Annotated in this window: 385 protein-coding genes, 10 tRNA genes and 2 pseudogenes; 176 read left to right on the top strand and 221 right to left on the bottom strand. The window is 59.3% G+C overall.

Annotation, left to right across the window (positions count from 1 at the left end; translation table 11 throughout):
- Nucleotides 1-289: 289 nt before the first annotated feature.
- From HX821_RS12785 to HX821_RS12755, 7 genes are read right to left on the bottom strand one after another with little or no spacing between them, the layout of a single operon-like run.
- Complete coding sequence (locus HX821_RS12785; RefSeq protein WP_087694260.1) at nucleotides 290-1,690, bottom strand: LLM class flavin-dependent oxidoreductase; 1,401 nt, start codon at nucleotides 1,688-1,690, stop codon at nucleotides 290-292.
- 37 nt (nucleotides 1,691-1,727) lie between these two features.
- Nucleotides 1,728-3,386, bottom strand: a complete 1,659-nt coding sequence (locus tag HX821_RS12780) for an ABC transporter ATP-binding protein (protein WP_087694259.1) — start codon at nucleotides 3,384-3,386, stop codon at nucleotides 1,728-1,730.
- Nucleotides 3,383-4,246 carry an ABC transporter permease gene (locus HX821_RS12775; RefSeq protein WP_177035846.1) on the bottom strand — a complete coding sequence of 288 codons (864 nt, stop codon included), beginning with the start codon at nucleotides 4,244-4,246 and terminating at the stop codon, nucleotides 3,383-3,385. Before HX821_RS12775 ends, HX821_RS12780 begins: the two co-directional genes overlap by 4 nt.
- A gap of 15 nt (nucleotides 4,247-4,261) precedes the next feature.
- Nucleotides 4,262-5,314 (bottom strand): NADP(H)-dependent aldo-keto reductase, encoded by a 1,053-nt coding sequence (locus tag HX821_RS12770; RefSeq protein WP_177035845.1) that lies wholly within the window; start codon nucleotides 5,312-5,314, stop codon nucleotides 4,262-4,264.
- A gap of 32 nt (nucleotides 5,315-5,346) precedes the next feature.
- The gene (locus tag HX821_RS12765; RefSeq protein WP_177035844.1) at nucleotides 5,347-6,600 is read right to left on the bottom strand and encodes an acyl-CoA dehydrogenase family protein; all 1,254 of its coding nucleotides are present in this window, start codon (nucleotides 6,598-6,600) and stop codon (nucleotides 5,347-5,349) included.
- Nucleotides 6,601-6,623: 23 nt separating this feature from the next.
- Complete coding sequence (locus HX821_RS12760; protein ID WP_008431773.1) at nucleotides 6,624-7,556, bottom strand: ABC transporter permease; 933 nt, start codon at nucleotides 7,554-7,556, stop codon at nucleotides 6,624-6,626.
- On the bottom strand, nucleotides 7,553-9,256 hold the full coding sequence (locus tag HX821_RS12755; protein ID WP_177035843.1) for an ABC transporter substrate-binding protein: 1,704 nt from the start codon (nucleotides 9,254-9,256) through the stop codon (nucleotides 7,553-7,555). The genes HX821_RS12760 and HX821_RS12755 overlap by 4 nt, the downstream gene beginning before the upstream one ends.
- Before the next feature lie 433 nt (nucleotides 9,257-9,689).
- On the opposite strand from HX821_RS12755, the gene HX821_RS12750 reads away from it, so the two are divergent.
- The 7 genes from HX821_RS12750 to rmuC all read left to right on the top strand — a co-directional run bounded on the left by HX821_RS12750 (nucleotide 9,690) and on the right by rmuC (nucleotide 22,898).
- Entirely contained in the window at nucleotides 9,690-11,840 is a 2,151-nt protein-coding gene (locus tag HX821_RS12750; protein ID WP_177035842.1) for a TonB-dependent receptor, read from the top strand.
- Nucleotides 11,841-11,932: 92 nt separating this feature from the next.
- A complete protein-coding gene (locus tag HX821_RS12745; RefSeq protein WP_177035841.1) occupies nucleotides 11,933-12,673 on the top strand; it encodes an SDR family NAD(P)-dependent oxidoreductase in 741 nt (246 codons plus the stop codon).
- Between the two features lie 28 nt (nucleotides 12,674-12,701).
- Nucleotides 12,702-13,535 carry a CmcJ/NvfI family oxidoreductase gene (locus tag HX821_RS12740; RefSeq protein WP_177035840.1) on the top strand — a complete coding sequence of 278 codons (834 nt, stop codon included), beginning with the start codon at nucleotides 12,702-12,704 and terminating at the stop codon, nucleotides 13,533-13,535.
- A 1,207-nt stretch (nucleotides 13,536-14,742) separates the two neighbouring features.
- A complete protein-coding gene (locus HX821_RS12735) occupies nucleotides 14,743-17,166 on the top strand; it encodes a TerB N-terminal domain-containing protein (protein WP_177035839.1) in 2,424 nt (807 codons plus the stop codon).
- A complete protein-coding gene (locus HX821_RS12730; protein ID WP_177035838.1) occupies nucleotides 17,163-18,458 on the top strand; it encodes an ATP-binding protein in 1,296 nt (431 codons plus the stop codon). The genes HX821_RS12735 and HX821_RS12730 overlap by 4 nt, the downstream gene beginning before the upstream one ends.
- Nucleotides 18,433-20,700 carry a DEAD/DEAH box helicase gene (locus HX821_RS12725; protein ID WP_177035837.1) on the top strand — a complete coding sequence of 756 codons (2,268 nt, stop codon included), beginning with the start codon at nucleotides 18,433-18,435 and terminating at the stop codon, nucleotides 20,698-20,700. The genes HX821_RS12730 and HX821_RS12725 overlap by 26 nt, the downstream gene beginning before the upstream one ends.
- A gap of 278 nt (nucleotides 20,701-20,978) precedes the next feature.
- Nucleotides 20,979-22,898 (top strand): DNA recombination protein RmuC, encoded by a 1,920-nt coding sequence (gene rmuC / locus HX821_RS12720; protein WP_159936332.1) that lies wholly within the window; start codon nucleotides 20,979-20,981, stop codon nucleotides 22,896-22,898.
- A 38-nt stretch (nucleotides 22,899-22,936) separates the two neighbouring features.
- Here rmuC and zorD read toward each other — a convergent pair whose 3' ends face one another.
- From zorD to zorA1, 4 genes are read right to left on the bottom strand one after another with little or no spacing between them, the layout of a single operon-like run.
- Nucleotides 22,937-26,185, bottom strand: coding sequence for a type I Zorya anti-phage system protein ZorD (gene zorD / locus HX821_RS12715; protein WP_177035836.1), 3,249 nt, complete (start codon nucleotides 26,183-26,185; stop codon nucleotides 22,937-22,939).
- The gene (gene zorC / locus HX821_RS12710) at nucleotides 26,185-27,834 is read right to left on the bottom strand and encodes a type I Zorya anti-phage system protein ZorC (RefSeq protein WP_177035835.1); all 1,650 of its coding nucleotides are present in this window, start codon (nucleotides 27,832-27,834) and stop codon (nucleotides 26,185-26,187) included. The genes zorD and zorC overlap by 1 nt, the downstream gene beginning before the upstream one ends.
- Nucleotides 27,831-28,574 carry a type I Zorya anti-phage system protein ZorB1 gene (zorB1, locus tag HX821_RS12705; RefSeq protein ID WP_053162988.1) on the bottom strand — a complete coding sequence of 248 codons (744 nt, stop codon included), beginning with the start codon at nucleotides 28,572-28,574 and terminating at the stop codon, nucleotides 27,831-27,833. The genes zorC and zorB1 overlap by 4 nt, the downstream gene beginning before the upstream one ends.
- Nucleotides 28,575-28,587: 13 nt before the next feature.
- Nucleotides 28,588-30,780, bottom strand: coding sequence for a type I Zorya anti-phage system protein ZorA1 (gene zorA1, locus HX821_RS12700; RefSeq protein ID WP_177035834.1), 2,193 nt, complete (start codon nucleotides 30,778-30,780; stop codon nucleotides 28,588-28,590).
- Between the two features lie 1,038 nt (nucleotides 30,781-31,818).
- Here zorA1 and HX821_RS12695 point away from each other — a divergent pair.
- The 5 genes from HX821_RS12695 (at nucleotide 31,819) to HX821_RS12675 (ending at nucleotide 34,525) form a co-directional block, all read left to right on the top strand.
- Complete coding sequence (locus HX821_RS12695) at nucleotides 31,819-32,208, top strand: helix-turn-helix domain-containing protein (protein WP_177035833.1); 390 nt, start codon at nucleotides 31,819-31,821, stop codon at nucleotides 32,206-32,208.
- On the top strand, nucleotides 32,186-32,674 hold the full coding sequence (locus HX821_RS12690) for an ImmA/IrrE family metallo-endopeptidase (RefSeq protein ID WP_177035832.1): 489 nt from the start codon (nucleotides 32,186-32,188) through the stop codon (nucleotides 32,672-32,674). The genes HX821_RS12695 and HX821_RS12690 overlap by 23 nt, the downstream gene beginning before the upstream one ends.
- 494 nt (nucleotides 32,675-33,168) lie before the next feature.
- Nucleotides 33,169-33,378: a hypothetical protein gene (locus tag HX821_RS12685; RefSeq protein ID WP_102368592.1), complete on the top strand. Its 210-nt coding sequence runs from the start codon at nucleotides 33,169-33,171 to the stop codon at nucleotides 33,376-33,378.
- A 93-nt stretch (nucleotides 33,379-33,471) separates the two neighbouring features.
- A complete protein-coding gene (locus HX821_RS12680; RefSeq protein WP_003218466.1) occupies nucleotides 33,472-33,810 on the top strand; it encodes a hypothetical protein in 339 nt (112 codons plus the stop codon).
- A 28-nt stretch (nucleotides 33,811-33,838) separates the two neighbouring features.
- On the top strand, nucleotides 33,839-34,525 hold the full coding sequence (locus tag HX821_RS12675; protein ID WP_177035831.1) for an SOS response-associated peptidase: 687 nt from the start codon (nucleotides 33,839-33,841) through the stop codon (nucleotides 34,523-34,525).
- Here HX821_RS12675 and HX821_RS12670 read toward each other — a convergent pair.
- From HX821_RS12670 to HX821_RS12630, 9 genes are all read right to left on the bottom strand, one after another.
- Nucleotides 34,519-34,806, bottom strand: a complete 288-nt coding sequence (locus HX821_RS12670) for a helix-turn-helix domain-containing protein (protein ID WP_177035830.1) — start codon at nucleotides 34,804-34,806, stop codon at nucleotides 34,519-34,521. The two genes, HX821_RS12675 and HX821_RS12670, sit on opposite strands and share 7 nt — an antisense overlap.
- Nucleotides 34,807-35,029: 223 nt before the next feature.
- Nucleotides 35,030-35,548 carry a lysis system i-spanin subunit Rz gene (locus tag HX821_RS12665; RefSeq protein WP_177035829.1) on the bottom strand — a complete coding sequence of 173 codons (519 nt, stop codon included), beginning with the start codon at nucleotides 35,546-35,548 and terminating at the stop codon, nucleotides 35,030-35,032.
- A complete protein-coding gene (locus HX821_RS12660; protein ID WP_177035828.1) occupies nucleotides 35,545-35,970 on the bottom strand; it encodes a structural protein in 426 nt (141 codons plus the stop codon). Before HX821_RS12660 ends, HX821_RS12665 begins: the two co-directional genes overlap by 4 nt.
- A gap of 57 nt (nucleotides 35,971-36,027) precedes the next feature.
- Nucleotides 36,028-36,582, bottom strand: a complete 555-nt coding sequence (locus tag HX821_RS12655; RefSeq protein WP_177035827.1) for a tail fiber assembly protein — start codon at nucleotides 36,580-36,582, stop codon at nucleotides 36,028-36,030.
- Nucleotides 36,583-37,341: a hypothetical protein gene (locus tag HX821_RS31975; protein WP_371316186.1), complete on the bottom strand. Its 759-nt coding sequence runs from the start codon at nucleotides 37,339-37,341 to the stop codon at nucleotides 36,583-36,585.
- 66 nt (nucleotides 37,342-37,407) lie between these two features.
- On the bottom strand, nucleotides 37,408-38,028 hold the full coding sequence (locus HX821_RS12645; RefSeq protein WP_256345409.1) for a hypothetical protein: 621 nt from the start codon (nucleotides 38,026-38,028) through the stop codon (nucleotides 37,408-37,410).
- Nucleotides 38,029-38,386: 358 nt separating this feature from the next.
- The gene (locus HX821_RS12640) at nucleotides 38,387-42,253 is read right to left on the bottom strand and encodes a phage tail protein (RefSeq protein ID WP_177035825.1); all 3,867 of its coding nucleotides are present in this window, start codon (nucleotides 42,251-42,253) and stop codon (nucleotides 38,387-38,389) included.
- A 59-nt stretch (nucleotides 42,254-42,312) separates the two neighbouring features.
- Entirely contained in the window at nucleotides 42,313-42,891 is a 579-nt protein-coding gene (locus HX821_RS12635; protein ID WP_087694023.1) for a tail assembly protein, read from the bottom strand.
- A 556-nt stretch (nucleotides 42,892-43,447) separates the two neighbouring features.
- The gene (locus HX821_RS12630) at nucleotides 43,448-43,789 is read right to left on the bottom strand and encodes a hypothetical protein (RefSeq protein ID WP_242167177.1); all 342 of its coding nucleotides are present in this window, start codon (nucleotides 43,787-43,789) and stop codon (nucleotides 43,448-43,450) included.
- A gap of 135 nt (nucleotides 43,790-43,924) precedes the next feature.
- Here HX821_RS12630 and HX821_RS12625 point away from each other — a divergent pair, with 135 nt between their 5' ends.
- Together HX821_RS12625 and HX821_RS12620 are read left to right on the top strand one after the other, a co-directional pair.
- Nucleotides 43,925-44,185 carry a protein L gene (locus HX821_RS12625; RefSeq protein WP_069557367.1) on the top strand — a complete coding sequence of 87 codons (261 nt, stop codon included), beginning with the start codon at nucleotides 43,925-43,927 and terminating at the stop codon, nucleotides 44,183-44,185.
- A 79-nt stretch (nucleotides 44,186-44,264) separates the two neighbouring features.
- Nucleotides 44,265-44,528 (top strand): hypothetical protein, encoded by a 264-nt coding sequence (locus HX821_RS12620; protein ID WP_177023116.1) that lies wholly within the window; start codon nucleotides 44,265-44,267, stop codon nucleotides 44,526-44,528.
- 146 nt (nucleotides 44,529-44,674) lie between these two features.
- Here the strand turns inward: HX821_RS12620 and HX821_RS12615 are convergent, their stop codons facing one another.
- The 15 genes from HX821_RS12615 to HX821_RS12545 form a co-directional block, all read right to left on the bottom strand.
- A complete protein-coding gene (locus HX821_RS12615; RefSeq protein ID WP_177023117.1) occupies nucleotides 44,675-45,439 on the bottom strand; it encodes a C40 family peptidase in 765 nt (254 codons plus the stop codon).
- Nucleotides 45,440-45,441: 2 nt separating this feature from the next.
- Entirely contained in the window at nucleotides 45,442-46,194 is a 753-nt protein-coding gene (locus HX821_RS12610; protein ID WP_177023118.1) for a phage minor tail protein L, read from the bottom strand.
- Nucleotides 46,195-46,205: 11 nt separating this feature from the next.
- Complete coding sequence (locus HX821_RS12605) at nucleotides 46,206-46,544, bottom strand: phage tail protein (protein WP_177035824.1); 339 nt, start codon at nucleotides 46,542-46,544, stop codon at nucleotides 46,206-46,208.
- 3 nt (nucleotides 46,545-46,547) lie between these two features.
- Nucleotides 46,548-49,868: a phage tail tape measure protein gene (locus HX821_RS12600; RefSeq protein ID WP_177035823.1), complete on the bottom strand. Its 3,321-nt coding sequence runs from the start codon at nucleotides 49,866-49,868 to the stop codon at nucleotides 46,548-46,550.
- Complete coding sequence (locus HX821_RS12595) at nucleotides 49,865-50,134, bottom strand: DUF1799 domain-containing protein (RefSeq protein WP_177023121.1); 270 nt, start codon at nucleotides 50,132-50,134, stop codon at nucleotides 49,865-49,867. The genes HX821_RS12600 and HX821_RS12595 overlap by 4 nt, the downstream gene beginning before the upstream one ends.
- A 47-nt stretch (nucleotides 50,135-50,181) precedes the next feature.
- Nucleotides 50,182-50,562: a phage tail assembly chaperone gene (locus tag HX821_RS12590; RefSeq protein ID WP_177023122.1), complete on the bottom strand. Its 381-nt coding sequence runs from the start codon at nucleotides 50,560-50,562 to the stop codon at nucleotides 50,182-50,184.
- Nucleotides 50,563-50,565: 3 nt separating this feature from the next.
- On the bottom strand, nucleotides 50,566-51,222 hold the full coding sequence (locus HX821_RS12585; protein WP_177023123.1) for a phage tail protein: 657 nt from the start codon (nucleotides 51,220-51,222) through the stop codon (nucleotides 50,566-50,568).
- A 391-nt stretch (nucleotides 51,223-51,613) separates the two neighbouring features.
- Nucleotides 51,614-52,030: a phage tail terminator-like protein gene (locus HX821_RS12580; RefSeq protein WP_177023124.1), complete on the bottom strand. Its 417-nt coding sequence runs from the start codon at nucleotides 52,028-52,030 to the stop codon at nucleotides 51,614-51,616.
- Nucleotides 52,027-52,683, bottom strand: a complete 657-nt coding sequence (locus HX821_RS12575) for a hypothetical protein (protein WP_177035822.1) — start codon at nucleotides 52,681-52,683, stop codon at nucleotides 52,027-52,029. Before HX821_RS12575 ends, HX821_RS12580 begins: the two co-directional genes overlap by 4 nt.
- Nucleotides 52,680-53,048: a hypothetical protein gene (locus tag HX821_RS12570; RefSeq protein WP_177023126.1), complete on the bottom strand. Its 369-nt coding sequence runs from the start codon at nucleotides 53,046-53,048 to the stop codon at nucleotides 52,680-52,682. The genes HX821_RS12575 and HX821_RS12570 overlap by 4 nt, the downstream gene beginning before the upstream one ends.
- A 46-nt stretch (nucleotides 53,049-53,094) precedes the next feature.
- The gene (locus tag HX821_RS12565) at nucleotides 53,095-53,259 is read right to left on the bottom strand and encodes a hypothetical protein (RefSeq protein WP_177023127.1); all 165 of its coding nucleotides are present in this window, start codon (nucleotides 53,257-53,259) and stop codon (nucleotides 53,095-53,097) included.
- Between the two features lie 40 nt (nucleotides 53,260-53,299).
- On the bottom strand, nucleotides 53,300-53,803 hold the full coding sequence (locus tag HX821_RS12560) for a DnaT-like ssDNA-binding protein (RefSeq protein ID WP_177023128.1): 504 nt from the start codon (nucleotides 53,801-53,803) through the stop codon (nucleotides 53,300-53,302).
- Nucleotides 53,804-53,862: 59 nt separating this feature from the next.
- Nucleotides 53,863-54,447 carry a hypothetical protein gene (locus HX821_RS12555; protein WP_177023129.1) on the bottom strand — a complete coding sequence of 195 codons (585 nt, stop codon included), beginning with the start codon at nucleotides 54,445-54,447 and terminating at the stop codon, nucleotides 53,863-53,865.
- 47 nt (nucleotides 54,448-54,494) lie between these two features.
- Nucleotides 54,495-55,460, bottom strand: a complete 966-nt coding sequence (locus tag HX821_RS12550) for a major capsid protein (RefSeq protein ID WP_042572010.1) — start codon at nucleotides 55,458-55,460, stop codon at nucleotides 54,495-54,497.
- Between the two features lie 12 nt (nucleotides 55,461-55,472).
- A complete protein-coding gene (locus HX821_RS12545) occupies nucleotides 55,473-56,201 on the bottom strand; it encodes a hypothetical protein (protein ID WP_145163877.1) in 729 nt (242 codons plus the stop codon).
- Nucleotides 56,202-56,360: 159 nt separating this feature from the next.
- Between HX821_RS12545 and HX821_RS12540 the strand changes: the two genes are divergently transcribed.
- Nucleotides 56,361-56,936: a hypothetical protein gene (locus tag HX821_RS12540; RefSeq protein ID WP_177023130.1), complete on the top strand. Its 576-nt coding sequence runs from the start codon at nucleotides 56,361-56,363 to the stop codon at nucleotides 56,934-56,936.
- Nucleotides 56,937-56,951: 15 nt separating this feature from the next.
- On the opposite strand, the gene HX821_RS12535 is transcribed toward HX821_RS12540, so the two are convergent.
- Genes HX821_RS12535 through HX821_RS12505 form a run of 7 tightly spaced genes read right to left on the bottom strand, consistent with a single transcriptional unit; the run spans nucleotide 56,952 to nucleotide 62,455 of the window.
- The gene (locus HX821_RS12535; RefSeq protein WP_177023131.1) at nucleotides 56,952-58,040 is read right to left on the bottom strand and encodes a minor capsid protein; all 1,089 of its coding nucleotides are present in this window, start codon (nucleotides 58,038-58,040) and stop codon (nucleotides 56,952-56,954) included.
- Complete coding sequence (locus HX821_RS12530) at nucleotides 58,015-59,433, bottom strand: DUF4055 domain-containing protein (RefSeq protein WP_177035821.1); 1,419 nt, start codon at nucleotides 59,431-59,433, stop codon at nucleotides 58,015-58,017. Before HX821_RS12530 ends, HX821_RS12535 begins: the two co-directional genes overlap by 26 nt.
- Nucleotides 59,430-60,731, bottom strand: a complete 1,302-nt coding sequence (locus tag HX821_RS12525; RefSeq protein WP_177023395.1) for a terminase large subunit domain-containing protein — start codon at nucleotides 60,729-60,731, stop codon at nucleotides 59,430-59,432. Before HX821_RS12525 ends, HX821_RS12530 begins: the two co-directional genes overlap by 4 nt.
- Entirely contained in the window at nucleotides 60,718-61,179 is a 462-nt protein-coding gene (locus HX821_RS12520; RefSeq protein WP_177023394.1) for a DUF2280 domain-containing protein, read from the bottom strand. Before HX821_RS12520 ends, HX821_RS12525 begins: the two co-directional genes overlap by 14 nt.
- Before the next feature lie 31 nt (nucleotides 61,180-61,210).
- A complete protein-coding gene (locus tag HX821_RS12515; protein ID WP_177035820.1) occupies nucleotides 61,211-61,834 on the bottom strand; it encodes a putative metallopeptidase in 624 nt (207 codons plus the stop codon).
- On the bottom strand, nucleotides 61,800-62,270 hold the full coding sequence (locus tag HX821_RS12510) for a proteasome subunit beta (RefSeq protein ID WP_177023264.1): 471 nt from the start codon (nucleotides 62,268-62,270) through the stop codon (nucleotides 61,800-61,802). The genes HX821_RS12515 and HX821_RS12510 overlap by 35 nt, the downstream gene beginning before the upstream one ends.
- The gene (locus HX821_RS12505) at nucleotides 62,267-62,455 is read right to left on the bottom strand and encodes a hypothetical protein (RefSeq protein ID WP_177023265.1); all 189 of its coding nucleotides are present in this window, start codon (nucleotides 62,453-62,455) and stop codon (nucleotides 62,267-62,269) included. Before HX821_RS12505 ends, HX821_RS12510 begins: the two co-directional genes overlap by 4 nt.
- Nucleotides 62,456-62,542: 87 nt before the next feature.
- Here HX821_RS12505 and HX821_RS12500 point away from each other — a divergent pair, with 87 nt between their 5' ends.
- A complete protein-coding gene (locus tag HX821_RS12500) occupies nucleotides 62,543-62,824 on the top strand; it encodes a hypothetical protein (protein ID WP_177141524.1) in 282 nt (93 codons plus the stop codon).
- A gap of 9 nt (nucleotides 62,825-62,833) precedes the next feature.
- On the opposite strand, the gene HX821_RS12495 is transcribed toward HX821_RS12500, so the two are convergent.
- Both HX821_RS12495 and HX821_RS12490 read right to left on the bottom strand, forming a co-directional pair.
- On the bottom strand, nucleotides 62,834-63,178 hold the full coding sequence (locus HX821_RS12495) for a hypothetical protein (RefSeq protein ID WP_177023266.1): 345 nt from the start codon (nucleotides 63,176-63,178) through the stop codon (nucleotides 62,834-62,836).
- Nucleotides 63,175-63,513 carry a hypothetical protein gene (locus HX821_RS12490; RefSeq protein ID WP_003218335.1) on the bottom strand — a complete coding sequence of 113 codons (339 nt, stop codon included), beginning with the start codon at nucleotides 63,511-63,513 and terminating at the stop codon, nucleotides 63,175-63,177. The genes HX821_RS12495 and HX821_RS12490 overlap by 4 nt, the downstream gene beginning before the upstream one ends.
- 489 nt (nucleotides 63,514-64,002) lie before the next feature.
- On the opposite strand from HX821_RS12490, the gene HX821_RS12485 reads away from it, so the two are divergent.
- Nucleotides 64,003-65,811, top strand: a complete 1,809-nt coding sequence (locus tag HX821_RS12485; RefSeq protein ID WP_177023267.1) for a GGDEF and EAL domain-containing protein — start codon at nucleotides 64,003-64,005, stop codon at nucleotides 65,809-65,811.
- A gap of 98 nt (nucleotides 65,812-65,909) precedes the next feature.
- Here HX821_RS12485 and HX821_RS12480 read toward each other — a convergent pair whose 3' ends face one another.
- The 15 genes from HX821_RS12480 to HX821_RS12410 all read right to left on the bottom strand — a co-directional run bounded on the left by HX821_RS12480 (nucleotide 65,910) and on the right by HX821_RS12410 (nucleotide 73,229).
- Complete coding sequence (locus tag HX821_RS12480) at nucleotides 65,910-66,458, bottom strand: hypothetical protein (protein ID WP_177035819.1); 549 nt, start codon at nucleotides 66,456-66,458, stop codon at nucleotides 65,910-65,912.
- Nucleotides 66,455-67,090 (bottom strand): recombination protein NinG, encoded by a 636-nt coding sequence (locus HX821_RS12475; RefSeq protein WP_177023268.1) that lies wholly within the window; start codon nucleotides 67,088-67,090, stop codon nucleotides 66,455-66,457. The genes HX821_RS12480 and HX821_RS12475 overlap by 4 nt, the downstream gene beginning before the upstream one ends.
- The gene (locus HX821_RS12470; RefSeq protein WP_177023269.1) at nucleotides 67,087-67,395 is read right to left on the bottom strand and encodes a hypothetical protein; all 309 of its coding nucleotides are present in this window, start codon (nucleotides 67,393-67,395) and stop codon (nucleotides 67,087-67,089) included. Before HX821_RS12470 ends, HX821_RS12475 begins: the two co-directional genes overlap by 4 nt.
- The gene (locus tag HX821_RS12465) at nucleotides 67,392-67,907 is read right to left on the bottom strand and encodes a hypothetical protein (RefSeq protein ID WP_106111231.1); all 516 of its coding nucleotides are present in this window, start codon (nucleotides 67,905-67,907) and stop codon (nucleotides 67,392-67,394) included. Before HX821_RS12465 ends, HX821_RS12470 begins: the two co-directional genes overlap by 4 nt.
- Nucleotides 67,904-68,104 (bottom strand): hypothetical protein, encoded by a 201-nt coding sequence (locus HX821_RS12460; protein WP_177023270.1) that lies wholly within the window; start codon nucleotides 68,102-68,104, stop codon nucleotides 67,904-67,906. Before HX821_RS12460 ends, HX821_RS12465 begins: the two co-directional genes overlap by 4 nt.
- Nucleotides 68,101-68,772 (bottom strand): hypothetical protein, encoded by a 672-nt coding sequence (locus HX821_RS12455; protein WP_177023271.1) that lies wholly within the window; start codon nucleotides 68,770-68,772, stop codon nucleotides 68,101-68,103. The genes HX821_RS12460 and HX821_RS12455 overlap by 4 nt, the downstream gene beginning before the upstream one ends.
- Nucleotides 68,769-69,164 carry a hypothetical protein gene (locus HX821_RS12450; protein WP_177023272.1) on the bottom strand — a complete coding sequence of 132 codons (396 nt, stop codon included), beginning with the start codon at nucleotides 69,162-69,164 and terminating at the stop codon, nucleotides 68,769-68,771. Before HX821_RS12450 ends, HX821_RS12455 begins: the two co-directional genes overlap by 4 nt.
- The gene (locus HX821_RS12445; RefSeq protein ID WP_177023273.1) at nucleotides 69,161-69,415 is read right to left on the bottom strand and encodes a hypothetical protein; all 255 of its coding nucleotides are present in this window, start codon (nucleotides 69,413-69,415) and stop codon (nucleotides 69,161-69,163) included. Before HX821_RS12445 ends, HX821_RS12450 begins: the two co-directional genes overlap by 4 nt.
- Nucleotides 69,412-69,684, bottom strand: a complete 273-nt coding sequence (locus HX821_RS12440) for a hypothetical protein (RefSeq protein ID WP_177023274.1) — start codon at nucleotides 69,682-69,684, stop codon at nucleotides 69,412-69,414. Before HX821_RS12440 ends, HX821_RS12445 begins: the two co-directional genes overlap by 4 nt.
- Nucleotides 69,681-70,409, bottom strand: coding sequence for a replication protein P (locus HX821_RS12435; protein WP_177023275.1), 729 nt, complete (start codon nucleotides 70,407-70,409; stop codon nucleotides 69,681-69,683). Before HX821_RS12435 ends, HX821_RS12440 begins: the two co-directional genes overlap by 4 nt.
- Complete coding sequence (locus tag HX821_RS12430; protein ID WP_177023276.1) at nucleotides 70,406-71,200, bottom strand: Pyocin large subunit-like protein; 795 nt, start codon at nucleotides 71,198-71,200, stop codon at nucleotides 70,406-70,408. Before HX821_RS12430 ends, HX821_RS12435 begins: the two co-directional genes overlap by 4 nt.
- Nucleotides 71,200-72,000 carry a Rha family transcriptional regulator gene (locus HX821_RS12425; protein ID WP_177023277.1) on the bottom strand — a complete coding sequence of 267 codons (801 nt, stop codon included), beginning with the start codon at nucleotides 71,998-72,000 and terminating at the stop codon, nucleotides 71,200-71,202. The genes HX821_RS12430 and HX821_RS12425 overlap by 1 nt, the downstream gene beginning before the upstream one ends.
- A gap of 143 nt (nucleotides 72,001-72,143) precedes the next feature.
- Entirely contained in the window at nucleotides 72,144-72,440 is a 297-nt protein-coding gene (locus tag HX821_RS12420; protein WP_177023278.1) for a hypothetical protein, read from the bottom strand.
- Nucleotides 72,440-72,910, bottom strand: coding sequence for a YmfL family putative regulatory protein (locus HX821_RS12415; protein WP_177023279.1), 471 nt, complete (start codon nucleotides 72,908-72,910; stop codon nucleotides 72,440-72,442). The genes HX821_RS12420 and HX821_RS12415 overlap by 1 nt, the downstream gene beginning before the upstream one ends.
- Nucleotides 72,911-72,974: 64 nt before the next feature.
- On the bottom strand, nucleotides 72,975-73,229 hold the full coding sequence (locus HX821_RS12410) for a Cro/CI family transcriptional regulator (RefSeq protein WP_064451097.1): 255 nt from the start codon (nucleotides 73,227-73,229) through the stop codon (nucleotides 72,975-72,977).
- A 95-nt stretch (nucleotides 73,230-73,324) separates the two neighbouring features.
- Here HX821_RS12410 and HX821_RS12405 point away from each other — a divergent pair, with 95 nt between their 5' ends.
- From HX821_RS12405 to HX821_RS12375, 8 genes are all read left to right on the top strand, one after another.
- Nucleotides 73,325-74,185, top strand: coding sequence for a S24 family peptidase (locus HX821_RS12405; RefSeq protein WP_177023280.1), 861 nt, complete (start codon nucleotides 73,325-73,327; stop codon nucleotides 74,183-74,185).
- Between the two features lie 4 nt (nucleotides 74,186-74,189).
- Nucleotides 74,190-74,417, top strand: a complete 228-nt coding sequence (locus HX821_RS12400) for a hypothetical protein (protein WP_177023281.1) — start codon at nucleotides 74,190-74,192, stop codon at nucleotides 74,415-74,417.
- 26 nt (nucleotides 74,418-74,443) lie between these two features.
- Nucleotides 74,444-74,689: a hypothetical protein gene (locus HX821_RS12395; RefSeq protein WP_177023282.1), complete on the top strand. Its 246-nt coding sequence runs from the start codon at nucleotides 74,444-74,446 to the stop codon at nucleotides 74,687-74,689.
- Nucleotides 74,686-74,904: a hypothetical protein gene (locus HX821_RS31785; protein WP_256344312.1), complete on the top strand. Its 219-nt coding sequence runs from the start codon at nucleotides 74,686-74,688 to the stop codon at nucleotides 74,902-74,904. Before HX821_RS12395 ends, HX821_RS31785 begins: the two co-directional genes overlap by 4 nt.
- 71 nt (nucleotides 74,905-74,975) lie before the next feature.
- Nucleotides 74,976-75,725, top strand: a complete 750-nt coding sequence (locus tag HX821_RS12390) for a hypothetical protein (protein WP_177023283.1) — start codon at nucleotides 74,976-74,978, stop codon at nucleotides 75,723-75,725.
- Nucleotides 75,726-75,931: 206 nt separating this feature from the next.
- Nucleotides 75,932-76,627: a hypothetical protein gene (locus tag HX821_RS12385; RefSeq protein WP_177023284.1), complete on the top strand. Its 696-nt coding sequence runs from the start codon at nucleotides 75,932-75,934 to the stop codon at nucleotides 76,625-76,627.
- A gap of 260 nt (nucleotides 76,628-76,887) precedes the next feature.
- The gene (locus HX821_RS12380; protein WP_177023285.1) at nucleotides 76,888-77,319 is read left to right on the top strand and encodes a hypothetical protein; all 432 of its coding nucleotides are present in this window, start codon (nucleotides 76,888-76,890) and stop codon (nucleotides 77,317-77,319) included.
- A 125-nt stretch (nucleotides 77,320-77,444) separates the two neighbouring features.
- Nucleotides 77,445-77,654 (top strand): helix-turn-helix transcriptional regulator, encoded by a 210-nt coding sequence (locus HX821_RS12375; RefSeq protein ID WP_177023286.1) that lies wholly within the window; start codon nucleotides 77,445-77,447, stop codon nucleotides 77,652-77,654.
- A gap of 1,244 nt (nucleotides 77,655-78,898) precedes the next feature.
- On the opposite strand, the gene HX821_RS12370 is transcribed toward HX821_RS12375, so the two are convergent.
- Complete coding sequence (locus HX821_RS12370) at nucleotides 78,899-79,210, bottom strand: DUF1654 domain-containing protein (RefSeq protein ID WP_177023287.1); 312 nt, start codon at nucleotides 79,208-79,210, stop codon at nucleotides 78,899-78,901.
- Nucleotides 79,211-80,027: 817 nt separating this feature from the next.
- Between HX821_RS12370 and HX821_RS12365 the strand changes: the two genes are divergently transcribed.
- From HX821_RS12365 to HX821_RS12320, 10 genes are all read left to right on the top strand, one after another.
- Complete coding sequence (locus HX821_RS12365; RefSeq protein ID WP_177023288.1) at nucleotides 80,028-80,324, top strand: hypothetical protein; 297 nt, start codon at nucleotides 80,028-80,030, stop codon at nucleotides 80,322-80,324.
- Between the two features lie 257 nt (nucleotides 80,325-80,581).
- Complete coding sequence (locus tag HX821_RS12360; RefSeq protein WP_177023289.1) at nucleotides 80,582-81,028, top strand: hypothetical protein; 447 nt, start codon at nucleotides 80,582-80,584, stop codon at nucleotides 81,026-81,028.
- Nucleotides 81,029-81,047: 19 nt separating this feature from the next.
- Entirely contained in the window at nucleotides 81,048-81,485 is a 438-nt protein-coding gene (locus HX821_RS12355; RefSeq protein WP_177023290.1) for a hypothetical protein, read from the top strand.
- Entirely contained in the window at nucleotides 81,482-81,673 is a 192-nt protein-coding gene (locus HX821_RS12350) for a hypothetical protein (RefSeq protein ID WP_177023291.1), read from the top strand. The genes HX821_RS12355 and HX821_RS12350 overlap by 4 nt, the downstream gene beginning before the upstream one ends.
- Nucleotides 81,670-81,864, top strand: coding sequence for a hypothetical protein (locus HX821_RS12345; RefSeq protein WP_124378401.1), 195 nt, complete (start codon nucleotides 81,670-81,672; stop codon nucleotides 81,862-81,864). The genes HX821_RS12350 and HX821_RS12345 overlap by 4 nt, the downstream gene beginning before the upstream one ends.
- A 157-nt stretch (nucleotides 81,865-82,021) precedes the next feature.
- Nucleotides 82,022-83,116, top strand: coding sequence for a hypothetical protein (locus HX821_RS12340; RefSeq protein ID WP_177023292.1), 1,095 nt, complete (start codon nucleotides 82,022-82,024; stop codon nucleotides 83,114-83,116).
- The gene (locus HX821_RS12335) at nucleotides 83,116-83,859 is read left to right on the top strand and encodes a hypothetical protein (RefSeq protein ID WP_169388695.1); all 744 of its coding nucleotides are present in this window, start codon (nucleotides 83,116-83,118) and stop codon (nucleotides 83,857-83,859) included. The genes HX821_RS12340 and HX821_RS12335 overlap by 1 nt, the downstream gene beginning before the upstream one ends.
- Nucleotides 83,856-84,419: a siphovirus Gp157 family protein gene (locus HX821_RS12330; protein ID WP_094953495.1), complete on the top strand. Its 564-nt coding sequence runs from the start codon at nucleotides 83,856-83,858 to the stop codon at nucleotides 84,417-84,419. The genes HX821_RS12335 and HX821_RS12330 overlap by 4 nt, the downstream gene beginning before the upstream one ends.
- A gap of 7 nt (nucleotides 84,420-84,426) precedes the next feature.
- Entirely contained in the window at nucleotides 84,427-85,020 is a 594-nt protein-coding gene (locus HX821_RS12325; RefSeq protein WP_177035818.1) for a hypothetical protein, read from the top strand.
- Nucleotides 85,021-85,089: 69 nt separating this feature from the next.
- Nucleotides 85,090-85,401 (top strand): hypothetical protein, encoded by a 312-nt coding sequence (locus tag HX821_RS12320; RefSeq protein WP_177021928.1) that lies wholly within the window; start codon nucleotides 85,090-85,092, stop codon nucleotides 85,399-85,401.
- A 43-nt stretch (nucleotides 85,402-85,444) separates the two neighbouring features.
- On the opposite strand, the gene HX821_RS12315 is transcribed toward HX821_RS12320, so the two are convergent.
- The 3 genes from HX821_RS12315 to HX821_RS12305 form a co-directional block, all read right to left on the bottom strand.
- Nucleotides 85,445-85,714 carry a hypothetical protein gene (locus HX821_RS12315; protein ID WP_177035817.1) on the bottom strand — a complete coding sequence of 90 codons (270 nt, stop codon included), beginning with the start codon at nucleotides 85,712-85,714 and terminating at the stop codon, nucleotides 85,445-85,447.
- Between the two features lie 103 nt (nucleotides 85,715-85,817).
- Nucleotides 85,818-86,060 carry a hypothetical protein gene (locus HX821_RS12310; protein ID WP_177035816.1) on the bottom strand — a complete coding sequence of 81 codons (243 nt, stop codon included), beginning with the start codon at nucleotides 86,058-86,060 and terminating at the stop codon, nucleotides 85,818-85,820.
- A 123-nt stretch (nucleotides 86,061-86,183) separates the two neighbouring features.
- The gene (locus tag HX821_RS12305) at nucleotides 86,184-86,720 is read right to left on the bottom strand and encodes a hypothetical protein (RefSeq protein WP_177021931.1); all 537 of its coding nucleotides are present in this window, start codon (nucleotides 86,718-86,720) and stop codon (nucleotides 86,184-86,186) included.
- A gap of 108 nt (nucleotides 86,721-86,828) precedes the next feature.
- Here HX821_RS12305 and HX821_RS12300 point away from each other — a divergent pair, with 108 nt between their 5' ends.
- On the top strand, nucleotides 86,829-87,083 hold the full coding sequence (locus HX821_RS12300) for a hypothetical protein (RefSeq protein ID WP_177035815.1): 255 nt from the start codon (nucleotides 86,829-86,831) through the stop codon (nucleotides 87,081-87,083).
- Nucleotides 87,084-87,094: 11 nt separating this feature from the next.
- Entirely contained in the window at nucleotides 87,095-87,220 is a 126-nt protein-coding gene (locus HX821_RS31775) for a hypothetical protein (RefSeq protein ID WP_256344233.1), read from the top strand.
- Between the two features lie 5 nt (nucleotides 87,221-87,225).
- Here HX821_RS31775 and HX821_RS12295 read toward each other — a convergent pair whose 3' ends face one another.
- On the bottom strand, nucleotides 87,226-87,852 hold the full coding sequence (locus HX821_RS12295) for a hypothetical protein (protein ID WP_177021933.1): 627 nt from the start codon (nucleotides 87,850-87,852) through the stop codon (nucleotides 87,226-87,228).
- 52 nt (nucleotides 87,853-87,904) lie between these two features.
- Here HX821_RS12295 and HX821_RS12290 point away from each other — a divergent pair, with 52 nt between their 5' ends.
- From HX821_RS12290 to HX821_RS12285, 3 genes are read left to right on the top strand one after another with little or no spacing between them, the layout of a single operon-like run.
- Complete coding sequence (locus tag HX821_RS12290) at nucleotides 87,905-88,684, top strand: DUF2786 domain-containing protein (RefSeq protein ID WP_177021934.1); 780 nt, start codon at nucleotides 87,905-87,907, stop codon at nucleotides 88,682-88,684.
- 45 nt (nucleotides 88,685-88,729) lie between these two features.
- Nucleotides 88,730-88,882, top strand: coding sequence for a hypothetical protein (locus tag HX821_RS31970; protein WP_371316183.1), 153 nt, complete (start codon nucleotides 88,730-88,732; stop codon nucleotides 88,880-88,882).
- 30 nt (nucleotides 88,883-88,912) lie between these two features.
- The gene (locus HX821_RS12285) at nucleotides 88,913-89,308 is read left to right on the top strand and encodes a hypothetical protein (protein WP_371316182.1); all 396 of its coding nucleotides are present in this window, start codon (nucleotides 88,913-88,915) and stop codon (nucleotides 89,306-89,308) included.
- A 73-nt stretch (nucleotides 89,309-89,381) separates the two neighbouring features.
- Here HX821_RS12285 and HX821_RS12280 read toward each other — a convergent pair whose 3' ends face one another.
- A complete protein-coding gene (locus HX821_RS12280) occupies nucleotides 89,382-90,239 on the bottom strand; it encodes a DNA/RNA non-specific endonuclease (RefSeq protein WP_102368918.1) in 858 nt (285 codons plus the stop codon).
- Nucleotides 90,240-90,682: 443 nt separating this feature from the next.
- On the opposite strand from HX821_RS12280, the gene HX821_RS12275 reads away from it, so the two are divergent.
- The 6 genes from HX821_RS12275 (at nucleotide 90,683) to HX821_RS12250 (ending at nucleotide 94,786) form a co-directional block, all read left to right on the top strand.
- Nucleotides 90,683-91,060, top strand: a complete 378-nt coding sequence (locus HX821_RS12275; RefSeq protein ID WP_177021935.1) for an ASCH domain-containing protein — start codon at nucleotides 90,683-90,685, stop codon at nucleotides 91,058-91,060.
- A 49-nt stretch (nucleotides 91,061-91,109) separates the two neighbouring features.
- Entirely contained in the window at nucleotides 91,110-92,243 is a 1,134-nt protein-coding gene (locus HX821_RS12270; RefSeq protein ID WP_177020023.1) for a site-specific DNA-methyltransferase, read from the top strand.
- A gap of 415 nt (nucleotides 92,244-92,658) precedes the next feature.
- The gene (locus HX821_RS12265) at nucleotides 92,659-93,201 is read left to right on the top strand and encodes a hypothetical protein (RefSeq protein WP_256344234.1); all 543 of its coding nucleotides are present in this window, start codon (nucleotides 92,659-92,661) and stop codon (nucleotides 93,199-93,201) included.
- Between the two features lie 36 nt (nucleotides 93,202-93,237).
- The gene (locus HX821_RS12260) at nucleotides 93,238-93,459 is read left to right on the top strand and encodes a hypothetical protein (protein ID WP_177035814.1); all 222 of its coding nucleotides are present in this window, start codon (nucleotides 93,238-93,240) and stop codon (nucleotides 93,457-93,459) included.
- A gap of 2 nt (nucleotides 93,460-93,461) precedes the next feature.
- Entirely contained in the window at nucleotides 93,462-93,674 is a 213-nt protein-coding gene (locus HX821_RS12255) for a hypothetical protein (protein WP_046068904.1), read from the top strand.
- Nucleotides 93,674-94,786, top strand: coding sequence for a phage integrase Arm DNA-binding domain-containing protein (locus HX821_RS12250; protein ID WP_177021793.1), 1,113 nt, complete (start codon nucleotides 93,674-93,676; stop codon nucleotides 94,784-94,786). The genes HX821_RS12255 and HX821_RS12250 overlap by 1 nt, the downstream gene beginning before the upstream one ends.
- Before the next feature lie 89 nt (nucleotides 94,787-94,875).
- Here HX821_RS12250 and HX821_RS12245 read toward each other — a convergent pair.
- From HX821_RS12245 to thrS, 9 genes are all read right to left on the bottom strand, one after another.
- Nucleotides 94,876-94,952 (bottom strand) — tRNA-Pro (locus HX821_RS12245).
- A 90-nt stretch (nucleotides 94,953-95,042) separates the two neighbouring features.
- The gene (locus HX821_RS12240; RefSeq protein WP_003219935.1) at nucleotides 95,043-95,399 is read right to left on the bottom strand and encodes a MerR family transcriptional regulator; all 357 of its coding nucleotides are present in this window, start codon (nucleotides 95,397-95,399) and stop codon (nucleotides 95,043-95,045) included.
- The gene (ihfA, locus tag HX821_RS12235; protein WP_002553164.1) at nucleotides 95,380-95,682 is read right to left on the bottom strand and encodes an integration host factor subunit alpha; all 303 of its coding nucleotides are present in this window, start codon (nucleotides 95,680-95,682) and stop codon (nucleotides 95,380-95,382) included. Before ihfA ends, HX821_RS12240 begins: the two co-directional genes overlap by 20 nt.
- A 3-nt stretch (nucleotides 95,683-95,685) precedes the next feature.
- A complete protein-coding gene (pheT, locus tag HX821_RS12230) occupies nucleotides 95,686-98,064 on the bottom strand; it encodes a phenylalanine--tRNA ligase subunit beta (protein ID WP_177035813.1) in 2,379 nt (792 codons plus the stop codon).
- A 26-nt stretch (nucleotides 98,065-98,090) separates the two neighbouring features.
- Entirely contained in the window at nucleotides 98,091-99,107 is a 1,017-nt protein-coding gene (gene pheS, locus HX821_RS12225; RefSeq protein ID WP_003219939.1) for a phenylalanine--tRNA ligase subunit alpha, read from the bottom strand.
- Between the two features lie 109 nt (nucleotides 99,108-99,216).
- Entirely contained in the window at nucleotides 99,217-99,573 is a 357-nt protein-coding gene (rplT, locus tag HX821_RS12220; RefSeq protein WP_003219940.1) for a 50S ribosomal protein L20, read from the bottom strand.
- A gap of 28 nt (nucleotides 99,574-99,601) precedes the next feature.
- On the bottom strand, nucleotides 99,602-99,796 hold the full coding sequence (gene rpmI / locus HX821_RS12215) for a 50S ribosomal protein L35 (protein ID WP_002553160.1): 195 nt from the start codon (nucleotides 99,794-99,796) through the stop codon (nucleotides 99,602-99,604).
- 59 nt (nucleotides 99,797-99,855) lie between these two features.
- Nucleotides 99,856-100,407: a translation initiation factor IF-3 gene (infC, locus tag HX821_RS12210; RefSeq protein WP_169875357.1), complete on the bottom strand. Its 552-nt coding sequence runs from the start codon at nucleotides 100,405-100,407 to the stop codon at nucleotides 99,856-99,858.
- A complete protein-coding gene (gene thrS, locus HX821_RS12205) occupies nucleotides 100,407-102,329 on the bottom strand; it encodes a threonine--tRNA ligase (protein ID WP_003219944.1) in 1,923 nt (640 codons plus the stop codon). Before thrS ends, infC begins: the two co-directional genes overlap by 1 nt.
- A gap of 364 nt (nucleotides 102,330-102,693) precedes the next feature.
- On the opposite strand from thrS, the gene HX821_RS12200 reads away from it, so the two are divergent.
- Both HX821_RS12200 and HX821_RS12195 read left to right on the top strand, forming a co-directional pair.
- Nucleotides 102,694-103,008, top strand: coding sequence for a hypothetical protein (locus tag HX821_RS12200; RefSeq protein ID WP_080673250.1), 315 nt, complete (start codon nucleotides 102,694-102,696; stop codon nucleotides 103,006-103,008).
- A 289-nt stretch (nucleotides 103,009-103,297) separates the two neighbouring features.
- Nucleotides 103,298-103,510, top strand: coding sequence for a cold-shock protein (locus HX821_RS12195; protein ID WP_003179963.1), 213 nt, complete (start codon nucleotides 103,298-103,300; stop codon nucleotides 103,508-103,510).
- Nucleotides 103,511-103,583: 73 nt separating this feature from the next.
- On the opposite strand, the gene HX821_RS12190 is transcribed toward HX821_RS12195, so the two are convergent.
- Entirely contained in the window at nucleotides 103,584-103,904 is a 321-nt protein-coding gene (locus HX821_RS12190) for an I78 family peptidase inhibitor (protein WP_008438688.1), read from the bottom strand.
- Between the two features lie 147 nt (nucleotides 103,905-104,051).
- Nucleotides 104,052-104,357 carry a hypothetical protein gene (locus tag HX821_RS12185; protein WP_177035812.1) on the bottom strand — a complete coding sequence of 102 codons (306 nt, stop codon included), beginning with the start codon at nucleotides 104,355-104,357 and terminating at the stop codon, nucleotides 104,052-104,054.
- A gap of 142 nt (nucleotides 104,358-104,499) precedes the next feature.
- Here HX821_RS12185 and HX821_RS12180 point away from each other — a divergent pair, with 142 nt between their 5' ends.
- Nucleotides 104,500-104,712 carry a hypothetical protein gene (locus tag HX821_RS12180; protein ID WP_076014608.1) on the top strand — a complete coding sequence of 71 codons (213 nt, stop codon included), beginning with the start codon at nucleotides 104,500-104,502 and terminating at the stop codon, nucleotides 104,710-104,712.
- Nucleotides 104,713-104,745: 33 nt separating this feature from the next.
- Here the strand turns inward: HX821_RS12180 and HX821_RS12175 are convergent, their stop codons facing one another.
- The 7 genes from HX821_RS12175 to HX821_RS12145 are packed head-to-tail and all read right to left on the bottom strand — an operon-like array spanning nucleotide 104,746 to nucleotide 111,714.
- Nucleotides 104,746-105,774, bottom strand: a complete 1,029-nt coding sequence (locus tag HX821_RS12175; RefSeq protein WP_003219953.1) for a nucleoside hydrolase — start codon at nucleotides 105,772-105,774, stop codon at nucleotides 104,746-104,748.
- 26 nt (nucleotides 105,775-105,800) lie between these two features.
- Entirely contained in the window at nucleotides 105,801-106,205 is a 405-nt protein-coding gene (rbsD, locus tag HX821_RS12170) for a D-ribose pyranase (protein WP_177028847.1), read from the bottom strand.
- Nucleotides 106,202-107,119, bottom strand: a complete 918-nt coding sequence (gene rbsK, locus HX821_RS12165) for a ribokinase (RefSeq protein ID WP_008438691.1) — start codon at nucleotides 107,117-107,119, stop codon at nucleotides 106,202-106,204. The genes rbsD and rbsK overlap by 4 nt, the downstream gene beginning before the upstream one ends.
- A gap of 23 nt (nucleotides 107,120-107,142) precedes the next feature.
- Nucleotides 107,143-108,165: a LacI family DNA-binding transcriptional regulator gene (locus tag HX821_RS12160; protein WP_177035811.1), complete on the bottom strand. Its 1,023-nt coding sequence runs from the start codon at nucleotides 108,163-108,165 to the stop codon at nucleotides 107,143-107,145.
- 3 nt (nucleotides 108,166-108,168) lie between these two features.
- Complete coding sequence (locus HX821_RS12155) at nucleotides 108,169-109,146, bottom strand: ABC transporter permease (protein WP_003219960.1); 978 nt, start codon at nucleotides 109,144-109,146, stop codon at nucleotides 108,169-108,171.
- Nucleotides 109,143-110,696, bottom strand: coding sequence for a sugar ABC transporter ATP-binding protein (locus HX821_RS12150; protein WP_177035810.1), 1,554 nt, complete (start codon nucleotides 110,694-110,696; stop codon nucleotides 109,143-109,145). Before HX821_RS12150 ends, HX821_RS12155 begins: the two co-directional genes overlap by 4 nt.
- Before the next feature lie 58 nt (nucleotides 110,697-110,754).
- The gene (locus HX821_RS12145; RefSeq protein ID WP_177009393.1) at nucleotides 110,755-111,714 is read right to left on the bottom strand and encodes a sugar ABC transporter substrate-binding protein; all 960 of its coding nucleotides are present in this window, start codon (nucleotides 111,712-111,714) and stop codon (nucleotides 110,755-110,757) included.
- Between the two features lie 566 nt (nucleotides 111,715-112,280).
- Between HX821_RS12145 and HX821_RS12140 the strand changes: the two genes are divergently transcribed.
- From HX821_RS12140 to HX821_RS12130, 3 genes are all read left to right on the top strand, one after another.
- Nucleotides 112,281-113,369, top strand: coding sequence for an asparaginase (locus tag HX821_RS12140; RefSeq protein WP_003219965.1), 1,089 nt, complete (start codon nucleotides 112,281-112,283; stop codon nucleotides 113,367-113,369).
- A 229-nt stretch (nucleotides 113,370-113,598) separates the two neighbouring features.
- On the top strand, nucleotides 113,599-113,850 hold the full coding sequence (locus HX821_RS12135; RefSeq protein WP_023659007.1) for a DUF1654 domain-containing protein: 252 nt from the start codon (nucleotides 113,599-113,601) through the stop codon (nucleotides 113,848-113,850).
- A gap of 4 nt (nucleotides 113,851-113,854) precedes the next feature.
- The gene (locus tag HX821_RS12130) at nucleotides 113,855-114,544 is read left to right on the top strand and encodes an endonuclease (RefSeq protein WP_102605114.1); all 690 of its coding nucleotides are present in this window, start codon (nucleotides 113,855-113,857) and stop codon (nucleotides 114,542-114,544) included.
- Between the two features lie 43 nt (nucleotides 114,545-114,587).
- On the opposite strand, the gene HX821_RS12125 is transcribed toward HX821_RS12130, so the two are convergent.
- Nucleotides 114,588-114,965 (bottom strand): hypothetical protein, encoded by a 378-nt coding sequence (locus HX821_RS12125; protein WP_003219972.1) that lies wholly within the window; start codon nucleotides 114,963-114,965, stop codon nucleotides 114,588-114,590.
- A gap of 263 nt (nucleotides 114,966-115,228) precedes the next feature.
- On the opposite strand from HX821_RS12125, the gene csrA (HX821_RS12120) reads away from it, so the two are divergent.
- Nucleotides 115,229-115,423 carry a carbon storage regulator CsrA gene (gene csrA / locus HX821_RS12120; RefSeq protein WP_003192511.1) on the top strand — a complete coding sequence of 65 codons (195 nt, stop codon included), beginning with the start codon at nucleotides 115,229-115,231 and terminating at the stop codon, nucleotides 115,421-115,423.
- Between the two features lie 120 nt (nucleotides 115,424-115,543).
- Here csrA (HX821_RS12120) and HX821_RS12115 read toward each other — a convergent pair whose 3' ends face one another.
- Nucleotides 115,544-116,002 carry a DUF2214 family protein gene (locus HX821_RS12115; protein WP_008438699.1) on the bottom strand — a complete coding sequence of 153 codons (459 nt, stop codon included), beginning with the start codon at nucleotides 116,000-116,002 and terminating at the stop codon, nucleotides 115,544-115,546.
- Between the two features lie 170 nt (nucleotides 116,003-116,172).
- Here HX821_RS12115 and HX821_RS12110 point away from each other — a divergent pair, with 170 nt between their 5' ends.
- Complete coding sequence (locus tag HX821_RS12110) at nucleotides 116,173-116,433, top strand: hypothetical protein (protein WP_003219977.1); 261 nt, start codon at nucleotides 116,173-116,175, stop codon at nucleotides 116,431-116,433.
- Between the two features lie 159 nt (nucleotides 116,434-116,592).
- Nucleotides 116,593-116,907: a hypothetical protein gene (locus HX821_RS12105; protein ID WP_008438700.1), complete on the top strand. Its 315-nt coding sequence runs from the start codon at nucleotides 116,593-116,595 to the stop codon at nucleotides 116,905-116,907.
- 16 nt (nucleotides 116,908-116,923) lie between these two features.
- On the opposite strand, the gene HX821_RS12100 is transcribed toward HX821_RS12105, so the two are convergent.
- Nucleotides 116,924-117,598, bottom strand: a complete 675-nt coding sequence (locus tag HX821_RS12100; RefSeq protein ID WP_003219982.1) for an HAD-IA family hydrolase — start codon at nucleotides 117,596-117,598, stop codon at nucleotides 116,924-116,926.
- Between the two features lie 243 nt (nucleotides 117,599-117,841).
- Here HX821_RS12100 and HX821_RS12095 point away from each other — a divergent pair, with 243 nt between their 5' ends.
- The 5 genes from HX821_RS12095 to HX821_RS12075 all read left to right on the top strand — a co-directional run bounded on the left by HX821_RS12095 (nucleotide 117,842) and on the right by HX821_RS12075 (nucleotide 121,487).
- The gene (locus tag HX821_RS12095) at nucleotides 117,842-118,054 is read left to right on the top strand and encodes a phage infection protein (RefSeq protein WP_177035809.1); all 213 of its coding nucleotides are present in this window, start codon (nucleotides 117,842-117,844) and stop codon (nucleotides 118,052-118,054) included.
- Nucleotides 118,055-118,215: 161 nt separating this feature from the next.
- Complete coding sequence (locus tag HX821_RS12090; protein ID WP_008438701.1) at nucleotides 118,216-118,986, top strand: alpha/beta fold hydrolase; 771 nt, start codon at nucleotides 118,216-118,218, stop codon at nucleotides 118,984-118,986.
- A gap of 111 nt (nucleotides 118,987-119,097) precedes the next feature.
- Nucleotides 119,098-119,355, top strand: coding sequence for a DUF2790 domain-containing protein (locus tag HX821_RS12085; RefSeq protein WP_003219985.1), 258 nt, complete (start codon nucleotides 119,098-119,100; stop codon nucleotides 119,353-119,355).
- Between the two features lie 51 nt (nucleotides 119,356-119,406).
- Nucleotides 119,407-120,078: a heavy metal response regulator transcription factor gene (locus HX821_RS12080; protein ID WP_003219986.1), complete on the top strand. Its 672-nt coding sequence runs from the start codon at nucleotides 119,407-119,409 to the stop codon at nucleotides 120,076-120,078.
- A complete protein-coding gene (locus tag HX821_RS12075; protein ID WP_003219987.1) occupies nucleotides 120,075-121,487 on the top strand; it encodes a heavy metal sensor histidine kinase in 1,413 nt (470 codons plus the stop codon). The genes HX821_RS12080 and HX821_RS12075 overlap by 4 nt, the downstream gene beginning before the upstream one ends.
- Here HX821_RS12075 and pcp read toward each other — a convergent pair.
- The 4 genes from pcp to HX821_RS12055 all read right to left on the bottom strand — a co-directional run bounded on the left by pcp (nucleotide 121,480) and on the right by HX821_RS12055 (nucleotide 124,558).
- On the bottom strand, nucleotides 121,480-122,127 hold the full coding sequence (gene pcp, locus HX821_RS12070; protein ID WP_008438704.1) for a pyroglutamyl-peptidase I: 648 nt from the start codon (nucleotides 122,125-122,127) through the stop codon (nucleotides 121,480-121,482). The genes HX821_RS12075 and pcp overlap by 8 nt on opposite strands.
- Nucleotides 122,128-122,134: 7 nt before the next feature.
- Nucleotides 122,135-123,085: a DUF979 domain-containing protein gene (locus HX821_RS12065; protein ID WP_102605117.1), complete on the bottom strand. Its 951-nt coding sequence runs from the start codon at nucleotides 123,083-123,085 to the stop codon at nucleotides 122,135-122,137.
- Entirely contained in the window at nucleotides 123,082-123,795 is a 714-nt protein-coding gene (locus HX821_RS12060) for a DUF969 domain-containing protein (protein WP_003219990.1), read from the bottom strand. The genes HX821_RS12065 and HX821_RS12060 overlap by 4 nt, the downstream gene beginning before the upstream one ends.
- A 337-nt stretch (nucleotides 123,796-124,132) precedes the next feature.
- On the bottom strand, nucleotides 124,133-124,558 hold the full coding sequence (locus HX821_RS12055) for a GNAT family N-acetyltransferase (protein WP_177035808.1): 426 nt from the start codon (nucleotides 124,556-124,558) through the stop codon (nucleotides 124,133-124,135).
- Nucleotides 124,559-124,723: 165 nt separating this feature from the next.
- Between HX821_RS12055 and HX821_RS12050 the strand changes: the two genes are divergently transcribed.
- Nucleotides 124,724-125,638 carry an SGNH/GDSL hydrolase family protein gene (locus HX821_RS12050; RefSeq protein WP_102368531.1) on the top strand — a complete coding sequence of 305 codons (915 nt, stop codon included), beginning with the start codon at nucleotides 124,724-124,726 and terminating at the stop codon, nucleotides 125,636-125,638.
- A 263-nt stretch (nucleotides 125,639-125,901) separates the two neighbouring features.
- On the opposite strand, the gene HX821_RS12045 is transcribed toward HX821_RS12050, so the two are convergent.
- Complete coding sequence (locus tag HX821_RS12045) at nucleotides 125,902-126,678, bottom strand: AraC family transcriptional regulator (RefSeq protein WP_177009388.1); 777 nt, start codon at nucleotides 126,676-126,678, stop codon at nucleotides 125,902-125,904.
- A 211-nt stretch (nucleotides 126,679-126,889) separates the two neighbouring features.
- On the opposite strand from HX821_RS12045, the gene HX821_RS12040 reads away from it, so the two are divergent.
- From HX821_RS12040 to HX821_RS12015, 6 genes are all read left to right on the top strand, one after another.
- Nucleotides 126,890-128,506, top strand: coding sequence for an APC family permease (locus HX821_RS12040; RefSeq protein WP_134326083.1), 1,617 nt, complete (start codon nucleotides 126,890-126,892; stop codon nucleotides 128,504-128,506).
- 30 nt (nucleotides 128,507-128,536) lie between these two features.
- Nucleotides 128,537-129,463, top strand: a complete 927-nt coding sequence (locus HX821_RS12035) for a 4-hydroxyproline epimerase (protein WP_177009387.1) — start codon at nucleotides 128,537-128,539, stop codon at nucleotides 129,461-129,463.
- Nucleotides 129,464-129,501: 38 nt separating this feature from the next.
- Nucleotides 129,502-130,449 (top strand): dihydrodipicolinate synthase family protein, encoded by a 948-nt coding sequence (locus HX821_RS12030; RefSeq protein WP_087693960.1) that lies wholly within the window; start codon nucleotides 129,502-129,504, stop codon nucleotides 130,447-130,449.
- A gap of 179 nt (nucleotides 130,450-130,628) precedes the next feature.
- Complete coding sequence (locus tag HX821_RS12025) at nucleotides 130,629-132,200, top strand: aldehyde dehydrogenase (NADP(+)) (RefSeq protein ID WP_177035807.1); 1,572 nt, start codon at nucleotides 130,629-130,631, stop codon at nucleotides 132,198-132,200.
- A 3-nt stretch (nucleotides 132,201-132,203) separates the two neighbouring features.
- Nucleotides 132,204-133,463, top strand: coding sequence for an FAD-binding oxidoreductase (locus HX821_RS12020; protein WP_177035806.1), 1,260 nt, complete (start codon nucleotides 132,204-132,206; stop codon nucleotides 133,461-133,463).
- 214 nt (nucleotides 133,464-133,677) lie between these two features.
- Nucleotides 133,678-134,769, top strand: a complete 1,092-nt coding sequence (locus HX821_RS12015) for a carboxylesterase (RefSeq protein WP_250884727.1) — start codon at nucleotides 133,678-133,680, stop codon at nucleotides 134,767-134,769.
- A 23-nt stretch (nucleotides 134,770-134,792) separates the two neighbouring features.
- Here the strand turns inward: HX821_RS12015 and gltS are convergent, their stop codons facing one another.
- Both gltS and HX821_RS12005 read right to left on the bottom strand, forming a co-directional pair.
- Nucleotides 134,793-136,004, bottom strand: coding sequence for a sodium/glutamate symporter (gltS, locus tag HX821_RS12010; RefSeq protein WP_177035805.1), 1,212 nt, complete (start codon nucleotides 136,002-136,004; stop codon nucleotides 134,793-134,795).
- A gap of 440 nt (nucleotides 136,005-136,444) precedes the next feature.
- The gene (locus HX821_RS12005) at nucleotides 136,445-137,485 is read right to left on the bottom strand and encodes a hypothetical protein (RefSeq protein ID WP_177035804.1); all 1,041 of its coding nucleotides are present in this window, start codon (nucleotides 137,483-137,485) and stop codon (nucleotides 136,445-136,447) included.
- An 817-nt stretch (nucleotides 137,486-138,302) separates the two neighbouring features.
- Here HX821_RS12005 and HX821_RS12000 point away from each other — a divergent pair.
- On the top strand, nucleotides 138,303-139,631 hold the full coding sequence (locus HX821_RS12000) for an O-antigen ligase (RefSeq protein ID WP_177035803.1): 1,329 nt from the start codon (nucleotides 138,303-138,305) through the stop codon (nucleotides 139,629-139,631).
- 222 nt (nucleotides 139,632-139,853) lie between these two features.
- Here HX821_RS12000 and HX821_RS11995 read toward each other — a convergent pair whose 3' ends face one another.
- Nucleotides 139,854-140,891 (bottom strand): right-handed parallel beta-helix repeat-containing protein, encoded by a 1,038-nt coding sequence (locus HX821_RS11995; protein WP_177020880.1) that lies wholly within the window; start codon nucleotides 140,889-140,891, stop codon nucleotides 139,854-139,856.
- A 205-nt stretch (nucleotides 140,892-141,096) separates the two neighbouring features.
- A pseudogene (locus HX821_RS31770) lies at nucleotides 141,097-142,220 on the bottom strand (IS3 family transposase); the annotation flags it as partial.
- Nucleotides 142,221-142,462: 242 nt separating this feature from the next.
- Between HX821_RS31770 and HX821_RS11985 the strand changes: the two are divergent.
- From HX821_RS11985 to HX821_RS11950, 8 genes are all read left to right on the top strand, one after another.
- A complete protein-coding gene (locus tag HX821_RS11985) occupies nucleotides 142,463-143,419 on the top strand; it encodes a site-specific integrase (protein WP_102606033.1) in 957 nt (318 codons plus the stop codon).
- Nucleotides 143,420-143,737: 318 nt separating this feature from the next.
- The gene (locus tag HX821_RS11980) at nucleotides 143,738-144,139 is read left to right on the top strand and encodes a hypothetical protein (RefSeq protein ID WP_177035801.1); all 402 of its coding nucleotides are present in this window, start codon (nucleotides 143,738-143,740) and stop codon (nucleotides 144,137-144,139) included.
- On the top strand, nucleotides 144,136-144,675 hold the full coding sequence (locus tag HX821_RS11975; RefSeq protein WP_177035800.1) for a hypothetical protein: 540 nt from the start codon (nucleotides 144,136-144,138) through the stop codon (nucleotides 144,673-144,675). Before HX821_RS11980 ends, HX821_RS11975 begins: the two co-directional genes overlap by 4 nt.
- 271 nt (nucleotides 144,676-144,946) lie before the next feature.
- On the top strand, nucleotides 144,947-145,330 hold the full coding sequence (locus HX821_RS11970) for a hypothetical protein (RefSeq protein ID WP_177035799.1): 384 nt from the start codon (nucleotides 144,947-144,949) through the stop codon (nucleotides 145,328-145,330).
- A complete protein-coding gene (locus HX821_RS11965) occupies nucleotides 145,327-147,579 on the top strand; it encodes a hypothetical protein (RefSeq protein WP_177035798.1) in 2,253 nt (750 codons plus the stop codon). Before HX821_RS11970 ends, HX821_RS11965 begins: the two co-directional genes overlap by 4 nt.
- The gene (locus tag HX821_RS11960) at nucleotides 147,576-147,788 is read left to right on the top strand and encodes a hypothetical protein (protein WP_177035797.1); all 213 of its coding nucleotides are present in this window, start codon (nucleotides 147,576-147,578) and stop codon (nucleotides 147,786-147,788) included. Before HX821_RS11965 ends, HX821_RS11960 begins: the two co-directional genes overlap by 4 nt.
- Before the next feature lie 647 nt (nucleotides 147,789-148,435).
- Nucleotides 148,436-148,603 (top strand): hypothetical protein, encoded by a 168-nt coding sequence (locus HX821_RS11955; RefSeq protein WP_177035796.1) that lies wholly within the window; start codon nucleotides 148,436-148,438, stop codon nucleotides 148,601-148,603.
- Between the two features lie 20 nt (nucleotides 148,604-148,623).
- The gene (locus HX821_RS11950) at nucleotides 148,624-149,253 is read left to right on the top strand and encodes a hypothetical protein (protein ID WP_177035795.1); all 630 of its coding nucleotides are present in this window, start codon (nucleotides 148,624-148,626) and stop codon (nucleotides 149,251-149,253) included.
- 2 nt (nucleotides 149,254-149,255) lie between these two features.
- On the opposite strand, the gene HX821_RS11945 is transcribed toward HX821_RS11950, so the two are convergent.
- Nucleotides 149,256-150,119 (bottom strand): AbiJ-NTD4 domain-containing protein, encoded by an 864-nt coding sequence (locus HX821_RS11945; RefSeq protein ID WP_177035794.1) that lies wholly within the window; start codon nucleotides 150,117-150,119, stop codon nucleotides 149,256-149,258.
- Between the two features lie 362 nt (nucleotides 150,120-150,481).
- Between HX821_RS11945 and HX821_RS11940 the strand changes: the two genes are divergently transcribed.
- Together HX821_RS11940 and HX821_RS11935 are read left to right on the top strand one after the other, a co-directional pair.
- Complete coding sequence (locus HX821_RS11940) at nucleotides 150,482-150,688, top strand: hypothetical protein (RefSeq protein WP_177035793.1); 207 nt, start codon at nucleotides 150,482-150,484, stop codon at nucleotides 150,686-150,688.
- A 453-nt stretch (nucleotides 150,689-151,141) separates the two neighbouring features.
- Entirely contained in the window at nucleotides 151,142-151,765 is a 624-nt protein-coding gene (locus HX821_RS11935; protein ID WP_177035792.1) for a recombinase family protein, read from the top strand.
- Between the two features lie 342 nt (nucleotides 151,766-152,107).
- Here the strand turns inward: HX821_RS11935 and HX821_RS11930 are convergent, their stop codons facing one another.
- A complete protein-coding gene (locus HX821_RS11930) occupies nucleotides 152,108-152,476 on the bottom strand; it encodes a Rap1a/Tai family immunity protein (protein ID WP_177035791.1) in 369 nt (122 codons plus the stop codon).
- A gap of 111 nt (nucleotides 152,477-152,587) precedes the next feature.
- Here HX821_RS11930 and HX821_RS11925 point away from each other — a divergent pair, with 111 nt between their 5' ends.
- Nucleotides 152,588-153,343, top strand: coding sequence for a hypothetical protein (locus tag HX821_RS11925; RefSeq protein WP_177035790.1), 756 nt, complete (start codon nucleotides 152,588-152,590; stop codon nucleotides 153,341-153,343).
- Between the two features lie 249 nt (nucleotides 153,344-153,592).
- Here HX821_RS11925 and HX821_RS11920 read toward each other — a convergent pair whose 3' ends face one another.
- Both HX821_RS11920 and HX821_RS11915 read right to left on the bottom strand, forming a co-directional pair.
- Nucleotides 153,593-154,021: a hypothetical protein gene (locus HX821_RS11920; protein WP_102606516.1), complete on the bottom strand. Its 429-nt coding sequence runs from the start codon at nucleotides 154,019-154,021 to the stop codon at nucleotides 153,593-153,595.
- Nucleotides 154,022-154,264: 243 nt separating this feature from the next.
- Nucleotides 154,265-154,341: transfer RNA gene (locus HX821_RS11915), tRNA-Val, on the bottom strand.
- Nucleotides 154,342-154,524: 183 nt separating this feature from the next.
- Between HX821_RS11915 and HX821_RS11910 the strand changes: the two genes are divergently transcribed.
- Nucleotides 154,525-155,808: an FAD-binding oxidoreductase gene (locus tag HX821_RS11910; protein WP_008438740.1), complete on the top strand. Its 1,284-nt coding sequence runs from the start codon at nucleotides 154,525-154,527 to the stop codon at nucleotides 155,806-155,808.
- Between the two features lie 166 nt (nucleotides 155,809-155,974).
- Here HX821_RS11910 and HX821_RS11905 read toward each other — a convergent pair.
- The 19 genes from HX821_RS11905 to leuC all read right to left on the bottom strand — a co-directional run bounded on the left by HX821_RS11905 (nucleotide 155,975) and on the right by leuC (nucleotide 174,976).
- Nucleotides 155,975-156,051 (bottom strand) — tRNA-Asp (locus HX821_RS11905).
- A gap of 103 nt (nucleotides 156,052-156,154) precedes the next feature.
- Nucleotides 156,155-156,231: transfer RNA gene (locus HX821_RS11900), tRNA-Asp, on the bottom strand.
- A gap of 55 nt (nucleotides 156,232-156,286) precedes the next feature.
- Nucleotides 156,287-156,362: transfer RNA gene (locus HX821_RS11895), tRNA-Val, on the bottom strand.
- A gap of 107 nt (nucleotides 156,363-156,469) precedes the next feature.
- A complete protein-coding gene (locus HX821_RS11890) occupies nucleotides 156,470-157,234 on the bottom strand; it encodes an SDR family oxidoreductase (protein WP_003212687.1) in 765 nt (254 codons plus the stop codon).
- Nucleotides 157,235-157,245: 11 nt separating this feature from the next.
- Nucleotides 157,246-158,457, bottom strand: coding sequence for an O-succinylhomoserine sulfhydrylase (locus tag HX821_RS11885; protein ID WP_008438742.1), 1,212 nt, complete (start codon nucleotides 158,455-158,457; stop codon nucleotides 157,246-157,248).
- Between the two features lie 66 nt (nucleotides 158,458-158,523).
- A complete protein-coding gene (gene purF, locus HX821_RS11880; RefSeq protein WP_003212683.1) occupies nucleotides 158,524-160,029 on the bottom strand; it encodes an amidophosphoribosyltransferase in 1,506 nt (501 codons plus the stop codon).
- 41 nt (nucleotides 160,030-160,070) lie between these two features.
- Nucleotides 160,071-160,628 (bottom strand): CvpA family protein, encoded by a 558-nt coding sequence (locus tag HX821_RS11875; RefSeq protein WP_003212681.1) that lies wholly within the window; start codon nucleotides 160,626-160,628, stop codon nucleotides 160,071-160,073.
- 254 nt (nucleotides 160,629-160,882) lie between these two features.
- Nucleotides 160,883-161,545 (bottom strand): SPOR domain-containing protein, encoded by a 663-nt coding sequence (locus HX821_RS11870; RefSeq protein WP_087693954.1) that lies wholly within the window; start codon nucleotides 161,543-161,545, stop codon nucleotides 160,883-160,885.
- Nucleotides 161,529-162,836: a bifunctional tetrahydrofolate synthase/dihydrofolate synthase gene (gene folC / locus HX821_RS11865; RefSeq protein ID WP_008438745.1), complete on the bottom strand. Its 1,308-nt coding sequence runs from the start codon at nucleotides 162,834-162,836 to the stop codon at nucleotides 161,529-161,531. Before folC ends, HX821_RS11870 begins: the two co-directional genes overlap by 17 nt.
- On the bottom strand, nucleotides 162,833-163,753 hold the full coding sequence (gene accD, locus HX821_RS11860) for an acetyl-CoA carboxylase, carboxyltransferase subunit beta (RefSeq protein WP_003212675.1): 921 nt from the start codon (nucleotides 163,751-163,753) through the stop codon (nucleotides 162,833-162,835). The genes folC and accD overlap by 4 nt, the downstream gene beginning before the upstream one ends.
- A 243-nt stretch (nucleotides 163,754-163,996) precedes the next feature.
- Nucleotides 163,997-164,629 carry a phosphoribosylanthranilate isomerase gene (locus HX821_RS11855; protein ID WP_003212673.1) on the bottom strand — a complete coding sequence of 211 codons (633 nt, stop codon included), beginning with the start codon at nucleotides 164,627-164,629 and terminating at the stop codon, nucleotides 163,997-163,999.
- 63 nt (nucleotides 164,630-164,692) lie between these two features.
- Nucleotides 164,693-165,517, bottom strand: a complete 825-nt coding sequence (gene truA, locus HX821_RS11850; RefSeq protein ID WP_003212671.1) for a tRNA pseudouridine(38-40) synthase TruA — start codon at nucleotides 165,515-165,517, stop codon at nucleotides 164,693-164,695.
- Between the two features lie 156 nt (nucleotides 165,518-165,673).
- A complete protein-coding gene (locus HX821_RS11845) occupies nucleotides 165,674-168,259 on the bottom strand; it encodes a FimV family protein (RefSeq protein WP_177035789.1) in 2,586 nt (861 codons plus the stop codon).
- 160 nt (nucleotides 168,260-168,419) lie between these two features.
- A complete protein-coding gene (locus HX821_RS11840) occupies nucleotides 168,420-169,430 on the bottom strand; it encodes an aspartate-semialdehyde dehydrogenase (RefSeq protein WP_003212668.1) in 1,011 nt (336 codons plus the stop codon).
- Nucleotides 169,431-169,678: 248 nt separating this feature from the next.
- Nucleotides 169,679-170,791 (bottom strand): aspartate-semialdehyde dehydrogenase, encoded by a 1,113-nt coding sequence (gene asd / locus HX821_RS11835; protein WP_003212667.1) that lies wholly within the window; start codon nucleotides 170,789-170,791, stop codon nucleotides 169,679-169,681.
- A gap of 64 nt (nucleotides 170,792-170,855) precedes the next feature.
- Nucleotides 170,856-171,938, bottom strand: coding sequence for a 3-isopropylmalate dehydrogenase (gene leuB, locus HX821_RS11830; protein WP_003212664.1), 1,083 nt, complete (start codon nucleotides 171,936-171,938; stop codon nucleotides 170,856-170,858).
- 53 nt (nucleotides 171,939-171,991) lie between these two features.
- Nucleotides 171,992-172,756, bottom strand: coding sequence for a class I SAM-dependent methyltransferase (locus tag HX821_RS11825; RefSeq protein WP_003212662.1), 765 nt, complete (start codon nucleotides 172,754-172,756; stop codon nucleotides 171,992-171,994).
- Nucleotides 172,757-172,902: 146 nt separating this feature from the next.
- The gene (gene leuD / locus HX821_RS11820) at nucleotides 172,903-173,547 is read right to left on the bottom strand and encodes a 3-isopropylmalate dehydratase small subunit (RefSeq protein ID WP_003212660.1); all 645 of its coding nucleotides are present in this window, start codon (nucleotides 173,545-173,547) and stop codon (nucleotides 172,903-172,905) included.
- A gap of 10 nt (nucleotides 173,548-173,557) precedes the next feature.
- Nucleotides 173,558-174,976, bottom strand: coding sequence for a 3-isopropylmalate dehydratase large subunit (leuC, locus tag HX821_RS11815; protein WP_003212658.1), 1,419 nt, complete (start codon nucleotides 174,974-174,976; stop codon nucleotides 173,558-173,560).
- Between the two features lie 145 nt (nucleotides 174,977-175,121).
- Here leuC and HX821_RS11810 point away from each other — a divergent pair, with 145 nt between their 5' ends.
- A complete protein-coding gene (locus tag HX821_RS11810) occupies nucleotides 175,122-176,012 on the top strand; it encodes a LysR family transcriptional regulator (protein ID WP_003212656.1) in 891 nt (296 codons plus the stop codon).
- Nucleotides 176,013-176,076: 64 nt separating this feature from the next.
- Complete coding sequence (locus tag HX821_RS11805; RefSeq protein WP_003212653.1) at nucleotides 176,077-179,382, top strand: bifunctional diguanylate cyclase/phosphodiesterase; 3,306 nt, start codon at nucleotides 176,077-176,079, stop codon at nucleotides 179,380-179,382.
- 369 nt (nucleotides 179,383-179,751) lie between these two features.
- Here HX821_RS11805 and HX821_RS11800 read toward each other — a convergent pair whose 3' ends face one another.
- The 3 genes from HX821_RS11800 to HX821_RS11790 all read right to left on the bottom strand — a co-directional run bounded on the left by HX821_RS11800 (nucleotide 179,752) and on the right by HX821_RS11790 (nucleotide 184,049).
- Nucleotides 179,752-181,716, bottom strand: coding sequence for a hypothetical protein (locus tag HX821_RS11800; RefSeq protein ID WP_177035788.1), 1,965 nt, complete (start codon nucleotides 181,714-181,716; stop codon nucleotides 179,752-179,754).
- Nucleotides 181,717-181,936: 220 nt separating this feature from the next.
- A complete protein-coding gene (locus tag HX821_RS11795) occupies nucleotides 181,937-182,905 on the bottom strand; it encodes a hypothetical protein (protein ID WP_256344218.1) in 969 nt (322 codons plus the stop codon).
- A 64-nt stretch (nucleotides 182,906-182,969) separates the two neighbouring features.
- Nucleotides 182,970-184,049 (bottom strand): adhesin, encoded by a 1,080-nt coding sequence (locus HX821_RS11790; RefSeq protein WP_177035787.1) that lies wholly within the window; start codon nucleotides 184,047-184,049, stop codon nucleotides 182,970-182,972.
- Between the two features lie 162 nt (nucleotides 184,050-184,211).
- Between HX821_RS11790 and HX821_RS11785 the strand changes: the two genes are divergently transcribed.
- Nucleotides 184,212-184,418, top strand: a complete 207-nt coding sequence (locus HX821_RS11785; RefSeq protein WP_134326072.1) for a hypothetical protein — start codon at nucleotides 184,212-184,214, stop codon at nucleotides 184,416-184,418.
- Nucleotides 184,419-184,594: 176 nt separating this feature from the next.
- On the opposite strand, the gene HX821_RS11780 is transcribed toward HX821_RS11785, so the two are convergent.
- The 9 genes from HX821_RS11780 to gltX all read right to left on the bottom strand — a co-directional run bounded on the left by HX821_RS11780 (nucleotide 184,595) and on the right by gltX (nucleotide 189,828).
- Nucleotides 184,595-185,560 (bottom strand): tRNA-dihydrouridine synthase, encoded by a 966-nt coding sequence (locus tag HX821_RS11780; RefSeq protein WP_003214454.1) that lies wholly within the window; start codon nucleotides 185,558-185,560, stop codon nucleotides 184,595-184,597.
- Nucleotides 185,561-185,600: 40 nt separating this feature from the next.
- Entirely contained in the window at nucleotides 185,601-186,050 is a 450-nt protein-coding gene (locus HX821_RS11775; protein WP_003214456.1) for a thioesterase family protein, read from the bottom strand.
- A gap of 50 nt (nucleotides 186,051-186,100) precedes the next feature.
- Entirely contained in the window at nucleotides 186,101-186,934 is an 834-nt protein-coding gene (locus HX821_RS11770; protein ID WP_087694341.1) for an alpha/beta hydrolase, read from the bottom strand.
- 28 nt (nucleotides 186,935-186,962) lie between these two features.
- Complete coding sequence (locus tag HX821_RS11765; protein WP_003214462.1) at nucleotides 186,963-187,502, bottom strand: TetR/AcrR family transcriptional regulator; 540 nt, start codon at nucleotides 187,500-187,502, stop codon at nucleotides 186,963-186,965.
- 184 nt (nucleotides 187,503-187,686) lie between these two features.
- Nucleotides 187,687-187,762, bottom strand: a tRNA-Glu gene (locus tag HX821_RS11760).
- An 80-nt stretch (nucleotides 187,763-187,842) separates the two neighbouring features.
- Nucleotides 187,843-187,918 (bottom strand) — tRNA-Ala (locus tag HX821_RS11755).
- A 50-nt stretch (nucleotides 187,919-187,968) separates the two neighbouring features.
- Nucleotides 187,969-188,044, bottom strand: a tRNA-Glu gene (locus HX821_RS11750).
- Nucleotides 188,045-188,123: 79 nt separating this feature from the next.
- Nucleotides 188,124-188,199: transfer RNA gene (locus tag HX821_RS11745), tRNA-Ala, on the bottom strand.
- Nucleotides 188,200-188,346: 147 nt separating this feature from the next.
- Nucleotides 188,347-189,828: a glutamate--tRNA ligase gene (gene gltX, locus HX821_RS11740; RefSeq protein ID WP_003214464.1), complete on the bottom strand. Its 1,482-nt coding sequence runs from the start codon at nucleotides 189,826-189,828 to the stop codon at nucleotides 188,347-188,349.
- 196 nt (nucleotides 189,829-190,024) lie between these two features.
- Here gltX and HX821_RS11735 point away from each other — a divergent pair, with 196 nt between their 5' ends.
- Entirely contained in the window at nucleotides 190,025-191,071 is a 1,047-nt protein-coding gene (locus tag HX821_RS11735; protein ID WP_008438770.1) for an HlyD family secretion protein, read from the top strand.
- Nucleotides 191,061-192,611 carry an MDR family MFS transporter gene (locus tag HX821_RS11730; RefSeq protein ID WP_102368517.1) on the top strand — a complete coding sequence of 517 codons (1,551 nt, stop codon included), beginning with the start codon at nucleotides 191,061-191,063 and terminating at the stop codon, nucleotides 192,609-192,611. Before HX821_RS11735 ends, HX821_RS11730 begins: the two co-directional genes overlap by 11 nt.
- Before the next feature lie 238 nt (nucleotides 192,612-192,849).
- Here HX821_RS11730 and uvrB read toward each other — a convergent pair whose 3' ends face one another.
- Nucleotides 192,850-194,865, bottom strand: coding sequence for an excinuclease ABC subunit UvrB (uvrB, locus tag HX821_RS11725; RefSeq protein ID WP_003214470.1), 2,016 nt, complete (start codon nucleotides 194,863-194,865; stop codon nucleotides 192,850-192,852).
- Nucleotides 194,866-195,208: 343 nt separating this feature from the next.
- Between uvrB and HX821_RS11720 the strand changes: the two genes are divergently transcribed.
- Nucleotides 195,209-196,405: an amino acid aminotransferase gene (locus tag HX821_RS11720; RefSeq protein WP_003214471.1), complete on the top strand. Its 1,197-nt coding sequence runs from the start codon at nucleotides 195,209-195,211 to the stop codon at nucleotides 196,403-196,405.
- A gap of 310 nt (nucleotides 196,406-196,715) precedes the next feature.
- Nucleotides 196,716-196,925, top strand: a complete 210-nt coding sequence (locus HX821_RS11715; protein ID WP_017478782.1) for a hypothetical protein — start codon at nucleotides 196,716-196,718, stop codon at nucleotides 196,923-196,925.
- On the opposite strand, the gene HX821_RS11710 is transcribed toward HX821_RS11715, so the two are convergent.
- A complete protein-coding gene (locus HX821_RS11710; RefSeq protein ID WP_087694344.1) occupies nucleotides 196,926-197,495 on the bottom strand; it encodes a hypothetical protein in 570 nt (189 codons plus the stop codon).
- 677 nt (nucleotides 197,496-198,172) lie between these two features.
- A complete protein-coding gene (locus tag HX821_RS11705; protein ID WP_177035786.1) occupies nucleotides 198,173-199,054 on the bottom strand; it encodes a LysR family transcriptional regulator in 882 nt (293 codons plus the stop codon).
- A gap of 104 nt (nucleotides 199,055-199,158) precedes the next feature.
- On the opposite strand from HX821_RS11705, the gene HX821_RS11700 reads away from it, so the two are divergent.
- The gene (locus tag HX821_RS11700) at nucleotides 199,159-200,550 is read left to right on the top strand and encodes an aldehyde dehydrogenase family protein (protein WP_087694345.1); all 1,392 of its coding nucleotides are present in this window, start codon (nucleotides 199,159-199,161) and stop codon (nucleotides 200,548-200,550) included.
- Nucleotides 200,551-200,584: 34 nt separating this feature from the next.
- On the opposite strand, the gene HX821_RS11695 is transcribed toward HX821_RS11700, so the two are convergent.
- Nucleotides 200,585-201,223: a TetR family transcriptional regulator gene (locus tag HX821_RS11695; protein ID WP_177035785.1), complete on the bottom strand. Its 639-nt coding sequence runs from the start codon at nucleotides 201,221-201,223 to the stop codon at nucleotides 200,585-200,587.
- Between the two features lie 129 nt (nucleotides 201,224-201,352).
- On the opposite strand from HX821_RS11695, the gene HX821_RS11690 reads away from it, so the two are divergent.
- From HX821_RS11690 to HX821_RS11680, 3 genes are read left to right on the top strand one after another with little or no spacing between them, the layout of a single operon-like run.
- Nucleotides 201,353-202,009 (top strand): O-methyltransferase, encoded by a 657-nt coding sequence (locus HX821_RS11690; protein ID WP_008438792.1) that lies wholly within the window; start codon nucleotides 201,353-201,355, stop codon nucleotides 202,007-202,009.
- A 22-nt stretch (nucleotides 202,010-202,031) separates the two neighbouring features.
- On the top strand, nucleotides 202,032-203,237 hold the full coding sequence (locus HX821_RS11685) for an arabinose transporter (protein ID WP_177035784.1): 1,206 nt from the start codon (nucleotides 202,032-202,034) through the stop codon (nucleotides 203,235-203,237).
- Between the two features lie 22 nt (nucleotides 203,238-203,259).
- Nucleotides 203,260-204,471 (top strand): YeeE/YedE family protein, encoded by a 1,212-nt coding sequence (locus HX821_RS11680; protein ID WP_177035783.1) that lies wholly within the window; start codon nucleotides 203,260-203,262, stop codon nucleotides 204,469-204,471.
- Between the two features lie 115 nt (nucleotides 204,472-204,586).
- Here the strand turns inward: HX821_RS11680 and HX821_RS11675 are convergent, their stop codons facing one another.
- From HX821_RS11675 to HX821_RS11655, 5 genes are all read right to left on the bottom strand, one after another.
- A complete protein-coding gene (locus tag HX821_RS11675) occupies nucleotides 204,587-204,970 on the bottom strand; it encodes a cytochrome c (RefSeq protein ID WP_177035782.1) in 384 nt (127 codons plus the stop codon).
- A 33-nt stretch (nucleotides 204,971-205,003) separates the two neighbouring features.
- The gene (locus HX821_RS11670) at nucleotides 205,004-205,903 is read right to left on the bottom strand and encodes an alpha/beta hydrolase (protein WP_177035850.1); all 900 of its coding nucleotides are present in this window, start codon (nucleotides 205,901-205,903) and stop codon (nucleotides 205,004-205,006) included.
- Nucleotides 205,904-206,050: 147 nt separating this feature from the next.
- A complete protein-coding gene (locus tag HX821_RS11665; protein ID WP_076016149.1) occupies nucleotides 206,051-206,491 on the bottom strand; it encodes a TspO/MBR family protein in 441 nt (146 codons plus the stop codon).
- Between the two features lie 124 nt (nucleotides 206,492-206,615).
- The gene (locus HX821_RS11660; protein ID WP_008438809.1) at nucleotides 206,616-207,008 is read right to left on the bottom strand and encodes a hypothetical protein; all 393 of its coding nucleotides are present in this window, start codon (nucleotides 207,006-207,008) and stop codon (nucleotides 206,616-206,618) included.
- 48 nt (nucleotides 207,009-207,056) lie between these two features.
- On the bottom strand, nucleotides 207,057-207,656 hold the full coding sequence (locus tag HX821_RS11655; protein WP_177035781.1) for a hypothetical protein: 600 nt from the start codon (nucleotides 207,654-207,656) through the stop codon (nucleotides 207,057-207,059).
- A gap of 531 nt (nucleotides 207,657-208,187) precedes the next feature.
- Here HX821_RS11655 and HX821_RS11650 point away from each other — a divergent pair.
- Nucleotides 208,188-208,520: a DUF6124 family protein gene (locus tag HX821_RS11650; protein WP_177035849.1), complete on the top strand. Its 333-nt coding sequence runs from the start codon at nucleotides 208,188-208,190 to the stop codon at nucleotides 208,518-208,520.
- Nucleotides 208,521-208,542: 22 nt separating this feature from the next.
- Here the strand turns inward: HX821_RS11650 and HX821_RS11645 are convergent, their stop codons facing one another.
- Complete coding sequence (locus tag HX821_RS11645; protein ID WP_003214497.1) at nucleotides 208,543-208,776, bottom strand: hypothetical protein; 234 nt, start codon at nucleotides 208,774-208,776, stop codon at nucleotides 208,543-208,545.
- A 457-nt stretch (nucleotides 208,777-209,233) separates the two neighbouring features.
- Here HX821_RS11645 and HX821_RS11640 point away from each other — a divergent pair, with 457 nt between their 5' ends.
- Both HX821_RS11640 and HX821_RS11635 read left to right on the top strand, forming a co-directional pair.
- Entirely contained in the window at nucleotides 209,234-209,458 is a 225-nt protein-coding gene (locus HX821_RS11640; RefSeq protein WP_017136943.1) for a DUF2188 domain-containing protein, read from the top strand.
- A 60-nt stretch (nucleotides 209,459-209,518) separates the two neighbouring features.
- Entirely contained in the window at nucleotides 209,519-209,860 is a 342-nt protein-coding gene (locus HX821_RS11635) for a hypothetical protein (protein ID WP_177035780.1), read from the top strand.
- A gap of 58 nt (nucleotides 209,861-209,918) precedes the next feature.
- Here HX821_RS11635 and HX821_RS11630 read toward each other — a convergent pair whose 3' ends face one another.
- Nucleotides 209,919-210,962 (bottom strand): DUF4062 domain-containing protein, encoded by a 1,044-nt coding sequence (locus tag HX821_RS11630; RefSeq protein ID WP_177035779.1) that lies wholly within the window; start codon nucleotides 210,960-210,962, stop codon nucleotides 209,919-209,921.
- 248 nt (nucleotides 210,963-211,210) lie between these two features.
- Between HX821_RS11630 and HX821_RS11625 the strand changes: the two are divergent.
- Nucleotides 211,211-212,391: pseudogene (locus tag HX821_RS11625) on the top strand (IS4 family transposase).
- 223 nt (nucleotides 212,392-212,614) lie between these two features.
- Here the strand turns inward: HX821_RS11625 and HX821_RS11620 are convergent.
- From HX821_RS11620 to HX821_RS11600, 5 genes are all read right to left on the bottom strand, one after another.
- Entirely contained in the window at nucleotides 212,615-213,583 is a 969-nt protein-coding gene (locus HX821_RS11620) for a hypothetical protein (protein WP_177035778.1), read from the bottom strand.
- A 165-nt stretch (nucleotides 213,584-213,748) separates the two neighbouring features.
- Entirely contained in the window at nucleotides 213,749-215,299 is a 1,551-nt protein-coding gene (locus tag HX821_RS11615) for a P-loop ATPase, Sll1717 family (RefSeq protein WP_218182499.1), read from the bottom strand.
- Between the two features lie 563 nt (nucleotides 215,300-215,862).
- A complete protein-coding gene (locus tag HX821_RS11610) occupies nucleotides 215,863-216,093 on the bottom strand; it encodes a hypothetical protein (protein WP_177035777.1) in 231 nt (76 codons plus the stop codon).
- 12 nt (nucleotides 216,094-216,105) lie between these two features.
- Entirely contained in the window at nucleotides 216,106-216,585 is a 480-nt protein-coding gene (locus HX821_RS11605; RefSeq protein WP_177035776.1) for a hypothetical protein, read from the bottom strand.
- 266 nt (nucleotides 216,586-216,851) lie between these two features.
- Nucleotides 216,852-217,493, bottom strand: a complete 642-nt coding sequence (locus tag HX821_RS11600) for a hypothetical protein (protein ID WP_256344210.1) — start codon at nucleotides 217,491-217,493, stop codon at nucleotides 216,852-216,854.
- A gap of 363 nt (nucleotides 217,494-217,856) precedes the next feature.
- Between HX821_RS11600 and HX821_RS11595 the strand changes: the two genes are divergently transcribed.
- From HX821_RS11595 to HX821_RS11585, 3 genes are read left to right on the top strand one after another with little or no spacing between them, the layout of a single operon-like run.
- Nucleotides 217,857-219,194: an MFS transporter gene (locus HX821_RS11595; protein WP_177035775.1), complete on the top strand. Its 1,338-nt coding sequence runs from the start codon at nucleotides 217,857-217,859 to the stop codon at nucleotides 219,192-219,194.
- A 37-nt stretch (nucleotides 219,195-219,231) separates the two neighbouring features.
- Nucleotides 219,232-219,891 (top strand): aspartate/glutamate racemase family protein, encoded by a 660-nt coding sequence (locus HX821_RS11590; RefSeq protein WP_177035774.1) that lies wholly within the window; start codon nucleotides 219,232-219,234, stop codon nucleotides 219,889-219,891.
- A 24-nt stretch (nucleotides 219,892-219,915) separates the two neighbouring features.
- Nucleotides 219,916-220,368, top strand: coding sequence for a thiol-disulfide oxidoreductase DCC family protein (locus HX821_RS11585; protein ID WP_177035773.1), 453 nt, complete (start codon nucleotides 219,916-219,918; stop codon nucleotides 220,366-220,368).
- Nucleotides 220,369-220,421: 53 nt separating this feature from the next.
- Here HX821_RS11585 and HX821_RS11580 read toward each other — a convergent pair whose 3' ends face one another.
- Both HX821_RS11580 and HX821_RS11575 read right to left on the bottom strand, forming a co-directional pair.
- A complete protein-coding gene (locus HX821_RS11580) occupies nucleotides 220,422-221,627 on the bottom strand; it encodes an MFS transporter (RefSeq protein WP_177035772.1) in 1,206 nt (401 codons plus the stop codon).
- Nucleotides 221,628-221,704: 77 nt separating this feature from the next.
- Complete coding sequence (locus HX821_RS11575; RefSeq protein ID WP_177035771.1) at nucleotides 221,705-223,204, bottom strand: PLP-dependent aminotransferase family protein; 1,500 nt, start codon at nucleotides 223,202-223,204, stop codon at nucleotides 221,705-221,707.
- 77 nt (nucleotides 223,205-223,281) lie between these two features.
- On the opposite strand from HX821_RS11575, the gene HX821_RS11570 reads away from it, so the two are divergent.
- On the top strand, nucleotides 223,282-224,955 hold the full coding sequence (locus HX821_RS11570) for a M24 family metallopeptidase (RefSeq protein WP_177035770.1): 1,674 nt from the start codon (nucleotides 223,282-223,284) through the stop codon (nucleotides 224,953-224,955).
- A gap of 85 nt (nucleotides 224,956-225,040) precedes the next feature.
- Nucleotides 225,041-225,259, top strand: coding sequence for a DUF4287 domain-containing protein (locus tag HX821_RS11565; RefSeq protein ID WP_003214516.1), 219 nt, complete (start codon nucleotides 225,041-225,043; stop codon nucleotides 225,257-225,259).
- 28 nt (nucleotides 225,260-225,287) lie between these two features.
- Here the strand turns inward: HX821_RS11565 and HX821_RS11560 are convergent, their stop codons facing one another.
- From HX821_RS11560 to HX821_RS11550, 3 genes are all read right to left on the bottom strand, one after another.
- Nucleotides 225,288-225,791, bottom strand: coding sequence for a DUF2867 domain-containing protein (locus tag HX821_RS11560; RefSeq protein ID WP_102368493.1), 504 nt, complete (start codon nucleotides 225,789-225,791; stop codon nucleotides 225,288-225,290).
- A gap of 20 nt (nucleotides 225,792-225,811) precedes the next feature.
- Nucleotides 225,812-226,189, bottom strand: coding sequence for a glyoxalase/bleomycin resistance/extradiol dioxygenase family protein (locus tag HX821_RS11555; RefSeq protein ID WP_008438853.1), 378 nt, complete (start codon nucleotides 226,187-226,189; stop codon nucleotides 225,812-225,814).
- A 294-nt stretch (nucleotides 226,190-226,483) separates the two neighbouring features.
- Nucleotides 226,484-227,716 (bottom strand): MFS transporter, encoded by a 1,233-nt coding sequence (locus HX821_RS11550; protein WP_177035769.1) that lies wholly within the window; start codon nucleotides 227,714-227,716, stop codon nucleotides 226,484-226,486.
- A gap of 65 nt (nucleotides 227,717-227,781) precedes the next feature.
- On the opposite strand from HX821_RS11550, the gene HX821_RS11545 reads away from it, so the two are divergent.
- Entirely contained in the window at nucleotides 227,782-228,771 is a 990-nt protein-coding gene (locus tag HX821_RS11545) for an AraC family transcriptional regulator (RefSeq protein WP_177035768.1), read from the top strand.
- Nucleotides 228,772-228,775: 4 nt separating this feature from the next.
- On the opposite strand, the gene HX821_RS11540 is transcribed toward HX821_RS11545, so the two are convergent.
- Nucleotides 228,776-229,639 carry a LysR family transcriptional regulator gene (locus HX821_RS11540; RefSeq protein WP_003214521.1) on the bottom strand — a complete coding sequence of 288 codons (864 nt, stop codon included), beginning with the start codon at nucleotides 229,637-229,639 and terminating at the stop codon, nucleotides 228,776-228,778.
- A 107-nt stretch (nucleotides 229,640-229,746) separates the two neighbouring features.
- Between HX821_RS11540 and HX821_RS11535 the strand changes: the two genes are divergently transcribed.
- Nucleotides 229,747-230,139 (top strand): tautomerase family protein, encoded by a 393-nt coding sequence (locus HX821_RS11535; protein ID WP_003214522.1) that lies wholly within the window; start codon nucleotides 229,747-229,749, stop codon nucleotides 230,137-230,139.
- A gap of 32 nt (nucleotides 230,140-230,171) precedes the next feature.
- On the opposite strand, the gene HX821_RS11530 is transcribed toward HX821_RS11535, so the two are convergent.
- Nucleotides 230,172-231,275, bottom strand: coding sequence for a beta-eliminating lyase-related protein (locus HX821_RS11530; RefSeq protein ID WP_177035767.1), 1,104 nt, complete (start codon nucleotides 231,273-231,275; stop codon nucleotides 230,172-230,174).
- 58 nt (nucleotides 231,276-231,333) lie between these two features.
- Nucleotides 231,334-231,576, bottom strand: coding sequence for a hypothetical protein (locus HX821_RS11525; protein ID WP_256344209.1), 243 nt, complete (start codon nucleotides 231,574-231,576; stop codon nucleotides 231,334-231,336).
- Nucleotides 231,577-231,675: 99 nt separating this feature from the next.
- On the opposite strand from HX821_RS11525, the gene HX821_RS11520 reads away from it, so the two are divergent.
- The 6 genes from HX821_RS11520 to HX821_RS11495 all read left to right on the top strand — a co-directional run bounded on the left by HX821_RS11520 (nucleotide 231,676) and on the right by HX821_RS11495 (nucleotide 235,187).
- Nucleotides 231,676-232,125: a MarR family winged helix-turn-helix transcriptional regulator gene (locus HX821_RS11520; protein WP_003214523.1), complete on the top strand. Its 450-nt coding sequence runs from the start codon at nucleotides 231,676-231,678 to the stop codon at nucleotides 232,123-232,125.
- A 26-nt stretch (nucleotides 232,126-232,151) separates the two neighbouring features.
- On the top strand, nucleotides 232,152-232,715 hold the full coding sequence (locus HX821_RS11515) for an isochorismatase family protein (protein WP_102368491.1): 564 nt from the start codon (nucleotides 232,152-232,154) through the stop codon (nucleotides 232,713-232,715).
- 2 nt (nucleotides 232,716-232,717) lie between these two features.
- Nucleotides 232,718-233,047 carry a hypothetical protein gene (locus HX821_RS11510; RefSeq protein WP_008438861.1) on the top strand — a complete coding sequence of 110 codons (330 nt, stop codon included), beginning with the start codon at nucleotides 232,718-232,720 and terminating at the stop codon, nucleotides 233,045-233,047.
- Between the two features lie 5 nt (nucleotides 233,048-233,052).
- Nucleotides 233,053-234,267: an MFS transporter gene (locus HX821_RS11505; RefSeq protein ID WP_177035766.1), complete on the top strand. Its 1,215-nt coding sequence runs from the start codon at nucleotides 233,053-233,055 to the stop codon at nucleotides 234,265-234,267.
- Nucleotides 234,268-234,631: 364 nt separating this feature from the next.
- A complete protein-coding gene (locus tag HX821_RS11500; protein ID WP_177035765.1) occupies nucleotides 234,632-235,003 on the top strand; it encodes a hypothetical protein in 372 nt (123 codons plus the stop codon).
- Nucleotides 235,004-235,007: 4 nt separating this feature from the next.
- Complete coding sequence (locus HX821_RS11495) at nucleotides 235,008-235,187, top strand: DUF1289 domain-containing protein (protein ID WP_177035764.1); 180 nt, start codon at nucleotides 235,008-235,010, stop codon at nucleotides 235,185-235,187.
- 19 nt (nucleotides 235,188-235,206) lie between these two features.
- On the opposite strand, the gene HX821_RS11490 is transcribed toward HX821_RS11495, so the two are convergent.
- A complete protein-coding gene (locus tag HX821_RS11490; protein ID WP_003207938.1) occupies nucleotides 235,207-236,070 on the bottom strand; it encodes a DNA/RNA non-specific endonuclease in 864 nt (287 codons plus the stop codon).
- A gap of 92 nt (nucleotides 236,071-236,162) precedes the next feature.
- Nucleotides 236,163-236,795, bottom strand: a complete 633-nt coding sequence (locus HX821_RS11485) for a TetR/AcrR family transcriptional regulator (RefSeq protein WP_023659027.1) — start codon at nucleotides 236,793-236,795, stop codon at nucleotides 236,163-236,165.
- Between the two features lie 71 nt (nucleotides 236,796-236,866).
- Between HX821_RS11485 and HX821_RS11480 the strand changes: the two genes are divergently transcribed.
- Nucleotides 236,867-237,721, top strand: coding sequence for an aldo/keto reductase family oxidoreductase (locus HX821_RS11480; protein WP_177035763.1), 855 nt, complete (start codon nucleotides 236,867-236,869; stop codon nucleotides 237,719-237,721).
- Between the two features lie 3 nt (nucleotides 237,722-237,724).
- Here the strand turns inward: HX821_RS11480 and HX821_RS11475 are convergent, their stop codons facing one another.
- Nucleotides 237,725-238,420: a tRNA (adenine(22)-N(1))-methyltransferase TrmK gene (locus HX821_RS11475; protein WP_177035762.1), complete on the bottom strand. Its 696-nt coding sequence runs from the start codon at nucleotides 238,418-238,420 to the stop codon at nucleotides 237,725-237,727.
- Nucleotides 238,421-238,498: 78 nt separating this feature from the next.
- Complete coding sequence (locus HX821_RS11470) at nucleotides 238,499-239,407, bottom strand: bifunctional oligoribonuclease/PAP phosphatase NrnA (protein ID WP_177035761.1); 909 nt, start codon at nucleotides 239,405-239,407, stop codon at nucleotides 238,499-238,501.
- A gap of 101 nt (nucleotides 239,408-239,508) precedes the next feature.
- Between HX821_RS11470 and HX821_RS11465 the strand changes: the two genes are divergently transcribed.
- The 6 genes from HX821_RS11465 to HX821_RS11440 all read left to right on the top strand — a co-directional run bounded on the left by HX821_RS11465 (nucleotide 239,509) and on the right by HX821_RS11440 (nucleotide 244,843).
- On the top strand, nucleotides 239,509-240,015 hold the full coding sequence (locus HX821_RS11465; protein WP_102605056.1) for a GNAT family N-acetyltransferase: 507 nt from the start codon (nucleotides 239,509-239,511) through the stop codon (nucleotides 240,013-240,015).
- An 86-nt stretch (nucleotides 240,016-240,101) separates the two neighbouring features.
- Nucleotides 240,102-240,992, top strand: a complete 891-nt coding sequence (locus HX821_RS11460; protein ID WP_177035760.1) for a bestrophin family protein — start codon at nucleotides 240,102-240,104, stop codon at nucleotides 240,990-240,992.
- Nucleotides 240,993-241,120: 128 nt separating this feature from the next.
- Nucleotides 241,121-242,623, top strand: a complete 1,503-nt coding sequence (gene proP, locus HX821_RS11455; RefSeq protein ID WP_003207926.1) for a glycine betaine/L-proline transporter ProP — start codon at nucleotides 241,121-241,123, stop codon at nucleotides 242,621-242,623.
- Between the two features lie 123 nt (nucleotides 242,624-242,746).
- Nucleotides 242,747-243,175 (top strand): DUF2231 domain-containing protein, encoded by a 429-nt coding sequence (locus HX821_RS11450; RefSeq protein ID WP_177035759.1) that lies wholly within the window; start codon nucleotides 242,747-242,749, stop codon nucleotides 243,173-243,175.
- The gene (locus HX821_RS11445; protein ID WP_177028889.1) at nucleotides 243,172-244,464 is read left to right on the top strand and encodes a sorbosone dehydrogenase family protein; all 1,293 of its coding nucleotides are present in this window, start codon (nucleotides 243,172-243,174) and stop codon (nucleotides 244,462-244,464) included. The genes HX821_RS11450 and HX821_RS11445 overlap by 4 nt, the downstream gene beginning before the upstream one ends.
- A gap of 82 nt (nucleotides 244,465-244,546) precedes the next feature.
- Entirely contained in the window at nucleotides 244,547-244,843 is a 297-nt protein-coding gene (locus tag HX821_RS11440; protein ID WP_003207921.1) for a DUF3144 domain-containing protein, read from the top strand.
- 44 nt (nucleotides 244,844-244,887) lie between these two features.
- Here the strand turns inward: HX821_RS11440 and HX821_RS11435 are convergent, their stop codons facing one another.
- From HX821_RS11435 to HX821_RS11415, 5 genes are all read right to left on the bottom strand, one after another.
- Nucleotides 244,888-246,711: an ABC transporter ATP-binding protein gene (locus HX821_RS11435; protein WP_177035758.1), complete on the bottom strand. Its 1,824-nt coding sequence runs from the start codon at nucleotides 246,709-246,711 to the stop codon at nucleotides 244,888-244,890.
- A gap of 11 nt (nucleotides 246,712-246,722) precedes the next feature.
- Nucleotides 246,723-248,228 (bottom strand): argininosuccinate lyase, encoded by a 1,506-nt coding sequence (gene argH / locus HX821_RS11430; RefSeq protein WP_023659030.1) that lies wholly within the window; start codon nucleotides 248,226-248,228, stop codon nucleotides 246,723-246,725.
- Between the two features lie 5 nt (nucleotides 248,229-248,233).
- Entirely contained in the window at nucleotides 248,234-249,814 is a 1,581-nt protein-coding gene (locus HX821_RS11425; RefSeq protein ID WP_177035757.1) for an ABC transporter substrate-binding protein, read from the bottom strand.
- A gap of 62 nt (nucleotides 249,815-249,876) precedes the next feature.
- Nucleotides 249,877-250,740, bottom strand: a complete 864-nt coding sequence (locus tag HX821_RS11420; protein ID WP_008433279.1) for an ABC transporter permease — start codon at nucleotides 250,738-250,740, stop codon at nucleotides 249,877-249,879.
- 7 nt (nucleotides 250,741-250,747) lie between these two features.
- A complete protein-coding gene (locus HX821_RS11415) occupies nucleotides 250,748-251,668 on the bottom strand; it encodes an ABC transporter permease (protein ID WP_003207915.1) in 921 nt (306 codons plus the stop codon).
- Nucleotides 251,669-251,864: 196 nt separating this feature from the next.
- Here HX821_RS11415 and HX821_RS11410 point away from each other — a divergent pair, with 196 nt between their 5' ends.
- Entirely contained in the window at nucleotides 251,865-252,788 is a 924-nt protein-coding gene (locus HX821_RS11410; protein ID WP_087692926.1) for a LysR substrate-binding domain-containing protein, read from the top strand.
- Nucleotides 252,789-252,795: 7 nt separating this feature from the next.
- Here HX821_RS11410 and HX821_RS11405 read toward each other — a convergent pair whose 3' ends face one another.
- The 4 genes from HX821_RS11405 to HX821_RS11390 all read right to left on the bottom strand — a co-directional run bounded on the left by HX821_RS11405 (nucleotide 252,796) and on the right by HX821_RS11390 (nucleotide 256,549).
- Nucleotides 252,796-253,788 carry an MBL fold metallo-hydrolase gene (locus HX821_RS11405; RefSeq protein ID WP_003207912.1) on the bottom strand — a complete coding sequence of 331 codons (993 nt, stop codon included), beginning with the start codon at nucleotides 253,786-253,788 and terminating at the stop codon, nucleotides 252,796-252,798.
- 116 nt (nucleotides 253,789-253,904) lie between these two features.
- Entirely contained in the window at nucleotides 253,905-254,810 is a 906-nt protein-coding gene (locus HX821_RS11400) for a LysR family transcriptional regulator (RefSeq protein WP_003207910.1), read from the bottom strand.
- A gap of 22 nt (nucleotides 254,811-254,832) precedes the next feature.
- Complete coding sequence (locus tag HX821_RS11395; RefSeq protein ID WP_177035756.1) at nucleotides 254,833-255,213, bottom strand: type 1 fimbrial protein; 381 nt, start codon at nucleotides 255,211-255,213, stop codon at nucleotides 254,833-254,835.
- Nucleotides 255,214-255,325: 112 nt separating this feature from the next.
- The gene (locus HX821_RS11390; protein ID WP_177009643.1) at nucleotides 255,326-256,549 is read right to left on the bottom strand and encodes an MFS transporter; all 1,224 of its coding nucleotides are present in this window, start codon (nucleotides 256,547-256,549) and stop codon (nucleotides 255,326-255,328) included.
- A gap of 124 nt (nucleotides 256,550-256,673) precedes the next feature.
- On the opposite strand from HX821_RS11390, the gene HX821_RS11385 reads away from it, so the two are divergent.
- On the top strand, nucleotides 256,674-257,378 hold the full coding sequence (locus HX821_RS11385) for a TetR/AcrR family transcriptional regulator (RefSeq protein ID WP_087692927.1): 705 nt from the start codon (nucleotides 256,674-256,676) through the stop codon (nucleotides 257,376-257,378).
- Here HX821_RS11385 and HX821_RS11380 read toward each other — a convergent pair.
- Both HX821_RS11380 and HX821_RS11375 read right to left on the bottom strand, forming a co-directional pair.
- Nucleotides 257,281-258,204: a LysR family transcriptional regulator gene (locus HX821_RS11380; protein WP_087692928.1), complete on the bottom strand. Its 924-nt coding sequence runs from the start codon at nucleotides 258,202-258,204 to the stop codon at nucleotides 257,281-257,283. The genes HX821_RS11385 and HX821_RS11380 overlap by 98 nt on opposite strands.
- Before the next feature lie 51 nt (nucleotides 258,205-258,255).
- The gene (locus HX821_RS11375) at nucleotides 258,256-259,152 is read right to left on the bottom strand and encodes a LysR family transcriptional regulator (protein WP_008433274.1); all 897 of its coding nucleotides are present in this window, start codon (nucleotides 259,150-259,152) and stop codon (nucleotides 258,256-258,258) included.
- Between the two features lie 117 nt (nucleotides 259,153-259,269).
- On the opposite strand from HX821_RS11375, the gene HX821_RS11370 reads away from it, so the two are divergent.
- The 3 genes from HX821_RS11370 to HX821_RS11360 all read left to right on the top strand — a co-directional run bounded on the left by HX821_RS11370 (nucleotide 259,270) and on the right by HX821_RS11360 (nucleotide 262,541).
- Complete coding sequence (locus HX821_RS11370) at nucleotides 259,270-259,935, top strand: RraA family protein (RefSeq protein WP_134326042.1); 666 nt, start codon at nucleotides 259,270-259,272, stop codon at nucleotides 259,933-259,935.
- An 11-nt stretch (nucleotides 259,936-259,946) separates the two neighbouring features.
- Complete coding sequence (locus HX821_RS11365; RefSeq protein WP_003207899.1) at nucleotides 259,947-261,155, top strand: pyridoxal phosphate-dependent aminotransferase; 1,209 nt, start codon at nucleotides 259,947-259,949, stop codon at nucleotides 261,153-261,155.
- Nucleotides 261,156-261,245: 90 nt separating this feature from the next.
- Nucleotides 261,246-262,541 (top strand): cation:dicarboxylate symporter family transporter, encoded by a 1,296-nt coding sequence (locus HX821_RS11360; RefSeq protein ID WP_177035755.1) that lies wholly within the window; start codon nucleotides 261,246-261,248, stop codon nucleotides 262,539-262,541.
- A gap of 101 nt (nucleotides 262,542-262,642) precedes the next feature.
- Here HX821_RS11360 and yghU read toward each other — a convergent pair whose 3' ends face one another.
- The 4 genes from yghU to HX821_RS11340 form a co-directional block, all read right to left on the bottom strand.
- Nucleotides 262,643-263,476: a glutathione-dependent disulfide-bond oxidoreductase gene (gene yghU / locus HX821_RS11355; RefSeq protein WP_177023139.1), complete on the bottom strand. Its 834-nt coding sequence runs from the start codon at nucleotides 263,474-263,476 to the stop codon at nucleotides 262,643-262,645.
- 133 nt (nucleotides 263,477-263,609) lie between these two features.
- A complete protein-coding gene (locus tag HX821_RS11350) occupies nucleotides 263,610-265,037 on the bottom strand; it encodes an efflux transporter outer membrane subunit (RefSeq protein WP_003207893.1) in 1,428 nt (475 codons plus the stop codon).
- The gene (locus tag HX821_RS11345) at nucleotides 265,030-266,211 is read right to left on the bottom strand and encodes an efflux RND transporter periplasmic adaptor subunit (RefSeq protein ID WP_003207891.1); all 1,182 of its coding nucleotides are present in this window, start codon (nucleotides 266,209-266,211) and stop codon (nucleotides 265,030-265,032) included. Before HX821_RS11345 ends, HX821_RS11350 begins: the two co-directional genes overlap by 8 nt.
- Nucleotide 266,212: 1 nt before the next feature.
- Complete coding sequence (locus HX821_RS11340) at nucleotides 266,213-269,401, bottom strand: efflux RND transporter permease subunit (protein ID WP_003207890.1); 3,189 nt, start codon at nucleotides 269,399-269,401, stop codon at nucleotides 266,213-266,215.
- A gap of 309 nt (nucleotides 269,402-269,710) precedes the next feature.
- On the opposite strand from HX821_RS11340, the gene HX821_RS11335 reads away from it, so the two are divergent.
- Complete coding sequence (locus HX821_RS11335; protein ID WP_003207888.1) at nucleotides 269,711-270,097, top strand: MarR family winged helix-turn-helix transcriptional regulator; 387 nt, start codon at nucleotides 269,711-269,713, stop codon at nucleotides 270,095-270,097.
- Between the two features lie 361 nt (nucleotides 270,098-270,458).
- A complete protein-coding gene (gene mug, locus HX821_RS11330; RefSeq protein WP_177035754.1) occupies nucleotides 270,459-270,974 on the top strand; it encodes a G/U mismatch-specific DNA glycosylase in 516 nt (171 codons plus the stop codon).
- Here the strand turns inward: mug and HX821_RS11325 are convergent.
- On the bottom strand, nucleotides 270,961-273,006 hold the full coding sequence (locus HX821_RS11325; RefSeq protein WP_177035753.1) for a prolyl oligopeptidase family protein: 2,046 nt from the start codon (nucleotides 273,004-273,006) through the stop codon (nucleotides 270,961-270,963). The two genes, mug and HX821_RS11325, sit on opposite strands and share 14 nt — an antisense overlap.
- Nucleotides 273,007-273,158: 152 nt before the next feature.
- On the opposite strand from HX821_RS11325, the gene HX821_RS11320 reads away from it, so the two are divergent.
- Entirely contained in the window at nucleotides 273,159-273,422 is a 264-nt protein-coding gene (locus tag HX821_RS11320) for an Ada metal-binding domain-containing protein (protein WP_177035752.1), read from the top strand.
- A gap of 65 nt (nucleotides 273,423-273,487) precedes the next feature.
- On the opposite strand, the gene HX821_RS11315 is transcribed toward HX821_RS11320, so the two are convergent.
- Nucleotides 273,488-273,563, bottom strand: a tRNA-Asn gene (locus HX821_RS11315).
- 176 nt (nucleotides 273,564-273,739) lie between these two features.
- On the opposite strand from HX821_RS11315, the gene HX821_RS11310 reads away from it, so the two are divergent.
- Nucleotides 273,740-275,122, top strand: coding sequence for a glycerophosphodiester phosphodiesterase family protein (locus HX821_RS11310; RefSeq protein WP_177028901.1), 1,383 nt, complete (start codon nucleotides 273,740-273,742; stop codon nucleotides 275,120-275,122).
- Between the two features lie 42 nt (nucleotides 275,123-275,164).
- On the opposite strand, the gene HX821_RS11305 is transcribed toward HX821_RS11310, so the two are convergent.
- From HX821_RS11305 to HX821_RS11295, 3 genes are read right to left on the bottom strand one after another with little or no spacing between them, the layout of a single operon-like run.
- A complete protein-coding gene (locus HX821_RS11305) occupies nucleotides 275,165-276,397 on the bottom strand; it encodes a CaiB/BaiF CoA-transferase family protein (protein WP_003216714.1) in 1,233 nt (410 codons plus the stop codon).
- 26 nt (nucleotides 276,398-276,423) lie between these two features.
- The gene (locus HX821_RS11300; protein ID WP_177035751.1) at nucleotides 276,424-277,953 is read right to left on the bottom strand and encodes a 3-hydroxyacyl-CoA dehydrogenase; all 1,530 of its coding nucleotides are present in this window, start codon (nucleotides 277,951-277,953) and stop codon (nucleotides 276,424-276,426) included.
- A 2-nt stretch (nucleotides 277,954-277,955) separates the two neighbouring features.
- Nucleotides 277,956-278,741: an enoyl-CoA hydratase gene (locus tag HX821_RS11295; protein WP_010175990.1), complete on the bottom strand. Its 786-nt coding sequence runs from the start codon at nucleotides 278,739-278,741 to the stop codon at nucleotides 277,956-277,958.
- 263 nt (nucleotides 278,742-279,004) lie between these two features.
- Here HX821_RS11295 and HX821_RS11290 point away from each other — a divergent pair, with 263 nt between their 5' ends.
- The 4 genes from HX821_RS11290 (at nucleotide 279,005) to HX821_RS11275 (ending at nucleotide 283,638) form a co-directional block, all read left to right on the top strand.
- Nucleotides 279,005-279,862: an IclR family transcriptional regulator gene (locus HX821_RS11290; protein ID WP_008433245.1), complete on the top strand. Its 858-nt coding sequence runs from the start codon at nucleotides 279,005-279,007 to the stop codon at nucleotides 279,860-279,862.
- A gap of 69 nt (nucleotides 279,863-279,931) precedes the next feature.
- Nucleotides 279,932-281,086, top strand: a complete 1,155-nt coding sequence (locus HX821_RS11285) for an acyl-CoA dehydrogenase family protein (protein WP_177022149.1) — start codon at nucleotides 279,932-279,934, stop codon at nucleotides 281,084-281,086.
- A 182-nt stretch (nucleotides 281,087-281,268) separates the two neighbouring features.
- Nucleotides 281,269-282,543, top strand: coding sequence for an MFS transporter (locus tag HX821_RS11280; protein WP_003216727.1), 1,275 nt, complete (start codon nucleotides 281,269-281,271; stop codon nucleotides 282,541-282,543).
- A 168-nt stretch (nucleotides 282,544-282,711) separates the two neighbouring features.
- On the top strand, nucleotides 282,712-283,638 hold the full coding sequence (locus HX821_RS11275) for a GGDEF domain-containing protein (RefSeq protein WP_003216729.1): 927 nt from the start codon (nucleotides 282,712-282,714) through the stop codon (nucleotides 283,636-283,638).
- A gap of 21 nt (nucleotides 283,639-283,659) precedes the next feature.
- On the opposite strand, the gene HX821_RS11270 is transcribed toward HX821_RS11275, so the two are convergent.
- The 7 genes from HX821_RS11270 to HX821_RS11240 all read right to left on the bottom strand — a co-directional run bounded on the left by HX821_RS11270 (nucleotide 283,660) and on the right by HX821_RS11240 (nucleotide 291,528).
- The gene (locus tag HX821_RS11270) at nucleotides 283,660-284,421 is read right to left on the bottom strand and encodes a TenA family transcriptional regulator (RefSeq protein WP_218167984.1); all 762 of its coding nucleotides are present in this window, start codon (nucleotides 284,419-284,421) and stop codon (nucleotides 283,660-283,662) included.
- Nucleotides 284,422-284,500: 79 nt separating this feature from the next.
- Nucleotides 284,501-286,963: an EAL domain-containing protein gene (locus HX821_RS11265; RefSeq protein ID WP_177035749.1), complete on the bottom strand. Its 2,463-nt coding sequence runs from the start codon at nucleotides 286,961-286,963 to the stop codon at nucleotides 284,501-284,503.
- A 75-nt stretch (nucleotides 286,964-287,038) separates the two neighbouring features.
- Nucleotides 287,039-288,859, bottom strand: coding sequence for an ABC transporter ATP-binding protein (locus HX821_RS11260; RefSeq protein WP_003216734.1), 1,821 nt, complete (start codon nucleotides 288,857-288,859; stop codon nucleotides 287,039-287,041).
- Entirely contained in the window at nucleotides 288,852-289,487 is a 636-nt protein-coding gene (locus tag HX821_RS11255; protein WP_008433236.1) for a DsbA family protein, read from the bottom strand. Before HX821_RS11255 ends, HX821_RS11260 begins: the two co-directional genes overlap by 8 nt.
- Nucleotides 289,488-289,490: 3 nt before the next feature.
- The gene (locus HX821_RS11250; RefSeq protein WP_003216738.1) at nucleotides 289,491-290,435 is read right to left on the bottom strand and encodes a rhodanese-related sulfurtransferase; all 945 of its coding nucleotides are present in this window, start codon (nucleotides 290,433-290,435) and stop codon (nucleotides 289,491-289,493) included.
- Between the two features lie 274 nt (nucleotides 290,436-290,709).
- A complete protein-coding gene (locus HX821_RS11245) occupies nucleotides 290,710-291,003 on the bottom strand; it encodes a BolA family transcriptional regulator (protein ID WP_003216739.1) in 294 nt (97 codons plus the stop codon).
- A 6-nt stretch (nucleotides 291,004-291,009) separates the two neighbouring features.
- On the bottom strand, nucleotides 291,010-291,528 hold the full coding sequence (locus HX821_RS11240) for a DUF2059 domain-containing protein (RefSeq protein WP_003216742.1): 519 nt from the start codon (nucleotides 291,526-291,528) through the stop codon (nucleotides 291,010-291,012).
- A gap of 193 nt (nucleotides 291,529-291,721) precedes the next feature.
- On the opposite strand from HX821_RS11240, the gene HX821_RS11235 reads away from it, so the two are divergent.
- Nucleotides 291,722-293,110 (top strand): class II fumarate hydratase, encoded by a 1,389-nt coding sequence (locus tag HX821_RS11235; RefSeq protein WP_003216744.1) that lies wholly within the window; start codon nucleotides 291,722-291,724, stop codon nucleotides 293,108-293,110.
- Here the strand turns inward: HX821_RS11235 and HX821_RS11230 are convergent.
- From HX821_RS11230 to pap, 3 genes are all read right to left on the bottom strand, one after another.
- Complete coding sequence (locus tag HX821_RS11230) at nucleotides 293,107-294,063, bottom strand: DMT family transporter (protein ID WP_177035748.1); 957 nt, start codon at nucleotides 294,061-294,063, stop codon at nucleotides 293,107-293,109. The genes HX821_RS11235 and HX821_RS11230 overlap by 4 nt on opposite strands.
- A gap of 187 nt (nucleotides 294,064-294,250) precedes the next feature.
- Nucleotides 294,251-295,435: a thiolase family protein gene (locus HX821_RS11225; RefSeq protein WP_003216747.1), complete on the bottom strand. Its 1,185-nt coding sequence runs from the start codon at nucleotides 295,433-295,435 to the stop codon at nucleotides 294,251-294,253.
- 102 nt (nucleotides 295,436-295,537) lie between these two features.
- Nucleotides 295,538-297,055 carry a polyphosphate:AMP phosphotransferase gene (pap, locus tag HX821_RS11220; protein WP_003216749.1) on the bottom strand — a complete coding sequence of 506 codons (1,518 nt, stop codon included), beginning with the start codon at nucleotides 297,053-297,055 and terminating at the stop codon, nucleotides 295,538-295,540.
- A 141-nt stretch (nucleotides 297,056-297,196) separates the two neighbouring features.
- Between pap and mnmC the strand changes: the two genes are divergently transcribed.
- From mnmC to HX821_RS11195, 5 genes are all read left to right on the top strand, one after another.
- Nucleotides 297,197-299,185 (top strand): bifunctional tRNA (5-methylaminomethyl-2-thiouridine)(34)-methyltransferase MnmD/FAD-dependent 5-carboxymethylaminomethyl-2-thiouridine(34) oxidoreductase MnmC, encoded by a 1,989-nt coding sequence (mnmC, locus tag HX821_RS11215; RefSeq protein WP_177035747.1) that lies wholly within the window; start codon nucleotides 297,197-297,199, stop codon nucleotides 299,183-299,185.
- 154 nt (nucleotides 299,186-299,339) lie between these two features.
- A complete protein-coding gene (locus HX821_RS11210) occupies nucleotides 299,340-301,112 on the top strand; it encodes an N-acetylglutaminylglutamine amidotransferase (RefSeq protein ID WP_177035746.1) in 1,773 nt (590 codons plus the stop codon).
- A 3-nt stretch (nucleotides 301,113-301,115) separates the two neighbouring features.
- Nucleotides 301,116-302,861 (top strand): N-acetylglutaminylglutamine synthetase, encoded by a 1,746-nt coding sequence (gene ngg / locus HX821_RS11205; protein ID WP_177035745.1) that lies wholly within the window; start codon nucleotides 301,116-301,118, stop codon nucleotides 302,859-302,861.
- Between the two features lie 170 nt (nucleotides 302,862-303,031).
- Nucleotides 303,032-304,216, top strand: a complete 1,185-nt coding sequence (locus tag HX821_RS11200; RefSeq protein WP_003216760.1) for an osmoprotectant NAGGN system M42 family peptidase — start codon at nucleotides 303,032-303,034, stop codon at nucleotides 304,214-304,216.
- Between the two features lie 59 nt (nucleotides 304,217-304,275).
- The gene (locus HX821_RS11195) at nucleotides 304,276-304,503 is read left to right on the top strand and encodes a YheU family protein (protein WP_003192759.1); all 228 of its coding nucleotides are present in this window, start codon (nucleotides 304,276-304,278) and stop codon (nucleotides 304,501-304,503) included.
- A gap of 3 nt (nucleotides 304,504-304,506) precedes the next feature.
- On the opposite strand, the gene csrA (HX821_RS11190) is transcribed toward HX821_RS11195, so the two are convergent.
- Both csrA (HX821_RS11190) and HX821_RS11185 read right to left on the bottom strand, forming a co-directional pair.
- Nucleotides 304,507-304,716 carry a carbon storage regulator CsrA gene (gene csrA / locus HX821_RS11190; RefSeq protein WP_008433220.1) on the bottom strand — a complete coding sequence of 70 codons (210 nt, stop codon included), beginning with the start codon at nucleotides 304,714-304,716 and terminating at the stop codon, nucleotides 304,507-304,509.
- A gap of 248 nt (nucleotides 304,717-304,964) precedes the next feature.
- A complete protein-coding gene (locus HX821_RS11185) occupies nucleotides 304,965-305,786 on the bottom strand; it encodes an SDR family oxidoreductase (RefSeq protein ID WP_177028910.1) in 822 nt (273 codons plus the stop codon).
- Nucleotides 305,787-306,114: 328 nt separating this feature from the next.
- Between HX821_RS11185 and HX821_RS11180 the strand changes: the two genes are divergently transcribed.
- Nucleotides 306,115-306,267 carry a DUF3309 family protein gene (locus HX821_RS11180; protein ID WP_003216767.1) on the top strand — a complete coding sequence of 51 codons (153 nt, stop codon included), beginning with the start codon at nucleotides 306,115-306,117 and terminating at the stop codon, nucleotides 306,265-306,267.
- A gap of 60 nt (nucleotides 306,268-306,327) precedes the next feature.
- Here HX821_RS11180 and HX821_RS11175 read toward each other — a convergent pair whose 3' ends face one another.
- The 5 genes from HX821_RS11175 to HX821_RS11155 all read right to left on the bottom strand — a co-directional run bounded on the left by HX821_RS11175 (nucleotide 306,328) and on the right by HX821_RS11155 (nucleotide 312,082).
- Nucleotides 306,328-308,415: an LTA synthase family protein gene (locus HX821_RS11175; RefSeq protein ID WP_087692959.1), complete on the bottom strand. Its 2,088-nt coding sequence runs from the start codon at nucleotides 308,413-308,415 to the stop codon at nucleotides 306,328-306,330.
- A 396-nt stretch (nucleotides 308,416-308,811) separates the two neighbouring features.
- Nucleotides 308,812-309,003: a PLDc N-terminal domain-containing protein gene (locus tag HX821_RS11170; protein WP_003172956.1), complete on the bottom strand. Its 192-nt coding sequence runs from the start codon at nucleotides 309,001-309,003 to the stop codon at nucleotides 308,812-308,814.
- A gap of 68 nt (nucleotides 309,004-309,071) precedes the next feature.
- A complete protein-coding gene (locus HX821_RS11165) occupies nucleotides 309,072-309,602 on the bottom strand; it encodes a hypothetical protein (protein ID WP_102605280.1) in 531 nt (176 codons plus the stop codon).
- Nucleotides 309,603-309,643: 41 nt separating this feature from the next.
- Nucleotides 309,644-310,159, bottom strand: a complete 516-nt coding sequence (locus tag HX821_RS11160; RefSeq protein WP_010176046.1) for an ankyrin repeat domain-containing protein — start codon at nucleotides 310,157-310,159, stop codon at nucleotides 309,644-309,646.
- 96 nt (nucleotides 310,160-310,255) lie between these two features.
- Complete coding sequence (locus tag HX821_RS11155) at nucleotides 310,256-312,082, bottom strand: long-chain-acyl-CoA synthetase (protein WP_177035744.1); 1,827 nt, start codon at nucleotides 312,080-312,082, stop codon at nucleotides 310,256-310,258.
- 398 nt (nucleotides 312,083-312,480) lie between these two features.
- Here HX821_RS11155 and HX821_RS11150 point away from each other — a divergent pair, with 398 nt between their 5' ends.
- On the top strand, nucleotides 312,481-312,759 hold the full coding sequence (locus HX821_RS11150) for a DUF3509 domain-containing protein (RefSeq protein WP_003216777.1): 279 nt from the start codon (nucleotides 312,481-312,483) through the stop codon (nucleotides 312,757-312,759).
- 53 nt (nucleotides 312,760-312,812) lie between these two features.
- Here the strand turns inward: HX821_RS11150 and HX821_RS11145 are convergent, their stop codons facing one another.
- From HX821_RS11145 to aroC, 4 genes are all read right to left on the bottom strand, one after another.
- On the bottom strand, nucleotides 312,813-313,097 hold the full coding sequence (locus HX821_RS11145) for a response regulator transcription factor (protein WP_003216779.1): 285 nt from the start codon (nucleotides 313,095-313,097) through the stop codon (nucleotides 312,813-312,815).
- A 235-nt stretch (nucleotides 313,098-313,332) separates the two neighbouring features.
- Nucleotides 313,333-313,878: an acireductone dioxygenase gene (locus tag HX821_RS11140; RefSeq protein WP_177028913.1), complete on the bottom strand. Its 546-nt coding sequence runs from the start codon at nucleotides 313,876-313,878 to the stop codon at nucleotides 313,333-313,335.
- 28 nt (nucleotides 313,879-313,906) lie between these two features.
- Entirely contained in the window at nucleotides 313,907-315,058 is a 1,152-nt protein-coding gene (locus HX821_RS11135) for an MFS transporter (protein ID WP_166742190.1), read from the bottom strand.
- A 148-nt stretch (nucleotides 315,059-315,206) separates the two neighbouring features.
- Nucleotides 315,207-316,298, bottom strand: a complete 1,092-nt coding sequence (gene aroC / locus HX821_RS11130) for a chorismate synthase (RefSeq protein ID WP_003213122.1) — start codon at nucleotides 316,296-316,298, stop codon at nucleotides 315,207-315,209.
- A gap of 143 nt (nucleotides 316,299-316,441) precedes the next feature.
- Here aroC and HX821_RS11125 point away from each other — a divergent pair, with 143 nt between their 5' ends.
- Nucleotides 316,442-317,404, top strand: a complete 963-nt coding sequence (locus HX821_RS11125; RefSeq protein WP_177035743.1) for an alpha/beta hydrolase — start codon at nucleotides 316,442-316,444, stop codon at nucleotides 317,402-317,404.
- 100 nt (nucleotides 317,405-317,504) lie between these two features.
- Complete coding sequence (locus HX821_RS11120) at nucleotides 317,505-318,308, top strand: hypothetical protein (RefSeq protein WP_003213127.1); 804 nt, start codon at nucleotides 317,505-317,507, stop codon at nucleotides 318,306-318,308.
- A gap of 147 nt (nucleotides 318,309-318,455) precedes the next feature.
- Here the strand turns inward: HX821_RS11120 and prmB are convergent, their stop codons facing one another.
- Entirely contained in the window at nucleotides 318,456-319,364 is a 909-nt protein-coding gene (prmB, locus tag HX821_RS11115; RefSeq protein ID WP_003213129.1) for a 50S ribosomal protein L3 N(5)-glutamine methyltransferase, read from the bottom strand.
- A 240-nt stretch (nucleotides 319,365-319,604) separates the two neighbouring features.
- Between prmB and HX821_RS11110 the strand changes: the two genes are divergently transcribed.
- From HX821_RS11110 to HX821_RS11090, 5 genes are all read left to right on the top strand, one after another.
- Complete coding sequence (locus HX821_RS11110; RefSeq protein ID WP_177035742.1) at nucleotides 319,605-320,195, top strand: cysteine hydrolase family protein; 591 nt, start codon at nucleotides 319,605-319,607, stop codon at nucleotides 320,193-320,195.
- Between the two features lie 130 nt (nucleotides 320,196-320,325).
- Nucleotides 320,326-320,646 carry a hypothetical protein gene (locus HX821_RS11105; RefSeq protein ID WP_003213133.1) on the top strand — a complete coding sequence of 107 codons (321 nt, stop codon included), beginning with the start codon at nucleotides 320,326-320,328 and terminating at the stop codon, nucleotides 320,644-320,646.
- 75 nt (nucleotides 320,647-320,721) lie between these two features.
- Nucleotides 320,722-321,279 (top strand): Smr/MutS family protein, encoded by a 558-nt coding sequence (locus tag HX821_RS11100; protein ID WP_003213135.1) that lies wholly within the window; start codon nucleotides 320,722-320,724, stop codon nucleotides 321,277-321,279.
- Between the two features lie 79 nt (nucleotides 321,280-321,358).
- Nucleotides 321,359-321,904, top strand: coding sequence for a GTP cyclohydrolase I FolE (folE, locus tag HX821_RS11095; RefSeq protein WP_003204506.1), 546 nt, complete (start codon nucleotides 321,359-321,361; stop codon nucleotides 321,902-321,904).
- Nucleotides 321,905-322,007: 103 nt separating this feature from the next.
- Complete coding sequence (locus HX821_RS11090) at nucleotides 322,008-322,379, top strand: glutathione S-transferase N-terminal domain-containing protein (protein ID WP_063031984.1); 372 nt, start codon at nucleotides 322,008-322,010, stop codon at nucleotides 322,377-322,379.
- 42 nt (nucleotides 322,380-322,421) lie between these two features.
- Here HX821_RS11090 and HX821_RS11085 read toward each other — a convergent pair whose 3' ends face one another.
- From HX821_RS11085 to HX821_RS11075, 3 genes are read right to left on the bottom strand one after another with little or no spacing between them, the layout of a single operon-like run.
- A complete protein-coding gene (locus HX821_RS11085) occupies nucleotides 322,422-322,742 on the bottom strand; it encodes a hypothetical protein (protein ID WP_087694789.1) in 321 nt (106 codons plus the stop codon).
- Nucleotides 322,739-324,070 carry an acyclic terpene utilization AtuA family protein gene (locus HX821_RS11080; protein ID WP_003213141.1) on the bottom strand — a complete coding sequence of 444 codons (1,332 nt, stop codon included), beginning with the start codon at nucleotides 324,068-324,070 and terminating at the stop codon, nucleotides 322,739-322,741. The genes HX821_RS11085 and HX821_RS11080 overlap by 4 nt, the downstream gene beginning before the upstream one ends.
- Nucleotide 324,071: 1 nt before the next feature.
- On the bottom strand, nucleotides 324,072-325,364 hold the full coding sequence (locus HX821_RS11075) for a CitMHS family transporter (RefSeq protein WP_003213142.1): 1,293 nt from the start codon (nucleotides 325,362-325,364) through the stop codon (nucleotides 324,072-324,074).
- 131 nt (nucleotides 325,365-325,495) lie between these two features.
- On the opposite strand from HX821_RS11075, the gene HX821_RS11070 reads away from it, so the two are divergent.
- Nucleotides 325,496-326,392 (top strand): LysR family transcriptional regulator, encoded by an 897-nt coding sequence (locus tag HX821_RS11070; protein ID WP_003213144.1) that lies wholly within the window; start codon nucleotides 325,496-325,498, stop codon nucleotides 326,390-326,392.
- Between the two features lie 105 nt (nucleotides 326,393-326,497).
- On the opposite strand, the gene HX821_RS11065 is transcribed toward HX821_RS11070, so the two are convergent.
- Both HX821_RS11065 and HX821_RS11060 read right to left on the bottom strand, forming a co-directional pair.
- Nucleotides 326,498-327,100, bottom strand: a complete 603-nt coding sequence (locus HX821_RS11065) for a glutathione S-transferase family protein (protein WP_008432197.1) — start codon at nucleotides 327,098-327,100, stop codon at nucleotides 326,498-326,500.
- A gap of 10 nt (nucleotides 327,101-327,110) precedes the next feature.
- Nucleotides 327,111-328,277, bottom strand: a complete 1,167-nt coding sequence (locus HX821_RS11060; RefSeq protein ID WP_134326011.1) for a PLP-dependent aminotransferase family protein — start codon at nucleotides 328,275-328,277, stop codon at nucleotides 327,111-327,113.
- 82 nt (nucleotides 328,278-328,359) lie between these two features.
- On the opposite strand from HX821_RS11060, the gene HX821_RS11055 reads away from it, so the two are divergent.
- The 3 genes from HX821_RS11055 to HX821_RS11045 all read left to right on the top strand — a co-directional run bounded on the left by HX821_RS11055 (nucleotide 328,360) and on the right by HX821_RS11045 (nucleotide 331,022).
- On the top strand, nucleotides 328,360-328,794 hold the full coding sequence (locus HX821_RS11055) for a MarR family winged helix-turn-helix transcriptional regulator (protein ID WP_003212841.1): 435 nt from the start codon (nucleotides 328,360-328,362) through the stop codon (nucleotides 328,792-328,794).
- 191 nt (nucleotides 328,795-328,985) lie between these two features.
- Entirely contained in the window at nucleotides 328,986-330,332 is a 1,347-nt protein-coding gene (locus HX821_RS11050; RefSeq protein WP_177035741.1) for an NCS2 family permease, read from the top strand.
- A gap of 63 nt (nucleotides 330,333-330,395) precedes the next feature.
- A complete protein-coding gene (locus HX821_RS11045) occupies nucleotides 330,396-331,022 on the top strand; it encodes a LysE family translocator (protein ID WP_008432192.1) in 627 nt (208 codons plus the stop codon).
- Nucleotides 331,023-331,152: 130 nt separating this feature from the next.
- Here the strand turns inward: HX821_RS11045 and uraH are convergent, their stop codons facing one another.
- A complete protein-coding gene (gene uraH / locus HX821_RS11040) occupies nucleotides 331,153-331,506 on the bottom strand; it encodes a hydroxyisourate hydrolase (RefSeq protein ID WP_003209117.1) in 354 nt (117 codons plus the stop codon).
- 462 nt (nucleotides 331,507-331,968) lie between these two features.
- On the opposite strand from uraH, the gene puuE reads away from it, so the two are divergent.
- From puuE to HX821_RS11000, 8 genes are all read left to right on the top strand, one after another.
- Entirely contained in the window at nucleotides 331,969-332,895 is a 927-nt protein-coding gene (gene puuE / locus HX821_RS11035; RefSeq protein ID WP_008432189.1) for an allantoinase PuuE, read from the top strand.
- Entirely contained in the window at nucleotides 332,892-333,407 is a 516-nt protein-coding gene (uraD, locus tag HX821_RS11030; protein WP_177035740.1) for a 2-oxo-4-hydroxy-4-carboxy-5-ureidoimidazoline decarboxylase, read from the top strand. The genes puuE and uraD overlap by 4 nt, the downstream gene beginning before the upstream one ends.
- Nucleotides 333,408-333,487: 80 nt before the next feature.
- On the top strand, nucleotides 333,488-334,483 hold the full coding sequence (gene alc / locus HX821_RS11025; RefSeq protein WP_003209112.1) for an allantoicase: 996 nt from the start codon (nucleotides 333,488-333,490) through the stop codon (nucleotides 334,481-334,483).
- Nucleotides 334,484-334,620: 137 nt separating this feature from the next.
- Nucleotides 334,621-335,124, top strand: coding sequence for an ureidoglycolate lyase (locus HX821_RS11020; protein WP_003209110.1), 504 nt, complete (start codon nucleotides 334,621-334,623; stop codon nucleotides 335,122-335,124).
- A gap of 50 nt (nucleotides 335,125-335,174) precedes the next feature.
- Nucleotides 335,175-336,476 (top strand): urate hydroxylase PuuD, encoded by a 1,302-nt coding sequence (locus tag HX821_RS11015; protein ID WP_087694785.1) that lies wholly within the window; start codon nucleotides 335,175-335,177, stop codon nucleotides 336,474-336,476.
- Nucleotides 336,477-336,672: 196 nt separating this feature from the next.
- Complete coding sequence (locus tag HX821_RS11010; protein WP_087694784.1) at nucleotides 336,673-338,025, top strand: nucleobase:cation symporter-2 family protein; 1,353 nt, start codon at nucleotides 336,673-336,675, stop codon at nucleotides 338,023-338,025.
- A 43-nt stretch (nucleotides 338,026-338,068) separates the two neighbouring features.
- Nucleotides 338,069-338,464 carry a hypothetical protein gene (locus HX821_RS11005; RefSeq protein ID WP_177009495.1) on the top strand — a complete coding sequence of 132 codons (396 nt, stop codon included), beginning with the start codon at nucleotides 338,069-338,071 and terminating at the stop codon, nucleotides 338,462-338,464.
- Nucleotides 338,461-339,246, top strand: a complete 786-nt coding sequence (locus HX821_RS11000) for an outer membrane protein OmpK (RefSeq protein WP_003209104.1) — start codon at nucleotides 338,461-338,463, stop codon at nucleotides 339,244-339,246. Before HX821_RS11005 ends, HX821_RS11000 begins: the two co-directional genes overlap by 4 nt.
- 140 nt (nucleotides 339,247-339,386) lie before the next feature.
- On the opposite strand, the gene HX821_RS10995 is transcribed toward HX821_RS11000, so the two are convergent.
- On the bottom strand, nucleotides 339,387-340,538 hold the full coding sequence (locus tag HX821_RS10995; RefSeq protein WP_008432180.1) for a patatin-like phospholipase family protein: 1,152 nt from the start codon (nucleotides 340,536-340,538) through the stop codon (nucleotides 339,387-339,389).
- 32 nt (nucleotides 340,539-340,570) lie between these two features.
- Nucleotides 340,571-341,506, bottom strand: a complete 936-nt coding sequence (locus tag HX821_RS10990; RefSeq protein WP_003209101.1) for a lipid A biosynthesis lauroyl acyltransferase — start codon at nucleotides 341,504-341,506, stop codon at nucleotides 340,571-340,573.
- 118 nt (nucleotides 341,507-341,624) lie between these two features.
- On the opposite strand from HX821_RS10990, the gene minC reads away from it, so the two are divergent.
- The 5 genes from minC to HX821_RS10965 all read left to right on the top strand — a co-directional run bounded on the left by minC (nucleotide 341,625) and on the right by HX821_RS10965 (nucleotide 345,825).
- The gene (minC, locus tag HX821_RS10985; protein ID WP_003209099.1) at nucleotides 341,625-342,362 is read left to right on the top strand and encodes a septum site-determining protein MinC; all 738 of its coding nucleotides are present in this window, start codon (nucleotides 341,625-341,627) and stop codon (nucleotides 342,360-342,362) included.
- Between the two features lie 199 nt (nucleotides 342,363-342,561).
- Nucleotides 342,562-343,374 carry a septum site-determining protein MinD gene (gene minD / locus HX821_RS10980; protein ID WP_003209098.1) on the top strand — a complete coding sequence of 271 codons (813 nt, stop codon included), beginning with the start codon at nucleotides 342,562-342,564 and terminating at the stop codon, nucleotides 343,372-343,374.
- Nucleotides 343,375-343,377: 3 nt separating this feature from the next.
- Nucleotides 343,378-343,632, top strand: coding sequence for a cell division topological specificity factor MinE (minE, locus tag HX821_RS10975; protein ID WP_003175252.1), 255 nt, complete (start codon nucleotides 343,378-343,380; stop codon nucleotides 343,630-343,632).
- Between the two features lie 96 nt (nucleotides 343,633-343,728).
- Nucleotides 343,729-344,364 (top strand): RluA family pseudouridine synthase, encoded by a 636-nt coding sequence (locus HX821_RS10970; protein ID WP_003209097.1) that lies wholly within the window; start codon nucleotides 343,729-343,731, stop codon nucleotides 344,362-344,364.
- Between the two features lie 171 nt (nucleotides 344,365-344,535).
- Nucleotides 344,536-345,825 carry a M18 family aminopeptidase gene (locus tag HX821_RS10965; RefSeq protein ID WP_003209095.1) on the top strand — a complete coding sequence of 430 codons (1,290 nt, stop codon included), beginning with the start codon at nucleotides 344,536-344,538 and terminating at the stop codon, nucleotides 345,823-345,825.
- A 143-nt stretch (nucleotides 345,826-345,968) separates the two neighbouring features.
- On the opposite strand, the gene glp is transcribed toward HX821_RS10965, so the two are convergent.
- Complete coding sequence (gene glp, locus HX821_RS10960) at nucleotides 345,969-347,195, bottom strand: gephyrin-like molybdotransferase Glp (protein WP_102606002.1); 1,227 nt, start codon at nucleotides 347,193-347,195, stop codon at nucleotides 345,969-345,971.
- Nucleotides 347,179-347,718, bottom strand: coding sequence for a molybdenum cofactor biosynthesis protein B (gene moaB, locus HX821_RS10955; RefSeq protein ID WP_003209092.1), 540 nt, complete (start codon nucleotides 347,716-347,718; stop codon nucleotides 347,179-347,181). The genes glp and moaB overlap by 17 nt, the downstream gene beginning before the upstream one ends.
- 75 nt (nucleotides 347,719-347,793) lie before the next feature.
- On the opposite strand from moaB, the gene mobA reads away from it, so the two are divergent.
- On the top strand, nucleotides 347,794-348,396 hold the full coding sequence (gene mobA, locus HX821_RS10950) for a molybdenum cofactor guanylyltransferase MobA (RefSeq protein ID WP_177035739.1): 603 nt from the start codon (nucleotides 347,794-347,796) through the stop codon (nucleotides 348,394-348,396).
- A gap of 80 nt (nucleotides 348,397-348,476) precedes the next feature.
- Nucleotides 348,477-348,698, top strand: coding sequence for a YgdI/YgdR family lipoprotein (locus HX821_RS10945; RefSeq protein ID WP_003209090.1), 222 nt, complete (start codon nucleotides 348,477-348,479; stop codon nucleotides 348,696-348,698).
- Nucleotides 348,699-348,755: 57 nt separating this feature from the next.
- Here HX821_RS10945 and HX821_RS10940 read toward each other — a convergent pair whose 3' ends face one another.
- From HX821_RS10940 to HX821_RS10930, 3 genes are all read right to left on the bottom strand, one after another.
- Nucleotides 348,756-349,640, bottom strand: a complete 885-nt coding sequence (locus HX821_RS10940) for a pseudouridine synthase (RefSeq protein ID WP_003209088.1) — start codon at nucleotides 349,638-349,640, stop codon at nucleotides 348,756-348,758.
- Between the two features lie 70 nt (nucleotides 349,641-349,710).
- Nucleotides 349,711-350,046 carry a hypothetical protein gene (locus tag HX821_RS10935; RefSeq protein ID WP_003209087.1) on the bottom strand — a complete coding sequence of 112 codons (336 nt, stop codon included), beginning with the start codon at nucleotides 350,044-350,046 and terminating at the stop codon, nucleotides 349,711-349,713.
- A 74-nt stretch (nucleotides 350,047-350,120) separates the two neighbouring features.
- Nucleotides 350,121-350,357, bottom strand: a complete 237-nt coding sequence (locus tag HX821_RS10930; RefSeq protein WP_177035738.1) for a glutaredoxin family protein — start codon at nucleotides 350,355-350,357, stop codon at nucleotides 350,121-350,123.
- Between the two features lie 141 nt (nucleotides 350,358-350,498).
- On the opposite strand from HX821_RS10930, the gene HX821_RS10925 reads away from it, so the two are divergent.
- The gene (locus HX821_RS10925) at nucleotides 350,499-352,220 is read left to right on the top strand and encodes a monovalent cation:proton antiporter-2 (CPA2) family protein (RefSeq protein ID WP_177035737.1); all 1,722 of its coding nucleotides are present in this window, start codon (nucleotides 350,499-350,501) and stop codon (nucleotides 352,218-352,220) included.
- Here the strand turns inward: HX821_RS10925 and HX821_RS10920 are convergent.
- Nucleotides 352,207-353,415 (bottom strand): ammonium transporter, encoded by a 1,209-nt coding sequence (locus tag HX821_RS10920; protein ID WP_177035736.1) that lies wholly within the window; start codon nucleotides 353,413-353,415, stop codon nucleotides 352,207-352,209. The genes HX821_RS10925 and HX821_RS10920 overlap by 14 nt on opposite strands.
- A gap of 348 nt (nucleotides 353,416-353,763) precedes the next feature.
- Between HX821_RS10920 and HX821_RS10915 the strand changes: the two genes are divergently transcribed.
- The 8 genes from HX821_RS10915 to HX821_RS10880 all read left to right on the top strand — a co-directional run bounded on the left by HX821_RS10915 (nucleotide 353,764) and on the right by HX821_RS10880 (nucleotide 362,624).
- Nucleotides 353,764-354,078 carry a YqjD family protein gene (locus HX821_RS10915; RefSeq protein WP_003209080.1) on the top strand — a complete coding sequence of 105 codons (315 nt, stop codon included), beginning with the start codon at nucleotides 353,764-353,766 and terminating at the stop codon, nucleotides 354,076-354,078.
- A gap of 2 nt (nucleotides 354,079-354,080) precedes the next feature.
- The gene (locus tag HX821_RS10910) at nucleotides 354,081-354,467 is read left to right on the top strand and encodes a phage holin family protein (RefSeq protein ID WP_003209078.1); all 387 of its coding nucleotides are present in this window, start codon (nucleotides 354,081-354,083) and stop codon (nucleotides 354,465-354,467) included.
- On the top strand, nucleotides 354,464-354,805 hold the full coding sequence (locus tag HX821_RS10905) for a hypothetical protein (protein WP_008432159.1): 342 nt from the start codon (nucleotides 354,464-354,466) through the stop codon (nucleotides 354,803-354,805). The genes HX821_RS10910 and HX821_RS10905 overlap by 4 nt, the downstream gene beginning before the upstream one ends.
- Nucleotides 354,806-354,897: 92 nt before the next feature.
- On the top strand, nucleotides 354,898-356,061 hold the full coding sequence (locus tag HX821_RS10900) for an EAL domain-containing protein (protein ID WP_003209076.1): 1,164 nt from the start codon (nucleotides 354,898-354,900) through the stop codon (nucleotides 356,059-356,061).
- A gap of 72 nt (nucleotides 356,062-356,133) precedes the next feature.
- Entirely contained in the window at nucleotides 356,134-357,465 is a 1,332-nt protein-coding gene (locus tag HX821_RS10895) for a deoxyguanosinetriphosphate triphosphohydrolase (protein ID WP_003209075.1), read from the top strand.
- 225 nt (nucleotides 357,466-357,690) lie between these two features.
- Nucleotides 357,691-358,098, top strand: coding sequence for a response regulator (locus HX821_RS10890; protein ID WP_003209073.1), 408 nt, complete (start codon nucleotides 357,691-357,693; stop codon nucleotides 358,096-358,098).
- 249 nt (nucleotides 358,099-358,347) lie between these two features.
- Complete coding sequence (locus tag HX821_RS10885) at nucleotides 358,348-358,974, top strand: response regulator transcription factor (RefSeq protein WP_003209072.1); 627 nt, start codon at nucleotides 358,348-358,350, stop codon at nucleotides 358,972-358,974.
- An 8-nt stretch (nucleotides 358,975-358,982) separates the two neighbouring features.
- Complete coding sequence (locus HX821_RS10880) at nucleotides 358,983-362,624, top strand: transporter substrate-binding domain-containing protein (RefSeq protein ID WP_177035735.1); 3,642 nt, start codon at nucleotides 358,983-358,985, stop codon at nucleotides 362,622-362,624.
- A gap of 44 nt (nucleotides 362,625-362,668) precedes the next feature.
- Here HX821_RS10880 and HX821_RS10875 read toward each other — a convergent pair whose 3' ends face one another.
- Together HX821_RS10875 and HX821_RS10870 are read right to left on the bottom strand one after the other, a co-directional pair.
- Nucleotides 362,669-363,151, bottom strand: coding sequence for a GAF domain-containing protein (locus HX821_RS10875; protein WP_003209067.1), 483 nt, complete (start codon nucleotides 363,149-363,151; stop codon nucleotides 362,669-362,671).
- Nucleotides 363,148-364,038: an ATP-binding protein gene (locus tag HX821_RS10870; RefSeq protein ID WP_003209065.1), complete on the bottom strand. Its 891-nt coding sequence runs from the start codon at nucleotides 364,036-364,038 to the stop codon at nucleotides 363,148-363,150. The genes HX821_RS10875 and HX821_RS10870 overlap by 4 nt, the downstream gene beginning before the upstream one ends.
- A 167-nt stretch (nucleotides 364,039-364,205) precedes the next feature.
- Between HX821_RS10870 and HX821_RS10865 the strand changes: the two genes are divergently transcribed.
- Nucleotides 364,206-366,515, top strand: coding sequence for a response regulator (locus HX821_RS10865; protein WP_177035734.1), 2,310 nt, complete (start codon nucleotides 364,206-364,208; stop codon nucleotides 366,513-366,515).
- Here HX821_RS10865 and HX821_RS10860 read toward each other — a convergent pair.
- The 3 genes from HX821_RS10860 to msrB form a co-directional block, all read right to left on the bottom strand.
- Complete coding sequence (locus tag HX821_RS10860; protein ID WP_008432153.1) at nucleotides 366,499-366,951, bottom strand: MarR family winged helix-turn-helix transcriptional regulator; 453 nt, start codon at nucleotides 366,949-366,951, stop codon at nucleotides 366,499-366,501. The two genes, HX821_RS10865 and HX821_RS10860, sit on opposite strands and share 17 nt — an antisense overlap.
- Nucleotides 366,948-367,433: a glutathione peroxidase gene (locus HX821_RS10855; protein WP_003209061.1), complete on the bottom strand. Its 486-nt coding sequence runs from the start codon at nucleotides 367,431-367,433 to the stop codon at nucleotides 366,948-366,950. The genes HX821_RS10860 and HX821_RS10855 overlap by 4 nt, the downstream gene beginning before the upstream one ends.
- Before the next feature lie 131 nt (nucleotides 367,434-367,564).
- A complete protein-coding gene (msrB, locus tag HX821_RS10850) occupies nucleotides 367,565-367,957 on the bottom strand; it encodes a peptide-methionine (R)-S-oxide reductase MsrB (protein ID WP_087694771.1) in 393 nt (130 codons plus the stop codon).
- 202 nt (nucleotides 367,958-368,159) lie between these two features.
- On the opposite strand from msrB, the gene HX821_RS10845 reads away from it, so the two are divergent.
- Both HX821_RS10845 and htpX read left to right on the top strand, forming a co-directional pair.
- A complete protein-coding gene (locus HX821_RS10845) occupies nucleotides 368,160-369,371 on the top strand; it encodes a pyridoxal phosphate-dependent aminotransferase (protein WP_003209058.1) in 1,212 nt (403 codons plus the stop codon).
- 315 nt (nucleotides 369,372-369,686) lie between these two features.
- Nucleotides 369,687-370,574, top strand: a complete 888-nt coding sequence (htpX, locus tag HX821_RS10840; protein ID WP_003209055.1) for a protease HtpX — start codon at nucleotides 369,687-369,689, stop codon at nucleotides 370,572-370,574.
- Between the two features lie 51 nt (nucleotides 370,575-370,625).
- On the opposite strand, the gene HX821_RS10835 is transcribed toward htpX, so the two are convergent.
- The gene (locus HX821_RS10835) at nucleotides 370,626-371,282 is read right to left on the bottom strand and encodes a thiopurine S-methyltransferase (RefSeq protein WP_177035733.1); all 657 of its coding nucleotides are present in this window, start codon (nucleotides 371,280-371,282) and stop codon (nucleotides 370,626-370,628) included.
- Nucleotides 371,283-371,384: 102 nt separating this feature from the next.
- Between HX821_RS10835 and HX821_RS10830 the strand changes: the two genes are divergently transcribed.
- On the top strand, nucleotides 371,385-372,152 hold the full coding sequence (locus tag HX821_RS10830) for a class III extradiol ring-cleavage dioxygenase (RefSeq protein ID WP_102368447.1): 768 nt from the start codon (nucleotides 371,385-371,387) through the stop codon (nucleotides 372,150-372,152).
- A 69-nt stretch (nucleotides 372,153-372,221) separates the two neighbouring features.
- On the opposite strand, the gene HX821_RS10825 is transcribed toward HX821_RS10830, so the two are convergent.
- Nucleotides 372,222-373,895 carry a DEAD/DEAH box helicase gene (locus tag HX821_RS10825; protein ID WP_003209050.1) on the bottom strand — a complete coding sequence of 558 codons (1,674 nt, stop codon included), beginning with the start codon at nucleotides 373,893-373,895 and terminating at the stop codon, nucleotides 372,222-372,224.
- A 423-nt stretch (nucleotides 373,896-374,318) separates the two neighbouring features.
- Between HX821_RS10825 and HX821_RS10820 the strand changes: the two genes are divergently transcribed.
- The gene (locus HX821_RS10820; RefSeq protein ID WP_177035732.1) at nucleotides 374,319-375,110 is read left to right on the top strand and encodes a crotonase/enoyl-CoA hydratase family protein; all 792 of its coding nucleotides are present in this window, start codon (nucleotides 374,319-374,321) and stop codon (nucleotides 375,108-375,110) included.
- Nucleotides 375,111-375,184 lie beyond the last annotated feature (74 nt).

The raw sequence follows: 375,184 nt of genomic DNA, 5'->3' as shown, positions 1-375,184 counted from the left end.
GCTCTTGCTTTTGATTTTGATCTGCGGGCCCCGTCAACCACGATGGCCGCAAGTAGGCACGGTGGAGCGGGTAAATCGGCAAGGATGCCGATTTAGCCGCGCCGGGCCATGGATGGCCCGTCGCGGCGGCCCGCGGAGCCGTGCCGGAGTGCGGGAACGCCGAGCCCTAGCGAGGCGCCGACAGGCGGGGCAGAGCCCTTTGCTTACTTTGGGGCTTTTCCAAAGTGAGCCGCTGTAAGAGCGGAACCATAAGCCGCCGTTACCGCAGCAACGGATATGTACACAAACCTCATGATGAAAACCGCAACGGCAACGCCGGCTTCAGCAACGCCGCCGGATCCCGATAACGCGCCCCAAAGTGGTCCCCCGGCAACCGCGCCCGCCCAGCCCCAAACAACCGCTCCCGCAACGTCTCCCCCTCGTTGTACCGCTCACGAAACCGCCCCCGACGACGCAACTCCGGCACCACCAATTCAATAAAGTCCCGCGCCGTCTCAAATGACAAATACTGCCTCAGGTTAATCCCGTCGATCCCATCCTCATCCAGCCATTTCTCAATCGCGTCCGCCACCACCGTCGGCGTACCCGCGACAAAAAACCGCTCGCGATTAAACCCACCCAACTGCGCCAATACCGCCCCAACAGTGGAGTCCGCCTTGTACCGGCTCAAACTCTCCCACCCCTTGACCTGCCGACTCACCAGATCACTGATCAACGTATCCCGCGGATACGCCGTCAAATCAATCGCCGACTGCCCGTGAGCCAGCGACGCCTCGACACTCACCAACTTGCGATAACTGTCGAGCTTGGCACTCACCTCCTCATCGGTCCGCCCAACGATCACCCCCGCCATCACAATAAACTTCAACCCCGCCGGATCGCGATCATGCTCAACTGCCTTCTGCCGCATCGCCTGGATATTCGCCCGCACCGCCGGCGCATCATTACCACCGGTAAACACCACTTCGGCATGCCGCCCGGCAAACTCGATCCCGGCCGGTGACCCCGTAGCCTGAAACAACACCGGCGTACGCTGCCGCGAAGGCTGGCACAAGTGTGGGCCGGCAACCTTGAAGTGTTCCCCCACGTGGTTGATATAGCGCACCTTGTCCGGATCGGTGTAGATCCGACGCTCACGGTCGACAATCACCGCGTCATCGTCCCAGGAGCCTTCCCAAAGCTTGTACAGCACGTCGAGGTATTCATCGGCGATCTCGTAGCGGTGATCGTGAACCACCTCAGTGTCGTGCCCGAAGTTGCGCGCCGCATTCGGCAAATACGAGGTGACGATGTTCCAGCCCACCCGCCCCTTGGTCAGGTGATCGAGGGTACTCATGCGCCGCGCAAAGGCGAACGGCGGTTCGTAGGTGGTGGAAAAGGTCGCGCCGAAACCAAGGTTCTTGGTCACCCCGGCCATCGCCGGAATCACCAGCAGCGGGTCGTTGCTGGGAATCTGCATGCCCTCACGCAGCGAGGTCTCGGGGCCGTCGCGAAAGCGGTCATAGGTGCCAATCACATCGGCCAGGAACACGCCGTCAAAGGTGCCGTATTCCAGCAACTGCGCCAGCTCGGTCCAATAGTCCAGGTCATTGAAACGGTGCCGGTTGTTGTCCGGGTGCACCCACAAACCATGGACGATGTGGCTGACGCAGTTCATTTCAAACAAATTCACGTGCAGTTGCTTGGGCACCAGGAGCACTCCTTTCGTAGATACGTTTTCCAATACGTCAGATCGCGACATTCAGGTAGAACGGGATCGGCGTGTAGTCGGTTTCAAGGGTCGGGATCGCATCGATCAGCGCGCGGGTATAGGCATGGGCCGGACGGTCGAACACCGCGCGTACCGAGCCGGACTCCACCACTTCACCGGCCTTCATCACCAACACGCGCTCGCTGACGTGGTTGATCACGCCGAGGTCATGGGAAATGAACAGGCAAGCCAGGCCGAGGCGGCGCTTGAGGTCGTCGAGCAGTTCGAGAATCTGTGCCTGTACCGACACGTCGAGCGCCGACACCGGTTCATCGCAGATCAGGATCTGCGGCTCGGAAGCCAACGCTCGGGCAATCGCGATGCGCTGGCGCTGGCCACCGGAAAGTTCGATCGGCCGGCGCGACAAGACGCTGGCATCAAGGCGCACCAGTTCCAGCAGTTCCAGGGCACGGTCGCGCCGGGCATGACGCGGTACGCCAGCCACCACCAGCGCTTCGAACAGCACACGCTGCACGGTGTAGCGTGGGTCGAAGGAGCTGAGCGGGTCCTGGAACACCACTTGCACCGCACGCCGGGCTTCGCGTTTTTGCCTGGCGTCGAGGTCGGACCAGCGCTGGCCATTGATCCACACCTCGCCGGCATCGGCGGTTTCCAGGCCGAGTATCAGCCGGGTCAAGGTGGTCTTGCCGCAACCGGATTCGCCCACCACCCCCAGCGTCTCGCCGCGACGCAGCTGTAGCGACACCTGGTTCAGCACCGTGCGGGTTTTGCCGTCGGGGCCGATAAAGGTTTTGGACAGCTCGCGTGCTTCAAGCAGTATTTCGCCCTGGGGCGCCGGCTCGGGCTCCACCGCCGTGAGCAACCGGCGCGTAGGCTGGAAGTGCACGGCCTTGGCGGCCCGCAGCAGCAGTTGGGTATACGGATGACGCGGGTCTTGCAGGACCTGTTCGGTGCTGCCCTCCTCCACGATCACCCCGTGGCGCATCACGGCCACGCGATCGGCCAGGCGCGAGACCACCGACAGGTCGTGGCTGACCATCAGCAGTGCATTGTCTTCACCGCGCAGGCTCTCCAGCAGGGCGATGACCTGGGCCTGCACCGTGGCATCCAGTGCCGTGGTGGGTTCATCGGCAATGATCAGCCGCGGATTGCAGGCAATCGCCGAGGCGATCAGCGCCCGCTGGCGCAAGCCGCCGGAAAGTTGCCAGGGGTATTGGCTGGCGCGCAGTTCCGGTTCCGGCACACCGACATCCCGCAGCAGTTCCAGCACCCGCAGGCGGCGCGCTTCCAGGCCCAATGCGGTGTGCAGGTGCAACGGTTCTTCGATCTCGGCACCGACGCGGCGCAGCGGGTCCAGCGCGCCCAACGCGTCCTGCATCACAAAGCCGATGCTCGCGCCGCGCAGTTGCTGCCAGGCCCGCTCGTTGAGCTGGCGCAGGTCGACGCCCTGGAAGGCCAGCTTGGCAGCCTGGACATGGGCGTCCTTGCCGGTGAGGCCAGCCAGGGTGCGGGCGGTGACGCTTTTTCCGGACCCCGACTCCCCCACCAGCGCGAGGCATTCACCCCGGCTCAACTGCAGACTGACACCGTGCAACACTGGCTCGGCCTGGCCGAAACGTACTGTGAGGTCGCGGATATCGACCAGCGGGCCGAGGGTATGGATGTTCATCGTCATAGAGGCTTTCCTTCGCTGCGGCGCAAGAGTTCGCGGCCGATGGCACTGATGGAAACAACGGTCAGGGTGATGATCAGGGCGGGCCAGGCCACCAGCCACGGCGCGTTGGCCAGGAAGCTGCGCCCGATGGACATCATCCCGCCCCACTCCGGCGCAGGCGGCGGCGCGCCGAAGCCGAGGAAACTCAAGGCGGCACCGGCAGTGATCGCGCCGCCGATGCCGATGGTGGCGAGGATCAACACTGGCTTGAACGCATTCGGCAGGATGTGCCGCAGCACCACCGCCAGCTGCGATTGGCCGAGGGTGACGGCGGATTCGACGTAGCCGGCATTGCGTACGCTGAGGGTTTGCGCCCGCACCAGGCGCGCATAACGCGGCACGCCAGCGATGCCTATCGCGAGAATCAGATTGGCCGTGCCCTGACCGAAAAACGTGATGATCACCAGCGCCAGCAACAGGTCGGGAAACGACAGCAACACGTCGATACCGCGCATCAAGGCGCCGTCCAGCCAACGCGGACCGAGCCCGGCGATCAACCCGAGCAAGGTGCCCCAGGCCAGGCCCAGCGCCGTAGCTGCGAGGCCCATGAACAGCGACGAACGCACGCCATAAATCAATCGGCTGAGCACATCGCGCCCGTTCTCATCAGTGCCCAGCCAATGCACATTGCTCGGCGCCTGGAACGCCATGCGCGCCGACGCCTCCAACGGGTCATACGGGGCCAGCCATTGCGGAACAACGGCGGCCAGCAGCAACAGCCCGACAAATACCCCGGCGAGCACCAGACCCGGCCGCAGTTGGGTAAACTCGACAAGACGCAACGGGCGATTGCCGATCAACGTTTCAATGGTTTGCGTCATGCCAGGCTCCTGGTGCTAGGGCGCGGGGTTGGGAATGCGCTGGTGGATGGCCTGGACCTGCGCCTTGATCTCGTCGCCGAGCGTCACGTCCAGCGCGCCGAGGTTGTCGCGCAATTGCGCCAGGCTGGTTTGCCCGGTCAGTGCGCTGGTGACGAAGGGTTTGTCGATGATGAAGGCCAGGGCCAGTTGGGCCGGAGTGAGGCCATGTTGCCGGGCAATCTCCACGTAGCCGGTGATGGCCTCCTGGGCCGAGGCACTGTCGTAGCGATTGAAAGTGCGGTACACCGCCGACAGCCGCGAGCCCTCGGGCCGTGCGCCGCCCAGGTACTTGCCGGTGAGTGCACCGAAGGCCAGAGGCGAGTACGCCAGCAGCCCGACGCCTTCGCGATGGGTGAACTCCGAGAGGCCGCCTTCGTACAGGCGGTTAAGCAGGCTGTAGGGGTTTTGCACGCTGGCAATGCGCGGCAGGCCGAGGCGTTCGCTTTGCTTGAGAAACTCGGCGACGCCCCACGGGGTTTCATTGGAAACCCCGATGTGGCGCACCTTGCCGGCCTTGACCTGATCGGCCAGCACCGCCAGGGTTTCCTCGATGGCGACGCTCTGGGTGTCTGCCTGATACGGGTATTCGCGCTGGCCGAAGATGTTGGTGGTGCGGTCGGGCCAGTGCAGTTGGTACAGGTCGAGGTAGTCGGTGTTCAGGCGTTTGAGGCTGCCGTCGAGGGCTTGGACGATGTTGCGCCGGTCGTGGCGGCTGAGGCCGTCGCGGATGTGCTGCTGGCTACTGGGGTCACGGGCCGGGCCGGCGATTTTGCTGGCCAGGATCACCTCGTCACGTCGACCACTGGCCGCCAGCCAGCTGCCGATGTAACGCTCGGTGGTGCGCCAGGTTTCAGCCTTGGTGGGCGTGGGGTACATCTCGGCGGTGTCGATGAAATTGATACCTTCGGCCAGTGCCAGGTCGATCTGTTGATGGGCATCGTTTTCGGTGTTCTGGTGGCCCCAAGTCATGGTGCCGAGGCCCAGCACGCTGACTTGGATGTCGCTGTTGCCCAGTTGGCGGTAACGCATGGGTGATCCTTTTTTCTTCAAGGGTTGATGGCTCATACCGCACTCGCTTCGTCGCGGGCGGCCTGCTGCTCGGCGTCGGCGGCTTGCAGGCTGCGCCAGGCGGCGTTCGGGGTGACGTCATTGAGGTAGTAGTTGCCCAGTGCCCGTTCGCGAAAGATCGCCGGGTTGTGGGAGGCCAGGGTTCGTGCGTTGCGCCAATGCCGGTCGAAGCGGCGCGACTCGCTGGTGGCGGAGGCGCCGCCGACTTCGAACAGCAGCGTGGTGGCTTCCAGTACCTGTTCCAGCACGATCTGTTGCGCCTGAAAAGCGCGAATCTCGGCCTCGGTGTAATGCTGTTCGGTTGCGTGCCCGCCCTGCTCCGCTTCGTGCACGTCCTGCAGCACCTCGGCGACGGCCAGCACCTGGGTGCGTGCGGCATAGGCCAGGCTCGACAAGCGGCCAATCACGCGCTGCACCAGCGGGTCATCCTTGGGGCTCGATTGCCCCGGCACACCAAACGCGCGGGTGCGGCCCTTGACGAACTCGGTGGCGTCACGCAGCACGGCGTTGGCGATGCCGGCCAGGGTCGCCAGGTGGAACAGCTGGTAGAAAGCGCTCAGGTAGGACTCGGCGCGCAGTTCGTCTTTCTTGAAGCGCCGCACAATATGCTGCTCCGGTACGTTCACCGCCTTGAAGCGGGTAGTGCCGCTGCCGGTGAGTCGCTGGCCAAAGCCGTCCCAGTCATCTTCGACGGTGACACCCGGCGCGTCGGTGCGTACCGCCAGGCTGACAAAATCTTCGCCATCCAGGGCCACGGCGGCGATCCAGTTGGCGTACAGCGTGCCGGTGCAGTAGTACTTCTCGCCGTCCAGCTGCCAGCCGGAGTCGACTGCGCTGAGGGTCACCGAGTTGCGGGTGGTGTCGGTGCGCTCGGCCATGGCGGCGCCCCACAACTCGCCGTCGACGACTTTGGCGAACCAGTAATTTTGGGACTCGCTGTCACGGCTGGAAAGCCGGCCTTCAACAAACCCGAAATGCGCGCGCACAATCTGCGGCAGGTTTGAATCGGCCTCTCCCAGCTCAATCAACAGGCGAAACAGCTGCGGCAGGCTTGCACCCAGGCCGCCCAAGGCCTGCGGCACACGCAGTGCGCCAAAGCCGGCCTCGCGCAGCCATGCCACCGCGTCATGGGCCAGCTCGCGTTGCTGCTCGCGGGCGACGGCGGTGTCGGCTATCCGGGCAAATACGTCAGCGAAACGCTGGTGCAAGTCGGCATAACTCACTTCAGCGGGGATCGAAGCACTCATGGTTTTTCCTTCTTCAAAGGCACTCACGCTTGGTTGGCCCGAGGGTCAATCCAGCGGTTGATCAAATCGACGGCCAGGTTCACCAGCACATAGACGGTGGCGGCCAGCAAGGTCACGCCCAGCACCACCGGCACGTCTTTGTTGCTGGTGGCATCAAGCATCAAGCGCCCGATGCCCTGGCGTGCAAACAGCAATTCCACCACCACCGCGCCGCCCAGCAGGCTGGCGAACACGAACCCGGCCAGGGTCACCAACGGCACCAGCGCATGGCGCAAGGCATGACGCAGGCGCACAGCGGTTTCGGACAAGCCACGGGCACGGGCCATGGCAATAAAGGGTTGTTCGAGGGTGTCTTCCAGGGACTGGCGCAGCAGCTGGGTCAGCACTGCCGCCACCGGCAACGCCAGCGCGATCGAGGGCAGGATCAATGAGCGCCAGCCCACGGAACCGGAGGGCGGCAACCAGTGCCAATGAAACGAAAACACCAGCAACAACAGCATGCCGATCACAAACGAAGGTGCTGATGACAGCACCAGCTCGCTGCCTGAAACGGCTGAACGCACCCAACGCGAACGGTTGGCGGTGAGGATCGCGCACACCAGGGCCAATACCACCGCCAGCAACGCCGCGCTCAGGGACAGTTGAATGGTTGCACCGATCTGCTCGGCAATCGCCTGCTGCACCGGGATGCGCAAGCGATAGGACTCGCCCAGGTCGCCATGGGCCAGGCGCACCAGGTAATTGCCGTATTGCACGATGAGGGGTTGGTCCAAGCCGTACTCGGCACGCACCCGGGCCAGCAGCTCCGGGGTGGGCATCGAATCCGGCCCGCCGAGGATTGCCAGCGCCGTGTCACCGCCGCTGAAATTGACCGCGAGGAACGTCAGCGTCGCCGCGCCCCACAGCACGCCAATGCCCGCCAGCAGGCGCCAGGCGATGGATTTGAACAGGCTCATGGTTGCCCCCGGTCCAGCCAGATGCTGGTGAAGAACGGTACGTTGTGGGAGGTATCGAAAATCACCCCCTGGACCTGCCGGCCATACGCGGTGAGCACCTGGCTTTCCACCGAAGGCACCGCCGGGACGGTTTCGGTCAGGCGCTTTTGCGCCTCGCCATAGAGCGCCTGCAATTGCACCGGGTCGCGGGATTGGCGGGCGGCGCTGAGCACGCGATCCAGTTCGGCATCACGGAAGCGCCCGACGTTCTGGCCGATGATCTTGTCGGTGCTGATGGCCTGGCTGTGATAGAGCACGAACAGGCCATCGGGTGTGTTGGTGTGCCAGTAACCGCCCGCCAGCGCCTGGAACTTCCCGGCGTAGCGTTTCTCGGTCACGCGGGTCAGCGGCAGCATTTCGATGGGCATCTCGAAGCCGACTTTTTTCAGGTCGGCCTGGATGGCCACCGAAACGCTGGCGGGAAACGCCGGGTTGTCATAGGACAGCATCGTTGCCTTCAGGCGCTGCCCGTCCTTGGTTCGATAGCCCTGGGCATCGCGCCCGGCCCAGCCGGCCTCGTCCAGCAGCGCATTGGCGGCTTTCACGTCGTAGGCCAGGGCGTCGTTGTTGGGTTGATAAAACCGGGTGTTGGCCGCCAGGAAATCCGCCTTGGCGATGTATTCGCCGAAGCCGGAAATCCACGCCAACCCTTCGCGGTCAATGGCCTTGGCCACTGCGCGACGCACCCGTACATCGTCGAACGGTGGCTGCTCGACGTTGAAGGTCATGCTGCGGCTCGGGTTGCCCTTGCGGATCCGGCTGCGCATCACCAGGTTCGGGTTGGCACGGATGGCGGCGGCATTCTGGGCCGGTGCATCAAGCGCGAAATCCGACTGGCCGGACTCTAGCGCCGTGAAGCGGATCATGGCTTCGGGGACGTAGCTCAGTTCGATACGGTCCAGGTAGGCTTCGCCCGCGTGGCGCGTCACCGGTGGCGCCCAGTTATAGCCGGGGCGCTTGATGAACACCGCGCCCTGGTCACGGGTGTAGCCCTGCAACGTAAACGGCCCGCTGCCGATGGGGTGCTCGGCGATGGTCTTCGGCGCCTCGCGAATCTGCCTGGGCGAGATCATGCTCAACCAGGACTGCGCCAGCACATCCAGGAACGGCGTATAGGGTTCGCGCAAATGGGCTTCGAAGGTGTAGTCGTCGATGACCTTGCCATCCAGGTACGGCGCGATATAGGCCGCGGCCAGTGGGGACTTGGTCGCCGGGTCGCGCATGTGGTCCAGGTTGGTTTGCAGCGCCTGGGCATTGAATTTCTCGCCGTCGCTGAAGGTCACGTCGTCGCGCAGGTGAAAGGTGTAGGTCTTGCCGTCGTCGGAGATGTCCCAGGAGCGGGCCAGCCACGGGCTGATATTGCCCTGCTCGTCCTGGTACACCAGGCAATCGAAGAGAATCCGGCCCATCCACTGGATGTTGCCGTTAGACAGTGCGTGAACATCGAAACTGCCGGCGTCGGAGGCGGCTGAGACGCGCAAAGTTCCGCCACTGCGCCCCGGTGACGACTCATGAAAGTCCGTCGCCGAATAAGTCACTACACCGTTGGTGACCGTGCCATCAGCCGCAGACGTTTCATGTTTCGGTGCCGCAGCCGGTGAGCAGGCATTGACTGCCAGGCACAGTGAAATAACCGCCGAAAGTTTCAGGATGGTTGTCAATGACACTTCCTTAGAGGAACTCGATGAACACTGAAAGTTTGCAATTACGGGGTGTAATGCAGTGAGCATGCCAGTCTTCAAGAAACGCCATATTGACCACAAAACCAGCGCAAAACCCTTGTAAAACGGGGCGAACGCTGCCAAATACTTATATGGTTATACCCGTTATACACCCCGGAATTGTTGGTAGCCTTACACACTGCTTATCAACTGTTGCGTTCGCGACAGCTGCGGTAATCCCAGGCATTAAAGTTGACTGTTGAGAATCAAACACCGATTCAAAACAAAGTATCCCGCAGAACACTTAACCTTAACTAAGCGCCCGTATTCCTTGGCCAATAGTCTTGGCATAGAAACTGCTCAGAGCGAAACAGGCATGACTATTCGAATAGAAAGCTGGGGCTCTTTTATCTATTCACAAGGAACACGCTTAATGGATCCAATCTTTCGGGGAGAGTTGCAAAAGTTGACACTTGCCGTGCGGCAAGCAACTTGGCTGGCGATGGTGGGACTGGGCTCAGCCCTGGTTTTTTCCGCCAGTGTGCAGGCAGATGATGAGGTCACACCGACGACCGGAACACGGCTAAAGACGGTGACAGTAGAGGCACAAAAAATCACGCCCGTTGAGGCAGCCAAAAGTCAGCTGTCCGAAGTGCCAGGCGGCACCAGCGTGGTCGACAGCGAACAGGTGGCCAAGGGACGCACCGCCACCTTGCAGGACACCCTCGCCTATCAGCCGGGCGTGTTCGTGCAGTCCACCGGCGGCAACGACGCGGCCAAGATCTCCATCCGTGGCTCGGGCGCCAACACCTCGCCGGGGTATTTCCGTGAGGGCATCAAGTTCCTGTTCGACGGCCTGCCGATCACCGGCCCGGGCGGCACACCCTACGAATTCCTCAACGGCTCGGGGGTGAACTACACCGAGATCCTGCGGGGTGCCAACGCCTTCCAGTACGGCGCACTGAGCCTTGGCGGCGCCATCAACTTCGTCAACCAGACCGGTTACACCGCACCCGGGCTGCGGGTGCGAGCGGAAACCGGGAGCTACGGCTACAACAAGCAAAGCCTGAGTGTCGGCGGCGTCGAGGGTGCGTTCGATTACTACCTGAATGCCGACAACTACCGCAGCGACGGCTACCGCGACTACAGCCTGTCGAAGAGCCAGGGCGTGGTGGCCAACTTTGGCTACCGCTTCAGCCCGCAACTCGAAACCCGGGTGATGCTGCGTTACCGCGACGAGTTCCACAACGACCCGAGCGCCACCACCCTGGATGCGGTCAAGCACCACTCCGACCGCGCCAGTGCCACCGCCGAAAGCAGCGGCGCCGGCAGCCGTCGCCCCGGCAGCGTATGGCTGGGCAGCAAGACCACCTACACCTTTGAGGACGACGCCACCCTGTCGGTGGGTTTCGTCTACTACCAGTACGCCCACAACAACAGCCCGAACAGCCCGAGCAACCCCAGCTACTGGGACTGGCATGACCTGAGCGCGGTGATCAACTACGACCGCCGCGACACCCTGTTCGGCCACGAAAGCCGCTCCAGCCTGGCCTTCACCTCCACCGAGCACCTCAAGGGCCAGGTCGACTCCACCTTCGCCAACAAACAGACGCGCAAGTTCGTCGACTACAGCTCCTCGTTCGATCACGTGTTCTCCGTGGGCAACGACCTGGAACTGGTGGACGGCCTGTGGCTGACCAGTGGCGTCTCGGCGATCAACGTGCGCCGCCATGCCGACGTCAAGGAAGCCCTGGTGGCCAACACCACCACCTACCCGAGCGATGTGACCTACGACAACTGGAGCCTGGCACCGCGAGTGGGCGTGCGTTACGAGTTCAACCCACAACTGCAAGTGTTTGCCAACGTCAGCCGCTCCGTCGATCCACCGGCGTCGTGGGAATACTCCGGCTCCGGGCCGACCACGCCGTACGTACGGCCGCTGGTGGAACAGAAAGCCAATACCGTGGAAGTCGGGATCAAGGGTTCATCGGGCATCTTCGACGGCAGCCTGGCGCTCTACCGCTCGTGGGTGAAAAATGAATTGCTCAACGTGCAGATCATCCCGGCCACCTCCACGGCTGCTGCGGTCACCGGTGCATTCAACGCCACGCCGACGATCCACCAAGGGATCGAGGCCGGCTTGAATACACGCCTGTGGGAAAACACCTCGGGTGAAAAAATCACCCTGCGCCAGGTGTACACCTATAACGACTTCTACTACCGGCACGACCCGGCCTTCGGCGACAACCAACTGCCGGGGATTCCGAAGCATATCTATCAGGGCGAAGTGCAGTATCAGCACCCGGCGGGCTTCTATACCGGGGTGAATGTGCAATCGGCTTCGCGTACGGCGGTGGATTATGCGAACAGCTTCTATGCGCCCTCCTACACAATCTTCGGGGCGAACGTGGGGTATGAAACGCCGAGCAAGGACTGGAAGGTGTCGCTGGATTTGAAGAACCTGACCAATCAGAAATACGTGACGGCGGTGCAGCCGTTGTATGACGCGAAGGGGCAGGATACGGCGTCGTTGTATCCAGGGGATGGGATTGGGGCTTATGTGGCGGTGGAAATGCGCTATTGAGTCAGCGCATAACCTTAGCTGTCGATGTTCTTATTCCTCACGCCCGGCGATGGGTAAATTGTTAGCCACGTATCTCATTGAGGAAGTGGCTAATGTCTGAGTCTCGATCCGAGCCTGTGGTGTGGGTTGCTGGTGTGGGTGCCGTGGCCGGCCTGGGAGCGGCGCTGGCGCGACGCTTCGCGCGGGAGGGTTTGCAGGTGGCTGTCAGCGGCAGGAGCCCGGACAAGTTGCAGGCTGTGGTCGAGGGCATCCGTGCGCTCGGCGGGGAGGCGGTGGCTATCGTGGCGGACTCGGGAATCGAGTCCGAGGTGATCGCCGCCAGCCAGCAGATCAGCCAGTTGGGCCCCCTCAAGGCCGCGATCTTCAATGTCGGCAACTCCGTCGCAGCGCCGACCCTGGAGTTGAGCGCGCAGTTGTTCGAGCAGACCTGGCGGGCATCGACCCTGGGTGGCTTCCTGTTTGCCCGCGAGGCCACCCGCTTGCTGCTCGACAGTGGTGGCGGCAGCCTGTTGTTCACCGGGGCTACCGCTTCATTGCGAGGCAAGCCACCGTTCGCCGCCTTTGCTGCCGCGAAGGCGGGCTTGCGCTCACTGAGCCAGTCATTTGCCCGCGAGTTCGGGCCACAAAACGTGCACGTCGCCCATGTGGTCATCGATGGCGCCATCGACGGTGAGCGCGTGCAAAGCCGGGCCCCGGATTACCTGGCGCGACTGGGGGAAGACGGTGCGCTGAAACTCGAAGACATCGCCGACGCCTATTGGTACCTGCACACCCAACCGCGCAGCGCCTGGACCCAGGAACTGGACCTGCGGCCCTTCAAGGAACCCTTCTGAAAACCGCCTCACGCCTGGAGGATTGTTCATGGGAACTCATCAGACTCATCTCGCCCCGCCATCGGTCATCGGCGAACTCAACTACCTGCTGGACACCGGCGAGCGACCGGTGAACTACACCTTCCCGCAGCCAGACGGCACACCCAAGCGCAACGGCGTGCTGGACCCCACCCAAGTGAGTATTCACAACGCCCGGTTGCTCGACGAACTGGCTTGTCTGGATCGCAACGGTTTCGAAAGAATCGACCACACCAGCTCGGTGCCTGACCTGGAAAACGATGATCAGGTCCGTGAACACTACTATCCGGAAACCGAAGCCTTGCTCAAGCAACAGACCGGTGCGGTGAAAGTGGTGATCTTCGACCACACCATCCGGGTGGACGAGCCTGGACGCGAGGACCGCGGGCTGCGTGAGCCGGTGCGGTACGTGCATAACGACCAGACCGAGCGCTCGGCGATTCGCAGGGTACGTGATCATTTGCCTGCGGATGAGGCTGAACAGCGGCTGCTGAAACGGTTTGCGATTATTAACGTCTGGCGGCCGATTGGTGCGCCGGTCCTGAGTACCCCACTCGCCCTGTGCGATGCGCAAAGCATGGCCGAGAGCGACTTGCTGCCCAGCGACCTGGTGTATCCGGACAAGGTTGGCGAGACTTTTTCGGTCAAGGCCAATCCCGCACATCGCTGGTATTACTACCCGCAGTTGCGGCCGGATGAAGTGCTGCTGTTGAAGATCCATGACTCGCGTAGCGATGTTGCAAGGCGCAGCGCACATACGGCGTTTGATGACCCGACTACGCCGCTGGATGCACCGCCAAGGAGGAGTATCGAGGTGCGGGCGTTGGTGTTTTTTGGGGAGTGAGTCTTGGGTTTCTTTTAAGGCATGAAAAAGCCCAGCCTTTTCAGGTTGGGCTTGCTCAGGATGCTATAGAGCGGGTAATGATCGTCAGATAAATCGAAATTACCGACTATGCCTTCACTCCCTAAAAGCCTAAATGACAAAAGCTACCATTAAAGTAGCTTCTGCCAGTGACAACCTATTTTTTTGAGGACTTGCTAGGTTTCAAGTCAGGATTATTTCCCTGCGTGTCTTTATTGTCACGACGACGCTTATCAACTTCACCAGTTGATTTAGCTATTGGCTTTGGGCCTGGTTTAAGTGCCATAAAATCTATCCTTGATGTTAATATTGATTTGGTTGTAGCAGAATCATCTTATTGGTACCGACTGACACTTTCAATAGACATGAGATGCTTGATTTTAGCTATGTGAAAAATTGAATTCACTTTGGCAGTTTCTACTGAATATCTACCAGCAGGCCAGGTTGTTGATTTACATCCATTTGTGCGACGTAGCAGGTAGCACAGCACGTCCAGAGTCATTCGTGCATTGCCTAGGGCGCGGTGGGAGCCGACCTCCAGCCCCCGCATTCGATAGCGGCCTCGATAGCTTGATCCAGCACCATTGCCAGCCCTTTTACCCGTTCACCACTCCATATACCGCAGCATTGCGCAGGCGGTGGTGAGCTCAGGGGCGAGGGCTGGCAGGCGCCGATCAAAGGAGGCGCTATAAGCAATGACACCCGGGACGATAGCCGCGTATTGCTCGGCACGTGCGATGGCCACCATGTCGTCGGTGATACCTTGAGTTCATGTGAAATCGTTCACGTTCTTGAGAAAACCAGACCGAGGCCTCCGGCAAAAGCATCAGCAGATCCCTACCTGATGCTCACGGAAAGTTAGAGTACTTGAGAGGTTAATAGTGGTGTTAGGGAAAATGGAGTCAGGTATGTACTCGTCCACTGCGAAATTTCGCTGTCAAGCCGCTAGCAACCCGAGATTGAATGACTGCTTCTGGCTGATAGCTGCCCACAATTAATCGCAGCTATCAGCAACGGAGGGGGATGATCTGCGCGCGTCATGCTGAAAAAGCTACTTCTGATGATTGTAGCTATTCGTGCGCGAGCAAAATTTTCCGATCAATAGCGTTCCTCAGCCCATGGTTCTCGTAGGGCAATTATCGGATACTGCCATTGCGCCAGCACCCATCTTTCAAGGTTGAAACGACTCATGGCAAGGAAGAAGGCAAAAAAATCTACAAGTAACGGCATCCTGATCATTTTCGCTCTGGCCTTCGGCGCAGTCGCATCGATCCCGAAAAATGCTTGGATCGCCATTGGTGTTATTGCTTGCATTGCCGCGGTTTTTTGGCTGCTGGTTCGTCGCTCAAGGCGACAGGCCGAGCAATTGTCAGTGACCGTTTCGGAGACGGAACATCTGCGAGAGCATCAACGGCCAGGCATCACTTTCTCTATCCGTGAGGTTTCAGGGAGCAATATGGGCACAGAGGAAACCTCTGATTTTTACACTGTCCAACTCGGCTCAGCATCTTCAAAGTTCTTCAACATTCCAAATGCGAGCACGCAAAAACCTGATGTTCGCTGGGTGCCAGTAGGTGAATCTGTCACCGTTTCCGGTTTTTCAATTCCCGGTGGCATGTTCTATATGGGCAGCGTGCTAGGTGGCCGGCACGATGCCGAAGAACCCTCACTGATAAACCCCAAGCTCCGTATCGCAAAGACACACGTCGATCTAGAAGAACGGCTGATGTCCTATTGGCCCAGTTTTCACTCCATCACGTCAGAGGCTCGCCGTGGATACCTTCAATGGCTGGAGGGCGGCCGTCGTTACCCACTGGCAGACACCGGCTACGTCTTTTTGTATTTTTATGGTCTGGAGCGTCGAGCACTCGTTGACGCAGTGAGTGACCCGCGCGTCAAGGCTGAGCTTCCTTTGATCGTAGAAGAAGTCCAGCGCCTATTGAGTATCTACGGGGAAAATAGGTCGTTCAGGGGATATGCGGAAGGTTTTCTGGATTACCTGAGCAACACCAAGATCGATCCAGACCTTTACCTTGGACCACCTCCCAACGTTGTCGCGTATAGCTACGAGATGCCACTGCCACTGCGCGTAGGTCTGGGGCAACTCGCTTCCAACAAGCGCCCCCTTGATGCCGATTGGGCATTAGCCTGGGCGCTAGCTGACCCCAACATCAGCAAACGCACGCCCGTGACTCGCTGCAAGGATGTCTTTTCGAGACTGTTCAAGCTTAAGTACACAAGCGCCCACCCTAAGGGTCTTGTCCTGGCGCAGAACAAGACCAAACTTAAAACCAGCTATCGGCCGGCCTCCGCGGTCTTAATGGCCCCCACGCTTAGCTTGGGTGACCTTCCTGATGTCCTGGCCACGTCAGGTACACGAAAAAGCCTGCAGTTGCTGGTTGAGCTATGCACTACAGAGCTTGAACCCTACAGCCGATATTTGGGCCGCAACCCTGATAGCGCAGAAGCTCTCGAAGGTCTTTTGCAACTTCCCGTCGCTCTCTGGCCGACGGCAGCCCGTACAGAATTGGACGAGCTTCAATTCAGAATTGGCGACGACCTGATTGTCATGAGCTTTGGCGAACTCGCAGGCCGGTTCAAGAGCGCCGGCGCCCTGTCCCGCGACAAAGTACTTGCACTTGCCCGCGCGCTGGAATCGCTTCATATCGGTATTGAACCCGACGTACTGGCTGGCAGTAAGACACCGAAAGCAGAAGATCAAATCGCGCTGTTCGTGACTCAACCAGAAGACGGGGCACTGCGAGCTTCTGCAGCCTACAATGCTGCTTCGGTGACGCTCGACCTTGCTAGTGCTGTGGCTTCTGCCGATGGTGATACCTCCACTGAGGAAGTTACGCTTCTTGCTCAACACATCGACTCCTGGAATCACCTGAGTGTGGCCCATCGCAAACGCCTTAAAGCACACCTGCGAATCCAGATCCAGCAACCACCAACGCTGGCCAGCCTAAAGAAAAAACTCGACCCACTAACGGTCGAAGCCAAACGCACGATTGCCAGCTTCCTGGCCCATCTGGCGCAAGCAGATGGCATCGTCAGCCCATTGGAAGTGAAACTTCTCGAGCGCGTTTACAAGGCCCTGCAGCTGGACAGTCAGTTGCTGTACAGCGATCTCCACGGTGCTGCATCTGGAGCAAGTATTGCCTTCGTAAAACCAAAAGCCGGCATTCCTCGTTCCGAGCCTGGTACCCCGATCAACTTCACTGTAAATCAAGGGTTCGTGCTTGATCACGAGCGCATTGCAGAACTGCAACGAGAAACCGCAGAGGTCTCCGCCCTCCTTGCCAAAGTCTTCACTGATGACCAGGTTGACGAACCGGAACAGTTGATCGATGTGGCAGAATCAGTACAAGAATCGAGTGCAGACATTGATGGTCTCGATTTGGAACACTCTGCATTCCTTCGGTTGCTGATCTCACGCCCTGAGTGGAGCCGCTCCGAACTTGAAGCTGCCGCCAGCGACATGGAGCTGATGCTCGATGGTGCCCTGGAACAAATTAACGACATGGCTTTTGAACGTTTCGATATGCCCGTCACTGAGGGTGATGACCCTGTCGAGATCAATACAAACATTCTGGAAGAGTTAGCCCTATGAGCACTATCAGAGCCAAGGATCGCGATGCGGTCATCCAGTCGCTACGTGCAGGCGTCGTTCCTCGCGTGGGCCAACACCTCATTCAGGTTGGCCGGGTAGGCGAACTAGATGCACTGATTAAGGACGTCAATCGCCTGGTTGAAAGTGGATCGGCATTTCGAGTCGTCATTGGCGAGTACGGTGCGGGTAAAACGTTCTTTCTGAACCTGATACGAGCCATTGCCATGGAGCGCAAGCTTGTCACCATGCATGCCGACTTGAACCCAGATCGCAGATTACATGCCACGGGTGGACAAGCACGTTCGCTTTACTCCGAGTTGGCTAAAAACATGTCGACTCGTACGAAGCCCGACGGAGGGGCTATGCAAGGCATTGTTGAGAAATTCATCTCTCAGGCCAAAACCGAAGCCAAGGCGGCGGGTACGGACAGCGAGACTGTTATTCGTGCTCACTTGGCCGAGCTGACCGAGATGGTCAACGGGTATGATTTTGCGGAGGTGATTGCCGCCTATTGCCGAGGTTTCGAAGAAGGCAACGAGCAGCTCAAGGCCGACGCCATCCGTTGGTTGCGTGGAGAGTTCACCACTAAGACTGATGCCCGAGCAGCCTTGGGTGTACGAACCATCATTGATGATGCCTCCGTCTACGATCAGCTCAAGCTCCTGTCGAGATTCGTCAGACTTGCAGGTTTTGGCGGTCTGATGATCTGCCTCGACGAACTGGTCAACCTCTACAAACTGGCCAATACCCAAGCTCGTAATGCCAATTACGAACAGATCCTCCGTATTCTCAACGACTCTCTGCAGGGATCGTCCGAAGGGCTTGGTTTCGTTTTAGGTGGCACTCCTGAGTTTTTGATGGACACTCGTCGGGGGCTATTCAGCTACCCTGCCCTGCAATCTCGATTGGCCGAGAACTCGTTTGCAAAATCAGGATTGGTGGATCTGTCGGGGCCGGTCATTCGCCTGACCAGCCTGACCCCGGAAGACTTCTACGTGCTGCTTCAGAAGCTTCGTCACGTATACGCTGGCGGGGATGTCGAAAAATACTTACTACCTGACGAAGCGCTTCCCTTGTTCATGGCGCATTGTAATCAGCGTCTGGGAGAAGCTTACTTCCGCACGCCACGTACCACGATCACAGCGTTCATCAACCTGCTCGCCATCTTGGAGCAAAACCCGGGCGCCGATTGGCGAATGCTGCTTGGAGCCGTCGAGGTCGCCAGGGACTCGGGCGGCGAAGACGATACCAAAGTCGATGCGGACGATGAACTTGCCACCTTCACACTCTGAGTCATCGGGTTTCGATCAACTTGAGTCCCGAATCCAGCGATGGGTTTGGGCGGAAGGCTGGACTTCCTTGCGCGACGCCCAGGAATGGGCGGTACCTGTTCTGGTAGATGCCGATCAGGATGTCATCATCGCCGCAGCAACAGCGGCAGGCAAAACCGAGGCTGCTTTTCTTCCCATACTCACCAATTTGCTGAATCGTGATGATCCACCCGGTTCGGTGCTGTATATCAGCCCGCTCAAGGCCCTGATCAACGACCAGTGGGACAGGTTAAGCCGTCTTTGTGAGCAGCTTGAGATTCCCGTAGTGGCTTGGCACGGGGACATCTCCTCAAGCAAAAAACATCGCTTTTTGAAGTCCCCTGAGGGGGTGCTTCTGATCACTCCTGAATCCCTTGAAGCCCTGTTCGTCAACCGCGGTTCAAGTCTTGGCGGGGTGTTCCAACACCTGCGTTATATCGTCGTGGATGAGCTGCATGCGTTCATCGGTAGCGAACGAGGCAAGCAACTTCAGTCGCTAATGCATCGGGTAGAACTTGTTGCCGGCCACCGTCTCCCTAGAGTCGGGCTCTCAGCCACCCTCGGCGATATGAAGATGGCGTCGGAGTTTTTGCGTCCGGGAAATGCCGATGGCGTTACCGTCATTGAATCAAAAAGCTCCAACCAGACTCTCCAGGTGCAAGTTCGTGGTTACATTCAGCCACCCATGAGCGAGCTCAAGAAGAAGCCCGTAAAGCGCCCTGACCAGGCGGAAAATGAAGACGAGACAGAGAACGAGGCAAGCCCAGACTTCGCGATCGCTGATCATCTTTACAAGGTGTTACGCGGCAGCAACAACCTGATTTTCCCAAACAGCCGGTCTCAGGTTGAATGGTACGCAGATCAACTGCGACGGCGCTGCGAGAAAGAAGGCGTGCCTAACGAATTCTGGCCTCATCACGGTAGCCTTTCGAAGGACTTACGTGAGCAAGCAGAACATGCTCTCAAGGCAGGGACTCATGCAGCATCCGCGATTTGCACCACGACGCTTGAGCTCGGCATAGACATCGGCAGCATCAAAACAGTCGTGCAGATTGGTGCCCCACCATCGGTGGCGAGTCTGCGACAACGTCTAGGGCGATCGGGAAGGCGCCCAGGAGAAAAAGCAACGCTGCGCGTTTACTGCAAGGAATCGCCACTCAAAGATGGATCGAGCCTCTCGGATCAACTGCGCCAAGGCTTGGTTCAAACCATTGCCATGGTTCGACTGCTGGCCAAGGGGTGGTTTGAACCTCCCAGGGCTCAAGGCATTCACGCGTCCACCCTCGTTCAACAATGTCTTTCAGTGATTGCCCAGTGCGGCGGTGCATCTGCTGCAGATCTCTGGAAAAGTTTGATTGCTGAGGGAGCATTTCCAAAAGTTGAGAAACCAGACTTTGTGAAGTTGCTCAAGGCGCTCGGCGAGCACGAGCTCATTGTTCAGGACAGCTCAGGGTTGCTTCTTCCTGGGACGGTTGGAGAGCGATTGATCAACCACTATGAGTTCTACAGCGCATTCACCAGCGACGAAGAATTTCGCCTTGTATGCGATGGTAGGGCACTGGGATCTGTGCCGGTAAGCCGTCCACTGACCAAGGATCAGCGCATTATTTTCGGAGGCCGGAGGTGGCAGGTTCGTGATGTTGATCTCCAGGCCAAAGTCATCATCGTTTCAGCAGCACGCGGTGGTGCCCCTCCTCAGTTCGATGGTCTGGGTGCGATGGTGCATGACAACGTACGCCAAGAAATGCGAGCCGTCTTGGCAGACACAATCCCCTGCCCCTTTATTGATCAAGGGGCTCAAGAGCTTCTCGACGAGGCTCGAAAGACATTTGTTTCGCTGGGCCTTGGTAAGCGCTACATAGTTGAGTCGGGCGGTAAGTGTTATCTGATGAGCTGGCTAGGTGATCATGCCAACGATGCACTGCGGTTGTTACTCAATCATGTCGGCCTTTCTTGTGATAACACAGGCCTTACCATTGAGGTTGACGCCGACATCGGTCGAACCCAAATGGCACTGAAGGAAGTCGGAAGCCTGGATGCTGCTGATTTAGACTCGATACTTTCGGAGGTGGAAAACATGCTGCGCGAAAAGTGGGATTGGGCACTGCCGCAATCCTTGCTGATGAAGTCGTTTGCTTCCATATCGCTCGATATCTCGACCGCAATTCTTTTTGCACAGAGCCATTCTCTGGAAAAACAAGCGGAAGAAACTGCGCCGCATTGATCCGATGCTAGACGCAGAAAACACTGCGATGCTTCCCCGCTGGGCTGATGATGAGTGATCACCGCCGGCTCCGCTTTGCTTAATCTGGGCCTATTTACCGGCCGGCACGGAATGATTTGTTTTTAATCGAGTATCGTGGCCCACCGGCTAACACTTAAACATCGAAATCTCCGAGAAGCTGACCTTCGATTAAAACCAGGTCGATATTTAACAGTTCTCAGTCGACCAGCTCCGTGCCATCATTTTGCAATCCACCCCAGCGATAAAAGGACGTACCGATGGCACAACAATATTTCATTCCGGCCCTGATCGGACTCTTCAGCTTGCTGTTTCTGGGGATCGGTTTCTGGATCAATAGCCGTATCGCGGCAGGCAAGCTGGCTCAACAATTCTCCGAAATACAATCCAGTCATCAAGCTGAACACCAGCAATTGCTGAACGATGTTGCGCTTTCTCGGCAACGTGAGCAGCAAATGCTCCATGAGCAATCGGAACATCAAAATGAGCTGAAACTGGCCAGTGAAGCATTGGCGAACCATCGAGAGATCGAGAAGCAGCTCAGCATTCAGCTCAGCGAGTTCAAGACTTCGCTGGAGGCCGAGAAGCAACGCACGCTCGATAAAGTGCAGCAACTTGCAGAGGCCGCCGCCCTCACTGAAAAACACAGCGTGGAAACGAACCAACTCCGGCTACAGCTCGGCGAATTAAAACAAGAGCTTGGGCAAGGCCAGGAGCAGACTCGGCAGTTGGATGAGTTGAAGCAGGCGCTGAAGCAGCAGCAAGCGCGTTTTGAAGCAGCTCAACTACAACTGCAAAAACAAGGTGAGCATCTAGGTCAAAGCGCGGAACAAGCGCATCAGCTCCTGGAGGTAAAAACCGCCAATAAGGACCTCCAAAGTCGTCTCGACAATACCCAGGAAGAATTCAAAAAGCAGCGCGAACAATTGGGGCAGGCAGCAGAACAAAAGGACCAATTGGACACGCTGCGCAACACATTGGCCCAACGAGACAAAGAACTAGGCGATACGCGAGATGAACTCAGCCTTGCGAAGCAGAGTCTTGCCGAAATAAATATGCGCCACCAGCGCGACCAGCACTCAGCTACAGAGAAACTGCAGCTGTTGGAAGATAACAAGGTTCAACTCAAGCAGGAGTTTCAGAACCTTGCAAATCAGATTTTCGACAGCAAACAGCAGAGCTTCTCTGAGCAAAGCCGCCAAGGGCTGGACACTCTGCTAAAACCGTTCAAGGACCAGCTCGAATCATTCCGTCAGCGAGTGGATCAGGTTCACTCCGATACCGTGCAAGGCCAAAGCTCGATGAAAAGCGAGCTTGTCAAGCTGATGGAATTGAACGTCCAGATCACAACCGAGGCGTCAAATCTTACCAAAGCGCTTAAAGGTGACAAAAAACTTCAAGGCACCTGGGGCGAGCAAAAGGTAGAGATGCTGCTCGAGCAGGCAGGGCTGCGTAAAGGGTTCGAGTACCACCGCGAGGCGAACTTCAAGGACGACGATGCAGGAAACAATCGACCAGACTTCGTGGTCAATTTACCCGAAGGTAAACACATCATCATTGACAGCAAGATGTCGCTGGTGGCCTACACGGAGTACGTTTCCGCCGAAACCGACGAAGATCGCACCAAAGCCCTGTCCGCACACGTTCTGGCGTTGAAGAACCACATCAACGGATTGTCCGATAAGAAATACACCGACCTTAACGGCATCAACTCTCCTGACTTTGTGTTTTTATTCATGCCGGTTGAGCCCGCGTATTTGGTCGCGGCTGAGCACAGTCCGGGGGTATTCCAGGCTGCATATGAAAAACGTATTGCGATAATTACCGCCACCACACTGCTGCCAGTTCTGAGGGTCGTATCGAATCTGTGGAGCATCCAACGTCAAAACAGCAGCACGCTGCAACTCGCAACAATGGCGAGCAAGGTCTACGACAAGTTGCGAATCTTCGTGGATAAAATGGACAAGCTCGGTAATCAGATCGCTACGGTGCAGAAAAGCTACTCAGACAGCGTCAATACGCTGAAAGGGGATCACGGAAGCCTGACCAAGACCGTGGACAAGTTCGTCGCTTTGGGCGTCACGGTCTCCAAGCGTCTACCAGCATCAGCTGTGGGAGACGATGAAGAGATGGAAAGCGAGTTGGCAACACTTCCGGTGGAAAGTGCGGCCAACACCTAACCTAAACAGTGAGCGGTAACCCTTGCCGCTCATTTGCCTCAACAGACCCCGAGCACTCGTTCGAAATCACTGGCTTGAATTTCCCCCGAGCCGCTCAACATATCCCTCGCCAACGCCCGTCTCTTGCTCAACAACTCATCCAGCGTCGCTTCAAACGTTGGCATCGCCGCATCCCGCACTGTTGGGTAATACACGTAAACATCCTTCTCCTGTCCAATACGATACGCACGATCAGTGGCTTGATCTTCCTTGGCCGGGTTCCAGCATCGGGTGAAGTGGATGACGTGGTTGGCAGCCTGAACGTTGACGCCAAAGCCAACTGCAATAGTCGAGAGGATGATCACAGAGAAGCCCGGCTGATCCTGGAACTGGTCGATCAGTTTTTGTCGGCTGTTCGCGCTCTGGCTGCTGGTGCTGGTGTCGCCGTTGATCACGGTTGCGCGGAATCCGAAATACTCCTGAATGGCGTGTTGGAGTTCACGCTGGATATCACGCAGTTCGGTAAAGAGAATGACTTTGTCACCCTTCCCTGCCTTTTTGATGGACTCAAGGGTATCGAGCAGCCAGCGCAGCTTCGGCGAGTTGTCACGCAGGCGTTTGTCCGGCTGAACACTGTAGGGGTGAGCACAGATGAGTTTGAGCTTATGCAGCAGGCCGAGCATGCCGGAGGTTTTCTGATCAAGCTGTTCTTCGATTTGTTGCTTCTGGCTATAGGCCGAAATTTCCGAGAGGTAAAGATTTCGCTGTAGGGCGTGCATCGACAATGAACGGCAACCCTTGTCTTCGATTTTCGCGGGCAGGTCTTTGGCGATATCCTGTTTTGTGCGGCGCAGGGTTTGCGGCTCAATCAGCCCACGCAAGCGTTCCAGGGCAACGGTGTCTCGCTCAAGTGCAGCTTCGATGGGTCGCTGGTACTCGCGACCAAACTGGTTCAACCCGCCAAGGAAGCCTGGCTGGATGAAGTCGAACAGGCACCAAAGATCAATCAGGGAGTTTTCCACTGGCGTCCCGGTGCAAGCGACCCGGAATCGAGCCGGAACAGCCTTAATTGCCTGAGTCACCAGAGCGGCAGGGTTCTTCAGTTTCTGAGCTTCGTCGCACACGACGATCGACCATTGCTGGCGAGCGAGGGAGAACTCTTGGTCACGAAGCGTTTCGTAGGTGGTCAGTACGATGCGTGCACCGCCAACCCAGCCCGGACGAAGTAGGTTCTTGATACCCTTAGCCTTCAAGTCGGCAGGAATCTCATCTTTCTTGAACTTCACCGCGCTCAAAGCCGAGCCGTAAAGCTTCAGGACTGGGAGTGCGTCAGCAAAGAAGAACCGGTGCAGCTCTCGCTCCCAGTTATCGAGCAATGAAACCGGCGCAACGATCAAGGTCGGCTTGTCTTGAGGATATTGCTCCAGGTACCAAACCAGAAACGTCAGCAGTTGAATGGTTTTGCCCAGGCCCATGTCATCGGCGAGCAAGCAACCTGAGACGTCTGTCGGCGAAAGCCGGAAGAGATGTTGAAGCCATGCAATGCCCTGTAACTGATGTTCTCTCAAGATGACTTCGGGTCTTAGCAGGCTCGGCAGCTCAGGCTGGGCATCGAGGGCTGCTCGTAGGGCTTCCTGACGTACTTGAACGTACGTTGGCTCGTCGATGTTATGACCAATTTGAAGTACCGCTCGACCTACTTTTTCTTCAAAACTCGAAATCTTGGTCTCGGGTGTGGATATCTTTTTGGACCAGGCATCAAACAGCTGCTCTGCCGCCGCGATGGAAAGCGGCATGTCTGAGATTGGCATCAGTACCGTATCATCACCTGCCGCGCGAGCCTCGCCCAGCCGTTGCTCGAACTCATCAAACTGAGCCCGATCCGACGGATCCCAGCGCCCGAGGATTTCGGCGTCGGAGCCCAAATCCGCGAGGTCTTTAGGCAACCAGTTTTCTGTCGCCTCCTTGACCAGGAAAGGTGACGTGATGCGCTCTGCTTCGCCGATGCCAGTGACACGATCGCCATACAGCGACAAATCCAACACTGCGTCGAACTCCGCGCCAGCCGCTTCGTTCTGCCAGCGTCTAAGCAACTCACTGATGCCTGCCAATTGACGCAAATCGAAGTCGCTTAATTCAAGCTCGTAACCCTGCCAGAAGCCCGCCGGCATGCCTGCAGCCAGCTTCAACTGAAGTTCATGCACGAAGGGAGCAAACTCATGAGCTTCGTTGAACGGCAGTTCTATCGATGCTTGCGGTGTTGGTGAAATGGGCTCAAGGGTCAGGTTAATGCGCTGAATGCGTAGACCTGTATCGTTTAGCTCGGGCTCAAGATGAAAACGGTGAAAGAAGATACCAGCGTCCGCCAAGTCGCTCTCGTAGGTGTCAGCGTCCAACACCTGACTGGCACTATCACCCAAAGCGCTATAGGGATTGCGAATGAATGAAAGCGCATCGTCGCCCGCCACCCGGCGTCCGTGCAGTGAACGCACATAATCTAGTACCGATTTTACTTCCGGCTCGATCAGCACATGGGTCAGAGATCCGTCAGCCCCGATGACCCGGTAACGATCCTGCACTTGTTTGTGGGCATCGAAATTTTCCAACCAATTTTCAGGCTGCCCGTCGAATGTAGGTTCCAGCTCGATGACAGGCGTATTGCCTACGCTCGATTTACGTGGATGGAGACGAAGGTTTTCTGGCCTGACCACAACGGTTTTGTCGAGAAAACCGTCCATGCCTGCGCCAGCCTTGCGGGCCAGCTTGCGGACGCTGGCCCAGCCGATCTGGTTGGTAAGTTCGCCAGGGCTTTCTTGTTGCGATAAATGGAGTTGCCGAACAGCACTCACCAATTGGTAAGTTGCCTCAGGCAGCAGCTCGATTTTATCGCCATGCGTGAGGACAGCGCCCGTACGTTTGGTTTGCACTGTCGCCGCGGATTCGCTATCGCGCCAAGCACCTATTGATACCTTGAAATCGTTCGAAGCAAGACTGCCTTGGCTAGTGAGCTGCGGCGTCAAATTCGACTGCTTTGGCAATCCGAGTAACGGTACGCTGCTGACGTGCCCTTCCTCATTCAAAAGTCGATAAAGCTCGTCCCACGGCAGTAGCCAGCGATCACTGAGTTGGGATACGAACTCTTCCTCTTCGAGCTGATCGAGGTAACCTACAAGTGACCAAAACTCAGTACTGTCGGCAAGGCTCAGCGGGAAGCACAATCCCTGCTCCTCTATCGAGTATAGTGGCAAATTATTGAACTCACCGGACTTCGGCAGCAGGCCTTTTCCAGATAGAAAACGCTTGAGCATTACTGCCTCCAGAATTTCAGTGGCTGATTGTTGACGGGCTTGAAGCCGAGGCGCTGCAGACAAGCCATGGCCGCTGGCTCATGACTTTCAAGTTGCACTTGTAAGGCTCCGCCTTTGGCGCGGGAGTCATACACCCTATGAGAAATCCCCTTCAACGCTTCCGCCAACTGCGCTTCGAAAGCAATAGTTTGGGGTGGCGACCTGAATGGGTGATCACCTCGACTATCAATGTGCCCATCAGCCCGGATACCGAGTTCTGCAAGAGTCTCGTCAAATTTTGCCAGCCATCCGCTAACATGGTTTGGCCTTGATGGCATAGCCATATGTCCCATGGGTTTTACAGCTGATTTATTTTTCTGTTTTAACTCCGAGTTAAGATCCAGATAAATCTGGTCCGGGTTGAACGGTGCGCTGTCGGCTTTGTAGACGTAACAAGCGTTGCCTTTCTCCGAAAACTCGACGAACAGATAATTTGCAATTTGCATAATGACTGCGTTGTTGCTTGATTTACTGCCCGCCAGGTAGCTCAAACGGCCATTATTTTTTCGCCGAAAATCAACAAAGTCAGACCCGGCATCCGTTTTGGCGTCTGCACCCAACACAATCCGCGTATAGCTCATCTGATTCGCGAAACGTAGCCAATAGAACAGGCGTGCCTGATCTACATCCCTATCGCCTTTGAGGAGATTGAAGAAGTGCTCAAGATCTTCTTTAGCAAACCACGCGACCACCATCGCACAAACGTCTTTCTCCACGTACTGAAGCCAGCTATTTTGCCTGGAGCGAATTTGTGGGCTGCCCCAGTTATCCAAAGCACTCTGTTTGAGAAGGGACGACGGTTTTTCCCGATACGATGCTGCGTGATAACGCGTCAGGCAGGCGCTGAGGAGCGCATTCATGTATGTCGGATGCTGACGCCCGATCTCAATGAAGTCGGGGAATCTTTTCGAGAACTCGTCGTCTTCCAAATTAAAGATTCGAGACAGCAATACGTTAAATATCCGGTGCCATAACCAACTGCTGTCAGGTATCTGCGCGATTGTTTGCAGCATCGAGAGATCACTGATCTCGCCGTTGAACATCTGCTCGCCAAGCGTCACCCCAGCCTGTTCGGAAAACAGCTGCTTATGATACTGGACGATACGGATCCATTCTTTTTCACGAGTCTGTTGCGCCTTTACACAAGCGAAACCATTGCGGATGTCGCCTTGCAACAAGCACCAGACCGGATTCGTGTCGGGCTTATCGGACTCGTAACCGAAGTAGCTGAAACAAAGCGCCAGCCAATCGCGGCGGCTCAGGCGCCGTTTTTCGATCCGCTGACTGACCTCGATATGGACTCGACCATAAAGTTGCTCGTCTTCAAGAATGGGACCCACACTCTCGACTTTATCGGCGAGACCGGCGAAGACCATGCGCCATTCGGAGGACGACAGAGGCAGGACATCCCTGAATTTATTGATGGCGGCTCTACGTTTTTCCTGAGGCGGTGGCAATGCTTTCTCTGCCCGCTCAAACCGGTCGTATAAATCGGCACTGGCAGCTTCCATTCGAGGAAAGCGAGCCAACGGTTCAGAGCTAATCGCGATTCTACGGGCATCGAGCCTGAGCGCTATAGCTGACGACAGCTTGGCTAATGCACTGGTCATCGCGTCATCGCCAACTGGCATTTCTCGGACACTGTGCTGGCGAATACTGGAACTTCTGGTTTGAGGTTTTCCTCTTTCTCCTTCAAACCGTAGAACTGCATTCTCAGTTCAACTCGGCGGCTTGCCTCGTTGGTGTCTTTTGCGTTGTTGAAAGAAACACCACCCGCCAGGAACATCGATCTGATCTGCTGTTGTCTTTCAGCTGAAAGGCCGATTTGCAAAGGGCTGCGACTATCAAGCAGGCTACACATCACCCACTCGGACCGTTGTAAGGACAGGTGCAGGTTATATAAATACGAGCCGACGGTATCAGTAAATCCCTCGATAACAACCTGCTTGAACCACTTCCGCCCTTCTTCGCTATCGGCAGCATCAAGAATGAGTGGCACTACTCCCTGAAGGGCACTTTGACCCTCGTCGCTCAAAGAATACTGGTTATGCCCAAAACGTCCCGCCTCACCGAAGCTGATCCGATTGTCTTTGCAGTCGACGACGATGGTTGCATTAGAGTGCTTAGCCTTGAGCTGCAAATGCTCGCAGAGCTGACTAATGTCGCGACTGCGCTGTTTTTCGCCCTGCTCTGACTGACTGATCCTCTGGGTGACAGAGCTCAAAGCTGCAACCATCACAACGAGAAACAGGATCATCATGGCGGTCATCAAGTCTGCAAAAGAGATCCAGAACGGTTTCTCCGCATCATCCTTAGCGCGAGCCACCGAAGGCATTTGCTTACCAAACATATGTCAGGCTCCATTACTGCTTGATTCGTTCCATGATGTCGCCGAAGTCTTCAATGCTTTCCTTCACTCCATCGACGCCACCAGCCAGACTTTTAACAGCTTTATCCAGCTCCGTATCCAGACTACCCAACGTCTGCCGGAGTACCCTGTCCATGCCGTCGCCAAACTCTTTGAAACCATCGCCCAAAACGCCGCTGATGTTTTCCAGGTACTCATGAACCTCGCGATTGAGCGACTGCATGCGTTCCGATTGTTGCTTCAGATCCTGAAGATATTGAGCACGTCCGCTGGCCTCAACTTGCGCGCTGGCCACCACCCCTTCGATAACGGTTAGTGTTTTGCTCAACGATTCACGGTTGTTGCGATAGTCCGCGACGATGCTGTTCAATTCTCGTGAGGCCTGAGCAAGCTCGGCACCAGCCCCCTGAACAGTGCCCAGCAAACTAGCCGTCGATTCACTGGCCTTCGATACACTCAATCCAGCATTTTCAAAGCGCTCAGCTGCGGCTCTCATTTTGTCTGCACCAAGTTGCATGCTTTGCAGATGCTGTTCGGTTTGCGCGCTTAATGCTTTGACGTTGTCTCGCGAGGCTTTATTTTGTTCCGCGACAGACTGCAGCAGCGTTTTGACCTGCTCGTCCAGCCCCCCCACCAACGCGCGAGTGCCGTGATGAAGTTCTGCCTGTGCAACGCGAGTGGACTGATCCATTTGCTCGCGCCCACTTTCCAGTTTTTTGAAAACAGTAGAAAGCTGCTCGCCGAGCACTTCTACAGAGCCTGCAATCTTGGCCATGGTTTCTTGTTGACCTTGGCCCATGTTTTTTTGGATTGACTCGACAAACGACTGAAGACTCTCGGCCATCGCCAGCTGCCGCGCCTCGCTGTCGGCGAACATTTTTTCTAACTGCTGTGCCATGCGCGCGCCAGCGTCTTCGCCCTCAGTGCCGATGCGGGCAATGGATGACTGCAGATTTGCCAGCATCTCGTTCATGCCAGCCTGCATGGCACTTTGGCCGGTCTGCATGTCGGCAAGCAGCTGTGCAATCATTGCCGAGCTGCTCTGATTCGAGTTTTCGCTGGCCGAGCGCATGTCTTGAATGAGGCTGGAGAATCCTTGCTGCATTGACTGCATGGCAGCGACAGACTGGCCCATCATTTCATTCAGGCCGTTGAATTGCTGGCCGAAGGTGCCTTCCAGCTTGTTCATGAATGCCACCAGAACATCCTGAAGCAGATTCTGCACTTGGCCGGATTGATCGCCGCTGGCAGCCTGTACAGCCCCGGCAATCGCTTCCAATGGCGACTTCAAGCTGTTTTCAATGGCACTGCTGACCTGATCCGCCAACAGCTGCCCGGAGTCACGATAGGTCGTAGACAATGTGTCTGCCAACTTGAGGCTTTCGCGGACCTGTGTATCGACGAGGTTTTGCAGCATTTCCCGAAGATCCGTGACGAGGCTGTCTTTCAGTTGGCGAGTCTGGACCGAGTTTTCAGCACTGGACCTTACAAGCGCAGCAAGATATTCCTCGCCAACTCCGCTGTCGAATAGGCTATCGATTGCCTCATTCAGCGATTCAAGGTGCTTGTAACAGCGCCCTAATCGCCACTTTTCCGAGACAGTGACGATGATCGACGCCATGATGGAGAGAAATGAACCGATGAAGGCAAAGAGTACATCCTTCAGGAGCTTGTCCACGCTTGAGTTGACCAGCTCCGGCGTGCTTGGATCGAAGTGCTGCAACCCTAGCATCAAGCCGAAGAAGGTTCCAACAATGCCAACCCCCGTCAGGATGCCTGGCAGGTGCTTGAAAAATTCAGTAGCCAGCGGTGTATCGACAACACTCTGACCGGTAAAAAAGTTCGCCGCGACAGTAGTCGCACGGGAGCGCACCAGGCGATGCTCGCCTTCGTGATATTCGAACTGATTGTGAAGGGTCTCTGAATACTCTTTCCAAAGATGCTTCAGTTTTGTCGCATTGAATACTTTCGACAGCTCTGCTTGAAGCTGATCAGGCGACTTTGCCTTGATAGTAGCAATGCTACTCGTAAGCGACTTGAGCCTTCTGCTCAACACGAACGATGGGATGAAATATCTTCCGATGTACCAAAGACACAAGACCGCCACCGCCACCATGACTACACGCGGAGCTATTAGCTGAGCAGTGCTGGCGTCGCCCCACAATTTCAATAATGTCGAAAAGTCCACACTTCAGCCTTCAAATTTATCTTTTACGCGCTAACAAGCGCTTCACGCAGGAAGAAACGCGTGACTTGCCGGCACGCTTGTTCCAACGATGTTATTTCAGGGATATCTGGATGCCTGATCCTTCAGCAGAATGCTAAGGATATGCAACGAAGAGATGGGCGCTTAGAGAAGAAACGTCATCCTTGCGAGGCAAATATCTATCCATGTCCTTTTGCCAGCACGATACGCTTCATTCCTCCGTACGGTAAAGCCATATGCGAACGTCAGCCGACCAAGCGTGTCGCCTATAAGCACATGAAAACGAAAATCCGACTCTGAGGGTTTCCATGCCCGAGGCGCGAATCACGCGACCACCCGACGCCGAACTCACACCCCATTCGACATCTCTCGAACACTTCTGGCTACGCACTCAGCCCTATCAGTCCAAGCGAGAGTCTTGTTCGCGATTTTCAGAGCAATGATTAACTGTTCAAGAACGGACAGCTCTGCGTAAACCTGTGTTCGGCCGGAAGGTCTGACTGGAAGCATTGACGTGCTGCTTGTGCCTTCCGGGACAAACTCTGGCCTTTGTATCAGCTGAGGATTCCACCCAGAGCCAGTGGTTTTGTAGGGGTAAAAGCCACTTAAAATAAAAAGGGGTCGCGAGATAAAATCTCGCAACCCCTTGAATTATATGGTCGGGACGGAGTGATTCGAACACTCGCCCCCTAGCACCCCATGCTGGGGACCATATAATCCTAACCTATTGTTTTATAAAGATAATCACCCTATTGATGACGGCAAATCATCTGTGTTTTTGTGCTTATGCAAACGGTAAACCGTGGCCTGCAGCGTAGGTTTTGCGCACGCAAGGCCGAGACTCAGCCGCCCCTCCCTCGGCGTCCTGTCGATCGAACACAACAAATCCCAATTCGCTAGCTCAACAACGATGCCCGACCCAAAAATTCAACCATTCAAGTATTCTACTTGAATGGTTGACGACTCAAATCCCCTCTGGTTTAATGATCCCAGGTTTCATTAAGCGGAAGGGTGAGGACAATGTCGCTTTCAAAATTCGGAGTAAGAGTGAGGGAGTTTCGGCGCTCACTGGGCGTTACGCTCAGCTCCATGGCAACCGCCTTGGACACATCTCCAGCTTTCTTGAGCGCAATGGAAACTGGAAGAAGCAAAATCCCCATGGAGTGGGTGGACAAGATTTCTAGCTATTTCGAGAAGTCTGGTATGTCAGTTAATCGTGCAACGCTTAAAGCAAGCGCATGCGAGGATAACGAAAGCGTGTCGTTAGTAGGGCTGCCTCCGCACCATAGAATGCTGATCGCAGGTTTTGCAAACTCTGACTTAAACCAAGAACAGCTCGCTAAGCTGGGACGGCTTTTAAGTGAAATTCACGGGGAGACCACTGATCATGATGGAAGAAAATCAGACTGAGTTTCGACTGCGCGGGCACCGAGTGCCCGCGATCGACAAGACGGATATTGACTACATTGCGGGGCGTATCTGCAAGATCCTAAAAGCTACCAAAGCGTCATTTTCACCGTCAAAAATAGGTCTGTTCATAAACAGCCTGGAAGAAAACGGAATTCACGTTGACCCCGTAGATGATGATGAATGGATTGACGCCGCACGAGCCACTGTGGATCCATCGACGGGATTTATTTATATGCCCAACTGGCTATATAACAATCTCAATCGTTCAGAGCCGGAAGCTCTCCGCATTTTTTTACATGAGCTAGGTCACATTTTTTTATGCCACCGCCCACTCTTGCATTTTTCAGACAAGAACGCAGTGGAATGCGAAGATTCAGAATGGCAGGCGGACACGTTCGCTGACTCGATTATTAATCAGCTTAGGTTACCAAAACTAGGAAGACAACTTGAGTTTAAACACTTCTGACAAATCACACCGCAAATGTGATTTATCAGAAGTAGGTAGTAGACCGCAAATCTACTAGGAAGGTTCTCCACTCGCTTTCCGCAACCGCAGACAGCTAGCAGATTCGTGCTCTCAACAGCTGCGTATCCTAGCCCCGTTCTTCGGATCTGTCCACCTTAAGTTAGTAGTGGCCATCCCTTAGGAGGAAAGTCAAATGACTTATACCGACGAACGGGGCACGTTTATCCTGCGCTGGAGTCGCCGCCTTAAAAACGGTCTGATCCAACGCGCGGTTGGCAAGCCCTTCAAAATCTACATCAGCCGCGCCTAAGGCGTTGCGGTCGGGAGGCCATGGGGCCGACTGATTGACTCTATCGAAAACCCTGCCATGGAGGGCGGGGAATATGGTTTTTTCCTTAACAACTCATCCAAGCATCCATCTCTGACGTTGCATTTTTACCGCTCTTAGCTCGAACTCACACTGCTACGCTGTTCACTCTAAAAGAGGAACGCTTATGCCCAACTCAGACCTACTCCCTTCCCTGCTCTCCAAGCTCTACGAAAACCAGTTGGCCCTCGAAGCCTCCATCATGGAGCTATCGAATTGGGTCGAGCAACGTGGTTCCGCCGACGTGGCTGAAAACGTGCGCGGTGCGCTGCACACCATCGATGAGAACGAGGAGTTCATCAAGTTGACTCTGGCGGTCCTCATGTCGCCTGACTGATCGTCGGGTAACCGTGCAGTTCGTCGGCGGACGACTACCGCATTACCGCGCCTCGATTACTGTATGCACATACAGCAATCGGAACCACACCCCATGAACATCGACGAAGACACCTGCGGGTGGCTTGGCATTCCCACGCCTCTCGAAATGCACAAACAGCACGCCCGCCTCCTTGAGAACGAGATCCAGGAACTGAACCTGCAACTGCGCAAGGCCAGGGCGGACATCTTCGGCCTGGTCGCGATGCTGGCTGAAGCGCAGGCAAAGAAAGACGAATTCTCAGGATATCTAAGGCAGCGCGGCGCCGAAGCAGCGGTCATGCGTAAGCAGATCGACACCCTCACAACATCAGAAAGAGTCAACGTGCGCGAAGTGGAGAGGCTGCGCGGGATGCTGAACGACCTGATGTCCCGCCCGAAAACCATCGTCTAAGCTCAGGTTTCAGATTGAGGGCTTGGCCATGTGCGGAAGACTTTCCCAGTACAGCGGCATTCATGACTTCGTTGCAGCGCTGAGCATGCCAAATGCACTGGCGAACTCCGTGGGTGAGTTACCCCTGGAGCGGTACAACGTCGCCCCGACAACCCAAGTCGCCCTGCTCCACCTGCAGGGTGACCAGCTGCACGCCGACCTGGTGCGATGGGGATGGCGCCCGCACTGGGCCAAGGACCGCGCCGCGCCGATCAATGCCCGCGTCGAGAAGGTGGCCCACGGCCCGTTCTTCCGCGCGATCTGGCCGCACAGGGCAATCACGCCCATCGACAACTGGTTTGAGTGGGTGGACGAAGGCGGACCGAAGAAGCAGCCCTATCTGATCCGGCGGCGGGACGGCGCGCCGGTGCTATGCGCCGCCATTGGCCAACTGCCCGACAGCGACGAAGGCCCGGGCGAGCACGACGGGTTCGTGATCATCACCGCCGACAGCGCCGGCGGCATGGTGGATATCCATGACCGGCGCCCTGTGGTGCTGACTCCGGACCTGGCCCGGGAATGGTTGGACCCCGCCACGCCCAAGGAGCGAGCCGAACAGATGGTGCTACACCAGGGCGAACCGGCCGAGGTTTTCGAGTGGTTCAAGGTCGATACTGCCGTGGGCAATGTGCGAAACAAAGGGCCGGCGTTGATACATAAATTAATGAATCAGTGAATGAGCTCTTTTGCCTTTTCAAGACACTCCGTCGCGCTATCCAGCGCCTCAGCAGCCTTGGCCGAATCCGCACTACCGTTCTCTGTGCGCTTTCCAGTAATCACGAACAGGATATCGACGCCGGATTTCGCGACCAACGCGAGGTAATCCGCCCGCGGAAAACGAATCCCACTCTCGTACCTTCCCTGAGCATTCACTTCCACTCCACCAATCGCACCAATGGCAGATTGGGACAATCCAAGTCTAAGGCGTTCAGATTTCAATCTTGCACCGATGCTCATGACTGTGTATCCAAATGGGTGTACTCATGGGAGCCATTGAGTACAGAGCAAGTTCCCCCTACAGCTTTTTCAGGTACCAAAAAACCACATGACGCCCACAACAGCAACGACCCATCCCAGCGTCAAAAGAAAAGAGAGACCTGCCAGCTGCTTGTCCATAAGAGCCTGCCAGTTCGATAGCTGCGGGCCAACACACGCAAACGGCAAGCGTAGCCTATCGCTATCAACGCGCAATCGCTCTGACATAGGCCTGGCACGCCCGCAGCGCAATCACGGCTTTATCCCCATCGTCGGTGATGGCGATAATTCGTTGCGCATGCGCTGGGTCAAGTTGGGCTCTACGGGCTGCATGAACCACGCCGACGGTGCCGGGGGTGGCAGGCACGTTGCAGCCACCGGCTGAATCCGTGGCGTCGAGAAGAACTGACAGCCGCACATCAGCAGTAGCAAGGCGGTCACGCAGCAGTGCTTGGTTGCGCTGGGCATCGAATAATTCCTTGGTGTGTTGTTGGTCGGAGGCGGCCAGTTGCTGCTCTGTGGCCAGACGCTTGTCTTGCTCGGCGCGCGCCTGGGCTACGGCGGCATTACTGATCGCTGCCAGATCATCCTTGTGCAGGCCGGCCTGCTCCTCGAGTTTCTTGCCCATCCGCCAATCCTGCACCTGCCAGGTCGCGCCGGCGGTGGCCGCCATCAGCACCAGGGTCAGAACTACCAGGCCGACCAACTTCTGCACCAGCGTCATGCCAGCGACCGCCGCACGCCTTCCACCAGCACCGCGTCGGGATAGGCATAGCCCGCGTTTTCGTGGTGGATGATCGCCTTAACGAAGCCAGCCATTACCGGCGCTCGGCCCAGATCGATCTCGGCGCCGGGCTGGGTGCCGGTGTTCGCCTCAACGGCGCGCACGTAGGCAGCGGTGTCGTTTTCCACGGAAGGCGCCCAGCGGCTGATGATCGCCTTCACCGTCTTCAAGCCGTGCTTTCGCTGATAGGTCAGCAGCAGCTTGCCCAGGGCACGGATGCCGTTCTCCGGCGTATCGAACCGGGCAAAGCGTTTCTCGATGGCCGGGTCGGGCTTGAGCTGGCCCTGCCATTGGTTGGCCGGAACGTAATCGATGTTTCCGGGGTTGCGGTTGCGCACCCCTCGGGTTTCGGTGATCGGCATGCTTTTCTCCAGGCAATAAAAAACCCGCTCAGGGCGGGCGGCGTTGACCGTTTGCAGTTACGCAGGCACGACAGGCCACTCAATGGCATCCGGGTACTGCGGTTGCTCAATAACCCGGCTCAGCGCTACTCGGTATTTCTTCCAGGATTTGAGCGCCGCGAGGTCTGCGTCAGTCGCTTCGTCGACATCCACGGCGTCCTGAAGTGGCGCGATCGCATAGTCAGCGACGGCCCGCAGCCGGGTGATCTCGACCTGAGCCAACTCCAGCGGGTCAGCTGCAGGTGCTGTCAGCTCCGGCACCACCTGGACGGGCAAGGAGTCCACGGCCACATGCAAAGTGATGCTGTGCACCAAGTCGGCGGGCTCACCATCCTTGGCCACGCTGACAGCCAGCACGCCCTCGTTGAAACCGATGTCTACCGAGCAAGCCGCGTCGACCTGGTTCAGAACAAAGCCCCAGCCCTCTGGTGGTGGAACCATCCCAAGTGTTCCGTGCACCAGATACTGGCCAGGGCCCGGGTGCTCGGTGGTGATGGTGCTAACGCCCAAAGACGTGACATCGATGACGGCGCCGTCGGCACCGAGAATGTTTACTGCTGCGCGAGTGGTCATTTAGATAGCCTTGAGTGTGCCGTCAGCGGCGCGAGTGGTGTTCCCGGTGTGGTAGATCTCAATCCAAGGTGTTACGGCGCCGTCGTAAATCGATTGAAATTTGATGGTGCCCGAATTGCCAGCAAGCCCATAAGGCCAGGCAACCGTCAGCCTGTTAGAGCCATCAGAGTGCCGAAAAATCTGCTTGTAAAAGTAGCCCGTACCGCCGGAAGGCATGCCCGGAGAGCCTGGCGGATAGAGGTTTGGATCAAGCCCATGTACAGCGTTCGTCAACCAGCTTTGAACCACGCTCGTGCGCGTTCTGCCAGTTGCATAAGCGTCTGCGACGTTTCCGTCTGCATAGCCAATTGCGGCCACCGCCGCGCTACCAAGCCCTAAGCCAGCCCGTGCTGTAGCCTGGCTGGTGCCGCCGGTACCGCCCATGGTCACAGGAACCACATTTTGCGTGGAGACCGTACCGAGGCCGGCCAGGGTAGCGCCCCATTGGTTCACGATCTGCCGGAGCTGATCGGCTGAGTCCTTCACGTAACCCTGCATCGGAGCCAGGGCGTACGTACCCGCGGAGACTGTTGCCCCCAGGTAGTTCGGCGAGATGGTCAGCACCGTGTTGCTGGCGATGTTGGTCACCTCATACCAGCGCCCATCGGGCCCAGTCCATGCGTCACCCACGCGACCGTTGGCACTGAACGACGTGCCGGTGCCGGTGACGGTGTTCGAATTCAATGCAACTGCAACGGTGCCGGCTCTGTACCAAGGCATATTTTTCTCCAGGAAATAAAAAACCGCTCAGGGCGGCTATTGGATATTGAATTGTCTGGTGAACGGCTAAATCACTGGCTTAGCGAACACCACGGGCACATAAAATGTCGCAGCGTTAGAGACTCCAATCGTAAACATCACAATCCGGTTGTTTGCGTAGTCCCACACGCAGTACAACTTAGCGCCCTTGCTAGAACCGGCACTGACATCCATCCCTATGTTGTTGATCATGATGTAATCGCCGGAGTCCAGTGGGGATGGCGCTGTAAAGTTGACCTGGGTCTGACCCTGCGGGGTTGTGCTGGATCCAATGTAGGTCCATGCCGATATCGTGCGGGTGAACTGCGCACACGGTGTCCCGCTATCAAACAACAACTTTCCTTGCCCATCCCATAATCTAAACCCGTACTTCGCAGTGGGAGTTGCCCCGCCGAACGAGGCCACGAAGAACTTTCCAGAGCCTATTCCCAAGAATGAGAAGCCCGTCCAGTTGCCTGCGGTACCGGTTATCTTGGCGTAACTTATGGTTACCGAGGCACTGGGGCGAACAAACACCAAGGGCGGTTCCTGGGTGGTTATGGGCGCCGGGAAGACGATAGGTCCGCTGTAGTCACCTTTGTACAGGACGACCAACCTGGCAAACTCCGAATCGATGACTACGACACCTGAGTCGTTGGTAAAGGACATTCCATAAGACGGCATTATCGGTACTTCATCACTAAAAGCCTCTGTGTGGCCAACCCTGGGGCCGGCGGCGACGACGGATTTATGCTTCGGTTAACGTACCAAACCCTCACTACCCCGGACATGACTTGAGGCTCGTATTGGATTGCGTTCAGGTTCTGTGCGCTGGGGTCTTCAGGGTATGGCGCGGTTGGAACGCATACAGCGCTGCAGGTGGCTGGATCGCAACCAGGCACCGCTATATCGCTATACAGCGTGCCGGCAGGCCGGGTTACAAGGGCTGAATAGATAACGCGCACGGTGAAAGAGGTCTCATCCAATTCAAGGAGGCCCGTAGGCCCCCACACTCTCACTCCATAGGTCATGCGTTCAGGTCCCCCCATTGATAGCGCTTGGTATCGATCTCGTCGTAAACCTTGCCGCCGCGATTATTGATGGTCTGGCGACCACCAGCGCCGAACGTGCTGTTCAACTCGAATTCACCGGTCACGAAGTTGATCATCAGTCCCGTTTTCCCTGGCACGTAGTTCGCCGACTGGATGCTCTGGGTCAGTTTTGCCACCCCGATTGAGGCGTCTTGAATAAACGCCGAGTTCATGAACACTTGACCCCCCTGCACCACGAACGGCGTCGTGAAAGATCCGCCATCGATTGTGTTCACTACGGCAAATCGATCAGCACTCACCAGGAACTGGCTTTGCAACAAGCCATCGGCGTTCTGCTCGATACCCAGGCCGATCCCAGCGGCGACATACTGACCGTTGGCATTGACCTGCATTTTGACGGACCACATGGTGGAAAGCTTTCCGTTGGTATCAGCCTGAGCCCTTGCTGTTACCTGAATCGCAGCCTTGTTCTTCACCTCGCTGATTGCGCTGGCCAGGTCTCCCTCGTCGGTACCGTCCCGCCCGCCGCCAACAACAGCTTGAAGCGTGGTGGACTGTGAGGCGACGGCCTTGGTGGTGTCGGCCAGGGAATCGGTGACCGTCTGAACGGCTGCCGAATTCTCGTCAACCTTCGCCTGGATAAGATCGGATCGCGCGGCCTGGGCGGAATCGCCGTCCGCCCGTGTCGCTGCCTCCGAACTGATCGCAGCCGCGTTGCCGTCGACACTGCTTTTCAACTGATCCAGTCGAGTCGCCGTAGCAAGGGTTTCAGTGGCCACCACCTGCTCAAGCGAGGTGAGGCCGGCCAGGTTCTGCCCTACCGCTGCATCGAGCGACGTGGTTCGCTCAACCAGCGCTCGGTTATCCGAGGCCTGAACCTTGACCTGCTCAGCGAACTTGGCGGTGGCATCCCAACCTTTCAGGGCGTCCGCCAGGTCGCCCTCGCCGCTGTCCTCCCTCCAGCTCGCCTGGAGCGATTGCAGTGCCGATGCCTGTGCCGTGACCTTGCCGTCCACGGTGTCGATGGACGCCTTGTTCTGCTGGATCTGCAACGCCATGGCCTGGGTTGTCTCGGCAATGGTGCCGATATCGAACCAGTACTGGGCATTGGGAGGCATAGTGTTTTTCGGTACCGGCGCGATGGCTTGGTACAGGTGCTGGCCCTGCCGCACTACGTCGCCGGCGGCATAGGTTTTGGTCGGATCGTAGACCAGGGCGTCCGTGATCTGATCGATCAGGTCTTCCAGTTCCTGCTTGGCCTGCTCCAAGCGATCGTTCACCGACCCCGGGCCGTCGCCGGAGATCAGTTCGATCTCCTTGACCAGTTCCTGAGCCAGTTCGGTTTTACCAATCTGGCCGGTAATCAGGTCCAGGATGGGTGCGGCCTGCGAACTGGCCTGCCCAATCACACCATTCACCACCGGATAGAACGGACCGATGTTGCCGGTACGGTCCACCAGGCGCGCCCAGAAGAACAGGGTTGCACCCGCCAACAACTGCTGCATGCGGTAGTCAGCTTGCGGATAAGCCAGGTCCGCCAGCTTGGTGGCCACCGACAAATCATTGGCCGGGCCATACCAGACCTCTGTCCGCTGGGTATCCTCGGCTCCAGCAGGAAAGCCCCACTTCAGGCCGATGCCGAACAGTTCGCTGGTGGTGGTCAGGAACGACACTGCCGGCGGAAGGCCGACCTTCCCTTCCAGATTGGTCAGGTTCGAGCTTTTCCAAATCGAAGAGATTTCGAAGGCACTCACCGAGCGCGCCCGGGCCACGTAGGCGCCCGAGTAGATGCCGGTGACGTCGACGCTGGTCGAACCGGTGCGCTGCAGCTTGATCCAGTTGCCGCTGTCCTTGCGCCACTCCACGTCATAGGCGGTCGCGCCATTCACGGCTGGCCACGAGATGTTCATGGTGCTGATGGCGATGCCCTGGTTCACGGCGTAGCTGGATGTCAGCATGACGCTGGCCGGTGCCGGAACCACGGTGATCGGGACAACGCTAATCGGCCGCTCTTCCAGCCGGGCGCCGGTGTCGATGTGCGCAAACTTGCTCGGGTCGTACTGCACGGCCGAGATTTCGAACACGCCAGGCTCTGGCCGGGAAACGCTGGTCACCCGGTACAGCGGGATGGCCAGGTCGTCAGCGTCGAGCGCCCACACCAGTTCACGCTCAGGCGCCACGGAGTACGCTGTGGTTACTGTGACCTGCCGGCCACTGACCAGTTGCACGGTGCGCCCCTCGCATTTGCCGTCGGGCAGGTTGAGGATCAGCCGATCACCGGGTTTGGCCTGGGTGTCGCGGTCCAGGGTGATGACTTTGCCGTTCACCGCAGAGATACGTCCGCCCACCGGCCGGCCAGCGATCAACTCGTCGGCGATCGGAACTACGTAGCCAGGAAGCGGGATACGCCCGTCCAAGCCCACTTTGAAGGTGACAGCCCGGTCCTTGGAGTTGGTGAGCAAGGCCCACTTGCCGCGGCGCTGCGCCTCCGACTCACGAGTGCAGCCGATCGCGCTGATCTCCAGCGGGTTGTCGCCGTAGCGCCGCTGCAGCTTCTGGTCTGTCACTGCGGTGACGTCGGTGTCGTAGTTGTTCAGCGGGTTGTCGTAGCTGACCAAAGCCCGGGAATAGCGGGTGCGCTCCGACGCGCTGGAATAGGTGAACTTGCCATCAATGACGTTCGCCCGGGTATAGGCGAAGTCGAAGTCCGTGGCGCGCGGCATGTCCGACAGGGTGAACACCTGGCCCTGGGCCCAATAGGTCATGCCCCGGTAAACCGCCGAGATGTCACGCAGCAGAGACCAGGCATCGGCCTTGCTCTGCAGATTCAGGTTGCAGATGAAGCGCGGCTCCTGCCCCCCCTTCCCGTCCGGCACCAACTGGTCGCAGTACTGAGAGATGCGGTAGAGCTCCCACTTATCGACCATCCACGGCTTGATGCGCCGGCCCAAACCAAAGCGGTCGGCAGTGGTGATGTCGTAGGTCATCCAGACTGCGTTATCGGTCCAAGCCTGCTTGAAGGTGCCGTCCCAGATGCCGGTGTATGAACGCGATACCGGGTCGTAATTGCTCGGCACCTGCATCTTCTTGAGCTTGGTCTCGACGGTCACCGCCGGAATGCTCCGGAACTGCTCAGCAGAAAACTCGATGTAGAGCAGCGCGGTGTTCGGGTACCGCAACTTGGCGTCGATCACCTCAGTGAAGCCGGCGATCTGCATTGTGTCGGAGATTTTGTTGTTGTTTTGGTTGATCGTAAGTCGTGTGATGCGCATCAGCCAGCCAGAAGTAGCCTTCGGCAAATCGATTCGTCGGGTGCGCTCGTACACGCTGGTGGTCTTACCGTCGACAGCCTCGCTCAGCGCCTGCTGGTACGCGCCGCCGTCAGTTGCCAGTTCAACCTTGTACTCAATCCGGTAACCGTTGATGTTGCCGCCGGCGTCCACAGACTGGAGCGCTGGCCAGGCGAAGCGAACCCGCACTGCCGAAAGCTGGACGTTGTTGATTGCGCGAACCCACGCAGTACCACTACGCAGTTCAGTGCTGATGGTGGTTTCGTTCTCGACCGACGGGATCCCCTGGATATAGGTCTGGTCTACCGCACCGGTGCGCCATTCCCACTTCACATTCGGGAAGTTCATGTTGCCCTGAGGGTCTTGCAGCGGGGTGTTATCGAGGTAGATATCGCGCGCGGTAGGCGTTCCTTCGAACTCTCCCTCTCCCACTGCGATCAGCATTTTGGCTATGGCCACCGAGCGCAGACTGTCCGGGGCTTCCGTTGGCGTTTTTGGCTTCTCTTCGCCGCCCTTGGCGCCGTGGATATCAATCTTGCGTGCTGCGCCCATGCTTTTCTCCAGGCAATAAAAAACCGCCTCATGGGCGGCTGCGGTGCTTCAGGTGTTGGCTACATCTGGTCTTCGGCGTAGATAGCGGCGCTGATGATCGCGCCTCCTACCCGTCGCTTGCCGTAGCAAAGCGGAACAGGGTTGCCTGATGCGGTGGTGTTCTTGGCGCTACCGAAGGCGTAGCCGGGTGTGTTCTCGGGCGCAGCGCTGGTCTTGAGCCCCCCAGCCTGTGGGCTGAGCATCTGGATGACGCCGCCAGCGACAAGGGCGATACCCGCTGGGACGACTGCCATGCTTGCACCACCAGTAAATGGCGAAAGCAGATAGCCTGCTGCAATGAGCACTGCACCTACGATTGTTTGCAGTAAGCCAGCCCGCTTGCTCCCAGTGATTACTGGAACAATTCGAATATCCCCGTTACCACCAAATCCAAGCTCATCCTCCTGAATATTTTTTGATCCTCGAAATACCGCAAACTCCAAGCCTCGCTGGCTGGCCGAACTGATGAATCGTTCAAGGCCTGGGATTTGCACACACAATGCTTTTACCGCCTCCGCCGGAGTGCGAACCGAAAGTCTGTATTCCTTTCCAAACTGGCGAAGAGGTCCGCCAAGCCGAATTGTTGTCAATGAAGTCATCAAAATCTCCAGACGAAAAAAAACCGCCCATAGGCGGTCAAATTTTCAATATTTATAACGATGTGGGGCGTAACTCCAACCAAGCGCTGCTATCTCCCGACACCCTGAACTTCTGCGTCTCACCGCCCTTAAACTCTCCGGCTGATTCTCTAACCGCTTGGCCAATTTGAGCAGCGCACAACCCACCACCCTCGGCGTCACCAGACAGACCGTAGATATGGCGTCCCTCGGTCAGGTAGAAAGTTGCTGTCTCTCCCGTACCAAGCCTCGCGGCAACCTTCCCATCGATCAAAATTGCCGTGTAGCATCCGCCGCCTGCAAACACACCCTTATCACGGGTTACTACCATGACGGCAGATCCAGCCTTCGGGTCCTGAAAGGCTTTAAGTCTCGCTGCTGGAACTCGATCAGCCTGGCTCGATGGAATGGGGGTAGTCCCACACCCCGCCAGCACCGCCACCGCTACCGCCGCTATCAAAATTCGCATGTCGTTCCCTCTTTGGTTTCGCGGGACTGTAGCCCAACCTAAGCTGCTGGACCAAGCAGGCCTAACTGATCAGCGCTGATCTATTTCAATCTTCTGTGTGGGGTCCGGGCTGTATTTTTGGCGCTTCAACTGCGGATCTCCCTTAGCCATACAGAAGAAATAAATCTCTGCTTCACCGCAGCCGCCGTGTAATGCGCACTCACTGGCTTGCATGTGATCCAGCAGGATCTCTCGGCCTTGGGACTCGCAGAATACGTTCGCTTCTTTGAGAGCCTGCCCTTTCGCGGAGGCAGGCCCGCCAAAGGGAACACGAGTTGAAATCGTGTATGTATCAGGCCCGACCTTGATAGGTCCGCTATCCGCGCAGCCCGCGAGCATCGCAGCAGACAGAGCCATCAGCCAGATTTTCATAGTTGTCCTCCCCGGGAAAGGAGGGACTGTACCTCGGACCTGGCCAGGCATCCAGCGTGGATGGAATGCCAGTAACTGGGCCAGGGTTTGACGTAGTAGCTTTGTGCCTCATTTCTAACCAGGGCAGGACGGAAAATGGCGATCGTAACGAAAGAAACGGCAAAGTACGTCTTCCATGAGACGCCAACTATTCTCGGCGGCGGCGACTGGAACGACCTACACCAGATCGGGAGCATAGTTCCGGCCTCTGGCATCTATCGCTGCGAGGGCTGTGGCGATGAAATCACCTCAAACAAAGGTGACAAATTCCCCCCACAAAACCACCACCAGCACCCGACAGTGTTCGGTCCTGACTTAAAATGGCGGCTAATCGTCAAAACCCAAACAAAAGCGTAAAGGATTCCCCAGTCCTTCGCCTGCAAGCCCAAGGACTGGGGTTGCGCCAATATCGGCGCGTTTATGGCCTGGAGGTCAAATGAGCGGAAACTACACGGTTACATCTGAAGAAGCGATTAAACAGCTTACCGATGCCGTAATGGCTCTAGCAAAGGTTGCTGCCGAGCTATCGCCTGAGCAAACACAAGGCCATCTCGCGCTGGCAGTCGAGGGTGCTAAGCGACATGGTCACGGGCATCTGTTGATCGAAGAAATTTACAATACAACCTTCCCCAGCGCTAAGCCCACCGTGATGCTTAGCTCGGAAGAGTTTACTAGAAAGCAGCGCGAGCTCGGCAAGTAAGATTCAAAGTAGTGGCGGCCGCTTTCGAAACCAACGCCGTGTTGATATAGACCCGGCCGTCACTCCCAACCAGAAACGGAGCTGCAGGTTTCGGTTGGTTCGAGTTTTTCGCATTCATAAATCCCCCCCCTTGCGGGCATGCCGCGTCATGTTGGTTGTCTTGCGTCTTTGTGCCTGAGGATCAGTCGCGTCCTATCATGCCAGGGTCCACCGTAGACGATAATTTCGGACGGCCTGCCGTACAGGTGGTGCAGCAGAAAGGGGCCAGGCCCGAAGGTGCCCGACTCTTCCCCTGGTAACGTCGGGTCGGTGCCTAGGTAAATCCCGGCATGGTTCGGGTGAGCCGTCCGCCCTACGTGCATGACGATCAGATCACCGCGCTGCGGCCGGTCGACGCGAACAAAGCCCGCAGCCTCGTAATGCTGCTCGTACAGGCTGGCGTTCTCCGCGCGCTCCCACCAGCCATCGACGCGCTGGAAGGCTTCGAACTCAAGCCCCCATTCACGCTGGTACCAGTCAGCGCAGACCTGCCAGCAGTCCCAGGCGCCATGCACGAACGGACGTTTGAGCAGCGGCGTGCTGCCGGTTGGCGTGATCGTGCGCAGGTCGCCCTCGGGCCACGAAAAAATGTGCCAGGGCAAGGCTGTGGCTTCGCACATGGCCAGGTCGTGCGGTGACGGCCAGCTGGTGGCGTCAGGGTGCGAATGGACGATACCGATCACCTCACCAATGTCTTCCGCCGCAGCGTAGTCCTCAGGATCAAGTCGAAACTCTTCGTTCGGCTCCGTGGCGATGTTCCGGCACGGGTAGTACTTCTGCGCCCGCCCTACAGCGAGCAGCAGGCCGCAGCACTCTTTCGGGTACTCGGCCGCCGCGTGCGCCTGGATGGCTGCGATGATGTGCTTGCGCATGGTCAGCTCCGGGCAATCAGGGAGACGGCGGGGAACCCGCCGAAGGAAAGTTCGTTGTTCTCGCCGAAGCGCAACTTGCAGGACGACAAGCCCCCCTTGCACTGGTCCTTGGCTGGGTCATCCGTGGGATTGTCCTCATCGTCGAACATGGCTGCACCGGTGTAGCCGCAGTCTGGCCCGCGATAGCCGTTAGTCATGGCCCAGTGGCAGAAGGTGGTCATCTGGCGCCCGGGCAGTCCGTGGTTATCGATCTCGCCCGGGGACGACAGCTCCCAGACCACTGCCTCGCCGTCCTCGCTGGTTTTCTGGTCGATGTACCAGATCTCCAGCCCTTCCTGTGTCGGATCGGCCGTTGGGTTGCCTTCGGGAAAGTTGGCCGCGTCCAGGTACTGGGCCAGGGTCTCGCGAACAGTCAGCTTGAACTTCAGCATGTCCTCGAAGGCCAGGCACAGCGCAGTGACGCGCCCATTGATGTTGCCGGCGGCGAACGTCGGCCTGGTGGCCGTGCCGTCGCTGTTGGAGCCGATTCCTTCGATCTGTACGGGCCAGGCCGCGTACTCGGCGCCCTGCCACCAAATCGACTTGGCCGGCAGGTCCTCCTCCGAATGCTCGTAGGCCAACAGCTCCTCGGACGTGTGCGGGATGGCGTGACCGTGAAAGCGCAGGTAATCGGCGCCGTACTCGGTACCGTCAATTTCGAACAGGCGAATTTCGGCGCCGGGCTCCAGTTTCTGGATGTCCGTGATCAGTGCCATGGGTGGTTATCTCAGGGGTGAAAGGTTTGTTCGAAGGTCGCGGTAATGGCGTAAACCTGGCCGCCGCGGTGCACTGGCTTGTAGCCGTTGCACTTGTAGAGGCCCAGGTCACCCAGGGGTGGCTCCCAGAGGAAGCCCTTTGCACCCTTGTGCCGGTCGATGAAGTCCATGATGTCCTTGATGCGGGACTTCATTCCGGTGAAGGTGACGGGCCAGGACTGGGATTTGTTGTTAATCCCGTCCTCGGTCGACTGCGCGTAGCCGTCGGCAAACTGCGTGGTGCGTACGCGCTGCTTGATGTCACCCTCGACGCCCTTTTCAGTGGCCCAGGTGAATCGCTCGATTGCCATAAATCATCCTTTTACGTTTCGGCTGCTCACGCCGCCTTGGCGCCAAGACTTGGCGATCTCTTCTGTTGCGATTTGCCGGGTGCGCGATTCCATGTTGCGCTGGAACATTTCGGCGTCGAACTCGGCGCCGTCCGGGCGGCCGGCCTCCTGGTCAGTCAGGATGATCGGCATGTTGAGGCTGAGGTTTACCCCGCCACCGCCGCCTCCAACCGCAGAAACACCCAGCTTGCCGTTGGCTGTGCGGGTGAGCGGCATAATTGCCTCTTCGCCCGCTTCACCCATGACCCCCGTCTTGCCCCCGGCCATGCCGAACGCAGTTGGTTTGCTGACGATTGTGTTGGTGAAAGCACCGCCGTCGGCGAACATCTGCACACCGCCCGACCAGGCGCCACCCTTGGCCTGAATGCTGCCCGGGGTGAAGTTTGAAAGGTCGGTACCCGTGTACCCGGCCTGACTTGCCCCGCCAGAGCCGCTGCCGCCGAAATAGCTCAGACCTGCGCCAAACAAGCTGCTGAGTAGCTGTGAGCTCGCTTGTCGAGTGGCAATCCGCACCATGTCCGCAAGGATAGATTTGGCAAAGTCAGCAAACGACAGCTTCCCAGTCAGCGCGAAATTAACCACCGCATCCTCCATGGAACTGAAGGCATTGCCGAACAGGGTTTTGGTCTGCCCGGCAATGTTCTTCGCCGAATCCAGGTAGTTGGCCCAGGCAGACGTCGCGCCCTTTGTCCAGTCGCCCTGGGCGTTCTCCACATCCGCGTAGTTCTGCCGGATCTGGTCAGTTGCAGCTTTGTTCGCATCCGAGAGCGCCTGCGATTTTCGCTTGAACTCCTCCTCCGACATATTGCGCGACGGGTCGGATTTCTGGTTGGCCAACTCCAGCGACTGCTGAGCAAACCGGTCTTGCTGGCTGTTCAGTTCGCCGTTGAGTGCGTTCTGGCGGTCCCCCTGGCCAACGCCGAGTACTGCGCGTTGGCCGGCAAGTTCCAGGGCTCGCTGTTGCTGAGCCAGGGCCTGCACGTAGGTGGTGATCGACCGTTCCTGCTTGGCCAGGCGCCCGGTCTCGTTGGTGGCCAAAACCTCAAGCTGGCTGTCGGCCTCTTTCTGCGCCTTGACCATCCCTGCGCGCGCGTCAGCGATCTTCTGGTCCAGCTGGATGCTTTGCGCGGCCGTTGTCGCCTTCTTGCCTTTGACAGCCTCCAGCGCGGCAATCTCGGCCTCATAGGCTGCGGTCACATCGTCGCGCTGGTTGCCGATCAGGGCTTCACGCTTCAGCGCGTAATCGGCCTGAGAAATGAGTCCGGCCTTCTCCGCGGCGTCCAGTCGCTTCTGGCTATTTTTGTACTCATCAACGATCGCTGCAAGGTTGTTCTTGGCGCTGTTGAAGCTGGTGAGGTCGACCTGAGTGCCGGCTGCTTTCGGGTCTTTATTCTTGTCCTGGAGCCCCTTCAGCAGCGTGTCATAGGCGCCGCCGGCGAACTTGTTACCATCGAAGCTGACACCATCAAGTAGCGGCGATTTCTGTCCGGTTTTCTCGGCATTCTCATATAGCGCACGAAACTGATCGTTGAGCTTTTTCAGGCCCGCCTGACGATTGGCCAAAGGATTGACGTTATCGAGCTGCGCATCCAGCGCCCGCTGAGCCTCAATGGCCTTCTGGTTCGCGTCGGTGTTTTCACCGGTGGTAATCGCCAGGTTGGAACTGGCCGCCTGCCTGGCTTTAAGTCCAGCAAGTTTTGCCTCAAGCGCGGCCGTGGAGTCGTCGTGCTCGCCAGTGCCAAGGCCAAGCGCCGTATTCAACGAGCTCAGCCCATTGGAAATTGCGCCAGCGACGCCGCCGCCCCTGCGCGTGTCCAGCACGCGCTGGGTGATCTCGATCTGCTTGGCCAGGTCGGGAAAGATCTCCGACCGGACTTCCGCGTACGCGCCCTTGATGGCGTTCTTGATGTTGTCCCAGTCGCGCTCAACGTCAGAGAGCGACTCGCGGTAGGTCTTCAGTCGCGTTAAGGCGGCCTGATTCAAATCTTCGCTGAGAACATCCAAAGCGCGCTGACTTTCACCTTGATCATCCAGCCCTTTGATCACTTGGTACTGCTCAAGTGTCAGCAGCCCGTACTGACTGCTGATCTTGCCTGCCGCTTCGGTGGCCGTCTCGCCGGCAGTGGCAAAGGACTTGGCAAGTTCGCCGGCGCCCTGCCCTGTTACTTCACTCACGGCCGCTGCAGCTTCAGCCAGATTACGCATCTGCGTACCGCTGGTAGCTGCTCCGGATGCAAGCGAAACGACAGCCTCGCGCGCCCCGGACAGGTTGCCGGTGATGCGCCCGGCGCCGTCGGCCATGTCCTTCAGGCTGGCGATGGTCTGCCCAGCCCCATTCGTACCGCCATTGATCGCGGCATTGAACTCGCGTGCCTGCTTCATCGCATCGAAGTAGGCGTAGCCCAGCGACCCAATTACAGCGACCAAAAGGCCGGCTGGGATCAGCATCCCTGCGAGGCTTTTCGCCGATTCACCGGCGCCAGCGCCCAGCTGAGCTATCGCGCGCGCACCACTGCCCAGGTCACCCGCCTGAATGGCATTGGCGAGCTGCATTACGTTTTCCTGAGCTTGGCGTGTGCCGAGCTTCAGCTTGTCGAATGCGCCCGCGGCCTCAGTCAGTCCCTCTCGGTCCTTGCCGATCTTTGCCAGGGCTTCGTTGTAACGCTCGGCGTCGATCTGACCAGACTTGTGCAGATCATTGAGCGCCTTCTCCTGAGCCTCCAACTTCGCCAGCTTGGCGGTCACTGGATCAATACCGTTGACGGTGCGCTTCAGTGCCTCAATCTGACGATTCTCTGCCTCGATCAGCTTTTGCTTCTGCGCCAGCTCTTTGGCTTCCGCCTTTTCAATCTTGTCGTAGGCCCTTCCCAGTTGATCTTGGTACTTCGCCTGCTCCTCAATGGTGACCAAGCCTCCCTTGCGGGCACGCTCTAGCAAGCCCTCAGCCTGAACCAGCGACTCCATGCTCGAGATGTTGCCTGTCATCGCCTTGTCGAGCTGACTGATGACGGAGATTTCCGCTACTGCGCTGTCAGTTGCTTTACGACTCGCACCGGCTTGCCGGTCCCTGGCTGCTGTCGATTTATCGATGCTTTGCGCTACGTCCGCTTCTGCCTGGGAAACCTTTTTGCCGGTGTTGGCCAGCCCTTCGCCTGTTTTGCCGAGGTCATCAATGGCCTTTTGGGCGTCTTCAGCCGAATCGACCAGCTTATCAAGATCATCAGCAGCCTTTGCGGCCTGCGACGACTCGACAGCAATACCCAGGGAAGCGAAATTGGTGCTCATTTGTTTTCTCTCTGTTCCGCCATCACCTGCAGGGCTTCAGCCTCCATCCGCCGGAAGTCGCTGAAAATGGTTTGTCGCTGGCTGATCGGTACGCCACACATCCGAATGACCCCGGAGAGAACGCCGTAGTCCATGCCGGTAGCGCCGTACGCGCCTGTACGCCACTGGGTGCTCATGGCCTCGAAGACTCTGAAAACATCCCAATTGTCGGGCCAGATACCGACTTCCTTGTCGGGTATGTCCTGACGCGATAAGCCAAAGGCCATCAGATCAGCGTCTGATGGCCCTGGCTCATACAGCGCGCGCGAGGCGCTTAGGAGTTTCCCAAGCGGGCCTCGCTAAAGGCTTCGGCGTACGCGTTCAGCACTGCCTTCGGCGCCGAGTTGATCGAATTCACGAGGATGCGCACGTTTTCGGGCGTGAACTTTTCTTCAATATCCCAGCCGACGACCACGTCCAGCAGTTGGTCGGCCTGCAGGGCAATCTGGGCGGCGGTGAAAGCTTTGAGGTCCATGTCGCCGAGCTGCTTGCTCAATTCGCCGTGCCGCTCGTTCCAGCCGGTGTACAGCTCAGCAAGCGCGGTACGGTCCAGGTACTTGAACTCGAACTCCACCTTTTCGGCGTTGTACCCGGCCCGCTGGATCATCACCGGCGCCTTGAAGGTCGGCTTCTGGATCAATTTGAACTTGGCCATGGGTTACACCGCAGCCGCGTAACGGGCTGGGCGACCAGTCAGCGCCAGACTGATCACACGGGTCATCAGGTTGTTACGGGACATGGTCGGCGTCGAGGTGATCGACACGTAGCCGTTGTAGATGATGCTGCTGCCGCCAGGAAGGTTGAGTCGGAGCAAACGAGCCTGCTTATCATCGTCCGCCGCCTCACATACGGCCACATATGGCTTGGACGGATCGTCGGCGACGGTGAAGGTCAGCGTGATTGGGTTCTTTGTGGTCGGCATTTGGCGATCGTCATCGTCAGCCAGGAAGCCGAAAGTCAGGAACTGCTGATCACCACCACTGGAATTCATCTCAGTAATCTGCGAGATCTCGGTGAAGCCAGTCACTTCGCGGACAGAGCCGATGCCGGAGCCGGCAGGGTATTGCTGAACACTGGTGGTGTTGACGTTTTCCAGCGCAAAAGTGCCGCTGGCAATCTCACCGACTCGAACGCCGCGACCATCGAGGCGAGTCCAGCCAGAATTGACAGCGATGACGTCGCCCTCAGCCAGACCGTGCGCCGCAGCGGTTGCAACAGCTGGATTGGCATTCGTCAAAGCGGTAAATGGGATCGCCGGGCCGTAAGCAGCTGCGATCTCAAGGGTGGCGCCGTTGGGCATTTGGATGCCGGCCATGGGTGTTTCCTCTTTTCAGAAATGACAAAACCCGCACGGAGGCGGGTTTCGGGGTTTGCCCACCGGGCTAAATGTGTTTGTTGCTAATTGACTTCCATATTGCTTCGGACCTCGTCCAAAGGGATACCGGATTTCGAGCCTACGACCACACCGGTAAGGCCACAGCTTGGGCAGCAGGCATGCTTATCCTCGTACCACTTAAGAATGTCAGTTGGCACGAGCCAGAGACCGCATCCGACGCATAGGCACCGCTCGCTCAAAGCGATTTCTTCGCGATTCCTATAGCAGTGATCCTCTACCCACTCACTTAGATATTGAAGTCGCTGCTTCCTGATTTCGTCCATCGCAGGTATTCCCAAACCAATTCATGAATGGATTCTACCGTCTAGGATCAGGCGGTGTCGGCTCGGTATTCGAACGACACCGGCACCGTGTAAGTCGGCGGGTCTGTGATGCCTGGGCCAGGATCAACTGGCGACATCGTAACGACGGTGAGGCCTGCCTTTGTGTCTCGCGCATAAAGCGGGAATAGCGTGGTCAACTCAGCCACAAGTGGGTTCGTCTTGGTCTTGCCGGTACCGGCCGGGGCCACAATGCTGATCTGGTAAACGCCGATGAATGCTCGATGGTCGCCGGCGAGCGTGCTGCTGGCTGTATCGCCTGGGAGCATGAAGGCCCGCAGATAGGTCTCGCCGTCCGCCGGGTCATACTGAGTGTTTTCGAACACGACCTTGATGGGCTCCGCACGCGCCCTGCTCCAGGCAAGTAACTTGGCCTCATAGATCGATGCGATGATGGCGTGACTCATACTTGGTTATTCCTGATGGCGTCATCGACAGTTTTCTGGAACTGAGACAACGTGACCCGAATCATCCCGTGAGGCGCTTGCTTGCTATGCCCATACTCAAGCGGGATTCCGTAGGGCAGGTTATTCACGATGTAGGCCGTCTGCCCCGCGGTCAGGGTTTGAACCTGTGCCTTGAGCACGGCGATGCTGACGTTACCGCTGACATCGATCTGATCAAGCATTCCCTCGGCCGGCGTATCAATCGAAAACTGCCAGTTCCCGCGAAACCGCCCGCCGACGTAGCCCTTGCCTGCCACCAAACCGTTCACGTTGAAGTTCTGGTCGCGCTCGGTCTTGGTGAGGGGCTTGGCGTACTTCAAACCGCGCCGCAGCTTGCCTGCTTTGGTGAAGTTCGATTCGTTGAGATTGATGATCGTATTGCGGACCGCGACCTTGAAGTCATAGTCATCGGCGGCCCGGGTGTTCGCCTGGCGGTGCGCAACGTTCGCCGCCCATATCTCTGGATTGCCCACGGGCGACATGCGGATGACGCTGCTGCCGATCTCGATAACAATCTCGCGGATGGTCGCGTCGATACCGGCCTGGGCGCGCTCGGCGAAGTCACGGATGTTCTCGGCGAAGCTACCGTTCATCCTCGCGTACTTGTTCGTCATGACCGCACCTGCAGCTCATACAGGATTGGCGTCCCGGCTGGGTTGACCTCCTTCAGCGGAGGAACAATTGACCAGGCACGGCCTTGGGCAACCACCTTATCCAGCAAGCCCGGCACCCAGGCCAAACCCTGGGCAGCAATCTTGAGTTTCTTGTCGCCCTGCCTGATGAGGCTGTTGTTCTGGAATTCCAAGCCGGAGAAGTCGAGCAGGATGCCTTGGGCGATCTGCTCGATGGTTGCGCCAGGCGCTTCCCCGCCCGTCTCCGGGTCGTACTCGCCCGGCTGAGTCTTGCTGATGGTCACGGGCTGGCCGAACTCTGTGATCATCTCCAGAGCCATCACGGCCATTTCGTCGTAGAAGGCCATGGTGGCTCCAGATGTGAAAAGCCCAACTCGATGGCTGGGCTTTCGCTTAGAAACTGAGCATTTTTTGAATAAAGGTTTTTAACGCTTCATCAGCTATCGTAACCGCTCGTTTTGCCGCTTCCGGATCATTAACGTTTCCCGCCATTCCGGAGAGAGCGGCAAGATATGCCCGAGTCCAAAATTCACGCTTTTCATCAGCACTGGGGGTCATTCCTACGCCTCCTGTTTCTTGTCGAACAACAACGCTACCATCACGCTCTTACCGCAAACAACCCCCGTTTTTGTAGGTAGTCGGCAAACTGCGTAGCGCTCGGCCGATCCGGCGCCGCCGGCAACAGTCGGTTGCTGGTGGACGGGATAGCCGCATACTGCCGCGTCACCGCACCTTCAACACGATCCAGCAGCACGGCGCCTTTGCGCTTCTCCACCGGGTCGATATCGTCTTGGTGGATCTCGGCGGCCAGGGCCATTTGACCGTACTGAATACGCGCTGGCAGGTAGTTGTTCGGCTTGATCTCGTGATCCAGCAGTACCTCCCGGCGCGGCCAGGACAGTCCCTGCTCGCTACTGGTCTTGCGCCCCTTCCAGACCATGCCATCCATCGCCAAGGCGGCCCGGCGCAGCAACGCTTCCTGCTCAGGAACACCTGCGGGGATGACCGTGCCGAACCTCACGGCATACATGGCCAGGTCCTCGGCGCTCGCGTAGCTTTCGGCGTCAGGCTTGCCGGTGCCGTCCTCGATGATGAGTGTCATGCGTCAACTCGCTGGAATGGTTTGAAGATTGGCCGCCGGATCACCGACAGCCAGCAGTATTACTCCTTGGTCAGCTCAGCGACGAGCTTTTCCAGGGATTCTTTCGAGGCGTTGGCCCGATACTGGACCTTGGCTTCATCGAGCTTTGCTTTCAGAGCCGCGATATCACTGGCCTCGTCAGCCGGCGGCGTGAGGGCAGACTTCTTCAGCGCTTCAACCTCGCCACGCAGTGCGTCGACAGTTAAGGCCAGGCCGTCACGTTCAGTGGTCAACTCATCAACCGAAGCATGGGCGGTGCCCAGCAAGTCAAACAAGCGCAACGCCAGGTCGCCGGACTCTGGACGATGGATTTCGCCAGCTTCCAGGCCGTCAACAAGGATCAGGATCGATCCATGCTCAGCACGCAAAGCCGTGATCACCTTTTCCAGTTCGGCTTGGTTGCCCGCACCAACAATCTGCGCCCGCTTGGCTTCCTTCACCGACACATCGATGCCGGCTGCTTCGTACGCATTGACCACGCTCGGCCAATCGCCAATCACCAGCACGCTGGTCACACCCGCTTCGGGCTTATCGAAGTGTTCCGGATTGCGGTAACGCTTCTCCGGGTCGAAGCCGCTCAGCTGGTTGCTGTAAGTCAGTTCCATGTGTTTCTCCAAGGCGGCCATTGCTGACCGCGCGTTGAGTTTGAGCCTTAACCGCCAGTGACCGGAGGCGTTGCGGTCAGCGTGATCATCACGCCGGCAGTGACCTTGTTGCTGCCCGCGTGCTTGACCCAGTTGGCAGCGGAGCCGACGGCAGCCAAGGTCGGGTTGGAACCACCAGTGGTGGCTTTCCAGCTGTAACCCAGCACGTCGATATTCACGGTGCCTTCAGCGCGGTAGCCGATGCTCAAGTTCTCTTCGTCGTTGACTTCGTAGGAACGGAAGCCCGGGGCCTGCGACTCGGTGATAGTCACGGCGTTTGGCAGCAGGCCGAAGATCACGTCCGCCGGCGCGGTATCGGTCACCAGTACCGGCTTGCCCAGGGTGCCTGGTAGGCCGCCGTAGATCACGACACCAGCTTCTTCGTAGATCTTGTTGGTGATGGCTTCGTCGACGATGTCGAAGTAGGCGCTGGAGTGCATGACCCACAGAGCAATACGGCCGAACTTGTCGCCGAACTTGCGCATACCGCGAGTCAGCGTCTTCTTGCCATCGGTTTCGATGTTGGCCGAAACCACCATGTCAGCGTTGGAGCCAATGGCGGCACGCAGGCCAGCGGTTGCGTACTGGATGAAGCCTTCCAGGGTCGCGTCAGCAACGTCGGCGCCGACGATCTGGGAGAACTCCTCGACCGGACGACCGCGGCGCTTGAACGCCTCTTCGGTGGTCTGGTACGGGCCGTACTTCCAAGGCGCTTTGACGCCAACAGCTTCGCCGGCGCTGATCTTCTTGGCAGTTACCTTGCCGTCAGAGTTAACATCGCGGTGTTCCAGAGAGCCGTTCAGCTTGTAGAGCGCGCGTTTGCGGAAGTCGCCTTCGATCAGCTCGTTGTCCAGCACCATTGCGCCGTTGGACGATGCGTTAAACACATCCAGGTTGTCCTGAACACGTTCCAGGTATGCGGTTTGCGCCTCATCGTTGTAGATGATCAGGTCGCTGTTAACGGTTGTAGCCATGAGTCAATCCCCTTACTTGGGCAATGCGAGGTATGCGGTTTGGCCGTGCTTGCGCTGAAAGTCGCGCTTCTGCTCGGAGGTCATTTCGGAGCGCTTGAATGCAGCCTTGCCGCCACCCCCGCCCGGGGCAAATGTCCCTGAAGCCCTTGGCCACAGATGAGGTGCGCTTTCGCGCAGAGATTCCGCCCATTCGAGAGGAGTCAGAGGGGTTTTGCCGTCTTTGCCGAGGATGACCTGGCCGGATTCATCAACGGCGACTGCATCGCCATCTTCGTTAAGGGTAAACACGCCTTTAGCGCGCAGGATGATGTCGTCGGTTGCTTCCGGCAGAGCACCGGCCTTCAGCGCTGCGCCGCGTACCGAATCGCCCAGGACTTTGCCCTGGAACTTGGCCGCGAAGGATTCGGCCTTCTCAGCTCGCTCGCTGATGGTCTTCAACTGCTTGTCGTAGTCGCCACGCAGGCGCTCGGTCCGGCGGTTGAAGACTTCGTCCACCTTGCCCTCGGTCAGCAGCTTAGTTTCTTCGTCCTGCCCGGCGCGGTTGAGCAGTCCTTTGACGGCTTCAATGTCGATGCCTTCAAACTGTGTTTCGAACTGGGTCAGCTTGCCGGAGGTTTCCTTCAGCTTGCCCAGCAGTTCCGAGTTCTTGGTTTTGAGACCAGACACAGATGCTTCAACGGCAGTCGCGATAGCGGCCTTGATTGCCGGGTTTTCCAGGTCGATTTCGTTTTCTTCTGCCATGTTGATGCACCCCTTGGGTATGAACCGCCCGCTTTGCAGGCAAAAAAAACCCCGCGAATGCGAGGCTTGGGAGAAAGATGGTTTGGTGTCGCTGCGTGTACTGAACTGGGTAGAATGATGTCAATCTGTCCAAACAACTAATGGAGTAGTTCTCACAAAATGAACCTAGAAACGATTAAACAATACACTCGTAAGGGTTACGTCAGAGCAATGGGTCTGATCACTCTCCTCGCGGGTATTGCAACAGTTTACGGAGTCATTTACCCCTCAGGTCCCGAGCTGAATCCAGCATTCCTGGGGCGCTGGGAGAGCAAATATCAATATCCAGTTCCAGGAGGGACGTTTACCTTCAATGGTGTCACCGAATACTTTCGAAACGGTAAATACAACTTGAATGGGACATTTGAATTCTCCGGCAATACCGCTGGCGGGCCTTTTACTTCAGTCGTGCTAGCGCGCGGCGTCGGCACTTGGACGGCTAGCAAGGAATTTCTTACCTTCACATTGACTGGATTACGCACAGAGCCCGGAAGATACAAGAGCGGCGATATTGACCTTCCGATTCCCTTACTGGAAAAACTAACCGGTATCTCTTTACCTGATTTGAATGAACACTATTTGCCTGGTAGCTCAGACGAGTTAAAAATCGTTTCGCAGGAGCAAAAACGGATCGTACTTCAGGGCAAAGATCCTGCTGGGAATCCATTCGTAGTAGTAAGCAATCGACAACCTTGAGATCTAAACGACGGCTCAGTTGATGTTTGCACGCTCGAATGCCAGCGGTTCAAGCCCTTTCATCTGCACCAGCGTCAGCGGCGAGAAGTTGCGATCAAGCTGCAGCTCGGCGAAGCGCTCGACGGTCAACCCGCCCTCCCTGAACAGCTTGGCCCGGACAGGACCGATGGCGACGTCTTGGAACGAAGCAGGCTGCTGCTGGAGCCAGTGGTAATAATCGAGATCGGCACTCACCTGCTGGCCGCCGTCTGCGCCCACCGAGGCCCGCGTAGCGCCCTTGGCGAACATCGCGCTGAGCTTGGTCAGCAGGATGAACGTGGTTCGGCAGTTCGGGTGGAATGGCGGCCTTGGGCCGGAATCTACCGGAAACTTGCGTTTGTCCATCGAGCGGCACAACTGGCTGGTCTTGCTATCCAGCGTGGCCACCATCTGGATCTCTTGCACGATATCCGTGTTGGCCTTCGCGACCTCCATGCGCGCCTGGGACGACACGTGCTGAATCGCGGTGTGAACGACCGTGCTGGCATTACGGTTGGTGGTGGCCAGGATGCCGTCTTTGTACCCTGCCGCCTTGGTACCGCGAATGTTGCGAATGATCTGAAAGTTCGTCTGCCCTTCGAAGAAGCCCTTCCGGATGGTGCCGGTGACGCGCTCGCGCTCGGCGCCGGTCCACCCCTTGATGAACGCCTTCAGCAGCTTCCCGCCGCCGGTACCACGCACGCTGAGTGGGTTTGTCAGCACTGCGGTCCGAATTGCAGCAGCCGTCGGCGCGACCACGTCCAGCGACACACCAACCGGCGCCGACCTGGCGATGGTGGTCGCTTCGAACTCAGCCTCGTAGTTGGCGATATCCACTAAGTCCAGGTTCAGTTGCGCGCTGTAGCGGTCGAAGATGCCCAGCAACAGACTGTCTACCTCCTTCAGCAGCGCTTCCAGGCGCTTGACGTTGCACTCGGTCAGGTCCGACTGCGTGAGCCGGTCACGGATCGAACGGTCAATCTCCTTAAGGAAAGGAGCAAATTTGCCGACCTCCCCTGCCTTAAGCTTTTCGAGGAAGACCGCGTGCCGGATCGTGGCATCAAGTACTGCCGGATTTACCGCCATTTGGTTTGTCCTCGTCATCCAGGCCCAGGCCGTCGCCCTGCTCTTCTAGTTCACCGTCGATTTGCAGATCAGTACGCTCTGGCGCGATCAACCCCAGCTTGCGCAGGTAGGCCCGAAGGTCTGCTTTGGCAAAGCCGCGTTGCTGCCACAAGCCAACCAAAGCCGTGATCATCTGCGGATCAGCCGTCAGCTCGACGAACTCCTGATTCACTTGGTAGGCGACCTTCTTGTCAGCGATGCCCATATAGGCGCAGCACCACATGATTGCCCGGGTGTATGCCTCGCTGACGTTTGCCACGCAGCCAGCCAGCACAGAGGTAGATGCCGATTGATCGCCGCGGGACTCCGTAGCGGTCTTGGCGGCCAGTGAAGCCACCACCATCCGGGCACCCAGTTCGATCATCATCTGGTTCTTGTCGGCCATGGCCTCTTTGACCAAGGTGTTCGGCGCCGGCTGTGCGTAACCGAAGGCGCCGCCCGCTGGGAGGAGCATTGGTGCGCGTGACCCGACATAGACCCCTTTTGTCTCCAGCAGCTTTACCCACTGCTCGTCCAATCCAGAAATCCACGGCTGAGCCTGCCCACACCAGAAAACGCTGTCTTCGTAATCGGCACTGTTACGGTAATGGCCCAGGTTGATCATGGCGATGTCGTATAGCGGCGACTCGTCGATGCTTGAATCGTTGTTCTGCGCCCCGACGAAGGTGAACGGTATCTCCTTGAGGCGACCGGTTACGCCTTCGGGCTTGAACTCGTCAATGACTGCCAGTGGCCCGCCACCTTTCGGCCCAGACCGCCGCCAGACGCGGCAAACAAAGCCGTCATCCTCAAGCGCCAGTTCCCGGTACTGCTCAGCTGTCTTGTAGCCGAAACCGTCAGGAATCTCCGGAGACTCGCGCAGGACCACCAGCGTCAGCACGCTATGACCGTTCACCATGCCTGTACGCCAGTTGATGATGTCTTCAGCGCAGTAGGACAAGATCACCGAATGCCCGCCGATACCATCGTCTTGGTGGTAGTCGACGTACAGGCCGTGTCGGCCAGCCTCCAGCACCTTTTCAAGCGTGCCTTGGGAGTGCTGGTAAATGCTCACTCCGGAGCCGTTGGCGTTGTCCTGCAGGTATTCCAGCTTCTTCGGGACAGTCAGCGTCGGGTCTTTGTGGAAGGCCAGGCCCAGCAGCCCGTTACGGGTGTGCCCGGTGGCGTTCTTGAACACTGCCCGCTCGCGGTAGGCCCGGTTTCGGTCTTCGTTCTCCGGAGATTTGTCGTGCGCATTGATGTACGGCAGCCGGCCGACTACTCGGTGCTGGCCCGCGCAAACGTCGCGAACCGTCGCCCACCGGTCTAGCACTGCAGTGTATTCCGCCCGCTTGAAGGAGACGTCGTTGCTCATCGGGCGTATCCCATTTTGATAGCGGTGACCGGTTTGATGATCGGGTACTCGCGGTGGATGAAGTAGCCGCCGGCGTCGTTTGCGTGATCGATGCCAGCGGTCTTGTCTGGCTCCCCGTTCGAGCCCCACACCTGCTGCTCCAGGCCATCGGCGTAGGTCGGGCAAGTAAACGAGTTGATCAGGTAGCGGCGCTCGCCCTGCGCATTGCAGAAGACGGCGTTCATTGCGTTGATTCGGTCCTTCACCGGCGGGTTTGCTGCTGGAGCTATGACCGCGAACCCGGCCTGCTTGAGCATGGCCAGGTCGGTGATACTGGCGTTCACAGACTTGCGCGAATCGCCCGAGGCATCCGGGTAGATCCTGATCTCGCACGTCTTCTTGAAGTCGTTGCCGTCGTGCTGCCAGTAGCGCTCTTTGATGCGGCGGATCATGTCGGGCGTGTCGTAGCCGTCGATCAACTCATCCACGGCCCTGGGCAACCCCTGGTCGCGCTTAACATGGGTAATCGCCGCCATCTTGCCGACGTTGAAGTCCATCCCGATGAACAATGGCTCACCAGGCTGCACGGTGTCGAAGCATCCGTTGAGCTTACGGTCGTAGGCGGTGTAGATCGTGCCGGACGTCAGGTTGACGAACTGGCCTTTGAGGTACGCCATGATCAGCTGCGGCGGATACGACTCCATCAGGGAAGCGATGTAGTCATCCGGAAGATTGAGCTCGTTGTCGAAGGTGCTGGCCTGCACCAGGCCGTACATCTCCTTGAGCGACGGCTTGTCGCGCAGCTGCTTCACGAACTGCAGGAAGACGAACTTGAAGCCTTCCGGCGTCGTGGTGACATCCACCCCGTTCTTCAGCCCGGGCAAGTTGTAACGCATCCGGGCAATGATCTTGCGCCAAGCCTGCTGCGCCTTGACGGCAGTAAGCACGTCCAGCTCATCCACCAGGGCATGGCCAATCTTGAAGCCGACAATCGTCTGCGGCTTCTCCATCGAACGGCAAATCACAGTGCCGCGGTACTGCCGGCCGCTGTAGATGTGAACTTCGTGGTTCGCCTGGTTGATCTTGGTCTTCAGCCCCCAGTCGTAGGCCACCTCATCCATGGTCGGATAGAAGATGTCCCGGATTTGCGGGTAGGTCGGTGCGAAGTAGCCAGCGTTGACGCCGGGCCACTCCATGAAGTGCTTGCTCAGTGCCGAGCAGCCCACCCAGGTCTTGCCCGAGCCGAACCCGGCAACGAACGCACGAAACTTGTGGGGCAGTGTGAGGAACTGAGCCTGCGGAACGTTAAGGCTCGGCATTCGGCTTCCTCGCATCCACCACGTCGACCTGAATGCGGGTCGGGATCACCGGTTCATCGCCAGCCTCTTCTTTCCGTGCCCGGTTGACGTAGATGTCACCGGTTTCTTTCGCGGCCTGTTCGAGGATCTGCATGGCCAAGCCGATGTTCTTCATCGTCTCGGCCTTCTCCACAAAGCGGTTCATGGCGCGGAGGCGGAAGGCGCGGTTGGCGATCGGGATGTCAGCCGTCTCTTCGCGGAACCGCTTGCGGGTATCGTGGAACAGGGTCACCCATTTCTTTGCCAGGTCTCTCCCGGCGCGCTTGGTCGGGTCTTGGGCCTCGCACTGCTGACGTGTCACCTCAATGCCGAATTCTTCTCGGACGGCTGCTGCAACTTGGGACGGTGTGTCGAAGCACGCCAAGGCCTGAACCATGAAGCCTTTCACCTCACTGCTCAGGGCTGCCATAGGGTAAATTCCGTCTTAGGTCTGTCAGGGGTCAGGCCGATCTGAGCAGACAGGTTCCGCAGGCCCTCGCAATGTTCAATTTCCCCACCTCAGTAGGACTGTTTGCTGCATCCACCAATGCTTGAACGTCAGTGCTCGCACCATAGCGGCGGACCACGCCGACGAACTCTTCGACGTCGTGGCCCTGCAGCTTGATCTTCGGTGCGCCGTCTTGGGTAAATGCTGGTTGACCGTACTTGTCGGTCGAGTGAGCCAGGTGATACAGCTCGTGCTCGATCAGGGCGCAGAACTCAAGGTCGCTGCACTGCGCGCAGTAATCAGCAGCCAACGTGATGATGAAGGCAGGCACATCACCGAACCAATCACGCATCTGTTGTTCCATCCGGGCTTTCTGCCAACCACCGGCGCGGAACGCTACCTGTTCGGCCTGGCCCAAGACTGTGCGGCCCTGCTTCTCGAAGCTCGACGACGCCCACATGACCCGGATGTCTGCATCCAGTAGGTGGGCATGGTCTTCGTTGTGAATGCTGCCGGTGTCGGCGAGGATCTCAGCCTGGAGCCATTCCCACACCTCGGGCGCAGGAACAAGGCGGATGCCGAAGTCGCTCAGGTCGGAGAGCTCAAGCAGTGACGCCGGGGGCAGTGGTCTTTGCATCAGCCATCCCCTCGTTGATGATCACAGTGCGGATAGTGCCGCCGGTGTAGATGTCTCGCTTCATGGCAGCGCGCACTGCGTCTTCTGCACTTGCGCCCATATCCATTGCGGCCAGGGCGTACTGCGCCCCACTGCCCATGGCATCCGGGTTCGCCGGGTCGAGATCCTGTTTCCATATGCCGGTCGTGTCGTCGTGGCCGATCATCATCAGCTTGCCACCGTCAACGGCATAACCTGAGCACTCAACAGGAACTGGCGATGAGGTGCCGAAGTAGGCAGCGATCAAAGCCTTCTCGTCGCATACAGTCCCCGACAGGAAGAAGCTGACGCCATCTACCACCTGACACTTTGCCGCGCTGTCGGAAACGATGCGGTCGTTCCGGGTCTGGCGGCCGTCATAGGCGATCACGCCGTCTTTGTAGGCAATGGTCGTCATGCGGTCACCTGCTGCAGCCACTCTTCAATGATCCGCTTCACCACCAGCTCAGTCAGGATCGAGGAAGGCTTGTCGCCGGCGATCACAGATTGAACCAGTGCGTGCGGGATTACGTGGGCACCATCATTGGCTACCACCATCAGGTGCGGGCGCTGGTCGGCTATGTCGTGGATGCTAGCGGTCATGCCCTACTCCAATGCCGCGCCACGATTTCGGGCATTCGAAAACGTGGCGCGGATTACTTGCTATTGATTAGTCAGAATCCACTACCCTTGATCGACGACTTGCGGCAATCTGCGCGCCTCATCTCTAGTCGAGCTAACGTCATGCCAATTGATGCAGCATCCGCGATGGCGTTAGCGCGCAAGAACTTCCATTACCTGGCCGAAGCCAAAGATCAGGCGCACTTGGCAAAGCTCAGACTGGGCGCAGTCGGTTACAACCAATCCCTGATGACAGCTGGCTGGATCAGTCAGGAACAGGTGGATCAGCTGAACGCTGAGCTCGACGTTGCCTGCGGTTCCCGAAGTCGTGCGCTGCGCCCAGACCAGTAGATCGGAAAGCTATTTGCCCCGGCGCTCGACACCACCAGGTGCCTTGTCACAGTGCAGGCAGTGCTCGCAGTTCAACGTCCGGCACAGCCAGGCTTTTACCGGCTGCCAGTACGTGACCATGAAGATGTGGCGAGCACCGGCAAGGGCCAGGGACACGTGCAGCGTCAGGCCCGCACTGGTCGGGCCGAAGAAGATGTTCTGGCTGCGCGCCATAACGACGAAACCGCTGATGGCAATGGCCGAGTAGATCAGCTTCCCGAGGATGCCGTCCCTCACCTTACCGCTCAGTACGCACCAGGCGGCCCACAGCGCGATAAGGCCGCAGGCGATGGAGTTGATCAGTTCAAGATTCATGGTGGATTGCCTCCCCCGAACCGCTGGCGAATAAGCGCCCAGAGGTCAGCGGATTTGATGGCTCGATTGATGGCCGCCAGGAGCGAGCCGCCGAATGCACCCAACAGAAAGCCGATACCGGCGACGATCTTCGGCTCGGTCACTCCCAGATAGGTGCTGACCATGCTCGTCAGATAAATCGAGCAGGCCATGCCGGTGATCAGGAAGATCATCCAGGCACGCCAGTCGTTCAAGTCGTCCTTGTGCCACCAACTGGCGATCACGGCGCCAACTAGGCCCGCAATCAGCAATTCGAACCTGTCGATCTTGTCGAGCAGGCGCTGTAGATACTCCATGCGCTCGACTCCGTGGGGCATGTTTGAAATAGGTCAGCCCCGGCGGCACTCCCTACTAAGTGCGAAGGGTGTGGCGGGGCCGAAAACGAAAAAGGCCCCGCACGATGGCGAGGCCTTGAGATTGACCAGGTTTCCCTGAAACCAAACGAAAGAGGCCCCGTACTTGGCGGAGCCTCCTTTAGACCGGACTCATTGGTTGATTTCAACGCTGAAGACCGTTCGAAATGCAGTGTATGGGCACGATGAATAAATACTCTCTCATTTTCTCAATTAATGCAACGTTTCTTCGGATTCTGCATTGTGATTTATAGATGCAGAGTGAGCGGATCCAATGCGCTCTGTCCTTTCGAGAAGCGAAACGCCCGTATTTTGCCGTATTCCCTTCGCATGAATGGGTCGTACCTACTGACTCAATAAGTAAATGAAGTCGTAGGGTTAACGGTGATCTGATACCGTTTAGCCACATGGTCGTGATACACGAGGTTAGTCATGGACGCAAATACCCACTTCCCTGAGTACGAAGCAGAACGCTTAAAACGCGTTGAGGCCCTTTGCCCGCAAAATGAACAAGACGATGAAGTCTTCGAAAAAATGATTTCAATGACTTCAGAATACTTCAATGCTCCCATCGCCCTGATTTCTATTGTCGACAAGCACCGCCAGTGGTTCAGGGCACGGATCGGGATTGAGCAGCAAACTACACCTCGGGACGTTTCGTTCTGCGCACACTCTCTACGCGACAGGAAGGCGTTAGAGGTTTTGGATGCGCAGAATGATGAGCGCTTCAAAGATAACCCCATGGTCACCGGCGCGCCCTTCATTCGCTATTACGCTAGCGCGCCACTTCTCACAAGTGATGGTTTCTCTCTGGGTAGCCTATGCATAATAGATACTTCACCTCGACAACCGATGAGCAAGCGAGATGCAGCAATGCTCGTTTATTTCGCTCAACTCGTTGTCTTGCGGATTATGGGTTTACGTTCCCGTAATTTTATTGATCAGCCAACCGGACTTTTCAACCGACTCAGACTGGAAGAAGATATTCGACTAGCAAGCTCTAGCGGCATTCAGCACGATCTATTTGCTGTGGACGTAATATCTCCAAAATTTTTGAATGACGTAGTAAAAGCGCTCGGTTACAGCTTTTCTCAAAATTTAATGCTCAGCGTTAAGGGCAGACTTCAGTCTTTATTACCTAATAATTCTCTCTTGTACAAAATCAGTCCAACACGTTTTGGGTTTCTGTTAGAAGGTGGCCATCCGGTGGAAGGTCTCTGCCTTAAGATTCTTTCAAATTTTGACGAGCCGGTTGATTGTCAAGGAATCCCAATACTCATGCAGACAGGTATTGGGGTATTGAAAATCGCCGATGCAAAAGAGAGGGACTGGCTACGGTTAGTCGTAGGGGCAGCTGATGACGCAAGGGTTCGAAACTTGGGCTGGGCGATGTATCAACCTGAGTTGGACGCAGCTCAGCAGCGAGCGTTTACCCTATTGAGCTCCCTGTCTGATGCAGTTCGGTCTGAAGATCAGCTGAGCTTAGTTTTTCATCCGAAAGTCACATTACCTAGTCTAGCATGTGAAAATGTTGAAGCATTGATCCGGTGGAATCATCCTACGCTCGGGCCTATCAGTCCCGCAGAATTTATACCACTTGCAGAGAAAACTGCGTTGATGCATGCAATTACCTTCTGGGTACTTGACGCCGTAGTTGACCAAGCCAAGGAGTGGCTCGGCAAAGGTATTGAATTACGAGTTTCCATGAATGTCACTGTCAGTGATCTTGAGAACTCTAAGTTCTTAAATAAAATTACAGAATATATAAACAACGGCGCCCTTCTGTCGAAAAATTTAGAGCTTGAATTCACGGAAAGCATGCTCATGTCAGACCCGAAGACAGTTATTGAGCAGCTTGAGCGCGCCCGCGCGTTAGGCATTGAAGTTTCCGTGGACGACTTCGGTACTGGCTACAGCAACTGGACATATCTAAGGCAACTGCCTGTGAGTACGGTTAAATTAGACCAGTCACTAATCAGCAACCTCAACACCAACGAAAAAGATAAACGGCTAGTTAAGACACTCATCGAGCTTGCCAGAGGATTAGGCTATAGAGTCGTAGCAGAGGGCGTCGAAACCCAAAGCATTCTGGACCTGATCACGCTCTGGGGGTGTTCAGAGGCTCAGGGATACCTGATAACAAAACCCCTGAAAGCGGAACCTTTAGAAAAATGGCTGGCGCAAGGTGGTTTCAGCTCGGTATGTGATGGGACTAGAACGCCAGGCACCGAGTCCTTGTAGTCCATCAAAACCTGTCGGCGGGAAGCCTGTTATCACCTCCCGCCGATCTTAAAGCTGATGTCGCTCAGGCCATCTGTCCAGTTCATTGCCGCAGCAAATTATGACGCAATGAATTTCTCCATTAGCCCCTCGGCGTCAAGTATCTCTTGAGCGGCCATCAGCGCCTCATTCACCTGGCCATCCAAAGAATTTCGTATGGATGAACGCCAACGATATCGGGTCGACTCTGGCTTTCCGTCATTGTCCCAATTGGTGATGTCGTACCATGCCGCTGGCAGCACCGCGGCGGAGCGCTTGCCGTCGGCGCCTGCTATCTGAGGAATAGCCCAGGTCAGCACGGCGCATTCCCGAAAGCGCTTCGGTGCTGGAGTCTTTACCGAATTCAGCAGCTCCAGAATGGCTCCGTGCTTGCGCTCTTCGTGAGTGGAGTACTTCGCTACCAGTGCGCGCCAGTGTGCAGGGGTGAGCGCTTTGTGCAGTCGGCCGAATACCCAGCAGTCTTGGAGAAACGCCGCCTCCTTACCGACGATCTCCCCCTTCTGCTTGGCGCACTGCACCTTGGGTTCAAAGTCGCAGCCGCCGGCGGAACTGATGGTCTCCGCCGCAAGGGCTCGAACTACTGCTGAAACAACGTTGCGATAGGTCATGCGGCTTCCCCTTTCTTCAGCTCTCTGGTCATTGCGCGGTATGTAGCCTTGATAGCTTTGATCTCATCTACTGTGTACTTGCGGGCCGGGTGCAGGCCTTCCAGCCAGGCGACCATTTCGACGCCGATACGCTGCACCAGACGGATGCGGTATTCCACTGCGTTGCCGGACAGATTCCGATTGCACTTCACGCACTGTCGATGGATGTTCAGCGGCTCGAAGCGCAGCTCTGGGCAGGCACCGACGGATCGGTAATGCCCGGCGTCCCAGCGGCTACCGGTCATGAGGTCGTTGTCGTTCGGCGTCGAGTCGCAGCTGATGCACGGCAGGTGTGCGTCACGCAGGCGCACGTACTCGTTCACCGCGGCCTGGGCTTCGCGCAGGTGATCCGCCCGGGTCTTCAACTTCTCCTTGCGGACTTTGATCTCGCGGCGCCCTACTTCGGCCAATGCCTTGCCGGCGATCGCCCGTCCCTTCTCGGACTTGCCGTGAGCGATGGCGCACTCGATCTCCCCGCACACGACTTGCGCGTCACGGGTACGCACGAACATCACCCGGCACTCGGGGCAGCGCTTGCGGCGCGGGCCACCGGACGCGAGTGGAGTCTTTCGTTGCAGCGGTGTGCGCTTCATACAGCCTCCTTGGCTTTCTGCTGCCCGAATTCAAAATTGCCACGCAAAGGCATGAGGTATTTCTCAGCAATGCAGCAACGCGGGTGCTCGACAAGGGTCTTGCCGATGGTCAATGACACCAAGCCATCTGCCTCCACCACCCAGGCGTTTGCATCTCCACGGTTAAACCATGGACCGTGGGCGGAAAACGAGTCGCAGCCAGGCCCCAAGCACTCAACCAGCTGCACGCAGCGCCCTATCAGGGTTGGCACCAGCGGACAGGAAACGATCAACGCCAGGTCGCCCGGCTTGAAGTTATGACTCATGCGGCCTCCTTGAACGCTTCAAACTCGGCCATTTCGGTCAGGCGCTCTTCGGTAAGCGTCGGCCAGTCGTGCAGCACCAGGTACGCGCAGCACTGTCGCCAGAAGTCTTGGAATACCTCTTCGCCCATCGAGTCGTAGGAGAGGCTTCGGGGTGTCTTGCGGGTGAGCTGGCCCAGGCCCGGAATGTCGAACGCTTCCTCATCGCAGTACACGCCCGACTCCAGTTGCAGGGCCTTGATCGCGTCGTGGGACTGCTTGCCGGAGAACCGGTCGATGTTCTGGCTCAGCACCCGGCCCAGGCCGTGGACCAAACCATTGAACCGTGGGTTGCGTGGCTGCTTGAGCTCGGCGCGAATCTTCGTGTTGATCCGGAAATCCCGCTCGCGCAGGATCGACCGGTCGGCGTCGGAGGACGGCACGAACGCGGCCACCTCCTTGCCCGTGGCTGGATCGACCAGGCGGCGCAGCACCAGGTACACAGGCATTGGGCGTGGCTTGGCTGGCTTGGTCATGGCTTCACCCGAAAGAATTCAATTTCGAATGGACCGACATAAACCCGGATGGCAGGCTTGGAGGCGAGCTTCGTGAAATAGAAATGCCAGTTGCGTGGGCGGAACCCGAAGAGCAGCCATCCCCGCTTGAACCCGAAGCTGACCATGTAGCCGTTACCACGGTAGTCATCGCTAAACCTGCCGTAGTTGGTTTTCATGACTGCTCTCCCTTGCCCATGGCGGCGTCGGCGGTTGCTCGCGTTTTCGGGCATGGCAAGCCGCCGTGATCCGTGTACACGCCGAAAATCACGCAACCGGTGAAGCCAATTGCCGGCTCATGAAAAGGCTTGAACGGGTGACGAGCATCGCGCTCCTTGCGCAGCGTCTCGACTTCTTCGCGGCGGCGCTCGGCCAATACTGCAAACTCTTCCCCGTATTTCCGAAGCGCCTCGTTCTCGGCCTTGAGCTGGTCGCGCTCAGCAGCCAGCGCTTCGAAATCTTCCAGCGGTCCAAGAACGCCATCCCCGCCGCAGGTGCCGCACACGTCCATGTCAGGCTCTGGCGGCTCGTTGTTACCCTGGTAGGAACTGTGACCTGAATAGACTTCGCCCTGGCCACCGCAGTCGCGGCACACGCAAAGTCGAGCTTTGACACGCTCGTTCTCGCCGATCAAAGCCAAAACCGTCGCAGGGCTGGCGGCAAGCACCAGATCCGCATAGTCCTTGTTCTGCGCCATGAACTCGGGAAAGGACCGGTTCTGGTGGACATCGAAGACGATGCCGTTGTCGTTGCGGATGTACAGAGCACCGTGGCTGCGCATGAAGCGAAGCGGCTGGTGCTGCTGGCACACTTCGGCAATCGCTTTCAAATCGCGGAAATCGTTCATTCGGCGAACTCCTTGAGCAACTGGCGGGCCCCCATGACTGCACCCTTGTCACCGGATGTACGGCTTATGTCCTTGAGCCATTCCAGCATTCGCGTGTTCTGGGCTTTCAGGTCGATAACCATGCCGAGCAGCTCATCGCCGTCGGCGTCCATGTCGGACTTGAGTGCTTCGCCAATCGCGCCAAGGTCGCAAACTGCCGCCAGGAGCATGCGCTTGTGACTCTCAAGGTCCTTGATCAAGGCGAGGACTGCCTCAGCACTGGCCACGCATCGGAATGAGGCCTGAGCAGGCAGGGCCTCCCATCCGCACCCGGACGCGCAGAGCTGGATCGCTCTCGCCTCCTCGGTTTTTGCAGCCTCAGCCAGCCGCACAAGCTCGGTGTAGTCGGTCATGGCTTGCTCCCTGCACAGTCGTTGCAACCTGGGCGGCAAATCCACTCGGGCTGCGGATCCCCCTCAAAACGCTCCACTCGCTCAACCGAATCGCCGCGCTTGATGTAACCGGCTACGCACTTGGCGGTGTCCTTCTTGCTCATGGCGTCATCCCAGCAGGATGCGGAGACCTTTCCACATGCACGGCGAGCCAAGTACATGAAACCAAGCGAATTGCGCTCGGGCTGATTCACTTCTGCAAATTCGCTCATGTCCGCTGCTCCGCTGCTTCTGCGATCAATGCCATGCGCTCCAACTTGCGCGCCTGGAGCCAGGCCTCTGACGTGCGATCTTTCTCGCTGCCCTTGTCGACCCACTCCCACACCGGGCGGCCGTTGCTGACCATGTAGGCCCGATACATCTTGCTGTACTGCTGCTGGCGGATTTGCTGGACGCCACGGCCTTTCAGGAAGCGTTCGTCGCCAGCCTGCGGTTTTGGTTTGGTCTGGGCGGTGCTGTATCGAATGCTGGTTACGGTCATGTCCGTTTCTCCGCGCCGCACACCGGCTCGCGCTTGATATTCATTTTTGCCAGCAGCAGCTCGCGCGCGGACTTACCGTCGGCCGGGATACCCTGCTGAAGGATTCGCGCTTGGGTCTGCTGGTCGGCCAGCTCGTTGGCGAGTTCGAATTCGGTCTTCTGGCTATCGTGGCCGATGCCGGCGGCGATCCGGCCGTCGAGCGGCAACCTGGCCTGGGCACGGCGAAGGATGATTTCGTAGTTGCGGTCGAACCTGGCGCGAAGCCCCTTGTCTTCCTGCTTGGCGCCGCGAAGGTCAAACAGACCGGTAGCCTCGGCGGCCAGCTTCACAGCTTCGTGGCTGTACGTGGTCATCAGCGCTTCGATCCAGGCGTCACCAACGGCAGGCATGCCGAAGTCTTCAGGCCCTGGTGCGCACATTGCGATGAACTCACCAACGCTCGGCGCGAATGGCTTCTTGAGCTTGCGGCACTTCTGGATGCCGAACTCGATCTGCTCCAGGGTGCGGATGCCCGCCTCGGCGAACTCCTTGATCCACTCGGCCTTTGCAGCGTCCAGTGCTTCGGTGGACGGCCACGCCTGGCGCCATGCAGGGAAGATCCCACGCAGCCGGCGGAACAAGTCGTTAACCACCTCGACCGTCTGCGGCGTGATGTCGATCGGCTGGACATGGCTTTCAGCGGGCAGGTTGCCCATGGTCGCCATCAGTTGGTTGACTGGCTTCATGGGAGAGCCACAAGGCCGTCAGCCCACGCCTTGCTGTTGAAGTCTGGTTCGCCAGACTGAGGGCGCGGCGTGAACCGGTGGACGTTGCTTCCGGCCGGCGACGGATCTGGCACTTCGTCTTCCCAGCGCTTGCCGTTGATCCATGTCGATGGGTGCGGGATGAACCGGCCGTCGTCCTTGAGCCAGTCTGTCGTTAGGCATTGCGCCCCCAGGGCCTTAACCAATGAATCGAAAAGCTCTGTGGTCAGCTTGAGCTTATCCCACGCCTTCCGTGCAGCCTCCTTGCCCACCTTGCGTGGATACAGGGCCCAGAACTGCGCGAACAACTCAGCGTGATCGACCTCATCATCGCCATAAGTCTTTTGTTCTTTATCTTCTCTTCTCTTCTCTTCTCTGGTCCGCAATTTGTCCGCATCACTAGCGGACACGTTGCGGACATTCTTTGCCTTTCTGTCGTTGCGCTTGCGCTCGTTATCGTTGGCGCGGCGCTTGGCGCTGGCCCCGTTATGCTCCTCAAAGCGCGGCATTACGAGGCTTCCATCGTCCTGGATACCCGCCCATTCCACGTCAATCATGGCCTGGGTAAAGCCTGGCCAGCCCACTACCGCATCCATCGCGTCGACGGTGTAGCCCACCAGCACGCCATCATCACAGTGGGTGTCGAAGATGCTCCAAGCGATGTGCAGTCCACCGATGATCCGCAATCTGTCCGCTTTCAATGCGGACACCATGCGGAATACTTTCGGATGCGTCTGAAGGTCGATTCGCATTTTGATCCAGTCCCCGGCCATTACGCGGCCCTCAGTGCTTTGTCGTGGGTGAACAGGCCGTCCCAGGTCTTCTTCATGGGAAGCTCGCCAGCCAGGTAAAGGTCGTACAGGCGTGCAGCGCCCTTCTTCAGCAGGACAGGCGTGTAGGAGATAAAGGGATCTTTGCCGTGCGGGGTGACTTCGTGCTGGTGCTCGGTCATGTACTTGTCGCGGGCGTAGGAGCCAACACGGTGACGTAGGCCGGACTTGCTCTCGTTGTAGAGCCAGCTGCGAGCTTCCAGGTACTTGCCCACCTGCATGACGTTGACCCCATTAAGGCCCTTGCAGAACTGGGTGTGGGTCATGCCTTCCTTGAACAGGTTCTCCAGGGAATGGATCTTGGTCGCCTGCTGGTGGTTTTCAACTCGAAGCACCTGCGTCTGTTCGATCTGATCGGCATATAGGCGCAAGGCTTCTGCGTAGGACGGGAGCGCGACGGCCTTCTTGTTTTCCGCCTCCAGTTCGTTGAGGCGGCGAATCACTTTGAGGCGCAAAGGAATGCTGTAGCCCGTCAGAAGAAGCTCTGTCAGCTCACGATCAAGATGGAGGTTTGAGGTGTAGCCACGCGAATCCAGATCTTCCCGGACATGGCTCACATCTGAGCCATCCTTTTTCAGCTCGTCGAGCATCTCTCTGATGTCGCGAATAACGTTTTTGTGCAGCTTCCTGGTCAGTCCGGCAATTTCGGAACTGGTCATTGAAATTACACGCGCCACGTTTTCAGATTGAGAAAAACGTGGCGCGAGATTGTTGGGGGTATTGCCTTGAGTTATCTGTTGCATTAGAGTTGCCTCAAGTGATGTAGCAATGAACCGGGCCGTGAACCCGGTTTTTTTGTGCCTGAGATTCAGGCGTTATAGGTGTCCGGCGCATCCGTGGTAATTTCGAATTTCCACAAACGAAGGCCAGGAGGCCGGACATGTCATTAATCGATACTCAAAACTTCAACATCACCTGCGGCGAGTGCGCCCACCAATTCCCTCATTCGGTCGGTTATCTGAAGCTCAATGACCGAATGACCATCTGCCCCGAATGCGGGAATCGCCACCAACTCGACAAGGCCGGGTTTGAGGCTGCCGTCGCTGAGGGTGAAAAGCAGATCGATGACCTTCAAGCGAAGGTGCGGCGCATCGGAGAGAATCTGTTCAAGGGTGGCAAATAGCCCCTCAAGCTCGGAAAGACCGGGCTGAGCGTTCAGTTGAAGTTTCAGTTCGGCTTTCATCAGGCGCGCGCCTTGTGCAGCTCAATCACTGCATTGACTTCTTCGTGTCGAGCTGCCAAGTGTTTGGCATGCAGGGCGAGAATATCTTTGGCTTCTGCGGCATCAATTTCACCATCCTCCAATGCCAGGGCGATCAACTGGTCTACCCTCCCCCGCCTTACCGCTGTACGCAGAGAGCGGTGGTGCATGTCCACGTTATCCAGCGACTCGGAATCAGGAAGGCGGACGAAGATCCCGCCATACATGGCGCAGATGTAATCGGGGAGGAAGGTGGTTTTGGCCTGGGTTTCGAGTACGCAGACTTCGTCATCACTCAGCTTCTTGACCCCTGCCGACTCGTAAATCCGATTCTTGAAACGCTTGAAGTCCTCCTCGCCAAGAAATGCCGCGGCGCAAGGAAGGCCGCCCGATACGGCGTTGGCGGCAGCAATCACTGCTGCTCTGCGGGTTTCTAGCACTTGCGACTTCATCGTCTAGTTTTTCCTTGGGTCGGTTGCGGTCAGAATTGCTTCAATGGAACGGCGGACAGGGATGTCAGGCAGCGGACTGCTGCGAAGCCTCAACAGAGGCCGGAGCGATCTGCCCCCACGGAAACGATGGGCAAAGGTCGGTGCGGTTTACGACGCCACCGGTCAACGCCTCGATTTGAACTGCGCGCTTTGCTGGTACTGGGCGCTCGCCGGAGCACCACTGATTAACTGTGGGTGCAGTGACCTGCAGCAGGCGCGCCATTTCCACCTGACTACCCAGCAAGCGAGATGCTTCTTTGGCCGCTTCTGCTGATTTCATGAGTTCTCTCCTGGAGATTTGTGTCGAATATAAGGCATTACCTTATCGCGGGCAAGTCATTGCCTAACCGTCAGCGCAATAGGCTTAATTAGGCAATGCTTACCGGACCAGAATTAGGCGCCGCCATTGAGGCCGCGCGGATCGCCAAGGGCGTATCGAAAAAGAACCTCGCAGACGACTTCTCCGTGAAGCCTCCGTCGATACAGGGCTGGGTGAAAAACGGCAGGATCGACAAGTCAAAGCTGATGGACGTGATCGCCTATTTCTCTGACGTCGTGGGGCCGGAGCACTGGGGGCTACGCCCAGGCTTTTCCTACGAAAACCTGGAAGTCTCCAACGAAGAATCTTCCATTCAAGACAGTAATGACGGACGCTCGCTGGCTTCGTCTGCGGCAGACATGGTTCGTCAGATGTTGGCGTCGAAAGGTAAGAGCCTTTCAGAAGATGCTCGCGCCAGGTTGCTGGCTGCTGCTGAGCAAAGCGACTCAGGAAACGTTATCCATGTCGACTTCTCTCGCCCCGGCCAGGTTGGCGATGAGGTTTGGATCGCGCACTACGACGTGCGCGCAGCGATGGGTGGCGGGCAGATCCCGCACGAATACCCGGAAATGCTCCAGGACATACGGGTTAGCCCCAAGCACCTGCGTGACCTGGGCGTCACCTTCAAAGAACACTTCCATCTCAAGATGATCACTGGCTGGGGCCAGTCGATGGCTCCAACCATCAAGGATCGCGACCCGCTACTGGTCGACATTACGATCCGGGAGTTCACCGGGGACGGGATCTACCTCTTCTCCCACGACGAGATGCTGTATGTGAAGCGCCTGCAAAAGAAAGGCAAGGATCGCTTCAAGATGATTTCGGACAACAAGCACCACGACCCCGAGGACATTCGTGTCGACGACACCCACATCCTGGCTCGAGTGCTTTACGTGTGGAACGGACAACCGGTATAGCGCCATGCCCCTCACCAATTCGAACAAACAGCTGCGCAACGAGCTCAATTACCTTGGGCTGGGCCTCGAGCAAACCGCGGGCGGCATAATCAACATCACTAAGGACTGCCAAGATATCGATGTTGCAGCCGTCCTAAAGCTGGTAGCGAAGCTATACGATGATGCGGATCGGCTCGCCGCCCTCGCAGACGAGGTTGGTGCTGGACTGATAACGCGAACCGAATCTGAGTAGGATCGAAGAAACAGCAAGGAGACTGCATGCCCCTCACCATGCCAAACCAGCAACTGCACCGCGACCTTAAAGAGGCTGCCGCCCTGCTCAAGTGGTCAGGCGTCGACCTGAAGCAGGCTGCTGTAAAGCTTTCTGATGCCGGCCAGGAAGATGACGCTCGCGAACTGACAGCGATCGCTATGAGGTTCCAGGAGGTCGAGGATCTGATGGATGGGTATGCGGATGAGGTGAAGGTAGGCCGAATAAGCCGGGCAGCGGAACAGCCAAAATGACTGCATGGCGAGAGCAGACCTTCTGGAGCAAGGTTGGAGTCATTGCTTGCCTGGCTTTCCTTATGATGCTCCCCGGCTATTCCGACGTCGCTGGACTGGGCGGAGGCTCATCCGGCCGCAAGAGGGTTTTCAGCCCCGGTTTCGTTGTACTCTGTGTTTTCGTGGCTGTGTTCGAGTTGATAGCGCTGAACCATTTCTATGGTGGGCGCGAATAATCTAAGCATGAGACGAATTGGCGCCAAGCTCCCCAACTACTCTATGGAAGTCACAGCTCAACAGGGATTTTATGCAAGAAGAACCAGTTCAAATTCGTGTTGGGCGATTGCTACCAGGCGGACAGCTTGTAGGTGAAGGCGCAAACCAACCTTGGCGCGGAATTGCTGCAACTGTCGCAGGCGAGGTGGCAGTCATCGCGAAAAAAATCTCAAACAGAGAAATGGCCGTTGAGGTTATTTGTGCTGCGTTGGGTCGCTCCGCAGGTCTCCCTGTTCCGGAGCCCCTACTCCTACTTGACTCCGCCAATGAGTGGCACTTTGGCAGCGCTGACACTGGGCATCCTAATCTCTCCCAGTTTGTCAGCTCGCAAGACAATGTGATCTTAGATGAGCTTGAGCGATGGCCTGAGTTGCTCGCGGCGGCATGCTTTGATGAGTTGATCGCCAACCCCGATCGGCATGATGGGAATATCCTGTTCAATGGACAGGGATTTCTGTTGATCGACCATGGTCTTTGCATGCCATTTGGCATGAAGCCGTCCGACGCCACAGATGACTACTACTTAAATCGTTTCCTCGACCTGGCAATAAGCGGTTGCAGGGACGATTTATCTACCGAGCGTGCAGCGCGGCGAGCATCCGAGTGGGCCGAACACAAGCCTAAACTAGCTGTCGAAGAGACAGAGAGTTCTATTTCTGAGCACTTTGAGTCCAAAACTCAAAATCAGCTGATATCTTTCTTGAAAGAGCGAATCACCAGCTTGGGCGATATGCTCCACCACAAAATAAAGCCAACTGCACAGGGGAGGCTAAAATTATGATCAATTTTGAGGCCCTCCTCAAAGCGGTTCCGGCAGCGCCTTCCTTCCAAGGTAGCTGGGCGTCCGTATACTTGGAGCCCATGATGGCGTCCGGTGAGCGACTAACTGTGGCCGTCGCGGCCATAGGAAAAAATGGTGAGTGCAGGGTTTCCCCAGCAATTCGACCTCATGTAATTGACGCGATGTTTGGAGCTCAGGCGGCAGGGATGGCAAAGATGATCGGCCTCATCTGCTCAAGCCTGCAGCATCATCTTCAATACAGATCAAGCTTTGACGGCTGGATATCTCCGATGTCCGGTGTCAGCCTCGGAAGAGTGAGAGAGACCTCCTCAGCCGACCTGGTTGGCCTGTTGCGGCAAGCCGTCTCCATGACAGCAAGCTTAGCTGCCTTAGATTTTTCAGACGCTGAAGGCGAGATCGAGGAGCTTGACGGTGTTGATGTCGGATCGGGCTCAAATCGAGATCCGTGGCCGAAGCTATTTGAGTCGGCGGTTGTGCAGCGAGATGCCCGCCTTTCCGGTTACTTCAATAGAACATTTGAGGTTTCGGAAAAAGCTCGCCCCGCAAAGATCTTTTACCTAAGTGAGCGGGCAGCAATCAACACCGGAAAGCTCATACCTGGCGCCGCACTTTCAGGAATGTTTGAACGAAACAAGGCTCGACTTCTCGATTTGCTCGTGGTTAGAGATCGCGATGACAAGCTCTTTCCGAGAGCTCACTTTGAACTTGTGGTTTTCAGGCCTGCTTTTGACGACCCAACGTACAGTGAACGCCAGATTGACTCCTTGCGACGGTCGATAGAGGCGCTAGAGGAGGCAGGCGACAAGCATGAACTCCGTGTTCAGGCGGTTCAGTCACCGGAAGAGGCGGCAGACCGTCTTTTGCAGTCAGAAGCAGCTTAGTGGCGCTTTGCTAAAAAAGAGCCCGGCCCAGCGCCGGGCTTCTTGTTTCTGCCCTTTCACACTTGGGTTCCTTTGGTCATTTTAATTCTCAGCACCCGCTTAAGCCCGCCCTCCGTAGCCGAATCCATTACGGCATATCTTGTTACAACCATTCGCCCGCAGGCACCGCCCATAGAGAACTACAAACTTCTACTCCAGTCCTAATGCTAGGCGTGCTTTAAACCGTGAGCGCCTGCTGACAACCCATAGAGGTTCAAAAAATGAAAATGACACTACCCGCCCTAGCTTTGGGTGTCCTCATTTCGCAAGGAGCGATGGCAGCCGGAGATGGCACAGCCGCTCTTGGAGGCGGCGTTGGTGGTGCACTTGGCAATATCGTAGGCCAACAGTTTGGCGGATCAACCGGCACGGCAGTAGGCGCAGGCGTAGGTGGTGCTGCCGGCAGTGCTGTCGGCGCTCAAAGAGGCAATAGAGCGGAAGCTGCGTTAGGTGGCGGTATCGGATCGGCTGGTGGCTCGCTCATTGGTAACCGTCTGGGCGGCACGACTGGCTCAACTATCGGTGCGGGTATCGGTGGCGCCGCGGGTGGCGCGCTAGGAAATAACCTAGCGGATGATGAAAGCAGTCATCGATCAGATGGTAAGAAGCACAAAAGCAACAACAAGCATAAACACAAGAACAAGCATCGTTAGTTCCTGACGCTGCTACATCGAAGCCCGGCCAAGCGCCGGGCTTCTCGTATCTGCTCTCCCAATCCGCAGATGGAGGCTGTGCATCACGGATGCTAAAGTGTGAACTCAATTGTGAGAGCGCCCCAATGAAAGAGATCACTGACCGACTCAAGGAGGAACGAATTCGTCTCGGTTTGACGAAGGCAGAGCTAGGAGTCGCTGGCGGCGTCAAGGTCAATGCCCAAAACGTCTACGAGCGCGGGATCAGAACGCCGAGCGCGGTCTATTTGGCCGCAGTCGCCAAAATTGGAGTTGACGTGCTCTATGTATTGACCGGTCAGCGGCGTACGGACTAGCAGGAACTTCGCTGTGTAGAAAAAACCAAGGGGTTGTCACAACAGAAAGGGTGGATCTATGGACCTAACAGAGAACATCCAACTAATTTATTCCCTTCTGGATCAGCTATCCGCTGACGTCGAAACCAGCTCTGCGGATTTGCTCGGTGATCAGGAGCAAATCTTGTTCGGGCTGCGTGAAATGCTTCGGCTCAATTTGGTAACGGGACAGCATCATTACAGTGGGTACTCAGACACCACCGGGCCGCTGCTGTCCTCCGTTTTATCGATTCGCTTGACCAGGCGCGGAGTTGCGCTGAAGGAGCAATAGGCCACTATTTACAGCTTGTCCTGAGCGCCTACCCTTAAAGACTCACGCAATTTGAGTTGGGAGGACAACCATGGACACCTTAAGCAGGCTGGAAATCGAGACGGTCCTGGCCAGCCGCCTGCCGAATTGTCTAATCTCGTGCTCGATTAGCGCTGACAACACGCTGTCAATCGACGTGACAGGTCCGGAATCTGATCAGTTTACGATAGTGAACATCGACCGGCGCAACTACCACGGAGAATACGGCATTAGTAGGCTAGCCCGAGAAATTCTTGAAGAGATGGTGTTCTCGAGGCAGTCCTCTCGCCGCCATGATTCAAGGCGAACAGGATAAATCGCCCAGGCAATTCCCCCCCTTTCTTATCCCCCGCTGCGGCAGATCAGTAACGCGCCCTGCTCCCTATGCGCCACCGTGATATAGGTACGGTTACATCGATCTCCCTACGAAAATCGCGAGGATCTGCCCCCTACTTCTACCTCCTTTTGCCGCTGCCGCTTGCCACGATTCATGAACAGCTATCAATGCTCTCTGCGCGCGAAAGAAAAGCCGTGCTAGATCTAATGAGCTGCCTCACAAAAAATCGATAGTGCGCGACGAGCACCTCCAAACTCTAGCCCCCCCCAATTGGGCCGGCTCCCCGCTCGCTAGAATCTCAATTCTTGGAAGGTGCCATTTTCGTTGTGCACTTTCACCGAGGCGGCTTTCCCTACAATAAGTGTTGCGGTCATCCTCACCAGCCCTTCCTTCGTGGATGCCTCTGCGAGTGGCTTGGCTGAGCCAGTCCTGAACAAACCCCAACCAACTTTCGTTTTCATTATCCTGTACGAGTTCATACGCAGATCCATCAAATCGAATACCTAAGCGTAGTCGATACGTGAAGCCCGGCTCATCGCACGCAAACAAACCCGGCGATCGCGGGCTCTTTCTTGCCAGTCAGAAAGGCGCCGCCTCTTCTTCCTGCTCAAACTCGACCTCTCCCCTCCCCGCTACCTCGACTTCCTGCTGCTCCCACCTCACCGTCACGCTGCCGTCGTCGTTGAGCGTCAGCTCAAGCTCGTCCGTCTGGGCGATCACGCTCAATACCTCTTCCCACTCCCGATCCCCGTCTGTGTCCAGGCGATGAATTGTCACCCAGCGCTGCGCCTGCGCCACGGGGTGGTTGATCATCGATGACACACGCAGCCCAAGGCGAGCCATACCGCTCATTTCCTGCCGTTCCGCCGGTGCCGCCTGCTTCTTCCCCATGAAATCTCCTCCCAGTTTAATGCTGTATATCCATACAGCTTAGGCAAAGCTTATATCAGCGCTGCCGAGAATGTCATCTCCGAAATCGGAATAACGACCGGGAACATTTTCTGAAAATAATTAGGCATTACCTATTTACAGACGATTAGGCATTAGCTTACTGTTCACTCCATCGAGTCACCCAACAGGGACTCGCCAGGGCCTCAGGGCCTGACCCGCTCTTTAGTCGCACCGCTTCACCCTTGCCGGATCACCACCGGCCCAGATTCAAAGGCAGCGATGAACCGGCCTAAACGGTTCAGAGGGTTGGCAACTGACCCGGGCGTGCAGCGTAAAGCGCCAAGAACAGTTATCCAGCGGGAGAACAAGCCGAAAGGCCCGCGGCTGGAAGAACATTTGATTCAAGCCGGTGACCGACGCCAGCAGCGGGTCACGGCCAGCTCCAAAAGATTTGAATTAGCGATCCCGATAGCCTCGGCTGGGAACGCCGGACCTCATGCACCCTGCCCCACTCAGCCAGGGCATTCAGAGCTGTAGCGTGCATGTTGTAAGGACCTGTGATCCACGGCGAACAGATGCTGTTTGACGCTGGGAGTAGGAAGCTCGAAGCCCACACCGAAGACGACCGGCCAGCCCTGCAATCAGCAGCGGGCAACGGGCCACACCGCTGACGCAACAAACCCAGGCCGTCGCCAGTAGCGGGCCTGGGCCCCCTTCCCCACCTCTATTACGTCAGCACTCCTCCCCGCGCCCATCGGCAACCAGCGGAAGGCATGAGTGTTGACGAATACAGATGAACCAACGAATGGAGAAAGTCATGGCCAAGAAAGTTGGCGTAAAAACCAGGAGCGCCCAAATCGGCGTTCGAATCAGCCCCCGCGTTAAGTACATGCTTGATGTAGTGGGTCGCATCCAGCGCAGAACCATGAGTGGAGTTATCGAATCGGCTCTTTTGGCTTATGCCAAGTGCGACGAAGAACGCTTAGCCGACCAGACATGGTCAACGGATGAAAGCGAACGATTGCTCAACCTTTACCTAGTAGCGCCTCACCTCATGTCATTCGACGAAGAGATTGAGGCCAAGCGGCTAATCGCAGCCAAAGCAACCGCCTAACCCCAAGCAATGGAGGCCGCCAATCGTCAATGCGCTCTGGGTCGAGATCGACGCCCGCAAGCGCCGGTAACGGTGCGACGGCACCCGGCGCCGGTTGCGGTCAGCTTAGGCTGACTGTGCGATGAGATCCTTCCACCGATGGCAGACGCCAACCCTCAGGTGCGGAACACCTAGCATCAGGTATGCGTTCTCACTTCTTGGGGAGGTAGTACGAGCACATATCTGGAAGCTTAGATACGACGACAGAGTTGCTCATATTGAACGCCAACGATTGGATTTTTGCTTTGGAAGCTGGATCAGCTTTGACTCGGCGAACTTCCGCTCTAAGCGAATCGGTCGTCTCCGGGTCGCTATTTAAAGCGTTCTCAACGCTGCTATTCGAATCTGGATTGGCCTTGACGCAAAGGCTTTCAATGGCCAGCAAATTGACGGCGTTTTCGGTGTCGTCCTCTGCTGCGCTTGCCAAGGTACTTGCGACCGAAGAAACGCTCAATAGCAGAAACGCTGCAGAAATTCGCTTTAAAAACATCATTGATCTCCCTGAAAAACTGAAATTCATCATAGCGCTATTGATTGGCGATTTTCCAGTTTGCCCCCCGCATAGCCCCCCCCTACCAACAACCTTACCGGTCAGGTGCCCGACAGGCCTATTTACGCCGGGATTCAAAGACGGCCACTTCAAATACGTTGCATACACCGACTAACGCCACCCTGGAGGCGATCATGAACGCAGCATTGAATATTTGCCAGGAGCGTTACGACGCTCAGTTGCCTCCAGAGGTCAGCGAGGCGAATCCGGAACAGGAGTGGCTGGAACACTCGGCGGAACAGCTGGTGTGCGGCGTCGATATCAAGTGGAAGCGCCGCCACGGCCAGCCGCAGGTGGTAACGTTCGACCGGTTCTGCACGGTGCTGCAAGGCCACCTGAATCAGCGCCAGATTGACGGCCTGGACCAGCGTGATTCGTTTGCCCGGCTGCTGCTGTCGGCGATGCTCGGCAGCCAGAGCGATGCCCGGTCTCACGCCGCAGACCTGCTGGGCCAGCAAAGGCCCATTGAAGCGGTCGAGAAGATCGCCGTAGCGCTACTGAGGCCGTATGCCGAAGACGCGGTAGCAGCAGAGCGGGAAGAGCGCGAAGACGACGTGGATGCCGACCTATGAGTCCGCACATCCTGATCGACGAAGCGCTGGAGGCGCTTGAACATCCAAGCAGCGAGCTGGGCGCCCAAACCGTCGTGGCGCGGATGATCACGAACATGCTCACCGACGACGCAATCACCGTCGAAGAATTCAACCATTACTGCCAGCGGCTGCTGAAGATCAACACGCAGCGCAAGGAGGACGCATGACCACCGCACCGGTTAAATCACTGATCGACGAGCAGCTCGACGACGTTGAGTCCAAGCTGATCATGCTGGGCTTCGGCCTCCCCTTCAATGAAGTAATCGGCCAGCCGCGTGAGCGTGCTGTGGCCACCTTGCCGAAGCGCCTTGCAGCAACCATGAAGGGCGGGCGGATCGCGGTGAGGGTTCGGCCGTGACCACCCACCAGCGCACCCGGCGCCTACTCATCTGGCGCGGCTCCTTCTCTGCCCTCTCCGTCTGCACCTTTCTGATGTTGCTCAGCGCCCTCGCTGATCGAATTACTCAATAACCAATGCCTCACAGCGCCCCGCAAGGATGGCGCGGGAGATAGTCATGCTCGCAGCAATTGCAGATCGCATCCGTTCCAAATCCTACGAACTGCCCCTGTCCCGCGATTACGTCCGCCACTGGGGCCTGAAAGAAGCCATAAGGGAGCTGGTACAGAACGCCCTGGACAGCGAGTCGCCGTTTGAATACGCCTTCGCTGATGGCCAGCTGCTCATCACCAGCCGCTTTGCAAGGCTGGAGGCCAGCACCTTGGTGCTGGGCAGCACGTCCAAATCTGACCGCACCGATGCCATCGGCAGCTTCGGCGAGGGCTATAAAATCGCCCTGCTGGTGCTGACCCGGAATGGCTACGACGTGAAGGTGCTGAACGGCAACAAACAATGGGTACCAGAGTTCCGGCACAGCGACCAGTTCGACGCCGAGGTGTTGTGCATCAACGAGACCCCGGCGCACCGGCAGAATCAGGGTGTTGAATTCGTCGTCTCCGGCCTCACCGATGATGACGAAGCGGAAATCCGCAGCATGTGCCTGCGCATGCAGCCACCAATGAACGACGTGATCGGCACCAAGTACGGCCACATCCTGCCCTCCCGGCCCGGAAAGCTTTACGTCGGCACGCTGTTTGTTTGCGACACCGACCTGACCTACGGCTACGACATCCTCCCCGAACACCTACAGCTTGAGCGTGACCGCCAGACGGTCAGCGGTTGGGATTTGAAACAGGTATCCAAAAACGCCTGGATCGACACCGGGCGTCTGGATGAGGTGGCGGAGAAGATCGAGGCAGGAATTCCCGACGTTGAATACGTCGAGTACGGCAGCACCGAACTGGTGAGAGAGGCCTGCTACAGGTTGTTCCAGCAGAAACACCCGGGCGCTATTGCAGTTCAATCCCAGGAAGAGCTGAACACCCTGGTCAAGCAGGGAATGACCAACACCGTAGTGGTGAGCCGGACATTCCACTCGCAAGTCGCCAACTCGACCTCATACAAACAGCAGGTCGCCCACGTCGTGGCCATCCAGACACCCAAAGCTGCCCTGGAAGAATGGTACCGCGACAACAAAAAATACATGAGCAGGCTGCCCGCGGCTTCCTTTAAGGAACTGGTCAAGCGTGCTGACGGCTGGAGGAATAAGTAATGTCCGAGAACACGAGAATTTGGGACCAGGTCAACACAACCGACCCTGACGCTACTAAAAAATACACTGGCGCAGGTGGCTTTAAGGGCACTGCGATCAGGCCAACCTACCTCATGCGCAAGGCAACAGAAATTTTCGGACCATGCGGTGAGGGTTGGGGCTGGAATGTCCTTGAGGATCGATTTGACGAAGGTGCACCGCTTCAGGCGCCCACTAAAGAGTGGCCAGAGGCTCCAATGATCTGCGCGAAGCTGCACACCGTAAAAATCGAACTTTGGTACCTGGGCAACGCCGGGCAAAAATGCACGGTTCAGCACTACGGCCATACGCCATTTATCTACCTGCAGCAGGGAAAGATTCTTACTGACTGGGACGCAGCGAAAAAATCACTGACGGACGCCATCGGTAAATGCCTGCAGCCGTTGGGGTTCGCCGCCGACATCTACATGGGCATGTTCGACGATCCGACCTACGTCGACACCATCACCGAAGAGTTCAAGCTTGAAAAAGCCGAGGACAAGGACGCCGAGATACTTCGCCAAAAACAAGAGCGTGTCGACTGGCTTGCCTCAGCGGTCGAAACCATTGGCAAGGCCGTCACGACTCACGAACTCAAGCTTCTGAACGTGAAATACATCCGCGAGGCAACTCGTCGCAACGAACCCACCTTCATCGCGCGAATCACTCGAGCATTCGAGGAGCGCAAAGCTGTGCTTGAAAAAGGCACGGAGGCCGCAGCATGACCCAACTCTACGCACTCACCGGCAAACTCGCCGAACTCCAGGCCATGGCCGACACCGACGACGAAGGCTTGAAAGAGGCCCTGCAGCACGCCATGGACGAGGTTCAAGGCGACTTCAACGACAAGGCCGACAACATCGTCATGTTGCGCCGGAACATCGAAAGCGACGTGACAGCGATCGACAACGAGATCGAACGCCTGGCCGAACTCAAACGGATCAAGTCCAACAGCGTCTCGCAGATCAGCGACTACCTGCGCCGCAACATGGAAGCCGCCAACATCAAGTCGATCAAACGGCCGCTGTTCACCATCACCCTGGCCATGGGCAGCGAACGGGTGATCGTTGACAACGAGGATGCGGTGCCGGATGAGTTGACCTCCGTGAAATCAAGCATCACCCCAGACAAAAAAGCCATCGCCTCCAAGCTCAAGGAAATCCGCGATCACAACGAGGCTGTGCGCAAGCGGATGGCCGCCGGTGAAGACGCCGAACACGAACTTCTACCCGAACCAACCTGGGCTCATCTGGAGCGCGGCGACAGTTCGATACGGATCAAGTGAGGCCATCATGATCAGCAACAACCTCAGCCTGGTCGAGGCACTACGCCCGGCCTCGGATGAACTGGCGGCCCAGGTCGCCCAGTTCCTGGCCAGCGGCGGCCAGATCGAAGAAGCGGCGCCCATCGGCTACAAACCGAAGCCCATCAACTACAGCAACCAGATGCCACCGGCGCCGAAGCCGTTTGTTCGGCGGCGAGTTGAGGCGACTCCCCTGCCCCTGCACTCGAAAGATATTCGCCAGCAGGAACGCGACGAACTCGCTGAGCGCATCCGGGAACTGGGCACCACGCACACGCAGACGGAAGCATCGATAGCCCTGGGCCTGAGCCGGCGCACCCTCTACAGCTTCGCGAAGGAGTACGGCATTACCTTCAAGAAGCCGACCCGGGGCGGTGCCAATGGCGCAGTTCGAAGCGAACAGGTCCAGGCCCGCGACGCGAAGTACGCCGAGCGGATTCGCGTCTTCCTTGAGCTGGGCATCACCCGCCGCCAGTGCTGCGGAAAGCTGGCGATCGGCAACAAGGCCTTCGAGCGGATCATCGCCGCCCACGGCATCGACTACCCCAAAGCGCAACGTGGCAGCACTTCATGCGCCGCATAGCCCGCACCCAGCAACGCAAACGTCAAACCTGGCTCGCACTGCCGGCCAGCGGAATAGAAGAGGTAGGCCATGGCAGCCGCGCAGAAAGAACGATCAGCAAAGACTGCGGCGAGGCGAAAGACTCGCGGCGAGGAAGAATTGCGACTCCACACCATGGCCGGCACACGCCAAGCCTTGGCTGACCTGATGGCCTGGAACGGAATCGAGGAACAGGGCGAGGCCATGACCTTGATGATTCACCACCTGCACGGCCTGGGCCCGGCGGGATCAGCTCCGTTTCTCGCACCGCCACGACACGAATACGTGATACCCGAAAACGTGTCGGCAAAATTACAGCTCGCCTACAACCGCGAAGCCCTTCGCATCTGCCACGACGAATAACCCACCCTACTTTCTGCATCCGGTAGCTGGAACGCGTCAAAAGTTAGCGAATACTGACGTCGACCTCTTGGACCATCTCATCTTCATCAAAAGCCACAGCGCGCACGAATGCCACTTGAATGTGAGGGTTGTTCTTGCGGAACTCCTCGTCCAAATAGGCTTGGGGCTCGCAGAACTCAAGCACCTGCAGATCATCACCACGTCGCTTGATGCGGTTGAAGGTAACCCCGCCATCGAATTGAAGCTCATCCTCGGGATTTAGGTTTCGCAACTGGTACTGCAAATCGCCAACAGTAAATTTCTGATCGCTCATTCGAATCGCTCCTTGATCCGGCTCTATACCGGTCACCCGTAATACCCCAACTGAAACCAATTTGCCACTACGGGCAAAGCAGGTAGCTCCCGTTCAGAACAAATTACCTGGCTGAATTCATGCTCTTGGCTCGCTCCAAAGCCATTGGCTCAACTTCGGTGAATGCCTGCGCCTCAGATTCCCAGTTCTCTGATGCGTGTTTAAACACTCCGGCAACGCCAGGGACGCCCGTCGTGGTTACAAACACTGCCGAGGTTGGTTTTCCGTCGACGTAATCATCGAGGGTGATATTCACCTCGATTTGACCGACTCGAACAGTTTTTGATTTCCCATTTTTTGCAGTCACAGCTTTCTCCTTGATCCGGCTCCATGCCGGTCATCCATAAACCGACAGCGACACAATGACGACTGGCACCACTGATTTGCTCTGGCCGAAATACAAATTCGTATTAAAACCCAAAAAAATTAGTCACCCGATTTTTTTAGAGTAGGTGGATATTGGATGCCGACCAGATTTAATATTTTCCAAAGTACTTTCAACGATAGGCCTGAAGGCATCAGATTGATAGAAGACCGTTAATACTTCCAAAGTGTTTTGAGCGCTGCCTGAAAAGGTAAATCTAGAGGCGTTAAATTCACATGTATCCATCTGAAACGACCTTTCGCCGTCAATAACAACTTCACTCCCATCAAAACTACAAGAGACAAATCTTTTTCCCGAAGCAAAAACCCGCTCAACACCAAATTTCATACCGGAAATTAGTTCAATAGGCTTCTCCCTATTAGATCTTGCTCGACTGCTATAAATAATCCAACCAAAAAAAATTGATAGAACAAAAAACAAAGCAAGCCAAATTGGTATTGTTACTGTTTTTGAAAGATAGTCACGATACAAGTCATTCCAGCTCACCATGAGACCTGCAACGGTTGATAGGAAAGTAAAAATAAACATAACCACAATAACAATCGGGTTCTTTGTAAGAAACTCAGAAATACCTTTAAGCATTAATAAACCCCACTGTCCAGATCAAGATTAGGTAATTTTACTACCTTAATACCCCATATCAACAAATCACGCCAGCCGGCGAGGCAGGCGCACGCTTGGAGATAACCCATGAGCACCTTTGCAGTGTTTGGAATGACCCTCGATGTCGCCAAGACCGAGGCCCGCAAGAAAACGGCCGGCACCCGGAAAAACCCGAAGGCGCCTGGCGGCGTCGAGCCGATCCCGGAAGCGGAATGGCTTGAGCTGGTCGCAAAGCGCGCCCAAAAGATCTGGGGGGGGGGGGTACGGTCCGCCAGCTCTCGCCGCTGTTCGACGCGCCGCAGTACGCCGAGCAGTTCATTGAGTTGGCTCGCACGACCCTGAGGTGCCGAGACATGCAGATCAGGGCCAAGGCCGTGCTGGTAGACGCTAAGGGCAAGCCGATCATCAACCCGAAGACGAAGGTGCCAAAGGTTGGGTTTTCAGAATGGCCGCCCAAGCTTGAAAGCCAGGCGGTATAGTCGGGCTAGACCGAGAGTTGTTTCTTGTCTCGCGTTTTTGCTATATCGAGCGCGGTGACCGCAATGGATTCGTGATGGCGCAGTTGCTCTGTTACGGAGATGAGCGAAGCCGTATCAAGAGGCGTTCTCCGCAACTTTTCACAGGCTATTCTAGCGAACTCTGCCCCTACCTTTAGCTCATTGATCATTTCGATTTTCGCTGTTGCTAAATCGGTAATCGAAAACTGGCTGAGAGCCTCCAAATTCGGAGCCCAGTGAAGATTCAGGCCCAGAGAAAAATATTCTTTTAGGGGTTGATCGCTATTGCTAGAGCGGGCCTCTATAAGCACTTTGCAAAGATAGTTTAGGTGCGTGATCTGACTGCGCGCGAGTTTTTTGAATATTTCTCGGATCTGTTCGATACGTTCTCGTTTTTCTTTCAGCTCAATATCTTCCCGAGCTTTTTGCTCGCTACGACTCACGTAAACAGCCCCCCAAATCGCGGCTATTGATCCTACCGCTTGAACCCAGCTGGCAAGTTCGCTGCTTGTAAGCTTGAAAAGAGCAATTACAAATATCAATGCCATAACAGACACGGCATTTGAAACAGAAAGCCAGGGCTTGAACAGCTCCTTTCCATAATCGTTCAGCATTCCACATCCCCACCTGACGTTTGACCGGTAAATATACCCGGCGAGGCCTCCCATGTCCGCACAACAGATCGACGAAAAGAAGCTTGAGCGCGCGATCCGCAAGATCAAGCACTGCCTGGCACTGGCTCAGAGCGCCAACGAGAACGAAGCTGCGACCGCACTCCGGCAGGCCCAGGCATTGATGCGCGAGTACCGGCTGACTGAGATGGACGTGAAGTTGAGCGACGTGGGTGAGGTCGAGTCGTCCCTGTTCCGTGCCAAGCGTCGACCAGCATGGGATCAGCAACTGAGCATTGCTGTGGCAGACGCATTCAGCTGCACCACCCTGCGGCGCCGGATGTGGTGCTCCGCGAAAGGCCAACTCATTGAGTGTGCAACATTCGTCGGCGTTTCTCCGGCCCAGAACATAGCTCTGTACGCGTATGAGGCACTGCACACCAAACTCACCCAGGCCCGCAAGACCTACTGCTCAGGAGTTAGATCTGGCATCCACCGCAGTCAGTATTCAGCAGAAACTGCCGGTGACCACTTTGCGCTGGCGTGGGTCTGGGAAGTTCAGTCGAAGCTGAAAGCGCTTGTGCCTCAGGGCGATGACGATTCCCTCGGGCATCCAGCAACCGGCCAAGACCTCTTCGCGATTCAGGCTCAGGACAAGGCGCTGATTGGCGAATATCTCGCCACCCAGGAAATCGGGAAATCGAGGAAAGGAAAGTCCGTGGAAATGGATATGAACGCCCAAATCGCCGGAATGCTCGCCGGGCGAAAAGTGGAGCTGCACGCCGGCCTCGCGCGCGGCGGCAACGAAACCCTCGCCTTGTCCGCAAGCGCATAACTCCCCCCACTCCACCGCCCGGGCATGGCCCGGCAAGGACTCCCCATGCCCACAGAAAACAAAGTCGTCGCGCCGCTGCAGGTAGAGCGATCAACAGTCACCAAGCTAGTTATCACCGGCGCGCCGAACCTTGACCCGATCACCGTCTTCCTTGAGGACCTGGCCCCATGCAAGGGAAAGATCACCGTCAGTTGCTAGGGCAAGAGCTGGACGGCCTACTGGGGCGGCATGTGGGATGGTCTGAGCATCAGGCAGTTCTTCTGCAAGCTGAGCACCGGCTACATCATCGGCTACTTCGACCAGGCGATGAGGCCACGGCAGTTCAGTGGTGAAGCGCTTGCAAGGGAAGCGCAGCGCCTCGTCCTGAAAGAGCGCCGCCAGTTTTGTTATGGCGCCGACGAGACCCGCGAGCGGTTCGATGAGGCAGAAGATCTGCGCGAATCGCCATCAATCGACCATCTCCACGGAGCGCACAGCGAACTGATGACCAAGCTTTTCGGGCATGAGTGGTGGCACTTGACCAACGATGCTACTGAGCCAATCCCCGATTACACCTACCTTGAACGGATCATCCAAGCGGTCCAGCAGGCGCTACGCCAAGAACAGCAGCAGATGGCCGCATGAAGCGGATCTACAAAATCCTAGTACAAAAAAAAGGCCGCCGAATCCGGCAGCCTCGTGTGCTTGATTGCAGTGTTTACTTACAGCCAATCCGCGCCGGCAATTGCCCTTGCTTCGACTTCAAAGCTGTCTGGACGGCCTGAGGCAAATTGCTCCAGAACGTGAGGCCTGATCGCTCCTCAATCTGATTCACGGTCACTTGGTAGTCGCAGAAATTGGCGCCCTTTGGTGTCTCCTGGTTCATCACGAACGAGGCATAGACACCACCCTCTGGCGAGCTGCCGACGAAGATGATTTTCCAGTACCCGCTAGGGATCGTGTGCACCTTGTTTGTGCCTGGCAGCGTGCCGACGAAATGCTCATAGAGCGGCCCGGTAGCGACGAACACCTGATCAACGCCCGCCTCTTTGCTGAGGTTGCGCTCTTGGTCCTCAAGTCGCGCCCAGGGCCCCTGGTTGAGGTCAGCCTTTTGCGGGGTGATGTTCGACAGATAGTTGAGGGTTTGCCAGTCAGGAACGCCTGCCATCGAAGCCAGGTTGGCCTGGTGGCCACGGTCAACTTTGAGCGCAACGTTGGCACCGTTGTAGTCCACCGGATCGAGCGTTTCACCGGCGGGAATATCCGGATCGGTCTTCCAGTTGCGCGGGCGCCCGCTTGCCGGAGTTTCCTTCGTGATTTTGTAGGAGACCCAGTTCGCAAACTTGGTCGAACCGTTGTTGTTCAGCGTGTACGACTGGCGATTCAGCGTCATCGGACTGCCACCTGTTGGGCACCCCACTGAACAGTTATCGAATTGGACTGCTTGAACAGCCTGAACGCGCGGTGCGCTTTCAATCTGGGCCCCACCCTCTCGGGTTCGGTCAGTTGTGGTACAGGCCGCAACGAACGGGATCAGCAGAAACGCGAAATTTCTCAACTTAATACTTCCTTGCATGGTGTAGCTCCTTTGGGTGAAACGATTACATCGGGAAATGGAAAATCAGCCCTGCGGTTCCTCCGCGAGCTGACGGGAACATTGAAACATATGAACGTTTCATTTTGGCGCTCGTGAATACCCATGACCGGGTAACAGCGGCCGCTTGAAGTGAATCAGAAGAGATGACCGGCAGGCCAAGGCGTTGAGTTAGTAGCCCAGAGGAAGGGAGTTGTTTAACTCGCGGCTAAATGCGACAGCCTACCGATCAATGCCCACAGCTGGAGGGCCCGCTCCAACGGAGTAATAGAGCGTCTGCCGCGCAGCACCCCAACAACGAATATCTGAAATGCATGCGCGACATGTCATTTCTAGCACATCCCACGGTCTCGTCTAGGCCGATTTTAAATAACCCCCTCCCCCTTCAAAGTCAGCCGCTATAGCGGCAAGGAAAAGTGTTGCCGATGAAAGCTCTTTCCATTCGCCAGCCTTGGGCCTGGCTTATCGCAAACGGACACAAGCACATCGAAAACCGCGACTGGCCGACAAGGTTTCGCGGCAGGTTTCTGATCCACGCGTCGAAGGGCATGACGCGGCAGGAGTACGACGACACCAAGGACTTCGCGAACTCAATGGGCGTCGAAATCCCGGCCTTCAACGAACTGGAGCGAGGCGGCCTGGTTGGAGTAGCTCACCTCTACGATTGCGTAGACCAGGCCGAATCTCCGTGGTTTTTTGGAAAATACGGCTTCGTTGTCGACTCGGCAGATCCGATTCAGTTTGTGCCATACAAAGGCAAGCTCGGTTTTTTTGAAGTACCCGAAGATCGGGTGACGCCATGATCGCCACCCCCTGGCTCGCCTACGTCTTCATCTACAAGGGGCCGAGGCCATGAAACAGCATCGCGTATTGATCGGTGACTGCATTGAGTCGATGCGGACGCTGCCAGACAAGTCAGTTCAGATGTGCGTGACCAGCCCGCCCTACTACGGCCTGCGGGATTACGGCGTGGAGGGCCAGATAGGCCTGGAGGAAACGCCGGCCGAGTTCATCGGGCGCCTGGTCGAAGTGTTCCGCGAGGTGCGCCGAGTACTCCGCGACGATGGTACGGCCTGGGTGAATATGGGTGATAGCTATGCCGGCTCCCGCTGCGGTGGCAACAGTCAGTCAATTACCGGCGTCGGGCGCGATGAAAGCGTTACAGCTGCCAAGGCCCGCCGCACCGTTGCCTCCCGCCGTAGGGATAATGAAAGCGTTCCGCGCAGTGACTACGCCGTACCTGGGTTCAAGCCCAAGGACATGATGGGAATGCCCTGGCGCTTGGCCTTTGCCCTGCAGGACGATGGCTGGTATCTGCGCCAAGACATCATTTGGCATAAGCCAAATCCAATGCCGGAGAGTGTCCGCGACCGCTGCACTAAGGCTCACGAGTACATTTTTTTGCTGAGCAAGTCGGCGAAGTACTACTACGACCAGGCGCCAATCCTTGAACCATGCTCACCCAACACCCACAACCGCCTCTCACAAGACGTTCTCTCGCAGATCGGGAGTGAGCGCGCCAACGGCGGGGCCAAGAGCAACGGTAACATGAAGGCGGTGGCCAGGAAGTCAAACGGCGTGGGCTGGGGTCACGGTACCGACAGTGAAGAAAGAGCGCGGGGGCGAATCAAGGACAACGATTCGATGAACTCAGCCCTCGCCGTTATGCCCACCGAGCGAAATAAACGCAGCGTATGGACTGTGCCGACGCACAGTTTCAAGGGCGCACACTTCGCCACCTTCCCGCCTGACCTGATTCGCCCATGCGTCCTGGCCGGCGCGCCACTCGGCGGCATCGTGCTTGACCCTTTCGGCGGTGCCGGTACGACGGCGGTGGTCGCCATGCAGGAAGGCCGCAGATCAATCCTGTGCGAACTGAACCCGGAATATGCCGCAATGGCTGAGCGGCGTATCGCAGCAGCCTGGCTCGACGGCGCGGCGCAGATGGATGTCTTCCGCGACACAGCGCAACACCCAGCAGCCTAACCCCAATCCCCCTACATACTTGCCGGTGAGAGGCTGGTGGGATCACGGAAGCTGACTATCAACCCAACGCTCTGCCGCTGACATTGCTTCGTCCAATGCGGCTGGGTAATCGGCCCACGGCCCTGAAAGCTCAGCTGCGACTTCACCCATTCCGTGTATGTCCACGGGTTCGATGATTGTCGCTGATGCCGGCACCGGGTCGTTCGGCCTTTCCCAGACGAACTTCAGGAATACCGTGTGACCTCGGTACTCATGAGCAATCGGCACATCCAGATTATGTGACACGCGTCCTCCCACAGGCGCAACGAATCGAACACCTGTTGTACACCCATCCAAAGGGTTGAGAAACCTGAGCAAAAAGCCATTACTCCATTCCCCTACATGCCTGCCGGTGAGCGGCGGGCGAGGTATCCCTATGTCCGAAGAAAAGAATGCATTCCGCGAAGCCGCTATCGAAGCGATCTCGGATATGGCGCAGCACATGCCGCTCGATTGCGAACTGCTGGTGGTGGCCTGCCGCCCAGGCAAGAAAGACTTTGACCTGGTGCTGCCTTCGCCCGAATCGAACTTGAACAACGCGCTGGATGCGCTGCGCCGGAACGGCCTGAGCATCGACGGTGATAACGCCTACAAGCGTGACCTGCTGGACTGCGTTGTCGGTGCCCTGGCCACTGGCGCGCAAAACTCCAACCCGCCACCTGCCGGACACTGGGGCCAGCGCTTCTGGGATATCGGCCGGGAGGAACGCGCCAGCAGCGAGCAACTGCTGAAAGCTCTCATGGCGCTCACCCAGATAGCGGGCGAATGCGAGCAGATCGCCAGCAACTACAGCGGCACCATCGACGGAATCTTCGAACACGGCGGCGACGACCACGATGACCCGAGCTGCGCGATCTTCCACCGCCTGTACTACGCCATGTTCGACGCCCGGGCCGCAATCAAGAAAGCCACCACCTAACCCACCTTCTGCCGCCCAGCGCGGCAAGGACACCACATGTTCGCAATCAAACCCACCCTGATCCTGCTGGGCGCTTTGCTGTACCTGGTCGGCACCGCCGGCTGGTTCTTTTGGCTCGCCCCACGCCTTCTGGCGGACGGCGAAACAGCCGACATCCTCTACGCCTTCGCCGGCACCTGCGGCTGGATGCTGATCACCTTCAGCCTGGTCATTCACATCATCAAGACAGCCCGGCCCACGGCGGCCGACGGTAGGTAATTATGCGAAAAGAACTCATCAAGATCAGCGAATTTCAGCGCCGGCGCTGGGGCGAAAACGGCACACCGCCCTGCCCCCAGGCAATTCGCAACCACATCCGCAACGGCATGGTGCCGGGCGAGCAAATCGGAAAACTCTGGTACGTTGATTGGGCTGCGTTCAACGCGTCCAACGGCAACGACCTTGTCGCAATGGTATTGAAAGGAGCTGCATGATGTCCCCACGGCCGCGCAACGCTGCGAACAAGAGCCTTCCGCAGAACCTGTACTACGATGCGCGGCGCGGCACCTACCGGTATCGCCGGCCAACAGACGGCAAGTGGTTCCAGTTCGGCGCCGACCGTATCAAGGCAATCGACGCCGCCAAACAGTTGAATCTGGAGTTCATGCGCGGCGCTGACTTGGTCGGTGCCGTAATGTCCGCATCGTCTGAGTCGTTCGCCACCTTCCTCGACACCTACGAGCGAGACGTCCTGCCGCCGCGCGAGCTGGCCAAGGGCACGCTCAGCCTGTACGCGGTGCACTTCAGACGCTTCCGCCGGCAGTTCGAGGGAAAGGCGGTCGATCAGATATCTATTCGCATGGTTGCGGAAATGTTAGACGCACTCACGCCCCGCACAGCGAACCAGTGCCGGGCACTCCTGACTGACATTTTCAACCACGCAGCGGCAAAAGGCCTGTGCCCGGACAACCCAGCAGCGAGCACGATCAACCGAATCGAGAAAAAACTGCGCAAGCGCCACACCGTAGATGGGTTGAAGGCAATCCGCGAAAAAGCACCGGCTTGGTTGCAGAACGCAATCGACCTGGCCCTGATCACCGCCCAGAGGCGCACCGACATTCTGGACATGCGTTTCGATGGAGTTCGGGATGGGTTTCTCTACGTGGTGCAGAAGAAGACCGCCAAGGCCAGCGACGCCGCGTGGATTCGCTTTCGAGTGACGCCGGAACTTCAGGCAGTCATCAGCCGGTGCAGAGACGATGTCGTCTCGCCGTACCTGGTACACCGAAAACCGGATCGGCTGAAACAGAAGCAGGCACAGACAAAGGACCACTGGACGAAGGTTGAGGAGCGGTATTTGACGCGAGCATTCAAGGAGGCCAGGGAGGCAGCGAGTTGCTACGCGGGATGGAAGGAAGAGGAGATGCCAGGCTTTCACGAGGTGCGAGCACTGTCGCTGCACCTGTACAAGAAAGCCGGAAAAGACGGGCAAAAAATCGCAGGCCATGCAAGCGAGGGCATGACCAAAAACTACCAGCGAGACCACGATGAAATCATCTGGTCCGAAGCAATTCCAGACCTGAATATCAGTGAAATCACCGGGTAGTTTTGCGCCAGTTTTGCGCGGGTTTTGCGCAGGCACAAAAAAGCCGATCTATCTGATCGGCTTAACTGACTGATTTTACTCAGAAAATATGGTCGGGACGGAGTGATTCGAACACTCGACCCCTAGCACCCCATGCTAGTGCGCTACCGGACTGCGCTACGCCCCGACTAGGCGTGTTACTGGGTTCGCTTCGCAACGAAGCGATCAGGAATATACCGCAAGCTTTTGAAATGTGGAAGTATTTTAAAAGCCGGAATTACTTCTTCAAAACCACCAGCACATCTTCCAGTTCGGAGATCATCTGGCGGATCATTTGCTTGTATTGGGTGGTGTCGTCTTTGGCTTCATCACCGGACATACGCTGGCGCGCGCCGCTGATGGTGAACCCCTGGTCGTACAGCAACGCACGGATCTGTCGGATCATCAGCACATCCTGGCGCTGATAATACCGACGGTTCCCGGTGCGTTTGACGGGGTTGAGTTGAGGAAACTCCTGCTCCCAATAGCGCAGCACGTGCGGCTTTACCGCACAAAGCTCGCTGACTTCACCAATGGTGAAGTAGCGTTTGCCTGGGATGACGGGCAGTTCGTCGTTATGACTTGGTTCCAGCATAAGCCTCAACTCGGGCCTTCAACTTCTGCCCTGGACGAAAGGTGACCACACGGCGAGCCGTGATCGGGATTTCTTCTCCCGTTTTTGGATTGCGGCCAGGCCGCTGGCGTTTGTCCCGCAGGTCAAAATTGCCGAAACCGGACAATTTGACCTGTTCGTTGTCTTCAAGTGCGTGCCTGATTTCTTCAAAGAACAGCTCGACCAATTCCTTGGCCTCGCGCTTGTTCAGGCCCAGCTCTTCATACAGACGTTCCGCCATCTCAGCTTTCGTCAAAGCCCCCATACGTCACTTCCTTAACGTGGCGTTCAACCTTTGTTCGAGCGAGGTGAGGATATTTTGCGTCGTCGTATTCACCTCATCGTCATTAAGAGTGCGCGATGGATGCTGCCAGGTCAAGCCAACTGCAAGGCTTTTTCTATGCGGATCAATGCCTTTACCCTGATAGACGTCAAATAGCCTGAGGTCTGTCAGCCATTCCCCTGCATTTTCACGGATTACGTCCAGAACAGCACTGGCCGCAACACCTTGATCGGCAATCAGCGCCAGATCACGTCGTACTTCAGGGAAACGCGACAACTCGCTGAATTTAGGCATTTTGCCCGAGGCCACTTCAGCCAAGACTAGCTCAAAAACGAAGACTGGACGGTCCAGCCCCAAGGTTTTCGACAGTTCCGGGTGAATCGCGCCAACGAAGCCCACCAGGCGACCTTCACGTTCGATACGGGCGGTCTGGCCCGGGTGCAACGCCGGGTGTTTGCCAGGGGTGAAAGTGAAGGCATCCAGCGCACCGGCAAAGCCCAGCACCGCTTCCACATCAGCCTTGACGTCGAAGAAGTCGACGGTGTCGCGACCTTGTGCCCAGCCTTCCGGCAGACGGCTGCCGCAAACCACGCCAGCCAGCATCGGCTCTTGTTTCAGGCCATCCAACTGACCGACAAAACGCAGGCCGCTTTCGAACATGCGCACGCGGTCTTGCTGACGGTTCAGGTTGTGGGACAGCGCCTTCACCAGACCCGGCCACAGCGACGAGCGCATGGCGGCCATGTCGTTGGAGATCGGGTTAGCCAGCAACAGCGGCTCGACACCCGGGTTGAACAGTTCGAATTGCTTTGGATCGATGAAACTGTAGGTCACCGCTTCCTGATAACCACGGGCAACCAGCAGGCGACGCAGTTCCGGCAGGTGTGCACGGGCTTCGGCTTTCGGCTGCGGCGCCAGGCGCGCTTGCGGGTAACGAACCGGCAGGCGGTTGTAGCCGTACAGGCGGGCCAGCTCTTCGATCAGGTCGACTTCCAGGCTGATATCGAAGCGATGGCTTGGCACTTCTACGTGCCACTGCCCTGCTTCACCGGCCGAGATGCCGAGGCCGAGTGCCGACAGCAGGCGCTCGATTTCAACCGGCTCGATCACCAGGCCGAGCATTTGCTCAACGGCCTTGGCGCGCAGGATGATCGGTGCAACCGACGGCAGGTGCTGTTCACTGACGGTTTCGATGATCGGGCCGGCTTCGCCACCAGTGATTTCCAGCAGCAGGCCAGTGGCGCGCTCCATGGCTTCACGGGCCAGCTGCCAGTCCACGCCACGCTCGTAGCGGTGCGAGGCGTCGGTGTGCAGGCCGTAGGAACGGGCCTTGCCAGCGATGGCGATCTGATCGAAGAAAGCGCTTTCGAGAAAGATGTCGCGAGTGGTTGCGGACAAGCCACTGTGCTCCCCCCCCATCACGCCGGCAATCGCCAGGGCGCGGGAATGGTCAGCGATCACCAGGGTGTCGGCGCGCAGGCTGACTTCCTGGCCGTCGAGCAGTACCAGCTTCTCGCCTTCCTCGGCCATGCGCACGCGGATGCCGCCGTTGATTTCGGCGAGATCGAAGGCGTGCAGCGGTTGGCCCAGTTCCAGCATCACGTAGTTGGTGATGTCGACGGCAGCGTCGATGCTGCGCACTTCGGAACGGCGCAGGCGCTCAACCATCCACAGCGGGGTTGGCTTGGACAGGTCGACGTTACGGATCACGCGACCCAGGTAACGTGGGCAGGCGTTGGGGGCGAGCACTTCGATCGAACGCACTTCATCGTGCACGGCAGGTACCGCTGCAACCACCGGGCGGGTCACGTTCGCGGCGTACAGTGCGCCGACTTCACGCGCCAGGCCCGCCAGCGACAGGCAGTCGCCACGGTTCGGGGTCAGGTCGACCTCGATGCTGGCATCTTCCAGTTCCAGATAGACACGGATGTCCTGGCCCACTGGCGCATCGGCCGGCAGTTCCATCAGGCCATCGTTGCCTTCACCGACCTGCAGTTCCGCCTGGGAGCACAGCATGCCGTTGGACTCAACGCCACGCAGCTTGGCCTTCTTGATCTTGAAGTCGCCTGGCAGCTCGGCACCGATCATGGCGAACGGGATTTTCAGGCCCGGGCGCACGTTTGGCGCTCCGCACACGACCTGGAAGGTTTCCGCGCCGTTGCTGACCTGGCACACACGCAACTTGTCAGCGTCCGGGTGTTGCTCGGTGCTCAGCACCTCACCCACAACCACACCACTGAAAACACCGGCGGCCGGCGTAACGCTATCGACCTCAAGGCCGGCCATCGACAGACGAGCAACCAGCTCGTCGCGACTTACCTGCGGGCTTACCCAGCCACGCAGCCATTGTTCACTGAATTTCATCCTGCTCTCCTAAAGATCCGTTACGACTAGCGAAATTGCGCGAGGAACCGCAAGTCGTTGTCGAAGAACAGACGCAAGTCGTTCACGCCGTAACGCAGCATGGCCAGACGCTCAACGCCCATGCCGAAGGCAAAGCCCGAGAATTCTTCCGGGTCGATCCCGGACATGCGCAGCACGTTGGGGTGAACCATGCCGCAACCCATCACTTCCAGCCAGCCGGTCTGTTTGCAGACGCGGCAGCCTTTACCGCTGCACATCACGCATTCCATATCGACTTCAGCGGATGGCTCGGTGAACGGGAAGAATGAAGGACGGAAACGTACCGCCAGCTCCTTCTCGAAGAACACCCGCAGGAACTCTTCGATGGTGCCTTTGAGGTCGGCGAAGTTGATGTCGCGATCAACCAGCAGGCCTTCGACTTGGTGGAACATCGGCGAGTGGGTGATATCGGAGTCGCTGCGATACACACGGCCTGGGCAGACGATGCGGATCGGCGGCTTCTGCGATTCCATGGTGCGGACCTGTACCGGCGAGGTATGGGTGCGCAGCAGCATGTTCGCGTTGAAATAGAAGGTGTCATGCATCGACCGGGCCGGGTGGTGGCCTGGGATGTTGAGCGCCTCGAAGTTGTGATAGTCGTCTTCGACCTCAGGGCCTTCGGCAATGCCGTAGCCGATGTGGGTGAAGAACTGCTCGATACGTTCCAGAGTCCGGGTAATCGGATGCAGGCCGCCCGAGGTCTGGCCACGGCCAGGCAGGGTCACGTCAATGGATTCGGCGGCGAGCTTGGCCGCAAGATCAGCCTCCTCGAGCGACGCCTTGCGCGCATTGAGAACCTCTGTAACACGCTCCTTGGCCACGTTGATCAGCGCACCGACTTGCGGACGCTCTTCAGCCGGCAAATTCCCCAGGGTCTTCATCACCTGAGTCAATTCACCCTTTTTGCCAAGGTAGTGAACCCGGATTTGCTCCAGGGCATTGATATCTTCTGCGCTTTGCACAGCCTCTAGTGCTTGAGAGACCAGCGCATCCAGGTTTTCCATGTACAGACTCCAGATACAAAATAGGGGAAGAGCTTGAAGGCTCTTCCCCTATTTAAGACGTTTAACACCGTGGGCCGCGGAAGCGACCCAGGGTGACTGTCGGGGGTACTTAAGCCAAGGTGGCTTTAGCTTTCTCGACAATCGCAGCAAACGCCGCTTTTTCGTTCACTGCCAGATCAGCCAGAACCTTACGGTCGATCTCGATGGACGCTTTTTTCAGGCCAGCGATGAAACGGCTGTAGGACAGACCGTTAACACGTGCACCAGCGTTGATACGAGCGATCCACAGAGCGCGGAACTGACGTTTTTTCTGACGACGGTCACGGTAGGCGTATTGGCCAGCCTTGATAACCGCTTGCTTGGCAACACGGAATACGCGTGAACGCGCGCCGTAGTAGCCTTTAGCAAGTTTCAGAATTTTCTTGTGGCGCTTACGCGCCATGACGCCACGCTTTACACGAGCCATGAGTTACTTCCTCTATTCTTGACTAAAATTAACGAAGGCGCAGCATGCGCTCGACTTTTGCCACGTCAGACGGATGCAGCAAGCTGCTACCGCGCAGTTGACGCTTACGCTTGGTCGACATTTTAGTCAGGATGTGGCTCTTGAAAGCGTGCTTGTGCTTGATACCGTTAGCAGTTTTCAGAAACCGCTTAGCAGCACCACTTTTAGTTTTCATCTTTGGCATGTTCGGTACTCCGCATTCAGTTGATAAACATAATCAGAAGGCCTGCCGTGCCCTATTGATTACTTCTTCTTTTTCGGGGCGATGACCATAATAAGCTGGCGTCCTTCCATCTTAGGATGCTGTTCGACCGAACCGTACTCGAGCAGGTCAGCTTCAACCCGCTTGAGGAGTTCCATCCCCAGCTCCTGGTGGGCCATCTCACGGCCGCGGAATCGCAAGGATACCTTGGCCCTGTCCCCATCACTCAGGAAACGTACCAGGTTGCGCAGTTTTACCTGGTAATCCCCTTCCTCCGTCCCTGGACGAAACTTGATTTCTTTTACTTGAATCTGCTTCTGGTTCTTCTTCGCCGCGGCAATCTGCTTCTTCTTCTCGAAGATCGACTTGCCGTAGTCCATCACCCGGCAAACGGGTGGGATTGCGTCGGCGGAGATTTCCACCAGGTCCAATTTGGACTCTTCAGCAATACGAAGCGCTTCATCAATCGAGACGATGCCAATCTGCTCGCCGTCAGCGCCAATTAACCGAACCTCGCGTGCCGAGATATTCTCGTTGATCGGGGCTTTCGGTGCAGCTCGTTTATCTTGTCTCATTTCACGCTTAATAATAATTACTCCGAATCTGGGCGACCACGCCGGGAAACCGCTTGCGCGAGGAACTCAGCGAACTGGGCGACGGGCATCGAGCCCAGGTCAGCACCTTCACGAGTACGCACAGCGACAGTCTGCATCTCGACTTCCCGATCTCCGATAACCAAAAGATAGGGAACCTTGAGCAAAGTATGCTCGCGGATTTTAAAGCCGATCTTTTCATTTCTCAAGTCGGACTTGGCACGAAATCCGCTTTCATTGAGAGTTTTTTCAACTTCAGCGGCAAAATCTGCCTGTTTATCAGTGATATTCATGATCACTGCCTGGGTCGGAGCCAGCCACGCAGGGAATGCACCCTCGTAGTGCTCGATCAGGATCCCGACGAACCGTTCGAACGAGCCGAGGATCGCCCGGTGCAGCATAACCGGGTGTTTACGGCTGTTGTCTTCGGAGACGTATTCGGCTCCCAGACGGATCGGCAGGTTAAAATCGAGCTGCAGGGTACCACACTGCCAGACGCGACCAAGGCAATCTTTCAGCGAGAACTCGATCTTCGGACCGTAGAACGCGCCCTCGCCCGGCTGCAAGTCGTATGCAAGCCCCGCACTGTCCAGCGCTGCGGCCAGTGCAGCTTCGGCGCGATCCCACAGTTCGTCGGAACCGACGCGCTTTTCCGGACGAGTGGACAGCTTCATCTCGACTTCGGTGAAACCGAAATCGCGGTACACGTCCATGGTCAGCTTGATGAATGCAGCGGATTCGGCCTGCATCTGCTCTTCGGTGCAGAAGATGTGGGCGTCATCCTGAGTGAAGCCGCGCACGCGCATGATGCCGTGCAGTGCACCCGATGGCTCGTTACGGTGGCAGGCACCGAACTCGGCCAGGCGCATCGGCAACTCGCGGTAGCTCTTCAGGCCCTGGTTGAACACCTGTACGTGGCACGGGCAGTTCATCGGCTTGATGGCGTAGTCGCGGTTTTCCGACTGGGTGGTGAACATGTTGTCGGCGTAGTTGGCCCAGTGCCCGGATTTCTCCCACAGGCTGCGGTCAACGACTTGCGGCGTCTTGATCTCCAGGTAGCCGTTGTCGCGCTGAACCTTGCGCATGTACTGCTCGAGCACCTGGTACAGGGTCCAGCCGTTCGGGTGCCAGAACACCATGCCCGGCGCTTCTTCCTGGAGGTGGAACAGGTTCAGGCGCTTGCCGATCTTGCGATGGTCGCGTTTTTCGGCTTCTTCGATGCGCTGGATGTAGGCCGCCAGCTGCTTCTTGTCAGCCCAGGCAGTGCCGTAGATCCGCTGCAGTTGTTCGTTCTTCGCGTCACCGCGCCAGTAGGCACCGGACAGCTTGGTCAGCTTGAACGACTTGAGGAAGCGTGTGTTCGGCACGTGCGGGCCACGGCACATGTCGACATATTCTTCGTGGTAATACAGGCCCATGGCCTGCTCGTCCGGCATGTCTTCCACCAGGCGCAGCTTGTAGTCTTCGCCGCGGGCGGTGAACACGTCGATCACTTCGGCACGCGGAGTGACTTTCTTGATGACGTCGTAATCTTTTTCGATCAGCGCGTGCATGCGCTGTTCGATAGCCGCCAGGTCGTCCGGGGTGAAAGGACGCTCGTAGGCGATGTCGTAATAGAAGCCTTCGTCGATGACCGGGCCGATGACCATCTTCGCGGTTGGGTACAGTTGCTTGACCGCATGGCCAATCAGGTGCGCGCAAGAGTGGCGAATGATCTCCAGCCCCTCTTGATCCTTGGGCGTAATGATTTGCAGGCTGGCATCGCCGGTGATCAGGTCGCTGGCGTCAACCAGCTTGCCGTCGACCTTGCCGGCCACGGTGGCCTTGGCCAGGCCGGCACCAATGGATGCGGCGACCTCGGCTACGGAAACCGAATGATCGAATGAACGTTGACTGCCGTCGGGAAGAGTAATAGTTGGCATGGCGCCTCCTCTCCTAGTGGTGACCCCTACCAAAGGTCACGTGGGTTGGGATGAGCCAGTACAAGATCCAATACCAGGCCGTTCAGTGATGAACGCCTGCCTTACAGCGGCAGGAGCCTTTCGGCCAACCGATAATCGAACCAGAGTGACTGGAGTTAAACAAAAAAGACCTTGGCAAGGCGGCATAGGGCGCGCCGGAAAATAGCCAAGCGAAAGATGCTAGCACAGATGAACGGTCATGGCGCCGAAGCCGCTTCACGAAATGAAAATTCCCGGCTTTTAAGGGCAAAAGTGAACTTGAACTGTACGGCAACCCTCAAACACACCGAGAATCGCCGTTCGTCCACGACTCCAGGAGCATTTGATTATGCGTTTTACCTCGACTTTCGCCCTTGCTGCATCCCTGACCCTCATGTCCCTGGGTGCGCACGCCGCAGCCCCGTCGAACTGGCCTGCCGGTGCGCGGGACAGCTTCATCAAGGATTGCAGCGCAGCCGCCCAGCAAAGTGTTGATGCCAAAACCGCCAAAGACCACTGTGAATGTGGCGCGGACAAAATCAATGCCGAATTGAGCAGTGCCGAAATCAAGGAACTCATGACCAACCAGAACGCAGATCCTGCGCTCAAGACCAAAGCTGTGACGGCTATTTCGTCCTGCAAAGTCGTGAAGAAAAAGTAATTTTTACACCCTGCCAGACCGGCTGAAGGACCAGAAATCGCTATGAAAACTGCCATTTCTCACAAATTACGCAGCTTTTACGGCTTTTTTTAACAGCTGATATTTCGCCTGAAAGCCCCGTAGATCGGGGCTTTCAGCCAACCAAGGCATGAAACACAACGCGATTGATTAGCAAACAATGCCTTGGGGGGGCTCCCAAGCCGAACATTTCGACTATGATAGCTCGGTGTGCCCAGTTGGCCTGAGCAGCACAGCACTACTGAAAATATATGTTTCTTGGAGATACACCATGTCTAATCGCCAAACCGGCACCGTTAAATGGTTCAACGATGAAAAAGGCTTCGGCTTCATCACTCCTCAAGGTGGCGGTGACGACCTGTTCGTACACTTCAAAGCTATCGAAAGTGACGGTTTCAAAAGCCTGAAAGAAGGCCAAACCGTTTCCTTCGTGGCTGAGAAAGGCCAAAAGGGTATGCAAGCTGCACAGGTTCGCCCAGAGTAATTCTGCGCCGAACTAAAAAAACCCCGTCCATGTGACGGGGTTTTTTATGGCCTGGAGAAAAGCGCTGGAGCAATCAGCCGCAATTGACCCGATTGATCACAAGGTTGTCATCGGTATTGAGGTTCAGGCGATCGGAGCGGTATTCCAGCGTGACCATGTCATCTGGCTTGAGAATGCGTGCGTTCTGCGCTCCGGCGCGGCTACGGGCCTGTTCCAGCAATTGTGGCGAAGCTTTCTGGCCGATTGCGAACTCGGCAGCCTTCGCCTCACAGCGGCTATGACCAGCATCGGTCACGGCAGTGTCTTTGGCTGGCTCAGAGGTACCCGGGGTGCTGCAACCCGACAAGGCGAGCGCAGCCAACAAAGTACCGAATGATGCGAGCTTCCAAGGCATGAAGCCTCCTTTGAGAAAAAATGGACAGAGATCGTGCGACCGTGGTTTGGCCGATTGGTTTCAGAATTGTCACAATTGGCTGTGGGCCAGTCTGCCTGAGTCGACACCGGGCGCTGGCGAATCAATCGTCACCAGATATGAACGCACTCAGTAGATGTCGATGTAATCAAACGGCGGGGCTGGCCAATTCTGCTTGAGCGCGTTGAAAATCTGCATCACCCACACCTCGTCGCTGGCTGCGACGTTGCCGACATAACCCGAACCCGCCGCCCAGGTCTCCAGGCGGAACAGAAGGCCGTCGATATCGACGCCACCCACCACGCCCGAAGAAATGTAGGCAATGCCGGCCTTGGTAACGCGCAATTGGGTGTGAACGTTGTCACTGGCGGACGCAAGCAGCTGCCGCACAGCGTCCAGCGTCAGGTTGACGGGGTTGTTCAAGTCGATCTGCACGCGGTTTGCCCTGGCAATTAAACAAGCGGACAGTGTCGCACAGCCCTCCCCTCATGCCTAAGTAGCAGTGCCAAACACGGCGCAAAATGGTTAACTCCACACGCAGAACGCACTAACCGCCTTTCAGCCTCGCGAGACACCCATGACCATCGTCACGATCCACGCCGACATCAAAGCCAAGTGGCCCCAAGGGCAAAGCTCCTATAGCCCGGGCAGCCCGGAGGAGTTGGCAATCATCGGTATCGACCTGCTGGTCAAGGAACTGGGCACACAGGCCGCGCAGGCATTCATCGGCCAGGTATTCGAGAAATACCCGGCCGATCACATGGGGGCGCCAGACCCCGAGCGCGAATAAGACCCGGCCGACGAACGTCGACCGGCAGGCTGTTTACTTCAGGCGACCAAGGCGTTCGGTCAGCAGATCGAAGAAGCCCTGGGCATCGCCATTTTCAACCCAGAACGCGTTCTTCGGTTGTTTCAGGCCATCGTACCAGTCGACGATGGTCTGGCCGAAGGTCGGGCCTTCACGGCTGTCCACCACCACGTTGACCTCACGGCCGCTGAACAGCGCAGGCTTGAGCAGGTAGGCAATGACGGTAGCGTCATGCACCGGGCCGCCCGGGATGCCGTAGTGCTCCATATCGCCCTTGACGTATTCATTGAGAATATCGCCCACCACCTTGCTCGCGTTGTTGTTCAGCGCAGCGATTTGCTTCAGGCGTGCGTCGCTGGTCAGGACCTTGTGGGTCACGTCCAACGGCAGGTAGGTCAGCTTGACGCCGCTCTTGAGCACGATCTCGGCCGCGATCGGGTCGGCGAACAGGTTGAACTCGGCCACCGGCGTGATATTGCCGCCGTTGAAGTGCGCGCCGCCCATCACCACCACTTCCTTGATGCCTTGAGTGATCTCCGGCGCCTGGGTCAATGCCAGCGCCAGGTTGGTCTGCGGACCGAGCATGGCGATGGTGATGCTGTGGGGCTTGGCGGTGCTGAGGGTCTTGATCAGGTAATCAACGGCATTGCCTTCGGCCAGGCCTTTTTTCGGCTCATGCACGGTGACGCCGGAGATACCTTCCTTGCCATGGATGTTTTCAGCGTAGATCGGCGTGCGCAGCATCGGTTTCGGTGCACCGGCATATACCGGGATGTCCTCGCGCCCTGCCCATTCGCGGGCCAGGCGTGCGTTGCGGGAGGTCTTGTCGAGGCGCACGTTACCGGCAACGGTGGTCAGCGCGCGGATCTGCAGTTCATCGGGCGAAGCCATGGCGAACAGCAAGGCAACCACGTCGTCGGCACCGGGATCGGTGTCGATGATCAGGTCGATTTTTTCCGCCGCGTGGGCGCTTGCAGCAGTTAGCACGGACAAAAGCAGCACACTCCGGAACAGGTGTCGCAGGGTTTGGGTACCACGTTGCATGACGCACTCCTTGTCGTTGGGGAATTCTAGAACGTTACGCCGGAAACCAGCGCGATATTGCAGTAGGGCTGGCACTCGCCGGTGCGCACCACCGCCCTCGCCTTGCGGCTGAGCTGCTTGAACTCTTCATGGCTGACCAGGCGGCGCTCGCCGAGGGCGGCCTGTTCGGCCAGGGTATTGAGATCCGCCAGGGCCGGCGGTTGCTTGAGCAGGATTTCTTCCGCGAGCACGTGGCTTTCCACCTGCATCTCGCTGAGGACGATGCGCAAGGTACTGACGAAATCCGGAATGCCTTTGGTCAGCGCCAGGTCGATCAGCTCGACACCCGGCGGCACCGGCAAGCCGGCATCACCGATCACCAGAATGTCGCCATGGCCAAGGGACGCGATCACCCGCGACAGCGCGATATTGAGCAAGGGAGTCTTTTTCATGAGGGCACAAAACCTTGGACGTCATGCAATGTGGGAATAGAGGGTTGCGCACCCGCGCGGGTCACGGACAGCGCGGCGGCTACCTGGCCGAAACGAATGGCCTCGGCCTCGCTCCTGCCGTTGGCCAGCGCGGCTGCGAAACCGCCGACGAAGGTGTCACCGGCAGCCGTGGTATCGACCGCCTTGACCTTGGGCGCGACCAGGTGCTCGAAGCCTTGGCCATCGGCAAACAACGCGCCTTCGGAACCGAGGGTAATGATCACTTTGCCAGCACCGGCCTTGATCAGGCGTGTGGCGGCGGCCTTGGCGCTGTCCAACGAGTCGACCACCACGCCGCTCAAGGCCGAGGCTTCGCTTTCATTGGGAATCAGGTAGTCGATGGCGGCGTACCAATCCTCGGGCAGCGGACCACTGGCCGGCGCCGGGTTCAGGATCACCGTCTTGCCCAGCTCGCGACCGCGCTTGAGGGCATGGCCGACAGTCTCCATCGGCGTTTCCAGCTGGCAGACAATCACGTCGGCAGCCTGCAGCACACTGTCAAATGCCTGTAATTTGGCTGGGGTCAGCTCGCCATTGCTACCGGCGACAATAACGATCGCATTCTGGCTGCTGTCATCCACCACGATCAGCGCCACGCCGCTGGAACCGTCGACGGTGCTGACGGCCTGGCAATCAATGCCCTCCACCAGCAACGCGTCGCGCAATTGCGCGCCATAGGCATCGGTGCCCACGCAGCCGACCATGGCGACCTCAGCCCCGAGGCGCGCCGAAGCGACCGCCTGGTTCGCGCCCTTGCCGCCGGGAACGGTGGAAAACGATTGGCCGATCAGGGTCTCACCGGCGCGGGGCAGCCGGCTGGCCCGGGTGACCAGGTCCATGTTCAGGCTGCCTATTACCACTACTTTTGCTGGCATACATCAGTACTCATCAATTCGGTTCAGCGGTATTGGGCAAACACACCGGCCAACGGCGCCGTCGACTCGCGCAGGACAATACTCGGCGTCACGATGCGTTGATCGATCGGCAATTGGGGTGTCGCAATTCGTCGCAGTAAAAGCTCGGCCGCCATCTCTCCCAGCTGCAGGATCGACTGGCCCACGGTGGTCAGCGCCGGGTACACGTACTGGCTCATCTGGATATCATCAAACCCGATCACCGACAGCTCACCGGGCACCCGGATATTACGTTCGGCAGCGGCGCGCAAGACGCCGAAGCCAATCATGTCGTTGCCGGCAAAAATCGCGCTGGGGGGATTATCCGCCAGCAATTGCGCCGCGGCCGCGTAACCACCGGTACTGGTGAAATCACTTTCCAGCACACGGCCGGCCGGCACTTCGAGCCCCGCCTCGGCCAGGGCGCGGTAGTAACCCGCCATCCGCATTTGCGCCACGCGGGTATGACTCGGGCCACCAATGCAGGCAATGTCGCGATGACCCAGATCGAGCAAGTGCCGGGTCGCCAGGTAAGCGCCCTGTTCATGGTCGATGCGCACCAGGTCGACATCAATCCCGTCCAGTGCACGGTCGACGATGACCATCGGCGTGCGTACCGCCTTGAGGCCTGTCGCCAGGCCGCTGTCGTCGCCGCCCGCCGAGGTCACGATCAAGCCGTCGATGCGTTTTTCCAGCAGCACCCTCAGGTAGCTGCGCTGCTTTTCGGCATTATCGTCGGAGTTGCAGAGGATCACGCAATAGCCGTTACGCTCGCAGTAATCCTCGATGCCCCGGGCCAGTTCCGCAAAATACGGGTTGAGGCTGTTGGGCACCAACAGGCCGATGGTGGCTGTGGTCTTGGCCTTCAGCGAGCGCGCGACCGCACTGGGCACATAGTCGAGCTGCTTGATGGCCGCCTCGACCTTGATCCGTACCGGCTCGCTGACCGGGCGCGTCTTGTTCACCACATGAGACACCGTGGTGTAGGAAATCCCCGCCAGCGCGGCCACATCCTTGATCGTTGCCATGGCTCAGGCTCGCCGACTGGCGCGCTGGCTGCGGTAAGTATCGAGCACCACCGCGATCACGATCACGGCACCGGTGATGATACGTTTGGTCGGCTCGGTGGCGCCAATCTGCGCCAGCCCTGCCGCCAGTACCGAGATGATCAGCACGCCGAAGAAGGTACTGATGACCGAGCCACGCCCGCCCATCAGGCTGGTGCCACCGATCACTACCGCAGCGATCACTTGCAGCTCCAGGCCGGAACCGGCGTTGGGATCGGCCGCTTCCAGGCGCGAAATCTGGAACAGCGCCGCCACACCCGCCAGCAAGCCCATCAGGCTGAACACCAGGATCTTGTAGGGCTTGGGATTGATACCCGCCAGGCGCACGGCCTCTTCGTTGGTGCCAATGCCGATCAGGTAGCGACCGAACACGGTACGGGTCAGCACCAGCTGCGCGGCGATGATCACCAGCAACGCGATGATGAACGAAGGTGAAATGCCGAAGGCCACCGGGTTGGACAGCCAGGCAAACGAATCACCGATGTATGCGGTACGCGAGCCGGTCATCTGGTACGCCACGCCCCGCGCCATTTCCAGCACGCCGAGGGACACGATGAATGACGGGATCCGCCAGGCCACTGTGATCGAACCGGTAATGGTCCCGGCCAACGCGGCGCAGCCCATGCCCAGCACGGCTGCCGGCAACACACTCCAGCCCCAGCCGAGAATCGCCACGCTGACGGCCGATGCGGCCAGGGCCAGCACGGAGCCTACCGACAGGTCGATGCCGCCGATGATCAGCACGAAGGTCATGCCGACTGCCAGCACCATCAGGTCGGGAATCTGGTTGGCCAGGGTGCTGAAGGTGTCGTACGAGAGGAAGTGGTCGCTCAGGAACGAGAACAGCGCAATCATCGCCAGCAAGGCGCCGGCCAGGCCCAGGTAGGTGCCCAGGCCATAGAAGTTGCCGCCACGTTTTGCGGGGGAGGAAGTGGTTTTCATGGGGTATTCCTAGGCGCTGCGTCGTTGAGCAGCGCATCACGTTTCTGATAGCCGGCAAAAGCAGCGGCAAGCAATTCGTCCTGGGTCCAGCTGTCGCGCTCGAAGGTCTCGATCAGGCGCCCGGCGGAAAGTACGCCGATGCGGTCGCAGATCAGCATCAACTCACGCAGGTCGCTGGACACCACCACCAGCGCCTTCCCCTGGCGGGTCAGGTCGCCGAGCAACGCATAGATATCGAATTTGGCGCCGACGTCGATGCCTCGGGTCGGTTCATCGAACAGCATCACCGCGCAATCGCGCTCCAGCCAGCGGCCAATCACCACCTTCTGCTGGTTGCCACCCGACAGCTCGGACACCAGCTGCGCTGGACTGGAACTGCGGATACGCATGGCGTCGACCTGGCGCTTGGCCAAGGACGTTTCGTCACGACTGTTCACCAGGCCACCGCTGGACACCTTCGGCATGTTGCCCAAGGCAATGTTGGCGCCGATGGATTGGGTCAGCAGCAGGCCTTCGCCCTTGCGGTCTTCGGTGATCAGGGCGATGCCATGGCCAACCGCGTCGACGGGCGAGCGAATGCTGACGACTTGCGCAGGTGTGCCCAGGGCCACGGTGCCGCTGTCGGCCAGGTCGGCGCCGAAGATCAGGCGCAGCAACTCCGTACGGCCCGCACCGATCAGGCCGGAGATGCCGTAGATTTCGCCGGCACGCACTTCAAACGACACGTCGCGGACCTTGTCCGAGCGGGTCAGGCCTTTTACCGTCAACAGCGGCGCGCCGATGGTGCGCGGGCCCAGGTCGATTTTCTCGCCCAGTTCGCGGCCCACCATCAGCGTGACCAGTTGCTCACTGTTGTAGTTGGCCATCGGCTCGACACACACCAGCTTGCCGTCACGCAGCACCGCAATGCGCTGGGCAACCCGGGCCAGTTCTTCGAGCCGGTGGGAAATATAGATAATCGCCACGCCCCGGGCCTGCAGGCGGGTGATTTGTTCGAACAGCATCTCGACTTCACGGGCGGTCAGCATCGCCGTAGGTTCATCGAGGATCAGTACGTGGCAGTCGCCAATCAGGTTGCGGGCAATCTCGACCATCTGTTGGTGGCCGATGCCGAGGCTGCCGACCAGGGTGTCCGGGTCGATAGCGTCCAGGCCGACCTGGGCCATGGCTTCAATGGCGGCCTTGCGCAGTTGCTTGCGGCTGATCCAGCCACCGTGGCTGGGCAGGTTATCGAGGAACAGGTTTTCAGCGACCGTCAGGGTTGGCAGCAGGTTAAGCTCCTGCATGACCATGCGGATGCCCTGCTCTTCAGCCTGGGTCCGGCTGCCTGGCGTGTAGGCCTGGCCATTGAACTGCATCTGGCCGTCGGTCGGGGTGACCAGCCCGCCGATGATTTTCGACAGGGTGCTTTTCCCCGCGCCATTCTCACCGGTAAGCGCCAACACTTCCCCACGATTGAGCGTCAGGGTGATGTCGGACAGAACCGGTTGGGCATAGGTCTTGCCGATACCGCTGACCGAGAGGACAGCGTTCGGTGCGGAAGATGACATAGGAACGTCTCCAGGCGTCCGCTCGGGTGAGCGGACGCTGTTTTGTGCTGCCGGGGAATTACTTCTTGAGGATGAGTTCGACCGGGGTTTCGATCATGCCATCCACGGCATCGACTTTTTCACCCTTGACCAGCTTCAGAGCGTTCTGGATACCGAAAACGGCTTGCTGGGCAGCAGCCTGGTCGGCGGTGGCCAGGACACGGCCGTCCTGCAGCATCGGCTTGATGGCCTCGATGTTGTCGTAGCCTACGACCAGCACCTTGCCAGCCTTGCCGGCGCCACGTACGGCGGATACTGCGCCCAGTGCCATGTTGTCGTTACCGGCCAGCAGCGCCTTGATGTTCGGGTTTGCCTGGAGCATGGCAGCGGCAATCGCGTTGCCCTTGTCGATTTCCCACTCACCGGATTGGGTGGAGACGATCTTCATGCCGGCGGCATCCATCGCGTCCTTGAAGCCAGCGGTACGCTGCTGGGCGTTGGTGGTGGTGGACACACCTTCGATGATGCCAACCTGGTCACCCTTGGTGAGGTGCTTGGCCAGTTCTTCACCGACCAGGCGCGCGCCCTTGCGGTTGTCTGGACCTACGAACGGGATATCAAGGTTTTTGCTTTTCAGTACATCCACATCCAGACGGTTGTCGATGTTGACGACCTTGATGCCTTTGTCAGAGGCCTTTTTCAGCACGGTGACCAGGGCTTTCGAGTCGGCGGGAGCAATGACGATCGCGTCAACCTTGGACAGGATCATCTGATTGACGATATCGATCTGAGCACTGGTATCGGTTTCGTTCTTGATCCCGTTGGTGATCATGTCGAAGTCGGCGGCGTGGGCTTTCTGGTATTCCTTGGCACCGTCTTGCATGGTGACGAAGAATTCGTTGGCGAGGGATTTCATGACCAGGCCGACCTTGGGTTTGGCGGCGGTCTCGGCAGCAAATGCAGAGGAAAGAGGCAGGGCAGCGGATGCGGCAGCAAGCACAGCGACAGCAAGAAGACGTCCAGCAAATGGCAGCTTCATGGGTTCACTCCGATCTTATGATTATTGTGAGCAACGCTTGCACCGAAGAACGCTTCGGCAGCCAACCCACCCGGGCGGCTGATACGAGCTTTCACGACACTCGAGGAGCACCCCGTGAAACATCTCGCAAACGTTTGCGTTAGGTCAAACTATGAGAAGCTTGTCGAGATTTGTCAACGGGAGAAAACAGCCTTTTGTTGAATCCGCTTTACGCCCTGCCCTCGAAGCCATCCGGTACCCCCTTTAAACATCCGCGTTGCTGGATCGTTCTCTGAAACGACAGGTCGCGGCGTGCCTCCTGCGTTTAAAACCAAACTTTTCCGTCATCCTTTTCGGACAACCGAACACCCGCGCACCGCTTTGTTCGGAAAGCCGGACAGAAGACCAAGCCATTTACTTACAAATCAAACAAATATAGATATAAATCAATAGGTTAAATTCTATTGCCAAACAAAATCCCGCTGGTACAAATCCTGCTCTTACTCAGCACCTCGTGGCGCTCAGAACCGCCCGGGTGTTTCTAGATGAACCTGCATCAGCACTCATCAAAACTAGAGAGAAGAATAATGAAATCTGCGTTGAAAACTTTCGTACCGGGCGCGTTAGCCCTCCTGCTGTTGTTCCCCGTTGCCGCTCAGGCAAAAGAAGCTGAAACCCAGCAAAAACTGTCCAACGTGGTGATCCTTGCCACCGGCGGCACCATCGCCGGCGCCGGCGCCAGCGCGGCCAACAGTGCGACCTACCAGGCCGCCAAGGTCGGCATCGAACAATTGATCGCCGGTGTTCCTGAGCTTAGCCAGATCGCCAATGTCCGCGGCGAACAAGTATTGCAAATTGCCTCCGAAAGCATCACCAACGAAAACCTCCTGCAACTGGGTCGTCGTGTCGCCGAACTGGCCGACAGCAAGGACGTCGACGGCATCGTGATCACCCACGGTACCGACACCCTGGAAGAGACTGCCTACTTCCTCAACCTGGTGGAAAAGACCGACAAGCCAATCGTCGTGGTCGGCTCGATGCGCCCAGGCACCGCCATGTCGGCTGATGGCATGCTCAACCTGTACAACGCCGTTGCCGTCGCCGGCAGCAAGGACGCCCGCGGCAAAGGCGTACTGGTGACCATGAACGACGAGATCCAGTCGGGTCGCGACGTCAGCAAGATGATCAACATCAAGACTGAAGCGTTCAAGAGCCCATGGGGCCCGCTGGGCATGGTGGTTGAAGGCAAATCCTACTGGTTCCGCCTGCCAGCCAAGCGTCACACCATGAACTCGGAATTCGACATCAAGACCATCAAAAGCCTGCCGGACGTCGAAATCGCCTATTCCTATGGCAACGTAAGCGACACCGCCTACAAGGCCCTTGCCCAGGCCGGCGCGAAAGCCATCATCCACGCCGGTACCGGCAATGGTTCGGTGTCGTCCAAGGTGGTGCCTGCCCTGCAGGAACTGCGCAAGCAAGGCGTACAGATCATTCGCTCTTCCCACGTGAATGCCGGTGGTTTCGTTCTGCGTAACGCCGAACAACCAGACGACAAATACGACTGGGTAGTTGCCCATGACCTGAACCCGCAGAAAGCCCGCATCCTGGCCATGGTCGCCCTGACCAAGACCCAGGACAGCAAGGAACTGCAACGGATGTTCTGGGAATATTGATCGCTCCCAGGCCCGGCCGGCAACGGTTGGGCCATCCCGCTCGTGGCGTACCGCGAGCGGGTCTGATTTCCCCCGCTTTATCCCCCGCGCAAAAAACCTTTGAAAAACAAAGCGTTCCTACACCAAATCGGCAAAACCACTGTCAGAAGAAATTCTTGAATTTTAAGCAGTTGCGAAATTGCCCACAGTTAAATACTGTATGCACGTACAGCCTAATAAGGAATACTCCGTGGCAAAGCCCTCTTCCGCAGCACCAACACCTCCTGATGCCTACCAACGACTGGCCGTTCGTGTGCAGAAAATCATCAACTCCACCAATGCCCAAAAAAACAAGGCGGCGTTGATTTTTCGTTTGCCGGAGGAACCGGAAGACGAGTGGGCACGACTACTGGAAGAGATAGCAGAAAACGATAACGTCACCCTCGCCTATCGCGATGACGGTGGCGTGCAGATTTTCTGGGTTGTGCCGAAGGAAGATTGAGTCAATGAGTGTCCGTTTTATCAGTCTGTTGTGTGTGTTTTTTGCTGTTACCGCTCACGCCCAAGCCCCCAGGACATTCAGCGAAGCCAAGAAAATCGCCTGGAAACTGTATGAACCGCAATCCACGGAGTTCTATTGCGGCTGCAAATACAACGGCAACCGGGTAGACCTGAAAGCCTGCGGCTATATCCCGCGCAAAAACGCCAACCGGGCGGCACGTATTGAATGGGAACACATTGTTCCGGCCTGGCAGATCGGCCATCAGCGCCAGTGCTGGCAGGATGGCGGGCGCAAGAACTGCACCCGCAAGGACGCGGTCTACAAGCGGGCCGAAGCCGACCTGCACAACCTGGTGCCGAGCATCGGCGAGGTGAATGGCGACCGAAACAATTTCAGTTTTGGCTGGCTGCCGGTACAAAGCGGCCAATATGGATCATGCCTGACCCAGGTGGACTTCAAGGCCAAGAAGGTCATGCCCCGCCCTTCCATTCGCGGCATGATCGCCCGAACCTATTTCTATATGAGCAAGCAGTATGGCCTGCGCCTGTCGAAACAGGATCGCCAGCTGTATGAAGCCTGGAACAAGACCTACCCGGTGCAGCCCTGGGAACGCCAGCGCAATCAAACTGTGGCGTGCGTGATGGGGCGCGGCAATGAATTTGTCGGCCCGGTGAACTTGAAAGCCTGCGGCTGAACGAAAAAAGCGGGAGCGCCATGGCCTCCCGCTTGTCGACTCTTTACTGCGCAACCTTGTGTTCGATGACCTCGGACACCGTGTCATTCTTCTTCGCAGTGGCCAGTTTCTCGGTCAACTGCGCTTGTTTCGCCTCGGCCTCGGCCCTGGTGCTGAATGGGCCCAGCAGCACCTGGTCCTTACCGTCTTCCTTCGCCAGATAGAAACTGAAACCGTGTTCCAGCAACCACGCGGTCAGGTCAGTCATCGCCTGCAGCTTGTGATCCGGCGGCCCCACCCATACATCCCATTCTTGAGAGGCGATCGCGCCGACCGCAGGTTGCGCCTGGGCGGGCGCCTCGGCAACGGCAGGCCTGGCCTTGGGGGCGTCGACACTTTTACCTTCACCGCAACCGGCCAATGCCAACACCGCAATTGCCATCGCTACTTTACGCACTACCCTGCTCCTTAGAGGATCAAAGAGGCGACTTTATCATTCACTGTCTATTCTGGCCGTCATAAACGTTGGCTTAAACAATGCGAATGATGTATCGCAGACCTGTATGATGGCGGCATGGGAATTAATGCCGCCTCTATGCGTCCTAAAAGAGGCAGCCACAGGGAAGCGCTTCGCAGTAAGCTACACACATCCGACATCTGCCCTGTCTGAAACATGTGTCCTTCAAAGCAATCAAGGAGAAGTCCATGCTGATACTCACCCGCAAAGTCGGTGAAAGCATAAACATCGGTGATGACATCACGATCACCATCCTGGGCGTTAGCGGCCAGCAAGTAAGAATCGGCATCAATGCTCCAAAGGACGTTGCCGTGCATCGCGAGGAGATCTACCAACGTATCCAGGCGGGCCTGACGGCTCCGGATAAAAACCAGACACCTTGAAGCGCCTCCAGTAGCCAGCCCTTTCGTTCACTGTAACGGCTGGCGAAAACCTCTTTCAGCCTGCTCGCGGCTTCCCGCGGCCAGCGCGCCCTATTCCCTTGTTCCAGCGTCAGGCCAGCGTCATCCCAGGCCGACACCGCGTGCCATGCCACTCGCTGCAATCATCATCAGCACCAGCAGTAACGCCTGCACATGGCTGATGCGCGCAAAAAGACCTGCCTGGTGCAAATCGAGGCGCGTGCCACGCGCCAACGCGATGCGCCATTTGATAAAGCGAATCATCGGCGCGAGCTCCAGTAACAAAATTAATACAAGCAGCGTCATCTTCACGTGAAACAACGGCTGGTGCAGGTAATAATCACTGCCCTTTTCGTAGCCGCCAAAGGCCCGCAGGCCACCGGTTACCAATAACACCAGGGCACTGATTCCCCAGATGTTGTCTGCGATCAATACGCGGCGCAGGGTGGATGGGTCACTATCAGATACACCGCGCAATGCCTTGCCACGCGCAAGCACGGCCGACAATGCCATGGCGAATGCCAGTAAATGGACTGCTGCAAGAAACCACTGAACCAACATAAGGCGTACTCCCTTTTGTATGACACATGGCAGGAACACTTCTCAGTAATAGTCGCTGGCTGCGTTCTACGCATGAACCATCCTGCAAACAAAGGGAACTTGTGGAGTTTTCCAGGGCCGAATCTCGTGACAAATCCCCTACAGTCTGCAGCGCGCCAAGGAGCACGTTGATGAGGCGTACCGTTAAACAGCCTTACTTATCCAAGTCTTGGTTGATTGTCACGCTGATCAGCGTGGCGTTTGTGGCGCTGGAGTATGGCCTCAAGTTCGAAATCGAAGGTTCCTCCGACAAAGCCTACTCATGGCTGGACCTGACGCTGTTCCTGAGCGCGTACTTGTTTTTCTTCTGCCTCAAGCCCATTCAGGTCGCCGTCCATCGCAGACTGTGCCGGCGCGCGCCTCACAGTGATCGCCGCAAAGCCTCATCCTGACGGCTTTGGGTTTCATCTTGAAGTTCGTTGCCCCAGCGCGGTGTATCCCGCAAGCGGGTTGAAACCGCCGCCGCAGTTGCTATCAGATCGCCGGTATTTACAGCTGCGCGACACAACCTATGCTTGGGCATGCACGGTCGGTGAAAGGTTGTAGCGCTGATGGACACACTGAGTAAAAGCGAAATCGAATCAGCACTGGCAGCGCGCCTGCCGAGCTACAAAATCGTCTGCACCCTGCATGCCGATGGCACGCTTTCCGCGATTCTCAGCGGCCCGGAAGCTGATCACTTTGCAGTGACCGGCATCGTCCGCGCCCACCATCGAGGGCCGGAGGCGATTGCCAGGCTTGCCAGCGAAATCCTCAAGGAAATGGTCTTGTCCCGCCAGGGGCTCAAGGGCAACCGCCTGCAGACGCTGACTGGAAACGGCTCCAACGTTGAACCGCCCCTTTACGAAGAAGGCCGATCCGGGTAACCGGGTCGGCCTTTTTTTACGCCAGGCGCTGTAGATGCAACAGCCCGGCTTCATCCCGCTGAACCTGTAGACGCTCATACCCGTCAATCGACGGATGCGCGGTGACCATGGGCACAAGGTGGGTCGACGTCACCACCATCACATCGGCCCCCGCCGCCTCGCCGGCGCGAATCCCGACGCTGGCATCCTCAAACACCAGGCAGTCCTGTACCGGTACTCCCAGCCGTTGCGCACCGAGCACATAACAGGCCGGATCCGGCTTGCCGCTGGCGACATCCTCCGCGGTGACCAGCACCGCCGGCGGGTTGATCCCGGCCGCCTGCATACGGCGCAGAGCCAGTGCCTTGGGGGCAGACGTAACCAGCGCCCATTGATCGCCGGGCAATGCGTTGAGGAATTCCACCGCGCCCGCAATCGCCACCACCCCTTCCACATCCTCAAGTTCAGCCTCGGTAATCCACTGCGCCTCAGCCTGCGCGTCCACACCGGGCAACGCCTGGCGGGTGATGGTATCGATGGCCCGGGCACCATGGATGGTCTTCAGAAAGGCCTCGACATCCAGCCCATGGCGTTCAGCCCAGGTGGCCCATACGCGCTCGGCGGCGGCAATGGAGTTCAGGAGTGTGCCATCCATATCGAACAGAAAGGCGCGGTAACGGTGGGCGAATACAGCTGAATCGCGGGTGGACACTGCTCGGCTTCCTCTTGCTTTCGTCACCCGGTCTTGGGCGCTGACGAACCACTTGCCTGGTGCAATCTACGGATCGGCCCAAACGCTGTAAACCTTCCCGTGGTTTGTATCGGACTGTATGGGAACCCCGCCTGGATACGCGAACCCGCATTTCGCCACGCCTGGGCACACATGGCAGATACACCCCGGCGATTAACTACGACCACCAGCCAATCCGGCTGACTCACGCGTAGGAGCCTCATCATGTTCAATCTCTCGAAAGCTTCGTCCCTGGTACTCGGCCTGACTGTCATCGCGAGCCTCGGGCTGTCATCCATGGCGTCGGCCGACACCCACGCTGGCGCGGTCAAAGACCAGCCATCCCACCTGCTCGCCGAGGGCGGCGCAGATCGCCTGCACGAACGCGGCCTGGCGGAAGGCGGCGCTGAACGCCTGCAAGCAGCCCGTACTGTCTGATGGGTCACCGTCCAACCAGGGCAGCCTTCCGGCTGCCCATTGCATTACAAACTTGTCATCAAGCTGTCAGTGTTGCCCGCACCCTCACTTCATACAGTGAAGTCGTCAGTCACCCACAGCGGGTGACCCAACTTCCCACTGAAAATGAAGCGAGCCCGCCCATGAAACCTGCAAGCAAACTCTGCCTGATCGCCGCCAGCCTGTTGATGCTGGGGACCGGCGCCGCCGTGGCCGGCCCGATTGCACCGGTGAAAGCCAATAACGTAGTGCTGGTACACGGCTCCTGGGCCGACGGTTCCAGCTGGTCCGAAGTGATTACCCGCCTGCAGGCCGCAGGCTTGCATGTAACCGCCGTGCAAAACCCGCTGACCTCGGTGGCGGATGACGTCGCTGCCACCAATCGCGTACTCGATCAACAGGACGGTCCTACCGTGCTGGTCGGCCATTCCTACGCCGGCACCGTGGTCAGCGACGCCGGGGCCAACCCCAAGGTCAGCTCCCTGGTTTACGTCGCCGCCCGCGCTCCGGACGCCAACGAAGACTTCGTCGCCCTGTCCGCCAAGTACCCAAGCACTCCCGTGCGGGCCGGTGTGGTGGAGCACGACGGTTACCTGACCCTGAACCAGGACGCCTTCCTCAAGTACTTTGCCGCCGACGTACCCCACGCCAAGGCCATGGAGCTGTACGCCGTGCAACAACCGATCGCCAAGACCCTGTTCAGCGGTCGCACCGTCAACGCCGCGTGGCACACCAAGCCGTCCTGGTATGCGGTGTCCAGCAATGACCAGACCATCAACCCGGACCTGGAACGCTTTCTCGCCAAGCGCATGAACGCCACCACCATCGAGGTGCCATCGAGCCACTTGTCCCTGGTTTCCCACGCCAAGGAAATCACCGACCTGATCCTCGAAGCGTCCGGCCGCCAGCCTTAAGCCCTTCATTACGATCTTGTCATCATCCTGTTGGCTGGCTGTTTGTGTCGCCTGGTTACTGTGAACTCACTGCCGGATACCGGCAGCCAACCCTTAAAGAGAGATACCGCCATGAAACTGTTTATCCTCGGCTTTGCTGCCCTCCTCGCCACCGGCTCGGCCTTTGCCGATACCACCGCCACCACCTCGGTGATCCATGACACCCCCGGCTTCTTCATGCACATGGACGTGGCCAAAGTACTGTCGAGCACCGATACCTACGGCCAGTGCGGCATTGTCCCTGCGCGCCTCGACTACCTCGACAGCCAGGGCCGCGAACACGTGCTGGACTATCAAGTACAGGGCATCGGCTGCCCCAATGACAATTGATCGGGCTACACTTGCGCCACGCAAGAACTGCACATCACCAGGGCGAATCCCATGAATATCCTCGTAGTCGAAGACGAGCCCAAGGCGGGCAACTACCTGCTTAACGGCCTGCAGGAACTGGGTTACTCCGTGAGCCTTGCCCGCGATGGCGTGGACGGTTTGCACCAGGCCCTGGAAACCCCGTTCGACGTGATCGTGCTGGACGTGATGATGCCGAAGATGGACGGCTGGGAAGTGCTGCGTCGCCTGCGCAAGGAAGCCGACACGCCGGTGCTGTTCCTGACCGCCCGGGACGATATTGCCGACCGCATCAAGGGCCTGGAACTGGGCGCCGACGATTACCTGATCAAGCCGTTTTCCTTCGCCGAACTGGTGGCGCGCCTGCGCACCCTGACCCGGCGCGGGCCAAGCCGTGAAGAAGAACACTTGCAGATCGCCGACCTGCAGATCGACGTGCTCAAGCGCCGCGTCAGCCGTGGCGGCGTGCGCATCACCCTGACCAACAAGGAGTTCGCCTTGTTGCACTTGTTCGCCACCCATCAGGACCAGGTACTCTCGCGCTCGCTGATCGCCTCAAGGGTGTGGGACATGAATTTCGACAGCGACACCAATGTGGTCGACGTGGCCGTGCGCCGCCTGCGCCTGAAAATCGACGACCCGTTCCAGCTCAAGCTGATCCATAGCGTGCGCGGCATCGGCTATCGCTTCGATACGCAACCATGAGCAAGCCCCGGCATTACTCCCTGACGCTGCGCCTGGCGCTGATCTTCGCCCTGCTGGCGTTCGCCCTGCTGGCAACCCTCGGCGTGGCGCTGTACCGCGACCTTGAGCGCGAACTGATCCACCGCGACGACGCTGCGCTGATCTACCGCGTCGACCAACTGCGCAACCTGCTGAACGACAGCAACACCCTGGACCTGATCAAGACCAAGCCCGAACTGTTCCAGAACATGCTCGGCAACCGCGAATCGGTGCTGAGCATCGCCGCACCCGGGCAGAAACCGCTGCTGGAAGTGAACCCCGGCAACATCGACATGCCCGACGTTGCACCGGTGCCCCGGGACCACGCCCTGGAATTCGCCGACGTGCAGCATTTACCCGGCGTCAATGGCGTCCCCTTCTCCACCCTCGCCGCCACCATCGATTCAGGCGACCTGGGCAGCCTGCAAGTCACTACCGGGCGGTTGATGACCGAGCGCACCGCAGTGCTCGCCAGCTACCGGCTGAGTGTCTATATCCTCGCCAGCATCGCGGCATTGGTACTGGCGGTGGTCGGTTACCTGATGGTGCATCGCGGCCTGCTGCCATTGCGGCGCCTGGCCGTGCATGCCCAGGGCATCGGCGTCGGCAACCTCGCCGCGCGCCTCGACAGCCACGGTGCCCCCAAAGAACTGCTGCCGATGATTGATTCGTTCAACACCATGCTCGAACGCCTGGCCAAGGGTTTTGTGCAACTGGGCCAGGTCTCCACCGACATGGCCCACGAACTGCGCACGCCGATCAATAACTTGCTCGGGGAAACCCAGGTGGCGCTGCAGCAACACCGTAGCATCGAAGCCTACCAGCAACTGCTGGCCTCCAACGTCGAAGAACTCGAACGCCTGGCGCGCATGCTCGACAACATGCTGTTCCTGGCCCGCACCGACCCGGCCAGTGCGCTGCGCCAGCGCCAGGAACTGGACGCGGCCGATGAAGTGGAACGCATGGCCGACTACTTCGAAGGCCTGGCGGGCGATGTCGACATCAGCATCCTCGCCCAGGGCGCCGGTGTGATCTGGGCCGAGCCGATGCTGCTGCGCCGTGCCCTGGCCAACCTGTGCGCCAACGCCATCAAATATGGTGCGCCCGCCTCTGAACTGCTGATCCAGGCCACACCCTGCGCCGAAGGCATCAACCTGACGGTGACCAACCACGGCGCGACCATCCCGGCGGAGCACTTGCCCAGGTTGTTCGAGCGGTTTTATCGCGTGGATGAATCACGGGAGCGTTCGGCGCATTCCAATGGATTGGGGCTGTCGATTGTCGCGACCATCATGCAGTTGCATAACGGCCGATACAGCGTGAGCAGCGAGAACGGTGTGACCTGCTTCGCGTTGTTTTTCCCGGGACGCGAAGCCGAAAACCTCAGCTGACTTGCCCACCCGTTTCAGTGATATCCACCAGGGTATTCCAGGCCGTCAGCAGCGCAATCCGCAAGCCCTCGACCTGCATCGGCAACGCCATCGAGGCCGGCTCGGGTATTCGGCCCACCACCTGCTCGGGCAGCCACGGCACATGGATGAAACCGCTGCGTACCCCTGACCCGGCGAGCGCGTGCTGCAACAGATAGAACACCTGGTTGCACACGAAAGTGCCGGCGGTTTGCGACACGCTGGCCCCAATGCCGGCCTCGCGCACGGCCCTTACCATGGCCTTGCTCGGCAAGGTGCCGAAGTAGGCCGCAGGGCCGCCGGGCAGCACTTCCGTGTCGACAGGTTGCTCACCCAGGTTGTCCGGAATCCGCGCGTCGTTGAGGTTGATCGCGACCCGCTCGATGGAAATATCACTGCGCCCGGGGCCCAGCCCGACAGCAATGACCATCTGCGGGCGGTGTTCGGCCAACAGCTGAGCCAGGCGCTCGCCCGCCGTGGCAAAGGCACAGGGTAACTGGCGCGCGACAATCCGCACATCAGCGCCCAACTGCACACCCTCCAACAGGCGTACCGCCTCCCAGGACGGGTTGACAAGGTCTTGGTCAAACGGTTCGAAACCCGTCAGCAATACAGTGCGCATTACAGCCTCACATCAGCAGGTAGAGCAGGACAATATTGACCACCAGCATCATCAACGCGGTCGGCATCTGTGCCTTGATGACCGCGTTTTTATCCGGCAGCTCCAGCAACGCCGCCGGGACAATATTGAAGTTGGCCGCCATGGGTGTCATCAGCGTACCGCAGTAACCGGAGAACATGCCGATGGCAGCCATCACCGCCGGGTTGCCGCCGTAGATGCCCACCAGCACCGGTACGCCAACGCCGCCGGTCATCACCGGGAAGGCGGCAAAGCCATTGCCCATGATCACGGTAAACAGTGCCATGCCCAACACATACACCATCACCGCTACCAGCTTGTAATCCAGGTTGATATAGGTGGTGGTGATGTGCGCCACCGCTGTGCCCACGCCCGCTTCGTTGAACAACAGCCCGAGCATCGCCAGCATCTGCGGCAGCACCATCGCCCAGCCCAGCGCTTCGGTGAGGCGCCGGGATTCGCGAAGGGCTTGCACCGGCGTGTCCCGCGTCAGCCAGCAGGCCAGCGCCAGTGCAATCAGGCAGCCGATACCCAGGGAAACAAAGGTGGTGTTCTTCGGGTCCAGCAGCGGCACGCCGCCGATCTCGGTGTGTTTGAGCAATACCGAGCCGATCACCGTGGTCAACGGAATGGCCAATGCCGGGATAAACAGTTTATGCCCCAGGCGACCTGCGCTGGCCCGTGCGGCCTTGTCATGCAACTGGGCATGCGCGCCGCGGCCTACGCCGCCCAGGCCCGCGATGAGTGCCATCACCACCACGCCCACGCCGACCACCACCGAGGGCAGGCGCTCCCCCACCAGGAACGGAATGGCAAACAGCAGCCAGAACAACGAACTCGACCAGCGCCTGGGGTGGGTGCGATCCATCAGGATCATCCCGGCGGTGATCACCAGCAGAACGCCGGCCAGCCAGTACAGGTATTGAATGGAAATGATCATTGCGCCGCCTCCGCTGTGTTGGCCGGTAACAGCTCTCGGGTCAGCATTCGGTCAAAGCGGTGCAAGCGAATGGCGTGAATGATGAAGGCGCAGATCGCCGTCGGGATGCCCCAGACCGCAATGTGCAGAGGTTCGACATCAATCCCCGAACCCAGCAGGAAGGTGTGCATCAACGCAATCGCACCAAAGGCGACGAAGATATCCTCGCCAAAAAACAGCCCGACGTTGTCGGTCGCGGCACACATGGCCAGGACCTTGTGGCGAAGCTTGTCGGGGAGTTTGCCATAGCGTTTTTCCGCCGCACCTTCGGCCATCGGCGCCAGCAACGGGCGCACCATCTGCGGGTGCCCGCCCAGACTCGTCAGGCCCATGGCCGCTGTGGATTCACGCACAAACAGATAGATGATCAACAAGCGCCCGACCGTGGCCCGCTCAAAGCGCGCGATCCAGTTTTGCGCATGCAGGCGCAAGCCATGGCGCTCCAGCAAGCCGATGACAGCCAGGGGCAACAACAGGATCAATTGCAAGGCGCGAGTCTGGAGGAAGCCGTCGCCCATGGTGGCGAGGATCTTTTCCAGTGGAAAGTGGGCGGCAAACCCGGTTGCAATCGCTGCCGCCGTGACGACCAGCAGCGGATTGAAGCGCAACACAAAGCCGACCACGATGACGAGTACGCCAATCAGCGGCCATAGGTTCACAACAGTTTGCATGGTGGTGAGGTCCTTAAGTGCGCGCTGCGGCGCCAGTAAAGCAGGTAGTGAACAAAGGGTTCACTGCAAGAAAACGGCGTGCAGCCCGGCTCGATTTTTTATTGTTGACCTGGAAGGTCGAGCGTCAGTGGCCGCATCTTTGCTGCTTGGGGAGGGAGGTGTCCAACAAGAAAAATTGTTGCTGCAATCCAATAAAGTTTGTGGGTGTTTGAAGCGTTAGAGGGCATTTGTCGGCCCGTTTGAAGAGAAGGCCCAGGCGCAGAACGTGCTCAGGTACTTGAAGTCCGATAAAGGGCTGGACGGCTTGGTCACGTGGCGGTCGGTGACCCGCTAGCCCTCAGCCCAGGTGCTTCTGGAAAAAGTGGCGCGTGTGTCCTGGCGGGTACTCGGCAATATGCCCGAACTCGCTGAAACCCAGCTTCCGGTAGAACCCGGGCGCCTGGAAGCTGAAGGTGTCCAGCCAGATCCCCGCACACCCTTTCTCCCGTGCCAGCTCCTCAGCCGCGAGCATCAGCCGCGAGCCCATGCCTTGAGTGCGCATTGACTCAGGCACGCTCAACAGCTCAATGAACATCCAGCCATAGGAAATTTTCCCGTACAGGCCGCCCACCACTTCCTGGCTGGCGGGATCACGCAGTAACAGCCCAAACGTTTCGAACGGGTTCTCGCCGCATTGGCTGATGTTGTATGCCCTCAGCGGCTGAAGGATGGCCTGGCGCTCTTGCTCCGTAACTTCAAAAGACAACTCTATCGCTGATGCCATCTCAATCTTCCTGATGTGAATGCCCAATTCTGCGGACACTACCAGCGATAGCCACCTGTCGCATACAGGACAGTCTTTGCGCCCTCAGCTACACACAGGTCGCAACCGCCCGCGGGCATGCACTTCACCGCCAGTACTCTTGGAGCACCACCCGGGAGATTTCCAATGACTCTACGCGCTTGCTTGGCCGCTCTATTGGTACTGACCGCCTCCACCGCCTTTGGCGCTCCCCGCTACGATCACCTCTATGCGTTCGGCGATAGCTACTCCGATAACGGTGCGGGTGAACGCTTCACCAAGACCCTGGCCACTCTGAAGGTCAAGGATGCCCAGGAACTGCCCGGCTCGTTGTACTGGAAGGGCCGATGGAGCAATGGCCCGACTGCCGTCGAGAACCTGGCCCACGCCTTGAAAACACCCTTGACCGACTACGCAGTGGGCGGCGCCAAGAGTGGCAATGGCAACTACTACGCCTGGATGGAGCCCGCCCGCGACACCGGCGTTTCAGGCCAGATCGCTGACTACCTGAAGTCCGCCAAGGCACACAAAGCCGACCCGAAGGCGCTGTATTTCATTTTCATCTCGGCCAACGACTTTTTTGAATGGGCCGACTTCTCGCACCCAGAGTCGGTTGCCGTACTCAGCCAGAACAGCGTGGCAAATATTCAGAAAGCCACCGAGACACTGATTACAGCGGGCGCAAAACACGTGATGGTAGTGGGCACCACGGATTTGAGTCATGTGCCAGCCGTGGTGCAGGGCAATCAAGTCGAGAACGCGAAAAACTACCAGCAGGTACTGGAACAAAAACTGCCGGTTGTGCTGAGCACATTGGCTAAGGCGCATCAGGTCAGCATCAGCTACTTCGACCACGTGGCGTTCAGCGACAAGCTGCGCGCAGCTCCCCAGGTGGCGGGGTTGAAAGACCTGGATACGCCCTGCCAACACACCTATCCGGACGTGAAGCCGGTGTGTGAAAACCCGGATGCGCATTACTACTGGGATGAATGGCATCCGACGCGCAAGGTGCATGCGCTGGCAGCACAGGCGATGCTTGAAACGTTGAAGGCCGGCCAGTGATTACCCAGGTGACGCCGTCCTACTGAGTCAAGGCGAACACCCACCGATAACCGCTGCTCTTCTGAACGAATCGGGAGAGCCCCCGGTGCTTTTGTCGGTGACATCCACCACGCAGCCACTCACCGGCACGGACTGGACGACTTGATAAGTCGCACCAACGGCAGGGATAAAACTGACCAGGTTTGCGCAACTGCGAAGAGCGTTGGCGCCCTCCTTGTTGACGCCACCGCTGCTCATGACATTCACGTAGATCCAATTAGACATCACCGCACACTGGTCGCCTGCCGATACTGGCGCGGCGTAAACCCGGTCAACGCCTTGAACTGCCGGGTAAACGCACTGTGATCGGTATACCCACACTGCAACGCCACCTCAGTGATCGGCAGCTCGGTATGCAGCAGCCGGTGCGCATGTTCCAGGCGTACCTTCTGGATCATCTGGCGCGGTGTCAGGTGGAACACGCGCTTGCAGTAGCGCTCCAGCTGCGCCACGGAAATCCCGGCGATCCGCGTCAGTTCACCCAACGTGACCCGCCGATTGAAATGCGCCCGGATGTGCTCGTCCACCGCCGCCAGCCGTTGATAGGCCGGGTGGGTTTCGCTGGCGGTTTGCAGGTCGACCGAGATGCCCGCCAGGCCGATGATTGCAGCGTCGCGGCTGTACAGCGGCCATTTGTGGGTCAGGCACCAACCCGGCTCGCGGGTACCGTACAAATGCAATTCCAACTGGTCTTCGAGGACAAATCCCTGCTCCAGCACCCGCCGATCCTGCTCGGTATAGCCGGGCCCCAACTGCGCGGGAAATACCTCGGCGCTGGTTTTTCCCAACAGCGGTTGCAAGTCCTTCAAGCCGCACCGCTGCACCAGGGTGCGGTTGGCCAATACGTAGCGCGCCTGCACGTCCTTGATAAAGATCGCGGCATTGGGAATCACGTCCAGCATCGGCAACAGCAACCCCACGCCGGCCAGTAATTCTTCGATGGTCTGTGGACGATTCGACCCGCTCCCTTGGCATAGGGTCGCGAACGCGCTCTGCATCATGACGCTCTCTCCTGCATTTTGCGGACAGGCCAGGCGCCCGGCGGGCGGTGCCTGGCGAGCAGATTGCCGCATGGCGGTGGCCCTGTCGAGCACTCGCAATTGTGCTGATTTCGTCATCGCAGCCTGCGCAAAACATCAATCGCGGCGCCGTTGATGGGTTCACTGTATGGCCACTGCATGCCTATCCAATAACCCACAAGAAGGCGCCGCCATGTCAGCCCAAGGCAAGTTCAAGAAACAGCTTTCATTGATCGACCTCACCTTTATCGGACTGGGAGCGATCTTCGGTTCGGGCTGGCTGTTCGCGGCCAGTCACGTCTCCGCCATCGCCGGACCGGCGGGGATTTTTTCCTGGTTGCTGGGCGGCTTCGCCGTGTTGCTGCTGGGCATTGTGTATTGCGAACTGGGGGCGGCATTGCCCCGCGCCGGCGGCGTGGTGCGCTACCCGGTCTATTCCCACGGCCCGCTGCTGGGCTACCTGATGGGCTTTATCACGCTGATCGCGTTTTCAAGCCTGGTGGCAATTGAAGTGGTCGCCTCGCGCCAATACGCCGCGGCGTGGTTTCCCGAGTTGACGCAGGCGGGTTCCAGCAACCCCACCGTCCTCGGCTGGTTCGTGCAGTTTGCGCTGCTCTCGCTGTTTTTCGCCCTCAACTACCGCAGCGTGAAGACCTTCGCCATGGCCAATAACCTGGTCAGCGTGTTCAAGTTCATCGTGCCGCTGCTGGTGATCGGCGTGCTGTTCACCTTTTTCAAGCCGGAGAATTTCCACGCCCAGGGCTTCGCGCCGTTCGGCCTGTCGGGGATTGAAATGGCCGTGTCTGCCGGCGGGGTGATTTTCGCCTACCTGGGTCTGACGCCAATCATCTCGGTGGCCAGCGAAGTGAAGAACCCGCAACGCACCATTCCGATTGCACTGATCCTGTCGGTGCTGCTCTCCACTGCAATCTACGTGCTGTTGCAGACCGCTTTCCTCGGCGGCATCCCCACCGAAATGCTCGCCAACGGCTGGGCCGGCGTCGCCAAGGAACTGGCCCTGCCGTACCGCGACATCGCGCTCGCCCTGGGTGTGGGCTGGCTGGCGTACCTGGTAGTCGCCGACGCCGTGATCTCCCCCAGCGGCTGCGGCAATATCTACATGAACGCCACGCCACGGGTGATCTACGGCTGGGCGCAAACCGGAACCTTCTTCAAGATCTTCACCCGCATCGATGAAAAGTCCGGCATCCCGCGCCCGGCGCTGTGGCTGACCTTTGGCCTGTCCGTGTTCTGGACCCTGCCCTTCCCGTCGTGGGAAGCGCTGATCAACGTGGTGTCCGCCGCGCTGGTCTTGAGCTACGCCGTGGCGCCGGTATCCGTGGCCGCCCTGCGCCGCAATGCACCTGACCTGCCGCGCCCGTTCCGGGTCAAGTGGATGGGCTTGCTCGGCCCGCTGTCGTTCATCATCGCCGCGCTGATCGTCTACTGGTCCGGCTGGAGCACCGTGTCGTGGCTGCTCGGCCTGCAAATCCTGATGTTCGTGGTGTACCTGCTGTGCGGCCGTTTTGTGCCGACCCTGCACCTGAGCCTGGGCCGCCAGGTTCGCTCCTCCGCCTGGCTGATCGGCTTCTACGCCGTGACCATCATCCTGTCGAAACTCGGCAGCTTCGGTGGCCTGGGCATCCTCAGCCACCCGTTCGACACCGTGGTCGTCGCCGCTTGCGCGCTGGGGATTTATTACTGGGGCGCGGCCACCGGCGTGCCGGCGCACCTGGTTCGCCTGGAAACCGAAGACGACGAAAGCGAAGCCCCTGAGCCCGACATCGGCCGAGTGCAGCTTGCTTCCTGAGCCTCAGCCAACCACTGAATGGATTGTTCTATGAAACGAGTGCACATCATTGATTCCCACACCGGCGGCGAGCCCACGCGCCTGGTGATGACGGGGTTCCCGACGCTGGCCGGCGAGACCATGGTCGACAAGCTCGACGACCTGCGCACCCGGCATGACCAATGGCGCAGGGCGTGCCTGCTGGAGCCCCGTGGCAACGATGTACTGGTGGGCGCGCTGTATTGCGCGCCGGTCTCGGCCGATGCCACCTGCGGCGTGATTTTCTTCAATAACGCCGGCTACCTCGGCATGTGCGGCCACGGCACCATCGGCCTGGTTGCCTCGTTGCATCACTTGGGGCAGATCGCGCCGGGGGTGCACAAGATCGACACGCCGGTCGGCCCGGTGAGCGCCACGTTGCACGCCGACGGCGCGGTCACGTTGCGCAATGTGCCCGCCTATCGCTATCGCCAGCATGTCTCGGTGCAAGTGCCTGGACATGGCTTGGTCTACGGCGATATCGCCTGGGGCGGCAATTGGTTCTTCCTGGTTTCCGATCATGGCCAGGCGCTGGAAATGGACAACGTCGAAGCCCTGACCGACTACACCTGGACAATGCTCAAGGCCCTCGAAGCCCAGGGCATCCACGGCGAAGACGGCGCCCTGATCGACCATATCGAACTGTTCGCCGACGACCCCCAGGCCGACAGCCGCAACTTTGTCATGTGCCCAGGCAAGGCCTACGACCGCTCGCCCTGCGGCACCGGCACCAGCGCCAAGCTCGCATGCCTGGCGGCCGACGGGAAACTCGCCGCCGGTGAGCCGTGGATACAAGCCAGCATCACCGGCAGCCAATTCGAAGGCAGCTATGAATGGGAGGGCGAACGTGTGCGCCCTTCCATCACCGGCCGCGCCTACATGACCGCCGACAGCACCTTGCTGATCGACGAACAGGACCCCTTCGCGTGGGGCATCTGAACCGCCCCCGCCCCTTCAATCAAACTGGAGCTGAAACAATGAATACCACTATCTTCACCGGTTGCATCCCTGCATTGATGACGCCGTGCACCGCCCAGCGCAAACCGGACTTTGACGCACTGGTCGCCAAGGGCCGCGAACTGATCGATATCGGCATGAGCGCGGTGGTGTACTGCGGCTCCATGGGCGACTGGCCGTTGCTGACCGAGGCCGAGCGCCAGGAAGGCGTGGCGCGCCTGGTGGCCGCCGGTGTGCCGACCATCGTCGGCACCGGCGCGGTCAACAGCCGTGAAGCCGTGGCCCATGCAGCGCATGCGGCGAAGGTCGGCGCCCATGGTTTGATGGTCATCCCGCGGGTGCTGTCCCGTGGCGCATCGGCGACGGCGCAAAAGGATCACTTTGCAGCCATCCTCAAGGCCGCGCCAAACCTGCCGGCGGTGATCTACAACAGCCCTTACTACGGCTTCGCCACCCGCGCCGACCTGTTCTTCGAACTGCGTCGCGAGTACCCGAACCTGATCGGCTTCAAGGAATTCGGCGGTGCTGCAGACCTGCGCTACGCGGCCGAACACATCACCTCCAAGGACGATGACGTGACCTTGATGGTCGGCGTGGACACCCAAGTGGTGCACGGCTTCGTCAACTGCAACGCCACCGGCGCAATCACCGGCATCGGCAATGCACTGCCACGGGAAGTCCTGCAACTGGTGGCCTTGAGCAAGAAAGCCGCCAAGGGCGACGCCACTGCACGTCGCCAGGCGCGGGAGTTGGAGTCGGCGCTGGCGGTGCTGTCGTCCTTCGACGAAGGCTGCGACCTGGTGCTGTTCTACAAGCATCTGATGGTGCTCAACGGCGACAAGGAATACACCCTGCACTTCAACGAGACCGATGCCCTCAGCGATGCCCAGCGTCGTTATGCAGAGAACCAGTACGCGCTGTTCCGCCAGTGGTACGCCAACTGGTCGGCCGAGCAGAACGTCGCTTAAAAATACTCAAGGCAGCAAAGATCAAATGTAGGAGCTGTCGAGCTCCGGCGAGGCAGCGATGGGATCACTGCGGTGTACCTGCCAGACCGCAGCGCCTGCATCGCAGCCTCGCTGGGGCTCGACAGCTCCCACAGTGGATTCTCTTCGCCAAGCCAATCTTTACTTTCCAGGACTACGCCATGACTCTGACGGGCACCATGCTGATTGGTCAGCACTCCATTCCAGGCAGCCGCGAGGCCATCCGGGCGATCAATCCTGCCACCAACCTTGCGTTGGAACCCGCCTACGCCGGCGGCACCGCCGAACATGTCGAACACGCCTGTGCGTTGGCCTGGAGCGCCTTCGATAGCTATCGCGAAACGCCGTTGGCCGCTCGCGCCGAATTCCTTGAAACCATCGCCAACGAAATCGAAGCCCTGGGCGATGAACTGATTCAACGGGCGATGGCCGAGACCGGCCTGCCCCGCCCACGCATCCAGGGCGAACGCGGGCGCACCTGCCAGCAATTGCGCACCTTTGCCCGCACCGTGCGCGCGGGTGAATGGCTGGATGTGCGGGTGGATACTGCACAACCGGAACGCCAGCCGCTGCCTCGCTCGGACCTGCGTCAACGCCACGTACCGCTGGGGCCGGTGGCCGTGTTCGGCGCGAGCAATTTTCCGCTGGCATTCTCGGTGGCGGGCGGTGATACAGCGTCGGCACTGGCGGCCGGTTGCCCGGTGATCGTGAAGGCACACGGCGCGCATCCTGGCACCAGCGAACTGGTGGGCCGCGCGGTGGCCCGGGCCGTTCAGCAATGTGGCCTGCCTGAGGGTGTGTTTTCGCTGTTGTATGGCTCGGGCCGCGAGGTCGGTATCGCGCTGGTGTGCGATCCGCGCATCAAGGCCGTGGGTTTCACCGGCTCGCGCAGCGGCGGTATTGCCTTGTGCCAGGCGGCCCAGGCGCGCCCCGTGCCGATCCCGGTGTATGCAGAGATGAGCTCGATCAATCCGGTCTACCTGTTTCCCGCTGCGTTGAGCGCACGCGGTGAAGCATTGGCACAAGGTTTTGTCGCGTCCCTGACCCAGGGTGCCGGCCAGTTCTGCACCAACCCCGGGCTGGTGATTGCCGTTGCAGGGCAAGCGCTGGACCACTTCGTCGGCACGGCTGCCAACCTGCTTCAACACAGCACTGCCCAGACCATGCTGACACCGGGGATCTTCAAGGCTTACGAAGACGGCGTCAGCGCCCTGACCCGGCATGCTCAGCTCGCAGGTACCGGTCTGCCGGCAGAAGGGCCGAACCAGGGACAGGCCCATTTGTTCGTGACCCAGGCCCGGGACTTTCTCGCCAATCACAGCCTGCAAGCCGAGATATTCGGCGCCACGTCATTGATCGTGCAATGTGCCAACGTCGATGAGGTCCGCCAGGTCAGCGAACACCTGGAGGGCCAACTGACCGCAACCCTGCATCTGGATGACGACGACCTGGCAACTGCCCGCGCGCTGCTGCCGACCCTGGAACGCAAGGCCGGCCGCCTGCTGGTCAACGGCTGGCCGACCGGTGTTGAAGTGTGTGATGCGATGGTGCACGGAGGACCATTCCCGGCCACCTCGGACTCACGCACCACCTCGGTGGGCACCGCCGCGATCCTGCGATTCCTGCGGCCGGTGTGCTACCAGGATTTCCCGGATAGCTTGCTGCCGACGGCCCTGCAACACGGCAACCCATTGCTGCTGCGGCGCTTGCTCGACGGTCAGAGGGAAGCCTAGAACATGTCCGATAACGTCATGCCAGACGTCGCCGTAGTGGGCGCCGGCATCATCGGCGTCGCCTGCGCGCTGCAACTGGCGCGCCAGGGCCGGCGGGTGGTCATCATCGATCAGCAGGAACCCGGCCACGGCGCCTCGTTCGGCAATGCCGGCCACCTGGCGACCGAGCAAGTGTTCCCCATCGCGGATGCGTCGATCCTGACGCGTTTGCCCGCCATGCTCATGGACCCGATGGGCCCGCTGCGCCTGGACTGGAAATACCTGCCGCGTGCACTGCCGTGGTTTACCCGGCTGCTGCTGAACCTGCGCCCGGCGCACTTCCAGCGCACCGTCGCCGGGATCCGCGCGCTCAATGAAGGCAGCCTGGGCGCCTGGCACCGGCTGCTGGGCAGCATCGAGCGCCCGCACCTGATGCGCGAAGACGGCTCGTTGCTGGTCTTCGAGCGCGCCGAGTCGCGACAGGCCATTGATGCATTGCAGGCACGCATGAGTCAGCAGGAAGTGCCGGTGGACCACTGGCACGCCAGCGTGGTGCAGGACGCGGCGCCACAACTCAGCAAAGGGATTCAGGGCGGGTTGTTCTTTCCTCGCACCGGGCATTTTCTCGATCCCTATGGGGTGGTTTGCGAGCTGATGGAAGCGGCCAAAGCCAGCGGGGTGCAATTTCTCAAGCGCCAGGTCGTGGGCGGGAAGCTGGACGAGCACGGTGTTTCATTGCGGACCGACCAAGGCACCGTGGCCGCGCGCCAGGTGTTGATCGCATGCGGTGCGCACTCAGCCAGCCTGACCGGCGCACTGACTGGCAAAAAGGTCCCGCTGGATACAGAGCGCGGCTATCACCTGATGTTGCCCCATGAGCATGGACGGTTGCCGTTTGCGGTCACGTCATTGGAGCGCAAGTTCATCATGACGCCCATGGACGGCGGATTGCGGCTGGCAGGTACCGTGGAGTTCGCCGGCCTTGATCGCCCACCGAACATGGAACGCGCGTGGCAGTTGCATCGACTGAGCCAGGGGCTGTTTCGTCGTGACTTGAGTGCCGAGGACGCGACGCCGTGGATGGGGTTTCGCCCTTCCCTGCCCGACTCGCTGCCGATTATCGACAAGGTGTGCAAGGGCAAGGTGCTGCTTGCCTTTGGGCATCAGCATCTGGGCCTGACGCAGGCTGCGGTGACGGCGGAGTTGATTGCACGGCTGGCATCGCCTGCGGCCGCGTCCAACGGGCTGCCGGCGCTTGAGCCCTACCGGCTGGATCGTTTCTGAGATCATCGGAAACGTCTTGCTACTGTTTCGCACTTTCGGCGATACAAGGCAGGTCATTATCGTGCATGACCTTACGGTTACGCTCCGTTGAGAACCTGCCTTGAACAACCACACCTGTATGCAGCCCCGTCCATCGATGCGCAGAACGCTCCGAAGCGTTGCTTGCGGCATGCTCGCCCTATTGCTCTGCACGACAGCCCTCGCAGAACCGGGCATGCCGCTTGGCCAGAAGTCATTCGAAGCGTATCGCGCCGCTACCTTGCAATGGCTGCGGGACCATCGTGACTTCCAGGGCACCGACAAGGATGCCGAACTCAACTGGAACGCCCCGCAGGAATGGCGCCCGGCGGGTGCCCCCAAGCGCGGGATCATTCTCGTGCATGGCCTGGGCGACTCACCCTGGTCTTTCCACGATATCGGCAGCGCACTGGCCGCCCGCGGCTTTCTGGTCAGGACCGTGCTGCTGCCCGGCCACGGCACGCAACCGGCCGACATGCTGCAGGTGCGCATGGAAGACTGGCGCCGGGTGGTGGACGAACAGGCTGCGATCCTTCGCGCAGAGGTGGGAGAAATCTACCTCGGCGGCTTTTCCACCGGCGCCAACCTGGTACTCGACTACGCCTACAAACACGACGACGTCGCGGGGCTGCTGCTGTTCTCTCCCGCGTTCCAGTCCAGCATGACCTACGACTGGCTGACACCCCTGATCAGTTGGGCGCGCCCCTGGCTGCTGGCGCCAGACGCCAGCCGGCCACAACAGAGCCTGGTGCGCTACATGACAGTGCCCACCAACGGTTTTGCCCAGTTCTACCGCAGCAGCCGGCTAGCGCGCCAGGACCTGGAGCGGCGCCCCTATGACAAGCCGGTATTCATTGCCGTCGCAGCCCACGACTCAGTACTCGATACGCACTACGTGCTGGAGACCTTCCAGCAACGCTTCAGCAACCCCCATAGCCGCCTCGCCTGGTACGGCACATTGCCAGAGAGCGCCTGGGATACCCGCCGTGTAAAAGCGCGTACCGACTACCTGCCGGAGTTGCGAATCAGCCAGTTCTCCCACATGGGGTTGCTGTTCTCACCCGACAACGCTCTGTATGGCGAACAGGGCAGCCTGCGGTTTTGCTGGAACGGCCAGACGGACGACGCAACCCGCGCCTGCGAACAGGGGGCCGACGTGTGGTATTCGGACTGGGGCTACCGTGAGCCGGGCAAGATGCACGCGCGGTTGACGTTCAATCCGTATTTCACCTGGCAGCTTGGGGTGATTGACGAGGTCCTGGGCAAGCAGGACCTGGCGAGTCATTAAACGGCAAATCCGGTAAACCGCGTTTATCCCGCGACGCCCAGGAACGGCAGCGCCAGGTACAACTTGATCACGATCGCATTGGTGATATCGATGAAAAAGGCGCCCACCATCGGCACCACCAGAAATGCAATCTGCGATGGCCCGAAACGCTGGGTCACCGCCTGCATGTTCGCAATGGCAGTTGGCGTGGCACCGAGCCCGAAACCGCAGTGCCCCGCCGCCAGGACCGCCGCGTCATAGTTGCTCCCCATCACCCGGAACGTCACGAAAATCGCAAACAGCGCCATCATCAACGCCTGCGCAGCCAGCAGGATGAAAATCGGCAGGGCCAGCGCGGCGAGGTCCCAGAGCTTGAGCGACATCAATGCAATCGCCAGAAACAACGACAGGCTGACATTCCCGAGCACCGAGACTTCGCGCTCGAATACCTGGTGCCAGCCCAGCGCCGACAGGCCATTACGCAACACCACACCGACAAACAAGACACACACAAACGTCGGCAGCTCAAAGGCCGTGCCCTGGATAAAACCGCTGAGGAACGTGCCCACTTGCAGGCTGATGGCGAGCAGCGCCAGGGTCTCGATAAAGGAGAAGGAGGTGATCAGGCGCTCTTGATTCGGCTGCTCGAACCCTTTTGGCCCTAGCGGTTGTACCGGCGCCAGGGCGGGCGTCTGGACGCGCTTGATCAGCAGGCGAGCGACCGGGCCGCCAATCAGGCCGCCGAGCACCAGGCCAAAGGTCGCGGAAGCAATGGCCAGTTCGGACGCCGACGCCACGCCATACTTCTCGCTGAACACCGCGCCCCAGGCCGCGCCGGTCCCGTGCCCACCCGACAGCGTAATGGAGCCCGCCAACAACCCCATCAATGGATCGAGCCCCAGCGCCTTGGCCAGCGCAATCCCCATCGCGTTCTGGACCACCAGGAGCGCCGTCACCACCAGCAGGAAAATCCCCAGCACCCGCCCGCCTTTCTTCAGGCTGGCGAAATCCGCATTCAAACCAATGGTGGCAAAGAAAGCCAACATCAGTGGCGTCTGCAGCGACGAATCAAACCGGACCTCAATGCCAGCGAGCATACGCAGGACCAGAAGCAGCACCGCCACCACTAAACCACCGGCCACCGGCTCCGGAATATTGTAAGTGCGCAGGAAATCGATTCGAGCGACCAGCCCGCGCCCAAGTAAAAGCACCAGGGAGGCGGCGACCAGCGTTGAATAGAAGTCGAGTTGAAGCATGGGGCAGCTCTCTGTAGTTATTTATGACGAATCGGGGCAGGCCTATCGATCCTTCGGAACAACACAGGAAGAGTAGTAGTACGACGCCATCTTTAACCTCGGAAAAGTCCTAACGTTGCCGAACGGAATCCCCAGGACGTTCAGGCGAAAGACTTGCGAAGCGCAATCTGAAGGGGCACGACGAGAAAATCGAGTGCATGACAATGGCTGCAGAACTGCGTCTGGACGGGCGCTTTACAGGTTCCGCGGCATCCTGCCGACTCAGCGCCCATTCGAATCTGCCCTACCTGGCCGTGCTTCTGTGTTGGCCAATGATTACCAAGGGACAATTGCGGCCGCTCTGTTGCTGGGCGTCGCAACGGCGCTGGCCGCGAACCTATACCCTGGGAATAAATATTTCCAATAAAAAAGCCCGCTCAATGCGGGCTTTTTTTCCATGATTATCCGGAAAAAGGTATGGGTTCAACCATATAGCAATCAACGCAGTCTGAAGTGATGACGTTATCCAAGATCAGAGGGGATTCGGTCGCAGGTCGAAGGAACCCCGTACGAATGGATGCGGTATAGACCCCAACGTTTACTGTATTGAGGCGAGCCCTTGCGTTAATCGACACACAATCAATGCTGTAATTCATCCCCATCCCCAAGCCGCAATTTTCACCACCTGAATTAATCACGCGGGTAGAGTCCTGCCCCTCGATGACGACACCCCAGGCGGTCTGTTCAGGATCGACACCTGGCTCTGTAGCCGTGCAATAACTATCAAGAATGGTGTTGTACTCACCACCGTTGTCCAGCAGCAGCATGCAGCGCCCAGTCCAGTCGACCGACGTGATGTTCTCGATCACACAGTGTTGTGCGTAGTGCAGATGCAGCCCTACCGCAGCGTCCCCGGTGAATTCAAGGTTGCGGATGTACACGTTTTTAATCGGGTCACATAAAGCCACGATTGCGCCCTGGGGATGATCACGTTTGATTACGCGATTAACAATCAATGAGTTAGCCAGCACATAAATAACCTGGCGAACCTCCAGCGGGCCGTCGAGTGGCATCGGGTAGGTTGCAAAATCGGTTGAAGCATCCGAGATGACGATCCAGGAACCGTTTGTGTACGGAGTGGTATCAGCCACGGAGATTTCGGTCGTATTGACGTAGGCCGGCGCGGTCAGATAACTGCCCGGGCGAACATTACCCTGGTAGTCGATGGCGGCATAACTCGGATCTGTTGGGTCCAGCGGGTTACGACCGATCCCTGAAACGTCGATAGTGACCTTTTCGATCCCTGGTGCTGGCTCGATGATCTGCCCACTGTAGGGCCAATTGTCATCACGGTTTAGCAGGACTGTTGTCCCGATTGGGCAGTCAGTGCCATTGATTTGAATCCAGCGGTATCCGGCCTTCATCACCGACTGGAGTTGAGGGCCGTTATCCGCAGAGGGATCCGGCGTAAAAACATAAGGGGTATCGCTGTAAATTGACATATGACTTCTCCTGATTTCCCATGGCCATTTTTTGGCGAAACAACTGTACATGCATACAGCTAAAAATTCTACGAAAGCAGCACCCTCTAGCTATTGCCCACCGACGCCGACATACGCATCACGCGTATCGGGCGCGTGATCTACGTTGTGGCGTTCAGGGAGGCTCATGGGAGACGGGAAAAGAAGATGCCGAAGCATGCTCGAAAGAAGCACAACGGGATAAATCGACAAGCCAGGAAGGGACGCCGAATTGTCATTTTGAGGAGGTAGGTTGCAAAGGCTTCGCAAATCGCAACAAAAAGGGCGCACCTTTCGGTGAGCCCTTCCAGACCGCCCAGCAAAGCGGATTCTGTTTGGTCGGCGCGATAGGACTCGAGCCAGCGCCCCCCACCATTTGAAGGTGATCCCGAGAAATCTGCAACCGATTGATCCATAGGGGAAAATTCGCCCTTTGAAAGGCTACGAATTTCCCGTTTAACCTTATAAGAATCATTAACTTAGCGTTGTCTATTCCTACAGTAATCAACCATTCACAGTGTCCTGCCGAACCGAGCAACTCGAAATCCTCTCACTACACCGAAACACGTCTACAATTTCAGCAATTCGAACGGATCTTCGATTACCGCGATACAAAGGAACCATCATGCCACTTATCAATTTTCGAACACGTTTCGCGCTTTCGGCAAGCTTGCCATGACAAGTTGACTATTCTGGCGCGCAGATGAGCGGCATGACGCTGCCTCAAAAGGCGCTCAAGACAATAAATAATGCATGAAGTGTGCTTTTTTAAGTTTTGTTACTACAGGGATAGTCGAACATGCTTTTATTTTTATCAGCTGTTTTACTGTGCATTCCACTAAGAATATTCGTGCCTGCTCTCGGCGTTGAAATTGCCCCATCTGACTTGCTATGCCTACTTATCCTCCCTTACATACTAATCATTCACCACAAGATAAATAAGTGGCTGCTACTCAGCATAATTTTCTCTTTCATCTCACTAATATACATACAATTATCTATCCAGCCGGGAAACATCGCCAGATCTATTTTCTCCATAGCGTTTTTCTTCAAGCCATACCTGGTCTATTTGCTGGGTAGAAACATTGGAGAGTCAAGCATTCACCCTGACAGGTTCAACAAGACATTGATTTATCTACTCACGGCAACCGCGCTTGCAGCAACGGTTGACGCGATTTTCATGAAGGGCCACGTTACTATATTTACTGAATTTGAGCGTATCCCAGGCGAAGTCATTTACGGTGCCGTCTTCGACCCTACATTTTTCGGTATGAAATTTCATGGTAGCAATGGGATAAATGGAATAGCTGTATTTTTTTCGACGGCATTCATGATTTGTCTAGCGCTAGGCGTAATCATGAAACCCAAAAAAAGCATACGGATTATTTCGTACACTGGAATGTTGTGCAGCTTAATACTCGTCCTAGGCAGTGGATCTAGACAAGCTGCATTTGGTTTAATCGTTAGTTGCTTATGTTGCTTCTTCGCGGGAAAAATGACAGTCGGCAGGATATTTAGAGCTGCTCTATACATCACGCTTGCCATCGTTACATCTGCAACCATAATAGCGATTTTTTCAGACTACTTTATTGAATTATTCGCCAAAATACTTTTGATGACAGACAACATCTACTCTGGAAATTGGGATGGGGTTTCATCAGGAAGATTAGGCCTGTACATGATAATTATTGATGACTTAATAAGCAGCCCGATATTTGGTACTGGCTTTGGTGGCTATGGGCTTTTTAACTCTGAGCTTGGCTACTTCGATAACGATGTGAGCACATCAGGTTATACGCCACACAATCAATATTTAGGTGCCATTTGGAAAATGGGAGGTCTTGCTGGATTGTTCTATCTGATATTCCTGTGGAGCATCGTAAAACCTTTCTTCAAAATCCCTCAAAGCGATGAATTTCAAAAGAGATTTTACATTGCAATGATGGCAATGGTCATACCATTCTTTACTGTATTCAATGTATTTCAAGATGGTCTGTCTTCCCCATCTACAGGCCCTATATTTCTGCTGATACTGGGTTTCTACTGGCGACGCGCATTCGACTTAAGCTCCAAAAATAATTCAACAATGCCTGCCCAACCTCACGCTGCACTCCATCCGTTAAATTAAAATAAAAGCATAAGCGGTACTATGCGAACGTATAGTCTTTTTAGAGGGCCTCGCGAAACGTTATGACTGCCAGTCTTAGGCAGCCTTCGGGTCGGGGGAAAGAGAAAGCCATTCAGGGGTTATTTTTTGAGAGAAGAAGGCCAAGACTCGGCCTTCTTCGCACTACCTCTTAAATGACATTGAAGCATTGAGAGGCGAACAAACTCATAACACAGCTAGAGCTTATGATAAACCCCGCTTGCTAAAGATAAAGCAATCAACGTTCTCTGGACTCTCGTATGTGTCAAGAATTAGAGGACGTTCCGTTCTCGGCCGGATATAACCACTTCGGATAGAGTGGGTATATACGCCGACATTTACATTATTCCTGCGTGCTCTTGCATCGACAGCTACGCTATCAATACAGTAATTCATTGCACTGCCATTACCGCAAAATTCACCGCCGCTATTCACCATCCGGGATGAATCCTGACCTTCCATGACTACACCCCAGGCATTTTGTGTTGGCCCACCACCAGCCTCTGTCCCGGTACAGTAGCAATCAATGACTGAGTTATTGCTACCGCCGTTATCAATGAGAACAAGCGACCGCCCAGTCCAGTTAACAGAGGTAATATCTTGAATAGTGCAATGCTGGCCGTAGTGAATATGAACTCCGACAGCAGAGTTCCCAGTGAACTCCAGGCCTCGAATTATAACGTTACGAATCGGCACGCACGTAGCAACAATGGCTCCATCCGGATGTCCTTTTTTGAGAACATTGTTGATCACCAGCGACCCGCTGAATACTCGAATAACCTGCCGAACTTCCATAGGACCATCAAGTGGAAGCGGCTGCTTATGGAAGTCTGTTGAAGCATCGGAAATTACAATCCAGTCCCCAGCTACATATTTTGTCGGATCATCGACAAAAATTTCATTCTGATTCAGAAAAGCTTCCCGCGTTAAAAAACTTGCAGGCCGGACCTTCCCTTGATAATCAAACGCTGCATAGCTCGGATCGGTAGGTACTTCCGGATTTCGACCAATTCCGCTTGAGTCAATAAGCACCTTCTCGATGCCTGGTGCGGGCTCAATGACCAGACCGTGAACCGGGGTTAGGTCGGCCTTATTCAAGGGCACGGTAGTCTTGATCGGGCATACGTCGCGGTTAATTTGAATCCAGCGATATCCGGCTTGAATAATTGATCTGAGCTGAGGCCCATTGTCGAGCGTGGCGCTTGGCGTGAATACATATGGTGTCGCGTAGTACATAGACATTACTTCTCCTGATTAGTGGCTATCCTTAACCACTGGATATACTGTACATACATACAGCACAAAATCAAAGCAAAGCAGCCATATTTTTGTTTCGAGATTTCTCTGGCGTACGCATGACAAGCCCGCAGCGCGATCACGACGCTCCCCCATTCGTGGGTGATGGCGATAATTCGTTGAGCATGAGCTGAGTAACGTTTGGCTCTACGGACTGCATGAAATCCTGTGGTCGCTCAGGCAGAAGCGCCGCCCTCAAGATCCCGTTGACCCGCTCTGCCAAAGCATTTTGGTAGCAGTCAGTCATAGCCGCCCGTCATGGAACACCGGATGCCGTGTTTCGCGTGCTGTTCCTGGTACATTCCCAAGCGATACTGGCCGGCTCTGTCCGAGTGATGAACCAGTGGCTGCGCGGTTTGAGCCTGATTCACGGCTCGACGTAACCTGCACTACCGACTCGGTGTGCAGACTTTCATGGACCTGGTAACCACGACCTTTCGCGAAAAAGCATCCGTCACAAGTCTCAGATAGGCCACACCTTTCTGAACGGGCAGTTAGGTGATGTCAGCTACCCGGATTTTTTCCGGACCGATTGGAACAACCTGATCAGGACCCGGTTTAAGTAGGTGCGGATGGCGCAGAAAGCGATGATGACTGTCGGTCGTCTTGTGCTACGCCCGCTTGCGGACCACCAGTAAACGCCTTCGGTGCAGGATCGAAAACAGCCGATCTCGCCCCACTTGCAGTTCAAGTTGAGGCTGGCAACGCAGCAAGTGGTGCAGCTTTCGGGTACCCAAACGCGGCCGACGCTGACTTTTTTGTTGAACGAAGTCGGCAACTTTCTGATCCAGAACCAGACGAGTTGCATCGGTGCGATTGCGTTTGCAGTAAGCCTGTCGGCTTATCCCCAAGCACTGGCAAGCCCTGCTGATGCTCAGGTTCTGGATTGGTTTATGCGCGAGGAATTGCCGGGACGCTTTTTTACGACAGAGAGACCGTAGGCGTTTTTCAAGACATCCACGACCGCCTCGAAAAACTGCGCTTTCTGATTGGAAAACGCCAACTGTTCTTCAAGCATCTTTGATGCGTTGCCATGGCGTTAGTGGTCGGTTTCTGTCGGGCACAGACCCCATCCCGGCGAGCCAATCTATGTGCCGGGGCTACACTCTTGCCGACCACGCTTGCGTAACCGCGTCAGAACGGTGGTTTTGCCTTGAATCCGGTAGCGCTCTTGAGCCTATTTACAGCCCAGCTCGCCGTTTCGACTTGGTCGACGACCGACAATTTAAAGGTCAGCGTGTAGTCTCGATGACTACGCCTTTTTCCTGCCTCCATTACGCCCTCCTGGAAATAGATCAGAAGGTGTAGACCTCATTCAGGACGAAACACAGGCAACAAAAAAGGGCCCACCTTTCGGTGAGCCCTTCTAGACCGCCCAGCAGAGCGGATTTTGTTTGGTAGGCGCGATTGGACTCGAACCAACGACCCCCACCATGTCAAGGTCTGCTTGAGCAAGCTGCAAGCCTTGCTGCTCTTGGTTTCCACAGAACGCCCATTCACATCATGAGGCGTCAACAATGGCCAATTTTCGTTTACTTCCGTCCGGTAACTGGAATGCTCAGGTACGGGTAAAAGGTAACCCCCCTCAGTCGAAAACCTTCAGCACCAAAGCTGACGCAGAGTCATGGGCGAACCAACTCGAAGCCGTAACGATGGACCGCAAGCATCACACCATTTACACGCTGGGCATGACCTACTGCGAGACCATGCTCAAGGGCAAAGGTAGCTACGATCATGCGTTGAAGATTGTGGAGCATCTGGGCAAACACTTCTGGCAGCCAATCCACGACATCACGCCGCAGATGATCAATGACTTCAAGATCATGCGATTGAAGACAGTGAAGCCGTCCACGTGCAGAACGCAGCTTGCATTCATGTCCCGCTTCTACAGGTTCGCAAAGCGCGGCTTACTGATCGACATCCACAACCCTGTGAGTGATATCGCTCTACCCAAGCCGGATCGCTCCTCCGACAAGGTGATTCATAAAACTGAGCTTGACCGACTGCTGGCGAAGATGTCCCCGACGATGCAGCTCATCGTTGAACTGGCCTACGAAACTGCCATGAGGCGGTCCGAAATCCTGAAGCTGACAAGAGAATGCCTGCACCTCAAAGAACGTATTGCCGATGTGATCGATGGAAAGAACGGCACGCGATCTGTCCCCCTCACCTACCGCGCCGTTGAGATTCTTGAACTCGCCCAGCTGTGGGCCACTGTGGAACGCCACCCACTCGGCATGATCTTCACTGTGACTCCCCACGCCGTTTCTCAGGCTGTGCGTCTGGCACGTGTCAAGGCTGGACTTGATAGCAGCGTCAAGCTGCACCAGTTAAGGCATACCAGAATTACCAATGTGGCGAAAAAAGGGTTTAACAACGCTCAAATCATGATCGTTTCAGGGCACCGAGATACCCGATCAGTTGCACGTTATTCCCACCTGAACGCAAGGGATGTTCTTCACCTGATTGACTGAATGACCAGCGAGGGAAGCCATTTGCCACACTTCTGCCTGATGGAAGATTGGCGAATGGCAAATATCAAGCACTATTCGTGCCAACCATTGACAAAATGGCATTTGAATGTTATAATGGGTTACAGAGATAGGAAAAACTTCCCCACCCTCTTCAACCCCATTTCTCCTAGCAACTCGTTAGAGTTCGCTTCCCCCGACCCGGCTTCCATCCGTCCAAGCGCCAGCAGTTCGCCGGTCGATAACTGTTAGATACAGAGTGCGGACTTTGTATCGGCCACCGCCCTTGGCTCTTCGAATGGGCAACTAATTCAGCACCAAATGAAAACAAGCATCGGCTACACAATCAAGGCAGGGCGCCTCCAAGCTAACCCTGCCTTTTTTGCGCCTGTCATTCCGCATCACCCCGTTATCACCACAACTTTGAAAGAGGAAAGCCAAACAATGGCCCACGTCACCCGCACGTGTAAAAACCCGGCATGCCGGAAACAATATGAGAGCCGAACAGCCCGCTCTTTGTATTGCAGCAAACAGTGCAACACCGAGTACCACAGACGAAATACCAGCAAGACAGTTCACATTGGCCGATTGTCCGTAGAGTTTCAGGACTGCGAAGACAAGACGCTGGAGCAGCTTCACAGCATTGTAGAGAGTTGCCTCACTGACGACATGAGAAAAATCATAAATAACGAACAATCAACCACAACAGGAGAGACGCAATGATCCAGCAAGCAGACCAAAAGGAGCTTAAAGCTCGTATCGAAATCGCACAGGCAGGTTACAAGGACAAGAAATCAGGCATCGACTTCTTTGCCGAAACAGACCCCGTAAGCGGTCGCCCAATTGCGAAGCATGCAGAGGGCGGCACAGTAGTCTTCCAGTGTTCTACGCCACTCGACATCCTGCCAACGTACTTGGAACAAATCCAGAAGGGATTTCAACCTCACCCGTTGTCAGTTGTTCAAATTGACCACGAGCGCTTCGATATTTACTTTTATAAGCCTGCCCAAGTTATCCAAGCCGCACTTGAACAGATTGCCAAAGACGAAACCGCTAGGTATCACGCCGAAGTCGAAGCCCATAATGAACAGTTCATCCAGCAGCAGATTGACGCCCAGCTACGTGTTGACCTTGCCCGCGAAGAGCGGGAGCGAGCACTAGCCGAGACAGAACGCCGGGCTAAAGTTGAACGCGACATTCGTGCCACTTTCCAGCCAGTAGACGAAGTGACTCCGCCTGTCACGAAAGGGCGTAAATGATGGATGGCCTTACGAAGTTGCTATTGCAGCGTCACGCCCCCAACGACCCAAGGCTAGCAGAATCCCCGGATGCCCTCACAGCAGTTGCTAAGTCCACGGGTATGACTGTAGTTATGTCGGCAAATGACTACAGCGACAGTGTGATTTTCGCAGCCGTCACGAAGTTTAATCGAGAGCACCCAGAGTACATGTCATATTCATTTACATTGCCCATAGCTACTAACGGTATTGCTGCTGGTAGCTGGGTGCTAACAGATATCACGGAGATTTAATGGAAAAACCAGCATCACCGGAACAAGTTCTGAAAAAAGAACCACAGCAGTATCGTAGTATCACCAAAATGAGCCCCTCTGTTAACATTCGTGGGTTTGTTTGTGCTCTCGGTCAGCACCTTCGTAGTTACATTTCCATCGATATCGAGTTCAATTACCAGTGGGCGAGGCTCCCAGATGGAACGGTCTACTTTGCATTATCTGGTAGCCGGGCCGTCCAAGATGCTTTCAAGGCATACTTGATTAACAATAAGGGCAGCACCCTTGAAAGTTCAGAACATGTAAGCTACGGGCGTAACAACTCGGCGTTTCATCGTGCGTTCAATGAATACTTCGAGCAGCGTAAGAGCCTTCACGGATTCGGTTGTGGGGGTTCACAATGAGTGCCCATAATGAAGAGATTGCACGCCTAACGGGTAGTTTGATCTTCGATGTGAAGACAGGTCCGCTACTTGCGTTCGAGCAGATGCTTAAACGTGTTCAAGCCAGCATGGCGGGAATGATGAAAACAGCGGATGACTTGAACAAGCGGCTTGATCGTAAACTTGGAATCTCAACCAAGCGTGACGCATCAGCAGCGGCGAATACAGCAGCTCAGCGTAGTCTCGATAAGCAGGTTGCCACCGAGGCAAAGTTGTCTCGCCTACGGCAGTCGCAGTTCAGAGCGGCACTTGCTGAGCAGAAGTTAACTTCTGCGGGCAACCGCGAAGCTGCATTCCTGCAAAGCGCGTCCTTGAAACAACAAGTCACCGCCGCCGTGCTTTCAGCCAAGCAACGCAAGGCCGAGCAAGAGGCATTGAAAGTCGATCTTGGAAGGGCGAAGGTACAAGCATCGGCAGAACAGTCAAAGATTCGAGAAGCGCGACTAGCTGACATCCTGCAACGTCGCCAAGAACGTACAGTTCAATTGCAGCAACAGGCTGCGCTGCATCAGTCCAAGTTGCAGCGTGCCGAGGCGAGCCTAGTAGCAGCTCGTGAACGTGGTATTCGGCTCGCTGAGCGTCACCAAGCATCCAAACTCGTCAGCGCTGCCCGTGAAGCCAGAGCCGCTGTCAGAGGCGAACAAACAGCAGGGCGTTACAGTATGGCCCAAGAGCGTTTTGCGGCTTGGAAGGCCCGTCAGGATAGCCCGGAGAGTTCCGGGATAGGCGGGTTCACCGTTGGCCTTGGCGCTGCTGGGGCGGCGTTGTACGCCCTCACAGAGGCAGCCGGTTATCTCGGTAAGCGTATCGAACAGCGCCAAGAAACAGCCGCCGACAATCAGCAGTTCGACAACACGTTGCTGGCCGCTGGCAACAACGACAAGGAGCGAGCACGAATCAAAGCAGCGTACATCGGCAACAGCCAAGAGTACGGAATGAAGATCGACCGCGAATCCGCCGTCGCTTACTCAAACATGATTCAAGGCTTCCGGGCTCAGGGGAAAACACTGGAAGAGGCCATCCAGTTGCAGAAGGACCAGGCTGCCGTATTCCGTATCGGCAATCTCGACAAGACGCAGCAATACTCTGCCGCCCTCCAGCTCAATCAGGGTTACTCGAAAGACCGATTCATGGGGCAGGATCTACGCCCTCTGACCGATGCCCTTGGCACACGTCTAACAACGATCCTATACCAAGCAATTGGTAAGGCGCTTGGTTACAAAGGTGACGTGAACAAGCTCGCCGGGTTCGTGCTCGAAGCCCAACACGATGGCAAGGTGAACGGTGCGATGGTTCAACAGGGTCTACGTGACATCGTAGCCCAATCACCGGAACTACTTGAACGTCACAAGCGCTCCTTGGATGCACAGGCTGTACGTGTTGAGAACGATCAGTACTTGCGGAGCGTAGGCGTAAATGAAAGCCCCGAACTGATCGCAGCGCTAGGTGATCGTCTTACGGCAGAGCGCCAGCTGATTGAAAGCACCACCGGCCTGAAAGCGGCTTTTCGAGACGTTGACATCGTGCTGGTAAAACTTCAGACCAGCATGTTGAACCTGCTCGCAGGAAAGAATGCCGACAACAGCGAGAAGACTCCGCAACAGCGGGCAGAGGAAGTTGGGGCGGGATTCTTGATCGAGGGTAGCGGTATTGATCCATTCGCCATTAACGGAAAGAGCGGTGGCTCTCGCACAGCCCAAGGCCAACTTGATGAAGAGGCACGCGACCCAGTTTCAAAGCTGTGGCGCCTCCTTGGTGTTGGCAATGACTTGCAAAAAGTGGCCGATGACAACCGCCAGCGTTGGGGTCAAGTTGGGTTCAGCGACCATGCACCCCTGGACCCGAGACTGCCAGCACTTGATACGTCTGGGCTGAATACTCGTGCATTGCCTGACTTCGGCAAACATCTTGAAGACCTGTTGAGCCAGTCGGACCCAAACAATGCAGTTGCAAAAGTTGCAGCTCAAGCAGTTGCTACAGCATCGCGTGCTACTCCGGGTAGTCGTGGCGAAATGGTTTCTGATGATCAGTCTGCTAAAGGTGGGACAACCATCAACAACCAAACAACCGTAAACGCTCCCCCTGTTGAAATCACAGTGAACGTGAAGACGGATGCTAACGCTACTGAGATTGCGACCGCTGTTAGCGGACAAGTTCGTGAGGAAATGCAGAAGACTTTCCAAGCCTATCTTCCCAAGGAAACTATGTGAAATACGAAGACATTGCTGCACAACCTGATTACCACGCTGCTGCAACCCAATACGTGATCGAAACATACGGAGAGCAAGTTGCTCTCCAGTTACCCGACGTGGCCGACACAGTTTGGCAGTCCATTTTGATGGGGATGCCTGAGCAACTTTGTTGGATATCCATCCTCAGTGGTCACCGACTGCCACCACCAAACACGGAAACAGAATGATGAATCAAATTTACCGTGACGCAAGTCTAGCAATGCACGCCGCGTACGAACTTTCACAGAGACTCCACAGACCCGTGTGGCGCCACACAGGCGTTGATAGCCGCGGGGCCACTGTTTGGGTAGTTAGTCTTGAAAGCGACGCTGCAACCGCACTACAAGGGCTTATGGCCTAACTCCTTACAGTAACTTGTAAGCGTAAAGTTGATTGACAAGCTGGGGTATTTGGCGTATGTTCGCCACCTTCTTTCAGCAAACCAGCACCGAACGATCTCGACTTGCCCCAGTGCAGCGTCAGGCGTCGGTTTCGTGCTGTCTGGAATTTGACCTATCTACTTCTCAGCAGTTCACAGGGGGCACCGTGCCCCCTGTACATAGGTCAATTTGCCCCCTGTGACAGAGGGCATGCTGCCCCATTAGTAAGATAGAAAGTATTAAGAAAGAAAATAGTAAGACTGATGCAGCGCCAGAAGCACCCTTTGGGTTTTGTTGCACGGTAAAGCAGAAGAGCTTTCAGGGCGTATCGATCATATGAATTGATCGTGCAAGGATCTTCAATCACCGGTGCTCGCACCACAGCTAAGTTAGATAGAGTCCACATGGGGCATCCTGCCCTCTGTGAGTTTTCATCGTGCAAGGAGACAAATGAAATGAACATTCAGTTCCGGCAACACAGTCGTGATTGGCTTAAGGCTGGTAACGGCAATGGTGGTCCAAGTGCAGCAGCTCGCGTTGCTCACATGATCGAAATGATAGCGCTGTATCGAACGGGAGCGTTGGAAGAATCCAAGTTCCTAGAACATATCAAGAACCTTTGAAAATACATACGAGGAATACGATGACCGAGAAATTTTGCAAGCTTACACACGAAATCATGAAGGCAACGCACTGGACCAGCAGAACCACTGGCGAACAATTCAAGCTTACAGGTGATCAGAAAATCATGTGGGTGTGGATGGAGAGTCGCTTTCACTTCTTTCAGTTCATGGGTAAGCACTGGTTTGATAACCAAGATGACATTGCAGTGTCTACAGGATGTGACCCAAGTACAGTGAAGCGTTTTATCGCCAAGCTGGCACAGCATGGTTACATCGAAGTTGAGCGCCAGAAGGGAAGAGGGTTTATCCGCTCCAATAAGTACGAAATCTTAGCCCCACTTCAAGTGCATACCGGTAAGGTTCCTACAAGCTCCACTGGGGTGAATGGCGACGTTGCTGCTCCTATCGTGAGGAGTGTGGTAGATACCCCTGTAATCGCGCCTCAGGAGCTTACAGGCGAGTTGATTCCCGTATTCGAAGACATACCACTCGATGCATACACAGATACACTGCCACAAGCTCCTGTGGTCGTGCATAAGCGCCTACAGTTGTTCGCGGATACGTTGGACGAAGTGTCGGATGATAATGCCCCTGTCTTGATGCAGGGGCCTGCAAATGAGAGTGCCGGTGACAACCCATTACCTTGGTAGCGTTAACTCTTCGTGCTGTCGATGGCGAAGTTGATGAACGCTGAACAGCAGATAAGCATGAACCTGGCATCCGCTTGGGTAAGTGCTGATTCGTTATCCATCAAGGAGTGACGAATGCCGCTAGCATCATTGGTGTATCCGTAAAGTGCAGAGAAAGCAGTCTTTAGGCTTGGGTGAAGGTTGTGGTGCTTTTCCAGAATTTTCAGTGCTTGGCCAAGCGTAGCCTTTTCATCACCTACAAGTTTCTTTGCCAGAGACTCAACAGCACTGATGCTTTCTTTAATCGAATTTCGGTAGTCTGGGTTTTGTTTGTCTGTCAGAAAGCCAAGGGATGTCTGGAGGTGAGTTCTGGCACCTGCATATTGATCCGAGCTAGCTATCGCTCTTTCTATCTCGTCTATCTCTTCGGATGATGTAATAGGTACCAACTGCCCACTGACAAATCGATATGCTGAGTTCTCACGCGCCAATACGATGTTGAATTCATCGATGAGTGTTTGTTTCGTGCCGTGGTGGTCCAATTTCACGATAAACTCTATAAAGCTGTAGGTTCGATGCCAGCTCATCTTAAAGTAACTTTCTTTTATAGTTGTTTTAAGGGTGGACCATGAACTGGGGATTGTGTCTACGGGAGCTTTGTAGAAGTCGCTGTAAAGTTTTTCGGCGAAGTCTTTGAAGTTTGATGTGCGAAGTCGGTCAGGGAAACTTCTTTCCCTAGAGTAATATCCTGACAAGCACTTAAGTGTTAGCACATTCCAAAGGGAGTTCTTTAATTGTGTGTCAATATTGTCAACTTGTGCGACCTTGACTACTGGTATTAATCCCATGCGCTGTGAAAAACTTAGGTGGTTCATATCCTCAGACATACAGCTTCCTTCCAGTAGTCGATGGTACGGATGGTAGCTGATGGCTATGTGCCTGACTACGGTCATCGAAACCTCGGCCATAACTCCAAAACAACCCGTTGAAACCTACCCAATTCCCATGGCCGCTGTGGCTGATGCCTCGCAGGGTATAATTTGTAGCACGTCTGTAGCCCAGTGTTTCCGTGGGGTGTGGTGGCCGAGTGGTTAAGTTCGACCTTGTGCGGTCTACCGAAACCGGTTTCTTGCACAGAATTCGCCACTCCGGCACCGATTCACCGTTTTCGTGCAACACGGCAACACCCAGTCCCGGCCAGCTCACCAATGGTCTAGGATTTCGGGCACCAAAACCGAGGATGCCTCTCATGGATGACCTGAACGAAGTGACAGCCGATGCCTTGGAGTTGCTCATGCTGAACCAGAACGCTTTGGGCGCTTGTATCGAAGAGATAGCCCTGTGGCTTCGTGAAGAGGGGGCGGAGGCAGCTCACAGCAACATTGCTGGCGCCCTTGAAACTCTCAATACAAGCAATGAAGGCATCGCCAGCATGATCAGGGTTCTACGTAGGTAGGGCGGGTAGCCCAACGGGCGACCGTTGACCAGATGGGGTTTACCGCCTTCACTGAGGTTTCGCCCATTTCGGGCTAGTGGAGAGTTGACATGCCCGCATACGGACCAGAAGTATTTGATGAATTACTCATGCGAATTCACGAAGGCCAACATGAGGTATCCGGGAATGATCTTGGGCCATTCCGAAACCTGCTAGCGATGGGTCTTGTTGAGTTCACTGGCGAGGGTGGTCCAACCCGTTACACAGGCGTTTTGACTACTACAGCAGGTAATCGCCGAGTGGTCGACCCAAACGGCGAGTTCTAAGGATTTACTATCAAAGGAGTCTACTTCTCTAGTAGTGGGATAACCGCCTGTCCGATAGGTGACTCCACTATCAAATATCTATCCACTCTTGGCTATCTGATAGATTATCCTTGGCCTATCAAATCGATTGACTAAAGGATAGCCAGCCATGAACGCCCATCTCTACCTTCGCGCATCGACCAAGGATCAGGACGCCAATCGTGCCAAGGAATCCCTTGAGGCATTCGCGGCTGAGAAGGGCCTTACCATTGCAGGCATTTACTCCGAGAACATCAGCGGGACGAAGCTCAACCGCCCTGAACTGATGAAATTGCTTGATGTGGCTCAACCGGGAGACATTCTCCTTTGCGAGTCTGTTGACCGCCTCAGCCGTCTTTCTATGGGCGACTGGGACACGCTAAGAGCCGCTATCAAGTCGAAGGGCCTTCGCTTGGTGATCGCTGACCTGCCCACCTCCCACATGATGGTTGAGGACAAAGGCATCACAGGGCAAATCATGGAGGTGATCAACAACATGCTGCTTGACCTGATGGCGACCATGGCCCGCCTTGATCAAGAAAAGCGTGTTGAACGGATCAACCAAGGACTAGCCAAGAAGCGAGCAGAAGACCCCAGCTGGAAGCCAGCCGGTAAGAGCAAGAATGCCGAATTGTGGAAGAAGGTAGGGGCACTGATCGTGAAGAATCCAACCCTGTCGGCGGATGATGTTGCCAAGCTGGCAGACTGCGGCGTTGCAACGGTGTACAGGATCAAGCGTGAACTGAAAGCCTAACTGTAACGGCCCACAGAGCCCGCCTTGAGCGGGCTTCGTTGCATTTGATACCAAGGACAGCCCTCGGCTCAACGCCTGCCAGAATCGAACCCAGCGGCACCCAGTCCATACTGTTATTTATAATTTACTTGGCTCTTGAGTGTGAGTTAGGGCCATTCGTTAAGCACCTCTAGCGGCGGTCTGGTTTTCCCCCGGTCAAACCTAGATCGCCCTCGGTGTACCTCGAAAATTTTGGCGCAGGCAATGGGGCTCTGGATTATTTCTGTCCGTGTGAAAACCAATCACCCATCAAGGCGGTCCTGTTATTCGGTAGGCAGCAACAGATACGCTCAAGTGGCTTGATCACTTGCAGGGGTACGCCGCTTTATAGGCTTGAATTGCCAGCATCGACGCATTCTCATGAAGGGACTCCGGGTGATCGTCAAAGTACTTGAGGAGAACCTTCGCCGCCTGCCCCATGGTGAACCCTTCACGGGGAATACAGATCGCGATGGTTTCAGGACTAGCGATACGGGCTAGCACTAGGGTATCTGTAACCCCGTTTACAAATCCTGCGCATACCCCTGCGTTAAAATATCGGTCGCTGGGTATCTTTTCTTTGAGAAATGCACGGCAGTTTTCTGCCATTTGGTTCCCAGTGTCTGCCCGTACCTCTGTAGCCAAGCCGCCCATTCCGACCATTGCAGCCACAGCTATTATTCCTGCTTTCATGGTTGCTTCCCGTATGTGTGGTCTGACGATACTACCGATTGAAATAGCCCGATGCCATCATGCATGTGGACCTGCTAGCATCCTCCCATTCAATGGGATGTGGTGCTTAAGATGGATGATGAAGGGGATTTGAAGAAGGCGCGTGGCTTCCTGCTCACGTATTCGGCGCTGGTGTTGGCGCTATGGTATTTCGGGGCTGACCTCACACAGTTCAAGCTGATGGGCAACGAGATCAAGCTTCACCAGCGTACCGAAAGTGTCTGGCTGGTGCTCGCAGCCCTTAATGTCTATTTCTGGTTCCGGTTCTATCAGCACTTACCGGGCGACGGTCTGAACTTTGATTCAGAGATGCGGAGGCTCTACGCACATTCTTTGCAGAATCTTGCGAAGATGGTGGGGCGTAAGGGTTTGCAACGAGCACTCTTGCAGCATGTTGGGTCTAGAGGACTATCTCCCGTGGAAGTCGAGGTGATGAGCATCAAGGCTCAAGTTGGCCAATTCCCTTCGCGCTGGAATAATATTGCGTCGGGTGCAAAGGAGGCGTTGAAATCGCGCTTCAACCCAGCTAGGTATCAGGTAGCAGTTCATTTGCTAGCTGATTACAAGTTTCGGAGTACCGATTCATGGACGAAGGGTGTCACGTCTTTCACGCACATCCACACCCTAGGCCCGTGTTTCACATGGCCAGTGAAAGCTTTTACGGTCGTCAGGGGGGCCTTCGTTACTCCTTGGTTCACCGACCACGTTATGCCGCTCGTGCTTGGTGGCATCAGTACTGGCTTTGCCCTGTGGAAGTGGTGCGACATGAATTTCTTTACCACTACTCTGCCTCACCTTGCCCAATCGTGTGCTGGCGTAACCCATTGATTTAACTGGGGTCATACAAGTGCCGATATAGCGTTGTAATATACATAGGCACGTAGTGGTCCATTGCTGGAGCCCTACCGGAAAGCATGAGCTTTCAAGTTGATATCTCTTCGACGTTCCGTCGAGAATGATACCAACGATAGCGCTTCGCTATCATTCATGCCAATCCAATAGACCAGAGTCAAAAGCCAACGGCTCGTTTTGTGGATCATGGGCATGGTTCGAGGTACATATTCCGCGATAGCTCACTCACGACTTGCCTAGCAATGCGGTAGCCAATGGCACTACGATTGAAATCAGGACGGCTATGAAGGATAGGACGGTCGCCCATTTGAATTTACTGCTTTCCTCTTGCAGCCCTGCCAACACAGACGCAAGAAGCGGGAAGTTCACGCAGTGCCTGTCAGGACCAACACCCAACGAGAAGAATGCGACCTTATCATCATCATCATCATCTCTTTTGTAGCCGTACTTCTGCTCCAAGTGGTAGTAGAGCCTTCCAAAAACGATGTCACTATCCACGCCCAGCTCCCTAGCAATCATCTTGCAGTCGATGGGAACATGGATTTTACTCACCCGCCCATTTTGAACGTCGGACTCCTGCGCGAAGTTCTTAAACTCTTCGTAGTACAGCTTGTAGATAACGTTGAGAATCTTGAGATCAGAGGGTGGCTTCATGCGATACATCCTTGTGAGCGATGATCAAGCTTACCGCATCTACGTCGGACCGTTTTGCTAACACCCCCCCCACCTGAATTCAAGCGCTTCGCCGTACTCCAAGACGACCGATCAACGGCGTTCACATTGCCCAGTGTGAACGAACCCGATATTTTGTGAACGTTTTGTAGGAATTCCAGACAACAAAAAAGGGCCCACCTTTCGGTGAGCCCTTCTAGACCGCCCAGCAGAGCGGATTTTGTTTGGTAGGCGCGATTGGACTCGAACCAACGACCCCCACCATGTCAAGGTGGTGCTCTAACCAACTGAGCTACGTGCCTGCTGTGAGGCGGCATTCTACGGAATTCCCGAGGGGTGTCAACACCTTTTTTGCAGCTAAGCCTATGAATATGCGAATTTTTTATTTGTGGCCAGCACAACGGTATTTTCCGGCGGCTGGCAGCGGATTTTCAACTCAGGTAGGATCGGCGCACTCGTAAAAAATATAAAACAGAGGTTCCAGGATGGCGAACACCCCCTACCCCCAGTCGTATTACGCCGCGTCTGCGAATGCGGTACCTCCTCGCCCAGAGCTGCAAGGTGAAGTCGAAACCGATGTGTGCGTGATTGGCGCCGGTTATACCGGCCTGTCCAGTGCGCTGTTCCTGCTGGAAAACGGCTTTAGCGTGACAGTGCTGGAAGCTGCCAAGGTAGGCTTTGGCGCGTCGGGCCGTAATGGTGGGCAGATCGTCAACAGCTACAGCCGTGATATCGATGTGATCGAGCGCAGTGTCGGCCCCCAGCAGGCGAAATTACTCGGCGACATGGCATTTGAAGGCGGCAGGATCATTCGGGAGCGGGTGGCCAAGTATCAGATCCAGTGCGATCTGAAGGACGGCGGTGTGTTCGCGGCACTGAACAGCAAGCACATGGGCCACCTGGAGTCGCAGAAGCGCCTGTGGGAGCGCTACGGCCACACCCAGCTGGAGCTGCTGGACGAGCGGCGCATTCGAGAAGTGGTCGCCTGTGACAACTATGTGGGCGGCCTGCTCGACATGAGCGGCGGGCACATTCACCCGCTGAACCTGGCGCTGGGCGAAGCGGCAGCCGTGGAGTCCCTGGGCGGCACGATTTATGAGCAGTCGGCGGCGACTCGCATCGAGCGCGGCGCCAATCCGGTAGTGCATACGGCGCACGGCAAGGTCAGGGCCAAGTTCATTATTGTCGCGGGCAACGCCTATCTGGGGAACCTGGTTCCGGAACTGGCGGCCAAGTCGATGCCATGTGGTACGCAGGTGATTACCACCGCGCCACTGGGCGATGAACTGGCGAAGACGCTGCTGCCGCAGGATTACTGCGTCGAGGACTGCAATTACCTGCTGGACTACTACCGCCTGACGAGCGACAAGCGCCTGATCTTCGGCGGTGGCGTGGTGTACGGCGCGCGTGACCCGGCGAATATCGAGGCGATCATCCGGCCGAAGATGCTCAAGGCCTTCCCGCAGCTCAAGGACGTGAAGATCGACTACGCCTGGACCGGCAATTTCCTGCTGACCTTGTCGCGCCTGCCGCAGGTCGGTCGCCTGGGGGATAACATCTACTACTCCCAGGGCTGTAGCGGCCATGGCGTGACGTATACCCACTTGGCGGGCAAGGTACTGGCGGAAGCGCTGAGAGGCCAGGCAGAACGTTTTGATGCGTTTGCCGGCCTGCCGCACTACCCCTTCCCCGGCGGACAACTGTTGCGCACGCCGTTTGCGGCGCTGGGGGCCTGGTATTACGGGTTGCGGGACAAGCTGGGATTCTGACCCCGGACCACGGGGCTGGCTTGCCGGCCCCTGTACTTGCCGCGCCGGCACCCAATCGCAGACACAAAAAACCCCGGTCTTTCGACCAGGGTCTTTGCTATCGATCCAACCAAGCCAGCGGCTTGCTTTGGCGTCTCAGGGCGTTCAGTGGGCCCTGGAACAGATATGGCGCAGCGGACGGGACTCGAACCCGCGACCCCCGGCGTGACAGGCCGGTATTCTAACCGACTGAACTACCGCTGCGTATCGCTCAGACTGCTGAAGTGTCCTTCAACCGCCTTCAAACATCTGACTGACCAGCCTTGGCTGTTCAATCTCAAATCTGAAACATCAGACCTGGAAAATATGGCGCAGCGGACGGGACTCGAACCCGCGACCCCCGGCGTGACAGGCCGGTATTCTAACCGACTGAACTACCGCTGCGCGTCGGTGCAACCTTTAACGTTGCGTCTTGCCCTAGGGCAAAACTCTCAAGAAGTGGTGGGTGATGACGGGATCGAACCGCCGACCCTCTGCTTGTAAGGCAGATGCTCTCCCAGCTGAGCTAATCACCCTTTGCTTCGTTGAGGCCGCGAAATTTACGCAGGTAGCGGACCTAAGTCAATAGCCTGCTTGAAGTTTTTCTGAAAAAGACAAAATGGCTTCAGGACCGCGACCCGCCCTACTCGGTGTAAATCATCTTCTTGCTCATGCCGCCGTCGACGACGAACTCTTGCCCGGTGACAAACCCGGCATTGCGCGACAGCAACCACGCCACCATCGCCGCTACGTCTTCCACAGTGCCTACCCTGCCCGCCGGGTGCTGGGCGTGATCCGCATCCGTCAGCGGCTCGGCACGGCGTGCAGCCGGGTCACGGGCATCGATCCAGCCCGGGCTGACGGCATTGACCCGTACTTCCGGCCCGAGGCTGATAGCCAACGCGTGGGTCAGGGCCAGCAAACCGCCCTTGCTCGCCGCATAGGCTTCGGTGTCCGGTTCCGACTGGCGTGCCCGAGTCGACGCCAGGTTGACGATGGCGCCGCCGTGGGCCCGCAGGTAGGGCGCACAGTGCTTGGCCAGCAACATGGGACCACTGAGGTTCACCGCCAGTACACGATTCCAGTAAGCCAGGTCGAGACTTTCCAGGGTGATGTTGCGCGGGTCAGCCACGGCAGCATTGCACACCAGCGCATCCAGGCGCCCGAACTGGCCAAGCACCTCGGCCACGCCCTGGGCAACCTGCCGCTCATCGGCCACGTCCATGGTAATAAACCAGGCGTTGTCGCCGAGCACCTTGGACACCTTGGAACCGCGCTCACGGTCCAGGTCCGTCAATACCACCTGCCAGCCTTCGCTGATCAACCAGGCGGCAATCCCCAGGCCGATGCCCCGCGCCGCGCCGGTCACCAGCGCGACCCGCCCGTTACTGGCGCTCGCCGCCTCCATGGACCACTCGATCACAGGGCAGCCAACCCACGGGCCAGGTCGGCCTGCAGGTCAGCGACGTCTTCCAGGCCCACCGCAATGCGGATCAGGCTGTCACGAATCCCGGCAGCTTCACGCTCCTGCGGCGCCAGGCGGCCGTGGGAGGTGGTGCTCGGGTGAGTGATAGTGGTCTTGCTGTCACCCAGGTTGGCGGTGATGGAGATCAGGCGAGTCGCATCGATAAAGCGCCAGGCGCCCTCTTTGCCGCCCTTGACCTCGAAACTCACCACGGCGCCGAAACCACGCTGCTGGCGCTGGGCCAACTCGTGTTGCGGGTGGCTCTTGAGGCCGGCGTAGTGGACTTTCTCGATGCCGTCCTGCTGCTCCAGCCACTCGGCCAGGGCCTGGGCGTTGGCACAATGGGCCTTCATCCGCAGGCTCAGGGTCTCCAGGCCTTTAAGGAAGATCCAGGCGTTGAACGGACTCAGGGTCGGGCCGGCGGTGCGCAAGAAGCCCACCACTTCCTTCATCTGCTCGCTGCGGCCGGCAACCACGCCACCCATGCAACGGCCCTGGCCGTCGATGAACTTGGTGGCCGAGTGCACAACGATGTCTGCGCCCAGCTTCAGCGGCTGCTGCAATGCAGGGGTGCAGAAGCAGTTGTCGACGATCAGCATCGCGCCCTTGGCGTGGGCCACTTCGGACAATGCGGCAATGTCCACCAGCTCGGCCAATGGATTGGACGGCGACTCGACGAACAGCAATTTGGTGTTGGCCTTGATGGCCGCGTCCCAGCCGGACAGGTCCGCCAGCGGCACGTAGTCGACTTCAATACCAAAACGCTTGAAGTACTTTTCGAACAGGCTGATGGTCGAACCAAACACGCTGCGCGATACCAGGACGTGGTCGCCGGCACTGCACAGGCTCATGACTACCGCGAGAATCGCGGCCATGCCCGTGGCAGTGGCGACAGCCTGCTCGGCGCCTTCCAGCGCGGCGATACGCTCTTCGAACGCGCGCACGGTCGGGTTGGTGTAACGCGAATAAACGTTGCCCGGCACTTCACCGGCAAAACGCGCAGCGGCGTCGGCCGCAGTGCGGAACACATAGCTGGAGGTAAAGAACATCGGGTCACCGTGCTCACCTTCCGGGGTGCGGTGCTGGCCGGCGCGCACAGCCAGGGTATCGAAAGCTACGCCATCGAGGTCGCTGTCCAAGCGACCGGCATCCCATTCCTGACTCATGCTCTACTCCTCAACTCGAATGCTTTATCAAAGATACAAAACCGGCCCCTCAGGGCCGGTGTCTACTCAGTTGTTGTACAGGTCGATGATCGCGCTGACCGCCTGGGTCTTGATCTTCGAGGAATCGTTACGGGCCTGCTCGATCTTGTTCAGGTAGGCCTCGTCGACATCGCCGGTGACGTACTTGCCGTCGAACACCGCGCAATCGAACTCCTCGATCTTGATCTTGCCACCACCGACTGCTTCGATCAGATCCGGCAGGTCCTGGTAGATCAGCCAGTCGGCGCCGATCAGGTCCGCAACGTCCTGGGTCGAACGGTTGTGGGCGATCAGTTCGTGGGCGCTCGGCATGTCGATGCCGTACACGTTCGGGTAACGCACGGCAGGCGCGGCGGAACAGAAGTAAACGTTCTTCGCACCGGCTTCGCGGGCCATCTGGATGATCTGCTTGCAGGTGGTGCCGCGTACGATGGAGTCATCCACCAGCATCACGTTCTTGCCGCGGAACTCCAGCTCGATCGCGTTGAGCTTCTGGCGCACCGACTTCTTGCGCGCAGCCTGGCCAGGCATGATGAAGGTACGGCCGATGTAACGGTTCTTGACGAAGCCTTCGCGGAATTTCACGCCCAGGTGGTTCGCCAACTCCAGCGCAGCGGTGCGGCTGGTGTCCGGGATCGGGATAACCACGTCGATGTCGTGATCCGGGCGCTCGCGCAGGATCTTGTCCGCCAGCTTCTCGCCCATGCGCAGGCGCGCCTTGTACACCGAAACACCGTCGATGATCGAATCCGGACGCGCCAGGTAGACGTGTTCGAAGATGCACGGGGTGAGTTTCGGGTTCAGTGCGCACTGACGGGTGTGCAGCTTGCCGTCTTCAGTGATGTAGACCGCTTCGCCCGGCGCCAGGTCGCGAATCAGGGTAAAGCCCAGCACGTCCAGGGACACGCTTTCGGAAGCGATCATGTACTCGACGCCTTCGTCGGTGTGACGCTGGCCGAACACAATGGGGCGGATGCCGTGGGGGTCGCGGAAACCGACGATACCGTAGCCGGTCACCATCGCCACTACCGCATAGCCACCGACGCAACGGTTGTGCACGTCAGTCACGGCAGCGAACACGTCTTCTTCGGTCGGCTGCAGCTTGCCGCGCTGGGCCAGCTCGTGGGCGAACACGTTCAGCAGTACTTCGGAGTCCGAGTTGGTGTTGACGTGGCGCAGGTCAGATTCGTAAATCTCCTTGGCCAGTTGTTCAACGTTGGTCAGGTTGCCGTTGTGCGCCAGGGTGATGCCATAGGGCGAGTTGACGTAGAACGGCTGGGCTTCGGCCGAGGTCGAGCTGCCCGCTGTCGGGTAGCGCACGTGGCCAATGCCCATGTGCCCGACCAGGCGCTGCATGTGGCGCTGATGGAACACGTCACGCACCAGACCATTGTCCTTGCGCAGGAATAACCGGCCGTCGTGGCTGGTCACAATACCGGCAGCATCCTGGCCGCGGTGCTGGAGGACGGTTAGCGCGTCATACAGCGCCTGATTCACGTTCGACTTACCGACGATACCGACGATGCCACACATGCGACGCAACCCCTACTTAATGAATCTTGACTGAACACAACTTACTGAGGCGTTTTGGCCGGCAAGAGGTGTTCCTTGAACGGAAGATCAGCGGGTACGCTGATCCCGCTGGCCAGCCACTGACTGCTCCACCCCAAAATGAGGTTTTTGGACCAATCTGCAACCAATAGAAATTTTGGCACGAGTACCGACTCCTGCCACCACGAATCCTGCTGTACCGGCCCCAGGCTCAACAGCCCGACCGCCACGACCACCAGCAAGCCGCCACGCGCGGCGCCGAAGGCCATGCCGAGAAATCGATCGGTCCCGGAGAGGCCGGTGACGCGTATCAATTCGCCGATAAGATAATTGACCATTGCCCCCACCAACAACGTGGCGATGAACATGATGGCGCAGCCCGCGATGACGCGAGCCGAAGGTGTCTCGATGTATCCGGCCAGATAGACAGACAATGAACCGCCGAACATCCAGGCTACAACTCCTGCGATGATCCATGTCAGCAGCGACAATGCTTCTTTGACGAAGCCGCGGCTCAGACTGATCAAAGCGGAGATGGCGACAATTGCAACGATCGCCCAATCAACCCAGGTAAATGGCACAGTTCAGCCTACAGACGGATAAGGCGGCGCATTTTAGCAGAGCGCTGGGCTATCGGTAAGCTGTGATTGGCAGTGCATTTGAAATCAATGAGTTATAGGGGAAACCGGCCTGTTGCGGCACACCCAAAACACTTGTGGGAGCGGGCGTGCTCGCGAAGGCGGTGGGGCAGCCAATAAATCTGCTGACTGATACACCGCTTCGCGAGCAAGCCCGCTCCCACATTGACCGCATTCCAGCTTGAATCCTTGCAGCCTCAGCCTTTTTCGGGCTGGAAGCGAACCACAAAACCCTTGAGGTTCTGCTGGCGATCCAACAGGTCCCGCAGGCGATCGGCTTCGGCGCGCTCGATCAGCGGCCCGATGAATACCCGGTTCTTGCCATCGGCGCTGCGGATATAGGCGTTGTAACCCTGGGTGCGCAGCTTCTTCTGCAACGCATCAGCACTTTCGCGGTTAGCCAGGCTGGCCAGCTGGATCGACCAACTGATCGGCAAGCCATTCGGGTCAATACGGCTCTGGCCCACGTCCGGCTTGCCTGGTGCCGCAGGTTGCGGGGCCACAGGTTTTGGCGCTGGCGCCGGCGCCGCAGGCTTCGCAGCAACTGCAGGAGCAGCAGGCGCAGGCTTAACCACCGGCACGCTCGGCTGCACCGGCATCGACGGCGCTTGCTGTGCAGCCACTTCGTCATCGGTCGGCACCGGCTCTTCTTCCGGCAGCGCTTGCGGCTCGGGAACCACCACCGGCTCAACCTGAACCTGAGGCACCGCAGGCGCCTGGGGCGCAGCTGGCGCTTCAACGGTCACTTGGCGCTGCTCATCCTGACGGGAAAACAGCATCGGCAGGAAAATCACCGCCAACGCCACCAGGACCAGGGCTCCAACCATTCGCTGCTTGTATGCGCTATCCAGTAATGCCATGTGCAGCTTCCTCCGTGGAGCGCCGGGCCAACCATTCGAGCGCCTCGGCAACACAATAAAATGATCCGAACAACAGAATCTCATCCTCAGGCGTCGCAACCGCGCACTGGGCTTCCAGGGCGGCTGTCACGCTTGCATGGGACGTCACGGACGCGCCAAGGTTCTGCAAGGCAACCTGCAACTCGATGGCAGGACGACTGCGGGACGTATCCAGCGGTGCAACCGCCCAGGCCTGGACGTCGCCCAGCAAGGGTGCAACCACGCCGTCCAGGTCCTTGTCGGACAACAACCCGAACACCGCGAGGCGGCGACCGGCGGGCGGCGTGCGTGCCAGGCGCCTGGCCAGGTATTCAGCGGCGTGAGGGTTATGCCCCACGTCCAGCAGCAGGTTCAGGCGCTTGCCCTCCCAGTCGAACGTGCGCCGGTCAAGGCGCCCCACCACGCGAGTAGCCTGCAACGTAGCGGCAATCTGCTCGGCATGCCAGGGCAAATCCAGCAACAGGTAGGCTTGCAGCGCGAGCGCGGCGTTTTCCATCGGCAGGTTCAGCAGTGGCAAGTCGCGCAACTCGACGGTTTGACCGCGCGCGTCAAGCCCGCGCCATTGCCAGAATTGGTCGCCAATCTCGAGATTGAAATCACGCCCACGCAGGAAGAACGGGCAATCCAGCTCACGCACCTTGTCCAGCAAGGTATGCGGCGGATCCAGGTCGCCGCACAGTGCAGGCTTGCCCTGGCGGAAGATCCCGGCTTTTTCATAGGCCACGGACTCACGGGTGTTACCCAGGTAGTCCGCATGGTCGACACCAATACTGGTAATCAGCGCCAGGTCGGCATCCACCACGTTGACCGTGTCCAGACGCCCGCCCAGACCGACTTCCAGCACCACTACATCCAGCTGCGCACGCTCGAACAGCCAGAACGCCGCCAGGGTGCCCATCTCGAAATAGGTCAGAGAAATCTCGCCACGCCCGGCATCAAGTGCGGCGAAGGCTTCGCAGAGTTGCTCGTCAGTGGCTTCGACGCCATTGAGCTGCACCCGCTCGTTGTAGCGCAGCAGGTGCGGCGAGTTGTACACGCCGACCTTCAGGCCCTGGGCTTGCAGCAAGGCCGCGACAAAGGCGCAGGTAGAGCCCTTGCCGTTGGTGCCGGTCACCGTGATCACACGCGGCGCCGGCCGGCCCAACCCGAGGCGGGCCGCTACCTGTTGCGAGCGCTCCAGGCCCATGTCGATGGCTGACGGATGCAACTGCTCAAGGTAGGCGAGCCATTCGCCCAGGGTACGTTGGGTCATATGTTTGCAGGCACCGGTGGCACGACAATCGGCTCGATTTTAGGCGCGACGTACACAGGTGTCGGCAGGCCCATCATTTGCGCCAGCAGGCTACCCAGGCGCGGACGCAGTTCGCCGCGCGGAATGATCAGGTCGATCGCGCCGTGCTCAAGCAGGAACTCGCTGCGCTGGAAACCTTCCGGCAGTTTTTCGCGAACGGTCTGCTCGATAACACGCGGGCCGGCAAAGCCGATCAGCGCCTTCGGCTCACCGACGATCACGTCACCCAGCATCGCCAGGCTGGCGGACACACCGCCGTAGACCGGGTCGGTCAGCACGGAGATGAACGGAATACCTTCTTCGCGCAGACGCGCCAGTACCGCGGAGGTCTTGGCCATTTGCATCAGCGAGATCAGTGCTTCCTGCATCCGCGCACCACCGGAGGCGGCGAAGCAGATCATCGGGCAACGGTTTTCCAGCGCGTAGTTGGCGGCACGTACGAAACGCTCACCGACAATGGCGCCCATCGAGCCGCCCATGAAGGAGAATTCGAAGGCCGAAACCACCACCGGCATGCCCAGCAGCTTGCCGCTGACGGAAATCAGCGCGTCCTTTTCACCGGTCTGCTTCTGGGCCGCGGTCAGGCGGTCCTTGTACTTCTTGCCGTCGCGGAACTTCAAACGGTCAACCGGCTCCAGGTCAGCGCCCAGTTCGGAGCGACCATCGGCGTCGAGGAAAATATCAATGCGGGCGCGGGCGCCGATACGCATGTGGTGATTGCACTTGGGGCAAACGTCCAGGGTCTTTTCCAGCTCCGGGCGGTACAGCACCGCGTCGCAGGATGGGCACTTGTGCCAAAGACCTTCAGGAACCGAGCTTTTCTTCACCTCGGAACGCATGATCGAAGGGATCAGTTTGTCTACTAACCAGTTGCTCATGCTTTCTTTCTCCAGTACCGGTGGCTTGAACACAGCCCCGCGTATGCCCTTGAGCTAAATTCATATGTGGCGATTACACAAACTGGACGGGGTCAGACGTTCGACCAGCCATTTCCTGCCTGTGCCCTCAGCCTTCCAGACAACCTGCCGTGCAGGGTTGCCACTTCATTTCCGGGCCTCCCACAGGCGGCGCCGGGCTGTTTTACACAGTGGTAGTTATGGACGGCGGCAGACTGCCAGCCGTCACATCGTCCCGCTGCTGTCGCGCACGGCCTGCATGAATGCGCGAATCCTTGCGTGATCCTTGATGCCCTTGCCCTGCTCTACCCCGCCGCTGACGTCCACGGCATACGGCCGAACCTGCTGGATGGCACTGGCCACGTTGTCCGGATTCAGGCCGCCCGCGAGGATAATCGGCTTGCTCAACCCCTCGGGAATCAACGACCAGTCAAACGCCTCGCCCGTACCACCGGGAACGCCTTCGACGTAGGTGTCGAGAAGAATCCCGCGAGCCCCGCCATAGGCAGCGCATGCCGCAGCAATATCGTCCCCGGCCTTGACCCGCAGCGCCTTGATGTACGGGCGCTGGTAGCTCTCGCACTCGTCCGGACTCTCATCGCCATGGAACTGCAGCATGTCCAGTTGCACGGCGTCGAGGGTTTCATTGAGCTCGCAGCGGCTGGCGTTGACGAACAACCCCACGGTGGTCACGAACGGTGGCAACGCGGCAATGATCGCCCGCGCCTGCAAGACATTCACCGCCCGCGGGCTTTTGGCATAAAACACGAAACCGATGGCATCGGCCCCCGCCTCGACCGCCGCCAACGCGTCTTCTATGCGGGTAATCCCGCAAATCTTGCTGCGAACGGCAGACATGTCGATGAAACCTCAGGGCGTGTCCGGGAAAGTCCCGGATGGTAACAAATGCTTTTGAGGGCGTCAGCCGCCAAGTTCGCTGAAACCTGTGAGGAAGTGTGGCCCGATGAATCGCTGGGGCAATTCGAACTCGTCGCGGTACTCCACATCCACCAGGTACAGGCCGAACGGATGCGCCGTGACGCCGCCGGTACGGCGAATCCGGCTTTCCAGGACTTCCCTGGCCCATTCCACCGGGCGTTCGCCGGTACCGATGGTCATCAGCACCCCGGCGATATTGCGCACCATATGATGCAGGAACGCGCCGGCGCGGATATCCAGCACGATCATCTTGCCGTGGCGCGTCACCCGCAGGTGGTGGACTTCCTTGATCGGCGACTTGGCCTGGCACTGCCCGGCACGGAACGCGCTGAAATCGTGGATACCTACAAGATGCTGGGCCGCCTCGGCCATGCGCTCGGCGTCCAGCGGGCGGTGGTTCCAGGTGATTTCTTCGTTGAGATGGGCCGGGCGGATCTGATCGTTGTAGATCACATAGCGATAACGCCGGGCGATGGCTTTGAAGCGCGCGTGAAAGTCCGCCGGCATTACCTTGGCCCAACTGACGCTGACGTCGTGGGGCAAGTTGATATTGGCGCCCATCACCCATGCCTTCATCGAGCGCTCGGCCTGAGTGTCAAAGTGCACCACTTGCCCGCAAGCGTGCACGCCGGCATCGGTCCGCCCGGCGCACATCAGCGACACCGGTGAGTCGGCGACTTTCGACAGGGCCTTCTCCAGGGTTTCCTGCACCGTCGGCACACCGGAGGCCTGGCGTTGCCAGCCACGATAGCGCGAGCCTTTGTATTCCACGCCCAGGGCGATTCTGAAAAAGCCTGCGGCCGCCATTTCGGCGGCCGGGTTATCTATATTTGCCAAGAACTGAGAGCCTGATGAGTTGCGCAAAGGCGGCCATTATAAGGCCGTGCGCCTGGGACGCCATGGATTTGGTGCCTGGATGGCAAAACGGCAGCCCGAAGGCTGCCGTTGTATTTACCGCGCGTATCAAGCCAGCCGGCTGAGCATTTCCTTGGCTTCGCCCTTCTGACCGTCATCGCCTTCCTTGAGCACCTCGCCAAGAATGTCCCGCGCACCGTCGGCATCGCCCATGTCGATGTAGGCCTGCGCCAGGTCGAGCTTGGTGGCCACTTCGTCGGTACCGGAGAGGAAGTCGAATTCCGGCTCATCGCCACCCAACGCCGCGTCGTCGGCGGTGAAGGACGGTTCGATTGGCGGATGTTCCAGGCTTTGCGACAGGCGATCCAGCTCGGCGTTGACATCATCAAGCTCCGACGCAAACGCGTCCGGCTTGGCCGCTGCAGCAGGCGCCTCGGGCTCGTCGGCCAGGGACAGGTCGAAATCCTCCGGCAGGTCGAGGTCGTCCAGGTCGGCCGGCGTCAGTGTCGGCGGCTCTACCGGCGGCAGGTCCTTCATCTGGTCTTCAAGGCCGGAGAGGAAGTCGTCGTCGGACTGGGCCGACGAGGGTGGATCGAGTTGCAGGTCCAGGTCGAAATCCGAGAGGTCTTCCGCACTGGCCTTGGCCTCGGTCTGCTGTTGCAGCACCGATTCAAAGCTCAGGTCGTCGTCCGACGTCGGGCGGACCACGGCTGGCGAAGCAGCCTCCAGATCGTCCAGGCTGAGGTCGAAGTCAGTGTCAAACGCGTCCGGCGCAGGCTCAGGTGCAGGCGGTGCCGGGTCGTCCTTGAGCAGGTCCTTGACGTATTGGGCGTCGAGAGCGGCAGCGGCAACGGCAGCGCTGACGCCTGCTGCGAACACGGCCATGGCCGGGAAGCGGCTTTTCAGCTGTTCGACCTGGGCATGGTTGTCGCCATTGGCGACCAGTTGGCGCTCCTGGGTGACAAACCCGTCCTTGTTGCCCTGCAAGCCGTGGACTTCCATCAGCTTGAGACGCAGGTCACTGCGGGCGGGCTCTTGCTTGATTGCATCTTCCAGCACTTCCGCAGCCTGGTTCAGGTGGCCACGGTCGATATGCGACTGGGCTTGCGCCAGGGCGTCGGTCGGACGCTGCACAGCAACAGGTGCGACCACCGGCGCAATCACCGGGGCAACCACCGCCGCCGGGGCTGGAGCTGGAGCTGGAGCTGGAGCTGGAGCTGGAGCTGGAGCCAGCTTGACGTTCGGCGGCGGCACATCAAGGCCTTCGAAACTGTCAGATGGCAGGTCGTGATCAATGTTCGGCGCAAATTCCGGCTCTTCAGCCAGGGCCCGTGCCATGCGCAGGTGCTTTTCTTCTTCAAGCCGCGCATTGCGATGACGGGCCCACAGCAGCAGAAGCAACAGCACCAGCAAACCCGCTGCGCCGCCGATCACCCCCAGCACGATCGGGTTGGTCAGCAGGTCGTTGAATTTACCTTCAGTGCTGGCAGGCGCCGCATCCGGCTTGACCGGGGTCTCGACCGGCGCAGCCGCGGGGGTTGCTGCCGGAGCTGCCGCTGCCGGCGCAGCCGCTTGTGCAGCCAGCTCGGCCGGCATCGCCGCCGTTGCAGCAGGCTGCGCCGCAGCTCCACCCGGGGTCTGCAACTTGGCCAGCTGGTTGTTCTTGAGCTCGATCAGCCGCTGCAGCTTGTCCAGCTGACTTTGCAGGTCAGCCATGCGGCTTTTCAGTTCTTCATTCTCGCGACGGGTCGAATCCAGGCTTTCCTGGGTCACCGCCAGCTTGTTGTTCAAGGCCCGGCTGTCGCCCGCCGCGCCCTTCCCGCCTTTCCTGGCCGCTTCGGCCGAGACCAGGCTCAAATTGTCCTTGGTATTGGTCTGCGACGGCGCATTACCCGCCTGGGTACGCTTGGTCGCGTCCAGCTGCGCCTTGCCGGCGAGCTGATTGCCGCCACGGCGGCCCTCGCGCCACGCCGCGTTTTGCGCCGTCACTTCAGCAATCGCCTCGGGCTGCGGCAGGCTGGTGCTTTGCCCCGAATCCGGCAGGCGCAGGACCTGGCCGGTTTTCATGCGGTTGATGTTGCCGTCGATAAAGGCGTCAGGGTTCAGCGCCTGAATGGCCAGCATGGTCTGCTGCACCGAGGCGCCATTGCGGTTTTTCGCGGCGATTTCCCACAAGGTGTCACGGGAAGTCGTGGTGTGTTCCTTGGCCTTGGTGACTGCCGGAGCCGTCGTCGCGGGCGCACTCAAGCGTGGCGCGGGTGCAGGTGCACCGGCGGCCGGGGTCGACTGGTCGAACTTGGCCGGGTCCAGCAACACGCTGTAGTCGCGCATCAGGCGACCGTTGGGCCATTGCACCTGCAGCAGGAAACGCACGTAGGAATCCGGCAGCGGCTTGCTGGAGGTGACACGCACCACACTGCGGCCGTTGGGATTGACCACCGGGGTAAAGGTCAGGTCGTTCAGGAACGCCTGGCGATCGACGCCCGCATCCACAAAGGCCTGGGACGACGCGAGGCTGGGGGTGATCTCGGAGGCGGTCAGGCCACCGACATCGAGCAACTCGATTTCCACCGACAGCGGCTGGTTCAGCTTCGACTTGAGGGTCATCTCCCCAAGCTGCAGTGCTTGCGCCATACCGGAGGACAGCGCCGAGGCGGCCGCTATTGCTAACACCAGTTTGCGAACTTGAACCATAGCCTCATCCTTTTTGAACACTCCCCGGCCGGCGAGAAGGTGGGTAACCGCTGCCATTAGGCATGGCGAGCCGATAGGTCACCGACGCGCAATTTTTCCAGCTTGGGGCCAAGCATAGCGCTTGGCTAGAATCAATCTACAAATTGCCGCCAAGTATCTTTTACACAAGGCCTTTTATCAACAACTGCGCCAGCTGTACGGCGTTCAGTGCCGCCCCTTTGCGTACGTTATCTGACGCCAGCCACATATTTAGTTCCGCGGGGTCATCAACACCGGCACGAACCCGGCCCACGTAGACCACGTCCTGACCGACCGCATCGCCCACAGCCGTGGGGTAATCGCCCTCTTCCACCAATTCGACACCCGGTGCCGAGTCCAGGGCACGGTTGACGGCAGCGAGATCCACCGCTGCCCCCAATTGCAGTGACACAGTCAGGCTATCGCCAAAAAACACCGGGGCTTGAACGCAAGTGACGGAAATCTTTAGCAAAGGCATTTCCAGCACGGCGCGCAATTCGTGCACCAGGCGTTTTTCCAGGGCGGTGTGGCCTTGCGCGTCAGGCTTGCCGACCTGGGCCAGCAGGTTAAAGGCCATTTGCCGGTCGAAGAACTTCGGCTCCAGCGGGCGCACATTCAGCAACTCGGCGGTCTGCCGGGCGAGTTCGCTGACAGCCTCACGGCCCTGGGCGGAAACGGCGAGGTTGGCGGTGACGTTAACGCGCTGAATGTCCAGCAAGCCGCGCAGTGGCGCCAGCACCACGGCCAGGGCAGTCGCCGACGGGCTTGGGCTGCTGACCTGATAAGGTTTTTTCAGGCCATCGAGGATCTGTGCGTTGGCTTCCGGCACTACCTGCGGCGCCTGATCGGCCGGCAAGGCGCCGGACAAGTCGATCAGGGTGCAGCCCGCAGCGGTGGCGCGCGGGGCAAAACTCAAGGTGACCGCAGGGCCGGCGGCGAAGAACACCAGTTGGACTTTGCTGAAATCGAATTCATCGACTTCCCGCACCCGCACGTTCTTGCCACGAAACGGCACCGAATGCCCGGCCGACTCGCTGCTGGCCAACAGGTGCAGGCTGCCTACCGGGAAGTCCTGCTCTTCGAGGATCTGCACCAGGGTTTCGCCAACGGTGCCGGTGGCGCCGATCACGGCAATATCAAAGGTCTGGGTCATGGGGGCTGCCTCGGGCATTGCGGGGGGAGCGGCACTTTACCGGGTGGCTGGGGGTGAGGCAATTAACCTGGGGGTTGTGGTGTGGCTGATGGCCTCTTCGCGAGCAAGCCCGCTCCCACATTTGATCGCATTTCAACTGAAGAAACTCGCTCGAATGTGGGAGCGGGCTTGCTCGCGAAGAGGCCCGAGCGCGCAATAAAAAACCCGCGCCTGTCACCAGAACGCGGGTTTCTTATTACCAGCAGCGATTACCGCTCCAGCAAGATCCGCAGCATGCGACGCAACGGCTCAGCCGCGCCCCACAGCAGTTGGTCGCCGACGGTGAACGCGCCCAGGTACTGCGTCCCCATGTTCAGCTTGCGCAGACGGCCAACCGGCACATTCAGGGTACCGGTCACCTTGTTCGGGCTCAGTTCCTGGATACTGATATCACGGTTGTTCGGCACCAGCTTGACCCAAGGGTTGTGCTGGCTGATCAGCCCTTCGATATCGGCGATCGGCACGTCTTTGTTCAGCTTGATGGTCAACGCCTGGCTGTGGCAACGCATGGCGCCGATGCGCACGCAGATACCGTCCACCGGGATCGGGCTCTTGAAGCGACCGAGGATCTTGTTGGTCTCGGCCTGGGCCTTCCACTCTTCACGGCTCTGGCCGTTAGGCAGTTCCTTGTCGATCCACGGGATCAGGCTGCCGGCCAATGGCACACCGAAGTTCTCGGTCGGGTAGGCCTCGCTGCGCATGGCCTCGGCCACACGGCGGTCGATGTCGAGGATCGCGCTGGCCGGGTCAGCCAGTTGATCGGCGACAGCGGCGTGGGTCGCGCCCATCTGCTTGATCAGTTCACGCATGTTCTGCGCGCCGGCACCGGAGGCCGCCTGATAGGTCATGGCGCTCATCCACTCCACCAGGCCGGCTTCGAACAAGCCGCCCAGGCCCATCAGCATCAGGCTGACGGTGCAGTTGCCGCCGATGTAGTTCCTGGTGCCCGCGTCCAGTTGCTGGTCGATCACCTTGCGGTTGACCGGGTCCAGCACGATCACCGCGTCATCCTGCATGCGCAGGCTGGAAGCGGCGTCGATCCAGTAACCCTGCCAGCCGGCTTCGCGCAGCTTGGGGAAGACTTCGCTGGTGTAGTCGCCACCCTGGCAGGTCAGAATGACGTCGAGGGTCTTCAGTTCTTCAATGTTGTAGGCGTCCTTGAGCGGAGCAATGTCCTTGCCCACGGACGGCCCTTGACCACCTACATTGGAGGTGGTGAAAAACACCGGCTCAATAAGATCGAAATCCTGCTCTTCCAGCATCCGCTGCATGAGCACGGAACCGACCATACCGCGCCAACCGATCAGACCTACACGTTTCATCGCAACTACACCTTGTTCAAAAGTGGGCCGCCTTGCAGCAACATCTGCAAGCGGGCCCGAGAGATTACAGATTCCGCAGCGCGGCGACTACTGCGTCGCCCATTTCTTGCGTACCGACCTTGGTGCAACCCTGGGACCAGATGTCGCCAGTGCGCAGGCCCTGGTCGAGCACCAGGCTCACGGCCTGCTCGATGGCATCCGCGGCGTCGGTCAGGTTGAAGCTGTAACGCAGCATCATCGACACCGACAAAATGGTCGCCAACGGGTTGGCAATGCCCTGCCCGGCGATGTCCGGCGCCGAACCGTGGCACGGCTCGTACATGCCCTTGTTGTTGGCATCCAGGGAGGCCGACGGCAGCATGCCGATGGAACCGGTAAGCATCGAGGCCTGGTCGGACAGGATGTCGCCGAACAGGTTGTCGGTGACGATCACGTCGAACTGCTTCGGTGCACGCACCAGCTGCATGGCGGCGTTGTCGACGTACATGTGGCTCAGCTCGACGTCCGGGTAGTCCTTGGCGACTTCTTCGACGATTTCACGCCACAGCTGGCTGGACGCCAATACGTTGGCCTTGTCCACCGAGCAGACCTTCTTGCCACGCACACGGGCCATGTCGAAACCGACACGGGCGATACGGCGGATTTCACTCTCGCTGTACGGCAGGGTGTCGTAGGCCTGACGCTCGCCATTCTCCAACTCGCGCACGCCCCGTGGCGAGCCGAAGTAGATACCGCCGGTCAGTTCGCGGACGATCAGGATGTCCAGGCCCGCGACGATTTCCGGCTTGAGGCTGGAAGCGTCCGCCAGTTGCGGGTAAAGGATCGCCGGGCGCAGGTTGCCGAACAGGCCCAGTTGCGCACGGATCTTCAGCAGGCCGCGCTCAGGGCGGATGTCACGCTCGATCTTGTCCCACTTCGGGCCACCCACGGCGCCCAGCAGCACGGCGTCGGCTGCGCGGGCACGCTCCAGGGTTTCGTCGGCCAGAGGCACGCCGTGCTTGTCGATGGCCGCGCCGCCGATCACGTCGTGGCTCAGTTCGAAGCCCAGGCTGTACTTGGCGTTAGCCACTTCCAGCACCTTGACCGCTTCGGCCATGATTTCCGGACCAATGCCGTCGCCAGGGAGAATCAGAATCTGCTTGCTCATGCGTTCCTCATTTCATCAAGCGACCCGCCCGTGGGCAGGTCGGGAAAAATTAATCAGCGTTCGGCCCACACCACCAGCACGTCGGTGCTGAAGGTGCCGTCGGCTTGAATCTCGAAATAATCGCGCACTTCCTGGCCCATTGCCTTTTGCAGCTCCAGGATCGCGGCACGCAATACCTCTGGGGTGCGCATGCGCTCGACCCACGAGGTGTATTCCAGGCGCAGGCGCTGGCGGCTGCTGTTGCGCACATGCAAACCGGCTTCGCTGAGCTGGCGCATCCACTCGCCGGCGGAATAGTCACGCACGTGGCTGGTGTCGCGCAGCACTTCGACGGTTTGCAGGTAAGTGTCCAACAGCGGGCTGCCCGGTGACAAGACGTCCACGAAAGCGGCCACGCCACCCGGTTTGAGCACCCGGCGCACTTCACGCAGGGCCAGGCCCAGGTCGCTCCAATGGTGCGCCGAGTAGCGGCTGAACACGAAGTCGAATTCGCCATCGGCAAACGGCAGGCGCTCGGCGGCGCCGTGCACGGTGCGGATGTTGTCCAGGCCACGGTCCACGGCAGCGGCGGCGACCACGTCAAGCATCTGTTGGGACAGGTCGTACGCCACCACTTCTTTAACCAACGGTGCCACGTTGAAACTCACGTGACCGGCGCCGCAACCCAGGTCCAGCAGTCGTGCAGCGCCCTGCCCGGCCAGTTCGGCCTGGAGCAGCGCGAACTCGGTGCCTTGAGCATGTACTGCGCTGCTCAGGTAGGCCGAGGCCTGTTCGCCGAATTGTTTTTGCACGACTTGGGTGTGGGCAGTGCTGGTCATGATGATGTCCCTGGTTTTTGTGTTGCTGTTGCTGGCCCTTTCGCGAGCAAGCCCGCTCCCACATTCGACCGAGTTCCTTCAGTTGAAATGCAATCAAATGTGGGAGCGGGCTTGCTCGCGAAGGGGCCAGTCCGGTCTACATGGAATCAAGCGTCGCGAAACAACCAAGGCTGGCTGGCCCGGTGTTTGGTTTCAAACGCGGCAATCGCATCGCCGTCCTGCAAGGTCAGGCCGATGTCGTCCAGGCCATTGATCAGGCAGTGCTTGCGGAAGGCGTCCACTTCAAAGTGATACACCTTGCCGTCCGGACGGGTCACGGTCTGCGCCGCCAGGTCGATGGTCAACTGGTAGCCCACATCGGCTTCCACCTGCTGGAACAACTCATCCACTTCGGCATCGCTCAAGATGATCGGCAGCAAGCCGTTCTTGAAGCTGTTGTTGAAGAAGATGTCGGCGTAGCTCGGCGCGATGATGCTGCGAAAGCCATATTCTTCCAGGGCCCACGGCGCGTGCTCACGGCTGGAGCCGCAACCGAAGTTTTCCCGGGCGAGCAACACACTGGCACCCTGGTAACGCTCGGCGTTGAGCACAAAGTCCTTGTTCAGCGGGCGCTTGGAGTTGTCCTGGTAGGCGTAGCCCACGTCCAGGTAGCGCCACTCGTCGAACAGGTTCGGACCAAAACCGGTGCGCTTGATCGATTTCAAGAACTGCTTGGGAATGATCTGGTCGGTGTCCACGTTGGCACGGTCCAACGGCGCGACTAAACCGGTGTGTTGAGTAAAAGCTTTCATCGGGTATTCCTCAGATCAATTCGCGAACGTCGATGAAACGACCGTTGACGGCAGCCGCAGCAGCCATGGCCGGGCTGACGAGGTGGGTACGGCCACCGGCGCCCTGACGCCCTTCGAAGTTACGGTTGGAGGTGGACGCGCAATGCTCGCCCGACTCCAAACGGTCCGGGTTCATCGCCAGGCACATCGAGCAACCCGGCTCGCGCCATTCAAAACCGGCTTCGAGGAAGATCTTGTCGAGGCCTTCGGCTTCAGCCTGGGCCTTGACCAGGCCCGAACCTGGCACCACGATCGCCTGCTTGATGGTGGAGGCGACTTTGCGGCCCTTGGCGATCACCGCCGCAGCGCGCAAATCCTCGATCCGCGAGTTGGTGCAGGAGCCAATGAACACGCGATCCAACTGGATGTCGGTAATCGCCTGATTGGCTTTCAAGCCCATGTACTTCAAGGCGCGCTCGATGGAACCACGCTTGACCAGGTCGGTTTCCTTGGCCGGGTCCGGCACGTTCTGGTCAACGGCCAACACCATTTCCGGCGAGGTGCCCCAGCTGACTTGCGGCTTGATCTGGGCGGCGTCGAGGGTGACCACGGTGTCGAATACGGCATCGGCGTCGGACACCAGGTCTTTCCAGGCTTCGACTGCGGCGTCCCAATCGGCACCGCTCGGTGCGAATGGGCGACCCTTGACGTAGGCAATGGTCTTTTCGTCCGCCGCTACCATGCCCACACGGGCACCGGCTTCGATGGACATGTTGCAGATGGTCATGCGGCCTTCGATGGACAGGTCGCGAATCGCGCTGCCGGCGAATTCGATGGCGTGGCCGTTACCGCCGGCGGTGCCGATCTTGCCGATCACGGCGAGGACGATGTCCTTGGCAGTGACGCCGAAAGGCAACTCACCTTCCACCGACACCAACATGTTCTTCATTTTCTTGGCGACGAGGCACTGGGTGGCGAATACATGTTCCACCTCGGAGGTACCAATACCGTGGGCCAGGGCGCCAAACGCCCCGTGGGTAGAGGTGTGGGAGTCGCCGCAGACCACGGTCATGCCGGGCAAGGTAGCGCCCTGCTCCGGGCCGATCACGTGAACGATGCCCTGGCGCACGTCATTCATCTTGAATTCGGTGATGCCGTATTCGTCGCAGTAATCATCGAGGGTCTGCACCTGGAGGCGCGACACGGTGTCGACGATGGCGTCGATCCCGCCTTTACGCTCCGGGGTGGTCGGCACGTTGTGGTCCGGGGTGGCGATGATCGAGTCGACGCGCCAAGGCTTGCGCCCGGCCAGTCGCAGGCCTTCGAACGCTTGGGGCGAGGTCACTTCATGGATGATGTGACGGTCGATGTAGATCAGCGACGACCCATCATCGCGCCGTTTCACTTCATGGGAATCCCAAAGCTTGTCGTAAAGCGTTTTGCCGGCCATCACGCGGTCCTCATCAGGTGTTTCTATGCCCCGGGCCTTGAACGATTCAATAACCCTTTGGCTTGTGAGGCTGATGGTATGGCGCTACATTAAATAACTCAAATTCATATTTTTTATGCTTTGGATTACCAACTGGAATAGCACAATGGACCTGGCCAACCTCAATGCCTTTATCGCCATCGCCGAGACCGGCAGCTTCTCCGGTGCCGGTGAACGCCTGCACCTGACCCAACCGGCCATCAGCAAGCGCATCGCCGGCCTGGAGCAACAATTAAAGGTGCGCCTGTTCGACCGGCTGGGGCGTGAAGTCGGCCTCACCGAAGCCGGAAGGGCGCTGCTGCCCCGGGCGTATCAGATTCTCAATGTACTGGACGACACCCGCCGCGCCCTGACCAACCTGACCGGCGAGGTCAGCGGTCGTCTCACCCTGGCCACCAGCCATCACATCGGCCTGCATCGCCTGCCGCCCGTACTGCGAACGTTTACCCGGGAATACCCGAACGTCGCCCTGGATATTCAGTTTCTCGATTCGGAAGTGGCCTACGAAGAAATCCTCCATGGCCGCGCCGAAGTGGCCGTAATCACCCTGGCGCCGGAGCCCCACACGCTGGTGCGGGCCACCCCGGTGTGGGACGACCCGCTGGATTTCGTGGTGGCGCCGGAACACAGCCTGATCAGCAACGGCAGCGTCAGCCTGGCGGACATCGCCCGGCACCCGGCGGTGTTTCCCGGCGGCAACACCTTTACCCACCATATCGTGCAGCGGCTGTTCGAGGCCCAGGGCCTGACGCCAAACATCGCCATGAGCACCAACTACCTGGAAACCATCAAGATGATGGTCTCCATTGGCCTTGCCTGGAGCGTATTGCCGCGCACCATGCTCGATGACCAGGTGGCACGCATCGCTTTGCCGGGCATACAGCTCAGTCGCCAGCTAGGCTATATCGTGCACACCGAAAGGACGCTGTCGAACGCTGCGCGGGCTTTCATGAGCCTATTGGATGCACAGGTCGATCTGCCAGGGAATCAGGCTTGAATCGCCGTGGCCCGTAGACCGTGGAACCCGCGCCGAACGCCCATCGAGCCAAGGCCCTTTGATAATGCGCAACCCCGTCGATACCGTGCCACCCCTGCCCCGCATCTACGCCCTGGACCCACAGGAGGCGGAGCAAAGCTGGGACAGCGCGCCGCAACTGCTGGCGGCGCTCAACGCTGCCCGGCTGGGCGCCTGGAGCTGGGAAATCGATACCGGCCGGATCAGCTGGTCCCGAGGCACTCAGGCCCTGTTCGGCTTCGACCCGCGCCAGCCGCTGCCTGAAGACCTGGAGTACCTGGACCTGCTGGCCCCCGAGGACCGCGCCAAGGTGGTCCGGGCCTTTCATGCGGTGCTGGCCGGCGAACCCGCTGTCCAGGCCATGCACCACCGTATCCAATGGCCCGATGGCAGCCTGCACTGGCTGGAAATCAACGGCAGCCTGCTACCGGACAAGGCCGGGCGTCGGCGAATGATCGGGGTGATCCGCGAAATCACCCACCAGCGCGAGCGCGAACACGCCCTCAGCCATTCGGAAAAGCGCTTCGCCACCCTGTTCCATTTGTGCCCGCTGATGGTCCTGCTGACCCGCCAGGCGGACGGCCTGATCAGCGAAGCCAACCAGTATTTCGAAAGCCTGTTCGGCTGGCCGTTGGCCGATGCCATTGGCCGCAGCACATTGGAGCTGGGCCTCTGGGTACACCCCGAACAACGCGCGCATCTGGTCAAGGCCACCCAGCGCAAAGGCGCCCCCATCACCATGGAAGTGCAGTTTCGCGCCAGCAACGGGCAGGTCCACGATGGCACCCTCAGCGCCCAGAAAGTCGAGCTGGACGGCGAGGACTACCTGATCAGCACCTTCCTCGACACCACCGAGCGCAAGAATGCCGAGCAGGCCCTCAAGGACAGCCAGGAACGCCTGGACCTGGCCCTGGACTCGGCGCAACTGGGCACCTGGGACTGGCACATCCCCAGCGGCATGCTCTATGGCTCGGCCCGCGCCGCCCAATTGCACGGGCTGGAACCCCAACCGTTCCACGAATCCTTCGAGGCCTTCTTTGAAGGCATGCCCCAGGAAGAGCGCGAGAGCATGCGCAACGCCTACCGCACCCTGCGCGAAGGCCCGGCGGGCAACTACCAACTGACCTACCGCGTGCAACTGGAAGACGGCAGTTCGCGCTACCTGGAAAGCCGCGCCCGCCTGTATCGCGATGACACGGGCGTACCGTTGCGAATGGCCGGGACCCTGCTCGACATCACCGACCAGGTTGAACGTGAGCAGCGCCTGATCGCATCCGAAGAAAAATTCGCCAGCCTGTTCCTCGCCAGCCCCGACCCAATCTGCGTGACGCGCCTGGAGACCGGCCAGTTTATCGAGATCAACCCGGCCTTCACCCAGACCTTCGGCTGGACCGCCGCCGAGGTGCTCAACAACAACGCCGAGCAGATCGGCTTGTGGGAGGAGTCCAGCCAACGCCTGCAGCGCATCGAGCAGGTGATCCGCGAACAATCCCTGAGCAACGTGGCAATCACCGTTCATCACAAGAACGGCCAGACCCTGAACTGTGTGATATCCAGCCGCCTGATCCAGGTCAGCGACCAACCCTGCATCGTCACCACCCTGCGGGACATCACCCAACAACAGCGCTCGGAAGCGGCGCTCAAGGCCAGCGAAGAGAAGTTCGCCAAGGCCTTTCATTCCAGCCCCGATGCGGTGTCGATCACCGAGCGCGATACCGGGCGCTACGTGGAGGTCAATGACGGTTTCTGCCGCCTCACCGGCTACCGCGCCGAAGAAGCGATCGGCCTGACGCTGTACCAGATCGGCATCTGGGCCGATGAAAACCAGCGCGCGGCGTTATTGGCCGAGTTGCAGATCAAGGGCCGCATTCATCACCTGGAAATGCTCTGGCACAACAAGCGCGGCGAAGTGCTGGCGGTTGAAGTGTCGGTGGAGCCCATCACCCTCAATGAAACCCCCTGCCTGTTGCTGACCGCCCGGGACGTCAGCCTGCTGAAAAACGCCCAGGCGCAGATTCGCCACCTGGCCTATCACGACCCGCTGACCAACCTGCCCAACCGCGCCCTGCTGATGGACCGCCTGAGCCAGCAGATCGCCCTGCTCAAGCGCCACAACCTGCGGGGCGCCCTGCTGTTTCTTGACCTGGACCATTTCAAGCACATCAACGATTCCCTCGGCCACCCGGTCGGCGACACGGTGCTGAAGATCGTCACTGCACGCCTTGAAGCCAGTGTGCGCATGGAAGACACCGTGGCACGCCTGGGCGGCGATGAGTTTGTGGTGCTGCTCAGCGGCCTGGAAGGCACGCGCCCGCAAGTCAGCACTCAGGTCCAGGAGCTGGCCGATACCCTGCGCGAACTGTTATCCGAACCGATGTTCCTGGATGGCCACCGCCTGCAAGTCACCCCGAGCATCGGTGTGGCGCTGATCCCCGATCACGGCTCAACCCCGGCAGATTTGCTCAAGCGCGCCGACATCGCCCTGTACCGGGCCAAGGATTCAGGGCGCAACACCATCCAGATGTTCCACAACAGCATGCAGAAAACCGCCAGCGAGCGGCTGCGCATGGAAACCGACCTGCGCCTGGCCCTGTCCCGCGGTGAGTTCAGCGTGCATTACCAACCCCAGGTGGATGCGCGCGGCAACACCATCGTCGGCGCCGAGGCCCTGGTGCGCTGGCAACATCCGCAGTTGGGCGCACAGTCCCCGACGGAATTCATCAAGGTCCTGGAAGACAGCGGCCTGATCCTTGAAGTGGGCACCTGGATCCTCGACGAAGCCTGCAGCACCTTCGCGCAGTTGATTGCCGAAGGGCTGGTAGATCCACTGAACTTCAGCCTGTGCGTCAACATCAGCCCGCGGCAGTTTCGCCAGAATGATTTTGTCGAACGGGTAGAACGCAGCCTGCGCACCCACCACCTGCCTTATACCCTGCTGAAGCTGGAGATCACCGAAGGCATCGTGATCCAGAATCTGGACGACACCATCAGCAAAATGCGCCGCCTGAAAAAGCTCGGCGTGAGTTTTGCGATGGATGATTTCGGCACCGGCTATTCGTCGCTGACCTACCTCAAGCGCCTGCCGGTGGATGCGCTGAAGATCGACCAGTCGTTTGTGCGCGACGCCACCCATGACCCCAACGATGCGGAGATCATCCGTGCCATTGTGGCCATGGCGCGCAGCTTGAACCTGGACGTCATTGCCGAAGGTGTGGAAACCCCTGAGCAACTGGCGTTTTTGCAGGGGCTTGGGTGTCATTTGTATCAGGGGTATCTGCACAGTCGGCCCTTGCCGGTGGAAGGGTTCAGGCAGGTACTGAAGCGAATGCCCCAGGCCACTTCATCGGAATAAGTCGCACCGGATTTTCCTGATGGGCAGCTGCTTTTTGAGCCTGTAGATTCAGGTGCTTTCCATTTTCGGACACACCTACCATGCAGGATGCAAAGCACTCCCCGGCGCTGCTGGGCGGCGCCTCGAGATAACCGGCGCCAGGGTTGATGGACACCATGGGAGCAGACAGGGCATACAGCCAATGCTGTTGAATTTCATCCATGAGCAGGAGGTTCCAGAGTCGATGAGAGTAGCCGAGGCCAACTACGTATGCGGACACAGATTGCAAGGCATATGCAGCCGGCCACCATCGGACTTGTCTTTTCTGCGCGCAGAAAAAAGACCACGAGATCTCGTGGCCTGTGTTTCTCAAACTCTGCACCTTTAAACCTAAACCAGCGTTAGCGCGGTGCCCTCTTCATCCATCCAGCTTGATGATTTCAGTGGGTGTTTATACCCGTAATCATCAAAAGCCCCATCAACGACGACAACAGAATGCATGAAGTTCGCCAACGTGCCGGTTGCACCATCTGCCAGCGCCTGGACGCTGCTGCTTCGGGTAAAGGCGAACAAACCCAGACGCCGCAGTGCATCACCAGGGGTCTCGCCATCATTGAGCGTGCTCATCGCCGCTTCAAAACTCTCGCCGGCACGAAACTCGTGGTTCTCCATTTGCGCCCGCTTGGCGCTGACGGCGTACAGGAAATTCGCATCCTTGAGCAGGCCGGCGTCGGTGCCTTTGAAATTCGAGTGTTCCCGGGCTGTTTTCAGTTCTGCATGGGTCAAGCTCACCTTGCTGGAATCGCGCATCGTCACGGTATAACCGTCGCGGGTCTCGGTGATGTTTTTATAGATGCCCCGGGGACTTTGCCCATACTTCATCATCGCCGCCTTGATCGCCGATACCGTGACACAGTTCCCCTCGACACCTTGATAGAATCCACTCCAGATATCCCCTGGCTTGACCCCGACCGGTACATTGGAAATAGGCGGGGGCCGCGAGCTTGAACCAACGGGCACTCCGTCCGGTACCTCCTCGGCGAGCATGTAGCCATAAGATTTGACGATAGATGGCTTGTCACCATTGCTGTGCTGCAGGCCATCCAGTACCAAGGCACTCGAATAGCCAAAAGTACTGACCACCCCCACCGCGCCCTGCTCCTGCATCTTGGCGGGTGGCACGATGCGCAAGAAGCCAGTCATGCCCAAGCCCTTCAACACGCGGTATTCCGTATCGCCTTTGAGCGTGTTCGATAAAACCTTTTCAAACGATGCCCCAGGGGCCTGGTCACCGCGGGTCATCTGCTTGCGCTTCGTGTACGCCGCCAGCATGAAGTTGGCCTGCTTCACCGCGTCGGGGTTGTTCCCAGCGAAACGCGAGGCCGTGGTCGCTTGCTGCAACTCTTGCCGGGAAAAATGCAGTTCGAAACCGTCCTTCATCGTGATGTCATAACCGTCTCCCGCCGGGGTGACTTTCTCGAACATATCCGTGGCGTCTGGACCAAACCTCATCATCATCATTTTTATGACGCAGGCATGGCTGCTGCCATCAACAACCTCACCGAATCCTCGCTCGGCCGCGTTAAATCCGCTGAGAATGTCAACGGGCTTGCGGCCACGCCGGGTGGACGGCGTATCGACGAGGGGAACATCGACCGGAGCAACCGGCACATCCCGCTTGACCGGCTTAGCCGTTTGCCCCTCCTTGTCCAGCACGTAGACGTAGGGACGGTCGGGGCGATATTGACGGTCAAACCGATGCGCCACCCCATCCCGAATCAGCGCGGCACCGAAGTTATGCGCCTCCATGACGCCGACAGAGTTCTTGCCGACGAGTTGCTCCGAAGGGATCTGCTGCATAAAACGGCCCATGCCCATGCCCTTGAGCAGGTTCGATGCAGTCTCACCTTGTAAGGACGTGGTCAAGGCCGCGTTAAAGCTGCTGCTGATACGGCTGTCGGAACTGGACAATTGTTTGCGCTTGACGAAGACAGCCAATGCGAAATTCGCGTTTTCCACTGTACTGGCATCACCACCGACAAATCTCGACGCTGAGGCAGTGCCATGCACTTCATGATCGGCAACATGCAACTTATAACCGTCTTTCAGCGTAACGTCATACCCCGAGCCAACGCGCTTTACTTCATCAAATAGATCAGCGCGCGCAGGACCGAAGGTCGATATCATCATCTGGATAACAGCAGAATGGCTGCTCGTATCAAAATGCTCACCGAACTGTCGCTCGGTAGAATTCAAAGTACTTACACTGTCGACGGATTTATTTTCACCCCCGTATACACGCGCAGGATGATGGACCGCCGTACTCATTGCATAACCCGTATTCATCGTAATCATGGAGCACTCCTTTAAAGGGCGAACACACAACAGCCCGTGGTAACGCTGCCACTTGTGCACTGCGCTCAGGCATAAAAAGAAAGTGCATGAACACGGCATACAGTATTTTCTGCACGCGATGAACTGCACTCAGTCAGATAATAAGTTCAACAAGATCTAGTTATAGATTTAACGTGTTGCGCAGCAACGATCATCTTCTTATTGTTTTATGGACGGCCCGTTAGCCAACCAATGCAATAGCCCGTCCAAACCGCGGTCTTCCCGCTTTAGTCCCATACATCTCCTCACACCCATCAACCACTGCTACAGAGTGCCTGCTCCTGTTGACCATACCGATCAATGATTTATCAGCAAACGCACTGACCGGAACTTCTTTCATATGCTGGCGCAAGCCCAGACGCTTGAAGCCTTCCCCGGGCCCCGTTTCGTCCTCACCGTCGTTGAGGCTGTTTATCGCGGATTGAAAGCTCCTGCCTGCAGTCCCGTCATTGTTTTCCAGCATCGCTCGCTTGGCGCTGACGGCAAATAGAAAGTGCGCATCCTTGAGCATGCCGGGATCGCGCATCGGGACAAACTTCGAGCCACGCCTGGCTTGGGCCAATTCATCCTTGCTCAAATCCAGCGCGTACCCGTCACGCATGACAATGTGATAGCCATCACCCTTGGCTTGAACAGACTTGAAGATATCGGTCGGGCTTTGACCGAACTTCGCCATCGCCGCCTTGATCGCCGAAATGGTCACGCAATTACCGTCAGGGCCCTGGCGAAAACCGTTCCATATATTTGCCGGCTTGGCGCCGTTGCGCTTATCGGACAGATCAGGAAGCGGCTGCGGTGTTGGATCCGGCAGGGGTGCATCCGGCTTGGGCAGCACTGCCGGCGGGGGCGCAGGCGTTACCTTGGTCGCCACTGTATTCGCCAGTTCCTTGCCCGCCAGCAGGCCTTGCAACTGTGTAAAAAACTGGGTGAACAGTTCGAGGAGCTTTGCTAACAGCGGGGTGTCGCTGGCTGTGTTCCCAACCGTACTTTGATCGTTATTACCGAACGATGAGAGGACCTGGTTATTAACGAATACCGGCTGCACGGGAACCGATCTTCCTGGTGTGTTGCCGGTTTGCGAATGTTGATAATAGTTTCTGACCGCGCCCGCATTATTGATTTCTGAACAAGACATATAACCATCCTTCATCAAGGGCCCCCCGACGTTTTTTATCGGGAGCGCCTTGTTGAAAAAAACTGAGGAAGTGGCCGACTTACCTGCTTATCCGGCGGCCGGGATTAAACCGCCAGTCGTTGTCGAACGCTCGACGCCTGCCGCTGGTTTCGAACTCAAAGAAATCCTCAGACGGCCCTGGCGAAGTGATGTCCGGCTCCGGCTTATCCGGCTTCGGAGCATCTGGTTTAGGCGCATCCGGCTTCGGTGGGACCGGAGCGTCTGGCTTCGGCGGAACCGGCACGTCGGCCTTCGGCGGGACCGGTGCATCGGGCTTTGGCGGAACCGGCACGTCTGGCTTCGGCGGGACCGGTGCATCGGGCTTCGGCGGAACCGGTGCATCAGGCTTAGGCGGGACCGGTGCATCGGGCTTCGGCGGAACCGGCACGTCGGCCTTCGGCGGGACCGGTGCATCGGGCTTTGGCGGGACCGGCTTCGTTGCATCCGGGTGAGGGCAATGGCAGTTCATCACTTGGACCGTGACGTTCACGTCGGAACTGCTCCGGCTGTTCGGCTGCACGTCCTTGCCCGATGCGGGGTCTGGCCTGCGGGGTTCTGGCAGGGGTTTAGGCGTTACCTTAACCTCGGAACTCGGGACCGCTGGATTGTTTGCTGGCTTGTCTTTCTGTACCGACACCTCAGGGTTGGTCCCGGACTTGTCCTTGAGTGCAGTGTTCAATGCCGGCGAGTTGGTTTCGGCTTTGTCCTTGGCTACAGTGTTCGGCACTTGCGAGTCAGTCCCCGCCTTGTCCTTGGCCGCAGTGTCCGGCACATTCGATTTACTGTCCGCCTTATCCTTCACCGGAGTATCGCTACTCTTTTCGGGTTTAGGCAGCGGGCCAGCATCGGGTACCAACTTGGGCATCCCGCCCTGCCCGGACAGCATGTTCCGTATGGCCTTGAATGCATATTCAAACAACTCGAACAACTTCTCGAGTGCATCCTTGTTGAAGGTGACGGTTCCATCCGTCACCACGGCGGGATTGTTTTTCAATACTGTGCCGGGCGTATTCGCCCGGATTTCGCCGGCGCTCTTGTCGACAGACTTTGGCAGGTCTGCATTCTGCTGATTGAAGTCATTAGTCAAGCGAGGGAAATTATTGACCGACAAATTAGACATAAACAAATCCTTATTCAGTGATTGCCAAAACTCCTTCAGCGGTCTGCAAACAGACCGTCCAGGTTCTGGACTGGAAACAAACCCGAGTGCTGCACACTCCCTACTTTCGTGGGTGTTGCGAGCATCGGGTTCCGAAAATCGGCCTTCACATAAGGAAATCAAATGAAAATAGAGACTTTATCCTATGGACTTTCCGTAAAACATCATGCTTACCCGGTGGTCGCCGTGGGCAAAATGGATATATCAGGCAACAGTCAGCCGTTAAGGCAAATTGATGAAATCACTCACCCACGCCAGTCATTCATATCTGTGTTATTGCGCGCGCCCCTCATACTCCAACTAACAAAACTTAAAAATATGCGCCGCTGACACCGCAAGACTCTGTAGCAAACAAGAAACTTGCTCACATATATAAAGCAATCAAAAAGCTCTAGTCACGTGCCCACAAACACTCGCTGTTAACGATCCGCGGCCTTATTTCAAGCAAAAAAAAGGGCGCCCACGGCACCCTTTCCTACTGGATTGAAACGCTTATATATATGTACTCAATTTTGCAGCGCAACCGAATCAGGCACCCCTAACAATCGTCCTACCTGCTCCAGGTCGGTTTCCCGCCGCATCAGCGTAAATAGTTCAACTGCTTCGGGATAGTTGCGGGTCAGCATCGCCAGCCATTGCTTCAAGCGTCCCGGCGCCTGGCGCTCGGTCAATTGCTCAACGGATTGCCGCCAGAATTCCTGGAGCATGGGTTGCATCTGCGCCCAAGTCATCTCGACCACCTCTTCCCCGGCCCGCGCGGCAGCAATCTGCCGGGCCAGGTCGGGACGGGCCACCAGGCCGCGACCGAGCATGATGTCTTCGACACCGCTGATTTCGCGACACCGCCGCCAGTCTTCAACGCTCCAGATATCACCGTTGGCGAACACTGGCACCTTGACCACCTCTTGCACACGCGGGATCCACTCCCAGTGCGCCGGAGGTTTGTAGCCGTCAGCCTTGGTGCGGGCATGCACCACGATATGCGCTGCGCCGCCTTCGGCCAGGGCCGTGGCGCACACCAGGGCACCGTCGGGGCTGTCGAAGCCCAGGCGCATCTTGGCCGTGACGGGAATATGTGCCGGCACCGCACGCCGTACGTGTTCGACGATCTGGTTAAGCAGCTCCGGCTCCTTGAGCAGCACCGCACCGCCACGGGACTTGTTCACGGTCTTGGCCGGGCAACCGAAGTTGAGGTCAACCACCTGAGAGCCCAGCTCACACGCCAGGGCGGCGTTTTCCGCCAAACACACCGGGTCTGAACCGAGTAACTGCACACGCAGCGGCACGCCGGCAGCGGTCTTGGCACCGTGCAGCAACTCAGGGGCGAGTTTGTGGAAATAGGCAGGCGTCAGCAGGCGGTCGTTGACCCGGATGAACTCGGTCACGCACCAATCAATACCACCGACCCGGGTCAGCACGTCCCGCAGGATGTTGTCGACCAACCCCTCCATGGGCGCCAAAGCAATTTGCATGGAAAACACTCAACGAAAAACGTGGCGCAGTTTACTGGTTTCAGACGCTGGCAGGTAATTCGCCTTGCAGCGCAGGGCCATAACCCTCAAGAAATTCCGACGGCATGCGCTTGGGCTTGCCGCTGGACAGTTCGATGCAGACAAAGGTGGTTTGCGCTCGCAGCAAGGTAGCGCCATCACGCGGGCGTACCAGCTGGAAGCGTCGGGTCATTTTCAGGCGCTGGTCCCAGTCGACGATCCAGGTCGCCAACTGCAGCTCATCGCCTTCGTAACCGGCGGCGAGGTAATCGATCTCATGACGCACCACGGCCATCGCGCGATCCAGCCTGCGGTACTCGCTAAGGTCCAACCCCAAGCGCTGGGAATGGCGCCAGGCGCAGCGTTCGAGCCAGGACACGTAAACGGCGTTGTTGGCGTGCCCCAGACCGTCGATGTCGTCGGCACCGACCTGCAGATCAATGATAAACGGCGTTGCCAAATCCCAGCCCATGGGGTGCTCCCGGTCGATTAATGTCGGCGGCGAGCAGTGTAACCCATGGCTCAGGCGGTTTGGCGCTCCGGCACGTGGCGGCCGGCCAGCAGCGCCAGCACGCCTTCGATCACACGCGGATCCGCCAGCACTTTCTGGTGCCCGCCCTGCTCCAGGCGCAGCAGGCGGCTGTCGAACCAGGCGTCATGGATGACCTGGCAAGCCTTGACCGAGACGAAGGTATCGTCTTCGGCATGCACGATCAGGCCCGGGATATTCATTTGATAGTGGGCGACATCGAGGTGCTTGAGGGGCATGCCCATCGTCAGCTCGACCTCCTGGATAAACGCCGAACGCGCTCGCGCCGGCAAACCGACCATGCCGGCAAAGCCGCGCAGTACGTCGAGAAACCGCGAGGGTGCGGCGATACTGACCAACGCCTTGGTGCGCAAGCCCAACTGCACCGCCAACATCGCGCTGGCCCCACCCATGGAGTGACCGACAACCGCATGCAGCGGTGGCAGTTCGGCAGCCGCTTCCAGCATGGCGCGGGCAAACAGCAGCACATGGGCTTCGCGCCCCGGCGAACGCCCGTGGGCCGGGCCGTCCAGCGCAACCACCGAATAACCCGCGTCCACCAATGCGCTGATCAGGCTGGCGAATTGCGTCGGGCGCCCTTCCCAGCCGTGCATCAACAGCACCGCAGGGCCCTGGCCCCACTTCAGCGCCGACAGGCCGAAACGCAAAGTGATGCGCTCGGACTGCGCCAGCAGCGGCAGCTCCCAGTCACGGGGCGGCAAATCGCGAGGCGTCATGAACACCCGACGCATCTTGCTGGCAACGGTGTGCGGCGCCAGCCGGCCCAAGGTGCCATTGACGCCACGAATCCATTTCAACGTGCCCATCGCTCATCCCTCAGGCCAGAAGCCGTTCTTAACGCACTGCGGACTTGGCCGCACGCAATACACGATCCGATAACTCACCCGGGCCCAGGGCGCGGGCCAGCGACAAGCCGCCGATCATCAGCGCCATGTCGGCCAGGGCCTTGTCGGTGTCTTCCGGGCTGGCGGCCAGCTGTGCTGCCATCAGTTCGCAGTGTTCGTTCAAGGCCTGGCGAAATTCGTCCGGCAGGCGGCTCATCTCGCCCACGGTGGACGGGATCGGGCACGCCTGGCTGGTGGAGTCACGGTGTTTACGCGACAGGTAGAACGCTGCGACCAGCGCGCGACGCTCTTCACCGGTCAGCGAGGAGTCCATGTCATCGACGGCGGCGCGACGCCGGGCCAGCAACTCGGTGAAGGCCTCCAGCATCAGTGCGTCCTTGCTTTCAAAGTGCGCGTAGAAACCGCCGACGGTAAGCCCCGCCGCGCCCATGACTTCACCCACACTCGGCTCGGCCGGGCCGCGTTGTACCAGGGCGGCGCCGGCAGCTTGCAGAATGCGTTCGCGGGTTTGCGCTTTTTTATCGTTCATCGTTGCCTCCGAATCTCATGCTTCGAATATTATTACCATAATAATATTTCGCAAGCCACAGGCATGACCATTGGTCAGAAGAACATTCAGGGAAAAAGGAAGGAGGATTGGCCAAACGCCAGACAAACAAAAGGGCCATTCAATAATTGAATGACCCTTAAAAATCCCGCAGAGCGGGTAATCGTGGCGTCCCCTAGGGGACTCGAACCCCTGTTACCGCCGTGAAAGGGCGGTGTCCTAGGCCACTAGACGAAGGGGACACAAACCTTCTGTACAACTGATCAGCGCTGAGAACTGATCGAATTCAAGGACGGTGTGGCCAGACCTTGAACCTGTAAATTGGTGGAGCTAAACGGGATCGAACCGTTGACCTCTTGCATGCCATGCAAGCGCTCTCCCAGCTGAGCTATAGCCCCGGATTTTTCGCCTCGCGGCGCAGCAGACCTTTCGAACTGCTTGTTGAAACTGGCGTCCCCTAGGGGACTCGAACCCCTGTTACCGCCGTGAAAGGGCGGTGTCCTAGGCCACTAGACGAAGGGGACACAAACCTTCTATACAACGTGATCAGGCTGAGTCTGATCGAATTCAAGGACGGTGTGGCCAGACCTTGAACCTGTAAATTGGTGGAGCTAAACGGGATCGAACCGTTGACCTCTTGCATGCCATGCAAGCGCTCTCCCAGCTGAGCTATAGCCCCTCGTCGGTGAGGACGGGGCGAATCTTAATGGCGTATTCGAAACGTGTCAAATTTATTTTCAACAATTTTCAAAATTTTTTGCCGAGATAACAATCACTTACCGAGCAAACCCCGGAAAACCGGGGTTTGCCCGTTACAACAGCGTACTTAAGCGATAGCGCCCAGCAGCTTTTCCCATTCCTTGTTTTCTTTCTTCGACACACCACCAAGCAAATCAAGGGCTTGGCGCAGACGGAAGCGAGTCAGGTCCGGGCCCAGAATTTCCATCGCATCGAGCACCGACACCGAACTCGCCTGCCCGGTGATCGCGGCAAACATCAGCGGCATGGCATCGCGCAATTTCAGCTCCAGGGATTCAACCACCGCCTGGATAGTCGCAGTAATCGCATCCTTCTCCCACTGGCGCAGGCTTTCGAGCTTCCACAGGATCAACTGCATTAACTGGCGAACCTGGTCACCCGAGAGTTTCTTCGACTCAAACAGCTTCACGTCCGGGTTCACGCCACCGGCAAAGAAGAAACTCGCCAACGGTGCGACCTGGCTGAAGGTCTCCACCCTGCCCTGCACCAGCGGCGCGATCTTCATCATGTACTCGGGGTTCAACGCCCACTGCTGCACGCGGCTGGCGAACTCTTCCACCGGCAGGTCACGCAGCCACTGGCCGTTGAGCCACGACAGCTTCTCGATGTCGAAGATCGGCCCACCCAGGGACACACGGGACAGGTCGAAGTTATCGACCATTTCCTGCAACGAGAACTTCTCGCGCTCGTCCGGCATCGACCAGCCCATGCGGCCCAGGTAGTTGAGCATCGCTTCGGGCATGAAGCCCATGCGCTCGTAGAAAGTCACCGAGGTCGGGTTCTTGCGCTTGGACAGCTTGCTCTTGTCCGGGTTACGCAGCAGCGGCATGTAGCACAGCTGCGGTTGTTCCCAGCCGAAGTACTCGTACAGCAGGATCAGTTTCGGCGCCGATGGCAGCCACTCTTCGCCACGCAGTACGTGGGTGATGCCCATCAGGTGGTCGTCCACCACGTTGGCCAGGAAGTACGTCGGCAGGCCGTCGGTCTTCATCAGCACTTGCATGTCCATGCGGTCCCACGGGATCTCGACGTCACCGCGCAACATGTCCGGCACCACGCACACGCCTTCGCTCGGCACCTTCATGCGGATAACGTGCGGCTCACCGGCAGCCAGGCGCCGGGCCACTTCTTCCTTCGACAGCAGCAGTGCGCGGCCGTCATAGCGCGGGGTTTCACCACGGGCCTGTTGCTCGGCGCGCATCTGGTCCAGCTCTTCGGCGGTGCAGAAGCACGGGAAGGCGTGGCCCATGTCGACCAGTTGCTGGGTGTACTGCTTGTAGATGTCGCTGCGCTCGCTCTGGCGATACGGGCCGTGGGGGCCGCCGACGTCCGGGCCTTCGGCCCAGGTAATGCCCAACCAGCGCAGGGCATCGAAAATCTGCTGTTCCGACTCGCGCGTGGAGCGCAGTTGATCGGTGTCTTCGATCCGCAGGATGAATTCACCGCCATGCTGCTTGGCAAAGCAGTAGTTGAACAAGGCGATGTAAGCAGTACCTACGTGGGGATCCCCAGTAGGCGATGGCGCGATGCGCGTGCGGACGGTGGTCATGGCGGGTCTCGAATTGGCGATAAAACTGAAAATGAAACAAGGGGCGAATGGTAACAGCCCCAAGCCCTTGGGCTCCAGCGTGGGGAGGCGAACAAAGGGCATATGAGACAAGCTCCGGTCTCAAGTCTCGACATGGCTATTTGCCAGACCGTTCGCTGGCTATATTCCATTACCTTTTGTCGACGACATTATTGCCATGCCTGCCCCGCTCAAACGCCGCCTGTTTATCTTCCTGTTTATCGTGGTCCTGATCGCCGGGGGCTTTTTCGCCCAGTGGTTCTTCAAGGGCCGTTTTTATGAAAGCACCGACAACGCCTACGTCCAGGGCGAGATCACCCGGGTCTCCAGCCAACTGGGTGCGCGCATCGTCGAGGTGCTGGTGGGCGACAACGAGCACGTGGAAAAAGGCCAACTGCTGGTCAAGCTCGAAGGCGACGACTTCCACCTCGCCGTCGACCGCGCCAACGCCGCCCTGGCCATGCGCGAAGCCGAGCGCGTGCAGGCCCAGAGCAAACTGACCCAGCAAGCCAGCCTGATCGCCGCCGGTGCAGCCAAGGTCTCGTCCAGCCAGGCCACCCTCGGCCGCTCGCAGATCGACCTGAACCGCGCACAAACCCTGCGCAAACCCGGCTATGTCTCCGAAGAACGGGTCACCACCCTCGACGCCGACAACCACATCGCCCGTTCCCAGGTGACCATGGCCCAGGCCGACCTGCAGGGCCAGCGCCAGCAGGTCAACGCCCTGAACGCCGAGATCAAGCGCCTCGACGCGATGATCGCCAACGCCAGGACCGACCTGGCCCAGGCCGAACTGAACCTGACCCGCAGCGAAATCCACGCGCCCATCAGCGGCCTGATCGGCCAGCGTGCCGCGCGCAACGGTCAATACGTACAGGCCGGCGCCTACCTGCTGTCGATCGTCCCGGACCAGGACATCTGGGTGCAGGCCAACTTCAAGGAAACCCAGATCGGCCACATGCAGCCTGGGCAAAAAGCCGAGCTGACATTCGACGCCTACAGCGATACTCCAATCGAAGGCCGCGTCGCCAACCTGTTCGGCGCCTCCGGCGCGCAATTCAGCCTGCTGCCGCCGGACAATGCCACGGGCAACTTCACCAAAGTCGTACAACGGATTCCGGTCAAACTGACCTTCGCCACCGACAACCCGCTGCAGGGCAAAATCCGCCCGGGCATGTCGGTGACGGTCAAAGTGAATATCCAAGACCCGCACGATGGCCGGTGATCAACTGCTGCCGCCGGTAGGCGAGCCGAGCCGGCGCGACTGGATAGCAGTCATGAGCGTAATGCTCGGCGCCTTCATGGCGGTGCTCGACATCCAGATCACCAACTCGTCCCTCAAGGACATTCAAGGCGCACTGTCGGCCACCCTGGAAGAAGGTTCGTGGATTTCCACCTCCTACCTTGTGGCCGAAATCATCATGATCCCCCTCACCGCCTGGCTGGTGCAGCTGCTGTCGGCGCGTCGGCTGGCGGTGTGGGTCTCGGGCGGGTTCCTGATCGCCTCGCTGATGTGCTCCATGGCCTGGAGCCTGGAAAGCATGATCGTATTCCGCGCGCTGCAGGGCTTTACCGGCGGCGCGCTGATCCCCCTGGCGTTCACCCTCACGCTGATCAAGCTGCCCGAACATCACCGCGCCAAAGGCATGGCCATGTTCGCCATGACCGCCACCTTCGCCCCGTCCATCGGCCCGACCATTGGCGGCTGGCTCACGGAAAACTGGGGTTGGGAATACATCTTCTACATCAACATCCCACCGGGCCTGATCATGATCGCCGGGCTGCTGTACGGCCTGGAGAAAAAGGACTCCAACTGGGACTTGCTCAAAAGCACCGACTATCTCGGCATCCTTACCATGGCCGTAGGCCTTGGGTGTTTGCAGGTGTTTCTGGAAGAAGGCCATCGCAAGGACTGGCTGGAATCCAGCCTGATTGTCAGCCTGGGCACCGTCGCCCTGTTGAGCTTGATCACCTTTGTGATCGTGCAGATGTCCAAGCCCAACCCGCTGATCAACCTGCGCATCCTCGGCAATCGTAATTTCGGGCTATCGAGCATTTCGAGCCTGGGGATGGGCGTGGGGTTGTATGGCTCGATTTATCTGCTGCCGCTGTACCTGGCGCAGATCCAGAACTACAACGCCCTGCAAATCGGCGAAGTGATCATGTGGATGGGGGTTCCGCAGCTGTTTTTGATTCCGCTGGTGCCCAAGCTGATGAAGTACGTGTCGCCCAAATGGCTGTGTACGCTGGGGTTCGGGCTGTTCGGGTTGGCGAGTTTTTCATCGGGGGTGCTGAACCCGGACTTTGCCGGCGACCAGTTCAACCGCATCCAGATCATCCGTGCGCTGGGGCAGCCGTTGATCATGGTGACAATTTCGCTGATTGCCACGGCATACATCATGCAGAAGGACGCGGGGTCGGCGTCAAGCCTGTTCAATATCCTGCGAAACCTGGGCGGGGCGATCGGGATTGCGTTGCTGGCGACGCTGCTGGATGCACGCACCAAGACCTACTTTGATTACCTGCGTGAGGCGATTGTGCCGACCAATCCACAGGTGGCAGAGCGCATGGCCAGGCTGACGGAGACGTTTGGCAGTGAGACGGCGGCGTTGGGCAAGTTGAGTGAGATAGCGCATCAGCAGGCGCAGATCATGGCCTATAACGATGCGTTCCATTTTGTAGGGTTGGCGTTGGGGATCAGTATGGTGGCGATCTTGTTGACCAAGGCGTTGCCGGCGGGGCTTAAGGCTGGGGAAGCCCACTGAAATAACCTGTGGCGAGGGAGCTTGTAGTGGCGAGGGAGCTTGCTCCCGCTGGGCTGCGAAGCGGCCCCAAAATTCTGGGAGCGCTTCGCACTCCAGCGGGAGCAAGCTCCCTCGCCACAAAGAGCTTGAAGATCGTTCCCACGCTCTGCGTGGGAATGCCTCACTGGACGCTCCGCGTCCGCTCTTGGGACGCAGAGCGTCCCGGGCTGCTTTCCCACGCAGAGCGTGGGAACGATCATCAGACCGCCAGCAACCGCTCCCGCAACTTGCCAATCTCATCGCGCATCTGCGCCGCCGCTTCAAACTCCAGATCCCGCGCCAACTGGTACATCTTCTCTTCCAGCTGGCGAATACGCTTGGTGATCTCGCTCGGCGAACGCAATTCCGCTTCGTACTTGGCATTCTCCTCCGCAGCCTTGGCCATGCCCTTGCGCTTCTTGCTGCGCGAACCCGGCACCGTTGCGCCTTCCATGATGTCGGCCACATCCTTGAACACACCCTTCGGCGTGATGCCATGCTCCAGGTTGTAGGCAATCTGCTTGTCGCGACGACGCTCGGTCTCGCCAATCGCCCGTTCCATGGAACCGGTGATCCGGTCCGCATACAGAATCGCCCGGCCATTCAGGTTGCGCGCCGCCCGGCCAATGGTCTGGATCAACGAGCGCTCGGAACGCAGGAAGCCTTCCTTGTCTGCATCCAGAATCGCCACCAGGGACACTTCCGGCATATCCAGGCCTTCACGCAGCAGGTTGATCCCCACCAGCACATCGAAGGCGCCCAGGCGCAGGTCGCGGATGATTTCCACGCGCTCCACGGTGTCGATGTCCGAGTGCAAATAACGCACGCGCACGCCGTGGTCGGCCAGGTAATCGGTCAAGTCTTCGGACATGCGCTTGGTCAGCGTGGTGACCAGCACCCGCTCTTCCAGGGCCACGCGCTTGGTGATTTCCGAAAGCAGATCATCCACCTGAGTCAGCGCCGGGCGGATTTCGATTTGCGGGTCCACCAGGCCGGTCGGGCGCACCAGTTGCTCAACTACCCGCCCGGCATGTTCGGCCTCGTAGTTACCCGGCGTGGCCGAGACAAAAATCGTCTGCGGGCTGATGCCTTCGAACTCGTCAAAACGCATCGGCCGGTTATCCAGCGCCGATGGCAGGCGGAAGCCGTATTCCACCAGGGTCTCTTTACGGGAACGGTCACCTTTGTACATCGCGCCCACCTGCGGCACGCTGACGTGGGACTCGTCGATCACCAGCAAGGCATCGTCCGGCAGGTAATCGAACAAGGTAGGTGGCGCCTGCCCGGACTCGCGGCCCGAGAGGTAGCGCGAGTAGTTTTCGATGCCGTTGCAGTAGCCCAGTTCTAGGATCATCTCCAGGTCGAAGCGGGTGCGCTGTTCCAGGCGCTGGGCTTCCACCAGCTTGTTGTTGGAGCGCAGGTATTCCAGGCGCTCCACCAGCTCAGCCTTGATGCCCTCGATGGCGCCCATCAGGGTTTCGCGCGGGGTCACGTAGTGGCTTTTCGGGTAGAAGGTGAAGCGCGGCAGCTTGCGGATCACTTCGCCGGTCAACGGGTCGAAGGCCGACAGGCTCTCGACTTCATCGTCGAACAGCTCGATGCGGATCGCTTCCAGGTCGGATTCCGCCGGGTAGATGTCGATCACATCGCCGCGCACGCGGAAGCTCGCCCGGGCGAAATCTATGTCGTTGCGGGTGTATTGCAGGCTCGTCAGGCGACGCAACAGTTCGCGCTGGTCGAGTTTGTCGCCGCGGTCGACGTGCAGCACCATCTTCAAATAGGTTTCCGGGCTGCCCAGGCCGTAGATGCACGACACCGTGGTGACGATGATCGCGTCTTTGCGTTCCAGCAGCGCCTTGGTCGCCGAGAGCCGCATCTGCTCGATGTGGTCGTTGATCGAGGCGTCTTTCTCGATAAAGGTGTCGGACGACGGTACGTAGGCTTCCGGCTGGTAGTAGTCGTAGTAGGAAACGAAGTACTCCACCGCGTTGTTCGGGAAGAACGCCTTGAACTCGCCATACAACTGCGCGGCCAGGGTCTTGTTCGGCGCCAGCACCAGGGTCGGGCGGTTCACCTGGGCGATCACGTTGGCGATGCTGAAAGTCTTGCCGGAGCCGGTCACCCCGAGCAAGGTCTGGTGCGCGAGGCCCGCCTCAATGCCTTCGACCATCAGGCGGATGGCTTCCGGTTGATCGCCGGCAGGCTCGAAACGGGTGACTAGCTGGAAATCCGACATAACGTACCTCTTGAGTCACCCCGGGGCCGGAAAAAGCAACGGGGACGAAAAAGACCGCGACCCGCGACTGTTCGGCGCAGGTTGCAGGAAAAAACCATGATAGCTGTAGAAGTGGAGGCGAATGTGACGGGTTTCAAGGCAATCGTCCTACATGCCGTTGGTCACCCATGTTGCAATAAGACTAACGGTCGGTAAATAAACCGAAAAACTTGGCCGAAAAGCCGTTTCGGCTGTCGCCGTGAGCAGTGATGGCCTCTATACTAGCTCCCCGTTTGTGCACCGCTCTAGTGCATTCGGCTGGAGCGCGACACGTCCCTCCACTCTCTATAGAGCTGCCGCAAAAATGAGCCTGTTCTCCGCTGTCGAAATGGCACCACGCGATCCAATCCTGGGCCTCAACGAAGCATTCAACGCCGATACCCGAACCACCAAGGTGAACCTTGGCGTGGGCGTTTACTGCAACGAGGAGGGGAAGATTCCACTCTTGCGTGCCGTTGCCGAAGCGGAAGCCATTCGCGTGGCGCAACACGCCGCCCGTGGCTACTTGCCGATCGACGGTATTGTCGCCTACGACCAGGCCGTGCAAAAGCTGCTGTTCGGCGCGCAATCGCCGCTGATCAGCTCCGGCCGCGTCATCACCGCCCAAGCGGTCGGCGGCACCGGCGCCCTGAAAATCGGCGCTGACTTCCTCAAGCAACTGCTGCCCAACGCCGTCGTCGCCATCAGCGACCCGAGCTGGGAAAACCACCAGGCGCTGTTCGAAAAAGCCGGCTTCCCGGTGCAAACCTATCGTTACTACGACGCCGCCACCCACGACGTAAACCGCGCCGGCCTGCTGGAAGACCTCAACGCCCTGCCGCCACAGTCCATCGTCGTGCTGCACGCCTGCTGCCACAACCCGACCGGCGTCGACCTGAGCCCGGCCGACTGGCAACAAGTGCTGGACGTGGTCAAGGCGAAAAACCTCGTGCCGTTCCTCGACATGGCCTACCAGGGCTTTGGCGACGGCATCGACGAAGACGCCGCTGCGGTGCGCCTGTTTGCCGAGTCGGGCCTGACCTTCTTTGTGTCCAGCTCGTTCTCCAAATCGTTCTCGCTGTACGGCGAGCGCGTGGGCGCCCTGTCCATCGTCACCGACTCCAAGGAAGAAAGCGCGCGCATCCTGTCCCAGGTCAAGCGCGTGATCCGCACCAACTACTCCAACCCGCCGACCCACGGCGCGGCGATTGTGGCGGCGGTGCTGAACAACCCTGAGCTGCGTGCCCAGTGGGAAGCCGAACTGGCGGAAATGCGCCTGCGCATTCGCGGCATGCGCGAGCAGATGGTGGCTGACCTGGCCAAGGCTGCTCCGGGCCACGACTTCAGCTTCGTCGGTCGCCAGCGCGGGATGTTCTCCTACTCCGGCCTGAGCGTTGAACAAGTGACACGCCTGCGTAGCGAGTTTGGTATCTACGCGCTGGATACCGGTCGTATCTGTGTGGCGGCGTTGAACCAGAAGAACATCGATGCCGTGACCAAGGCCATCGTTCAGGTGCTGTAAGCCTGTTGTGATGCAAAAAAAGGGGAAGCCAATGGCTTCCCCTTTTTCATTCTGAAAACCGCGCCCCCTGTGGCGAGGGAGCTTGCTCCCACTGGGCTGCGAAGCGGCCCCAAAACCTGCCACCGTGAACTTTATGAATGAATGCGGTGCCTGAACTGGGGCTGCCGCGCAGCCCAACGGGAGCAAGCTCCCTCGCCACAGGGTGGGTGGTTTGCCTTCATGAGCGGGTGTTCAGCCCCTAAAAATTCGCTGCTTTCAGTCCGCTGCCCCTAGACTGACAGCAAGACAGTCCCTTCCCCTTGAGTATCCTATGAGAAACGACGACCTGGACCTGCGTGCCGACCGCGACGAACTGGACCACTTCACCCCGCGCCCACCACCCGCCAAGCGCCAGAAAAGCCTGGTGCTGCAAGTCGCGCTCGGCGTATTCCTCGGTGGTTTGGCCTTATGGCTGGTGCAACTGGGCGCCGGCGCCCTGATGGCCAAGCTGGCCATGGGCACCTTCCAGTTCGGCGGCTAACTAGTTGCCCGCGGGCCTGTCGAAGTGAATCCTGGAGAAGTGACGCAGCCACCAGTACAACATCGCCAGGCCGTAACCCAAAAAAGCCGACCCTGCTGACGAATAGAGCACCTGAATCAGCGGGGACTCATAAAGGCATTTGCGGGTGCAATCGGGCTCTTCCGGGAAAGCCACAGTTAAACAGGACATTCCGACGCCAATCATGGTCGCCACCGGCAAGACCGCCATATGGCGCCGTCGATTGACCAGTGAACGCAGGAAGGCCCTTCGATAAGGCCCCCAGCGCGCAATCAGCACCCCATAGAAAACGCTGAACAGCCAAGCCAGTGAAAAGATCAGTTTGGTCACCGGCGGGAAGTACGAGCGTTGCGCCCATTTCTCTATCGACGGCAGCGCTTCTGCGAGCCCACCCACCAAGGCATTGGCCCACCTCAGATTGAGAAAACCTTCACTCAACCCTCCAAACACCAGGACCGATGTGAACGCCAGCGGCACCCAGAATATGAGGCGTTGAAAAAAACGGTCCTTTGTCGGCGACTCAACGATTTTCGAGCCTGGAGGCTTAAGCATGGTTTCCCTTCCCTACTGGCAAACGGCCTAAGGCCACTAGCCATCAGCGTAGTCGAGAACACATCAACCTCACCCCACCTCTTGAACGCTCCTCCAGCAATCGGTTTGGCCTTTTGTCTGGTGCAAGCAGCCCCCCTGCAGTTCGGCGGCTGACCAAGACCAAATGTGGGAGCCGTCGAGCTATAGCGAGGCCGCTATAGCGGTGGGTCAGGCACCATAAATGTCGACTGTGCCGACGCCTTCGCAGCCTCGCTGAAGCTCGACAGCTCCCACAGGGGGCCTGTGTGACTGATGCAACTGGGTACCGGCGCCCTGATCGCCAAATCGGCCATGGGCACCCTGCAATTGGCATCTGACCAAAACCAAATGTGGGAACCGTCGAGCTTTAGCGAGGCCGCGATAGCGGTGGGTCAGGCACCATCAATGTCGACTGTGCCGACGCCATCGCAGCCTCGCTGAAGCTCGACAGCTCCCACACGGGACCTGTGTGACTGATGCAACTGGATACCGGCGCCCTGATCGCCAAATCGGCCATGGGCACCCTGCAGTTTGGCGGCTGACTAAAGATCAAATGTGGGAGCCGTCGAGCTTCAGCGAGGCCGCGATAGCGGTGGGTCAGGCACCATAAATGTCGACTGTACCGACGCCATCGCAGCCTCGCTGAAGCTCGACAGCTGCTACGGCGACGATGCCAGGGCCAAGCCACGCTCTTCCAGCAACTGCACAAAACTGTTCAGGCTCTGCGACACCGTACCCCGGCGCCAGATCAGCCAGGTATTCAGAATCCGGAACGTATCGGTCAGCGGCCACACACTCACCGCCGTAAACCCCGGCATGCTCTCCAGCATGCTCCGCGGCATCAGCGCCAACCCGGCACCGGCACTCACACAGGCGAGCATCCCGTGGTACGACTCCATCTCGAAGATCTTCCCCGGCACCGCGCCATCCTGTGAAAACCAACGCTCGAAGTGATGCCGGTACGAACAGTTCGAACGAAACGTGTAGATGCTCTCCCCGCTCACATCCCGCCCCCGGGTGATCGGCGCGTGATGCAACGGCGCAATCACCACCATCTCCTCCTCGAACACCGCCACGCCCTCCAGCGTCGCGTGCAACACCGGCCCATCGACAAAAGCCGCCGCCAGCCGCCCCGACAACACACCCTCGATCATCGTGCCGGACGGCCCGGTGGTCAGGTCCAGCTCGACCTTGGCGTGCTTCTGGTTATACGCCGCGAGCAACGCCGGGATACGCACCGCCGCCGTACTCTCCAGCGAGCCCAACGCAAACGCGCCCTGGGGCTCCTCCCCCGCCACCGTCGCCCGGGCCTCTTGCACCAGATCCAGAATGCGCCGGGCATACCCGAGGAAATTCCACCCGGCCGGCGATAACCGCAGCCGGCTCTTCTCGCGAATAAACAAGTCCACGCCCAGGTCCTGCTCCAATTGCTTGATCCGCGTGGTCAGGTTCGACGGCACGCGATGGATCAATTGCGCGGCAGCGCTGATGCTGCCTTGCTCGGCAACGGCTTTGAAAATTTCCAGCTGGACCAGATCCAAGTCATTCTCCAAACGTGAACGTATTGCTTAATATTATTCAGTTTCCGAAAAAGATACAGCCCCGTACGCTGGCCTCCATCCCATTCACTGCGCAGGACGGTGCCATGAACTCCATTTCCTCCCAGACCCACGCGTTGTCGATCAACCCCGCCAACGGTGAAACGGTCGCCAGCTACCCGTACGAAACCGAGGCGCAGCTGGATGCCGCCCTGACCCGCTCGATCAACGCCTTCCGCAACGGGCGCAATACCCCCGTCGCCCAGCGCGCCGAATTACTGCTGGCCCTGGCCAGCACCCTGCGCGACCAGGCCGAAGAAATGGCCCAGATGATCACCCTGGAAATGGGCAAACCCATCGCCCAGGCCCGTGGCGAAATCGAAAAATGCGCGCAACTCGCTGAGTGGTATGCGGCCCACGGCCCAGCCATGCTGGCCCCGGAAGCCACCCTGGTGGACAACGGCACCGCCCAGATCGAATACCGCCCGCTGGGCCCGATCCTCGCTGTAATGCCGTGGAACTTCCCGGTGTGGCAAGTGCTGCGCGGCGCGGTGCCAACCATGCTCAGCGGCAACACCTACGTGCTCAAGCACGCGCCTAACGTGATGGGCAGTGCGTACCTGATGAAACAAGCCTTCCAGCGCGCCGGCTTCGCCGATGGCCTGTTCGAAGTGATCAATGTCACCCAGGACGGCGTGTCCAAAGCCATCGCCGACCCGCGCATCGCCGCCGTGACCCTCACCGGCAGCGTGCGCGCCGGCATGGCCATCGGTTCCCAGGCCGGGGCCGCGCTGAAAAAATGCGTACTGGAGCTGGGCGGCTCCGACCCGTTCATCGTGCTCAACGACGCCAACCTCGACGAAGCCGTGCAAGCCGCCCTGATCGGCCGTTTCCAGAACTCCGGCCAGGTGTGCGCTGCCGCCAAGCGCCTGATCATCGAAGAAGGCGTGGTGGAAGCCTTCACCGCCAAATTCCTCGAAGCCAGCCGCAACCTGGTGATGGGCGACCCGACCGCCACCGAGACCTACATCGGGCCGATGGCCCGCTTCGACCTGCGGGACGAACTCGACGGCCAGGTCCAGGCCACCCTGGCCGAAGGCGCCACCCTGCTGCTGGGCGGCAGCAAAGTCGAAGGCGCGGGCAACTACTACGCCCCCACCGTGCTGGCCAACGTCACCGACCAGATGACCTCGTTCAAACAGGAACTGTTTGGCCCGGTCGCCTCCATCATCACCGCCCGCGATGCGGACCACGCCGTGGCCCTCGCCAACGACAGTGAGTTCGGCCTGACCGCCAGTGTGTTCACCACCGACCCAGAGAAGGCACGCAGCATCGCCAACCAGCTGGAAACCGGCGGGATCTTTATCAACGCCTACAGCGTGTCCGATCCCCGGGTCTCGTTTGGTGGTGTGAAAAAGAGCGGCTTCGGGCGGGAGTTGTCGCACTTCGGTGTGCGGGAATTCTGCAACGCGCAGACCGTGTGGCTGAACCGCCGCTAAGGCAAGCGCTGCAAACGATGGCCCGCCCTGCGGGTCATCGTGCTGTCTGGTTCAGCACCGTCACGTAGGCACCGAACATATCCGCCATGGCGTCCGCATAGGCGGTTATTTGCGCCTCGGTGCGCGGGCTTCCCGAGAACTCCTTTGCCACCGAACTGAACGTGGTGGCGATCAAATCGCAAGCCAAAGCGCGGGTGGCTTCAGGCACCTGCGGCAGCAGTTCCAGCATGAACGCCTGGAAAATCTGTTGCCCTTCTGCGCGAACCTCATGGGCTTCGGGCGCATCACGGTACAGCGGCGCAGCGTCGCTCAGGGCGACACGCATCTGCGCCTCCTCACATTCCGAACGAATAAACGCATGCACCAACGCCCGCAACCGCTCAAGGGCCGGCTGGCTTACGTCCTGCAGAATGCGGCTGAGCATCTGCGAGGTTTGCTGCCACTCATCCGCCTGCAGCCGAAACAGGATGGCCGCCTTGTTGGGAAAGTACTGGTACACCGACCCCACGCTGACACCGGCCTTTTCCGCGACACGGGCGGTGGTGAAACGGCTGGCGCCTTCCTTGGCCAAAACCTGAATAGCCGCCTCCAGAATGGCCGACACCAACTCGGTGGACCGCGCCTGTTTGGGCTCTTTGCGTGAGGAAATCTGCGAGGTCTGGCGATCGGTCATGGGGCGTTCCTGCTGCCGTTGGAATGCGAATAGCGAATGTGACGAATTGTTCGCATACTTTAAATGCGACGAATCATTCGCATACTAGCCCGGCGCCTCACGGCGCTCAACCTGCAGCAGGACATCCCCATGAATACGCTTACCTCGGCCCCGATGGCGGCCCTGATTGAACGGCTGTACACACAGGCCGATGCCGCCACCAGCCCCGTCATCAACACAGTGACCCACGAAGAACGCGACCGCCTGATGCGCAGCAAGACCGACTACCTGGCACTCTACGGAATGCTGAAAGACCTGTGGTTGCCCGTCTCCCGCGACACCGGCACCCTGCTGTACATGCTCGCACGCAGCAGCAAAGCGCAGGCCATCGTCGAGTTCGGTACTTCGTTCGGCCTGTCCACCCTGCACCTGGCGGCCGCCCTGCGGGACAACGGCGGCGGCACGCTGATCAGCAGCGAGTTCGAGCCCTCGAAGATCGCTCTCGCCCGGCAACACCTGGAGCAAGGCGGCGTGAGCGACCTCGTGGAGATCCGCCAAGGCGATGCCCTGGTTACCCTGGCCACCGGCCTGCCCGACAGCGTCGACCTGCTGCTGCTCGACGGCGCCAAGGCGCTGTATGGCGACGTGTTGAACCTGGTGGAAAGCCGCCTCAAGCCCGGCGCGCTGATCATCGCCGACAACACCGACTACTGCCCCGACTACCTGGCCCGGGTGCGTTCGCCAGCAAATGGCTACCTGTCGGTGCCGATCGGTGACGACGTCGAGCTTTCCGTTCGCCTGGGCTGATGCCCGTCAGAGGATTCAACTCATGTCTGGATTGGTAAGCCCAGTGGTACTGAAATTACTGCCCATCACCCTGGCGGTGTTTGTCGGGTTCCTGATCATCGGCATGCAACTGCCGGTGCTGCCGCTGCACCTGCACAACACCTTGGGCATGGACACGCTGGTGGTGGGCGTGGTGATCGGTGCGCAGTTTGCCGGGGCACTGTTGTCGCGGTCCTGGGCCGGCAATTTTGCCGATATGCGCGGCCCCAAGCGCGCCATGCTCGTGGGCATGCTGGTGGCGGCCAGCTCCGGCTTGATCTACCTCGCGTCCCTGGCGTTTGTGGCGTCGCCGGTGGTCTCGGTGTGGGTGTTGCTCGCCGGGCGCGTGGTGCTGGCGCTGGGGGAAAGCCTGATCGTGACCGGCTCGATGGGCTGGGGTGTCGGGTTGGTGGGGCCGCAAAATACCGGCAAGGTCATGGCCTGGATCGGCATCGCAATCTACGCCGCGTTTGCCCTGGGGGCGCCCCTGGGAGTGGCGGTGAATAGCCAGTGGGGTTTCAGCGGGATCGCCGTCGGGACCATGGTGATTCCGCTGCTGGCACTGGCCATCGTCGCCGGAGCGCAAGGCGTTGCGCCCACCAGCCAGCGGCGCACCTCGTTTTTCAAGGTGCTGCGCTCGGTGTGGGTACCGGGGTTGGGCCTGGCCTTTGCAAGCGTCGGGTTTGGCGTGATTACCGCGTTTATCGCGCTGCTGTTTGCCACCAAGGCCTGGGGCAATGCGTCATTGGCGTTTACCGCCTTTGGCCTGGCGTTTATCGGCGCGCGGATTTTCTTTGGGCACCTGCCCGACAAGATCGGCGGTGCCAAGGTCGCGCTGGTGTGCGTGATAATCGAAGCCGCCGGGCAGCTGTTGATCTGGGGCGCGGACAGTGCGTTGACTGCCTACCTGGGCGCGGCGCTGACCGGTTTCGGCTACTCCCTGGCGTTTCCCGGCTTTGGGGTGGAGGCGATAAAGCGCGCGCCGCCCCAATCCCGCAGCCTGGCGATGGGTGCGTATGTGGCGTTCCTGGATATTTCGCTGGGGGTCAGCACCCCGCTGATCGGCGCCTTGGCCGGCGTGGCCGGAGTGGCATCGGTGTACCTGGCGGGCGCAGTGGCCGTGGCGCTGTCGGTGATCGTGGCGCTGGCGTTGCTTTTCAAGGCGCCAGTGGCGGAGCGCGAGGTTTATACTTCGCCACCTCGCCCTTAACCCACATCACCCGAGATTCCCGATGAGCCTTTCCCTGTCCACAACCCCAGCGCGCAAGCCGGTCGCGCCATTGCTGGCGTTTGCCATCCTGCTGTTCGGCGCCGTCTTCCTGCAAAACAGCGTCGGCTCGCGCCAGGTGCTGTTGCTGGTGGTCGGCGCCGCACTGGGCCTGACGCTGTACCACGCTGCCTTCGGCTTTACCTCGGCCTGGCGAGTGTTCATCACCGACCGGCGTGGCGCGGGCTTGCGTGCGCAGATGGTGATGCTGGCGATTGCCGTGGTGCTGTTCTTCCCCGCGCTGGGGGCCGGCACCCTGTTCGGCCAGCCCGTGGTCGGGCTGGTGGCACCGGCCGGGGTTTCGGTGGTGTTCGGGGCATTCATTTTCGGCATCGGCATGCAGCTGGGCGGCGGTTGTGCGTCCGGCACCCTGTTCACCGTGGGCGGTGGTAACGCGCGCATGCTGGTGACGCTGTTCTTCTTTATCTGTGGTTCGTTGATCGCGACTCACCACGTCGACTGGTGGTTCTCGCTGCCTTCGTTCCCGGCGGTTTCCATCGTCAAAAGCTTCGGCGTGGTGCCGGCCTTGCTGCTGAGCCTGGCCGTATTTGGCATCATCGCAGCAGTCACCGTGCGCCTGGAAAAAGGTCGTCACGGGCAACTCGAAGCCGGCGTCACCAGCGAACACCAGGGCCTGCGCCGCTTCCTGCGCGGGCCATGGCCATTGGTGTGGGGCGCAATTGGCCTGGCCCTGCTCAACTACGCCACCCTGGCACTGGCCGGGCGGCCATGGGGTATCACTTCGGCGTTCGCGCTGTGGGGCGCCAAGGTTGCCGGCGGGTTGGGCGTAGACGTAGGCAGCTGGGCGTTCTGGCAAATGCCGGGCAATGCCAAAGCGCTGGCGGCGCCGGTGTGGGAAGACGTTACCAGTGTGATGGACATCGGCATCATCCTCGGTGCGCTGTTGGCTGCGGGATTGGCCGGGCGTTTCGCTCCAAGCCTCAAAATTCCGGCACGCTCGCTGTTCGCCGCGGTGATCGGTGGGTTGCTGTTGGGTTACGGCTCGCGCCTGGCGTACGGCTGCAATATCGGCGCGTACTTCAGCGGGATTGCATCGGGCAGCCTGCATGGCTGGGTGTGGTTGGTGGCGGCGTTTATCGGGAATAGCGTGGGCGTGCGGTTGCGGCCGTTCTTCTTTGCAGGTGAGCGTCCGCAGGTAGCGTTGAGCGGTTGCTGACTGATCGTTCCCACGCTCCGCGTGGGAATGCCGCCAGGGACGCTCTGCGTCCCGCTGTTGGTGACGCGGAGCGTCACGGGATGCATTCCCACGCGGAGCGTGGGAACGAGCAGCATCACCGGCTTTTTGAAATCGCTCCGCTCATGTACTCGTTCAAATCGCGAAAGTCCTGAACTTTCCAGGTGAACGGTGACAACTTCACACCGTTCTCCCGCAACGTTCTGGGAATCAGGTCGCCATTTGGACGAAGAATGACGGACGACACGATAACGCCCGGATAATCACTCAAGCGTTTTTTGAAAGTAGCCGTTGTCAGGTCAGGCGTAGGCGGATTGCTTTTATTCGCCAAGGGTCCCGTGCCTTTGATATCCGCGCCGTGGCACATGGCGCAGCGCTGCAGATAAATGTTTTTCCCGTTAGCGTTGTCCGCAAAGGACAGTGATGTTTGAACCAGCGATAAAATCCCCAGCGACGCGATGAACGACTTTCTTATTTTCATCTTTCCATGTGGCCTTGTTGTAAAAATCCAATATCAACCAACCGAGCGTAAACGACCCGTGATCCAATCGCGGCTGTAAGCCAGCACGCGGCCCGACATCGCCGTCGGAAAATGAATAAACCCATGAGCCGCCTGCGGTAACAAAAACACCTCGGACCCCGCCCATCGCTCGGCCATCTGCAGCGTGTCGTCCAGCAACGGGTCCAGCTCCCCCACAAACATCAGTGCCGGCGGCAGCCCGGCAAGGTCGCCATACAACGGTGACAACGGCGGCTGCCGACGCTGCTCGTCACTCAGGCCCGGCGTCAGCAAACGCAGCGCCTCCACCATGCCCGGCCCGTCCAGCAGCAGCGTTTCGCGTCCTGCCGTACGTACGCTCGGTGTACCGGTCAAATCGTAGACGCCGTAATACAGCACCGCCCCGCTCACCCGCGCCAGCAATTCGGGCGATTGCTTCAGCGCCAGCAGCGTGGCCGCCGCCAGGTGCCCCCCGGCAGACTCGCCGACAACGATCACCGGCAGGCCGGCGAACTCCTCACAGTCCCCGAGCAACCAGCGCGCCGTGGCCAGGCAGTCTTCCAGAATCCCTTCGACCGGCGTATTCACCGCCAGCCGGTAATCCACCGACACCACCGCCACCTCGCACGCATTCACCATGGCCACGTTGAGGTCGTCATTCATCTGCGCATTGCCGATCACCCAGCCGCCGCCATGGATATCCAGCACCACGCCCCTGGCCTTGCCCTTCGGCCGGATGATGCGCACCGGCACCGAGCCCACCCGCCGGCTTTCAGCGTGCAGGCCATGCTTGAGCAACTTGTTGCCGGCCACCATCTGGCTGGAGCGCAACAGCGCCTGGATCACCCGGGGCGTCACGCGGTTGCGGATGCGAAAACGCGGCATCCAGGCGAGCTTCTGGTTAAAGCGCTGCATTTGCGCCAGTTCATGTTCTTCAGCAGGCCACAGCGTGTGAGTTCCCAATTCGATATTCCCTCTATCTCTAAAAGAGATGTTCACCTTGGCCAGTGTGCGTGGGCATCATGGCAATGATGTTTCCGCCCTCTGCCCACGCCGCCAGGCTCAGCGGTTATTGCGCAGGATGGAGAAATTCAACGCAGCCGCAACGCTGAGCCACACCAGGTACGGGAACAGGATCAGCCCGGTGATCAAATCCAGGCGCACCGTCAGCAGCACCATGGCCGCCACTACCAGCCACAGCAGCGTGATGATCACCATCCCGGCGAAAATCCGGTGGGCGCCGAAGAACACGGGCGTCCACAGGGTGTTGAGTGCGATCTGCGCAGCCCATAGAGCCAGCACGATTTCGCTGCCGGGGATCAGAGTCAGGCGGTAGCCGGCCCAGGCCAGCAGCAGGTAGATGATGGTCCAGGCGACCGGGAACAACCAGTTGGGTGGCGTGAAGCTGGGTTTGACCAGGGTGGCGTACCAGTCGCCCGGTTTGAAGATAATGCCGGTGCTCGCAGCAGCACCGCAGGCCAGAAGAAAAATAAACAACGTCACCATAATCGGTCCTTAGCTGAGAGCAGCTGCGTGGAGATGAAAGCCTTGACGGCGGTTTCAGGGTTGGACGCCCCGCGCAGCAAAAAGTGTATTTTTCTTTGCTCCGTGCCCCGCCACAGATGCCCTAGCTGAACGCGATGTAAACAGGCTGCTGCTCCACCGCCGACTGCTCACAAGCACGGACCAGATCCCGTACACAATAAAGTCGCCAGCCCTTGCCCGCGCCCCACTTGGCAGCCACATCATCAAACGACGCCGCTTCATCCCGCGCGGCCCGCTCCCAATCATCGTGCCCGATATCGGCGATCAAGCGTGTTTGGTAGTCCTTCAAAAAGGGAAGCAAGCCCTGCGCATGATCAACCTCCAGCAGCACAACGTCAGCCGAGTCCAGTTGCTGCCTGGCCGCCTCGACCCAGTCCCGCGCCTGCAACGGCAGCGCGTCCAGCACCGCCTCAAAGGCCGATCCCGACTTGTCGCTGCCCTGAAACGAACCACACCCAATCTCGCCACCCGCCATGTCGCTCTCCTTGATAGTGATTCATATGCGCTGGGTTACTGCCGGCGACTACTTTTCCGGACAGGGATTGAACACTTCCGTCGCCGCCACCGCAGACACATACGGAATTTTCGTGCCTGGAATGATCCCGACGGAGTAGGCATTTTTGCCGGTGTCACGCACATAGGTCTTGTCAGTGGTCAGATCGCCGGGCGGGTTCTCACCGAGCAGGTAATCCAGAAACTGGATTTTCACCGGCGTATTGAACTGCCCCTCGGCCGTCAGCGGAATGATCTGCGCGGCCCCCGCCCGAGTGAACGCGAAAAACGCCGCAGCGGCTTCACGGCTGCGGAAGGTTTTCACGCACAGCACATCGCGGGTACGCAGTGTGATAAAGCGCTGATAACGGCCACCGGAATAGGTGCTCAGAATCAAGCCATCGTCCACCAGAACGCCCAGCCCCTGAGTGGCACGGCACTGGCCATCGCCGCCATTCTCCGAGCCGTAGGGCAAGTAGCACCAGTTGGTCTGGCTCAGGGCCCGCACCGAACCGGGGGCAATCTGCAGGTCGTGCTCGATTTGCTGCCGGGCTTCGGGTGTTTGATACGGAATGCTGCAGCCGCTGAGGATCAGGGCCAGTAACACGTACAACAGGCGATAAGAGCGCATAGGTTTTCCATAACAGGCACGGCAGGTCGTTGCGCGGGTTGCCAGGGGGTCATTCCTTTGAAAGCTGCGCAGGTTCTGTCACATTCTACGACAAGTACCTCTTGGCGAAACTTTATGGAAATACAGATTTCGGAAACGTCCGACTGGCAATTGTTCGCGGCCATCGCCGAAGTGTTGGAGCACGGTTTGAACGGTTCCATTTGCGGGATAAAGGAGATTTGCGTAGGCCGTAGCACCTTGCTCCTTTGCCTACGCTTGCGTCAGAATCCGCCGGCTTGTGCACCTGGGTGGTCATCTCTAAGGTTGCTCGGTCGCTGAAAACTCAGTGATCGGGTTTAGTAGCCTGAGTTTGGATATCTGTGCATGAGCTTCACCTTCTTCAGACAAGTTGTCTGTGCTTGATGGTGGCTGTGTGCAGGGCGCCTTCGGGCGCGCCGGCTCTAGATATCCACCGGTCTACTAACCTGTGCACAGCTGCCACCCTATCGTTTAGTAGCGACAAGGTGGCGGCCTCATCCAGGGTATCTATATATGTTCAAAATAACGCCAAATCCGCCAAACAAGCCGGATCTAAAACTCCACCAGGCTGCCCAGCGCGCCATTGATCACTACCTCAATCCCGGCACTGATGCCGAGACAGTCCCAGAGACAACCGCCCTCTTCAGCGTCACCTCCGGCGTCAGCAGCGAAATCCTGATCGCCAACAGCTATGAAACCGTTTCCTCCGTCAGCGCCCTGCTGCTCGACCTGTCCGACGAACTGACCGGCGAAGACCGCGACGTGGCATTGGCCATACACCAACTGAGCGAATTGAGCGTACTGCTGATCGGCAAACTGATGGACCGCGAAACACCTCGGGCGTGAAGCCCAACGAGGTCCTGCGGGACTAGCCCTTCAACTCACCCAACCGATTACTCGCCGCGTCGTCGTATGCCACATACAACGACTCGGCGATTTGGCTTTTGATGGCCTTGGCGCTTTCCAGACCCAATACAAAACCTTCGGCCTTGCCGCCTGCGCGGTTCAGGTCTTCTTTGGTGTCAGCACCGGTGATGGCGTCGAGGAGTTTGATGGCCTGAGGGCCTACGCCTTTTGGGAGGCTGATTTGGTCGATGCTCATAGGGATGCCTCGGATGAGGTGCGGGATGGGGTGGTGCGGGTGAACGAGGTCATGGGCGATACCTTGAGATTGAGGTCGGTAGCGCGTGGAACCACTGCCGGGGGGGCCATGGTAGACCGGTATGGGGATTAAAGGGGTGGTTTCGGCCAAAAGCAGACTGTCCAGCAGCGGGGGTAGTCCAACAACCTATCGACCACCTTGGCGTAAATTTCTCGGTTCCCTAAGCCCAAAGGTTAGCTAGCCTGATCATCCTTTTTCATGGATACAGTAAAGGAGCAGCGTCGCGAACCGGCGAGGCACTTCTGCTTCTGCACGTAAGCTTGAACAAGACAGTCCGATTTTGCTGAGACAAAGCACAATATACATGCATCAATAGTCGACCTAACACTACATGTTGTATTTATCCGTTTCGATGCTAACTTCTACTAGGCAGGCAACTCACTAGTAGAGGTGTTCCATGGCAGGCAAAAATCAGCACGTCGTGAAACGTGATGAAGGCTGGGCGGTCCGGGGTGAGGGCAATACTAAAGATACCTCCCACCATCGGACTCAAAAGGAAGCTGCTGACGCGGCTCGTCAGATAGCTCAAAACCAAAAAAGCGAGGTGCTCATCCACGGCCGAGACAACCTAATCCGTGAACGTGACTCCTATGGCAACGACCCCCATCCTCCCAAGGGCTGATTACGACCTCACAGCGCCTCCGGAAGGAGGCGCATCCTGGGCTTCAATAAGGTATTCGGTATGAAAATCGTAACGGTGGTTCACGTGCACCTGAATCGAATCGGCTCTACCCTAGGCGGTTTTGGAAGTCATAAGCGACTGACCACCTATGCAGAAGCATCGGATGCAGAAATCGAAACCCTTCGAGATCTAGTGATTTCGATTGCCGAACAAAATGGTGAGGCACCTGGGTCTCTGAACGACCTTCGCCATGAACTGAAAAGCGGCCACCCTCCACAGGTTAAGGTCTTCAACATTCATGCGCCGAGCACTTCATTCAGCGAGCCCTATGCATATTGCGAAGCCTTTCCAGCGCTCAAGGCTGACAACCGGATCTTCAAGCTAGAAGAACTGCCAAGCTAAGACACGAAGGGTTCATTGTTGTTTATCCCCCTTCCGCCTGCTGGCCACGCTCAATTCTTTAGGAAAGCTTGCGTCCGATTCGGAACAAAGCGTCTTCCAGCCACTGGTTGAAAGCGCCCTGTGACGCCGGAATCAGCAGTTTTCTTTCCTCTATGTTTTTCTCACTGCGGTGCGGCATGGACATCGACGATGCAGGGGTGGTTGGCGGCTCTGCGTAGACTTGGTGAGAAATTCCGTAGATCCCCAGTTGGAACCAACCTCCCTTACCTCGGCTAATCAAACTAAAAGCTTCTTCCGCAAAGCGTTTTAGCCGGCTGGGCGAGATGTGATAGGAGGCAAAATATTCGCCGCCCTTTCCTGGGGCTGCCAGAGGAATAGAGAGCCAGCTCATCCCATTATCGTGATGCCGCCAAGAGGCCTCCTCCGCATCTAGGCCGGTGATGTCCCCCTCGTTAAATGACTTGTAACCACCCTTGATAGAAACCAAGCCCGCCTGAGAAAGCTTGAGGAAGAATTCATCATGCTGGGTGTGCATGGAACGCAACGTACCCGAGAGAATGGGCTGCGGCAGAAACACCATCTCTAGGCGATCTTCACGAGGCCGGCTATTCCAATTTCGGCTGTTGCTACGATTCTGCAGGTGCTGAACGAACTCCTGTTCGGAAATGGCGCTGCGACCGGCTGCAAGTTGGCTTAGCCCCTGGATGATTTTATCTGAGAGATCGCGATCACCTGTGAAGGTGGAACGGAAAAGGCCGTCGACGTAATCGGAAACCTCCCAGTGAAAGCGCTTTTGATCGTCCTCGACCGGAACCTCTTCCAGAAAAGCCAGGATGGGTTTATTGGCAGCTTTGGCCCGATGGAACTCCTGCTGAGTGACGGACTCACCTGAGTGGGTTTTGAAGCCGAAGTCCGCGCCAAGAATCAGCACCACTACGTCGGCCTGGTCAACCTCAGTCATGCATGCGACTTCAGAGGAATAAGGTCTTGCGCCAAAATCCTCGCACATCACTGGGGTGTGCCCCAATAGAGAAACTGCTTTTTTGGCGGCCGCACGGTAGTGCTCAAAATTACGTACTACAGAGCTGATAAACACATTCATAGCAGTCCCCATCACAAATAGGCCACGTCCGTATCGCCTCATCATACCGCCCGCTTTACTCGAAGTGACAGCAGCCGAAAAAAAGCTAGTCGCTGAATCCCCCCCGATTTCGTGAAATAGGGGTCAATCCCTGAGGGATCCCCGATTTTCTTACTGAAAATCAAGAAGTTGGAATATTGAAGATGCCTGCATGAGTCGGCAACTTGGTTTGCACCACACAAAAACAAGAACCCGACCCCATGTAGGCCATCCGTTTTTTACACAGAGCGTTCGCTCAAGCACTGCCTTCAATCCATTCTCGCCGTCTTACAACGCTGATGAGTTGTGTCAGTTCGTTACTGCAAGGCCGTCGCCTGACGCCGACGGCTCTGGGCCGTTTTATGCCCGGTCAGGCATATCCAAAACATGCGATCAAGCGAGTGGATCGATTACTGGGTAATCAACACCTGAGAGCAGAGAGGCCATTGTTCTACTGGGTGATGCTGCGGGCGTTATTGGGCTCTCTGAAGCATCCTTTAATCTTGGTCGACTGATCGAGAATTGATGCACCTGGCGACGCCTTTTTGTTGAGGGCGGCCGTCCCGTTTGCGGGGCGCTCGTTTCCTATCTATGAGAGCGTTCATGAGCGCGAGAGTTGCCCAAAATATCAAAGCCGCCCGATCAAAATGTTAGCTGAATTACTGCCTGATGGATGCGTTCCAGTCCTTGTCACTGATGCGGGTTTCCGGCGCCCATGGATGAAGGCCGTAGCAGCGCAGGGTTGGTATTACGTGGCCCGTATACGAAATCGTGAGCTTTATCGTCGCGAAGAAAATGACTGGCAACCGGTGAAGAATTTATACGCTCTGGCCACCTCATCACCTAAGTCGTTAGACCGTGTCGAGATGACGCGCAGCGCCCCTCACTTCATCGATTTGTACTGCGTCCGCCATTCAGCCAAGGGGCGCAAACACCAACGCGTTACGGGCTCAATTGCCAGAAGCAAACTGAGCCGGCAGTCTGCCAGGCGAGAGCGCAAGCCGTGGCTGCTTACCAGCAACTTGTCGCAAATCGAGTGGAACTCAGAAAAAATCGTGGCGATTTATAAGCGGCGTATGCAGATCGAAGAGGCTTCAGAGACGTAAAAAATGAGCACCTGAGATTGGGCCTGAATCTGCGTCGAAGCCATTGTCCAAAGCGTATCGAATTGTTGTTGATTGCCGCTTTGGCTAATTACCTCATCTTCTTAACCGGGTTGCAGGCACGGGAAAATCAATTGGAGCGACTCTATCAAAGCAACAGCCCGAAAGAGAGGCGAGTACTTTCATTGTGGCCTTTAGGCCTGGAATATTGGCGCCGTTGCACAGGTTTTGGTGGCCGAGAACACTTGGAAATATTGGAGCATGCTCTGCGCGCTGAGATGCGTGATCAGGCGCAAAGCTTGAAATAAATTTTTGGGGATCCCTCAGGATCAGACCACCATTATTAAAAATTTGGTCTGACCCCTATTCTTGTTTTATTCCGGAGCATCAATCACTTTCTCTTCAAAGTTACGGGCATAGTCAGCCAGACTTAGAAAATATTTAAACTTCGGTCATACCTCCGATATAAAACCAAGCTATGGCAATCAATTACATGAATTTTAATTAAGACCCAATTTTATAGACCGTTTTCTAAAGCCCCACAGCTGTTTGAATTGCTTTGGCTGCAACAGTGGTCCCAATCGTGGTTGCCACATCAAATGCCCATTTCCCTGCGGTTTTCAGATGATGCATCGCCCCTGCACCATCTTGACTCTTCGCAGCACTCTCCGCATATCCAACACACACAATTGCTTGATCGTGTTCGGCTTCAGTAGCTTGCTGACGCATTGACTTACGCAGCGAGGCTAGCTCCATAGCAAGCTTGGGCAAATCAATATCGGAAGCAGCTTGATGCATCACTTGATTAAAAGTATTTCTATCGGACTTTGCATTAGGACCGATCGCCCCTACTTGTCCCATCACATTATATTGATCACCCACAAATATCTCCTTAGCAAAAAATTGCCGCACAACTACTTGATCTTTTTTAGGTAATAAGAATTCATATATATCAACATGCGCACCGTAAGGTGCTGTGCTCTCGTCGCTAAATTCAGCGCATGAAAACTCTTCTTTGGAGATTCGAAAATCTGCCTCTAAAGCAAAATCGAAAGTGCTATACGAAGACCTGCACTCAAGATAAAGAATGAACCGGTGGCGTTGATCATCACGCATGATAGCTTTCTTATATTGTTCCCCGGTTCGAGGATTGAAGAACCTAACATTCGTTGGGATTGCGTTCTGGGGGAGGCAAAGCGCGTAATAACTTAATCGACGCTTCTCACTTGGAATACCCACCCATGACGTAATAAAATGAAACCCTTCATTAACCTTTGAGAAGCGAGAGGTGGACAGACGACGACTCTTACATTCAGCGAAAGCCTTTTGAAACTCAGCCTCGTGCTGATCGCTCAAAAAGTGAAAAGGACCGCTTCTAACTTCCTCATACTCATCTGCCAATGCGACAACTAGTTGCTCGCCTGACTTGGCCTGCATTCGAAGAGTACGAAGGACACCGTCAGGGTCAAGTTGCTCAAAAATAACGACAGCAACTTCCATGTAAAACTCCTATAAATCATTGAAATACTTGTTACTTAAATTACAGCTTTAGGCAACCACATCATCTACGTCTCTTGTGGCAACTAGGGGCAGACCAAAATCATTTTAAATTATGCTTCACTTGAAGATGAGCCTTATACTCCAAGGCTCAACATCACAATGAGATTAAAGAATCTGCAGGGCTTTAAAAAGACCTCTGTGCACTACAACCCTTTCATTGTAATTGAGTCGGGCTTCTTTATTTTGATATCTAAAAAAATATCGGCCAGTTTGTGGAGTATTGCCTATTACACTGAAAAGAAAAAGAACTTGCAAAACAAATGTCACATCATTTCCTTGTATTATTCCTCGACGAACATGATCTGAATATACCGACTCAAACTCTTGAATTGAAAAAATCCACTTTCTTAGTTGAGAGATCACATCAAATGTGCGTGATATATCCGGCAATATCGCAAACAACTCATCCGTAAGTTCGTCTCTTAAGTAGTTGGAAAATGCTTTGTCAACTCTGCGAACCACTAGAGGCGTAATTGATTTTCCTTCCTCTAATGCTTGCTGTGCGCAGTTCTGTAAGTACGATACAAAATCTCGGGGCCTGAGAAACGTACTTCTCGCAATGAAGTCAAAAGTAGTAATTTTATTCTTATCTCGCTTTGTGCCAACACCGATTTTCTTTTCTCCAAAAACTTTACTCCACGCGATATCAAAAGGAAGTGGGTGCTTCCCGAGAGGATCAATGGCTCGTGAGATTCTAAAAGCCATAACTTTCTTTATTTTATCGACGTCCCAATTCAGGTCTAATCTAAAGTCGCCCCATTTATTTTTGTCTGAGTCTTGCACGATTTCATAGATATCGTCCCTTAAGAAGATAACCGGAAAAACCTTTGTCGCACCTTGCGCGGATAGACTGCTTCGAACATCTTGAACCGCTTTGAAGAGGCTTGTTATCAAAGATTTGTATTGTTTATATTGCTCCTGCTCGACTATGTCTCTGTAGTCTTCGTCCAACTCATCAAAAAGTACGTAATAGGTTGAGTCGCCTGCATATTTAGCAATAACGTCCTCAAGGTAATCAACGTTTTGCGTCCATTCCTCCTGAGGCACAGAATGTTGCCGTGCAACTTTCAGAGAAAGACCGAATAAAGATAGTCCGAATTCTTTATTAACCCATCGTCCGACACGTCGATTTAATGGGGTATCGTCTCCATATATCGTTTCAAGCTCTTTTCTGATTTCGGGGTCGATGCTTTGATTTTTTAACATTAAACGGCAAATAGTGCTGTAAATTAAATATTTCCATATGGAGATAAATTCGTTCGGCGCGGTATATTTTTTATTATTTCTACTGTATAGCTCGTTGAACGGGAAATTTTTAAAAGATAGCTTTTCTGAAAACACATTATATTTTGACTGTCTGTTAAAAAATTCGGAAATGGCTGTTTTTCCAGAGCCCTTACGACCGATAATGAAGTACTTGTCGCCCTTTGCAATTTGATCTACTTCTTTTACGTGATAAAAATATCTGTCGTTGTTTTCTGATTTTGCTTCCCGTTTCCATGTCGAAATTTCAGTAAGTAATTTTTTGTCTATTACGCCAGTTGTAAGATCTTCAATTTCTTCTGATTCCATCATCGGATCGCCTGCAAAATCTGTTTTTGGCACGCGTTTTGTACGAGGGTTTTGGGAATTATGTCGTTTTGGAGTTGGCGTCACTATCTATGTCCTTTTGTGATTATTCCTTTACCACTTCCCTGAAAAACCTCAGGTCAAATATTGGAAAGCAGTTGCCGCAAAAGTTTTAAGCATCCCGCATATAGCTTTAGTTTATGGCCTCGCATTTCCTCATTTAAATTTCATATTTCCTACTGAGTGAGCTTTTCCAGTAGCCTTGTGTTTTGGAATTACATCTGTTTTTTATATAACTAGCATCACCCTCACGGAGCGGACCAGCACACAGTGAGGGATGCCCTTGAAATGGCAGATTGCCATTAATTTAAGCCGAGAGGAAGGGGAAGTGAAGCTGATGTTGTAAAATTGGAGTGCAGACAATCATTATTTTTAATCTGGTCAGAACCCGATTTTTCTATTTTCCGCTAAAGCGCTCATACCGCATCCAGAAAATTCAGTGCATCGGTCTCGAAAGGATTTTGATGTGGCTGGCGATGTAACTTTCCAGCACATCCAGATTCACTCAGTGACACGGAAAAGGGGACGGATTTACTGCCGGGCGTGAGGGCGCTAATAGCGGAAATTCCTGCCCTCCTTCAGCCCATCGGCTAGAACCGCCGCCGCTTCAGGAACAACCCCACCCCCAGTGCAACGGCAAAGATCGACAGCAGCCCCAGGTCAAACCCAAACAAGCGGATTTGGCTCACAGCCACGCAGCCGACCGCCCCCATCGCTACCAATAGCACCCCTAGCCATTTGCGAAGCGGGTACGACTTAATAAACCGATCAAGCAGAAAGAACAGCACCAGGGCAACGACCAGCTGGGTAATGTCAGACATGTATTTCTCCCGTCAGGTCTTGATGATCAGTGTCGAGGCACTGCGTTGCGGGCCGATGCCGCCGTTCACCTGCGCTTCGATGCTGACCAGTATGTCGCCTGCATGATAGGTGGGCAGGGTGTCATTCACGTACATGCGCACTCCGGCGCCGACAGGGGCGCCCACGTAAGGGGACGCTAAGTAAGAGGTGGCGCCAGCGAAGGCCGAGGCCGCAAGGTTGGCGATCTTGGTGCGTTGGGCGTTGAGCACGTCGCCCTGTTGCCGGGTCAGCGGCTTGGAGATGCCGATCATCATCAGGCACGGCAGGTTCTTGGCCAGCATCTTGTCGTACACCTCGACGACTTTGCGGTTGACCTCGTAGTGGGCACTTTTCGCTTCGCCAAAATGCAGCTCGCCCAGGCGTCCGCGTTCGCTGTCGGTGAGGGTGATCTGCGAGACGTTGAACACGATCCCGTGATTGCCCATGTATTGGAAAGTCCCTTCGAACTTCATCGCACGCATCCTTTCGAGCCAAAGGCGGGGATTGTCTAGAAGGCGCGCGGCGGATTCAAATCATTTCACTTGGCTGGCAAGGTGTGTTGCCCGCCGTAAGGTGCTGACGGACATAATAATTGTCGAATTCGGTGCTTTCGACGAACTACCCTGCGATTCTACGAACCCGGCCGCTATTCTATCTCCGCGAAATGCCAGAAATGGCCGCCGGCTATCTTCCTCGAAAGGCCGCTTCTGGCCGATGCTGTTGAAAAAGTCGTACTCACTTAGCCAAGGTGACCGCCTGCATCAATGAATAGCTTGCGGAGTTTTTTTCGAGCCGCCTCTGAAAGACGCTGTGAATAGCGTTGAAACTCTTCTTCGGCTGTGTCGGGCTTGCCGTTCAGGGCCAATACAAACGCGTGTGCAAGAGGATGTTGTATATAGTTGTAGAAACCCAGGCCACCCGTCGACAAATGCTGCTTGACCCGCTCGAAAGCACCAGGCAGGTCGGCTATCGAACGAGCCTCGTCCCAAAACGATTCAGCTTTTGGAATGGCAGCCCGGAGGATATTGGGTGCGCTGGTTGCTATGGCATCAGGTCCGTAGCTGCATGAGATATCAAACGCTCGATCGCGCACATCGAAAGTCAGATCAGGTCGTGCTGATTTTGACGTCCTGTGCCATTTGATTTCATTGCCGGAAAGATGGGGAACGAAGTCCAGTGACAGAGCCCATGACGGCGCTAGCGCGCCGCCTTTCCACTGTTCAAGGCGAAAGAGTTGGCGAATCGGAGCATCGACGCTACGAAGCCAGGACAGCGGACCCTGAACTTCGAATCCTAACGGCTGTAAAAGTGACTCTACGGTTGGCGAAACAATTTCGTGGATTTGATCTATTCGCACTATCTCGAACGTTTTTCCCTGCATCGGCGGCCCCATGCTCAAAAGTAATCCCACTTCGACAACTTCGGTCGTTGGTTCGACCTCAGATAATTGATGGAGTCTTCTTCATCCTCATTCGGGAATCAAGGCACACGAAACTTCTCTCGGCGAACTGTCTTTTACATCTGGCAGATAGTGAAAACGTGGTCTGACCCCTTTTCCGTTGTGGTCCTTGCGTAGAAATCCCCCCCCTCCCTAGATAGCTCCCCGCCTTACCTGGCCCAAATCCTGCCTGCATCACTCCCACCCAGTCGCTACTGACTACGCGGACGACTCTTTTGAGCCCCGCCGCCCAATCCCCGCTCCCGATAATCAAGCATCCCCTTACCACCGCCGAGGCCTTCCCCCATGACGAGCCCATCCACCGACCAGGTCAGCCCCCAAACCCTGCGCAGAGTGATCATCGCCGCCGGCATCGGTAACTTCGTGGAGTGGTTCGACTTCGCCGTCTACGGTTTTCTCGCCACCACCATCGCCCAGCAATTCTTCCCCAGCGGCGACGCCAGCGCGGCGTTGCTCAAGACCTTTGCGGTGTTCGCGGTGGCCTTCGCCTTCCGGCCCCTGGGCGGGATTTTCTTTGGCATGCTCGGCGACCGGATCGGGCGCAAACGCACGCTGGCCATGACGATTTTGCTGATGGCCGGCGCCACCACGCTGATCGGCATGCTGCCCACCTACGCCGCCATCGGCGTGGCGGCGCCGATTCTGTTGTCGTTGATCCGCTGTGCCCAGGGTTTTTCCGCCGGGGGCGAATACGCCGGGGCCTGTGCCTATCTGATGGAGCACGCGCCCAGTGACAAGCGCGCCTGGTATGGCAGTTTTGTGCCGGTGTCGACGTTTTCTGCGTTCGCTGCGGCGGCCGTGGTGGCGTACGCCCTGGAGGCTTCGCTGTCCGCCGAGGCGATGGGCAGCTGGGGCTGGCGCTTGCCGTTCCTGATCGCCGCGCCGCTGGGGCTGGTGGGGCTTTACCTGCGCTGGAAGCTGGATGAGACGCCGGCCTTCCAGGCGGTGAAGCAGGAGCACGCGGTCGCGCACTCTCCCCTCAGGGAAACCTTGCGCAACCATGGTGCGGCGATCTGTTGCCTGGGCGCTTTTGTGTCGCTCACGGCGTTGTCGTTTTATATGTTCACCACCTACTTCGCGACGTATCTGCAGGTGGCGGGTGGCTTGAGTCGGGCGGTGGCGTTGCTGGTATCGCTGATTGCGCTGATTTTCGCGGCGGCGATCTGCCCGCTGGCAGGGTTGTATTCGGATCGGGTGGGGCGTCGGGTCACGGTGATGACGGCGTGTGTGTTGTTGATTGTGGTGGTGTACCCGTCGTTCCTGATGGCCAGTTCCGGGTCGTTCGCGGCATCGGTGGTAGGGGTGATGTTGCTGGCGGTGGGCGCGGTGCTGTGTGGAGTGGTGACGGCGGCGTTGTTGTCGGAGACCTTTCCGACACGCACTCGGTATACGGCTTCGGCGATTACCTACAACATGGCGTACACGATCTTTGGCGGTACGGCGCCGTTGGTGGCGACGTGGTTGATCAGTACCACCGGCAGCAACCTGTCGCCGGCGTTTTATCTGATTGCGGTGGCGGTGCTGGCGTTGGCGGGCGGGTTGGCGTTGCCGGAGACGTCGCGGATTTCGCTGCATGAGGTGGGCGTGGAGGAAAAAGGCGCAGCGCCGGTGTTGTCGCGTTAAAGTCGGCGGGTGTTCAAAAGTGCCGGAGACCCGAGCGATGCGTATTACCTGCCTGCATACCGCCGAGAGCAACATTGCAGTGTTTGACGCTGCCGCAGCAGCGCTGGGGATCGGGTCACGGGTGTTGCACCATGCAGTCCGGGCCGATCTTCTGGCAGCGGTCGAACGCGCGGGTAAGCTGACCGCAGGCATAGCCGAGGAAACGCAGCTGGCGCTGGTTGCCCTGGCTCAGCACTGCGATGCAGTGGTGCTCACCTGTTCGACCCTGGGCCCGGTGGTTGAACTTGCCGGTACTCACACCCCGGTGCCGATTTTGCGGGCAGATGAAGCGCTGGCATTCGCGGCGGTTCAAGCTGGCGGGAAGGTGGTGGTGTTGTGCGCTGTCGAAACCACACTCGAGCCGACTGCTCGCTTGTTTTACCAGATGGCCCAGCACACCGGGGCGTCGGTGGAGGTGCAACTGGTTCCGGGGGCATGGGCGATGTTCAAGGCGGGCGACCTGCTGGGTTACCTGGCGACCATCGCCAGGGCTGCGGACCGTGCCTATGGGGATGGCGCGTCTATCGTGGCGCTGGCGCAAGCGTCCATGAGCGAAGCCTCTTCGCTTGTAACGACGGGCCCTGCTCCACTCACCAGTGCATCGACGGGGCTGCGGGCAGCGCTGAGTCGTGCCGAACGCGGGTATGATCCAGGCTAACCCGGCCCGACTGGACCCACGCTGATGCCCGCCTCCCACACCCGGCCTACTCCCGCACCACTCCTCAAGCCCGGCGAAACCGTGGTGCTGTTCGACGGTGTGTGCAAGCTGTGCAACGGCTGGGCGAGGTTCCTGATTCGCCACGACCACGACCGACGTGTGCGGTTGGCGGCCGTTCAGTCGCCCGAAGGTCAGGCGCTATTGGCCTGGGCCGGATTGCCGCTGGATCAGTTCGACACCCTCGCAGTGATCCGCGACCGGCAGTATTGGGAGCGTTCGGAGGCGGTGTTTGAAATCATTGCGCAACTGCCTGCCCGCTGGCGCCCGTTGCTGGTGCTGCGCGCCATCCCGCGCTTCCTTCGGGATTGGGCTTATGATCGCATCGCGCGTAATCGCTATCGGCTCTTCGGGAAATACGACACCTGCCTGTTGCCGGATCCGGATCATGCGCGGCGTTTTTTGAAGGGGCGGCCATGAACACCTGAGTTTGGCTTACTCACCTGGGCAGGCGTGGAGGATAGGTAAAGCACTCACTCCCCGCGTCCAGTGTCGTAGCGTTTGGAATAGGAAGCCCCCATCAGATAGAAGCACCCACCCGCCACGATAAACGCCGCGAGCATGTAGAACATGAAATGCGCCGACTGCGTTGCCAGGGCAAACCCGCACAACACCGGCCCCAGCGCACCGCCGAGGCTGGACAGGTTTTGCGCGCCGTAATACATGCCGCGCAGGTGGTCCGGTGCGATGCGGTCGATAAACATGTACTCGGCCGGGAACACGATGATTTCGCCCACGGTGAATATCGCCACGGCCAACGCCCAATGCAGCACGGTGGTGGACAGCGCAAAACCGACGACGCCCAGCAGAAACAGGCTGAAGCCCGCCGTCAGCCATTGATTCAGATGCTCGTTGGTAATGCGCTTGCCCACGATGTACTGCAGGCAGATCACCACGGTCGCATTGACCGCCACCACCGAGCTGATGACCCGGTAGGTAAATTCCGGCGTGCTTGTGGTCACCAGGTATTGCGAGATGTAGCCGGTGAACTGGCCGAACGCCACGGCGCTCAACGCGCCGCCCACCGTGAAGCAGACCAGGCGATAGTCCTTGAGCAGAATGCGCCCCACCGCGACGAACGACACCGGGGCGTTGCCCGGGTCGGCGGAGCTGAGGCTCCTGTCGCCCCACACCCAATAGGTGAGGAAGAAGCCCATGCCCAGGATCGCCGACACCAGGAACGGCAGTTTCATATCCATGTGCGCGAGCCCGGCGCCAATGAACGGCCCCACTGCGTAACCAATGTTGATCAGGGTGTAGCGCACCGAAAACACTTTGCCGCGTTCGGCTTCCGGCAGCAGTTTGCCAAACGCGGCCTTGACCACGATATCGATCACTGAATAGGCGAAGTTGAACGACACCAGAAACAGGAAAAACAGCCACAGGTGCGACGTGACGCACATGCCGATGAAGCCGACGGTGAAAAACCCCGTGAAGCTGAGGATCAATCGGTAGCTGGAGATTTTGTCAGTCAGGTAGCCGCCGTAAAGGCTCAGCAACGAACCGACGAGCATTGCACCGCCCACCACCAGGCCGATTTCGCTGATGCCCAACGTGAAGTTGGATGACAGATAAATCACCATATACGGCAGGGTAATGGCGCGCCCCAGGGTCAGGAACAACGCAGACGACAGCAGCAGATTGACCGAAAACGGGTAGTGTCTGAAGGCAGCGAGCATCAGCGTCGGTTCCTGTTATTGGCAGTATCAAAGGCTAAGTAACATATCCTTACACATCCACCTTTGAGCCGGCTTAATTATTTAGCCGCGCCCCCAATCGCCCGTGAAGCCTCAGCCAAACGCTGCGTAGCGACGCGGATTTCCTCCGAATTGAGCGAGGCGAAGCCCAGGCGCAAGGCATTTTCAGGATGATCAAACGGTGAAAACAGGCGACCGCTGCGCACCACCAGGTCCAGCTCCAGCGCTTTTTCGGCCAGTCGGTCGACGTCGATTGAGTCGGCGAACCTTACCCACAACGCCAGCCCGCCTTCGGGTTCCTGCACAGAGATCTGCTCGCCAAAAGCTTCCAGCAAACAACTGAGCAGGGTCTCCCGGCGCCGACGGTATTCCCTGGACACCCGCCGCAGGTGCTTCTTCAATTCGCCATCGTTGATCAGGTCCGCGAGCATCCGCTGCATCACGGCATCGCCCTGGCCCAGGCTCACCGCCGCCGTACGCTCGAGCACTTCGATGAGGTTCGACGGGGCAACGATATAGCTGCAACGGAAGGTGCTGCCCAGGGACTTGGACAGCGAGCCGATGTAGATCACATGACGCTGGGCGCTGTCACTGGCCAGGGGCAAATAGGGCCGTCCGGCAAAGTGGTATTCGTGGTCGTAGTCTTCCTCGATGATGCAGAAGTCATGCAGCCGGGCCAGTTCCAGGAGCTGCTGGCGACGTCCGGCACGCAGGCTGACGGTGGTAGGAAACTGGTGATGGGGGGTGACGTACATCATCCGTACGTCATGCAGGCGGCACAGCTCGGCGAGTTGGTCGACCCGGCAACCTTCGTCGTCCAGGTCCACGGTGACCAGTTGCGCGCCCAACTGGCGGAAAATCTCCCAGGCCGGTGGGTAACTCAGGCGTTCGACCACCACCACATCACCGGGTTTGAGCAGCGCGCTGGCGGTCAGGTACAGCGACATCTGCACGCCTTGGGTCAGGCAAATCTGCGGCGCGCCGACCGTCAGGCCGCGATTGTGGCGCAACATTTCGGCCAGGGCGTTGCGCAGGTACTGGCCGCTGCCTTCGCTGCCATGGCGCACGGTGTTGGTGGTAAAGCTGTTGCGCAAGGCATTGCGGTAATAGCGGTGCAGCACGGCTTGCGGCAGCAAGCGATGGTCACAGGCGCCATTGTCGAAAAACAGCGCGCCGGGCCGGTGTTGCAGGGCTGTCACCTGTTCGCCCGGGGTGAAATAGGCCGCCGCAGGCACCTCCCGCAATGCCGGGGCAAACGACTTCGGGGCGCGGGTGGCCGGCACCGCGCCTGTCGCCAACTGCGAACTGACGAAGGTGCCGCGACGTTGAAGGCTGACCAGCCAGCCCTTGGTCACCGCCTCCTCGTAGGCAAGGATCACCGTCTTGCGGTTGACGTCCAGCAGTTGCGCCATCTCCCGCGTGCCGGGCAACAGCGCTCCGGGGCGCAGGCGGCCCTCGACAATCGCGCTCACCAGGCCCTCGACGATCTTTCTGTAGGACGCCTGCGGCTGCTCCCCATCGAGTTTGAGCAGCGGGCGCCATTTGCGAAGCTGGACCATATGAATTATCCAAAACTGGAGGTTCTCCTGGTCCTAGTCTACCGCAACAATCGAGGCTCAATTGCCCCGAGGTGTTTATGCACAACCGCCATGTCGTTGAATTGTTGCCCTCGGGCAAATCCTTCGAAGCTGCCGATCAATTGCTGCTCGACGCCATGCTGGTCAGCGGTCTCGCCGTACCCTTTTCCTGCCGGCGCGGCGCCTGCGGATCGTGCAAGGTCAAGGTGGTGTCGGGCCAGCACCGGGAAAAGCTGCGCACACCCGACACCCCTGCCCCTTCTTATCCGCTCGCGGCTGACGAGATGTTGCTGTGCCAGAGCCATGCCTGCAGCGACATGCGCCTGGAAATCCCCGGCTGGTCACTGGACACGCCAACGCTGGAAGCCAGCGCACAGGTGATCAGCAAGCGCGCGTTGAGCGCCGACATCGTCGAGCTGGTGTTGCTGACTGCCCAGCCACTCGAAGTCCGGGCCGGCCAGTACCTCAGGTTTCGCCTCGACAATGGCGACAGCCGCTGTTTCTCCGTGGCCAATCTACCCGCGCAGGACCAAGGCCGGTTGGTGTTTCATATTCGCCAGGTCAGCGGCGGCCTGTTTTCCGAACGCATCCTGCCGACCTTGCAAGTGGGTGATGCCGTGAAACTCGAAGGCCCCGTGGGCGCCTGCACCTGGCAACACGACGATGAGCGCCCTGTTGTGCTGTTCGCTACCGGGACCGGTTATGCCGGTATCAAGCCCTTGTTGCTGACGGCCCTGGCCCGCCAGGCCGAGGTCACCCTGTATTGGGGTAACTCGGCACCGGCGGACTTCTACGACGTCGAGTTTCTCGAACGGGCCAGCCAGGCCCATCCACGCTTTCTCTGGCATCGGGTTTTGTCGGCAGACGCCCGCGTACAGCAGGTCGCGTTGACACAGCCCCATGACTGGGCCGAGAGCCAAATCTACGCCTGCGGCAATAGCACGATGATCAACCAGGCCCGCGAAGCCTGCCTGGCGGCGGGTGCGCAGGCGCATCGTTTTGTCGCCGAAGCCTTCGTCCCCAGCGGTGCATTGACGCCAGCGGAGTCGCTCAACACGCGGCACCCGGTGCTGGAAAAAGTCGGCCCGCGCTACTCGCTGGACGGCATGCTTGCGGCCCGCGAGCAAACGGTCAGGGCCCTGGCCGCCATCGCCGATCAATTGAAAGTCGGCATGACCACGGCGCAAGCCCTCGCAATGGCCAGCGAGACATTGCAGGCCATGGGCGCGTCTCACACCTGGCATCCCACCTATATCCGCTTTGGCGAAGACACCGTCCGCACACCCCGCCAAGGCATCGACCTGCTGCGCAAGCTGCGCGCCACCGACATCGCCGTGGTCGACCTTGGCCCGGTGTGGGATGGCTATGAAGGCGACTATGGCGACACCTTCGTATTCGGCGAGCACCCATTGCATGACGCTTGCACGAAGGCCCTGCATGAAGTGTTCGACGAGACCCGCGATGCCTGGCACCGCGGGCTGACCGGGCGCGAGCTGTACGACTTCGCTGAGGGTAGCGCCCTCTCCAAAGGCTGGCGCCTTGAGCGCAACCTGGCCGGACACCGCATCGCCGACTTCCCCCATGCCCTGTTCGGGCAGGACAAGCTGGCTGAAGTCGAGATCGTACCGAGCGAGATGGTCTGGGTGCTGGAGATACAGATCTGCCATCCCACACAACCGGTCGGGGCGTTCTTCGAGGATATTCTGATTGGCGAGGCCAACGGGGGCCTGTAGGGACGGGCCGTACGGTGGACCCGGTGAGTCCAGAGCGGTAACGTTATCCGGGCATTATCACCTCAGCAAAAAGGGAGTTTGCATCATGACCGACGACACAAAAACAAAAGGGCCAGCGTCGTACTTCCCCTCCATCGAAAAAAACTATGGGCAACCCATTAGCCACTGGCTGGATCTGCTCAAGGCCGCCAGTTCCAGGAAGCATATGGAGCTTGTGGCCTTGCTCAAGACTGAACACGGCATGGGCCATGGTCACGCCAATGCGTTGGTTGCGTACTTCTTGGCGGCTGAAAAAGGCAATTGATCCACCTCCCGGCGGGCGGTGAACGTGCCTACCCGCCGGGCGTTGCGGCTGTCTCTTGCAGCGTTCGTTCAAGTCGTCGTAGGTGAGCATTCACAATGAGTTTGTGCGCTGGCCCCACTGGCAGCATGTAGAGGCGCCCATAGGTGTTATGGGTGACAACCGACGAGGTGATCGTGAGTACACGGTCAGCGATTGAAAGGCAGATCATCACATCCAGGTGCCGGTCACGCTCGGTCAGCACCAGCATGTCGGGCGCGCTGCGTTCCACCAGGAAGAAGTCCAGCCGGTCGCCGACCTGCACAGCCTCGCGCAAGGTGCCGGAGAACCCACCGATGCGCTTCACACCAAACAACGAGGAAATGGCATCCCTGATTCGGAAAGCCACCTGCATCAACGGCCCCGGTTCGCCGGTCATGATGTTCCAGGCATCCAGCGCGGTGATTTCAGTAGGCAGCGGGGCTGACCGGGTGTCGTAGTAATCAAGCTCTGACGGTGCACGCAGCGTGTGAACAACATCGGTAGTCGTCAACATTATCTTCCCTGATTGCTCGGTTAGAGCGGCTGACCTACATCAATACGATTCCCGTCCGGGTCTTCGAACACAAACGCCCGCAACCCGTAATCCTGATCCTTGAGGCGCTTGATGATCCTCGCCCCATGCTGCACGCAAGCGGCGTGCAGCCTGTCGACATCGTCCACCATCAGGTGGGCAATCGTGAACGCGGCGGCTGGGTGGTTGGGTTGCAAGGTCAAATGCAGCTCGCCCTGGTCGCGCTGCAGAATCATGAAGCCGATCGGGTTTCCATTTTCGAAGGCTTTCGTAAACCCCAGGACCCTGGTGTAAAAATCATGGGCCCTGCCCATGTCCTTTACGGGAAGCGTTACTGCAATTCGTCCGAAACGGACGCCATGATCAACGACTGCGCTCATCGCAGAACCTCAACGTGCAAGCACCATGACACCTGCCAGGCGGTGCTGGTGAGTGTGAAGCGCCTTGCCAAACCTGAAGGAGCAGGACGGTGCCTGCGAGGCAGAGGTTATTTTGCGCAGCTACTGAAGTAAAGAGAGATACGAGGGTCGCTGCAGGTCAATGATCAGCAGGCGGTCGTTCAGCTACGATTGCTCGGAGTCGGACCTGAGCCCAAAACCAGCAGGATTGATCAAGCGGACTGAAAGGGGGCGAAGCGCATGCGTTTATTCTCGCCCCCTGCCTCTAACACGGTTTCAGAGATGAAACGCCGGCCCCGCCTCTGCACCTTGTGGAGGCGCTTCAACCTTCACCTTCAGCGCAATCAACAGTGCCGCCAACAGCATCAAGATACCTGCCGCGACAAAGACCCCGCCGATACCACTGAAACTGAACATCGCGCCGCCTGCCGCCGCCCCGGCGGCAATCGCCGACTGCACTGAAGCCACCACCATGCCCCCGGCGCTTTCGGCCTGGTCAGGCACGGCCCGCGCCACCCAGTTCGACCAGGCCACCGGCACCCCGCCAAACGCCAGGCCCCACAGCATCAACAACCACACCTGCCCGGTCACGGTTGCCGGCAACAGCGCCAGGGCGAGCGCCGCAACGCCCACCAGCGCGGGCATCAGCACCAATGTTCCACGCGGCAGACGCACCAGCAGCCAGCCGGCCAGCAGCGTGCCGGCAAAGTTCGCAACACCGAATCCCAGCAACATCAACGCCAGCCCCTCGGCATCGACGCCAGTGGTGCTTTCCAGGAATGGCCGGATATAGGTGAACAGCGCAAAGTGCCCGGTGTGCACCAGCACGCACCCCAACATGCCCACGGCAATGCCCGGACGCAACAGCACTTCCAGCACCGTCCTCAAGCGGGCGGTCCTGCGGGGTGCGAGCGGCGGCAGGGTGAACAGCTGGAACACCAGGGTCACGCCGCCCACTGCGGCGGCGGCGAGAAACGCGCTGCGCCAGCCGTACAGCCCACCCAAAAAGCTGCCCAGCGGCACCGCCACGACAGTGCCCACCGCGATGCCGCTGAAGATGATCGACAAGGCACGCGTCAGCAGTGCCGCCGGTACAAGCCGCATCGCCACCGCCGCCGCCATGCTCCAGAAGCCACCCAGGGCGATGCCCAGCAGGACGCGCATCAGCAGCAACACCGTGAGGCTCGACGAGACCGCCACCAGCAGGTTGGAGCAGATCATCAGTGCGCTGAAGCACAACAGCACCACGCGCCGGTCGATCCCGCGGGTCAGGCCCGGTACCAGCAACCCGGCGAACAACGCCACCACCGCCGTGACTGTCACCGCCTGCCCTGCCAAGGCTTCCGAGACGCCGAGTTCGGCCGCCATCGGCGTCAACAAACTGGCCGGCAGGTACTCCGCCGTGAGTAATCCGAACACGCCCATCGCCAACGAAAACACCGCCATCCAGGCCGGTGTCGCGGGCGCCACATCTGCACCGGTTACGGCGTCACACACACAACTGCTCATCACTGGTCACCCTCCAAAAGTTATCGCGACCGCCAGTCTAGATACGCAGGGCAGGATGATCTATGATGCAAAATCTTGAATTCTTTACCGAAACCCCGAAAATGATGCCTCCAGAACCGTTCGACGTGTCCTCTGACCTCATCAACGAGCTGTTGCGCGGCATGCGCCTGCGGGGCGTCGAGTACCGCCGTATCCAGGCCGGGCCGGCGTTTGGCCTGGGCTTTGCGGCCAAACCCGGGCATGCGTACTTCCACCTTGTCGCCGCCGGCGGCGTCACCCTGCGTACCGAGGACGGCACGCAGTACGAACTGACGCCGGGCAACGCCGTGTTCATCTCCCACGGGGGCGCCCATCAGTTGCTCTCCAGCCCGGAGGTGCCGGTGCAGGACATCGACAGCTTCAACGCCGCAGCCCTCGGCGATGCGGTGTGTGCCGTGGATGCCCGCGCCGATGCAGGCGTGGCTCAAAGCACGCTGCTCTTCAGCGGCTGCATGGAGTTTGAACTGGGGAGTTTGCACGGCCTTGGCCGCCTGATGCCGGACCTGATGCTGATCGACGCCAAGGGCCAACGTTATCCGGGGCTGATGCCGATCCTGGCGGCCATGGAGCGTGAAGTCAGCAGCGCCCGCATCGGCTTCGCCGGCATTCTGGCGCGCCTGGCGGACGTGGTGGCAGCCATGGTTGTTCGGGGCTGGGTCGAATGTGCCTGCGGGAATGCGTCCGGCCTGGTGGCCGCGCTACGCGACCCGCGCCTGGCCAAGGCCCTGCTGGCGTTGCATCAACAGCCTGGGCGCGACTGGACGGTGGAAGAGCTGGCGGCGCAGTGTCATACCTCGCGCTCGGTGTTCGCCCAACACTTTCAAACCACAATCGGAACGCCACCGTTGCGCTACGCCACCGAACTGCGGATGCGCCTGGCCAGCCAGTGGCTGACGCTGGAGCGGCTGCCCATTGAAACCGTGGCGCAGCGCCTTGGCTATAACTCCCAGGCCGCGTTCAGCCGGGCATTCAAGCGCGTCACCGGGCAGCCGCCGGGGGCCAGCCGGCGATCTTGAGCCGCTAGGAAAAGTGCGTGATCAACATTTCTCGCACTGCACTGACCAGCGAAGCCTCGCCCGGACGCGGCGGTAACAGGCTGAACTCGACATCGGGCAACGCCGGAAGCGTTTGAATCGTCCGGCATGCCTCGGCCCCGGCAGGCACGGCCGAGCTGTTCAGGCACGCCACGCCCAGCCCCGCCAGCAGTGCCGATTGCAGGCCCGCCACCCCGGACGCGGAATGCGCAATGACATACGGCACCCCGCGCGCATCCAGCAGGTCGATGGTGAACCGCTGCAAGCTGCAATCCTGGGGAAGTACCACCAACGGCAGCGGCGCCGCGAGTTGGTGCTGTGCGTCGAACCCACTGAGTGCCACCCACCGCAGGGCCTCTCGTCGTACGGGAATGCCTTCGGGAAGGCTGCGACCATCGAGGATGCGCATCGACAGGCCAATGTCGAATTCGCCGCTGTTGGCGCCCTTTTCGATTTGCAGGCTCTTGCGCACCGAAACATGCAACCGAAGCTGCGGATATCGCGTGCGCAAACCCTTCAACATGCCCGCGATGGCGCTCGGCAAAAAATAGTCGGTGATGGCCAGGCGCAGTTCGCCGCTCAAGGTCACGCCGCGCATGTCCTCAAGCACGCAGTCACTCAGCGCGAGCAATTCACGCGCATGTGCCAGCAGGCGCTCTCCGGCAGGTGTGGGGCTCACGCCTTTTTTACCGCGCTCCAGCAGCGTCACGCCGGTGAAGGTTTCCAGCTTGCGAAGTTGCTCACTGAGCGCGGACTGGGAACGGCACAGCTTGGGCGCGGCCGCCGAAAGGCTGCCGGATTCCAGGATGGTGACGAAGGAGCGCAGTTGCTCAAGGTCAAAGGGGCGCATGTCTAACCTGCGTTTTTTCCGATAGATATCATTATATCTTCCCGTTTTTCAGATCCGAATAATTTTCTTAATCTGGCACCTCACCCTACCCTTACGAGGAATTCGCCATGCCAGGCATCACCCTGAAAATCTCCGGAGAACGCAATCCCGAACTGGTCCGCCAGCTCGTCCCGCAGCTCACTGCACTGACCTGTGAAGTGCTCGAGAAACGCCCGGAGCAGACCTTGCTGATTCTCGATTTTGTGCCGCACGACCAGTGGTTCATTCATAACCGCTCGCTGGCCGAACACGGGCGCAACGCATTCCGCCTGGAAGTCACCGTGACCGATGAGACCAACACCAAGGCGCAAAAGGCGCGTTTTCATCGTGAGGCCTACACGCTGTTGGCGGAGTTGATCGGCAACCTGCACCCGCACTCCAATGTGCATATCATCGACTGCCGAGCCAGTGCCTACGGCTATGAAGGGGTGACTCAGGAGTACCGCTATCAACACACTTGATAGGCCGGGAAAAAGCCGCGCATGCATGTCGATCAGGTCAATGCGCGGCTCATCAAGTCCGTGAACAGTTGCAGAACCCGTTCATCATCCACGCCCAACAATCGGTCACCCACATAGCATTCGGTCTTGCACCATCCCGGCACCTCGGTGGGTTGCAGGTGTGTGAACAGCCAACACCCGTGCTGGCGGGCAATCTCATCACGGGCGTTGAGCAGTGCCGCGCAGTCTGCGTCGAAATACAGGTGAAGCATGTTCACCTGAGGCGTGCGCGGCAGGATGCGAATGCCGGGAATCGCTTGCAGGCAGGTCGCCAGGCGCAAGGCGCGCTGATAGCAGGCCTCCAGCATCCCCAGGCGTTGGTCAAAGCGCATGGCCGTGGAGACCACCATCGGGCTCTGCTTTATCAAGGTGCCGCCCAGCCGTTTACGCCACAGGCGGGCCTGCTGGATAAAGTCGGTGTCGCCCGCCAGCAGCGAGCCGGCGATACCGCCGAGGCCCTTGTAGGCCGAGACGTACACGGAGGAGAAACCTTCAGCGATTTCGGCGTAAGAGCGCTGGTAGTAGGCGCGGGTTTCCCATAGGCGGGCCCCATCCATATGCAGCGGTGTATTCGAGGCCGCCGCCGTCGCCTTCAAGGCCTCCAGTTCATGCCATTCAGGCAGTTGCCCACCGATCTCCCGGGCAGGCAGCTCCACCACCAGGCAGCTCAATGGCTCGGCAATCGCTGCGAGGTCGTCGGCCAGGATCGGTCGCAAGCGGTGGCCCACCATCACCCCATGCAAGTGCAGCAAGGCCTGGAACGCCTGCTCTTCGTGCAGCTGCAAATGCGAGGACGCGTGTATCCCGAAGCGCGGTAGCAGGCTTCGCTCGCTCCAGATATTGAGCGCAATCAATTGCGCCATCACGCCACTGGGCATGAACACTGCCGCGGGCTTGCCCAACAATTCGGCAACCTTGGCTTCAAAGCCTTCGATCAAGGCACCGCTGCCATAGTTGTCATGGGACACATGGTTGGCCTGTGCCCAGTCCGCCATTTCCTGGAACCACTGGGCGGGCGTGGGCTCTGCAAACCCATTGATCTCTTCAGTGCAGGCCGCCTTGAGTTGGCGGCGTTCTTCATCAATGTCTGGTGTCACGATTGAGCGCCTGTGAAGGGAGGAAGTACGTCCAGGAATGGCCGGCCTGGTGAACGTATCAGTCCTTGACGAGGCTGGCCATGCGCAGCCTTAAAAGATCATGCCCACTCACCACCACAATCCCCACCAGCACCAGCACCGAGCCCACGATGAACGATGACTGCAGCGTCTCGTCCAGCAACCACACCAGCAGGCTCAGGAACGAGAACACCACCGTCTGGAAGGCCAGGCTGGCGGCGGTAATGGCCGAGAAATGCACCCGGATTTGCCCGGTCGCACACGCCAGCGCAGCCAGGATCACAAATGCCCCGGCAAAAGGACCGTTGACGCGGGCTTTTATGACAAAAAATTCATACAGCTAAACTGTACAGTTTTTCTGCAAGCATGCTAACGTCCCGGCATGAACAAACCTTCCATCACCTCCGAAACCCAATCCGCCGCCCTGGCTGCCGAGCTGCGCATCTCCCTGGGCAAGCTGATACGCCGGCTGCGGGAACAAACCCATCCGAACGATTTCACTTCCGCCCAGAAGTCGGTGCTGCTGCGCCTGGACCGAGACGGGCCCAGCACCGTCTCGGCCCTGGCCCGGGCGGAGAGCGTGCGGCCGCAGTCCATGCGCATCACCGTGGCCGGGCTGGAAACGATGAAAGCGATCAGGGGCAAACCCGACCCCAGCGATGGGCGCCAAACCCTGATCGAGCTGACTCCCGGCTTTCGTAAGCACCTGATCGCCAGCCGGGCGGCCAAGGACGATTGGCTGCTGCGGGCGCTGCAGGAGCAACTGTCTGCCGAAGAACAAGCTGAACTCGCGGCAGCGGTAAAGCTGCTGGAGCGCCTCGCCGACTTTTGAGCCCCCTACCCGTTCGAGGACATCCCATGGCCGTCACCTTGCTGGATCCCAACACCGCGCTGATCATCGTGGACTTGCAAAAAGGCATCGCCGAATACCCGTTCATCCACCCCATCGGCGCCGTGGTGGAACGCTCCCGTGCACTGCTCGACGCGTTCCGCGAGCGCGGCATGCCGGTGGTGCTGGTCAACGTCACAGGCTTCGCCCCCGGGCGTACCGAGCGGCCACGGCGCAGCGATGTATTTCCACCGGGATGGGCCGACCTGCTGCCCGAACTCGATCAGCAACCCGGCGACATAGGGGTGACCAAACGCACCTGGGGCGCCTTCGCCAGCACCGATCTTGAGGCGCAACTCAAAGCACTCGGCGTGACCCAAGTGGTGATCACCGGCGTTGCTACCGGAACCGGCGTGGAGTCCACCGCGCGCCAGGCCTACGAGGCCGGCTTCAACGTGACCCTGGCCGTCGACGCCATGACCGACGCGAACGCCGAGGCCCATCACTACAGCCTGAACCAGGTATTCCCGAAGCTGGGGGAAACCGGCACGGCGCAAGAGATCATCGGCTTGCTTGCAACAAGGGGGGCGTGACGATGCAATGGCATGAGCTGGTGTCTTATTTCTTCGGCGGCGTATTGCTCGCCAACGCGCTGCCCCATTGCCTCAGTGGCTTGATGGGCCAGTCCTTCCAGACGCCGTTTGCCAAGCCGCGCGGCCAGGGGCGGTCCTCCTCGACGCTGAATGTGCTCTGGGGTTTTCTCAACCTGGTGATCGGCTACGTGCTGGTCTGCCGGGTTGGGGACTTCGACCTCAAAAACACCGCTGATGTGCTCGCCCTCGGGCTCGGGGCCTTGGCCCTGAGTGTTTTCCTGGCGCAGCATTTCGGGCGCTTCAACGGTGGTCACTCCTCAGGGCCGGTGTGAGTTCGATGGGCATTTTCCGCTCGCTGCGCAGCGTCAACTACCGCATTTGGGCCGCCGGCGCCCTGGTGTCGAATATCGGCACCTGGATGCAACGCACGGCCCAGGACTGGCTGGTGCTGACCCAGCTCACGCCGCATAACGCGTCGGCCGTCGGCATCGTCATGGCGTTGCAGTTCGGACCGCAATTGCTGTTGCTGCCCTGGACCGGCTTCGCCGCCGATCACTACGACAAGCGCAAGCTGCTGATGGTCACCCAGGGCGTGATGGGCGTGCTGGCGCTGATGCTGGGGGTGTTTACCCTGACCGGCATCGTGCAGCTGTGGCACGTGTATGTGTTCGCGTTTTTGTCCGGCTGCGCCTCGGCCTTCGATGCACCGGTGCGGCAGATATTCGTGGCGGAGCTGGTGGGCGAAGCGGACCTGTCCAATGCCATCGCGCTCAATTCCACCTCGTTCAACATGGCGCGCATGATTGGCCCGGCGGTGGCCGGCGTGACCATCGCGTCGGTGGGCACCGGCTGGGCGTTCCTGCTCAATGGCGCGAGTTTTTTCGCGGTGCTGGCCTCGCTGTTTCTGCTGCGGGTTTCCGGCCTGCACACCAGCCTGCGGGCGCTGCGCACCAAGGGCAGCCTGACTGAAGGCCTGCGCTATGTGTGGGCGCGGCCGGACCTGATGGCGATCCTGATCATGCTGTTCTTGATCGGCACCTTCGGCATGAATTTTCCGATCTTCATCTCGACCATGGCCGTCACCGTGTTCCACGCCGATGCCCGCGGCTATGGCCTGCTGACGTCGACCCTGGCCATCGGCACCGTTGCCGGGGCGCTGCTCGCAGCCGGTCGCGAGCGGCCACACTTCAAGGCGTTGTTGATCGGCGCGCTGGTATTCGGGGTGGGCTGCACGCTGGCGGCGATTGCCCCGAACTATTGGTTGTTCGCCGGGGCGCTGGTGATCATCGGCGTGGGCGCGCTGACCTTCAGCAACACCACCAACAGCCTGATGCAACTCACCACCGAACCCTCCATGCGCGGCCGGGTAATCGCCCTGCGGGTGGGCGTGGCCCTGGGCGGCACACCGATTGGCGCACCGATTGTGGGCTGGGTGGCCGACCATCTTGGCCCGCGCTGGGCGTTGGCGGTCGGCGCGGCCTCGGGCATCCTGGCGGCCGGCGTGGCGGTGTACACCATGACGCGCAAGCTGGATCGGCCGAAGAAAATCTGACAGGCAAAACGAATCCAATGTGGGAGCTGTCGAGCTTCAGCGAGGCTGCGAAGAGGCCCTGTCAGGCGATAAAGATGTCGCCTGACAGTCCGCCATCGCAGCCTCGCTAAAGCTCGACAGCTCCCACAGTGGATCTTCGCAGGCTTGAGTATTGGGCTCGCTTGACGGCTCAGCCGATCGCGATCTGACAAGCGACAACAAACCAATGTGGGAGCTGTCGAGCTTCAGCGAGGCTGCGAAGAGGTCCTGTCAGGCAATAAAGATGTCGCCTGCCAGTCCGCCATCGCAGCCTCGCTAAAGCTCGACAGCTCCTACAGTGGATCTCTCGCGTATCATCACCCTCCTCGCTCCTCAAGGAATCCCCATGTCTTCAAGCAAACGCGACAGCGCACGCATCGAACGTCGCCTGGTCGCGGCCCTGACCGAAGCCTGTGAGATCGCGAAAGCCGAAATCACCGGCTTCGACTGGCTGACCCACGAAGTCGACTACCAGGCCTTTGCCCAAAGCCTGCTGGTCATCTGGGTATTCGATACCAGGGCGAACCGGGAACTGGCCCTTTCTACCGGACTGGACCTGCGCATGCGCGAGCTGACGGCCACCGCGCTGGAGGATGCCGGGGTGGATCGCCCTTCTTCGCACCGCTACGTGCGCTTCGACTCCGAGGAAGAATGCCACCTGCAGCATGGCGGCAATTGGCGCCTGCGCCTGCTCAAACTGTATGCGGTAAAGGGGTAAAGCCTTGGCTAAAGATATCGAGAACCCGTGCGTCTCAACCTGCCAGGTCAGTGGTGAGCTGTGCGTGAGTTGTGGACGCACCAAGGACGATATTCGTAAATGGAAAAAGATGAAGCGGCCAGAGAAGATGGCCGCTGTGCAGCGCGCAACGTTGCCCTTGAAGACGTTGAAAAAGGGCAAGTGACGCACCCGGTTTCAGGCCATCAAGTACGCCCGACTGACCCCGTCACCGGCAAATTCCCGAGCAACTTGAGCCCGGTGGTTTTCACAAACGTCGCGTAGTCCATCGGCTTCTCGATACGGGTTTCAGCGTTGGGCAGAACATACGCCCAGGCGCGCTTGGACGACACGTCGTAAACCAGCTTGAACAGGCGGGTCGGCACCCAGACCTTGTTGTCGCCAATGGTGCTGTAGCCCGGGTCAAACAACGGCCCGGTGAACACGAACACGTTGCCGTCGGCGCGCTTGGCAAACTTGCGCACGTCCGCCTCGACCTTGCTCCAGATCTTGCGGTTGTTGGTCGGGTCTTGCGGGACCATGTTCGACAGCGCAAAGGACTGGGCCATGGCGTTGGTGCTCGGCGCATCCGCCGCCGGGGATTGATGGCCACGGTCCACGGCCGGGTGTTGGCCACGGTAGTCGCTCAACTCGGCGCGCGCGCCTTTGGGAATACGCGGGTCGGGGTAGAACTGGTTGGTGCGTTCTTCGCCTTTGGCATCCTTCAACTGGCCGGCATTCAGGCGTTCGACCACCACCAGCGGGGTCTTGCTGGTTTGCGAGTACAGCACCGCGAAATTATCGGAACACAGCGCCAGGGGTTTCATGGTGGCCGGCACGGTGGCCGTGTTGATCGGTTGTGCGGCCGGGAACAGGTCGGCGCAACTGTCGAACGATGGCTTTTTCTGTTGGCTTGAATACAGACCCAGGGCCGCGCCCTGACTGATGGAGCCCGAGCGAGAGGTATGGGATTGAGGCGGTGTGATGAGGTCCAGCAGGCCACGGGCTTGCGCCCCGGTGGAGAGCAAAACAAGGGCCGACAGCCCAACTGCAATTTTGCGTAGGTGCATGGGTTAAATCTTCAAAGTTCGATTGCGGGGCTTATGGACCCATGGATGTGACTTTAGTGCGAAGCAGCGCTGCAAAATACCCTGAACACGGTTTACGTAAGTGACTGATAGGTTTGAAGATAAGCTCGCAGCATGCGGGTCACCTGCTGTTCCAGGCCGGCTTCAAAGGCCGCAGATGCATTGCCTTCAAGCAACGCCCGAACCGGTCCCACCACCGCGCTGAGCGAGATGGCGGCGGTAAGGGATGGGTCTTCAAACCGGGCATCCGACGCCGTCGCCAACATCGCTGCAATCGCGGCCACCACCCGCTTGTTGATCCGCGCCACAAGCTCCGCACCGCCCCGCTCACCTGCGATGGCATACAGGGCTTTGGACGCCGTCGGGTCCATCAGCTTCACGGCGAGAAAAGCCGTGACAAACCCCGATGCCATTTCCGCCACCGTGGTGCCCTGGTGTTGATCGCACGCCTGCTCGACGGTCTCGGCCACCTGCACCAGATGCTTCTCCAATACCGCAGCAAGCAGTGCATCGCGGTTCGGATAGTACTGATAGAGACTGCCCACCGACATGCCCGCCCGCTCGGCCACGCGGGTCGTGGTGCAGCGGACCAGGCCCTGAGCGGTCAAAACCTGAAGGGTTGCCGTGTGCAGCGCTTCCACCGTCGCCGCCGACCGGGCCTGGACCGCTGATTTTCTTGGCTTTAACGACGCTTTGAGAGGGCTCATGGAATGCGAATTCTAAACCTGAAGGATCCTTCATATTATAGGCTTCCTCCCGTCAAGCAAGAGCCCCGACCATGACCACCAGCACATTCAATCTCGGCGATCGCACCGTCAACCGCATCGGCTACGGCGCCATGCAACTGGCCGGCCCAGGCGTGTTTGGCCCGCCCAAGGACCGTGATGCAGCGCTGGCCGTACTGCGCGAGGCCGTCGCTTGCGGCGTGAACCATATCGACACCAGCGACTTCTACGGGCCGCATGTCACCAATCAGATTATTCGTGAGGCACTGCACCCGTATAAAGACGATCTTACGATCGTCACCAAGGTAGGCGCCCGCCGTGGCGACGATGGCGCCTGGTTCAACGCTTCGTCGAAGGCCGAGCTGACCCAGGCCGTGCACGACAACCTGCGCAACCTGGGCCTGGATGTGCTGGACGTGGTGAATGTGCGGGCCATGCACGGCGTGATGGGCACTGCCGAAGGCTCCATCGAGGAACCCCTGAGTGCCATTGCCGAGCTGCAACAACAGGGCCTGATACGCCATATCGGCATCAGCAACGTTACCCCGACGCAGGTCGCCGAGGCGCGAAAAATCGTGCGCTTCGTGTGCGTCCAGAACCTGTACAACATCGCCCACCAACACGATAACGCGATGCTCGACGAATTGGCCCGGGACGGCATTGCCTATGTGCCATTCTTCCCGCTGGGCGGGTTCTCGCCAGTGCAGTCAGCGGTGTTGTCGAACGTCGCACAGCGCCTCGGCGTCACCCCGATGCAACTGGCCCTGGCATGGTTGCTGCGCCGTTCCCCGAATATCCTGCTGATCCCGGGAACGTCCTCGCTCACCCATCTACGGGAAAACATCGCGGTGGGCGAGCTGGATCTTTCGGATGAGGTACTCGCAGAGCTGAACACCCTCGCAGGCTGACCCTCACGCCAGCAGTTTTGCGATCCACCGCGCCTGCTGGGCGACTTCTTGCACCTTGTCCTCGGGCACCGCTTGCCGCGCCTGGGCGAAGTCGCTCAGGGTCTGCTGTTTGTGGCGCAGGATGCGCTGCCACTTGAGCAGGAATTCCGGGCTGCGGGCCTGCATTTGCAGCGGGCCGAAGTACAGTTCTTCGGCGGTGTAGGTCACAGGCCCGGCGTGCTCGGCAACGATGATTTCGTAGAAGAATCGGTTCTCCCGCAGCAGCTCTTCGCACACGATGCGGTAGCCGTTCTCCATCAACCACTGGCGCAACGGTTGCTCGCCGCCGTTGGGCTGCAGCACCAGGCGCTCCCGGCCGTTGAGGCGCGCCTTGTCGCTGTGGAGGATGTCGCGGATGGTCTCGCCGCCCATGCCGCAGATGCTGATCGCGTTAATCCCGTCTCCCGGCTCGATCGCCGCCAGGCCACTGGCCAGGCGTACGGTGATGTGTCGCTCCAGCTCGTTCTCGCGCACCGTGCGCTCGGCTGCGCGAAACGGCGTCAGGGCCACCTCGCCCGCCACCGCCGCCACGATGGCGCCGCGGCGCATCAATGCCACCGGCAGGTAGCCGTGGTCGGAGCCGATATCCGCCAGGCGCGCCCCGGCGGGGACGTGCGTCGCCACGCGCTCAAGGCGCATGGACAATGTGTGTTCGTTCAACTGCCGTTCCTTTTCGGTAATACCCTGGCCATTGTATTGCGGGTTCTTCAAAGAGGAACGTCACTTTGGTGAACGCCGTCAATCAGTGGCCGCCAGCCTTACCAGTTCCTTGCGCAACAGCGAACGATCCAGCACCGCCATCCCGGCCTGCCAGTCGATGGAAAGCAACTGGCTCAGTTTTTCCTGGCTTACCTTGGGCTCAGCCAGGAAATAACTTTTGCACTCGCGGATACTGATGAGATTCACCAGCCAGTCCTCCCCCTGCGCCGCCAGCCAATCAGCGATGGTCGAGCGATGCTTTCGGATCAGCGCACCGGCATCCCACACCGTCATCTGCGCAAAAACCTGCGGCAGGTTGCTGTCGGCTTTCAGCCACTTCAGGTCACCCTCCAACGCGCCTGCAAGGTCTGACTCGATAGTGGCCTGGCACTCGGAGAAATACCGCTCAGGCCAGTCTGCCGCGAGTTTCGCCAGCAGCGCGAGGGTTTCATAAGCCCGAACATCCGCCGCGGTGGTCAACTGCCCGGTAAAATTCAGGGTATTGTCCAGGATTGCCGTGGCCAGCAGCGCGGCACTGTGCTCACTGATCAGCGGCAACAAACCGGCCGCTTCCCAACGCAGGAAAACCTGCGTCGCTGCTGCACCGATCAAACGGATGTCTGCGGCACTTCCCAGCCTCTGCGCCCAATAGGTTTCAAACCCCGGGTGATGGTCAATCACCTCCACCACCTGATCGAGCACGACCACCGGGTCGAAGTGGTGGAAGTCCGAGATATCCACCATCACAAACTCATCGCCGGGCCCGGGTCGGTAGTCATCCAGTGATGATAGCCAGCCGAGCACGGTCCTGGAGATGCTGGCATTCAGTGGAGCACTGCTGACGGCACGCGCCTCGATTCCCTGACGATTCAACAACTCGGCATACGCAATGCAGCAGGCGTATGCATCGATGTCCAGATACGCCGAGCCGGAGGTGACTACCCTCATCGGAAACACTCCATGATTTCATATTTTTGGCAGGCAAATTTCACACGCCTTTATGACGAAAACATGACTAAATGGACAGAACAACCCTGGAGATTCGAGCAATGACGTCATTTCGCGTTCGCGAGCTGAGCAGTACGGACACTGAAGCATTGCTGGCCTTCGAAGCCCGTAACCGTGACTGGTTCGAGTCGCATATCGAGGCGCGCGACCCATCGTTTTACTCGGTGCAGGGCGTCGCCGAGCATATTGACGGTTATCTATCAGGCCTGGCCACCGGCACATGGCACCCGTTCGTGATCGAAGACGCCAACGGCGAAATCGTCGGTCGCGCCAACCTGAAAAGCATCGACTCGCCAAAGGGCTCTGCCGAAGTCGGCTACCGCGTGGGTGAGCGCTCGTGCGGGCAAGGGCTGGCAACCCTGGCGCTGAACCATCTGATCCGCGAGGCACAGGCGCGCTGGGCACTGACCCAACTGGTGGCGTACGTGTACCCCGAGAATGTGGGCTCACAAAAAGTCCTGACCCGCTGCGGTTTCGTGCCCGACCAGCCCGCACCGGACGGCAAGCCCCAGGGCGAAAACCGCTTTGTCCTGACATTCCAGGCCTGAAGAGCCGACCCGCCGGCGAACCTTTACCCGGTAAACACCGTCCGAGCTAGGGCATTGATGTTTACCGCTCGCCGCGAGGTTTCCGTTTGAAAGCTGCCATCATCAAAAAATACCGCCTGATCATCAAGACCATGGGCTATGTAGGCTGGGCGCTGTTCTGGCTGCTGCTCTGGGATATCGCCGTCACCGTGGACTTCATGCTGTTCCTCAACAGCAAGATCAACCTGCCGCTGATGCCGCTCACCCTACTCGGCTCGGCGCTGGTGGTGCTGATCAGTTTCCGCAACAGCAGCGCCTACAACCGCTGGTGGGAGGCACGCACGTTGTGGGGGGCGATGGTCAACAATTCCCGCAGCTTCGCCCGGCAAGTGCTGACGCTGCTGGATGACCCGGACAATGAGGTCAACCCGATAAAGGCGACCTTGCTGCGCCGTCACGTGGCGTATGTGAACTGCCTGGCGGCGCACTTGCGGGGCCAGCCTTGCCCGGATGAAATCCGCGCCTTCCTGCCGGCCGACGAGTTCGCCCGCAGCACCAGTACCAATAACTTTTCCAACGACATCATCAACGGCTCCGCAGCCCTGCTGGCCCAGGAATACAAGGCCGGGCGCCTGGACAGCATTCGCCTGGCGCGGCTGGAGTCGACCCTGGTGGATTTGTCCAACAGCCAGGGCGGCATGGAGCGCATCGCCAATACGCCGCTGCCCTACCCTTACGTGTATTTCCCACGGCTGTTCATCTCGCTGTTCTGCCTGATCGTGCCGGTGGGCCTGGTGGAATCCCTGGGCTGGTTCACCCCGCTGGCGTCCACGGTGGTGGGCTTCATGCTGCTGGCCATCGAACGCATCGGCACCGATTTGCAAAGCCCGTTCCGCGACAGCGAGCACCAGATCCAGATGGAAGCCCTTTGCGAAACCATCGAGAAAAACCTGCAGTCGATGCAGCGTGATTCCCTGGGGGGCGAGCGGATCAGTTAATCCTTGCCGGGCCGTTAACAAAAAAATCCAGCCAGTGGTGAATTATTCAGTGTCCGCATGTATCTGACCCATTAAGCGCATGCCACCAAAACAGTGGCATCGAAATGGACCTGTGGCTGAGTATTCCCATGAAATCACGCAAGAAAACCGTCAATCCGATTGGATTGGATGACATCACCATCGTCGACGACGCCAAGATGCGCAAGGCGATCACCGCCGCTGCGCTGGGCAATGCCATGGAGTGGTTCGACTTCGGGGTGTATGGCTTTGTCGCCTATGTGCTGGGCAAGGTGTTCTTCCCCGAAGCGTCTCCCAGCGTACAGATGATCGCGGCCCTGGCGACCTTCTCGGTGCCGTTCCTGATTCGCCCGTTGGGCGGCCTGTTCTTCGGCCGGCTGGGGGACAAATACGGCCGGCAAAAGGTCCTGGCGGCGACCATCGTGATCATGTCCTTGAGCACCTTCGCCATCGGGCTGATCCCCTCCTATGACTCGATCGGCATCTGGGCGCCGATCCTGTTGCTGCTGGCCAAGATGGCTCAGGGCTTCTCGGTGGGCGGTGAGTACACCGGTGCCTCGATCTTCGTCGCCGAATACGCCCCGGACCGCAAGCGCGGCTTCCTCGGCAGTTGGCTGGACTTCGGCTCCATCGCCGGCTTCGTGCTCGGCGCGGGCGTGGTGGTGCTGATTTCGGCGGTGATCGGCGAAGACGCCTTCCAGTCCTGGGGCTGGCGCCTGCCGTTCTTCCTCGCCCTGCCGCTGGGCATGATCGGGCTCTACTTGCGTCATGCCCTGGAAGAAACACCGGCCTTTCAACAGCACGTGGAGCAACTCGAACAAGGTGACCGCGAAGGCCTGGCGGGCGGCCCGAAAGTCTCGTTCAAGGAAGTCGCCACCAAGCACTGGCGCAGCCTGATGACCTGTGTCGGCGTGGTGGTGGTGACCAACGTCACGTACTACATGCTGCTCACCTACATGCCGAGCTACCTGTCGCACAACCTGCACTACAGCGAAAACCACGGCGTGTTGATCATCATCGCGATCATGGTCGGCATGTTGTTCGTGCAGCCGATGATTGGCTTTGTCAGCGACAAGATCGGGCGCAAACCCTTCATTCTGTTCGGCAGCATCGCGCTGTTCTTTCTCGCCATTCCGGCGTTCATGCTGATCAACAGCGGTAAGCTCGGGCTGATTTTCTCGGGGCTGCTGATCATTGCGGTGGTGCTCAACTTCTTTATCGGCGTGATGGCGTCCACCCTGCCGGCGATGTTCCCTACCCACATCCGCTACAGCGCGCTCGCCAGCGCCTTCAACATCTCGATCCTGATTGCCGGCCTCACGCCAACCGCCATGGCCTGGCTGGTGGAGACCACCAACAACCTGTACATGCCGGCCTATTACCTGATGGTATTCGCCGTACTGGGGCTTTTCACCGCCCTGACCATGAAGGAAACCGCCAACAAACCCCTGCGCGGCGCGGCACCGGCGGCGTCGGATATCGAGGAAGCCAAGGAGCTGCTGCAGGAGCACGAAGACAATATCGAGCAGAAGATCGAAGATATCGACGCGCAAATCGCCGAGCTAGAAGCCAAGCGTGAAAACCTGGTGCAGCAACATCCACGCATCAACTGACGCAACATATTTGGAAACGAATAGCGGGTGAACTAACGCGCAAGCAGCACGCTCCTTCCTTAAGCGCAGTCAGCGCGGCCCTGATGAGCCTCATCAGGGCCGCTCAACGATAAGGAGCCGCCCGTGACCGACACCACCACCCTCACCTACCGCTGCACGCCTGGTCCGCTTCACGCGACCTTGCTGGCCGGTACCGTCCCGCTGTTTCTCGGCGCCCTGCTGAGCGACATTGCCTACTACCAGACCTACCAGATCCAATGGAGCAACTTCGCCGCCTGGCTGATCGCCGGCGCTCTGCTGTTCTGCGGGCTGGCGGGGTTGTTTGCACTGGTCAACCTGCTGCGTGCCGACCGCAAGGCCGGGCGCCCCACGGCGTACTTCCTGCTGTTGCTGGTGACCTGGGCGCTGGGCCTGGTAAATGCCTTTGAACATGCGAAGGATGCCTGGGCCGTGATGCCTTCGGGCCTGGTGCTGTCTGCCGTCGTGACCCTGCTGGCCTGCGTGACCACGTGGGTCGGGCTGACCAACCTGCGCTCGGGAGGTGCCCAATGAAGCCTTCCAGCACGCTGACCGTTTTAAGCATGGCGATGTTGTTGAGCGCCTGCGGTGGCGAAGCCGACAGCACTCAAGCTCGCGGCCCCGACCCCAAGCTGCCGGAACCCCAGCGCGGCCTGTTGCCCAGCATGAAGATCGCCGAACCGGTGGCCTGGGGCGAGCAGAAACCTACGGTGCCCGAGGGTTTCAGCATCACGGCCATCGCCACCGACCTGCGGATCCCGCGCCAGACCCTGGTGCTGCCCAACGGCGACATTCTCGTCGCCGAAGGCCGGGGCGGCAGCGCAGCGAAACTCAAGCCCAAGGATGTGATCGCCAGCGTGATCAAGGCCGAGGGCAACACCAAGGTCAAGGGCGGCAATCGCCTGACCCTGCTGCGCGATGCCGACGGTGACGGCACCTACGAGTTGAAAACCGTGTTCGCCGAAAACCTCAACGCGCCCTACGGCCTGGCCTTTGCCGACGGCAAGCTGTACGTGGCGAACCAGGATGCGCTGGTGCGCTTCGACTACGAAGACGGCCAGACCAAGGCCGGTGGCCCGCCCACCACCGTCACCGAGCTGCCCGCCGCGATCAATCACCACTGGACCAAATCCCTGGCGATCAGCCCCGATGGCCGCTCGCTGTATGTGGGCATCGGGTCCAACAGCAACATCACCGAACGCGGCATGGAGGTCGAGATCGACCGGGCGATGGTCTGGCAGATCGACGCCGCCACCGGTGCCCACAAGCCTTATGCAACCGGCTTGCGCAACCCGACGGCATTGACCATTCAACCGGGCTCCGGGCAGGTGTGGGCGGTGGTCAACGAGCGGGATGAACTGGGGCCGGACCTGGTGCCGGATTACCTGACCTCGGTGCGCGAAGGCGAGTTCTACGGCTGGCCCTACAGCTATTGGGGCCAGAACGTCGACACCCGCGCCCAACCGCAGAACCCGGCCAAGGTCGCCGCCGCGATCAAGCCGGATTACAGCCTGGGTTCCCACGTTGCCGCGCTGGGCGTCGATTTTTCCATCCCGGCCATGGGCGAGAAATATGCCGACGGCGTCTTCGTCGGCGAGCACGGCAGCTGGAACCGGGACAATCCGGTGGGCTACAAGGTGATCTTCGTGCCGTTCAGCAATGGCCGGCCTGCCGGTGAGCCGCTGGACTTCGCCACGGGTTTCCGCGGGGACGATGGCAAGACTCGCGGGCGGCCGGTGGGGGTCACGGTTGATCCGAAGGGTGCGCTGATCATTGCCGATGACCTGGCCAACACGGTGTGGAGGGTGACGCGCAACAAATAAAGCCTGAAGCGGCCGATGTGGTTGCCTTCCTGTGGAGCGCGGCGGTACCTTCGCCGCACTCACGAACAGGAAGGTAACCGCAATGCCAGACACCACCGACAACGGCTTCTATGATCGCGCGGACGCGCACATCGAGCTGTCCAACGAGCAGTTCAGGGCGTTCGCCGACCTGGGCAAAGTCAGCGCCTCGATGATGTTCGGCACCACACGCTTCAATGCCTGGGTCAGCGCACGCAGCTTTAAATCCGGCGAAGAAATGGCCCAGGCCCGTGAGGCGATGCTGAAGTATTTCTGTGATCAGTACCGGATGATGCTTGAGGATAATCTTGATGATCACATCAACAATTTCAGCAAGTACATGCTCGTTAAGGGCAGTTGAACCCGCCCGCACAGGGCGGTGTGTCGACCTGTGATACCCGGCGCTCAAATTGCAACGAAGTGGCCCGCGGCGACCTCGCGGTAACTGATCGGCGGAGCCTTGTAGCCCACCTCGTAAATCCTGCTGGGCACGCGCTCCTCCATCAGGCTGAACGGCTTTCTGGGCACGTTCAGGTCCGCCGAGGGCACCGCGCTCAGCAACCTTTGGGTGTAAGGGTGCTGAGGCTGCTCGAACACTGACTGGCGTGGCCCGATCTCAACGATGCGTCCGTGGTACATCACCCCGACCCGGTGGCTGACCCGCTCGACCACCGCCAGGTCATGGGAAATAAACAGGAATGAAATGCCCATCTCGCGCTGCAGGTCCTGCAGGAGATTAATCACCTGGGCTTGAATGGACACGTCCAGCGCCGAGACGGCTTCATCGGCGATGATCAGCTTCGGAGACAGAGTCAGCGCCCGCGCGATGCAGATCCGCTGTCGCTGCCCACCCGAGAACTCGTGCGGATAGCGTTGTGCATGCTCCGCCGACAGCCCCACCTTCTCCAGCAATATTCGCACCTGCTTTCGTGCTTGCGCGCCATGTGCAATGCCATGAACATGCAGCGGCTCCAGCAGGCTGTTCTCGATCGTGAGACGCGGGTTCAGGGATGCATAGGGATCCTGGAAGACCATCTGGATATCGCGGCGCAGCGAGTTCATATCGCTCTTGTTCAACGTCGTAAGGTTCTTGCCACCGAAAACGATATTCCCGCCCTGTATCGGCATCAGCCCGGCAATCGCACGAGCGCTGGTGGATTTCCCGCACCCGGACTCGCCCACCAGGGCCAGCGTTTCACCTGAGTAGATATCAAAGTCGATGCCTTCGACGGCATGCACACGGCGCCGGACCTTCCCGAGGAGACCACCTTTGAGGTCGTACCGAATGGACAACGACTCGACTCTGAGCACCGGCGGACTCTGGTAGTCCGGGGCCACGCCAGGCGCAGGTTCTGCACCCGCTGCGACGTCATCATCGATCAAGGCAAATTTTGCGGGGAGTTGAGTGCCACGCATTGAGCCGATTTTTGGAACAGCCGCCAGCAATGCCCGGGTGTAGGGCTGCTTGGGCTCCTGCAGCACTGCCCTTGCCGGACCTTGCTCAACGGTCTCGCCTTTCTTCATCACCATCACATGGTCTGCGACTTCCGCCACCACGCCCATATCGTGGGTGATAAAGATCACGCCCATGGCCAGGCTATCTTGCAGCTCCTTGATAATCCGCAGGATCTGCGCCTGCACCGTCACATCCAACGCTGTGGTCGGCTCGTCGGCGATCAGCAGTGTGGGCTCGCAGACCAGCGACATCGCAATCATGATCCGTTGGCGCATGCCGCCGGAAAGCTCATGGGGAAACCGGTTCATGACCTGCTTCGCATCCGGAATACGCACCAGGTCCAGCATGCGTAATGCCTGGGCTTCGGCTTGCGCACGGCTGCACCGCTGATGCAGCAAGATGCCTTCGATGAGTTGCGCGCTGATCTTGAAGACCGGATTCAGCGAAGTCATGGGCTCCTGAAAGATCATCGACATGGACGAGCCCCGCAGTGTGCGCATGACAGACTCGGGCGCCGCCACCAGGTCGACAATCTGGTTATTCCTGGTTTGCAGCTCCATCGAGCCCGAAAGCACCCGTCCGCCGGCGCGCTTGATCAGGCCCATCATCGCCATTGAGGTGACGGATTTGCCGGAGCCGGACTCACCCACGATCGCCAGCGTCTGACCGCGCATCACCTCGAAGGACACATCGCGCACCACCGGCGTCTCGCGCCCTCTGGTGCCGAAGCCGACACTCAGGTTTTTCACCCGGGCTACCAAATTCTCGTTCATGAGGCGCTCCTTTAATCGACGATCGCCGAGATGGCCGCGTCAAGGTCGGCACGGGATTGATCGACCTTGCGCCGGCTCTGCGCAACCCACTCACGGTCCTGCTCCAGCTCGTTCTGGGCGATCGACAATAATCGCCGGACCTCGTCCGGGCCGACGCCGCCCGCGGAAGTGCGGGTCTCGACAAAACGGCGCGGGTTCAAAGCATCGCGGACCTGGGCATCCGAGTAGCCCAGGGTTGAGCCGACAGTTTCCACGCTGGCTTGATCCAGTGCGGCGCCGGTCACCCCGGCAGGAGCCACGCCCTCGTACAGGCAGTTACGCACCAGGCGGGCCACGATGTGGTGGACCTGGCGGAAAGAGATGCCCCGGTCCCGAACGATCACATCGGCGAGGTTGCTGGCGGTGCACCAACTCCCGGAGAGCAGGGCTGTCATCCGGTCCTCATGCACCACCAAGGTTTCAATGATGCCGGTAAACAGGTCCAACATGCCTTCGGTGGTGGCCAGCGCATCATGGATCAACGGCAGGTCGCGCATCGCCTGGTCGCCGGTGCCTTCGGACCGGAAAGTGGCCAGGGCCGTGCTGAGCCAGGTCACCGATCCACCTGCAGCTTTCTTGATGGTTTCCAAGCCGCTGGGGTTTTTCTTCTGCGGGAAAATACTGCTGGTGCCGCAATAGCCGTCGTGGCTTTCCACCGTTCCAAATTCGACGCTCGACCAGATATGCAGGTCGGTTGCCAGGTCGTTCAGGTCGGCCATGACAAAGGACAGTGCGCCAATCGTCTCTGCTGCGTACCATGCTTCGCGGCCCAGCTTGGAGTTTTCTACCAGGCTGTCGAACCCCAACAGGTGCGTGGTGCGCCCACGGTCCAGCGGCCAGGACGTGCCGGCCAGGCCGACGGCACCAAGGGGGTTGCGATTGACCCGGGTGTAAGCGTGCATCAAGCGGCTGAAGCTGTCGTGCAGCCTCGACGTAAAACTCAAAAGGTAGTGGCCGAACACCCAGGGCTGGGCATGCTGCATATGGGTGTAGCCGGGCATGATGGTGCCCGAATGCGTGGAGGCCTTCTGAATCAACGCCACCTGGAACTCATTGATACGGTCCAGCACCGCCAGGATGCGCTTGCGGTCGTACAGGCGGCGTACCGTTGCCCCTTGGTCTATCCGGCTGCGGCCGGTGTGCATCTGCCCGGCCGAGTCTTCGCCGATCCGGGAGAAAAGGTACGATTCAACCTGAAGCAGGAAGCTGCCTTTCTTTACATCAAACGGGAAGTCGGCGGGAACCATGTCCCGAATCAACCGCAGCTCCGCGAGGATGGCTTGCCCGACCGACACAGAAAGAATCTGCTGTTCAACCAACATCACGGTGTGCGCCAGGTCCACTTCGACAAACTCGTGAAACTGACGTTTCTCGGTCTCAAGTGCCGGAATATCATGGTACTTGACCATGCGTTCAGCGGGAGGAGCACTCAGGCGAGCGTCGGTTAACAGTGTTTCGTTGGCATGTAAATTCGACATTTAAATCACCGCTCAATAAGTTCTACATTCGTCAAATCGATGGTCCCTTCATAATCGACATCCAGGCCATTCAACGCTTTACGCACACCAATTATTTGCTCCTGGTCAAACAGCGGCAGATTGTCCGGGTCTTGTTCCCATAGAATCTGCTGAATCTGGCCGTAATAGGACATGCGTGTTTTTTCATCCAGTTCACGCGAGGCCAACTGAAGTAATTTGTCTACCTGAGGGTTGCTGTAACCCGTGAGATTCTGCGGGTCGCCGCTGGACAACTTTCGACGCAAACGAATATCCGCGTCAGATATGCCCGTTCCCAGTAACCACATGTTTGCGTCATTGCTACCTTTGCCCGTGCCCTTGCCCGGCTCGGGGCGATACAAGTTCTTTTGATACGTTGCCCATTCCCATACCTTAAACTCGGTCTTCAGCCCCACGGCGTTAAGATAGCCTTGGACAACTTCCGAGACCTGGCGATCTTTGGTATAGCGTCCCGCCGGGGTCCATATAACTACGGTGCCTGGATAACCGCCTGGATATACCTCGTTAATTATTTTTCTTGCCGCATCAGGGTCGTACTTCACCGGAGGGAATTCACGTCGGGCTTGCGTACCCTCCGGAAATGGGCCAGTGGGTACTTTTCCATATCCCAACAACACTTTGTCGACCAATGCCTGGCGATCAATCGCCATACTCACCGCCCTCCGTATGCGCGGGTCATCAAAGGGCGGTTTGGTCAGGTTCATTTCAAAGAACACCTGGAATGTGCTGGGTACCCGCAGCAAGGTGGATTTATTCAGTTCCTTTAATTCAATAGCCGCCTCGGGCGATAAATTTGCCGCGATATCCGCATTGTTCGTTCGCAGCTCTATGACTCGGGAAGAATCTTCCCTGACCGGACGGAACACGATGGTTTCCGGTTTTGCCGTTGTTCCATAAAAAGCGTTGTTCTTATGAATAACGGCCTGGTCGTTGGGTATCCAACTATCAAATACGTAGGGCCCGGTACCGACGGGATGGTGCCCATAAGCCCGTCCATATTTAACGACAGCGGCCGGACTGCTGATTGACGAAGATTCTTTTGCCAGTAACTCCAACATTGTGGGTGACGGATTTTTTGTGGTGATGCGTAACTCATTCGGCGCTAGCGCATCCACCGAAGCTATATCCGCATAGTAGGCCCGGTGCGGAGAACCGAGCTTGGGGTTCATGATTCGGTCCAGGTTAAACTTCACCGCTGCAGCATCAAACGCCGTGCCGTCATGAAAGGTAATTCCCGGTTTCAGGATAAAAATCCAATGCCGTCCATCCTCGGACCTTGACCATGACTGCGCCAAATCAGCTACAAACGTGTTATGCCCGTGACCGTCCCATGCGACCAACCGATTAAACAGGTGATTAATCACGTTATAGGAAGGCACACTGCGCGAAATCGCTGGGTCCAGGGTATCGATATCAGCGCCTTGAACGAATGTCAGCTTCTTCAGGTCTTTGGCGTTGGCAACAAACGATAGGCCCGCCGACAGTCCAAGGATGCCGACAACAGCGAAACTCCGTATCAATACTTCCAGGCAATTCAGACGCCGCATAATCTTTCTCGCTTGATAATTCTGGTGGACACACAGGGCGTGTTTAACCGCGCCGAACTCATTTATGCGTTACGTGATTTCGGGTCGATATAGTCTCGCAACGCATCCCCCACAATGTTGAAACTCAATATGGTCAAAACCAGTGCAAATCCGGGCGCAATCAATACGTAGGGATGGGTGGTCAATAACGGCCGCGACTCGGCAATCATCGAGCCCCACTCCGGGGTGGGCGGCGGCGGGCCAAGCCCCAGAAAGCTGAGCCCGGAACCAATGAGGATTGCTTCAGCCAGCGAGACGGTGGCCTGGATAATGACCAGCGAACCGATATTCGGCAGGATATGTATCAGCAGCAGCCGCAGATCGCTGACGCCAATCGACTTGGAGGCCAATACAAACTCGCGGTTTCTCAATGCCATGACCGGCCCGGCAAAGAAACGCACGTAAATCGGGATCGTTGAAATGGCGATGGCCAGTGTCAGGCTTACTATGCTGTTGCCCGCCACCGTGATGACCAGAATGGCAACCAGTGTCCGGGGAAATGCAATCATCGAGTCCATGACCCGCATCACCACCCCGGCGATGGCGCCGTTGTAATAGCCACACGCCGCACCTAAAGCGATGCCAATGACCATCGCAATGCTGACACTTGAAACTGCGACGGTGAGCGTAATTCGTGCCCCCCACACGACTCGACCCAACAAGTCACGGCCCAATTGGTCCGTGCCGAGCCAGGAACTTGCACCGGGCTCGACAAGGGACGTTGATAAGTTGATCTTGGTGACCGAATCCCAATCAAACAACAAAGGGGCAGCTATCGCCGCAGCAACCATCACCAGGATCACGATCAATGAAGCAAACGCGAACCAGCGCTTATTGGAAATAAGGAAACTGACAAAGCCCAACCGATATTTTTTCGGAAGTTTCATATCGGCCTCAGTTGTAAGTGACGCGAGGGTCGAGGACGCCATAAACCAAATCCACCATTAAGTTGATAATTACCACCACCGCGGCAAACACAAGAACTGTGCCTTGGACGACATAAATATCCCGAGCCATGATTGCATCAATCAAGAGCCGCCCCATTCCCGGCCAGGCAAATACTGTCTCGACAATAACCGCGCCACCCAGTAACCGGCCGAAGTCCATACCGAATACTGTCACCAATGGAATGGCCGCATTGGAAAGTGCATGCTTGAGTACTACCTTGTAACTCGGTACACCTTTCGCATAGGCAGTACGAATATAATCTTCCCTCAGCACATCCATCATGGTGGATCGGGCCAGCCGTGAAAAAGTTGCAACATACGGCAAACCAAGTGTCAAGGCCGGTAATATCAGGTGTTGCAGCCCGCCTCTGCCGGTCGGCGGCAACCATCCGAGGTTGGCTGAAAAGATCAGCATCAATATCAGTCCCAGAAAGAAGCCAGGCATTGATATGCCCAGAACTGCAACGGTGGTCAGCGAACTATCAAGGAAGCCTCTGGGCTTCAAAGCGGCCGCAATACCGAGGGGAACACCAATGATGACGGCAAGCAACATTCCGGCAGCGGTCAGTTCAATCGTGGCGGGAAGAGTTCTGGCTATACCTTCGAGCACGGGCGTGAATGTCTGGAATGACTCGCCAAAATCACCCACGACAACTTTCCTGACATAAATAAGGTATTGATTGATTAGCGGCTTATCCAATCCGTAGTTTTGCCTTATTTGCGCAACATCTTCCGCTGTTGCATCCGGACCTGCTGCCAGCTGCGCAGGATCTCCCGGAATAAAGTGCATGACCAGGAAGACCACAATGGAGACTCCCAGCAGCATCGGAAGCAGAAGTAACAACCTGCGGACGGTATAATTCAGCACGCGCTATCCTCTTTTTTATTTTTACTTAAGCGGCACCCGATATTAATAACGGGAACTGCTTTTCTTTGGTAAAACCACGCAACTAAATCATCGCGCCGTTACATGCTTATAGCAAACCGGTAACAGGTTGGACGCACATAACAAAATGTTATACGCTCGCAAAAATGCGCCCTCCAACATTCGATCGAGAGCCACAATGAAACTCAATCCTCGCCAATTGGAAGCTTTCAGGGCGGTCATGCTCACCGGAAGCATGACTATCGCCGCCGAGGCACTTCAGGTCAGTCAACCGGCCATCAGCCGGCTCATCCGCGACCTCGAAATTGTCCTTTCCCTTCGACTGTTTCGCCGTGAAGGCAATCGCCTCATTCCCGGGGCGGAAGCACAGGTGTTGTACGCGGAGGTGGACAAGTTTTATCAAGGCATAGAACGCATCGAGCGGGTTGCAGAGGACCTTGTGACGCTGCGCACCGGCACATTGAGGATCAGTTCAATGAGCACGCTGGGGCTCAGTGTGGTGGCTGAGGGGGTATGCCGATTCGCGCGAAAGCACCCCGAGGTCAGAACCTCGTTGGATGTGCGCAACTCGGTGGGCATCCTGGAACTGACGTCTGCCAACCAGATCGATATTGGTTTTGTGCAGATTCCTTCAGGGGAATATCCCGGGATCCAGGTGATCAACCTGCCACCCATCAGCGCGGTGTGCGTGATGCCGGCCAACGATATGTTGGCCACCAAAGACGTGGTGACCCTGGAGGATTTGCACGGGCGACGCCTGATTACCCTGAACGCCAACAATCCTTTGCAGCGACGCATCACATCAGCCATGGAGGCTCGGGGTGTTGCAGGCGTCTCCAGCGTTGAAACCACCGCCGCGCACTCCGCCTGCGGAATGGTGTCCGGGGGGCTCGGCATCACCGTGTGTGATCCATTCACCGCCTCCTACTCGAAATACCCGGGCCTTACGTTCAGACCGCTGGACCAGGACATACCCTTCGAGGTTTCGATGGTATTTCCGGGTCACCAGCAGCGCTCCAAGCTCGCCTCGGATTTCATGCAGGTCATGGAAGGTATCTTCAGGTCGGAGTTTATTTCCATGATTCCCCGTGAAGCGTACTAATCGCGAGTCACTTCAGTTCGGTTGAGTAATTCAGCGGCACCCATTGCCACGCGGCGCCCTGACCACGCAAATGCCCCAGGCCGGGAAACGAGAGGTGCGCCGCGCCGACCAGCGCGCCCTCTTTCGCAGCCAGGCTGAACACGGTCTCGCGGGCCGTGGTGGCGGCTTTCTTGTCCGTATCAAACTCGATAGTCACCGACGGGTCGGCAAACTGCACGGCACCGGCGTGGATCAGATCACCGGCGACAATCATCTTCTGGCCTTTGCTCTCAACCAGGTAGCTGGTGTGCCCCAGGGTATGGCCATAGCTGGACAGCGCCTTGAACCCCGGCAGGATCTCCCCGCTGCCCTGGAAAGGCTGGAACTTTCCAAGCGCGATATACGGGTTCAAGGAAGCCATTGCACCCTTCGCGAACTCGGGTACGAAGCTGTTGGCGTCGGCCGAGGCAGGCTCCAGCCTCGCCGGCGAGAGCCAGTAATCGGCGTCACGCTTGTCGGCGTGTACCGTGGCGTTCGGAAACACCATCACCCCTTCGGCAACCAGCCCACCCACGTGGTCCGGGTGCATGTGCGTGAGAAGGATGTCATCGACCTGCTCCGGCTTGTAGCCGGCTGCCTGCAGGTTGGCCGCGAGCTTGCCCAGGGTCGGCCCGAAGAGCGCACCAGCGCCGGTATCGATCAGGATGAGCCGAGTGCCGGTATTGACGAGATACGCGTTCGTCGAGGTCTCGGTGGGCACCCCGAGGAACGCCTTGCGCAGTGCGGTAGTGGTCTTGGCAGCCGGCTCATTCAGCAATTTGTCGAACGGTGCATCGATGGTGCCGTCACTCAGCGCGGTGACCTCGAAATCTCCAAGCATCGTGCGATAGTAACCAGGGGCCTGGGTTTTGACTTGGGGCGCGGCGGCAACTGCCACCGCCGGTGCCGCGATGGCTCCCAGTGCCAGGGCAGCAGCAAGGGCCGTGTAATTCAACACGCGGGTAAATGTCAGCTTGGTCATGGTGCAGCTCTCCAGTTGGAATCGGCGGCATCCTATTCAAGCGTTTTTTATAGTTGAAATCGAAACTCCGCATGCCAGGTATGTGTGGCGTAGATACCTGCCAGGGCCTGATGTCGTCAGGAAAGCACGCAGAGCTTGAGTTGTTCGCGCAACCAGAGATGTGCCAGGTCCTTGTCGAACCGTGGATGCCAGGCAGAGAACAAACTGAAGTCGCGCACCTCGAGGGGCAGAGCAAGGGCCGCCAGCGAGCGCTCATAACGGCTCAGGAAACGGGACGGAAGCACACTTACACAGTCGCTGTTCTGCAGCAGCAATGGAACGATGCTGTAGTAAGGCACCGACACCGCGACACGGCGCGCACGCCCCTTCTGCGCGAGCACATCATCAATAAAACCGTGAAAGCTGTTCACGGCACCCGACACCACCACATGCTCCAGGCCCAGGTATTCCTCCAGCGTTGGTGGCGCGGATCCGCGAGGGTGATCGGCGCGCTGGGCCATCTTGAATTCTTCCTGCAGCAGCAACTCGTGCGACAGGTTCCCGATACGGCTGTGTGATACCAGCGCGACGTCAATCTCGCCGCTTTCCAACTGATCGCCAAGCAACACCTGGTCGATCGCACGTATCGAAACCCGGATGCCCCCAGGACTCGCAGCCTGCACAAGCTGCACCAGCCGGGGCGCGACGATCGCAGCGGCGTTATCGTTCGCGCCAATCACAAAGGTCCGGTCCGACTTGGCAGGATCAAAGCATGGAAGGTCACCGACCACCGTCCCCAGTACCTGCAACGCCTGGCGCAACGGCTGACGCAAATGTTCGGCACGTGCTGTCAGCACCATGCCTTTTCCGGACTGAGCAGGCATCAATAAAGGGTCGCCGAACAGGTCACGCAACCGCGACAACTGCGCGGATAACGCCGACTGCGTCAGGTTGAGCTTCGCCGCCGCCCGCGTGACGTTCCTCTCCTCAAGCAAGACGCTGAGGGAAGTCAGGAGCGCGAGGTTGTGTCCAGTCAGGTTCATCGGGTTGATCCACTGCCATCTCTCAAGGTGACGTTAATGTAATCAGATACTGCCCCGACGTCACAGGCCTCCCTTGGCCATCCACCAACGCATATTGCTGCTGGTAATAGCGGTCTCCCCGGCCACTGTCGGCGACCAGCTTCACGTTCACGGCGCTGTGGTCGAGGGCCGTGACCGAGCCCACCGGTTGCACACTGCGCACGCTGATGGCGCTGCCGCGTGCGGACGTAGGGCAATTGTTGAGTTTCATCCCGTTGGCCACGGCGAGCGGTGTGCAAGACGCTTCGACGATGCTGCCGTGAAACGAGATGACTCCCTGCCCCACCGGGCTCGCGGCCATGCAGGCACCGGACAGGCTGAACAACAGGCCAAAATGGATTGCAGACATTCTCTTGATGCGCATGCCGATACTCCCGGGGGTGATAAAGCCTATGCCCCGGGATATCGGCCGAGCAGCAGGTTATTTTAAGATTTGTCTGATGTTAGAAGCGGTTTTTCCAAAGACTTTGGAAATATCAGTGCCCGCCAACCACAGGTTTACCGTGGGCCCGGTGCCCCGGCTTGAAGCCATGGAGTCGCGCGCACCACACAATCGCGAAGCCCACCGCCAGCAACACCAACATTGCCCAGGGGAAAGACGCCACGCCCCAGGTATCCAGCAACACGCCACCCACCACGCCGCTTCCGGCAATCGCGCTGTTCCAGGCCACCACGTTCAGCGACAGTGCCACGTCCGCACCATCCCCGGCTGCGTCCGCCAACGCGGTTTGCAACAGCGTTGCAGCGCCACCAAAACTCAAGCCCCAGACCGCCACACCGAGGTAAATAACGCCCGGCACTTGCGCGAGAAAACCGAACGCCAGGCACGTCGCCGCAAAGCCCGCCAGGCTGACCAGCACCGTCTTGCGCAACGCCACATCCACCAACCGGGCAGTCACCCAAATCCCGAGCAGCGCCGCTATACCAAACACCAACAACACCAGATCCACACGGTCCACCAAGCCCGCCGGAGCCACGAACGGCGCGATGTAGGTATAGAGAATGTTATGGGCGAGCATCCATGAGATCACCACCGCCAGCACTGGCCGCACACCCGGCGTGGTCAGCACCTTGCGCAACGGCATGCGCTGATGGGCCGACTGGCCGGGATAATCCGGCACTTTCACCAGCACCCAGACAATCAGCACCAGGGTCAGTGCCGACATGATCCCGAACGTGGTGCGCCAGCCCACCAGCCCACCCAGCCAGGTGCCCAGCGGTACGCCAAGTGACAGGGCAATCGGCGTTCCTACCATGGCCAGCGCCAACGCCTTGCCCTGCTGATGTGGCTCAACCATGCGCCGCGCATAGCCGGCCAACAAACTCCAGGCCAGCCCCGCCGCCATCCCGGCGAGGAACCGCGCCAGCAACGTCAGCCCGTAGTGGGAGGACAGCGCCGTGATGGAATTGAACAGCAGAAAACCGACGATGGTCAGCAGCAGCACATTGCGCCGCCGCCAGCCGCGAGTCGCGATGGTCAGCGGGATCACCGCCAGCACCGAGCCCAGCGCATACGCGGTGACCATCTGCCCGGCCATGGACGCTGAAACTCCCAGCCCATCGCTGATCAGCGGCAACAGGCCCGCCGGCAGGGTTTCAGTGACGATGCAGATGAAACCGGTCATGGCCAGGGCGAGCAAGGCGCCGATGGGCAAGCGGTCGGGAACGGCGTCTGCCGATAAAGTGGTTGAGGGGGTCACAGGGAAACTCCTTGAGCGAGAGGACTTAAATACCGATCGATATAAATGTTGGGCGACCCACGCAGCGTTGTCAACGACTTATGTATCGACTAGTATTTATCTCATCACCCGAGAGGATTTCCACATGGCACAGATGGGCCGCCCCCGCACCTTCGACCGCGACCAGGCCGTGGAACAGGCCATGCACCTGTTCTGGCAGCACGGTTACGACGCGACGTCCCTGAGCCAGTTGAAAGCCGGATTGGGCGGCGGCATCTCCGCGCCGAGTTTCTACGCGGCGTTCGGCTCCAAGGACGCGCTGTTCCAGGAGTGCGTGCAGCGTTATCTGGCGACGTTCGCCCAGGTCACCGAATGCCTGTGGGATGACAGCCTGCCACCGCGCCAGGCCATCGAGACGGCGTTGCGGCAATCGGCACGCATGCAGTGTGAAGAGGGGCATCCCAAAGGCTGCATGGTAGCCCTGGGCGTGATGAGCGCGCCCTCCCCCGAGAACGCACAAGTCACCCATGGGCTGACCCATTCGCGAGAGCGCACACGGGCGGGCATCGTGCATTGTGTCGAGCGCGGCATCCGGGCGGGCCAGTTACCGGCCGAGACCAACGCCCGTGCCATGGCCACGGTCTACGACAGTTTTCTGCAAGGCGTGTCGATCCTGGCCCGGGATGGCGTCGACGCTGATGCCATCGATACTGCCATTGGCCAATTGATGCTGACCTGGGACTTATCCGCCGCTACAGCGCCGCCCATTCGGCGCGATGCTCCAGCAGAAAATCCACAAACGCCCGCACCCGATGGGGCACATAGCGGCCATGGGGATACAGCAAGGTAAACGGCCGTGAGCGACCACCGTAAGGCTGCAACACTTCCACCAGGCTGCCGTTGGCCAACTCCTCCTCGACGATGAACTTGTAGGTCTGGAATAACCCCGCGCCGTGCTTGGCCAGGGTTACGCCACCCAGCACGTCGTCAGAGCAGCTGTAGCCTGCTTCCCCGGCAAACTCCCGCTCCTTGCCGTCCACCTGGAACAGCCAGGAAATGCGCCGCCCGTTGCTCGGCAATTCGTACTGGATGCACTCATGGTTCGGCAAATCCTCCAGGGCCTGGGGCGTGCCGGCACGCTTCAGGTACGCCGGCGTCGCGACCACCACCAGCCTGGCGTCTTCCAGCAACCGCGCAATCAGCGTCGAGTCCGGCTGGGCCCGCACGCGAATGGCCAGGTCATAACCTTCGGCGACGAAATCGATGTTGCGGTTGCTGATGTGGATATCCACGCTGACTTGCGGGTACAGCGCACGGAATTTCGGCAGCAGCGGCAGGATCCGGTGATGGCCGTAGGTGGTCGGGATGCTGATGCGCAACAGCCCGGACGGCACCGATTGCGCGCCCATCATTTCCTGCTGGGCTTCCACCAGTTGCGTCAGCGCCTGGCGGCATTGCTCGAAAAATGTCCGGCCGCCATCGGTCAGGCGGATGCTGCGGGTGGTGCGCACAAACAGCCGGGAGCCCAGGCGCTCTTCCAACCGCGAGATGCTGCGGCTCACCGCCGCCGGGGTCACGCCTGCCACCTGGGCGGCGGCGGTAAAGCTGCTGGCCTCGGCGGCCAGGCAGAACAGCTCGATGCTGCCCAGCTGCAAATCTTCGAAATGGCGTTTCATGATGGATTACACCGGGTAGGTCTTTAAGGACTCGCTCACTGCTTCGAAAAACTAAAACAACAACCGCGAAAAATCACAACACTGCACCGCCAACTGCGCCACATTCTGGTTCAAGCCAAACTGCCGATCCCCGCGATGCAACGCTACATACCCGACCCTCGGTAGCGCCGGTTCCGTCACCAGCGCGCGCAGCTCCCCGCGCTCGATCAAATGCGACAAACACCCCTTGGGCAAATAACTCACCCCCACCCCCGACAGCGCCAGCCCGACCTGCACCAACAGGTTATGACTGGTCAACTTGCGCGGCATCTGCACAGCATGCGCTGCTAACCAGCGCTCATAAATCAGCCCCGTCCCCGAGTGCGAACCCTGGGTCAACACCGTATACCCGGCCAATGCCTCAAGCCCCACCGGATCAGCCTCGCTGACCAACCCCGGTGCGCACATCCAGGCATTTTCCACACTGCCCAGCGGCGTACTCAGGAAGCGCGAATCACTGTAGGCATCAGGCACGATCACCAGGTCCAGCTCATCACTCTCCAGCTTGCGAAACAGCTCACTGCTCAACTCCACCGACGGCTCGATCTGCACCTTGGGATAGGCCTCGCGCAACGCCTCCACCAGCGCCGGCAACCAGGTGAAAGCCGTCAATTCCGTCACCCCCAGGCGAAACCTGCGCACCAGCACTTCACGGGTGCTGACCCGCTCCAGCATGTAGTCACGACGCTCCAGCAGGTCCTTGGCGTAGTCGAGCAACTCGGCGCCCTTTTCCGTCAACCGCGCATTGCGTTTGCTGCGGTCGAAAATCTCCACATCGAAGGTTTCTTCCAACTCCTGAATGCGCTTGGAAATCGCCGACTGCGACATGTTCAGCTTGTTCGCCGCCGCCTCGAAACTGCCCAGCTCGGCAATCCAGTACAACGCGTCGATTTGCTTGAACGTGATCATCGGCTATCTCCCATGAGAAAAAGCGATCCTATCAGATAATAAAATATCGCTAAAACTGTATGTTCATCACTCCTAAGATCTAGCCACAGACCCATAAGATCAATCGGAGTTACAGCCATGTCCTTGCCCGGTTCCCGCATCCTCCCCAACCCGCCGCTGGCTTCTGCCGAAGTGCTCGAAGCCTTCACTCACGTGGTCACCCCGCACATCAGCGACAACCTCGGCCGGCACATCGGCGCCCGTGGGCTGAACCGCTACAACCGCACCGGCAAGCTGGTGGGCACCGCGCTCACGGTGAAAACCCGCCCCGGCGACAACCTGCTGATCTACAAGGCCTTGAGCATGCTGGAGCCCGGCCACGTGCTGGTGGTGGACGCCCAGGGCGACACCAACAACGCGGTGATCGGCGAACTGGTCAAGCTCTACGCCCAGCAACGCGGCTGCGTGGGGTTTGTGATTGACGGGGCGATTCGCGATGTCGCGAGCTTCGAAGACACCCCTTGCTACGCCCGCAGCGTGGTGCATTGCGGCCCCTACAAGACCGGCCCGGGCGAGGTGAATGTGCCGGTGTCCATCGGCGGCATGCTGATCAACCCGGGGGATGTGCTGGTGGGTGACGAAGATGGCCTGGTCGCCTTCTCCCAGGCCGACGCCGCCGAAGTGCTGCGCAAGGCCGCGCAACACGCGGCCCATGAAGAGCAAGTCAAAGCCGAAATCGCCAGCGGTGCAGTGCGCCAGAGCTGGATCGACAAGGTGTTGCAACAGGCCGGCCTGGCAGGCTGAGGGGAGTCATCATGAGCACTGCCTTTCTGTCCGACCGGGTGCTGGGCATCGCGCCCTCCCCGAGCATCGCCGCCAACGCACTGGTCAGCGAACTGCGCGCCCAGGGCCGGGACATCGTCAACTTCACCGTGGGCGAGCCGGACTTCGATACACCCGCGCATATCCTCGAGGCGGCCAGCGCCGCGATGCACGGTGGCGACACCCACTACACCGCCACCAGCGGCACCCTCGCCCTGCGCCAGGCGATCTGCCTCAAGCTCAAGCGCGATAACCAGCTGGACTATGGGCTGGACGAAGTGATCGCCGGGTGCGGTGGCAAGCACATCATTTATCACGCCCTGGCGGCGACCCTGAATCGCGGCGACGAAGTCATCGTGCACACGCCGTATTGGGTGTCGTACCCGGACATCGCACGGCTGAATGACGCGACGCCGGTGATCATTCCCGGCGACGAGTCACTGGGGTTCAAACTGTCGCCCCAGGCCCTGGAACAAGCGATCACCCCGCGCAGCAAATGGGTGATCCTCAACAGCCCGAACAACCCCAGCGGCGCGGTGTACAACGAGGCCGAACTGCTGGCCCTGGCCGCGGTGCTGCGGCGCCATCCCCATGTGCTGATCATGGCGGACGAGATCTACGAGCACTTCGTCTACGACGATGCCCGCCACGTTTCCCTGACCCGACTCGCACCGGACCTGAAGCCGCGCACGCTGATCGTCAACGGCGCCTCCAAGGGCTACGCCATGACCGGCTGGCGCCTGGGTTTCGGTGCCGGCCCGGCCTGGCTGATCGCGGCCATTGCCAAGCTGCTTTCGCAAACCACCACCTGCCCCAGTTCCCTCAGCCAGGCTGCCGCAGTTGCCGCCTTCGCTGGCGACCAGGCGCCCATCGCAGGGATGCGCGAGGTGTACCAGCAACGCCGCGAACGCATGCTGGGCCTGCTCGAAGACATTCCCGGCGTGAGCTTCACGCCACCGGATGGCGCGTTCTACGTGTTCGCCAACGTCGCCGGGCTGATGGGCAAGACCACCGCCCACGGCGAGCGGATCGACAGTGACACCCAGCTGGCCGAACACCTGCTGCGGGAACACGGCCTGGCCACCGTAAGCGGCGCGGCGTACGGCATGTCGCCGTATATCCGCCTGTCTTTCGCCAGCTCGCTTGACGTAATTGAAGAAGGTTGCCGTCGCCTGAATGAAGCGTGCCATCGATTGCGCTGACGGTTTCCGCCCCACCCGGCGGCCAGGGATGGCCGCTCATTGACTGCCTAGAACAACACTCATAATCATTGATATAAATGAGGCATTCCCATGCACAAGCCCCGCATCGCGCTGGTCTGGCAAATCCTGATCGGCTTGCTCGCCGGCATCGCCATCGGCGCCCTGCTGCACCGTTTTCCCGAATCCCGGCCGTGGCTGGTGGACAACCTGCTGCAACCGGCGGGCGATATCTTTATCAAGCTGATGAAGATGATCGTCGTGCCCATCGTGTTTGCCTGCATGGTGGTGGGCATTGCCGGGCACGGTGACGGTAAATCCCTGGGACGCATCGGGGTCAAGTCCCTGGGCTATTTCTTCTGCATCACCACCCTGGCGATCATCGTCGGGCTGGTGATGGGCAACCTGCTCCAGCCGGGTGCCGGTACCGAACTGGCCAGCCTGCAAGCGAGTGCCGTGACCTTGCCCACCAGCAGCGCCGGCGGCGGCCACAGCCTGGGGCAGATCATTGTCGGGATCATTCCGGACAACGTCATCAACGCCATGGCCCAGGGCAGCCTGCTGTCGGTGCTGTTCTTCGCGGTGATGTTTGGCCTCGGGGTTTCGCGCTTGCCCGCCGAGCGCAAAGACCCGGTGATTGCCCTGCTGCGCGGGGTGTCGGAGGCGATGTTCAAGGTCACGTCGATGATCATGGCCTATTCGCCCATCGGCGTGTTCGGGATGATCGCAGTGACCGTGGCCAACTTCGGTTTCAGCTCGCTGTTGCCGTTGGCCAAGCTGATCCTGGTCAGCTACGTGTCGATTGCTTTCTTCGTGCTGGTGGTGCTCAACCTGGTGGCGCGGCTGTGGGGGATCAACCTGTTTGCGTTGATGCGACATATCAAGGATGAACTGATCCTGGCGTTCTCCACCGCCAGTTCGGCGGCGGTGATGCCGCAACTGATGAAGAAACTCGAAACCTACGGCGTGCCGCCTTCACTGGTGAGCTTTGTGGTGCCGGTGGGGTATTCGTTCAACCTGGACGGTGCGTCGCTGTTCCTGGGGATCGGCACGCTGTTTGTGGCGCAGCTGTATGGCATCGACCTGAGCCTGGGCGACCAGGCCCTGCTGGTGGTGACCATGGTGCTGACATCCAAGGGCGCGGCCGGGGTGCCGGGGTTCATGTTCGTGATTCTGTCGGCGACCCTGGCGAGTGCGGGCTTGCCGTTGGAGGGCATCGCCTTCATCGCCGGGGTGTATCGCCTGATGGAAATGCCGACCACCGCGTTGAACGTGCTGGGCAATGCCCTGGCACCGCTGGTGATTGCCAAGTGGGAACGCCGTGAAGGCACCGCTGAAACCTGTGGCGAGGGAGCTTGCTCCCGCTGGGCCGCGAAGCGGCCCCAATAAGCATCCCGCATTCTTTCAGGTAGAACGTGGGCGCAGGTTCTGGGGCTGCTGCGCAGCCCAGCGGGAGCAAGCTCCCTCGCCACAAGGGTGGGTGTGGTGGGTCAGTCGAGGTCCGACGCCTCATGCCGCTCGCGCAGTTGCTCTGACGGCTCGCCCGACACACGGTTGACCCGGCGCCCACGCTGCACCGCCGGCCGCGCTTCGATGGCATTGGCCCAGCGCACGACGTGCTTGTAATCCTGCACCGAGAGAAACTCCCCCGCCTCATACAAGCGGCCTTTCACCAGGCCGCCGTACCACGGCCAGATCGCCATGTCGGCGATGGTGTACTCATCCCCGGCAATGTATTCGTGCTCGGCCAATTGCTTGTCCAGTACGTCCAGTTGGCGCTTGGTTTCCATGGCGAAGCGGTCGATGGCATATTCGATCTTGGTCGGCGCGTAGGCATAGAAATGCCCGAAACCACCGCCCAGGTACGGCGCGCTGCCCATCTGCCAGAACAACCACGACAGGCATTCGGCACGGGCCGCCGGTTCGGTGGGCAGGAACGCGCCGAACTTCTCGGCCAGGTACTGCAGGATCGCACCCGACTCGAACACCCGAATCGGCTTGGGCCCGCTGCGGTCCAGCAGCGCGGGAATCTTCGAGTTCGGATTGACCCCGACGAAACCGCTGCCGAACTGGTCGCCGTCACCGATCCTGATCAACCACGCATCGTATTCCGCCCCCTGGTGACCCAGGGCCAGCAGCTCTTCCAGCAGGATCGTGACCTTCTGGCCATTGGGCGTTGCCAACGAATACAGCTGCAACGGATGACGGCCTACCGGCAATTCCTTGTCGTGGGTCGCGCCGGCAATGGGCCGGTTGATGCTGGCGAAGGTGCCGCCGTTTTGGGTCTTCCAGGTCCAGACTTTTGGCGGTACGTAATCAGTCATGCCACTACTCCTTGGATTCAATGTTCACAACAACTAACGGCAGGAGCGAGCTTGCTCGCGAAAAACTCGAGGGCGCCGTGTTCTTTCAGGATGCCCGCGGTGTGGTCGACGACCTTCGCGAGCACGCTCGCTCCTACAGGTTCTTTTGGGCCAGTTGGGCCATATTCCAACCGCCACCCAATGCCTTGATCAGCCCTACGTTGGCGCTTAACTGTTGAGTCTGCAGATCCAGCACCGTGCGCTGTGCCTGCAACGACGCTACCTGCGCCGTCACCACGTCCAGGTACGCCGCGCCACCCTGGCGATAGCGTGCCAGGGACAAGTCCTCGGCGTACTGCGCGGCTGCCGCCGCATCGCGCTGGTCAACCAGGGCGGTGTCGAGCCCGGAGATGATCGACAGGTTGTTCTCCACCTGCTCGAACGCGGTCAACACTACACCACGATACTTGGCTGCGGCTTCATCTGTTGCCGCCTTGGCACTGTCCACCCCGGCCTGGCGCGCGCCGCCGTCAAAAATCGTCCCCACCAGCGACGGGCCGATGGCCCAGAAAATGTTGGGCGCGCTCAACAAGTGCGCGAACTCATCACTCTGGAAACCTCCCTGGGCACTCAGGGTAAGGGCCGGGAACCAGGCGGCTTTCGCCACCCCTATGCGCGCATTGGCCGAGGCAATCCGACGCTCGGCAGCGGCGATGTCCGGCCGACGCTGCAACAGCGTAGACGGTACACCGGTGGGCACGCCGGGCAAGGCGATATCCGCGACGCTTGGGGCAATCGCGTAGGTCGATGCGGACTCACCCAGCATCGCCGCTATCGAGTGTTCAAGCACTGCACGCTGCACCAAATTCTGGCTCAGCTGCGACTTGACCGTCGACAGTTGGGTACGCGCCCGCGCCACGTCCAGCCCGGAGACGATACCGCCGCCGTGCAAGCCTTCGGTCAGGCTCAGGGCCTTGGCATAGGCATCGCTGGTTTCCTGCAGCAACTGGTCTTGCCGGTCAATGCCACGCAGGCGGATGTAGCTGTCGGCCAATTGCGCCTGCAAGCTCAGACGCACCGAAGCCAGGTCGGCCTTGGCGGCCTGGGCGTCGCTGGTGCCGGCGGCAACGGTGTCGCGCACACGGCCCCAGAGGTCGACTTCATAGTCCAGCTCTACCCCCACTGTCCCGGAATCGTAAACATTCGGCGGGCTGGCCGAGCGCAGTGGCCGGGTGTCCGACTGGCGAATGCGCTGGGCATTGCTGGAACCGATCAGCTTTGGAAACAGCCCGGATTGCGCCTGGGCCAAAAACGCCTGGGCCTGGGAATAGTGAGCCAGTGCCGCGCTCAAGTCCGGGTTGCTTTGCAGCAACTGCTGCTCCATCGCATCCAGTTGCGGGTCCTTGTAGATGTGCCACCAACCGTCGCGACTCGCCTGGTCGTTCGGCGTGCCGACGGTCCAAGGTCCCTGGGTATGGAACTGCGCGGCGATGGGTACCTCCGGCACGTCCAGCGGCGGCGCAAGATGGCAGGCGCCCAGGCCCAGGGTCGCGACCAATACCAGGCAAGTGCGCTTAGCCATGGGGTTTGGCCTCCACGGGATTGGCGGCCAGTTGCACCGAATCGTCGTCGGCCAGGCCGTCGGGCGGGGTGTCGATCACGCGGTCGGTGGCGACCAGGCCGCTGCCGATTTCCACGCTGTCACCGAAGTCCCGGGCGATGGTCACGGTCTTGAAGTGCACATGATTATTCGCGTCGAGGGTGGCCACGCGCATGCCCTTGTCATCGAACACCAGGGCGCTGGCAGGCAGGCGCAGCACGTCGGTCTGCACCGGCAAGGTGAACTGCACGCTGGTGTAGCCGCCCGGCAACAGGCGGCTGCCGGGGTTCTCCACCAACAGTTGCACCAGGGTGCTGCCGGACGCGGCGTTCACCGCATCGGCAGTGGCGATCACCTTGGCGTTGAAGGTTTCACCGCGATACTCCGGCACGCTCAGACGCGCCACGGTGCCCACCTGGATCTGCGGCGCCGACGACTGCGGCACCTGCACATACACCCGCAGGCGGCTGACGTCAGAGACCGCGAACAGCTCTTTGCCAGTGGCACCACCGGCACTGATCAACGCCCCCACATCGGTGGAGCGTGCAGTGACCACGCCGGCGAACGGCGCAGTCAAACGCTGGAAGCCCTTGGTGGCAACCAACTGGTCGACGTTGGCCCTGGCCGCGACCACTTTGGCCTGCTTGGCAGTCAGGTCGCCGGTGCGCTCATCCACGTCCTGGCGCGACACCGAGTCCGACGAAAGCATTGCCTGCCAGCGCTTGGCGGTGGTCTGTGCCAGCGACTCGTCGGCCTGGGCCGAAGCCAGCACGGCCTTGGCTTGCAGCAGTTGCTGATCGAGCTCCGGCGTGTCGATTTCGGCCAGCAGTTGCCCGGCCTTCACGTGGTCGCCGATGTCGACGTTCCAGGTCTTGAGGTAACCATTGACCCGGGCAAAGATCGACGCCCGGGAGTACGCCTCAAGGCGCCCCGGCAGGTTCAGGATCGGACCCTGGGGCTGCACGCTCGGGGTGATCAGGATCACGCTGGGCAACGCCTGGGCATCGGTCCAGGTTTTCAGGTCATGGGATTCGCTGGCGCGCACGCCGATGCCGAATACCACCACGGCAACCAGGACCACCAGCCCCAGCACCAGCCAGAGCAGACCACGGGATTTACGGCGGGGCGAACCCGGATTGGAAACGGAAGCAGACATGTCAAACCCCTTGAGTGGCGGTGGTCGCAAGCGTGGCGTGCTGACGCCGCCCGTGCACAAGACTGAAAATCAGCGGAACCAGGAACAACGTGGCAATGGTGGCGAAGGCCAGCCCGCCGATGACCGCACGGCCCAGCGGGGCGTTCTGTTCGCCGCCCTCCCCCAGGCTCAGCGCCATCGGCGCCATGCCGATGATCATCGAAATCGCGGTCATCAATACCGGGCGCAGACGGGTAAAGCCGGCTTCAAGCGCCGCCTGCACCGCATCCCCGTGCACGGCCAGGCGTTCGCGGCAGAAGCTCACCACGAGGATGGCGTTGGCGGTGGCCACGCCCATGCACATGATCGCCCCGGTCAGCGCCGGTACCGACAGCGGCGTGTGGGTGATGAACAGCATCCACACGATGCCCGCGAGCGCCGCCGGCAAGGCGGTGATGATCACGAACGGGTCAGCCCACGACTGGAAGTTGACCACGATCAGCAGGTAGATCAGCACCACCGCGCCAAGCAGGCCAAACAGCAAGCCACTGAAGGCCGCGTTCATGGTTTGCACCTGGCCCTGCAACAGCACCTTGGAGCCGGTGGGCACTTCGCTGGCGTGGGCGGCGATGATCTTCTGGATGTCGGCGGCAACGGCACCGAGGTCGCGGCCCTGGATTGCGGTCAACACCTCGACCACCGGCTGGATGTCCGACTGGGTCACCACCGAGTTCGCGTGGCTGCGTTCGATGGACGCCAGGCCGCCGAGGGTCTGGTCTTGCGCCGAACCGGGGCTGCCGCTCAACGGCAGGTTATGCAGGGCGGCCAGGGTGTCGAGGCCGTACTGCGGGGTTTGCATCACAATCGGATAAGACACGCCGTTGGCCGGGTTGAGCCAGAACGTCGGCGCCACCTGGCTGGAACCCGCCAGGTTGACCACCAGGCTGTTGGTCACATCGCGCTCGTTCAGGCCCACCAGTTGGGCCTGGGTACGGTCCACATCGATCTTGAACGTGGGCAGTTGCCGCGACTGCTGGATACGCGCATCCACCACACCCGGCACCCGCCGGATTTCCCGCAGCAACGTGCTGGCGTAGGTGAAGTTGGCGGGCAGGTTATTGCCGCTGACTTGCACATCCACCGGCGCCGAAGAACCGAAGTTGAGGATCTGCCCGACGATGTCCGAAGCCGGGAACGAGAACACCGCATTCGGGAATTCACGGGGCAGCCGCTCCCGCAGTTCGCGCATGTATTCGGCGGTGGGACGATGGCCCTCTTTCAGGCTGATCTGGATGTCGCTGTCCTGTGAACCCACGGTGCCGGTGTTGTTGTAGGCCACGTTGATCCCGCTGATGGCCAGGCCGATATTGTCGACGATGGCCGCCAGCTCCCGGGGCTCGATCACGTTATGAATGGTGTTCTCGATCTGCGAGACCAGCCGCGCATTGCTCTCGACCCGCGTGCCGATCGGTGCACGCACATGCAACAGGATCTGCCCGGAGTCGACGTCGGGGAAGAAGTTGCGACCCAGGAATGGCACCAGCGCAAACGACACGGCGACGAACGCCAGCATCGCGATCACCGCGATACGACGGTGGTGCAAGGCACTCTCCAATGCCCCGTGGTAAACCCCGCGAAACGCCTCGAACTGGCGCTCGAACCCGCGCTGGAATTTCACCAGCGGGTTGCTCGACGGCACCACCACCGGCGTACCGTCCGCATGATGTTCGTGAGGCTTGAGCAGGTAATTGGCGAGGGTCGGCACCAGGGTTCGCGAGAGGATGAACGAGGCGATCATCGCGAAGATCACCGCTTCGGCCATCGGCACAAACAGGAAGCGCGCCACGCCTTCCAGGAAAAACATCGGCACAAACACGATGCAGATACACAGCAGCGACACGAACGCCGGCGTGACGATCTGCGCCGCGCCGTCGAGGATCGCCGTCTCCACCGGCTTGCCCTGTTCCAGGTGCCAGTTGATGTTTTCGATGGTCACCGTAGCGTCATCCACCAGGATCCCCACGGCCAATGCCAGGCCGCCGAGGGTCATGATGTTGAGGGTTTCGCCGAGCGCCGACAGCGTGGCAATCGACGACAGGATGGCCAATGGGATCGACGTGGCGATGATCACCGTGGAGCGCCAACTGCCGAGGAACAACAGGATCATCAGGCTGGTCAACGCGGCGGCAATGATCCCTTCCCGGGCGACGCCGCTGATGGCCGAGCGCACGAACAGCGACTGGTCGCCGATCAGGTCGATATTCAGGTTGGGCGGCAAGGCGCCTTTGTTGTCGGCCAGTTTGTCCTTGATCCCGGCGATCACCCCGAGGGTCGAGGCCGAACCGGTCTTGAGCACCGGCAGCAGCACGGAGCGGTTGCCGTTGACGTGCACGATGTTGGTCTGCGGCGGGTTGCCGTCACGCACCGTGGCCACGTCACGAATCAACACGGTGGTGCCGTCGGCGGTCTTGATCGGCAGGTTTTCCAGGTCGTGGAAGTCCGTCGGCGAGTTGTTCAGTTGCAGGTTGAACTCGTAGCTGCCGATCTTTTGCGTGCCCACCGGGGTGATCAGGTTCTGCGTGGCCAGGGCAGTGGCCACGTCCTGCGCCGAGAGACCACGGGCCTGCATGCGTGCGGAGTCGAGGTCGATCTGCACCTGGCGGGTCTTGCCGCCGAAGGGGTATGGCAGTGCGGCACCGGGCACCGTGGTCAGCATCAGGCGCACGGTGTTGAGGCCCAGGTCACCGAGTTTCTGTTCGCTGAGGCCTTTGCCGGACAACGCCAACTGCACGATCGGCACTGTCGAGGCGCTGTAGTTGAGGATCAGCGGCGGCGTGGTGCCCGGCGGCAGTTGACGCAGGATGGCCTGGGACACCGAAGTCATCTGCGCGTTGGCCGTACTGATGTTGACTCCCGGCTGGAAGAACACCTTGACGATTCCGTAGCCGTTCAGCGATTGCGCCTCGATATGGCGGATGTCGTTGACCGTGGTGGTCAGCACCCGCTCGAACGGCGAGGTGATGCGGCCGGCCATCTGGTCCGGCGGCAAGCCGGTGTACTGCCAGATCACGGCAATCACGGGGATGCGAATTTCGGGGAAGATGTCGGTCGGTGTACGCCAGGCCGCGAGCGGGCCCACAATCAGAATGAAAATAGCCAATACCAGGAAGGTATAGGGGCGCCGCAATGCGATGCGCACGAGGTTGAGCATAGATGTGATCCAGACAGGAAGTTGATGACTGAAGGAGGTACCGAACAGCGCTTCCCTCCTGCCCCGCCCGTCTGTGTTCCGGGCCAACTGCACTGACATCCGGTCAAAATAGAGGCATATGCCACGATATAGCGTTTAGTGGCATACGCAACTAATTTGTTGCAGCATGTGTCAATATTCATCTTGCCGGATTAACGTTCGGTTAACCCTTGATCTGTAGCGAGTGATCAGCCTGTGAAATGCGCACCGCCTGTCCTGAATAGCCCGAGCACCTGTTCCAACGGAGCCGTGCGGCGCGCGTCCCGTCGTATGGCGCAGATCTATGACGAGGCGTTTGCGCCGTTTGGTCTGAAGGCCACCCAGTATTCGCTGATGAACCACATCGCCAATGGGGACGCTCCGAAGATGCGCGACCTGGCGCAGTCGTTGGTGATGGATTTGTCGGCCTTGGGGCATACGCTCAAGCCGCTGGTGCGGGATGGGCTGGTGGTGTTGCGGGTGGATGAGTTGGACCGTCGCAGCCGGCGGGTGCTGTTGACCGACGCGGGGCAGCGTAAATACGAAGAGGCGCGGGTGGTGTCCAGGCAGATGGCGGTCCGGTTTGATGAGGTGTTTGGGGCTGAGGCGGCTTGCGAGTTGCGTAAGGCCATGGACTTTATTGCGTCTGATGAGTTTGCTCGGGCGTTGTTGGGTTAGGGGGTATATCGGTTATTTAGGTAATGGCTGATATTGGTTCCGCTCTTGCCGGCATTACTCCGCGGGCCGCCCAAGATCAAAATCAAGAGCGGGCACAGTCAAATGTGGGAGCGGGCTTGCTCGCGAAGGTCGTCAACGATGACGCTGGCATCCTGATTCAACGCGGCGTTCTCGGTTTTTTCGCGAGCAAGCCCGCTCCCACATAAAGCAGCTCTGCTGTTGACCTGCGGGCCCCGTTAACCATGATGGCCGCTGTAAAGATAGCCTGAACAGGTTCACAGGGTATCCCGACTAACGCGATACGCCAGACCGCCCCTGTGTTTTTCCCAACGTCGTGAAAGACACTTGCCTGAGACTCAGCATGAACGAAACACTCGAAGACATTCTGACCAAAGACCTGGCCGTGATTTTCTGCGGCATAAACCCGGGGCTGAAGGCCGCCACCACCGGGCATCACTTCATGGGCAGGAGCAATCGGTTCTGGCGCACGCTGCACCTGGCCGGGTTTACGCCCCATGAAGTGCAGCCGGAGAACGACCTCACGATCCTGCAATACCAATGCGGGCTGACCACGGTGGTGGAGCGGCCTACGGCCCGGGCGGACCAGTTGTCGGCGGATGAATTCAGGGCGGCGGCGGCGGGTTTTGAACGCAAGATCGCACGTTATGCGCCACGGTATGTGGCGTTTCTGGGAAAGGCCGCCTATAGCGCGTTGAGCGGGCAGAAGCAGATTGCCTGGGGACTTCAACCGCACACCTTGGGGTGTGCGGCGGTGTGGGTTCTGCCCAATCCCAGCGGCAGGAACCTTGGGTTTACGCTCGACCAATTGGTGCAGGCGTACCAGCAATTAAGGCTGGCGACACTCAGTCCCGATTAGAACTCAACTTCTCCCACAAAAACCTGTAGACCAGCGCACTCATATGCGCAGCCTGCGCATTGTCTGCCGCCCCGCCGTGCCCACCTTCGATATTTTCGTAGTACGTCACGTCCTTGCCGGCCTCGATCATCTTCGCCGCCAGTTTGCGGGCGTGGGCTGGATGCACCCGGTCATCGCGGGTCGAGGTCAGGAAAAACACCGGTGGGTAGGCCTTCGCCGGATCGAACAGGTGGTATGGAGAAAACGTCTGGATGTACGCCCACTCTTCAGGTACGTCCGGGTTGCCGTATTCCCCCATCCACGACGCCCCGGCCAACAGGAGGTGATAGCGCTGCATGTCGAGCAAGGGCACCTGGGAGACGATTGCACCGAACAGTTCCGGGTATTGAGTAAGCATATTGCCGACCAACAGACCACCGTTGCTGCCACCCTCCGCGCCCAGGTGTCGGGGCGAAGTAATCCCACGGTCGATCAGGTCACGGGCCACTGCGGCAAAATCTTCGTAGGCGCGCGGACGGTTCTGCTTGAGTGCGGCCTGGTGCCAGCGCGGGCCGTATTCACCGCCACCGCGAATGTTGGCAACCACGTACACCCCGCCCTTCGAAAGCCAGGCGCGGCCTGCCTTACCGGAGTAATACGGGGTCAGGGAGTATTCAAAGCCGCCGTAACCATAGAGCAAGGTCGGCGCCGTGCCGTTGCGCGGCAGGTCTTTGCCGAGCACCAGGAAATACGGCACACGAGTGCCATCCCTGGAGACCGCAAAGTGCTGCTCGATCACGTGCTGGCTGGAATCGAAAAAGGCCGGCAGGGTTTTCAGTACCTCGGGCGGATGACCGATCTCGGCCAGCGACAAGGTGGTCGGCGTCAGGTAGTCAGTGGTCACCAGCCAGACGGCATCACTGTCGTCGCTGTCCACTGCGCTGGCACCCACCGTCCCCATGCTCGGCGCCCCGGTGAACGGGCTGTGCTGCCAGCCGTTCGCGCCGGGAGTGAGGACGCTGAGGCGGTTCTTGACGTGATCCAGTACGTTCAGCACCAGGTGATTCAGCGTCCAGAAAAACCCTGCCAGCGAGGTGCTGTCCGTAGGGGTGAACAGCACCTCGAAATCCCGCTGGCCTGCCATGAAGCGATCAAACCGGATCGCCAGCAACGAGCCGGCCACGAACACCTCATCGAGCGTCCAGTCCTCCCGCAGTTCCAGCAGCAGCCAGTCTTTGTACACCGACTTTTCCGCCGAGTTCGGCGCGTCGATTTTGCTTAACTGGTTGTCGCTGCCCCGCAGGTACAGCTCGTTGTTGTAGAACGCCAGCGTGCGGCTGACGAAGTCACGCTCGTAGCCGGGCGTGTCGTCGTGCATCGCCGCGATGTACATATCATCCAGCGCGCCTTCATAGACAAGACTGGCGGCACTCAGCGGTGTACCGCGCTGCCACTGCTTGACGATGCGCGGGTAACCGGAACGGGTCATCGACCCTTCACCAAAATCGGTATAGACATAGACGTTGTCACGGTCGATCCAGCCCAGGCCGCCCTTGGACTCGGGCAACTGGAAGCCGTCTTCGACCCAGGTCTTGCTGGCCAGATCAAACTCGCGGGTGACATTCGCATCGGCGCCGCCACGGGACAGCGCCAGCAGGCAGCGCTGGTAGTCCGGGCGCAAGAAATCAGCACCGTGCCACACCCAGTTTTCGCCTTCGGCGGCGTTCAGTGCGTCAAGGTCCAGCAACGTTTCCCAGGCAGGCTGGGGCTTGCGGTACTCCGCCAGCGTGGTGCGACGCCACAGGCCCCGCGGGTGGGCGGCGTCCATCCAGAAGTTGTAGTAATAGGCGCCGACCTTATCGACGTAGGGGATGTTGCTGTCCGAGTCCAGTATCTCCAGCACATCGGCCTTGATCTGCTTGAAGCTGTCGGAGCGGGCGAGCCGGTCTTCGGTCCTGAGGTTCTGGGCGCGTACCCAGTCCAGTGAACGCGTGCCGTCGACGTCTTCAAGCCATTGGTAGGGATCGTTGGACGTTTCGGGAAGTTTTGACATGTTCGAATCCTGTCGAAAAGCAGAAATGGATAGCGTGCCCGACTTTGAGCCTTTTTGAGTGATAAAAAAAGCAAGAAACCGGGTGTGCCAGCCGATCTGATCGGCGATACATGGCGGAGGTACCGCAGGCTGCTACGGCAGGAGGACAGGCGATGGCTGACAAAAACGTGTGGATGCTGATGGGCGCAGACGCAAGCCCCTTCCCAAGCCTCGAGCCGGGAACGCTGGGCGGTCACCGTCGCGGCAAGCGCTATGGAAAGCTCGACTGTCGTGCGGCGCTGGGAGCCATTGCGCGTGGCGGCTACGTGAAAAATCGCGTGTTTTTTCTCGATGAAGCGACGGCTGTCGCCGCGGGATTTCGTCCTTGTGCGGTGTGCATGCCTGCCGAATATCGCCTGTTTCGAGGGCACGCCTGAATCGAGTGTCCGGGACAAATTCCAGGCAAAAAAAAGCCTGCATCGCTGCAGGCTTTTTTACTATCTGGCTCCACGACCTGGACTCGAACCAGGGACCCAATGATTAACAGTCATTTGCTCTACCAACTGAGCTATCGCGGAATGCGCCGTATGTTACTGATTGAAAAGGAGAAGTCAAGCATTCAGTGAGATTTTTGCTTCACCCCAGGTGCGCCGCGCTGGAAAATCACCACGCCACTTCCTGTCACGACGCTGTCATACGTCAACGCCAACATCCGCAGATACCCCGCCCCTACCCTCTTCTTGAAGGACGACACATGCACACTCGCTCAGGCCCGCCAGCGGTAAAAACCCTGCTTGCCCGTTTTATCGTTATCGGATGCAGCCTGACGGTGAGCGCGTGTGACAGTGTGACCAGGAGCGCGCCTGTCGCGCCTGCTTCGTTCAAAACCCTGGACGGTGCACCGCCGCTGGTTATCGGCCATCGCGGCCTGCCAGGACTGTACCCGGAAGAAACCCGGGCCTCCTACGAGCATGCAGCCGACGCTGGTGCGGATTCGCTGGAGCTGGACCTGCACATGACCAAGGACTGTGTATTGGTGGCCCGGCACAATCCCTGGTTGAGCGACAACACCAACATCAGCGACGTCGCGAAGACCAATCCCGAAGTTGCACGCCGCAAGCGCACGGTGCCGGGTGTACTGGTTAACGTCAGGTATCCGGCCACTGCAGAAAATGGCCCGGCCCAGTACCTGAGTGATCTGACTGACCCCAACGATCCAAAATCCGTGTTGAAGTCCTTGATCGTGGATGGCGAAGACCATACCAACGACTGGTCAATCAGCGATTTCACCCTGGCCGAACTCAAGCAATGGATCGGCGGCACGACGTACGACGCCCGCGACGAGCGCCCGACCGAACTCAACGGCAAGCTGCCGATCCTGAGTTTCCAGGAAGTGATCGACATCGCGAAAGCCAAAAGCGCCGCCACTGGCCGCGTGATTACCACCTACCCGGAAAGCAAGAACCCGATCTGGAACAATGCCCAGGCCATCGCCAACGGCTGCGGCGCGCCGGGCAGTCATCCGTTCGAAGCGGCGTTTCTCAAGACCCTTGAAGACAACAACCTCAATCGCAAAGACGCGCCGGTGTTCGTGCAGAGCTTCGACCCGAACAGCCTGAAATACCTGCGCTCCATCGGCCTGCAAACCAGGGCGGTTCAACTGGTGGATGGGAACGGGGTGAACTTCAAGACCGGCGAGACCATTTTCATCACCGACAAACCCAACACCTTCGTCAGCGGCCGCCCCTACAGCTGGACCGTCGCCGGCGACCCACGCGCCTTTGGTGCGATGCTGACCCCGGCCGGGCTGGCCGAGGTCAAGACCTATGCCGACGGCATCGGGCCGTGGAAGCCGCAAGCGATGTTGCTGACCACCGCTTCAGCGCAAAACCCCGGCTTGCCCGAGGTCGACACTGTCAAGCCCACCAGCCTGATCAGCGATGCGCACAAGGCCGGCCTGTTCGTGCATATTTTCACCTTCCGCAACGAAGCCAAATACCTGGCCGGCGCCTACAAGGGCAGCCCGGCGGCGGAATACATGGCCTTTTTCCGCGCCGGTGTTGACGGTGTGTTTACGGATTTCACGCCGACTGCCGTTGCGGCCCGAACTGCCTACCTTAAAGAAGTCGCGCGCTAAAAAGTCGTGCGTAAAGATGGCGGCCTTATGGGCCGCCATCCTTCAGTCAAGTTGCTCAATCACCCCTCCTGCCTTGAGCTGCCCCAGCTGCTCTGCCGACAACCCGAGGCGCTCGCCCAGTACCTCATCGGTATGCTGCCCCAACATCGGCGCCGGCCTTACATACTCTACCGGCGTGCCTGACATCTTGATCGGGCTGCCGACCATCTCGAACTGCGGATTCCTGGGGTGCGGGATCTTCACCATCAACCCACGGGCAATCACCTGCGGCTCTTCCAGGGATTGCGCGATGTTGTTGATCGCCCCCACCGGTACTTTCGAGGCGTGAATACTCGCCACCCACTCGTCCGCCGTGCGCCCCAGGAAGTGCGCCGACAACAGTTCGACAATCTCCGCCCGATGCGCAACCCGATCGGCATTGCGCCGAAAGCGCGGGTCTTCCGGCAGGTGCGGCAAACCGATGCTGTGGCACAGCGCTACAAACTGGCTGTCGTTGCCGCAGGCAATAATGAAGTCGCGGTCGGCGGCGCGGAACACCTGGTACGGCACGATGTTGGCGTGGGCGTTGCCGAAACGCTGCGGCACCTTGCCCGAGGCCAGGTAGTTCATGCTCTGGTTGGCCAGGGTTGCCACTTGTACGTCCAGCAGCGCCATGTCGATGTGTTGGCCAACGCCGGTGCGTTCGCGGCTGAGCAGCGCGGCCTGGATCGCGACGGTGGAATACAGGCCGGTCATCAGGTCGGAGAACGCCACGCCGACTTTTTGCGGGCCGCCGCCGGGCAGGTCGTCGCGTTCGCCGGTGATGCTCATCAGGCCGCCGATGCCCTGGATGATGAAGTCGTAGCCGGGTTCTTCGGCGCGCGGGCCGGTCTGGCCGAAGCCGGTGATGGAGCAGTACACCAACCGTGGATTGATCTCGGCCAGGGTCGCGTAATCCAGGCCATAACGCGCCAGGGAACCGGCCTTGTAGTTTTCGATCAGTACGTCGGAGCTGGCCGCCAGGGCCCGCACCAGTTCCTGGCCTTCGCTGGTGGCCAGGTCAATGGCCACGGATAGTTTGCCGCGGTTGGTGGACTGGTAATAAGACGCCTGCCCGGATGACTCGCCGGTGTCGGTCTTCATCCACGGCGGGCCCCAGCCGCGGGTATCGTCGCCACTCTGTGGCCGTTCGATCTTGATCACTTCCGCGCCGAGGTCGGCCAACACCTGGCCACACCAGGGCCCGGCCAATACCCGGCTTAAGTCCAGCACCCGCAAACCTGTCAATGCACCCATTATTCTTGTCCTGTGATGAATCGAAATCAGCCGACTGCCGGCTCTTCATGACGCAGGGAAATCCCCAGCACGGCACGCCGCCGCAGCCAGGGGCTGGGGCGATAACGTGGGTCGTGGGTGAGTTCGCTCATGCGTTGCAAAATCGTGAGGATGCGCCGTGGCCCGAGGGCATCGCCCCAGGCGAGCGGGCCTTGTGGATAACCCAGGCCGAGTTGTACGGCCTGGTCAATGTCGTCGACGCTGGCGATGCGTTGCTGGGCAATGTCGCAGGCCAGGTTGACCACCATCGCCAGGGTGCGCTGGGCAACGAAACCGACGCTGTCGCTGATCACCGTCACGCCTACACCGTCATTGGCGAGCAGCGCGTGGGCGGCGTCGCGGCTGGCGATGGACGTCAGCGGATTTTGCATCAGGGTGCGGTGGCGCGACAGGTTGGTCAGCAGGTCGATGCACAGGGTGCGCGCCGGGTCGGTATGGAAGCGCTCGCTGGCCGAGGTGGCGTCGAGGCCGTAGGGCGCCAGCAGGCACAACGCTTCAGGCGAAGGCTGCGCCGCGCTTTCAAGGTGCGCGCCCAACTCGATCACCAGGGCGCTGAGGCGCTCGTAGTCTTCGGCGTTTTCGGTGGCGATCCATACCGGCGGGAATTGCTTGATGGAAGGCACCGGCTGCGGCTGCGGGCCGTCCACCACCTGGCCATTTTCATAGCGGTAGAAGCCCTGCCCGCTCTTGCGCCCGAAGCGTCCGCCCACCAGCATCTGGCGGGTCAGGGGCGATGGTTTGTAGCGCGGGTCCTGATAGAACTGGTTGTAGATCGACTCCATCACCGGGTGGGAAACGTCGAGCCCGGTGAGGTCCAGCAGTTCCAGCGGCCCCATGCGAAAGCCTGCGCCTTCACGCAGGATACGGTCGATGTCGCCGCGCTCGGCAATGCCTTCATCGAGCATCTTCAAGGCTTCGGTGCCGTACGCACGGCCGGCGTGGTTGACGATGAAACCCGGAGTGTCCTTGGCGCGCACGCCGCGATGGCCGGTACGGGCGACGAAGGCCAACAGGTCATCGCCGACCTTCGGTGCGGTGGCCAGGCCGTCGATTACTTCGACGACGCGCATCAACGGTACCGGGTTGAAAAAGTGCAGCCCGGCGACCCGCTCAGGGTGCCGGCAGCCGGTGGCGATGGCCGTGACCGACAGCGACGAGGTGTTGGTGGCGAGGATGCACGCCGCGCTGACCACACCTTCCAGCTGCTGCAACAGGCCGCGCTTGGCGTCGAGGTTTTCGACAATGGCTTCCACCACCAGGTCGCAGTCGTGCAGCGCCTCAATGGTGGCGGCGACTTGCAGGTTCGCAAGCGCAGCGTCCACCGCTGCCTGGGTGATCTTGCCCTTGGCGGCCAGCTTCGAGAGCGTGGCGCCGAGGTTATCCCGAGCGGTTTGCGCAGCACCGTCGCGGGCATCGAACAAGCGCACCAACACGCCCGCCTGAGCGGCAATCTGTGCAATCCCGGCGCCCATCACGCCGGTGCCTACCAGGCCCATGATCTTGATTGAATCATCCATTGTCATTCCCCCAGGTAGTTCGCGGTGCGTTTTTCGAAGAACGCCGCGGCGCCCTCCTTCTGGTCTGCCGAATCGAACAGCAGTTGAAAGGCCTTGCGCTCCAACACCAGCGCGCTTTCCAGCGGCAGGTCGGCGCCGGCCAGCATCACTTCCTTGATCTGTTCCACCGCCAGTGGCGGCAAGGCGGCGATCTGCGCGGCCAGTTCCAGGGCGCGGGGGATGGTCTGGTCATCGGCCACCACTTCGCTGAGCATGCCCATGGCCAGGGCTTCCGGGGCCTTGACCATGCAGCCGGTCAACGCGATGCGCATGGCCTGGAACTTACCCACGGCGCGTACCAGGCGCTGGGTGCCACCGGCGCCCGGCATCAGGCCCAACTTGACCTCGGGCTGGGCGAAGCGCGCCGATTCCCCGGCGACGATCAGGTCGCAATGCATGGCCAGCTCACAACCGCCGCCCAGGGCAAACCCGTTCACCGCGGCGATCACCGGCTTGGGGCAGCGGCTGATGGCTTCCCACAGGTATTCGGTGTGGCGGCGATACATCTCGATCGGGCTGGCGCTGGCGAATTCCTTGATGTCGGCACCGGCCACGAAGAACTGGTCGCCGCCGGTGAGCACGATGGCGCGCACATCACGGCGTTTGGCCAGGGCACGAAAGTGCTCGGCCAGCTCTTCGCGAACCTGGGCGTTCAAGGCGTTTTTCACTTCGGGACGGTGGATGCGTACCACGGCGACGCCATTGTCCTGGACGTCGAGGTGCACTACGGGTTGGTCGAGGCTGGCCACAAATTCTCCTGCTGCAATGTTCTTGTTAGTTCGGATATCGCAAGTTTCGCTATGCGAAACAACATTCCGTATTTAGCGATAATCATAAGGACCGAGTCGCCGTGATGTAAACGTAAAAACCTGACCCTCCGATAAATCGGGCTATAACTCGTTGTTTAGACGAGTTTTATTAAACAAAAAGACAACGCCACGCAAAGTTGATTAGTTTCGCTGTGCGGAATACAATTTTGTTTTGTTGATTTTCTAAAAAAAGGGGGACTAACATGCGCCGTCGAAACCTGGACCCGAACACACCCGAAACACCTGCCGGCAACCACGCCTTCGAGCACTTGCTGATCGATCCGATGAATGCCGACGAGGAAGAAGACAAGGACCGCCAGTTCGTCACCGCCCTGGCCCGAGGCCTGGAATTGCTGCGCTGCTTCACCCCCAGCGAAAGCGTGCTGGGTAACCAGGAGCTGGCACGCAAGACCGGGCTGCCAAAGCCGACGATTACGCGGATGACCCACACGCTGACCCGCTTGGGCTATCTCAAGCACCTGCCGCAGTCAGGCCGGTATCAGCTGGATGTGGGCGTGATGGCATTCGGTTACGCGATGCTGTCGAACCTGTCGGTGCGGGCCGTGGCCCATCCGCTGATGGAGACGATGGCCAAGTACGCCCAGGCCGCGGTGGCGATGGCCACGCGGGACCGCCTGGACATGGTTTACCTGGACGTGGTCCAGGGTGAAGCCAACATGACCATGCGCCGCCAGGTCGGCACACGGTTGCCGTTGCACTTGAGTTCCGCAGGCCGCGCCTGCCTGGCAGCGATGCCGGAAAACGAGCGGGAATTTATCCTCGACCATATCCGCCAGCGTCATCTGGAGGACTGGCCGGGCATCAGGAAGGGCCTGGAACGTGCCTTCCGGGATTACACCGATTTCGGCTACTGCATGTCGATCGGTGAGTGGCACCGCGATGTAAACGCCATCGCCGTACCGCTGCTGCATGCACAACATGGGCTGCTGACGTTCAACTGTGGCGGACCGAGTTTTCACCTTTCCCGGGAGAAACTCGAGGACGACATCGGGCCCCGTCTCAAGCACATGGTGAACAACATCGAGGCCGCCGCCCGCTAGACAGATCGGTGCAAGGCCTCGGCAGATTGACGACAACAGGCCCGCCGAACGGGCCGCTGAGGAATGCACATGATCCGAGACCCCGAAACGCTTCATCTGTTGCTGGAAACCCTGCAGCAGTTCGTCAACGAGGCGCTGATCCCCCGGGAAAACGAACTGGCCGAGACCGATGACGTCCCGGCGGATATCGTCAGCCAGTTCCGCGAGCTGGGCCTGTTTGGCCTGACCTTGCCTGAAGCCTACGGCGGCCTCGGGCTGACCATGGAAGAAGAGGTCAACGTGGCCTTCGAACTGGGCCGCACCTCGCCGGCATTTCGTTCCTACTTCGGCACCAACAACGGCATCGGCTCCATCGGCATCCTGCTGGACGGCACCGAGGCGCAGAAGCAGCACTACCTGCCAAAACTCGCCAGCGGTGAACTGCTCAGTTCGTTCTGCCTGACCGAGCCGGACTCCGGCTCCGACGCCGCCTCGCTGAAAACCACGGCGGTGCGCGACGGTGACTACTATGTCATCAACGGCACCAAGCGTTTTATCACCAACGCCCCCCACGCCGGGATCTACACGGTGATGGCCCGTACCAACCCGGACATCAAGGGCGCGGGCGGCATCAGTGCATTCATTGTCGAGCGCAACACCCCCGGCCTGTCCCTGGGCAAGCGCGACCACAAGATGGGCCAGAAAGGCGCCCACACGTGCGACGTGATTTTCGACAACGTGCGCGTACCGGCCGACCAACTGATCGGCGGCGTCGAAGGCGTGGGGTTCAAGACGGCGATGAAGGTGCTCGACAAGGGCCGCCTGCACATCGCCGCCGTCAGCGTCGGGGCCGCCGAGCGCATGCTCAACGATGCCCTGAACTACGCCTTGGAGCGCAAGCAGTTCGGCCAGCCGATCGCCGAGTTCCAGCTGATCCAGGCGATGCTCGCCGACAGCAAGGCCGAGATCTACGCCGCCCGCTGCATGGTGGTGGACGCCGCGCGCAAGCGTGACGAAGGCCTGAACATCGGCACCGAAGCGTCCTGCTCGAAAATGTTCGCCACGGAAATGTGCGGCCGCGTGGCCGACCGTTGTGTGCAGATTCACGGCGGTGCCGGGTATGTGAGCGAGTACGCCATCGAGCGGTTCTATCGCGATGTGCGCTTGTTCCGCCTGTATGAAGGCACTACGCAGATCCAGCAATTGGTGATCGCCCGCAACATGATTCGCGAGGCCAAGCACTAAACCCCGGGAACAACACAAAACCCATGTGGGAGCTGGCTTGCCTGCGATGCAGACAACTCGGTCTGGCAGTAACACCGCGGCGATGCCATCGCAGGCAAGCCAGCTCCTACAGTGACCGTGTTCCAACCGCATTACCGCAACACCCATAACTTGTGCCCTAACAACTACAACAAGGTATCGCTATGGAAGTCGCCGCTTCGGCGGGTGCGTTGTCGCCCGCGCAAAACAAACTGTGGATCATCGTATTCATCTTCTGCTTCCTCGGCCTGCTGATCGACGGTGCCGACTTGATGCTGCTGTCCTACAGCCTCAGCAGCCTCAAGGCCGAGTTCGGCCTGACCAGCGTCGAAGCCGGCAGCCTGGGCAGCTTCACCCTGGCCGGGATGGCCATCGGCGGGATTTACGGTGGTTGGGCCTGTGACCGTTTTGGCCGGGTGAAAACCGTGGTCTGGAGCATCGTGCTGTTCTCCGCCGGCACGGCGATCCTGGGCATGACCCACAGCTATTGGCAGTTCGCGAGCACCCGTTTCTTCGCGTCCCTGGGCCTCGGCGCGCTGTATGTCGCGTGCAACACCCTGATGGCCGAATACGTGCCGACCCGCTATCGCACCACCGTGCTCGGCACCTTGCAGGCCGGTTGGTCGGTTGGCTACATCGTCGCCACCCTGCTCGCCGGCTGGATCCTGCCGAACCACGGCTGGCGCTGGTTGTTCTACGTGGCGATCATCCCGGTGATCCTCGCCGTACTGATGCAACGCCTGGTGCCGGAGCCGCAAGCCTGGATCAAGGCCCAGGCCGAACGTGCCCGGGAAAAGGCCGAAGGCATCAAGCGCGTGTCGGCGAAGAAACCCGACGGCATGTTCAAGCTGATCTTCAGCGACCCGAAAGCCAGCCGCATGTTTATCCTCTGGGCACTGACCGCAGGCTTCCTGCAGTTCGGCTACTACGGCGTGAACAACTGGATGCCGTCGTACCTGGAAGGCGAGCTGGGGATGAACTTCAAGTCGATGACCAGCTACATGGTCGGCACCTACGCGGCGATGATTTTCGGCAAGATCCTCGCCGGGCTCGCGGCAGACCGCCTGGGCCGGCGCCTGGTGTTCGCCGTCGGCGCGTTGGGCACGGCGATTTTCCTGCCGGTGATCGTGCTGTTCCAGAGCCCGGACAACATCCTGTGGATGCTGATTGTGTTCGGCTTCCTGTACGGCATCCCCTACGGCGTGAATGCGACCTACATGACCGAAAGCTTCGAAGCGAAATTTCGCGGCTCTGCAGTGGGCGGCGCCTACAACATTGGCCGAATCGGCGCGGCGGTGGCACCGGCAGCCATTGGTTTCCTGGCGTCCCATGGCTCGATTGGCGTGGGATTCCTGGTCATGGGCGGCGCGTACTTTATCTGCGGCGTGATCCCAGCGCTGTTTATCCGCGACAAGCAGTTCGACCCGCAAAAACAATAAGCCCAACCCGGGGCCCGCGGCGACGCGGCCCCGGCTATAAGACGTGCGGCAGTTATACCCTTAGGCAAACCGGGCTAGACTGTACGTCAGTCCTACGGAACTGAAGGAACAGTACGACGCTCTCACCCAGCCTGTAAGACAGTTTTGTGCTTAGAGGCTCATTCGCTTATGAAAACACCGACCCAGACCAACGCAATTGACTTCGACAGCGCCAAATTGCAACGCCTGGGCTTTGGTCAGCCTTCCCTTCTTACACGACGCCCCGCGACGGTTGAGCAACTTCGCCAGCAACTGGGCATGCAATTGCAAACCAGCCTGGAGCCGGAGCATATCCTTGCGTTGTTCTTCCGCGAGATCCAACGCCTGGTGCCGCTGGACGCCCTGCAATACCGCCACGAAGCCAGCGACCTGCGCCTGGAGTACGGTCACCGCGGCCATCATTCGGTGAGCTATGCCCTCAGCCATGAAGGCGAGCACCTTGGCGAACTGGTGTTTCGGCGCAACCAACGCTTTCTCGAAGACGAACTGGCCAACCTGGAATCGCTGCTGGCCACCTTGCTCTACCCGATGCGCAATGCCCTGCTCTACCGTGCGGCGACTCGCAGTGCCCTGCGCGACCCACTGACCGAAACCGGTAACCGCATCGCCATGGACCAGACCCTGCAACGGGAAATCGACATGGCTCGCCGGCACCTGCAACCCCTGTCCTTGCTGATGCTGGACATCGACCACTTCAAGCACATCAACGACAGCCACGGCCATGCCACGGGCGACAAGGTGCTCAAGGCGGTCGCCGCCTCGATCAAGAGCCAGCTGCGCAATGTGGACATGGTGTTCCGGTTTGGCGGGGAAGAGTTTCTGATCCTGCTGTCCAACACCGGCCGGGACGCGGCATCGATGGTCGGCGAGCGCCTGCGCCAGGCGGCACAGGCCCAGGATTATTGGGCGGATGATGAGCGGATCGAATTGACGGTGAGCCTGGGTTGCTCGACCTTGCTGGCGGGAGAGTCCGCCGAGAGCCTGTTGCGCCGGGCGGACAGCGCCTTGTATGTGGCCAAGCGTGAAGGCCGCAATCGGCTGGCAATGGCGGGGTAATTTACCCCGCCATCACCCCGTTTACGCCTCGCTGGCAACCAGGGCCGGTTGTTTGCGGGGGGCGGCCGCCGACTTTTCCAGCTGCATGCAACGTTCCAGGAACAGGTACATGTAGTCGTAGCTCTTGCAGACCGCCTGGCGCAGCTCTACCTGCAGTTCCTTGGTCGGGTTCATGCCGGCCAGGGTGCAGATGATTTCCAGGGCTTCCCAGGGATGTGCGTCATCGTACTGGGCATGCATCTTCAGCCACTTCATCGCGCGCTTGCGGTCTTCCTCAGGGAAAGCCGCGGCATAGACGCCGGTGGAACACACCACGGCGGACCACTCCCCAGTGGCCCCCTCGATGGCGTAGTTGGTGGCGGCAATCGCGACAATCAGCGAATCGGCCGAGCTGGTGTGCCAGCACCAGTGGCTCAGTGCATGCAGCTCCGGCGGCACTTCCTGTGCCTGCAATTCTTCCAGGCTGACACCATGGGCGCGGGCCCAATGCACCCAATAATCGGCGTGGTTGAGTTCCACGCGAATATTGCGCATCAGCCAGCGGCGCGCCATGTCCTCCCCAGGATGGCGGGCAAATTTGGTCTTGGTGAGGTTCTGTGCCATGTACAACGCAAACTGTTCAACCACCGGCCAGCCACCAATCAGGTAGTGGCGCATGGTCTTGGCGCTGAGCTTGTTATCGCGCATGCGCTGGTACAGTTCGTGTTCGACAACGCGACGCTTGCTCTCGCTACAGTCCTGGATCAGCTGTTGCGCCCAGGCGGGGTAACTTGAGGCTTCCATAAGCGGGCCGGTTCTGTTGAATGTGTCGATCACTGTCGGGCTCCTTTTGATTTGTGATATGTACAGACCAGCAAATGTTTCATCGGAACGTGCCAGGCGCCTTGAATAACAGAGGCTGCGGTCGCACAGGTCGACACTGCAAACTATCAAAGGTAAACAACTGCGGTCGCTCGATCAGGTATCCCTGAGCGTAGTCGACCCCGATCTCAAGCAAGGCTTGTTCGATCTGGGGTGTCTCGACAAATTCGGCAATTGTGCGCTTACCCATGACATGACCGATGTGATTGATCACTTCGACCATAGCGCGGTTAATCGGGTCGTCCAGCATATCCTTTACGAAACTTCCATCGATCTTCAAGAAGTCTACAGGTAAATGTTTAAGATATGCGAACGAGGACATCCCGGCGCAGAAGTCATCCAGGGAGAAATGGCACCCTAACTCTTTGAGCTCGTTGATAAAACGAATCGCACTACCCAAATTCGCTATAGCGCTGGTTTCTGTAATTTCAAAACAAATCATTTCCGGTGGAATGCCATAGGCAATGAATTGCTCACGCAGGAACCCAAGAAAGTCCTCATCGCCGATGGTAGTGCCTGACAGATTGATCGCGCACATGGCCATGGGCCGGCCCGGGCGCTCACGCATGCAGCCCGCGATGATCTTGAACACGTTCTCCACCACCCAACGGTCCAGGGAGGTCATCAAGCCGTAACGCTCGGCGGCCGGGATAAAACTGTCCGGCAGGATGATCCGCCCCGCCTCGTCATGCAGGCGCAGCAGGATTTCGATATGCCCATCCCCCTGTTCGGTGTGCCCAAGGGGCGCGATTTCCTGGGCGTACAGGCAAAAACGGTTCTCTTCCAGCGCCATGTGCAGGCGCTGCACCCAGGCCATCTCGCCAAAGCGCAGGGACAATTCCGAGTCATCGGCGTGATACACCTGCACCCGGTTGCGGCCCTTTTCCTTGGCCATGTAGCACGCCATGTCGGCGGCTCGCAGGGAAGTCTCCAGGGTGGTCGGGGCGTGCGTGATGTGCACCAGGCCAATGCTCACGGTGGTGACAAACGGCCTGCCCTTCCACACAAAGTGCAGGCTCTGCACGGTGTGGCGCAGGCTTTCGGCGATTTTTTCCGCCACCGGCGCCGGGCAGTTCTCCAGCAGGATGCCGAACTCGTCGCCGCCCAGCCGGGCCAGGGTGTCACCTTCACGCAGGTCGGACTGCAAGAGCGCGCAGATATGCCGCAACAGTTCATCCCCCGCGGCATGCCCGCAGGTGTCGTTGACCAGCTTGAACTGGTCCAGGTCGAGGAACATCAAGGCATGGCGCCCGGTTTGCTGGCGCCCGACGTTGTGCAGCACCTGCTCCAGGCGGAACTCGAACTCGCGGCGGTTGGCCAGGCCGGTCAAGGCGTCGTGGGTGGCCTGCCAGGACAGGTTGGCGATGTACTGGCGTTCCTGTGTCATGTCGTGCAACACCAGCACCGCGCCGACGACTTTGCCGGCACTGCGGATCGGCGCGCCCACCAGGGTGACGGACACGGTGGTGCCGTCCAGGCGCTGGATCAGCTTGGAGTGCTCGCTGCCCCCACCGAGTTGGCCACCCAATATGTGTTCGATCAGGGTAAAGCCGTCGGCCTGGGCATTTTCGTCCAGCAGGTTGAACAGCGCCGCCAGCGGCAGCCCCTGGGCCTGGGAGGCTTTCCAATGGGTCAGGGCTTCGGCGGCCGGGTTCATATACGCAATGGCGCCGTCGACATCGGTGGTGATCACTCCGTCGCCAATCGACTCCAGGGTGATCTGCGCCCGCTCCTTCTCCAACTGGAGCGCGTCGGCAAACGCATGTCGCTGGGCCAGCAGCTTGTGGGTGCGCAACAGCGCCAGCACGATCAAGCCCAGTGCCGTGGCCAGGTTGGTCACCAGCAGCAGGCGCAGAATCATCCGCGAGCCTTCACCCAGGGCATCGCTGAAGGCTTTCGCGGCCGGCGTCACCCCGTCGTTGATCGCGAAGATCCGCTGCTTCCAGCGGTGTACGTCGCTGCTGCTGACCTGATTGGCCATGATCGCTCGGTGCATCTCCTGGGCCAGGTCGTCCAGTTGCACCAGGTAGCCATCGCCCACCGTCCACAGTTCGATGGCTTTTTCCAGGTAACTGAAATGGCGGAAGTTGAGGTACAGCCAGATCAGGCTGGAAACGTCGTCAGGGTGGTTACCGCCCTTGAGGATGCCCTGGCGCGCGGCAGGCAGGTCCGGCGTCGGGCGGTCCAGGGCCAGCCGCAGCTCATGCCCGCCCTGGGGTACGGCAATCGCGTTCTGGTATTTGAGGTAGGTGGCTTCGTCGCGGCTGTCGGCGTAGAGCGTCAGGTAAAAGATCGCGTCTTTCTGGCCCTTGGACCACAGGCTTTCGCCCGCCACATAACCGCGCACCGCCGAGAGTACGTAGAGACTGACGCAGCCTAACAATGCCTGGAACAGCACGACGGCGATAAAAGGCCACACAATGCCCAATAACCGAGGGGTTCCGAGAGTCTGCTTTTGCTTCATGAGGTCCCTTGCACATGCACAACTAAAATACGCACGCGAGTGAAAACCGCTCCTGATAGCTCAGCGTAGGCTAAATCACCGCACTTGTTGCAAGTGTCCGTAAAGTTTGGCGTACAAGCCACCATCAGCAATCAACTGCTGATGGTCGCCATCTTCGGCAATATGGCCGCCATCGAACACCAATACCCGATCCGCCTGTTTCACCGCCGACAGCCTGTGGGCGATGATCAAGGTGGTACGGCCACTGAGAAACCGCGCCAGCGCCTGGTGCAGGTTGTATTCGGTTGCCGCATCCAGGGCCGAGGTGGCCTCGTCGAGTATTACCACTTTCGGCTCCGCCAGCACCATCCGTGCAATGGCCAGACGTTGACGCTGCCCACCGGAAAAGCGCACGCCGGAGCGTCCGACCACGCTGTCCAGGCCCAGCGGCAGCGCCTTGACGGTCGCATCCAGCTGGGCAATTTCCAGCGCCTGCCAACAGGCCTGGTCGCTGCGCTCGCGGCCCATGGTCAGGTTGGCGCGCACCGTATCATTGAACAGTGCCGGGTGCTGCAGCACCACGGAGACATTCTCGCGAATCGTCTCCAGGCCGATTTCCTGCTGGGTCGAACCACCGAAGCGAATGCTGCCGGCCTGCGGCGTATACAGCCCCAGCAACAGTTGCACCAGGGTACTTTTGCCGCCGCCGCTGGCGCCGACAATCGCGACTTTTTCACCCGGGGCGATGTTCAGGTTCAACTGGTCCAGCACCAGTTCCTCGCCGTAGCCGAAATTCAGGCCGCGCACTTCGATGCCGACGGTCTCGCGTCCGGTAAACGGATCGGCACCGCCCGCGTATTGCGGTTCATCGGCGCGGGCCAGCAGTTCGTTGATCCGCGTCAGCGCCCCGCCCGCCGCGTAGTAGGCGTATTGCAGGTTCAGCAACTGTTCCACCGGGCTGATCATGAACCATAGGTAACTGAACACCGCGAGCATCTGGCCGATGGACAGGTCGGAAAACAGCACCGTCAGCATCGCCGCCGCACGGAAGATGTCGATACCGAACTGGAACAGCAAGCCACTGGCGCGGCTGGAGGCATCGCTTTTCCACTGGGAATTGACCGCAAAATCCCGCACTTCCTGGGCCCGCTGGCCCAGGCGACCGAGGAAAAAGCCCTGGCGATTGCCGGCACGCACTTCCTGGATCGCATCGAGGGTTTCGGTGAGCGCCTGGGTGAAACGCGATGTGCTGTCGTTTTCCAGCTTCTTCAGGTGCTTGACCCGCTTGCCCAACTGCACCGTGGCGTAGATCACCAGCGGGTTGAACAGCAGGATCAACAGTGCCAGCTTCCAGTGCATCCACATCAGGATCCCGGAGGTGCCTACCAGGGTGAGCATCGCCACCAGGAACCGGCTGAGGGTCTCGCCGACGAATTTGTCCACCGTGTCCAGGTCGGTGACCAGGTGCGTGGTCACCGTGCCGCTGCCCAGGCTTTCGTATTCGCTGAGGGAAATGCGCTTGAGGCGCTCGATCAGCCGCACGCGAATGCGATAGACGATGTCCTTGGCCAGCCGCGCAAACAACCGCGCCTGCAGCACGTTGAACACCAGGGCGCCGCAACGCAACAGCAACGTCACCAGCAGCATCAGGCCGATATAGCCGGCGGCCTTCTGCCAACCCAGGGGCAATGCGTGGTTCATCACCTTCAGTGCCGCATCGCCATGGCCCAACAGCACTTCGTCCACCAGCAACGGCAGCAGCAATGGAATCGGCACGCTGCACAAGGTTGCCAGCACGGCGACGCCATTGGCGATCCACAGGGATTTCTTGTGATGCAGCGCCAGGCGGCGGACTTCCGCCCAGGTCAGCCGGTCGACACGCTTGGGTTGCTCAACGGGATCGGGCTGATCATGCACAGGCAGCTCGCTCCAGCCAGCGGCTCAGCAGCGGCGCCAATTCGGACAGCGGCTGATAGCCGTTGGTCAGCAGCGCCAGTTGCCCATTACGCTCCGCCAGCAAGGTCGGGAAACCGGCGATGCCCAGGTCCTGGACCCAGGTGAAATCCGCCGCGGTGGCCGCGTGCTGGTCGGCGCGGTCGAAAGCTTCGGCGAACTCGATACGCGGCACGCCGGCGGTCTCGGCCAGTTCCACCAATACGTCGGCGCGGGTCACGTCGCGCCCTTCGACGTAGAACGCCTGCTGGATCAGGCCCAGCAGTTTCCAGGCGCAATCCGGCGCCAGGCTGCGGGCAGTGACCACGGCGCGGCAAGCCGGCTCGGTGTCGTAGACAAAACCATCAGGCAGTGCACCTTCACGCTTGAACGGCTGGCCGGTGGCGTCGGTCACGGCCTGCCAATGCTCAAGAATATAGCGCCGGGTCGTCGGCTCCAGCGCCGCGCCACTGCCGGTGCGCAAGCCGCCCACCACCAGGTGCAGCTCCACGCCTGCGGCCTGGGCCTGCTCAACCAGCGCCTTGGCCACCGGGGCGAAACCCCAGCACCAGGAGCACATCGGATCCATTACATAGAGCAGGCGTGCGGACATGGCTCAGGCCTCGGAGGATGGGGATTGCTTGTAGTTGTAGCCAATCGGGTGCGGCATATTGCGGGCCTTGGCCAGTTCAATCTGCTTTTGCCGGTCGATCGCGCTGCGACGGGTCTTCTCTGAAAGCTTATCCCAGCAATGCGGGCAACTGATGCCAGCTACATAGTGTTCGGATGCACGGTCCTCGACGCTGACCGGTGTGCGGCAGGCATGACATTGATCGTAGTCGCCTTCGCTCAAGTCGTGGCGCACGGTCACGCGATTGTCGAACACAAAGCAATCGCCCTGCCACTTGGTTTCTTCCTGCGGCACCTCTTCGAGGTACTTCAGGATGCCGCCCTTGAGGTGATACACCTCGTCGAAACCCTCGCTGAGCATATAGCTCGAGGCCTTTTCGCAACGAATGCCGCCGGTGCAGAACATGGCGACTTTCTTGTGTTTGGCCGGGTCGAAGTTGGCTTTGATGTAGTCGGGAAATTCGCGGAAGCTGGTGGTCTTCGGGTCGATCGCGCCTTCAAAGGTGCCGATGGACACTTCGTAGTCGTTGCGGGTATCGATCAGCAGCACTTCAGGGTCGCTGATCAGCGCATTCCAGTCCTGCGGCTCGACGTAGGTGCCGACTTTCTTGTTCGGGTCGACGCCTTCGACGCCCAAGGTCACGATCTCTTTCTTGAGCTTGACCTTGGTGCGGTAGAACGGCTGCTCGTCGCAGTACGACTCTTTATGGTCGATGTCGTCCATGCGCGGGTCGTTCTTGAGCCAGGCCATCAAGCCATCAATGCCTTCGCGGCTGCCGGAAACGGTGCCGTTGATGCCTTCTTCGGCAATCAGCAAGGTGCCTTTGATGCCGTTGTCGACCATCGCCTGCAGCAGTGGCTCGCGCAGGGCGACGTAATCTTCGAGGGTGACGAACTTATACAGTGCCGCCACGACAATCGGTTGAGTCATGGGTGTTCTCTCCAGGTGGCTACCCTCGTAAAGGGTGAACCGGATGCAAAAAAAACGCGCCGACTGAGCGGCGCGTTGCGGATTCTAACAAAAATGGCGACGATTATGGACCGCCTCTTACTGTGGCGAGGGAGCTTGCTCCCGCTGGGCTGCGGAGCGGCCCCAACCAGGCAGTTGCAACCTTTCAGAAAGATCGCGGTGATTGGCAGAAGGGCTGCTGCGCAGCCCAGCGGGAGCAAGCTCCCTCGCCACATCACGCTGATGTGCCACAGTGTCAGTGACCGCCGGCGCAGGTCGGCGAGGCCGGGGCTGCGTCGATTTTCGCCCATTCTTCAGGCGTGTAGGTATGCAGCGCCAACGCATGGAATTCGCTCATCAGGTCACCCAACGTGGCATAGACCTTCTGGTGGCGCTTGACGCGGTTGAGGCCCTCGAACTGCTGGCTGACCAGCACGGCCTTGAAGTGGGTCTGCAACCCACGGCTGTGCATATGGCTTTCATCCAGCACGCTCAAGTGTTCCGGGCTCAGGGCGACGAGTGCCGATTCGATACGCTGTTGCATGGTCATTCCTGTTTACTTCTTCTTGGCCGGGGCCGGGGCTTTTGGCGTCAGCTCGTTGGTCATGTCTTCCAGCAGCTTGTTCACCACAGGTACCGCGCTTTCCAGCTTGGCCTGGGTCATCTGGGCCGATTGCTGGGTCAGCTGGGGCATTTTCTCCAGGACTTTCTTGCCCAGTGGCGACTGGTAGAACGCAACCAGGTCCTTGAGCTCGGATTCGCTGAAGTTGTCGGTGTAGAGCTTGATCATGTCCGGCTTGAGCTTGTTCCAGCCGATGGCCTGGTCCAGGGCGGTGTTGGCCTTGGCCTGGTAGGTGTCCAGGACGGTTTGCTTGGAAGCAGGCGCCTTGGTCTGCTCGAAACGCTGGGCGAACATTTGTTGCACTTGCATGTACACCGGGGTACCCAGCTTGTCGGCATGGGCCAGGGTAAGGAAGGCTTCGGCACTGGCGTTGTGGCTGGCGGTATCGGCAAAAACCTGGCCGCTGGCACATACCAGAGCAACCGCGGTACAGATGGCACGAAGACGAGTCATCGAGTTTCCTTTTCTAGCAGGCGAGGTAAGACCCCAAGGGCGCCCATTCTGCGCCTAAAAAACGCCGCGGCTCAACCCCACGCCTTGTGGGGCCTGGTTTTGCGGGGCTTAATCCGATGAAAAGTCTTTTAAGGGAACCCCACCGGGCGATCAGGGCCTAAACTGCGCAAACGAACCTGAAGGAGTGTGCCCGATGAGCCGTATCGAAACCGACAGCCTGGGAGAAGTGCAAGTCCCGGATGACGCTTACTGGGGCGCGCAGACCCAACGCTCGCTGGTGAACTTCGCCATCGGCGACCAGCGCATGCCCCTGGCTGTGTTGCACGCCCTGGCCCTGATCAAGAAGGCTGCGGCCCGGGTCAACGACCGCAACGGCGACCTGCCCGCCGACATTGCCCGGTTGATCGAACAGGCCGCCGACGAAGTGCTCGCCGGCGAACACGACGACCAGTTTCCCCTGGTGGTGTGGCAGACCGGCAGCGGCACCCAGAGCAACATGAACGCCAACGAAGTGATCGCCGGCCGTGCCAACGAGCTGGCGGGCAAGCCCCGTGGCGGCAAGAGCCCGGTGCATCCCAACGACCACGTCAACCGTTCCCAGAGCTCCAACGACTGCTTCCCCACCGCCATGAGCATCGCCGCCGTGCAGGCCGTCACCGAGAAGCTGTTGCCGGCGATCCGTGAACTGTCTGGTGGTTTGGCAGAGTTGTCGGCGCGCCACATGAAGCTGGTGAAAACCGGCCGCACCCACATGATGGATGCGACGCCCATCACCTTCGGCCAGGAAGTCTCGGCCTTTATAGCGCAACTCGACTACGCCGAACGCGCGATCCGCAGCGCCCTGCCCGCCGTGTGTGAACTGGCCCAGGGTGGTACTGCCGTTGGCACCGGGCTCAATTCACCCCACGGTTTTGGCGAGGCGATTGCCTCGGAATTGGCCGCGCTGTCGGGCCTGCCGTTTGTCACCGCACCGAACAAATTCGCCGCGCTGTCGGGCCATGAGCCGTTGACCACCCTGCACGGCGCCTTGAAGACCCTGGCCGTGGCCCTGATGAAAATCGCCAACGACCTGCGCCTGCTGGGCTCCGGCCCGCGTGCCGGGCTGGCGGAAGTCAAGTTGCCGGCGAATGAACCGGGCAGCTCGATCATGCCCGGCAAGGTCAACCCGACCCAGTGCGAAGCGCTGTCGATGCTGGCCTGCCAGGTGCTGGGCAATGACGTGACCATTGGCTTCGCCGCCAGCCAGGGCCACTTGCAGTTGAACGTGTACAAGCCGGTGATCATCCACAACCTGCTGGAATCGATCCGCCTGCTGGCCGACGGTTGCAGCAACTTCCAGGAGCACTGCATCGCCGGCCTGGAACCCGACGCCGAGCAAATGGCCGCGCACCTTGAGCGTGGCCTGATGCTGGTGACTGCGCTGAACCCGCACATCGGCTACGACAAGTCCGCCGAGATTGCCAAGAAGGCCTATGCCGAAGGGCTGACCCTACGGGAAGCGGCGCTGAAGCTGGGCTATCTCACGGACGAAGAGTTCGACCAGTGGGTGCGTCCGGAAAACATGCTGGAAGCTGGTCATTAAGACGCCAATCGTGCACGCCGGGCCCTGAGCCCGGCGAACAGCGACGGCGCCAACGCCACGGTCGCAGACCCCAGCACCACCAACACGGCACCGCCGTAGCCGAGGGCATTGATGTCTTCGGCGTGCACATACTCGGGCCACATCCAGGCGGCCAGCGCTACCGCTACGAAGGTCACCAATGGCGTCAGCGCCAGGGTGGCGCTGACCCGCGAGGCTTCCCAGTGGGCCAGGGCTTCAGCGAATGCGCCGTAGGCAATCAGCGTATTGAAACAGCAGGCCAGCAGCAGCCAGCCTTGCAGCGGGCTCAGTTGCAGCGCTTCCATCGGGTGCGCCCATGGCGTCAGCAAGAGCGCGCAGGACAGGTAGATCACCATCATCACCTGCAACGAATTCCATACCGTCAGCAACTGCTTCTGGCCCAGGGCGTAGAAGGTCCAGATGGTGGTGGCCAGGAGAATCGTCAGCACCCCGGCGGTGTAGCTGCCCAGGGAGGTCAACAACTCGGTCAGGCGCTGGTTGAAGAACAGGCCGAAGCCGATGATCAGCACCAGCAGGCCCATGCCCTGCCCGAGGCTGAAGCGTTCCTTGAACACGAAGACGCTGGCGATCATCAGGAAGATCGGGCCCACCTGTACCACCAGTTGCGCGGTGCCGGGGCTCAGCAGTTTGAGGCCGACCAGGTAGAGCACGTAGTTGCCCATCAGGCCGCACACGGCGATTGCTACCAGCCAGCCACCTTTTGGTCCGAGGGAGCGCCAACTGGGCAGGCGCCTTACGGCGGCGAGATAGATAAACAGACAACTGCCGGAGACGACCAGGCGAAACCAGGTGACGGTGACGGGGTCCATCACCTGCAAGACCTGTTTGAGTTTGATCGGCAGAATGCCCCAGAGCAGCGCGGTCAGCAGGGCCAGGGATAAACCGTAGATCCAACGGCCCGATGAGATGTGCATGAGTGCCCCGAATGCCTGAGGTGGAGGAGGTGCATTCTAGGGGGATGTGAACGGATTGGGATACGGTGCTGATCAAATGTGGGAGCGGGCTTGCTCGCGAAGGCGGTCTATCAGCCAACATTTTCATCGACTGCCCCGCCGCATTCGCGAGCAAGTCGAATCGTCGCACCGCCACTCCCACACTGAGTCAGCGTACGGCTTCGAACAAGCCGGTGGCCCCCATGCCGCCGCCCACACACATAGTGACAATGCCGTAACGCAACTTGCGCCGCTGCAACTCACGCACCAGATGCCCCACCTGCCGCGACCCCGTCATCCCAAACGGATGCCCGATGGAAATCGACCCACCGTTGACATTGTACTTGGCGTTATCAATTTCCAGCCGATTACGCGCATAAAGGCACTGCGAGGCAAACGCCTCATTCAACTCCCACAAATCAATATCCGCCACTGCCAGCCCACGGGCCTTGAGCAACTTGGGCACCGAAAACACCGGCCCGATCCCCATCTCATCCGGCTCACACCCCGCCACCGTAAACCCGCGAAAAAACGCCTTGGGCTTAAGCCCCAGTTCCAGCGCTTTTTCCAGGCTCATCACCAGTGTCATGGAAGCCCCATCAGACAACTGCGACGAATTCCCCGCCGTCACCGACCCATCCTCCGCAAACACCGGCTTCAATCCCGCAAGACTGGCCAACGTCGTATCCGGACGATTGCAATCATCCCGATCCACCACCCCCTCCAACACCTGCACCGCGCCAGTGTTCTTGTCCTCAACCTTGTACTTCACCGCCATCGGCACGATTTCATCATCGAACAACCCGTCAGCCTGGGCCTGAGCCGTACGCTGCTGGCTTTGCAGCGCATACAGATCCTGCTCTTCACGACTGACGTGATACCGCCGCGCAACGATTTCCGCCGTCTGCCCCATGGGAAAGTAAATGCCCGGCACCTGCTCCTTGAGCAACGGATTGATCAGGTTATCGGTGTTGACGCTCTTCATGGTCAGGCTGATGGACTCGACCCCACCGGCGACAATGATCTCGCTGCAACCGGAAGCAATCTGGTTGGCGGCGATCGCAATCGCCTGCAACCCCGAGGAACAGAAACGGTTGAGGGTCATGCCCGCCGTACCGGTACCCAGTTGCGACAACACCGCCACATTGCGGCCGATGTTGTAGCCCTGGGCACCTTCGTTGGAACCGGCGCCGACGATGCAGTCCTCGACCGTGGCCGGGTCGATGCCGTTGCGGGTCAGCAACGCGTTCACGCAATGGGCAGCCATGTCATCGGGACGGGTCTGGTTGAACTTGCCGCGAAAGGACTTGGCCAGGCCGGTTCGCACGCTGTCGACGATCACTACTTCACGCATGGGCTACCTCAATTGTTGTGGTTGTTGAGAGATGGATCGAGCATAGATCCCGCCCTCTTCAACCGCGACAATCATTCACCCCGCGTATGCAAAAGCATGGCGTTACTTCTTCTTGTCCTTCTTGTCATGCTTGTCGGTCTTGTCGAACGCTTCCTCCAGCGCCCGGTTGATGGTGCGCAGTACCTTCACCCGCGCCCAGCGCTTGTCGTTGGCTTCAACCAGCGTCCACGGCGCAATCTCGGTGCTGGTGCGGTCCACCATGTCGCCCACCGCCGCCCGGTAGTCGTCCCACTTCTCGCGGTTACGCCAGTCGTCCTCGGTGATCTTGAAGCGTTTGAACGGGATTTCCTCGCGGGCCTGGAACCGCTCCAGCTGCGTCTGCTTGTCGATCGCCAGCCAGAACTTGACCACGATCACCCCGGCGTCGCGCAGTTGCTCTTCGAAGTCGTTGATCTCGCCGTAGGCGCGCATCCAGTCCGTCGGCGTGCAGAAGCCTTCGATGCGTTCCACCAGCACCCGGCCATACCAGGAGCGGTCGAACACGGTGAACATGCCCCGCGCGGGAATCTTCTGCCAGAAACGCCACAGGTAAGGCTGGGCGCGCTCGTCTTCACTGGGCGCGGCAATCGGCACGATGTGGTACTGCCGGGGATCGAGGGCTGCCGCCACACGCCGGATGGCCCCGCCCTTGCCCGCCGCGTCGTTGCCTTCAAACACCGTCACCAACGCGTGCTTGCGCATGCGTTTGTCGCGCATCAGCCCGGAGAACCGCGCCTGCTCGGTAATCAGTTGTTCTTCGTAATCGTCCTTTTCAAGGCTCAGGGTCATGTCCAGGCTGTTCAGCAGGCTCATCTGGTCAACCGCCGATGGCAGCGGCGCCGGGTTCATGCCGCTGGCTTTACCCTTGGGCACTTTCAAGGCGTTTTGCAGGCCTTCGAGCAGGATCTTGCCGACGGTCAGCCCGCGGTAGTGCGCATCGACACCCTCGATCACATACCAAGGCGCATAGTCACGGCTGGTGCGGCGCAGGATCCGCTCACCAAAATGCACAAACTTGTCGTAGGTCTTTGACTGCTGCCAGTCCAGCGGGCTGATGCGCCAGCTGTGCAGCGGGTCGTCCTGCAAGGCTTTGAGCCGGGATTTCATTTGCTTCTTGGAGAGGTGGAACCAGAACTTGAAGATCAGCGCACCTTCATCACACAGCATCTTTTCCAGGCGCTCGGCCCCGGCGATGGCCTGATCCAGCCGCGCGTCCTTGATCTCGCCATGGACGCGACTCTGCAGCATCTGGCTGTACCAGTTACCAAAAAAGATCCCCATGCGGCCTTTCGCCGGAAGCTGGCGCCAGTAGCGCCAGGCCGGTGGGCGGGCCAGTTCTTCGTCGGTCTGCTGGTCGAAGGTGCGCACCTCGATCAGGCGCGGGTCCATCCATTCATTCAGCAATTTGACGGTTTCACCCTTGCCCGCACCTTCGATGCCATTGATCAGGATGATCACCGGGAAGCGCTTCTGCTGTTGCAGTTCGTACTGCACTTCCAGCAAGGCTTCACGCAGGGCCGGCACTTCGGCGTCGTAGGTGTCTTTGTCGATGGCGTGACCGATTTCGGCAGATTCGAACATGGGCGGCTCCGTTCCAGAAGTGATCAAGACTAGCGGATTGGGCAACAACACGTGGCAGGAAATTCCACAGCGGCTTGCCATGGATCAATGACAACCCTGTTGATCAGCTAGAATGGCCGCCTTGCCTTTGCCGAGCCGCTCATGAACCCCGTATCCCACGCCCAGCTTGACTGGGATGACCAAGGTCGCCCGCACTCGCGGGTCTTCGATGACGTGTACTTCTCGGACAAGTCGGGCCTTGAAGAAACCCGCTACGTGTTCCTCGAACAGAACCGTTTGCAGGAACGCTTTGCGGCGCTGCCGATGGGCGGGCGCTTGGTGATTGGTGAGACGGGCTTCGGCACCGGCCTGAATTTTTTGTGCGCCTGGCAGTTGTTTGATCAACACGCGGTGGCGGGTGCACGCCTGCATTTTGTCAGCGTGGAAAAGTACCCGCTGAGCCACGCCGACCTGCAGCGCGCCCTCGCCCTCTGGCCGGAACTGGCACCGTTCGCCGAGCAGCTGTTGGCGCAATACATCGCGATTCACCAAGGCTTCCAGCGGCTGGTACTGGATAACGGTCGAGTCACCCTGACGTTGCTGATCGGCGACGCCCTGGAGCAATTGCCGCAGCTGGACGCGCAGGTCGACGCCTGGTTCCTCGACGGTTTCGCCCCGGCCAAGAACCCCGACATGTGGACTGCCGATCTGTTCGCCGAACTGGCGCGGCTGGCGGCGCCGGGCTCGACCATCAGCACCTTTACCAGCACCGGCTGGGTACGGCGGTTGATCAACGCCGCCGGGTTCAAGATGAAGCGCACCCCCGGCATCGGCCACAAGTGGGAAATCCTGCGGGGTGAGTTTCTCGGCTGGCCCGCTGAAACGCCTGCGCCTGCCGCGGCAAAACCCTGGTTTGCGCGCCCGCCTGCCGTTTCCGGTGAACGCCATGCACTGGTCATCGGTGGTGGCCTGGCCGGTTGCGCCACGGCGGCCAGCCTGGCGGCACGGGGCTGGCGGGTCAGCTTGCTGGAACGCCATGCAGCGCTCGCCCAGGAAGCCTCCGGCAACCCACAAGGGGTGTTGTACCTCAAGCTTTCCGCCCATGGCACGGCACTTTCGCAGTTGATTCTCAGCGGTTTCGGCCACACGCGGCGCCTGCTGGAACACCTGCAACGTGGCGTGGACTGGGATGGCTGCGGCGTGCTGCAACTGGCCTTCAACGCCAAGGAAGCCGAGCGCCAGGCACAACTGGCCGGCGCTTTTGCCCAGGACCTGTTGCACCTGCTGGATAAAGAGCAGGCACAGGTGCGCGCCGGGATAACGCTGGAGCACGGCGGCTTGTTCTTCCCCGAGGGCGGCTGGGTTCACCCGCCGGCGCTGTGCGAATGGCAAGCCAGGCACCCGCTGATCGAAGTGCTCCAGCACCACGACGCCCTTGAGCTCAAGCAGGTCGACGGTCAGTGGCAGGCGTTGCAGGGCGATACGGTTCTGGCTCAAGCCAGTGTGGTCGTGCTGGCCGGCGCCGCCGAGATCAAGCGGTTTTCCTTCAGCGCTGACTTGCCCCTCAAGCGCATCCGCGGGCAAATCACCCGCCTGCCGCAAACGGCGCAAAGCCAGGCGTTGGCCACAGTGGTGTGCGCCGAGGGCTACGTCGCCCCGCCACGCCTGGGCGAGCACACCCTCGGTGCCAGTTTCGACTTCAAGAGCGATGACCTTACGCCCACGGTGGCCGAGCACGCGGGCAATCTGCAGATGCTGCGGGAAATCTCCCTCGATTTGCTGCAACGCCTGGGCGCCGACAGCCTGGCACCCGAACAGCTCGAAGGCCGCGCCGCTTTCCGTTGCACCAGCCCGGACTACCTGCCGATCGTCGGACCGCTGGCGCAGCGAGAGGCGTTTGATCACACCTACGCCGCCCTCGGTAAAGACGCCCGGCAGGTCCCTGATGCGCCGTGCCCGTGGTTGCACGGCGTGTATATCAACAGTGGCCATGGCTCACGGGGGCTGGTCACCGCGCCACTCTGCGCAGAGCTGCTGGCCGCCTGGCTCGACAATGAGCCCCTGCCGCTGCCGCGCAATGTCAGCGAAGCCTGTCACCCCAATCGGTTCGCGCTGCGTGCCCTGATCCGCGGTAACCCAGGCAAATCCTGACGGCCATGACGGGCTCGCAACCCGTCAAGGCTCTTTGCCTTATAACGTATTGTTCTAAAACTCCCACAATTTACCCGGGTCAGTCTCTGGGTACCCGCCGTTTTGGCGGGCTGCATTTCTATCCCTCCCCAACGGAAAAACCGGTAAGGAATTTATGTGCGGATTAGCTGGAGAGTTACGTTTCGATCACCAACCTGCCGACCTGGCAGCGGTGGAACGAATCACCCATCACTTGGCGCCACGCGGTCCTGACGCGTGGGGCTTTCATGCCCAGGGGCCGATTGCCCTGGGCCATCGACGCCTGAAAATCATGGACCTGTCGGATGGCTCCGCCCAACCGATGGTCGACGCCCAGCTGGGCCTGTCCCTGGCGTTCAACGGCGCGATCTATAACTTCCCGGAATTGCGTGAAGAGCTGGAAGCCCTGGGCTACGCCTTCTTTTCCGGTGGCGACACCGAAGTGCTGCTCAAGGGCTACCACGCCTGGGGCGAAGCGCTGCTGCCCAAGCTCAACGGGATGTTCGCCTTCGCCATCTGGGAGCGCGATGCCCAGCGCCTGTTTATCGCCCGTGACCGCCTCGGCGTGAAGCCGCTGTACCTGTCGCGCACCGGCCAGCGCCTGCGTTTTGCCTCGGCCTTGCCGGCGCTGCTCAAGGGTGGCGATATCAACCCGATCCTCGATCCGGTGGCGCTCAATCACTACCTGAACTTCCACGCCGTGGTGCCGGCGCCGCGCACCCTGCTGGCGGGCATTGAAAAACTGCCGCCCGCCTCCTGGATGCGCATCGACGCCGATGGCAAGACTGAACAGAAAACCTGGTGGACCCTGCCCTACGGCCCCCACGCTGATGAAGCCAACCTGACCCTGGAAGACTGGACCGACCGCGTGCTCGACAGCACCCGCGAAGCCGTGGCGATTCGTCAGCGGGCGGCGGTGGATGTGGGCGTGCTGCTTTCCGGCGGTGTCGATTCCAGCATGCTGGTGGGCCTGTTGCGGGAAGTCGGCGTGCAGGACCTGTCGACCTTCTCCATCGGTTTCGAAGACGCGGGCGGCGAGCGCGGCGACGAGTTCCAGTATTCGGACTTGATCGCCAAGCATTACGGCACCCGTCACCACCAACTGCGTATCGCCGAAAGCGAAATCATCGAGCAGTTGCCGGCGGCGTTCCGTGCCATGAGCGAGCCGATGGTCAGTCATGACTGCATCGCCTTCTACCTGCTGTCCCGGGAAGTGGCCAAGCATTGCAAGGTGGTGCAAAGCGGCCAGGGCGCCGATGAACTGTTCGCCGGTTACCACTGGTACCCGCAGGTGGATGGCGCAAGCGACCCGTACGCGGCCTACCGCGACGCATTTTTCGACCGCAGCTACGACGACTATGCCGCTACCGTCGCGCCGAAATGGTTGACCGCGAATGACGCCGCCGGTGACTTCGTGCGCGAGCATTTCGCCCAGCCCGGCGCCGATGCGGCGGTGGACAAAGCCCTGCGCCTGGACAGCACCGTGATGCTGGTGGATGACCCGGTCAAGCGCGTCGACAACATGACCATGGCCTGGGGCCTGGAAGCGCGCACGCCGTTTCTCGACTATCGCCTGGTAGAACTGTCGGCCCGCGTGCCGGGCAAATTCAAATTGCCGGACGGCGGCAAACAAGTGCTCAAGGAAGCGGCGCGCCGGGTGATCCCGAGCGAGGTCATCGACCGCAAGAAAGGCTACTTCCCGGTGCCCGGCCTCAAGCATTTGCAGGGTGACACCTTGAACTGGGTGCGTGAGCTGCTGCTGGACCCAAGCCAGGACCGCGGCCTGTTCAACCCGGCCATGCTCGACCGCCTGCTCACCGATCCCCAAGGCCAACTGACCCCGTTGCGCGGCTCCAAGCTGTGGCAACTGGCGGCGCTGAACCTGTGGCTCAGCGAACAAGGAATCTGATTCATGAAACCTCATGCCACGGCTTACAGCCAACGCTTGCTGCGAGGCCAGGCGCCCTCCTACGAGCGCCTGCAAGCCCGCTTCGCCGAAGACGGCAGCGAACTGGACCCCACGCCGATTGCCGTGCATTGCGGTTGGGGCCGGCTGTTGATCGGCCACACCTTCCCGGACCCGGCGAGCCTGGCCCTGGAGTTGCTCAACGAGCAGCCCGGCGAGCGGGATATCGCGCTGTATGTGGCGGCGCCGCAGCAGATCCTCGGGATTGATCCCCAGCAGTTGTTTCTCGACCCGTCCGATACCCTGCGCCTGTGGTTCACCGACTATCGCCCGGCAACCCGGGTGTTTCGCGGGTTCCGGATTCGCCGGGTACAAACCGAGGCGGACTGGCAGGCGGTGAACCAGCTGTACCAGGGGCGCGGCATGTTGCCGGTGGACCCGGCGCTGCTCACGCCACGCCATCAAGGCGGCCCGGTGTATTGGCTGGCCGAGGACGAAGACAGCGGCGCGGTGATCGGCAGCGTGATGGGCCTGAACCACCAGAAGGCCTTTCACGATCCGGAGAACGGCTGCAGCCTCTGGTGCCTGGCGGTCGACCCGCAATGCACCCGCCCCGGGGTGGGTGAAGTGCTGGTGCGCCACTTGATCGAACACTTCATGAGCCGTGGCCTGAGCTACCTCGACCTGTCGGTGCTGCACGACAACCGCCAGGCAAAAAGTCTCTACGCCAAGCTTGGCTTTCGCGCGCTGACCACCTTCGCCATCAAGCGCAAGAACGGGATCAACCAGCCGCTGTTCCTCGGCCCTGGCCCGCAGGCGGAGTTCAATCCCTATGCGCGGATCATTGTCGAGGAAGCCCATCGGCGCGGGATTGACGTGCAGGTGGACGATGCCGATGCCGGCTTGTTTACCCTGAGCCACGGTGGCCGCCGGGTGCGCTGCCGCGAATCCCTCAGCGACCTGACCAGCGCCATCAGCATGACTTTGTGCCAGGACAAGAGCCTGACCCACAAGGCACTCAAGGCTGCAGGCTTGAAGCTGCCGGAGCAGCAGTTGGCCGGCAGTGCCGACGACAACCTGGAGTTTCTCGACGAGCACCAGCGTATTGTGGTCAAGCCGCTGGATGGCGAACAAGGCCAGGGTGTGGCGGTGGATTTGCAGAGCATTGAAGACGTGCAAAAAGCCATTGAGGCGGCCCGCCAATTCGACACCCGTGTACTGCTGGAAAGCTTCCACGAAGGCCTCGACCTGCGCATTCTGGTGATCGGCTTTGAAGTGGTTGCCGCCGCCATTCGCCGCCCGGCGGAAGTCACCGGCGATGGTCAGCATTCCATTGGCGCGTTGATCGAAGCCCAGAGCCGCCGACGCCAGGCCGCCACCGATGGCGAAAGCAAAATCCCCCTGGACCATGAAACCCAACGCACCCTGCAGGCGGCCGGCTACGACTACAACAGCATCCTGCCCCGTGGCGAACGCCTGGCGGTGCGGCGTACCGCCAACCTGCACACCGGCGGTTGCCTGGAAGACGTCACCGCCATCCTCCACCCGACCCTGGTGGACGCCGCCGTGCGCGCCGCCCGTGCCCTCGACATTCCCATGGTGGGCCTGGACCTGATGGTGCCGGCCGCCGACCAACCGGACTACGTGTTTATCGAAGCCAACGAACGGGCCGGGCTGGCCAACCATGAACCGCAGCCGACGGCTGAAAAGTTCGTGGACCTGTTGTTCCCGCATAGCCAACCGACGGCTTGAGAAAGGTGTTGCCTTGACTGGCGCTTTCGCGAGCAAGCCCGCTCCCACAGGGGAATGCATTCCAAATGTGGGAGCGGGCTTGCTCGCGAAGACGCCGGTACAGCCAACACAATCTCTGAGGCGCCCCTTTCATCGAAACCATCGATGCCCTCAACTCATCAGGAGTTTCCATGACCCGAACCATCCCCGAACCGGATCTCGCTTACCTGCAAAAAGTGCTGCTGGAAATGCTCGCCATTCCCAGCCCCACCGGGTTTACCGACACCATCGTGCGCTACGTCGCCGAGCGCCTTGAAGAACTGGGCATTCCCTTTGAAATGACCCGGCGCGGCACCATCCGCGCCACCCTCAAGGGCCAGAAAAACAGCCCCGACCGCGCCGTTTCCGCGCACCTGGACACCATCGGCGCCGCCGTGCGGGCGATCAAGGACAATGGCCGCCTGACCCTCGCGCCGGTCGGCTGCTGGTCCAGCCGTTTTGCCGAAGGCAGCCGCGTCAGCCTGTTCACCGATAACGGCGTGATCCGTGGCAGCGTGTTGCCGTTGATGGCCTCCGGTCACGCGTTCAATACGGCCGTGGATGAAATGCCCATCAGTTGGGACCACATCGAACTGCGCCTGGATGCCTACTGCGCCACCCGCGCCGACTGTGACTCCCTGGGTATCAGCGTCGGCGATTTCGTCGCCTTCGACCCGCTGCCGGAGTTCACCGAGAGCGGGCATATCAGCGCCCGCCACCTGGACGATAAAGCCGGGGTTGCCGCGCTGCTGGCGGCGCTCAAGGCGATTGTCGACAGCGGCCAGCCGCTGCTGATCGACTGCCATCCGCTGTTCACCATCACCGAAGAAACCGGCAGTGGTGCGGCGGCGGCATTGCCGTGGGATGTGAGTGAGTTCGTCGGCATCGACATTGCGCCGGTGGCCCACGAACAGCACTCCAGCGAGCACGCGGTGAGTGTGGCGATGCAGGATTCCGGCGGGCCGTATGACTATCACCTGTCCCGCCACCTGCTGCGCCTGGCGGCGGAAAATGAGCTACCGGTGCGTCGCGACCTGTTTCGCTACTACTTCAGCGACGCGCATTCGGCGGTAACCGCTGGCCATGACATTCGCACCGCGCTGCTGGCGTTTGGTTGCGATGCCACCCACGGCTATGAGCGCACGCACATCGACAGCCTCGCCGCGCTGAGTCGCCTGCTGGGCGCGTACATCCTCAGCCCGCCGGTGTTCGCCAGCGATGCACAGCCGGCCAAGGGCTCCCTCGACCGGTTCAGTCACCAGATCGAACACGACACACAAATGGAGAGTGATACCCGCGTGCCGTCGGTGGACAGCCTGGTGGGCCAAAAAACCTGAGACTGGCAACTCGGATCCCGGCGCAGTAGCATCGCCGGGATTCCCTAGCCGAGGCTTGTATGCTGATTCCCTACGATGCACTTGAAGTCGACACCCTGACACGCCTCATCGAAGACTTCGTGACCCGCGACGGCACCGACAATGGTGACGACACGCCCCTGGAAACACGGGTGCTGCGGGTACGCCAGGCGCTGACCAAGGGCCAGGCGCTGATTGTTTTCGACCCCGAGAGCGAGCAGTGCCAGTTGATGCTCAAGCACGATGTGCCCAAGCACCTGTTCGACTGAGACTCAAGGATTGGGCACAGGCACTGGATGGGTGTTGGCCTGCTGCCCGTGGCGACTGAGGATCTTCTGATAGACCTCCGCCCGGTGCACATTGACCCCCACCGGCGCTTCCACACCCAGCTTCACTTGGGTGCCGTTCACTTCCAGAATGCGCAAGGTGATCTGGTCACCCACCGAAATTATTTCACCTACCGCGCGGCTTAATACCAGCATGGGGTTCGTCCTTTTTAAGTTACCGAACCCCGACCATGCGCTCCCTGCCTGGCACCATCAATGGCCTTCAGGTTAAACAGGCATGCCTTACACATCAGGGTAAATTACCCTACAGACAGGCAGTGAATAATCTCGAATTACACCCAAGAACCAAACGATATGTTCAAATTTGCAGGCGCTCTCTGTGGCGAGGGAGCTTGCTCCCTCGCCACAACAAGCCCTCGCCACATCAGGTGCTCACCTGAAATTCAACCTTTTACCGCCTGCGACTGAGCTTTCGCCCGCATCTTGTCTGCCATCACGGTCATCTCGTCATACAGCAGTTGCGGGTTCTTCTGTTTCAATGCCCAGGCCATGCGCCCCTGCTCGTGGGGCAGGATCATGAATTGCCCTTGCGCCACTTGCTGGTAGATGTAGTCGGCGATTTCTGCGGCGGTGATCGGCGAGCTTTCCAGCAGCTTGCCCACCTGGGCTTTCATCGCCGGCGTCGGCCCGCGGAACGAGTCCAGCAGGTTCGTCTGGAAGAAGGATGGGCACACCACATGCACGCCGACTTCCTGTTGCTTGAGTTCCACCAGCAGGCTTTCCGAAAGTGCCACCACGCCGGCCTTGGCCACGTTGTAGTTGCTCATGGCCGGGCCCTGCATCAGGGCGGCCATGGACGCGATGTTGATGATGCGGCCCTTGCTCTTTTCCAGCAGCGGCAGGAAGGCCTTGCAGCCCTTGACCACGCCCATCAGGTTGATCGCGATCTGCCAGTCCCAGTCTTCCAGGGACAGTTCGCTGAAGAACCCGCCCGATGCGACACCGGCGTTGTTGACGATCACGTCGATGCCACCGAACTTTTCCTCACAGGCCTGTGCGAACGCGGTGAGCTGGCTGTAGTCGCGCACGTCGCAGCGCTGGGTGAAACCGTCACCGCCGGCCTGGCGTACAAGCTTGAGGGTTTCTTGCAGGCCCGCTTCGCTGACGTCCGACAAGGCCAGCTGCCAACCCTCACGGGCCCAGCGCAGAGCGATTTCGCGACCCAGGCCAGAACCGGCGCCGGTGATCATCATGCGATTTTGCATAGGAAAGTAGCCTTGTGGTTCACGGAAGAAGTGAGCCGCAGTGTAGCGAAGGTTTTTCCCGCACCCACGCACCATCAGACTGCTGAATGCCCCAGGCAAACCGTGGGCCGGGTCGGATAGCGGGAAACCCGCCAAGTTCCATTTATTTGAACTAAGGACAGTTATTTGCAACGGGGTTAAAGGAAATAAGCAAGTTAGCGAAAAGCTTTAAAAAAACACGGAATTTTCTGCCAAACACATGGGTCGGAGTTATTAAGGCGTCCGTATCAGTTGTCGGGCCTATCCGTTAATAACAGGTCTTTTCAGAAGACAATAAGGAAAACAAAACATGAGCCTCATTCTTATCATTATTCTGATCCTCCTGCTGGTCGGCGGTCTTCCAGTGTTCCCTCACTCACGCAATTGGGGTTACGGGCCATCGGGTATTCTCGGTACTGTGTTGGTAGTGCTGTTGATTCTGTTGTTGCTCGGCAAGATATAACGCGTTCCAGCGTGCAAAAAAAAGAGGCCTTGAAAGGCCTCTTTTTTTATGCGCGGGTGTTTAGTCCGGCTTGCCGTCCACTACACCGGCGGTGTTGTCCAGCAGGCTCTTGGTAGCGGTCTGCAGGAACGATTCGAGCTTCTGCTTCAACGCAGCCTCGTCCGGCGACTCTGGAATCACTTTCCCGGTCGGGTTGGCGCCCAGTTCGTATTCCCACAACTTCGGCGGCATTTCCTTGGGCAGTACCAGCACCCGGTCACCGGTGAGCAAGGCGACGGTCTGGTCGCTGCCCGACGGCTTGATCACGCCAAAGCCCTTGTCACCTTCCGGCAGGTTGAGCAGGTCACGGCCCCAGCACTGGTGCAGGGTGTCACCGCCCAGGCGGCCCATGATGGTCGGCACGATGTCGATCTGGGTGCCCACGGTGTGGTCACGCTCGCCGAACTTCTCCTGCATGCCCGGTGCGATCATCAGCATCGGCACGTTGAAGCGGCCCAGGTCCATCTCGGTGATCTGCTGCTCGTTGCCGAAGCCGTGGTCGCCCACGATCACGAACAGGGTTTCCTTGAAGTACGGCTCCTTGCGGGCCTTTTCAAAGAACTGGCCCAAGGCCCAGTCGGAGTAACGCATGGCCGTCAAATGCTCGTTGAGGCTGCCACGGTCGGTGACCTTCTCGACCGGCAATGGCGTCGGCAACGCGTACGGCGTGTGGTTGGACAGGGTTTGCAGCAGCGCATAGAACGGCTTGCCGCCTTCACGTGCCTTCAACTCTTCCAGGCCACGGCTGAACATGTCCTGGTCGGACACGCCCCAGGTTGGATCCGAGAACACCGGGTTGACGAAGTCATTACGCCCGATGAAGTTGGTCATGCCCTGGTTGCTGAAGAAGCCCGACTGGTTGTCCCAGGCGAAATCGCCGTTGTAGACGTACACGTCGTCAAACTTGCGGGCGCTGAGCAACTGCGGCAGGCCCGACAGCTTGTGGCTGCCTTCCGGGGTCTGCATCAGGTATTCGAAACCCGGCAGGTTCGGGAAGCAGGCCATGGTGGCGAACATACCCTGGTGGGTGTGGGTGCCGTTGGAGAAGAAGCGGTCGAACAGCAGGCCTTCCTTGGACAGTTTGTCGAAGTACGGCGTGATATTGCCCGGGCGGCCCAGGGCGCCCACCGAGTGACCGGCGAAGCTTTCCATCAGGATAACCACGACGTTCTTGATCGGCAGGGTCTTCTCGGCCGGCGGCGTGAAGTCACGGCGTACCGCGGCGGTGTCGGTGTCGACCAGTTTCTCGCTCGGCAATACCAGCATGTCGCGCACGGTCTGGGTGGCCAGCGGCTGCTCCAGGGTGGCTTTCCAGATGTTCGAACGCTCCTCGGAGAAGCGCGATTTCGCCGCCGCAATCAGCGACAAGGTACCGTTGAGGCCCAACTGGTTGGCGAAGTTCGAGTCGGTGGTGTACACGTCGCCCCAACGCAGTGGCGGGCCCTGGCGCAGGGTGCCACGGATGGCGACCACGGCGACCAGCAGGCAGACCACGAACACCGCGATGCGCGTGTACCACGGCGCTACCTGGCGAGTGCCGATGCTGCCACCGCTGAACGGGCCGCGTGGGCGCGTTGCACGGTCGGCGCCTTTGAAGGCGATGCTCAGGATCAGCGTACCCACGGCCCAGGCCAGCAGGTAGCGCACCACCGGGAAACCGTACCAGAGCATGCTCATCACGGTTTTCGGGTCTTCCTTCACGTACTGGAAGACCAGGCCGTTGAGGCGCTGGTGGAACTCGCGGTAGAAGTCCATTTCCATCAGGCCCAGGAACAGCGCGATGCTGGACGCGACCGTCAGCCACAAGCGGAAGAACCCGCGCGCCGCCATGGCCCGTACGCTGAACAACGCCAGCAGCAGCGGCACCAGCACGTACATCACCAGGCGGATATCCAGGCGCAGGCCGTTGGCGAACGCTTCAAGGAAAGTCGAGGCCGGTGTGTCGAGGATCATCTCGCGGTTGTAGACCAGCAGCGCCAGGCGCAGCAGGGAGAACATCACCATCATGATCAAGGCACAAAGCAGCGTGTACGCCAGATGGGATTTGACGGTCGGTTGCAGCAAGCGATTAGAAGCTCGCTGCTGATTCAGGGCGTCCGGGTTTGCCATGTCGTTTTAGGACCCATTGGAAGTTTAAGTTGCGAATGAATACAGCGGCGCCCCGCCCTCGCCCAGGCAGGCTGGGGTAGACGGTGAACGCAATGGCGCAAATGGTGCCCGATCAACGCCGGCAACGCCATTGATTACTCAATCCGGCCAGTGTTTGAGACTCGTCTTAGAGCATCCGGCAGGAAAAATAGCCGGCGAATTGTCTTGGATGGAATGTGAAAATTCTGTGCAGCGAATATCTCGAAACACAATAACGGGCGTACGGAAACAGATGTGGGAGCGGGCTTGCTCGCGAATACGGTAAATCAGTCGATACATCAGGTGACTGTTACACCGTATTCGCGAGCAAGCCCGCTCCCACACTTACTGTGCCCGCTCTGGATAGCGTTGTTTGGATCAGATCCGCACGTTACCGCGCGGCCCGGCGATCGCCCAGATGATCAAGCCCAGTACCGGCAGCAGCAGGATCAACAGGATCCACAACACTTTGGCGCCGGTACTCGCGCCGCTTTTGAACACGTTGATGATCGCCCAGATATCCAGCGCGAGGATGATCAACCCGATCAGACCATTAAAAGTGGAACCCATGGTGTCGCTCCTAAGTGAGGGCTTGCCTGCTTAGGATAGTCAGCCGTGGCCGGGGGTTCCGTTTTATTTCAGACGTGTACCGCAACCCGCAGGGCTTCCAGCGATGGTTCGCCCTTTATGCCGGTTTCGGCACACAACTCCAGCACCCGTGGCACGTCGTTGCCGTAGACCAGCACAGCCTGGATCTCGTCGTCCAGCAATTGGCTGAAGTTCATCAGCACGTAGCCGCCGTTCTCCGGGTTGAGGGCGCTCATCTGGATCTGGATGCGGTTCAGCGCGGTCAGGGCTTCGGTCTTGGCCAGTTGCTTGGGCTTGAGGTTGAACGCCACGCCGGGGCCAAAGGAGGCGACGATCTGGGCGAACAGGTCCTGGTAAGTGTCGGCCTGGAACAGCACGGTGTCAGGCAGGCTGCCGACGACGATCCACTCACCCAGGGGAATCGGGAAAGTGTCGTCGTAGTTGATGTCGGGGTTGGCGGCCAGGAAAGCGTCGGGATCGGCGTAGGCCTGGGCCGCTTCGTCAGCCACCTTGGCGATCTCGGGTTCGCTCATGCAGCCGGAGCTGATTTTGCTGATGAGTTCGACGAGTGCGGTTTTCATGGGGTGGTCCTGTGGCGGGGCTGATTTTGAGGGCGCAAAGCCTACACCAGTTTTTGCAACTGCGCCGCCGTATCCACCGCCCCCATGGTCTGCGCGGCTGCCAGCGCGGTCACGCCCTGGGCATCGGTGGCCTTGGGATTGGCGCCCTGGCTGATCAGGTAGTCCACCATTTCGGTACGGTTGAACATCGCCGCCATCATCAAGGCGGTGCGACCATCAGAGGATGCGCCTTCGACCAACGCTCCGCCTTCGATCAATGCCTTGACCACCGGCAGGTTGCCCTTGAACGCCGCGCCGGCAATCGGCAGCTGGTTCTTGTCGTTGGCAATCTGGGGGTCGGCCTTGAATTCCAGCAGCACTTTCACCGCGTCCACATGACCATGGTAGGCCGACAGCATCAACAGCGTATCGCCATTGTGGTTACGCAGGTTCGGCGGCAAGCCCTTGGCCAGCAACGCAGCCAGCATCGCGGCATCGCCCTTGCGCGCCACGTCGAACACCTGCTCGGCAAATTCGGCGGCTTCGTCTTCGGTCATTTGTTTGGCTTGGTCTGACATGTGGGGCTCCTTGTCTGGTGTTTCATAAGGCGCCCAGTCTCGCGATGGAGTTCCCCACTGTCATGCCTTTTTTCCCAAAAGCGGCGATAGGCAGAATCAATAACGGAACTTGCCCGCCTGGATATCCGCCAACAGTTGCCCGGTGACCGGCACATAACTGTCCGACCCAGGCAGCCAGGCAAAGATCGGATCATCACCGGCCTTGCCCGGGTCGAACGCTTCCTCCTTGAGTTTCACCTTCTGGTATTTGAAGGTGCCCGTGGTTTCCATCTTCACCTTGATCCGCAGGAACAACGGCACCGCATACGCGGGCAATTGCCCGTGGGCGAAGGTCAGCAACTCGCGCATGTCCAGGGAAGCCAGGGATTCGGCAGGCGTAATGGCCGCCATGCCCGCGCGGCCGTTGGTGTTTTCAATCTCCACGCCGTAGGCCACCACTTCGGAGATCTGCGGGTGCTGCAGGAAGATGTTCTCGACTTCGGTGGTGGAAACGTTTTCACCTTTCCAGCGGTAGGTGTCCCCCAGCCGGTCAACGAATTGGGCGTGGCCGAAGCCGATATTGCGCAACAGGTCGCCGGTGTTGAAATAACGGTCGCCCTTCTCGAACACGTCGCTGAGCACCACCTTGCGGTTCTTCTCGGGGTCGGTGTAGCCGTCGAACGGTGCCTTGTCATCGATCCTGGCCAGCAGCAGCCCCTGGCCCCCCTTGGGCACTTCGCGCATGAAACCGTCGGCGCCGCGAATCGGCTCACAGCTGTCATGGGCGTAGTCCACCAGTGCCCAGTGCATCAGGGAAAAGCCGATGGTGTTGTCGAAGTTCAGCACATTGGTGAAGCCGATGTTGCCGTCACTGGCGGCGTACAGCTCGCAGATATGATCAACGCCAAAGCGCTGCTTGAACTCAGCCCAAACCCCAGGGCGCAGGCCGTTGCCGATCATCTTCGTCACACGGTTATCACGGTCCTGCTCGCTCGCGGGCTGGTCGATCAGGTAGCGGCACAGCTCGCCGACATAACCCAGGGTGGTCGCATTGAATTTGCGCACATCGTCCCAGAACTGGCTGGCGCTGAACTTGCGGCGAATCGCGAACCCCGACGCCCCGGCAATCGCTGACCCCCAGCACACGCACAGGCCAGTGGCGTGATACAGCGGCAAGGTGCAATAGACGACATCCTCGGGCCCCATATCCAGGGCGATGGTGCCGAAACTGGCCGAGGACTTCATCCAGCGGCCGTGTTTGAAAATGCCGGCCTTGGGCAAGCCGGTGGTGCCGGAGGTGTAGATATAGAAGCAAGGGTCGTTGAAAAAAATCTGCTGGGTGCTGGCGGGGTTTTCCACCGGGCAGTCGGCGCTGGCAGCCATCAGGTCGACGTAATCCGGCGGCACATGGCTGTGCTGCTGATCGGCAATAAACCAGGTTTTATCCGCCTCGATGGCCACCTGGCTGCGCACGGCCTCGTAGGCCCCTACCAACTCGGCACCCACCACAATGGCCGCCGGCGTCACCAGGTTGAGGCTGTGAACCAGTGCGGTCTGGGTTTGCGAGGTATTGAGCATCGCGCAAATGCCGCCCACCTTGGCCACGGCCAGTACGCTGAGCAACAACTCGGGGCGGTTCTCGATAAACAACGCCACCACGTCGCCCTTGCCGATCCCCTGCTGCTGCAGGTAGTGAGCCATGCGGTTGGCCTGCTGGTTGGCCTGGCGGTAGCTCAGCACCGTGTCGCCATACAGCAGCGCGGCGCCGTCGGGGTTGCGTTGGGTGGCTTGTTCAAAGGTCCAGCCCAGGCCGCACGGCTGGTCGGGATCGGTGATGTTGGCAACGCGGATTCCGCGCACCAGGCGCGGCAGTGCACGGACAATGGTGGGCACCTTACGCAGCATCATGCCCCAGGTGATCATGTCACTTGGCGGGTGGTTCATGGCGGGAACGTCCTTTTTCTTATTGTTCGTATGACCCTCAAGGCACCCATCGCACTGTAAGACCCGCGCCGAATGCCTTGCAGGAAAATACGCCAGCCGTTCTTCGGCTGTACACGCAGGATTTGAAAAGTTTTGTATCCCGAAAGGAAAAGGAATTTAGCGCACCGCCAGGTGGTCACTATGGAAGACCTGCCTTGCGTGCCAGCTGTGAAACACTTGGCAAAACCCCGCAAAATGCAGGATGCACGATGGCCATTCATGCAAATTGCACGAAACTGGAAATCTTAAAATTTTATAACTGATTGATTTATAACGATTTTTTAAGATAGTCAGTACTGGCACAATCACTGCACCTATCACTCCACGCTGCAAAACATGAGCTAACGGAGCTGATAGACATGAGCCTGATCCAAGATAAATTTTCTTCTGTGTTCTCCAATTTCGACGTCACCACCCAGGCGCGTCCTGATGGCGGCATCCTGCTGACCTTGCGTAACAGCGAAGGCAAGCAGATCAAACGTTCGATCTCTTATCAGCAACTGCACACGGCCGACCAACTGACGTGGGTCATCAGCGCCATTCGCCGCGACCTGGCTGAACAAGCCAGCGACCTGCCACAGATTTCGATGCTGCAAAGCCAGAACCGCTTTGCCCTGCCGACCTACCATTCGGCTTGACCGTCATGCAGGACCCGAACAGGTCGTGGTGCCGTTGCGCACCACGGCCTTTTTTATTTGCACAATCCCTGTTTCACCGCCTCGTTCACGGCCTGGACCCGGTTAGTCACCTGCAACTTGCCGTAGATGTTGCGCAGGTGAAACTTCACCGTGGCCTGGGAGATGGAGCGAATCCTGCTGATTTCCCACACCGTCTTGCCCTCGACCGCCCAATGCAGGATTTCCCGTTCCTTTGGGGTCAGGGGTTTACCCGACAACATCGCACGCGCCTTGCGGTTGGCAACCGGCGCGCTGTCCGTTTGCGTGGACGGTTGTTCCTGTGGCTCCGAACCGCTCATGCAGGCCTCTCTCTTCATATAGGTCTTGTAACGCCCGAAGTCGGATTACTCCTATTGACAGGCAAATAAATATTGAGACCAGAGAGAGTTACACAAAGAGTGGAAGTAACAAGTAAGGTCAACGATAAACAGCTGTTACCCACAAACTTTAAAGTTTATTCCTACAGCGATTTCCAACCTGAAGGAATTGAAGTTAAAAAAATGCCCCCTGTTCAGGAGGCATTGCCGGACGAACTTAGTCATCAAGCCGGGGAAAACCCTCGGCGATCGCGTCGCCGGTCAGCATGACCGCCAGCCCTTCAGGGTCACTGAACAGGCGGATCGCCACAAAGTGCGGGTTCTCCCCCATATCAAACCAGTGCGGGATGCCGCTCGGCACCAAGATCAGGTCGTTTTTCTCGCAGAACACCGCGTACACATAATCTTCGATGTGCAAGGTAAACAGCCCACGACCCGCTACGAAAAAACGCACGTGGTCTTGGGCCATGCGGTGTTCGTCGAGTCGCTCGGCGCGCAATTGGGCTTTCTGCGGGTGATCGTTGCTGACGCGGAGCACATCAACGGTGGTGTAGCCGCGCTCGGTCATCAGCTTGTCGATGGGCGCCTGGTAGGCGGCGATAATCTCAACCTCGCTGGCCCCGGGCTCAAGTCGGGTAGCCGCCTGCCAGCGATCGAACCCCACACCCAGCTCGGCCAGGGTCGAGGCGATATCGTCCTGGTGAGTCAGGACCTTGTTCGGGGTGTCGGGGGTGCAGATGTGGTAAACCGCGAGATAGCTCATCAAACTCTTCCTCTGTCACGGGAGCCGCTCATGGCCGCTCCTCTTGCAATCGAATGCCAATGATTAGGGCGGCGGCCAGGGCCGCGACGCTGGCAATGCTGAAGGTCAGGGTCGGCCCCAGCAGGTTCCAGCTGTAACCTGAATAGAGTGCGCCCAGCGCACCGCCGGTACCGGCCAGTGCCGCATACAGTGCCTGGCCCTGCCCTTGCTGGCGAGCACCAAAGCTGCGTTGCACGAACTGGATGGCCGCCGCGTGGAAGCTGCCGAAGGTCGCCGCGTGCATCACCTGCGCCAGCAACAGCACCCAGAAGAATTCGGCAAACGAGCCCAGCAGCAACCAGCGCAGTGCGGCCAGCAGGAAACTCGCCATCAATACCCGGCGTACCGAAAAGCGCGTGAGAATCCGGCTCATGGCCAGGAACATCAAGACTTCCGCCACCACGCCCAGCGCCCACAACATGCCGATCACGCCACGGCTGTAACCGAGGTGTTCAAGGTGCAGGGTGAGGAAGGTGTAGTACGGACCATGGCTCATCTGCATCAGCGCCACACACGCATAGAACGCCAGCACGCCGGGGCTGCGCAGTTGCCGCAAAAAGCCGTCACCGGCCAGGCGATTCCCCTGGCTCAGGGGCTGCGCATTCGGCACCCAGAGGCTGGCGCCGATGATGCCGGCCATGATCACCACGACCACCACCGGGTAGATATCCAGGCTCAGCCAGTCGAACAAGCGGCCCATGATCACCACGGTGAGGATAAAACCGATGGAGCCCCACAACCGCACCTGGCTGTAGCGCGAGGTCTGGCCTTGCAGGTGCGCGAGGGTGATGACTTCAAACTGCGGCAGGACCGCGTGCCAGAAGAACGCGTGCAAGGCCATCACCAGCGCCAGCCAGGCGTAAGTCTTGCTGACAAAGATCAACGAGAAACTCACCAGGGTGCACACCGCGCCAAAGCGCACGATGGCCAGGCGCCGGCCGGTGTAATCCCCCAGCCAGCCCCACAGGTTGGGTGCCACGCAGCGCATCAGCATGGGGATGGCCACCAGCTCGCCGATGCGCGCGCTGGAGAACCCAAGGTGATCGAAGTACAACGCCAGGAACGGCGCCGTCGCCCCCAGCAGGGCGAAATAGAACAGGTAGAAGCTGGAGAGTCGCCAGTATGGAAGGGCTTGCGTCAGCATAAGTGACTTGTGGCGAGCGAGCCTGCTCGCGCTGGGGCGAGAAGCTCCCCCACTAGAAGCGCCGCAGTTCTCCAGGTCCTACCGGGTTGCAGGCTTTGGGGCCGCTGCGCAGCCCAGCGCGAGCAAGCTCGCTCGCCACACACGGTCACAGCTGGCCCAATACCGGAGTACTGACTTTTACGTCGGCGTTTTGCCCACGATGGCGCAGCAGGTGGTCCATCAACACGATGGCCATCATCGCTTCGGCAATCGGCGTGGCGCGGATGCCGACGCAAGGGTCGTGACGGCCCTTGGTGATCACGTCCACCGGGTTGCCGTGCACATCGATCGAACGGCCTGGCGTGGTGATGCTGGACGTCGGCTTGAGGGCCAGGTGCGCAACGATCGGCTGGCCGGAGGAAATGCCGCCGAGAATGCCGCCGGCGTTGTTGCTGAGGAAACCTTCCGGGGTCAGCTCGTCACGGTGCTCGGTGCCACGCTGGGCCACACAATCGAACCCGGCGCCGATTTCCACGCCCTTGACCGCGTTGATGCTCATCAGCGCGTGGGCCAGTTCGGCATCGAGGCGGTCGAAGATCGGCTCGCCCAGGCCCGGCATCACGCCTTCGGCAACCACGGTGATCTTGGCGCCGACGGAATCCTGGTCGCGGCGCAACTGGTCCATATAGGCTTCCAGCTCCGGCACTTTGTCCGGGTCTGGGCAGAAAAAGGCGTTGTCTTCGACGCTGTCCCAGGTCTTGAACGGGATTTCGATCGGGCCCAGCTGGCTCATGTAGCCGCGGATCACGATGCCCTGGGTCGCCAGGAACTTCTTCGCAATCGCACCGGCCGCCACGCGCATCGCGGTTTCCCGCGCCGAGCTGCGGCCACCGCCACGGTAGTCGCGCTCGCCGTATTTGTGGTGGTAGGTGTAGTCGGCGTGGGCCGGGCGGAACAGGTCCTTGATCGCCGAGTAGTCCTTGGACTTCTGGTCGGTGTTGCGAATCAGCAGGCCGATGGCGCAGCCGGTGGTGCGGCCTTCGAACACGCCGGAGAGGATTTCGACTTCGTCGGCTTCCTGGCGCTGGGTGGTGTGGCGGCTGGTGCCGGGCTTGCGGCGGTCGAGGTCACGCTGCAGGTCTTCCAGGGACAACTCGAGGCCCGGCGGGCAGCCGTCGACAATGGCGACCAACGCCGGGCCATGGCTTTCGCCCGCGGTGGTAACAGTGAACAGCTTGCCGTAGGTATTGCCGGACATGCAGGGCGCTCCGTGAAATCAGTTGAATCAAGTCAACCGTAATAACTTAAGGCGGCCAGTATACGCAGGCTAACCGACTAGTTCATCCTCGAAACCTTACCGGTAGACGTTGGTCCAACCGGCACCTTCCTCATGATGGCGCGATGATGCTGCGAGTTCTGCTTTTGACCCTCACTCTGTTTTCCAGCCTTGGCTTCGCCGCCTCCCCTGTCGTGCTGCAACGGCCCATCAGCCTGGACACCGGCAGTGGCGAGCTGTTTGGTTCGCTGTTGTTGCCCAAATCCGACAAGCCGGTGCCGGTGGTGCTGATCATCGCCGGCTCCGGGCCCACCGACCGCAACGGCAACAGCGCCGACGGCGCACGCAACGACAGCCTCAAGCGCCTGGCCTGGGTGCTGGCCAGGCACAACATCGCCAGCGTGCGCTACGACAAGCGCGGCGTGGCCGCCAGCCTTGCCGCCACCCCCGATGAACGCAACCTGACCCTGGATGCCTACGTGTCCGACGCCGTGGCCTGGGGCAAGTTGCTCAAGGCCGACCCACGCATGGGCCCGCTGATTGTGCTGGGCCACAGCGAAGGTGCACTGGTGGCCGCCCTCGCCGCCCCGCAGCTCAACCCGGCCGGGATGATTTCCCTGTCGGGCAGCGCGCGCCCGGTGGACCAGGTGATCCGCCAGCAACTGGCCGACCATATGCCTCCAGCGCTGTTACTGCGCAGCAACCAGATTCTCGATCACCTCAAGGCCGGCCAGGTGGACGCCGATGTGCCCACACCCCTTGAGGGCATTTTCCGCCCCAGCGTGCAGCCCTATCTGATCAGCCTGTTCCGCGCCGACCCTTCGGCGGCCTTTGCCAAATTGACCATGCCGGCGCTGATCGTCCAGGGCACCAATGACCTGCAGGTCGGCGTGGCCGATGCGCAACAATTGCAGAAGGCCAAGCCCGACGCCGAGCTGACGGTGATCGAAGGCATGAACCACGTGATGCGCATCGTGCCCAACAACGTGAAGCAGCAACTGGAGTCCTATAACGACCCGCAGTTGCCGCTGGCGGCTGAACTGGGCACCCGCCTGGTTCGCTTTATCGACGGACTTCGCGCCAGTTAAGCGAGTATTGCCCCTCCAGTCCTGAGCAAAACGGCCGATAAGCCATGGGTCGACAGCAAAAAGCCTGTCGGCCCGCAGAGCTTGGACAGGATCGCGCCGAATGACGAACACCGAAGCAACACCCGAACCTACCGCCGACACCACGGCTGACACCGAGGCCGCCGCATCGGCCGCGTTACCGTGGGCGGAGGTGCAGGCCGAACACTTCAAGATGCTGCGCCTGGCCCCTTTAGCCACCGACCGTGCCACGGGCGTGCGGCCCCTGCGCTTTGTGCAGTTTGGCTGGGCCGAACGCAACAACAAGGACCACAGCCTGCTGCGCATGGTCATTCAGTTGCCGGGCCAGCGGGTGCGCCGGGAACAGAACCATTTGGATATCTGGGTCGATCACGCGACCCATCGGGTGCACTTTGGCCCGGGCAACAGCCTGGAGATCGAGCCGGCTAACCGCGGCATCGGCCGTTTCCTGGTAGCCCAGGGCGCCGCCTGGGCGAAAAAGAAGTGGTCGCACTACCGCGTCGACGGCGTCGACCTGGCCAACAAGGACGCCCTCAACGAAGCCACGCGCCTGCGCCGGGATCACTTCCTGCGTATCCAGGGCTTTGATGTGGCGTACGCCGATGTCCAGCATTTGAAGGGCAACGTGCAGCCGGGCAAGGTCAGCGATGTGCTGGACAGCTGGAACACCGAAAAGCTGCAGTTCGTGGAGATTCTGGAAGCGGCGCAGATGCTGCAACAGGCCGAGCAGAACCTGGCGGAACAGGAAGTGAAACTGCGCAAGGAAGAGGAAAAAGTCACCAAGTTCAAGCGCGAAGACAGCGGGTTGCGCTTCACGATTACGTGCCTGGTGGCGTTTACCGTGTTTCAGGCGGGGTTGTTGATCTGGATTGCGACGCATCGATAATCCGGTTTATCAATTGAAACCGGATCAAAATGTGGGAGCGGGCTTGCTCGCGAATGCGGTGTGTCAGTCACCGGATATCTTGACTGAGCCACCGCATTCGCGAGCAAGCCCGCTCCCACACTGACCGCGTTACCCACTTGGAAGCGGTTAAACCCTGGCGGCAAACACCGCCTGATGCGCCCGGCACTGCTCGGCCGTCAACATGAACACGCCATGCCCGCCGCGCTGGAACTCCAGCCAGGCGAAGTCCACTTCGGGGTACAACGCCTCGACGTGAACCTGGCTGTTGCCCACTTCGACAATCAGCAAGCCCTTCTCGGTCAAGTGATCTGCCGCCTCGGCCAGCATCCGCCGAACCAGGTTCAAGCCGTCGTCACCGCAGGCCAGGCCCAACTCCGGCTCGTGCTGGTATTCATCCGGCATGTCGGCAAAGTCTTCGGCGTCGACATACGGCGGGTTGGACACGATCAGGTCAAAACGCTGGCCCGGCAAACCATCAAAGCCGTCGCCCTGAACGGTATACACGCGCTCATCGACGCCATGGCGCTCGATGTTCTGGTTGGCCACCTCCAGCGCTTCGAAGGACAGGTCGCCCAGTACCACTTCGGCGTCCTGGAACTCGTAGGCGCAGGCAATACCGATGCAACCGGAACCGGTGCACAGGTCCAGAATGCGTGCCGGCGGTGTGCCCAGCCACGGTTCGAAGCGGTTTTCGATCAGTTCGCCAATCGGTGAGCGGGGAATCAATACACGCTCATCAACGATAAACGACATGCCGCAGAACCAGGCTTCCTTCAACAGGTAAGCGGTCGGCACACGCTCGTGGATACGGCGGTGCAGCAACCGTTGCACGTGGGAGATTTCCTCTTCTTCCAGGTTGCAATCCAGGTAACTGTCGGCAATTTCCCATGGCAGGTGCAAGGCGCCGAGCACCAGTTGCCGGGCTTCGTCCCAGGCGTTGTCGGTGCCATGGCCAAAAAACAGGTCTTCCCCATGGAAACGGCTGACGGCCCATCGGATGTGGTCGCGCAAGGTGCGCAGGCGGGAAGTGATCACGGGGGCAAGCTCCTGGAAAAAACGACCGGCGATTCTAACAGTCTTAAGCTGTACCGACGATGTACGAAAAAACCCTTTGCCGCACGTCGGATTTCATCTTAAACGTGGTTTTTGCCTAAACGTAGTGCCCTATTGACATCGCTGCACGCCAACAACGGCGTACCTTACAATGGTAGCGATTCACAGAAGCGCTCAGCCAGAGGACAATGTCACAAAAGCCCCACTCACAGGAGCCCCAGAATGTCCGTTCCAAAGACGATGTTTCAACTCAGCGGTCGTGGTTACGCAGCGGCGAACCTGAACCATGCGACCCTCGTGATCATCGACGCCCAGAAGGAATACCTCAGTGGTCCCCTCGCCCTCTCGGGCATGGACGCTGCTGTCGAACATATCAAGCAACTGGCGGCTGCCGCGCGCAACGCCGGGCGCCCGATCGTGCATGTGCGCCACCTGGGCACTGTCGGCGGGTTGTTTGACCCTCAGGGCGAGCGCGGTGAGTTCATTCCTGGCCTTGAGCCACAGGCCGACGAATCCATCATCGGCAAGCTGCTGCCCAGCGCCTTCCACGGCACCGGCCTGGAGAAACACCTGCAAGACCTCGGTTCCCTGGACCTGATCGTCTGCGGCTTCATGAGCCACTCCAGCGTCAGCACCACGGTGCGTGCGGCAAAAAACCTGGGCTTTCGCTGCACCCTGGTGGAAGACGCCTGCGCCACCCGCGACCTGCCTTACAAGGGCGGCATCCTCAGCGCCGACCATGTGCAGCAGACTGAAATGGCCATCATGGCTGACAACTTCGCCACCCTCGCCTTGACCAAAGATCTGATCTGATCGACCTTCGATGAGCGGGTAGCCGCCCGCTCATCCGCAAATACCTGTCATTTGCTGCAATTGCCTCTGTACCCGGAACAACCTGTGTATCTTCCGGTCGAAGGGCCGATACCCTGGAGGAAAGGTCGGAATGAAGATATCCGATGGTTTTGATGCTCGTCGCTTGCGCCCCAAGGGCCCGAGCAACTGGCGTCTGCGCATCGGCGCCGGCTTTGCCGCGCTGTTGGCGATAGGTGGCGTACTACTGGCAATTGCTGGCGGCGCTGGTTTGGTTGGACACTCACCGGCCCTGGGCGAGCTGAATGCCAGCCCTGGCGGTTCTGCAATACTCTTGGTCATCGGCCTGCTGGTGCTGTGGTTCGGCGTATGGCTGTGGCGCCGTTGCCGTCGGCGCATGCGCCAACCGCTGTCACTGAACATCGCTTCGCACCTGATGAAAAAGCACGACTGATGGCGCACAGATAGCGTTTGTTGCGCATCAAGCCGCCGCGATTAGGTAAACTGCCCGCCCTTCGCGGAGGCTGACATGCAAGACGACGATTTTTCCCTATTCAAGAACGAGCTGCGCGGCGTCAAGCCGATCAAGCATGATCGCGCCGACACCGGCAAACCCAAGACCGATCGCGCCCAGATCGCCAAGCTGCGCCAGGCCGCGACCGTGCGCACGGACGCCACCACCGTGGACGGCCTGTCGGATCAATTCGTTATCGATGTAGGTCCCGAAGACGAGTTGATGTGGGCCCGCGACGGCGTGCAGGAAAGCCAGATGCGCAAGCTCAAGGTCGGCCAGATCCCGTTCGAGGGCAGTCTCGACCTGCACGGCATGACCGTCGAAAAAGCCCGCGAAACCCTCTGGGCGTTCCTCGCCGAAGCCACCAAATTCGAAATCCGCTGCGTGCGCGTCACCCACGGCAAGGCCGTGCGCCTGGACGGCAAGCGGCCGATGATCAAAAGCCACGTCAACACCTGGTTGCGCCAACACTCCCAGGTGCTGGGTTTTACCTCATGCCAGCCACGTCACGGCGGCGCTGGGGCGGTGTATGTGATGCTCAAGCGCACCATGATGGAAGGCCGCGACGAGTAACAAGTGCCATCGTCAGGCTTGCAGCGATGTGTTGGCCGCCGTACCCTTGCCCTTTGCGAAAATCCCACTAGGTAGTTTCATGTCCCTGGAACAGAATTACACCGCGATCCTCGGCCAGCTCGGCGAGGACGTTTCCCGCGAGGGCCTGCTCGACACGCCAAAACGTGCCGCCAAGGCCATGCAGTATCTCTGCCGCGGTTATGAACAGACCCTCGAAGAAGTCACCAACGGTGCCTTGTTCAGCTCTGACAACAGCGAAATGGTGCTGGTCAAGGACATCGAGTTGTACTCGCTGTGCGAACACCACCTGCTGCCGTTTATCGGCAAGGCTCACGTCGCGTATATCCCGAGCGGCAAAGTGCTGGGCCTGTCGAAGGTCGCGCGTATCGTCGATATGTATGCCCGCCGCCTGCAGATCCAGGAAAACCTCAGCCGCCAGATCGCCGATGCGGTCCAGCAGGTCACCGGCGCCCTGGGCGTTGCAGTGGTGATCGAGGCCAAGCACATGTGCATGATGATGCGCGGTGTGGAGAAGCAGAATTCGTCGATGATCACGTCGGTGATGCTGGGTGAGTTCCGCGAAAACGCGGCGACCCGCAGCGAGTTTCTCAGCCTGATCAAGTAATACGCGGCACCTGGAAAAACCGGCGTTCATCGCCGGTTTTTTTTCGCCTGTGAAAAATCAGGTAAGCTGCGCCCCCTTAAGTCTAGGGCAAGAGGTTTCAGCCATGTTCGTCAAAGCACTTCGAGTGGGCCTCGGCCACGTCATCATCGCCGGCGACTTCCTGACCCGTCCGCGCAAAAAGCAGCGCCCTGCCGAACAACAGGCGCAGGTGAACGCAGCGGCCAAGGACCTGACCCTGTATCAATTCCACGCCTGCCCGTTCTGCGTGAAGACCCGCCGCACCCTGCACCGCCTGAACGTGCCGGTGGCCTTGAAGGATGCGAAGAACAACGAGCAGGACCGCCAGACCCTGCTGGAGCAAGGCGGCAAGATCAAGGTGCCATGCCTGCGCATCGAAGAGAACGGCCAGACCACCTGGATGTACGACTCCAAGGTGATCATCGATTACCTCGACAAGCGGTTTGCGGCGGTCTGACAAACAGCGAGGATCCAGTGTGCGAGCAAGCCCGCTCCCACATTAGTTTGGTATTGCCAATTCAAGATCCAGTAACGCTGAGCCCAGGCACTTGCCATGGGCGTCCAGCGCCAGCGACCGCGTCACCCCGCCTCGCAGGATCCCCGGCAACACGAAGTTCAGTGCCTGCACATTGGGCAGTTCATAACGCCGCACCGGTGCGGCACCCGCCTCCAGCAACGGCGCAAAAAACGCCGCCACCACCTCAGCCGTGAGTTGCTCGCAGAGCAGCGGATAGTCCTCGGCCCGATACGCGATGATCGAGATGTTCGAGGTGTCGCCCTTGTCTCCCGTTCGGGAGTGGGCCAGGGTGTGCAACTTCATGCTTCGATCCTCGGGTTGACCGCGTGACGAGGCAGCAGCAACGATGCCACCGCCACCACCTGGCGCAGGCTCTTGCTGGCGCCACCGCCGCCGGACGGGCCGTTGGTGTAGAGAGTTTCCACTTCATTGCCGACACGCACCGCCTCGCTGCGTTCTGCGCAGCGGGCGGCGATGCGCAGGCGCACTTCCCACGGTTCAACCGTGCTGCGCGGGCCGTGCAGGGAGTCGACGCCGATCAATTCGGCACGCACGTCCTGCATGCGCACACCGGTCAACTCCAAGCGTTTCAGGACCACATCGCGAGCCAGTTGCGCACGAGCGACCGCGCCCGGACCACCGTAGGAAATCTGCCCCTCACCGATCCAGCCGTCCAGATAACCGACGCTGACTTTCAACGCTTCGGGACGTGGCCGTCCGCTCGCGCCGTGGGCACGCACCCGGTCCACGGCTTCTTCGGTAAACGCCACCTGGGAAAAATCCGCGCACACGTCCGGTGTGAGGTAGGCCGCCGGGTCGTGCACTTCGTAGATCAATTGTTCGGTGCACGTGGCACGGCTGACCCGCCCACCGGAACCTGCGACCTTGGTGATCAAGGCCTCGCCGTCTGGGTCAATCTCGGCCAATGGAAAGCCCAGGCGTGCCAGATCGTCCACGTCCTTGAAACCCGGATCGGCAAAGTAGCCGCCGCTGACCTGCCCCGCACATTCCAGTAAATGCCCCACCAGCGTGCCACGTCCCAGCCGTTGCCAATCATCCGCAGCCCAGCCGAATTCGAACATCTGCGGCGCCAGGAACAGCGAAGGGTCTGCCACCCGGCCGGTGATCACCACGTCGGCCTCGGCGCGCAAGGCGTCGATAATGCCGTCGGCGCCCAAATAGGCGTTCGCGGAAATCAATCGCTCGCCCAACGAGCCAAGGGTCTGGCCGTTGTCGAGCAACTGCTCCGGCTGGGCACGCAAGGTCTCAAGCACGTCATCGCCAACCACCGCCAGCACCTTGAGGTTAAGCCCCAGTTCACTGGCAATCCGCCGCACTTCAACCGCCGCCGCCACCGGATTGGCCGCGCCCATATTGGTGATTACCCGCAGGCGCCGGCGCCCGTCAGGCTGGCCGACAAAGGGCAGCACGCGGCGCATGCGCTCACTCAACAGCGGGTCGTAACCGCCTTGTGGATCGCTTATCCGCGCCTGTTGCGCCAGGGCGATGGTGCGTTCGGCCAGGCATTCGAAGACCAGGTAATCCAGGTCGCCCTGTTCGGCCAATTCCACCGCAGGTTCGATACGGTCGCCGGAGTAGCCGGCACCGGAACCGATGCGCAAGGTTTTCATTTCAAATCACTCCCAGGAGCAAAGCCGTCAGGGTCATCAACACCGACGCGGCAAACAGAAAGGGGATGGTGAAGCGCTGGTGATCGGCCAATTCGATCTTGCACAGGCCCACCAACAGGAAGGTCGCCGGCGTCAACGGGCTGACCGGAAAGCCGGTGGTGTGCACGCCCAGCAACGAGGCCTGGGCCACTTGCAGCGGGTCGACGCCCAAGGCCTTGCCGACTTCGGCGATCACCGGCATCACGCCGAAGTAGTAGGAATCCGGGTCAAACAGCATGCTCAGCGGCATCGACAGGAAGCCCACCACCGCCGGGATCAACTTGCCGTGGCCCGCCGGAATCTGCGCCACCGCCACTTCGGCGATGGCCTTGAGCATGCCGGTGCCTTGCATGATGCCGGTGAACACACCGGCGGCGAGCAGGATGCTGGCCATGGTCAGGGCGGTTTTTGCGTGGGCGTCGATCCGCGCGCGCTGGGCGTCGACGTTCGGGTAGTTGATGCACAGCGCCACCACGGTGCCGAGCATGAACATCACCACCGGGTCGACCCAACCGGCGATCATCACCACCATCACCAGTACCGTCAGGACCAGGTTGACCCAGAACAGCCGCGGGCGACGCAGGGCAATGTCATCGTCGCTGAGCACCCGTTGCGGCACGGCGTCCACGCTGGAACCAGCGCCCAGGCCCAGGCGTTTTTCTTCCCGGTGGCCCAGCCACCAGGCGCAGGCGAATACAAAGACCAGGCCAACGATCTGCACCGGGATCAGCGGCTGGAACAAGTCCGCCACCGGCACGTGCAGCGCCGCCGAGGAACGCAGTACCGGGCCGGTCCACGGCAGGAAGTTGACCCCGGCCGCCATCGCCGCCACACACGCGAGGATGCGTTTATCAATTCCCAGCCGCGTGTACAGCGGCAGCATCGCCGGCACCGTCACCAGGAAGGTCACCGCGCCGGAGCCGTCGAGGTGCACCAGCAGGGCCAGGGTCGCGGTACCGACGACAATCCTTGTAGGACGCGTCCCTACCGTGCGCAGAATGCGATCAATGATTGGATCCAGCATGCCGGCATCGGTCATGATCCCGAAGAACAGGATCGCAAACACAAACATCCCCACCACGGGGGCGACGTTCTTGATGCCGGTGATGATGAAGGCGCTGGTTTGCAGGCCGAAACCGCCCAGCAGCGCGGCGATGATCGGCAAGGCGATCAGGGCCACCAGTGGCGACAGGCGTTTGCTCATGACGGCAGTGAGCAGGCACAGGATGGTGATGACACCCAGGGTAGCGAGCATGGGGTAGCTCCAGAACGGCGTTTTCGGCCGGTTATTGTTTTCCCTGGAGTATTGGAATCGCGTTAGGCTTTGTAAATTGGAATATTCGGCACTCCACATTCGAAAAAACAAAACGCTCGAGCAAAATAAAAATGAAAAATTCGATCCAGCATATCCAGGCGTTTCTCGCCGTTGCCCGCACGGGCAGCTTTACCAAGGCCGCCAACGAACTGCATTTGTCGCCCTCGGCGCTGACCGTGCAGGTGCAACAACTGGAGGAATGGTTGGGCGTCGCGCTGCTCGACCGCAGCCCGCGCCACGTCAGCATCACCGCTGCCGGGCTGGATGCACGCGGGCCGATGGAGAAATTGCTGCTGGACCTGGACAACATCGTCACCGGCTCCCGTGACCTGGCAGCGCTACGACGAGGCGTGGTGACCATCGCCGCCCTGCCCTCCGTGTGCGCCGGCGCGTTACCTCCCGCCCTGCGCCTGTTTCGCGAACGTTTTGCCGGGATCGAGGTGCGCTTGCATGACCTGGTTGCTCACCGCATTCATGCGCAAGTGCGTTCGGGCGAGGTGGATTTCGGTATTGGTGTGCGGGCGCGGCTGAGTCATGGACTGGCGTTTGTGCCGGTGCTGAATGATCGGTTATGTGCGTTCGTGCCGCTGGATCATCCGCTGACTCGTTTTGCAAAGTTGAGCCTGGAGCAACTGGCCGACCAGCCGATCATCCTCACCGGCCGCGACAGCAGCGTGCGGGAACAGGTGGACGCGTTGTTCGATGAAACACGCCTGACGATGCTCGCGGGGATGGAGGCCAACTACATGTCGACCGTGTTGGCGTTGGTGCGGCAGGGCTTGGGGATCAGTGTGTTGCCGGAATCGGCGGCGGACAGTCTGGAGGGGTTGAAGCGGATTACCATTGATCATCCGGGGGTGAACCGGGAGATCGGGTTGATCAGTCGCAGTGGACAGCCGTTGAGCCCAGCGGCGCAGCGCTGTTTTGAGTTGCTCAGTGAAGAATTACCTGGCGCACCGCAAAACTAAATGTGGGAGCGGGCTTGCTCGCGAAGGCGGTGGGTCAGCCAATACATGTGCTGACTGGTACACCGCCTTCGCGAGCAAGCCCGCTCCCACATTTTTGACCGCATTTCAGCCCAGCATCGGCACATGCTTGGGATGGCTGGCCACGCGCTTCAACCACGCCTGCACGCCTGGATAGGCGCTCAGGTCAAAGCCACCTTCATCCGCCACATGGGTGTAGGCATACAGCGCCACGTCGGCAATCGAGAATTGGTCGCCCACCAGATACGGTGTCAATTGCAACTGGCGCTCCATCACCTTCAGGGCTTTATAACCGCCCTTGTGCAGCTTCTTATATTCCTCCAGGCGATCTTCCGGCAGCCCCAGGTAAAACTGGATAAACCGCGCCACCGCGATGTATGGCTCGTGGCTGTACTGCTCGAAAAACTGCCACTGCAGAACCTGGGTGCGCAGGCGCGGTTCGCTGGGCAGGAACTCGCTGCCATCGGCCAGGAAGTTGAGAATCGCATTGGACTCCCACAGGCAGGTGCCGTCTTCCAGCTCCAGCACCGGGATCTTGCCGTTGGGGTTCTTGGCCAGGAACTCCGCGGTCTGGGTGTCGCCCTTCAGGATGTCGACATCGATCCACTCATAGTCGATGCCCAACAGGCTGAGCATGAGTTTGACTTTGTAGCAGTTGCCCGATTTGTAATCGCCGTAGACCTTGTACATGGAGGCTCCCCTATGCCGCTTGCGCGTGCTGTGCTTGACGGACCACCGCAGCGAGACGCTTGAGACCTTCGTCCAAGCGCGCCGGGTCGATATGGCTGAAATTGAGCCGCAGGTGACCGTGATGATTGTCCGGCTCGGAAAAGAACGGTTCACCGGGCATGAACGCGATGTCCTGGTCGAGCGCAGGTGCCAACAAGGTGCGGGTATCGAGCGGCTGTTTCAAGGTCAGCCAGAAGAATAATCCGCCCTGGGGTATTTGCCAGTCGGCCAGGTCGCTGAAATGCCGCGCCAGTGCAGCCTGGAAAGCGTCGCGCCGGCCTCGGTAAAAGCTGCGCAACGCTACCAGGTGATGCTGGTATTTCTCGGTGCCGATCCATTGCATCGCCTGCCACTGGCCAACGCGGTTGGTGTGCAGGTCGGCTGATTGCTTGAGTTTGAGCAGGTGCGGGAACAGGTCCGGACTGGCGATCAGGTAGCCGACCCGCAGGCCGGGCAACAAGGTCTTGGATACGGTGCCGGTGTAGATCCAGCTGGCCTTTTTCAGCCGACTGACGATGGGTTGCGCGCTGCCGCCGTCGAAGGTCAGTTCGCGGTAGGGTTCGTCTTCGATCAGGGTTACGCCAAACTCGTCCAGCAACGCGGCGACGGCCTCGCGCTTGGCATCGCTGTAGCGCACCGCCGAAGGGTTCTGGAACGTCGGGATCAGGTAGACGAAGGACGGGCGATGCTGCTCAAGGCTGCTGCGCAAGGCTCTGAGGTCCGGACCGTCCGCCTCAAGCTGTACGGTCAGGCAATCGGCGCCGAACAGTTGGAAAATCTGCAATGCCGCAAGGTAAGTCGGGCCTTCCAGGAGGATTTTGGTGCCCTTGTCGATGTACAGCTTGGCCGCCAGGTCCAGGGTTTGCTGGGAGCCGCTGACCACCATGACCTGGCGCGCATCGCAGGCAATACCCAGCACCCGCGCCTCGGCCGCCAGCAATTCACGCAACTGTGGCTCGCCTTCGCTCATGCCGTATTGGCCGATATTCAGCGGCATGCCTTCCCAATCCAGCGTGGGCAGCATCACTTCGGCCGGCAGGCCACCGGCGAAGGACATCACCTGCGGCTTTTGCGCCGCCGCGAGGATTTCACGGATCAGGGAGCTTTTAAGACGCGAAACACGTTCTGAGAAGGCCATAAGGGTCACCGGTAGCAAAGCCTGGGGAAAATACGTCAAACTGCTTGACCGAAATTACGACGACTTGGGCAGATACGTCAATATGCTTGACCTTAAAAACCAGACCAGCCAGCAAACCGCCATGGAAGCCTTCTTCTTCGGCTACCAGGCGTTCACCGCCAAGGCTGACGAAATGCTGGAGCGCCGCGGCTTGAGCCGGGTGCATCAACGCATCGTGTTTTTTATCGCGCGCTACCCGGCCTTGAGCGTCAAGGAGCTGCTGGAACTGCTCGGCGTGAGCAAACAGGCGCTGAATATGCCGTTGCGCCAACTGCAGGAGATGCACCTGGTGGACAGCGTGGCGTCCGAGACCGACAAGCGTAAGCGCCTGCTGGAGTTGACCGAGGAAGGCCGGCGTTTCGAACAATCGCTGCGGCGCGAACAGGTAAAGCTGCTGCAACGGGCGTTTGCCGAGGCAGGCGAGACGGCGGTAGAAGGCTGGCTGGCGGTAAACAAGGCACTCAGTGGCCAATCCTGAATTGCCTTTCATCCCCTTTCGCACACAAAATAGAAAACATTATTTGCTTTATTTGTATACAAAAGCATAATTCGCTTCGTGCGAGTTCCTGACCTATTGGTCAACAAAACCCGCTGGTACCTCAAAGCGCTGCTGCCCACTCATGTGTCCGGCGCTGGAAATAACAATAAAACTCTTGAGGAGTACTTGCTGTGGAAAGCCGCAAATCCGAAGCCCCTACGCTCGACCTCTCGCCAACCCACAACGGTTGGCTGGAACGCCTGTTCAAACTCCGCTTGCATGGCACCACAGTGAAGACCGAGCTGATCGCTGGCCTCACGACCTTTATCACCATGGCCTACATCATCTTCGTCAACCCCAACATCATGGCCGACGCCGGCATCGATCACGGCGCGGCGTTTGTCGCCACCTGCATCGCCGCCGCGCTGGGTTGCCTGCTGATGGGCCTGTACGCCAACTGGCCAGTAGGCCTGGCGCCGGGCATGGGCCTGAACGCGTTTTTCACCTACACCGTGGTCGGGACCATGGGCTACAACTGGGAGACGGCACTGGGTGCGGTGTTTATCTCCGGTGTGTTGTTCATGATCCTGACGCTGTCACGCATTCGCGAGTGGCTGCTCAACAGCATTCCGGTGAGCCTGCGCCATGCCATGGGCGCCGGCGTCGGATTGTTTCTCGGGGTGATCGGCCTGAAAACCGCCGGCATCATCGTGCAAAGCCCGGCCACCCTGATCAAGCTCGGCTCCCTGCATGAACCCGCCCCATTGCTGGCGGCCATCTGCTTCCTGTTGATTGCGATCCTCAGCTACCACCGGGTATTCGGCGCGATCCTGATCAGCATCATCGCCGTGACCCTCGCCGGTTGGGGCCTGGGCCTGGTGGAGTACCACGGCATCCTGGCCACCCCGCCAAGCCTGGCGCCGACCTGGATGGCCATGGACGTGATGGGCGTGTTCAACGTCAGCATGATCAGCGTGGTGTTCGCCTTCCTGTTTGTGCACATGTTCGACACCGCCGGCACCCTGATGGGCGTGGCCCAGCGCGCAGGCCTGGTGAATGCCGACGGCAAGATCGAAAACCTCTCCCGCGCCCTGAAAGCCGACAGCGCCTCCAGCGTGTTCGGCGCCATGGTCGGCGTGCCGCCAGTCACCAGTTACGTGGAAAGCGCCGCCGGGGTTGCCGCCGGTGGCCGTACCGGGCTGACCGCCGTCACCGTGGGTGTGCTGTTTATCGCAGCGATGTTTTTTGCCCCGCTGGCTGGCATGATTCCGGCCTATGCCACCGCCGGCGCGTTGATCTATGTGGCGATGCTGATGATGAGCGGCATGGCCCATATCAATTGGGACGACGCCACCGACAGCATTCCGGCGATCGTCACGGCGATCATGATGCCCCTGACCTTCTCGGTGGCCGACGGCATCGCCCTGGGTTTTATCACCTACGTGGCGCTGAAGGCCGGCACGGGTAAACACAGGGAAATTTCCATCAGCCTGTGGGTGCTTTGCGCGATCTTCATCGCCAAGTTCGCGTTCCTGTAGGCCAACCCGCTTGACCCTGCCTCACCCCGTCGGGTGGGGCTTTTGTACGAATGGAGGAATGCAATGAGTCTGGAAACCTGGCTGCTGTTCAGCGGCGCTGCGCTGGTGGTGATCCTGATCCCCGGCCCCCTGTCCTTGCTGATGATCAGCAACAGCCTGAACTACGGCCTGCGCCGTTCGTACCCGGCCTTTCTCGGCGGGGTGATTGCTTCCATCTGCCTGCTGAGCGCCTCGGCGCTGGGTTTGGGTGCGTTGTTGCTGGCATCGGAACAGCTGTTCAGCGCCCTGAAGATCGTCGGCGCGCTGTACCTGTTCTATCTCGCCTGGCAGAGCTGGCAGCAATCCCGGCAACCGGCCCACGTCGCCGACGTACCGCAAGTGGCCGCCACCCCGCGTTTTCGTGCGCTGTTTGGCCGGGCCTTTGTGCTGGGCGCCAGCAACCCGAAGGACATCCTGTTTTTCGCCGCCTTCCTGCCGCAATTCCTCAGTGCCCAGCAGGCCTTTTTGCCGCAGTTGCTGATCATGATCGCCACCTGGACCGTGCTCGACCTGCTGTGCAAACTGGCCTACGGCCTCGGCGCCCATGGCGCCGCGCGCTACCTGCGCAGCGGCAGGGGCCAGAGCTGGTTCAACCGGATCAGCGCGGGCTTGTTCACAGGCGCCGGCGCTGCGTCGCTATTGAGCCGCTGAAGATCCAGCCCCGATCGCACTGACGATCGGGGCCGCCTTTATGGTGCAATCAGCAGGCGAAAAAAAGCCCGCAGTGTGAGCGGGCGAAAAACCAACGAAGAGCTTTGGGGGTGTGAAGCGCGGTGACGACTCAGCTACCGCGATAGGTGGAGTAGCTGTAAGGCGAAATCAGCAAAGGCACGTGGTAGTGATCCTGTTCGGCGCTGATGCCGAAGCGCAGCACCACCACATCGAGAAATGCAGGTTCGGGCAGTTGCACACCGCGGGCGCGGTAGTAATCACCGGCGCTGAACTGCAACTGATAGACACCGCTGCGGTAGTCATCGCCTTGCAGCAGGGGTGCATCGCAGCGGCCGTCGCTGTTGGTCAGGGTGCTGGCGACCAGCTCAAGCTGTGCGCCCTCGACACGGTACAACTCAACCTTGATTGCGCTGCCAGGGCAGCCATGCGCGGCGTCCAATACGTGTGTGGTCAAACGTCCCATAGCGTCTGCGCGCCTCCCGAAGTCAGTAAAAAGTGAAAGACCGCACCTTTTCAGGTCACTGAAAAAGCCGGCGATGGCTGATTAAGACACTTTTCAAAAAAATTGTACACAATAAATTCAACAAGCCTGCGTTCCGTTGCTGACGCCGATACTGTAGGAGCGAGCTTGCTCGCGAAGATCGTTAACGATAACGCAGCGCTTCAGGGTTAACGAGGCGCTCTCAGGTTTTTCGCGAGCAAGCTCGCTCCTACAGTGAATGAGGTTTTTTTCAATTTAGCTGACCAGTCAGGCAGGTTTCTTGCAGTGCTATTCTGCAAAGACCCTGCGGAAAAAATGCAGAAATACAGGCTTACAAAGTGCACACTAAGTTGTATACAATCAGTCATCGTTGTGACGCCACCCAGTCTTTCCGCTGCCCGGCCGCCACACACACCGCTACCACGAACAAGAAGGAAGACTGCAGTGAGCGCTGACTACCCACGCGACCTGATCGGTTACGGCAGTAACCCTCCTCACCCACACTGGCCGGGCAAGGCCCGTATCGCCCTGTCGTTCGTACTCAACTACGAAGAAGGTGGTGAGCGCAACATCCTGCACGGCGACAAAGAGTCGGAAGCCTTCCTGTCCGAGATGGTCTCGGCGCAACCGCTGCAAGGCGAGCGCAACATGAGCATGGAATCGCTGTACGAATACGGCAGCCGTGCCGGCGTGTGGCGCATCCTCAAGTTGTTCAAGGAATTCGATATCCCGCTGACCATCTTCGCCGTGGCCATGGCCGCCCAGCGCCACCCGGATGTGATCCGCGCGATGGTCGCCGCCGGCCACGAGATCTGCAGCCACGGCTACCGCTGGATCGACTACCAATACATGGATGAGGCCCAGGAACGCGAGCACATGCTCGAAGCGATCCGCATCCTCACCGAACTCACCGGCGAGCGCCCACTGGGCTGGTACACCGGCCGCACCGGCCCCAACACCCGGCGGCTGGTGATGGAGGAAGGCGGCTTCCTCTATGACTGCGACACCTATGACGACGACCTGCCCTACTGGGAACCCAACAACCCGACCGGCAAGCCGCACCTGGTGATCCCCTACACCCTGGACACCAATGACATGCGTTTCACCCAGGTCCAGGGTTTCAACAAGGGCGACGACTTTTTCGAATACCTGAAAGACGCCTTCGACGTGCTGTATGCCGAAGGCGCGGACGCACCGAAAATGCTCTCCATCGGTTTGCACTGCCGCCTGATCGGCCGCCCGGCGCGCCTGGCCGCCCTCAAGCGGTTTATCGAATACGCCAAGGGCCATGACCAGGTGTGGTTTACCCGCCGCGTCGACATCGCCCGTCACTGGCATGACGTACACCCTTTCCAGGGAGCCGCCAAATGACCGCGTTCCAAACCCTGAAACCGTCGACCCTGAGCCGCGACGAATTCGTCGCAGCCTTCGCCGACATCTACGAACATTCGCCATGGGTGGCCGAAAAGGCCTTCGACCTGGGCCAGGACGCTTCGATCGACGAGATCGAAACCCTGCACCAGCGCATGAGCGACATCCTGTTGAGCGCCGATCACACCAGTCAACTGGCCCTGATCAACGCTCACCCGGACCTGGCGGGCAAAGCGGCCGTCCAGGGCCAGTTGACCGAAGCCAGCACTAATGAACAGGCTGGCGCCGGTATTCACCAATGCTCGAGCGACGAGTTTTCGCGCTTCACCGAGCTGAACGATGGCTACAAGGCCAAGTTCAAGTTTCCCTTCATCATGGCGGTAAAAGGCAGCAACCGGCACCAGATCCTTGCCGCGTTTGAAACGCGCATTCACAACTCGGTGGAAGCCGAGTTCAAATGTGCGCTGGCCGAGATCAATAAAATCGCGTTGTTCCGATTACTGACCCTTTAGCAGACCTGGCCCGAGCGGTTCATGAACGCCCAGGGCCTGGCGAGCATCCCAAGCCACTTACTTTAAGGCAGACAAGAAGAATGAAAGCGCAACCCGTACCTTTCGAAAAGTTCGTCAACCTGGCCGACGCCCGCCTGGGCACAAAGATCATCTCTGTCACCGATGACTGGTTCGCCGACGCCAACCGCCTGTTCCAGCCGACCCCGGCCGTGTGGAAGGAGGGCGTTTTCGATGACAACGGCAAGTGGATGGACGGCTGGGAGTCGCGCCGCAAGCGCTTCGAAGGCTACGACAGCGCAGTTATCCGCCTGGGCGTACCGGGTTCGATCAAAGGCGTGGACATCGACACTTCATTCTTCACCGGCAACTTCCCGCCATCGGCGTCCCTGGAAGCCTGCTTCCTGGCGTCCGGCGAGCCGGATGACAACACCCAATGGGTTGAAGTGCTGTCGGCGGTGGAGCTGCAAGGCAACAGCCATCACTTCCACGAGATCAACAACGACCAGGCCTTCAGCCACCTGCGTTTCAACATCTACCCGGATGGTGGCGTGGCCCGTCTGCGTGTGTACGGCATTCCGTTCCGCGACTGGTCGGCGGTGGGCGACAACGAACAGGTGGACCTGGCTGCTGCATTGAACGGCGGCCGCGCACTGGCCTGCTCCGATGAACACTTCGGGCGCATGAGCAACATCCTCAACCCGGGCCGTGGCATCAACATGGGCGACGGCTGGGAAACCGCACGTCGTCGTACGCCGGGCAATGACTGGGTGATCGTCGCACTGGGCCACCCGGGCGAGATCGAGAAGATCGTGGTCGACACCCTGCACTTCAAGGGCAACTACCCGGACACTTGCTCGATCCAGGGCGCGTTCGTGAAGGGCGGCACCGACAGCCAGATCGAAACCCAATCGCTGTTCTGGCGCGAACTGCTGCCGGCGCAGAAACTGGAAATGCACGCTGAACACACGTTTGCCGAGCAGATCAAGGCGCTGGGCCCGATCACCCACATTCGTCTGAATGTGTTCCCGGATGGTGGTGTGAGCCGCCTGCGGGTTCTCGGTAAGGTCTCGAAGTAACACCCGATCGTTCCCACGCTCTGCGTGGGAATGCATACCGTGACGCTCTGCGTCACAAGAGCGGACGCAGAGCGTCCAGGGCGGCGTTCCCACGCAGAGCGTGGGAACGATCCATACACAAGATTAAGAAGACAGCCATGCGCACACTGATGATCGAACCCCTGACCAAAGAAGCCTTCGCCCCTTTCGGAGACGTTATCGAAACCGATGGCAGCGATCACTTCATGATCAACAACGGGTCGACCATGCGCTTTCATAAACTGGCGACGGTTGAAACCGCCACGCCAGAAGATAACGCGATCATCAGCATCTTCCGCGCCGACGCGCAGGACATGCCGCTGACCGTGTGCATGCTGGAACGACACCCGCTGGGCAGCCAGGCTTTCATCCCGCTGCTCGGCAACCCCTTTCTGATCGTGGTCGCGCCACTTGGCGATGAACCTGTATCGGGCTTGGTCCGCGCCTTCGTTACCAACGGCAGGCAGGGCATTAATTACCATCGCGGCGTCTGGCACCACCCGGTGCTGACGATCGAAAAGCGGGATGACTTCCTGGTGGTTGATCGCAGTGGCACAGGCAATAACTGCGATGAGCATTTTTTCAAAGAGGATGAGCGGTTGATCCTCGCCCCCCACCAATAAGAGAAGGTCTGATCACTCGACGACAGAGTGACAGGCGAGAGGTAAAGACTGTGGAAGCACATTTGATGGAATGGCTGAACCTGAGCGTGCGCTGGGTTCACATGATCACTGGCGTCGCCTGGATCGGCGCTTCGTTCTACTTCGTCTGGCTGGAAAACAACCTCAACCGCGTCAACCCCAAGGACGGCCTCGCCGGTGACTTGTGGGCGATCCACGGTGGCGGTATCTACCACCTGGAAAAATACAAACTGGCCCCGCCGACCATGCCGGACAACCTGCACTGGTTCAAATGGGAAGCCTACTTCACCTGGATGTCCGGCATCGCGCTGCTGTGCGTGGTGTTCTACGCCAACCCGACCTTGTACCTGCTGGCCCCGGGCAGCAGCCTCAGCGGTCCGGAAGGTGTGTTGCTGGGCCTCGGCTCGCTGCTGGCCGGCTGGTTCATCTACTCCTTTCTGTGCGACTCGGCACTGGGCAAGCGCCCCGCCCTGCTCGGCCTGATCCTGTTCGTGCTGTTGATTGCCGCCGCGTACGGCTTCAGCAAAGTGTTCAGCGGTCGTGGTGCGTACCTGCACGTGGGCGCCGTGATCGGCACCATCATGGTGGGCAACGTGTTCCGCATCATCATGCCGGCCCAGCGTGCGCTGGTGGCGGCCATCGCGGAAAACCGCACACCCGACCCGGCACTGCCGGCCAAGGGTTTGCTGCGTTCGCGCCACAACAACTACTTCACCTTGCCGGTGCTGTTCATCATGATCAGCAACCACTTCCCGAGCACCTACGGCAGCCAATACAACTGGCTGATCCTCGCAGGTATCGCGGTGGCGGCGGTGTTGGTGCGTCACTACTTCAACACCCGTCATAACAGCCAGAAATATGCCTGGACCTTGCCGGTTGGCGCGCTGGCGATGATTTGCCTGGCCTACGTGACCGGCCCAAAACCGGTGGCGACTGCACCGGATGTGGCCAAGGCTCCTGCGGCCATCGAGTACCAGCCGCTGCCGGAAACGGCGTTGGGTGGCGGGCTTAAACCGGCTGCTCCAGCGGCACCTGCACCGGCACCTGCCGAAGCAGCACCGGCCCAGGCATCGATTGATTTTGACAAGGTCCACGGGGTGATCCAGGAGCGCTGCGCGGTGTGCCATTCGGCCAAGCCGACAAGTCCGTTGTTCAGCACCGCGCCGGCCGGGGTGATGTTTGATACGCCGCAGCAGATCCAGCAAATGGCCCCGCGCATCCAGGCACAGGCCGTGGCCAGCCAGATCATGCCGCTGGGCAATATCACCCAGATGACCCAGCAGGAACGGGACTTGATTGGCACCTGGATCACTCAGGGGGCGCGTACCAACTGACTGATTAACGCAGGACTAGTGTGGGAGCGGGCTTGCTCGCGAATGCGGTGTGTCATTCAACACTTCAGGTGACTGAACCACCGCGTTCGCGAGCAAGCCCGCTCCCACATGGGATCTGCGGTGTGCTTTGACGAATGAGTTCCACCCGGCAATTGAATGCCGAACAACACAACAATAAAAAGATCCGAGGTGTTGCATGTCCCAGCTAGAAACGCAGACTCCTGCCGCGCCCGCCATGGTGCGGCTGCCCCTCTTGCAACTGATTCTGGTAGGCCTGCAACACGTCTTGCTGATGTACGGTGGCGCCGTCGCCGTGCCTTTGATCATCGGCCAGGCCGCGGGCCTGAGCCGTGAAGAAATCGCCTTCCTGATCAACGCCGACCTGCTGGTGGCGGGCATCGCAACCATGGTCCAGTCCTTCGGCATCGGCCCGGTAGGCATTCGTATGCCGGTGATGATGGGCGCCAGTTTCGCCGCTGTCGGCAGCATGGTGGCCATGGCCGGCATGCCCGGCATCGGTCTGCAGGGGATCTTCGGTGCGACCATCGCCGCCGGTTTTTTCGGCATGGTGATCGCGCCGTTCATGTCCAAGGTCGTGCGCTTCTTTCCACCGCTGGTGACCGGTACCGTGATCACCGCCATTGGTCTTTCGCTGTTTCCCGTCGCGGTCAATTGGGCCGGCGGTGGCGCAGCGGCGTCCACGTTTGGCTCACCGATTTACCTGGCGATTGCCGCGCTGGTGCTGGCCACCATCCTGCTGATCAACCGTTTCATGCGCGGCTTCTGGGTGAATATCTCGGTGCTGATCGGCATGGCCCTCGGCTACGGGCTGTGCGGGATGATCGGCATGGTCGACCTCAGCGGCCTGGCGCGCGCCCCGTGGGTGCAAGTGGTGACGCCACTGCATTTCGGCATGCCCAAGTTCGAGTTGGCGCCGATCCTGTCGATGTGCCTGGTGGTGGTGATCATCTTCGTCGAGTCCACCGGGATGTTCCTCGCCCTGGGCAAGATCACCGGCCAGGAAGTCACGCCGAAAATGCTCCGCCGTGGCCTGTTGTGTGACGCCGGCGCATCGTTTTTTGCCGGGTTCTTCAACACCTTCACCCACTCCTCGTTCGCGCAGAACATCGGCCTGGTGCAGATGACCGGCGTGCGCTGCCGTTCGGTGACGATCGTGGCCGGCGCGTTCCTGATTGTGCTGAGCCTGCTGCCCAAGGCCGCCTTTTTGGTAGCGTCGATTCCACCCGCAGTGCTGGGCGGCGCGGCGATTGCCATGTTCGGCATGGTGGCAGCCACCGGGATCAAGATCCTCCAGGAAGCCGACATTGCCGACCGTCGTAACCAGTTGCTGGTGGCGGTGAGTATCGGCATGGGATTGATCCCGGTGGTACGTCCCGAATTCTTTGCACAGCTGCCGCTATGGATGAGCCCGATCACTCACAGCGGCATCGCCATGGCCACGATCAGCGCGCTGTCGCTGAACCTGTTGTTCAACATCCTGGGTGGCGCCGAACGCGCTGCCCCAAGCGCTCACGCACACCCACATTGATTCCTGCGTCACAACAAAAACAATAACGATCAGGGAACACACCATGTACGCCATTCACCCGGGGCCGGCCACGCGCCGTGCCCCATTCTCGCCCCGCGCGCTCTTTAACGGCGCACTTGAGCACAGGCCTGGGAGTCAGTATTCTCGGCGCCCGCTCAAATCGACTCAAAAAAAAACAGCGAATGTAAAAGCTGACTGCAAGGCCAACTTATCCGGGCCCCACGTCCGCAGCCAACGTGTGCAAAAACTCTCCGAATTCGACTGTGTTCATCACAGCCGACGGGGATTTTTTGGCTTTTTAAACACCTTGGCGCAGCTCTTGCTAAAAGCATCAAAGCTGACCGAACAGACGATTTTTGCGGCAAGCCAAAAGACGCCACACCAGAGCGTCCGCTTAGAAAAAAAACCAGAAACCTTTACCTCGGGAGCAACCGAATGAAACGTACCGTGAACAGCCTGATGCTGGCAGGATCCCTGCTGGCCGGGGGCCAGGCCATGGCCGGTGATCTGCTGCAGTGGCAGAACAACAGCCTGACTTATCTGTGGGGCAAGAACTTCACTGTTAACCCGCAGATCCAGCAAACCGTGACCTTCGAACACGCCGATGCGTGGAAGTACGGCGACAACTTCTTCTTCCTCGACCGCATCTTTTACAACGGCAAGGAAGACGGCAATGTCGGCCCGAGTACTTACTACGGTGAGTTCAGCCCACGCTTGTCGTTCGGCAAGATTTTCGACAAGGACTTGTCGTTCGGTCCGATCAAGGACGTGTTGCTGGCGTTCACTTACGAGTTCGGCGAAGGCGACAACGAGTCGTACTTGCTCGGCCCGGGCTTCGACCTGGCAATCCCTGGTTTCGACTACTTCCAGCTGAACTTCTACCAGCGCCAGACCGAAGGCAATCGCCCGGGTGACGGCGTATGGCAGATCACACCGGTGTGGTCGTACACGATCCCGGTGGGCAACTCCAATGTGCTGATCGACGGCTTCATGGACTGGGTGGTGGATAACGACAAGAACGCCCGCGGCACTTACCACGCCAACCTGCACTTCAACCCGCAGATCAAATATGACCTGGGCAAGGCGTTGCATTGGGGCGAGAAGCAGTTGTATGTCGGTATCGAATACGACTACTGGAAGAACAAGTACGGGATCCAGGACAGCGGCGCGTTCGAGACCAACCAGGACACTGCGAGCCTGTTGGTGAAGTACCACTTCTAACCACACCGCCTATCCCCTGTGGAATCGGGTTTATGTGGGAGCGGGCTTGCTCGCGAATACGGTGGGTCAGTCAATACATCTGGCGACTGACACACCGCATTCGCGAGCAAGCCCGCTCCCACACAAGCCCGCTCCCACATTCAGTCCGGTGTCAGGCCCAGGAACCGCTGCAACTCTTCGCGCTTGGCCAGCGCATCCCGCCTTCCCAGCTCGATCAATTCGCTGCAATACCCCGCCTCGAACAGCAGGTAGCTGAGCACCCCCGCGCCACTGGTTTTGGTCGCCCCCGGCCCGCGCAGAAACAGGCGCAATGCCGCCGGCAATTCCTGGCGGTGACGTGCCGCAATTTCGTCGATTGGCTGACTGGGAGCGATCACCAATACTTCCACTGGCGCCAAACCTTGTATCGCCGCGTTGGCCGGCAACACGTGGCTGAACTGGTTCAGGCGCTCGAGCAATTCGATATCGCTTTCCAGGCTGTCGATGAACGTGCTGTTGAGCATGTGCCCGCCGATCTGCGCCAACGTCGGCTCCTGGCCGGTGAAGGTGCGCGCCGGGTTCGATGGATCGTTGCCACGCGGGTTGCCACTGACCCCCACCACCAGCACGCGGCTGGCGCCCAGGTGCAACGCAGGACTGATCGGCGCCGACTGGCGCACCGCCCCGTCACCAAAATATTCCTGGCCGAGTTTGACCGGCGCAAACAGCAACGGAATCGCCGAGCTGGCCAGCAAGTGTTCAACGGTCAATTGGGTGGGAATGCCGATGCGCCGATGCCGCAACCAGGCATCGATGGTGCCGCCGCCCTGATAGAAGGTCACGGCTTGCCCGGACTCGTATCCGAACGCGGTCACCGCCACAGCATGAAGGTGTTTCTCGCGGATCGACTGCGCGATGCCTTCCAGGTGCAGTTTGTCGCGCAACAAGTCCCGCAGCGGCGAACTGTTGAGCAGCGCCACTGGCACCTGCGCCCCCATCCCCAGCAGGCTGTGGACAAGGAATCGACTGGCCTGGCTGATCACCCCGGGCCAGTCGCTGCGCAGCACCAGGTGGCTGCGAAAGCCCTGCCAGAAGGCGGTCAGGCGCTGGATGGCGGCGGTAAAGTCCATGGCGCCACTGGCCAGGCTCACCGCATTGATCGCCCCGGCCGAGGTGCCGACGATCACCGGAAACGGATTGGCCGCGCCCGGCGGCAACAACTCGGCTATCGCCGCCAGTACCCCCACCTGATAGGCGGCCCGCGCCCCGCCGCCGGAAAGAATCAAGCCTGTGACCGGTTCAGCTGGGCGCATTGCATCACTCCATGGTGCTTGGGGACTTCAGATCAACGGCGGCGTTTTTCATACAGTTTAGGTTCACCTGGCGGCCGGCTCTTGAAGCGGCGGTGCGTCCACAGGTATTGCTCGGGGCATTCGCGCACGGAGGCTTCGACCCACTGGTTGATGCGCAGGCAATCGATCTCGTCGGTTTCACCGGGGAAGTCGGTCAGCGGCGGATGGATCACCAGGCGATAACCGCTGCCGTCGGCCAGGCGTTCCTGGGTGAACGGCACCACCAGAGCCTTGCCCAGGCGGGCGAACTTGCTGGTGGCGGTCACGGTGGCGGCCTGAATGCCGAACAATGGCACGAAGATACTTTGCTTGGCGCCGTAGTCCTGGTCCGGTGCGTACCAAATCGCACGACCGGCCCGCAGCAGCTTGAGCATGCCGCGCACGTCTTCGCGCTCTACGGCCAGGGAGTCGAGGTTGTGCCGCTCGCGGCCACGGCGCTGGACGAAATCGAACAAGGGGTTGCCGTGCTCGCGGTACATGCCGTCGATGGTGTGCTTCTGCCCGAGCAAGGCGGCGCCGATTTCCAGGGTGGTGAAATGCAGGGCCATGAGGATCACGCCCTTGCCTTCCAGTTGCGCCTGCTTGAGGTGCTCCAGCCCTTCGACATGGGCCAGGCGCGCCAGGCGCGGCTTGGACCACCACCAGCTCATGGCCATCTCGAAGAACGCGATGCCGGTGGAGGCAAAGTTTTCCTTGAGCAAATGTTTACGCTCTTTAGCGGACTTTTCCGGGAAGCACAGTTCCAGGTTTCGTGCGGCGATACGTCGACGTTCACCGGCCACCCGGTACATTCCCGCCCCCAAGGCACGGCCAATCCCCAGTAAAGCCCGGTACGGCAACTGCACAATCAGCCACAGCAAACCCAGCCCCAGCCATAACAGCCAGAAGCGCGGATGAAAAAATACAGCTCGAAAACGCGGGCGATCCATTCAAGATTCCGGTAAAGACAACGGCCGCGCATTCTACAACGGTTCGACCCGGCTTGCGGCTAGCGGATGTTCTCGTTATAAGTCTCGACACTTTTCGTGACAAGCCGCTTTGCCGACCATGAGCCAAACCGAACCGCTAGACCAAGATCCCGTGTTCCAGTTGAAAGGCAGCATGCTCGCCATTACCGTGCTGGAACTGGCCCGCAACGACCTTGATGCCCTGGACCGCCAGCTCGCCGCCAAGGTCGCCCTGGCGCCGAACTTCTTCAACAATGCACCGCTGGTGCTGGCCCTGGACAAGCTCCCGGCCGGCCAGGGCGCGGTCGACCTGCCCGGGCTGATGCGCGTGTGCCGCCAGCATGGCCTGCGCACCCTGGCGATCCGTGCCAGCCGTATCGAAGACATCGCCGCGGCAATCGCCATTGAACTGCCAGTACTGCCGCCGTCGGGTGCCCGCGAGCGTCCGCTCGACCCGTTGGTCGGCGAAGAGAAGAAAAAACCGGAGAAACCGCCGGAGCCGACGATCAAGCCGACAAAGATCATCACCTCTCCCGTACGGGGCGGGCAGCAGATTTACGCCCAGGGTGGCGACCTTGTCGTCATCGCCCCGGTCAGCCCGGGGGCGGAACTTCTCGCCGATGGAAACATCCATGTATACGGCCCCATGCGTGGTCGTGCCCTGGCCGGCATAAAAGGTGACACCAAGGCCCGTATTTTTTGCCAGCAGTTGACCGCTGAGCTAGTGTCCATCGCAGGCCAGTACAAGGTTTCGGAAGATTTGCGCCGCGATCCGCTGTGGGGGGCCGGGGTACAAGTCAGCCTGTCGGGCGATGTGTTGAACATCGTTCGTCTTTAACGGATACTGCCGCATTTTCCAAGCATCTCTGGACTCTGATAGCACAGCGAAAACGGCAAAACTTGTGTAGGAATAATTTTAAGGTGGGGTTTGCCCAGGCAAACCGTGCTTTCTCCTACAAGAGCTGCCCGCCTGCAGCGAGTGACAAGAGATGTTTTTCAGGGACTAAAAAGTCCTTTTTCCTTAGGGGTGAAACACCTTGGCCAAGATTCTCGTGGTTACATCCGGCAAGGGTGGTGTGGGTAAGACCACCACCAGCGCCGCTATCGGTACCGGCCTCGCTCTGCGCGGCCACAAGACAGTTATCGTCGACTTCGACGTCGGCTTGCGTAACCTCGACCTGATCATGGGCTGTGAACGCCGCGTGGTTTACGACTTCGTCAACGTCGTCAATGGCGAAGCCAACCTGCAACAGGCCCTGATCAAGGACAAGCGCCTTGAGAACCTGTATGTACTGGCCGCCAGCCAGACCCGCGACAAAGACGCGCTGACCAAGGAAGGCGTGGGCAAGGTCCTCGCCGAACTGAAGGAAACCTTCGAATACGTGGTGTGCGATTCCCCGGCGGGTATCGAGACCGGTGCTCACCTGGCGATGTACTTCGCCGACGAAGCCATCGTCGTGACCAACCCTGAAGTCTCCTCGGTACGTGACTCGGACCGCATGCTCGGCCTGCTGGCCAGCAAGTCCCAGCGCGCCGAGAAAGGTGAAGATCCGATCAAGGAACACCTGCTGCTGACCCGCTACAACCCTGAGCGCGTCAGCAATGGCGAAATGCTCGGCGTTGAAGACGTGAAGGAAATCCTCGCCGTGACCCTGCTGGGTGTGATCCCGGAATCCCAGGCCGTCCTGAAGGCATCCAACCAAGGTGTGCCGGTGATTCTTGACGACCAGAGCGACGCCGGCCAGGCGTACAGCGATGCGGTAGATCGCTTGCTGGGCAAGACCGTGGAACATCGCTTCCTCGATGTTAAGAAGAAGGGATTCTTCGAGCGTATCTTTGGAGGCAACTAAACAATGAAATTTCTCGACTTCTTTCGCGCCAACAAAAAGCCAAGTACCGCGTCGGTAGCGAAAGAGCGTCTACAGATCATCGTGGCGCACGAACGCGGCCAACGCAGCACCCCGGATTACCTGCCAGCCCTGCAGAAGGAACTGGTGGAAGTGATCCGCAAGTACGTCAACATCGGTAACGATGACGTGCATGTCGCCCTGGAAAATGACGGCAGCTGCTCGATTCTGGAACTCAATATCACCCTGCCTGATCGTTGATCGAAAAGGCGGTCGCCACGGCGGCTCGGTTACCTGGCTCCCCTCACGGGGCCGGGTGAGCGAGCCGCCGTTGGCGTTTGTTACGAGGCTGTTTTAATGCCGTTGTCCAATGTCCATATCCTTCATCAGGACGCTGCTGTCCTGGTGGTGAACAAGCCTACCCTGCTGCTCTCGGTGCCCGGTCGCGCCGACGACAACAAGGACTGCCTGATCACCCGCCTGCAGGAAAACGGCTACCCTGAAGCCCGCATCGTCCATCGCCTGGACTGGGAAACGTCCGGGATCATCCTGCTGGCCCGAGACGCGGATACCCACCGTGAACTGTCCCGCCAGTTTCATGACCGGGAAACCGAAAAGGCCTACACCGCACTCTGCTGGGGCCAACCGGAACTGGACAGCGGCAGCATCGACTTGCCCTTGCGCTACGACCCACCGACCAAGCCACGGCACGTGGTGGACCACGAGTTCGGCAAGAACGCGCTGACCTTCTGGAAAGTCCTGGAGCGTTGCGGCGACTGGTGTCGGGTTGAGCTGACACCGATCACCGGCCGCTCCCATCAACTGCGCGTGCATATGCTGTCCATCGGGCATCCGTTGCTGGGCGATGGCTTGTACGCCCACGAACAGGCCTTGGCTGCCTGGCCACGTCTGTGCCTGCACGCCAGCATGCTGGGCTTCACCCATCCCCAGAGCGGCGAGCGCCTGCGCTTCGAGTGCCCCGCGCCGTTTTAACCTGTAAACGCAATTAAAATGTGGGAGCGGGCTTGCTAGCGAATGCGGTGGATCAGTTAGCTCATTCGGCGACTGACACACCGCATTCGCGAGCAAGCCCGCTCCCACATTTGTTCTGTGCACTTATCCCGTCGGACGGTAAACTCGCGCCATTGCTGTCTGGAGCTACTTATGCGCGAAGAGTTGAACCAAGGCCTGATCGACTTCCTCAAGGCCTCCCCTACCCCGTTCCATGCCACCGCCGCCCTTGCACAGCGCCTGGAAGCGGCCGGTTTCCAGCGTCTTGACGAGCGCGAGACCTGGACCACCGAGGCCAACGGGCGCTATTACGTGACCCGCAACGACTCCTCGATCATCGCCTTCAAACTCGGCCGCCACTCGCCCCTGCAAGGCGGCATCCGCCTGGTCGGCGCCCACACCGACAGCCCGTGCCTGCGGGTCAAGCCACAGCCTGAACTGCAACGCCAGGGCTTCTGGCAACTGGGTGTGGAAGTGTACGGCGGCGCGCTGCTGGCGCCGTGGTTCGACCGCGATCTGTCCCTGGCCGGCCGCGTCACTTTCCGCCGCGACGGCAAGGTCGAAAGCCAGTTGATCGACTTCAAGCTGCCCATCGCGATCATCCCCAACCTGGCCATTCACCTGAACCGCGAAGCCAACCAGGGTTGGGCGATCAATGCCCAGACCGAACTGCCGCCGATCCTTGCGCAGTTCGCCGGTGACGAGCGCGTGGACTTCCGCGCAGTGCTGACCGAGCAACTGGCTCGTGAACACGGGTTGAACGCCGATGTGGTGCTCGACTATGAGCTGAGCTTCTACGACACCCAGAGCGCGGCCGTGATCGGCCTCAATGGCGACTTTATCGCCGGTGCCCGCCTCGACAACCTGCTGTCGTGCTACGCCGGCCTGCAAGCCCTGCTCACCGCCGAAACCGATGAAACCTGCGTGCTGGTCTGCAACGACCACGAAGAAGTCGGCTCGTGCTCCGCCTGTGGTGCCGACGGCCCGATGCTGGAGCAGACCCTGCGTCGCCTGCTGCCCGAGGGTGATGAGTTCGTACGCACTATCCAGAAGTCGCTGTTGGTGTCTGCCGACAACGCCCACGGCGTGCACCCCAACTACGCCGAGAAGCACGACGCCAACCACGGCCCGAAACTCAATGCCGGCCCGGTGATCAAGGTCAACAGCAACCAGCGCTACGCCACCAACAGCGAAACCGCCGGGTTCTTCCGCCACCTGTGCATGGCCGAAGAAGTGCCGGTGCAGAGCTTTGTGGTTCGCAGCGACATGGGTTGCGGCTCGACCATCGGCCCGATCACCGCCAGCCACCTGGGCGTGCGCACCGTGGATATCGGCTTGCCGACGTTTGCTATGCACTCGATTCGCGAGCTGTGCGGCAGCCACGACCTGGCGCACCTGGTGAAGGTGTTGAGTGCGTTTTACGCGAGTCGCGACTTGCCGTAATTGCAGGATGAACACAAATCAAATGTGGGAGCGGGCTTGCTCGCGAATGCAGAGGGTCAGTCAATACATCGGGTGACTGATCCACCGCTTTCGCGAGCAAGCCCGCTCCCACATTTTGATCTTCATTGTTTGATAGGTCGGGCTCAGTTCAACACTTCACTCAGCGGAATGAAGTTGACCCGGTCACCGATCTCCAGCGTCGTCCCCTCCAGCACTTCTACCAAACCTTCGGCCCACGCCGCGCTACGCAGCACACCCGAGCTCTGGTTGCGGTAGATGATCGCCTTGCCCTGCTCCAGCCGCCCGCGCAAATACTCGCGGCGATTCCCCGGCTTGGGCCAGACAAATCCCACGGGCACTTCAATGCGCAGCGGCTGCACGTCTTCCACGCCCTGGCGGCGCAACAGGTAAGGCCGCGCCAGCAAGGCAAAGGTCACCAGCGTCGACGCCGGATTGCCCGGCAAACCGATCACCGGTACACCACGGAAATGCCCGAACGTCAGCGGCTTGCCCGGCTTGATTGCCAGCTTCCACAGCGCCAGTTCGCCCTCTTCCCGCAGTGCAATCCCGAGAAAATCCGCCTCCCCCACCGACACACCGCCGGTGGACAGAATCAGGTCTACCGAGCCCAATGCGCCCAGGCGTTCGCGGGTTTGTTCCAGGTCATCCGGCAGGATCCCGGCGTCCACCACTTCGCAGCCCAGGCGCTCCAGCCAGCTGCACAGCACCCGGCGATTACTGTTGTAGATCTGCCCGGGGCCCAGCGGCAGGCCCGGCTCGATCAACTCGTCACCGGTGGACAGCACGGCCACGCGGGCGCGTCGTACCACCTCCAGCCGATCACGACCCAGTGAAGCCGCCAGGCCCAACTCGATCGGGCCCAGGCGTGTACCTGCTGGCAACACCCACTCGCCCACCGTGGTTTCCTGGCCTTGGGGACGGATGTTTTGATCCACCTGCAACGCTTCGGTGAAGCTCACCCGCTGATCGGCATGGACCACGGCGTTTTCCTGCATCTCGACGCAGTTCGCGCCCTCCGGTACCGGGGCTCCGGTGAAGATCCGCGCGCAGGTACCGGCAGCCAAGGGCTCGGGTGCCGTGCCCGCAAAAATGCGCTGGCTGACTGCCAGTGGCTCACCGGTCCAGTCCGCCAGGCGCAGGGCGTATCCGTCCATGGCGCTGTTGGGCCAGGGCGGCAAGTCCAGCGTGGAGATCAACGCCTGGGCCAGCACCCGACCATCACACTCGGCCAGCGGCAACGTTTCCGGCTCGCGAATCGGCGCTGCCTCGGCCATCGCCAGCAATTGTTCGAGGGCGTCTTCCACCGGCATCAACGCGCCGGTCTTGCCCGGCTTACCCACGGGATTCACAGGGCTCGGCCTGCTTCAAATGCGGGACGAAGTTGCACGGGCGGTGACGGTTATCCAGTTGCTCGGCGAGAATCCCGTCCCAACCGGTGCGCACCGCGTTGGTGGAGCCCGGCAGGCAGCACACCAGTGTGCCGTTGGCCAGGCCGGCCAGGGCACGGGATTGCACGGTGGAGGTGCCGATATCGGCCACGGAGATTTGCCGGAACAGTTCGCCGAAACCATCCACCTGCTTATCCAGCAGGCAGCTCACCGCTTCCGGGGTGCTGTCGCGGCCGGTGAAGCCGGTGCCGCCGGTGATCAACACCACCTGCACCACGTCTTCGGCAATCCAGTGCGCCACTTGCGCACGGATTTTGTACAGATCATCTTTAAGCAAAACTCGCTCGGCCAGCAGGTGACCGGCGGCGGTCAGGCGGTCGACGAAGACCTGGCCCGAGGTGTCGGTTTCCAGGGTGCGGGTGTCGCTGACCGTCAATACAGCGATATTCAGGGGTACAAAGGGCGCATCAGCCTTGGCTTTCATGGCTCGGTCCGGTTGTCGAAGGAACAGCCCGATGTTATATCACAGCCCCCCATTTCACTGCCCGCAGGAGCCGTCATGCCAAGCCATTCTTCCCCACTGCCCTGCTCGATCCTTTTGCTGGCCGGCGGTCGTGGCCAGCGCATGGGCGGCCTCGACAAGGGCCTGCTGGACTGGCACGGGCAGCCGCTGATCGCGCACCTGCATCGCCTGGTGCGGCCGTTGACCGACGACCTGATCATCTCCTGCAATCGCAACCAGGCGCAGTACGCGGCCTACGCCGATCAATTGGTCGGCGATGACAGCCCCGACTTTCCCGGGCCACTGGCCGGCATTCGCGCAGGACTGGCGGTGGCGCAGCATGGGCATCTGCTGGTATTGCCGTGCGATGTGCCGCAGATCGATGCACGGTTGCTCGCCGACCTGCGCAGCACGGCGCAGCAAAACCCGTTGCTGCCGGTGATGGTGCGCCACGGCGATTTCTGGGAACCGCTGCTCTGCGTGATCCCCACTTCGCTGCGCGAGCCCTTCGAACGGGCCTGGGCAGCCGGCGAGCGCAGCCCGCGCCAGATCATGCAGGCGCTGGGGGCCAAGGCCCTGGATTGCCCCGCCGACGATCCGCGCCTGGCCAACCTCAATACACCGGAGTTGTTGCACCGCCCGCCCAGCGTGTCAGAATGAGCGTCGAACAAGGAACTTTGCCGACGTTACACACGTCACAAGGTCAGTACTCAACAAAGCATTCTCTCGGAGACAAACTCATGACTCAACGGACCATCGCCGCTCTCATGCTTGCACTGGGCCTCGCTACCCTTGCCGGTTGCGCCTCGCCGACAGTGATCACCCTGAATGACGGTCGCGAAATCCAGGCCGTCGACACTCCTAAATTCGACAAGTCCACCGGCTTCTACGAATTCGAACAGCTGGATGGCAAGCGCACCCAGATCAACAAGGATCAGGTTCGCACCGTTAAAGACCTGTAAGTCTTAACGCCAGATACAAAAAAGCCCGCGTAATGCGGGCTTTTTCGTTGCTGGGGTTTACCAGTCCAGGCTGATCTCGCTGCGAAAGTCGCGCTCAAGGCCGGTGACCGGGTCGATGAAACGCACCCCCTGGGCCAGCAGCTTGAGCGGGTTGGCGTAGTCGTCCTCGGCATCCTTGATAACGTCGGGGTAGAACGGATCGTTGCAGATACTCGCGCCCAGGGCCGTCATGTGCACCCGCAACTGATGCTTCTTGCCGGTCACCGGAAACAGGCCATAGCGCCACAGGTCGCCATTCTTTTCCCGCACCTCGACCGCCGTCTCGGTGTTGCTCGCCCCCGCGCCTTCCTGCATGCGAAAGAACGGCTCGCCATCCACCAGCCGGCTTTTGTGCACCAGCGGAAAGGTCAGCCCAGGCAATGCAGGGGCAATGGCTTCGTAGAACTTGTCGATCTTGCGCGTGGGAAACAGCTGTTGATACGCCGAGCGCGTCTGGGGGTTGGCCGAAAACAACACCAGCCCTGCGGTATGCCGATCAATGCGATGCAGCGGCACCAGCGCCGGGTTGTCCAGGCGACGGATCAAACGCCGCAACAGGGTCTGCTCGACGTATTCACCGGCAGGCGTGACCGGCAGGAAATGCGGCTTGTCGGCTACCACCAGGTGTTCATCGGCGTACAGGATCGTCTCCTGCACCGGGATTACTTTCTCGTTCGGTACTTCGCGAAAGTAGTAGATGCACAGGCCTTCGCGGTAGGCGAGGTCCTGATTGATGGGAGTGCCATTGATGTCCAGCACCCTGCCCCGGGCGATGCGGTCCAGCCATTGCTCACGGCTGATGGCCTGGAAGTGCTCACACAGGCAATCCAGCACGGTGGCCCAGGCGCCTGGCGGCAGGTACAAGGTGCTGGCTTGGTGCTGGGCAGCGGAAAAAACGGACATGGCAGGCTCAAGACGTGGACATACAGGCGCGCATTATCCCGCATGCAGCCGGATCAGGCCCAGCACAGATTCAGGCCTTGGCCAATTCCGCGCGCAACACCGGTGACGCACTGGCCGCCTCGGTGAATTCCTTGAGCCAGCGCAGCACATCCACCGCTTCCCAGCGGCCCGGGTCGTAAAGCGCATACAGCAAGCCCTGGTAACCCACCACATCCAGCTGCTTGTGATAACCCGCGCGCTGGAACAGCGCCTCGATCTCGGCAAAGCAGGTGTTGAAATGCACTTTGTTAAACGGCGTCTTGCCTTCCGTGACCAGGCCATCGAGGCGCAGCTCGTTCACCGCGTCACGCACGACGTCGGCGGACATGCGATTGACGCTGCTTTTCAGTTGTTCAACATTCACCACGGGCGTTCCCTCTCATTCAATCGCTGTACAAACATACAGTAACCGAATAATCGGGAACTCGCCATCGCCGAGTGCTAGCTAAGAAAGTTCACTACCTGCGCTTTGTCGAACGGCCACTCCAGCTCCGCGCCCGTGTCTACCCGGCGCAGCACCGGAATCCGCAGGCCGTAGGCTTCATACAGGGCCTCGGAATCGGCGATATCCACCAACTCCACCAGCAGGCCGTGTTCGACCAACGGCATGATTTCGGCTTCGGCAAACTCACACAGATGGCAGCCCAGGGTGCCGAACAACTGACATTCAGGAAGCATGGCAAAGGGTCCGAGAAGAATCAGGTGCCTATTCTAACAGCGTCGGGACACTGCAAAAGCCTGACCCAGATCAGCATGGCGTATAACTGATTCAGCGACTCTCGCGACTTTTTTCCCGTAATACCTGCAATGGAGCTGCATGTGTTTGCCAACCTGCTGATTATCCTGGCCTCCTCCCTGGTGGTGATTGCGCTGTTTCGTCGCCTGCAACTGCCGCCGGTGCTGGGCTATCTGTGTGTTGGCCTGGCCGTGGGCCCCACCGCCCTCGACTGGGTCAATGACAGCGAAGAGTTGCCAGACCTTGCCGAACTGGGTGTGGTGTTCCTGCTGTTTTCCCTGGGCCTGGAGTTTTCTCTCAACAAAATGCTCAGCCTGCGCCGGGTGGTGTTTGGCTTGGGCAGCCTGCAGGTACTGTGCTGCGGGTTGCTGCTGGGCGGTTTGCTGGCACTGTTCGGCCTGTCGCCGACGACCGCGCTGTTGCTCGGTGCTGGACTGGCACTGTCGTCCACCGCCATCGTCAGCAAGGAGCTGACCAGCCTCGGCGAAATCTTCAGCAGCCATGGCCAGAATGCGATTGGGGTATTGCTGTTCCAGGATGTAGTGGCCGTATTGCTGCTGACCCTCGTGCCAGTGTTCGCCGGTAACAGCGAGCAAGCCTGGTACTGGGCATTGCCACTGACCCTGGGCAAAACCGTGGTGCTGTTCCTTGGCCTGCTGCTGGCCAGCCGCTGGTTGCTGCCGCGTTTGTTCCGTGAGGTGGCGGCGTCCCATTCGGCCGAATTGTTCGTGCTGCTGGCACTGGTGATCGTACTGCTCACCGCCTGGCTGACCCACTTGCTGGGCTTGTCCCCGGCACTCGGTGCGTTTCTCGCCGGCATGCTGCTGGGGGAAAGCCATTACCGCCATCAGATCGAAGCCGATATCCGGCCGTTTCGCGACATCCTGCTGGGACTGTTTTTTGTCAGCATCGGCATGCTGATCGACCTGCAACTGTTCGTCAGTCATAGCCTGTTGATTCTCGGCCTGACCCTCACGCTGATGTTGATCAAAGGCTGTGTGGTCGCGCTATTGGTGCAACTGCGCGGCAGCGACGGTGAAACCGCATGGCGCAGCGGCCTGGCGCTGGCCCAGGGCGGCGAGTTCTGTTTCGCCTTGATGGCGCAAATGCAGCAAAGCCGCCTGATGCCCGCCGACATCAGCGGCCTGCTGCTGGCTGCCACCTTCTGCTCGATGCTATTGACTCCGCTGTTGCTCAGGGCTGCACCCGCGATTGCCCTGCGCCTGCACCGCAAGCCCAACCAGCAAGTACAGCTTGAAGAGATTACGGCCCTGAATGCCGAGCTGCGCGACCACGCGGTGATCTGCGGCTACGGCCGGGTTGGCCAGTCCATCGGGCGCTTCCTGCACCGTGAACAACAGGCGTTCATTGCCCTTGATGACGACCCGGAGCGAGTCCAGGACGCTTCTACCGAAGACAGCGCCGTGCATTACGGCGACTGCCGCCGTGGCGCCCTGCTCAGCGCGGTCGGCCTGGAACGTGCGCGCCTGGTGGTGATCGCGGTGGACAACAGCGACGTCGCCCTGGCCGTGCTCAACGAAGCGCGGCGGATCAACCTGACCGTGCCGATCCTGGTACGCACCCGCGACGACAGTCAGCTGGCCGAACTGAAAGCCGCCGGCGCCACTGAAGTGGTGCCCGAGTTGCTGGAGTCGAGCCTGATGCTCGCCTCCCATGCGTTGATCCTGCTGGGGTTGTCGGAGCAGCAGGTGCAAGGCCGTGTCGATGAAGTGCGCCAGAGCCGGTACCGCCTGTTACATGGCTGCAACCAGAACGAAGGGGACGCGCCCCTCAATCCTGACTGACCGCGCCAATCTTGTGGATCGACAAATCCGCGCCGTAATACTCCTCTTCCTGACTCAAGCGCAGGCCATGCACGCGTTTGATCACGCCATATACCAGGAAGCCACCGGCCAGCGCCACCACCACACCCAGCGCGGTGCCGATCAACTGGCTGATCAGACTGACGCCGCCCAAACCGCCCAGGGCGGTCTGGCCGAAGATCCCGCAGGCAATCCCGCCCCACACGCCGCACAGCCCGTGCAACGGCCATACACCCAGCACATCGTCGATCTTCCAGCGATCCTGGGCGGCAATGAAGAACCAGACGAACAAGCCGCCCGCCACCACGCCGGTCACCAACGCGCCCACCGGGTGCATAAGGTCGGAACCGGCACAGATCGCCACCAACCCGGCCAATGGACCGTTGTGCAAGAAGCCTGGGTCGTTACGCCCGATCACCAATGCCGCTACCGTGCCACCGACCATCGCCATCAACGAATTGACCGCCACCAGCCCGCTGACCCCGGACAGGGTTTGCGCACTCATGACGTTGAAGCCGAACCAGCCGACGATCAAGATCCACGAGCCCAACGCGAGAAATGGAATGCTCGACGGCGCGAACGCCACCAGGCGCCCTTCCCGATAACGCCCCTGCCTTGGCCCCAGCAACAGCACCGCCGCCAGCGCCAGCCAGCCGCCCATGGCGTGCACCACGACGCTGCCGGCAAAGTCATGGAAGCTGGCGCCGAAGGTGGCCAGCAACCAGGCTTGCAGGCCGTAGTTGCCGTTCCACACAATGCCTTCGAAAAACGGATAGATGAAGGCTACGATCAACGCAGTGGCACACAGTTGCGGAACAAAACGTGCACGCTCGGCGATTCCCCCGGAAATGATCGCCGGGATCGCCGCCGCGAAGGTCAGCAGGAAGAAGAACTTCACCAGGCCGTAGCCGTGGTCGGCGCTGATCACCGCCGCCGGTTGCATGAAGGTCACGCCGTAGGAGATCCAATAGCCTATAAAGAAATAGGCCAGTGTGGAAATCGCGAAGTCGCTGAGGATTTTCGACAGGGCATTGACCTGGTTCTTCTGGCGCACCGTGCCGACTTCCAGGAAGGCAAAGCCGGCGTGCATGGCCAGGACCATGACCGCACCAATCAGAATGAACAGCGTGTTGGAGCTGTGGACGAGGGTGTCCACCGCGCTTTGCAAATTTTCCATGGAGGATGGCAGGCCTGCACATGCAGGAAAAAGCACCAAAGCAGTTCATGACCTTCATGATGCGCACTAAATTGGCACCAACGATCCGACCCTCGTTTGAGGCCGTGAACCGCTTTGGCGCAGCGATCATTGAAAAAGGCAGAATCCGACAGGGTTTTTCCGCGAGTTTTAGTTATTTAGGGTAAGGTTTTTCAGGGTTTGAGCCCCAACCGCCCGGATTCAGCGCAAGGCCCCGGGGCCGCGCACCAAGGCAAAGCAAAAGCTGTACCAGACAATTGCAGTGAACCTTCACCGACACCGGTGACTCGAAACCAGAAGTAAACAGACCAGCCACTCACGGAGATAACCATGGCCAGAAAAACGGCAAAGACTGCTCAAGAAATACTGATGGCGGATTTTCAAACCCTGGTCAGCGATACCGAGAAGCTGCTGGACGACACTGCGATCCTCGCCGGTGACCAGGCTGACGAGCTTCGCAGCAAGATTCACGAAAGCCTGCTCAAGGCCCGTGAAACACTGCAACTGACCGAGGACTCCCTGCGCGAACGCGGCCAGGCGGCGGTCACGGCCACTGAAGACTATGTGCAGGCCAACCCCTGGCAGTCCGTCGGCATTGCGGCCGGCGTGGGCTTTTTGATCGGCCTGCTGGCTACAAGGCGCTAATCATGTCTATCGGCGAATCCGGCTCTTCCACGGGCCCAAGTTCTACTTCACGGCGCCTGGGCGCGGCTGTCCTGGGTTTGCTGCACAGCCATGTCGAGCTGTTCGGCATCGAGTTGCAGGAGCAGAAAGCCCGGACCGTCAGCCTGTTGCTGTTCGCCGGCCTGGCGCTGGTGTTTGCCTTGCTGTTGCTGGTGGGTTTGTCGGCGCTGGTGATGATTCTGGTGTGGGATACCTACCGCCTGACCGGGATTATCAGCCTGTGTGTGTTCTACATACTGGCCGCAGCATTCTGCGGGTTGCGCCTGAAGGCGGCGGTGTTCGATGAGTCCACGCCGTTCCACGCCACCCTCGAAGAGCTGGCCAACGACCGGGAGCGCCTGCTGCCATGAGCATGACTGAATTGCCGCAAAACACTTCCCGGCGAGAAATGCGCAAGGCGTTGATCCGCCTGCGCATGGAAATGCACCGCCAGGAAATCCGTCACGAGTCCCAGCAACTGATGCTGCCGCTGCAAAAGGTCCGCAACATGGGCCAGAGCTGGCAGGACGGTTTTGGCATCAAGCACGCGCCGCTGTGGGGCGTGGGCGTGGTGACGCTGCTGGGGTTTCTCACCGGCAAAGGCGCCAAGGGCGGCGGAATCGGCACCATGACCCGCCTGGTGCGGCTGGGTGCCGGCCTGATCCCGCTGATCAAACTGGCCATGCAAGGTGCTTCGCGCAAAAGTTGAGCGTGCTGGCTGCATTCTTGCAAACAGATCAGGCCCGGCCCTCTCCATTGAGGGCCGGGCCTTTTTTATTTCCGATCTTTTAAGGAGGCCCCGTGATCGACGGGCAACCGCTCGCCTGCTTCCAGCCATTCATCGACACCGCCACCGGCCGCATCGCCGGCGTAGAAGCCCTGGGCCGCCTACGCCAGGCGAATGGCCAACTGCGCTCGGTGGGTCCGCTGTTCGCCGACCCGCGCACGCCCTCGGTGGCCTTGCGCCGCCTGGACCGGCAGATCCGTGACAATGCCCTGAGCCGCCTGCATGAAGCCCCGCAAGAGTGGTTCCTCAGCCTGAATATCTCGCCACGCTGGATCACCCGCCTGCGCCCGGGCCAGGCGCTGCCGAGCCTGAAGCAATTGCAACTGCATAACGTCGACCCGCGCCGCATCGTGTTCGAGATCACTGAACTGGGCGGCGATATCCTGCGCCTGGCCGAAGTCGTCGAGCGCTACCGCGAGGCCGGCGCGCGGATTGCCATTGATGACTTCGGCGCCGGCTATTCGCAGCTGGACCGGGTGCTGGCCTTGCAGCCGGACATTCTCAAGCTGGACATGCGCCTGTTCCAGGCCGCGGCCCGCGGTGGCCCGAGCGGTGAGGTGGTACGGGCACTGGCGCAAATGGCGGAAAAAACCGGCTGCTGGATCATCGCCGAAGGGGTGGAAACCGAGGCCCAACTGAATTTCGCCCTGGAATGCGGTTCGCGTTATGTCCAGGGCTACCTGTTCGCCCAGGCCCAACTGGACTGGTTCGACACCGACGCATTCGTGCCGCGCTTCGCCCAGTTGCGCACCGGCTATGTCCAACAGAAGCTCGCCGAACGTGGCCGGATCATGCAACTGCGCCAGCAACTGGCGGAGCTGATGCAGATCCTGCAAACCTGGGCCCACACCCGCGCACCGCTGAGCCAGCTGCCGCAATTGCCGGCGTTTCCCTGGCTGCTGCGTTTTTACCAGTGCGACCGGCATGGCACGCAACTGACACCCAACTTCGAATGGCACCAGGGCGCCTGGCAAGCCGACAGCCGCTACCTGGGCCACAACTGGTCATGGCGTCCGTATTTTTATCATTTGCTGGCCGAAGGTTGGGAGGAGCGGCGGCTGACCCTGTCCTCAACCTATCGCGATGCCACGACCAACCAGTACTGCCTGACTGCCGGACAATTCTTTGATAATGGTCAGCGCCTGCTGTTAATCGATATCGACGCCGCCGGCCTGTAGTTTTTCGCTTGCGAAGGCCTGGCTGAACCGGGAAGCTGGGAGCCGTCATTCACCGCACGGAGAGTACCCGCCTTGGATTGGCCCACCCTGCTTACCCGCGAACGCCTTGGAAAACCCCTGCACAGCCCGGAAGAACTGGGGCGCAGTCCGTTTCACAAAGACCATGACCGCATCATCTTTTCCGGTGCGTTTCGCCGCCTGGGCCGCAAGACGCAAGTGCACCCGGTGACCAGCAACGATCACATCCACACCCGGCTGACCCACTCCCTGGAAGTCAGTTGCGTGGGACGATCCCTGGGCATGCGCGTAGGCGAGACCATCCGCAGTGCCCTGCCCGACTGGTGCGACCCGAGCGACCTGGGCATGGTGGTGCAGTCGGCCTGCCTGGCCCATGACATCGGCAACCCACCCTTCGGCCATTCCGGCGAGGACGCGATCCGGCACTGGTTCCAGCAAGCTTCAGGCCGTGGCTGGCTGGATGACATGAGCAGCGCCGAACGCAATGACTTCCTCAATTTCGAAGGCAATGCCCAGGGCTTCCGGGTACTCACGCAACTGGAATACCACCAGTTTGATGGTGGCACCCGCCTGACCTACGCCACCTTGGGCACCTACCTGAAATACCCCTGGACCGCCCGCCACGCCGACTCCCTGGGCTACAAGAAACACAAGTTCGGCTGCTACCAGAGCGAACTGCCGATCCTGGAGCAGATCGCCCAGAAGCTCGGCTTGCCGCAGTTGGAAGAACAACGCTGGGCCCGGCACCCGCTGGTGTACCTGATGGAGGCGGCCGACGATATCTGCTACGCGTTGATCGACCTCGAAGACGGCCTGGAAATGGAGCTGCTGGAATACGCCGAGGTCGAGTCACTGCTGCTGGACCTGGTGGGCGACGACTTGCCGCAAACCTATCGGCAACTCGGCCCGCTGGATTCCCGGCGACGCAAGCTGGCGATCCTGCGAGGCAAGGCCATCGAACACCTGACCAACGCCGCGGCCCGGGCGTTCGTCGAACAACAGGACGCGCTGCTGGCCGGCACCCTGCCGGGGGACCTGGTGGAACATATGCACGGCCCGGCCAAGCGCTGCGTGCTGGATGCCAAGGACATGGCCCGCAAGAAGATTTTCCAGGACAAGCGCAAGACCCTGCATGAGATCGGCGCCTACACCACCCTGGAAATCCTCTTGAATGCCTTCTGCGGCGCGGCCCTGGAACAACATGGCGGTCGCACCCCGTCGTTCAAGAACCGACGCATCCTCGACCTGCTGGGCAATAGCGCCCCGGACCCTTCCTGGTCATTGCACGCGTCCTTCCTGCGCATGATCGACTTTATCGCCGGCATGACTGACAGCTACGCCAGCGAGATGGCCCGCGAGATGACCGGCCGCTCCAGCCCGCAATAAATCGGAGCCCTGGCTGATGGCCAGGGCGCCTTTTCAAAGAATCGCCCTACGCACGGAACAGAGCGGCCTGATCGAAGTTCTTCCCCGCCGCGATGAATAATCGCGCGCCCTGACCGCAGTCTTTCGACCTGCTCCTGCGCCCGATAGCTGGCGGGCCCATTAACTTCTTACTACACGCCCTGGTGGAGCGTCTTCAGGGCTCTTGTCCATTCCATGGAAAAAACCATGCTCGAACAACTTCGCATCCTGTTGGTGGAGGATCACCCCTTTCAATTGCTGGCCACCCAATGCCTGCTACGAAACTATGGCTACCACGACCTGGCACTGGCCGAGAATGCAGAACAGGCAATGCGGCTGATGACACAAACCGACGTGCCATTCGATATTCTGCTCTGTGATCAATGTTTGCCCGACTTGCCAGGGCTGGAGTTGATTGAAATTGCCAACCGCAGAGGCTTTATAAGGTCCGCGATATTGCTCAGCGGCCTGCCCGTCAATGAACTGGAACACCTGATGGCCCAGGCATCCCGACGCAACTTTCCATTACTTGGCTATTTGTCGAAGCCGTTAAGCCACCTTGAGCTGAATGAACTCATACGCCAATCACGCCTTACTCGTTCAACAGAAAAGTAGGAAGTTAAACACCCGGGCAATCCGAAAACGCCTCTTTATAACGCTGCGCTCTCACGACCAGTTACTTTTAAATTCCACCCACGCAAAACTCTTACACCCAAACAACAAACACCTCACAGAGCGTAATCCCTTGCTTTTTTTGATGTAGGATTATTCTTGTTTTACGTTTGTTCCACATCAAGTTCATCCTCCTTCATTGCCATGTGAGCTAATGTGCCGACTTTATTTGCGCCTGTATGGAATTTGATCATGAACTCAGTTTTTATTATTGACGACCACCCCGTCATCCGACTTGCCATTCGGATGTTGTTAGAACACGAAGGCTATAAAGTAGTGGGAGAAGCCGATAACGGTTGTGATGCGATACAAATGGTCAAGGAGTGTCAGCCTGACCTGATTATCCTTGATATCGGCATTCCGAAACTCGATGGCCTGGAAGTGCTGTGCCGGTTCAACGCAATGAGTACGCCGACCAAGACGTTAATACTCACTGCCCAGACCCCCAAGCTCTTTGCTACCCGGTGCATGCGCTCCGGCGCGGATGGCTATGTGTGCAAGGAAGGTGACTTGAGCGAACTGCTCAGTGCCATCAGGGCGGTCTTGTCAGGTTACAACTACTTCCCGAGCCAGGCCCTTAACGGCAGCACTAACGAAACGGATAACAATGAAGAGCTTGAACTGTTCAAAGTCGTCAACGATCGTGAACTCATGGTATTACAACTTTTTGCCCAAGGCCGGACAAACAAGGAAATCGCCAAGGGCATGTTTCTCAGCAACAAGACCGTCAGCACTTACAAAAAAAGGCTCATGCAAAAACTGAAAGCCAAATCCTTGGTAGAACTTATCGAGATGGCAAAACGTAACGCGCTAGTGTGAGAAATCGGATGCCCAGGCGATTAAAGGACTATCTAATCATATTGAGTATCGGGGTGTGCCTCAGCACTTCCGTGCCTGCCGAACAAACTGTTCCCGAGCAATATGCCCTGCTGGGGCGTGCCGGTGCCGTTCAACTGGACACACCCCTGAACAAGACACAGCGCCAGTGGCTGCAGAACAAACGGGAACTGATACTGGGCACCTCTGCACCCGACTATCCGCCCTTCGACATCACCTCCAGCGGGCGTGATTATGAAGGGCTGACTGCCGATTACGCCGGGCTGCTGGCCAGGACACTGGCGATACCGCTCACCGTGTTGCGCTACTCCTCCCGTGAAGCCGCGATCCAGGCGCTGGCAAACGGCGAAATCGATTTTCTGGGGTCTGCCAACGGTTTTGAAGCGGCGAATCCCGACATCGTGCTGTCACTGCCCTACGCAGTGGATCAGCCGGTACTGGTGACCCGTGAAGGTGAGAACCGCGACCTTGGCGACGGCCTGGCCGGCCTGGCCGGCCTGCGCCTGAGTCTTGTCTACCATTACCTGCCCATGGACGAAGTGCAGGCGCTGTACCCCAAGGCGACCATCCACGCCTACCCGTCCTATCAAAATGCCTTGAATGCCGTGGCATTCGACCAGGCTGACGTATTCCTGGGCGACACCATTTCCACTCACTACATGATCAACAAGGGCTACCTGAAAAATATCCGCATGGCCAACTTCGGCAAGCACGAGGCCCACGGGTTCAGCTTCGCCTTGCGCAAGGATCAACCCATTCTCCTGAGTATCATCGACTCAGTGCTCGATGGCGTATCAACCTATGAACGTGACAGCATCGCCAAGCGCTGGAGTGCGGGCAGCGACATTCTGCTGACCGACCGCAAGCTGCAACTGAGCCTGCGCGAAGAGCGCTGGCTCAAGGACAACCCCGTGGTGAAGGTGGTGGTCAATGAAACCCTCGCCCCCCTGACGTTCTTCGATACCGACGGCAAGTTCCGGGGCGTCACCGCCGACGTGCTGGAGCTGATCCGCCTGCGAACCGGCCTGCGCTTCGAGATTCAACACGTGCGTGACGTCGCCAACATGATGGAACTGGTGCAGACCGGCGCAGCCGACATCATCGGCGCAATTACCCCCAGTACCGGGCGCGAGTCCCAGTTGAACTTCAGCCGCCCCTACCTGGAAAACTCCTACGTATTATTGACCCGTAAAGAGCCGGGCGCGCCCACAAGCCTTCAAGAACTGGCCGGCAAGCGCCTGGCGATTACCCAGGGCAATCAGCTGGAAAAATTCCTGCAGCAGGCATTTGCCCAGATAAACCTGGTGGAAACCGGGGATACCTTCAAGGCATCGGAATTGCTGGCACAGGGGCAAGTCGAGGGCGCAGTGAACCCTTTGGTGATCGCCAACTACCTGCTTTCTTCTCCGGCATTCCAGGACAAACTGCAGATCAGTTCCAGCATCGGCACGTTGCCTGCGACGTTTGCCCTGGCGACGTCCCGACACGCCACGGAGCTGAGTTCGATCCTGGACAAGGCACTGCTGAGTATCGCCCCGGATGAGATGGCGGCGATCAACAGCCGCTGGCGCGGCTACAACGCAGCGTCCGATGGCTACTGGCGCAATTACCATCGCCTGATTGCCCAGATCATCATCGGCACCGGGCTGCTGCTGTTGATTTCCCTGGCCTGGAACGGCTACCTGCAGCGCCAGATCAAGCACCGAAAACTGGCCGAGCGCGCCCTTAACGACCAGTTCGAGTTCATGCGGGCGCTGGTCAATGAAACGCCCCATCCGATCTACGTACGCGACCACAACGGCTATCTGCAGACCTGCAACGACAGCTACCTGCAGACGTTCGACATCAAGCGTGAAGACGTCATCGGCAAAAGCATCACGCAGATGAGCATGGCCCTTGAGACGGAGGCGGCGCAGTACCATGCCGACTACCAGCGGGTAGTGGCCGAGGGCAAACCGTTGATCCTTGATCGCACCTTGCACGTGCACGGGAAAAAACTCACGATCTACCACTGGATCCTCCCCTACCGCGACTCCGTGGGCGAGGTCCAGGGCATCATTGGCGGCTGGATCGATATCAGCGAACGGCGCCAGTTGTTCGACGAGTTGCGCGCCGCCAAGGAACGCGCCGACGAGGCCAATCGCGCGAAAAGCACGTTCCTGGCCACCATGAGCCACGAAATCCGCACGCCGATGAACGCCGTCATTGGCATGCTGGAATTGACACTCAAGCGCGCCGATCAGGGTCATCTTGATCGCCCTGCGATCGAGGTCGCCTACAACTCGGCCAAGGACCTGCTGGAGTTGATCGGCGACATTCTGGACATTGCACGTATCGAGTCCGGTCGATTGAGCCTGGCCCCGGAGCGGGTCAACCTGCGCGAAGTCATCGAGTCGGTGGTCCGCGTGTTCGATGGCCTGGCGCGCCAGAAAACCCTGAGCCTGGTGCTGGAGTTCACCCCCGATGTCGAGGATACCGACGTACTGATCGACCCTCTGCGGTTCAAGCAGGTGCTCTCGAACCTGGTGAGCAATGCGATCAAGTTCACTGAACGCGGGCAGGTGAAGATCAAGGTGCAGCTGAAGGCGACCGGGCAACCTCAACAGATCGAGATGAAACTGGTAGTGGAGGACACCGGCATCGGGATCAATCGCGAAGACCAGCTACGCCTGTTCGAGCCGTTCGCCCAGGCCGACAACTCCGGGCACCTGGCCAGGAGCGGCGCCGGCCTGGGCCTGGTGATCTGTCGCAGCCTGTGCGCCATGATGGGCGGGCAATTGAGCCTGAGCAGCGTGCCCATGGTAGGCACCCAGGTCCACGTCAGCCTGAAGATGACTAGCCTGCCGCCGGTCAAGGCCGTAGACAAGCTCGAACCGGCCGCGGCCACGCCGGCGCCAGTGCTCAACGTGCTGGTGGTGGATGACCATCCGGCCAACCGCTTGCTGATGTGCCAGCAACTGGGTTTCCTGGGGCATCAGTTCACCGCGGCCCATCATGGTGCTGCGGGGTTCCAGGCCTGGCGCCAGGAACACTTCGACCTGGTCATTGCCGACTGCAATATGCCGATCATGAACGGCTACGAATTGAGTCACTCCATTCGCGAGTATGAGGAGCGCGAGCAGAAAACCCCGTGCGTGATACTCGGCTTCACCGCCAACGCGCAGCCCGAGGAGAAACAACGCTGCTTTGACGCCGGCATGAATGACTGCCTGTTCAAACCCATCAGTCTTACTGCGCTGGAACAGCACCTGGCGCAGGTCGATCCGCTGCCCACCCGCAACGTGTTTACCCTGCAAAGCCTGGACGCGATGACGGGCGGTGACCCACAGTTGAGCCGGCGTTTGCTCGAGGAGTTGCTCAGCAGCAGCCGGAATGATCGGGTCGAGCTGATGGCCATGCTGGCACGGCAAGCCGCGCCCGGCGACCTGATCGACCAGGCCCACAAGATCAAAGGCGCCGCCCGGATCATCCAGGCCGATACCTTGTCCGGACAATGCGAAGCGTTGGAGCAGGCGTGTGGCGAACGCGAGACACCACACGTTATCGAGGCGGGCATCAAGGCAATAGAGAAATCCATGCTTGAGCTGGAAAGGATGCTGCAGATGCAACTGGACGTGCTGGACTGTCGATAGTCTGCAGGAGCGAGCTTGCTCGCTCCTGCAGGAGACTCACCCCATCAACAATCGGTCAACCGCAGGAAAATCGCCGCCAACTGCTCGATGCCGGCCTGATCCTGCGGGGTAAACCGCGACAGCGATGGGCTGTCCAAATCCAGCACACCAATCAAGCGCCCGTCCTTGACCAACGGGACGACCAACTCGCTGTTGGACGCACTGTCACAGGCGATATGCCCCGGGAATGCATGCACGTCTTCCACCCGCTGGGTTTGCCGCGAGGCCGCTGCCGCGCCGCACACACCGCGACCAAACGGAATGCGCACACAGGCGATCTGCCCCTGGAACGGCCCGAGCACCAGCTCTTCATTGCGGTTGAGGTAGAAGCCTGCCCAGTTCAAATCATCCAGCTGGTTGAACAGGAACGCAGAAAACTGCGCGGCATTGGCAATGAAATCCCGCTCATCCGCCAACAGCGATTCCAGCTGCGCATGCAGCATGGCGTAGCCATCGAGGCCGGTTCCAGCCTGTTGCAAATCAATCATGGTTGACGCTCCAACAACTTGAGGCCCACCCAGTAGCGGGCGAACTGATAGGCACAACGGCCGTTGCGATTACCGCGCCCGGTGGCCCAGCGCACGGCGAGGATGTCCAACTCTTCATCGCGTTGCCACTGCAGACCGGCCTTACTCGCCAACTCGCCGATCCAGTGCTCGACCACATCCAGGAAGTGCTCCTGATTGAACGGGTAAAACGACAGCCACAAACCGAAACGGTCAGACAGGGCAATCTTGTCCTCCACCGCTTCGTTGGGATGCAGCTCGCCGTCTATGGTCTTCCAGTTCTCGTTATCGCTCTGGTTCTCGGGCACCAGGTGACGACGGTTGGAGGTGGCATACAACAGGACGTTTTCCGGCGCCTGCTCCAGGGAGCCGTCGAGTACGCTCTTGAGTACACGATAATCGCTCTCGCCGGCTTCGAAAGACAGGTCATCGCAGAACAACACAAAGCGTTGTGGCAATTTGATCAGTTGCTCGACCACCCGCGGCAAGTCCGCCAGGTGATCGCGCTCGATTTCGATCAGGCGCAGCCCGGCCTTGGCGTGCTGGGCCAGCAAGGCGCGCACCATGGACGATTTACCGGTGCCGCGCGAGCCCCAGAGCAGCGCATGGTTGGCCGGCAGGCCGTCGAGAAACTGTTGGGTGTTACGTGCCAATTGTTCGCGCTGTTTATCCACGCCGATCAGGTCGGACAGGCGCATATCCAGGCTGACTTCCAGTGGCAATAAAAAGCCGCTGCGACCTTCGCGCTGCCAACGGGCAGCCAGGCAATGGTTCCAGTCAACGGCTTCGCGCGGGGCAGGCAACAAGGGCTCCAGGCGAGCCAGTACCGCGTCGGCACGCTCAAGAAAGGCATTCAATCGAGAATCCACGACTATTCCTCTGGCAAGTTCTTGTAAAAGATGGCGTATTGGCAACCCTGAGGCAGACCGTGCAGGGCTGCACCGAATAAAATCGATTCATGCCGGGCAAGTTTGAGCCTGTGGATGTTCAGCTATGCTTGCCGGGCGAAAGGAAACGTAAAGTGGTACAGCACCCGATGGATATCAAGTTCGCCCACCGCTTGTCTTATAAACAAGCCAGACTGACAGTGCTGGTCGGATTCGTCTTGGGAACCTTGCTCAGCCTGATACAGATTGGGATTGATTATGCCAGCGAAGACGCTTCCATCAACCGGGAAATACGTGCGCTGATTGAAATCAGCCATAACCCGGCTTCGCGCATCGCCTACAACATCGACGCCGAGCTGGCCCAGGAACTGACGCTGGGCCTGCTGCACTCCCCCGCCATCACCCATGCACAACTGATCGACAACAACGGTTTGGTGCTGGCCGATGTCCATCGCCCGCGCAAGGAAAGCACCTACCGGCCCATCAGCGACTTCCTGTTTGGCGCCAACCGCCAATTCGAAGATCGGCTCTACCTCGCCCACATGCCCAACGATTCCCTCGGTGTACTGCGTCTTGACGTAGACACCTACGCGTTCGGCAGCCGCTTCCTGCACCGCGCCGAGATCACCCTGCTCAACGGCTTCGCCCGCAGCCTGATCCTCACCGGCATTCTGTTGGCGCTTTTCTACGTGATGCTGACCAAGCCGCTGGTGCGCATTATCCGCGAGCTGAGCTCACGCAAGCACGAGCGCCTGGACTGCCCGCCGGGGCACGAGCACGACGAAATCGGCGTACTGGTCAACGTTGCCAACCAACAGTTTGAAAACATGGAGACTGAAATCCAGCAACGCCGGCATGCTGAAAATCGCCTGACCGAATACCTCGGCCAACTGGAAGACATCGTCTCCGCCCGCACCACCGAGCTCAAGGCGATCAATCATCGGCTGACGCTGTCGAACGACGAGCTGGAAGCGGCGAAGATGACGGCCCTGGGCATGGCCCAGGCACGGGCGGCGTTCCTGGCCAACATGAGCCATGAAATCCGTACACCGCTGAACGGCCTGCTGGGGATGATCGCCCTCTCCCTCGACAGCCCGCTGAACGCCGAGCAACGCCAGCAACTGTCGATCGCCCATGACTCCGGCAAAGTACTGGTGGAGCTACTCAACGATATCCTCGACCTGTCGAAGTTCGACGCCGGCCAACTGGAACTGGAAAGCATCCCGTTCGACCTCGGTTCACTGGTGGAAGACACCGCCAACCTGCTCTCGCAAAACGCCGCGCCCAGCGTGGAGCTGACGTGCCTGATCGACCCGCAGTTTCCCGCCCAGGTGCTGGGCGACCCGACGCGGGTACGGCAGATTGTCAGCAATTTGCTGTCCAACGCCCTGAAGTTCACGCGTTTCGGCCGGGTGGATGTACGCCTCAGTGCCCAGGCCGGCCGAATCAGGATCGAGGTGTGCGACACCGGTATCGGGATCGCCCAGGATGCCCAGGTCAAGATTTTCCAGCCGTTCACCCAAGCCGGTGCGGGCATCACCCGCCAGTTCGGCGGGACAGGCCTCGGCCTGGCGCTGACCCACAACCTGTGCGAAGCCATGAAGGGCCGCCTGAGCATCAGCTCGGAAGCTGGCTTTGGCAGCCAGTTCTGTGCCGACCTGCCCTTGCCGACCCACTTGCCGGCGGTGCGCCTGGCGCCTTTGGCTGGAGATGTAATCGCCATCACCAGCACCAGCAGCGGGCTGGCAGAACTCCTCACCAGCCTGCTGCCGAGTTGGGGCCTGGCTCCGCGCTGTTATTCCATCGACGATGACTTGAGCGGGCAGAATCCCGACCTGCTGATCACCGACTGCCCCGAATGCCTGTTCCGCCTGCGCCCGATGATCACCGCCCCGATCCTGGTGGTAACCGCCTACGGCAACTTCATGCCCAGCGAAGAAGTCGCGGCCCTGGCCCCCTTGCAGCAACAGGCCCGCCCCCTGAGCCGCACCGCGCTGTACCAGGTCCTGCAACGCAACTTGCGCACCGATCCGGACCTGGTCCTGGACCTGATCCAGCTGGAAACCGGCCCCCTCGCCCACCGGGCGCGCATCCTGCTGGTGGAGGACAACCCGGTCAATCAACTGGTGGCCAAGGGCATGCTCGGCAAGCTCGGGTGCGAGGTAATCGTCGCCGCCCACGGTGGTGAAGCCCTCAAGCTGCTGGAAGAGCAAGGCTTCGACATGGTGTTGATGGACTGCAATATGCCGGTGATGGATGGCTATGAGGCCAGTCGGCAGATCCGCCGCAGCGGGCGCTGGCCGGACTTGCCGATCGTCGCCTTGACGGCCAATGCCATGTCCGAGGAACGCGAGCGCTGCCGGGCTGCGGGCATGAACGATTACCTGGCCAAGCCGTTTCGCCGGGAAGAACTCAAGGCCTTGCTCGATCTGTGGGTGCCGACTACGACAAGTCTTTGACCTGGCGCAACAGCTGATCCAGACCGTCACGCAAGGCATCGGCCTGGTTCAGGTCAACGCCGCTGTCACACAACAGGCGGGCCTTCAGCGGCTGCACCCGGTCGCGCAGGTGCCGGCCTTCATCGGTCAGGCTCAGGTGCACTTCACGCTCATCCAGCGCACTGCGCTGACGCCGCACCAGGGCAAGCTGCTCCAGGCGCTTGAGCAGTGGCGTCAGCGTGCCGGAATCCAGCAGCAGGCGCTCGCCCAGGGCCTTGACCGTAGGCTGCGACACCGCTGCGGCCTGCCATTCCCACAGCACCAGCATCACCAGGTATTGCGGATAGGTCAGGCCCAACTGATCGAGCATCGGCTTGTAGGCCCGGGTGACCGCGCGGGAGGCGGCGTAGAGCTTGAAGCACAGTTGGTCGTCGAGGGCCAGGGACAGGTCGGTCATTTGAGCAGGGCTTCGATCTCTTGGGTCAGGTCCTGGGGCTTGGTGGTCGGGGCGAAGCGCTTGACCACCTGGCCGTCGCGACCGATCAGGAACTTGGTGAAGTTCCACTTGATGCCCTTGGAGCCCAGCAATCCCGGGGCCTGCTTTTTGAGCTGTACGAACAATGGGTGGGCATCGCTGCCGTTGACGTCAATCTTCTTGAACAGCGGGAAACTGACACCAAAGTTCAGCTCGCAAAACTCCGAAATGGCGCCTTCGTTGCCCGGCTCCTGCTTGCCGAACTGGTTGCAGGGAAAGCCCAATACCACCAGGCCCTGGTCCTTGTAATGCTGCCAGAGCTCCTCAAGCCCCTTGTATTGCGGGGTGAAGCCGCACTTGCTGGCAGTGTTGACCACCAGAATCGCCTTGCCGGCGAAATCGGCCAAGGTCTTTTGCTCACCCTTGATGGTGGTGCAAGGGATGCTCAGCAGGTTGTCGCTCATGGCAGTGCCTCTACAGAGATAAGAAGGACTGAACGATAGTAGGCAATTCAATTGTGTGCAATTTAATTGGCGGGACTTATGCCTTGATATAACGGCCCCTGCGGGCACGAAGCCCGCAGGAGCTTGACGGCTCAGCGCGGTACCAGGTCCAGGCACACCGAGTTGATGCAGTAACGCAAACCGGTCGGCGGCGGTCCGTCCGGGAACACGTGGCCCAGGTGCGCATCGCATTTGGCGCAGGTGACTTCGGTACGGATCATGCCGTGGCTGATATCCCGAATCTCGACCATGGCCTGCTCGGCGATCGGCTCGTAGAAGCTGGGCCAGCCGCAGCCGGAGTCAAACTTGGCCCTGGAATCGAACAGCGGCTCATTGCAGCAGATGCAGTGGTAGACGCCGTCGGTCTTGGTGCCGTTGTACTTGCCGCTGAACGGTCGCTCGGTGCCTTTGAGGCGGCACACGTTGTACTGCTCCGGGTCGAGCATGGCTTTCCATTCTTCAACGGTTTTCTGCAACTTTTCCATCGGTACACCTCGGCAACTGAAAAAGCCTGATCTGTGTCTTTTCCATGGATCAGGCGGCACGTATGATTGCGCCTCTTCAAAGCGCCAGTCTGGCACCCGCGTTACCGGCATTCAAACGTATTTATGGGTCAGGCCAACGCAGGATTCTCAGCACGGTAGTCTCCACACCGTCTGGATCGTTCATTTTCAGGATCACATCGCCATGCAGGTCAGCAAATCGAACAAGCTCGCCAACGTCTGCTACGACATTCGCGGCCCGGTGCTCAAGCACGCCAAACGCCTGGAAGAGGAAGGCCATCGCATCCTCAAGCTGAACATTGGCAACCCGGCACCCTTTGGTTTCGAAGCGCCGGACGAAATCCTCCAGGACGTGATCCGCAACCTGCCTACCGCACAAGGCTACAGCGACTCCAAAGGCCTGTTCAGCGCGCGCAAGGCCGTCATGCAGTACTACCAGCAGAAGCAGGTTGAAGGTGTCGGCATCGAAGACATCTACCTGGGCAACGGCGTGTCCGAGCTGATCGTCATGTCCATGCAGGCCCTGCTCAACAACGGCGACGAAGTGCTGGTTCCGGCTCCCGACTACCCGCTGTGGACCGCCGCCGTAACCCTGGCCGGTGGCCATCCGGTGCATTACCTGTGTGACGAAGGCGCCGACTGGTTCCCGGACCTGGCCGACATCAAGGCCAAGATCACCCCGAACACCAAGGCCCTGGTGATCATCAACCCGAACAACCCCACCGGCGCCGTCTACTCCAGGGAAGTGTTGCTGGGCATGCTCGAACTCGCGCGCCAGCACAACCTGGTGGTGTTTTCCGATGAGATCTACGACAAGATCCTCTACGACGACGCCGTGCACATCTGCACCGCCTCCCTGGCGCCGGACCTGTTGTGCCTGACCTTCAACGGGCTGTCTAAATCCTACCGGGTGGCGGGCTTCCGTTCCGGCTGGATCGCCATTTCCGGCCCCAAGCACAATGCCCAGAGCTACATCGAGGGCATCGACATGCTGGCCAACATGCGCCTGTGTGCCAACGTGCCGAGCCAGCACGCCATCCAGACCGCCCTGGGCGGCTACCAGAGCATCAACGACCTGGTGCTGCCACAAGGCCGCCTGCTGGAGCAGCGCAACCGCACCTGGGAACTGCTGAACGCGATTCCCGGCGTCAGTTGCGTCAAGCCGATGGGGGCGCTGTATGCGTTCCCGCGGATCGACCCGAAAGTGTGCCCGATCCTCAACGACGAGAAGTTCGTGCTCGACCTGCTGCTGTCGGAAAAGCTGCTGGTGGTCCAGGGTACGGCGTTCAACTGGCCGTGGCCGGATCACTTCCGGGTGGTCACCCTGCCGCGGGTGGATGACCTGGAGATGGCCATTGGTCGCATCGGCAACTTCCTGAAGTCCTATCGCCAGTAATGGGCATTGCGCTGTACGGCCCCCCCCGTGGTCGTACAGCGATTATCTGGCAACACTTCTCTGCCCTGCGTGGGCGGTATCGCCTTTTACACCTGCCGGCTCCACCCTTGCTCGGGCATCACCCTATAATTACAGGGCTGCAAGGTAATGGGGCGAGGCTGCCGAGCCACACCAGGCCTCGGAAATTCCCTTCAAGGCTCTACATTCAGGCTGTAGGACACAGTTTGAAATAGTCCCCCGGTTGAATAGCCCCATGCCGCACCTTATATACCCCGCAGTACGCGACATATTAAGCATGAGGAGAATTCTACAACCATGATGCGCATTCTGCTGTTCTTGGCCACTAACCTGGCGGTCGTGCTGATTGCCAGCATCACGCTGAGCCTTTTCGGCTTCAATGGGATCATGGCGGCCAACGGGGTTGATCTGAACCTCAATCAGCTGCTGATCTTCTGTGCGGTCTTTGGTTTTGCCGGGTCGATTTTCTCGCTGTTCATCTCCAAGTGGATGGCGAAGATGAGCACCAGCACCCAGATCATTACCCAGCCACGCACCCGTCATGAGCAATGGCTGCTGCAGACCGTCGAGCAACTGTCCCGCGAAGCCGGGATCAAGATGCCTGAAGTCGGGATCTTCCCGGCCTATGAAGCAAACGCCTTTGCTACCGGCTGGAACAAGAACGACGCCCTTGTGGCCGTCAGCCAGGGCTTGCTGGAGCGGTTCTCGCCCGACGAAATCAAGGCGGTGCTGGCCCACGAGATCGGCCACGTGGCCAACGGTGACATGGTCACCCTGGCGCTGGTCCAGGGCGTGGTGAACACCTTCGTGATGTTCTTCGCGCGGATCATCGGCAACTTCGTCGACAAGGTGATCTTCAAGAACGAACAAGGCCAGGGCATGGCCTACTACGTGGCGACCATCTTCGCCGAACTGGTACTGGGCTTCCTCGCCAGCTCGATCGTGATGTGGTTCTCGCGCAAACGGGAATTCCGCGCAGACGAAGCCGGCGCACGCCTGGCCGGTACCGGCGCGATGATCAGCGCCCTGCAGCACCTGCGCTCCGAACAGGGCTTGCCGGTGCACATGCCGAACACCCTGACCGCCTTTGGCATCAACGGTGGCATCAAGCAGGGCATGGCTCGCCTGTTCATGAGCCACCCGCCACTGGAAGAGCGAATTGACGCACTGCGTCGTCGCGGCTGATAGCGACAAGAAGAAGGGGCGATTCAATCGCCCCTTTTTTGTGGGCGCTCTTCAGCGCCTGGCCAACCGGTACACCCGCTCGTCCAGGCGCGTGACGCCGTCCTGAACAAACTTCCAGCTGTCCCCCAGGATGTCCTGCTCCTGCAGCACATCCAGGCTCCACCGGCCGCCCAGGAGCAATTGCACTTCCTCATCGCTCACCGCGAACGGCGGGCCGGCCTTCTGCGACTGTTCATAGTCGAGGGTGATCAACAGGCCACGACTGCCTCCCGCCAGAATCCCATTCAAGTGCGCCGCATACTGCTCGCGCATCAACGGTGGCAGGGCAATCAGCGCCGCCCGGTCGTAAAGCGCTGTGCAACCAACCACGGCCCCGGCATCCAGGGCGAAGAAGTCCCCGCACCACAGCTCGATGGAACCCGCCTGGAAAACTTTGAAAGCGCCGCGCTGGCTGACCTGCGGCATCAGCTCCTGCTCGCTGAAAAACTCTTCAACGGCCTTTTCCGACAACTCGACCCCGATCACCCGATGCCCGATGCTCGCCAGCCACACCAGGTCCAGGCTCTTGCCGCACAACGGCACCAGCACCTGCGCCCCGCTCGCCACACCCAGACCGGGCCAGTGACGCAGCAGGTAAGGATTCACTTCGGGCAAGTGGAAACCCGTCTGATTGCGCGCCCAACGCTCATGCCAAAATCCAGGTTCCATGATTCACCCTAAAACTTGATCAAATAGCGCTAAAACTTATATTAGATTTAGATCAATGATCTGATTGAAGATGGTCCCATCTTAACCCTCAGGACCCTACTCATGCTGCCCAGCCTGTTTATCTCCCACGGTTCGCCCATGCTTGCCCTGCAACCCGGTGCCAGTGGCCCGGCACTCAAGCGCCTGGCAGCCGAGCTGCCACGCCCCAAGGCCATTGTGGTGGTCTCGGCGCACTGGGAAAGCCAGGGGCTGCTCGTGACTGGCAGCGCCGCACCAGAGACCTGGCACGACTTTGGCGGCTTCCCACGGGAACTGTTCGCGGTGCAGTACCCGGCACCCGGTGACCCGCAGTTGGCCGCCCAAATCGTGCAGTTGCTCAAGGCTGACGGCCTGGAAGCGCGCATTGATGATCAGCGCCCCTTCGACCACGGCACCTGGGTGCCCCTGTCGCTGATGTACCCGGCGGCCGATATCCCGGTGGTGCAGGTATCGCTGCCAAGCCGCATGGGCCCTGCCCTGCAAACCCGTGTCGGCCACGCACTGGCGAGCCTGCGGGAACAGGGCGTGCTGCTGATCGGTTCCGGCAGCATTACCCACAATCTCGGCGAACTGGACTGGCAGGCCGGGCCGGAGAGCATCGAGCCCTGGGCGCGGGATTTTCGCGATTGGATGGTCAGCAAACTGGCAGCCAACGATGAAGCCGCGCTGCACGACTATCGTCGCCAGGCACCTCATGCCGTGCGCAGCCACCCCAGCGACGAGCATTTGCTGCCGCTGTATTTCGCCCGGGGCGCCGGCGGTGAATTCAGCGCAGCCCACCAAGGCTTCACCATGGGCGCGCTGGGCATGGACATCTACCGTTTCGCCTGATTGCAGGCAAAAAAAATCCCCGAACCAGTCGGGGATTTTTTATGTTCGATCAATCAGCCCGGGGGCGGATCAATCTTCGCGGTAGCGACGCAGCTTCAACTGCTTACCGGCAACGCGGGTGTCCTTCAGCTTGGTCAGGAGTTTCTCCAGACCATCTTCCGGCAGCTCTACCAGGGAGAAGCTGTCACGCACCTGGATGCGACCGATTGCTTCACGTGCCAGGCCACCCTCGTTGAGGATAGCGCCCAGCAGGTTCTTGGCAGCGATGCCATCACGCGCGCCCAGCGCGGTACGGCAGCGAGCACGGCCTTCAGCCAATGGAACCGGAGCACGACGCTCACGATCACCACGGTCCGGACGGTCGCCAGTACGCTCTGGACGATCACCGCGCGGAGCGTTGTTCGGCACCAGTGGACGTTCTTTCTCGATGGCAGCCAGGGTCAGGGCCTGACCGTTGGTAGCCTTGCGCAGCAGGGCTGCAGCCAGGGCACGCGGGGTGCAACCGATATCGGCAGTCAGGCGGTCCAGCAGGTCGCCGTGGGTCGATTCAGCATCAGCCACCAGTGGCGACAGGCTGTTGGTCAGTTTCTTGATGCGCGCATCGAGAACGGCCTGGGCATCCGGCAGGCGGACTTCGGCAACTTTCTGACCGGTTACACGCTCGATCACTTGCAGCATGCGGCGCTCACGTGGAGTCACCAGCAACAATGCACGACCTTCGCGACCGGCACGGCCGGTACGGCCGATACGGTGAACGTAGGACTCTGGATCGTAAGGCATGTCAACGTTGAACACGTGGGTGATACGTGGAACGTCGAGGCCACGGGCAGCAACGTCGGTCGCCACAACGATGTCCAGACGGCCATCCTTGAGGGAGTCGATCACGCGCTCACGCTGGTTCTGGGCAATGTCACCGTTCAGCGCAGCGGCTTTGTAGCCTTTGGCTTCCAGGGCGCTGGCCAGGTCCAGGGTCGCTTGCTTGGTGCGCACGAACATGATCAGGGCGTCGAAGTCTTCGACTTCCAGCAGGCTCAATACAGCCGAGGTCTTCTGGTCAGCGTGAACCAACAGGTGAGCCTGTTCGATCGCGGTAACGGTCTGAGTCTTGGTCTGGATCTTCACGTGTTGCGGATCGCGCAGATGGCGTTCGGCAATGGCACGGATCGACTGTGGCAGGGTAGCCGAGAACAGTACGGTCTGACGGGTTGCTGGCAGTGCCTTGAAGATGACTTCCAGGTCGTCCATGAAGCCCAGCTTGAGCATTTCGTCAGCTTCGTCCAGAACCAGGTGGTTCACGGTCGACAGCACTTTTTCGTCGCGACGCAGGTGGTCGCACAGACGGCCCGGAGTGGCGACAACGATCTGTGCGCCGTTACGGATTGCTTTCAGTTGTGGGCCCATAGGCGCGCCGCCGTAAACGGCCACAACGGTAACGCCCGGCATTTGCTTGGCGTAGGTTTCGAAAGCGGTTGCTACTTGCAGCGCCAACTCACGGGTTGGCGCCAGGATCAGGGCTTGCGGCTCGCGCTTGGCAGGATCGATGCAGTGCAGGATTGGCAGGGCGAACGCGGCGGTTTTACCGGTACCGGTTTGCGCTTGGCCAATCATGTCTTGGCCGGCCATGATGATCGGGATCGATTGCTGCTGAATAGCCGAAGGTTCTTCGTAGCCAGTCGCGATGACGGCAGCAAGAATGTTCGGGTTAAGATTAAAAGCGGCGAAGCCGCCGGTTTCCTGGGTCATGGGTCTGCCTCTAAGTGCATCCGCAAAGACCCATGCTCCAAAGCTGCGCATGCCGTGTTGAGACTCAAGAGTCGCCCTGGCTGCTTTGTCGGCGGGGATTTGCGAAAACGAATGAATGAAAAAGATTCGTCAAGGAAGAGTCCGCTGTGCGGACGTGCAGCCGAAGCTGACTTCGGGGAATTGCGCTACCTAAACGCGGCCCGGTTAAAGGCCGGCGCGCACTATACCGGAAATCGCTGAAAAAGGGAGCTTTTTTTATCGCAAACCGCAGGTAAACGCCTCTGCATCAAAGGCTTTGCGCATCCAGGCAGCAGGGTCTATTTTTCAAAGGCCCGGCCCTGTTGGTCATGACGCTTAAACGGTTCACCCTTAACAGCGGGCCCTTCGGTCCGAAACCTCCCTTTGCGCCCGAGGGCACACCCCATGAACCAAGCCACCAACAGCCGCGTCAGCCGTGAACAGCAGGGTCATATCCTGTTGCTGGGGCTGGATCGCGTGGCCAAGCGCAATGCGTTCGACCTGGAATTGCTCAATGATTTGAGCCTGGCGTATGGCGAATTTGATCGCAATGAGGAAGCGCGGGTGGCCATTGTCTTCGGGCATGGCGATCACTTTACCGCCGGATTGGACCTGGCCAATGTGGGGCCCACGATGGCACAAGGCTGGCAACCGCCGTTGGGTGGTTGTGATCCGTGGGGCGTTTTCGCGGGGCCCCGGGTCAGTAAGCCGGTGATTGTTGCGGCTCAGGGGTACTGCCTGACCATTGGTATCGAGTTGATGTTGGCGGCGGATATCAATCTGTGTGCCAGCAATACCCGGTTTGCGCAGATGGAAGTGCAGCGCGGGATTTTTCCTTTTGGGGGCGCGACGTTGCGCTTTCATCAGATCGCGGGGTGGGGGAATGCCATGCGCTGGTTGCTCACGGGGGATGAGTTTGATGCCCATGAAGCGCTGCGGTTGGGGTTGGTGCAGGAGGTGATGGCCAGCGAGGATTTGTTGCCCCGGGCGGTGGCGCTGGCAAACCGCATTGCCCAGCAGGCGCCGCTGGGGGTGCAGGCCACGCTGATGTCGGCGCGTCAGGCACGGATCGAGGGGGAGACCGCGGCGGCGGCCGGGTTGCCCGTTTTGGTGGAGAAACTGCTGAATAGTGAGGATGCCAAGGAAGGTGTACGGGCGATGATCGAGAAGCGGCCTGGGGTTTTTAAAGGCTGTTGATTGTGGAGGGGGGCTTGGGGCGGGGTACATATCCGTTATTTAGGTAACGGCCACTATTGGTTCCGCTCTTACAG

The organism is Pseudomonas sp. B6001, assembly GCF_013386015.1.
GTDB lineage: Bacteria > Pseudomonadota > Gammaproteobacteria > Pseudomonadales > Pseudomonadaceae > Aquipseudomonas.
This window is presented reverse-complemented; position numbering and strand designations above follow the sequence as displayed.

What these genes read in the sequence shown, in the direction of transcription:
- HX821_RS12780 (WP_087694259.1), bottom strand. Translation starts at nt 3,386, where the DNA reads ATGACGATGAACATCCATACCCTCGGCCCGCTGGTCGATATCCGCGAC.
- HX821_RS12775 (WP_177035846.1), bottom strand. Translation starts at nt 4,246, where the DNA reads ATGACGCAAACCATTGAAACGTTGATCGGCAATCGCCCGTTGCGTCTT.
- HX821_RS12770 (WP_177035845.1), bottom strand. Translation starts at nt 5,314, where the DNA reads ATGCGTTACCGCCAACTGGGCAACAGCGACATCCAAGTCAGCGTGCTG.
- HX821_RS12765 (WP_177035844.1), bottom strand. Translation starts at nt 6,600, where the DNA reads ATGAGTGCTTCGATCCCCGCTGAAGTGAGTTATGCCGACTTGCACCAG.
- HX821_RS12760 (WP_008431773.1), bottom strand. Translation starts at nt 7,556, where the DNA reads ATGAGCCTGTTCAAATCCATCGCCTGGCGCCTGCTGGCGGGCATTGGC.
- HX821_RS12750 (WP_177035842.1), top strand. Translation starts at nt 9,690, where the DNA reads ATGGATCCAATCTTTCGGGGAGAGTTGCAAAAGTTGACACTTGCCGTG.
- HX821_RS12745 (WP_177035841.1), top strand. Translation starts at nt 11,933, where the DNA reads ATGTCTGAGTCTCGATCCGAGCCTGTGGTGTGGGTTGCTGGTGTGGGT.
- HX821_RS12740 (WP_177035840.1), top strand. Translation starts at nt 12,702, where the DNA reads ATGGGAACTCATCAGACTCATCTCGCCCCGCCATCGGTCATCGGCGAA.
- HX821_RS12735 (WP_177035839.1), top strand. Translation starts at nt 14,743, where the DNA reads ATGGCAAGGAAGAAGGCAAAAAAATCTACAAGTAACGGCATCCTGATC.
- HX821_RS12730 (WP_177035838.1), top strand. Translation starts at nt 17,163, where the DNA reads ATGAGCACTATCAGAGCCAAGGATCGCGATGCGGTCATCCAGTCGCTA.
- HX821_RS12725 (WP_177035837.1), top strand. Translation starts at nt 18,433, where the DNA reads ATGAACTTGCCACCTTCACACTCTGAGTCATCGGGTTTCGATCAACTT.
- rmuC (WP_159936332.1), top strand. Translation starts at nt 20,979, where the DNA reads ATGGCACAACAATATTTCATTCCGGCCCTGATCGGACTCTTCAGCTTG.
- zorD (WP_177035836.1), bottom strand. Translation starts at nt 26,185, where the DNA reads ATGCTCAAGCGTTTTCTATCTGGAAAAGGCCTGCTGCCGAAGTCCGGT.
- zorC (WP_177035835.1), bottom strand. Translation starts at nt 27,834, where the DNA reads ATGACCAGTGCATTAGCCAAGCTGTCGTCAGCTATAGCGCTCAGGCTC.
- zorB1 (WP_053162988.1), bottom strand. Translation starts at nt 28,574, where the DNA reads ATGTTTGGTAAGCAAATGCCTTCGGTGGCTCGCGCTAAGGATGATGCG.
- HX821_RS12695 (WP_177035833.1), top strand. Translation starts at nt 31,819, where the DNA reads ATGTCGCTTTCAAAATTCGGAGTAAGAGTGAGGGAGTTTCGGCGCTCA.
- HX821_RS12690 (WP_177035832.1), top strand. Translation starts at nt 32,186, where the DNA reads ATGATGGAAGAAAATCAGACTGAGTTTCGACTGCGCGGGCACCGAGTG.
- HX821_RS12685 (WP_102368592.1), top strand. Translation starts at nt 33,169, where the DNA reads ATGCCCAACTCAGACCTACTCCCTTCCCTGCTCTCCAAGCTCTACGAA.
- HX821_RS12680 (WP_003218466.1), top strand. Translation starts at nt 33,472, where the DNA reads ATGAACATCGACGAAGACACCTGCGGGTGGCTTGGCATTCCCACGCCT.
- HX821_RS12675 (WP_177035831.1), top strand. Translation starts at nt 33,839, where the DNA reads ATGTGCGGAAGACTTTCCCAGTACAGCGGCATTCATGACTTCGTTGCA.
- HX821_RS12670 (WP_177035830.1), bottom strand. Translation starts at nt 34,806, where the DNA reads ATGAGCATCGGTGCAAGATTGAAATCTGAACGCCTTAGACTTGGATTG.
- HX821_RS12665 (WP_177035829.1), bottom strand. Translation starts at nt 35,548, where the DNA reads ATGACGCTGGTGCAGAAGTTGGTCGGCCTGGTAGTTCTGACCCTGGTG.
- HX821_RS12660 (WP_177035828.1), bottom strand. Translation starts at nt 35,970, where the DNA reads ATGCCGATCACCGAAACCCGAGGGGTGCGCAACCGCAACCCCGGAAAC.
- HX821_RS12655 (WP_177035827.1), bottom strand. Translation starts at nt 36,582, where the DNA reads ATGACCACTCGCGCAGCAGTAAACATTCTCGGTGCCGACGGCGCCGTC.
- HX821_RS31975 (WP_371316186.1), bottom strand. Translation starts at nt 37,341, where the DNA reads ATGCCTTGGTACAGAGCCGGCACCGTTGCAGTTGCATTGAATTCGAAC.
- HX821_RS12645 (WP_256345409.1), bottom strand. Translation starts at nt 38,028, where the DNA reads ATGTCCTTTACCAACGACTCAGGTGTCGTAGTCATCGATTCGGAGTTT.
- HX821_RS12640 (WP_177035825.1), bottom strand. Translation starts at nt 42,253, where the DNA reads ATGGGCGCAGCACGCAAGATTGATATCCACGGCGCCAAGGGCGGCGAA.
- HX821_RS12635 (WP_087694023.1), bottom strand. Translation starts at nt 42,891, where the DNA reads ATGACTTCATTGACAACAATTCGGCTTGGCGGACCTCTTCGCCAGTTT.
- HX821_RS12630 (WP_242167177.1), bottom strand. Translation starts at nt 43,789, where the DNA reads ATGAAAATCTGGCTGATGGCTCTGTCTGCTGCGATGCTCGCGGGCTGC.
- HX821_RS12625 (WP_069557367.1), top strand. Translation starts at nt 43,925, where the DNA reads ATGGCGATCGTAACGAAAGAAACGGCAAAGTACGTCTTCCATGAGACG.
- HX821_RS12620 (WP_177023116.1), top strand. Translation starts at nt 44,265, where the DNA reads ATGAGCGGAAACTACACGGTTACATCTGAAGAAGCGATTAAACAGCTT.
- HX821_RS12615 (WP_177023117.1), bottom strand. Translation starts at nt 45,439, where the DNA reads ATGCGCAAGCACATCATCGCAGCCATCCAGGCGCACGCGGCGGCCGAG.
- HX821_RS12610 (WP_177023118.1), bottom strand. Translation starts at nt 46,194, where the DNA reads ATGGCACTGATCACGGACATCCAGAAACTGGAGCCCGGCGCCGAAATT.
- HX821_RS12605 (WP_177035824.1), bottom strand. Translation starts at nt 46,544, where the DNA reads ATGGCAATCGAGCGATTCACCTGGGCCACTGAAAAGGGCGTCGAGGGT.
- HX821_RS12600 (WP_177035823.1), bottom strand. Translation starts at nt 49,868, where the DNA reads ATGAGCACCAATTTCGCTTCCCTGGGTATTGCTGTCGAGTCGTCGCAG.
- HX821_RS12595 (WP_177023121.1), bottom strand. Translation starts at nt 50,134, where the DNA reads ATGGCCTTTGGCTTATCGCGTCAGGACATACCCGACAAGGAAGTCGGT.
- HX821_RS12590 (WP_177023122.1), bottom strand. Translation starts at nt 50,562, where the DNA reads ATGGCCAAGTTCAAATTGATCCAGAAGCCGACCTTCAAGGCGCCGGTG.
- HX821_RS12585 (WP_177023123.1), bottom strand. Translation starts at nt 51,222, where the DNA reads ATGGCCGGCATCCAAATGCCCAACGGCGCCACCCTTGAGATCGCAGCT.
- HX821_RS12580 (WP_177023124.1), bottom strand. Translation starts at nt 52,030, where the DNA reads ATGAGTCACGCCATCATCGCATCGATCTATGAGGCCAAGTTACTTGCC.
- HX821_RS12575 (WP_177035822.1), bottom strand. Translation starts at nt 52,683, where the DNA reads ATGACGAACAAGTACGCGAGGATGAACGGTAGCTTCGCCGAGAACATC.
- HX821_RS12570 (WP_177023126.1), bottom strand. Translation starts at nt 53,048, where the DNA reads ATGGCCTTCTACGACGAAATGGCCGTGATGGCTCTGGAGATGATCACA.
- HX821_RS12565 (WP_177023127.1), bottom strand. Translation starts at nt 53,259, where the DNA reads ATGACCCCCAGTGCTGATGAAAAGCGTGAATTTTGGACTCGGGCATAT.
- HX821_RS12560 (WP_177023128.1), bottom strand. Translation starts at nt 53,803, where the DNA reads ATGACACTCATCATCGAGGACGGCACCGGCAAGCCTGACGCCGAAAGC.
- HX821_RS12555 (WP_177023129.1), bottom strand. Translation starts at nt 54,447, where the DNA reads ATGGAACTGACTTACAGCAACCAGCTGAGCGGCTTCGACCCGGAGAAG.
- HX821_RS12550 (WP_042572010.1), bottom strand. Translation starts at nt 55,460, where the DNA reads ATGGCTACAACCGTTAACAGCGACCTGATCATCTACAACGATGAGGCG.
- HX821_RS12545 (WP_145163877.1), bottom strand. Translation starts at nt 56,201, where the DNA reads ATGGCAGAAGAAAACGAAATCGACCTGGAAAACCCGGCAATCAAGGCC.
- HX821_RS12540 (WP_177023130.1), top strand. Translation starts at nt 56,361, where the DNA reads ATGAACCTAGAAACGATTAAACAATACACTCGTAAGGGTTACGTCAGA.
- HX821_RS12535 (WP_177023131.1), bottom strand. Translation starts at nt 58,040, where the DNA reads ATGGCGGTAAATCCGGCAGTACTTGATGCCACGATCCGGCACGCGGTC.
- HX821_RS12530 (WP_177035821.1), bottom strand. Translation starts at nt 59,433, where the DNA reads ATGAGCAACGACGTCTCCTTCAAGCGGGCGGAATACACTGCAGTGCTA.
- HX821_RS12525 (WP_177023395.1), bottom strand. Translation starts at nt 60,731, where the DNA reads ATGCCGAGCCTTAACGTTCCGCAGGCTCAGTTCCTCACACTGCCCCAC.
- HX821_RS12520 (WP_177023394.1), bottom strand. Translation starts at nt 61,179, where the DNA reads ATGGCAGCCCTGAGCAGTGAGGTGAAAGGCTTCATGGTTCAGGCCTTG.
- HX821_RS12515 (WP_177035820.1), bottom strand. Translation starts at nt 61,834, where the DNA reads ATGCAAAGACCACTGCCCCCGGCGTCACTGCTTGAGCTCTCCGACCTG.
- HX821_RS12510 (WP_177023264.1), bottom strand. Translation starts at nt 62,270, where the DNA reads ATGACGACCATTGCCTACAAAGACGGCGTGATCGCCTATGACGGCCGC.
- HX821_RS12505 (WP_177023265.1), bottom strand. Translation starts at nt 62,455, where the DNA reads ATGACCGCTAGCATCCACGACATAGCCGACCAGCGCCCGCACCTGATG.
- HX821_RS12495 (WP_177023266.1), bottom strand. Translation starts at nt 63,178, where the DNA reads ATGAATCTTGAACTGATCAACTCCATCGCCTGCGGCCTTATCGCGCTG.
- HX821_RS12490 (WP_003218335.1), bottom strand. Translation starts at nt 63,513, where the DNA reads ATGGAGTATCTACAGCGCCTGCTCGACAAGATCGACAGGTTCGAATTG.
- HX821_RS12485 (WP_177023267.1), top strand. Translation starts at nt 64,003, where the DNA reads ATGGACGCAAATACCCACTTCCCTGAGTACGAAGCAGAACGCTTAAAA.
- HX821_RS12480 (WP_177035819.1), bottom strand. Translation starts at nt 66,458, where the DNA reads ATGACCTATCGCAACGTTGTTTCAGCAGTAGTTCGAGCCCTTGCGGCG.
- HX821_RS12475 (WP_177023268.1), bottom strand. Translation starts at nt 67,090, where the DNA reads ATGAAGCGCACACCGCTGCAACGAAAGACTCCACTCGCGTCCGGTGGC.
- HX821_RS12470 (WP_177023269.1), bottom strand. Translation starts at nt 67,395, where the DNA reads ATGAGTCATAACTTCAAGCCGGGCGACCTGGCGTTGATCGTTTCCTGT.
- HX821_RS12465 (WP_106111231.1), bottom strand. Translation starts at nt 67,907, where the DNA reads ATGACCAAGCCAGCCAAGCCACGCCCAATGCCTGTGTACCTGGTGCTG.
- HX821_RS12460 (WP_177023270.1), bottom strand. Translation starts at nt 68,104, where the DNA reads ATGAAAACCAACTACGGCAGGTTTAGCGATGACTACCGTGGTAACGGC.
- HX821_RS12455 (WP_177023271.1), bottom strand. Translation starts at nt 68,772, where the DNA reads ATGAACGATTTCCGCGATTTGAAAGCGATTGCCGAAGTGTGCCAGCAG.
- HX821_RS12450 (WP_177023272.1), bottom strand. Translation starts at nt 69,164, where the DNA reads ATGACCGACTACACCGAGCTTGTGCGGCTGGCTGAGGCTGCAAAAACC.
- HX821_RS12445 (WP_177023273.1), bottom strand. Translation starts at nt 69,415, where the DNA reads ATGAGCGAATTTGCAGAAGTGAATCAGCCCGAGCGCAATTCGCTTGGT.
- HX821_RS12440 (WP_177023274.1), bottom strand. Translation starts at nt 69,684, where the DNA reads ATGACCGTAACCAGCATTCGATACAGCACCGCCCAGACCAAACCAAAA.
- HX821_RS12435 (WP_177023275.1), bottom strand. Translation starts at nt 70,409, where the DNA reads ATGAAGCCAGTCAACCAACTGATGGCGACCATGGGCAACCTGCCCGCT.
- HX821_RS12430 (WP_177023276.1), bottom strand. Translation starts at nt 71,200, where the DNA reads ATGGCCGGGGACTGGATCAAAATGCGAATCGACCTTCAGACGCATCCG.
- HX821_RS12425 (WP_177023277.1), bottom strand. Translation starts at nt 72,000, where the DNA reads ATGCAACAGATAACTCAAGGCAATACCCCCAACAATCTCGCGCCACGT.
- HX821_RS12420 (WP_177023278.1), bottom strand. Translation starts at nt 72,440, where the DNA reads ATGAAAGCCGAACTGAAACTTCAACTGAACGCTCAGCCCGGTCTTTCC.
- HX821_RS12415 (WP_177023279.1), bottom strand. Translation starts at nt 72,910, where the DNA reads ATGAAGTCGCAAGTGCTAGAAACCCGCAGAGCAGCAGTGATTGCTGCC.
- HX821_RS12410 (WP_064451097.1), bottom strand. Translation starts at nt 73,229, where the DNA reads ATGAAATCAGCAGAAGCGGCCAAAGAAGCATCTCGCTTGCTGGGTAGT.
- HX821_RS12405 (WP_177023280.1), top strand. Translation starts at nt 73,325, where the DNA reads ATGCTTACCGGACCAGAATTAGGCGCCGCCATTGAGGCCGCGCGGATC.
- HX821_RS12400 (WP_177023281.1), top strand. Translation starts at nt 74,190, where the DNA reads ATGCCCCTCACCAATTCGAACAAACAGCTGCGCAACGAGCTCAATTAC.
- HX821_RS12395 (WP_177023282.1), top strand. Translation starts at nt 74,444, where the DNA reads ATGCCCCTCACCATGCCAAACCAGCAACTGCACCGCGACCTTAAAGAG.
- HX821_RS31785 (WP_256344312.1), top strand. Translation starts at nt 74,686, where the DNA reads ATGACTGCATGGCGAGAGCAGACCTTCTGGAGCAAGGTTGGAGTCATT.
- HX821_RS12390 (WP_177023283.1), top strand. Translation starts at nt 74,976, where the DNA reads ATGCAAGAAGAACCAGTTCAAATTCGTGTTGGGCGATTGCTACCAGGC.
- HX821_RS12385 (WP_177023284.1), top strand. Translation starts at nt 75,932, where the DNA reads ATGGCAAAGATGATCGGCCTCATCTGCTCAAGCCTGCAGCATCATCTT.
- HX821_RS12380 (WP_177023285.1), top strand. Translation starts at nt 76,888, where the DNA reads ATGAAAATGACACTACCCGCCCTAGCTTTGGGTGTCCTCATTTCGCAA.
- HX821_RS12375 (WP_177023286.1), top strand. Translation starts at nt 77,445, where the DNA reads ATGAAAGAGATCACTGACCGACTCAAGGAGGAACGAATTCGTCTCGGT.
- HX821_RS12370 (WP_177023287.1), bottom strand. Translation starts at nt 79,210, where the DNA reads ATGGGGAAGAAGCAGGCGGCACCGGCGGAACGGCAGGAAATGAGCGGT.
- HX821_RS12365 (WP_177023288.1), top strand. Translation starts at nt 80,028, where the DNA reads ATGGCCAAGAAAGTTGGCGTAAAAACCAGGAGCGCCCAAATCGGCGTT.
- HX821_RS12355 (WP_177023290.1), top strand. Translation starts at nt 81,048, where the DNA reads ATGAACGCAGCATTGAATATTTGCCAGGAGCGTTACGACGCTCAGTTG.
- HX821_RS12350 (WP_177023291.1), top strand. Translation starts at nt 81,482, where the DNA reads ATGAGTCCGCACATCCTGATCGACGAAGCGCTGGAGGCGCTTGAACAT.
- HX821_RS12345 (WP_124378401.1), top strand. Translation starts at nt 81,670, where the DNA reads ATGACCACCGCACCGGTTAAATCACTGATCGACGAGCAGCTCGACGAC.
- HX821_RS12340 (WP_177023292.1), top strand. Translation starts at nt 82,022, where the DNA reads ATGCTCGCAGCAATTGCAGATCGCATCCGTTCCAAATCCTACGAACTG.
- HX821_RS12335 (WP_169388695.1), top strand. Translation starts at nt 83,116, where the DNA reads ATGTCCGAGAACACGAGAATTTGGGACCAGGTCAACACAACCGACCCT.
- HX821_RS12330 (WP_094953495.1), top strand. Translation starts at nt 83,856, where the DNA reads ATGACCCAACTCTACGCACTCACCGGCAAACTCGCCGAACTCCAGGCC.
- HX821_RS12325 (WP_177035818.1), top strand. Translation starts at nt 84,427, where the DNA reads ATGATCAGCAACAACCTCAGCCTGGTCGAGGCACTACGCCCGGCCTCG.
- HX821_RS12320 (WP_177021928.1), top strand. Translation starts at nt 85,090, where the DNA reads ATGGCAGCCGCGCAGAAAGAACGATCAGCAAAGACTGCGGCGAGGCGA.
- HX821_RS12315 (WP_177035817.1), bottom strand. Translation starts at nt 85,714, where the DNA reads ATGAGCGATCAGAAATTTACTGTTGGCGATTTGCAGTACCAGTTGCGA.
- HX821_RS12305 (WP_177021931.1), bottom strand. Translation starts at nt 86,720, where the DNA reads ATGCTTAAAGGTATTTCTGAGTTTCTTACAAAGAACCCGATTGTTATT.
- HX821_RS12300 (WP_177035815.1), top strand. Translation starts at nt 86,829, where the DNA reads ATGAGCACCTTTGCAGTGTTTGGAATGACCCTCGATGTCGCCAAGACC.
- HX821_RS31775 (WP_256344233.1), top strand. Translation starts at nt 87,095, where the DNA reads ATGCAGATCAGGGCCAAGGCCGTGCTGGTAGACGCTAAGGGCAAGCCG.
- HX821_RS12295 (WP_177021933.1), bottom strand. Translation starts at nt 87,852, where the DNA reads ATGCTGAACGATTATGGAAAGGAGCTGTTCAAGCCCTGGCTTTCTGTT.
- HX821_RS12290 (WP_177021934.1), top strand. Translation starts at nt 87,905, where the DNA reads ATGTCCGCACAACAGATCGACGAAAAGAAGCTTGAGCGCGCGATCCGC.
- HX821_RS31970 (WP_371316183.1), top strand. Translation starts at nt 88,730, where the DNA reads ATGCCCACAGAAAACAAAGTCGTCGCGCCGCTGCAGGTAGAGCGATCA.
- HX821_RS12285 (WP_371316182.1), top strand. Translation starts at nt 88,913, where the DNA reads ATGTGGGATGGTCTGAGCATCAGGCAGTTCTTCTGCAAGCTGAGCACC.
- HX821_RS12280 (WP_102368918.1), bottom strand. Translation starts at nt 90,239, where the DNA reads ATGCAAGGAAGTATTAAGTTGAGAAATTTCGCGTTTCTGCTGATCCCG.
- HX821_RS12275 (WP_177021935.1), top strand. Translation starts at nt 90,683, where the DNA reads ATGAAAGCTCTTTCCATTCGCCAGCCTTGGGCCTGGCTTATCGCAAAC.
- HX821_RS12270 (WP_177020023.1), top strand. Translation starts at nt 91,110, where the DNA reads ATGAAACAGCATCGCGTATTGATCGGTGACTGCATTGAGTCGATGCGG.
- HX821_RS12265 (WP_256344234.1), top strand. Translation starts at nt 92,659, where the DNA reads ATGTCCGAAGAAAAGAATGCATTCCGCGAAGCCGCTATCGAAGCGATC.
- HX821_RS12260 (WP_177035814.1), top strand. Translation starts at nt 93,238, where the DNA reads ATGTTCGCAATCAAACCCACCCTGATCCTGCTGGGCGCTTTGCTGTAC.
- HX821_RS12255 (WP_046068904.1), top strand. Translation starts at nt 93,462, where the DNA reads ATGCGAAAAGAACTCATCAAGATCAGCGAATTTCAGCGCCGGCGCTGG.
- HX821_RS12250 (WP_177021793.1), top strand. Translation starts at nt 93,674, where the DNA reads ATGTCCCCACGGCCGCGCAACGCTGCGAACAAGAGCCTTCCGCAGAAC.
- HX821_RS12240 (WP_003219935.1), bottom strand. Translation starts at nt 95,399, where the DNA reads ATGCTGGAACCAAGTCATAACGACGAACTGCCCGTCATCCCAGGCAAA.
- ihfA (WP_002553164.1), bottom strand. Translation starts at nt 95,682, where the DNA reads ATGGGGGCTTTGACGAAAGCTGAGATGGCGGAACGTCTGTATGAAGAG.
- pheT (WP_177035813.1), bottom strand. Translation starts at nt 98,064, where the DNA reads ATGAAATTCAGTGAACAATGGCTGCGTGGCTGGGTAAGCCCGCAGGTA.
- pheS (WP_003219939.1), bottom strand. Translation starts at nt 99,107, where the DNA reads ATGGAAAACCTGGATGCGCTGGTCTCTCAAGCACTAGAGGCTGTGCAA.
- rplT (WP_003219940.1), bottom strand. Translation starts at nt 99,573, where the DNA reads ATGGCTCGTGTAAAGCGTGGCGTCATGGCGCGTAAGCGCCACAAGAAA.
- rpmI (WP_002553160.1), bottom strand. Translation starts at nt 99,796, where the DNA reads ATGCCAAAGATGAAAACTAAAAGTGGTGCTGCTAAGCGGTTTCTGAAA.
- thrS (WP_003219944.1), bottom strand. Translation starts at nt 102,329, where the DNA reads ATGCCAACTATTACTCTTCCCGACGGCAGTCAACGTTCATTCGATCAT.
- HX821_RS12195 (WP_003179963.1), top strand. Translation starts at nt 103,298, where the DNA reads ATGTCTAATCGCCAAACCGGCACCGTTAAATGGTTCAACGATGAAAAA.
- HX821_RS12190 (WP_008438688.1), bottom strand. Translation starts at nt 103,904, where the DNA reads ATGCCTTGGAAGCTCGCATCATTCGGTACTTTGTTGGCTGCGCTCGCC.
- HX821_RS12180 (WP_076014608.1), top strand. Translation starts at nt 104,500, where the DNA reads ATGACCATCGTCACGATCCACGCCGACATCAAAGCCAAGTGGCCCCAA.
- HX821_RS12175 (WP_003219953.1), bottom strand. Translation starts at nt 105,774, where the DNA reads ATGCAACGTGGTACCCAAACCCTGCGACACCTGTTCCGGAGTGTGCTG.
- rbsD (WP_177028847.1), bottom strand. Translation starts at nt 106,205, where the DNA reads ATGAAAAAGACTCCCTTGCTCAATATCGCGCTGTCGCGGGTGATCGCG.
- rbsK (WP_008438691.1), bottom strand. Translation starts at nt 107,119, where the DNA reads ATGCCAGCAAAAGTAGTGGTAATAGGCAGCCTGAACATGGACCTGGTC.
- HX821_RS12160 (WP_177035811.1), bottom strand. Translation starts at nt 108,165, where the DNA reads ATGGCAACGATCAAGGATGTGGCCGCGCTGGCGGGGATTTCCTACACC.
- HX821_RS12155 (WP_003219960.1), bottom strand. Translation starts at nt 109,146, where the DNA reads ATGAAAACCACTTCCTCCCCCGCAAAACGTGGCGGCAACTTCTATGGC.
- HX821_RS12150 (WP_177035810.1), bottom strand. Translation starts at nt 110,696, where the DNA reads ATGTCATCTTCCGCACCGAACGCTGTCCTCTCGGTCAGCGGTATCGGC.
- HX821_RS12145 (WP_177009393.1), bottom strand. Translation starts at nt 111,714, where the DNA reads ATGAAGCTGCCATTTGCTGGACGTCTTCTTGCTGTCGCTGTGCTTGCT.
- HX821_RS12140 (WP_003219965.1), top strand. Translation starts at nt 112,281, where the DNA reads ATGAAATCTGCGTTGAAAACTTTCGTACCGGGCGCGTTAGCCCTCCTG.
- HX821_RS12130 (WP_102605114.1), top strand. Translation starts at nt 113,855, where the DNA reads ATGAGTGTCCGTTTTATCAGTCTGTTGTGTGTGTTTTTTGCTGTTACC.
- HX821_RS12125 (WP_003219972.1), bottom strand. Translation starts at nt 114,965, where the DNA reads ATGGCAATTGCGGTGTTGGCATTGGCCGGTTGCGGTGAAGGTAAAAGT.
- csrA (WP_003192511.1), top strand. Translation starts at nt 115,229, where the DNA reads ATGCTGATACTCACCCGCAAAGTCGGTGAAAGCATAAACATCGGTGAT.
- HX821_RS12115 (WP_008438699.1), bottom strand. Translation starts at nt 116,002, where the DNA reads ATGTTGGTTCAGTGGTTTCTTGCAGCAGTCCATTTACTGGCATTCGCC.
- HX821_RS12110 (WP_003219977.1), top strand. Translation starts at nt 116,173, where the DNA reads ATGAGGCGTACCGTTAAACAGCCTTACTTATCCAAGTCTTGGTTGATT.
- HX821_RS12105 (WP_008438700.1), top strand. Translation starts at nt 116,593, where the DNA reads ATGGACACACTGAGTAAAAGCGAAATCGAATCAGCACTGGCAGCGCGC.
- HX821_RS12095 (WP_177035809.1), top strand. Translation starts at nt 117,842, where the DNA reads ATGTTCAATCTCTCGAAAGCTTCGTCCCTGGTACTCGGCCTGACTGTC.
- HX821_RS12090 (WP_008438701.1), top strand. Translation starts at nt 118,216, where the DNA reads ATGAAACCTGCAAGCAAACTCTGCCTGATCGCCGCCAGCCTGTTGATG.
- HX821_RS12085 (WP_003219985.1), top strand. Translation starts at nt 119,098, where the DNA reads ATGAAACTGTTTATCCTCGGCTTTGCTGCCCTCCTCGCCACCGGCTCG.
- HX821_RS12080 (WP_003219986.1), top strand. Translation starts at nt 119,407, where the DNA reads ATGAATATCCTCGTAGTCGAAGACGAGCCCAAGGCGGGCAACTACCTG.
- HX821_RS12075 (WP_003219987.1), top strand. Translation starts at nt 120,075, where the DNA reads ATGAGCAAGCCCCGGCATTACTCCCTGACGCTGCGCCTGGCGCTGATC.
- pcp (WP_008438704.1), bottom strand. Translation starts at nt 122,127, where the DNA reads ATGCGCACTGTATTGCTGACGGGTTTCGAACCGTTTGACCAAGACCTT.
- HX821_RS12065 (WP_102605117.1), bottom strand. Translation starts at nt 123,085, where the DNA reads ATGATCATTTCCATTCAATACCTGTACTGGCTGGCCGGCGTTCTGCTG.
- HX821_RS12060 (WP_003219990.1), bottom strand. Translation starts at nt 123,795, where the DNA reads ATGCAAACTGTTGTGAACCTATGGCCGCTGATTGGCGTACTCGTCATC.
- HX821_RS12055 (WP_177035808.1), bottom strand. Translation starts at nt 124,558, where the DNA reads ATGGCATCAGCGATAGAGTTGTCTTTTGAAGTTACGGAGCAAGAGCGC.
- HX821_RS12050 (WP_102368531.1), top strand. Translation starts at nt 124,724, where the DNA reads ATGACTCTACGCGCTTGCTTGGCCGCTCTATTGGTACTGACCGCCTCC.
- HX821_RS12045 (WP_177009388.1), bottom strand. Translation starts at nt 126,678, where the DNA reads ATGATGCAGAGCGCGTTCGCGACCCTATGCCAAGGGAGCGGGTCGAAT.
- HX821_RS12040 (WP_134326083.1), top strand. Translation starts at nt 126,890, where the DNA reads ATGTCAGCCCAAGGCAAGTTCAAGAAACAGCTTTCATTGATCGACCTC.
- HX821_RS12035 (WP_177009387.1), top strand. Translation starts at nt 128,537, where the DNA reads ATGAAACGAGTGCACATCATTGATTCCCACACCGGCGGCGAGCCCACG.
- HX821_RS12030 (WP_087693960.1), top strand. Translation starts at nt 129,502, where the DNA reads ATGAATACCACTATCTTCACCGGTTGCATCCCTGCATTGATGACGCCG.
- HX821_RS12025 (WP_177035807.1), top strand. Translation starts at nt 130,629, where the DNA reads ATGACTCTGACGGGCACCATGCTGATTGGTCAGCACTCCATTCCAGGC.
- HX821_RS12020 (WP_177035806.1), top strand. Translation starts at nt 132,204, where the DNA reads ATGTCCGATAACGTCATGCCAGACGTCGCCGTAGTGGGCGCCGGCATC.
- HX821_RS12015 (WP_250884727.1), top strand. Translation starts at nt 133,678, where the DNA reads ATGCCGCTTGGCCAGAAGTCATTCGAAGCGTATCGCGCCGCTACCTTG.
- gltS (WP_177035805.1), bottom strand. Translation starts at nt 136,004, where the DNA reads ATGCTTCAACTCGACTTCTATTCAACGCTGGTCGCCGCCTCCCTGGTG.
- HX821_RS12005 (WP_177035804.1), bottom strand. Translation starts at nt 137,485, where the DNA reads ATGTCAATTTACAGCGATACCCCTTATGTTTTTACGCCGGATCCCTCT.
- HX821_RS12000 (WP_177035803.1), top strand. Translation starts at nt 138,303, where the DNA reads ATGCTTTTATTTTTATCAGCTGTTTTACTGTGCATTCCACTAAGAATA.
- HX821_RS11995 (WP_177020880.1), bottom strand. Translation starts at nt 140,891, where the DNA reads ATGTCTATGTACTACGCGACACCATATGTATTCACGCCAAGCGCCACG.
- HX821_RS11985 (WP_102606033.1), top strand. Translation starts at nt 142,463, where the DNA reads ATGGCCAATTTTCGTTTACTTCCGTCCGGTAACTGGAATGCTCAGGTA.
- HX821_RS11980 (WP_177035801.1), top strand. Translation starts at nt 143,738, where the DNA reads ATGAAAACAAGCATCGGCTACACAATCAAGGCAGGGCGCCTCCAAGCT.
- HX821_RS11975 (WP_177035800.1), top strand. Translation starts at nt 144,136, where the DNA reads ATGATCCAGCAAGCAGACCAAAAGGAGCTTAAAGCTCGTATCGAAATC.
- HX821_RS11970 (WP_177035799.1), top strand. Translation starts at nt 144,947, where the DNA reads ATGGAAAAACCAGCATCACCGGAACAAGTTCTGAAAAAAGAACCACAG.
- HX821_RS11965 (WP_177035798.1), top strand. Translation starts at nt 145,327, where the DNA reads ATGAGTGCCCATAATGAAGAGATTGCACGCCTAACGGGTAGTTTGATC.
- HX821_RS11955 (WP_177035796.1), top strand. Translation starts at nt 148,436, where the DNA reads ATGAACATTCAGTTCCGGCAACACAGTCGTGATTGGCTTAAGGCTGGT.
- HX821_RS11950 (WP_177035795.1), top strand. Translation starts at nt 148,624, where the DNA reads ATGACCGAGAAATTTTGCAAGCTTACACACGAAATCATGAAGGCAACG.
- HX821_RS11945 (WP_177035794.1), bottom strand. Translation starts at nt 150,119, where the DNA reads ATGTCTGAGGATATGAACCACCTAAGTTTTTCACAGCGCATGGGATTA.
- HX821_RS11940 (WP_177035793.1), top strand. Translation starts at nt 150,482, where the DNA reads ATGGATGACCTGAACGAAGTGACAGCCGATGCCTTGGAGTTGCTCATG.
- HX821_RS11935 (WP_177035792.1), top strand. Translation starts at nt 151,142, where the DNA reads ATGAACGCCCATCTCTACCTTCGCGCATCGACCAAGGATCAGGACGCC.
- HX821_RS11930 (WP_177035791.1), bottom strand. Translation starts at nt 152,476, where the DNA reads ATGAAAGCAGGAATAATAGCTGTGGCTGCAATGGTCGGAATGGGCGGC.
- HX821_RS11925 (WP_177035790.1), top strand. Translation starts at nt 152,588, where the DNA reads ATGGATGATGAAGGGGATTTGAAGAAGGCGCGTGGCTTCCTGCTCACG.
- HX821_RS11920 (WP_102606516.1), bottom strand. Translation starts at nt 154,021, where the DNA reads ATGAAGCCACCCTCTGATCTCAAGATTCTCAACGTTATCTACAAGCTG.
- HX821_RS11910 (WP_008438740.1), top strand. Translation starts at nt 154,525, where the DNA reads ATGGCGAACACCCCCTACCCCCAGTCGTATTACGCCGCGTCTGCGAAT.
- HX821_RS11890 (WP_003212687.1), bottom strand. Translation starts at nt 157,234, where the DNA reads ATGGAGGCGGCGAGCGCCAGTAACGGGCGGGTCGCGCTGGTGACCGGC.
- HX821_RS11885 (WP_008438742.1), bottom strand. Translation starts at nt 158,457, where the DNA reads ATGAGTCAGGAATGGGATGCCGGTCGCTTGGACAGCGACCTCGATGGC.
- purF (WP_003212683.1), bottom strand. Translation starts at nt 160,029, where the DNA reads ATGTGTGGCATCGTCGGTATCGTCGGTAAGTCGAACGTGAATCAGGCG.
- HX821_RS11870 (WP_087693954.1), bottom strand. Translation starts at nt 161,545, where the DNA reads ATGGCATTACTGGATAGCGCATACAAGCAGCGAATGGTTGGAGCCCTG.
- folC (WP_008438745.1), bottom strand. Translation starts at nt 162,836, where the DNA reads ATGACCCAACGTACCCTGGGCGAATGGCTCGCCTACCTTGAGCAGTTG.
- accD (WP_003212675.1), bottom strand. Translation starts at nt 163,753, where the DNA reads ATGAGCAACTGGTTAGTAGACAAACTGATCCCTTCGATCATGCGTTCC.
- HX821_RS11855 (WP_003212673.1), bottom strand. Translation starts at nt 164,629, where the DNA reads ATGTCTGCCGTTCGCAGCAAGATTTGCGGGATTACCCGCATAGAAGAC.
- truA (WP_003212671.1), bottom strand. Translation starts at nt 165,517, where the DNA reads ATGGCGGCCGCAGGCTTTTTCAGAATCGCCCTGGGCGTGGAATACAAA.
- HX821_RS11845 (WP_177035789.1), bottom strand. Translation starts at nt 168,259, where the DNA reads ATGGTTCAAGTTCGCAAACTGGTGTTAGCAATAGCGGCCGCCTCGGCG.
- HX821_RS11840 (WP_003212668.1), bottom strand. Translation starts at nt 169,430, where the DNA reads ATGACCCAGACCTTTGATATTGCCGTGATCGGCGCCACCGGCACCGTT.
- asd (WP_003212667.1), bottom strand. Translation starts at nt 170,791, where the DNA reads ATGAAACGTGTAGGTCTGATCGGTTGGCGCGGTATGGTCGGTTCCGTG.
- leuB (WP_003212664.1), bottom strand. Translation starts at nt 171,938, where the DNA reads ATGAGCAAGCAGATTCTGATTCTCCCTGGCGACGGCATTGGTCCGGAA.
- HX821_RS11825 (WP_003212662.1), bottom strand. Translation starts at nt 172,756, where the DNA reads ATGACCAGCACTGCCCACACCCAAGTCGTGCAAAAACAATTCGGCGAA.
- leuD (WP_003212660.1), bottom strand. Translation starts at nt 173,547, where the DNA reads ATGAAAGCTTTTACTCAACACACCGGTTTAGTCGCGCCGTTGGACCGT.
- leuC (WP_003212658.1), bottom strand. Translation starts at nt 174,976, where the DNA reads ATGGCCGGCAAAACGCTTTACGACAAGCTTTGGGATTCCCATGAAGTG.
- HX821_RS11810 (WP_003212656.1), top strand. Translation starts at nt 175,122, where the DNA reads ATGGACCTGGCCAACCTCAATGCCTTTATCGCCATCGCCGAGACCGGC.
- HX821_RS11805 (WP_003212653.1), top strand. Translation starts at nt 176,077, where the DNA reads ATGCGCAACCCCGTCGATACCGTGCCACCCCTGCCCCGCATCTACGCC.
- HX821_RS11800 (WP_177035788.1), bottom strand. Translation starts at nt 181,716, where the DNA reads ATGATTACGATGAATACGGGTTATGCAATGAGTACGGCGGTCCATCAT.
- HX821_RS11795 (WP_256344218.1), bottom strand. Translation starts at nt 182,905, where the DNA reads ATGAAGGATGGTTATATGTCTTGTTCAGAAATCAATAATGCGGGCGCG.
- HX821_RS11790 (WP_177035787.1), bottom strand. Translation starts at nt 184,049, where the DNA reads ATGTCTAATTTGTCGGTCAATAATTTCCCTCGCTTGACTAATGACTTC.
- HX821_RS11785 (WP_134326072.1), top strand. Translation starts at nt 184,212, where the DNA reads ATGAAAATAGAGACTTTATCCTATGGACTTTCCGTAAAACATCATGCT.
- HX821_RS11780 (WP_003214454.1), bottom strand. Translation starts at nt 185,560, where the DNA reads ATGCAAATTGCTTTGGCGCCCATGGAGGGGTTGGTCGACAACATCCTG.
- HX821_RS11775 (WP_003214456.1), bottom strand. Translation starts at nt 186,050, where the DNA reads ATGGGCTGGGATTTGGCAACGCCGTTTATCATTGATCTGCAGGTCGGT.
- HX821_RS11770 (WP_087694341.1), bottom strand. Translation starts at nt 186,934, where the DNA reads ATGGGCACGTTGAAATGGATTCGTGGCGTCAATGGCACCTTGGGCCGG.
- HX821_RS11765 (WP_003214462.1), bottom strand. Translation starts at nt 187,502, where the DNA reads ATGAACGATAAAAAAGCGCAAACCCGCGAACGCATTCTGCAAGCTGCC.
- gltX (WP_003214464.1), bottom strand. Translation starts at nt 189,828, where the DNA reads ATGACCACCGTCCGCACGCGCATCGCGCCATCGCCTACTGGGGATCCC.
- HX821_RS11735 (WP_008438770.1), top strand. Translation starts at nt 190,025, where the DNA reads ATGCCTGCCCCGCTCAAACGCCGCCTGTTTATCTTCCTGTTTATCGTG.
- HX821_RS11730 (WP_102368517.1), top strand. Translation starts at nt 191,061, where the DNA reads ATGGCCGGTGATCAACTGCTGCCGCCGGTAGGCGAGCCGAGCCGGCGC.
- uvrB (WP_003214470.1), bottom strand. Translation starts at nt 194,865, where the DNA reads ATGTCGGATTTCCAGCTAGTCACCCGTTTCGAGCCTGCCGGCGATCAA.
- HX821_RS11720 (WP_003214471.1), top strand. Translation starts at nt 195,209, where the DNA reads ATGAGCCTGTTCTCCGCTGTCGAAATGGCACCACGCGATCCAATCCTG.
- HX821_RS11715 (WP_017478782.1), top strand. Translation starts at nt 196,716, where the DNA reads ATGAGAAACGACGACCTGGACCTGCGTGCCGACCGCGACGAACTGGAC.
- HX821_RS11710 (WP_087694344.1), bottom strand. Translation starts at nt 197,495, where the DNA reads ATGCTTAAGCCTCCAGGCTCGAAAATCGTTGAGTCGCCGACAAAGGAC.
- HX821_RS11700 (WP_087694345.1), top strand. Translation starts at nt 199,159, where the DNA reads ATGAACTCCATTTCCTCCCAGACCCACGCGTTGTCGATCAACCCCGCC.
- HX821_RS11695 (WP_177035785.1), bottom strand. Translation starts at nt 201,223, where the DNA reads ATGACCGATCGCCAGACCTCGCAGATTTCCTCACGCAAAGAGCCCAAA.
- HX821_RS11690 (WP_008438792.1), top strand. Translation starts at nt 201,353, where the DNA reads ATGAATACGCTTACCTCGGCCCCGATGGCGGCCCTGATTGAACGGCTG.
- HX821_RS11685 (WP_177035784.1), top strand. Translation starts at nt 202,032, where the DNA reads ATGTCTGGATTGGTAAGCCCAGTGGTACTGAAATTACTGCCCATCACC.
- HX821_RS11680 (WP_177035783.1), top strand. Translation starts at nt 203,260, where the DNA reads ATGAGCCTTTCCCTGTCCACAACCCCAGCGCGCAAGCCGGTCGCGCCA.
- HX821_RS11675 (WP_177035782.1), bottom strand. Translation starts at nt 204,970, where the DNA reads ATGAAAATAAGAAAGTCGTTCATCGCGTCGCTGGGGATTTTATCGCTG.
- HX821_RS11670 (WP_177035850.1), bottom strand. Translation starts at nt 205,903, where the DNA reads ATGCAGCGCTTTAACCAGAAGCTCGCCTGGATGCCGCGTTTTCGCATC.
- HX821_RS11660 (WP_008438809.1), bottom strand. Translation starts at nt 207,008, where the DNA reads ATGGCGGGTGGCGAGATTGGGTGTGGTTCGTTTCAGGGCAGCGACAAG.
- HX821_RS11655 (WP_177035781.1), bottom strand. Translation starts at nt 207,656, where the DNA reads ATGCGCTCTTATCGCCTGTTGTACGTGTTACTGGCCCTGATCCTCAGC.
- HX821_RS11650 (WP_177035849.1), top strand. Translation starts at nt 208,188, where the DNA reads ATGTTCAAAATAACGCCAAATCCGCCAAACAAGCCGGATCTAAAACTC.
- HX821_RS11645 (WP_003214497.1), bottom strand. Translation starts at nt 208,776, where the DNA reads ATGAGCATCGACCAAATCAGCCTCCCAAAAGGCGTAGGCCCTCAGGCC.
- HX821_RS11640 (WP_017136943.1), top strand. Translation starts at nt 209,234, where the DNA reads ATGGCAGGCAAAAATCAGCACGTCGTGAAACGTGATGAAGGCTGGGCG.
- HX821_RS11635 (WP_177035780.1), top strand. Translation starts at nt 209,519, where the DNA reads ATGAAAATCGTAACGGTGGTTCACGTGCACCTGAATCGAATCGGCTCT.
- HX821_RS11630 (WP_177035779.1), bottom strand. Translation starts at nt 210,962, where the DNA reads ATGAATGTGTTTATCAGCTCTGTAGTACGTAATTTTGAGCACTACCGT.
- HX821_RS11620 (WP_177035778.1), bottom strand. Translation starts at nt 213,583, where the DNA reads ATGGAAGTTGCTGTCGTTATTTTTGAGCAACTTGACCCTGACGGTGTC.
- HX821_RS11610 (WP_177035777.1), bottom strand. Translation starts at nt 216,093, where the DNA reads ATGTCTGACATTACCCAGCTGGTCGTTGCCCTGGTGCTGTTCTTTCTG.
- HX821_RS11605 (WP_177035776.1), bottom strand. Translation starts at nt 216,585, where the DNA reads ATGAAGTTCGAAGGGACTTTCCAATACATGGGCAATCACGGGATCGTG.
- HX821_RS11600 (WP_256344210.1), bottom strand. Translation starts at nt 217,493, where the DNA reads ATGCAGGGAAAAACGTTCGAGATAGTGCGAATAGATCAAATCCACGAA.
- HX821_RS11595 (WP_177035775.1), top strand. Translation starts at nt 217,857, where the DNA reads ATGACGAGCCCATCCACCGACCAGGTCAGCCCCCAAACCCTGCGCAGA.
- HX821_RS11590 (WP_177035774.1), top strand. Translation starts at nt 219,232, where the DNA reads ATGCGTATTACCTGCCTGCATACCGCCGAGAGCAACATTGCAGTGTTT.
- HX821_RS11585 (WP_177035773.1), top strand. Translation starts at nt 219,916, where the DNA reads ATGCCCGCCTCCCACACCCGGCCTACTCCCGCACCACTCCTCAAGCCC.
- HX821_RS11580 (WP_177035772.1), bottom strand. Translation starts at nt 221,627, where the DNA reads ATGCTCGCTGCCTTCAGACACTACCCGTTTTCGGTCAATCTGCTGCTG.
- HX821_RS11575 (WP_177035771.1), bottom strand. Translation starts at nt 223,204, where the DNA reads ATGGTCCAGCTTCGCAAATGGCGCCCGCTGCTCAAACTCGATGGGGAG.
- HX821_RS11570 (WP_177035770.1), top strand. Translation starts at nt 223,282, where the DNA reads ATGCACAACCGCCATGTCGTTGAATTGTTGCCCTCGGGCAAATCCTTC.
- HX821_RS11565 (WP_003214516.1), top strand. Translation starts at nt 225,041, where the DNA reads ATGACCGACGACACAAAAACAAAAGGGCCAGCGTCGTACTTCCCCTCC.
- HX821_RS11560 (WP_102368493.1), bottom strand. Translation starts at nt 225,791, where the DNA reads ATGTTGACGACTACCGATGTTGTTCACACGCTGCGTGCACCGTCAGAG.
- HX821_RS11555 (WP_008438853.1), bottom strand. Translation starts at nt 226,189, where the DNA reads ATGAGCGCAGTCGTTGATCATGGCGTCCGTTTCGGACGAATTGCAGTA.
- HX821_RS11550 (WP_177035769.1), bottom strand. Translation starts at nt 227,716, where the DNA reads ATGAGCAGTTGTGTGTGTGACGCCGTAACCGGTGCAGATGTGGCGCCC.
- HX821_RS11545 (WP_177035768.1), top strand. Translation starts at nt 227,782, where the DNA reads ATGCAAAATCTTGAATTCTTTACCGAAACCCCGAAAATGATGCCTCCA.
- HX821_RS11540 (WP_003214521.1), bottom strand. Translation starts at nt 229,639, where the DNA reads ATGCGCCCCTTTGACCTTGAGCAACTGCGCTCCTTCGTCACCATCCTG.
- HX821_RS11535 (WP_003214522.1), top strand. Translation starts at nt 229,747, where the DNA reads ATGCCAGGCATCACCCTGAAAATCTCCGGAGAACGCAATCCCGAACTG.
- HX821_RS11520 (WP_003214523.1), top strand. Translation starts at nt 231,676, where the DNA reads ATGAACAAACCTTCCATCACCTCCGAAACCCAATCCGCCGCCCTGGCT.
- HX821_RS11515 (WP_102368491.1), top strand. Translation starts at nt 232,152, where the DNA reads ATGGCCGTCACCTTGCTGGATCCCAACACCGCGCTGATCATCGTGGAC.
- HX821_RS11510 (WP_008438861.1), top strand. Translation starts at nt 232,718, where the DNA reads ATGCAATGGCATGAGCTGGTGTCTTATTTCTTCGGCGGCGTATTGCTC.
- HX821_RS11505 (WP_177035766.1), top strand. Translation starts at nt 233,053, where the DNA reads ATGGGCATTTTCCGCTCGCTGCGCAGCGTCAACTACCGCATTTGGGCC.
- HX821_RS11500 (WP_177035765.1), top strand. Translation starts at nt 234,632, where the DNA reads ATGTCTTCAAGCAAACGCGACAGCGCACGCATCGAACGTCGCCTGGTC.
- HX821_RS11490 (WP_003207938.1), bottom strand. Translation starts at nt 236,070, where the DNA reads ATGCACCTACGCAAAATTGCAGTTGGGCTGTCGGCCCTTGTTTTGCTC.
- HX821_RS11485 (WP_023659027.1), bottom strand. Translation starts at nt 236,795, where the DNA reads ATGAGCCCTCTCAAAGCGTCGTTAAAGCCAAGAAAATCAGCGGTCCAG.
- HX821_RS11480 (WP_177035763.1), top strand. Translation starts at nt 236,867, where the DNA reads ATGACCACCAGCACATTCAATCTCGGCGATCGCACCGTCAACCGCATC.
- HX821_RS11470 (WP_177035761.1), bottom strand. Translation starts at nt 239,407, where the DNA reads ATGAGGGTAGTCACCTCCGGCTCGGCGTATCTGGACATCGATGCATAC.
- HX821_RS11465 (WP_102605056.1), top strand. Translation starts at nt 239,509, where the DNA reads ATGACGTCATTTCGCGTTCGCGAGCTGAGCAGTACGGACACTGAAGCA.
- proP (WP_003207926.1), top strand. Translation starts at nt 241,121, where the DNA reads ATGAAATCACGCAAGAAAACCGTCAATCCGATTGGATTGGATGACATC.
- HX821_RS11445 (WP_177028889.1), top strand. Translation starts at nt 243,172, where the DNA reads ATGAAGCCTTCCAGCACGCTGACCGTTTTAAGCATGGCGATGTTGTTG.
- HX821_RS11440 (WP_003207921.1), top strand. Translation starts at nt 244,547, where the DNA reads ATGCCAGACACCACCGACAACGGCTTCTATGATCGCGCGGACGCGCAC.
- HX821_RS11435 (WP_177035758.1), bottom strand. Translation starts at nt 246,711, where the DNA reads ATGAACGAGAATTTGGTAGCCCGGGTGAAAAACCTGAGTGTCGGCTTC.
- argH (WP_023659030.1), bottom strand. Translation starts at nt 248,228, where the DNA reads ATGTCGAATTTACATGCCAACGAAACACTGTTAACCGACGCTCGCCTG.
- HX821_RS11425 (WP_177035757.1), bottom strand. Translation starts at nt 249,814, where the DNA reads ATGCGGCGTCTGAATTGCCTGGAAGTATTGATACGGAGTTTCGCTGTT.
- HX821_RS11420 (WP_008433279.1), bottom strand. Translation starts at nt 250,740, where the DNA reads ATGAAACTTCCGAAAAAATATCGGTTGGGCTTTGTCAGTTTCCTTATT.
- HX821_RS11410 (WP_087692926.1), top strand. Translation starts at nt 251,865, where the DNA reads ATGAAACTCAATCCTCGCCAATTGGAAGCTTTCAGGGCGGTCATGCTC.
- HX821_RS11405 (WP_003207912.1), bottom strand. Translation starts at nt 253,788, where the DNA reads ATGACCAAGCTGACATTTACCCGCGTGTTGAATTACACGGCCCTTGCT.
- HX821_RS11400 (WP_003207910.1), bottom strand. Translation starts at nt 254,810, where the DNA reads ATGAACCTGACTGGACACAACCTCGCGCTCCTGACTTCCCTCAGCGTC.
- HX821_RS11395 (WP_177035756.1), bottom strand. Translation starts at nt 255,213, where the DNA reads ATGCGCATCAAGAGAATGTCTGCAATCCATTTTGGCCTGTTGTTCAGC.
- HX821_RS11385 (WP_087692927.1), top strand. Translation starts at nt 256,674, where the DNA reads ATGGCACAGATGGGCCGCCCCCGCACCTTCGACCGCGACCAGGCCGTG.
- HX821_RS11380 (WP_087692928.1), bottom strand. Translation starts at nt 258,204, where the DNA reads ATGAAACGCCATTTCGAAGATTTGCAGCTGGGCAGCATCGAGCTGTTC.
- HX821_RS11375 (WP_008433274.1), bottom strand. Translation starts at nt 259,152, where the DNA reads ATGATCACGTTCAAGCAAATCGACGCGTTGTACTGGATTGCCGAGCTG.
- HX821_RS11370 (WP_134326042.1), top strand. Translation starts at nt 259,270, where the DNA reads ATGTCCTTGCCCGGTTCCCGCATCCTCCCCAACCCGCCGCTGGCTTCT.
- HX821_RS11365 (WP_003207899.1), top strand. Translation starts at nt 259,947, where the DNA reads ATGAGCACTGCCTTTCTGTCCGACCGGGTGCTGGGCATCGCGCCCTCC.
- HX821_RS11360 (WP_177035755.1), top strand. Translation starts at nt 261,246, where the DNA reads ATGCACAAGCCCCGCATCGCGCTGGTCTGGCAAATCCTGATCGGCTTG.
- yghU (WP_177023139.1), bottom strand. Translation starts at nt 263,476, where the DNA reads ATGACTGATTACGTACCGCCAAAAGTCTGGACCTGGAAGACCCAAAAC.
- HX821_RS11350 (WP_003207893.1), bottom strand. Translation starts at nt 265,037, where the DNA reads ATGGCTAAGCGCACTTGCCTGGTATTGGTCGCGACCCTGGGCCTGGGC.
- HX821_RS11345 (WP_003207891.1), bottom strand. Translation starts at nt 266,211, where the DNA reads ATGTCTGCTTCCGTTTCCAATCCGGGTTCGCCCCGCCGTAAATCCCGT.
- HX821_RS11340 (WP_003207890.1), bottom strand. Translation starts at nt 269,401, where the DNA reads ATGCTCAACCTCGTGCGCATCGCATTGCGGCGCCCCTATACCTTCCTG.
- HX821_RS11335 (WP_003207888.1), top strand. Translation starts at nt 269,711, where the DNA reads ATGGCGCAGATCTATGACGAGGCGTTTGCGCCGTTTGGTCTGAAGGCC.
- mug (WP_177035754.1), top strand. Translation starts at nt 270,459, where the DNA reads ATGAACGAAACACTCGAAGACATTCTGACCAAAGACCTGGCCGTGATT.
- HX821_RS11325 (WP_177035753.1), bottom strand. Translation starts at nt 273,006, where the DNA reads ATGTCAAAACTTCCCGAAACGTCCAACGATCCCTACCAATGGCTTGAA.
- HX821_RS11320 (WP_177035752.1), top strand. Translation starts at nt 273,159, where the DNA reads ATGGCTGACAAAAACGTGTGGATGCTGATGGGCGCAGACGCAAGCCCC.
- HX821_RS11310 (WP_177028901.1), top strand. Translation starts at nt 273,740, where the DNA reads ATGCACACTCGCTCAGGCCCGCCAGCGGTAAAAACCCTGCTTGCCCGT.
- HX821_RS11305 (WP_003216714.1), bottom strand. Translation starts at nt 276,397, where the DNA reads ATGGGTGCATTGACAGGTTTGCGGGTGCTGGACTTAAGCCGGGTATTG.
- HX821_RS11300 (WP_177035751.1), bottom strand. Translation starts at nt 277,953, where the DNA reads ATGGATGATTCAATCAAGATCATGGGCCTGGTAGGCACCGGCGTGATG.
- HX821_RS11290 (WP_008433245.1), top strand. Translation starts at nt 279,005, where the DNA reads ATGCGCCGTCGAAACCTGGACCCGAACACACCCGAAACACCTGCCGGC.
- HX821_RS11285 (WP_177022149.1), top strand. Translation starts at nt 279,932, where the DNA reads ATGATCCGAGACCCCGAAACGCTTCATCTGTTGCTGGAAACCCTGCAG.
- HX821_RS11280 (WP_003216727.1), top strand. Translation starts at nt 281,269, where the DNA reads ATGGAAGTCGCCGCTTCGGCGGGTGCGTTGTCGCCCGCGCAAAACAAA.
- HX821_RS11275 (WP_003216729.1), top strand. Translation starts at nt 282,712, where the DNA reads ATGAAAACACCGACCCAGACCAACGCAATTGACTTCGACAGCGCCAAA.
- HX821_RS11270 (WP_218167984.1), bottom strand. Translation starts at nt 284,421, where the DNA reads ATGGAAGCCTCAAGTTACCCCGCCTGGGCGCAACAGCTGATCCAGGAC.
- HX821_RS11265 (WP_177035749.1), bottom strand. Translation starts at nt 286,963, where the DNA reads ATGAAGCAAAAGCAGACTCTCGGAACCCCTCGGTTATTGGGCATTGTG.
- HX821_RS11255 (WP_008433236.1), bottom strand. Translation starts at nt 289,487, where the DNA reads ATGTCCGCACGCCTGCTCTATGTAATGGATCCGATGTGCTCCTGGTGC.
- HX821_RS11250 (WP_003216738.1), bottom strand. Translation starts at nt 290,435, where the DNA reads ATGACTCAACCGATTGTCGTGGCGGCACTGTATAAGTTCGTCACCCTC.
- HX821_RS11245 (WP_003216739.1), bottom strand. Translation starts at nt 291,003, where the DNA reads ATGACCATGCAACAGCGTATCGAATCGGCACTCGTCGCCCTGAGCCCG.
- HX821_RS11240 (WP_003216742.1), bottom strand. Translation starts at nt 291,528, where the DNA reads ATGACTCGTCTTCGTGCCATCTGTACCGCGGTTGCTCTGGTATGTGCC.
- HX821_RS11235 (WP_003216744.1), top strand. Translation starts at nt 291,722, where the DNA reads ATGAGCCGTATCGAAACCGACAGCCTGGGAGAAGTGCAAGTCCCGGAT.
- HX821_RS11230 (WP_177035748.1), bottom strand. Translation starts at nt 294,063, where the DNA reads ATGCACATCTCATCGGGCCGTTGGATCTACGGTTTATCCCTGGCCCTG.
- HX821_RS11225 (WP_003216747.1), bottom strand. Translation starts at nt 295,435, where the DNA reads ATGCGTGAAGTAGTGATCGTCGACAGCGTGCGAACCGGCCTGGCCAAG.
- pap (WP_003216749.1), bottom strand. Translation starts at nt 297,055, where the DNA reads ATGTTCGAATCTGCCGAAATCGGTCACGCCATCGACAAAGACACCTAC.
- mnmC (WP_177035747.1), top strand. Translation starts at nt 297,197, where the DNA reads ATGAACCCCGTATCCCACGCCCAGCTTGACTGGGATGACCAAGGTCGC.
- HX821_RS11210 (WP_177035746.1), top strand. Translation starts at nt 299,340, where the DNA reads ATGTGCGGATTAGCTGGAGAGTTACGTTTCGATCACCAACCTGCCGAC.
- ngg (WP_177035745.1), top strand. Translation starts at nt 301,116, where the DNA reads ATGAAACCTCATGCCACGGCTTACAGCCAACGCTTGCTGCGAGGCCAG.
- HX821_RS11200 (WP_003216760.1), top strand. Translation starts at nt 303,032, where the DNA reads ATGACCCGAACCATCCCCGAACCGGATCTCGCTTACCTGCAAAAAGTG.
- HX821_RS11195 (WP_003192759.1), top strand. Translation starts at nt 304,276, where the DNA reads ATGCTGATTCCCTACGATGCACTTGAAGTCGACACCCTGACACGCCTC.
- csrA (WP_008433220.1), bottom strand. Translation starts at nt 304,716, where the DNA reads ATGCTGGTATTAAGCCGCGCGGTAGGTGAAATAATTTCGGTGGGTGAC.
- HX821_RS11185 (WP_177028910.1), bottom strand. Translation starts at nt 305,786, where the DNA reads ATGCAAAATCGCATGATGATCACCGGCGCCGGTTCTGGCCTGGGTCGC.
- HX821_RS11180 (WP_003216767.1), top strand. Translation starts at nt 306,115, where the DNA reads ATGAGCCTCATTCTTATCATTATTCTGATCCTCCTGCTGGTCGGCGGT.
- HX821_RS11175 (WP_087692959.1), bottom strand. Translation starts at nt 308,415, where the DNA reads ATGGCAAACCCGGACGCCCTGAATCAGCAGCGAGCTTCTAATCGCTTG.
- HX821_RS11170 (WP_003172956.1), bottom strand. Translation starts at nt 309,003, where the DNA reads ATGGGTTCCACTTTTAATGGTCTGATCGGGTTGATCATCCTCGCGCTG.
- HX821_RS11165 (WP_102605280.1), bottom strand. Translation starts at nt 309,602, where the DNA reads ATGAAAACCGCACTCGTCGAACTCATCAGCAAAATCAGCTCCGGCTGC.
- HX821_RS11160 (WP_010176046.1), bottom strand. Translation starts at nt 310,159, where the DNA reads ATGTCAGACCAAGCCAAACAAATGACCGAAGACGAAGCCGCCGAATTT.
- HX821_RS11155 (WP_177035744.1), bottom strand. Translation starts at nt 312,082, where the DNA reads ATGAACCACCCGCCAAGTGACATGATCACCTGGGGCATGATGCTGCGT.
- HX821_RS11150 (WP_003216777.1), top strand. Translation starts at nt 312,481, where the DNA reads ATGAGCCTGATCCAAGATAAATTTTCTTCTGTGTTCTCCAATTTCGAC.
- HX821_RS11145 (WP_003216779.1), bottom strand. Translation starts at nt 313,097, where the DNA reads ATGAGCGGTTCGGAGCCACAGGAACAACCGTCCACGCAAACGGACAGC.
- HX821_RS11140 (WP_177028913.1), bottom strand. Translation starts at nt 313,878, where the DNA reads ATGAGCTATCTCGCGGTTTACCACATCTGCACCCCCGACACCCCGAAC.
- aroC (WP_003213122.1), bottom strand. Translation starts at nt 316,298, where the DNA reads ATGTCCGGCAATACCTACGGCAAGCTGTTCACTGTTACCACCGCGGGC.
- HX821_RS11125 (WP_177035743.1), top strand. Translation starts at nt 316,442, where the DNA reads ATGATGCTGCGAGTTCTGCTTTTGACCCTCACTCTGTTTTCCAGCCTT.
- HX821_RS11120 (WP_003213127.1), top strand. Translation starts at nt 317,505, where the DNA reads ATGACGAACACCGAAGCAACACCCGAACCTACCGCCGACACCACGGCT.
- HX821_RS11110 (WP_177035742.1), top strand. Translation starts at nt 319,605, where the DNA reads ATGTCCGTTCCAAAGACGATGTTTCAACTCAGCGGTCGTGGTTACGCA.
- HX821_RS11105 (WP_003213133.1), top strand. Translation starts at nt 320,326, where the DNA reads ATGAAGATATCCGATGGTTTTGATGCTCGTCGCTTGCGCCCCAAGGGC.
- HX821_RS11100 (WP_003213135.1), top strand. Translation starts at nt 320,722, where the DNA reads ATGCAAGACGACGATTTTTCCCTATTCAAGAACGAGCTGCGCGGCGTC.
- folE (WP_003204506.1), top strand. Translation starts at nt 321,359, where the DNA reads ATGTCCCTGGAACAGAATTACACCGCGATCCTCGGCCAGCTCGGCGAG.
- HX821_RS11090 (WP_063031984.1), top strand. Translation starts at nt 322,008, where the DNA reads ATGTTCGTCAAAGCACTTCGAGTGGGCCTCGGCCACGTCATCATCGCC.
- HX821_RS11085 (WP_087694789.1), bottom strand. Translation starts at nt 322,742, where the DNA reads ATGAAGTTGCACACCCTGGCCCACTCCCGAACGGGAGACAAGGGCGAC.
- HX821_RS11080 (WP_003213141.1), bottom strand. Translation starts at nt 324,070, where the DNA reads ATGAAAACCTTGCGCATCGGTTCCGGTGCCGGCTACTCCGGCGACCGT.
- HX821_RS11075 (WP_003213142.1), bottom strand. Translation starts at nt 325,364, where the DNA reads ATGCTCGCTACCCTGGGTGTCATCACCATCCTGTGCCTGCTCACTGCC.
- HX821_RS11070 (WP_003213144.1), top strand. Translation starts at nt 325,496, where the DNA reads ATGAAAAATTCGATCCAGCATATCCAGGCGTTTCTCGCCGTTGCCCGC.
- HX821_RS11065 (WP_008432197.1), bottom strand. Translation starts at nt 327,100, where the DNA reads ATGTACAAGGTCTACGGCGATTACAAATCGGGCAACTGCTACAAAGTC.
- HX821_RS11060 (WP_134326011.1), bottom strand. Translation starts at nt 328,277, where the DNA reads ATGGCCTTCTCAGAACGTGTTTCGCGTCTTAAAAGCTCCCTGATCCGT.
- HX821_RS11055 (WP_003212841.1), top strand. Translation starts at nt 328,360, where the DNA reads ATGCTTGACCTTAAAAACCAGACCAGCCAGCAAACCGCCATGGAAGCC.
- HX821_RS11045 (WP_008432192.1), top strand. Translation starts at nt 330,396, where the DNA reads ATGAGTCTGGAAACCTGGCTGCTGTTCAGCGGCGCTGCGCTGGTGGTG.
- uraH (WP_003209117.1), bottom strand. Translation starts at nt 331,506, where the DNA reads ATGGGACGTTTGACCACACACGTATTGGACGCCGCGCATGGCTGCCCT.
- uraD (WP_177035740.1), top strand. Translation starts at nt 332,892, where the DNA reads ATGACCGCGTTCCAAACCCTGAAACCGTCGACCCTGAGCCGCGACGAA.
- alc (WP_003209112.1), top strand. Translation starts at nt 333,488, where the DNA reads ATGAAAGCGCAACCCGTACCTTTCGAAAAGTTCGTCAACCTGGCCGAC.
- HX821_RS11020 (WP_003209110.1), top strand. Translation starts at nt 334,621, where the DNA reads ATGCGCACACTGATGATCGAACCCCTGACCAAAGAAGCCTTCGCCCCT.
- HX821_RS11010 (WP_087694784.1), top strand. Translation starts at nt 336,673, where the DNA reads ATGTCCCAGCTAGAAACGCAGACTCCTGCCGCGCCCGCCATGGTGCGG.
- HX821_RS11005 (WP_177009495.1), top strand. Translation starts at nt 338,069, where the DNA reads ATGTACGCCATTCACCCGGGGCCGGCCACGCGCCGTGCCCCATTCTCG.
- HX821_RS11000 (WP_003209104.1), top strand. Translation starts at nt 338,461, where the DNA reads ATGAAACGTACCGTGAACAGCCTGATGCTGGCAGGATCCCTGCTGGCC.
- HX821_RS10995 (WP_008432180.1), bottom strand. Translation starts at nt 340,538, where the DNA reads ATGCGCCCAGCTGAACCGGTCACAGGCTTGATTCTTTCCGGCGGCGGG.
- HX821_RS10990 (WP_003209101.1), bottom strand. Translation starts at nt 341,506, where the DNA reads ATGGATCGCCCGCGTTTTCGAGCTGTATTTTTTCATCCGCGCTTCTGG.
- minC (WP_003209099.1), top strand. Translation starts at nt 341,625, where the DNA reads ATGAGCCAAACCGAACCGCTAGACCAAGATCCCGTGTTCCAGTTGAAA.
- minE (WP_003175252.1), top strand. Translation starts at nt 343,378, where the DNA reads ATGAAATTTCTCGACTTCTTTCGCGCCAACAAAAAGCCAAGTACCGCG.
- HX821_RS10970 (WP_003209097.1), top strand. Translation starts at nt 343,729, where the DNA reads ATGCCGTTGTCCAATGTCCATATCCTTCATCAGGACGCTGCTGTCCTG.
- HX821_RS10965 (WP_003209095.1), top strand. Translation starts at nt 344,536, where the DNA reads ATGCGCGAAGAGTTGAACCAAGGCCTGATCGACTTCCTCAAGGCCTCC.
- moaB (WP_003209092.1), bottom strand. Translation starts at nt 347,718, where the DNA reads ATGAAAGCCAAGGCTGATGCGCCCTTTGTACCCCTGAATATCGCTGTA.
- mobA (WP_177035739.1), top strand. Translation starts at nt 347,794, where the DNA reads ATGCCAAGCCATTCTTCCCCACTGCCCTGCTCGATCCTTTTGCTGGCC.
- HX821_RS10945 (WP_003209090.1), top strand. Translation starts at nt 348,477, where the DNA reads ATGACTCAACGGACCATCGCCGCTCTCATGCTTGCACTGGGCCTCGCT.
- HX821_RS10940 (WP_003209088.1), bottom strand. Translation starts at nt 349,640, where the DNA reads ATGTCCGTTTTTTCCGCTGCCCAGCACCAAGCCAGCACCTTGTACCTG.
- HX821_RS10930 (WP_177035738.1), bottom strand. Translation starts at nt 350,357, where the DNA reads ATGCTTCCTGAATGTCAGTTGTTCGGCACCCTGGGCTGCCATCTGTGT.
- HX821_RS10920 (WP_177035736.1), bottom strand. Translation starts at nt 353,415, where the DNA reads ATGGAAAATTTGCAAAGCGCGGTGGACACCCTCGTCCACAGCTCCAAC.
- HX821_RS10915 (WP_003209080.1), top strand. Translation starts at nt 353,764, where the DNA reads ATGGCCAGAAAAACGGCAAAGACTGCTCAAGAAATACTGATGGCGGAT.
- HX821_RS10910 (WP_003209078.1), top strand. Translation starts at nt 354,081, where the DNA reads ATGTCTATCGGCGAATCCGGCTCTTCCACGGGCCCAAGTTCTACTTCA.
- HX821_RS10905 (WP_008432159.1), top strand. Translation starts at nt 354,464, where the DNA reads ATGAGCATGACTGAATTGCCGCAAAACACTTCCCGGCGAGAAATGCGC.
- HX821_RS10890 (WP_003209073.1), top strand. Translation starts at nt 357,691, where the DNA reads ATGCTCGAACAACTTCGCATCCTGTTGGTGGAGGATCACCCCTTTCAA.
- HX821_RS10885 (WP_003209072.1), top strand. Translation starts at nt 358,348, where the DNA reads ATGAACTCAGTTTTTATTATTGACGACCACCCCGTCATCCGACTTGCC.
- HX821_RS10880 (WP_177035735.1), top strand. Translation starts at nt 358,983, where the DNA reads ATGCCCAGGCGATTAAAGGACTATCTAATCATATTGAGTATCGGGGTG.
- HX821_RS10875 (WP_003209067.1), bottom strand. Translation starts at nt 363,151, where the DNA reads ATGATTGATTTGCAACAGGCTGGAACCGGCCTCGATGGCTACGCCATG.
- HX821_RS10865 (WP_177035734.1), top strand. Translation starts at nt 364,206, where the DNA reads ATGGATATCAAGTTCGCCCACCGCTTGTCTTATAAACAAGCCAGACTG.
- HX821_RS10860 (WP_008432153.1), bottom strand. Translation starts at nt 366,951, where the DNA reads ATGACCGACCTGTCCCTGGCCCTCGACGACCAACTGTGCTTCAAGCTC.
- HX821_RS10855 (WP_003209061.1), bottom strand. Translation starts at nt 367,433, where the DNA reads ATGAGCGACAACCTGCTGAGCATCCCTTGCACCACCATCAAGGGTGAG.
- msrB (WP_087694771.1), bottom strand. Translation starts at nt 367,957, where the DNA reads ATGGAAAAGTTGCAGAAAACCGTTGAAGAATGGAAAGCCATGCTCGAC.
- HX821_RS10845 (WP_003209058.1), top strand. Translation starts at nt 368,160, where the DNA reads ATGCAGGTCAGCAAATCGAACAAGCTCGCCAACGTCTGCTACGACATT.
- htpX (WP_003209055.1), top strand. Translation starts at nt 369,687, where the DNA reads ATGATGCGCATTCTGCTGTTCTTGGCCACTAACCTGGCGGTCGTGCTG.
- HX821_RS10835 (WP_177035733.1), bottom strand. Translation starts at nt 371,282, where the DNA reads ATGGAACCTGGATTTTGGCATGAGCGTTGGGCGCGCAATCAGACGGGT.
- HX821_RS10830 (WP_102368447.1), top strand. Translation starts at nt 371,385, where the DNA reads ATGCTGCCCAGCCTGTTTATCTCCCACGGTTCGCCCATGCTTGCCCTG.
- HX821_RS10825 (WP_003209050.1), bottom strand. Translation starts at nt 373,895, where the DNA reads ATGACCCAGGAAACCGGCGGCTTCGCCGCTTTTAATCTTAACCCGAAC.
- HX821_RS10820 (WP_177035732.1), top strand. Translation starts at nt 374,319, where the DNA reads ATGAACCAAGCCACCAACAGCCGCGTCAGCCGTGAACAGCAGGGTCAT.